Source organism: Serratia entomophila (assembly GCF_021462285.1).
In the GTDB taxonomy this organism is placed as follows: Bacteria; Pseudomonadota; Gammaproteobacteria; order Enterobacterales; family Enterobacteriaceae; genus Serratia; species Serratia entomophila.
On sequence record NZ_CP082787.1, the window covers coordinates 1,243,349 to 1,700,455 of the forward strand.

Genomic DNA, 457,107 nt, shown 5'->3' on the forward strand with positions numbered 1-457,107 from the left:
GGCGATCTTCCTTTCCGACACGCAACAGAGCGCGTCCTCTGTTATCAGGCTTTTGCGAAACGGCAGCCGGCCATCGTAGGGCGGGCGGCTGTAGATCTCGCTGTCGATGCTCGGGTCGAACTGCGGCTGATAGCCGTTGCTCAAATAGAGGCCCACCGCCTCGGGTTGGCGAAAGCCGGTGGTCAGGTAGAGGTGGCGGTAACCCTGTTCGAGCGCCAGCGTCTCCAACTGCTGCAGCACCCGCTGCGCCAGCCCCTGGCGGCGCAGATCGCCGCGTGTCCAGATGCGTTTTAGCTCGGCGGTTTGCGGATCGTAGCGTTTGAAGGCGCCCATGGCGATTGGCGCACCGCCGCGCAGCAGCACGATAAAGGCCCCTTGCGGCGGTGCGTACAGATCCAGCGGCTCCTGCTCCTGGTCACCGAAATAGTCGCCGTAGCGCCGGCGGTACTCGCCGAACAGCCCCTCGATAACCGGCGCGATCAGCGGATCGTCCGGCAGCGTCTGGATAAAAACGTCGTTTGCCATCGGTATGTTCCCCTAATCGTTCAGCGCAGCCGGCAATACCGTAGCGGTAAAGATTCTCTGCATAGCGGATATCCCTGAATATGTTCTTATTATTGGGTGAATTGGTTCAGCGGCTGTTTCAGCCCAAGGTGTTCGCGCAACGTGTCGCCCTGATAATCGCTGCGGAACAGACCGCGTTGCTGCAGGATAGGCACCACCCGATCGACGAAATGGCCGAACGAATTCGGCGTGCCGCCGCTGATGATGAAGCCGTCGGCGGCGTGATTGTCGAACCAGCTTTGCAGGCCGTCCGCCACCGCTTCCGGCGTGCCGCCGAATACCGGCCGCGGCGAAGCCGCTTCAAGGGCCACCTCGCGCAGCGTCAGGCGGCGCTCGCGTGCGTTGCGTTTGATGGCGTCGGTGGTGCTGCGGAAGCTGTTTTGCCCCAGATCGCCGATGTCCGGGAAGGGCTCGTCCAGCGGGTGGCGGGAGAAATCGTAATGTTCAAAGTAGCGTCCGAGATAATTGAGAGCGTTCTCGATGCTCACCAAACGGGCGGTTTCCCAATACTGGCGTTCGACGTCTTCATTGTCGTCGCCGACGATCACGCTCACTCCCTGGAAGATGCGCAGGTCGTCCGGTTCGCGCCCCTGTTCCACCAGCTGGCGCTTCACGTCCTGATAAAATTCTTGCGCTTGCTCCCGGCTTTCATGGTGGGTGAAGATCGCGTCGGCGTGTTTGGCCGCCAGCTGTTTGCCATCCTCGGAAGCGCCGGCCTGAAACAGGATCGGGCGCCCCTGCGGGGTGCGGCCGATGTTCAGCGGCCCTTGCACCGTGAAAAACTCACCCTGATGATTCAGCGTATGCAGTTTGCCGGCGTTGAAGAATTCGCCGCTGGCTTTATTGCGCACAAAGGCATCCTGCTCCCAGGAATCCCACAGCCCTTTGGTGACCTCGAGAAACTCGCCGGCGATGCGATAGCGCAGGCTGTGCTCCGGGTGCGCCGCGCGCGAGAAGTTCTTGGCGGACCCCTCCAGCGGTGAAGTTACCACGTTCCAGCCGGCGCGCCCCTTGCTCAGATGATCGAGGCTGGCGAACTGGCGGGCCACGGTAAAAGGATCGCTGTAGGAGGTGGAAAGGGTGCCCACCAGGCCGATTTTATCGGTGGCGGCGGACAAGGCGGCCAACAGAGTCAGGGGCTCGAAGCGGTTAAGAAAATGCGGGATGGATTTTTCGTTAATATATAAGCCGTCGGCAACGAATACGAAATCAAACTTGCCCTGTTCGGCCTTCTTCGCCGAGGCAATATTAAAATCGAGATTAATGCTGGCGTCGGCGGTGGCGTCCGGATGTCGCCAGGCAGACATATTTCCCGATGCGCCATGCAGAATGGCGCCAAGGCGCAATTGCCTTTGGTTGTTCGCATTGTTGCTCATTGCTTCATCCTGTAATGCGCCGCTGCGGCGCGCTGTGTCTGATGTCTCCACTATTGATGAGCGCTGGCGGGATGTAAAACAACAAAACAGCATATTCAAATGATGAAAACGGCAAATATCCGGGTGGGGGAAATAATAAATCCCGACGCAGTTTTCACTGCGCCGGGGAAATAATGATGGCGGGGATTCAGGCGTTGCTGGTGGCTTTTTCCGGTACGCTGGCTAATTGTTGCAGGGTGCGCTCGGCCAGCAATTCAAAATATTGCGAAGCCGGGAAAATAGCCTGCTCGTCCGGATTGAAGCGCGGGTGATGCAGGCCGAATTCGCTGGCGGATCCGATGCTGACGAACACCCCCGGCACATGATGCAGGTAAAGGGCGAAATCTTCCCCGCCCATCTGCAACTCCGCTTCTTCTACCCGATAGCCGGCTTCGGCGGCGACGGTCTTGCTGAATGCCGCCCAGCGCGCATCGTTGATAACCGCCGGCGGCCCCGGTTGCCAGATCAGCTCGGCCTGAGCGCCCAGCGAAGCGGCGACGCCGCCGATCACCTGGCGAATTTTGTCCGGCACCTGCCGCCGCACCGCATCGCTGTGGGTGCGCACCGTGCCTTCCAGCTCCACGGTTTGCGGCAGCACGTTCCAGGTATTGCCGCCCTCGATGCGCGTCACGCTGACCACCAGAGATTCCAGAGAGCTGAAGCTGCGGCTAGGCAGGGTTTGCAGCGCGCCGACGATCTGGCTGGCGGTCACTATGGTGTCCACCCCTTGCTCCGGCTTGGCGGCGTGCGCGCCTTTGCCGGTGATCAGGATCTGGAAGCGGTCGACGTTGGCGTAAAACGGCCCGGCGCGGGTGGCGAAGGTACCGGTGGGCAGTTCGGGCGCATTGTGCAGGCCGAACACCGCCGCCACGTTATCCAGCGCGCCGGCGTCGATCAGGTGCTGCGCGCCGTTGAAGGTTTCTTCGGCCGGCTGGAAGAAAATGCGCACCGTGCCGGGCAGGGTGGGCTCGCGCCCTTTCAACAACAGGGCGGCGCCGAGCATCACCGAGGTGTGGAAATCGTGCCCGCAGGCATGCATTACGCCGTCGTTTTGCGAACTGAAAGGCACGCCGGAGATCTCGTCGATTGGCAACGCGTCAATATCGCCGCGCAGCGCGATGATTGGGCCTTTGCCGCTGCCGATTTCGGCAACCACGCCGGTTTTCAGCGCCAGCGGCAAAATGCGGATGCCGGCCTCCTGCAGCCAGCGGGTAATGCGCGCCGTGGTGGCGAATTCGCGGTTGGAAAGCTCAGGGTTCTGATGCAGTTCACGGCGGTAGGCGACGATCTTCTCGGCCAGTTGGCTGGTCATAGGCTTGGCTCACAGTGATAAATATTCACTAACCCTAGTGCAGGGCGCGCGGAAGCAAAAAGACCTTCTGGTTATATTTCATAGCGATTGCGTCTGCATCGGGCTGTCAACGCCGTTTTTTCGCGGGGTAACAGGCGTTCGACCGCCGTTCGCCGGCGCCTGCAGTGGATTGGGCTGCCGGGGAACCGCTTAGCAACCGGTGCAATCAATTTACACCGCGCTATACGGATTTTTTCACTTTTTATCGGCTTTATGTGATCCAGGTTGTGGACAAAATCCGGCCTAATTGCTGTACTGTAATGGACACACTTCTTGTGTCTTACATTCACGTTAAAGGTAAGTTTGATGTCTAAGATTAAAGGTAGCGTTAAGTGGTTTAATGAATCCAAAGGTTTCGGCTTCATTACTCCGGAAGATGGTAGCAAGGACGTTTTCGTTCACTTCTCTGCCATCGCTAGCAATGGTTTCAAAACTCTTGCTGAAGGCCAGCGTGTAGAATTTGAAATCACGAACGGTGCCAAAGGGCCATCTGCTGCTAACGTTATCGCCATCTAAGCTACAGTAGCCGAAATTCTTAAAACCCGCTCCCTGAGCGGGTTTTTTATTGCCTGCTCATTATGCCTGCGGCTTGCGCACCAGCAGGCTGAACAGCAGGATGGCGATGGCGTAGCAGCCGACGATGGTCAGCGCCATCGAAACGCTGGAGGTGCCGCCCAACCCGGTCAGCGGCACGCTGCAGGCGCCGAGCGCGAACATGCACACTCCGATAAGCGCCGAAGCGCTGCCCGCTTTATCGCCCTGGCTTTGCATCGCCAACGACGAGGCGGTAGGGCCGACGATGCCGATCACCGCAACGGAGAAGAACAGCGGCAGCAGCACCAGCACCAGCGGCGCCTGCAGGCCGGCGGCCAGCAGCAACAGCAAAGAGGCGACTGCGGCCAGCGTCAGCCCGCCTTTCAACACCCGCGTTTCGCCCCAGCGGGCGCTCAGCCGGCTGGCCAACTGGGCGGAGATAATCAGCCCGACGCCGTTAATGGCGAAACACAGGCTGAACATCTGCGGGCTGAGGCCGTAAATCTGCTGCAGCACGAAGGGGGAAGCGCCGATGTAGGCGAACATGCCGGCCATCACGAAGCCCTGGGTCAGACACAGGCCCATAAACTGGCGCTGGGTCAGCAATCCGCCCAGCGACAGCAGCATCGCCAGAATGCCGCCCTGGCTGCGGCGCTCCGGCGGCAGCGATTCTTTCAGCTTCAGGCTTGCCAGGGAGAACAGCAGTACCGCCACCGCCGCCAGCACGCCGAAAATGCCCCGCCAATCCATAAACTGCAGCATCACGCCGCCCAGCACCGGCGCGACGATCGGCGCCAGGCCGTTGACCAGCATCAGCAAGGCGAAAAAGCGAGTCAGCTCATGACCGGCATAGAGATCGCGCGCAATGGCGCGGGAAATCACCGCACCGCCGGCACCGGCCAACCCCTGCAGCAGGCGTGCGATCAGCAACTGGTCGATGGTCGGCGCCAGCGCACACCAGATAGAGGTGATCAGCAGCAGCGCCAGCGACAGCAGCAGCGGGCGCATGCGGCCCAGCTTGTCGCTGTAGGGGCCGAAAATCAGCTGGCCGACGCCCAGGCCCAACAGACCGGCGGTCAGGCTGAGCTGCGCGCTGGCGGTTGAGGTATTGAGGTCGCCCGCCATTTCGGGCAGGGCGGGCAGGTAGAGGTCGGTGCACAGCGGGCCGAGCGCGGCCAGCAGGCCGAGCACCACCGCGTACACCAGACGCTGCCTGGATGTATGTTTGGTCATGGTGATTAAGGTTTCCTGAAAAGATTGACGATGGCTTGTTGGTAGAGTCCGCTCAGCAGGGGGACATCGGCCTTTTGGGTCGTGAGCATGCGGTAGCCGGTGCCTTCGCTCATTACGGCGATAAATTCCACCCGGGCGGCGATTTCTTCCACGCTGAAATGAGGATAAAGCCGCTGCAGATTGCGGCAGACGTGCTGAAACAGCCGCGTTTCCGCGTCGCTGAGCATTTTCGCCACCGTTGGGTTGCGCGTAGCCTCGGCGGTGACTTCCAGCATCAGCAGGTGATCGGTTTCGCTTTCACCCGGCTGTTGGAACAGAGTGCGCGCCGCCAGGGTTTCGGCGATCAGGTTGATATGATCGCCAAGATCTTCCAGACGCTGCATCTTGGCCGCGATGATGCGGTTGACGATTTCTTCGATGATCGCGTCTTTATTGGCGAAATAGCGGTAGATCTGCCCAACGCTGAGCTGGGAACCCTGCGCGATTTCCGCCATGCTGGCGGCATGGAAGCCGTGCCGGCGAAAGCAAATTTTCGCCGCTGCGACGATTTGGTCGCGCCGCGCCTGCACCTTGGCCTGCTTGCTGTCGAGAGCTGTGGTCATTCCCCGATCCTTTAGCCGGTAGTTGTTTTTGGGTGTGAACGTTCATTCTCAATTGTAATGCAGAAGTAGCGGCAAAGGAAATTTTAATGCGGGCAGGGCGCGTGGGAAGGATCAGGCGAACAGATAGGCCTTGATAAAGGCGGCGATAATCAATACGCACAGCAGGGTAGCGATAATTTCAGCGGCGGTTTTTGGCAGGCTAAACATCAAAGGCTCTCATCCAGTCAGGGGTACTGGATGAGATTATGCGCATGCAAGATTAAGGAAACATTAAGACGGCAGGCGGGAAGACATTATCGGCCGCTTACCCAGGTCACCAGCATAAACGCCAGCAGGGTCATCGCCAGCGAGCCGGCCAGGTTAAGCAGCATATTCGCCAACGCCCAGGCGAAGCGCCCATCCTGCATCAGGTACACCACCTCCAGCGAAAAGGTGGAGAAGGTGGTCAGGCCGCCGCAAAAACCGGTGGTGATCAACAGTTTCCAGCCGGCGTCCAGATGCGTCATGCGGGTAAATATGGCGATAGCCAGCCCAATGACAAAGCCGCCGACCAGGTTGACCGTCAGCGTGCCGAGCGGAATATGCGCGTTAAGCGGGTTCATCTTCATGCTAACCGCCCAGCGCAATACGCTGCCGATGCCGCCGCCAATAAACACGGCCAGTAAAGAGCTCAACATGGTTGCATTACCCTTTCATAAACGGGATAGAGAGTACTCAGAAAGGTTCAGGCGCAATGCTACGCTCCCCTCTCTGAGAGGTTACGTAGACATCATCAGCCTGCAAAGGCGGTTCGGGAGGAATGTCATCTCCATGGCTTTGCGCGTTTTTTTGCCGCGCAGGTGGATGTTACACCCAACCCGGCCTATTTTGTAGTATCTGCAAATATTGGAGAGTGCAAAATGGAAATCAGAAACGCCGTCATGGCGGACCGGGAAGCTATCGCGGCGCTGATGGCGGCGCTGGATTACGCCGGAACCGAAGCGTTTATCGAGGCGCGCCTGGCGCAGCTGCTGGCGCATCCGGACGAAGCCGTGCTGGTGGCCGCCGATGAAGAAGGCGTGCTGGGCGTATTGTCGCTGCATTTTCTGCCGCAGTTGGCGTTGGCCGGCGATATTTGCCGCATCAGCTATTTTTGCGTGGACGATCGGGCGCGCGGGGCGGGGGTTGGCCAACGTTTACTGGCCGAGGGCGAGGCGCTGGCGCGGCTGCGCGGCTGCGATCGTCTGGAGGTGCATTGCCACAGCCGGCGTGAACGGGCGCACGCCTTCTATCAGCGAGAAGGCTTTTTTGAGGCGCCCAAGTATTTTGCCAAGTTATTAAGTGATTAAGTTGCCTGGCTGAGGTCGTCGACGTCTGGCCCGCCGCGCGCCGGGTCTTTAACCGGCGGCTGTGCCGAAAGATCTCACTCTGTTACATGTTGTTGTTGTTTTAGCCCAGGGAAAGTAGCTAAATATTTGCAGGCAAGCTTTGTTTTTCTCGCTGCATACGCAGCGCTATATGAATAAGAAGGTGAGTATGGAAGGTATTAGCATTACCAAACTTCTGGTGATCGCGGTGTTGGTCATTTTACTGTTCGGGACCAGCAAACTGCGCACACTGGGCGCCGATCTGGGCGCAGCGCTGAAGGGCTTCAAAAAAGCGGTCGGCGACGACAGCACGCCGCCGGCAGCCAATAACGCTGCGGAAAGCCAGTCCGCCCAGCAGCAGAGCGTCGAGAAGAAAGACGTTTAAACCCGCCTCAGGCTGAGCAATAAAAAACGGATGCCGCCAGGACATCCGTTTTTTGGCGTTTCCGCCGTTTGAAGCGTAACAAACTGTTACCGCTTTTATTTCACTTCCATCCCTTTCGCCTGCAGATCGGCATGGTAGGAAGAACGAACGAACGGGCCGCAGGCCGCGTGGGTAAAGCCCATCGCCATCGCTTCTTCTTTCATCTCATCGAACTCTGCCGGGCTGACGTAACGTTGTACCGGCAGGTGATGACGGCTTGGCTGCAGATACTGGCCCAGCGTCAGCATGGTGACGCCGTGGCGACGCAGATCGCGCATCACTTCGACGATTTCCGCATTGGTTTCCCCCAGGCCGACCATCAGGCCGGATTTGGTTGGAATATGCGGATGTGCTTCCTTAAAGCGTTCCAGCAGCTTCAGCGACCACTCGTAGTTGGCGCCCGGGCGGACCTGGCGGTAAACGCGCGGTACGTTTTCCAGGTTGTGGTTGAACACGTCCGGCGGCGTCGCGGTCAGGATCTCCAGCGCACGGTCCATACGGCCGCGGAAGTCCGGCACCAGGGTTTCTATCTTGATGGTCGGGTTCTTGGCGCGAATGGCGGCGATGCAGTCGGCAAAGTGCTGAGCACCGCCGTCGCGCAGATCGTCGCGGTCAACCGAGGTGATCACCACGTAACGCAGGCCCATATCGGCAATGGTCTGCGCCAGTTTTTCCGGTTCGTTGGCGTCCGGGGCGACCGGGCGGCCGTGGGCCACGTCGCAGAACGGGCAGCGGCGAGTACAGATGGCGCCGAGGATCATGAAGGTAGCGGTGCCATGGTTGAAGCACTCAGACAGGTTCGGGCAAGAGGCTTCCTCGCACACCGAATGCAGGCCGTTTTTACGCATCGCGGCTTTAATGCCCTGAATGCGCGTTGAGTCGGCAGGCAGTTTGATTTTCATCCACTCGGGTTTACGCAACAGCTCCTGCCGTTCGGTGACCACGGTTTTCACCGGGATCAGCGCCATTTTGTCTGCATCGCGGTATTTGACGCCGCGTTCCATCTGAATTGGTTTACTCATAATCGTGCAGGTTCCAGTTACGAAGCTCGACCGTCTGGTAGCCGAGTAAATGAACAAATTCCTGTACCAGGACTGGGTGTACGTCTTCAATGCCAACGCCGGGCGCCAGCGCGCTGACCTGCGCCATCTGCATGCCGGCGTAACCGCAGGGATTGATGCGTTGGAAGGGGCTGAGATCCATCGCCACATTCAGGGCCAGGCCGTGGAATGAGCTGCCTTTGCGGATCCGCAAACCCAACGAACAAATTTTCTGCTCCCCCACGTACACGCCGGGCGCATCCGGGCGGGCGCGCGATTCGATGCGGAAATGGGCGAGGGTGTTGATAACGGTATCTTCTATCGCCGTGACCAGCTGGCGCACGCCAACCTTGTTGCGTTTCAGATCGACCATCACGTACATCACCTGCTGCCCCGGGCCATGGTAGGTCACCTGGCCGCCGCGATCGCTCAGAATCACCGGGATATCGCCCGGCATCAACAGGTGTTCCGCCTTACCGGCCTGGCCCTGGGTAAACACCGGTTGATGCTGCACCAACCACAGCTCATCGGGCGTGGTTTCGCTGCGGCTGTCGGTGAAGTTATGCATGGCTTGGGATACAGGCGCGTAGGGCTGCAACCCCAGCTGACGCAAAATGATCTTGTCTGGTTGCAAAAGAGTCATCGTCAGGTTACAGAAGTGGTAAAGCCATTATACCGAGCGCTCTGGCCCGCGACCAGCATTTCGCTGACCAAAAATGCGCAACCCGGGCAGACGATGCGCCGGCCCGGGTTGAAAAGTAGAGGTTTGTGCTGGAATTACAGCACCATGCGGACAATTTCAATATTGCCCAGCTCTTCGTACAGCGTCTCCACCTGGTCGATATGGGTGGCGTTGATGGTGATAGAGACGGAGTGGTAGTTGCCTTTGCTGCTCGGTTTAACCTGCGGGTTATAATCCCCGGGAGCATGGCGCTGCACCACCTCAACCACCTGGTCAACCAGCTCCGGCTGCGCCAGGCCCATTACCTTGTAGGTAAACGAGCAAGGGAATTCGAGCAGTTCGTTCAGTTTGGTTTTTTGCATGTGCGCTCCAGAGTGCTGCTATGGGTATAGCTAATCTATAAATTATAACTCCCGCCTGAGCGGGAGTTAATGTTATTCAGTATATGGGGACGATTTCGCCCGATTCAACTGTTAACCGAACCAGTGATGGAACATCAGTTTGATGTAGTCCACGATGCGGCTGAAGAAACCGCCTTCTTTCACTTCGTTCATCACCACCAGCGGGCGCTGATCGATGGTTTTGCCGTCCAGCTGGAAGTTGATGCTGCCGACCACCTGATTCTTCGCCAGCGGGGCGTGAATTTCCGGGGTGTTCAGCACGTAGCTGGCTTTCAGATCTTTCATGCGGCCGCGCGGGATGGTCAGGTAGACGTCTTTGTCTACGCCCAACTCAACGCGATCCGCATCGCCGAACCAGACCGGCTCGGAAGCGAACTCTTTGCCGACTTTCAATGGCGCCACGGTTTCGAAGAAGCGGAAGCCCCAGGTCAGCAGTTTTTTGCTTTCGGCTTCGCGGCCTTTGTAGGTGCGGCCGCCCATCACGGCGGAGATCAGGCGCATCTGGCCTTCGGTCGCCGAAGCCACCAGGTTGTAACCCGCAGCGTCTGTATGGCCGGTCTTGATGCCGTCGACGTTCAGGCTGTTATCCCACAGCAAGCCGTTACGGTTCATCTGGCGGATATTGTTGAAGGTGAATTCTTTTTCTTTATAAATGGCGTACTCGTCCGGTACGTCGCGGATCAGCGCCTGGCCGATCAGTGCCATGTCGCGCGCGGAGCTGTACTGGCCCTGCGCATCCAGGCCGTGCACCGTCTGGAAGTGGGTGTTCTGCAGGCCCAGCTTGCTGACGTAGGTGTTCATCAGGTTAACGAAGGCGTCCTGGCTGCCGGCCACGTAGTCGGCCATCGCCACGCAGGCGTCGTTGCCGGACTGCAGGTTGATGCCGCGGGTCAGCTTGGAGACCGGCACGCGGTCGCCCGGCTTCAGGAACATCAGCGAGGAGCCTTTGAATACCGGGTTGCCGGTCGCCCACGCGTCCTGCCCCACGGTAACCAGGTCTTCCTGGCCGATCTTGCCCGCTTTCAGCGCCTGGCCGATGACGTAGCTGGTCATCATTTTGGTCAGGCTGGCCGGATCGCGGCGCGCATCGGCGTTCATTTCAGCCAGAACCTTGCCGGAGTTGTAATCAATCAGGATGTACGCTTCCGCATCGATCTGCGGAACACCTGGGATCATGGTTTTGATATTAACGTCATCGGCATGCGCAACGGTAGCTGCGCTCATCGCGATAACGGTGCCGAGCGCTATGCTCTTGATTAAGCGAAAAGAAGTTACATGTTTCATGATCGGGACTACAACATCCGTGAGGGTAAAAGTTAAAAAACGAGCCACACTATAACAGATGAGATCCCGGCAGGCATTATCCATTCATCTGACTAATCGCGCTTAATGACGTTTTAGCTGCAAGAAAATGTTTCAGCTAAAGAAGCGTTTATCAGCCATCAATGCCCGCCGGGGCTTCAGGTTTAGGGTGCGGCGGTGACGAAAGACTGTTGCTGCGCTTCGGCGGCCAGGCGCTGTTGCAGTTCGGTGGCCTGCTGGCGGCTGCTGAAGGGCCCAAGCTGCACGCGGTAGACGTTACCGCCGGCTGCCACTTTGCCCGGCACGCCGAACTGTTGGCTCAGGCTCTGTTGCCAGCTTTGCGCGCGCTCGGCGCTGCTCAGCGCGCCGACCTGCACCAGGTAACCGCCCGATGAAGCGGCAGCGCCTGCGGCTACCGCGGTGGCGGCGACAGGGGCGGCGACGGCGGCTGGAATGGCAGGTTCTGAACTTTCCAGCACGCCGGCCGGCACTGCGCTTGGTGCGCCGAGGAACCCGCCGCGGGCGTTGCCGGTAGCGGCGGCCGGCGCAGCGTCGCCGGTATTCAGGCTGCTGTTATCGATAGGGCGTACCGCCGCGCCGCTGGCGACCGGGGCGTCCTGCTGCATTGGCGTGCCCATGCTGCTGGCACCGAGATCCGGGCGCGCCGGCAGGGCATAGCTCTGTTTCGCGACCGTGGTGCCGATGGTGCCGGGGCCGCTCAGGGTGCCGTCCGGCGCCACGCTGATGAAATCGACCTTGACCTTGGTGTTGTTGGACAGGTTGAGACGATCGGCGGCGGCTTTCGACAGGTCGATGATGCGGCCCTTGGTGTATGGCCCGCGATCGTTGACGCGCACCACCAGCTGGCGGCCGTTGGCCAGGTTGGTGACGCGCACGTAACTTGGGATAGGCAGCGTTGGGTGAGCAGCCGTCAGGGCGTTGGGATCGAACTGTTCCCCCAGCGCGGTGGTGTTGCCGTTGGCTTCTTCGCCATACCAGCTGGCCAGCCCGCTCTGCGTAAAGTTCTGCGGATCTTTCACGATGCGGTAAGTATCGCCATTAACCTTATAATCCTGCATGTTATTAGGGTTATAGGGTTCATATTGAGGCTCGACGCCGCCGATTTCCACCACCGGTCCGTTGTACGGCTGCGGCGGCGCTTGCTGTTCCGTGGTCGGGGCGGTACAGGCGGAAAGCAATACCGCCACGACGCCGACCCAAAGCCATTCCTTACGCATTACTCACCCCTTATAAACTTTTAGACAGCATTTTCCGATGCGTGTGGATCGACATGATGATGCCAAAGCCGGCCATCAAGACAATCAGCGCCGAACCCCCGTAACTGACCAGAGGCAAAGGTACGCCAACTACCGGCAAAATGCCACTGACCATACCAATGTTAACAAACACATAAACGAAAAGAATCAGCATCAGGCCGCCGACCATCACCCGGCCGAAGGTGGTTTGCGCCTTGGCGGCGATCATCAGCCCGCGGATGATCACCAGCAGGTACAGCGCCAACAGCACCAGCACCCCGATCAGCCCAAGCTCTTCGGCTAATACCGCGAAGATAAAGTCGGTGTGGCGCTCCGGCAAGAATTCCAACTGCGACTGGGTGCCGTGCAGCCAGCCCTTGCCTGAAAGCCCGCCGGAACCTATGGCTATCTTGGACTGAATAATATGATAACCGGCGCCGAGCGGATCGCTTTCCGGATCCAACAGCATCATCACGCGATCGCGTTGATAGCCGTGCATCAGGAAGAACCACAGCACCGGGATAAAAGCCGCCAGCAGCAGGGCGGCGACGGCGATCAGTTTCCAGCTCATGCCCGACAGGAACAGCACGAACAGGCCGGAGGCGGCGATCAGGATCGAGGTGCCCAGGTCCGGTTGCGCGGCCACCAGCAGCGTCGGCAGGAAGATCAGCACCAGCGCGATGCCGGTATTTTTCAGCGAAGGCGGGCAAACGTCGCGGTTCATAAAGCGCGCCACCATCAGCGGCACGGCGATTTTGGCGATTTCCGACGGCTGGAAGCGCACGAAGCCCAGATCCAGCCAGCGCTGCGCGCCTTTACTGATTTGGCCGAAGGCGTCCACCAGGATCAGTAAGATCACGCAAAAGATATACAGATAGGGCGCCCAGCTTTCATAGACCCGCGGCGGGATCTGCGCCATGACGGCCATCATGATCAGGCCCATGACGATCTGGCCGATCTTGCGTTCCATCATGCCGATATCCTGGCCGCTGGCGCTCCACATCACGACCGCGCTGTAGACCAGCAGGGCCAGAATGAGTAACAAAAACGTGGGGTCGATGTGGATCTTGGTCCAGATCGAGCCTTTTTGTTGGCTTTCAGTCATGTTCTACCTTAATCACCCTCAACGCCTGGCGGCAGCGGGGCTTCAGATGGTAATTGCGTATTGTTGTCGCCCAGCAGGATATGGTCGAGGATCTGACGAGTGATCGTCCCGACCGCCGGACCGGCGCCGCCGTTTTCCAGAATGATGGCGACCGACACCGTTGGATTGTTGTACGGCGCGAAGGCGGTCATCAGCTTATGGTCACGCAGGTGTTCCGCCAGTTTGTGGGCGTTGTAGGTTTCGTAGCCGAATACCTGTGCGGTACCCGATTTCGCCGCGGCTTTGTAAGGCGCATCCGCGAAGTACTTACGCGCCGTCCCGTTCGGACGGTTAGCTACACCATACATGCCGTCTTTGGCAATTTCCCAGAAGCCGGAATGAATATCGCCGATCTGCGTGGTCTCTTCCTGACGGAAAGGCACCAGCGCACCGTTGATGCGGGTGCTCTGCATCAGATGCGGCGTTTTGACGCTGCCGTCGTTAATCAGGGTGTTCAACGCCTTGGCCATTTGGATTGGCGTCGCGGTCCAGTAACCCTGGCCGATACCCACCGGGATGGTGTCGCCCTGATACCACGGTTTTTTATAGCGCTTGAGCTTCCACTCGCGGGTCGGCATCAGGCCGGAACGCTCTTCGGACAGATCGATGCCGGTGTACTCGCCGTAGCCGAACTTGGTCAGCCAGGTCGACAGCCGATCGATACCCATATCATAGGCTACCTGATAGAAGAAGGTATCCGCGGATTCCTCCAGCGCCTTGGTGACGTTCAGGCGGCCGTGGCCCCATTTTTTCCAGTCGCGGAAGCGTTTTTCCGAGCCGGGCAGCTGCCACCAGCCGGGGTCAAACACCACGGTATTTTTGGTTATCACCCCGGCGCTGAGCGCCGAGACGGAGATGTAAGGCTTTACCGTCGACGCCGGCGGGTAGACCCCTTGGGTGGCGCGGTTGATCAGCGGGCGGTTCGGATCGTTCAGCAGCCCCTGGTAATCCTTGCTGGAGATGCCGTCGACGAACAGGTTCGGATCGTAGCTGGGGTTGGAGACCATCGCCAAAATGCCGCCGGTGCGCGGATCGCTCACCACCACCGCCGCGCGGCTGCCGACCAGCAATTGCTCGATGTAGCGCTGCAGGTTGAGATCCAGCGTCAGATAGACGTCCTGGCCGGCGGAGGGCGGCTGTTCGTGCAGCTGGCGGATCACCCGGCCGCGGTTGTTGACCTCAACCTCTTCGTAACCGGTTTTGCCGTGCAGGGTGTCTTCGTAATAGCGCTCGATGCCGAGCTTGCCGATATCGTGGGTGGCGGCGTAGTTGGCCAGCTTGCCGTCTTTGTCCAGCCGCTCGACGTCGCGATCGTTGATCTTCGACACGTAGCCGGTGACGTGGGTGAGGGCGGAGCCGTAAGGATAGTAGCGGCGCTGGTAGCCTTTCACTTCCACGCCGGGGAAGCGGAACTGATTGACCGCAAAGCGGGCCACCTGCACCTCGTTGAGCGCGGTTTTCACCGGGATCGACACGAAGCGGCGCGAGCGCTTGCGCTCTTTTTCGAAGGCGACGATGTCGTCATCGGTCAGGTCGACCACCGAACGCAGCGCCTGCAGCGTGGCTTTCAGATCGTCGATCTTTTCCGGCATCAGCTCCAGCTGATAAATCGTGCGGTTGAGCGCCAGCGGGGTGCCGTTGCGATCGTAGATAATGCCGCGGCTGGGGGCGATGGGCACCAGCTTGATGCGGTTTTCGTTGGAGCGGGTACGGTAATCCTCGACGCGGACAATTTGCAGATTATACAGATTGGCGATCAGGATGCCGGTCAGCATCAGGATGACCAAGAACGCCACCAGGGCGCGGCGTACAAACAGGGCTGATTCGGCCGTATAGTCGCGAAAAGGGTTACGTTCTATTTTCATCCCGCTGCTTTATTTCACTCTGTCACTGTCACCACCGGTTATTCCCGGTGGTAAGGATGATTGGTCGTAATACTCCAGGCGCGATAGAGGCTTTCGGCCACCAGGACGCGCACCAAAGGATGCGGTAACGTCAACGGCGAGAGCGACCAGCTCTGTTCCGCCGCGGCCTTGCACGCCGGCGCCAGCCCCTCAGGGCCGCCAATCAGCAGGCTGACGTTGCGGCCATCCTGCTTCCAGCGTTCAAGCTGCTGCGCCAGCTGCGGCGTTTCCCACGGCGTGCCGGGGATATCCAGCGTGACAATGCGGTTGCCTTTGCCTACCGCCGCCAGCATCTGTTCGCCTTCCTTTTCCAGAATGCGCTTGATGTCGGCATTCTTGCCGCGCTTGCCCGCCGGGATTTCGGTCAGCTCAAACGGCATATCTTTAGGAAAACGATGCAGATAATCCATAAAGCCGGTCTGCACCCAGTCTGGCATTTTTGTGCCGACCGCTACCAGTTGCAGTTTCACCGCTTAGCTCCAGAGTTTTTCCAACTCGTACAGGCGACGGCTCTCTTCCTGCATCACGTGCACAATCACTTCGCCCAGATCGACCACGATCCAGTCGGAGGCTTCCTGGCCTTTCATGCCGTGCAGTTCCATGCCGGCGGCGCGGGATTCCTGCACCACGTGGTCGGCGATCGACATCACGTGACGGGTGGAGGTGCCGGTGCAGATGATCATGCAGTCGGTGATGCTGGATTTGCCCTGTACATCCAGAGCGATAATGTCTTGGCCTTTCAGGTCATCAATTTTATCGATGACGAAATCTTGGAGCGCTTTACCGTGCAAAGGTTCCCCCTCGGGTGTGTTCTGTTCAGTCGTCTGCGGCGGGCCAAGGCCTGCGCTGCAGCGCAACGGAATGGTGGTGTCGGCAGGATGCCGCTGTTGCGCCCTCTGGTGACGGCCCGGCCAGCTAAGGTTTCCGGGGTTTTCAGCGGATACCTGAAAAATAGCGGCGCAGTATATCATGCGCCTGTCGCTAGCGATATAAACCCTGCAACTCGATATAGCGCTGCACCGAACGCGGCAGCAGGTCGTCGCAGTTGAGCCCCTGATGGCGGCGTTGGCGGATCTCGGTGGCGGAAATCTCCAGCTCCGGCGTATCGGCCAGATAGATATGGCCGTGCGGCCGTTGGCTCAGCAGGGGGGCGTCGGTGACGCGGTGGCGCTCCAGCCACTGCTGCAGCTCCGGCGTATCCATCCGGTCATTGTAACCCGGGCGCGCCAATACCAGCAGGTGGCACACGTCCAGCAGCGACTGCCAGCGGTGCCATTTATGCAGCGTCAGCAGCGAGTCCTGGCCAATAATAAACGCCAGTGGCTGCGCGGCGCCACGCTCTTTACGAATCGTTTCCAACGTCTCGATGGTATAGGACGGCGTGGTGCGGTGCAGTTCGCGATCGTCAACCGCAAACAGCGGGTTGTCGGCGATGGCCAGTTCGACCATTTTCAGCCGCTGCTGCGCATTGGCTTCAGGCTGCGGACGGTGCGGCGGCACATGGTTCGGCAGCAGGGTCACCCGATTAAGGCCCACTTCGGCGGCCAGCGCCTCTACCGGCCGCAGATGGCCGTAGTGGATAGGATCGAAGGTGCCGCCGAACAGGGCGTGCAGCACGGTGGCGCTTTCCGGATTAGTGGGCATCGGTAAAACTCGCAGGCAGGGGTTTGCCGCACAGCAGCATAGACAAGGTTTCCAGCTCTGGCCAAACCGATTGGCCGTAGTCTTGCTTGAGCGTCAGTTCAATCTGGGTCAGCAGCTGTACCGCCTGTTGCAGCTGGGCGCCCGACAGGCGCTGCAGCGCCTGAGTGATCAGGTTGCGGCGGTTTTGCCAGACCTTGTGTTGATCGAACAGCGTGCGCAGCGGCACCGAGGCCATGCGGCGCTGCAGGGTCAACAGCTGCAGCAGCTCACGCTGCAAGGTGCGTAGCAGGATCACCGGTTCGACGTCTTCCTGCTGCAATTGCTGCAGGATATGCCAGGCGCGTTTGCTTTTGCCCGCCAGCAAGGCGTCCAGCCAGTGGAACGGCGTGAAGTGGGCGGCGTCGTTCACCGCCTGTTCGACGCGCGGCAGGGTGAGCTTGCCGTCCGGGTGCAGCAGAGAAAGCCGCTCCAGCGCCTGCGACAGCGCCAGCAGGTTGCCTTCGTAGCAATAACACAGCAGCTGATTGGCCGCGTCGTCCAGCTCCAGTTTCATGGCCTTGGCGCGAGAAGCCACCCAGCGCGGCAGCTGAGCCTGCTCCGGCGTCTGGCAGCTGACGCTGGCGCCGTTTGGGCTGAGCGCCTTGAACCAGGCGCTGTTTTCCTGCGCCTTGGTCAAACGCGGGCCGCGCAGTATCAGCAAGATATCCTCATGCAGCAGCGCAGCCAGCTTGACCAACTGCTCGCCAATCGGCGCCGTCGGGCCGTTTTCCGGGAAGATAAGCAGCAGCGTTTGGCGGCTGGCGAACAGGCTCATTGCCTGGCAGATGCTGAAAATGGCATCCCAGTCGGTGTGGGCGTCGAGAGTAATGCTGTAGTGCTCGCTGAACTGCTGTTGCTGCGCGGCCTGACGGATCAGATCCTGGCTTTCCTGCAGCAGCAGCGGTTCGTTGCCGCTTAATAAATAACAAGCGCGCAGCCCCTCTCGGAGCTGCGCGGCAAGTTGTTCAGGGTAAATGCGGATCATTGCGCGGCGGCACTGACCGCTCTTTCACCGGCGGCAGCGGCTTTTTGCTGGTTTTCTTCTTCCGCAGCGTGCACGGTCAGCAGCTTGCGCACCAGTTGCTGTGCGGCCTGCTCACGCATTTCCTGGCGAATGATTTCCTGTTCGGAATCCTTAGCCAGCGCAGTCAGCGGGTTATCGAAGAATGAGCGGAACACTTTCACCGACAACGGATACAAATCGTGGCCAGGCAGCAACACCTGCGCCTGTACGGTCAGCACCATTTGATACTCGGCGGTTTTACCGTCCTGGAAGATCGAGGCGGTGTCCTGGCTCTCGGTCGCGCCGACGATACGCAGCGACGGGACGTCCTTGCGCTTCGGATCTGCGACGATGGTGACATCGTTCAGGCGCAATTGCTCACGCACCGCACGGGTCAGCGGACCGTAAGGATCCGAGCTGTCCAGTATCAGCGTTTTCATTTCCTGAGGGACCTGCGTGGTGCCACGCAGGTGAAAACCGCAGCCGGCGGTGACCAGCACCGCCAACCCCAGCAACAGCGTCAGAATACGTTGTCGCACAACTCCTCCTTGTGTTAACCCACAACCAGGTTAAGCAGTTTGCCCGGAACGTAGATCACTTTACGCACAGTAACCCCGTCCAGATATTTAGCCACCAGATGTTCCTCGGCGGCGCGCGCACGCACCTGCTCTTCGGTTGCATCGGCTGCCACTGTGATTTTCGCGCGAACCTTGCCGTTAACCTGCACCACCACCAGCTTGGAGTCTTCGACCATCGCCTGCTCGTCGGCGACCGGCCAAGGCGCAGTGTCGACGTCACCTTCACCGCCCAGCGCCTGCCACAGAGAGAAGCAGACGTGCGGGGTGAACGGATACAGCATGCGCACCACGGCCAGCAGCGCTTCCTGCAGCAGGGCGCGATCTTGCTCGCTGTCCTGCGGCGCACGCGCCAGCTTGTTCATCAGCTCCATCACCGCGGCGATCGCGGTGTTGAAGGTTTGGCGGCGGCCGATATCGTCGTTCACCTTGGCGATGGTTTTGTGCAGATCGCGGCGCAGCGCTTTTTGATCTTCGTTCAGCGTCGCCACGTCCAGCGGTTGTACCGCGCCTTTCTCGACGTGATCGTAGGCCAGTTTCCACACGCGTTTCAGGAAGCGGTTAGCCCCTTCCACGCCGGATTCCTGCCACTCCAGCGTCATTTCCGCCGGCGATGCGAACATCATGAACAGGCGCACGGTGTCCGCGCCGTATTTTTCCACCATCACCTGCGGGTCGATGCCGTTGTTTTTCGACTTCGACATTTTGCTCATGCCAGCATAGACCAGTTCGCGGCCTTCTGGATCGGTGGCTTTGATAATGCGGCCTTTGTCGTCGCGCTCCACGGTGGCGTCAACCGGGGAAACCCAAACGCGTTCGCCGCTGTTGCCGGTGTAGTAGAAGGCGTCGGCCAGCACCATGCCCTGACACAGCAGGCGTTTGGCCGGCTCGTCGGAGTCCACCAGGCCGGCGTCGCGCATCAGCTTGTGGAAGAAGCGGAAGTACATCAGGTGCATGATGGCGTGTTCGATACCGCCGACATACTGATCGACCGGCAGCCAATAGTTGGCGGCGGCCGGATCCAGCATGCCTTCGTCGTACTGCGGGCAGGTGTAGCGCGCGTAGTACCAGGAAGACTCCATAAAGGTATCGAAGGTGTCGGTTTCACGCAGCGCCGGTTGGCCGTTGACGGTGGTTTTCGCCCACTCAGGATCGGCCTTGATCGGGCTGGTGATGCCGTCCATGACCACGTCTTCCGGCAGGATCACCGGCAGTTGGTCTTCCGGCGTCGGCATCACGGTGCCGTCTTCCAGCGTCACCATTGGGATTGGCGCACCCCAGTAACGTTGGCGGGAAACGCCCCAGTCACGCAGACGGTAGTTGACCTTGCGCTGGCCCACACCCTTGGCGACCAGTTTGTCGGCGATGGCGTTGAAGCCGGCTTCGTGGTCCAGGCCATCGAACTCGCCGGAGTTGAACAGCGCGCCTTTCTCGGTCATCGCCGCGGCGTGCACGTCAGGTTCGCTGCCGTCGAGGTTGAGGATGACCGGGTTGATCGGCAGGTGATACTTGGTGGCGAACTCCCAGTCGCGCTGGTCGTGAGCCGGTACCGCCATCACGGCGCCGGTGCCGTATTCCATCAGCACGAAGTTGGCCACCCAGATCGGCAGCTTTTCGCCGCTCAGCGGATGGATAACGAACAGGCCGGTCGGCATGCCTTTCTTCTCCATCGTCGCCATGTCTGCTTCGGCTACTTTGGTGTTGCGGCATTCTTCGATGAATTCGGCCAGCGCCGGGTTGTTGATCGCGCCCTGTTGCGCCAACGGATGGCCTGCGGCCACCGCCACATAGGTGGCGCCCATGAAGGTGTCCGGGCGGGTGGTGTAAACCGTCAGCGTTTCGTCGCTGTCCGCCACGTTAAAGGTGATGTCCACCCCTTCGGAACGGCCAATCCAGTTGCGCTGCATGGTTTTGACCTGCTCAGGCCAGCTTTCCAGCGTATCCAGATCGTTCAGCAGCTGATCGGCGTAGTCGGTGATCTTGATAAACCACTGCGGGATCTCTTTGCGCTCGACCTTGGTGTCGCAGCGCCAGCAGCAGCCGTCGATAACCTGCTCGTTGGCCAGCACGGTCAGATCGTGAGGGCACCAGTTCACCGCGGAGGTTTTCTTGTAGACCAGGCCTTTTTCATACAGCTTGGTGAAGAACCACTGTTCCCAACGGTAGTATTCAGGTTGGCAGGTGGCGATCTCGCGATCCCAATCGTAGCCGAAGCCCAGCAGTTTCAGCTGGTTCTTCATGTATTCGATGTTGTCGTAGGTCCAGGGGGCCGGTGCGGTGTTGTTTTTCACCGCAGCGCCTTCCGCCGGCAGGCCGAACGCATCCCAGCCGATCGGCTGCAGCACGTTTTTACCCAGCATGCGCTGATAGCGCGAGATCACGTCGCCGATAGTGTAGTTACGAACGTGACCCATATGCAGACGCCCGGACGGGTAGGGCAGCATGGATAGGCAGTAGTACTTTTCCTTGCCGGCGTCTTCGGTAACCTTGAAAGTTTGCTTCTCTTGCCAGTGAAGCTGTACGTTCGATTCTATGTCTTCTGGACGGTATTGCTCTTGCATGGCGGCCGGTGGTCCTGTAGGTGTAAACCGTTATCCCGGTCAGAGATAACGCAATGAAGATTTAGTATTCGTAGATCCGCATAGCATAGCTGATAAGACCTCCCGGCAACAACACCAAGCGCCCGACTCGACGCATTTAAAAAAACCGCGGCATGATATGGCTCACAACCTGCGGATCTCGCACTGGCATCAGGGATTTACGGCTAAAATAAGAACAGGTAGCTTAAAGGCAAGCCCGGTCACGTAAGTTCATCGAGGGGAGATTATGAACAAGGTTGCTCAGTATTACCGCGAATTGGTGGCATCTCTGACCGAACGCCTGAAGAACGGCGAGCGCGATATCGACAAACTGGTCGCCAGCGCAGAGCACCGGCTGAATGAGGCAGGCGAACTGACGCGCGAGGAGGTGCAGCAGGTCACTCAGGCGGCGCGGCGCGATCTGGAAGAGTTCGCGCGCAGCTATCAGGAAAGCCAAAACGAGTTCACCGACAGCGTGTTTATGCGGGTGATTAAGGAAAGTTTGTGGCAGGAGCTGGCGGACATCACCGACAAAACTCAGCTGGAATGGCGCGAAGTGTTCAAGGACGTCAGCCACCACGGGGTTTATCACAGCGGCGAGGTGGTAGGGCTAGGCAATCTGGTGTGCGAGCGGTGCCACCATCATCTGGCGTTCTACACGCCGGAAGTCTTGCCGCTCTGCCCGAAATGCGGCCATGACCAGTTCCAGCGCCGGCCGTTCGAACCCTGATTTTCCACTCCCCGTACCCGAAGGCGTGGGGAGCGGATCGCCATTAACCAAACAGCTTCTTCAGCAGGTTGCTCAGAAAGCCGCCGTTGGCCGGCGCAGCGGCAGCCTGGCTGGCGGGGGCGGCCGTTACCGCCGCCGGCACTTTCTGCTCGACGGCGCTGCGGCCATCCTGCGCGCTTTTCTCCGCCGCTTCCGGCCCGTAGGCAAAGCCTTCCGCCAGCACGAATTCGACGTCGGTGATGCCGATAAAACCCAGGAACAGCTTCAGGTAAGGCGTGATCAGATCCGTCGGCGTATCGGCGTGGACGCCGCCGCGGCTGGAGATGACGATGGCTTTCTTGCCGGTCACCAGGCCTTCGGCGCCGGCGGAGGTGTAGCGGAAGGTCTGGCCGGCGCGCGCCACCAGGTCGAAATAGATCTTCAACTGGGTGGGGATATTGAAGTTGTACATCGGCGCGCTGATGATAATGGTGTCATGCGCTTTCAATTCGGCAATCAGCTCATCGGACAGCGCCAGGGTGCGTTGCTGATGCGGCGTCAAAGGCTTGTCGCCGGCGTTAAAGCCGCCAATCACTTCGCCGTCCAGTTCCGGCAGCGTTGGGTTGGCCAGGTCGCGCACCGTAAAGCTGTCTGCCGGGTGGGCTTTACGCCATTTTTCGACAAAAAAATCGACTAATTTTCCAGACTGGGAGTAATCACCCAGAATACTCGATTTCAGGACCAGTATGCGACTCATTGGGCTATCTCCAGGCTAGGCTGTTCAGTAGTGAGCTAAGGTGTTTAGCCGCATAGTAGAGATAAGTAACAGACAGTGATAGCGCAAAAATTCGCTGAGTTAAATCAAAAAAACTGAATGTCAGGGGCGCAGGACGCGCCCCCGCGATCAATAACGTGCAACGCGCTCGGTCAACAGCGCGATAAAGCCTTCGCGGTCGATGCCGGTCAGCACCTGCACATTGGCCGGCCTGCCGGTTTGCTGGAAGTGGTCCACCACCGTCATGCCGAGGGTGTATTCCCCCTTGGTTTCCACGCCGACCCAGCGATCTATGCTGGTGAACAGCTGTGGCGCCAGCAGCCAGGCGATGGTGCAAGGGTCGTGCATCGCCGCGCCCGGCAGGCCACGCGGATGGCTGAGGTACAGCGGCAGGTAGAAGTCGAGCATCTCCGCCACCGCCTGCGCCACCGGATTGTCGATTTGGCGGATGCGCTCGATATCCTGCGGCAGCACCAGCGCCTGATGGGTGACGTTGAGCCCGGCCATGGTCAGCGGCACGCCGGACTTCAGCACCATCTCGGCGGCTTCCGGGTCGACGAAGATATTGAATTCCGCCACCGGCGTGGTGTTGCCGGCATTCATGCCGCCGCCCATAAATACGATGCGTTCGATGTTGCCTTTCAGCTCGGGGTATTGCGCCAACAGCAGGGCGATGTTGGTCATCGGCCCGGTCACCACCAGGGTGATGGGCTCCCGGCTGGCGCGCAGCAGAGAGGCGATCAGCTCGACGGCGTTCAGCTCCGCTGGTTTTACGGTCGGCGCCGGCAGATGGGTGTTGCCCATGCCGGTTTTGCCGTGGACATAGTCGGCGATCACCAGCTCGCGCATCAGCGGGCCGGAAGCGCCGGCGGCGACCGGGATGTCTTCGCGCTGCATCAGGGTCACCAGACCAAGCGCATTATGCAGCGTTTTCTCCGGCGTCTGGTTGCCGGCGGAGGTGGTGATGGCGCGAACGTCCAGCTCCGGTGAGCGCAGTGCCATGGCCAATGCAATGGCGTCGTCCAGGCCGGGATCGCAATCGATGATAATAGGGCGGGGCATGTTCTATCTCCTCTGTTGTTATTCAGCGAGGATCGGATCAAAACCGGGGAGAAACAAGCGCTTTTAGTGCCGGGTGGGGGAAGAGAATGCGCCCCGGGCGGGGCGCATTAAGCGGGATCAGTGCAGGATCTTGGCCAGGAAGTCTTTGGCGCGGTCGGATTCCGGGTTGTTGAAGAAGTCGTCTTTGTTGCGGTCTTCGACGATTTTGCCTTCGTCCATAAAGATCACCCGGTTCGCCACCTTGCGGGCAAAGCCCATTTCGTGGGTCACCACCATCATGGTCATGCCTTCGTTCGCCAGCTCGACCATGACGTCGAGCACTTCGTTGATCATCTCCGGATCGAGCGCTGAGGTCGGTTCATCGAACAGCATGGCGATCGGATCCATGCACAGCGCACGAGCGATGGCCACGCGCTGCTGCTGGCCGCCGGACAGCTGGCCGGGGAATTTGTTGGCGTGGGCGGAAAGGCCGACGCGCTCAAGCAGCTTCAGGCCTTTGTCGCGCGAGGCGGCCTTGTCGCGTTTGAGCACTTTTACCTGCGCCAGCGTCAGGTTGTCGATGATCGACAGATGCGGGAACAGTTCAAAGTGTTGGAACACCATGCCGACTTTGGAACGCAGCTGCGCCAGGTTGGTTTTCTTGTTGTTGACCGGCGTGCCGTTCACCAGGATATCGCCCTGCTGGATAGGCTCCAGGCCGTTAACGGTTTTGATCAGGGTGGACTTGCCCGAGCCTGAAGGACCGCAGACGACGACCACCTCGCCTTTTTTCACTTCGGTGGTGCAATCGGTCAGAACCTGAAAGTGACCGTACCACTTAGAAACATTTTTCAGGGATATCATCAAACAGTCCTTTTCTTCAAATAGCTTACCAGCGCCGAGGCGGCGAGACTGATAACAAAGTAGACAAAGCCGGCGAACAGGATCATTTCGACCTGGGTGCCGTCACGCTCGCCGATGGTTGAGGCGGTACGGAAGAAGTCGGCCAGGCTCAGCACGTATACCAGCGAGGTATCCTGGAACAGCACTATGCCCTGGGTCAGCAGCAGCGGCACCATGGCGCGAAACGCCTGCGGCAGGATCACCAGCTTCATGGACTGCCAGTGGGTCATGCCCAGCGCCAACGCGGCGGAGGACTGGCCGCGTGAAATGCTGATAATGCCGGCACGGATAATTTCCGAGTAATAGGCCGCTTCAAACAGGGAAAAGGCTACCATAGCCGAAATCAGGCGAATATCGGTTTTCGGCGACAGCCCTAGAACCTGTTGTAATAAGCTTGGAACCACCAGGTAGAACCACAGCAGCACCATCACCAAGGGCACAGAACGGAACAGGTTGACGTACAGGGTAGCGAACCAGCTGATCGGTTTGATCGGCGACAGGCGCATCACCGCTAAAACGGTGCCCCACAGAATGCCAACGACGATCGCGGTGACGGTGATCTTCAGCGTGATCGCCAAGCCCTGCAGCAGATAAGGGAAACTTGGGACAATCGATGCCCAGTCAAATTCGTACATTATTTACTCCCCATGTTGCCGGGCAACTGCACTTTCTTCTCAACCAGACGCATAAACAGCATGATCACGGCGTTGATGCCGATATAGGCCAGCGTAATGGCGGTAAAGGACTCGTAGGCATGTGCGGAGTAGTCCAGCAGCTTGCCGGCCTGGGCGGCCATGTCCACCAACCCGATGGTGGAGGCGATGGCGGAGTTCTTGACCAGGTTGAGCATCTCCGAGGTCATTGGCGGCACTATCACCCGGTAGGCGTTGGGCAGCAGCACGTAGCGATAGGTTTGCGGCAGGGTCAGGCCCATCGCCAGCCCGGCGGCTTTCTGGCCGCGCGGCAGCGACTGGATGGCGGCGCGCACCTGCTCGCACACGCGGGCGGCGGTAAACAGCCCGAGACACAGCATGGAGGAGACAAAGAACTGCACGTTGGGATCGAGCTCGGTTTTGAACCACATGCCGATACCGGCAGGCAGCAGCTCAGGGATCACCAGGTACCAGGTAAAGAACTGCACGATCAACGGCACGTTGCGGAACAGTTCAACGTAACAGGTGCCGAGGGTGGAAAGAAAACGGTTTGGCACGGTACGCAAGATACCGAACAGCGAACCGACAAAAAAAGCGATAATCCATGCACAGACGGAGAGGGCCACCGTGACCTGAAAGCCGGACCAAATCCAGCCGAGATAGGTGGTGTTCCCAAACGGGGCCTGCTGCAGGAAGATACCCCAGTTCCAATCTATTGACATAACAAACTCCGTTAGGCGGGCGCAGAGCGCCGCTAAGATTGATGACTTTTCAGCGCCGATCGCCGCGCGGCCAGTCTGGCTGGCTTTTGTTTGCGGCTGTCGGTGATGCGCTCTCTGGGGAAAATGAGGGAGGGGAACGGCCCCCCTCATTCCTGTCTGTCCCAGCCATCAACAGGGCTGGTTTGGCCTGGCGGCCGCCCCAGCTCTCTTTCTATTTAGTTCAGCGCCTTATCGTTAGGCTCTTTGAACAGCTGCTTCATGTCGTCGGACAGTTCGAAGTTCATGTTAAGGTTTTTCGGTGGGATAGGCTGTTTGAACCACTTATCAAACCATTTGGCCGCTTCGCCGGAGGTTTGGGCCTGAGCGATGGTGTCGTCGACCAGCTTCTTGAACTCAGGATCGTCTTTGCGCAGCATGCAGCCGTAAGCCTCTTTAGACTGCGGCGTGCCGAGGATTTCCCACTGATCCGGCTTCTTCGCCTTCGCGCGTTCGCCCGCCAACAGGGCGTCATCCATCATAAAGGCCACCGCGCGGCCGCTTTCCAGGGTGCGGAAGGAGTCGCCGTGGTCTTTGGCGCTGATGATGCGCATGTTCATCTTGCCGCTGTCATTCAGTTTGTTCAGCAGCACTTCAGAGGTGGTGCCGGAGGTTACGACCACAGGTTTGCCGGCCAGATCTTTGAAATCTTTGATGTCCGAGCCTTTTTTCACCAGCAGGCGGGTACCGACCACGAAGATGGTATCGGAGAAGGCGGCCTGTTTCTGGCGTTCGAGGTTGTTGGTGGTGGAGCCGCACTCGAAGTCATAGGTGCCATTCTGCAGCAGCGGGATACGGTTCTGCGAGGTAATCGGCAGCATTTTCACCTGCAGGCCCGGCAGGTTCAGCTTTTTCTTAACTGCTTCAACGATTTGGTTAGAGTAATCCTGGGAGTAGCCCACCACTTTTTGCTGGTTGTCGTAGTAGGAAAAAGGCACTGACGATTCGCGGTGGCCGACAACGATCACGCCGTTGTCTTTGATTTTTTTCAGCGTACCGGTCAGTTCTTCCGCATGGGCTACGCTACTTGCCATACCGATCAGCAGTAACGATAACGCCAATTTACGCATTTGCATGGTCCAACTCCTTTGCTGTTGTGGTGGCTCTGACTAAAGAGCGTCAGGTTTAAAGCGACTATTTATTGCTCAAGTTATAAACATAGTCTGAGTACATATGACCGTTAGAAAATAGCCGATTGTGAATACATTGAAACTAAAATGTTTCTTTTTTTGAGACGCCGCGCGCACCAAATTAATGCAATAAAACGGCGCTGCACCCGCTTGGTGCGCCTGACGCTCCCGAATTGCGCACAAGTACGGCAAGGCGTCAGTAAAAGTAAATCGGCGGTTTAATAACGGAATAACTAAAGCAAGGAGCATGCCAGAAGCATTGATTTGGCAATGTTTTCAGCGAAGGAGGGGAAATGCAGAGGCGCAGCCGGCGGCTGCGCCTCCGGGGGCTATTTGCGGCGCAGGCCCAGCGTCAATGCCCAACCGCCGAGCAGCAGGGTGATGACCCACAGCGGTACGGCGCCAAAGCGAGCGTAAGGCGTTACGCCGGTGGTCGGCGTGATGTTCACTTCCAGCACGCGGCGGGTGAACTGCGGGATCTCGGCGATCACCTCACCGTTGGCGTCCACCGCGGCGGTGACGCCGTTGTTGGTGCTGCGCAACAGCGGGCGGCCCAGTTCCAGCGCACGCATGCGCGCCATCTGGAAGTGCTGCCATGGGCCGATGGAGTGGCCGAACCAGGCGTCGTTGGAGATGGTCAGCAGGAAATTGGTGTCCGGCCGGAAGTTGTCGCGCACCTGCTGGCCCAGCACTATTTCATAGCAGATGGCGGCCGTCAGGTTGTATCCCCGCACGCTCAGCTGTGGCTGCACGTAATCGCCGCGGCTGAAACCGGACATCGGCAGGTTGAAGAACGGCGCCAGCGGGCGCAGCAGGGTTCCCAGCGGCACGAACTCGCCGAACGGCACCAGATGGTGTTTGTTGTAGCGGTCTTTGGCCGGGTAGCTGTAAGGCGTCGGCTCACCCAGCACGATGGCGCTATTGTATTCCTGCACGCCCTGCGGCGTGGCGCGCGCGTCGACAATGCCGGTGATCAGGCTGCTGTTCTTGGCGCGCATCAGGTCATCCATCATGGTCAGGAAGCCGTTCTGACGAGGTTCAAAGTCCGGAATGGCGGACTCCGGCCAGATGATGATCGGCGCTTTGCCCATATAGGGGCGGGTTTCGTCCAGATAGGTCTGCAGCGTGCTGAGTAGAATGCTCGGATCCCACTTCATCGACTGGGCGATGTTGCCTTGCACCATGGCGACATTCACCGCCTTCTCTGGCTGCGGAGTGAACCAGTGCAGCTGGCGCAGCGGCCACGGCAGCAACAGCAGCGCGGCGGCAATCACCGCCGGCGCAACGCGGCGCTCATTGATGGCGTACACCAGCAGGCCGGCGATCGCCATCAGCATGAAGGTGATGGCGTCGACGCCCAGCAGCGGCGCCACGCCCTTCAGCGGGCCGTTAATCTGGCTGTAGCCGAACTGCAGCCACGGGAAACCGGTCAGCACCCAGCCGCGCAGGAATTCGGTCACCTGCCACAGCGCCGGCGCGGCGATAGCCAGCCGCCACCAGCTGGTGGCCGGCCAGATGCGCGTCAGCAGCCCGGCGAACAGCCCGGTATACAGCGACAGATAGGCGGCGAGCAGCGCCACCAGGAAGATATTGACGGCGAACGGCATGCCGCCGAAATCAGCGATGCTGACGTATACCCAGTTGACGCCGGTGCCGAACAGCCCAAGCCCCCAGCAGAAGCCGAGCAGGGCGGATTGTTTGGCGGTGCGATTGAGCGTTACGGCCAGCAGGCCAAACAGGGAGACAATGGCCGCAGGCCACACATCGTAAGGGGAAAACGCCAGCGTTCCGCTGGCGCCAGACAACAGCGCCAGCAGGGCGCGAACCCGCTGGCGTTCAAGTAGTGGGGCTTTAGCCATGTTGGATTTAGTCTTCCAGTTTCGGTGGCGGAGAATCGTCCGGAATTTTTACATGAACCTGGATAATACGTCGACTGTCGGCCATCGCAACTTTAAATAGGTAACCTTCGATTTCAATGGTTTCCCCGCGCGCAGGCAGGTGGCCGAAGGCCTGCATCACCAGCCCGCCGATGGTGTCGACCTCGTCGTCGCTGAAGTGGGTGCCGAAGGTTTCGTTGAAGTCTTCGATCGGCGCCAGTGCGCGCACGGTGTACATGTGGCGGCTGAGCTGGCGGATATCCAGATCTTCTTCGTCGTCGTACTCGTCTTCTATTTCGCCGACGATCAGCTCCAGAATGTCTTCGATAGTGACCAGGCCGGATACGCCGCCGAATTCGTCAATGACAATCGCCATGTGATAACGCTGGGAGCGGAACTCTTTCAGCATCCGGTCGACCCGCTTGCTTTCCGGCACCACCACCGCGGTGCGCAGCACCTTGTCGATGCTGAACGGCTCGGAGTCTGCGCGCATGAACGGCAGCAGGTCCTTGGCCATCAGGATGCCTTCGATGTGATCTTTGTCTTCGCTGATCACCGGGAAGCGCGAGTGGGCGGATTCGATAATCACGTCCAGGCACTCTTCCAGCGTCTGGTTGCGCTTGAGCGTCACCATCTGGGAGCGCGGGATCATGATGTCGCGCACGCGCTGCTCGGCGATATCCATCACGCCTTCCAGCATGTCGCGGGTATCGGGATCGATCAGGTCGTTTTGCTCGGAATCACGGATCAGCTCTACCAGATCGCCACGGTTTTTGGGTTCGCCGTGGAACAGCTGGTTAAGGATAAGAGTAAAGAACCCCTTCTTGGGACTGGGGCTGTCATTGCTTGATGAATGGTCGTCGCTCATGGCGTTTTAGTTAATGTCACTCATGTCAGAGTTAAGGGGCGTCGGCGACAGCCCCGCAAGGGGGCTGTGAGGTAAACGGCCGACGTCAGACGGGGTCTTTTTCCGCCAGGTACGGATCGGGGTAACCCAGTCCGTGCATGATTTCGGTTTCCAAAGACTCCATTTCTTCGGCTTCATCGTCTTCGATGTGGTCATACCCTAACAGATGAAGACTGCCATGGACAACCATATGCGCCCAGTGGGCCTCCAGCGTCTTGCCCTGTTCGGCGGCTTCCTGTTCAACCACCTGGCGGCAGATGATCAGATCGCCGAGCAGCGGCAGCTCGATGCCCGGCGGGGCTTCGAACGGGAAGGACAATACGTTGGTCGGTTTGTCCTTCCCGCGGTAGGTCAAATTCAGTTCGTTGCTTTCCGCTTCGTCCACCAGGCGCACCGTCACTTCGGCCTCTTCCTGGAATTGCGGCAGCACGCCTTCCAGCCAGCGCTGGAAGGTGGCTTCTGCCGGCAGGCCGTTGCTGTCTTCACAGGCAATCTGCAAATCCAAAATCACCTGGCTCATGGTGTCTCCTGCTCGGAGGCGAGGTTCGCCTCGCGTTTACGTTGTTCGGCAATCGCGTCTTTGCGTTTCTGCTCGGCGGCTTCCCAGGCTTCATAGGCGATAACCACGCGGGCCACCACCGGGTGGCGCACCACGTCTTCGCTGTGGAAGAAGTTGAAGCTCAGCTCTTCCACGTCCGACAGCACTTCCACCGCGTGGCGCAGGCCGGATTTTTGGTTGCGCGGCAGGTCGATTTGGGTCACGTCGCCGGTGATCACCGCTTTCGAATTGAAGCCGATGCGCGTCAGGAACATCTTCATCTGTTCGATGGTGGTGTTCTGGCTTTCGTCCAGAATGATAAAGGCGTCGTTCAGCGTGCGGCCGCGCATATAGGCCAGCGGCGCAACCTCGATCACGTTGCGTTCAATCAGCTTCTCTACGCGCTCGAAGCCCAGCATTTCGAACAGGGCGTCGTACAGCGGGCGCAGATAAGGGTCAACCTTCTGGCTCAGATCGCCGGGCAGGAAACCGAGCTTCTCGCCGGCTTCCACCGCGGGGCGGGTCAGCAGAATACGGCGGATTTCCTGGCGCTCCAGCGCGTCTACCGCAGCGGCGACCGCCAGATAGGTTTTGCCGGTACCGGCCGGGCCGATGCCGAAGGTAATGTCATGGTCGAGAATATTGGCGATGTACTGCGCCTGGTTCGGCGTGCGCGGCTTCACCATGCCGCGCTTGGTTTTGATGGTCACCGCTTTGCCGTAGTCCGGCACGCTTTCGGCGACCTGTTCCAATACCCGGCTTTCTTTGATTGCCAGGTGGATTTGCTCCGGATCGATATCCGGGATCACGCCGCGGATCGGCGCGGTATCCACGTACAGATGGCGCAGGATATCGGCGGCGGCGACCACGCACGGGTTCTTGCCGACCAGCTTGAAACGGTTGTCGCGGCGGTTGATTTCGATACCCAACCGGCGCTCGAGCTGTTTGATGTTGTCATCAAACGGGCCGCACAGGCTGAGCAAGCGCTTATTGTCTGCGGGCTCTAACAAAATTTCTTGTGTTGCGACGTTCAAACTATTCCTCTAGGTCACATCGGGCCTGGTTGGTGTCACATAGATCCCCGTTATATTTCAAGCATGCAAGTAACAACGCTGCAGCCCGAAATCCCCGGGGATGCTGTTATCGGGTCAGGGCAAACCTGAGTTCTCTATCCTGAATTATTCATGGTGCGCCGCACTGGCGCAAGTTTACCCATGATCTATCTGTGCGCCGAGGGCGTAATTCAAGGCCGGAGAAGGAAAAAACGCGGCCGGCCGAGCCGCGTCATCGTAGGGAAAGCGGGGGATCAGTTCTTCTTCACAAACTCGGACTTCAGCTTCATCGGGCCGAAACCGTCGATTTTGCAATCGATGTTGTGATCGCCTTCCACCAGACGGATGTTCTTCACCTTGGTGCCGATTTTCAGCATCGAAGAGCTGCCCTTGACCTTCAGGTCTTTGACTACGGTCACCGCGTCGCCGTCCGCCAGCAGGTTGCCGTTGGCGTCTTTGACAATCAGCGCGTCTGCCTCTTCCGCCGGCGTGCTGTCGCTCCATTCGTGGGCGCATTCAGGGCAGACGAACATCGCGTTGTCTTGATAGGTGTATTCGGAATTGCACTTCGGGCAGTGTGGCATTTGCATGTTATGTCGCCTCTATAATGAAAAAACAAAAAAAGAAAATCACCGAGCGCGGGCGCCCGGTGGAGAAAAAGGTTTTTGTGCTGGATGTCATCCCAAAATAATTGGCGTTGCATCACAACAAAACCAACGGTTTGTTGAACAGCGCTTGCGCTGGCCCCAACGGGGCGAGGCTTTGCCGAGTAACGCGGCAAGAACGCGAGTCCCCAGGAACTTAGTAAACTAGGTGACTGGGGTGAACGTGCGCGGCCAGCACAGATGCAGCTTCAAGTAGGAAGGGAGGGCTGGTAAATGCCGACGCCCAGCGCGTTCTCTTTGCGGGTACGGGCGATCACCGACTGCGGGGATTCATGTACGCGCAGATCCATCTGCTGTTCGGTGCGGACCACTGCGCCGCGCAGCGAGTTGGTCAGCACTTCGGTAATTTCCACATCGACGAACTGGCCGATCATGTCCGGCGTGCCTTCGAAGTTCACCATGCGGTTGCATTCGGTGCGGCCGGCCAATTCCATCACGCTCTTGCGCGAGGTGCCCTCCACCAGAATGCGTTGCACGGTGCCCAGCATGCGGCGGCTGAACTGCTGCACCTGCTGATTGATGCGGTCCTGCAGGATATACAGCCGCTGTTTTTTCTCTTCTTCGCCGACGTCGTCCACCATATCGGCCGCCGGCGTGCCCGGCCGCGACGAATAGATAAAGCTGAAGCTGGCGTCGAAGTTGACTTCGGCGATCAGGTTCATGGTCTGCTCGAAGTCGGCCTGGGTTTCGCCCGGGAAGCCGATGATGAAGTCAGAGCTGAGCTGAATGTTCGGCCGCGCCTTGCGCAGCTTGCGAATGATAGCCTTGTATTCCAGCGCGGTGTGCGCGCGCTTCATCATGGTCAGGATGCGGTCGGAGCCGCTCTGCACCGGCAAATGCAGGAAGCTGACCAGCTCCGGCGTATCTTCATACACCGCGATGATGTCGTCGCTGAATTCGATCGGGTGGCTGGTGGTGAAGCGGATGCGGTCGATGCCGTCGATGGCCGCCACCAGGCGCAGCAGTTCGGCGAACGAGCAAATGTCGCCATCGTAGGTGGCGCCGCGGTAGGCGTTGACGTTCTGGCCGAGCAGGTTCACCTCGCGCACGCCCTGCGCCGCCAATTGGGCGATTTCGAACAGCACGTCGTCGCTCGGGCGGCTCACCTCTTCGCCGCGGGTGTAAGGCACCACGCAGAAGGTGCAGTATTTGTTGCAGCCTTCCATGATGGAAACGAAGGCGGTCGGGCCTTCGGCGCGCGGCTCCGGCAGACGGTCGAATTTCTCGATTTCCGGGAAGCTGATGTCGACCACCGGGCTGCGGGTGCCCTGCACGTGGTTGATCATCTCCGGCAGGCGGTGCAGGGTCTGCGGGCCGAACACCATGTCGACGCAGGGCGCACGGGTGCGGATCAGGTCACCTTCCTGAGAGGCGACGCAGCCGCCCACGCCGATGATCAGCGCCGGGTTTTTCTCTTTCAGCAATCTCCAACGCCCCAGCATGGCGAAAACTTTTTCCTGCGCCTTTTCACGAATCGAGCAGGTGTTCAGCAGCAGCACGTCCGCTTCCTCGGCGTTTTCGGTCCACTCGAAGCCGTGCGTGCTGTTCAACAGGTCGGCCATTTTTGATGAATCGTATTCATTCATCTGGCAGCCCCAGGTTTTGATATGTAGTTTTTTCGTCATTGACTTGCCATTACTCAGTGCGGAGCGAAAGTTGCGTTACGCGACATGCAGGACGCGTATTGTAATCATTTGGCGCCGTTGTGACCAGCGCGGGGAAAACGGCATGCGACCTGAAGCCGAATTAAAAATCCGGTACACTGCTGAAAACGCCATGCCGGGTGGAATGGCGACAATTAACAAAGAAAACATAGCCAATATGAAGACATCTCAAAAACGGTATGACGCAGTGGTGGTGGGCGGCGGCATGGTCGGCGCGGCGGCGGCGCTGGGGCTGGCGCAGGCGGGCTGGTCGGTGGCGCTGCTGGAGCACCAGGCGCCGCAGGCGTTCGAGGCGCAAAGCCCGCCGGATCTGCGCATCTCCGCCATCGGCTGTACCTCGGTCGGGCTATTGAAACAGCTGGGGGCCTGGCAGGCGGTGCTGGCGATGCGCTGCGCGCCGTACCGTCGGCTGGAAACCTGGGAGTGGGAGTCGTCGCGCGTGGCGTTCGACGCGGCGTCGCTCGGCCTGCCGGAATTGGGATTTATGGTGGAGAACCGCATTCTGCAGTTGGCGCTGTGGCAGCGGCTGGAGCAGTGCCCCAATCTGGCGCTCTGCTGCCCCGCCAGGCTGCAATCGCTGCAGCGGGTGGGCGAACATTGGCAGCTGACGCTCGACGGCGCAGAGACGCTTGAAGCGCGCCTGGTTGTTGGTGCCGACGGCGCGCAGTCGCAGGTGCGCAACCTGGCGGGCATCGGCACCAACGGCTGGCATTACCGTCAGTCGTGCATGCTGATTACCGTGGAAACCGGCGAGCCGCAGCAGGACGTTACCTGGCAGCGGTTTTTCCCGTCGGGGCCGCGCGCATTCCTGCCGCTGTACGATCGGTGGGCCTCGCTGGTGTGGTACGACAGCCCGCAGCGCATTCGCCAGCTGCAGGCGATGCCGCCGGCGCAGTTGGAGCGTGAAATCGCTGCGGCGTTTCCGGCGCGTTTGGGTAGGGTCAAGGTGCACGCCGCCGGATCCTTCCCGCTGGCGCGCCGCCATGCGCAGCGCTACGTGTTGCCGGGGTTGGCGTTGGTGGGCGATGCGGCGCATACCATCAACCCGCTGGCCGGGCAGGGCGTCAACCTGGGCTATCGCGACGTGGACGCCTTGCTGAACCTGTTGAGCGAGGCGCGGGAGCAGGGGGAAGACTGGAGCAGCGAAGCGGTACTGATGCGCTATCAGCGCCGCCGCCGCACCGATAATTTGCTGATGCAGAGCGGCATGGATCTGTTCTACACCGCCTTCAGCAATAATCTGGCGCCGTTGAGCGTGGCGCGCAACCTGGCGCTGATGGCGGCGCAGCGGGCCGGTAAGCTCAAGGAGCATGCGTTGAAATACGCGCTGGGCCTATAACGAAAACGGGTTCAGCCTGGCTGAACCCGATAACCTTGCCGAATAGCGCATAGCAAAAAGCCCGCCGAAGCGGGCTTTTCTAAATATGGCTGGGGTGCCAGGATTCGAACCTGGGTATGCTGGTATCAGAAACCAGAGCCTTACCGCTTGGCGACACCCCAATAGTTGGTGGCTACGACGGGATTTGAACCTGTGACCCCATCATTATGAGTGATGTGCTCTAACCAGCTGAGCTACGTAGCCGATGTTACTATCTACTTATTTGATCTGCAAGCAGTTTGTTATGGCTGGGGTACCTGGATTCGAACCAGGGAATGCCGGTATCAAAAACCGGTGCCTTACCGCTTGGCGATACCCCACCTGCTAACACATCTTATGTTGAAACCCCTTCCCGAAGGAATATGGCTGGGGTACCTGGATTCGAACCAGGGAATGCCGGTATCAAAAACCGGTGCCTTACCGCTTGGCGATACCCCATCAACACAGGCGTCGACGATGAAGAGAAATGGTGCGGGAGGCGAGACTTGAACTCGCACACCTTGCGGCGCCAGAACCTAAATCTGGTGCGTCTACCAATTTCGCCACTCCCGCAAAATATGGTGGCTACGACGGGATTCGAACCTGTGACCCCATCATTATGAGTGATGTGCTCTAACCAGCTGAGCTACGTAGCCATCTTTTTTTGCTTTGCCTTCATCGGCGTTGCGGGGCGCATTATGCGTATATGACCGATTTGCGTCAACAAGTTTTTTCCCGAAAAAGTGGGCAGAAGCGCCGTTTGTCTGGGTTGTGAACATTATGGCGATAAAAGCATCAATTCAAGCAATTGCCGGTAGAAAACATCAACAAAAAGGCGGGCCATAAGGCCCGCCCGGGTGACAAATCGCCGTGGAGTTATTTGTAGGCGGCCTGGTGTACGCCGACTGCACGACCAGAGGGATCGTCCATCTTTTTGAACGATTCATCCCACTCGATGGCCTTAGCCGAAGAGCAGGCCACCGACGGGCCGCCGGGCACGCATTCGGCCGCGCTCGGCAGCGGGAACAGCTCTTCGAAAATTTCGCGGTACAGGTAGCCTTCTTTGGAGGTCGGCGTATTGTACGGGAAGCGGAAACGTGCGGTTTCGAGCTGTTGATCGCTGATCTGCTGCGCAGCGACCTCTTTCAGCGTGTCAATCCAGCTGTAACCTACGCCGTCGGAGAACTGCTCTTTCTGGCGCCAGGCCACGCTGGCCGGCAGATAGGACTCAAAACATTCACGAAGGATATGTTTTTCCATTTTGCCATTGCCGCACATCTTGTCTTTCGGGTTGATGCGCATCGCCACGTCGAGGAATTTCTTGTCCAGGAAGGGCACGCGAGCCTCCACGCCCCAGGCGGACATCGCCTTGTTGGCGCGCGCGCAGTCAAACATGTGCAGCGCCAACAGTTTGCGTACCGTCTCATCGTGGAATTCGCGGGCGTCCGGCGCCTTGTGGAAGTACAGGTAACCGCCGAACACTTCGTCTGCGCCTTCGCCGGACAACACCATCTTGATGCCCATCGCTTTGATTTTACGCGACATCAGGTACATCGGCGTGGAGGCGCGGATGGTGGTGACGTCGTAGGTTTCGATGTGATAAATCACGTCGCGGATGGCGTCCAGGCCTTCCTGCACGGTGAAGTGGATCTCATGGTGCACGGTGCCCAGGTGGTTGGCCACTTCCTGCGCGGCGCGCAGATCCGGAGAGCCTTCCAGGCCGACGGCGAAGGAGTGCAGCTGGGGCCACCAGGCTTCGCTGCGCTCCTGATCTTCAACGCGGCGCGCGGCGTATTTCTTGGTGATCGCCGAAATCACCGAAGAGTCCAGCCCGCCGGACAACAACACGCCGTAAGGCACGTCGGACATCAGGTGGCTTTTCACCGAGTCTTCCAGCGCGGTGCGCAGGGCGTTGGCGTCGGTCAGGTTGTCTTTGACGTTGTCGTAGTCGAACCAGTCACGCTGGTAATATGCGCGGATCTCGCCGTCCTGGCTCCACAGGTAGCTGCCGGCCGGGAATTCCTTGATGGTGCGGCACACCGGCACCAGCGCTTTCATTTCAGAGGCGACATACAGGTTGCCGTACTCGTCGTGGCCCATATACAGCGGGATGATGCCCAGGTGATCGCGGCCGATCAGGTAGGCGTCTTTTTCGGTGTCGTACAGGGCGAAGGCGAACATGCCTTGCAGATCGTCGAGGAACGCCGGGCCTTTCTCCTGATACAGCGCCAGGATCACTTCACAGTCGGAGCCGGTCTGGAACTCGTAGCGTTCGCTCAGCTGTTGGCGCAGCGCCTGGTGGTTGTAGATTTCGCCGTTAACCGCCAGAACGTGGGTGTGCGCAGCGTTGTACAGCGGTTGAGCGCCGTTGTTGACGTCGACGATCGACAGACGCTCGTGCGCCAGAATGGCTTTATCGCTGGCGTAAACGCCGGACCAGTCCGGGCCGCGGTGGCGCATCAGGCGTGACAGCTCCAGCGCTTTCTTACGCAGTTCAACGGGATCGGACTTCAGATCGAGCACACCGAAAATAGAACACATACAACTCTCCTAACGACTTTTTTAGACTGTGATGTTGTTTTGCTTTTATGGGCGGCGGCAGCGGGTCGTCAGTAACGACGGGGCTTTGCCGCGCTGTGTTTATGAAAATGCGTCAAAAGCGGCGGGGGATGCAAGCGTTTTAACGCTGCGCTGAAAAATAGTTGTTTGAGGTACTGCGATTTTTAGTGGATATTCAGTTATTGGCTTTAAAAATTATCGAATGTTCAATTTTTCCCTGTATGAATGAGTCGCCGGCCAATTTTACCGGCGACTCGTTGTCGACTATCAGGCGATCAGCTGCCACAGGGTGAAGGCCTGGTCCGGCGTCCATCCTGCGTTCGAGGTGTGCGCCTGCAGGCAGACGTATTTCTTGCCTTTATAGGTCACCTGGTCGCCGGCTTTATAGCCGTGGTTGTTTTGCCACTCGTCCACGCCCGGATTGGGCGGCGTGCCGCCGTCGGCGGTTTTCACCGCCAGCGCGCTGCTCGGCAGCGAGGTATTGCCCTGGCTGTCGGTGGCGGTGACAAAGTAACTGTACTGGGTGGCCGGCGTCAGGCCGCTGTCCTGCAGCGCAAGGGCGCTGGTCTGGCCGATGGCGTTGCCGTTGCGATAAACGCTGTAGTGGCTTATCGGTTTGGCGCTGGCGGCGGCGCTCCAGTTCAGCGTCAGCGACGTTGAAGTGAGTGCGGTGGCGTTCAGCGCCGTCGGCGCCTCAGGCTTTCCCGGTAGCGGCGGGGTGACTCCGCCCTGGATCAGTGCAGCGTAGCGCGTTTTGAACTCCCAGTTGTAGGCCACGCCGGCGCTGCTTTTGCCGTTGTCCCAGTTTACCGACCAGGTCATCAGCCCCTTGATCGACAGATTTTTGGCGTCGAGCCGCGCAAAGGCGTTGTAGACCGCCTGCTTGTTGACCACGTAGCCGCTTGCCGCCGCGTCGTTGTTGCTCGGCAGGCCGATAACGAATTTCGCCGCCGGGATTTTGGCGTAGCCGCGGGTGCCGGTGACCAGGCTTTCCGTCAGGTAATAGAGGAAGTCCTCTTTCATGGCGTCGTTATCCTGGGTGATCCAGGCGTTGAGCTCGTCAACCCAGATGCCGTCGCCGCCCTGGTTGTAATATTGCGGCGCGATAAAGTCATAATAGCCTTCGAGCGCGGTAATATAATCCAGGTAGGTGCCGTTGGCGCGCAAATAAGGGAATTCCGGCGCCATGCTGACAATAAAGTTTTTACCCTGCGCGGCGTAGTGCGCTTTCACCTTTTTCAGTGCCGCCGGCAGCACGGTTTTATTGTTGGCCGCGCCGATGGCCGCCTGTTCCAGATCGATATCCAGGCCGTCGAAACCGTAAGTTTCCACCAGGCGGATAATTTCGTTGGCCAGCGGCTCTTCGTCGCCGGTTTTCAATTCGATATGCGCATCCGCGCCGCCGAGAGAAATCAGTACCGCGCGCCCCTGGCTGTTCAACACGCCCACCTGGCGGCGGAACTCGGCGTCGGTCAGGTTGTAGGGCTTGAAGGTCGGGATGCCCTGGCCTTTCATAAAGGCGACCGCCACCACGTTATATTCAGGCGGGATATCGGTCAGATCCATATTGGTGAATTTGCCTTGCTTGTAACCATCGCTGGCGCCGGCCAGCCAGTTATGCCAGAAACCCATCAGGATTTTTTTGTTGGAGATGTCCGGCATCGCGGCTGCGTCGTCTGCGGCTTGCGTATTGATAATATTATTAGTGCTCATAGCGGCCTCGTTATTTTTGGGTAAGAGTATTTCCACACGCCGGCAATAACGGTTATTGCCGGGCGTAAATACATAGTGCGGATTTTTAACGAGGGGAGAGTGAAACCTTTGGCGGCCAAGAATAAATTAAATTCAAATTGGCTGGGGAGTGAGCAGGGCGGCCGGAGCCGCCGCAGCCATTAAAAGATATTGATATCGGCAACCGACGGGAAAATATAACTCGGGCGGAACGGCATGGTTTCAACATCGTTCAGCGTGGAGACCCCAGACAGCACCAGCACGGTTTCCAGACCGGCCTGGAAGCCCGCCAGGATATCGGTGCGCAGGTTGTCGCCGACGATCACCGTTTCTTCCGAATGCGCCTGCATTTTGTTCAGCGCGGCGCGGATGATCCACGGGCTGGGCTTGCCGACGTAAAACGGCTTGCGGCCGGTGATCTTCTCGATCGGGGCGCACAGCGCGCCGCAGGCCGGCGTAAAGCCGTGGCCATGGCTATCCGGGTTGGTGGCGATAAAGCGCGCGCCGTTATTCACGAAATAGGCGGCCTTGTGCATCATGTCCCAGTTGTAGGAACGGGTTTCGCCGACGATCACGAAGTCCGGGTTGATGTCGGTGATGGTGAAACCGGCTTTGTACAGTTCGTGGATCAGAGCGCCTTCCCCCACCACATAGGCTTTTTTTCCTTCCTGGCGGCGCAGGAAATCGGCGGTGGCCATTGCGGAGGTATAGAACGCGCTTTCCGGCACTTCCAGCCCGGCGGCGGCGAAGCGGTTCGCCAGATCCTGCGCGGTCTGCGACGGATAGTTGGTCAGCACCACCAGCGGCATGCCCTGTTCCTGAATGCGCGCCAGAAACAGATCGGCGCCGGGAACCGGCGTATTGTCATGCAGCAGCACGCCGTCGATATCACATATAACGTTTTTGATTGTCATTGTTGCTGTTTCTCATGATTGCGGCAGGCAAAAAGCGACGATAGCACACCTGCCAGAAGCGGCGGATCAGCTTTCCAGCAAGCGCTGCAATAGCACGCCGTTGAGCATCGCCCGCTTGGCCAGGGCGAAAGCGCCGATCGCCGAGCGATGATTGAGTTCGGAGGTGACCACCGGCAGATTTTTGCGGAAGTCCTTCAGCACCTGGGTGTTGATGCAGCTTTGGATCGCCGGCAGCAGCACTTTTTCCGCCTCGGTGATTTCACCGGCGATCACCACCTTCTGCGGGTTGAACAGGTTAATGGCGATGGCCACCGCCTTGCCCAGGTAGCGGCCGACATGTTCGATCACTTCGCTGGCCAGCAGATCGCCGCGGTTGGCGGCCTTGCAGATGGCGGCGATGCTGCAGTCGTCCAGCGTCAGCTTGCTCGGGTAGCCCTGCGTCAACAGCTGGCGCACCCGGTGTTCGATAGCCGCATTGGCGGCCACGGTTTCCAGGCAGCCGAAGTTGCCGCAGTGGCAGCGTTCGCCCAAGGGATCGATCTGAATGTGGCCGATTTCGCCGACGTTGCCGTTGTTGCCGAGGAAAATCTGGCCGTTGACGATGATGCCGGCGCCGGTGCCGCGGTGCAGGCGAACCAGAATCGAGTCTTCGCAGTCGCGGGTGGCGCCAAAATAGTGCTCCGCCAGCGCCAGGCTGCGGATGTCGTGGCCGACGAAGCTGGTGACGTTAAAGCGCTGCTGCAGGTTATCCACCAGCGCCCAGTTGCTGACGCTGATGTGCGGCATGTAGCGCACCACCCCCAGCGCCGGGTCCACCAGGCCGGGCAGGATCACTGCAATGGCGATCAGCTCGCGCAGCTTGCGCTGGTTGCTCTCGATAAATTGCGCGATGGCGGCGAACAGCGCGTTTTCCAGCGTTTCCTGGGTGCGTTCCGGCAGCGGATAGTGTTCTTCACCGAGCGACTTGCCGCTCATGTCGTACAGGGTAATGGTGGCGTCATGGCGCCCAAGGCGCACGGCCACGGTATGAAAATGGCGGGTTTCGGAGACGATGGAGATGGCGCGGCGGCCGCCGGTGGAGGCTTGCTGATCGACTTCCTTGATCAGCCCGCGCTCCAACAGCTGGCGAGTAATTTTAGTGACGCTGGCGGGGGCTAGCTGGCTGAGTTCGGCAATCTGAATGCGCGAGATCGGGCCCTGCTGGTCGATCAGGCGGTAAACTGCCGCGCCGTTGAGTTGTTTGACTAAGTCAACATTCCCTATCTGTGCCTGTCCGCCGGTGCTCATCAATAATTTTACTCGCTGTTCATTAAGTTAAACCTCGTTACCGTTAACGAGCGTTTTGGTGATGTTAAAATCACGGGTAAAGGCGGTCAGGTTAGCCACTTTGCCGGCTTCGATGGTGCCCAGCAGGTGGTCAACGCCGATCGCGCGCGCCGGATACAGCGTCGCCATGCGCAGCGCTTCGTCCAGAGCGATGCCGATGTGTTCCACGCTGTTCTGCACCGCCTCGATCATGGTCAGCGCAGAGCCGCTCAGGGTGCCGTTCTCATCCACGCACAGCCCGTCACGATAGTATATTGTTTTGCCGGCGAAAATAAATTGGTCAATATCTGCACCCGCCGGGGCGGTCGCGTCGGTGACCAGCACCAATTTATCACCTTTCAGGCGTTTGGCGTTACGGATACTCGCCCAGGCCACGTGATGGCCGTCGGCGATGATGCCGGTATAGACCTCCGGCGTGTCGAAGATCGCGCCCATCAGCCCCGGTTCGCGGCCCGTGATGTACGGCATGGCGTTGTACAGGTGGGTGGCGAAGCTGATGCCGGCGGCGAAGCCGGTGCGGGCCTGATCGTAGGTGGCGTTCGAGTGGCCGGCGGAGACGATGATGCCGGCGTCGGTCAGCTGCTTGATAAAGTGCGGCTCCACCATTTCCGGCGCCAGCGTCACCTTGGTTATCACGTCGGCGTTGGCGCACAGGTAGTCGATCATTTCCTGGGTCGGCTTGCGGATAAACGCCGGATTATGGGTGCCTTTCTTCACCGGGCTGAGGTACGGCCCTTCCAGGTGCAGGCCGAGCGCCTGGTTACGGTGTTTTTTCAGATAAGCGCGCATCACCTCGATGCTGTGCTTCATAAATTCGTCGCTGCTGGTGATCAGCGTCGGCAGATAGCTGGTGCAGCCGGACTTTTCGTTGGCGCGCTGCATGATCTCCAGCGTTTCTTCCGAAATGGCTTCCAGCGAATCGTTGAACTGTACGCCGCCGCAGCCGTTAAGCTGCACGTCGATCAGCCCGGGGGCCAGGATAGCGCCACCCAGATCGCGCGTTTCGATGCCGGCGGGCAGTTCGGCCACCGGGCAGACTCTTTCAATCAGCCCATCAGCGATAATCACCGCGTGGTCATCAAGTACGTCGTGGCCGGTAAAAATCCGGCCTTGGGTTAAAGCGAACATCATAGCCCCCTGCAAAGATTAAAGACTCTTAACGCTTTCCGCTTCTAATTCGCGGAAGTATTTAACGGTTTTGACTTTCAGTTCCATGGTGGACGGCTCGTCGCATACCACCACCGCCTTGGCGTGCAGCTGCAGGCAACTGATGGTCCACATGTGGTTGATATTGCCTTCCACTGCGGCTTCCAGCGCTTGCGCCTTGGCGTGGCCGGTCACCAGAATCATCACTTCTTCCGCGTCCAGCAGCGTGCCCACGCCGACGGTCAATGCATATTTCGGCACCAGGCTGACGTCGCCGCCAAAGAAGCGCGAGTTGGCGATGCGCGTGTCTTCGGTCAGCGTTTTGATGCGGGTACGTGAAGCCAGTGAAGAAGCCGGCTCGTTGAACGCGATGTGGCCGTCGATGCCGACGCCGCCCATAAACAGGTTAATTTTACCGTAAGACCTGATCTTCTCTTCATACTGGCGGCATTCGGCGTCGACGTCGGCGGCGTTGCCATTCAGCAGGTTGATATTTTCACGTGGGATATCAACGTGATCAAAGAAATTGCGGTACATGAAGGTATGATAGCTTTCCGGGTGTTCCTGCGGCAGGCCAACGTATTCATCCATGTTGAAAGTCACAACATGCTTAAAGCTTACTTCACCTGCTTTGTGCATCGCAATCAGATGTTTGTAGGCTTCCAGCGGCGTGCCGCCGGTTGGCAGGCCAAGAACAAACGGGCGTTCTGCAGTTGGCTTGAATGCGTTGATGCGTTGAACGATATGGCGCGCAGCCCATTTGCCGACTTGAGCGGTATCTTTCAGTGGGATAAGTCTCATCTAACACCTCTTTGGGTAAGTAAACTAAAGCTATACTGTACGGGCCTGATGGAGAGCCCCAAGCCTAAACCAGCTTTATGATTCTCGCGTGAATCTTCCGTCCAGTTGATTTTTTGAATGATAAAATAAGTTTTGTGTGATGGCTAGCAATCTGGCAGGTTAAGACTACTTTTTGGTGATATAAATCACAAAAAAGGAGGTTTTAATTTGCGATACAAAATAATTTTTTTACACTCCGCATGAGTGATACGAGCCATGCGTTATTTCTAAAAGGTAGTGAGAGCGTCAAATAAACTACTAATAGGGTCCGTCCGCGGACAACATAGGGGGAAAAGGTGAACATTCTTAGTTATTTGCAAAAAGTGGGACGGGCGCTGATGGTGCCGGTCGCCACGCTGCCCGCCGCCGCCATCTTGATGGGTATCGGGTATTGGATTGACCCTGTTGGTTGGGGCGGCGACAACGCGCTCGCCGCTTTCTTCATTAAATCCGGCTCCGCCATCATCGACAATATGTCGGTGCTGTTCGCCATCGGCGTGGCCTACGGCATGTCCAAAGACAAGGACGGCGCCGCCGCGCTGACCGGCTTCGTCGGTTTCCTGGTGTTGACCACCCTTTGTTCGCCGGCCGCCGTGTCGATGATTCAAAAAATCCCTCTGGACCAGGTCCCGGCCGCGTTCGGCAAAATCCAAAACCAGTTCGTCGGTATTCTGGTGGGCATCATCTCCGCCGAGATCTACAACCGCTTCAGCAGCGTTGAGCTGCCGAAGGCGCTGTCGTTCTTCAGCGGCCGCCGCCTGGTGCCGATCCTGATCTCCTTCCTGATGATCCTGGTGGCCTTTATTCTGATGTACATCTGGCCGCTGATCTTCAACGGTCTGGTGGGCTTCGGTGAATACATTCAGAAAATGGGCTCGGTCGGCGCGGGCATTTACGCCTTCTTCAACCGCCTGCTGATCCCGGTCGGCCTGCACCATGCGCTGAACTCGGTGTTCTGGTTCGACGTGGCCGGCATCAACGATATCCCTAACTTCCTCGGCGGCCAGCAGTCTATCGAAGCCGGCAAGGCGGTGGTGGGCATCACCGGCCGTTATCAGGCGGGCTTCTTCCCGATCATGATGTTCGGTCTGCCGGGTGCGGCGCTGGCCATCTACCACTGCGCGCGTCCAGAAAACAAAGCCAAAGTGGCGGGCATCATGCTGGCTGCCGCCTTTGCCGCCTTCTTCACCGGCATCACCGAACCGCTGGAATTCTCCTTCATGTTCGTAGCGCCGGTGCTGTACGTGATCCACGCCGTGCTGACCGGGGTTTCGGTATTCATCGCCGCCAGCATGCACTGGATCGCCGGCTTCGGCTTCAGCGCCGGCCTGGTGGATATGGTGCTGTCGTCGCGCAACCCGCTGGCGACCCACTGGTACATGCTGATCCCGCAGGGCCTGGTGTTCTTCGTTATCTACTACCTGGTGTTCCGCTTCACCATCAACAAGTTCAACCTGATGACCCCGGGCCGCGAACTGGCGGTGGCCGGTGACGAAACCGACGGCTATGACGTCAACGTTGACGCCGGCGCCGGCAAAGACGAAAGCGAAACCGCCACCCTGGCTCGCCGCTACGTGGGCGCCATCGGCGGTTCCGATAACCTGACCGGCATCGACGCCTGCATCACCCGCCTGCGCCTGAACGTGAAGGACTCCGCGCTGGTGAATGACGCACTGGCGAAACGCCTGGGCGCATCCGGCGTGATCCGCCTGAACAAGCAGAGCGTGCAGGTGATTGTCGGCACCCGAGCCGAACTGATCGCCAGCGCCATGCGCAACGTGGTTGCCGCAGGCCCGGTAGCGGCCGCTGCGGCTCCAGCCGCCGCGCCGGCCGCAGAGGCCAAGCCGCAGGCGGTGCCCAACGCGCCTAAAGTGGCCTTTGAAACGCTGGTGGCTCCGGTGACCGGTGAAGTGGTGGCGCTCGATCAGGTGCCTGACGAAGCCTTCGCCAGCAAAGCGGTAGGCGACGGTCTGGCGATCCGCCCGACCGACAAAACCGTGGTAGCGCCGGCCGACGGCACCCTGGTGAAGATCTTCAACACCAATCACGCCTTCTGTCTGGAAACCGACAAGGGCGCCGAGATCGTGGTGCACATGGGGATCGATACCGTGGCGCTGAACGGGCAGGGCTTTAAACGCCTGGTGGAAGAAGGTGCGGAAGTGAAAGCCGGCCAGCCGATCCTGGAGCTGGACCTGGAGTACCTGAACGCCAATGCACGCTCGATGATAAGCCCGGTGGTGGTCAGCAACTCTGACGACTATGCCGGCCTGGCGGCGCTGGCGAGCGGCTCTGTGGTTGCCGGCCAGACCAAGCTGTTCGAGATCCAGAAGTAACGGGTTTTACCTGAGTAGTACCCGGGGTGTTCACGCGTCATGACGGCGTTCACCCTGATTTCGGCGGGAAGAGAGCTGTCTCTTCCCGCTTTTTTTATCTGCGCTTGCCCTGCAATGGTGCATTGCACGATGCGGGTGCGGCGTCCTGCATTTTTTCGTGAAACAAACGGTTGTTTCCGGGCGTGGCTTGTTGGAACATAGGCGGTTATGTGTAGCGCTTTGCATTGAGGAATAGTGAAATGAGTGAGGCTGAAGCCCGCCCAACCAATTTTATCCGTCAGATCGTCGATGAAGATCTGGCGTCGGGGAAACACACGTCGGTTCATACCCGTTTCCCGCCGGAGCCTAACGGTTACCTGCATATCGGCCATGCCAAATCCATTTGCCTGAACTTTGGCATCGCCAAAGATTATCAGGGCCAGTGCAACCTGCGTTTTGACGATACCAACCCGGTGAAAGAAGACATCGAGTTCGTGGATTCGATCAAGCACGACGTGGAGTGGCTGGGTTTTGAGTGGAGCGGCAACGTCCGTTATTCCTCAGATTATTTCGACCAGTTGCACCAGTATGCGGTTGAGCTGATCGCCAAGGGCCTGGCCTACGTCGACGAGCTGTCGCCTGAGCAGATCCGCGAATACCGCGGCAGCCTGACCTCGCCGGGCAAAGACAGCCCGTACCGCAACCGTAGCGTGGAAGAAAACCTGGCGCTGTTCGAAAAAATGCGCAACGGCGAATTCGCCGAAGGCACCGCCTGCCTGCGCGCCAAGATCGACATGGCTTCGCCGTTTATCGTCATGCGCGATCCGGTGCTGTACCGCATCAAGTTCGCCGAACACCACCAGACCGGCAACAAGTGGTGCATCTACCCGATGTACGATTTCACCCACTGCATTTCCGATGCATTGGAAGGGATCACCCACTCGCTGTGTACGCTGGAATTCCAGGATAACCGCCGCCTGTATGACTGGGTGCTGGATAACATCACCATTCCATGCCACCCGCGCCAGTACGAGTTTTCGCGCCTCAACCTTGAATACGCCATCATGTCGAAGCGCAAGCTGAACCTGCTGGTGACCGAAAAGGTGGTTGAAGGCTGGGATGATCCGCGTATGCCGACCGTATCCGGCCTGCGCCGCCGCGGTTACACCGCTGCCTCTATCCGTGAGTTTTGCCAGCGTATCGGCGTGACCAAACAGGACAACAACGTCGAAATGGTGGCGCTGGAATCTTGCATCCGTGACGATCTGAACGAGAATGCGCCGCGCGCCATGGCGGTGCTGGATCCGGTGAAAATCGTCATCGAAAACATGGGCGAAGGTGTGGAAATGGTCACCATGCCAAACCACCCGAACAAGCCGGAAATGGGCAGCCGCGAAGTGCCGTTCAGCCGCGAGATTTATATCGACCGCGCTGACTTCCGCGAGGAAGCCAACAAGCAGTACAAGCGCCTGGTGCTGGGCAAAGAAGTGCGCCTGCGCAACGCCTACGTGATCAAGGCCGAGCGGGTTGAGAAAGACGCTGAAGGCGAGATCACCACCATCTTCTGCAGTTACGATGCCGAGACGCTGAGCAAAGATCCGGCCGACGGGCGCAAGGTGAAGGGCGTGATCCACTGGGTTTCCGCCGCGCACGCGCTGCCGGCTGAAATCCGCCTGTACGATCGCCTGTTCAGCGTGCCGAATCCGGCGGCGGCGGAGGACTTCCTCGCCACCATCAACCCGGAATCGCTGGTGATCAAGCACGGCTTCGTTGAGCCGAGCCTGGCGGCCGCACAGCCGGAGAAAGCCTATCAGTTCGAGCGCGAAGGCTACTTCTGCGCCGACAGCCGTTACTCCTCGGCCGAACATCTGGTGTTTAACCGCACCGTCGGCCTGCGCGACACCTGGGCTAAAACGGAAGCCTGAGCATCGCCGCGGTAATGCATAAAAAGCGCAGCTTAGGCTGCGCTTTTTTTATGTCATCAGCCGGTAATTTTTTCGCGCTTTATTTCCCTTCGTAATTTCAATCATCAATTTCTTGATAAATTCCGTTATTTTCATAACTATGATTTATATATTCGTGATGCGAATTAATGTCATTTGTAGAGCGCTCTCAGGTTTTTTCTTTTGGCTGACGTATTTTTGCGGGCTGAAACCATTAATCGTCTTTGGTTGACCTGATATCAATATTTATTCTGATTTTATTGAATTTTTTATTCGACACGCTCTTTGCATACTGCCTTAACAAAATCTCATTGATATGTGCTCTTTGTCATACTTTGACAACTCTCTGTCATTTTTCATTTGATAATTCGCGTCGCGAAAAATAGTCTAGCTGTAGCAATAAGTGCTGTGGGGTTTCGGTCTGCGGCAATTTTTTTTACCCGGTTGGGTTTTTTATTGGCAGTCGTGCAGGGCAGTGGTGAACACGGGCGGCTGCAACTTTTAAAGTTAAGTCAAAGAGGAATTTCATATGGGTACGCACGGTGCTCAGCGTAAAACGCTGGCGCTCGCAGTTGCGGGCGCGCTGTTGGGAACAGGGTTTGCCATGGCCCCTGAGGCGCAAGCCGCAGGGTTTATCGATGATTCCACGCTGACCGGCGGCATTTACTACTGGCAACGTGAGCGTGACCGTAAAGATCTCAACCCGACCAGCGACGATTACAATAAATACACCACCAACCTGTCGCACTCCACCGCCAACCTGAGCCTGGACTTCGCCTCGGGCTATGCCTGGGACATGTTCGGATTGGACGTCGGGACCTTCACCGCCATCGAACTGGCGGAGTCCAGCGCCAGCGGCCACCCGAACGAAATCGCGTTCTCCTCGAAAAACCGTACCTACGATGAAGACTATTCCGGCGATAAAGGCGGGATCAGCCTGTATAAGGCCGCCGGTAAATTCAAATACGGCCCGATCTGGGCGCGTGCCGGTTACATTCAGCCAAGCGGGCAAACGCTGTTGGCGCCACACTGGAGCTTTATGCCGGGCACCTATCAGGGCGCGGAGGCCGGGGCCAAGTTTGACTACGGCGACGCCGGCGATCTGAGCTTCTCCTATATGTGGACCAACAAGTACAAAGCGCCGTGGCATATCGAAATGGACGACTTCCGCCAGAACGATAAAAAAACCGGCGTGTCCTATCTGCACTCGCTGGGCGCCAGGTACGACTTCAAAAACGATCTGGTGTTGGAGGCCGCCTTCGGCCAGGCCCAGGGTTATGTGAATCAGTACTTCACCAAGGCATCTTATAAATTCAACCTGCTGGGCAACCCGCTGACCACCAGTTACCAGTTCTACGGCGCTGAAGACCGCATCAGCGACAAGAACGATCCGAACAGCATCTATGACGGTCTGGCCTGGCTGCAGGCGCTGACCTTCGGCTACACCACCGGCCAGTTCAACTGGCGTCTGGAAGGCACCATGGTCAAGGCGGAAGGCAACCAGGGCTTCTTCCTGCAGCGCATGACGCCGACCTACGCGTCGTCCAACGGTCGCCTCGACGTGTGGTGGGATAACCGCTCCGACTTCAACGCCAACGGCGAAAAAGCGCTGTACGCCGGGGTGATGTACGATCTCAGCAACTGGAACCTGCCGGGCATGGCGGTCGGCGGCTCTTACGTCTACGCCTGGGACGCCAAGCCCAGCACCAACCCGGTTTACGATCAGAGCCAGCGTCTGAAAGAGAGCGCCTGGAGCCTGGACGCGATGTACACCATTCAGGAAGGCCGCGCCAAGGGCACGCTGATCAAACTGCACTACACCCAATACGACAACCACACCAACATCCCGAGCTGGAGCGGCGGTTACGGCAACATCTTCCAGGATGAGAAAGACGTCAAATTCATGGTCATCGCGCCATTCACCATCTTCTGATGCGTTCCCCGGCGCTTGCGTCGGGGAAACTTAACGGGAATATAACGATGAAAAAAATCATGCTGACGTTGGCCGCCGTGGCGGCGCTGAGCGCCTGCGCGCAGCCGGCCGCACCGCAGGAAGACAGCAAGTTGAAACAGGCTTACAGCGCCTGCATCAATACCGCGGAAGGTTCCCCGGAGCGGCTGCAGCCGTGCAAGGCGGTATTGAACGTGCTGAAGCAAGAGAAGCAGCACCAGCCGTTCGCCGAGCGCGAAACGGTGCGGGTGATGGATTACCAGAACTGCATTCAGGCGGTTCACAGCGGTAACGGCCAGGCCTACGACGCCCAGTGCGGCAAAATTTGGCAAGAGATTCGCGATAACAATAATTAAGGATGAGAACATGAACGGCTTCAAATTGAGCGCGCTTGCCGCGCTGACGGCGACCCTGGGATTATTTGGCGGCATGGGGAACGCCATGGCTAACCAGCAGCTGGTGGATCAGCTGAGCCAGCTGAAACTGAATGTGAAAATGGTCGACAACCGCGCCGCCGACAGCGGCGTAGACTGCGCCGCATTGGGCGCCGACTGGGCGGCCTGCAACCGGGTGCTGATCACCCTGAGCAACGACGGCCAGGCGATCAACGGCCACGACTGGGCGATTTACTTCCATAGCGCCCGCCAGACCCTCAAGGTGGATAACGCACAATTCAAGATAACCCACCTGACCGGCGACCTGTACAAGCTGGAGCCGACCGACAAATTCAGCGGTTTCCCGGCCGGCAAGGCGGTGGAGATCCCGATCGTCGCCGAATACTGGCAGCTGTTTAAAACCGATTTCGTGCCGCGCTGGTACGCCACCGCCGGCGACGCTAAACCGAAAATTCTGCTGAATACCGATACCGAAGACCTGAACCAGTTCGTGGCGCCCTTCACCGGCGACCAGTGGAAACGCACCAAGGATGACAACAACGTCCTGATGACGCCGGCTTCGCGCTTCGTCAAAAACGCCGAGCTGAAAACCTTGCCTACCGCAGCGCTGCGCGGCCAGATTGTGCCGACCCCGCTGGACGTGAAGGTGCATCCGCAGGATGCCGATCTGAGCAAGGGCGTGGCGTTGGATCTGAGCGCGCTGGTTAAACCGGCGGCCGAGGCCGTCAGCCAGCGCTTCGCGTTGCTGGGCATGGCGGCCAACGCTCAGGGCTACCCGATTAAAACCGCCATTCAGCCGGGCAAGTTCAGCGGGCCTCTGGCGGTGCCGGGCGCCTATGAGCTGAAGATTGGCGGCCGGGAAGCGCAAGTGACCGGCTTCGATCAGGCCGGCGTATTCAACGGGCTGCAGTCGATTTTGTCGCTGGTGCCGGCCGATGGCAGCGGCAAAATTGCCACGTTGGACGCCAAAGACGCGCCGCGCTTCCAGTATCGCGGGCTCTTCCTCGACGTGGCGCGCAACTTCCACCATAAAGACGCGGTGCTGCGCCTGCTTGACCAGATGGCGGCCTACAAGCTGAATAAATTCCATTTCCACCTGAGCGACGACGAAGGCTGGCGCATCGAAATTCCGGGCCTGCCGGAACTGACCGCAGTGGGGGGCCAGCGCTGCCACGATCTGAGCGAAACCACCTGCCTGCTGCCGCAATATGGCCAGGGGCCGGAAGTGTACGGCGGCTTCTTCTCCCGCCAGGACTATATCGACATCATCAAATACGCGCAGGCGCGCCAGATTGAAGTGATCCCGGAAATCGACATGCCGGCGCACGCGCGCGCGGCGGTGGTTTCCATGGAAGCGCGCTACAAAAAGCTGCACGCCGCCGGGAAAGAGCGTGAGGCCAACGAGTTCCGCCTGGTGGATCCGACCGATACCTCCAATACCACCTCGGTGCAGTACTTTAACCGCCAAAGCTACCTGAACCCGTGTCTCGATTCATCCAAACGCTTTGTCGACAAGGTGATCGGTGAGATCGCCCAAATGCACCAGGAGGCCGGGCAGCCGCTTCGCACCTGGCACTTTGGCGGTGACGAAGCGAAAAACATTCGTCTGGGGGCCGGTTACACCGATTTGACCAAGCGCGAAGCCGGCAAAGGCGTTATTGACCAGAGCAAAGAAGACAAGCCTTGGGCGAAATCCCAGGTATGCCAGGCGATGATTAAAGAGGGCAAGGTGGCCGATATGGAACACCTGCCGAGCTATTTCGGGCAGGAGGTTAGCCAACTGGTGAAGGCGCACGGCATCGACAGAATGCAGGCCTGGCAGGACGGCCTGAAAGATGCAAAGAACGCCAAGGCGTTCGCTACCTCGCGCGTGGGCGTGAACTTCTGGGACACCCTGTACTGGGGCGGTTTCGACAGCGCCAACGACTGGGCTAACAAGGGCTATGAGGTGATCATCTCCAACCCGGATTACGTCTATATGGACTTCCCGTACGAAGTGAATCCGGATGAGCGCGGCTACTACTGGGGTACCCGCTTCAGCGACGAACAGAAGATGTTCAGCTTCGCGCCGGATAACCTGCCGCAGAACGCTGAAACCTCGGTAGACCGTGACGGCAATCACTTCGCCGCCAGGAGCGACAAACCCTGGCCGGGCGCCTATGGCATTTCCGCCCAGCTGTGGAGCGAAACCCAGCGCACCGACCCTGAGATGGAGTACATGATCTTCCCGCGCGCTCTGTCGGTGGCGGAACGTGCCTGGCACCGCGCTGCCTGGGAACGGGATTATAAAGCCGGCCGCGAGTACAAGGGTGGGGAAACTCACTTTGTCGATGGCAAAGCCCTGGCTCAGGACTGGCTGCGCTTCGCCAACCTGCTGGGGCAACGAGAGTTGGCCAAGCTGGACAAGGGCGGCGTCAGCTATCGCCTGCCGGTGCCGGGCGCCCGGGTGATGGGCGGCAAGCTGGAGGCGAATATCTCTCTGCCGGGGCTGGGCATCGAGTACTCCACCGACGGCGGCAAGCAATGGCAGCGTTACGACGCCAAAGCCAGGCCGGCGGTGAGCGGCGAAGTGCAGGTTCGAGCGGTAAGCCCGGACGGCAAGCGTCACGGCCGCGCCGAGAAAGTTTAAGTCAGGTAGTGCGGCCCGCTGCGTGTCGGCAGCGGGCCGATGTTGAAGTGAGGGAAGTACGTGGAGCTGTGCCGCTGCAATTGTTCCATTTCATGACGTGATCTTTCCCCGGCTGGCCCGGGGATTTTTTTTGCCCGCCGGCGACAGGCGTAAAAAAACCGCCCTGAGGCGGTTCTTTAATCCCGATAACGGGTTACTTCTTGTCGTGCAGCGTATCGTCTTCGCGGCAGTCGCCGATTTCACAGTGGCCGTACAGGTACAGGCTGTGGTTGGTGAGCTTGATGCCGTGTTGCTTGGCGATATCACGCTGGCGCGCTTCGATGGATTCATCGCTGAATTCGATCACTTTGCCGCAGTCCAGGCAAATCAGGTGATCGTGGTGGTGCTGCTGGGTCAGTTCGAACACGGATTTACCGCCTTCGAAATTGTGACGAGTCACAATGCCCGCATCATCAAACTGGTTCAGCACGCGGTAAACCGTCGCCAGTCCGATTTCTTCGCCCATATCTATCAGTTTTTTGTACAAATCTTCCGCACTGACGTGATGGCATTCCGGATTTTGCAGTACTTCCAGGATTTTGAGTCGCGGAAGCGTGACTTTTAAGCCGGCCTTCTTCAATGCGGTGTTGTTGTCAGTCATGCGGATTCAGTCCTGTTACTATGCTAATCAAGTTGAGGCGTTCTCGCCTGTGGCATCGGTCGGCACAAAGAGTTAATTGCGTCTCATTATAGAACCGGTTGTCCTAAATGGAAACCGCCGGTTGTTAACAAAGATATAATTGCACTATTGCATGTTGTGCATGCAACGCTTTGATGGGTGGGATAAACCGATATCTCAGTCTACCGTGACGATGTGGGAAGTTACCAATCTGTAACTTCTATTGCAGCAATCCATACTGCCGATGACGGCCCTGCTGGCAACACTATGCACTTTGCAGGGCTATTGTTCAACCTTTGGACGGCAATGGCCGTTTAGCCAAGGATTTCGGCCAGGCTCAGCTCTTCGACTATCTGCTTGACCCAGGCTTCGACACGTTCGTTGGTCAGCTCAGGCTGACGGTCTTCGTCGATCGCCAGACCGATGAAGTTGTTGTCGTCCGCCAGGCCCTTGGAGGCTTCGAAGTGGTAGCCTTTGGTCGGCCAGTGGCCGACGATGGCCGCGCCGTGCGGTTCGATGATGTCGCGAATGGTGCCCATCGCGTCACAGAAGTATTCCGCGTAGTCTTCCTGATCGCCGCAGCCGAACAGCGCCACCAGTTTGCCGTTGAAGTCCACTTCTTCCAGCGTCGGGAAAAAGTCATCCCAGTCGCACTGCGCTTCGCCGTAGTACCAGGTTGGGATACCCAGCAGCAGGATATCGAAAGCTTCCAGATCTTCTTTGCTGCTTTTGGCGATGTCGTGAATTTCAGACACATCGTCGCCAAACTGTTTCTGAAGAATTTTCTGGATCATTTTGGCAATGTTTTCGGTATTGCCAGTGTCGCTGCCAAAGAAAATGCCTACAGTAGCCATATCGCGTATAACCTTTAAATTCAATTAATTGCATTACACGATGTTAGTGCTGACCCCGCTAACACCGATTAAAATGATGCCATGGCAAGAGCTGGCGGGCGCCATCAGGGCGCTGTCTCTTACCGGTAAACACGTATCATGCCAGAAATTTACTCCGGGGTTTTATCGCATTTATGCGATGCCGGAGGAGAGTAAAGCGGTGCTGATCCGGCGTCATCCATAACGCCGCGCCGCACGTGCGGCCGAAGAGATCAATGTTCTGGCTGTTCTTCCGCCAGTTGCGCCAGCAGCATTTGCTCGATGAGCTCGCTGCGGCTGATGTTGCGCTGTTCCGCCAGTTTGTTCAGGGCGTCCACCGCATCCGCGTTGATTTTCAGCTCTACGCGCCGCAAACCACGCACTTTATCGCGCCGTAGCTGATTGCGCTTATTGATTCTAAGCTGTTCATCGCGAGATAGCGGGTTGGTTTTCGGGCGCCCCGGCCGGCGTTCATCTGCGAACAGATCCAGCGTCGTGCGATCCGTTTGTTCTTTTGCCATAGGTAGCGGTACTGCAAGGGAGTTTGCATCAAAAAGCGCTTACACGCTTCCGGACGGTTCGGTTAACACACTTCGGGCCAATAAACCCTAACCCAAATTCACCCCCAGACTGGCGTTAGCGAACACGCTGGACGTGGCGGCAAAATTATAGCGCGCCATATTACCCCAGCAGATAGAGCAACGACAATGCTTAACTGAGGCGTAAACGCGCTAAGCCGTTATCTCTAGCGCGTTTTTTCGCCAGCAAGGGCGGTTTTTCAGGCTTCGTCGAGAAAACGGTGGATGGCGCGCAGCACCGCTTCCGGTTTTTCGGCATGTACCCAGTGGCCGGTGCCCGCCACCACGTGAGCGCGTGCCTGCGGGAACTGGCGGGCGATGTCCGCGCGGTAGCTGTCTTGCACATAAGGCGACAAGCCGCCGCGAATGAACAGCGTCGGGTGCGGCCAGGCCGGCACTTCTTGCCAGCCGGTCACGTTCTCGTACTGCGCAATCAACACCGGCAGATTGAAACGCCACTCGCCGTTGTGGAAGGATTTCAGCAGGAACTGGATCACCCCTTCTTCCTGCAGATAGTCGCGCATCAGCTGGGCGGCCTGCTGGCGCTGGGTGATGCCGGCGGCGCTGACGGCCTTCAGGGCGTCGAAGATTTCATCGTGACGACGCGTGCGGTAATCCACCGGCGCCACGTCGATGACGATCAGTTTGTCGACGCGATCGGGCGCAATGGCGGTCAGCGCCATCGCCGCTTTGCCGCCCATCGAGTGGCCGATGACGATGACTTTCGCCAACTGCAGGTCGTCGAGCAGCGTCAGCAGATCCTGCGCCATGGCCGGATAGGTCATCTCTGCGGAACGCGGCGACAGCCCGTGGTTGCGCAGGTCGACCTTGATGACGCTGTGGCGCTGGTTCAAATCGCGCGCCAGCACGCCGAGGTTGTCCAGATTGCCGAACAGGCCGTGGATCAGCAGCACCGGCAGGGCGTCTGACTCGGCGGCCAGCAGTTGATAATGTAATTTCATGGCGAAGTTCATGCTGAGAGAGTTTCAGATTAGGGTATCATGATTGAATCGCACGATGAATAACGCGGATTTTTAACGGGCGGGCGCCGCAGCCAACAAAGATGCAGCTTGAAGTGTGACGGGTATAGGTATTAGTCTGCATTTTCCGTTTGGCGGCACTTAGTGGTGTTCGCCCCTGCGCTTTTAACCTTATAATCCCATGGCTTGAATGCAGAATCTGGCTTCAGGTTCTAAGTAGAAAAAACAGTACTGGATAAAGATGAAAACTATTGAAGTCGACGAAGAGCTTTACCGCTATATTGCCAGCCACACGCAACACATCGGTGAGAGCGCGTCCGATATTTTACGCCGCATGTTGAAATTTACCGCAGGCCAGCCGGTGCGCGCCGTGCCTGCGGCCGGCGCTCAGTCCGCCGAGCCGGAAAAGGCGGCTGTACAGCGCCCGCGCGACCGCGTGCGCGCCGTGCGCGAGCTGCTGCTGTCGGATGAGTACGCTGAGCAGAACAAAGCGGTTAACCGTTTTATGCTGGTGCTTTCCACGCTGTATACCCTCGATGCCGCCGGCTTTGCCGCCGCCACCGATGCGCTGCATGGCCGTACCCGCACCTACTTTGCCGGCGATCAGCAAACCCTGCTGGCCAACGGTACGCATACCAAGCCGAAACACGTTCCAGGCACCCCTTACTGGGTGATCACCAATACCAATACCGGCCGCAAGCGCAGCATGATCGAACACATCATGCAGGCGATGCAGTTCCCCGCGGAACTGACTGAGAAAGTTTGCGGCACCGTTTAATTTAGCGAACAGCCCGTCACGATGGCCGTGCGCGACATATTGCCCGGTCACCGACAGGGATGAGGGAGATATGTCGATGGCGAATAGTCCACGTGCCGGGCAGCCAGCCCAGCAAAGTGATTTGATCAACGTAGCCCAGCTGACGTCGCAGTACTATGTGCTGCAGCCTGATGCAGGCAACGCCGCGCACGCGGTGAAGTTCGGGACTTCCGGCCATCGCGGCAGCGCGCTGCGTCACAGCTTTAACGAAGCGCACATCCTCGCTATCGCTCAGGCGATCGCCGAAGTTCGCCGCCAGCAGGGAACGACCGGTCCATGTTACGTGGGCAAGGATACTCATGCGCTGTCAGAGCCGGCCTTTATTTCGGTGCTGGAAGTGCTGACCGCCAACGGCGTCGACGTGATCGTGCAGGAAAACAACGGTTTTACGCCGACCCCTGCGGTATCGCACGCCATCCTGTGCCACAACCGCCAGGGCGGCGCACAGGCTGACGGCATCGTCATCACGCCTTCCCATAACCCACCGGAAGACGGCGGCATCAAGTACAACCCGCCGAACGGCGGCCCGGCCGACACCAACCTGACTTCCGTGATCGAAAAGCGCGCCAACGAGCTGCTGGCTCAGCAGCTGAAGGGCGTTCAGCGCCAGTCGCTGGACAAAGCCTGGAACAGCGGCCACCTGCATGCCAAAGATCTGGTGCAGCCCTACGTTGAAGGGCTGGTTGACGTGGTCGACATGCCGGCCATTCAGCGCGCCGGCCTGAAGCTGGGCGTGGATCCGCTCGGCGGCTCCGGCATTGCCTATTGGCAGCGCGTGGCCGAGCATTACCAGCTGGATCTGACGCTGGTGAACGACTCCATCGATCAGACCTTCCGCTTTATGCATCTGGACCACGACGGCATTATCCGCATGGACTGCTCGTCCGAGTCGGCGATGGCCGGCCTGCTGGCGCTGCGCGATAAATTCGATCTGGCGTTCGCCAACGATCCGGATTACGACCGCCACGGCATCGTGACGCCGAAAGGCCTGATGAACCCGAACCATTATCTGGCGGTGGCCATCAACTACCTGTTCCAGCACCGCCCGCAGTGGGGCGCAGACGTCGCGGTAGGCAAAACGCTGGTTTCCAGCGCGATGATCGACCGCGTGGTGTCCTCCCTGGGCCGCAAGCTGGTGGAAGTGCCGGTCGGTTTCAAATGGTTCGTTGACGGCCTGTTCGACGGCAGCTTTGGCTTTGGCGGCGAAGAGAGCGCCGGGGCGTCCTTCCTGCGCTTCAACGGTACGCCGTGGTCGACCGACAAAGACGGCATCATCATGTGCCTGCTGGCGGCGGAAATCACTGCGGTGACCGGCGAGAACCCGCAGCATCATTATGACGATCTGGCCAAGCGCTTTGGTGCGCCGAGCTACAACCGCATTCAGGCGCCGGCTACCCATGCGCAGAAAGCCGCGCTGTCCAAGCTTTCGCCGGAAATGGTCAAGGCCAGTACGCTGGGCGGCGATCCCATCACTGCCCGTCTGACCACCGCGCCGGGCAATGGCGCGTCGATCGGCGGTCTGAAAGTGATGACCGACAACGGCTGGTTCGCGGCCCGTCCTTCAGGCACCGAAGAGGCTTACAAAATCTACTGTGAGAGCTTCCTGGGGGCAGAGCACCGCGAGAAGATCGAGCACGAAGCGGTAGAGATCGTTAGCGAAGTCTTGGCTTCCGCGAAATAATTTTTCCCTTCGCAAGATAAAAAGCGCTGTTTTTACAGCGCTTTTTTTATGTCTGCAATTTAGATATATCTATTTTGCAAAAGCCGCTTGTGGATTTAGATATATCGATCTAGATTAGATATATCGAAGTTGTTTAGATATATCTAAATGGCCTCGTCAATTCACTGTCCACTATGAGGTTCCATACCATGTTCCATCGATTAGGTTTACACCGTCATCACCATCATCATGAATGCGAAGCAGGGCGCGATCGCCGCCATCGCGGCGGGCGCCATCACTTTGGCGGCGACGGCGAAGAGCGCGGCCGGGGCGGGCGCGGTGGGCGTCACCGCATGTTCGAGCACGGCGATCTGCGCCTGGTGCTGCTGGCATTGGTGGCGCGCAAGCCCAGCCACGGCTATGAGCTGATCAAGGCGATCGACGAGGCGTCTTCCGGGCTGTACGTGCCAAGCCCCGGGGTGATTTACCCGACGCTGACGCTGCTGGAAGAGCAGGATTTCCTCGAGCCGCTCACCACCGGCAACGGCCGCAAAAGCTACCAAATCACCGCCGCTGGCCAGAGCGAGCTGCAAAAGCACCAGCAGGTGGTTGAGGTGATCCTGGCCCGGCTGGCCGGCGCCGGGCGCGAGCGGCACCCGCAGGGCAACCTGGCCGAAGGGATCTTCGACGCCATGCATCGTTTGCGCAGCCTGTTGCGCGGCAACGTGATGCGTGCCGATCTCACCCCGCAGCAGGTGGAGCGCATCAATGCGGCTTTACTGACCGCCGTCGCGGCGATTGAAAGCGAAATGAACGTTAAACCCGCAGAACAGGAGAACGAGTGATGCCAGGCCACCGTTTTAAAATCACCGTAGAAGCCCTGAGCGATCGCCAGGGCAACCCGGTCGAGAAAGCGCCGCTGAGTTTTGAAGTGGAAAACCACGACGATATTTTCGACATCGTCGAGCGCATTCAGGCGCGGGAGGATCTGAACTTCGGCCGGCAGCAAAGCGCAGCCTTCGCCGTGGGGCTGAAATTGTTCTCTGAAGTGATGATCGAAAACCGCAAACACCCGGTGTTCGCCCCGCTGCGCGAGGCGTTCAAGGCGTTTATGGTCGGCTTGAAAAAAGGGCCGACTGAGTAAACATCTTTAAGGCATAAAGCGGTAGCCGACGCCGGTTTCGGTCAGCAGATGCCTGGGCCGCGCCGGGTCGACCTCCAGCTTTTGCCGCAGATGGCCCATATAAATGCGCAGGTAATGGCTGTGTTCCACATAGTTCGGCCCCCAGACGTGGCTCAGCAGTTGGCGCTGAGTGATCACTTTGCCGGAGTTGGCCAGCAGTTCCGCCAGCAGGCGAAATTCGATCGGCGTCAGGTGCAAATCTTCGTCGTTGCGCAGCACCCGGCGGTTAACCAGATCGACGGTGATTGCCGAAAAGCTGACCAGCGGGCTTTCCTGTTGGCTGGAGGAGTGACGGCGCAGCGCCACCCGCACCCGCGCCAGCAGTTCCCCGATGCCGAACGGCTTGCTGAGGTAGTCGTCCGCCCCGACGTCCAGCGCGGCGATTTTGTCCTCTTCGGCGTTGCGCGCCGACAGCACGATCACCGGAATGGCGCTCCACTGCCGCAAATCGCGGATATAGCTTAGCCCGTCGCCGTCCGGCAACCCCAAATCGAGGATGATGAGATCCGGCTTGCGCGTGCCGGCTTCAATCAGCCCACGCTGCAGCGTTTCGCTCTCAAACACCCGCAGGCCCTCGCTTTCCAGCGCGGTGCGGACGAAGCGGCGGATCTCTTTTTCATCTTCAACAATCAGAATGTTGGTTGGCGTTGTGCTCACGTTTCCCCTGGCATTGATTACAGATCGAAGGCTTCACCCTCGATCTCGGGCGGTTTTTCCAGCGGCAGCACGAAGCGGAAGCTGGCGCCGCCGTTGGCGCCGTTTTCCGCCCAAATGCGGCCGTCGTGTACTTCAATAATGGCACGGCAAATGGCTAACCCCAAACCGACGCCGGGGATCGCCGACTCTTTATTGCCGCGCGAGAATTTATCGAAAATCAGCTGCTTCTGCCCGGCGGGGATGCCCGGGCCGTTGTCCCATACTTCCACTTCCAGCCAGTCCGGCAGCGTGCGGGCGCGAATGCCGATAGTAGCATCCGCGCCGGCGTATTTATTGGCGTTTTCCAACAGGTTGGTGAAAACCCGCTCCAACAGGCTGGCGTCGCAGCTGACCAATATCTGCTCCGGCGGCAGTTCGACCAGAATCTGATGTTGGCTGAGGATCGGTTCCAGCATGTGCAGCGAAGCGCCGACGATCTCCTCCAGCGACTGCCACTCCTTGCGCAGGCTAAAGCCGCCGGACTGGATGCGCGCCATATCCAGCAGGTTGTTCACCAGCCGGGTGGTGCTCAGCACCTGTTGGCGGATCTGGCTGGCCTGGGTGGCGTGGTTGGAGCCTTCCGCCGCCAGATCCAGGGTCAGGATTTCCGCCTGGCCGAACAGCACCGTCAGCGGGGTGCGCAGATCGTGCGACAGCGCCGCCAGCAGCGAGTTGCGCAGCTGCTCGCGTTCGGCGTCCAGTTTGGCCTCCACGGCGCTGCGCGCCAGGTGCAGGCGTTCCAGCGCGCTGGCGATCAGCACGGTGAAGGTTTGCAGCAGCCGCTGCTGTTCCGGCACCATCAGCTGGCGCAGGTTATTGGGCTCGATCGCCAGCAGGCCGAAGGTCTGCGTCGGGGTATTGAGCGGCAGCAGCTGGTAGGGAACACCGGGCAGGGTGTCGGTGCCGGCGCCGGCCGGCAGGCCTTTGTCGAAGCTCCAGCGCGCAATGGCTTCATCCACCGACAGCAGCCCGCCTTCTTCGCCCACCATTTGCTGCAGCCTGCCGTCTTCCTGCGGCAGCAGCAGCACGGTTTTGGCCTGGAAGCTGCTGGAGAGAAAGTGGCGGCTGGTTTTGGCGATGTCGGCCTGGCTCAAAGCCTGGCTCAGCCCGCGCGACATTTCGTACAGGTGGCGAGCGCGCTGTTCGCGGTAGCGCGCCACCCGGGCCTGGTAACGCACTCCGGCGGTGAGATTACCTATGGTGATGCCGACAATCAGCATCACGCCGAAGGTCAGCAGATACTGCATGTCGCTGACGGCGAATGACCATTCGGGCTGCACGAAGAACAGATCGAAGCTGGCGACGTTGATCACCGCCGCCAGCACCGACGGCCAGCGGCCGAAGAACAGGGCGACGATCGCCACCCCCAGCAGGTAAACCATCACCAGGTTGGCCTGGTCAAAACCGGGCAGCAGCCACTGCGACAGCAGGGTGATCAGCGCGCACAGCGCCACCGCCACCGCGCAGCCGCGCAGCTGGATGCGCCATTTCTCATTGAAGGCGCGGCCGTCGTGTTCCTTGCCCGGCGGCGGGAAGGCGTCATTTTCCAGCGCCACGATCACCAGATCGAGATCCGGCCCCAGCCGGCCGAGGCGGTCGGCAAAGCTGCCGCGCAGCCGCCAGCGCTGTTCGCCGCGGCGGCCGATAATGATTTTGCCGAGGTTGTGCTCGCGGGCGTAACGCAGCACCGCGCGCTCTTCTGACGGATCCGACAGGGTGGCGGTCTCGGCGCCCAGCTCCTGCGCCAGCCGCAGCGCGCGCAAAATGGCCCGGCGCTGATTTTCCGGCAGCCGGTGCAGTTTGGGGGTTTCCACGTAGACCGCGTGCCAGTGGCAGCCCAATCGCGCCGCCAGCCGGGCGGCGATGCGCACCAGCTTTTCGTTGCCGCTGTTATGGCCGACGCACAGCAGAATGCTGTCGCGGGTGTGCCAGACCTTTTCGCGCCCCTGGCTGTCGCGGAAGGCGCGCATCTGATCGTCGACCCGATCGGCGGTGCGGCGCAGCGCCAGTTCACGCAGGGCAATCAGGTTGCCCTTGCGGAAAAAGTGCTCGATGGCGCGCTCGGCCTGGCCGGGAATATATACCTTGCCTTCGTTCAGCCGCTGGCGCAGATCGTCCGGTGGCAGATCGACCAGCACCACCTCGGTGGCTTCGTCGAACACGTGATCGGGCACCGTCTCGCGCACCCGCACCCCGGTCACGCCGCCGACCACGTCGTTCAGGCTTTCCAGGTGCTGCACGTTGACGGTGGTCAGCACGTCGATGCCGGCGTCCAGCAGCTCCTCCACGTCCTGCCAGCGTTTGGGGTGGCGCGAACCCTGGGCGTTGCTGTGCGCCAGCTCGTCCATCAGGATCAGCGCCGGGTGGCGCGCCAGCGCGGCATCCAGGTCGAATTCATGCACCAGCCGCCCGCGATACTGAATACGCTTCTGCGGCAGAGTGGCCAGGCCGTCGAGCAGCGCGGCGGTTTCGCTGCGGCCGTGGGTTTCCACCACGCCGATCAGCACGTCCAGCCCCTGGCCGCGCAGCCGCTGGGCCTCCTGCAGCATGGCGTAGGTTTTCCCCACCCCGGCGCAGGCGCCGAAGAACACCTTCAGCCGGCCGCGCGGTTTTTCATTGGCCACCGCCAGCAGGCTGTCGGGATCGGGGCGCTGTTGTTCTTCTTCGACCATTACAATTCCTTGCGTAACAAAGCAAAAGGGGTTCGGCACGCCGAACCCTAGTATAACCCTTGTGAGCGCGACGTATTACTGCAACGCGTCCAGCGCCATGTTCAGCTTCAGCACGTTCACCACCGATTCACCCATAAAGTTGGGCGTGGCGCGATCGGTGTTTTCATCGATCAGCTTGGCTATCTGCGCCTGCGGCAAATGACGCGCCGCGGCTACCCGCGCGAGCTGATAGTTGGCGGCGGCGATCGAGATGTGCGGATCCAGCCCGCTGCCGGAGGCGGTCAGCAGATCGACCGGGATCGGGCCGCTCATCGCCGGGTTAGCCTGGCGCAGCTGCGCCGCGCGTTCGGCGATGGCCTTGTCCAGCGCCGGGTTGGTGGCGGCCAGGTTGCTGCCGGCCGAAGCCTGGGCATTGTAGGCGCTATCCCCGGTGGCGGACGGGCGGCCCCAGAAATATTGCGGTTTGCTGAAATTCTGGCCGATCAGCGCCGAACCGACAGCCTTGTCGCCCTGGTACAATAGCGAGCCGTTGGCCGCGCCGGAGAACAGCAACTGCGACAGGCCGGTGGTCAGCAGCGGATAGGCGATGCCGGTGATCAGCGTCAGCAGGATAAGCATCACCAGCGAAGGTCGTAAATATGACATGTTCATTTCCTTTCAATGATTAACCGGCGATATGCAGCGCGACCAGGATCAGGTCGATCAACTTGATGCCGACAAAGGGCACCAGCAGGCCGCCGACGCCATACATCCACAGGTTGCGGCGCAGCAATGCCGCGGCGCTCATCGGCTTATAGCTCACCCCTTTCAGCGCCAGCGGGATCAGGAACACGATCACCAGGGCGTTGAAGATCACCGCCGACATGATGGCGGAGGCGGGGGAGTGCAGGTGCATCACGTTCAGCGCGTTCAGCTGCGGATAGGTCGCCGCAAACGCCGCCGGAATAATGGCGAAGTATTTGGCCACGTCGTTGGCGATGCTGAAGGTGGTCAGCGAGCCGCGGGTCATCAGCATCTGTTTGCCGATGTGCACCACTTCGATCAGCTTGGTCGGGTTGGAATCCAGATCGACCATGTTGCCGGCCTCTTTGGCGGCCTGGGTGCCCGAGTTCATCGCTACCGCCACGTCGGCCTGCGCCAGCGCCGGGGCATCGTTGGTGCCGTCGCCGGTCATCGCCACCAGCCGACCTTCCGCCTGGTATTGGCGGATCAACGCCAGCTTGGCTTCCGGCGTGGCTTCCGACAGGAAGTCGTCTACCCCGGCCTCGGCGGCGATCGCCGCGGCGGTCAGCGGGTTGTCGCCGGTGATCATCACCGTTTTGATGCCCATTTTGCGCAGCTCGGCGAAACGCTCCTTGATGCCGCCCTTGACGATATCCTTCAGCGCCACCACGCCCAGCACCCGTGGGCCTTCGGCCACCACCAGCGGCGTACCGCCGGTGCGCGCCACGCTCTCCACCAGGTCATCCACCGCCCGCGGGAAGTGGCCTTGGTTGGATTCCACGTGGCGGCGAATGGCGTCCACCGCCCCTTTGCGGATCATGCGTTCCTGCACATTGACGCCGCTCATGCGGGTTTGGGCGGAGAAGGGCACGAAGGTCGCGTTCAGCGCCTGCAGATCGCGTTCGCGCAGGTTGAAACGCTGCTTGGCCAGCACCACGATGCTGCGGCCTTCCGGCGTTTCGTCCGCCAGAGAAGACAGCTGCGCGGCGTCCGCCAGCTCCTGCTCTTTCACCCCCGGCGCCGGCAGAAATTCCGATGCCTGCCGGTTGCCCAGGGTGATGGTGCCGGTCTTGTCCAGCAGCAGCACGTCGACGTCGCCGGCGGCTTCCACCGCGCGGCCGCTGGTGGCGATGACGTTGGCGCCGAGCATCCGGCTCATCCCGGCCACGCCGATGGCCGACAGCAGGCCGCCGATGGTGGTGGGGATCAGGCACACCAGCAGCGCCACCAGTACGGTAACGGTAACCACAGTGCCGCCGTTGGCCGCCTCGACGCTGTACTGCGAGAACGGCAGCAGCGTGGCGGTGGCCAGCACGAACACGATGGTCAGCGCCACCAGCAGAATGGTCAGCGCCACTTCGTTCGGGGTTTTACGGCGCTTGGCGCCTTCCACCATGGCGATCATCCGGTCGAGGAAAGTCTCGCCGGGGTTGACGCTGCACTGCACCACCAGCCAGTCGGACAGCACGCGGGTACCGCCGGTCACCGAGGAGAAATCGCCGCCGGATTCGCGAATGACCGGCGCGGATTCGCCGGTGATGGCGCTTTCGTCCACCGAGGCGCCGCCTTCCAGCACCTCCCCGTCGCAGGGGATGGTATCGCCGGCTTCCACCAGCACGATATCGCCTTTGCGCAGGCTCTCGGCGGACACTTTCTCGGTGGCGCCGTCGCGGCGCGGCGTGGCCAGTTTTTTCGCCCAGCTGGTTTTCTTGGTGCCTTTCAGGCTCTCGGCCTGGGCCTTGCTGCGCCCTTCGGCCAGCGCTTCGGCAAAGTTGGCGAACAGCACGGTGAACCACAGCCACAGGCTGATGCTGCCGGTGAAGGCGGCGCTGCCGTCGCTCTTGCCGGCCAGGATCGCCAGCCAGATGGCGGTGGTCAGGATACTGCCGATGTACACCACGAACATTACCGGGTTACGCCACTGGACGCGGGGATCCAGCTTCTTCACCGCATCGATCAGCGCGGTACGGACCAGTGCCGGTTCAAACAGCGCGCGTTGTTTGCGAGTCATTTCTTTATTCTCTCTCTATGACGTCTGTTAGTTTGCCAGCCAGAGCTGCAGGTGCTCGGCCACCGGTCCCAGCGCCAGCGCCGGTACGAAGGTTAAAGCGCCCACCAACAGCACGGTGCCGATCAGCAGCCCGATAAACAGCGGCCCGTAGGTCGGCAGGGTGCCGTTGCCCGCCGGCTGGCGTTTTTTGGCGCTCAGCGAACCGGCGATCGCCAGCACCGGCAGGATCACCCCGAAGCGGCCGACGAACATGGCGAAGGCCAGCAGCAGGTTGTAGAACGGCGTATTGACGCTCAAACCGGCGAAGGCGCTGCCGTTGTTGTTGGCGGCGGAGGACAGGGCATACAGCACTTCGCTGAAGCCGTGCGCGCCCGGGTTGAGGATGCCGGCGCGGCCCGCGTCGGTGGCGATGGCCAGCGCACTGCCCAGCAGCACCAGCGTCGGCGTGACCAGAATGGCCAGCGCGGTCATCTTCATGTCGTAGACGTCGATCTTTTTACCCAGGTATTCCGGGGTGCGGCCGATCATCAGGCCGGCGATAAACACCGTCAGCAGCACGAACAGCAGCATGCCGTACAGGCCGGAACCCACGCCGCCGAACACCACCTCGCCGATCTGCATCAGCCACATCGGCACCATGCCGCCCAGCGCGGTGAAGGAGTCGTGCATCGCGTTGACCGCCCCGCAGGAGGCGGCGGTAGTGACCACCGAGAACAGGCTGGTAGCGAGGATGCCAAAGCGCGACTCCTTGCCTTCCATATTGATGTTGCTGTCGGCGCCCAGCGCGCTCAGATGCGGGTTGCCCGCCAGTTCGGCGTACATCACCACGATCACCGCCACCACGAAGATCAGCGCCATCGCCCAGATCAGCGCATGGCCCTGGCGGTTTTCACCGGCGAGCTGGCCAAAGGAGAAGCACAGCGCGCATGGGATCAGGAAGATCGCCAGCATCTGCACAAAGTTGGTCAGCACCGTCGGGTTCTCAAACGGGTGCGCCGAGTTGGCGCCAAAGAAGCCGCCGCCGTTGGTGCCGAGCATCTTGATCGCTTCCTGTGAGGCCACCGGCCCCATCGGCAAGGTTTGCTGCGCGCCTTCCAGCGTGGTGACGTGCAGATAAGGCAGGAAGTTTTGCAGCGTGCCCTGGCTGACGAAGAACAGCGCGATCAGCAAGGAGATCGGCAACAGCACGTACAGCGTCACGCGGAAGATATCGATCCAGGCGTTGCCGATGGTGGCGCTGGAGCGGCGGGTGAACGCACGCATCAGCGCAAAGGCCACGGCGATGCCGGTGGCGGCGGACAGGAAGTTTTGCACCGCCAGCCCGGCCATTTGGCTGAGGTAGCTGAGGGCGCTTTCGCCGCTGTAGGCCTGCCAGTTGGTGTTGGTGACGAAGCTGACCGCGGTGTTGAACGCCAGATCCCAGGACAGCCCCGGGAAGCCTTGCGGGTTGAGCGGCAGCGAGCCCTGCGCCATCAGCAGCGCAAACAGCAGCGCCAGCCCGAGCAGGTTGAACCACAGGATCGCCAGCGCATATTGCCACCAGTTCATCTCGGCGGTGTCATTGCCGCAGCAGCGCCACACGCCGGCTTCCAGGCGCCGCAGCGCCGGCAGCGGTTCGCCTTCGATCAGACGCGCCATAAAGCTGCCCAGCGGCCGCGCCAGCAGCAGAAGCACCAGCAGGAAACTGGCAATCAGTAAAAAGGCTGAAGCCGCCATCAGAAGTCCTCCGCATTGAACAGGGCATAAATCAGATAGCCCAACAGCAGCAGAACCAACAGCGCACCACCAATAACGCTGAAACTCACGGGACACCTCCAGAGGTGTTGTTTTTGATAGTGGCAGTGTAGGGAGGGCGGTAGAAAGAAGATGAAAAAATAGCGCGGGCGGGTGTAAAAAAAGTATAAAAATGGCTGAAATTACAGCAGAAAATGGCGTTTTTTCCCCAGGATAACCCTTTGGTGGCGCGTTTCAGCCCGGTGAATTTTTTCACCGATGCGCTATCCGGGCCGGCTAACGGTAAAAAGCGCGTAAATAACCACAATGTAACCAATGTTTAGTTAATAATTAACCTGGTTGTAACAAAATTACGCGTTGGCGAAAAAAAATGCGCTTTTTTGAGCAATTTAGTGGTCGGATGAGTAGTAAACTTTCAGCGATTGCGGTAAAATTTTGTCCAGTTACCAAATTTCTGATTGTTTATCGATACGCCAGCGCCGTTTCCCCTGACACATCAACGGCCGGGCGTTTTTAAGGAGGTTCGCATGTCTACATACCACGCTTATTCATTGCATCGGATTCTCCTGCGCCGCAGCGCAGTGATCCTGGCAGGCATTCTGGCGTTGCCGGTAATGCTGTTCCGCAGCGACCGGGCGCGTTTTTACAGCTATTTGCACCGCGTCTGGTCAAAAACCAGCGACAAGCCGGTCTGGCTGCAGCAGGCGGAACTGGTGCCCTGCGATTTCTACTGATCGCCAACGCCGTCCCCTGAAGAACCCTCGCCCCGCGGCGGGGGTTTTTTTATGCCTGCGCGCCGCGCGCAACGGGTGTTAAGGTCGTATTTCGTAAGTCTTTCTTCTACACTTTTATCCTCTTTCACTACAGCGGGAGAGCCCCATGAACGATAAAATCCCGATCGGCGTCAGCGCCTGCCTGCTCGGCGAGCCGGTGCGTTTTGACGGCGGGCATAAACGATTGGCCTTTGCGGTGGAACAGCTGGCGCCCTATGTGCGCTTTGAGGCCATCTGCCCGGAAATGGCGATTGGCCTGCCGGTGCCGCGCCCGGCGCTGCGGTTGGTGAAACAGCCGCAGCGGACGGCGATGCGCTACAGCAACGATCCCAATGTCGATGTGACCGATAAGATGCAGCAATTTGCCGAACGGCGAGTGGCGCAATTGCAGCAGCTGTGCGGCTACATCGTTTGCGCCAAATCCCCCAGCTGCGGCATGGAGCGGGTGCGGGTCTACGGCGAGAACGGCAAAGACTCGCGCAAAAGCGGCGTCGGGCTGTTTACCGCCGAACTGCGGCGCCAGATGCCCTGGCTGCCGGTGGAGGAGGATGGGCGGCTGAACGATGCGGCGCTGCGGGAAAACTTTGTCGAACGGGTGTATGCGCTGTACGAACTGAACATGCTGTGGCGCAAGGGGTTGACGCGCGGCGGGCTGATTGCCTTCCACAGCCGCTACAAGCTTTCGCTGCTGGCGCATTCACAGCCGGAGTACCGCGAGCTGGGGCGCTTTGTCGCCAACATCGATAAATGGGAATCGCTGGAAGCCTTTGCTGTCGAATACCGCAGCCGCCTGATGCAGCTGCTGACGCATAAGGCCACGCGCCGCAATCACACCAACGTATTGATGCACGTTCAGGGGTATTTCCGCCGCCAGCTCAGCGCCGCCCAGCGCCAGGAGCTGGCGCAGCTGATCGATCGCTATCGGCAGGGCATGCAGCCGCTGCTGGCGCCTATCGCGCTGCTGAAACACTACATGGCCGAATACCCGGACGGCTATCTGGCGGAGCAGCGCTATTTCGAACCCTATCCTGAGGCTTTGCGGCTGCGTTACGGCCATTGATCACGAGGAGTTTTATGACCACGCATCTGGTCTGGTTGCGTAACGATTTGCGTATCACCGACAACCGGGCGCTGCATGCCGCCTGCAGCGATCCCGCCGCCCGGGTGCTGGCGGTATTTATCGCCACCCCCCAGCAGTGGCGGCGGCACGAAATGGCGCCGCGTCAGGTGGCGTTGCTCCACGCCAGCCTGCGGGCGGTGCAGCAGGCGCTGGCGCAAAAGGGCGTTGCGCTGCATTGCCATTCCTGTGCGGACTTCGCCGCGTCGATCGACTGGCTGGCGGAATATTGCCGGCGGGAGCAGGTGGATGCGCTGTTTTACAATCGCCAGTACGAACTGAATGAACGGCGGCGCGATGCGCAGTTGGAGCAGCGGTTGAGCGGCCGGGTGATGTGCCGCAGTTTCGATGACAGCCTGCTGTTGCCGCCGGGCGGCGTGCAAACCGGCGGCGGCGAGATGTATAAGGTTTATACGCCGTTTCGCAACGCCTTTATTCAGCGCCTGGCCGAGTTCGACGTAAGCTGCCTGCCGGCGCCGCAAATCCGTGCCGGAGGCGCGTTGCCTGTGCCTGAGGCGCCGGCGGCGTTCGATTATCCCGCGGCGGACATCGGGGATGACTATCCCGCAGGCGAAGAGGCCGCGCTGCAGCGGCTGCGGGCGTTTAGCCGCGAGCGGGTACAGGATTATCTTCGGCAGCGCGACCTGCCGGCGATTGCCGGCACCAGCGGCCTGTCCCCCTATCTGGCGATTGGCGTGCTGTCGCCGCGCCAGTGTTTCAACCGGCTGCGCGCCGAGCATCCGTCGGTGCTGGAAGCGCCAGAAAGCGGCGCCTTCGGTTGGCTCAACGAGCTTATCTGGCGCGAGTTCTATCGACATTTGCTGGTGGCCTATCCCGCATTATGCAAGCACCGCCCCTTTATTGCCTGGACGGATAAGGTACGCTGGCGTAACGATCCGTCGCTGCTTCAGGCCTGGCAGCGTGGGGAAACGGGTTATCCCATCGTCGACGCCGCTATGCGCCAGTTGAACGAAACCGGCTGGATGCACAACAGGTTGCGTATGATAAGCGCCAGTTTTTTAGTGAAGGATCTGCTGATCGACTGGCGCGCCGGCGAACGTTACTTTATGTCGCAACTGCTCGACGGCGATCTGGCGGCCAATAACGGCGGCTGGCAGTGGGCGGCCTCCACCGGCACCGACGCCGCGCCCTATTTCCGCATCTTCAACCCGACCACTCAGGGCGAACGTTTTGATCCGCAAGGCACTTTTATCCGTAAATGGTTGCCTGAACTGGCGGACGTGCCGGACAATGACATCCATCACCCCCACCGCTGGGCGGAGAAACAGCGGCGGACGTTGAACTATCCGCTGCCGGTGGTCGATCATCGGCAGGCCCGTCTGGAGACGCTGGCGGCTTTCGAAGCGGCGAAAAGAGGGGGATCTTGAGGCAACTGCAAGGAGCGACGCAATGATGAAAAAGGTGTTGGCCCTGTGTCTGAGCGGCTACTCCGCGCTGGCGATGGCCGGCTTTGAGGTGGTGGCGCTGGGCGTGGAAGGCGGCGTGAGCGACGGCAACCTGACGTCCTACCTGATCCGCGGCGACACTCAGCCGCAGTACGTGGCGCTGGACGCCGGTTCGGTGTTGCCGGGCATCGCCAAAGGGCTGCAAAAAGGCAGCTTCCCGCAGGTCACCCCCGAGTTGGCCGCGCCTTACACGCCGCAGGGCTACGTGTTCCGGCAGCTGATCGGCGGCTACTTCATCAGCCATGGGCATTTGGACCACGTGGCGGGGCTGATCCTCGGCTCGCCGCAGGACGCCAAAAAAACCGTTTACGCTCAGGCGGACACCGTGCTGACCCTGCGCAATCATTACTTTAACTGGAAGGCCTGGCCGAACTTTACCGACGCCGGCAACGGCTCGCGGCTGGGCACTTATCGGCTGCAGACGGTGCGGCCGCTGCAGCGCTTTACCCTTGGCCTTACCGGGCTGAGCGGCGTGATGTATCCGCTTAGCCACGATCGCTATCCTTCGTCGATGCTGCTGTTGTCCGACAGCAGCGGCTCCTTCGCCTATTTCGGCGATACCGGGCCGGACGCGGTGGAGCAGTCGCGCGATCTCGACGCCGCCTGGCGTGCGCTGGGCCCGCTGATCGAGCAGAAAAAGCTCAAGGGCATGATCGTTGAGACCTCTTACCCCAACGGGGTAGAGGATAAACACCTGTACGGCCACCTGACCCCGGCCTGGCTGCTGAAAGAGCTGAAAAACCTGACGCAATACAGCGGCGGCGAAGGATCGCTGAAAGATTTCCCGGTGGTGATCAGCCACATCAAGCCCAGCCTGAAGCAGGGCGAAGACGTGCGCGCCGCCATCAAACAGCAGCTGGAGCAAGGCAACGATCTGGGCGTTAAATTTATCCTGATGGAGCAGGGCGACCGACAGACATTTTGAATATGAAGAGAGAAGACTATGCGTAACCTCGATCTGGAAAATTTGATCAACAGCGAGCTGAATACTTCGGCGTTTCAGGACTATGCGCCCAACGGGCTGCAGGTGGAAGGGCGCCCGCACGTGCAGCGCATCGTCACCGGCGTCACCGCCTGCCAGGCGCTGCTGGACGCGGCGGTGGAGCAACAGGCCGATGCCATCATCGTGCATCACGGCTACTTCTGGAAAAACGAAGCGCCGGCGGTGCGCGGCATGAAGCGCAACCGGCTGAAAACGCTGCTGACCAACGACATCAACCTGTACGGCTATCATCTGCCGCTGGATGCGCATCCGGTGCTGGGCAACAATGCGCAGTTGGCGCAGGCGCTCGGCATTCGGGTGATTGGCGAGGTGGAACCGCTGGTGCCGCACGGTGAATTCGAGCAGCCGCTGAGCGGCGAGGAACTGCAGCGGCGCATCGAGCAGCGCCTGGGGCGCAGCGTACTGCACTGCGGCGACAACGCGCCGGCGCATATTCGCCGTGTGGCCTGGTGCACCGGTGGCGGCCAGGGCTTTATCGACAGCGCCGCGCGTTTCGGCGTTGACGCTTTTATCAGCGGCGAAGTGTCGGAGCAGACCATCCACAGCGCGCGCGAGATGGGCGTGCACTTCTTCGCCGCCGGTCACCATGCCACCGAACGCGGCGGCGTGAAGGCGCTGGGCGAATGGCTGGCGCAGCAGCACGGTTTTGACGTGACCTTTATCGATATCCCGAACCCCGCCTGATTTTTCTCTTCAGGATCCGGCTCGGCCTGCGCGCCGGCTGGATCCTTTTAGCGCCTTAATTCCTTATTTTTTCAATGGTTGCGTTCTATTGACAGCCGGAGCTGCGTCACGCATAACTGGTGTGTTTTTCATCGCGATAATAATAAGGAGAATCAGGGTGCAACGACAACGGGCACGATGTTACCTGTTAGGTGAAAGAGCGGTAGTGCTTGAGCTGTCGCCGCCGGTGACGCTGCCGAGCCAGCAGCGCATTTGGGCGTTGGCGGAAAAACTGAATCATCATCCCGACGTGCTGGAGGTGGTGCCGGGCATGAACAACCTGACGCTGCTGCTGCATACGCCGCAGGCCGATGCCGAAGCGATGCTGGGCCTGCTGCAGCAAGGCTGGGACAGCAGGGAAAGCCTGGTGCCGGAATCGCGCCAGGTGGACATTCCGGTTATCTACGGCGGGGAACAGGGCCCCGATCTGGATGAGGTGGCGCGTCATACCGGCCTGACGCCGCGGCAGGTGGTTGAATGCCACGCCTCGGCGGATTACGTGGTCTATTTTCTCGGCTTCCAGCCGGGCTTCTCTTATATGGGCGGCATGCCGGAAAAACTGGCCACGCCGCGCCGCGCCGAACCGCGCCTGGCGGTGGCGGCGGGCTCCGTCGGCATCGGCGGCGGCCAGACCGGCATCTACCCGCTGGTCACGCCCGGCGGCTGGCAACTGATCGGCCGCACGCCGCTGGCGCTGTTCAATCCGCATGAAATGCCGCCGACGCTGCTGCGCCCGGGCGATCGCGTGCGCTTCGTGCCGCAGAAGGAGGGCGTATGCTGAATATTCTGCGCGCAGGCATCTATACCACGGTGCAGGATCTGGGCCGTGACGGCTTTCGGCGTTTGGGCGTCAGCACGGGCGGCGCGCTGGATGCGCCGGCGCTGAAGATAGCCAACCTGCTGGTGGGCAATGCGCCGGGCGCCGCCGGGCTGGAAGTGACCCTCGGCCAGTTCGGTGCCGAATTCACCCGCAGCGGCTGGGTAGCCCTGACCGGCGCCGGCTGCGATGCCAAACTGGACGGCAAGCCGCTGTGGACTGGCTGGCGTTATCCGGTCAGGGCCGGCCAACAGCTGACGTTAAGCATGCCCAGACGCGGCATGCGCAGCTATCTGGCGATCTCCGGCGGCATTGACGTGCCGGAAATGCTGGGATCGCGCAGTACCGATATGAAAGCTGCCTTCGGCGGGTGGGAAGGGCGCAACCTGAAAGACGGCGACCGTCTGCCATTGGGCAAGGAAGGGGCGCTGCCGCGCCACAGCTGCGGGGTGAAACAGCTGTTGTTCAATAACCGCATCCGCGCGTTGCCGGGGCCGGAATATGCCGAGTTCAGCGCGGAGGCGCAGGAAACCTTCTGGCGCGCCGCCTGGCAGCTCAGCCCGCAAAGCAACCGCATGGGATACCGGCTGCATGGCGGCAGCCCGCTGGCGCGCACCACCGAACGTGAAATGCTGTCGCACGGCCTGATGCCGGGGGTGGTGCAGGTACCGCATAACGGCCAGCCGATCGTGCTGATGGCCGACGCGCAAACCACCGGCGGTTATCCGCGCATTGCCTGCGTGATCGAAGCCGATCTTTACCATTTGGCGCAAATTCGCCTGGGTGAGCCGATTCACTTCGTCCGCTGTTCGCTGGCTGAGGCGCGGCGCGCCAAGGCCGAGCAGGATCTCTTTATTCAACAGATTGCCAGGGGGTTAGATGATCGTTGATTTAAACGCCGATCTCGGCGAAGGCTGCGCCAACGACGAAGCGCTGCTGCAACTGGTCAGTTCCGCCAATATCGCCTGCGGATTCCACGCCGGCGACGCGCAAACCATGCGCCAGTCGGTGCGTTGGGCGTTGCAGTACGGCGTGGCGATCGGCGCGCACCCAAGCTTCCCCGATCGGGAAAACTTTGGCCGCACCCGCATGCAGTTGCCGCCGGAAACGGTCTATGCCCAGGTGGTGTATCAGCTGGGCGCGCTGGCGGCGATCGCCCGCGCTGAGGGAGGCGTTATGGTGCACGTGAAACCGCACGGCATGCTGTACAACCAGGCGGCGGTCGAACCGGCGCTGGCGGAGGCGATCGCTAAAGCGGTGAAAGCGGTCGATCCGGCGTTGCGGCTGGTGGGGTTGGCCGGCAGCGAACTGATCCGCGCCGCACAGCGGCAGGGGCTGGCGACGCGGCAGGAGGTGTTCGCCGATCGCGGCTATCAGGCGGACGGCACGCTGGTGCCGCGCGGCCTGCCGGGCGCGCTGATCGAAGACGACGAACAGGCGCTGGCGCAAACGTTGGAAATGGTGCGCCACCATCGGGTGCGCACGCTGGATGGCACCTGGGCGGCGGTGCGGGCGGAAACCGTCTGCCTGCACGGCGATGGGCAACATGCGCTGGAATATGCGCGCAAGCTGCGGGACAGCTTCGTTCAGCAGGGGATCCGCGTCAGCGCCGAGTAACGCAACGCACAACATCACAATAAAACTATTAGAAATTATCGAGGGCATACTATGGAACAGGCCGTTAATCTCTGGCCACTGATCGGCATCGCCGCCATCGTGCTGGGGTTCGTCTTACGCTTCAATCCGGTGTTGGTGGTGATTGCCGCCGGCATCATTACCGGGCTGGCGGCGCTGATGCCGCTGGATGTGATCCTGGAAAAGCTCGGCGAGGGCTTTCTCAATACCCGCAACCTGCCGCTGATCCTGTTGCTGCCGCTGGCGGTGATCGGCCTGCTGGAGCGCCACGGGCTGAAAGAGCGCGCGCAGGCGTGGATCGCCAAGATCAAAAGCGCCACCGCCGGGCGTTTGCTGATCGTCTACCTGTTCGTGCGTGAGATTACCGCCGCCATGGGGCTGACCAGCCTGGGCGGCCACCCGCAGATGGTGCGGCCGTTGCTGGCGCCGATGGCGGAAGGGGCGACCGAAAACCGTTACGGCGAGCTGCCGGAGCGCACCCGGCATCGCCTGCGCGCCATGTCGGCCGCCACCGACAACGTCGGGCTGTTCTTCGGTGAGGATATTTTCGTGGCCTTCGGCGCGATTATCTTCATGCACAACTTTATGCTGGAGTCGGGCGGCATTCAGACCGAGCCGCTGCACATCGCGCTGTGGGGTATCCCAACCGCTATCTTCGCCTTCCTGATCCACGCCTTCCGGCTTTACCGCATGGATAAACAGCTCATCGCCGAACTGGCGCAGCTGAACCAGGCGGCGCTGCAGGCGAAGGGGGATGCGCGATGAATTTCCAACAACAATATCTCTACTGGCTGGCCGGCGTGGTGCTGCTCATTGTGGCGGCGATGTCGTTTCGCGATCGCGCCAACCCGCGCCGTATCACCACCGGCCTGTTCTGGGCGCTGTACGGCCTGGTATTCCTGGTTGGCGACTGGACCTATAGCCTGCTGGGCGACGTCTTGGGCGAGGGCAGCAACGAGAAACGCATGTTGCATATCATCGTCGGCGTGGTGGTGGTGGTCATGGCCCTGATCGCCGGTTTCGGCGGCGTGCGGCTGGGCAGCTATCATCAGCGTACGCCGCAGGAGCGCGAGGCCAGCGCCAAACGCCTGGGCAACCGGCTGTTCGTGCCGGCGCTGGCGATCCCGGTAGTGACGGTGGTCGGCGTGCTGCTGTTCAACAATATCCCGGCGCTGCAGAATGCGGTGTTCGGCAGCGGCAACCACGCCACGCTGATTACCCTGTTCTCGATGGCCCTGGGGGTGGTGCTTGGCGGTATTATTGCGGTGCGAATGACGCGTGAAACCCTTTCGCAGCCCATCCAGGAAACGCGCCGCCTGCTGGATTCGATCGGCTGGGCGTTTATTCTGCCGCAGATCCTCGCCACGCTGGGGCTGCTGTTCACCGCCGCCGGCGTCGGCACGGCGATTTCCCATCTGACTCAGGAATACCTGGCGGTCGACAACCGCTTTATCGCCGTGGCGGTTTACGCCATCGGCATGGCGCTGCTGACCATGGTGATGGGCAACGCCTTTGCCGCTTTTCCTATCGTCACCGCCGGTATCGGCATCCCGATCCTGGTGCTGCAGCACGGCGGCAACCCGGCGGTGATGGCGGCGATCGGCATGTTCTCCGGCTATTGCGGCACGCTGATGACGCCAATGGCTGCTAACTTTAATATTGTGCCGGCGGCGTTGCTGGAGCTGCCGGACAAGAATGCGGTGATCAAGGCGCAGGTGCCGACTGGCGTGCTGCTGCTGTTGGTGAACGTATTCCTGTTGTATTTCCTGATGTTCCTGTAGGAGAGCTGATGCAAAAGGTATTGATTACGGGCTTTGAGCCCTTCGGCGGCGAACGCGTCAATCCCTCCTGGGAAGTGGTGAAGCAGCTGAACGATATGGAGCTGGTCGGCACGCGAGTGGTGGCGCGCCAGCTGCCGTGCGTATTTGGCGCGGCGCTGGAGGCGCTGAATACGGTGCTCGACGAGGTGCAGCCGGTGATGGTGCTGGCGATTGGCCAGGCCGGCGGGCGAACCGACATCACGCTGGAGCGGGTGGCGATCAACGTCGACGATGCGCGAATTCCCGATAACCAGGGCCGGCAACCGATTGACGAGCCGATCGTCGCCGACGGCCCGGCGGCCTATTTCAGCACCCTGCCGATCAAAGCGATGGTCAGCTCGATGCGCGAGGCCGGCATTCCGGCTTCCGTTTCACAAACCGCCGGCACCTACGTGTGTAATCACGTGATGTATGGCCTGTTGCACCGCCTGCGCGACCAGCAGGAAATCAAGGGCGGGTTCATTCATATCCCTTATCTGCCGGAGCAGGCGGCGGCGCACCCCGGCGCGCCGAGCATGGCTGCACCGACGGTGCTGTTCGCCCTTGAGCTGGCGATATCCATTGCGCTGCAGGTGGAGCACGATTTGAAAGTGGTTGGCGGCGCGACGCACTAACCGGTTATTCCCCGGCGCAGGCTGCTGCGCCGGGTCTGATGCAAGGAGTTGTCTATGCCGGAAGGCCCAGAGATCCGCCGGGCGGCGGATAAGCTGGCGGCGGCGGTGATCGGCCGGCCGCTGACCGAGGTCGATTTCGCCTTTCCCCAGTTAAAGCACTATCGTCAGCATCTGATCGGCGAACGCATCCTGGCGATTGAGCCGCGCGGCAAGGCGCTGCTGACCCATTTTTCCAACGGGTTGACGATGTACAGCCATAACCAACTGTATGGCGTCTGGAAGGTGGTGAAGGCCGGAGAGAGGCCGGATACCAAGCGTGACCTGCGGGTACGGCTGGAAACCGCCGACAGCGCAATTTTGCTCTACAGCGCCTCGGACATTACCCTGGGGCCGCGGGAAGAAATTGAACAGCACCCGTTTTTAAAACGCATTGGCCCCGACGTGCTGGATATGTCTTTAACCGCGGAGGCGGTGGCGCAGCGTTTGCTGTCGCCGCGTTTCTGCAAACGGCAGTTGGGCGGCATGCTGCTCGATCAGGCGTTTCTCGCCGGGTTAGGCAACTATCTGCGGGCGGAAATTCTCTGGCAGGCGGCGTTGGCGCCGCAGCATAAGCCGCAGGATCTGGCGCCGGCGGCGTTGCAGCGCCTGGCGGAGGCGCTGCTGGCGGTTCCGCGTTTATCCTATCAAACCCGCGGCCAGGTGAATGAAAACCGCCATCACGGCGCGCTGTTCAGCTTCAAGGTGTTTCACCGCAGCGGCGAACCCTGTGAGCGCTGCGGCGCGATGATTGCGCGCGGTGAGCTCTCTTCGCGGCCGTTTTACTGGTGCCCCGGTTGCCAGAAATAACCCAAAAAAAACGCCGCCCAATCGGGCGGCGCTGTGCTGCTTTATGTAGGGTAAAGCGGCGTTATTTGTTTTTCAGCTGGGACTTGAAGTCACGCTCGGCATAGCCGGTGTACAGCTGACGCGGACGGGCAATCTTGATGCCTTCGTCGTGCATTTCGTTCCAGTGCGCGATCCAGCCGATGGTGCGGGCGATAGCGAAGATCACGGTGAACATGGAAGAAGGAATGCCCATCGCCTTCAGGATGATGCCTGAGTAGAAGTCGACGTTCGGGTACAGTTTCTTCTCGATGAAGTACGGGTCGTTCAGCGCGATGTGTTCCAGCTCCATCGCCACCTGCAGCAGGTTGTCGTCCTTCTTGTTCAGCTCTTTCAGCACTTCGTGGCAGGTTTCGCGCATCACGGTGGCACGCGGATCGTAGTTCTTGTACACGCGGTGGCCGAAGCCCATCAGACGGAACGAATCATTCTTGTCTTTGGCGCGTTTGATGAATTCCGGGATGTGATCGACGGTCTTGATCTCTTCCAGCATTTTCAGCGCCGCTTCGTTGGCGCCGCCGTGCGCCGGTCCCCACAGGGAAGCGATACCGGCCGCGATGCAGGCGAACGGGTTGGCGCCGGAGGAGCCTGCGGTACGCACGGTAGAGGTGGAGGCGTTCTGCTCGTGGTCAGCGTGCAGGATCAGGATGCGATCCATGGCGCGTTCCAGCACCGGGTTCACCACGTACTCTTCGCACGGGGTGGCGAACATCATGTGCAGGAAGTTGCCGGCGTAGGACAGATCGTTGCGTGGGTAAACGAACGGCTGGCCCAGGGAATATTTGTAACACATCGCCGCCACGGTCGGCATTTTGGACAGCAGGCGGAATGCGGTGATCTCGCGGTGACGCTCGTTGTTGACGTCCAGCGCGTCGTGATAGAACGCCGCCAGCGCGCCGGTCACGCCGCACAGCACCGCCATCGGGTGCGAATCGCGGCGGAAGCCACGGAACAGATGGGTGATCTGGTCGTGGATCATGGTGTGGCGCGTAACGGTGGTTTTAAAGGTTTCGAACTCTTCGGCGGTCGGAGTCTCGCCGTACAGCAGGATGTAGCACACTTCCAGATAGGAAGATTCTTTCGCCAACTGCTCGATCGGGAAGCCGCGGTGCAGCAGTACGCCCTTGTCGCCGTCGATGAAGGTGATTTTGGATTCGCAGGAAGCGGTAGAGGTAAAGCCGGGATCAAATGTGAAATAACCTTTGGAGCCCAGGGCGCGGACATCGAGGACATCGGGGCCCAGTGTCGGGGTTAATACGCCCAGTTCGATCGGAGCTTCGCCATCATTAATGGTTAGCGTCGCTTTCTTATCAGTCATTTACTGTCTCCTTAGCGCCTTATTTTAAAAACCTCTAACAACTGAAATACCTTAAATCTCCGCAGGTTGTCCGCAAAAAAATGGAGCGGACGCTAACTCTGTGAGCGACTGCGCAATTGTGCGCGGGTAGGGTACAGAGTGCTGACCAGGCGAACGAGACGGGTGACCAGTTGTTAACGATTCATTGTCATTCGTTATATTCTGTTAATCTTACCTATGAGCTGTTCGAGGGTTATGTGAACCCATCCCAATTAACTGTTTTATAAGCCTTATTTGCTTTTGTTGCGGCAAAGACGGGCGGGCGGCAACGGCTATTGGGATAGGTTCGCCAAATACACTGTTGCACAACTGGAACATGGGGGGAAGTGTATCTGTTGACCTATAGCGCGTCATAGGACCCTTTGTGCCCCTATATGTAATGGAAATGTTGATCTCTTGTCAAATCAGATAATTAATTTTGCACTAATTGTGAAATTCGTGATCTAAATCACTGTTCGGGGGAAATGTTACCAAAGGGATTGTATGGGAATTGTAATCAGAATGTGATCCTCCTATACTGCCGCCAGGTCTCCGGATTACCCTGAAGTAGGAGCACCCAGCGTTATAAATGCGCGCCGTTTGAGCACAGAGGATGTTGATGTTTGAGCGCGTGACGTGTAAGGGTTTTGGCTCTTAACGCTGTCTGATCCCCACCCAGGCCCGGAGGAAGGAAAATAATAAGAGCTGTGTGGGCAAAAACGTGAAAAAACAACGACCTGTCAACTTGGATCTGCAAACGATCCGGTTTCCCGTAACTGCGATAGCGTCTATCTTACACCGAGTCTCTGGCGTAATTACCTTCGTTGCCGTGGGCATCCTCCTCTGGCTGCTGGGCCTGTCACTCTCTTCCCAAGAGGGTTTCCTGCAGGCTGCCGCCATCATGAATAGCTTCATTGTCAAATTCATATTCTGGGGCATCCTCACGGCGCTGGCCTATCACATTTGCGGTGGCGTTCGTCACTTGTTAATGGATTTTGGCTATATCGAAGAGAGTTTGGCCGCCGGTACCCGTTCCGCCCAGGTGGCGATCGGTCTGACCGTCGTGCTGTCAGTTCTGGCTGGAGTCCTCGTATGGTAAACAATGTTTCTGCATTAGGGCGCAACGGCGTGCACGATTGGCTGCTGCTGCGTGCTTCCGCTATCATCATCACCCTGTATGTTCTGTATATTCTGGGCTTTTTCGTCACGGCTCCGGATCTGACCTATGAAATCTGGCGCGGCTTTTTCGCCACTTCCATTACGAAAGTATTCACCCTGCTGACCTTGCTGTCGATTTTGGCTCACGCCTGGATCGGCCTGTGGCAGGTGTTGACGGACTACGTCAAACCGCTGGCGGTTCGCCTGGTGTTGCAACTGGCGATCGTTGTCGTGTTGCTGGTCTATTTACTGTACGGAACAATCGTAGTGTGGGGTGCTTAAATGAAACTGCCGGTCAGAGAGTTTGATGCAGTTGTTATCGGTGCTGGCGGCGCAGGTATGCGCGCGGCGCTGCAAATTTCCCAAGCGGGCTCTAGCTGCGCCCTGCTGTCCAAAGTATTCCCGACCCGTTCCCATACCGTGTCTGCGCAGGGCGGTATCACCGTCGCGCTGGGTAACACCCATGAAGACAACTGGGAATGGCACATGTATGACACGGTGAAAGGCTCCGACTATATCGGTGACCAGGACGCCATCGAATACATGTGTAAAACCGGCCCGGAAGCGATTCTGGAGCTGGAACATATGGGGCTGCCGTTCTCCCGTCTGGACGATGGCCGCATCTATCAGCGCCCGTTCGGCGGCCAGTCGCTGAACTTCGGCGGCGAGCAGGCGGCACGCACCGCTGCGGCGGCCGACCGTACTGGTCACGCGTTGCTGCACACTCTGTATCAACAGAACCTGAAGAACCACACCACCATCTTCTCCGAGTGGTATGCGCTGGATCTGGTGAAGAACCAGGACGGCGCCGTGGTCGGCACCACCGCCATCTGCATCGAAACCGGTGAAGTGGTTTACTTCAAAGCCAAGGCCACCGTGCTGGCGACCGGCGGCGCAGGCCGCATTTACCAGTCCACCACCAACGCCCACATCAACACCGGCGACGGTGTCGGCATGGCGCTGCGCGCCGGCGTGCCGGTGCAGGATATGGAAATGTGGCAGTTCCACCCGACCGGCATCGCCGGCGCCGGGGTATTGGTGACCGAAGGGTGCCGCGGCGAAGGCGGCTACCTGCTGAACAAGCACGGCGAGCGCTTTATGGAGCGTTATGCGCCGAACGCCAAAGATCTGGCGGGCCGCGACGTGGTTGCCCGTTCCATCATGATTGAAATCCGCGAAGGCCGCGGCTGCGACGGTCCTTGGGGCCCGCACGCCAAGCTGAAGCTGGACCACCTGGGCAAAGACGTACTGGAATCCCGCCTGCCGGGCATTCTGGAGCTGTCGCGCACCTTCGCTCACGTCGACCCGGTGAAAGAGCCTATCCCGGTGATCCCGACCTGCCACTACATGATGGGCGGCATTCCGACCAAGGTGACCGGCCAGGCGTTGACCGTGAACGAGAAGGGCGAAGACGTGGTGATCCCGGGGCTGTTCGCCGTGGGCGAAATCGCCTGCGTGTCGGTGCACGGCGCCAACCGCCTGGGCGGCAACTCGCTGCTCGACCTGGTGGTCTTCGGCCGCTCCGCCGGCATGCACCTGCAGGAATCTCTGGAAGAGCAGGGCGAAAGCCGTGACGCCAGCGAATCCGACGTAGAAGCTTCGCTGGAACGCCTGAACCGCTGGAACAACACCCGTTCGGGTGAAGATCCGGTTGAAATCCGCAAAGCGCTCCAGGCCTGCATGCAGAACAACTTCTCGGTATTCCGCGAAGGCGATGCGATGGCGAAAGGGCTGGAAGAGCTGAAAGTGATCCGTGAACGTCTGAAGAACGCACGCCTGGACGATACCTCCAGCGAGTTCAACACCCAGCGCATCGAATGCCTGGAGTTGGATAACCTGATGGAAACCGCGTTTTCCACCGCCGTGTCGGCCAACTTCCGTACCGAGAGCCGTGGCGCGCACAGCCGCTTCGACTTCCCGGAGCGCGATGACGCCAACTGGCTGTGCCATTCGCTGTATCTGCCGCAATCGGAAAGCATGACGCGTCGTGAAGTGAACATGCAACCGAAACTGCGCCCGGCATTCCCGCCGAAAGTGCGTTCTTACTAATTGCGGAGATCGATTGATGAAACTCGAATTTTCAATTTATCGCTACAATCCGGATGTTGACGATGCGCCGCACATGCAGGATTACACCCTGGAAGCGGAAGAAGGTCGCGATATGATGTTGCTGGACGCGTTAATCCAGCTGAAAGAGAAAGATCCGACCCTGTCGTTCCGCCGCTCATGCCGTGAAGGCGTCTGTGGCTCCGACGGCCTCAACATGAACGGCAAAAACGGCCTGGCCTGCATCACGCCGATCTCTGCGCTGCGCAAAGCCGGCAAAAAGATTGTGATCCGTCCTTTGCCGGGCTTGCCGGTGGTGCGTGACCTGGTGGTTGATATGGGCCAGTTCTACACCCAATATGAAAAGATTAAGCCTTACCTGCTGAACGACGGCAAGAATCCTCCGGCGCGCGAACACCTGCAGTCGCCGGATGAGCGCGCCAAGCTGGATGGTCTGTACGAGTGCATTCTGTGCGCCTGTTGCTCGACTTCCTGCCCATCGTTCTGGTGGAACCCTGACAAGTTCGTTGGCCCGGCCGGCCTGTTGGCGGCGTACCGCTTCCTGATCGATAGCCGCGACACGGAAACCGAAGAACGTTTAGATGATCTGGACGACGCTTTCAGTGTTTTCCGCTGCCATAGCATTATGAATTGTGTCAGTGTATGTCCTAAAGGCTTGAACCCGACGCGTGCTATCGGGCATATCAAGTCCATGCTGCTGCAACGCGGCGCATAAACGGAATGAGATGCTGCGCCGGGCGGTATTCCGGCGCACATCCCACGGGAGGGAACCTCTAAAAACTGACCCGCGGCTGCGGCGCCATGCAGCCTGGTTCTTCCGCCGGTTTTTAGAGGTTCCTTGTAAGGGACCGCGAGGTCCATAGCAGAACGTACCGGGCCATAGTGGCATACCCTATGACTTTCGATCGCAGGCAACCACGCTGCGGCTTGAAAGGCGACGGGTATCAAGTACGTCGAGTGAACCGTTTTTACGGCAAACCGTATCCATCACGGTAATTATGTTAACCACGGCGAAAACTAAAGCTTCAAAGCTTAAGGGATCATGATGCAGAACGGCGCAATGAAGGCCTGGCTGGATTCCTCCTATCTGGCGGGCGCGAACCAGTCTTACATAGAGCAGCTCTATGAAGACTTCTTAACCGATCCGGGCTCCGTTGAAGATAGCTGGCGTTCCATTTTTCAACAGCTACCAACCGCGGGTGTAAAACCCGATCAGCTTCACTCTCAAACACGCGAATACTTCCGCCGCCTGGCGAAAGACTCCGCGCGTTACAACACCACCATCAACGACCCAGACACCGACGCGAAACAGGTCAAGGTACTGCAGCTGATCAACGCCTTCCGCTTCCGCGGGCATCAGCATGCCAACCTCGACCCGCTCGGTCTGTGGCAGCGTGAGCAAGTTCCTGACCTTGAGCCCGCTTACCACAATCTGACCGAAGCCGACTTCCAGGAGACCTTCAACGTGGGTTCTTTCGCCATCGGCAAAGAAACCATGAAGCTGGGCGATCTGTACGCCGCGCTGAAGCAAACCTACTGCGGTTCGATCGGTGCGGAATACATGCACATCACCAACACCGAAGAGAAACGCTGGATCCAACAGCGCATCGAGTCGGTGGCGGGGCGCGCCAGCTTCACCAGCGATGAGAAACGCCGTTTCCTGAACGAGCTGACCGCTGCGGAAGGTCTGGAACGCTACCTGGGCGCCAAGTTCCCGGGCGCGAAGCGCTTCTCGCTGGAAGGCGGCGATGCGCTGGTGCCAATGCTGAAAGAGATGGTGCGCCACGCCGGCAAGAACGGCACCCGTGAAGTGGTGCTGGGCATGGCCCACCGCGGCCGTCTGAACGTGTTGATCAACGTGCTGGGTAAAAAACCGGCCGACCTGTTCGACGAGTTCGCCGGCAAGCATAAAGAACACCTCGGCACCGGTGACGTGAAATATCACCAGGGCTTCTCCTCCGACGTGGAAACCGAAGGCGGCATGGTTCACCTGGCGCTGGCGTTCAACCCGTCGCACCTGGAAATCGTCAGCCCGGTGGTGATGGGCTCGGTACGCGCCCGCCGCGATCGTCTGGACGAAGCGCGCAGCAACATGGTGCTGCCAATCACCATCCACGGTGACGCCGCCATTACCGGCCAGGGCGTGGTGCAGGAAACTCTGAACATGTCGCAGGCCCGCGGTTACGAAGTGGGCGGCACGGTGCGCATCGTCATCAACAACCAGGTTGGTTTCACCACCTCCAACCCGCTGGATGCGCGCTCTACCGAATACTGTACCGACATCGCCAAGATGGTGCAGTCGCCGATCTTCCACGTCAATGCGGACGATCCGGAAGCGGTGGCCTTTGTCACCCGTCTGGCGTTGGATTTCCGTAACACCTTCAAACGTGACGTGATGATCGACCTGGTCTGCTACCGTCGCCATGGGCATAACGAGGCCGATGAGCCAAGCGCCACCCAGCCGGTGATGTACCAGAAGATCAAGAAACACCCGACGCCACGCAAAATCTACGCTGACGTGCTGACCGAACAGAAAGTCGCCAGCCTGGAAGATGCCACGGAAATGGTCAACCTGTACCGTGACGCGCTCGACCGCGGCGACTGCGTGGTTGAAGAATGGCGTCCGATGAACCTGCACTCCTTTACCTGGTCGCCGTACCTCAACCACGAGTGGGACGAAGAGTACCCAAGCAAGGTCGAGATGAAGCGTCTGCAGGAACTGGCTCGCCGCATCAGCAGCGTGCCGGAAGCTATCGAGATGCAGTCGCGCGTGGCGAAAATCTACGGTGACCGCGCCGAGATGGCCGCCGGCGCCAAGCCGTTCGACTGGGGCGCCGCCGAAACGCTGGCCTACGCCACCCTGGTTGACGAAGGCATTCCGATCCGTCTCTCCGGTGAAGACGCCGGCCGCGGCACCTTCTTCCACCGCCACGCGGTGGTGCACAACCAGAAAAACGGTTCGGTCTATGTTCCGCTGGCCAATGTTCACAGCGGCCAGGGCGAATTCAAGGTCTGGGACTCGGTGCTGTCTGAAGAAGCGGTGCTGGCGTTCGAATACGGTTACGCCACCGCAGAGCCGCGCACCCTGACCATCTGGGAAGCGCAGTTCGGCGACTTCGCCAACGGCGCGCAGGTGGTGATCGACCAGTTCATCAGCTCCGGCGAGCAGAAATGGGGCCGTATGTGCGGCCTGGTGATGCTGTTGCCGCACGGTTACGAAGGCCAGGGCCCGGAGCACTCCTCCGCGCGTCTGGAGCGTTATCTGCAGCTGTGCGCCGAGCAGAACATGCAGGTGTGCATCCCGTCCACGCCGGCGCAGGTTTACCATATGCTGCGTCGCCAGGCGCTGCGCGGTATGCGCCGTCCGCTGGTGGTAATGTCGCCTAAGTCTCTGCTGCGTCATCCGCTGGCGATCTCTTCTCTGGAAGAGCTGGCAAGCGGCACCTTCCTGCCGGCTATCGGCGAGATCGACGCGCTGGATCCGAAAGCGGTCAAACGCGTGGTGATGTGTTCCGGCAAGGTGTACTACGACCTGCTGGAACAGCGCCGCAAGAATGACCAGAAAGACGTGGCCATCATCCGCATCGAGCAGCTGTATCCGTTCCCGCATCAGGCCGTTCAGGCAGTGCTGGAGCAATACGCGCACGTGCATGATTTCGTCTGGTGTCAGGAAGAGCCGCTGAACCAGGGCGCCTGGTACTGCAGCCAACACAACTTCCGTGAAGTGGTGCCATTTGGGGCTTCTTTACGTTACGCAGGACGTCCGGCCTCCGCCTCTCCGGCGGTGGGTTATATGTCCGTACACCAGAAGCAGCAGCAAGCTCTGGTCAATGACGCGCTGAATATTGATTAATATCCGTTCCCTTGCCGGCTGCGGCCGGCAAGGTGAAGGCTAAAAAACTTAAGGGAAAGCTAAATGAGTAGCGTAGATATTCTGGTTCCTGACCTTCCTGAATCGGTTGCCGATGCGACCGTAGCCACCTGGCACAAGAAACCGGGCGACAGCGTTCAGCGTGACGAAGTCCTGGTTGAGATCGAAACTGACAAAGTGGTGCTGGAAGTGCCGGCCAGTGAAGCGGGCATTCTCGATGCGATCGTGGAAGAAGAGGGGGCGACCGTGCTGTCTCGCCAGCTTCTCGGCCGCATTCGCCCGGGCGACAGCTCCGGCAAGCCGACCGCTGAGAAAAGCCAAGAGAAAGAAGCCACTCCGGCTCAGCGCGCCACCGCCAGCCTGGAAGAAGAAAGCAATGACGCACTCAGCCCGGCGATTCGCCGCCTGATCGCCGAACACGATCTCGACGCCGGCGCCATCAAAGGCACCGGCGTGGGTGGCCGTATCACCCGCGAAGACGTGGATGCGCACCTGGCGAAAGGCGGTAAAGCCGCTGACAAACCGGCCGCTGCCGAAGCCGCGCCGCAGCCGGCTCTGGCCGGCCGCAGCGAAAAACGCGTGCCGATGACCCGCCTGCGCAAACGCGTGGCCGAGCGCCTGTTGGAAGCGAAGAACAGCACCGCGATGCTGACTACCTTCAACGAAATCAACATGCAGCCGATCATGGACCTGCGCAAGCAGTACGGCGAAGCCTTCGAGAAGCGCCACGGCGTGCGCCTGGGCTTCATGTCCTTCTACATCAAGGCGGTGGTTGAAGCGCTGAAACGCTTCCCGGAAGTGAACGCGTCTATCGACGGCACCGACGTGGTGTACCACAACTACTTCGATATCAGCATTGCGGTATCCACCCCACGCGGCCTGGTGACCCCGGTTCTGCGCGATGTGGACGCCATGAGCATGGCGGACATCGAGAAGAAAATCAAAGAGCTGGCCGTTAAAGGCCGCGACGGCAAATTGACCGTGGAAGAGCTGACCGGCGGTAACTTCACCATTACCAACGGCGGCGTATTCGGCTCGCTGATGTCTACCCCGATCATCAACCCGCCGCAGAGCGCTATCCTGGGCATGCACGCCATCAAAGATCGTCCGATGGCGGTGAATGGCCAGGTGGTGATCCAGCCGATGATGTACCTGGCGCTGTCCTATGACCACCGCCTGATCGACGGCAAAGAGTCCGTCGGTTACCTGGTGACGGTCAAAGAGATGCTGGAAGATCCGGCTCGTCTGCTGCTGGACGTCTAGTAACCCTGCTGGGCGCGGCGTTTCACGCTGCGCCCACACTCTGTGCTATGTGGCCGGAAAGTCATGCGGTTTTACCGCACAACAGTGACCCGGCTAAAAACCTTCAGAACTGAATGGATAGAACATCATGAATTTACACGAATATCAGGCCAAACAGCTGTTTGCTCGGTATGGCATGCCGGCACCAACCGGCTACGCCTGTACCACTCCGCGTGAAGCAGAAGAAGCCGCATCCAAAATCGGCTCCGGCCCGTGGGTGGTTAAATGTCAGGTTCATGCTGGCGGCCGCGGTAAAGCGGGTGGCGTTAAGGTAGTGAACAGCAAGGAAGATATCCGTGCTTTCGCTGAAGCCTGGTTGGGCAAACGTCTGGTGACCTACCAGACCGATGCGCTGGGCCAGCCGGTTCACCAGATCCTGGTGGAAGCGGCGACCGATATCGATAAAGAACTGTACCTGGGCGCGGTTGTCGATCGCGCCAGCCGTCGCGTAGTGTTCATGGCGTCCACCGAAGGCGGCGTCGAGATCGAGAAAGTTGCGGAAGAAACCCCGGAACTGATCCACAAAATGACCATCGATCCGCTGGCCGGCCCACAGCCTTACCAGGGCCGTGAGCTGGCGTTCAAACTGGGCCTGACCGGCAAGCAGGTCAGCCAGTTCGCCAAGATCTTCATGGGCCTGGCTACCCTGTTCCTGGAACGCGACCTGGCGATGGTTGAGATCAACCCGCTGGTGATCACCAAGCAGGGTGACCTGGTGTGCCTGGACGGCAAACTGGGCGCCGACGGCAACGCCCTGTTCCGCCAGCCGGAACTGCGTGAAATGCGTGACCCTTCTCAGGAAGATGAGCGTGAATCCCGTGCGGCCCAGTGGGAGCTGAACTACGTTGCGCTCGACGGCAACATCGGCTGCATGGTTAACGGCGCCGGCCTGGCGATGGGCACCATGGACATCGTTAAACTGCACGGCGGCGAACCGGCCAACTTCCTGGACGTCGGCGGCGGCGCGACCAAAGAGCGCGTGACCGAAGCCTTCAAAATCATCCTGTCCGACGACAAGGTGAAAGCGGTTCTGGTTAACATTTTCGGTGGTATCGTGCGCTGCGACCTGATCGCAGACGGCATCATCGGCGCAGTAGCCGAAGTGGGCGTTAACGTCCCGGTGGTAGTGCGTCTGGAAGGGAACAATGCCGAACTGGGCGCCAAGAAACTGGCGGACAGCGGTCTGAATATCATTGCTGCGACCAGCCTGACTGATGCGGCTCAGCAAGTTGTTGCGGCAGTGGAGGGTAAATAATGTCCATTTTAATCGATAAGAACACCAAAGTAATTTGCCAGGGCTTCACCGGCAGCCAGGGTACTTTCCACTCCGAACAGGCTATCGCTTACGGCACCAAAATGGTCGGCGGCGTAACCCCGGGCAAAGGCGGCACTCAGCATCTGGGCCTGCCGGTGTTCAACACCGTGCGTGAAGCGGTTGAAGCCACGGGCGCTACCGCTTCCGTGATCTACGTTCCGGCGCCGTTCTGCAAAGACTCCATCCTGGAAGCTATCGATGCAGGCATCAAACTGATCATCACCATCACCGAAGGCATCCCGACGCTGGACATGCTGACCGTGAAAGTGAAGCTGGATGAAGCCGGCGTGCGCATGATCGGCCCGAACTGCCCAGGCGTTATCACCCCGGGCGAATGCAAAATCGGCATCATGCCTGGCCATATCCACCTGCCAGGCAAAGTGGGCATCGTTTCCCGCTCCGGCACCCTGACCTATGAAGCGGTAAAACAAACTACCGATGCCGGTCTGGGCCAGTCTACCTGTGTGGGTATCGGCGGCGACCCGATCCCAGGCTCCAACTTCATCGATATCCTGAAGATGTTCCAGCAGGATCCGCAGACCGAAGCGATCGTGATGATCGGCGAGATCGGCGGCAGCGCTGAAGAAGAAGCGGCAGCCTACATCAAAGAACACGTCACCAAGCCGGTCGTCGGCTACATCGCCGGCGTTACCGCGCCGAAAGGCAAGCGCATGGGCCACGCAGGCGCCATCATCGCCGGCGGCAAAGGCACTGCAGACGAGAAGTTTGCGGCGTTGGAAGCGGCAGGGGTGAAAACCGTGCGCAGCCTGGCTGACATCGGTGACGCAGTGAAAGCGGTGCTGAACCGCTAAGATCTTAGTACGAAATAACAATATCTCGACATGTTTGGCCACCCATAGGGTGGCCTTTTTTATGGGCTAAGGATCAGAAGTTGTTGAGCGCCTTGATCAGCGCGATCCGATCCTGCAGGCGACGTTGCTGAACCGCATCGCCGGCGGCCCGTTGCTGCCGTTCCAGCGAGGTGAGGGCGGCGCGGTAGCCGTCGGCATCCTTGAACAGCGCATCTTTGACGTTGATCGATGCGACGTTGGTGTAGCGGCCGTCATCGGTGGTCGGCACCTGAATCACGCCGTCATTGAGCAGGCGTTTGACGATGGCCCGCTGCGGCTCATAACCCTCCATGCCGACTAATTTCCAACGTTGCTGCGGCTGCCCCTGATATTGGCCCTTTTTCACTTCGCTCAGGTAGCGCAGGGTCAGGTTGCGGATGGTGCCTTCCTCTTCGCCATACTGCGCCTTGCTGTCGGACAACACCGGGAAGGATTGCCCCTCCAGCGCGCCGCCTTTTTGCGTCAGGTGGCCCATGCGGTAGCTGTTCATGCCCAGGCGAATCGGCATATCGTCGGTGACCGGCGTGCCGTCCGCCAGGCGCAGATCGCGGATGCGCGAACCGGCCGGCTGGCGCAGGTCGATGCGGTAAGTGACGCCGTCGAAGAAGTCATTGGTGGAGTATTTGGACGAACGGCGCGCCGGATTGAAGCTGTAGGTGACGTCGCCCGGTCGCAGCTGGTTAAAATAGCCGGCCGACCATTCCATATACTGTTTCAGCGCCTTGCCGTTGAGCTGATAAACGGTGATCTCGCCGCCGGCGTATTGGTAATTGAAGGCGATGTCCTTGGCCTTGATGTCGCCAACGTCGAGCCTGGCGCGATCGTTGTCGATCTGCAGGGCGATCACCTGCGCCAGCGGCGCGTAGTGGCGGCTGGCCTGCTGGAACAGCGCGCTGATGCCGGTGTCCTGCACGTGTACCTGCGGGATGCCTTTGAACTCGTCGGCGGGCACCAGATCGCCGCCGCTCAGCCTGGCCACCACCCGGTTGGCGTTGGCGCGCAGGATGTCGTGATACGGCTGATAGAGCGCCAGCATGCCGCTGTCCGGCGCCAGGCCCTTGATAGGGTAGGTGTAGCTGTCCTTGTTGACCAAGGTGAATTTGCCGTCGCGCCGCTCAAACTGCAGATCGATGCGCGACAGCGCGCGGCCATATTTATCCGGCTCGGTGATAATGACGCCGTTGACCACCGCCTTGTCGATTTTAACGTGCATGTGCCCGGCGACGATCGCCGCCAGCTGTGGGTTGGCGTTGGCGATGTCGGCCACGCCGGTGCCGGGGCGCTGGTTTTCGTTGTCGATGCCCATGTGCGCCACCAGCACGATGGCGTCGACCTGGCTGTCGAGTTGGCTGATGACCTGTTTCACCGCCTGTACCGGATCGGTGAAATTCAACCCTTTAATGCGGTCGGTGCCCTTGGCGAATTCGGCGGTCATCGGCGTGTCCATACCGATAATGCCAATCTTCACCCCCTGACGTTCGATGATTTTATAGGCCGGTAAATACGGCTTGCCGTCGTCCCGGAAGATATTGCCCGCCAGCGCGGCGCCCTCAAACTGCCTGAGCGGCGTAGCCAGCGCCGGCAAACCGAAATCGAACTCGTGGTTGCCCATCACCCAAACGTCGTATTTGAGCGCGTTGAAGCCCAGCATCATCGGGCTGACGGCCTCGTGCTTGAAGGTTTCGACGAAGTTGCCCTGAATGGTGTCGCCGGCGTCCACCAGGATCAGGTTGGGTTGCTCGGCGCGCAGCTTTTTCACCTGAGTGGCTATTTGGCTCAGGCTGCCCGCCAGGTTTTCGGTGTCGCTGGCGTAATCCCAGGGCACGAAGGTGCCATGCAGATCGGAAGTGCCCAGCAGGGTGATGTTAACCGTTTCAGCGGCCATGAGGTTCCCCGAGAGTCCCAGTACGGAGGCAAGAATGATTTTTTTCATAAGTTATTGTCATAAATGGAATTTTAACATAAACGGCTATTTTGCTACAAAAAAGCAACCTTTACGATCCAATAGCGAGAAATAGGCTAATATTTGAAAGAGATTTTTTGTTTTGTGACTGCAATCACTGTCAGCGGTCATTGGAAATAAAACGTTAATTATGTCTCATAATAAGCGCGTAATAATACAATGGCGGCCCTTTTGAATTACATTTATTTAACAAAAAAATATCATTAAAAAACAATTAAACCATCGCGCAACATGACCTCAAGAAAAATAGGCGAAATGTGCTGATGAATATGGAAATAATATGCGGATAGGCTTAAATTGTTTCAGATCAAATTAGGCCAGAGTACCTCTTCAGGCTAAGATTTGACCTGTAACCAAAAGTCTAACCTGCATCACGTAAAAACCTATTTATTGTGTGGGATTGGGCGAGTATCATCCATGCTGTGATTATGGATGGTTGATCTTGTTGCATTTGTTACCCGTTGTCGGTTTTCATTGGTGCGCTTGAGGCCTGGCCTGTCCGGCCCTGCAGCGAGCGCGCGGTTGAAAGCGGAGAAGCTGGATCAAATTTGTTGTTTTTAAGGGCATTCACTGCGGGGCGTTACCGGCGGCTTTGAAAAAGCGTGCCGTTAGCCGCATGTCGGAGTCTTCCTGCGAGGAGCAAGGAGTCAAGATGTTTGATATTGTCGAACTGTCGCGCTTACAGTTTGCTTTAACGGCGATGTACCATTTCTTATTTGTCCCATTAACGCTGGGCATGGCGTTTTTGCTGGCAATTATGGAAACGGTATATGTACTGTCAGGCAAACAAATCTATAAAGACATGACCAAATTCTGGGGCAAGTTATTTGCAATTAACTTCGCCCTGGGTGTGGCCACCGGTTTGACCATGGAGTTCCAGTTCGGGACCAACTGGTCATATTTCTCCCACTACGTCGGTGATATCTTCGGGGCCCCGCTGGCCATCGAGGGTCTGATGGCGTTCTTCCTTGAATCGACGCTGGTCGGCCTGTTCTTCTTCGGCTGGGATCGTCTGAGCAAGGTGCAGCACATGGCGGTAACCTGGTTTGTGGCCCTCGGCTCCAACCTTTCCGCGCTGTGGATCCTGGTCGCCAACGGCTGGATGCAAAACCCGATCGCTTCCGACTTCAACTTCGAAACCATGCGCATGGAGATGGTCAGCTTCTCCGAACTGGTGCTTAACCCGGTTGCGCAGGTGAAGTTCGTTCACACCGTGGCTTCCGGCTACACCTGTGGCGCGATGTTCGTGTTGGGCATCAGCTCTTACTACCTGCTGAAGGGCCGCGATATCGCCTTCGCCAAGCGCTCCTTCGCCATTGCCGCCAGCTTCGGTATGGCTGCCATTCTGTCCGTTATCGTGCTGGGTGATGAATCCGGTTACGAAATGGGCGACGTGCAGAAAACCAAACTGGCCGCCATCGAAGCAGAGTGGGACACCCAGCCGGCTCCGGCCTCCTTTACCCTGTTCGGCATTCCGAACCAGGATAAAATGGAGAACTCCTACTCGATTCAAATCCCTTATGCGCTCGGCCTGATCGCCACCCGCTCCACGGATACCCAGGTCACCGGCCTGAAAGATCTGATGGCGCAGCATGAAGTGCGCATCCGCAACGGCATGAAAGCCTACCAGCTGTTGGAAGAGCTGCGCAGCGGCAATACCGATCCCGCCGTGCGCGCCGAGTTCAACCGCACCAAGCAGGACCTGGGCTACGGCATGCTGCTGAAGCGCTATACCCCGAACGTCACCGACGCGACGGAAGCGCAGATCCAGCTGGCCACCAAAGACTCCATTCCGCGCGTGGCGCCGCTGTACTTCGCCTTCCGCATCATGGTGGCCTGCGGCGTGATCATGCTGTTGATCATCGGCCTGTCGTTCTGGAACGTGATCCGCGGCCGCATCGGCCAGAAAAAATGGCTGCACCGCGCGGCGCTGTACGGCCTGCCGCTGCCCTGGATCGCCATCGAGTCCGGCTGGTTTGTGGCTGAATACGGCCGTCAACCCTGGGCGATTGGCGAGGTGCTGCCGACCGCGGTCGCCAACTCTTCGCTGACGGCGGGCGACATTCTGTTCTCAATGGGGCTGATCTGCGGCTTGTACACCCTGTTCCTGGTGGCTGAAATGTACCTGATGTTCAAGTTTGCGCGTCTGGGGCCAAGCAGCCTGAAAACTGGCCGCTACCACTTTGAACAACCGACTGCCTCCGTGCAGGAAGCGCGCTAAACAGGAGTCCACGTATGTTTGACTATGAAGTACTGCGATTTATTTGGTGGGTCCTGGTTGGCGTACTGCTGATCGGTTTCGCCGTTACCGACGGTTTCGACATGGGCGTCGGCATCCTGGTGCGCATCATCGGCAAAACCGATACCGAGCGCCGGGTGATGATCAACTCCATCGCCCCGCACTGGGACGGTAACCAGGTGTGGCTGATCACCGCCGGCGGCGCGCTGTTCGCCGCCTGGCCAATGGTCTACGCAGCGGCCTTCTCCGGCTTCTACGTCGCCATGATCCTGGTGCTGTCCGCGCTGTTCTTCCGCCCGGTCGGTTTTGACTACCGTTCCAAGCTGGAGAGCAGCCGCTGGCGCAACATGTGGGACTGGGGCATTTTCATCGGCTCCTTCGTGCCCGCGGTGGTGTTCGGCGTGGCGTTCGGCAACCTGCTGCAGGGCGTGCCGTTCCATATGGACGAGTATATGCGGCTGTTCTACACCGGTAACTTCTTCCAACTGCTGAACCCGTTTGGCCTGTTGGCGGGCGTGGTCAGCCTGACCATGCTGGTGACCCAGGGCGCGACCTACCTGCAAATGCGCACCACCGGCGAGATCCACCTGCGTTCCCGCGCGGCGGCTCAGATTGCCACCCTGGTGATGGCGGTGTGCTTCCTGCTGGCGGGCGTGTGGCTGGTGAAGGGCATCGACGGTTTCGTGGTGACCTCCGCGCTGGATACCATGGCGGAATCCAACCCGCTGCGTAAGGAAGTGGCTCATCAGGCCGGCGCCTGGCTGATTAACTTCAACAAGTATCCGCTGCTGTGGGCGCTGCCTGCGCTGGGCGTGGTGTTGCCGCTGTTCACCATCCTGTTCTCGCGTCTGGAGAAAGGGGCGCTGGCGTTCGTTACCTCGTCGCTGACCATCGCCTGCGTGATCCTCACTGCCGGGGTCACCATGTTCCCGTTCGTGATGCCGTCCAGCACCGTGCCTAACGTCAGCCTGACCATGTGGGATGCGACGTCGAGCCTGTTGACGCTGAAAGTGATGACCGTGGTCGCGGCGATCTTCGTGCCTATCGTTTTGGCGTACACCAGCTGGTCGTACTATAAAATGTTCGGCCGCCTCGACAAGAACTACATCGAAAACAACAAGCATTCGCTGTACTAAGGATAAGGAGCTAAACCATGTGGTATTTTGCCTGGATTCTCGGAACGCTTCTTGCCTGCGCCTTCGGCATCATTACGGCGCTGGCGCTTGAGCAAAGCGAAGCGACCAAAGCGCAGCAAGACGGCAAGTGATGAGCGCGTCACTGACCGACAGGCTGTACGCCATCACTGACAAGGGCCCCATCCGGGCCCTTTCATTGGCGCTGGCGTTGATTTTGGCGGGGTGCATCTTTTGGGATCCGACGCGTTTCGCCGCCAAAACCAGCTCGCTGGAGATTTGGGAAGGGCTGCTGCTTATTTGGGCGGTGTGCGCCGGCGTGATCCACGGCTTCGGCTTTCGGCCGCAGCGCAGCATCTGGCGCGCTTTTTTCGCGCCACTTCCTGCAATTGTGATCCTGGGCGCAGGATTACTTTACGTTTCTTTATAATCTCCGCTATATCCCCGTGTTATGGGCCTTCATGGCCCATAATTATTTTCATTCCCATCTTGTAACCCATTCCCAACCCGATCCGTCTTGCGTATAGTAGCAGCGTTAAATTGCATTGCTGGGAAGTAGAGTGAGTAATACGTTGTTTCGATGGCCGGTTCGCGTTTACTACGAGGATACCGATGCCAGTGGTGTGGTCTATCACGCCCGCTACGTCGCCTTTTTTGAAAGAGCGCGCACCGAGATGCTGCGTCAGCATAACTTTCATCAACAGCAGCTGCTCAGTGAACATGTCGCTTTTGTCGTCCGGCGCATGACGGTGGATTATCTGGCTCCGGCTCGTCTCGACGAACAGCTGGAAGTGCAGAGTGAAATCACCGTGATCCGCGGGGCTTCTCTCACGTTTGCTCAACGCATTGTCAATTGTGACGGGGCTCTACTGAGCCAGGCCGATGTATTGATTGCATGTATTGATCCACACCACATGAAGCCGAGAGCGCTTCCTAAGTCTATTGTCGCGGAGTTTAAGCAGTGACTGACATGAACATCCTAGATTTATTCTTGAAGGCGAGCCTGCTGGTTAAGCTTATCATGTTGATTTTGATATGCTTCTCGGTAGCCTCTTGGGCGATCATCATCCAGCGCACCCGCATCCTCAATGCGGCCACGCGCGACGCCGAAGCCTTTGAAGACAAATTCTGGTCCGGTATCGAGCTGTCCCGCTTGTATCAGGAGAGCCAGGCGCGTCGCGATAGCCTGACCGGTTCCGAGCAAATTTTCCACTCGGGCTTCAAAGAGTTCGCCCGCCTGCACCGCGCCAATAATCATGCGCCGGAGTCGGTGATTGAAGGGGCGTCGCGCGCGATGCGCATTTCGATGAACCGCGAACTGGAAACGCTGGAAAACCATATTCCGTTCCTCGGCACCGTCGGTTCGATCAGCCCGTATATCGGCCTGTTCGGCACCGTGTGGGGGATCATGCACGCCTTTATCGCACTGGGTGCGGTGAAGCAGGCCACGCTGCAGATGGTGGCGCCGGGTATCGCCGAAGCGCTGATCGCCACCGCGATCGGCCTGTTCGCCGCCATTCCGGCCGTTATGGCCTATAACCGCCTCAACCAGCGCGTCAACAAGCTTGAGCAGAATTACGACAACTTTATGGAAGAGTTCACCGCTATTCTGCATCGTCAGGCCTTCTCCAGCGACAGCAAATAAGTAGGAGGTAGCATGGCGAGAGTACGTGGACGCAATCGGCGCGAGCTGAAGTCCGAAATTAACATCGTTCCGCTGCTCGACGTGTTGCTGGTGCTGCTGCTGATTTTTATGGCAACCGCGCCAATCATCACCCAGAGCGTGGAGGTTGACCTGCCGGACGCCACCGATTCCAAAACGGTGTCCAGCGATGACAATCCGCCGGTGATCCTCGAGGTTTCCGGCGTAGGTCAATACACCCTGGTGGTGGATCACAACCGCATGGAACTGCTGCCGCCCGAGCAGGTAGCAGCCGAAGCCAAGTCGCGTTTGGCGGCCAACCCGAAAACGGTCTTTTTGATCGGCGGGGCGAAGGAAGTTCCTTATGATGAGATTATCAAGGCATTGAATATTCTCCATCAGGCGGGCGTGGCTTCCGTGGGGCTGATGACCCAGCCAATTTGACCCTAAGGCGAATGGCAACCCGGTTCCTGGGCTTTGGTCCAGGAACCCCGTATAAGCAACACCAGTTTTTGGGAATCTATTTTGGTAAAGGCAACTGAGCAAAACGATAAGCTGAATCGCGCCGTTATTGTTTCGGTCGTTCTGCACTTCATATTGATTGCCCTGCTGATTTGGGGATCGCTGCAGGAAAACGTCAACATGGACAGCGCCGGCGGCGGCGGTGACGGTTCGGTTGTCGGTGCGGTGATGGTCGATCCGGGCGCGGTGGTGGAACAGTACAACCGCCAGCAGCAGCAGAGCAACGACGCGCAGCGTGCCGAAAAGCAGCGCCAGAAAAAAGCGGAGCAGCAGGCCGAAGAACTTCAGCAGAAGCAGGCGGCGGAGCAACAGCGCCTGAAAGAGCTGGAGAAAGAGCGTTTGGCGGCGCAGGAAAAAGCGGCGCAGGACGCCAAGGCGCAGGCTGCGCAGCAGAAACAGGCGGCGGAACAGCAGCAGCAGGCCGCAGAACAGCAAAAAGCGGCGCAAGCCGCCGCAGCGAAAGCCAAAGAACAGCAAAAGGTAGCGGAAGCGGCGGCGGCGAAAGCCAAGGCCGAGGCGGATAAAGTCGCCAAGGCGCAGGCCGACGCGCAGAAGAAAGCCGAAGCCGAGGCCAAGAAAGAAGCCGCTGCCGCCGCCGCCGCCAAGAAGCAGGCGGAAGAGGCGAAGAAAGCCGCGGCCGCCGCAGCAGAGCAAAAGGCCGCAGAGGCCGCCGAGAAGAAAGCGGCCGCTGAGGCCGAGAAGAAAGCGGCTGCAGAGGCCGAGAAGAAAGCCGCCGCAGAAGCCGAGAAGAAGGCTGCTGCCGAAGCCGAGAAAAAAGCGGCCGCCGCCGAGAAAGCGGCAGCGGCCAAGAAAGCCGCAGCGGACAAGAAGAAGGCCGCTGCTGAAGCCGCGAAACAGTCTGCCGACGTCGAGGATCTGTTTGGCGGCCTGGCGGACGGCAAGAACGCGCCGAAGGGCGGTGGCGCCAAAGCGAAGGGCGACGGTAAACCGGCCGGGCAGGGCAATGCCAAAACCGCCGGGGCCAGCGGTGCAGAAATTAATGGGTATCTCGGCCAGATTAAGGGCGCGATTGAGAGCAAGTTCTATGACGCCAGCTCGTTCGCCGGCAAAACCTGCGATCTGCGCATCAAGCTGGCGCCGGATGGCCTGCTGATCAGCGTGCAGCCGACGGGCGGCGATCCGGCCCTGTGTCAGGCGGCGGTATCTGCAGCTAAATTGGCGCATATTCCGAAACCGCCGAGCGATGCCGTTTATCAGCATGTTAAGAATGCTACCCTTGAATTCAAACCATAATAATGGTTGTTTGGGCTGAGTAATACTGCAGGGATGTACTAAGGTAACCAACAGGGATTATGTAGTTTTGTTTGAGTTGGTTTGTTAAAATTCTGCTAATTTATCGCAGGCATCCCGCCTGGATAAGGGAGATGAGATGAAGCAGGCATTTCGAGTAGCGCTAGGTTTTTTAATACTGTGGGCGTCCGTTCTTCACGCGGAAGTTCGCATTGAAATCACCCAAGGGGTCGACTCCGCTCGCCCGATTGGCGTGGTACCGTTTAAATGGGCGGGTCCAGGCACGCCTCCGGAAGATATCGGCAAGATTGTCGGCGCAGACCTGCGCAACAGCGGCAAATTCAACCCGATTGACGTGGCGCGCATGCCGCAGCAACCGACTACCGCGTCTGAAGTGACGCCGGCGGCCTGGACTGCGCTGGGCATCGACGCCGTGGTTGTCGGCCAGGTGCAACCTGGCGCAGACGGCAGCTACCTGATCTCTTATCAACTGGTGGATACCTCCGGTTCCCCAGGCACCGTATTGGCGCAAAATCAGTATAAGGTGACCAAGCAATGGTTGCGTTATTCTGCCCATACCGCCAGCGACGAAGTGTTTGAGAAGCTGACCGGCATCAAGGGCGCCTTCCGCACCCGCATCGCTTACGTGGTGCAGACCAACGGCGGGAAATTCCCGTACGAGCTGCGCGTAGCGGATTACGACGGCTACAACCAGTTTGTGGTGCACCGTTCGCCTGAACCGCTGATGTCACCGGCCTGGTCGCCGGACGGCAGCAAGCTGGCGTACGTGACCTTCGAAAGCGGCCGTTCCGCGCTGGTGGTGCAGACCCTGGCTAACGGCGCCATCCGTCAGATCGCCTCGTTCCCGCGCCACAACGGTGCGCCGGCGTTCTCTCCGGACGGCAGCCGCCTGGCGTTCGCACTGTCCAAGAGCGGCAGCCTGAACCTGTACGTGATGAACCTTGGCTCCGGCCAGATCACGCAGCTGACCGACGGCCGCAGCAACAACACCGAACCGACCTGGTTCCCGGACGGCCAGAGCCTGGCTTATACCTCCGACCAGGGCGGGCGTCCGCAGATTTACAAAATCAGCGCCAGCGGCGGTGCTTCGCAGCGTCTGACATGGGAAGGTTCTCAGAATCAAGACTCTGAGGTCAGTTCCGACGGTAAATTCCTGGTGATGGTGAGTTCCAACAACGGTGCTCAGCATATCGCCAAACAAGATCTTGGATCGGGAGCCGTTCAAGTATTAACCGGCACCTTCCTCGACGAAACGCCTAGTATTGCGCCAAACGGCACCATGGTGATCTATAGCTCCACGCAAGGTATGGGCTCCGTGCTGCAACTGGTGTCGACCGATGGGCGTTTTAAAGCGCGTCTTCCGGCAACTGATGGACAGGTCAAATTCCCTGCCTGGTCGCCGTATCTGTGATGCATGTGTAAATATGTATGGCAAACTATAAAAGGATCAAAGAAATGCAACTGAACAAAGTGCTGAAAGGGCTTCTGCTGGCACTGCCAGTTCTGGCTGTAGCAGCTTGTAGTTCTAACAAAAGCGCAAACAACGACCAATCTGGTATGGGCGCTGGCGCTGGCACTGGTACAGGTACAGAAAACGGCAGCAGCAACCTGTCTTCTGAAGAACAAGCTCGTCTGCAGATGCAAGAACTGCAGAAGAACAACATTGTTTACTTCGGCCTGGACAAGTATGACGTGAGCTCCGAGTTCGCTCAGATGCTGGACGCACACGCTGCATTCCTGCGTAACAACCCGTCTTACAAAGTGACTGTTGAAGGCCACGCGGACGAACGCGGCACGCCGGAATACAACATCGCTCTGGGCGAGCGTCGTGCTAACGCAGTTAAAATGTACCTGCAGGGCAAAGGCGTTTCCGCTGACCAAATCTCTATCGTTTCTTACGGTAAAGAAAAACCAGCAGTACTGGGCCACGACGAAGCGGCTTATGCTAAAAACCGTCGTGCCGTTCTGGTTTACTAAGAGAATCGCATGAACAGTAACTTCAGACGTCACTTGTTGAGTCTGTCGTTACTGGTTGGCGTAGCGGTCCCATGGGCCGCTACTGCCCAAGCGCCAATCAGTAATGTCGGCTCCGGCTCGGTCGAAGACCGCGTCACCTCACTTGAGCGCATCACCAATGCTCAGGGCCAGCTTTTAAACCAACTCCAGCAGCAACTCTCTGACAACCAGCGCGATATCGACTCTCTCCGCGGGCAGATCCAGGAAAGCCAATATCAGTTGAATCAGGTGGTTGAACGCCAGAAGCAAATCTATCAACAGATGGATAGCCTCAGCCAGGGCGGTTCTCAGGGCTCTGCAGCCGCAGCGGGCGCCGCAGGCGGCGCAGCAGCCGCTGCGTCCTCTGACGGCGGCGACAGCGCGCCTGCGGCCGCTTCTGCACCTGCCGCCAAGGGCGATGAAAACAGCGACTACAACGCCGCTGTTTCCCTGGCGCTGGAAAAAAAACAGTATGACCAGGCGATTAGCGCTTTTCAGTCCTTCGTAAAACAGTACCCAGCGTCCACTTACCAGCCTAACGCCAACTACTGGCTGGGGCAGTTGTTCTACAACAAGGGTAAAAAAGACGATGCGGCCTACTATTTTGCGGTGGTGGTGAAGAATTACGCCAAATCACCCAAGGCGCCGGACGCGATGTACAAGGTGGGCATCATCATGCAGGAGAAAGGGCAGGCCGATAAAGCCAAAGCCGTATTCCAGCAGGTGATTAAACAGTACCCAACCAGTGCGGCGGCCAAACAGGCGAAAAGCCGCGTAGCCGGTTAACAAGCAAAAAAATGAGCCCAGAAGTTAGTCGATCTGACCGGTTTCTGGGCTCATTCGCGTGAAGAACAAGCAGTTGAACCTATCAATCAAAAATTTAGGTTGCGCTGCCAAGATAAATTAGTAATATATGCCGCCGTTGCCAAGACATCTTGCAAGATGTTAAAGCGGCAGGGAAATTGGGTCGTTAGCTCAGTTGGTAGAGCAGTTGACTTTTAATCAATTGGTCGCAGGTTCGAATCCTGCACGACCCACCAATCCTGAAACGAGAAATGAAGTAGTAGCAGTAACCACGACAGTGGGTGATTAGCTCAGTTGGTAGAGCATCTCCTTTACACGGAGGGGGTCGGCGGTTCGAGCCCGTCATCACCCACCACTGCTGTGGGTCGTTAGCTCAGTTGGTAGAGCAGTTGACTTTTAATCAATTGGTCGCAGGTTCGAATCCTGCACGACCCACCACTCCAACAGAGTGAATAGGTGTGAAATCGAAAGGATGAGAACCGAAAAGGTTCGAGTCTCGCGAAGCGAGACAACATCACCCCGGTGATGGCCCGAAGGGCGAGGCCAAAGGCCGAGTCATCCTGCACGACCCACCACTCTAACAGAGTGACAAGTTTCAGATTGGTATGATGTGGCAAAGTAAAGGTCCGAGTCGAGTTCCAGTCGAATTGTCCTGCACCACCCATCCTTTTTTCCGCAATGCGGTCTCTGGTACCGTATTCGCAGTTCAGCAGTAAACCACGTCAGTGGGTCGTTAGCTCAGTTGGTAGAGCAGTTGACTTTTAATCAATTGGTCGCAGGTTCGAATCCTGCACGACCCACCACTCTAACAGAGTGAATAGGTGTGAAATCGTAAAGGATGAGAACCGAAAAGGTTCGAGTCTCGCGAAGCGAGACAACATCACCCCGGTGATGGCCCGAAGGGCGAGGCCAAAGGCCGAGTCATCCTGCACGACCCACCACTCTAACAGAGTGCATTGCAGCGAGTTACTCTCCTGCTTACGCGGTTCAGCCGTACACCACATCAGTGGGTCGTTAGCTCAGTTGGTAGAGCAGTTGACTTTTAATCAATTGGTCGCAGGTTCGAATCCTGCACGACCCACCATTCTTTCAGATACATTTGTACTTCCCTCGAAACTAAAAAATCACATATCGCACGAGTCGTGTGGGTGAGAGCCTGCGTTCAGGTTCGAGCATCGCGAAGCGATACGACAACGCGCAGCGTTGCCCGAAGGGTGAGGCCAAAGGCCGAATCAATCCTGCACGACCCACCATTCTTTCAGATACATTTGTACTTCCCTCGAAACTAAAAAATCACATATCGCACGAGTCGTGTGGGTGAGACAAAAGCGTATACGCTTTTGAACAGCGCTTGCGCTGGCCCAAAGGGCGAGTCTCTGGAAGAGACGAGTAACCTGCGTTCAGGTTCGAGCATCGCGAAGCGATACGACAACGCGCAGCGTTGCCCGAAGGGTGAGGCCAAAGGCCGAATCAATCCTGCACGACCCACCATTCTTTCAGATACATTTGTACTTCCCTCGAAACTAAAAAATCACATATCGCACGAGTCGTGTGGGTGAGACAAAAGCGTATACGCTTTTGAACAGCGCTTGCGCTGGCCCGAAGGGCGAGTCTCTGAAAGAGACGAGTAACCTGCGTTCAGGTTCGAGCATCGCGAATCAATCCTGCAGGTTTGAGCTCACTTCCTTTTATCCCTTCCGATTTCCTTTCAATATCTTCACCATTTTTAATGTATTAAACATTAATCGCGCAAATATAAAAATATCAGCGGACTTTTCGCACGATTTTAGGTATTTTGTTTAGTATATAAAACGATTGGGTGTTGCAGCGGGGAAGTACAACCGGAAAGCGCCCAGCCTAGCACGAGATTGCAGCGATGAGTGAAATGTTTGATGTCAATGCGGCGGTATATCCGTTCCCGCCCAAACCGGTTCCGCTGGACGTCGCGGAAAAGGCGTTTTATCGCGAAAAGATTAAAACCCTGCTCAGGCAGCGCAACGCGGTGATGGTCGCCCACTATTATACCGATCCGGAAATTCAGGCGCTGGCGGAAGAAACCGGCGGCTGCGTGGCGGACTCGCTGGAGATGGCGCGCTTTGGCAGCGCTCACCCGGCCTCGACCCTGTTGGTCGCCGGGGTGCGTTTTATGGGTGAAACCGCCAAGATCCTCAGCCCGGAGAAACAGGTGCTGATGCCGACGCTGCACGCCGAGTGCTCGCTGGATCTCGGCTGCCCGGAAGAGGAATTTCACGCTTTCTGCGACAGCCACCCCGATCGCACCGTGGTGGTCTACGCTAATACCTCGGCGGCGGTCAAAGCGCGTGCCGACTGGGTCGTGACCTCCAGCATTGCGGTTGAGCTGATCGAACATCTCGACAGCCTGGGTGAGAAAATCATTTGGGCGCCGGACCGCCATCTCGGCAGCTATGTGCAGAAGCAGACCGGGGCCGACGTATTGTGCTGGCAGGGAGCCTGTATCGTCCATGACGAGTTTAAAACCCAGGCGCTGATGCGCATGAAGGCCCTGTACCCGAACGCGGCGATACTGGTGCATCCGGAGTCGCCGCAGGCGGTGGTCGATCTGGCCGATGCGGTCGGGTCGACCAGCCAGCTGATCCAGGCGGCGCAACGCTTGCCGAATCGGCAGCTGATTGTCGCCACCGATCGCGGTATCTTCTACAAGATGCAGCAGGCCTGCCCGGACAAAGAGCTGTTTGAGGCGCCGACCGCCGGTGAAGGGGCCACCTGCCGCAGCTGCGCGCACTGCCCGTGGATGGCGATGAACGGCCTGAAAGCGATTGCCGAAGGCCTGGAGCGGGGCGGCGCACAGCATGAGATTCAGGTAGACGCCGCGCTGCGCGCCAAGGCGCTGGTGCCGCTGAACCGCATGCTTAATTTCGCCGCGCAGCTTAAGATGCAGGTCAAAGGAAACGCTTAACCGTTAAAAGGAGGGTCACATGAGCTTCTTCAGTACCGGCAATATCCTGATGCATATCCCGCTCGGCGCGGGCGGTTACGATCTGTCGTGGATCGAGGCCATAGGCACGCTGTTTGGCCTGCTGTGCATCTGGTACGCCAGTAAGGAAAAAATCATCAACTACCTGTTCGGCCTGATTAACGTCACGCTGTTCGCGGTCATTTTCTTCCAGATCCAACTGTACGCCAGCCTGTTGCTGCAGCTGTTCTTCTTCGGCGCCAATATCTACGGCTGGTATGCCTGGAGCCGCCAGACGGCGGACCGGCAGGCCGAGCTGCAGATCCGCTGGTTGCCGTTGCCGAAGGCATTGGGCTGGGCTGCCGCCTGCGCGATCGGCATTGCGCTGATGACATTTAATATCGACCGCGTGTTCGCCTGGCTGACGCAGATTGCGGTGGCGGTGATGCAGCTGCTGGGGGTGAACGCGCAGATGCCTGAGCTGCAGCCGGACGCCTTCCCGTTCTGGGATTCGGCGATGATGGTGTTGTCTATCGTGGCGATGATCCTGATGACGCGCAAATATGTCGAAAACTGGCTGTTATGGGTGGTGATCGACGTGATCAGCGTGGCGATTTTCGCCTATCAGGGCGTCTATGCGATGGCGCTGGAATACGTGATCCTGACATTGATTGCCCTCAACGGTTCCTGGCTATGGATCAAGGGCGCCGGCCGGAATCACTCCCGCCCCTTGTCTTCCGCGCCATAACTTACGCTGAGGGCGCCAATTCGGCGCCCTCATGCTGTCTAGTGGTGGTGTCCCAGGTGTGAATGCGTCCCTGAATGTGAGTGTTCACTCGGCTCGGGCGCTCGGTTGATGCCGCAGTCCGGCGTATCGCAGTGTTGGTACTCCATCTGGATGGTGACGTGGCCGATGCGGTAGTGCTCCAGCAGATAGGCCTGAATGCGCATCAGCAATCCGTCGTGGTCATGCGGCGGTATCACCTGCGCATGCAGCGTCATCAGTTTCTGTTCGCCGACTTGCCAAACGTGAACGTGGTGGATGTTGCGCACTTCCGGGATGTTCAGGCACAGGTCTTTTTGCAGTTTGGCGATATCCACCTCCTGCGGCGTGCCTTCCAGCAGCTCGTGGAAGCTCTCTTTCAGCAGCCGCCAGGCGCTGCGCAACACCAGGCAGGACACCAGCACCGACAGAATCGGGTCAATCGGCGTCCAGCCGGTGCTGAGGATAACGATGGCGGCGACGATGGCGCCTACCGAGCCGAGCAAATCGCCCAGCACGTGCAGAGCGGCGGCGCGCACGTTGATATTCTTCTCTTCACTGCCGCGATGCAGCAGCCAGAAGGCGAACAGGTTCGCCAGCAGGCCCGCCACGGCGATAACCAGCATCGGGGCGCCCATCACCGGCTGCGGTTCGAAGAAACGGCGTATCGCCTCCCACAAAATGAATACCACGATCGCCAGCAGCGCGGCGGCATTGAGAAACGCCGCCAGCGTGGTGAGGCGCAGGTAACCGAAGGTGTGGCGCGCATTGGGTTTGCGCTGCGAGAAGTGCACCGCCATCAGCGCCACCAGCAGCGCGGCGGCGTCGGTCAGCATATGGCCGGCATCAGCCAGCAGCGCCAGCGAGCCGGAAAGCAGGCCGCCAACCACCTCGGCCACCATAAATACCGCGGTGACTAAAAAAGCGGTCAGCAGGCGCTTACTATTACTGTCTTTAGGCAGGTGTACGTGTGGAGAGTCCGACATTATTCATCCTTATGCGTAACGAAAGAGGGGCCGTCGGCGCTGAGCAGAGCCTCCAGCTCCGGCAATATCTGCGCCACTGACGCCGTCAGTTTATTATAGGCGGCCGACGCCAACTCACCCTGGCGTGCGCTTTCCACCGTTTGCTGGCACAGCTGCGCCGCTGCGGGCAACTGCAGCATCAGCAGGCTGCCTTTGATGCGGTGGGCGGCCTGTTCCAGCAGCGGCCAGTCTGCTGTGGCAACGGCATCTTCGAGCCGCTGCCGATCCTGGCGCAGCGTTTCGGCCAGCGTAGCGGCCAGTTTTTGCGTCATTTGGCGGTCACCGCCGGCCATATCGCTCAGGATGCGTTGCAAGTCAGTAAGGACTGACTTTCCTTCTGGTGCCTGAGGTTGCTGTGACAGCAGCTGGCCAATGGCGCCCAGCGAAATGGGCTTGGTCAGGAAGTGATCGACTGCCACCAGGCCCGGCGGGATGCGGGTAAACTCCTGTACGTCCGCCGAACAAAGAATGATTCGGCAAGGCGGCCATCGGCGGCGCTGCTCGTCGCGGCGGATCAGGCGCGCCAAGGTCAGGCCGTCCGGGCGCGGCATGTTGTAGTCGATAAACAGCAAATCAAAGGGCTGCCGACGGTGGGCCTGCAGCAGCGCATAGCCCCGTTCGAACGGCGTCGGCTGCAGACCGAAGTGGCGCAGTTGGCGCTGCATCAGCAGCAGGTTGGTGGGGTGATCGTCGATCAATGCCACCCGCAGCGCCGGAGAGAGCGGGCTGGAAAGCTCGTTTTGCGGCTGGGCTGCGGGGGCGGCGTCGCTCCGCGCTACCGGTATCGCCACCGCCACCCGGGTGCCGGCGCCGGGCTGCGATTGCAGCGCTATGCGGCCGCCCATCTGCTCGACAATGTCTTTGCAAATCGAGAGGCCAAGGCCGGTGCCCTGCACCGAGATGCGCTGCGCGCCGCGCGCGCGGTAAAAGGGTTGGAACAGCTTGCCGATTTCGTCGGCGGCGATGCCGCAGCCGCTATCGCTGACGGTTAACAGCAGCTCGCCGCGCCCTTCGTCCTGCGCGCGCCAGCCGAGATTAACCTGAATACTGCCGCGTGGAGTGAACTTTATCGCGTTGCTTATCAGGTTGTTAGCGACCTGAAGTAAACGCTCACCATCAATAATCACCGTATCCGGCAGCGCCGGATCCGCGATGACGCTCAGCGTCACCGGCCGTTCGCCGATCAGCGGCCGGTACAGGGCGTCGATGTGCGCTATCCAGGGTTGCAGCGCCACGGGTTTTGGCGCCAGCGCCAGTGCGCCGGTTTCAAGCCGGGCATGGTCCTGCAGGTCATTGAGCAGGTTGAGCAACGAGGAGGCGGAGCTGTAAATCACCGGCAGCCCTTCCGGCGCGGGGCGGCGCTTCAGCTCCAGCTCCAGCAGGCCCAGAATGGCGTGCATCGGCGTGCGCAGTTCATGGCTGACGGTGGCCAGAAACTGGCTTTTCATGCGGTTTTCCGCTTCGGCCCGGCGGCGCGCCTGTTCCAGCTCCTGCCGCTCGCGTTTCTCCCGGCGCTGCAAGATAAAGCGCCGCAGCGTCAATATCAGCAGCAGCAGAGCGGCGGCGGCCAGCAGCGCGAGCAGCCAGGTGGTTTGCGGCGGCATACGGTTGTCGTTAACGGCGTCAATCAGGTTGCTGCGGTCGACAATCCATTCATCGCGCAACGATTGCAGCGTTTCCGCCGGGATCTGCATCAGGTTTTTGTCGAGGATCGCCAGCAGCAAGGGTTGGTCCTGGCGTACGCCAAAGGCGACCGGGTAGGCGACATTGTTGGCGGCGAACGCCAGCTTTATCGCGCCGGAATAGCGCGACAACGCCAGGAAATTGGCGGAGATGACGTTATCCACCAGCGCATCCAGCTGGCCGTTGGCCAGGGCGTCATACATCGCTTTGCTGTCGGCAAAGCGCACCGGTTCTTCATTTTCCGGCACCAGTCCCTGTGCCAAATCGCCTTGCAGCACGCCAATGCGTTTACCGGCCAAATCGCCCCAGGTAGAGACGCCGTTGGCGTATTGGCCAACGTAAACTCCCCACAGCGAGCGGTGGATCGGCATGCTGGCGCTGTAGTGGGCCTTGAAGCCGCGCGCCAGCGGCAAAGCGCTGCGGAAGCTGGCCTGGCCGGATTGCACCAGCTCGTCCGCCTGTTCGGCATTGCGCGCCCAACGCGGGGCGAAACGCAGGCCGGTGTTTTGGGCGATGATATTGAGGATATCGATGGCGTAGCCGCGCGGCTGGCCGTCGGAACCGCGGTAGGCGAAGGGGAAATTGTTCTCGATGGCGGCGTAATACACCGTGCGGTGCGCCGCCACCCAGCTTTTTTCCATGCGCGTCAGGTCAGCATTGCCGGTATCGAGGTAGCTGGGGATCTTCTTGCTCCAACGGCTTTGCAGCGCGTTCATCAGTTCCATCGGCGCATCGGTAATGGCGGCGTTCAGCGTTTCGATCAGCCGGGGGTCATCGGCGGCGAACACAAACGACAGGTTGCCGAGGTTTTCGGCGCTTTCAATCTGATAAAGCTGGCCAAGCTGCAGCTGATCGATAATAAAGCTGGCGCTGGCCTCGTCGGCGATAAAGTAATCGCTGCTGCCGTTCAGCAACGAATAGACCGCCTGCAGGTTGTTGTCGTAGCGCCGCACCTGAGCAGCCACCTGCCGCAGCGCGTCGCCGGCCTGCATATCGGTCAGGGTGCTGATCGCCACCCGCGCATCGGCGGAGTTGATCATCACCGGGCGATCGTTGCTGCGGTCACGCAGGACGCGCAGATTGCTGACGTAATAGGGTTGCGAGATTTTCAGATCGTGCAGCGCTTCGGTTTGCGGAATGCCGTATACCAAATCGACAGCGCCGCTGTGCAGCGCCTGTTCAAGCTGCGCCAGATCGGCGAAGCCATAGATTGCGAATTGAATGCCGGTAACCTGCTGAACATAGCCGAGGTAGTCGGCGTTCAGGCCGTACAAATCATCATCCACAATGATGTTATATGGGCTGGTATTTTCACTGATGATGCCGACGCGCAGCGTGCGATCGCGCCAGGGGTTTTTTTCACCGGCGATCAGCATGTCCGCCGGCGCGGCCAGGTTGCTGACCAACCGATAGCGTACCGGCTGCGCCGCCTGCGCCAGGCCGCAAAGCAGGAGGATCAGCAACAGGACGCCGCGCATCACGGCGCCAGTTCCCGGAACACCGCCACCAGTTCCAGCAGATTGTGGGCGCCGGTCTTGCGCAAAATGTTTTTCTTGTGGGTGCTGACGGTTTTGTTGCTGATGTGCAGCATCTCGGCAATTTGCAGGTTGGATAACCCTTTGCTCAGCAGCCCCAACACTTCGAGCTCTTTCGGCGTCAGCGGGGTGCCGTCCGTCGGCCCTCTGTCTTCCGCCATGGCGGCGGCGGGAAAGCTCAGCCCGCCATCCAGCACCTGTTCGATCGCCTGCACCAGCCGTTCCAGCGCGCTGCCTTTATGCACGAAGCCATTGGCGCCGGCGGCGTAGGCCATGCGGGCGTAGATGTCTTCTTCCTGCGCGGTGTAGATCAGAATCGGTTGCTGCGGGTAGCGGCGGCGGATCTTTTTAAGCAGCTGCAGCCCGTCGGTTTGCGGCAGGCCGATATCCAGGATCACCAGGCTGAAGGCGGCGGCCTCCAGCTGTGTCAGCGCCTGGGCGTCGTCCTGCACCGCCTGCAGGCGGTAGGTGCGGGATGATTTCATTAGCGCCGCTTCCAGTGCGACATGAACCACCGGGTGGTCATCAACCAAGAGTAGGGAAGGCATGTTTGGCTCGTGTAACTTTGTCCTGAACGCTAGCATAGCGAAAAAGGAGCCTCTGCGCTCCCCCGATGAAACAGCACAATCTACTGTTAATTTGGCCGTTGGCCCGGCGGGCGGCAAAGGTGATTTACAGCGTCATCCTCACAGGCTAGATTGATTGGATCACTGCACTTACGCACTGCGAATTACCCCTCGATACCGAATGGAAAAGCGATGAATTACCAAAACGACGACTTACGCATCAACGAAATCAAGGAACTCTTGCCACCGGTGGCCCTGTTAGAGAAGTTTCCGGCCACTGAGCGCGCAGCAGAGACGGTGTCCCAGGCCCGCAGCGCTATTCATAACATCCTCCGCGGCAGCGACGATCGCCTGCTGGTGGTGATCGGCCCTTGTTCCATCCACGACACCAACGCGGCCAAGGAATATGCAGAGCGCCTGCTGGCCCTGCGCCAAGAGCTGAACGGCGAGCTGGAAGTGGTGATGCGCGTTTACTTTGAAAAACCGCGCACTACCGTGGGCTGGAAAGGGCTGATCAACGATCCGCAGATGGACAACAGCTTCCACATCAACGACGGTCTGCGCCTGGCGCGCAAGCTGTTGGTGGAAATCAACGACAGCGGCCTGCCGGCCGCCGGCGAATTCCTCGACATGATCACGCCGCAGTATCTGGCGGATCTGATGAGCTGGGGCGCCATCGGCGCGCGCACCACCGAATCCCAGGTGCACCGCGAGCTGGCCTCCGGCCTGTCTTGCCCGGTTGGCTTCAAAAACGGCACCGACGGCACCATCAAGGTGGCGATTGACGCCATCAACGCCGCCAGCGCGCCGCACTGCTTCCTGTCGGTCACCAAGTGGGGCCACTCGGCGATCGTCAATACCAGCGGCAACGGCGACTGCCACATTATCCTGCGCGGCGGCAAAGAGCCGAACTACAGCGCGGCGCACGTGAAAGACGTTAAAGAGGGCCTGGCCAAAGCGGGCCTGCCGGCGCAGGTGATGATCGACTTCAGCCACGCCAACAGCAGCAAGCAGTTCAAGAAACAGCTGGACGTGAACGCCGACGTTTGCGGCCAGATCGCCGGCGGCGAAAAAGCGATTATCGGCGTGATGATTGAAAGCCACCTGGTGGAAGGCAATCAGAATCTGGAAAGCGGCGAACCGCTGGTTTACGGCAAAAGCGTGACCGATGCCTGCATCGGCTGGCAAGACACCGAAACCGTGCTGCGCCAGCTGGCGGCGGCGGTGAAAGCGCGTCGCGGCTGATAACCCGCCTGTGGGGCCTGCAGTATAGAGGCCCCATCTACCTCTCCCGTTGCTGATACTCCCTGGCTTTGCCATTATTCTATTTCCCAATTTGACACCTTATTAACCCATATATATTTACGGGTATCAGGCGCTTTCTCTTTTTACTGCGGCGGGAAAGAGTATTTGTCGCCGTCTGGACATTATGATTATATAGGACGCTTCTTATATTCCACTTAATCCTCCCGCTATTAAACGAAAGGGGAAAGGTGGTATTACCTATACTTTCAGGATGAAGGGTCATGACAGACAATACCTCGCAGCCGCTGGGGCTGCATCGCATTAAATTTCATGGGAAAAGTGGCGAGTACTTCGCTATTTGGTTAGTCAACGCATTATTAACAATTATAACCTTGGGTATTTACTCCGCTTGGGCGACGGTGCGTCGCCGTCGTTATTTCTATGGCAATACGGAATTGGACGGCGACCGCTTTGATTACCATGCGCAGCCGTTGCAGATCCTCAAAGGGCGGCTGTTGGTGATTGGCGGAATAATTGTTTTTTATATTTTATTGGCCATGGCGCCAATGCTGGGATTAGTCGCGTTGTTGGCTCTGCTGGCGTTGCTTCCGTGGGTCATTATCCGCAGCTGGCGCTATAACGCCATTATGTCGAGCTATCGCGGCGTGCGTTTTAACTATGTTTGCCGAACGGGGCGTGCCTATTGGGCCTTGCTGTTTTGCCCACTGTTGCTGATCATCGGGCTGTATGTGGCGATGGTGCTGCTGATCGGCATCGGCAGCGGGCTGGGCAGCATCAGCGCCATCGGCTTCGTGCTGTTGTTGACGGCGATTATGGCGGTGCCGGCGCTGGCGGCGGTTAATGGCATTATCAGCGCCTTGCAGTGCGATCTCTATGTCAACAATATGCGCTTTGGCAGCACGCCTTTTACCGCACCGCTGAAGAAGGCGGCTTTTATCAAGTTCGCGCTGATTAGCCTGCTGATTTTCCTGCCGTTCCTGATTGGCGCCCTGGCGCTGGCCGGTTCGTTCCTGCTCTCCGTTTATCAGGCGGTGTTGATGGGCGCAATGACGGACGAGTTTGCGGATATGCTGTTGCTGGACAATATCGGCAGCCTGCTGTTGATGATGCTGGTGCTGCTGATCGGCTCGCTGGTGGCCGCCAGCTATCATACGGTAGCCCAGCGTAATTATGTGTACGGCCAAACGACGTTGAACGGGGAGAATAAACTGCATTCCTCGATGAAAACTCTGCCATACCTCTGGCTGTTGATCAGCAATAGCCTGATCACCGTCTTCTCTTTGGGCTTCGCCGCGCCGGTGGCGGAAGTGCGCCACGCCCGCTATCTGGCGGATTCTACCGCTGTGGAAGGGGATCTCGCGTTGTTGAGCGTTACTGCGCATCAGGAAACGGCGAACAACGCCGTGGCTGAAGAGGCGGTGCAGGCGCTGGATCTGAGCGGCGGTTTCTAGGCAGCCGATGATTCTGGAAGGGTTTTACCAGCCTGCCGGGCGAGCCGCGCGTGAAACGGCTCGCCTGCTGCTGAATGAGTCCGGCGAAGGCGTCACGCTGCAGCGGCAGAGTGGCCAGCATTATGTTCCTTTGGCGCAAATTAGCGTTTCAGCCTCACTGGGCAGCATTCCGCTGACGCTGACCTTCAGCGACGGCGGCCGCTTTGTGCCGGGTGATGACGCCGCTTTCCGCCAGTGGTTTTACCGGCGTCGTTCGCCGGGTTGGGTGCACCGTCTGGAGCGCCATAAGCGCGGCGTGGCTCTGGCGCTGTTGATGACGCTGTTGGCGATCCCGGCCTATGTGTATGTGCTGTTGCCCTGGGCGAGCAGCGAAATCGCCGTGCGCATTCCCAGCGCGGCGGAGCAGAAACTGGGCGAACATACGCGGCTGCTGCTGCGGCAGAGCGGCTTCAAACCGTCGGCGCTGCCGGCTGAACGGCAACGGGCGGTGCGGCAGCTGTTTGAGCGGGTGATGCCGGCCGACATGCGCCGGGAGCGCACGCCGCTGACGCTGCAGCTGATGGCGGCGCCGGGCGCGCCAAACGCCTTTATGCTGCCGGACGGCACCCTGGTGTTGAGCGACAGCCTGGTGGCGCTGGCGGCTGATGATGACGGCCTGGCGGCGGTGATGCTGCACGAAATGGGGCACCATGCCTACCGCCACCCGATGCGCATGCTGGTGCGTTCGTCGCTGGTGGCGCTGACGATGATGTGGATGACCGGTGACGTCAGCGGCATTGGCGACACGCTGTTGCAGTCGGCGTCATTTGTGCACGAAATGCAGTTTTCACGCAGCATGGAAAGGGACGCAGACGCCTGGGCGATGGCGGAAATGCGTCGGCAAGGGCGCTCTCTGGCGGCGATGGCGCAGCTCTACCGCGCATTGTCGCAGGCGCCTGAGCGGAACGCCGAAGGCTCACTGGCGTTGCCTGCCTGGCTCAGCACGCATCCGGCAATGCAGGAGCGGCTGGACGCGGTGCGGGCGGCGATGGCGGAGCAAGGTTCGCCGTAGCGGCGGAAAATAAAAAGCCCCCGGTTTGCAGCGGGGGCTTTTTTATATCAACGGGCGAAATTACTTCGCTTTACCCTGGTTCGCCACGGCGGCCGCTTTGGCGGCGATCTCGTCGGCGTTACCCAGATAGTAACGTTTGATTGGCTTGAAGTTCTCGTCGAACTCATACACCAACGGCACGCCGGTTGGGATGTTCAGCTCGAGGATCTCATCTTCGCTCAGGTTATCCAGGTATTTCACCAGCGCGCGCAGGGAGTTGCCGTGCGCTGCAACGATAACGCGCTCGCCGCTCTTGATGCGTGGCAGGATCTCTTCGTCCCAGTAAGGGATAACGCGATCGATGGTCAGCGCCAGGCTTTCGGTCAGCGGCAGCTCTTTCTCGGTCAGCGCAGAGTAGCGCGGGTCGTGGCCCGGGTAGCGTTCGTCTTCTTTGGTCAGCTCTGGCGGCGTTACGGCGAAGCCGCGGCGCCATTGCTTAACCTGCTCGTCACCGTATTTCTCAGCGGTTTCCGCCTTGTTCAGGCCCTGCAGCGCGCCGTAATGACGTTCGTTCAGCTTCCAGGATTTTTCGGTAGGCAGCCAGGCTTGATCCAGCTCGTCGAGGATGTTCCACAGGGTGTGGATCGCGCGCTTCAGTACGGAGGTGTAAGCGAAGTCGAAAGAGAAACCTTCGTCTTTCAACAGCTTGCCAGCTGCTTTCGCTTCAGTGCGGCCTTTATCGGACAGATCAACATCATACCAACCGGTAAAGCGGTTTTCGTTGTTCCACTGGCTTTCGCCGTGACGCACCAGAACCAGCTTAGTTACAGCCATAGCTTAACTCCTTAATAATCTGACATTTCAATGATAACGAAAATCATTATATTGCCGCGGCCCGGGGCTCGGCAATCGATAGTGTCTAACCATAGCCAATTTCTTGCCGCAAAGTAAGTGCTGTTCCGAGGAAAAAGCTGAATCGATCAGGCGGGGAGGACAGAGGGAGAAACGGCGCGTCGAAGGCTCACTTCGCCGCGCCGTGGCGTCGGAAAAATCAGGCGGATTTTTTCAGGCAGCTGCTCATAAAGGTTTTGCGCTCGTCGCCCTTCAGGCTTTTTGCCTTGGCGTCGGCGTTACAGGTTTTCATTTTTTGCTGCTGCGGCGTCAGGGTTTTACCCGCGGCGGCAGAGCCTTCGGATTTCAGGCAGGTGCTCATAAAGGTTGAGCGATCCGCGCCCTTCAGCGTTTTGCTTGAAGCCTGTTGGTTGCAATCGGTCATGCGTTTTTGCTGTGCCGCCTGCGCCGGAGAAGGCGTTTTCGCTGCGGTGTCGGCAGCCATCAGGTTAGTGCTCAGCATTAAGCCCGCCAGTAATGGAAGTGCAGTGATCAGACGCATAGGTGTTCCTTCAGCTATTGATTGGCCGGCATTGGCCTAAAATTGTGACGTTGCACAAGGCGCGGTGCTTATCACGGTAGCCTGATTCTAGTGCGCGCTTTGGAATAAGGAAAGGCGGGCGCGGGCGGGGCGGCGGGGTAAAAAGGTAAGCATTTATAACAAATCGCCCCCGGCCGCACGGCAAGGGGCGCAGCGGGTCAGATCGGATAAAACTGATAATGGGTGGCGCTGTGATAAGTCTGCCCCGGTTGCAGCCAACAGCTTGGCTGCGGCCATTCGGGATGATGCGGGCTGTCCGGCAAAAACTCGCTCTCCAGCGCCACGCCGGCATAGTTGGCGTAGCTGCCGCCGTCGCGCGCCGGGGTGCCGGCCAGATGGTTGCCGCTGTACAGCTGCAGCGCCGGCGCGCTGGTGAATACGCTCATCCGCACGCGGTTATCGGCGGACCACAGGTGCGCCGCCGGGCTGTCCAGCGCGCCGCAGGTGCGGTGCAGCAGATAGGCGTGATCGTAACCCTTGACCTGCTGCTGGCAGCGGTCACGCAGAAAATCCTGCAGCAGCGTTTTAGGCTGGCGAAAATCCATGCCGCTGCCCTCCACCGGCGTGAGATCGGCGCTGGGTATGCCTTCGCCGTCGACCGGCAGGTAACGATCGGCAAACAGCTGCAGCCGCTGGCGGCGTGCGTCGCTGCCGGCGCCGTCCAGGTTGAAATAGGCGTGGTTGGTCAGGTTCACGGGGCAGGCGCGATCGGTCTGCGCCTGATAGGCGATCTCCAGCCGATTGTCGGCGGTGAGGCGGTAGCAGACCTGCACGTCCAGATTGCCGGGAAAGCCCTGATCGCCATCTTCTGAATGCAGCGCGTAGCACACCTGCCGCGCATCCTGTTGCACCCGCCGCCAACGCCGCGCGTGAAAGCCTGCGGGGCCGCCGTGCAGCTGGTGTTTTCCCTGATTGGCGACCAGCGGATGCGCTTTGCCGTCAAGCGGCAAGCTGGCGTGGGCGATGCGGTTGGCGTAACGTCCGACGGTAGCGCCCAGGTAGGCGCTCTGGCGCTGATAATCCGCCGGGGTGCGGCAGCCCAGCAGCAGCTCGCGTATTTCACCGGATCTCAACGGCAGCTCGGCGGACAGCCAGGTGGCACCCCAGTCCATCAGCGTCACCGTCATGCCCGCGTCGTTTTGCAGCCGGGCCAGCTGATAGGGTTGCCCGTCCGGCGCCCGTTCGGCGCTGCCCGTCAGCATGAGCCGGCCCCTTCAGACGCTTTGCAGACGTAAAATGTTTCCCGCAGCCCGCCGGTTTGCAGCGGGTATTGCTGCGCCACCGCCGCGCGCACCGGCTCAACCAGCTCTTGCGGCATCAGGGCGACGACGCAGCCGCCAAAGCCGCCGCCGGTCATGCGCGCGCCGCCGCGATCGCCGACGGTAGCTTTGACTATCTCCACCAGCCGGTCGATCGGCGGCACGGTGATTTCAAAGTCATCGCGCATCGAAGCGTGAGATCCCGCCATCAGCCGGCCCATCAGCGCCATGTCGCCGGCCGCCAGCGCATCGGCCGCGGCCAGGGTGCGATCGTTTTCGGTGATCACATGGCGCGCCCGGCGGGCGACGATCGGATCCAACTGGTGCTGGATCGAGGAAAACAGATCCAGGCTGACGTCGCGCAGCGCTTTAACGCCAAAGAAACGCGCCGCTTCTTCACACTGCTTGCGCCGGGTGTTGTATTCGCTGTCTACCAGGCCGCGCTTGACGTTCGAGTTGATGATCACCACCGCCAGATTGTCCGGCACCGGTACCGCCCGCGTGGACAGCGAGCGGCAGTCGATCAGCAGGGCATGATCCCGTTGGCCGAGCGCGGAGATCAGCTGATCCATAATGCCGCAGTTACAGCCGACGAACTGGTTCTCCGCCTCCTGCCCGTTCAGCGCCAGCGCCACGCCGTCCAACGGCAACGCGTACAGCGCCTGCAGCGCCTGGCCCACGGCCACCTCCAGCGAAGCGGAAGAGCTGAGGCCCGCACCCTGGGGCACGTTGCCGGCAATCACCAAATCGGCGCCGCCAAAATCCGGGTTACGGATCTGCAGGTGTTTCACCACGCCGCGCACGTAATCGGACCAGCGTTGGGTCGGGTGGCTGACTATCGGATCGTCTAACGCGAACAGATCCTGCTGATGGTCGTAATCGACGGCGATCGCGCGGATCTGGCGATCGTCGCGTTTGGCGCAGGCGATGACGGTCTGGTAATCGATGGCGCAGGGCAGCACGAAACCGTCGTTATAATCGGTATGTTCGCCGATCAAATTCACCCGGCCCGGCGCCTGAATGGTCAGCGCGGGCGCGTAGCCGAAGTGGGCGGTAAAAACCTCGTGGGTATGTTGTTTCAGGCTCATGCTTGGGCTCCGGCTTCACGGTAATGAATGTCGCTGACGGCGCGCAGGCGCTCCGCGGCCTGTTCGGCGGTCAGATCGCGCTGGGTTTCCGCCAGCAGCTCGTAACCCACCATAAACTTGCGCACGGTGGCGGAACGCAGCAGCGGCGGGTAGAAGTGGGCGTGCAGCTGCCAGTGGCGGTTGTCGGCGCCGTTGAACGGTGCGCCGTGCCAGCCCATCGAGTAGGGGAAAGAGCACTGGAACAGGTTGTCGTAGCGGCTGGTCAGCTGCTTTAGCGCCAACGCCAGATCGCCGCTTTGCGCAGCGCTGAGATCGGTAATGCGCTGCACGGCGGCTTTTGGCAGCAGCAGCGTTTCAAATGGCCAGGCGGCCCAGTAAGGCACCACCGCCAGCCAGTGTTCGGTTTCCACTACCCTGCGTTCACCGGCGGCCAGCTCTCGCCGCGCATAGTCCAACAGCAGCGGGGATTGATGCCGCTGGAAATACTCAAGCTGCAAACGATCTTCGCGTTCCGCTTCGTTCGGCAAGAAGCTGTTGGCCCAGACCTGGCCGTGCGGGTGCGGATTGGAGCAGCCCATCGCCGCCCCTTTGTTCTCGAACAGCTGTATCCAGGGATAGTGCTGCCCCAGTTCGGCGGTCTGGGCCTGCCAGGCGGCGACGACCTGTTCCAGCGCCGCCAGCGGCAGCTCGGGCAGAGTCTTGCTGTGATCGGGAGAGAAACAGATCACCCGGCTGGTGCCGCGCGCGCTTTGGCAACGCATCAGCGGATCGTGGCTTTCCGGCGCCTGCGGGGTATCGCTCATCAATGCGGCGAAGTCGTTAACGAATACGTAGGTATCACGATAATCCGGGTTTTTGTCGCCGGTGACCCGGATATTGCCCGGGCACAGGAAGCAGTGCGGATCATGGGCCGGCAGGCTGTCATTGGGCAGGCTCTCTTGCTGCCCCTGCCAGGGGCGCTTGGCGCGATGCGGCGATACCAGTACCCATTGTCCGGTCAACGGGTTGTAGCGGCGGTGGGGGTGATCTATGGGATTAAATTCCGACATAGCGGTTCCTTCTCTCAGCGTCGGCGTGATTTTTGTAACCGCTTTCACTTGCCGTCTGCTGGGCCTGTAACAGGGCTAATAGTTAATGATGGGCAAAAAGATAGCATGCTTGCAGAACGGAAAAGGTGATCCAACGCGAATAATGGAATCGTTTACACACAAGAGGCAATCAGCGTCACGGCGGGGGCAGAAAGTGAGTTTACGGGGGAGGTCAGGCCGGAGGCGATGGTAATGATAGCGGTTTCATCCATAGGTGGCGCCGGCAGAAAAATGTCCGCCGGCGCCGATGCTTATGGATGCTGATAAAGCGGATAGGTGAAGAACAGCAGGTGCGTCAGGTTAAGCCCGAAATGGAACATAATCGGCACCCACAGGCGGCCGCTCCACATCCAGGCCAGGCCGTAAATCACCCCGGCCAGCGTGGCGAAAATCACCATCAGCATACCGCCCGCCAGGTGCGCCGCGCCAAAGATAACGGCGGCGATAACCAGCGCCGGCCAGTGCCCCAGCCATTGGCTGAGCCGCTGCTGCAGGTAGCCGCGAAACAGCGCCTCCTCGGCCATGCAAACGAAGAACAGGTTGGCCATGATATACGGCAGCAGCCAGGGTGGGTTATGCAGCTCTATTTTCAACCCGCCCAGCGCAACGCCCAGCAGCAATAGCGCCGGCACGCTGATGATCAGCGCTATCCAACCTGATTTGCCAATGTTGCGGCCGGTTTTGGTTGCAAACAACGTTGGCAGGCAGGCGAACAACAGGAAGGGCACCAGCGCCTTGTCAAAGTTGTAGTACATAGTGAAAGGGGCGCTGAGCGGGCCGGCTTTTTCGCCGCTTACCGCCAACTGGTTATGGATACCCGGCACCAGATGCAGGAATAGCGCCACGCAGCCGGCGACCACCAAAACCTCAATGCCTACCGCCAGAGGGCGCGTGGCGTGAAAATGATGCCGCAGCCACGCCAGCGCGACAATAACCAGCAAACATCCAAGAGCAAGCGGCGTCAGCACTCCATGATAGAGCCCCATAGCCGCCGATGCGGCCAATACTAACCAGGCCATTCGCCGGTTAAACGGCAAGAAGAATAACGAAGCAGCAAGTACGCCCCACATAATATGTCCCTTTAATATATACACGGCGCTCAATGCCTTTACGGCGTGCGAACATGGCGAAGTTGAGCGCTAAAAGGGATAGTAGCACAGAGAGATGACGCCAAAGGTCGGGGCAGTGGCCAAATGATGCCGTCAGCTCCGCATCCAGGCCAGCGAGCGGCTGATTTCCGCCAGGTTTTGCAGCGTATCCAGACTTTGCTGGTGGATTTCCTGGGTCGGCGCGGCGCACAGGTCTTGCAGCACCGTCACCTGGAAGCCGGCGTCGTGCGCCTGCCGCGCGGTGCTTTCAATCGCCAACGGCGTGCTGACGCCGCCCAGCAGCAAATGGTGGCAGCGGTGCCGCCGCAGCCAGTCTAACAAATTGTTACCGCTGAAGGCCGAAACCGCCGTTTTTTCGAACTGCAGATCCTCCGCTTCCCGCTGCAGTTCAGGTACCCATCGGCAGCCCGGGCTGCTTAAACGCAGCGCGCCCGTCTGTTTCAGATGGTTGAACAGCGGAGAGTGCGGGGGAATGTCGTGATAATCGTCGGCGAAACCCACCCGCACCCAAATCACCGGAATTTTCCGCACCCGCGCATAGGCCGCAGCGGCGTTGACGTTGCCGATCAGGTTATTCGCCATCACCTGTTCACGGCAGTGATTTGCGCGCCCTTTGGGGCCAATCAGATCTTCAATCAGATCGATAATAATCAGCGCGGCGGACATAGGGTCTCCAAAAAATAGCCAGCTATCTCTTTATGATAAAAGGCCAAATGTGATGTGCTGCGCGGAAGTGTTGCCGGATATGTCCCCGGATGGGCGGCGGTGGGCCGCCAGCCGATCAGGCCAGCGGCTGGTGCTGATAGCGGTAGCCTTCGCCGTCGGGCACGAAGCTCAGCCGATGGGTGATGCACTGCGGCGCGTCTTCGGCATGGTGTGAAACGAACAGCAACTGGGTAGCGCCCTGGCCGATCAGCACGTCGATAAAGCGGCGCACCAGCTGGCGATTGAGCGGATCCAACCCCTGCAGCGGCTCGTCGAGGATCAGCAGCGCCGGGTGTTTGACCAGCGCACGGGCGATCAGCGCCAGCCGCTGCTGGCCCCAGGAAAGGCTGTGGAAAGGGGTATCGCCCTGTGTACCGCCAAGCCCCAGCAGCGCCAGCCATTGGCTGGTCAGCTGCTGCTGGCGATCCGATACCGCCTGGTAGATGCCGATGGAGTCAAAAAAGCCGGAGAGGATCACGTTGCGCACGCTGGCGCTGACGCGGTAATCCAGGTGCAGGCTGCTGCTGACGTAACCGATATGGCGTTTGATCTCCCAGATGGTTTCTCCGCTGCCGCGGCGTCGGCCGAACAGCGTCAGATCGTTGCTGTAGCCCTGCGGATGATCGCCGGTGATCAGGCTGAGCAAGGTAGACTTGCCGGCGCCGTTCGGGCCGACTATCTGCCAGTGCTCACCGGGGTTCACCTGCCAGTCGAGATGGTTGAGGATCGGCCGATCGTTGTAGCTGACCACGCCGTCGCGCAGCACGATCAGCGGGCGATCCGCCGGCAATCGGGTCTGCTGCGCCGGATCTTCGGTTTCCGGCAGCGCCAGGCCGTTCAGATTCTCGCTGTGCGCCAGCTGCGCCACCAGGGCTTGCGCCATCACCTGCCGTCGCGGCCCCTGGCTGGTCAGGGTGCAGTCGGCCAGCACTCCCACCTGCTGGATAAAGTCCGGTATCTCGTCAAAACGGTTCAGCACCAACACCAGCGTGTAGCCGTGGGCGGAAAGCTCGCTCAGCAGCGTGGCCAACTGGCTGCGGGAGTGCACGTCCAGCCCGTCGAAGGGTTCGTCGAGGATCAACAGGTCCGGCTGCGGCATCAGCGCCCGGCAGAGCAGGGTTTTACGCGTTTCGCCGGTGGACAGGTATTTGAAGCGGCGCGACAGCAGGGAGGTAATGCCGAACTGGGCGGCCAACCGCTCGCAGCGCACGGCATCCTTTACGTCTTCCTGGATGATTTCCGCCGCGGTGCGCCCGGTGTCTTCTTCCCCCGGGCTGAGCAAGTCGGTGTTGTTGCGTTGCCATTCGTCGCTGACCAGCTTTTGCAACTGTTCGAAAGAGATGCGCACCGGGTGGCGGAAATCGCTGCGGCGTTCACCGCTGAGCAGGATCAGCTCATCGGCCAGCGCCCGCGCCAGGGCGGACTTGCCGCTGCCGTTGGCGCCGACAAACGCCCAGCTGTCGCCGGACTGAATATCGAGTTTGTCCAGCGTCAGGGTGCGGGTATCGCTTAAGCGGAATGAACCTTGCGAAATGTGCAACGACGACATCACCTGTTCCTTTTTATGCAATTATTTGCCTTAGAAATAGGCGCATTGCGTGGGGATGTCAATCAACAAAAATGCAACATCACGTTGCGCTTAGCACAACGTGGCGATTATCACCCGATCGGCGTTGAACAGGGCCTGTACGGCGCTGCCGGGGCGCAATTTCAGCGGCTGCAGCTCCGCGGTGCTCAGGGTGGCGCACAGCGTTTCGCCGCCCGCCAGCGTCACCAGCACCTCACTGTGCTCGGCGCCCGGCTGGATGCTGGCCACCCGGCCCGCCAGCGCGTTGTGCGCCGTATCGGCCGGCTGCGGATCGACACTCAGCTTCACCCAGGGAGCCTTGATCAGCGCCAGCACTTCTTTACCGGGGGTAAGCTGCAAGCGGTCGGCGCTTTGCTGGGTGATGGCGGCGGTGATGCGGGTTTGGCCGTCGTTCAGCAAGATTTCCAGATGCTGCTGCACCTGCTGGTGATCGCGCTCGACCACGGTGCCGAAAAATTGATTGCGTGCGCTGGTCTGTAGCGAAAAGCGCGAAATGGCCGCCAGCAGGCTGTCGAGCGGCAGGTTGTCCTGTTGCAGCACGTCGAAGGCTTTTTGTTGCACCTGGCCCAGCAGATCGTACAGCTGGATCAGCCGCTGGCCGTAGTGGGTGACCTGCGCGCCGCCGCCGCCCTTGCCGCCGGTGGCGCGATCCACCACGCTTTGCTCCGCCAACTGATTCATCTCGTTGATGGCATCCCAGGCGCTTTTATAGCTGATGCCGGCCAGCTTGGCGCCCTGGCTGATAGAGCCGGTGTGCTGAACCTGTTTCAGCAGCGCGATGCGGCGCGGATCGGCGAACAGCTTTTGCTGGAGTTTCAAGGTAAGAAGAATTTCGGCCTGCATAACGCGTCCTGTCGGCTGCAAAAATCTTATTGTCGCCGATCTGGCGATAAAGCGCCAAATGGCACGTTTGGCCGGTTACAAATTTTGCACGCTGTTTAAAATAACCCCGGTTTTGCAGGTTTTTGGGGTAGAATACCCTTTACGCAGCGGCGCGCATTGTCGCTCAATGAGCAGTTAAGCGAGGCTATCATGCTGGAATTATTGAAAAGTATGCTGTTTGCCGTGGTCATGGTGCCGGTGGTTATGGCGATCATTCTCGGCTTGATCTACGGTTTGGCAGAGGTGTTCAACGTCTTCTCCAAAGTGGGCCGTTCGAAAGAAAACCGCCCTCAACAGCACTAAGCGTTTCCCATCCCAATGCCCGCCGGCGCCGCTCGGCGGGTGTTTCTCAAGTTCTCTCCCGCCTTGCCGATAAACCGCATGACAAGCTTCCGCGTCACGTTATATTATTTTTTATATAACGAAGAGTGATAATGCACGTTAACTTGCGGAGACAATGAAAATTATGAAACAGCAATGGACCAAATGGGTTGGCGGTATTCTGTTGGCATCCGGCATGGTGATGCAGGCATCGGCGGCGGAAAAAGTCACCGTGTTCGCTGCGGCGTCTTTGACCAACGCGCTGCAGGACATCGCCACCCAATACCAAAAGGGCAAAGACGTGCAGATCGTCTCTTCCTTCGCGTCATCCTCGACGCTGGCGCGCCAGATTGAGCAGGGCGCGCCGGCCGATCTGTTTATCTCCGCCGATCAGCAATGGATGGATTACGCCATCGACAAACAGCAAATGGTGAAAGACACCCGTTACACCTTGCTGGGCAATGAGCTGGTGCTGATTGCGGCGAAGGACGCCAAACTGGACAAAGTGGCCCTCGGCAAGCAGACCGACTGGGCCAAACTGCTGAATGACGGTCGCCTGGCGGTGGGCGACCCGGATCACGTGCCGGCCGGCATTTACGCCAAGGAAGCGCTGCAGAACCTCGGCGCCTGGAGCGCGCTGGAGCCCAAGCTGGCCCGCGCCAACAACGTGCGCAGCGCCATGGCGCTGGTGGAGCGCGGTGAAGCGCCGCTGGGCATTGTCTATGGCTCCGACGCCGTCGCCAGCGACAAGGTGAAAGTGGTGGGCATCTTCCCGGAAGACAGCCATAAACCGGTTGAATATCCGATGGCGATTGTGAAAGATCACCAGACCCCGGCGGTCGGCGCTTTCTATACTTATCTGCAGAGCCCGGAAGCGGCCGCTATTTTCGAACATTATGGATTCACCCCGCGTAAATGATTCTGAGTGAGTACGAGTGGCAGGCGGTAGAGCTGAGCCTGAAAGTTTCCGGCCTGGCGGTGATCTGCAGCCTGCCGTTTGGCATTCTGATGGCCTGGATCCTGGTGCGCTGCCGCTTCCCCGGCAAAGCGCTGCTGGACGGCGTTATTCACCTGCCGCTGGTGTTGCCGCCGGTGGTGGTCGGCTATTTGTTGCTGATCGCTCTGGGGCGGCGCGGCGTGATAGGCGAGTGGCTGTATGACTGGTTCGGTTTCAGCTTCAGTTTCAGCTGGCGCGGCGCGGCGCTGGCCTCTGCGGTGGTGGCGTTTCCGCTGATGGTGCGCGCCATCCGGTTGGCGCTGGAGGCGGTGGACACCCGGCTGGAACAGGCGGCGCGCACGCTGGGCGCCAACCCGTGGCGGGTGTTTTTCACCATTACGCTGCCGCTGTCGTTGCCCGGGGTGATCGTCGGCGTGGTGCTGGCCTTCGCCCGCTCGCTGGGCGAGTTTGGCGCCACCATTACCTTCGTTTCCAACATTCCCGGCGAGACTCGCACCATTCCGCTGGCGATGTACACCCTGATTGAAACCCCGGGCGCGGAGGCCGCCGCTGCGCGCCTGTGCGCGATCGCCATCGTGCTGTCGCTGGCCTCATTGATGGTTTCCGAATGGCTGGCCCGCTGGGGCCGCAAACGGATGGGGGGGTAAATGCTGGAGCTGGATTTCTCGCAGCGGTTGGGCGGCCTCAATCTGCAGGTGTGCGCCGATCTGCCGGCGCAGGGCATCACCGCCATCTTCGGGCTGTCGGGGGCGGGCAAAACGTCGCTCATCAACGCGATCGGCGGCTTGACCCGGCTGCAGCAGGGGCGGATTGCGCTCAACGGCCGCACGCTGGCGGATACCGCTACCGGCGTCTGCTTACCGCCGGAAAAACGCCGCATCGGCTACGTGTTTCAGGATGCGCGCCTGTTCCCGCATTATCGGGTGCGCGGCAACCTGCAGTACGGTATGGCGGCCGGCATGCGCGCGCAGTTCAACGACATCGTCGAACTGTTGGGCATCGGGCCGCTGCTGAATCGGCTGCCGCTGACGCTGTCCGGCGGCGAAAAGCAGCGGGTGGCTATCGGCCGCGCGCTGTTGACCGCACCGGAACTGTTGCTGATGGACGAACCCTTGGCCTCGCTGGATCTGCCGCGCAAGCGCGAGCTGTTGCCCTATCTGGAGCGGCTGGCGCAGGACGTCAATATCCCCATTCTTTACGTCAGCCACAGCATGGACGAGATCCTGCGCTTGGCTGAGCAGGTGATGGTGCTGGATAACGGGCAGGTGCGGGCCTTCGGCGGGCTGGAGGAGGTATGGGCCAGCAGCGCATTGCGCCCGTGGCTGCAGCGTGAGGATCAGAGCAGCGTGCTGCGCGTCAGCGTAATCGAACATCACCGGCGCTACGCCATGACCGCACTGGCGCTTGGCGATCAGCGCCTGTGGGTGAGCGGCATCGAGGCCGAGCTGGGCACCCAGCTGCGCATCCGCATCAACGCCGCCGATGTGTCATTGGTGTTGCAGCCGCCGGTGAACAGCAGCATTCGCAACGTATTGCCGGCCAGGGTCAGCGAATGCCTGGAGGTAGACGGCCAGGTGGAAGTGAAGCTGGCGGTAAGCGAGCACGTGCTGTGGGCGCGCATTACCCCCTGGGCGCGCGACGAACTGGCGATCCGCCCCGGCCAGTGGCTGTACGCGCAGGTGAAAAGCGTCTCCATCAGCCGCGAAGCGCGCTGAAAATCGGCCCCCGGTATCGGGGGCCGAATTATTACTGCCCCAACACCCGGGCACGGATCACTTCGGCGATACCCGGCTGCAGGTGATCGGCGATGATCAGATCGGCGCGCGCTTTGATGGCGTCGTCGGCGTTGCCCATCGCCACCCCCAGGCCTGCGGCTTCCAGCATGCTGAGATCGTTGTAGTTATCCCCGAACGCCACCACCTGATCCATGCTCAGGCCCTGGGATTCCACCCACTGCCGCAGGCGCTTGCCTTTGCTGTTGCCGCCTTTGGCGATATCCACCTGATCGTGCCACGACCATTCGCAGGCCAGCCCCAGCTCTTTTTCCACCGTTTCGGCAAAGCTGCGCAGGGCGGGCAGATCGGCGTGCGAGGTGGCGAATTTCCAGATGGATTGCGCCTCATCGGCCGCCTGCGCCAGGCTGTTGACCTGCAGCAGTGTAGGGCGTTGCGCCTCCGGCAGCGTCTCGGCCCAGGCCAGCGAGCGGGTGACGTGGCCGCTCGGCTCCTGATACAGCATGGCGTCGTCAACGTACATCAGGCCGTGGATGCCGCTTTGCTTCAGCATCTGCAGCACCAGTTTGGCCTGTTCTTTCGGCAGCGGATCGGCGGCCAGCACTTTTTGCTGCCGGAAGTCATACAGATAGGTGCCGTTGCAGCAGATGGCCGGGGTATCTATCTGCAACGCCTGGTAGAACGGGTGAATGGCGACATGGTGGCGACCGGTGACCACCACCACCTTGACGCCGGCGGCGCGCGCTTGCGCCAGTGCCTCCAGCGACTGCGGCAAGATGCGTTTTTGGTTGTCCAGCAGGGTGCCGTCCAGATCGAGGGCGATGACGCGGTAGTTCATAGGGATCTCATTATTGTTAGCAAGAAAACTAACCTGATGGTACACCGGATGTGCGGTGGATAAAACTGCGCAGATTTCAGGTGAAACACGGGGTTGTCATGTTATGGATGTGAGGTAAGCTAGGGGAAACCGAAAAACCTGAAACCGGTTTCTCTTTTACCCTATGCAAGGAGAATACATGAAGCAAATCGTTTATGTCGCCAGCCCGGAGAGCCAGCAGATCCACGTATGGCAGTTGGACGACGCCGGCGCGTTGGCGCTGCTGCAGACCGTTGAAGTGCCGGGCCAGGTGCAGCCGATGACTATTCATCCGGATAAAACCCATCTGTACGTCGGCGTGCGCCCGGCGTTCGGCGTGGTCAGCTACCGCATCGAAGCGGACGGCACGCTGCAGCAGGCCGGCATGGCGCCGCTGCCGGGCAGCCCGACCCATATCTCTACCGATTTGCAGGGGCGCTACCTGTTCTCCGCTTCTTACAGCGGCAACTGCGCCAGCGTCAGCCCAATCGGCCATGACGGCGTGGTGGTGGCGCCGACGCAGCAGATCGACGGCCTGACCGCGCCTCACTCGGCCAATATCGACCCGACCAATCAGCTGCTGCTGGTGCCTTGCCTGAAAGAGGATCGCATCCGCCTGTTCGATCTGAGCCTGGACGGCCGACTGACGCCGCACGCGCAGGAAGCGGTGGACACCGCCGCCGGCGCCGGCCCGCGCCACATGGCGTTCCATCACAATGACCAATACGCTTACTGCGTGAACGAGCTGGACGGCACGGTAGACGTGCTGGCCATCTCGGAAAACGGCAAAAAGTACCGTCTGGCGCAAACGCTGGACATCATGCCGGCAGACTTCGACGGCACCCGCTGGGCGGCGGATATCCACATCACGCCTGACGGCCGCTTCCTGTACACCAGCGATCGCACCGCCAGCATTCTGACCATCTTCAGCGTTTCGCAAGACGGCGGCACCCTGACGCTGGTGGGTTACCACCCGACCGAAACCCAGCCGCGCGGCTTCAATATCGACCACAGCGGCCGCTTTGTGATTTCGTCCGGGCAGAAGTCCGATCACATTGCGGTGCACGAAATTGACCAAAGCAGCGGCAAGCTGACCACGCTGGCGCGTTATCCGGTAGGCAAGGGCCCGATGTGGGTGAGCGTGCTGGCGAAGTAATTCGGCGGGCAGAGTGGAAAAGCGCGGTTCGGTTGAGCCGCGCTTTTTTATGGGCGGAGATCAATCAGTTGAACATCACCGTCAGCGTGGCGCTGCCGAGGCTGTGGAAATGCACGTTAAAGCCCACCAGCGCGCCGCTGGCGCCTTCGTCTACCTCGATGCTTTCCACGTCCAGCGCATGCACGGTGAACTGGTAGCGGTGGCTTTCGCCCTGCGGCGGCGCGGCGCCGCCGTAGCCCGCGGAACCGAAATCGGTGCGGGTTTGCAGCGCCCCGGCCGGCAGCGGCGCTTTGCCGGAGCCTGCGCCCTGCGCCAGTTCGCGCACCTGGGCCGGTATGTTGGCCACCACCCAGTGCCACCAGCCGGAGCCGGTCGGGGCATCGGGATCGTACACGGCGATCACGAAGCTTTTGGTGCCTTCCGGTACGCCATCCCAGGCCAGGTGCGGCGACAGGTTGTCGCCATGATATCCCATGCCGTTAAACACCTGGCGTTCCGGCATTTTTGCGCCGTCCTGCAGGTCGTTGCTGTACAAACGAAAAGCCATAGTGACTCCCAGTTGTCGGTAAAAATTGAACCCCTAAGCTAGATCGTTTCGGCGGAACAATACAACCCCCTGCGCCAGCGGCGGGCGGTTGATCTCGACCGTGACGTGCACCAGTTCATGATGAACGGCCAGCAGCTGGCGTACCCGGTCGGCGGTGAGGGTGCGGTCGGCGCTGCTTAGCGCGATCACGCAGTGATATTTGCCTTTTCCAATACGTCCCAGATGCAGATCCGTGAGGTTCAGCGCATGGCCCGACTCTGCCAACGCCCGGCGGATTTCATCGGCCACCGGCGCGTCCATTTCGGCATCCAGTAGGATCTTGCCGCTGTCACGCATCAGGCTGTAGGCCCAGGTGGCGACCATCACCGCACCGACGATACCCATCAGCGGATCCAGCCAGCTGGCCCCCCAGAGTTTGCCGCTGAACAGCGCGACGATCGCCAATACCGAAGTGGCGGCATCGGCGATGACGTGGACGTAGGCGGAGCGCAGGTTCAGATCATGGTGATGAACGTCATGGCCATGATGGTGCCCATGATGGTGGCCGCCGCGCAGCAGCCAGGCGCACAGCAGATTGACGCCCAGCCCGGCGAGCCCGATGACGATAGCCTGGTTATAGTGGATGGGGCTGGGGTTCAGCAGCCGCTCCGCTGACTGGAATAGCATCAGCGCGGCCACCAGCACCAGCAACACCGCGCTGGTGTAACCTGCCAGCACTTCGATTTTCCAGGTGCCGAGGCTAAAACGGCGATCTTTCGCCAGGCGCCGCGCGGCCCCGTAGGCCATCACCGACAGTCCGAGTGCCAACGCATGCGAACTCATGTGCCAGCCATCGGCCAGCAGCGCCATTGAATTGAACAGCCAGCCGCCGGCGATTTCGATTGCCATCATGCCGGCGGTGAGCATGACCGCCCATCTGGTATTCCTTTCGGCCAATGGGTTACCATCGTCGAATACGTGGCTGTGTTCGCGGCGCATGGGGGCAGCGTGCGTCGTCATGGTCAGGATCCTCAGCGAAGTGAATAATGCCAAATTATACTATACCCCAGTATAGTAAATAACAATGAGAAGGCCGTTATGAGTCATACCATTAAAGATCAGAAGAAATTGCTGGCACGCGTACGCCGCATTAAAGGCCAGGCCGAGGCGCTGGAGCGCGCGCTGGAGAACGGCGGCGAATGTTCTGGTATTCTGCAGCAGATCGCGGCGGTACGGGGCGCGGTAAACGGTTTGATGGCGCAGGTGCTGGAAGGGCACGTGCGTGAGCATCTCGCGGCGCAGGACGCTACCCCGCAACAGCGCGAGCAGGACATCGAACAACTGATGACAGTCTTACGTTCTTATATGAAGTAACCATGATTTCATTGAAAAAACGCACGCCGTGGTTCGGCTGGCTGCGCCGCTGGGCCAAGGGCATCAAACGCGATATCTATGCGCTGTGGCTGGCCGCCCGCGACCGGCGCACGCCCTGGTACGCCAAATTGATCGCGCTGCTGGTGGCCGGCTATGCGGTGTCGCCGATCGATCTGATCCCGGATTTCATCCCGGTGTTGGGCTACCTGGACGACGTGGTCATCGTGCCGCTGGGCATTATGCTGGCGGTGCGTCTGATCCCCAAACCGCTCATGGCCGAACTGCGCGAAAAGGCGCAAAAGCGCATCGACAATCCCACCGGCCGCATGGCGGCGGTGATGATCATTGTGCTGTGGATACTCTGCCTGGTGTTGCTGGCCCGCTATCTGGACCAGCACTGGTAAGGATCACTGCACCGCGGCGGCCACCGCGCCGGTCAGGCGGCCGAGCTGCTCCGGGGTAATAATGTAGGGCGGCATCAGATAAATCAGCTTGCCGAACGGCCGGATCCACACGCCGCGTTCAACGAACCCGCGCTGCAGCTGCGCCACGTCCACCGGCTCGCGCATTTCCACCACGCCAATCGCCCCGAGCACCCGCACGTCCGCCACCTTGGGCAGCGCCGCCAATGGCAACAGCTGCTGTTTCAGCTGGCTCTCGATGGCGCTCACCTGCGACTGCCAGCGGTTTTCCGCCAGCAGCGCCAGGCTGGCCTCGGCCACCGCGCAGGCCAACGGGTTGCCCATAAAGGTCGGCCCGTGCATAAAGCAGCCGGCTGCGCCGTTGCTGATGATGTCCGCCACGTGGCGGGTGGTCAGGGTGGCGGACAGCGTCATGTAGCCGCCGGTCAGCGCCTTGCCCAGGCAGAGAATGTCCGGCACCACCCCGGCGTGTTCGCAGGCGAACAGCTTGCCGGTGCGGCCGAAGCCGGTGGCAATCTCATCGGCGATCAACAAGACCTGATAACGGTCGCACAGTTCGCGCACCCGCTTGAGGTAAGTCGGGTGATAAATGCGCATGCCGCCGGCGCCTTGCACTACCGGCTCGAGGATCACCGCCGCCACTTCGCCGGCGTGCTGTTCCAGCAACGCGGCGAACGGCGCGATGTCATTTTCGTCCCATTCGTCGTCGAAGCGGCACTGCGGCGCGGTAGCGAACAGGTGCGGCGCCAGGTAGCCCTGATACAGGCTGTGCATCGAGTTGTCCGGATCGCACACCGACATGGCGCCGAAGGTGTCGCCGTGATAGCCGTGGCGCAGGGTCAGAATGCGTTGCCGCCGTTCACCGCGCGCCTGCCAGTACTGCAGCGCCATCTTCAATGACACTTCCACCGCCACCGAGCCGGAATCCGCCAGGAACACGCACTGCAGCGCCTCCGGCGTCATCGCCACCAGCCTGCGGCACAGCGCGATGGCGGCGGGGTGAGTTATGCCGCCGAACATCACGTGCGACATTTTTTCCAGCTGCCGCGTGGCGGCCTGGTTCAGCTGCGGGTGGTTGTAGCCGTGGATCGCCGCCCACCAGGAGGACATGCCGTCCACCAGCAGCCGGCCGTCGGCCAACTGCAGCTCAACCCCGGCGGCCGATTCGATCGGGTAGCAGGGCAGCGGGCGGCTCATGGAGGTGTAAGGGTGCCAGATATGGCGCTGGTCGAACGCCAGGTCATCGGGGGTGATAGACATGCTTGTAAACCAATTCGATATCAGAATGGTTGACAGTATATCCACAATATTTAAACTGGCGACACTTTTTCGTTTTGGAGACGCCATGATGGCCGATCGCATTCACTGGACAGTGGGTCTTGCCCAGACCCTGTTTGATAAACCCCTGCTTGAGCTGCTGTTCGAAGCGCAAACCGTACACCGCCGGCACTTCGACCCGCGCCAGGTGCAGGTCAGCACGCTGCTGTCGATCAAGACCGGCGCCTGCCCGGAAGACTGCAAATACTGCCCGCAAAGTTCGCGTTATAAAACCGGCCTGGAGTCGGAGCGCCTGATGCAGGTGGAACAGGTGCTGGACTCTGCCCGCAAGGCCAAGGCGGCCGGTTCGACCCGCTTCTGCATGGGGGCGGCGTGGAAGAACCCGCACGAGCGCGACATGCCTTATCTGCAGCAGATGGTGCAGGGGGTGAAGGCGATGGGCATGGAAACCTGCATGACGCTGGGCACGCTTGACGGCACCCAGGCCGAGCTGCTGGCGGAGGCCGGGCTGGATTATTACAACCACAACCTCGACACCTCGCCGGAATTCTACGGCAACATCATCACCACCCGCAGCTACCAGGAGCGCCTGGATACGCTGGACAAGGTGCGCGGCGCCGGCATTAAAGTCTGTTCCGGCGGCATCGTCGGGTTGGGCGAAACGGTGCGCGACCGCGCCGGGCTGCTGGTTCAGTTGGCCAACCTGCCTAAGCCGCCGGAGAGCGTGCCGATCAACATGCTGGTGAAGGTCAAAGGCACTCCGCTGGCGGATAACGAAGACGTCGACCCGTTCGATTTTATCCGCACCATCGCGGTGGCGCGCATCATGATGCCGGCCTCTTACGTGCGCCTCTCCGCCGGCCGCGAACAAATGAACGAGCAGACCCAGGCGATGTGCTTTATGGCCGGCGCCAACTCTATCTTCTACGGCTGCAAATTGCTGACCACGCCGAACCCGGAAGAGGACAAGGATCTGCAGCTGTTCCGCAAGCTGGGGCTGAACCCGCAGCAGAGCGAAACCGAGCACGGCGACAATCAGCAGCAGCAGGTGCTGGCTGAGCAACTGCTGCGCGCCGATACCGCCGAGTTTTACAACGCGGCGCTGTGATGAGCTGGCAACTGCGTATTGAACAGGCGCTGGAAGAGCGGCGGCAGAGCGCGGCTTACCGTCGTCGGCAGGTGAATGAAGGCGGCAACGGCCGCCACATTCAGTTGGGCGACGAGCGCTATCTGAATTTTTCCGGCAACGACTATCTGGGGTTGAGCCAGGATGCGCAGGTGATCGCCGCCTGGCAGCAGGGCGCGCAGCGGTATGGCGTCGGCAGTGGCGGATCCGGCCACGTTACCGGCTTTAGTGCGGCGCATCAGGCGCTGGAGCAACGGCTGGCGGCGTGGCTCGGTTACCCGCGCGCGCTGCTGTTCATTTCCGGCTATGCCGCCAATCAGGCGCTGCTGGCGGCCCTGATGCAGGCGGACGATCGCATTTTGGCCGATCGTCTCAGCCACGCCTCATTTTTGGAGGCGGCCGCTCAGTCGCCGGCCCAGCTGCGGCGTTTTCGCCACAATCAGCCGCAGGCGCTGGCGAGCCTGTTGGCCAAGCCTTGTGCGGGGCAGCGGCTGGCGGTGACCGAAGGGGTGTTCAGCATGGACGGCGACAGCGCGCCGTTGGCGGAGCTGCATCGCCTGACCCGCGCGGCGGGGGCCTGGCTGATGGTTGACGATGCGCACGGCATTGGCGTGCGCGGCGAGCAGGGGCGCGGCAGCTGCTGGCAGCAGGGCGTGCGGCCCGAGCTGCTGGTGGCGACCTTCGGTAAGGCGTTTGGCGTCAGCGGCGCGGCGGTACTGTGCGACGAACCGACCGCCGAATACCTGCTGCAGTTCGCCCGCCATTTGATTTACAGCACCGCGATGCCGCCGGCGCAGGCCTGCGCATTGCAGGCGGCGCTGCTGCGCATTCAGCAGGGCGATGAACTGCGTGCCCGGCTGCAGGACAATATTCGCCGCTTTCGCCAAGGGGCGGCGCAGCTGTCGCTGGCGCTGACGGCGTCCGACACCGCCATTCAGCCGCTGCTGGTGGGGGATAACCTGCGCACGCTCGATCTTGCGCAGCGCTTGCGCGAACGGGGCCTGTGGGTAAGCGCTATTCGCCCGCCAACGGTGCCGCCGGGCGGCGCCCGTCTGCGCATTACCCTGACGGCGGCGCATCAGCCGCAGGATATCGATCGCCTGCTGGAGGCTCTGCATGACGTCAGTCTTTGAACCGGTGAACAAACAGGCGGTGGCCTCGGCCTTCAGCCGGGCGGCGAACGGCTACGACGCGGCGGCGGCGCTGCAGCGTGATGTTGGTGAGCGCTTGCTGGGGCTCGGCCGGGAACACCCGGGCGAGCAACTGCTGGACGCCGGCTGCGGCACCGGCTATTTCAGCCGCCGCTGGCGCGAGTTGGGCAAGCAGGTTACCGCGCTGGATCTGGCGCCGGGCATGTTGGCGTTCGCTCGTCAGCAGCAGGCGGCGGACCATTACCTGCTGGGGGATATCGAGCAGGTGCCGCTGCCTGCGGCGGCGATGGACATCTGTTTCAGCAGCCTGGTGGTGCAGTGGTGCAGTTCCCTGCCCGCTGCGCTGGCGGAGCTGTATCGGGTAACGCGCCCGGGCGGCGTGATTTTGTTCTCCACGCTGGCGCAGGGTTCGCTGCATGAGCTGGGCGATGCCTGGCAACAGGTGGACGGCGAGCGCCACGTGAATGATTTTCTGCCGCCGGCGGCCGTCAGCGCCGCCTGCGCCGGTTACCGGCACCGCCTCGAGGCGGAGTGGCGAACGCTGAGCTACCCGGACGTGATGACGTTAATGCGCTCGCTGAAGGGGATCGGCGCCACCCATCTGCATCAGGGGCGCGAAGGCGGGCTGATGTCGCGCCGGCGGCTGGCTGCGCTGCAGGCGGCCTATCCGCGCCGGCAGGGGCAGTTTCCGCTCAGCTATCATCTGGTTTATGGAGTGATTTATCGTGATTAAACGTTGGTTTGTGACCGGCACCGACACTGAAGTGGGGAAAACCGTGGCCAGCAGCGCGCTGCTGCAGGCGGCCAACCTGGCCGGTTACCGCAGCGCCGGCTACAAACCGGTAGCCTCCGGCAGCGAGATGACCGCCGAGGGATTGCGCAACGGCGACGCGCTGGCGCTGCAGGCCAACAGCGGGGTGGCGCTGCGCTACGACGAAGTGAATCCTTACGTTTTTGCCGAACCGACCTCGCCGCACATCGTCAGCGCCGATCGGGGCATCCCCATCGAACCGGCGCGGCTTTCCGCCGGTTTACGCCGGTTGGAACAGCGGGCGGACTGGCTGTTGGTTGAGGGCGCCGGCGGGTGGTTCACGCCGCTGTCGGAGCAGTACAGCTTCGCCGACTGGGTGCAGCAGGAACAGCTGCCGGTGATCCTGGTGGTGGGCGTCAAGCTGGGCTGCATCAACCATGCGTTGCTGACCGCGCTGGCGATCCAGCAGGCGGGCCTGCCGCTGGCGGGCTGGATCGCCAACGACGTCACCGCGCCGGGCAAGCGGCATGCGGAATATCTGGCTACGCTGCGCCGCCTGCTGCCGGCGCCGCTACTGGGCGAGATCCCGCATTTGCCGGAGGCGGAACGCCAGCCGCTGGGGCGGTATCTGGATCTCAGCCTGCTGTAACCGCATGGGGGAAGCCGGGCCTCCCCCCATGCACCTTCCTTATATCGCCAGATAGGCATCTATCAATTCCTCGTCCAGCTGTTCCAGCGGGCCGTGCGCCACGTCGCGCCCGTTGTCCATCAGGCAAAAGCGATCCGCCACTCGCCGCACGAACGGCAGCTTGTGCTCCACGAGCAGGATAGTCATGCCCAACTCGCGGTTGAGCTTGCGGATCGCGCTGCCGATGTCTGCGGCGATGGAGGGCTGCACCCCCGCCGTCGGCTCGTCGAGGATCAACAGCTCCGGCTCCAGCACCAGCGCGCGGCCGATCGCCAGCCGCTGCTGCTCTCCGTCGCACAAATCGCCGGCGCGGCGGCCGCGCATCTCGCGCAGGCTGGGGAACAGGCTGTAAATCAGCGGCGGGATGCGGCGCGTTTTATCGCGGCCGGCCATTAACGCCACCTGCAGATTTTCTTCCACGCTCAGCTGCGAAAATATCTGCCGCCCCTGCGGCACATAGCTGATGCCCAGCGCCGTGCGGGTTTCCACCGGCTGTTGCAACAGGTTTTGCGGCGGCTCATTGGCCAGTTGCCAGGTCATGCTGCCGCTGACCACCGGCAGGTGGCCCATGATGCAGTTGACCAGCGTGGTCTTGCCTACGCCGTTGCGGCCGATCAGCACGGTGCACTGGCCGCGCGGCAGCTCCAGGTTGATATCCCACAGGGTGTGGTTTTGCCCGTAAAATTGGTTTACTGACCTCAAACTTAACATCCGGCATTCTCCTCAAAGACCCGTATTCACTCGTGGATAGGCGCCCGACAGGCAGACGATCGAGCCTCAGCATCCCTGTGTTAATCCACTTCCCGTTACTGCGCCGCGTTAGCGGTTTATTTCCCGAGTGTCTTAAAGTCCCGAATAAAATGCCGCTCTGATGGCCTGAATGGAACCGGTCAGCAGCAGAATATACAGGTCAAAATGGCAGTTACCGGCGATTTATTCACGCTCTTGCGCCATATGGCAGTATTGCAACTCCCAGGCCAACTTTTTCCAACGGCGAAAAGCGGCGTTTGTTATTGCGGTGTTAACCGATTTTCAGGCGGGCGCGAGCCTGGCGGCGGAGAGCGAAATTCTGGGGAAAGTTAACGCGGACACTTTTTGCACTCTTCCGGTGCCGATGAGCGGGGTTATGGTGCAAACCCTTTCGCCGTTTGCGGCGAGATGACGAGCAGGTTGCCGGGAATGTGTCGAATGCCATTTTGGCAATGGGGATTTTTAGCATTAATCGGCATAAACAAAGCGATATTTTTATGAAAAAATAACTAAAAAAGCCGTTTAGGCGCCAGGAAAAGGCGAAAAGCGTTCTTTCTGCAACTCCCGTCAGGGGCGGGGCGGTGAGAGTTATCCACTATTCCTGTGGATAACCTTGTGCATTAGATTTAGAAAAGCGGCGTAAAGCGAGAGCGGACGCGGGTTCTGTGCGCTTTGTCCGCATTCTCGTCTTTTTATTAAATTCATTAAATATCAATGTTTTATTTAAAATCAAGCCACCAGTGCATTGAGCTGGTTTCTATGTATGATTTTTCGCCGCAGTGCTATCAATAAGTTAATTTGTGGCGTGTTCTGGGGATAAATCTGTTATTGACAATAAAAATGTCATGGCTCTGTCACGCTTAAGGTGCATCTCCGCCCTGCGGCATGCGCTAAAGGCGACGAATCAGCTTGAAGCTGGTTTTATATCCAGTATCATAAGCACTGGCGCAAATCGCCACCGCTTTCCATAATTAGGGGCCATTCGCTGCACATCAGCCGGGTGGCCGCCTGAGCGCGCGCATCTCCACAGGGTAGCCGAGCCAATGAGCAAAATTTTCAAACTGCATTCAGATTTCAAACCGGCCGGCGATCAGCCGGAAGCCATCCGCAAACTGGAAGAGGGGCTGGAAGACGGCCTGGCGCACCAGACGCTGCTGGGGGTGACCGGTTCGGGCAAGACGTTCACCATCGCCAACGTGATAGCCGATCTCAACCGGCCCACGATGGTGCTGGCGCCGAACAAGACCCTGGCGGCGCAGCTGTACGGTGAGATGAAAGAGTTCTTCCCCGAGAATGCGGTGGAGTATTTTGTGTCTTACTACGACTACTACCAGCCGGAAGCCTACGTGCCCAGCTCCGACACCTTCATCGAAAAAGACGCCTCGGTGAACGAACATATCGAGCAGATGCGGCTTTCGGCCACCAAGGCGCTGCTTGAACGCCGCGACGTGGTGGTGGTGGCGTCGGTCTCGGCGATCTACGGCCTGGGCGATCCGGATCTGTACCTGAAGATGATGCTGCACCTGACCAAGGGCATGATCATCGACCAGCGTTCCATTTTGCGCCGCCTGGCGGAGCTGCAGTACAGCCGCAACGATCAGGCGTTCCAGCGCGCCACCTTCCGCGTGCGCGGCGAGGTGATCGACATCTTCCCGGCCGAATCGGACGAGCTGGCGCTGCGCGTCGAGCTGTTCGACGAAGAGGTGGAGCGGCTGTCGCTGTTTGATCCGCTGACCGGGCAGATCGAACAGGTGGTGCCGCGTTTTACCATTTACCCCAAGTCGCACTACGTGACGCCGCGCGAGCGGATCATACAGGCGATGGAAGAGATCAAGGTCGATCTGGCCGACCGCCGCAAAGTGCTGCTGGCCAACAACAAGCTGCTGGAAGAGCAGCGCCTGACCCAGCGCACCCAGTTTGATCTGGAGATGATGAACGAGCTGGGCTACTGCTCGGGCATTGAAAACTATTCACGCTACCTGTCCGGCCGCGGCGAGGGCGAGCCGCCGCCGACGCTGTTTGATTACCTGCCGGCGGACGGCCTGCTGGTGGTCGACGAATCCCACGTCACCATTCCGCAAATCGGCGGCATGTTCAAAGGCGACCGTTCGCGCAAAGAAACCCTGGTGGAGTACGGTTTCCGCCTGCCTTCGGCGCTGGATAACCGCCCGCTGCGCTTTGAAGAGTTCGAAGCGCTGGCGCCGCAGAGCATCTACGTCTCCGCCACGCCGGGCAAATACGAGCTGGAGAAATCCGGCGGCGATCTGATCGATCAGGTGGTGCGCCCCACCGGGCTGCTGGATCCGCTGGTGGAAGTGCGCCCGGTCACCACGCAGGTGGACGATCTGCTGTCCGAGATCCGCAAGCGGGTGGCCGTCAACGAGCGCGTGCTGGTGACCACCCTGACCAAGCGCATGGCGGAAGACCTGACCGAGTATCTGGAGGAGCACGGCGAGCGCGTGCGTTACCTGCACTCGGACATCGATACCGTGGAACGGGTCGAAATCATTCGCGATCTGCGCCTGGGCGAGTTTGACGTGCTGGTGGGCATCAATCTGTTGCGTGAAGGGCTCGACATGCCTGAGGTGTCGCTGGTGGCGATTTTGGACGCGGACAAAGAAGGCTTCCTGCGTTCCGAACGCTCGCTGATCCAGACCATCGGCCGCGCGGCGCGTAACCTCAACGGCAAGGCGATCCTGTACGGCGATCGCATCACCGATTCGATGGCCAAAGCCATCGGTGAAACCGAACGCCGCCGCGCCAAGCAGCAGGCCTACAACGAAGAAAATGGCATAGTGCCGCAGGGGTTGAACAAGAAAATCGGCGATATCCTGCAGCTGGGCCAGCCGGGCAACCGCAGCAAAAACAAAGGCAAGAGCAACAAGGTCGCCGGCAGCGGCGAACAGTATCAAAGCCTTACGCCGAAGGCGCTGGATCAGAAAATCCGCGAGCTGGAAGGGCAGATGTATACCCACGCGCAGAACCTGGAGTTCGAGCAGGCTGCGGCGCTGCGCGACGAGATCCATCAGCTGCGCGAGCAGTTTATCGCCATTTCTTAAGGCGCAGGGGCAGCGGATGTCGTTTCAGGAAGGTTAGCCCTATAAATCTCTTGTCGCACCCGGCAAAGCTGATTATGGTGTGCGGCCTATTTTGACCAGGATGAGCATTGATCATGACCGAACACCAGTCCAAAGACCCGCTGCACGGCGTTACGCTGGAACAACTGTTGAACAAGCTGGTGGAGCAGTACGGCTGGTCCGGGCTGGCCGAACGCATTCGCATCAACTGTTTCAGCAGCGATCCGAGCATCAAGTCCAGCCTGAAGTTTTTGCGCCGCACGCCCTGGGCGCGCAAGCAGGTGGAAGATCTGTATATCGATATGCTCAGCCGCGCCGCCAGCGATAACCCCTGGCTGCGCGGGCGCGATTGAGATAATGCGGATGTGTCAGGCGCGGGCGGCGAGCTCCACCAGCGCCTGATCCAGCGCCTGGCGCAGCAGCTGGCGGTCGTGACGGTACCGGATATCGCTGGCTTCCAGCGGCTGTTGAATCACCACCCGATCCTGCACTTCACTGGCGTCTACGCCCGGGCCGACGATCACCGCATCGATCATCTGGCGGCCGATTTTCTCTTCCATCAGCACCAGCTTGTCTTTCAGCGACAACGCCGCGGCGGCCACGCTCAGCTCGCGGCCCAGGTTACCGATATAAATCATATTGGCGCTGCTGCGGCGCAGGGCCTGGGTGAGGTCATCCAGCAATAACAGCGGCATCAGGCTGGTCAGGAAGCTGCCCGGCCCGATCAGGATCACGTCCGCCTGGGCGATGGCGTCCAGCGCCTCACGCGTGGCGCTGACGGGCGGCGACAGCATCAGCTCCTGCGGCATATCGGTCAGCTGATCGACGTTGACCTCGCCGTAGATATGGTTGCCTTCGTGATCGTGCGCCATCAGGTCTACCGGCTGCTCGGACATTGGGATCAGGGCGGCGTCCACTTTCAGCAGGCTGCGCACCAGATTGATCGCCTCCAGCGGCCGCACGCTGAGATGATCCAGCGCTTTCAGCATCAGGTTGCCGAGGTTGTGGCCAGAGAGCTCGCCGTTGCCGCTGAAGCGGTATTCGAACATCGCCGAGGCGACGCTCGGCTCGGTGATCAGCTGATTGAGGCAGTTGCGGGTATCGCCCCAGGCAATGCCGCCTTCCGAACGGCGTATGCGGCCAGTGGAACCGCCGTTGTCGGTGGTGGTGACGATGCCGGTTAAGCGGGATCCTAAAGACGACAGGGCTGACATTACGCGGCCAAGGCCATGGCCGCCGCCTAATGCCACCACTCTATCGAGATCGGCCAGGGTACGATTACGCATAAATTTCCTTACAAAGGGGCTGAACTGCCCGCATAAAGTAGCGGATCCGGCGTAAAAACGCGATATACCCGTCATACTTGAGGTTGCCTCCGTGTTGGCGGCATTCAGTGACGTGGCCCGTCCATGGGCCACGCCCCTTCAGGGCCGCTGCAAGCAGCGTTCAAACCTGCTCCCGGCAGATTTGTCACCCCAGTCACAGACTTGAGTAAGCGCCTGCACATTCCCGCTCTTGCCGTCGGCAGGCAACGCCAATTATTTAGGGTAAAAAGAGCGTCATTTGCGTGATTCTGGTCAATGCGTCTGCGCAGCCGGCGTTTATTATGGTTTAGCAGCATGCGCGGCACGTAAAAACGCTGTATACACAATTATATAGCGAAATTCCGCGTTGGCTATCGCCGGTGTTTAGCGCTAGAATTCTGCTGAAAACCACGGTTTCGTTCCGGCTACTCCGGCAGCGGGGATTGAAACCAAAACTCCTAGCCCCTGGGCCTACGTCGTTCTCGCAGAACGATATGGCGCTTGGGCCGTGGCGAAGTCAGCCACCAGGGCGCAGAGTGGAAACGCTCGCGCCTCCCGACTTTGGAAAGGTGTTATGGTGCCGCAACTCATTGATGCTTATGAGCGTAAGTTCTATTACTTGCGCTTGTCGATCACCGACGTGTGCAATTTCCGTTGCACATACTGCTTGCCCGACGGTTACAAACCCGCCGGCAGCCCCAAATCCTTCCTGTCGCTGGACGAAATCCGGCGTGTCAGCCGCGCGTTTGCCGAACTCGGCACCGAAAAGGTGCGTTTGACCGGCGGCGAGCCTTCGCTGCGCCGCGACTTTACCGAAATTATCGCCGCGGTGCGTGAAAACCCGGCCATCCGCACGCTGGCGGTGACCACCAATGGCTACCGGATGGCGCGCGACGTCGCCGGCTGGCGCGAAGCCGGCCTGACGGCCATCAACGTCAGCGTCGACAGCCTTGATGCCCGTCAGTTTCACGCCATTACCGGCCAGGACAAGTTCCACCAGGTCATGGCGGGCATCGACGCCGCCTTCAGCGCCGGGTTCAGCAAGGTCAAGGTCAACGCGGTGCTGATGCGCGACGTCAACCATCAGCAGCTCGGCGCCTTTCTGCACTGGATCAAGGACCGCCCGATCCAACTGCGCTTTATCGAACTGATGGAGACCGGCGAAGGCGGCAGCCTGTTCCGCAAGCACCATGTGTCCGGCGAGGTGATCCGCCTGCAGCTGGAGCAGCAGGGCTGGCAACACCAGCAGCGCGGCCGCAGCGACGGCCCGGCGCAGGTGTTCAGCCACCCGGATTACCAGGGTGAAGTCGGGCTAATCATGCCGTATGAAAAAGATTTCTGCGCCAGCTGCAACCGGCTGCGGGTGTCCGCCATCGGCAACCTGCACCTGTGCCTGTTCGGCGAGCAGGGCATCACGCTGCGCGACCTGCTGGCGGATGACGGCCAGCTGGATGAACTGAAGGCGCGCATCCAGAGCGGCCTGCTCAGCAAAAAGCAGACCCACTTTCTGCATCAGGGCAACAGCGGAATTACGCAGAACCTGTCGTTTATCGGCGGCTGATACCGGCCTGTTTCACGCCGCGGTGCCGTGGGCTGCAGCATGAAATCTGTTGGGTATCCCATAACAGGAGCATAGTGAACAATGAGCCAGGCGAGCAGTGAATTTATTTCGGCCAACATCGCCATTTTGACCGTCTCGGACAGCCGCGGCGAAGCGGAAGACACTTCGGGGCAATACCTGCAGGAAGCAGCGCAGGAGGCCGGGCATCTGGTGGTGGATCGCGCCATCGTCAAAGACAACCTCTATCAGATCCGTGCGCGGGTATCAGCCTGGATCGCCGACGATCGCGTGCAGGCGGTGCTGATCACCGGCGGCACCGGTTTTACCGCACGCGACAACACGCCGGAAGCCCTGCTGCCGCTGTTCGATCGTGAAGTCGAAGGCTTCGGCGAGCTGTTCCGCATGGTGTCTTACGAAGAGATAGGCACCGCCACCCTTCAGTCCCGCGCGCTGGCCGGCCTCGCCAACCAGACGGTGATCTTCGCCATGCCGGGCTCCACCCGGGCCTGCCGCACCGCCTGGGAACGCATTATCGAAGAGCAGTTGGACGCGCGTCATCGCCCGTGCAACTTCCAGCCACATTTGAAGAAGCAATAAGCCATGACACAGCTGACCCACATTAATGCCGCGGGCGAAGCCCATATGGTTGACGTTTCCGCCAAGGCCGAAACGGTGCGTGAAGCGCGCGCCGAAGCCTTCGTCGAGATGCTGCCCGCTACGCTGGCGATGATTATCGACGGCAGCCATCACAAGGGCGACGTGTTCGCTACGGCGCGCATCGCCGGCATTCAGGCGGCCAAACGCACCTGGGAGCTGATCCCGCTGTGCCACCCGCTGATGTTGAGCAAGGTTGAAGTGCAGCTGGAGGCCCAGCCGCACCATAATCGGGTGCGTATCGAAACCTGCTGCCGCCTGACCGGCAAAACCGGCGTCGAGATGGAAGCCCTGACCGCGGCTTCGGTGGCGGCGCTGACCATCTACGACATGTGCAAGGCGGTGCAGAAAGATATGGTGATCGGCCCGGTGCGGCTGCTGGCGAAAAGCGGCGGCAAATCTGGCGATTTTAAGGTGAACGCATGATCAATATTCTTTTCTTTGCGCAGGTGCGCGAACTGGTGGGGACCGGCTGCCTGGCGATGCCGGCCGATTACCCGACGGTGGAGGCGCTGCGCCAGGCGCTGTGTGCGCGCGGCGATCGCTGGGCGTTGGCGCTGGAGTCCGGCAAGCTGCTGACGGCGGTCAACCAGTCGTTGGTGGTCAACGAACATCCGCTGCGCGCCGGCGATGAGGTGGCGTTCTTTCCACCGGTAACCGGAGGTTAATAATGGAAAATACCCGTATCCGCGTCGGTGAAGCGCCGTTCAGCGTCGGTGATGAATACCGGTGGCTCGCTCAGTGCGACGAAGATGGCGCGGTAGTGACCTTCACCGGCAAGGTGCGCAACCACAACCTGGGCGATGACGTCAGCGCGCTGACGCTTGAGCACTACCCGGGCATGACCGAGAAAGCGCTGGCGGAGATCGTGGCGCAAGCCCGCGCGCGTTGGCCGCTGCAGCGCGTAACGGTGATCCATCGGGTCGGCGCGCTGTTCCCCGGCGATGAGATCGTGTTCGTGGGGGTGACCAGCGCGCACCGCAGCATGGCGTTCGCCGCCAACGAGTTCATCATGGATTATCTGAAAACCCGCGCGCCGTTCTGGAAACGCGAGGCCACCGGCCAGGGCGACCGCTGGGTCGACGCGCGCGACAGCGATCGTCAGGCGGCGGAGCGCTGGAACAAAACGGCTAAATAACCGCTCAACAGCGGAAACAAATCAATACCTTTGCCGCTTCCGCGCAGCCGTTTCTGTGGTACGCTTATTACAGGCTGAGTCCCGGCAGATGGGGCTTTAACATCTTGTTCCACATGTAAAAGGTAACCGTCATGGACCGATATCCACGCTCTAATGGTTCTATCGTCGAACGTGCCAACAGCGGCATTCAGGCTTATATGGCGCAGGTTTATGGCTGGATGACCTGCGGTTTGCTGCTGACGGCGTTCGTTTCCTGGTACGCGGCCAATACGCCCGCGATCCTCAACTTCATCTTCTCCAGCCAGATCACCTTCTTTGGCCTGATCATCGCGCAGCTGGCGCTGGTGTTCGTGATTTCCGGCATGGTCAACCGCCTGAGCGGCGCGGTGGCCACCTCGCTGTTCATGCTGTATTCGGCGCTGACCGGGCTGACGCTGTCGAGCATCTTCATCGCCTATACCTACAGCTCAATCGCCAGCACCTTCGTGGTCACCGCCGGCATGTTCGGCGCCATGAGCCTGTACGGCTATACCACCAAGCGCGACCTGAGCGGCTTCGGCAGCATGCTGTTTATGGCGCTGATCGGTATCGTGCTGGCTTCGCTGGTGAATATCTGGCTGAAAAGCACCGCGCTGATGTGGGCGATTACCTATATCGGGGTGGTGGTGTTCGTTGGCCTGACCGCTTACGACACCCAGAAGCTGAAAGCGATGGGCGAGCAGCTGAATGCCGACGATAAAGACGGCTTCCGCAAATACGCCATCGTCGGCGCGCTGACGCTGTATCTTGATTTCATCAACCTGTTCCTGATGTTGTTGCGTATCTTCGGCAACCGCCGCTAAATCCGTCGTCTTTCAAGCCGCGGCGTTGTTGACTGCGCTCGCATACCCCAGTCACTTACCTAAGTAAGCTCCTGGGGATACACGAGCTGGTCGCCTAGCCGCAGCTTGAAATCCATAGGATTTACTGCGAATGAAAAGACTCTGCGATTCTTATCGCAGAGTCTTTTTTTATGCGATTTTGCGGCGGAACATGGCGTAGGCGGCGCTGCCGGTGGTGGCGGTAATCACCAACAGCGGCCACAGGCTGTGCCAGATGATGCCGAAGCTGGCGTCCTTCAGGTAAATCTGTTTGGTGATGTCGGTGAAGTGGCGGATCGGATTAACCCAGGTCAGGTTCTGCAGCCACACCGGCATGTTCTCCACCGGTGAGACGTAGCCCGAGAGCAGAATGGCCGGCATCATAAACACGAACACGCCGATAAACGCCTGCTGCTGAGTGGCGCACAGCGAAGATATCAGCAGGCCGAAGCCCACCAACGACAGCCCGTAGATCAGCATGGTGGCGTAGAACAGCAGCAGCGAGCCGGCGAACGGGATCTGATACAAAAAGATGCCGATCAGCAGCACGATAGAGGCCTGGAAGGTGGCGACGATCAGCGCCGGCACCGCTTTGCCGATAAATATCTGCCAGGTGGTCAGCGGCGAGACCAGCAGCTGTTCCAGCGTGCCCTGTTCACGTTCGCGCGCTACCGACAGCGAGGTGACGATCAGTACGCCGATGGTGGTGATCATGGCGATCAGCGAAGGCACCACGAACCACTTGTAGTCCAGATTCGGGTTATACCAGTTGCGCACCACCAGCTCGCTGTTGTTCGGTTTGGCGCGGCCGCCGATCAGCTCGTTTTGATAGTCCTGCACAATCTGCTGCACGTAGTTGGCGGCGATCTGCGCGCTGTTGGAATTGCGCCCGTCGAGCAGCAGCTGCAGCGGCGCGGTGTTGCCGCTGGCGATATCGCGCGAGAACTGCGCCGGGAAACGGATCAGCAACAGAGCCTTTTGGTTGTCGATGGTGGTCTTGATCTCCTGCGGGCTGCGCAGCAGCAGCACATGAGAAAACGCCTTGGCCTTGGCGAAGCGTTGGGTCAACTCCACCGAAGCCTGCCCGCCGTCTTCGCTGTAGACCGCTATGGTGGCGTTGGTCACTTCCAGCGTGGCGGCGAACGGAAACAGCAGCACCTGCAGGATCACCGGCATAATCAGAATGGCGCGGGTTTGCGGATCGCGCAGCAGCGACTGCATTTCCTTGACGATTAACGTCCACAAGCGGTGAAACATTTTTCTTTCCCCTTAATCCAGCCGCCGCTGGGTTTTCCAGGCCGTCAGGCCGATAAACACCACCGCCGAGGCGATCAGGAACAGCAGGTTAATCAGCAGCACCGTGCCGACGTTGCCCGCCAGAAACAGCGTCTGCAGCGTGCTGACGAAGTAGCGCGCCGGAATGATGTAGGTCACGGCGCGCACGATGGCCGGCATGCTGTCGATCTGGAAAATAAAGCCGGACAGCATGATCGACGGCAGAAAGGCGGCGTTCAGCGCCACCATCGCCGCGTTGAACTGGTTGCGGGTGATGGTGGAGATCAGCAGCCCCATGCCGAGGGTGCTGGCGAGGAACAGGCTGCTGATGACGAACAGGATCGGCAGCGAACCGCGGTAGGGCACGCCGAGCACCCAGACCGACACCGCCATGCACAGCGCCATGGCGATCATGCCGAGGAAGTAGTAGGGCACCAGCTTGGACAACAGCAGCTCGCTGCGCGTCACCTGGGTGGAGAGCAGCGCCTCCATGGTGCCGCGCTCCCACTCGCGGGCGATCACCAGCGAGGTGAGGATGGCGCCGATCACCGTCATGATGATGGTGATGGCGCCGGGAATGATGTAGTGCCGGCTGATGGCCGCCGGGTTGAACCAGTAGCGCATTTGCACGTCGATCAACGGCGGGTCTTTGCGCCCGGCGTCGGCGGCGCGCTGCTGCTGCCAGATTTGCCATACCCCCTGGGTATAGCCCTGCACGAAGTTGGCGGTGTTCGGCTCGCTGCCGTCGGTGATGATTTGAATCGGCGCGCCGGCGTGCGGCCGCGCCAGCTGCTGGTCGAAATCGTTGGGGATCACCACCAGCCCACGAATAGCGCCGGCCTGCATCTGCTGGATCAACCGCTGACGGTTGTCGCTGATGGTCGGTTCGATATAGGGCGAACCGGCGAAGGCATTGGCCAGATCGCGCGCGTCTTCGCTCTGCTGCTCCATCAGGATGCCCAGCCGCAGCTTGCTGGAGTCCAGGTTGATGCCGTAGCCGAAGATGAACAGCAGCATCAGCGGGATGACGAAGGCGATCAGCCCGCTGCTGGGATCGCGCAGGATTTGCCGGGTTTCTTTCAGGCACAGCGCACGCAGCCGGCGCCAGGAAAAGCCGCCGTCGTCAATCGGGGTCTTCTGGTTATCGCTCACCGTCGTTCCTCCTCGTCGTAGCCCTGCACCAGTTCGATAAACGCCTGCTCCATGGTGGGGTTGGGGTTATCGTCGCGGGCCACCTGCTGTTTGAGATCGTCCGGCGTGCCGGCGGCGATGATCTTGCCGCGGTACACCAGCCCGATGCGGTCGCAATATTCCGCCTCGTCCATAAAGTGGGTGGTGACCATCACCGTGACGCCTTTGTCGACCATACCGTTGATGTGCAGCCAAAATTCGCGGCGGGTGAGCGGATCGACGCCGGAGGTCGGCTCGTCGAGAAACAGGATATCCGGCTCATGCATCAGCGCGCAGGCCAGCGCCAGCCGCTGCTTGAAGCCCAGCGGCAGCGAATCCGGCGTTTGGTTGAGGATAGGCCCGAAGTTAAAGGCGCGGGACATCTCGCCGATTTTGTCACGCTGCGCCTTGCCGTTCAGGCCGTAGACGCCGGAGAAAAACTTCAGGTTCTGCGCTACCGTCAGGTTGCCGTACAGCGAGAACTTCTGCGCCATATAGCCCAGGTGCTGGCGCGCTTTGCCGGAGCTGGTCTTCAAATCCATGCCCAGCACCAGCGCCTTGCCATCCGAGGGCACCAGCAGCCCGCACATCATCTTGAAGGTGGTGGATTTGCCGGCGCCGTTCGGGCCGAGCAGGCCGAAAATTTCCCCACGCCGCACCTTGAAATCCACGCGATCGGTGGCGGCGAAGTCGCCGAACTTCTTGGTCAGGCCCTGGGCTTCGATCACCGTTTCGCCGCTTTGGCCCTCGGCGGTCGGCATGATCTCCGCCAGCGCCGATTTGCTGTGGGGGCCGCCGCCGAGCAGATCGATAAACGCATCTTCAAAGCGCGGATCCGCCTCGCTCAGTTCGGCGTCCGGCAGATCCAATGCCTGCAGCAGCTGCCGATGATCCTCGCCCTGTTTCAGGATCAACCGCAGGTATTTGCCCTGGATCACCCCGTCGGTCACCGCCGGCAGGCAGATCGCCCGCTGCAGCAGGGATCGGTGGCTGCCGGCCGGGGCGTCGATCAATACCGTGCGGCCGGCCATGCGCTGGGTCAGATCCTGCGGCGCGCCGCTGAACAGCAGCTCGCCTTCGTTGAGCAGCAGCACTTCACGGCACTGTTCGGCTTCGTCAAGATACGAGGTGCTCCATAGGATCAGCATGCCGTCGTTAGCCAGCTCGTGCACCATGCGCCACAGCTCGCGGCGCGAGATAGGATCCACCCCGACCCCCGGCTCATCCAGCAGCAGCACCTGCGGCTCGCCCACCAGGGTACAGGCCAGCCCGAGCTTTTGCTTCATGCCGCCGGACAGCTTGCCCGCCAGCCGCCCGGTAAAGCGGGTGAGGTCGGTGAAGGTCAGCAGCCGGTCGAAGGTCTGGGGGCGCTGAACGCCGACCACGCCGCGCAGATCGGCATATAGCGTCAGGTTCTCCATCACCGTCAGATCTTCATACAGGCCGAACTTTTGCGGCATATAGCCGAGAATGGCGTGCAGCCGGCGATCCTGCGCGATCGGATCCAGCCCGGCGACGCGCAGCGTGCCGCTGCTGGGCTTCAGTAGCCCGGCCAGCATGCGCAGCAGGGTGGTTTTGCCGGCGCCGTCCGGGCCGACCAAGCCGGTGACCGCGCCGCTGCGCAAAGTGGTGGTCAGGCTGGCGACCGCCGGTTTTTCCAACGACGGGAAGCGTTTTTCCAGCGCCTCCAGTTCGATAGTGTGCGCCTGTTCCATGAGCGTCCTCAGGGTTTGGCGAAGTGAATGGTCACCGGCATGCCCTGGCGCAGCGCGTCGTCGGCGTCGGTGACGATCACCCGCAGGCGATACACCAGATCGGTGCGCAGGTCCGGCGTTTCCACGCTTTTCGGCGTGAATTCGGCGGTGGGCGACACAAAGCCAATTTTGCCGTGGTACGGCTTGTTCGGCCGGCCGTCGGTATAGATCTCCAGCTCGGTGCCCGGCGCCGCCTTACCGAGGTTGATCTCGTTGACATAGGCGCGCACCCACACCGGCTGGGTCAGCGACAGGGTAAACACCGTGCCGCCGGCGCTGAGCATGGTGCCGGGTTCTACCGCACGGGTCAGCAGGGTGCCGGCTGAAGGGGAGAGCAGGCGGGTGTCCTGCAGATTCAGCTGCGCCTGGTCCAGCGCCGCTTCGCTCTGCGCCAGACTGGCCTTGGCCTGTTCGATTTCCTGCGGGCGATTGCCGCTGAGGTATTGCGCCAGCTTGTCCTTGGCCGCCTGCAGGTTGGCCTGCGCCTGATTGCGCGCGGTGCGGGCGTCTTCCAGCGCGTCGGCCGAGGTGGCGTTTTTCGCCCATAGCCCCTGCTGGCGCTTCAGGAAACTGTCGGCATAGCTGAAGGCCGACTGGCGCTGCGCCATCTCCGAACGCACCTGGGCGATTTCTTCGGCGCGGTAACCGGCCTGCAGCAGCGCCAGTTTGGCGCGGGCGTTGCCGACGTTGGCCTGCGCCTGCTGCAAGGCATTGCGGTAAGGGGCGTCATCCAGCTTGCCGAGCAGCTGGCCCGGCCGGATGGCGTCGCCTTCATCCACCGTCAGCGACGCCAGCCGCCCGTCAACGCGGAAGCCGAGGTTCACCGTGCGGATATCGACGTTGCCGTACAGCGTCAGCGGCCGCTCCTGCTGCTGCTGGTAATACCAAAAGCCGTAAACGGCGGCGGCGACAAGCACTATTGCCGCAACGATCAAGGCACTGCGTTTTTTGTTCATAACACTCCCTGCCTGCATTATGCGCCGTAACGCCGGCGCAGCCCGTTAACCAAAATCTCGATGTGCTCACTCAGCACTTCGCCAATCTGTTCGGCCTCATGCTCGCCGATTTGCTGCCAGCCGGCCTGGCGGCGGATGGTTTCCCGCGCCACGCGGAACGACAGCACCTCGCCGATCAGCGCATGGGTATGCAGCACGACTTTGGTCGAACCGGGGGCGATGCCGGTATAGGCCGCCAGCAGGCGGCACAGCTTTTCGTGCAGCGGCGCCACCACCTGCTGATGGATCAGCGGGTAGGCTTCGGTGGGGGAGAGCTGTTCGCGCGACATGATTTTGCTGAGGTTCAGCGTGTGCGGCTGAGTCATCAATTCGCTGAACGCCAGCAGCCCGCGTTGCAGAAAATGCAGATACTGCTCCGGCGCGCGCCGTTCGGCGGGCAGCTGCCAGAAGCGGTCAATTTCTTCGGCCAGCGGGCGAAACGCCTGCTGGATAAAGTCGGCGATCCACTGGGCGACGGCCAGGTACAGCCCCTCTTTGGAATTGAAGTAGTAGGTGATGGCGGCGATATTCTGCCCGGCGCGCTGGGCGATATCGCGGGTGGTGGCGCCCTGCAGCCCGTACTCGCCGAACATCTCGACGGCGGCGGCGATCAGCTGCTGGCGGGCCAGTTCGCCGCGTGCCCGGCTGGCGGTTTGGTTGCTCACTGAGGAAGGCATAGACCCCGCTCGTAAAAAGTTAATCAATCGTATGATTAACTTTATGCCAGATTGCGCAAAATGCAACCATTAACTCTTTGGAGTTAAACTGCGTTCTTCAGACTAGGCTGAATTTGCAGCATATTGTGCTCTCGGCGCGTAAAATTGCTTTTTCTTGTTCGACATCTGCTACAATCGCCCGCTTGGTGCACTGCAGTTTGTGCCAATCCCTCGTGGTCATGCTTAATGTCCCGTCTGATAATCCTCCCAGGAAACTGCACCGAACACTGTTAGGTTAGGGGGGATCTGGAGTTATTCTCTTTATGTCATTTGAAACCCTCGGCTTAAGTGCTGAAATTCTGCGCGCTGTTGAAGAACAGGGCTATCGCGAACCTACGCCAATTCAGCGTCAGGCTATTCCTGTCGTGTTGGAAGGTCGTGACCTGATGGCCAGCGCCCAGACCGGTACCGGTAAAACCGCTGGCTTTACCCTGCCGCTGTTGCAGCTGCTGAGCAAGCATGACCATCCGGTCAAAGGCCGCCGCCCGGTGCGCGCGCTGATCCTGACGCCAACCCGCGAGCTGGCGGCGCAGATCGGCGAAAACGTCGACGCCTACAGCAAACACCTGCGCCTGCGTTCGCTGGTGGTATTTGGCGGCGTGAGCATCAACCCGCAGATGATGAAGCTGCGCGGCGGCGTCGACATTCTGGTGGCAACGCCGGGCCGCCTGCTGGATCTGGAACACCAGAACGCGGTTGATCTGTCCAAAATTGAAATTCTGGTGCTGGACGAAGCGGACCGCATGCTGGATATGGGCTTTATCCATGATATCCGTCGCGTGCTGGCCAAGCTGCCCGCCAAGCGTCAGAACCTGCTGTTCTCCGCCACCTTCTCTGATGAGATCAAAGCGCTGGCCAACAAGCTGCTGCACAACCCGGCATCGGTTGAAGTGGCGCGCCGCAACACCGCGTCCGAGCAGATCGAACAAAGCGTGCACTTCGTCGACAAGAAGCGTAAGCGGGAACTGCTGTCGCAGATGATCGGCGAAGGCGACTGGAAGCAGGTGCTGGTGTTCAACCGCACCAAGCACGGCGCCAACCATTTGGCCGAGCAGCTGAACAAAGACGGCATCACCGCGGCGGCGATCCACGGCAATAAAAGCCAGGGCGCCCGCACCCGTGCGCTGGCCGATTTTAAAGACGGCAAAATTCGCGTGCTGGTGGCGACCGACATCGCGGCGCGCGGTCTGGACATCGACCAGCTGCCGCACGTAGTGAACTACGAGTTGCCTAACGTGCCGGAAGACTACGTGCACCGCATCGGCCGTACCGGCCGTGCGGAACGCACCGGCGAGGCTATCTCGCTGGTATGCGTGGATGAACACAAACTGCTGCGCGATATCGAGCGTCTGCTGAAGCGTGAAATCCCGCGCATTGCCCTGCCGGGCTATGAGCCGGATCCAAGCATCAAGGCGGAGCCGATCATCAACGGCCGTCAGGGTGGCGGGCGCGGTGCGCCGCGCGGTAACGGCGGCGGTCAACGCAGCGGTAACGGCGGCGGCAACGGCGGCCAGCGTGAAAACCGCGGCAACGGCAACGCCCGTCCGCAGGGCGAAGGCCAACGCCGTTCGGGCGCGCCTTCGCGCCGCCCGCGCAGTCGCAAACCGACCGAATAAGCCCAATCGTCCAAAGAGTAAGCCGCCAGCACTGGCGGCTTTTTTTTTGCCTGGCGAAAGTGCGTTTTCGTACTAGGCTGGACGGTGGCTAACTCTATATTTCAGGAGACGGGGATGAAACTGAAGTGTGCCATTCTTGATGATTATCAACAGGTCGCGCTAACGATGGCGGACTGGCCGGCCATTGCCGATCGGGTTGAGGCGTTCGCCATCAGCCGGCATTTTAGCGATGAAGCGGAGCTGGCGGTGCATTTGCAGGACTGCGACATTCTGGTTGTCATGCGCGAACGCACGCCGATCACCGCTACGCTGCTGGCGCGTTTACCCAAATTGAAGCTGTTGATTACCTCCGGCATGCGCAATGCCGCCATCGATCTGGCCGCCGCCGCCGAGCGCGGCGTGGTGGTCTGCGGCACCGCCAGCGGCTCTGCGGCGCCGATGGAGCTGACCTGGGCGCTGCTGCTCGGGCTGGCGAAGCATATCGTGCCGGAAAGCGCCGGGCTGCGCAGCAACGGCCCCTGGCAGCTGGGATTGGGCGTTACCCTGCAGGGTAAAACTTTGGGGCTGCTGGGGTTGGGTAAAATCGGCAGCCAGATGGCCGCGGTGGCGCAGGCGTTCGGCATGCGGGTGCTGGCCTGGAGCCAGAACCTGACGGCGGAAAAGGCCCGCCAGGCAGGCGCCGAACTGGCGCCATCGAAACGGGCGCTGTTCGAGCAGAGCGACTTCGTTTCCATCCATCTGGTGCTGAGCGAGCGCAGCCGCGGCCTGGTGGGGCGCGATGAGCTGGCGGCGATGAAAGCTTCCGCCTACCTGATCAACACCTCGCGCGCGGCGATTGTCGATCAGGCGGCGTTAGCGGCGGTGCTGCAGCAGGGTAAAATCGCCGGCGCCGGGCTGGACGTGTTCGCGGCCGAGCCGCTGCCCGCCGACGACATTTTCCGCCGCCTGCCGAACGTGCTGGCGACGCCGCATCTGGGCTACGTGGCAGACGACAACTACCGCACCTACTTCCGCGAGGCGGTGGAGGACATTGCGGCGTTCCTTGCCGGCGAACCGATCCGCCGCCTGGGCTAAGCGGCGTTTTATTCCCCCCGAACGCTTGTCTGATACGGGTATTCGCCCGTATCATTGCGGGTCTTTTTTAGCTGGGGTGGTCATGCGCGTATTGTTGGCTCCGATGGAGGGCGTTCTCGATTCTTTGGTGCGCGAGTTGCTCACCGAAGTGAACGACTACGACCTGTGCATCACTGAATTCCTGCGCGTGGTCGATCAGCTGTTGCCCGCCAAGTCGTTTTATCGTCTGTGCCCGGAGCTGCATCACGCCAGCCGCACGCCGTCCGGCACGCTGGTGCGGGTGCAGCTGCTTGGCCAACATGCGCAGTGGCTGGCGGAGAACGCCGCCCGCGCGGTAGAGCTGGGCTCTTACGGTGTCGATCTCAACTGCGGCTGCCCGTCCAAGCTGGTCAACGGCAGCGGCGGTGGGGCGACGCTGCTGAAAGACCCGGAACTTATCTATCAGGGCGCCAAAGCGATGCGCGCCGCAGTGCCGGAGCACCTGCCGGTGACGGTGAAGGTGCGGCTGGGCTGGGATTCCACCAGCCGCAGTTTTGAAATTGCCGACGCAGTGCAGCAGGCCGGCGCTACCGAGCTGGCGGTGCACGGCCGCACTAAAGAGGACGGTTACAAGGCGGAGCGCATCAACTGGGCGGCGATCGGCGAAATCCGCCGGCGGCTGTCGATTCCGGTGATCGCCAACGGCGAGATTTGGGACTACCAGAGCGCGCAGGATTGCCTGCAAACCACCGGCTGCGACGCAGTGATGCTGGGACGCGGCGCGCTCAACGTGCCGAACCTGAGCCGGGTGGTGAAATACAACGAACCGCGCATGCCCTGGCCGCAGGTGGTGCAGCTGCTGCAAAAATACGTCCATCTGGAAAAGCAGGGCGATACCGGCTTGTATCACGTGGCGCGTATCAAACAGTGGCTGGGTTATTTGCGTAAAGAATATGACGAAGCCAGCGAGCTGTTCAGCGAAATACGTGCACTGACCAGCTCGGGTGATATTGCGCGGGTTATTTTTCGGCAGGCGTAAAATAATAAACCCGCACAAGGCGGGTTGATATAAATGGGTATTGTCAGGCGGCATTGTCGAGACGATTTAATTCCATCTCGATATCCTGAATGGTTTTTTCCAGCCCTTCCAGGCAGGCGCCCTGTTTATTCAGCAGATCGTTAATCGCCTGCGCAAATTGCTTATTCTTGCATTCACCCTGATCGAAGCCCAGCCAATGCGCGGACAGCGTCTCGGTGTTGGACTGCGCGTAGTGGCGCATTTCTTTCAGCTGAGAGGCCACGTTACGTAAATTATCCAGCTGCGCTTGTGCATTTGCATTGTTGCTCATGAATTTCTCCTTGAGTTCGCCGTTAAATAATTTTGACTGCGGAAACCATCTTACCCTATTAAAATAAAAATAGCATCTTTAACGGTCGACCTGGTTAATTAACGGCAGCGTTGCATATGTTTATTTCACCGTTAAACAATGACTTGGGGTTTATTGTAAATTTATATAAATAGATTTATTCAAAGGGGGTTTTACGGTTATTTTAACCCTTAAGCGGTAGCTATAAAATACGGGGAAATATTTCCCCGTAGCGAAAATAACCTTTCAACGATCCAAATCAATGGCGAAGTGCCGCCACAGCGCTTCGCGGCGTTCCTGCTCAGAATGCAGCGTCGTTTCGTGGCGCTGATGATCTTCGGTCAGGATCAGCTTGTTGTCGCTGAGCGTCACACGGCCGTTTTCCGTTGGCCGCGAGCACACCAGCCGCTGGGTAAAATGCGATTCCGGCGAGCTGCTGTGGTAGCGGCACATGCCGTCGAACTCGCTCAGCGCCCGGGGCTGTACGGTAAAGCGGTACAGGGTTTTGGCGTGCGAGCGCCGATCGCCGTTGCGGCGCTCCAGCAGATAATAGTCGCCTTCGCGTTCCAGATGGAAGGTGCCGCTGGCCTGAGATTGCGGCTCGGCGGTGGTGATTTTCAATGGTGTCAGGAAGGAGTCGCCGAAGCCGACGTCCACCAGCCAGGATTGCCTCTCCAGTTCCACCAGCAGCGCCAGATGGTCGTAGGGCGGGTAAAAATGGCCGTCGCGGGCGCGGATCTCGCCGGAGATATACTGGACGTTAAAGCCGATGTCCTGCAGCAGCAGGGCGAAAATTTTATTCAGCTCATAGCAAAAGCCGCCGCGGTTGCGATCGACAATTTTGCTGAACAACGCGCCTTCCTCAAGGTTGATGCCCTGCCGATAAATAATGCTCAGATTCTCAAAAGGCACGCTCAACATATGGCGGTGATGCAGCCGTTGCAGGGTCGCAAGGTCGGGCCTGGCGGTGCCTGTGAAGCCAATATGCTGCAGGTAGCGTTGTCTGTCCACAGAGTCTCTCGCATGAGGAAAAGTAGGCATAAGGTAGCGGGCTTTTTTCGCTTTGTGAGGGCAAAATGTGCTGCTGCCAAAAACTGACACCCGCCCGTTCTAGCCTTGACGCAGGCTTAAACATGAGGAGGCGATATGCAGGATTTCACGCATCGGGTGGCGCTGGTGACCGGCGCATCCACCGGCATCGGCGAGGCGGTTGCCGCGGAACTGTTCAGCCGCGGGGCAACGGTGATCATGACCGGCCGCCACCAGGAACCTCTGGCGGCGGCCGCGGCGAAAATCGATCCCAGCGAACGGCGGGCGATCCCGCTGGTGATGGACGTGCGCGACCCACACTCGGTGCGCCGCGGCATTGAGGATGCGCGGCAGCGCTGTGGCGGGCTCCATTGCCTGGTCAATAACGCCGGCATCACCGGGCCACATGAGGTGCCCATCAGCCAGTACGCCAACGAAGACTGGCATGAGGTGATTGAAACCTGCCTCAGCGGGACTTTTTTCGGCATGAAATACGCCTTGCCGGCGATTGTCGCCAGCGGCGGCGGGGCGGTGGTGAACCTCTCTTCCGCCAACGGCGTGGTGGGCATCGCCGGTATTGCGCCTTATACCGCCGCCAAACACGGCATTCTCGGCCTGACGCGCTCGGCGGCGCTGGAGTTCGCCGCGCAAGGCGTGCGGATCAACGCCGTCGGGCCGGGCTATGTGGACACGCCGGCGATGGGCGAACTGCCGGCGCGAGCGCGCGCGAAAATGGCCGCATCGCACCCGATGGGGCGAATGGCGACGCGGGAAGAAGTGGCGAAAACGGTGGCTTTTTTGCTGTCGGGCGACAGCAGCTTCACTACCGGCGCGTTCTACAGCATCGACGGCGGTTATACCGCGCGTTGACGGGAAATGGCCCCCTGATGGGGGCCGATCCGTTTACCAGGACTTGCGTGGGTTGCGATCAACGATGGCGATCTTTTGGCATAGCAGCCTGGTGATGTCCACCGAGGCTGGATTGGCGGCGCTGCCGGTGAAGTTTTTCAGCGTGATGACGATACGGGCATAGTTGACATAACCCTCCGGCAACGGCAGATACTCCGCAGCGTTCAGCGCGGTAATGCGATCCGACGTCATCGTTGCCGATGAAGCCGGCGTTACCGTACCGGTGCGGCCCCACTGGCAGGTTTTTTCCAACACCGTGGTTGTGCCCGCATTGCCGTTCAGCAGATATTTACCCTGATAAGTGCCGATGGCGACGTCCATGCCGTTCAGGCCCTGCAGGTTTTCCAGCGTGGCCCGCCACAGCACCAAATCGTTTTTCCCGATAGGGAAATAGATCTCGATTTTCTTGTCCGCCGTCGCCGTTTGGGTGGTGGCGGTAATGACGCCATTTTTCAGCGTTATCGCCAGTTCAGAGGTTTCGGTTTGCGAAATGCGGGTGCCGCCGGTGGCGTAAAGGTTATTCAAGATCAACGCGCTGCTTTCTTTCCAGCCCGGCTCCGGCAGATGGTTAACGCCATCGCCCAGGTATAAAAAACGCCACATGTTGACATAGCCCGGCGCGACGATGTTTTTCATTTCAATGTGGTTGTTTGACCAGCCTTTTTTAATGTCCGCATTCACCAGGTCGAAACCGTCGATATAACATTTGCCGCGCAGATCGCTGGACTTGTCGAAATAGAAATATTCAACGTACTGATAAGGCACGGTGCTGCCGGGATCGGTGTTATTGGTCATCACGCTGTGCCACTGGCTGTCTTTGATTTTCACCGTACCGCCGTTGTCGCTGGTAAAGACCGGCCGGTAATTGCGGCAATTGGCATTGCCCCATTCGAAGTGGCAGTTTTTGAAGTCCAGAGTTCCACTTTTGAGATCGAATAAGCCGTAGTCGCTATTGGCCTGTTGTTCAGCTTCGCTGGCAAAGCCGCTGTAGTCGAAAGAGCAGTCGCGGAAGGCCAGGCTGTGCACCCCCTGATAATAGTTTCTGCTGTCACCGAACAGGCATTTGTAGAACACGATTTTCTCGCCGGCGTTGGCGGTGCTCTCGGACCAAATCGGCCACCAGCAGCCGCGCACCATAATGCTGTGCCAGCTCTGGATGTAGGCGTTGTCGCCAAACACGATGCCTTTGTACAGGTTGGTCAGCCAGACGTTTTGCACCAGCAGTTGGCTGGCCGGCATGCCATGCATATTGGCGGCGTCGCTGTAGACGCACAGGCCGCGCAGGTTGGCCGCCGCATCGGGGGCGCCGACGATGCGCAGGTTATAGATGGCCGGGGCGCCCAGGCTATATACCACCCGCACGCATTCGACGTCGGTAGCGCCGCTGAAATCCAGAATGGTGCCTTTAAAATCAACGGCGTTTTTCCACAGTTTCAACCTGGCGCTGGTCAGGCACTTACGCACGCCGCCGGGGCCGACCAGCGTGATGCCTGCCGGCGTGGTCGGGATCTGCGCTTGCCACCACTCTTCCCCTTTAACCTGCAAAAAATCGCTGGCGCGGCTGATGGTCAGTGAATAATCCAGCTCGTCGCCCGGCTGGTGCCACCAGTCAATGCTGTATTCGCCGTTATTGATAATGCGTTTCCAGCGGCGGTTCTGCGCATCGCGCAGCAGGGTGGCGCCGTTATCCAGGCTGGTGGTGTCTGTATCGTCACGAAGGAATACGCCGTGATGATAGCGATTTTCGATCATCACCGCCGCCTCGCTGCCGGTATAGGCACGCAGAGCGGCGTAATCATTTAATGTCATCATGATGTGACCCTTATTTTTGAGAGAGGCGAAACTGCGCCAGGCCGTTATTGCCTTGGCTGCGGAGGTAAATTAACAGGGGAACGAAAGGGGATTAAGCGGTTGGCGTTGTGCCCAGCGCCAGCGGGCTGGCGGCGAGGTAAGGCGTTAGCCGGTGCAGGCCAGCCCCTGCAGCCAGGCCAGAAACGCCGTCGCGCCAGGCTTGTTCAGGGTGCGCGGCGGGTAAACCGCGAAGTAGGGTTTGCTGAGCGGCAGCGCCGGTTCGGCCAGCCTGACCAGCGCGCCGCTGGCCAGTTCTTCTGCGATCAGCCGCTGCTGGCCGAGCAGCACGCCGTGGCCCTGAACGGCGGCGTCGATCGCCAGCGAGGTCAGGTTATAGGTCAGGCCGCGCCGCAATGGCGGCTGCAGCCCGGCGGCGGTGAACCATTCGTGCCAGCCCGGCAGAAACTGGCTTTCTTTACCCCAGTCGACGTGGATCAACGGCAGCTGGGCCCAGTCGGCGCCGTTGCGCAGCGCCGGGCTGCACACCGGCAGCACCCGGTCCTGGAACAGCTGAACCTTTTCCAGCAACGGGTAATCCCGATCGCCAAAACACAGCGCAAAGTCCGCCGCAGAACTGGCGAAATCCACTGCGGCATGGGTGGCGTGCAGGCGGATATCCAGCTCGGGGTAGCGCGCCAGCCAGTCGCCTATCGCCGGATTCAGCCATTTCGACGCCAGCGCCGGCAGCGCAAATACCGTCAGGGTGTGCTTGCCGCGCTGGCGGTCAACGTGCTGCTGCGCCACCCGCAGCGTCTCGAAGGCCTGCTGCACGTAGGCCAGGTAGTCGGCGCCTTGCTCGGTCAGCGTTACGCCGCTTTTGGCGCGGGTGAACAAGGTGATGCCCAGATGCTGCTCCAGCTGGCGGATCTGCTGGCTGACGGCGGCGGCGGTGAGCGCCAGGCTGTCGGCCGCGCTGGCCAGGCTGCCGGTGCGGGCGGCGGTTTCAAACGCCAGAATGGCGCTCAGCTTCGGCAGGCGTGCGCGGGAAGGTGCGTTCATAACGGGCTTATCGCTAAGAATTGGTTAGCTTATCCATAACGTATTTTTGTTATGGCGGCAATGCGACATTCGCTACAGTGAGCCTATCCGGCCAATGCGCACTCAGGGGAATGTCATGCAGCAACTCGCTCATATTGTTGATTTATCCGCTAACCCGATCGGCGAGGCCGCCTTCCAGGCCCGCTGCCGCCAGACGCTGGATGCCGCAGGCGCGCTGGTGCTGCCGGGTTTTCTCAGCCGCGCCGCGCTGGCCACCGTGCGGCTGGAAGGCGCGGAGCACAGCCCGGCGGCGTTTTACGCCGCCAACAGCCACAACGTCTATCTGCGGCCGCACGACGACAGCCTGCCCGCCGAGCATGCGCGCAACCGGCTGGTGGTGTCCTCCAAGGGCTGCATCACCGATGAGGATATTCCGGCGCAATCGCCGCTGCGTACCCTGTACAACGCCCAGGCGTTTCGCGATTTTCTCTGCGCGGTGCTGGGGGAACGGCAGCTTTATCCCTATGCCGATCGGCTGTCTTCGATCAACCTGCATTACGCGCACCAAGGGCAAGAGCTGGGGTGGCATTTCGACAATTCGTCGTTCGCCATCACGCTGCTGATACAGAAACCCGAGGCCGGCGGGCGTTTCGAATACGTGGAGAACCTGCGCGACGCCGACGGCGGGGAGATGAACTACGCTGGGGTGACGCAGGTGCTGGACGGCCAGCGGGCGGTGAAGCGGTTGGCGATAGAAGAGGGGGGTCTGGTGCTGTTCCGCGGGCGCAACGCCATGCACCGGGTGACGCCCACTGAGGGCAAAATCACCCGCATGCTGGTGGTGCTGGCTTACAACGCCCAGCCGGACGTGATGCTGTCGGAAAGCGCCAGAATGACCTTCTACGGCCGGCTATAGCGGATAAAAAAACCGCCCCGGTTGGGGCGGTTCGACGAATTAGCGCGTCGATTGCTCTTCGTGCGCCTGCTGTTCCAGCTTCACCTCCTGCGCGCGCTTGCGCAGGCCGAACCAGCCCAGCGTCAGCAGCACCGCCAGCACCGGGATGGTGGCGATGGTCCAGGTGCCGTTCGGGTAGTCGAACGCCATCATGACCACCACCGCCAGCAGGAACGCCAGCGTCAGCCAGGAAGTGAAGGGCGCGCCGGGCATTTTGAAGGAAACCGGCTGGGCGCGGCCTTCGCGCACCGCTTTGCGCAGGCGCATCTGGCAGACGATGATAAACGCCCATGAGGCGATGATGCCCAGCGAGGCGATGTTCAGCACGATCTCGAACACCCGCGAAGGCACCAGGTAGTTCAGCACCACGCCGATCACGTAGATGCCGCAGGTGACCAGGATACCGGCGTAGGGCACCTGCTGGCTGCTCATTTTGGCCATGAACTTCGGCGCCGAGCCGCCCATCGCCAGCGAACGCAGGATGCGGCCGGTGGAGTACAGGCCGGAGTTGAGGCTGGACAGCGCGGCGGTCAACACCACGATGTTCATGATGGTGCCGATGTAAGGCACGCCCAGCTTGCTGAAGAAGGTAACGAACGGGCTCTGGCCCGCCTGGTAGGCATTCCACGGCAGCAACAGCACCAGCAGCACCACCGAACCGACGTAGAACAGGCCGATGCGCCAGATGACGCTGTTGATGGCCTTCGGCATCATTTTGGCCGGATCCTTGCACTCGCCGGCGGCGGTGCCGATCAGCTCAATGCCGGCGAAGGCGAAAATCACCCCTTGCACCAGCACCAGCGCGGGCAGCAGGCCGTGCGGGAACATGCCGCCGTTTTCGGTAATCAGGTGCAGGCCGGTGGTATGGCCCGCCACCGGAGTGCCGGTGCCGAGGAACACCACGCCCACCACCAGGAACAGCGCGATGGCGACCACCTTGATCAGCGCGAACCAGAACTCCATTTCGGCGAACCACTTCACGCCGATCATGTTCATGGTGGCGACCACCCCGAGGGCGCACAGCGCGAACAGCCACTGCGGCACGTCGGCGAAGGTGCCCCAATAGTGCATGTACAGCGCCACGGCGGTGATGTCGACGATGCCGGTCATCGCCCAGTTGAGGAAGTACATCCAACCGGCGACGTAAGAGGCTTTTTCACCGAGGAACTCACGGGCGTAAGACACGAAGCTGCCGCTGGAGGGGCGGTGCAGCACCAGCTCGCCCAGCGCGCGCAGAATAAAGAACGAGAAAATCCCGCACACCAGATAGACCAGCGCCAACGCCGGCCCAGCCAATTCCAGCCGGCCGCCGGTGCCGAGGAACAGGCCGGTGCCGATCGAACCGCCGATGGCGATCATTTGTATCTGCCGGTTGCCCATGCTCTTGTGATAACCGGAGTCATGGGAGTCTAACCAACGTCTTCTGGCTGCGTGTTTGTCATGCGCAGACTTTTTATGTGAGTGCATCATCCGTCCTGTTTACCTGTCTGTGGTTAACCCTGCTCTTAACGCGAGCAAACGATTGCCAGCGGCAATCGCGATGAGAATGAGGTCGTGGCATCATTCTGCTGTTTATTGTGTATACAGCCGTCATTAAATAACGGCGAAGCATGCTACCTTTTCTCCGTAAATGTGGCAAAAAAACCTGCGCATAAATCGTGAACAATTGTGTTTATTTTTTAATCTTTATATAAAAGAAGATATTATTCAATAAGATGGATTAATTTATCAAGACGGAAATATCGAGGAATAAAAAGTGATTAAAATCACAAAATAATAATTACCGTGCAAATTACAGGGGGTTGTTCTTATATTTCGCGGCGGAAAATAAGGACGGGAATAATGTTTAACCCGCTGCGCATCGCGTATTCGCAGCGGGCCTCTTTACACGGGAGCTTAGGCCGATTCACCGGCCGGCAGGGCGGATGCCGGCAGACCAAACAGCTTGTCGAACGCCCAGTTGAACAGGAAGGTGTAGCAGGGGATGATGATAATCAGCGCCATGTCCAGCAGCAGCGCCTGCCACAGCGTGATGCCCATCCACCAGGCGATCAGCGGGATCAGGAACACCACCAGCGTCAGCTGGAAGCCCACCGCATGCAGAACGCGGCGTTTGAGCGTGCGGGTGCGCGAAGCCTGGCGGCTTTCCCACCCTTCGAACAAATAGTTGTAAATAAAGTTCCAGCTCACCGCGATGCTGGTGATCACCACCGCCAGCGGCCCGGTGCTGCTCGGCGCATGGCCGGAAAGCAACGCCAGCCCGAGCGCCGAGATCGTCATACCGATAATTTCATAGGCGGTGACATACACCAGTTTGCGTTTAACGCCTTGCATTGTGTTCTCCTGACTTATTTTTCGTTGCCTCTTGGGCCTCGGCGGCTAAGATAACGTCAATACTATTGATAGAAAAAGTCAGGAGCTGTCAGTTTGGCTGACAGATGAGGCAATGAACTTTTCCAGCGACAATATCGAGCTGTTCCTGGCGGTGCTGGATCGCGGGTCGTTTTCCGCCGCCGCCCGGGCGCTGCGGCGCGTGCCTTCGGCGGTCAGCATGGGGATCGCCAACATGGAGGCGGAGCTCGGTTTTCAACTGTTTGACCGCACGCACCGCGAGCCGACGCCGACCGCATTGGCGCTGGCGTTGGCGCCGCACGCGCGGCTGATCGCCGAACAGCTCAAACAGCTGCAGGTGCACGCCATCGAGCTCTCGCAGGGGCTGGAGAGCCGGCTGTCGATCGGCGTGGCTTCGGACATCAACAGCGCCGCATTGCTGGCGGCGGTGCAAACGCTGTCGCAACGCTACCCGCTGCTGGATATCGAGGTGCTGGCCGCGCCACAGGATGACGTGCTGCACATGCTGCATCAGCAAAGGGTGAGCGTCGCCCTGGCGTTCGGCGGCCTGAATATCAACAGCGCGGAGCAGTTTCATTTTGTCGGCGCGGAGTCGCTGGTAGCGACGCTGTCGCCGCAGCATCCGGCAATCCGGGGCGCGGCGGATGAGCTGTTTCTTGAGGATTTGGTCAACGTGCGGCAGATCATGGTGGCCAGCCGCGATCTGCCGGTCGTCGATCTGCGCCCCCGGGTGGCGGAGTCTTACTGGCGTACCGACAGCCTGCCGATGGCGCTGAGCATGGTTGAGGCGGGGCTGGGTTGGGGCAATTTCCCGCTGTCTCTGACCGCCCCGCTGTTGGCGCAGAGCCGGCTGGTGCGGCTGAAGTTCAAAAACACCAAGAATGAGCTGCGCCTGCCGATGCACCTGATCTGGCTGAAAAACCGGCCGCAGGACAGGGCCGCCCGCGAGCTGGTGGCCCTGATGCGCGATGCGCCGCAGGGATCTTAAAGAAACGCCATTGCTTTTGTTTTCAACCCTGCGCTAGTTTGAGCAGGGGATAATAACGGGAGAAAAGGCATGTTGAGCGAAACGGCGCTGTCGATATTGAGCATTACCGGCGCGATTGCGCTGGGGGCAATGAGCCCGGGGCAGAGTTTTATTTTGGTGGCGCGTACCGCAGTGGCTTCTTCACGTTTTGACGGCATGGCGGTCGCATTGGGGATGGGCGTCGGTTGCTTCATTTTTGCGCTGCTGGCCTTGTTAGGCTTGCAGTCACTGCTGCTGGCCGTGCCCTGGCTGTACGGCACGCTCAAGCTGCTGGGCGGGGCTTACCTAATCTATCTGGCGTTTAACATGCTGCGCGGCGCCAGCCGCCCGTTGAACATCGGGGCGGCCGGCAGCCGGCAACTGGGGTTTCGCAACGCCTTTACTGCCGGCCTGCTGACCCAGTTAGGCAACCCGAACACCGCCATTGTCTTCGGCAGCGTATTCGCCGCGCTGCTCAGCCATAAAATCTCTCCACCGATGTATCTGTTGCTGCCGCTGATCGCCCTGACGGTCGACGTGCTGTGGTACGCCTTCGTGGCCTATGTGCTGTCTTCACCGCGCCCGCGCCGGGTCTATCTGCGGTTCAAAGCCTGGTTTGATCGGCTGGGCGGCGGCGTGCTGGCGCTGCTTGGCCTGAAGCTGATGCTGAACCGCTGAGCTTAATCGGCATGGCGTCGCCGCCACCAGAAACGCAGCAACAGGATGGCGGCGATAGCCAGCGCGACAAACAGCAGGCTGGAGAGCTTTTTGTCGAAACCGCTGACGAAGCTTTCGATCGCCTGGCCGCCAAAGTAGCCGAGCATGACGAAAATTGTCGCCCACAGCACCGCGCCTAAAATGTTCAGCGGCACGAAGCGCGCAGGCGGCAGCCTGCTGGCGCCGATCAGCACCGGGCCGATAATGCGGAAGCCATACATAAAGCGCACGCCAATCACGAACAGCGTCGGGTGGCGTGCGATCAATCGTCTGGCGCGCGCAATGCGTTTTTCCTGGCCTTTTAGCCGGGACATCACCCGGCCTTCGTAGCGGCGGCCGACGAAATACAGCAGCTGATCGCCCAGCGTGCCGCCAAAGGCCACTACCGCAATCACCCACGGCCAGTGCAGCAGCCCGTCATGTGCGGCGATGCCGCCGAGCAGGGTGATGGTTTCCCCCTCCGCCAGGCAGCCGATAAACAACGCCCAGTAGCCATATTCCGTAATGTAGTGGGCCAAATCGGTCATTCTTTACTCCTTATGTGGCTGACGCATAAGGGTAAGTATACGCCCGTTCGCTACGGCTGGGCGGCTATCTGCGCCACCTGTTCACGCCGCAGCCGCAGGCCGTCCGCCATTTGCGCCTGCACCTTCGCCAGAATGTGCGGCGGCGTCAGCTCCGGCGTGCCGCCGGCAAACGGCGGCGCCGGGGCGTATTCCAGGTACAGCTGGATCATTTGGGCGGTTTCCTCGCCGTGCAGCTCGGCGATTAACGCCAGCGCGAAATCGATGCCGGCGGTGACGCCGCCGCCGCTGATCACATTGCCGTCACGCTCGACCCGCGCGCTGCTTGGGATGGCGCCGAACAGCGCCAGGCTGTCGCGCATCGACCAGTGGCAGGCGGCGCGTTTGCCCTGCAGCAGGCCGGCGGCGGCGAGGATCAGCGAGCCGGTGCAGACCGACGTCAGATAGCGGGCCTGCTGGCCCAGCCGCCGGATCTGGCGCATAAAGCCCGCATCCTCCAGCGCCTGGGCGCAGCCGCTGCCGCCCGGCACGCAGAGTACGTCGCAGCGGTTGACCTCCTCCAACCTTTGCAACTGCGTGAAGTGCAGCCCCTCCGAGGCGATGTCCGCGCCGCCGATCGAGGCTACGATGATTTCCGCGCCCGGCATGCGGCGCAGAAACTGCAGCGGGCCGGTGAAATCGAGCTGGGTGACGCCCTGGTAGATCGGAAAAACAATGACTAACGGTTCAGACATGATATTCGCCTCAGTTTTGTTATTTGACCTGGGCAATAATAACTGCTCTATTTTTGGCTGATATGACGGATAACCCTCAAAAAGCGCCATCATGAAAACGATCGGTTTCGTGGTTTTTCCCGGTTTCAACCTGTTGGACTTTGCCGGGCCGCTGGCGGCGTTCGACAACGTCAATCAGTTCACCGACACGCCGGCTTACCGCTGCCTGGCGATCTCGCCGCAGGGCGGGGCGGTGACCAGTTCCGCCGGGGTGGAGATCGCCACTCAGCCTTGCCATAACGCCCGCTTCGATACGCTGGTGGTGGCCGGCGGGCGCGGCAACGTGGCGGCGGCGCAGTCGCCGGTGCTGGTGGATTTCTTGCTGACCCAGCGCCGGCAGACCCGGCGCATCGCCAGCGTGTGCACCGGCGCGTTTATTCTGGCGGCCTGCGGGCTGCTGGACGGCAAACGCGCCACTACGCATTGGTATCATGCGGCGCAGCTGCAGCAGCGCTATCCGCGCATTCGGGTCGACAGCAACCGGATTTTCATTCGGGACGGGGATATCTGGACCTCGGCCGGCATCAGCGCCGGCATAGACCTGGCCCTGGCGATGATTGAGGACGATCTTGGCGAGAACATTGCCGCCGGCGTGGCGCGCCAACTGGTGGTGTATCACCGGCGCCCCGGCGGCCAGTCGCAGTATTCGTTGCTGCTGGCGCTGAATCCGTCGTCGGATCGCATCCGCACCGCGCTCTCTTTTGCCCGCGAGCATTTGCAGCGGCCGCTGGCGGTGGCCGATCTGGCGGCGGCCGCCTGCCTGAGCGAGCGTCAGTTCGGCCGGATGTTCCGCGCAGAAACCGGCCAGACGCCGGCCAAGGTGATCGAACAGCTGCGGGTGGAGGCGGCCAGGGTGCGGATCGAAGAGAGCAGCGAAACGCTGGAGGCCATCGGCCGGGCGGTGGGATTCAGCGATCCGGAACGCATGCGGCGGGCGTTTGTGCGGGTATTTGGCCTGTCGCCGCAGGCGATCAAACGGCTGAGCCGCGCGGGATGAATTATTTTGCCACGCCCCGGCGGCGTGGCGCACCAGAGGAGCAACGGATGTATCAGGATTTTGCAAGCGAGTTGGATTGGGCGATGCGCCATATGCCGCGCACCCGTGCGGCGGTGGCCGCGCTGCCGGATCTCAAGGGGGTGCGTCTGGCGTGCAATATGCACCTGGATCTGAAGATGGCGCCGCTGGTGGCCGGGCTATTGGACCAGGGGGCGGCGGTCTATCTGACCACCTGCAACCCGACCACGGTGCAGGATGACGTGGTCGCCTGGCTGGAGCGGCGGGGCGCGCAGGCCCATGCCTGGCGCGACATGAGCGCCGCCGACTGGTCGGACTCTTTTGATCGCGCCCTGGCCTGGCAGCCGACTCACCTGTGCGAGATGGGGGCGGATCTGACCACGCGCCTGCATCAGACGGCGGAAGGGCCGCAGATCGTCGCCGGGCTGGAGGCCACCGGGTCCGGCATCAGCCGCCTGAACGGCATGGCGCCGCGCTATCCGATCTTCAACTGGGATGACCTGCCGGTGAAGGAAGGGTTGCACAACCGCCATATGGTTGGCCTGACCGCCTGGCACACCTTCTTCCAGACCACCCATTTAACGCTGCACGAAAAATGCGTGCTGGTGATTGGCTACGGGCTGGTTGGGCAGGGGGTGGCGGCGTCGGCCAAAGCCTACGGCGGCCAGGTGATAGTGGCGGAGATCGATCCGGCGCGGGCCCTGCAGGCGCGTTATGACGGCTGGGCAGTGGTCGACCTGGCGACGGCAGTTGGCCAGGCGGACGTGATCGCCACCGCCACCGGGGCGAAGAACGTGCTGTCGGCCCGGCATTTGCAGCAGGTCAGGGACGGTGCGTTTATCCTCAACGTCGGCCACGTGGCGGAAGAGATTGACGTCGGCTTCCTGCAGGCGCTGCCGCACAGCGAACCAATGCCGTTTGTTAACGCTTACCAACTTGCGGACAAACAGCTCTATTTACTGGCCAACGGCTCGATGTTCAACCTGACCGCCGGCTACGGCGACAGCCTGAATGCCTTCGACGTGACGCTGGCGGTGATGGCGGCCGGCATCGGCCACATCGTCGGCGCCGGGGCGCGGCAGGCGCCCGGTTTGTATCTGTTGCCGCAGTCGGCCTGGCAGCCGGCGCTGTAACTTTTCAATCGCGGGCGCCCATCCCAGAGCGCCTGCGGTTTTCGCCGTTTTTGGTCCGACAGAATTTGTCACAAATCCGCCGCACAATCCCAGTGCCAACCGCCGAACCCTCACATATAATCCGCTAAGTTCAAGCCCCCATTTCAGAGTAATGCATGTGAAAATACGTGTTTTGGTACTAACCCTGCTCGCTTTGCAGACAGGAGCAGGCTTCGCGCCGCGCGCGCTGGCCAGCGACAACGCCGCGGCCACGCACGCCGCCCAGCCTGAGCTGGCGTCCGGCAGCGCCATGGTGGTGGATATGCAAACCCATAAGGTGATGTACGCGCGCAACCCCGACGAAGTGGTGCCGATCGCCTCGATCACCAAGCTGATGACCGCGATGGTAACGCTGGACGCCCATCTGCCGCTGGATGAAATGCTGTCGGTGGATATCCATCAGACGCCGGAAATGAAAGGGGTGTACTCGCGGGTGCGCCTGAACAGCGAAATCAGCCGCAAGGACATGCTGCTGTTGGCGCTGATGTCGTCGGAAAACCGCGCCGCCGCCAGCCTGGCGCACCACTATCCGGGCGGCTACGGCGCTTTCATCAAAGCGATGAACGCCAAGGCCAAAGCGCTCGGTATGACCAACACCCATTATGTGGAGCCGACCGGGCTGTCGATTCATAACGTCTCGACCGCGCGCGATCTGACCAAGCTGTTGATCGCCACCAAACAGTACCCGCTGATTGGCCAGCTCAGCACCACCACCGAGCGTACGGCCAGCTTCAGGGATCCCAACTATCAGCTGCCGTTCCGCAACACCAACCATTTGGTGTACAACCCGAAATGGAACATTCAGCTGACCAAGACCGGCTTTACCAACGAAGCGGGCCACTGCCTGGCGATGCGCACCATGATCGGCAGCCGTTCGGTATCGCTGGTGGTGCTGGATGCGTTCGGCAAGTACACCCATTTTGCCGACGCCAACCGCCTGCGCAGCTGGATTGAAACCGGTAAGGTGACGCCGATCCCGGCCGCCGCCCGCGACTATCGCCGGCAGAAAGACGCCCGCCTGGCGAAGAACGAAACCGAGTAATCCGTTTTTACGGCCTGCCGCGCTTGCCGCAGGCCGCTTGATGACAAACCTCTCTCACGCTGCCGCCACGTCCCGCACGCAGATATCGCCGGTGCGTTGCTGCGCTTATCCGCTATTCTCCATTAATACCCTATCGTTTACGGCAGAGGATCTCATGAGCCAGGTTTCCACTTTTGTGATGTTCCAGGGCGCCGCCGGGCAGGCGATCGATCTCTACAGCGAGCTGTTTGAGCGCTTCCGGGTGCAGCAGGTCCAGCATTATGACGCGGCGCCGGACGGCAAGCGGCTTATCAAGCATGCCGCCATCGATTTTGACCGGCAGAACCTGGTGTTTATCGACAGCCCGATCAGTCACGACTTCGGCTTCACCCCGGCGGTATCCCTGTTCGTCAATCTGGCCAACGAAGCCGAGCTGGAGCGGGTGTTTGCGCGGCTGGCGGAGGGGGGAAAGGTGCTGATGCCGCTGGATGATTACGGCTTCAGCGCGCGTTTCGGCTGGCTTAACGATCGCTTTGGCCTGTCCTGGCAACTGAACGTGCCGGCGGGGGATCTCGGCTGAGCCGCCGTGTAGAAAACGGATTTTATCCGATACACATCGGCGGGCGTTTACCGCTATGCTAAACCAGCAATAACTCACGATTTTAAAAAGGATGAACCGCTTTGGCCGGAAGTAGCTTACTGACGTTAATTGATGATATCGCCTCACTGCTGGACGACGTCTCGCTGATGACCAAAATGGCGGCGAAAAAAACCGCCGGCGTGCTGGGGGACGATCTGGCGCTCAACGCGCAGCAGGTCACCGGGGTCAAGGCCGACCGCGAACTGCCGGTGGTGTGGAGCGTCGCCAAGGGCTCGTTTATCAATAAGGCGATCCTGGTGCCGCTGGCGTTGTTGATCAGCGCCTTCGCGCCCTGGGCGATTACGCCGTTGCTGATGGTGGGCGGCGCCTACCTGTGCTACGAGGGGTTTGAAAAAGTCTTCCATAGCCTGAGCCGGGGTAAAGAGGCGGGGGAGGAGAAAAAAGAGGCGCTGGACGTCAATGAGGACGCAACTGCCTATGAAAAACGCAAGGTCAAGGGGGCGATACGCACCGACTTTGTGCTGTCCGCCGAGATTATCGCCATCACGCTGGGCACCGTCGCCGGCGCCAGCTTCAGCCAACAGGTGATCGTGCTGTGCGGCATCGCCATCGTGATGACGATTGGCGTTTACGGCATCGTGGCGGGTATCGTCAAGCTCGACGATCTGGGGCTGTACCTGAGCCGCAAAAGCAGCGCATTGGCGCGCTCCATCGGCGGCGGCATCGTCAGCGCCGCGCCTTATCTGATGAAAACGCTGTCGATCGTCGGCACCGTCGCCATGTTTATGGTCGGTGGCGGCATCCTCACCCATGGCCTGCCGCCGGTGCACCATCTGTTCGAAGACTGGGCATCTTACGCCACCGTCGTACCTACCTTCGGGCATATTCTGCAGGGCGCGATCCCGGCGTTGCTGAACGTGGTGTTCGGCCTGATTGCCGGCGGCGTGGTGTTGGCGGTGGTATCGGCGCTGGGCGCTATCCGCGCACGCTTCACCGCCTGATAGCCGAGGGGGGGCGTTTTGCGCCCCCTCTCTCTGATGTTACGGCCGGCTGTCGCCGCCGTCCCCCAGCGTGCGCTGCATGATATGGGTATCGCGCCATTCCCCCAGTTTGAATCCCACCGCCTTCAGCGTGCCCACGCTGTGAAACCCCAGCTTTTGATGCAGCGCCAGCGAGCCCCGATTGGCGGCGGCGTCACCGACGATCGCCAGCATCTGCCGCCAGGGCCCCTGTTCGCAACGGGCGATCAGCGCCGCCAGCAGCGCTTGGCCGATGCCGTTGCCCTGTTGGCCGGGGGCGACATACACCGAATCCTCTACCGTATAGCGGTAAGCGGGGCGCGGCCGGTAAGGGGTGGCGTAGCAGTAGCCGAGGATGCGGCTTTCGCTCCTGGCCACCAGCCAGGGCAGCCCGGCTTCCCGCACCTTGCCGAGCCGCTGCTGCATTTCCGCCAGCGTCGGCGGGGTTTCTTCGAATGAGGCCGCGCCGTGCAACACGTGGTGGGCGTAAATTTGCTGCACCGCAGCCATATCGTCGGGCGTGGCGTCAGCGAGGAGCAATACCGGGGCGGAGAACGTCATGGCGGTTCTGTTTACCTTGGCAAATCAGTGGATAACCGCATTATGCTCCCCGCCCGAGGCGAAGGTAAATCGGGCTTTCTTATGTGAAGATAAGAAAAACCTATGGCTGCCGGGACGCCGGGCGTGCAGACAGCCAAGTTTTCAAGGCGCCGGACGCCAGCAGCACGCCGAGGATCACCCAGGCTGCCCCGGCCAACTGCCAAACGTTGGGGGCGTGGCCGGTGAGGGTGGCGACCAGCATGGTGAACACCGGCGCCAGATTTATGAAGACTGCGGTACGCACCGATCCTATTGCTTCCAGCCCTTTGGTCCACAACAGATAGGCCAGCAATGAGCCGCACAGCGCCAAATAAACCACCGCCGCATGCACGCTGGGCGCGGCGCCGGTCAGGCTTTGCCAGGGGCGCTCGAAAATAAATCCCAGCGGCAGCAACGCCAGCGTGCCGAACAGCATGGAATAGCTGGTGGTTTCGATGGCGGTAGCGCCGCTCACCAGGCGGCGGGTGCCGACCATATTCAGCGCCCAGGCCAGGCTGCCGAGCAAAATGATGCCGTCGCCGGGGCTGATATCCAGCCGCAGCAACGCCTGGATATCGCCTTTGGTGATAACCAGCGCCACGCCGATAAAACCGGCCAGCAAACCGGCGATGCGCGGCGGGTTGAACCTTTCATTTTCCCAAATAATGCTGAACACCATCGTCCACAGCGGGGTGGTGGCGAGGATCAGCGCGCCGTTGATCGGCGTGGTGGATTGCAGGCCAAAGAAGGTGCACAGGTTAAACACCGTAAAGCCGAGTATTCCCAGCCCAAGATAGGCCGGCCAATTTTTCTTCAGCACGCTGAGCCGCAGCTGTCCGCGCAGGCCGAAGATCAGCAGCAGCGCCAGGGTCGCCAGGCTGAAGCGTTCTATCGAGGCGCTGATCGGCGGCTGGTGGGCGATGATGTAAGCCCCGGCGTTGAAGTTGGTGCCCCAAAAGAAGGTGGCGACAATCACGCCTGAGTAGGCCAGCGGCAGTGAAGTTTTCATGGCGGTTTCCTGTTGATGAAAAAACGGACAGAAAACAGTTTGCGCCTATCGCCGTTAGGGTAAAATCCCACATGAATTCACCTGAAATGTGAGAAAACACCCATGTTCAATTGGGAGGATCTGCATTACTTCATGATCTTCGCCCGCGAAAAATCGCTGTCCGGCGCGGCGCGCAGCCTGCAGGTCGATCATGCTACCGTCGCCCGGCGCATCGCCAGCCTGGAGGTTGCGCTGCAGCTAAAGCTGGTGGATCGCCGCCCGCGCAGTTACCTGCTGACCGCTGACGGGCAGCGTATCGCCGCTCAGGGGGACGATATGATGCTCAATGCGTTTGCCGTCAGCAGGGCCGCGCTTGCCGGGCGGCACGGCGTTTCGGGTGAGGTTACGCTCAGTGTGCCGCCGGTGATGGGGTTGACATTGATCGCGCCGCGTCTCGGTGAACTGCGGCGGCGTCATCCCGAACTGCGGTTAATTCTGCTGGCGAATACCGCTAACCTGTCTCTGCTGCGCGGCGAGGCCGATATCGCTATTCGGCTCAGCCGCGCCAGCGAAAGCGATCTGGTGGCGAGGAAAATCGGCACCACGGAGTTTGGCTTGTACGCCAGCGCCGACTATTTGCGGGTGACGCCGGACTCGGCGCTCGGTTTTATCGGTTACCACGATGAGCTTGCCGCTCCGGCACAGCAGCGCTGGCTGCTGGAACAGGCCGGCCCCCGGCCAATGGTGTTGCGCAGTAACGATCTGATGATCCAGGCCGCCGCCGCGGTCGCCGGTGCCGGCGTGGCGCTGTTACCGCATTTTTTGGCTCAGGGCGGCGGCCTGCAACGGTTGGCGCCGCAGCTCGCGTTGCGTCGTGAAATCTGGCTGACGGTGCACGACGATATTCGCCATGCACCGGGCATTGTCGCCGTTACGGCGTTTTTGCTGGAGTGCTTTGCCGACGTGGCGGGCATCGTCCGGCTGGTGGATGCCGCCGGGTAAATAGCGTCAGCCGCGCATCAGGTGGCCGACCGCCTGGCGCAAATAGTCCAGCAGCGCCGGGGTCAGCCAGGTTCCTTCGGTCAGCGTCGGCTCCCGGTCCATCGCCTGGCGGATTTTCATTTGGGTTGCCGGACTGGGGCCGGCATAAGACTGGAACAGCTCCAGCCAGTTGGCCGCCAGTTGCCTCGCCTGCGGCGAGTCGGGCGGCACGCCGTCCTGCAGCGCCTGATGGAAGCGGGCGATCAGCGCCGGCCATTCCTGCAGCCGGGTGAAGTAGTGGCGGCGCACGTGGGCGTACTCTTCTTCCGACAGGTACTTTTGATAAATCGCCAGCTTGGTTTCGGCAAAGGCGCGGGTCACGTAGTCGGTCATGGCCGGCGTGATGCCGGTCTGTTCGCGTATCGCGGGTTCTTCGGCATGCATGGCGTTAAGCCGGGTGAGGAAGGCCGGATTGCCGGCGGTATCGCGCTCCAGCATCTGCATCCAACGGCGCGCCAGGGCCTGCGCTGGTTGCGCCTGGGGTTCGACGCCGCTCGCCATCAATTGGCCCACGTCGTTCACCAACGCGGCCCATTCCTGATTGCGGGCCGCGTCGGCCTGATAGAAGGGCAGTTGCGCCAGCTCATCGGCAGTGAAATATTTGTCGTACATGGTCATTAACTCCAACGTAGTCAGCCAGTCGTTCAGTTCCGGCTCATTCCCGGCGGTGAGCTGGGCGTGCATATGCTGCAGCCTGCCGCGCAGCGCGGCGATTTGCGCCAGCTGCCGATCGAACATGGCAATCTGTTGTTCAATCACCGCCGGCAGCGCCAGGCCGGAACGTTCCAAAATCGCCCCAACTTCCGCCAGCTTCATGCCCAGGCGCCGCAGCGCCTGGATATGGTGCAGGCGGGTGATGTCAGCCCGGTCGTACAAACGATAACCGGCGTCGGAACGCGCAGAAGGGACCAGCAGGCCTATGCTGTCGTAGTGATGCAGCGTTCTGACGGTGATGCCGGAACGCCGCGCCAGTTCGCCTATTTTCAATAACATGGGTCACTCCTCCCCGGTGCGTGCAGGAATACTAAAGCCTGACGTTGCGTGAGGGTCAAGAGCGCGTAAGCAAAAATGATGGGAAAGCGGCGGGCCCGGCCAGCGGCGCCCGCCACGGGTGATCCTGCAGGGGTTACCAGCCTTTTACCGCACCGCCGTTGAAGATTTTCTCTGCGGCCTTGTTCACTTCATCCGACTCATAGGCCTTGACGAAGTTCTGCACGTTCTGCGCATCCTTGTTGTCTTCGCGCGTGACGATGATATTGGTGTACGGCGAATCTTTGTCTTCGATAAAGATGCCGTCTTTGGTCGGCGTCAGCCCGGTTTGGTTGATGTAGGTGGTGCTGATGATAGCGACGGTGACTTTCGGGTCGTCCAGCAGGTGCGGCAGCTGCGCGCCTTCGATCTCCATGATTTTGTAGTTATGCGGGTTGGCGCTGATGTCCAGCGCGGTGGGCAGCAGCCCCTTGCCCGGCTTCAGCGTAATCAGGCCGGTTTTTTCCAGCAGCAGCAGCGCGCGGCCGAGGTTGGTCGGATCGAGGGGAATGGCGATCACCGCGCCGTCCTGCAGCTCTTTCAGCGATTTTATCTTCTTCGAGTAGCCGGCCATCGGGAATACGAAGGTGTTGCCGACCGCCACCAGCTTGTAGCCGTGCTCCCTGTTTTGCTGCTCGAGGAATGGCCGATGCTGGAACACGTTGGCGTCCAGATCGCCTTTGTCGGTGGCCTCGTTTGGCAGCAGCGAGCCGCTGAAGCCCACCAGTTCCACGTCCAGGCCGTATTTCTCTTTCGCCACCTGCCTGGCGACCTCCGCCACGTCTTGTTCGGCGCCGTTTATCACCCCGACCTTGATGTGATTCTGACTCGTTTTTTGATCGCAGCCCTGCAGCGCCAGCACGGCGGCAAACGCCGCCAGCAGAGGGGTGTAACGCCAACTCTTGGTCATCGAAGACTCCCTGAAAAGAACAATAAAATCAGTTGGTTTTGTCCTGACAGATAATCCTGAAGCTGTAGTGAAGTCAAACGCTTGCTAAGCACAAACGGCTATAGCTAATAACCGTTATAGCGGGCGCAATACCAGAATGCCCGGCGTCGCCAGCACGTAATCCATAAAGGGCGAATCCACCACCTGCATGTTTTCTTTGCGTGACGATGCGTTACGCAGCATCGGGCCGCGGTCGGTCATCACGAAGATGCCGGTATGGGTAACGTCAAGCCCGGCCAGGTTGGTGTAAATGCCGATGTAATCGCCGGTGCGCAGCTGGGACAGTACCTTGTCGTCGACGTTATCGCTGGGGATGTAGGTGATGCTGCGGCGCAGGGGCTTCAGGCCCGGCAGGTAATTACTGCCGTCCGCTTTCAGATTGAGGTTTTTTTCCAGCGTGACTGCACGCGGGCTGAGCTGCGCGGTGATATCTTTGGCGACCACCCGTGGCCGCTGCGCCCAGTCGGTGAAGAAATGCTTGCGCTGCGGGAAGCTGACCTCGCCGTTGACGTAGCGGATGTTAATCAGATTGCGCACGAATTCGCTCTGGGTATGGGCGGTGCGCAGCGCCTCGACGTAGTCGATAAAGGTAAAGCAATCCAGGCCGCGGAAGTCGATCACCAGCTGCTCCGGCGTTTCCTGCGAGCCGATCAGCCGGTTGGCGACGTAGGGGGTGCCGAGGAATTGCCGGGAGATCAGATCGGCGCTGCGGCCGCCGCCTTGCCCGGCAATGGGCTGGGCGAGGATGGCATTGAGCTGCCGCAAGGTAGCGTCATCCATCCGGGCCTGCGTATCCGGCTCGGGGCGCGTAGCGCCCGCCGGTTGGGATGTTGAGCCCGCTGCGGGGGAACGCCCGGCGCATCCGCTCATGGCTATAACTAGCATCAGTAAAACAACCTTGTACATTCAACCCTCCAATGGTTTCGCTTGGTTATCATCGAAATGATAACAGTTCGCATCCTTTGATGGGCGCTTAAAAAGTAAATATGGTGTAAATGGCGATCGATAAATCAGTAACCGATTTCGCTGTTGAACGGCAAATACCAGAACAACGCAATCTCATGATCGGCGATTTCCGGCTGCGCGCGATACAGCAGATGGTCGATGCCGCCGAGAATGAAGCCGCTGTCCTGGTAGCAACGGCAGGCCGCCAGGTTGTTGTTCTGCGTCTCCAGCATCATACCTGAGGTCTCCTGGCTGCGCGCCCAACCTTTGGCGCACGCCAGCAGGGCGCGGGCGATACCCAGGCGGCGCACGTGAGCGGCCACGACGATCTCTTCAATCAGCGTATAGCCATTCCAGTTTTTGCTCAGCGTGACATGGCCGACGGCCTCACCGCGATGGCGAGCAAGAAACGTCTCGCTTTCTTCGTTGACGAAGGGCGCCGGCGGGTAGCTTTTGCGAAACGGCGCCACCGGCCTGGTTGGCCAGCTGTCGACCGGGGTGTCGAACAACGGCTGGGCGTAGCAGGAGATTTGAAAGCTGAAGTCGCAGCTTTCCAGGTAGCCGGCGGGCAGCTGGCCGACGGCGGCGATCTGAATGGCCGGGATCATCGAGCCAGCTCCCTGATCAGGCGGGCGGGGTTGCCGGCGTAAATTCCCGGGCGGGTGATGTCGCGGGTCACCACCGCGCCGGCGCCGATCACCGCGCCGCTGCAGATGCTCACCGCCAGCACGGTGGCGCCGGAGCCGATAGCCACCCGATCGCCGATGCGCGTCCGGCCCCAGCTCGCCGGATCGGCATTGGGGGCGCCGTCTTTAAACAGATCGTTGGCGAAGGTGACGTTGTGGCCGATAAAACAATCCTCGCCGAGGGTCACGTATTCACAGATAAAGCTGTGCGACTGAATTTTGCTGCGGGCGCCGATGCTGACGTTGCGCTGGATCTCGACGAACGGGCCGACGAACACCTCGTCGCCGAGGCGGCAGCCGTACAGGTTGCAGGGTTCGACCAGGGTAACGTTGCGGCCGGCCTCAATGTCGACAATCCCCGCCTGGCGGAGCGTTATTGCAGATGACATGGCATTCCTCTCAGCCATTACACAATGGAGGGATTATAAAACAAACCGCCGCCGCCTCCGCGCTTTCCGCACGCTTTTTCAGCAAAAGGCTATAATCAATACAGGGGAGAGAGCCCCGTGACCGCAATCCTCGTACGGGCAGCTATCCGTCAGGGGTGTTAAATTCGTTCGCCGATTGCGACTTAAGGCGATGGAGGAGGTGTCTCATGGTCAATCACGTTTGGGGGCTTCTGGCGCATCCAAGCGCCGAGTTCGAACACATTAAAAGCGAGAACGAAAGCGTCTCGCACCTCTATACCCACCACGTGCTGTTGCTGGCGGCGATCCCGGTGGTCTGCGCCTTTATCGGCACCACGCAGCTGGGTTGGCTCTCCGGTGAAGGGCACGCGATCCGGCTCGATATGTTTACCGCATTGTATACCGCCGTGGCGTTCTACCTGCTGATGCTGGCAGGCGTGGCGATCATGGGGCAAGTGATCCACTGGATGGCGCGCCGTTATGAATCGCGCCCCAGCCTGCACCGTTGCATGGTGTTCGCCGGCTACGTTGCCACCCCGATGTTCCTCAGCGGCATCGTGGCGCTCTACCCGGTGGTGTGGCTGTGTCTGTTCGTCGGCATTATCGGCCTGTGCTACTCGGGCTATCTGCTGAATCTGGGCATTCCGCACTTCCTGAATATCGACAGCAAGGAAGGGTTTATCTTCTCCAGCTCAACCTTCGCCATCGGCATCCTGCTGCTTGAATTCCTGCTCGGGGTGACGGTGCTGCTGTGGGGGTATGGTTCCTGGTTATTCTAAGTTGAGTCAGTCTTTGCCCCCCGCGCCGCCGGCGCGGGGGGCTTTTGCGTTTTAAGGTCTGCGGAACACCAGCATCACGCCGAGCACGATACTCGCCATGCCCAACAGGCTCATCGCCGCCAGCGCGTGGCCGAGCAGCAGATAATCCAACAGGGCGGTCACCGCCGGGATCAGGTAAAACAGGCTGGTGACCTGCACCAGATTGCCGCGCTGGATCAGGCGGTACAGCAGAAAGGTCGCCAGCACGGATATCACCACCGCCATCCACACCAGCGGCAACGCGAACTCCAGCCGCCATTCCACCCGCAACGGTTCGAACGGCAGCACCAGCGTACACATCAACAGCCCGACGGCGTACTGTAGCGGCAACACCGCCAGCGGTGGCTGGGTCATGCCTTTTTGCAACAGGGTGCCGGCGGTCATGCAGCCCAGCGCGATAAAGGCGCACAGCATGCCGATGAGCGAGAAGCGGGCCACCATCAGGCTTTGATACACCACCAGCGTCAGACCGGCCAGCGCCATCAGCAGGCCGAGGCCGCGCAGCCCGGCGCAGCGCCGTTCGGTGACGAACTGGGTGAGGATCGGCTGCACGCCGAGCAGCGTGGCCAGCACCCCGGGGGTAATGCCCCGTTCCAGCGCCAGCAGATAGCAAATCTGGTAGCTGCCGATCATCAGCAGGCCAATCAGCGCAACGCGCCGGCGGGTGCCGGGGGCGGGCAGGCATTGCCGCTGCCACAGGCCGATGGCCAGCAGCAGCGCCAGCGCGATGGCGCAGCGGAAGAACAGGAAAGCGAAGGCGGAGGCGTGCTCCAGACCCCAGCGGGAGAAGATCGCGCCGCTGCTCCATAGCAGGACGAACAGCGTAGCCAGGCCGGCATTGGCCCATTGAGAAGGTAATCGCATTTCATTTCACCTGTCGTGAAAATTACAGGCTCCGGCACGCACGGCGGTCTACGCCTGAGCGCAAAAATTTAGAAAAAGCCGGAGGTAAAAAGTCGGTTTGGCTTAGCGCACAACCACTATGCGTGGCGGGTAAGCGGCAACCGCGGTGACGACAGAAGAAACGGCGGGTGGGGCGGAGGATGCGCACGACGCAACCGCGGCTGGCAGGGTCGCGGTTGTCGGGTCTGTAGTGTGCGCAAACTGAATCATGAATTTTCCTGAGTGCGGGAAAGGGTAACGGATTAAATATAATCAGCTTTGCCGGGGCGCGCAACGTAAAATCAACGCGCCCCGGGAAAGGTTACCGTCCGTTATCGGCCCAGCCTTTGCGTTTGCTGGTTTTGCCGATGCCGGGGTTAAAGCTGTTGGTCGGATCGGCGGCGCGGTAGAACGCCTGCAGGTCCGGCTTGGCCGCATACAGGTGGCCGACGTTATGTTCCGCCGGGTATTCGGCGCCGCGCCGGTCGAGGATTTCGAGCATTTTCTCTTTCAGCGCATGGCTGTCGACGCCTTTTTTCACCACGTAGTCCTGATGGAAAACGTGGCACATAAAGTGGCCGTAATACAGCTTGTGCACCAACTGGCTGTCGATCTCCGGCGGCAGGGTTTCAAACCACTCGGTGTCGTTGCGGCGCAGAGCGATGTCCAGCGCCAGAATATCTTCCACCTTGTCGGCGTGCACCGCATGGTAGCGCACGGCGGCGCCGGCGGCGGCAAAGCGGTGCAGGAAGGCTTTCTTGCCCTCTTCGGCGGTGCAGGCGAAGAACGCGCCGTCGGCCTGGGCAAAGTAGCGGCTCAGGTACTGCTGCGCTTCTTCTACCCCCGGCCCGGCCATTTTCAGCAGCAGGTGGTGTTCGAAGCGCTCGCGGTATTCCTTCATGCGTTTCGGCAGATGGCTGGGGGCAAAATGGCTCAGCCCCTGCATCAGCCGGTCGGTCAGGTTGTGCGGCAGCAGCGGCAGCTTGTTCAGGCTGGCGTCCATGCGCCCCTTGAGAGTGAAGAAGCGCGGCATTTGATCGGTGCCGAGCTTGTCGATCATCATAAAGGTGTCTTTGCCGTACACCTCGGCGATGTCGAAAATATCGCGGTGCATGTATTCGCCGGCCACCGGCAGGTTCTCGAATTGGCTCAGCATATGGCGGCGCAGCTCGGTCAACACGGCGGTGTCGTTGGTGCCGATATAGAACACCTGCTCTTTGCCTTCTTTTTCGAAGGTGTCGAGGCGCACGGCAAACACCGCCAGCTTGCCGGCGCAGCCGGAGGCCTCAAACAGGCGGCGCTTATCGGCGTTGAAGCGGGAAGGGGTGTCGGCATCGACGTCGCGCACCCGGGTGGCGTATTCGTTGTCGGAGGCGCGCAGTTCGCCGTGCTCGACGTCCTCCGGCCGATAGTCGCCTTTCTCCAGCCGGGTGAGGATCTCTTCCGGCGTATCGCCGAGTTTAATCCCCAGATGGTTCACCAGCCGCAGTTGGCCGTCTTCGCCCAGCTGCGCGTACAGCGCCATCTCGGTGTAGGCCGGGCCGCGCTTAACCAGCGAACCGCCGGAATTGTTGCACACGCCGCCAATCACCGAGGCGCCGATGCAGGAGGAACCGATCACCGAATGCGGCTCGCGGCCGTAGGGTTTCAACAGCTTTTCCAGCTGGTTCAGCGTGCTGCCGGGGAAGCCGATCACCTGTTTGCCGTTGTCCAGCACCTGAACGTGGTCGAGGCGCAGGGTGCTGACGATAACGATATCGCGGTCGTAGTCGTTGCCGCTGGGCGTTGAGCCTTCGGTCAAACCGGTGTTGGCCGCCTGCATGATGACAATCTTGTCGGCGGCCACGCAGGCCTCCAGAATGCGCCAAAGCTGCAGCAGGCGGGTGGGGAAGACTACCGCCAGCGCCTTGCCTTCGCCGGAGCGGAAGCCCTTGCGGTACCGTTCGGTGCTGCGTTCGCCGGTCAGCAACTGCGGGCCGCCGACGATGTCTTTAAGCTGATTGAGAAACGCCTCGCTGGAGGACTGCGTCATGCCGATCTCCCTTCGTAACCCGTAGGTTTTAGTAAGTTGTTAGCTTATTAGCCTGTTAATTTATTGGCTTAATAATTTAATATCTTTCGGCGTAGCCGGCACGGCGCTCTTCGTCGCGCAGGGTCAGAATTTCCACGCCGTCGGCGGTAACCGCCAGGGTGTGTTCCCACTGGGCAGACAGCTTTTTGTCGCGTGTCACTACCGTCCAGCCGTCTTTCTTCTGCTTGATGCGGTGGTCGCCCTGGTTAATCATCGGCTCGATGGTGAACACCATACCCTCCTGCAACGCCATGCCGGTGCCCGGTTGGCCGAAGTGCAGCACCGCCGGCTCTTCGTGCATATCGCGGCCGATGCCGTGGCCGCAGTACTCACGCACGATGCTGTAGCCGGCCTGCTCGGCGTGCTGCTGAATGGCGTGGCCGATATCCCCCAGGGTAGCGCCCGGTTTCACCGCGCGGATGCCCTGCCACAGCGATTCGTATACGTTGTTCACCAGGCGTTTGGCCAGCGGCGTAACCTGGCCGATACAGTACATTTTGCTGGAGTCGGCGATGTAGCCGCCGTTTTCCAACGTGATGTCGACGTTGACTATCATGCCGGCACGCAGGATCTTGCTGACGGAGGGAATGCCGTGGCACACCACTTCGTCTATCGAGGTATTCAGCACATAGGGGAAATCATACTGCCCCTTGCTGGCCGGCCGCGATTTCAATTCGTTGACGATAAACGCCTCGGCGCGATCGTTAATTTCCATGGTGGAAATGCCTTCGACAATCACCTCATCGAGCATAGCAAACACTCTGGCCAGCAGGGCGCCAGAGTGACGCATTTTGGCAATCTCTTCCGGCGTTTTGATCACAATCTCTTTCACCCGACAATCTCCTTCAGCGTCAGCGCGTTATCTTTCATCATCTTTTTCACCAGCTGCGGGTAGGTCAGCTCCGGGTGGAACTCGGCCAGCATGCCGATCTTGATCCAGTACTCGGCCTGCGCGTTGATCGAGCGCGTCATGGTCAGGCTGGCCAGGCGCAGATCGTCATGCAGCGCGTCTGAAATTTTTACGATGCCCATCGGCGGCTCCTGTAGTGAACAATATACGAAATGTATACGTTTTGGATGGCGACGGTTTGACATTATGTGGCGTAAGGCGCCGATTGCCGCGGCGCGCGGGGGAGGCACTGCCGGCGTACCGGCAGTGATGAAAGGGGCGGTTTTTCAGTTAAACAAATAGAACCTGGCGAGAATTAGAGCGATCAAAATTAACATCGCCATTATGCTGCGTCGTAGCGTTTTCATATTTTCATCCGTTTTTTATTACATGGCCTATACCAGCGGTTGAACCGGTGATGATGTTTTATTTTTACGTTGTAGCTGCCGATTAAGAGGAATTAATTTACGAAAAATCGGGTGTGAATAAAATACCCGGCGACATGTCAGTTTCTGTAATAGTGATTATTCTTTTGTAAATCAGGAGGTCGTTAATAGCGGTGCCGATTTGTGGGTTAATTTAAATTCACCTGTGAAAATAATTAATTAATGATGTTAATTACTTGAGCCTTATATAAACCGCCTGTCAACAACAGACCTGTTGGTCATATAGGGTAAGGAAAAAACGGCATAATTCCCTCGCTTTACGATCTCGTTATGGCGAGGCTCCTATATGAACACAAGTTATCGCCCTGGCGGCATCGAGAGAGGCCGCCAAGGGTAAAACAAGCGCTAGCCGAATCAAGGCATTGCTAAGGTAACTTCCCCCCGGGGATACGTTGTATAGTGCTAAACCCAAGACGTGGGGATCCGCTTATGCTTTCCTGTCTTGTCGCCCCTATGAGGTTTTATCTTTCTATAGGGAGTATTTTCAATGTCATATGCCGCACTGCAAACCCATTATGAAAAAGCGCGCTTTGAAGACGACGCTATCGCCCGTTATATGAACAAGAAGTTCTTTGTTCTGCATCACGACCTTTATGTCAGCGAGGCCCGGACCATATTTATAAATCAGCTTTCCAATGACGACCTGCCGGCGCAGATATTTATCGAGGACGGGCTGAAGTTGGTAGGTGTGCTTTCCGTTAAACGCTTATTACAGGAGGAACACGACGACGAACGCATAAAAGACATGATGGAAACCACCTTCTTTCATGTTAAGCCTACCGACGATCGTGAGCATATCGCCGAGCTATTGGCGGCAAGCCATTTGGATATTGTCGCCGTGGTAGACAATGGCCGCTTGGTGGGGTGTCTCACCGAACGTGAAATAGCGCGCATTATTGAAGCGGAAAATACCGAGGACGCCCAATTGCAGGGGGCCAGTTTGCCGCTGGACAAGCCTTATCTCGAAATATCGTCTTTCCAGCTGTGGAAAAAGCGCAGCGTATGGCTGCTGTTGCTGTTCGTGGCTGAAGCTTACACCAGCACCGTTATCCAGCACTTTGAAGAGGCGCTGGAGGCGGCGATCGCCCTTGCCTTCTTTATCCCTTTATTGACGGGCACCGGAGGCAACAGCGGCACGCAGATTACCTCCACCATCGTTCGGGCCATGGCGCTGGGGGAGGTGCGCCTGAGGGATATCGGCAAGGTGCTGCGTAAAGAAATGACCACCTCCATCATGATTGCGCTCACGCTGGCTTGCGCCGGCGCGTTTCGCGGATGGATGATGGGGATAGGTTACGAAATCACGCTTATCGTCAGTTTGACCCTGGTATGCATTACGCTGTGGGCGGCGACCGTTTCCTCCATCATCCCCATGGTGTTAAAGCGTTTCGGCGTCGATCCCGCCGTGGTGTCCGCCCCGTTTATCACCACGCTGATAGACGGCACCGGTTTGGTCATCTACTTCAAAATAGCCCAGTGGACGCTAGGACTGAACTGACCACGGAAACCGGCGCAGGCCGGTTTTTGCCTGGGGTTGGGCAAGACCTCATCAGCGCTTTTCACCGTAAGAAGATTCCTGGTGACAACGATTGCCGCCGCCGGGCATTGCGTTTATTGTGATTATCCTCGTCATACTTGAAGCGGCATCTGCGTTGGATGCCACTGCAATTATTTTGATGACAATGTTTTTTTGCCATGATTTTTCAGAAGGATTTTAGGCGTGACTAAACTACGTGTTGGGGTGATCTTTGGCGGTAAATCGGCTGAGCATGAGGTGTCGCTGCAGTCGGCCAAGAACATTGTGGATGCAATCGACAAAGAGAAGTTTGAGGTCACGCTGCTGGGCATCGACAAACAGGGGCAATGGCACGTCAACGACGCCTCCAACTATCTGCTGAATGCGGAAAACCCGGCGCTGATCGCGCTGAACCGCTCGAATAAGAACGTGGCGCTGATCCCGGGCCAGGAAAAGCAGCAGCTGATCGAAGCGGGCAACGCCGGGGCGCTGAGCCAGCTCGACGTGATCTTCCCGATCGTGCACGGCACGCTGGGGGAAGACGGTTCGCTGCAGGGGCTGCTGCGCATGGCCAATATGCCGTTCGTCGGCGCCGGGGTGCTTGGCTCGGCGGTGAGCATGGACAAGGACGTGACCAAACGCCTGCTGCGCGACGCCGGGCTGGCGGTGGCGCCGTTCGTTACCCTGACGCGCGCTAACCGCGGCAAGTTCAGCTTCGAGCAGTTGAGCGAGCGTTTGGGCCTGCCGCTGTTTATCAAACCGGCTAACCAGGGCTCTTCGGTGGGCGTCAGCAAGGTGCAGGATCGCGCCGGCTTCGACGCGGCGGTGGCGCTGGCGTTCAGCTTCGATCATAAGGTGCTGGTGGAATCGGCGATTGTCGGCCGCGAGATCGAGTGCGCGGTGCTGGGCAACGACGAACCGCAGGCCAGCCTGTGCGGCGAGATTGTGTTGAGCGACGCTTTTTATTCTTACGACACCAAATACATCAATGAGCAGGGCGCTCAGGTGGTGGTGCCGGCGGCCATCGAGCCGGCGGTGAGCGATAAAATTCGCGATGTGGCGCTGAAAGCCTTCAAGGCGCTGGAGTGTTTCGGCCTGGCGCGGGTGGACGTGTTCCTGACGCCGGACAACAACGTGGTGATCAACGAGATCAATACGCTGCCGGGTTTCACCAACATCAGCATGTATCCCAAGCTGTGGGCCGCCAGCGGCATCGGCTACGGCGAATTGATTACGCGTTTGATCGAGCTGGCGCTGGAGCGCCATCAGCAGGATCGCGCGCTGAACAGCTCGGTGTTCGACCGCTAACGGCATCAGGGGCGGTTAAGCCGCCCCTGCAGGTTATTTCACGCTAACGTCGATATCCCCAAAGTACTTCTTCGCCAGTTCGGCGACCTTGCCCTGCTGTTTCACCTTGGCGATCGCCTCATTCAGCTTGTTCTTCAACGCTTCGTCGCCTTTGCGCAGGCCGAAGGCGATGCCTTCACCGAGGATTTTGTCGTCGCTGACCGCATCGCCGACAAAGGCGAAGCCCTTGCCGTCCGGCTGCGACAGGAAACCGCTTTGGCCCGACGGCGCCATCACCAGGGTGGCGTCGAGGCGGCCGGCGGCCAGATCGAGGTAAACCTGATTTTGGTCCTGGTAGGAGACCACGTCCACGCCCTCGGGCGCCCAATGCGCCTTGGCGTAAATTTCCTGAATCGAGCCCTGCAGCACGCCGACGTGCTTGCCCGCCAGCGATTTGGCGTCCGGCAGCAGCTTGCTGTCGGCTTTGGCGATCAGGCGGTTTGGCACCTGGTAAATTGAATCGGTAAAGGCGATCGCCTGGCGACGCTGGTCGGTCACGTTCATCGCCGAGTTGATGGCGTCGAACTTGCGCGCCTGCAGCGCCGGGATCAGGCTGTCGAACGAGGTTTCCACCCAGCTGCACTTCAGCTGGGCGGCGGCGCATACCGCGTTGCCCAGATCGATATCGAAGCCTTCCAGCTTGCCGCTGGCCGATTTGGATTCGAACGGCGGGTACAGCGCCTCCAGGCCGAAGCGCAGGGTATTCTCCGCCGCCAGCGTGGAGCCGGCGGCCAACAGGCATCCTGCGGCGATCAGCGTTTTCAGTGCTTTCATAATCAGTGCCCCTTTCCCATGGTCGAAAAAAAAATTACACCTGGCTCAGACGGCGCGCGCCTTCCAGCAGGGTCTCGTTATCTTTTGAAAAACTCAGCCGGATGATGCCGGTGTCGGTGCCGTCGCTGTAAAAGGCCGACAGCGGGATGCTCGCGACCTTCGCCTCGCGGATTAAGCGCACGGCGAAATCGTTGTCGCTTTCGCTGCTGAAGCCGCTAAAGCGGGCCAACATAAAGAAACTGCCACGGCTGGGCAGTAATTCAAAGCGCGAATCTTGCAGCGCGCTGGCCAACAGATCGCGTTTTTGCTGGTAAAACGCCGCCAGCCCCAGATAGCTCTGCGGGTTGCCCAGCGCCGCGGCGAAGGCGTATTGCATCGGCGTATCGGCGGAGAACACCATAAACTGGTGCACCTTGCGGATCTCGTCCATCAGCGCCGCCGGCGCCATGCAGTAGCCGACGCGCCAGCCGGTGACGTGGTAGGTTTTGCCGAAGGAAGAGACGATCACGCTGCGTTCCGCCAGCTGCGGGTGGCGCGCCATGCTGTGGTGGATGCCGCCGTCGAACACCACGTGCTCGTAAACTTCATCGGACAGGATCACGATGTCGGTATTGCGGGTCAGCGCGGTCAGGCGCTCGATGTCATGTTCGCCGAACACGCTGCCGGTCGGGTTGTGCGGGCTGTTGACGATGATCATCCGCGTTTTGCCGTTGATGGCGGCGGCGACCTCGTCCCAGTCAATGTGCAGATCCTGCAGCGACAGCTTGATAGCCACCGGCGTCGCGCCCTGCAGACGAACGATCGGCGCGTAGCTGTCGAACGCCGGTTCGAAGTAGATCACCTCGTCGCCCGGGTGCACCAGCGCGCCGATCGCTGAGTACAATCCTTCGCTGGCGCTGGCGATCACCGTGATTTCTTCGTCTGCGTCATAGCGTGCGCCATACAATGTTTCGACTTTAGCCGCCAGCGCAGCGCGTAACGCCGCCACGCCGCTCATCGGCGCATATTGGTTATGACCTGCGCGCATGGCTTGCGCCACCGCTTCGACCAGCTGCGGTTCACAGGCGAAGTTGGGGGCGCCCTGCGATAGGTTCAGGGCCTGATGTTCGGCGCTGAGCTGGCCGATCACGGTGAAAATGGTGGTGCCGACGTCCGGCAGTTTCGAGCGACGTGTGCAGGCGCTGTGCATGAAGGGCTCCAGAAAAGGAAGGGGCGTATCGGACGATTAAGCATCAGGCCGGGTGGGCGGACAAGGGAAAGTTTGTCATACTAGCCATGCATGCAAATCATACCTAATTGAGGCCCGCAATGCCGATATCGCTGCCGTCGCTCGACGTATTGAAAACCTTTGTGGCCGTGGCGCAACGCCTCAACTTTACCCATGCCGCCCAGGCGCTGCACCTGACGCAGGGCGCGGTCAGCCGCCAGATCCTCGGGCTGGAGCAGCGATTGGGCTACCCGCTGTTTATCCGCCGGGCGCGCGGCCTGACGCTGACGCCGCAGGGCGCCATGCTGTTGGCGCCGGTGCAGCAGGCGTTGGGGCAGTTGGACGAGGCGCTGGAGCGCGCCGCCGCGCCGCCGGGCACGTTGCGCATCAAATGCCCGACCTGCGCCATGCGTTGGGTGCTGCCGCGCATCATCCGGCTGCAGAACGAGCGGCCGGAAATGCACATCGAGCTGACCGCCTCGGTATCCCACGGGCTGGACTTCGGCGCGGAGCACTTTGACGCCGCGGTGGTGTTCGGCCGGCCGCAGGGCAAAAAGCTGACGGCGCACCACCTGTTCGATGAAATTCTCACCCCGGTCTGCACCCCGTCCTATCTGCCCAGTCTGGCGCGCCCGGCCGCGCTCGCCGATTTGGCGGATAAAACCCTGCTGCACCCGACGCGCGATCGGCGCGACTGGCTGCTGTGGCTGAAGGCGGCGGGGCGCGACGCGCTGCCCTCCGGCAAGGCGCAGCACTTCGACACGCTCGATCTGGCGATGAGCGCCGCGCTGCAGGGGTTTGGCATCGCCATTGGCGATCTGTGCCTGCTGGAGGAAGATATCCAGGCGCAGCGCATCGTCACGCCGTTCCCGCTCAGCGTGGTCAGCGGCGCGGCCTATTATTTGGTCTATCCTGAACGGGCGGCGTTGCCGCCGACATTAGCCGCGCTGGTGAGTTTCCTCGGCGAGGAGGCCGCCAATAGCCGCGCCCGGCAGCGGAAAACCCTTTCCGCCGGCTGTAACGCTTTGTAAATATTAACGATGCGAATTCCCTTTGCGATGAAACAGAGTGTGGCAAACTGTTTCCTCACATTGATTAACCTCCCGCGGCCTTCTGCGGCGGGAACATGCCTGAGATAAAACAATATGAAATGGCTTTGTGTGGTGAGTATGTTGTCCGGTCTGGCCATCAGCCCGGCTTTTGCGCAGGAAACGCCGATAGCGCAGGGCATCCATGCCCAGCAACGCGACGCCTTTGTCTCCAACCTGATGAAACAGATGACGCTGGAAGAGAAAATCGGCCAGCTCAGGCTGATCAGCGTCGGGCCGGATAATCCGAAAGAGGCGATCCGCGACGGCATCAGCAAGGGGCAGATCGGCGCCATTTTCAATACCGTGACCCGGCCGGACATTCGGGCGATGCAGGATCAGGCGATGCAGCTCAGCCGCCTGAAGATCCCGCTGTTCTTCGCCTACGATGTGGTGCACGGCCAGCGCACCGTATTCCCGATCAGCCTCGGGCTGGCGGCCAGCTTCGATCTCGAAGCCATCGCCCTCAGCGGCCGGGTGTCGGCGCAGGAGGCCAGCGACGACGGCCTCAACATGACCTTCTCGCCCATGGTCGACATTACCCGCGATCCTCGCTGGGGCCGGGTTTCCGAAGGTTTCGGCGAAGACACCTGGCTGGTGTCGAAAATCGCCAAAGTGATGGTCGAGGCCTACCAGAACGGCGATCCGTCCAAACCGGGTTCGGTGATGGCCAGCGTCAAACACTTCGCGCTGTACGGCGCGGTTGAAGGCGGCCGCGACTACAACACCGTCGACATGAGCCCGCTGCGCATGTACCAGGATTATCTGCCGCCGTATAAGGCGGCGGTAGACGCCGGCAGCGGCGGGGTGATGGTGTCGCTCAATGCGATCAACGGCATACCGGCCACCGCCAACCCCTGGCTGCTGAAAGACCTGCTGCGCGACCAGTGGGGCTTCAAGGGCATTACCATCAGCGACCACGGCGCGATTAAGGAGCTTATCAAACACGGCGTGGCGGAAGATGCGCGCGACGCGGTGCGGCTGGCGATCACCTCCGGCGTCGATATGAGCATGAGCGATGAGTATTACGACAAATACCTGCCGGGGTTGGTGAAGGACGGGCTGGTGTCGGAAAGCGATATCGACCGTGCCTGCCGCGACGTGCTGAACACCAAATACGATATGGGGCTGTTCAAGGATCCGTACAATCATCTGGGGCCGGTGGGGTCCGATCCGCAGGACACCAACGCCGAAAGCCGCCTGCACCGCGCCGAAGCGCGAGTGGTGGCGCGCAAGACGCTGGTGCTGCTGAAGAACGACAAACAAACGCTGCCGCTGAGCAAGCAGGCGACTATTGCCCTGGTCGGGCCGATGGCCGACAGCCAGCGCGACGTGATGGGCAGTTGGTCGGCCGCCGGGGTGAGCAATCAATCGGTGACGATCCGCGCGGGGCTGGAGCAGGCGGTGGGCGACAAGGCGAAAATCCTCTACGCCAAGGGCGCCAACCTCACGCAGGACAAGAGCATCATCGATTTCCTGAACGAGTATGAGCCGGCGGTGGTGTTCGACGCCCGGCCGCCGCAGCAGATGATCGACGAAGCGGTGCAGGCGGCCAACCAGGCCGACGTGGTGGTGGCGGTGGTGGGCGAGTCGCAGGGGATGGCGCACGAAGCTTCGAGCCGCGCGGATATCACCATTCCGCAGAGCCAGCGCGATCTGATCGCCGCGCTGAAGGCCACCGGCAAGCCATTGGTGTTGGTGCTGATGAACGGCCGGCCGCTGGCGCTGAGCTGGGAAAGCCAGCAGGCGGATGCGATGCTGGAAACCTGGTACAGCGGCACCGAGGGCGGCAACGCGGTGGCCGACGTGCTGTTCGGCGACTACAACCCGTCGGGCAAGCTGCCGATGACCTTCCCGCGTTCGGTCGGCCAGATCCCGCTGTACTACAACCATCTGAATACCGGACGCCCGTTCGGCAAGGAGAACCCGGGCAAGTACACCTCGCGTTACTTTGACTCGCCAAACGGCCCGCTGTATCCGTTTGGCTACGGCCTGAGCTACACCAGGTTCAGCCTGTCGGGCCTGAAGCTTTCCAGCCCGACCCTGGAGCGCAACGGTAAAATCACCGCCAGCGTGACGCTGAAGAATACCGGCAAATACGACGGCGCCGCCGTGGTGCAGCTGTATCTGCAGGACGTGACCGCCTCGGTCAGCCGCCCGGTGAAAGAGCTGCGCAACTTCAAAAAAGTGATGCTGAAGGCCGGCCAGTCGCAGCAGGTGGAGCTGCCGATCACCGAGGACTCCCTCAAGTTCTATAACGCCAGCCTGAAGTGGGGCGCGGAACCGGGCAAGTTTAACCTGTTTGTCGGCCTGGATTCCGACGATGTGCAGGCGCAAAGCTTTACGCTGAAATAATATTGACGCACCGCCCCCGGCAAGGGGGCGGTTAATAAGCCGATTATATTTTTTGCGCGGTCACAATGCTGTAATACCCGAGTGAAGGAATAACTTCCACCTGGTTGAATCCGGCCTGAATTAAAATATCGCCAATTTCATTGCCTGAATATTGCCGGCCCTGCGTCCAGCCTAACATCATCAGGCTATAGGCCGCCGCGGCGAGCGGGCCGGACTTGGTATTGTCATACAGAACCTCGTGAATAATAATCCTTCCGCCGGCGGGCAGCGCCGCATAGCTTTTTTCCGCCAGGAAATGGTTTTTATCCAACGTCCAGTCATGAAAAATATTGGAATACAGGTGCAGATCGGCAACGGGGTAGGGATCTTGCCACATATTGCCGCAGTGGGTATTTATACGATCGCTAACGCCGTATTGTCGCGCATAATCTGCGGACAACGGGCATACCTCCGGCAGATCGAAGATGGTGCAAGCCAGATTGGGCCAGTGCGACACCATGCTGATGGCATGTGCGCCCGACGCGCCGCCGATATCAAGCGCCTGATGATGCTGCGCCAAAGAGAGCCGGGTTGGCCAGATGCTGGCGGAGCCAATGCTCAGGCTGTGCATGGCGTGGGTGAACTTGCGCGCCCTGTCGGCATCCACCGCGTGGGTGTCGAACAGGCCCTGTTCGTCATAGGCCTGGGCGGTGTTTTTCTTAATCGCCAGTTCCAACTGCTTTAATGAGAAGTTTTCGCTGTTTTCATACATCAGATCCCAGAAATAGCCGAAGTAATTCGGGTTGTCGCGCAGCAGATATTCTTCCGCCTCCGCCGCAAGATTGAACACCCCGTCTTCGTGCGTTACCAGTTTCAGCGCCAGCAAGGTGGCCATCACGGCTTCCGCCGGGCGCTGTTCGATATGGGCAGCGGTGCAAATGCCTTGCAGAGTGGCGCGATGGCCGGAAATAAATTCAAATATGCCCAGCCGGTGAGCGATAATAATTGCCGGGTAGGCGTATAAATTCATTGTGATATCAAGAATTTTTTTGTCATTGCATTGAGGCTGTCTTAATGGTTTAAGCATATTGGCATCCTGATAAGTGAAGCCGCTTCACTGATAAAACTATGCCAATAACGTTATTCTGGCAACGTTAAGCACCACGATTGATTAATTCGGTGTTGAGGAATTAGGTCGTGAAATATTAAGATTAAATAGATTAGCGAATTATATTATTTCTTGCTATTTAGCGGGCGCATTCTGGTCAGTGAAACCATTGCCGTGACCCAACCGCTGCTTAATAACGTCACCAACGCCGAGCTGGCGGCCAGCCAGGGCGCCGATATGCTGCTGTTGAACCTGTTCGACGTCAACTGACCGCGGGTTGCCGGCCTGCCGGAGGGTGTGCCGGCGCCGGGCAATGTCGCAGGAAAAGACGCCGATGACACACAGTCTGGCTATTCTGCTTAGCCTCAGTAGCTTCGGCAAACGAAAACCGGCCCGGGTAAGGTACTGATGAGATAAATATTCTCGGCTGCCTTTTTGATGGTGATGTGATAGGAAATCTTATCGTCTTCCGACTGCAAAAAATTCTTCCAGACTCCCGAGGGGACGGCGTCGCCGGCGTGCTTGAGATCGGCGGTAAACCGCAGGGTAAGGACGTCGTCACTGTGGGTATCGGCATCGGTATTGGCATCGCTATCCGCATCGGCGTAGTTATACCAAAGCTCGCGGTTGAGGATATAGAATTTGCCGTCGCTTCTCACATAGCCGTTCAGGCGGACAAAGCCTTTGCCGGTGTGGTAGAGGAAAAAATTCACTTTGGTCTGTAAAACCGCGGCGTCGGCCTCATCGGCTTTGGCGATGATTTTGGTAGTGATATCGGCATCGCAGCGCAACAGCGTTTTAGGGTGCTGAGTTTTTGGCAGTATCAGCACGGCGAATATCAGCGCCAAAATGACGCCGGCGGTGATGAGAGTGATTAGCCTCATGTCGCCGCACCATAGGTATTTATTGTTTGGCAGTAACCGTAATCACCCTGCGGCGATTGGGCGCAGGCGGCGATAAAGGTCGCCTGGAAGGGCATATTGCGCTTTTCCGTCCTGGCGTAAAAAACATTCGTTCGCGCGCTATCGCAGTCGATGCCCTCGCGGCTGAGATCCTTTCTGGCGTATTCAATCAGCTCAGTCTTCGAATACAGATAGTGCGACCCCAGCGTGAAAACCTCGCACTGGTTCTGCTGATAGAGGTATTGAGCATCAACGTCGCCGAAGCCGTGCCGCTGACTCTGCAGCACTGTCCAGGTAAAAACGATGCCGCCAAGATAAATCATCACTATCAGCCCGGTAAGCATGGTCCTTTTATTACGCTGAACGGGGCGTTTATCCAGTATGTTTATAAGGGCATCGCACTGAGGGACGGCGATATTGTCAGCATCGGGTGAGGGGAGAAAGGTTTCAATATTTGCGTCAAGAATAAATCCTACTTTGGGTAGGGTAGTAATGATATGCGAACCGGGCTCCAGCGCCTCTATCGCTTTTCTAATCTCACTAATGCAGCCGTTCAGGTTATTATTTGAACCATTAAAACCGTAATCCTCCCATACATGCTTAACCAAATGCTGGCGGGTTATCGTTTCTTTATTATTCTTTACCAATTCCAGCAATAAACGCGTGGCCGGATTGGACAATGTTAACGATAAATCCTTTTCATTCAGTATGTAGAGCATTTTTTCGGTGGGAGAAAATACAATAGACTGATTAATGATATACGGCATGATTACATTTCGACCCTTTTAAATACAGTGTTGTCCCCTTTCTGGGCTATGAATCTATACATTCTTTTTTAATCGTCAAGGGTGATTTTTTATTTTCACCTGGTGAAATTAATTTCCGTACCTTATTTTTAGTTTTAATGCATATTCCCTTTATCCTAATAAATTAATTTTAGATTAATTAACCTGTTTTTTTATTATTTGTAGCATAAAAAACTGTGTTTTTGCTTATTTTAAATACAAATTTTTTTAAATGGCGCCTTTATCTATCATGTGGGTTATACGCCGCCTGGCTTTTCGGCCGTGGCGGCCCGGTTCAGGCGCGAATATTGCCGCATCGCTAGCTTATTGGAGGTGAAAATGCATGCTGTTTTCCTTATTGCCGGAGTGTTATTGCTGCTGAGCGTCGTTGTTCCTCCCGCGCTGAAGCTTGCCGAGGGGAATATGCAGTTCAGCGATTTAAAGGCGATGAGCACCTGTAATTCGCACCTTAAGTAATAAACGACCGCGCCGGCGGCAGGGGTAAATACCGGGGGATTGACGTGCTTCTGGAAACCTCATCGGGTGGTAATGAGTTAAATTTCACCAACGCAATGCGGGGATGAGTTATGCGCATAAAAAGCTGGTTTTTTATTCGCTATAAAAGGATTTTCCTGGAAGCTGCTCAATCAGTAGGGCTAATGATGGCGATGATTTTAGTCTTAGTTTTCTTATCTGTGCTTATTTTCGTGTTGCTTAACAAAGGAATTGATTGTTTTTCCGGCGGTCGTTTTTAAGCGATTAACCGGGTGAACATGTCGGTTTGGTATCTACAGGGATTTGTCGCGGTATTATTTTTCACAGGTTAATGAATCGATGAAATACGTTGCTCTATCCGGGGATAGTTACATTATTTTCCAGTTGCCGACGATGTTGGGCGGCCTGTTTGCTTTGGGGCTGATATTGGCGGTGGTGGTGTTATTTGCGCGCCGGTATCCATTGTGCTGCGCATTGATGCTGATAATAGCCGGCATCAGTTGCTGTATTGCCCTGTTGGCGGATGAATTGAACATCGTCATGCGTAATCCGCATTCGGCGCCCGTTAGCAGCCTGCGTTTTAGCCTGCCGGTTGCCATGGCGTTTGCCGGCGGCTCGGCCAGATGTCATCTCGGGGGGGAGGGAAAGTTCGCATGACAAACATGATAGGGATCGCGTTCCTCGACAAGGATCGCTTTTTTGCCGACGGCTGTTGCCAGGTTCTGGATGAATACTTCCGGCAACGCGGCGTTCAGGTGAATTTCACGCAGGGCATGGACGCCGACCTGATCTTTAAGGCCGTGGCTAAAGGGGACATGGCGTGTTTTTGCCATCCGCCGAATTCCCCCTGCGGGCTGTATGTGTCTATCCGCGATGACCGGGATAAGCACACCGCGCCTTCATTTGCTTGCCTGAGAGAGGCGGGGAAAATCTATCGTAATGAAAGCCGGCAGGCGCTGATAGAAACGGTCGATGGCGTTATGCGGGCCAGAAATGGCCTGGTAAGGCGAAACTCTTGTTGCAGCTGGTGCAAACCGTTAAAGCTGACGCAGCAAGAAAAAGCCGTCATGCGTTACCTGAGCTGGGAGATGACGCCGACCGCGATTGCCCGACGTCTGAATGTCAGTTTGAAAACGGTAAGCACGCACAAGCGGGCGGTGATGAAGAAGATGAACTTTCATCGGGATGCAGAGCTTTACCGATGGCTACGGGGGGAAGGGTTGACGCAGCGAAGCATAACGGCGTAGGCAGGCGGCAAGCTCCGGGCCGGCAGGCCCGGAAGGGGATTAGCGCGGGGGAAGGCTTTCGGCCAGGAACGCCAGCAGGGTTTCGGTGACGGCCTGCGGGTTTTCCTTATTGCTGATATGCCCGGCATGGGGGATCAGCACATGGCTGCAACCGAGGATCTGCGCCATGCGCTCGCCTTCCGCCGGCGGGCGCGGCTTGTCTTGCTCGCCGGTGATGACGATGGCGGCGGCGGTAATTTTCTCCAGCAGCGCCAGCTTGTCTGGACGACCGAAGATCATTTTGCCCAGTGGCACTACGCTGTCGCGCAGCGTCTGCGCGGGGATAGTTTCCAAATGCGCGATCAGCGGCTGCATCAGCGAGTCAGGGGCGTTATCGGAGTAAAACTGCGCGGCGACGTACTCGAGGATCGGCGAGGCGATAACCCCGGCCTGTTCGACGGCGGCCAACATGCCGAAATAACGCTGACGCGCTTCTTCTGTTTCGTCGCCCAGGTAGCTGTCCATCAGCGCCAGCAGCTTAACCCGTTCCGGCGCCATCGCCGCCAGCTCCGCTCCCCACATGCCGCCGACGGACAAACCTATAACGCCGAACTCTTTGATGCCGAGCCGATCCATTAAATTGAGATGATCGTTGGCGATGTCGGACAGGCTGGAGTGTGAGGCGGGCAGCGCCGGAGAATCGCCGTGCCCCCAGAGATCGGGGACGATCACGCGATAGTGTTTCGCCAGCGCCACCAACTGGGGCGTCCACATATGTCGATCGAATAAATAGCTGTGGCCAAGTAATAATGGGAAACCTGAACCGACGTCCAGGTAGGTGAGGTGTTTATCCATAGTGTGCATACAAGGTTCCTTTTTTGTGCAGAATCTGCCCCCCGCTTATATCATGCCGGTATTCAATGAACGGTATTAATTTACATTAAATTACCTGACCGATATCTTATTTTTTATTATTAAAATAATGTTAAATGAAGAATAATCTGGCCGTTTCCTATTGATTGATTTATGCTGTCGCGCTATTAACCAACGGTAATTAACCAGGGAGTGGCGATGAAAAGGCTTTTCAGGCTATTAATTATTTTGCTTGTTATCTTGCTTTTGGCGGTAGCGCTGTGGTTCTTCTTCGGGCGCGGTAACCCTAATGCGTTATGGCAGATAGTCAGCCAGCAGTGCGTGCCCAACCAGCAGCAGAATCAGGATCCCAAACCCTGCATAAAGGTTGATTTAACCGAGGGTTATGTGCTGTTTAAGGACGCCAAAGGCCCGTATCACGATTTGGTGATGCCGACCGAGAAAGTCAGCGGCATCGAGAGCCCGGCATTGCAAAGCGAAAGCGCGCCGCCCTATTTTCATCAAGCCTGGACCAACCGCGATCATATATCCAGCGAAACAGGCAAGCCGCTAAAAGATCCTTTCTTATCGTTGGCGATAAATTCGAAATATGGCCGTTCTCAAAATCAATTGCATATTCATATCGCCTGCCTGCGCCAGGATGTTTATAACAGCCTGGCGGAGCAGGAGGATAACATTGGCCAACGCTGGCAACCGCTGGCTGAAAAACTGGTTGGCCACCAATATTTGGCCCGAAAATTAGCCGGTAGCGATTTGATTAAAGAAGATCCTTTCCGCCTGCTGCAGGAATACGTTGCTGAGCAGAATGACAGCATCGCCAATTACGGGCTGGCGTTGGCGATAACCGCAAAGGGGGAGAGGGTGCTGTTGGCCAACCGCGTGAAACTGACCGACCTGAATCTGGGGTCCGCCGGCGAGATCCAGGACTACCAGTGCGCGCTTGCCGGTAACTGAATGACGGGGCCTGCCGCTTGGTAGCCTCGGCAGGCGCCGGGCAAGTTACAGCTTTTTCAGCAGCTGCAACAGCTGTTCTTCGCTTTTGTCCGCCAGCCCGTCGATGGCCAGCTTGATGATGTCGGAACGGGTGATGCGCACGATGCCGTTGCGCGCCGCCTGTACTATCACTTCGTCGATGGCCTCGACGTGGTTGTCGGTCAGGCTCACCGAGATGGCCTTATAGGTGCGTTTGCGGCCGGCCGGCTTGGCTTCGGGCGCCGGGGTTGGGGGCACCAGGGTATGCGAGGTGGCGCTGTTGATGAACTCGTCTTCCGACATGCGGTGGCTTGGCGTGCGTTTTTTCACAAGATCACCTCCTTCACCAGGCTTTCGATTTCCGCCTGCGCTTTTTCGTTATGCGCTTCGTGCACCGTGATGGCCTCACCCCAGGCGTCGCGATAAATTTTGCGGTCGCACAGGCGGTTGCTGACCAGCGTGAACTCCGGGTATTCGCTCAGCACCTGGGCCGCTTCGTTGGCTTCGTTGATGAAGATATTGGTCGGGCACATGTTCAGCACAATATAGCCTTTCACCTTTTCGTTGTATTCCTGCGCGGTGGAGAACATTTCCGACAGGTAGCCGATGGTATCGAGATCCATCTGCGAAGGGCGAAGCGGGGAGAGAAACAGATCGGCGGCCAGCAGGCCCGAGCGCAACTCGGCGCTGTCGCGGCCGGCGGTATCGACAATCACATAGTCGTAGTGGCGGTCCAGCTCCAGCAGGGTTTCCTTGATTTTTCCAGAGGCGGCGACCACCGGGATGTGCGGCAGGCCATCGACGTTCTGGCGATCGTTGTACCAGGTCATGATTGATTTCTGGTCGTCGGCGTCGACGATAATCGCCGTTTTGCCCTGTTTGAGGATCAGATACCCGGCGATATTCACCGCTTTTGTCGACTTCCCGACGCCGCCTTTCTGCGAGCCAATCAAAACAATCATGCTGCCATCTCTCAAGTTGATAAGCAGGTAACTTATTAAGTTAATGTGCTTATTAGGTTGATAATTAAACAGGTTAACAAGAACAACTCGTGCACAATATGCACCAACGGCGGTAGCTTGCCAAGCCAGTTTGTTATTAACTGCGCAGCTTATTTTGCTGGCAACTTAGTAAGCGGGTAAGTAGGAATTCTCTGGGAAGTGGCGGTTTTTGCGGGGGTTTTAAATTAATAGCTTAATAACTTGATCGGTTATTAAGCTATTAAAATGGATGAGACAGGCCGAGATTACTTCTTCATCATCGCTTTTAAATTGGCGAACGGGTTGTGGGTGGCGACGCCGACGTCCTTCTGCGCATCTTCGCCCGCCACCACCGTTGAGCCGTACTGGTCGGCTTCGGTGTACTTGGAATGTTCATGATCGTGGCAGTAAAGGCACAGCATTTCCCAGTTGCTGCCGTCCTCCGGGTTGTTGCTGTGGTCATGGTCGATGTGGTGCACCGTCAGTTCGCGCAGGTTGGAATAGACGAACTCGCGCGAGCAGCGCCCGCAGACCCAGGGGAAAATTTTCAGCGCTTTTTCGCGGTAGCCGGTTTCCAGCTTTGCGTAATTTTTGGGGATATAGGCCATGGTGGTTGTCCGCAGGGTAGTCAGAGTATTGCCACGGATAATATCACAGCCCAGCGGGTTGCGGCGTGCGGCGCATCACCCTCGCCGGCTCATTGTTTGAAGGTCTCTACCGCCCAGTCGATAAACGCCCGCAGCTTGCCGCTCAGGTGGCGGTTGGAGGGATACACCACGTACATCTGCTCCGGCGGCGGCTGCCAGTCGTGCAATACGTTGACCAGTTCGCCGTTGTCGAGATGCGGCTGCGCCATAAAGCGGAAGGTCTGGATAAGGCCCAGCCCGGCGAGGCCCGCCGCCAGCAGCGCATTGCCTTCGTTGACGCTGACCGGGTAGCGATGCTGGATGTCTATCTCCTTGCCGCGGTCGACAAAATGCAGCGGTTGGATGCGATCGTTAAGCGCATGGCGGTAGTGCGCCAGCGGATAACCCTGTTCCAAATCGCACGGATGCTGCGGCGTGCCGTAGCGTTTGAAGTAGGCCGGGGTGGCGCAGGTCACCCAGTCCAGTTCGAACAGCCGGCGGGCGATCAGGCTGGAGTCGGCCAGCGGGCCGCTGCGCATCACGCAGTCGGCGCTGTCATTGATCAGATCGATAATGCGGTCGCCAACGCCCAGATCGATCTGGATCTGCGGGTAGCGCTCGATAAAGCCCGGCAGCGCCGGCAGCAGCAACTGCCGGGCGGTCGAACCGCCGACATCGATGCGCAGCACCCCCTGCGGCGCGTTTTGCGATTCGGTCAGGCAGCCTTCCATCTGCTCCAGCTCCGCCAGCCACTTCACCGTGCGCTGGTAGTAGCATTCGCCCTCGGCGGTGACCGACACGCTGCGGGTGGTGCGCTGGAACAGCTTGGTCTGCAGGTGATCCTCCAGGTTCTGGATCAGCTTGGTGACGGTGGCCTTCGGCATGCGCAGTGAATCGGCGGCGCGGGTGAAGCCGCCGGTTTCCACGACGCGGTTGAACACTCTGATGGCGAGTAAATGATGGTCCATAGGCTCCCGGCGCCAAATCCCGGCCGGGGCCGGGATCTGTTTCTGCTGATAAATAATGATTAAGACTGTTTAGCGCCAATCATGCCGGAGCGCAAGCTCAGGCCGAACACCAGCGCGGCGGAGAGGGTCAGCGCGCCGCCGAACAGCATGGCGCTGCTGACGCCCTGCCAGTCGACCACTTCGCCGCCCAGCAGCGCGCCGGAGGCGAGGGCAATCTGGATCACGCACACCAGCAGGGCCTGACCGGCCTCCGGCGCCTGCGGCACCGCGGCGAACATCCAGTTGGTGGCGCAGACCGGCACCGCGCCGAAGGCCAGGCCCCAGACCACCACCATCAGCGTCGCGCCGGCGATGCCGCTGAGGAACGGCGAGACGATCAAAATGCCCGCCAGCATGACGGCGATCAGGATAAAGGTCGCGCGCAGGCTGCGTTCGGCCAGCCGTTCGCCGAGGAAGGTGCCGAGCAGGCCGATGGCGCCGTAGGCCAGCAGCTGCAGCGTAATGGCCGAAGGGCTGAGCACGAACACCTGCTGCAGCAGCGGCCGCAGGTAGGTATAGGCGGCGAAGTGGCCGATAAACAACAAGACGATGGCGATGAGGCCGATGCGCGCCATCGGCAGGCGCAGCGGCAGCAGCAGATCGCGCGGCGTTACCGGGCGGCTCGGCGGCACCGAGGTCAGCAACCGCAGCTGCGCCAGCAGCACGCCGACGGCCAGGACTGCGCTGCCGAAGAAGGCGGCGCGCCAGCCGAACAGATCGCCAATCAGCGCCCCGGCCGGCACCCCGCATACCGCCCCGACCGAAATGCCGCTGAGGATCAGCGCGGTGGCGCGGCCCTGGCTGGCTTCCGGCACCAGATGGCGGCCGTAGTTGGCGGCGAACGACCAAAAACCGCCGACGCAGATGCCCAGCAATACCCGGCCCAGCAGCATCATCGGGAAGTTGACCGCCAGCGCCGAGACCAGGTTGGAGACCATCAGCAGCAGCGACAGCCCCAGCATCAACAGGCGGCGGTCCAGCCGGCCCGAAGCCAGGCTCAACACCGGCGCCGCCACCGCCGCGACGATGCCGGGCATGGTGACCATCAGCCCGGCGGTGCCGGTGCTGATGCCCAACGAAGGCGCGATGTTGGTCAGCAGGCCGATCGGCAGAAACTCGGTAGTGACCATGACAAAGCAGGCGACGGTCAGCGAGAAGATCGCCAGCCAGGGTGATGATGCAGGTTTATCTTTATTATTCAGCATAGTGCCGCCCGTTTCGGAAAAGTGCGAAACCCGCGCGCTGGGCACGGAGTGACAGAGATCACAATTTACGCAGGCCAGGACGGCGGATAAATCCGTTTGCGGTGGTTACACTGTTTCTGAGCAGGAATAATCACCTGCGGCAAGCGAATACGCGGCGCCGCCGCGTATTCGGGAGAAAAGAATTAATTGGCATAAGCTTATGCGTCATACCGGGAAGCTACAGGCCCGGCGCCTTCCACAGCGAAGTGGTCAGGCCGTGATCCACCAGCGTCAGCTGGTCGGCGTAGACCTGTTGCCAGGTCTCTTTCTGCTGTTGGTATAGCGCATGGTTGGCCATGTCAGGCTGGAATTCGCGCTCCCAGCGCACCAGCCGCTCGCCGGTTTCGGCCAACGACGGGTACAGCCCGGCGCCGACCCCGGCGGCGATCGCGCAACCCAGCGCCGTGGCTTCTTTCACCACCGGCACCCGTACCCGCAGGCCGGTGACGTCGCTAAGGATCTGGCTCCACAGTTTGCCCTTGGCGCCGCCGCCGGCGAACACCAGCGATTGCGCCTGCACGCCGGAGAAGCGGGCAATTTGCTCCAGGTTGCAGGCGGAGACGATGGCGGCGTTTTCTTCCAGCGCGCGGAACAGGGTCTGCTTATTGCAGCGCTCCGGGTCGATCGACATGTTGATAAACGACGGCGCGGCGTGGTACCAGGTTTTGAAATGCATGGCGTCGGAGAATATCGGCATCACCCCATAGGCGCCCGGCGGCACTCTGGCCGCCATGTCTTCCAGCAGGCTGTAGGCGTCCACGCCTAACCGCTCAGCCAGCAGTTTTTCCTCGGCGCAGAAGGCGTCGCGGAACCAGCGCATGGTCAGGCCGGTGAAGAAGCTGATGGATTCCGCCTGCGCCATGCCCGGGATCACGTGGGGGTTGATGCGGATGTTCATTTCCGGATCGGTGGCCGGTTCCGGCAGGTTGACTATCTGCTGCCAGAAGGTGCCGCCCAGCACCGCCGTCTGCCCGGCGCGTACGATGCCCAGCCCCAAACTGCCGAGCTGCACGTCGCCGCCGCCCATTACCACCGGGGTGCCGCGCAGCAGCCCGCTCTCTTGCGCCGCCTGCTCGGTGACATGCCCCAGCACGCTGCCGGTTTCCTTCACCGGCGAGAGAATATCGGCGCGCAGGCCGGCCATGTCGAGCAGCGCCGGTCGCCAGTCGCGGCTGGCCAGGTCCAGCATGCCGGTGGTGCCGGCGTTGGAAGGATCCACCGCCAGCTCGCCGCTCAGCATGTTCGCCAGCCAGTCGCTGATCATGGTCAGCGTCGCCGCCTGGCGATAGATGTCCGGCCGATGGTGCGCCAGCCACAGCAGGCGCGGCATGGCGCTCAGCGCCAGCGTCTGGCCGGAGTATTGGTACACCTCGCGCTCGAAGTTATCGTTGTGCAGCTCTTTCAGTTCGCTGACCTCATGGCTGGCGCGCGCGTCGACGTTGGCGCAGGCCCAGATCGGCACCCCGTTGCGATCGTACAGCACGATGCCTTCGCGCATCGAGCAGCAGGCTACGGCGCGGATCGCCTGCGGCGTCAGTTTGGCGCGCTGCATGGCCTGGCGGATGCACTGGCAGGCCAACTGCCAATTGTGGTTCAGATCAAACTCCATCGAGCCGGGCACGCCCGGCACCGCCAGATGCTGCCATTCAGCCTGGCCGTGAGCTATCTGGTTGCCCGCCAGATCGAAGATTACCGCGCGAATGCTGCCCGTGCCGGCGTCCAGCGCCATCAAATAGTTATCCATCTCTCACACTCTCAGGGGTTCGGATCTTAACTATAGATGTCAGCGCATCGGGATGGGGGGAGCAGGGTGGCGGATGCCGGCGCGATCTGTGAGCTGGCCGGCAAAATTGCCGCTGCGGGGAGTCAAACGGCGGGAATAAACCTATGGTTTAGGGTGCGCAGATTAAACAAGGAGCAGTGTCATGCACGTCACTTTGGTAGAAATTAACGTTAAGCAGGACAAGATCGACGAGTTTATCCAGGTATTCCGCGCCAACCATCTGGGGGCGATCGAAGAGCCGGGCAACCTGCGCTTCGATGTGCTGCAGGATGAGCAGGTGCCGACGCGCTTTTATATCTACGAGGCATACCGCGACGAACAGGCGGTGGCGGCGCATAAAAAGACCGCGCACTACCTGCAGTGTGTGGAAAAGCTGGAGGCGTTGATGACCGGGCCGCGCAAGAAAACCACCTTTATCGGCCTGATGCCGGAATAGGCGACACCCGCAGTTACGCACTGACAGGGCAATTTCGTTCAATACTTTGTCGGCGCCAATCCGCAATCTGGCACCTGTGGATCTTTTCTCAAGGTGCCGTAATGAATATCTATCTCTCCATGGCCGCGTTTGCGCTGGCGGCCTCCATTACTCCCGGGCCGGTGAACATCGTCGCATTGAGCGCCGGCGCGCAGTTCGGTTTCAGCGCCACGCAACGCCATGTCTTTGGCGCCACGCTGGGCTTCACCCTGCTGCTGGTCCTGCTGGGATTGGGGCTGCATCAGCTGCTGTCGCAATGGCCGGCGCTGACCCGCATCATCCAATGGTGCGGGGTGGCTTTTCTGCTGTTTATGGCTTATCGGCTGGCGTTTGACGAGGGCCGCCTGGGCGGCGACGGCAAGGCCCGGGCGCCTTCCGGCTGGCACGGCGCGCTGATGCAGTGGCTCAATCCCAAAGCCTGGCTGGCGTCGGTGGCCAGCCTCGGCGCCTTCGTCGGCGATGGCGATATCCGGCTGCTGTGGCAGTTCGCCGCCCTCTATTTCGTGATTTGCTACGCCTCGGTGGCCTGCTGGGCCTGGGCCGGCGCGGCGCTGCGCGGCATGTTGCAGCACGCGCGCAATCTGCGGCGCTTCAACCGCCTGATGGCGCTGCTGTTGGCGGCCAGCGCCTGTTACCTGCTGGCGGAGGGCTTTTGATACTGACCGGGCGTCGCGGCCAACAGCAGTTTGAAGGTGCGCTGAAAGTGCGCCTGATCGGCAAAACCGCTTTCGCTGGCGGCGACGGCGATGGGATAACCGCGCCTGAGCAGCCGGTGGCCATATTGAATGCGGCGGTTGACCAGGTAGGCGTGCGGCGTCATGCCGTAACGCTGCCTGAAGGCGCGGATCAGATAGGAAGGAGACAGGGCGGCGGCGCGGCAGATGTCCTCCAGCATCAACGGCTGGGTGCAATGCGCGCTGATATAGGCCGCCGCGGCCTCCAGCCGGGGATGGTCACGGGTATCGCCCGGGCCGGCGCCGCCCAATTTCCGCTGCAGCGCGCTGAAATACTCCACCAGAGCAATGTGTTTTTCCAACCGGGCGCGCTGCGGATCGATCAATAACGCATACAGCTGATTCAGCCCAACGAACAGCGCCGCATCGCGGCTGAGCGCCTGAGTGAACGGGATAAATCGATCGCCGCCGCCGCCGGCCAGCTCTTGCTGCAGCGCGCCCAGCCAGGCGAGATCGATATAAAACATGATGTACGACCAACGTTGGTCGGCAATCGGATTGCAGGCGTGCGCCTGCTGCGGGTTGATTATCACCACATCGCCGCTGCTGACCTGCAGGCGCCGCTCACCGTTGAGATAGGTGCTGGTGCCGCCGGTAATGGCGCCAATCGAAAAGAACTCGTGGCTGTGCAGGGCGTAGCATACCCGGCGGCCATCGCCGATGGCGCGCGCTTCGACAAACGGCAGCTGCGGGTCGCGCCAGAACTGCGGGGTAATTTCCGTCACGCGGTTTCCTTCTCAATGCCGTTGGGTCAGAGTGTTATAGCCTAAAACCGGCCGTGGAGGAAAATGCGCATGATGATTTTTAACCGGTTCGGTCGCTGGGGGATGTTCAGGGGGAAATAGCCCGGTCGACCGACCGGGCCGGGTTAATCTTCTTCGTTGCGCGCCATCAGCTGGCGCTGGTGCTCTTCGCTGGCGGCCTGGATCTCTTCCAGCACCGAGCCCACGTCGGCGCGCTTGGTGCTTTCAACGAAGGTGCCGCTGAGCGCGCTTTCCGGCGTCAGGTTGCCTTCCTGGTACAGCGCCCAGATTTCCTTCGCATACTTGCTGGCGAGCAGCTCCGGCGCATATTGGCCGTAATACTGCGACATATTGTTGATATCGCGTTCGAACATGCTTTTGGCGTGGTTGTTGGCGGCGGCGTCCACCACCTGCGGCAGATCGATGATCACCGGCCCGTCTTTATCCATCAGCACGTTGAACTCCGACAGGTCGCCGTGCACCAGCCCGGCGCACAGCATGCGCACCGCGTAGTTCATCATCAGCGCGTGATCGGCCCGCGCCTGTTCCGGCGTCAGGGTGACATCGCTCAGGCGCGGCGCCACCAGCCCTTCTTCGTCGGTGATAAGTTCCATCAGCAGCACGCCGTCCAGGCAGATATCCGGCTGCGGCACCCGCACCCCGGCCCTGGCCAGCAGATAGAGCGCGTCCACCTCGGTGTTTTGCCAGGCTTCTTCCTGCTGCTGGCGGCCGAATTTGGAGCCTTTGCTCATGGCGCGCGCGTCGCGGCTGTTGCGCACCTTGCGGCCTTCCTGGTAATGCACGGCCTGCTTGAAGTTACGTTTGTCTGCTTCTTTATACACTTTGGCGCAGCGGATCTCTTCACCGCAGCGCACGATAAATACGTCGGCTTCTTTGCCACTTTTTAAACGGCGGATGACGTCGTCGATTAAACCATCATCTACCAATGGCTGGAGTCGTTTTGGAATTTTCATGCAGCCTTGTACCCTATTTAGGCTCCGCTGTGAATGGTTTGCGCTGTTGTTAGCGTAATTTAGACCAGAAAGGCAAAAATTAGTTTTGCCGCCGTCACGTCTGTCCGCCGTGACGGCGAAACCGCTACAGATTTTCCGCCAATACCCACAGGCTGACGCTGCCGCCGTTCACCGGGAAGCGGGCGTTGCCTTGCTCATCGGCGGTGACCTCATCCTGACGATTGCCGAGGAAATCGCGCCAGACGCTGTGCGCCAGCTCGGCGCCGAGCGGCACCGCTTTAGCGCTTTCCGCACCGTTGGTCAGCACCGCCACGCAGCCCGGCGCTTCGGCGGTGCCGCTGCGGCGAAAGGCCACGCAGTGCCGGTCGTCGAAGTAGTCGGTCTGTACGCCGTTGGCGAAGCGCTGGCGCGCCTGGATCAGCTTTTCCAGCTCCGGAATAACCGGCATGTCAATCCGGTATTCGCCGCCGTCGCTGCCTTTATCGGTATAGCCGGCGCCGTACAGATCGGGGTAAAACACGCAGGGCACGCCCTGCTCGCGCAGCAGGATCAGCGCGTAGGCCAGCGGTTTGAACCAGGGCTCCACCGGTGCCTCCAGCGACTGCAGCGGCTGAGTGTCGTGGTTGGCCACCAGGGTGACCGCGTGCGCCGGATCGGCGGCGGTCAGGGTATCGGTGAATATCTGCGCCATGTCGAAGCCGTCGCCCTGCTTCGACGCCAGGTGAAACTTCAGGTGCAGCGCCACGTCGAACAGCATCACTTTGCCCTCCACCAGCTCGAGGTATTGTTGCAGCGACGCCACATCGTGCGACCAGTATTCGGCGACGATAAACAAATCGCGCTGCGCGCTGTCGCGCACGTGATCCGCCCATTCCTTGAAGAACCAGGCCGGGATATGCTTGGCGGCGTCCAGGCGGAAGCCGTCGCACGGCAGGGTTTCCATCAGCCAGCGCGCCCAGTACTTCAATTCCTCTACCACGGCGGCGTTGCGGAATTCGACGTCGGCGCCCATCAGATAATCGAAGTTGCCCTTCTCGTCGTCGACCTGATCGTTCCAGCCCTCGTCGCCGTAGTCATTGGCGATTTTGAACACCCCTTTGTCATCCGGCTGTTCAACGTAGTCGACGCCGCTGAAGCATTTATAGTCCCAGATGAATTTGGAGTGGGCGCCCTGGCGGCCGGGGAAGGTGAAACGGGTATAGGCCAGCGCGTCGAAGCCCTGGTCATCGATATCATTGCGGTTGTTGGCGTCCACCTTATACAGGTGAACCCGCTCTTTTTCGTCGGCGCCAATCTTGTGGTTGAACACCACGTCGTAAATCACCCGCATGCCGTTATCGCGCAGCGCAGCGGCGGCGCGGGCCAGCGCCTCTTTATCGCCGTACTTGGTGGCGCGGCTGCCTTTTTGGTCGAACTCGCCCAAATCGAACAGATCGTAGGTGTCGTAGCCGACGGAATAACCGCCGGATGCACCCTTATAGGCGGGGGGCAGCCACAGATCGGTAATGCCCAGCCCGGCAAGGTGCGGCGCGCGTTCCGCGGCCTCTTGCCAAAGCTTCCCGCCATCGGGGTAGTACCAATGGAAAAATTGCAGCAGCGTGGTTTTTTGGGTCATGAGCCAGCATCCCGGTTAGCCAAAAAGAGGTGAGTTTTTTCCGCGTTCGTTTAAAGCATGGGCTACTTTTGGCAAAAGGGGAAAGGGGGCGGGAGCGATGAACGCAGCGGGGAAGAATATGTAACCGTCGTTGACCGAATAACAGCATTGTTGTCGATATCAACTTTGCATTTTTTATATTTTAATTTATAGGGATAGCGTTAACTACCTCATATTCTCTATCTTTTTTGACTAAGGTATGCGAAATTATATTCTATACAGTACATTGTTATTGGAATTTAATTCTGTTAAATATTAATAATGCATTATTTAATTTCTATCAATGAAATATTTAGACATATCTGTTGAGGCGGTGGAACCTTCAGCCGGCGCTGATTATGCGTTATTGTGATGACGAAATTAGGTAACACTATCAACAAATTCCACGGCATAACGGAGAATAACGCAGTGAACATCAGGGATTTCAGAGCATTATCGCGCAGTTTAGTCAGAGAGTTCGGCATGTTGAACAAACAGAGCAACGGCTCGCGTTTTTCGCCGCTGCAGATCCATATGATGATCGAAACCAATCAACAGCCGTTGGGGGTTACCGAACTGGCCGGCCGCCTGTGCATCGACAAGGCCAGCGCCAGCCGGGCGTTGCGCAGCCTGGTGTCGGCCGGCGTGATAGAAACGGTGGACTACCCGAACGACAAGCGGCATAACCTGCATCAGCTGAGCAAGGCGGGGCGCAAGACGCTGGCGAGCATTGACGCCGATGCCGACGATTTCATGCAGGCGGCGCTGGCGCAGCTGGATGACGACGAGTTGGCGAGCACCACTGCGGCGCTGAAGAAAATGAGCGGGGCATTGCGCAGCGCCCGCAGGCAGCGCGATGCCGGCCTGCAGGTGCGCCCAATCGCCGCGCGGGACGACGCAGCGATGGCCGGGATTATCCGCGGCGTGTTTCGCGAATACGGCATGGACAACATGGAGGGGGTCAGCCTGCACGATCCGGATCTCGACCGGCTGACCGGCCTGTATCGCGACAGCGGCGGCAAATATTGGGTGCTGGAACAGGGCGGGCGAGTGGTGGGCGGCGTTGGCATAGCGCCGCTGGCCGGTGGCGATCCCGGCTACTGCGAGCTGCAAAAGCTGTTCTTCACCCCCGGCGTGCGCGGATTGGGCATGGCGCGTTATATGGTGGTTCAGGCGCTGAAGGCGGCGCGGGCGGCGGGTTATCGCTACTGTTATCTGGAAACCACCGAACAGCTGAAAGAAGCCATCGGCCTGTACTCTGCGCTCGGTTTTACGTTGCTGACGGAAAAGCGCGGCAATACCGGGCACCATGGCTGTAATGTTTGCATGCTGAAGAACCTGCAGCACGAGGAGAGCTGAGCGGTGCCGCGCCGCTAAGCGTTTGGTGGCAAAGGCAACGCGTAACGGGGGGATAGCGCTTTCGGCTCTGCTTATACCTGCCGTCAAACAGATTTTAGGCGGGGGAATAAAACAAAAGGCGGCTAACGCCGCCTCTTTGCACATTGCCGCTTTGGCAATTAATTGTAGATGATCGCGGTGCCGTGCAGCTTGTTGTCACCGGTAGTGGCGATAATCTGGAAGGATTTGGCGCCGGCCGCGTCCGCTTTAGCCGCCAGATGGTTTTCCAGGCTGCTCAGATCGGATGCGCCGCTGACGGTAATCACGCCGGTTTTTTGCAGATCGGCCGGTTGGCTGTTAACCAGTTCGGCCGCGAAACTGCCGAAGGAAACGGAAGCCAGTGCGATGGCGGCGATAGTCATTTTCAGGTTTTTCATGGTCTTATTTCCTATCTTATGTTCTGTACGATGTTTGTCTTGTTTGGTCGTTAATTTAATTAACGATCGATAATTTAATGTTAGGCGCCGTCTTGGCGAATTGCAACTATTTTTTTTAACGTTCGTTAATTAATTTTTTCTACGCGCTTTGCCGAGAGGGTGAATGTGCCCTGTTATGATGCGGCAAAGTTCGCTTAACGCATTGTTATTGATAGATTACGGCTGTGCCATGCAGCTGGTTGGAACCCCCGGCACCGATGATGCGGAAAGATTTGGCCCCCGCTTGATCGGCTTTCGCCGCCAGGCTGGCTTCCAAAGAGGTAAGGTCGGTGGCGCCGCTGACGCTGATCACGCCGACTTTTTGCTGACCTGCAGGCTGGCTGTTAACCAGATCGGCGGCGAAACTGCCGAAGGATGCGGTGGCAATGGCGATGGCTGCTAGAGTGATTTTTAAATTTTTCATGATGTTATATCCTATTCTAATCCGGTTTATGGCGATTTGAGTTTCTGTCGTCGATATTTCTTAACGATCGATAACTAAATGCTAATCGCTTCTCGACGGCGGCGCAATATTTTTTTATAATGATCGTTAATTTAATTTGTCAGCCCTGCTGCGGGGCGGGATAAGAGAGGGTCTATGAGCATCAATGAAGAGGTCTGCAGTAAAAAAAGCCGCGGCAGGCCGAAACAGTTTGATCGCGACCGTGCGTTGGAAAGCGCACTCGATCTGTTCTGGCGGCACGGCTATGAGTCAACCTCGTTGGCCGATCTGGTCGAGGTTACCGGCGCCAAGGCGCCCACTCTGTACGCCGAGTTCGGCAACAAGGAGGGGTTGTTCCGCGCGGCGGTAGAGCGTTATCTGCAGAAATACACCACCTGCACCAATCAGCTGTTGGAGCGGGAGCTGCCGGTGGCGGAAATCGTCGAAGCCTACGTGCGTTCTTCCGCAGAGGTATTTACCGATCCGGACACCCCGTCCGGCTGCTTTATGGTGTGCGCCTCCGCGGCGCTGTCGTCTTCCTCGGATGACGTCGCCCAAATGCTGCGCCGCAAACACCATGCGCAGGAGGCCAGCCTGAAGGCGTGTTTTGACCGCAAGGTGCAGCAGGGTGAACTGTTGGCGAAAACCGATACCGCGCTGCTGGCCAAATACATTATCTGCACCATAGAGGGGATGTCGGTGCAGGCGCGCGAAGGGGCCGGGCGAGAGGATTTGCTGCGGTTGCTGGATGCGCTGATGCTGGTGTGGCCGCGCCTCAGCCAGATTGGCAATAAGGTATAAGTAGCGGATGGGCCCGGCTTGCGCCGGGCCGTGAGGCAGGGGTTACTGGTTAACCGGGATCACCGCGCCCTGGTATTTCTCGCGAATGAAGTCCTGGATCGGCTTGGAATGCAGCACCTTCACCAGTGCGACGATCTCGGGCTTGTTCACGTCCGCCTTGTGCACGGTGATGATGTTGGCGTAGGGGTTGTTCTCGCCGCTCTCGACCGCAATCGGGTCTTTGGTGGGGTTCAGCCCGGCGTCGATGGCGTAGTTGGCGTTGATCACCACCGCGTCGCCTTCGTTGTTGTTGTACATCTGCGGCAGCAGAGCGCCTTCGACGTTAGCCTGGAACTTCAGGTGTTTCGGGTTTTCCACCACGTCGGAGATGCGCGCATCCACCTTGCTCACCCCCGGTTTCAATTTGATCACGCCTTCCTTCTCAAAAATCGACAGAATGCGGCCTTCTTCCGCCACCGCGTCGCGCATGATGATCTTGCCGTTGTCCGGCAGCTGTTTCAGGCTTTTGTACTTCTTCGAGTAAATGCCGATGGGCTCAATGTGGATGGCGCCGGCGCTGACAAAGTCATAGCTCTTGTCGTCGGCGTGATCTTTCAGCACCGAGTTCAAATAGGGCACATGCTGGAAGTAGTTGGCGTCGATGTCATGGCTGGCCAGCGCGGTGTTCGGCAGGATGTAATCCTGGAAGCGCTTGATCTCCAGGTCGATGCCTTCCTTGGCCAGGATCGGCTTGGCCTGCTCGAGAATTTCGGCGTGCGGCACGTTGGACGCGCCGACCACCAGTTTGGTTTCCGCTGCGGCGCCGAATGCGGCGAGGGCGGTGAGAGAGGCGAAAGCCAGCGTCAGAATGTGCTTTTTCATCATCATTATTCCTTGGTTGTTTTAACGTTTATCGAGCGTTGTTGTTAGGGTGTCGCCGATGAACTGGATGACGAAAACGATCGCGAGTATCGTCAGCGTCGCCACCAGCGTCACGTCACTGTGGTTGCGTTGGAAACCTTCCAAATAAGCCAGATTGCCCAGGCCGCCGGCGCCGATCACCCCGGCCATCGCGGTGTAGCTCACCAGCGCGATCAGGGTTACGGTGATGCCGGAAACCAGCGCCGGGGAAGACTCCGGCAGCAGTACGCGGAATATGATGGTGAGGGTCTTGGCGCCCATCGAGCGCGCCGCCTCAATCACCCCTTTATCCACCTCACGCAGGCCGATCTCCACCAGCCGCGCATAGAAAGGCGCGGCGCCGACGATCAGCGCCGGCAGGGCGGCGTCGGCCCCCAAAATGGTGCCGATCAGCGTCTTGGTGAATGGGATCAGCAACACGATCAGGATGATGAACGGAATGGAGCGGAATACGTTCACCACCACGGAAACCAGCGAATAGACTGCGCGGTTGTGCAGCAGCTGGCCTTTGGAGGTTAAGAACAGCAACACGCCGAGCAGGATGCCGAGCACCAGCGTGGCCAGGCCGGCGACGCCGGTCATGTACAGCGTCTCAAGGGTGGCGTCCCACAGTTGCTCCAGGCGCAGGTGGGGGAACAGTGACTCAATCATGTTTGATAACCTCGACGGCGATGTCTCTTTCTTGCAGCAGGTTCAGCATGTCGCCGAGCTGCCGTTCGCTGCCTTCGGCATGGATGTACAGCTCGCCGAAGGCGCCGTTGAGGGTATGGCTGATTTTGCCGTGCAGAATATTGATGGTCAGGTGATAACGTTGGATCACCTCGGAAATCACCGCCTGATGGGCCTGCACGCCGACGAACGTCAGCTTGAAGACCGCCCCGTTCAGGTGGGCGGTCAGCCGCGGGTTGAAGCTCTCTTCGGTGTCCTGATACTGGGAAACCTGCCTGACGAATTGCCGGGTGATCGGCTGCTGTGGCCTGGCGAATACCTCGAGCACCGGGCCTTCTTCAACGATGCGCCCGTTCTCCATCACCGCCACCCGGTGGCAAATTTTACGCACCACGTGCATTTCGTGGGTGATCAGCACGATGGTCAGGTTGAGCTGGCGGTTGATGTCCAACAGCAGATCGAGAATGGCGTCGGTGGTTTGCGGATCGAGCGCCGAGGTGGCCTCGTCGCACAGCAGCACGCCCGGATTGTTCGCCAGCGCACGGGCGATGCCGACGCGCTGTTTCTGGCCGCCGCTGAGCTGCGACGGGTAGGCGTCTTCGCGCCCCTGCAGGCCGACCAGCGCAATCAGTTCGGCCACGCGCGGTTTGATCCGTGCCTTGGGCACGCCGGCGATTTGCATGGAAAAGGCGATATTCTGGCTGACGGTGCGCGACCACAGCAGGTTGAAATGCTGAAACACCATGCTGATTTTCAGCCGCGCCTGGCGCAGTTGCTCGTTTTCGGCGTGGGCGATGTCAAAACCGTCGACCTCGATGCTGCCGCTGGTGGGGCTTTCCAGCCCGTTGAGCAGGCGGATCAGGGTGCTTTTGCCTGCGCCGCTGTAGCCGATAATGCCGTAAATCTGCCCGGCCTCGACCGCCAGGCTGACGTCATCCACCGCGACGACGCGGCCCTGTGTACTGTCAAAAGTTTTGCAAACGTTCGAAAGAACGATCATAGCGAAGCGGATCCTTATTGATACATCACAGCATTCCGCCCGGAGCGCGTAACGCCGGACTGGGTTCGGCTTCTTGAAGTGAGAGGCGGGCGGAACCTCTGTTACTGGGAAAGACAGGGCAATCCTACCGGGGGTTCTTAGATACAGGAAGAATGTAAATTCTATTACTTATTCTTATTGGCTATATTGGCGATGCGCGGAAATGCGGCGGGAAACCGGCCATTGCCTGGCCGGTGGGCGGTATGATTTAGCGCTTTTCCAATTTCATATGCAGCAGCGGGAAGGGGTTGCCCTGGCCGTCCAGAGCCGAACGGCCGACGATCTCGAAGCCGTAGTGGCGATAAAAGCCGTTGGCCTGCGGATTTTGCTCGTTCACATCCAGCAGCAGCTCGCTATGCAGCGTCTCGGCGTGCGCCAGCAGCGCTTTGCCCGCGCCTTTGCCGCGTTGATCGGCGTCGATAAACAACATCTCCACCTTGTTGCCGTCCAGGCCGATAAAGCCGCACGGATGGCCTGGCCGGTCTTCCGCCACCCACACGCTGACCGCGAGCAGGTAGTCGTTAAGCACCAGCGGAAACAGCCGGGCGATGTCGTCTTCGTTCAAAAAGTGGTGGGTGGCGCGCACCGAACGCAGCCAGATCTCCGCCAGTTGCGCGTTGTCTTCCGCCGCGCGCGCTCTGATGATAATCATTGAAATACCCGTCAGTTACTTATGCATATTCGATAAACTTATGCCCGTCCCCAGAGTCTGGCAACGGTCAGCGCGATAAAGGCCTCCAGCTTGGCCGATTGGCGCCGTTCCGGCAGATACACCAGATGCATCGGCCGCGGCAGCGGCGAATAGCCCGGCAGCACCCGCACCAGCCGCCCGGCGGCGATGTCTTCTTCCAACAGCATTTCCGCATGCAGCACAATGCCGAAACCGGCCAGCGCCGCCCGGCGCACGCCTTCGCCGGAGTCCATGCGCAGCCGCGGCTTCACCGGCACGCTGATTTCTCCCTGCGGCCCGCGCAGCCGCCAAAAATGGTTACCGTCCCACTGGCTAAAGCCGAAGCAGCTGTGCGCGCCGAGCTGCTCGGGCCGGGAGGGGGCGCCCTGCTGCGCCAGGTAGGCCGGCGCGGCGGCCAGCGTCATGCGGTAGTCCGGCAGCGCGCGCGCCACCAGGCCGTCATCCGCCACCGGCCCGATGCGAAAGGCCGCCTCGTAGCGCTCTTCGATCAAATCCACTTTGCGATCCGACAGCACCACTTCGGCTTCTACCTCCGGGTGCCGGTGCAGGAAATCGGTGAGGATCGGCGTCAGCACCCGGTTGCCGAAGGTGACGGGCGCACTGATGCGCAGCAGGCCGCCGGGCGAATCCCGCAGCGCCCGCGCGCTGGCTTCGGCGGCGTCGGCGTCCGCCAGCAGCCGGCGGCAGCGTTCGTAAAACACCCGCCCGGCTTCGGTCAATCCCTGGCGGCGGGTGGTGCGGTTCAGCAGTGGCGCATTCAGCCGCTGTTCCAGGTAACGAATATGTTTGCCGACCATGGTGGGCGAGATGGCCATCTGTTCGGCGGCGGCGACGAAGCTGCCTTTTTCCACCACCTGTACAAATACCGCCATGCTGGTTAATCGATCCATTATAAACCTGTGGTGTTTTCTGAACGCCCTGTGGGCCACTTTGCCGGATTATAGCGCTCTGGGATACTGGGCGCATCTAACCGTCAGTGCGTTATTGACGAAACTTTTGGAGCGGAAAAATGCATGCATTAGCCTTTGAACATTTTGGCGGCCCCGAGGTGCTCAGCTATCTCGAACTGCCGACGCCCGCCGTGCCGGCCGGCGCGGTACAGGTGCGCATGGGCGCCGCCGGGCTGAACTTCGCCGATATCTACCGCCGTAAAGGCAACTATGTGCTGCACGGCCAGCCGCCGCATATCGGCGGGTACGAAGGGGTGGGCACCATCATCGCCGTGGGCGAAGGCGTCAGCGGCTGGCGGATGGGCGAACGAGTCGGCTTTGCCGACGTGCCGTTCTGCCATGCCACCCGCATCAATGTGCCGGTCGAGCACGCGCTGCGGCTGCCGGAGGCACTGAGCGACGTCGAAGCCGCGTCGATCCTGCTGCAGGGGCTGACGGCGCAGTACCTGATCAACGACAGCGTGCAGGTGCGCGCGGGCGATCGCGCGTTGGTGCACGCGGCGGCCGGCGGCGTTGGGCAGATCCTCACCCGCATGCTGGTGGCGCGCGGCGCGCAGGTCTATGCGGTGGTGTCTTCGGCGCACAAGCAGCAAATTGCTCTGAAGAACGGCGCGGCGGCGGCCTTCACTTACTCGCAGGATTGGGTGGCGGAGGTCGCGGCGCTGACCGATGGCGGGGTGGAATACGGCTTTGACTCGGTGGGCATTACCCTGCAGCAAAGCATCGACGCACTGCGCCCTGGCGGGCGGGTGGTCACCTTCGGCATGGCGGGCGGCGAAGCGCCGGCCATCTCCGCTTACGATTTGATGATGGATTCCAAAGGCGTCGTGGGCGGCGATCTCTGGACCTACCTCAACGGCGGCCCGGCGCGGCGTGAACGCGCGGAGCGGCTGTTCGCCGGCTGGCGCGACGGCGAGTTTTCCCTGCCGCATACCGAAACCTTCCCGCTCAGCGCCGGGGCGGACGCGCACCGGCGGCTGGAAGATCGCAGCTTCGCCGGCAAGATTGTGCTGTTGAACGATCGCGACTAAAGCCCGCGTGTTACACTGGCCGCCGGGCGATAACGGGGGCCAGTCAGGATGGAAGCGGTACGCGCAGCGATTGAAAAACAGGTGCTCAGCCTGACAGGCTTGGCGCTTGGGGGCGTTGATTTTGAAAATCCGCCGGGCGATCCGGGGTTGTTTGGCCCCCAATCGGTCATCTGGCAAGTGCACAGCGATTTTACCTCCATGCTGTGCGGCGGCGTCAGCGCCTTATTGCTGCAGATGCTGCACCCGTTGGCCTTGGCCGGGGTGTGGGATCACTCCAACTTTCGTGAAGACATGCTCGGCCGCCTGCGCCGCACCAGCCAATTCGTTTCCGTCACCACCTTTGGGCCAACCGCAGAGGCCGAGCGGCTGATAGCCAAGGTCCAGGCCATTCATCTGCGGGTCAACGGCACCGGCAGTGACGGCACCCCCTATGCCGCCAGCGATCCCGACCTGCTTACCTGGGTACACGTGGCGGAAAGCAGCAGCTTTCTGGCCAGCCATTTGCGCTACCGCAATCCGCATCTTTCCGCTGAGCAACAAGACCGGTATTACCTTGAGGCGGCGCGCGTAGCCGCCGCGCTGGGCGCTCGCAACATTCCGATCACCCGGGGCGAGGTGGCCGATTACCTGCAGCAGATGCGGCCGCAGCTGGTGTGCGACGAACGCACGCTGGAGGTGGCGCGCATTCTGCGCAATGCGCCGGCGCCGAGCGCCCTGGCGCGGCCCCTGGGCGCCCTGGTGATGCAGGCGGGCGTCGATCTCTTGCCGCTCTGGGCGCAGCGGCAGTTCGGTTTCCATTCCGGCGCGCTGCGGCGGCGATGGGTGCGCATCGGCGCCGCCGGCATGGGAAAAGTGCTGGGCGCCTCGATGCGCAATGGCTCTTATCAGCGCGCGGTACGGCGTATTAACGCGTCATCCTGAGCGATAGCGAGTGGCAATAACCCCGCATTTCTCTCCGCTTACGCCAGCTTTTGAGACTTTTACGGGTGATCCGTTCAGCAATGCGTTTTACACTTGGGGAAAGCCAAATTCCATTTTTGCGTGCAGCATTATTCTGTTCGCGCCCTGACCCTATTGAGGTGATATGAACGAGTCATACGTACTTGCTGAAGTCAGTAATGAGAACCAGACGCTGGTCGCGGTGGTTCAGCAAGATCATCGGGCAGCTTATTTCTATATCTACCCAACTGAAGAAGCCGGCGAACGTTTCCAGGTGCGCGCCTGTTGGCTGCGCAACCTGGCCGCCGCGCCGCTGCAGGAAGATCGCGCCGCGCTGGAGCAGGGCCAGCCGCCGATGCTGGCGGCCGAGTTTTGCCGCAACCTGGAAGGGGAAGCGCCGCTCAATCCCGAAGGATTGACGGTAGTGTGGACCGAAAGCGACGACGGCGCCGCGCTGTGGTACTACGGCCAGCTGTTGGCGGTGATCCCCGGCTGGAGCCTGTATATCGACCATTCGGTGTGCTATTCCGCCAGCTGCATCAAGGAAAGCCCGCTGGCTTATCCGCTCGGCTCCGCTTCCACCAACACCCAGTACGCGTTGGCGGAAAATACCCGCCAGTTCTGGCGCAGCTGGCAGCGGGAGGAGGGCAACCCCTGGCCGAAAATGCAGAGCGACTACCAGGCGCGCTACGAGCCGCATTTTGGCCCTTCGGTGAAATACTACGCCATCGACCAGGGCAAGTGGCCGCCGATGGCCATCACCCAGCACGAGCGCGACGGCATCTACTACTTCCTCACCATGGGCGTCAGCATCCGGCCGATGCCCTGGGTGGAGATCCTGTTCAACGACGACGCCTCGCGCTATCGCCGCATGGAGATGGGCATCGCCATCGACAGCCAATACATGACCGAAGAAAACGCGGTGCAGATGGCCAGCGCCCTGGCCGGCTTTGCGCACGTGCCCTGGGCCAAACTGACCTGGTTCGGCGAAGGGCATACGCTGGAGTCTGAAGTTGCGCCGCTGGGTTATGTCGGTTATATCTTGTCGTCGTCGTTCTACCCGTACAACGATCGCCTGACTCTGCCGAAACAGTATGGCGATCCGGTGAACATCTTCTGGGCCAGCCCGGTGTTTGAGGCCGAACGCCAGCTGGCGCTCGCCGCGCCGAACGGCGGTCAGGATCTGGCCGGCAAGCTGCGCGAGCAGGGGGTCGATCATATCTTCCGCCCGCGCCAGCCGGTATGCTGAACACGTCTTTTTAATCAGGGGATCGAACATGACGTCAGCGCTGTTGATTATCGATGTGCAGCAAGGACTGTTTAGCCCGCCGCCGGCGGACGCCGGGGCGGTGATCGGCCGCATTAATCAACTGAGCGCCGCCGCCCGCAGGGCCGGGGCGCCGGTGATATTCATTCAGCATCAGACCGCGCACCAGGAGCTGCCTCACGGCAGCAAGGCCTGGCGGCTGCACGCCGATTTGCAGGTGGAGGAGGGCGATCATCGGGTGGATAAAACCACGCCGGATTCGTTCCTGCGCACCCGGCTTGGGCCGCTGCTGGTCGCCAATGGCGTCTCTCGGTTGGTTATCTGCGGCTATTCCAGCGAGTTTTGCGTCGATACCACCACCCGCCGCGCCGCCGGTCTCGGGTATCCGGTGACGCTGGCGGCCGATGCTCACACCAGCCACGACAAGCCGCACGCCAGCGGCCAACAGATCCGCGAGCACCATAACGCCACGCTGTCGAATATCGAGAGCTTCGGGGTGCCGATTAATGCGCTGCCGGCGGCGGACATCCGTTTCTGAATCCCACGGGCCCGTCAGCCGGGCCTGCAGGCGGTTACTCCAGCCCGGCCCTGCGCGCCGCCACCCTGGCCAGCGCCGCCCAATCCAAATCCGCATCGCCCTGCGCCATCGCGTCGAGGAAGTTGTCTTTCAGCACGCTGGCGAACGGCATTGGCGTATGGCTGTTGGCGCCGGCTTCCAGCGCCAGCCCGACATCCTTCAAACCCAGCGCCAGTTTAAAACCGGCCGGCGAATATTTTTCTGCGGCGATCAGCGCGCCGTAGCCCTGATAGGCCGGCGAGGCGAAGGCGGTGCTGGTCAGCATCTGCAGATAGTCGGTGCTGGAAACGCCGTAGTTGCGCACCAGCGCGCTGCCTTCCGCCATGGCTTCGATGGCGCTGGCCAGCGTGAAGTTGGTGGCGATCTTGACGATGTTGGCCTGCGCGGGCTGCTCGCCGAAATGCCAGGTTTTCTGGCCGAGCGCGTCGAATAGCGGCTGCACCTGCGCCAGCAGCTGGCTATCGCCCGCCGCCAGAATATTCAGCTTGCCGGCGGCGGCCACCTCGACCCGCCCGAGCACCGGCGCGGCGAGGTAGCCGACGCCGCGTTCCTGGTGTTGGGCCGCCAGCCGTTTGGCCAGCTCGACGGAGACCGTCGCCATATTGATGTGGATAGTCCCCGGCTTGAGCCGCTGCAGCAGGCCGCTGTCTACGACCACCTGTTGGGTGGCGGCGTCGTTGGCCAGCATGGTGATCAGCACCTCCGCCTCGGCCAGCTCTTCGGGCCGCTGCACCTGCCGTGCGCCGGCGGCGACCAGTGGCTGCGCCGCCTGCGGCGAACGGTTCCACACCGTCAAGGCAAAGCCCGCCTGCAGCAGGTTGGCCGCCATGGCGCTGCCCATCCCTCCCAATCCGGCAAATCCGATCTTCATAACGCGTTCCTTTTTCAGGTTGAATCCCTTCACCCTAGCGCGCCGGGCCGAGAACGCCAGCGCCGGAATGTAACGCTTTCTTAACCGACCGGCGCGCCGCCGGTCCCCTTCATTTAGGCCACTACGTCGGCTCGCTGCGCCAGCGCGTCGAGCTGCAGCATCAGCATCGCCAAACGGCGCTGGTGGCGGAGCTGAAGGCGCACTATCGCCGCGGTGGGCTGGGTGACGTGAAGATCAAACGCCTGCTGGAGGACTGCCTGCAAAGCCTGCTTGAGCCGATCCGCACCCGCCGGGCGGACTTCATCGCCGACAAGGGCGAGCTGACGCGCATCCTGCAAGACGGCACCCGCCGCGCGCATCGGGTCAGCCAACGGACGCTGGCGCAGGTCAAGGCTGCGCTGGGGCTGGACTTCTTTATCCTGGAATAAGGCGAACGCCGGGGCGGTACGCGTCACGCCCCGGCCATAAAAGCATCATCCCAATGTCATAAACTTATTCGTTAATAGGTGCCCATAATGATTAGCCACTGAAACCAGAGAAATCATATGGCTCAGGCACTGTTAAAACTTGCACAGAACGACTTTCCAGGGCAGCAACCGGTACCCTCGCGTAAAGTGTTGTCGGTGAAAGGCTTGGGAAAAGCCTATAAAGCTCAGCAGCGGGTGCTGGACGACATTAACTTCGATCTGTACGCCGGCGAGTTCGTGGCGGTGATCGGGCGTTCCGGCGCCGGTAAATCCACCCTGTTGCACACCCTGAACGGCACCATCCCTTCCAGCTGCGGCGAGATGCTGCACTTTGAAGACGATGGCGCGGCGCAGGACATCGCCCAACTCGGCGCCCGGCAAATGCGCCAGTGGCGCGCCCGTTGCGGCATGATCTTCCAGGACTTCTGCCTGGTGCCGCGGCTGGACGTAATGACCAACGTGCTGTTGGGCCGCCTGAGCCACACCTCCACCCTGAAATCCTTCTTCAAACTGTTTGACGACGCTGACCGCGCACGCGCCATCGAGCTGCTGCAGTGGCTCAATATGCTGCCGCATGCGCTGCAGCGCGCCGAGAACCTGTCCGGCGGCCAGATGCAGCGGGTGGCCATCTGCCGCGCGCTGATGCAGAACCCGAAAATCCTGCTGGCCGACGAACCGGTGGCGTCGCTCGATCCCAAAAATACCCGCCGCATCATGGATGCGCTGCAGAAAGTCAGCGAAAACGACATCGCGGTGATGGTCAACCTGCACTCGGTTGAGCTGGTGCGGGAATACTGCACCCGGGTGATCGGCATCGCCCAGGGGAAAATCGTGTTTGACGGGCATCCTTCGCAACTGAACGAACGGATCCTGCACCAGCTGTATGGCGAGGAAGCCAATCAGATCCATTGAGACCTTTTATCTTCACTTTTACCTTTACACACAAGGCACACGTAATGAAAAAAGTATTGAGTCTGACCACCCTGATGGCCGGCGGGATGATGATGTTTAATGCTGCCGCAGCGGATGCGCCGAAAGAGCTGAACCTGGGGATCCTCGGTGGCCAGAACGCCACGCAGCAAATCGGCGATAACCAGTGCGTGAAGCAGTTCCTGGACAAGGAGCTGAGCGTCGACACCAAGCTGCGCAACTCTTCCGACTACTCGGGCGTGATCCAGGGCCTGCTGGGCGGCAAGATTGATCTGGTGCTGAGCATGTCGCCATCCTCCTTTGCTTCGGTTTACATCAAAGATCCGAAAGCGGTGGATATCGTCGGCATCGCGGTCGACGACGTCGATCAGTCGCGCGGCTATCACTCGGTGGTGGTGGTCAAAGCCGGCAGCCCGTACCAGAAGCTGGAAGATCTGAAAGGCAAGGCCATCGGCTTCGCCGATCCGGACTCTACCTCGGGCTTCCTGATCCCGAACCAGGCGTTCAAGAAGCTGTTCGGCGGCACGGTCGACAATAAATACGACAACACTTTCTCCAGCGTGACCTTCTCCGGCGGCCACGAGCAGGACATTCTCGGCGTGCTGAACGGCCAGTTTGAAGGCGCGGTGACCTGGGCGTCGATGATTGGCGACTACAACACCGGCTACACCAGCGGTGCGTTCACCCGCATGATCCGCATGGATCACCCGGACCTGATGAAACAGATCCGCATCATCTGGCAGTCGCCGCTGATCCCGAATGGGCCGATCCTGGTGAGCAATTCGCTGCCGGCCGACTTCAAGGCCAAGGTCGTTACCGCCATCAAAAAGCTGGATAAAGAAGACCACCAGTGCTTTATCAAGGCGATGGGCGGCAAACAGCACATCGGCGACACCACCCTGGCGGAATACCAGACCATCATCGATATGAAGCGTGAACTGACCAAAGGCGACCGTTAAGCCTCGACCTTGGGTCCTCTAAGGGGTTCAGCATGCTGAGCCCCTTGTTCCATAACGGTGGAAGACTATTTTGAATACCGATTTTGCACAGTATTACCAACGGATCCGCGGCAAGCAAAAGCGTGAAGCGCTGCTGTGGTCGCTCGGGCTGGTGGCGCTCTATCTGGGCGCCGGCAACCTCGCCGAGTTCAATCTGCACACCGTCTGGGTGTCCATTCCTCACTTCTTCGACTACCTGGCGGAAACCGTCCCGACGCTGCATTGGAGCCTGCTGTTCGCCGACGGCCATACCGAAGGTTCGCTCGCCTACTGGGGTTATCGCCTGAATATCCAACTGCCGCTGATTTGGGAAACGCTGCAGCTGGCGCTGGCGGCGACCATTCTGTCGGTGATGGTGGCGGGGGGGCTGGCGTTTTTGGCGGCCAACAATACCCACAGCCCGGCGTCGTTGCGCTGGGGCATTCGCACGCTGGTGGCGTTTTTGCGCACCATGCCGGAGCTGGCGTGGGCGGTGATGTTCGTGATGGCGTTCGGCATCGGCGCCATTCCGGGGTTTCTGGCGCTGGCGCTGCACACCATCGGCAGCCTGACCAAACTGTTTTATGAATCGATTGAGACCGCCTCCAACAAACCGGTGCGCGGGTTGGCGGCCTGCGGCGCCACGCCGCTGCAGCGCATGCGTTTCGGCCTGTGGCCGCAGGTGAAGCCGGTGTTTTTGTCCTACAGCTTCATGCGGCTGGAGATCAACTTTCGCCAATCGACCATTTTGGGGCTGGTGGGGGCGGGCGGCATCGGCCAGGAGCTGATGACCAATATCAAACTCGACCGTTACGATCAGGTCAGCATGACGCTGCTGCTGATCATTCTGGTGGTTTCGCTGCTGGATTACGCCTCGGGTGAATTGCGCAAGCGGGTTGTGGAGGGGAAAAAATGATGTCAGGGCCTGCGGTGACGGCGCAAACGCTGCACCAGTTGAAGCAACAGCATCCGGAGATCTTCTCCCAGCAGCGGCGCTACCTGCGCACGCTGGGCATGGTGGTTGCGGCGATCGCGCTGTATTACCTGTTTTTCTTTCAGTTCTTCGGCATTGCCTGGCCGCAGTTCATCAACGGCTGCCAGCAGCTGGGGCGTTACTTCGTGCGGATGTTCGTCTGGCATGATTTCGCCAACTGGCCGTTCATGTATTACTTCCAGCAGATTGGCATCACCATCGCCATCGTCTTCGCCGGTACCCTGACCGCGTCGCTGATCGCGCTGCCGCTGTCGTTCTTCGCCGCGCGCAACGTGATGTCGACGCCGCTGCTGCGGCCGATATCGGTGGTGGTGCGCCGGCTGCTGGACATTTTCCGCGGCATCGACATGGCGATCTGGGGGCTTATCTTCGTACGCGCCGTCGGCATGGGGCCGCTGGCCGGGGTGCTGGCGATCGTAATGCAGGACGTCGGGCTGCTGGGCAAGCTGTATGCTGAGGGGCACGAGGCGGTGGACAAGTCCCCCAGCCGCGGCCTGACGGCGGTGGGCGCCAACGGCCTGCAGAAGCACCGTTACGGCATTTTCACCCAGTCGTTCCCCACCTTCCTGGCGCTCAGCCTGTACCAGATCGAGTCAAACACCCGCTCCGCCGCGGTGCTGGGCTTTGTCGGCGCCGGCGGCATCGGCCTGGTGTACGCGGAAAACATGCGGCTGTGGAACTGGGACGTAGTGATGTTCATCACCCTGATCCTGGTGGTGGTGGTGATGATTATGGACAAGCTGTCGTCGATGTTGCGCAATAAGTACATTATCGGCGAAGACATCCCGCTGTATCAGCAAAAAAGCCAAATCGATTGAGAAACCCCTTGCCGATCCCTATACTGCCGCACATATTCCAAGTACGGCGGGTATAGGGTGCATTTTTCATTTTACACTGCGCGCATCTCCCTCGGTTTACAAGCTAAAGGCAATTTAACTCCATGATTAACAACGATGTGCTGCGCAGCGTGCGCTACATGCTGAGTATTAACGACGCGAAAATGGTCGAGATTATCAAACTGGATAATTTCGACGTCGACGTCTCGGCGATGGGCGCTTACGTCATCAAAGAAGGCGAGCCGGGGTTTGAAAAGTGCCCGGACGACGTGATGGCGCATTTCCTGAACGGCCTGGTGTTTTTCAAGCGCGGCAAGGACGACAAGTTCCCGGCGCCGGAGATTGAGCTGCCCATCACCAACAACCTGGTGTTGAAAAAGCTGCGCGTGGCGTTCGAGTTGAAAGACACCGATATGCATCAGATTTTCACCGCGGTGGATTTCCGCATCTCCAAGCCGGAGCTGAGCGCGCTGTTCCGCAAAGAAGGCACCAAAAATTACCGTCCGTGCGGCGATCAGATGCTGCGCTATTTCCTCAAGGGGCTGGCGCAGCGCATTCGCGGCGCGTAAAACCCACCTCCTGTCATCAGGCGCCGTCGCGAGACGGCGCTTTTTTTTGCACTCTTTTTGCCCGGCCGCTGCGCGGCGCTGGTGCAGGTTTTTTACTCTCGAGTCATAAGTTTTAATTATAATTTATTGAAATCATGAGATTAAAAACTGGCACGTCGGTTGCTCTGTTGAATTCCATCTTGTGTACCAGATGGAATTCAACCCATGACTCAGCCTGTTGATCTCTGCGGTTTTACCCTCGGTGAATGGCAACACCATTATCAAACTCGCCAGGCGGGCGAACGGCTTGCCTGCGTGCGATCCGCGCTGGAGGCGCTGGCCGCCGGCCTGAGCCTGAATGACCGCGCCTGGCTGTATTTGGCTACCCCGGAACAGCGGGAAAGCCAGTATCTGCAGCTGGCGCAGCGGCTGGAAGCGGTCGCCGGCGATCTCAGCCGGTTGCCGCTGTTCGGCGTGCCCTTTGCGGTGAAAGACAATATCGACGTCGGCGGCTGGCCAACCAGCGCCGCCTGCCCGGCATTCACCTATCGGGCGCAGGCCGATGCCGCCGTGGTGGCCAACCTGTGCGCCGCCGGCGCGGTGGTGATGGGCAAAACCAACCTCGACCAGTTCGCTACAGGGTTGGTAGGCACTCGCTCACCGCACGGTGCAGTGGTTAACAGCTTTGACGAACGCTACGTCAGCGGCGGTTCCAGCTCCGGTTCCGCTTCGGTGGTGGCGCGCGGCCTGATGCCGTTTTCTCTGGGTACCGACACCGCCGGCTCCGGGCGCGTGCCGGCCGGTTTCAATAATATCGTTGGCCTGAAGCCGACCAAGGGCTGGTTGTCCAACCGCGGCGTAGTGCCGGCCTGCCGGCTGAACGACGCGGTGTCGGTGTTTGCGCTGACGGTGGCCGATGCGGCGCGAGTGGCCGAACTGGCGGGCGGCTTTGACGCCGCCGATCCTTACTCCCGCGCCAACCCGAACGGCGCACCGGCGGATATTCCCGCCGCGCCGCGCTTCGCCGTGCCCGATCGGCTGGAGTTTTTCGGCGACGAGCAGGCCGAGCGGGCATTTCACCGGGCGCTGACGCAGCTGCAGAGCGACGGCGCCACGTTGGAACCCATCGACTTCACGCCGTTTCGCCAATTGGCGGAGCAGCTCTATCACGGCCCCTGGGTGGCGGAACGCACCGTCGCGGTCGAGGCGATGTTGCAAAATCATCCCCAGGCCATCGATCCGGTGGTGCGCGGCATCGTCAGCAACGGGCTGGCGTACAGCGCCTGCGATGCCTATAAGGCGGAATACCTGCGTGCCGAACTGGCGCGGCAAATCGCACAGCGGCTGGCGCCGTTCGACGCGCTGGTGGTGCCGACGTCGCCGACCATCCGCACCCTGGCGGAGATGGCCCTGGAGCCGGTGTTGTTCAACTCGCAGTTCGGCACCTACACCAACTTCACCAACCTGGCGGATCTGAGCGCGCTGGCGCTGCCGGCGCCGCTGCGCGAAGACGGCCTGCCCGCCGGCATCACCCTGATTGCGCCGGCCTGGCATGACCGGGCGCTGGCGGCGTTCGGCCTGCGCTGGCAGCGCCGGCAAAACCTGCCGCTCGGCGCCACCGGGCGGGCGCTGCCGCCCGAGCAGGCGGTAACGCCGTCGACGCAGCATGTACGGGTGGCGGTAGTGGGCGCTCACCTTAGCGGCATGCCGCTCAATTTTCAGCTGACGCAGCGCGCTGCGGTGCGGGTCGAGCAGACCCTTACCGCGCCGTGCTACCGGCTGTACGCGCTGGCCGATACCCAGCCGGCGAAGCCGGGTCTGGTGCGCGACGCGCAGGGCGCCGCCATTAGCGTCGAACTGTGGGATATCCCGCTGGCGCGCTTCGGCGAGTTCGTGGCCGAAATTCCGGCGCCGCTGGGCATCGGTACGCTGCTGCTGGCGGACGGCCGTCGGGTGAAAGGTTTTATCTGTGAACCCTGGGCGCTGGCAGGCGCCACGGATATCACTGAGTTTGGCGGCTGGCGCGACTATCTCACCGGCGTTAAGGGGGCATGAACATGTTTACTACCGTATTGATCGCCAACCGCGGCGAAATTGCCTGCCGCGCCATCCGTACTCTGAAGCGTCTCGGGGTGACCAGCGTGGCGGTTTACTCCGACGCCGACCGCAATGCGCCGCACGTGGCCGAGGCCGATCGGGCGGTAGCTGTCGGCGGTGAAAAAGCCGCCGACAGCTATCTGCGCATCGACAAAATCCTGGCCGCCGCGGCAGCCACCGGCGCCCAGGCGATCTACCCCGGTTACGGATTTTTGTCCGAGAGCGCCGAATTCGCCGACGCCTGCGCCGCGGCGGGCATCGCCTTTATCGGCCCGACGGCGGCGCAGATCCGCGAGTTTGGCCTGAAGCACCGGGCGCGCGAGCTGGCGGCGGTGGCGCAGGTGCCGATGACGCCGGGCACCGGCCTGCTGGACAGCGTGGAGCAGGCGGTCGGCGCCGCTGCGCGTATCGGCTATCCGGTGATGCTGAAAAGCACCGGCGGCGGCGGCGGCATCGGCCTGACGCGCTGCGACGACGAGGCGGCGCTGCGTGACGCCTACGACAGCGTGAAACGGCTCGGTGAACAGTTCTTCCGCGATGCGGGGGTCTTTATCGAGCGCTTTGTCGATCGGGCGCGTCACGTTGAGGTGCAGATCTTCGGCGACGGCCAGGGCCGGGTGGTGGCGCTGGGCGAGCGCGACTGTTCGCTGCAGCGCCGCAACCAGAAGGTGGTGGAAGAAACCCCGGCGCCGAACCTGCCGGCGGCGACCCGCCAGGCGCTGCATCGGGCGGCGGTCACGCTGGGCGAGTCGGTCAACTATCGCAGCGCCGGCACCGTGGAGTTCATCTATGACGGCGCGCGCGACGAGTTCTACTTCCTCGAGGTCAACACCCGTTTGCAGGTGGAGCACCCGGTAACCGAAATGGTCACCGGTCTGGATCTGATTGAATGCATGCTGCAGGTGGCGGCGGGGGAGGCGCTGGACTGGGCGGCGCTGCAGCGCGCGCCGCAGGGAGCGGCGATCGAAGTGCGCCTCTACGCCGAAGATCCGCTGAAAAACTTCCAGCCCAGCCCCGGCGTGCTGACCGAGGTGCATTTCCCCGCCGGGGTGCGCGTCGACGGTTGGGTGGCGACCGGCAGCGAAGTGTCGGCATTTTACGACCCGATGATCGCCAAGCTGATCGTGCGCGGAGACGACCGTCAGCAGGCGCTGGAGAAGCTGCGCACGGCGCTGGACGCTACCCGTTTGCACGGCATCGCCACCAACCTCGATTACCTGCGGCAGGCGATCGCCATGCCGCAATTTACCGCCGGTGAAGTCTGGACCCGCATGCTGGACGGCTTCAGCTTCCAGCCGCACTGCCTCGAAGTGCTGCAGCCCGGCACCTACAGCAGCGTGCAGGACTACCCCGGCCGCCTCGGCTACTGGGATATCGGCGTGCCGCCGTCGGGGCCGATGGACGACTTCGCCTTCCGGCTGGCCAACCGCATCGTCGGCAATCACCCGGACGCCGCCGGGTTGGAATTTACCCTGCAGGGGCCGACTCTGCGCTTCCACTGCGACGCCGTCATTGCTCTGACCGGCGCCGATTGCCCGGCGGATGTGGATGGCGAACCGGCGGCCTACTGGCAGCCGATCGCCGTTCGGGCCGGCCAGGTGCTGACGCTGGGGCGCGCCACGCGCGGCTGCCGCACCTATCTGGCGGTGCGCAACGGGTTCGACGTGCCGGTTTATCTCGGCAGCCGCTCCACGTTCGCCCTCGGCCAGTTCGGCGGCCACGCCGGCCGCACGCTGCGGGTGGCGGACATGCTGGCGATCGGCCAGCCGGCGCTGGCGGCCAGCACCACCCCGGCGCCGATCGCCGCGCCGCAGGCGATGGACGCCAGCCTGATCCCGCACTACGACAGCCTGTGGAATATCGGCGTGTTGTACGGGCCGCACGGCGCGCCGGATTTCTTCACCCCGGCGTCGATCGAGCGGTTTTTCGCTGAAGAATGGCAGGTGCACTACAACTCCAACCGCCTCGGCGTGCGGCTGGCGGGGCCGAAGCCCGACTGGGCGCGGCAGGACGGCGGCGAAGCCGGGCTGCACCCCTCCAACGTGCACGACTGCGAATACGCCATAGGTTCAGTCAACTTTACCGGCGATTTCCCGGTGATCCTGACCCGCGACGGGCCGAGCCTCGGCGGCTTCGTCTGCCCGGTGACCATCGCCAAGGCCGAGCTGTGGAAGGTCGGCCAGGTTAAACCGGGCGATCGCATTCGTTTCCATCCGATCGGTTTCAAACAGGCGCAGTCGCTGGAGCAGGCGCAGCTCGGCAGCATTGAAGCGCTGGCGGCGGTGAAGGCCATCACCCTGCCCGCGCCGGAACTGGCGCCGACGACGACCGTTTCCGCCGCGGTGCTGGCGGCGTTGCCGGCGGCGGAAGGGCGCCCGGCGGTGGTCTACCGCCAGGCGGGGGACGCTTACATCCTGATGGAGTACGGCGACAACCTGCTCGATCTGGCGCTGCGCCTGCGCATCCATCTGCTGATGCAGTCGCTGCGCCAGGAGGCGATCCCCGGCGTGGCGGAGCTGGCACCGGGCGTGCGTTCGCTGCAGATCCGTTACGACAGCCGGGTGATCGGCCAGGCCGATCTGCTGCAGCGCCTGCTGGAGCGCGAGCAGGCGCTGGGCGACGTCAGCCAACTGAAGGTGCCGACGCGCACCCTCTGGCTGCCGATGGCGTTCGAAGACGGCGCCACGCTGGGCGCGGTAGAACGCTATCAGCAGACGGTGCGCTCATCCGCGCCCTGGCTGCCGAACAACGTCGATTTCATCCGGCGCATCAACGGGCTGAGCCGCCGCGAACAGGTGCGCGACATCATCTTCGACGCCAGCTACCTGATCCTCGGGCTGGGGGATGTTTATCTCGGCGCGCCCTGCGCGGTGCCGATCGATCCGCGCCATCGGCTGCTGAGCTCCAAATACAACCCGGCGCGCACCCATACCGCCGAGGGCACGGTCGGCATCGGCGGCATGTACATGTGCATCTACGGCATGGATTCGCCGGGCGGCTATCAGCTGGTGGGGCGCACGCTGCCGATCTGGAACAAATTCCTCAAGAACCCGCAGTTCAGCGCCGGTGAACCCTGGCTGCTGCGCTTCTTCGACCAGGTGCGTTTCTACCCGGTCAGCGAACAGGAGCTGGAGGTGCAGCGGGAAGCCTTCCGCGAAGGGCGCGCGCAGGTGCACATCGAGGACAGCGAGTTCGACTTCGCCGCATACGGCCGTTTTCTGGCGGATAACGCCGCCGACATCGCCGATTTCCAGCAGCGGCAGCAGCGGGCTTTCAGCCACGAAGTGGCGCGCTGGCGGGCCGATGAGGACGAAGCCGAAGCGCAACTGCCGCCGCCGGAGGACGACCAGGAAGAGATTGACGGCTATCTGGTCAGCGCCGATCTGAACGGCAACGTATGGAAGATCCTGGTGGAACCGGGGCAAAGCGTGGCCGCCGGGCAGCCGCTGATCGTGGTCGAAGCGATGAAGATGGAGCTGGCGGTCACCGCGCCGCGCGCCGGGGTAGTCAAACGCATCAGCTGTCACCAGGGGCGGCCGGTAGGGCCGGGGGATGCGTTGCTGTGGCTGGAGCACGCCGGTTGATAACGTCGGGGAGAGGGTAGCCATGCAAATCACCAACAATCGCGGCAAAGCGCGGCCGGAAGGGCTGGCGGAGCGCATTTATCTGCAGCTCAAGGATGATATTTTCGATTTTCAACTGCTGCCGGGCGATCGCTTCAGCGAGAACGAGATAGCGATGCGCATGCAGGTCAGCCGCACGCCGGTGCGTCAGGCGCTGTTCCGGCTGGAGCGCGAAGGCTATGTCGAGGTGTATTTCCGCAGCGGCTGGCAGGTGCGGCCGTTCGATTTCGCCTACTTCGAAGAGCTGTACGACCTGCGCATCGTCCTGGAGCGCGAAGCGGTGGGCAGACTGTGCGCCCGCACCGAGACGCCGCCGGCGTTGACGGCATTGGGCAAATTTTGGACTGATGATCCGCGCCTGGAGGACGGCAAGGCGGTTTCAGTGCACGACGAACGCTTCCATATGGCGCTGGTGGCGGCGGCGGGCAACGGCGAAATGGCGCGCATCCACCGCGATCTGACCGAGAAGATCCGCATCATTCGCCGGCTGGATTTCACCCAGGGCGCACGGGTCGACGCCACCTATAACGAACACGCCGCCATCCTGCGGGCGATCCTGCAGCGCCAAACCGCAGAGGCGCAAACGCTGCTCACTCAACACATCGCCGTCAGCAAGGCCGAAGTACGAAAAATAACCCTGCATATGCTGCACCAGGCGCGATCGCGGCAATCCGACCGCGCGGAGTGAGTTTTCGGCATCCCTTTTTTCACACACATCAGGAGTTTAAATTATGCAACGTCGCCACTTCATAAAAGCTTTTGCGTTGTCCGCCAGCATGCTCGGCATGGGTATGGCCTGGAGCGTGCAGGCCGCCGACACCATCAAGGTCGGCATTCTGAGTTCGCTGTCGGGCACCATGGCCATCTCTGAAACGCCGTTGAAGGACGTGGCGCTGATGACCATCGACGAGATCAACGCCAAAGGCGGGGTATTGGGGAAAAAATTGGAACCGGTGGTGGTGGATCCTGCCTCCAACTGGCCGCTGTTTGCCGAAAAGGCGCGCCAGCTGCTGAGCCAGGACAAGGTGGCGGCGGTGTTCGGCTGCTGGACTTCGGTGTCGCGCAAATCGGTGCTGCCGGTGTTCGAGGAGTTGAACGGGCTGCTGTTTTATCCGGTGCAGTATGAAGGCGAAGAGATGTCGCCGAACGTGTTCTACACCGGCGCGGCGCCGAACCAGCAGGCGATCCCGGCGGTGGAATACCTGCTGAGCGAAGACGGCGGCTCGGCCAAGCGTTTCTTCCTGCTGGGCACCGACTATGTCTACCCGCGCACCACCAACAAGATCCTGCGCGCCTTCCTGCACAGCAAGGGCATACAGGACAAAGACATCGAAGAAGTTTACACCCCGTTTGGCTACGGCGATTACCAAACCATAGTGGCGAATATCAAGAAATTTTCCGCCGGCGGCAAAACCGCGGTGATCTCCACCATCAACGGCGACTCCAACGTGCCGTTCTACAAAGAGCTGGCCAATCAGGGCATCAAGGCTACCGACGTGCCGGTGATCGCCTTCTCGGTGGGCGAGGAGGAGCTGCGCGGCATCGATACCAAACCGCTGGTGGGCAACCTGGCGGCCTGGAACTACTTCGAATCGGTGGACAACCCGACCAACAAGCAGTTCGTCAGCGCATGGAAAGCCTACGCCAAGGCGCACAACCTGCCGAATTACGCCACGGCGGTGACCAACGATCCGATGGAGGCCACCTACGTCGGCATCCATATGTGGGCGCAGGCGGTTGAGAAGGCCGGCACCACCGACGTCGACAAGGTGCGCGCAGCGATGGCCGGGCAAACCTTCGCCGCGCCGTCGGGTTTTACCCTGACCATGGACCAGACCAACCACCATCTGCATAAGCCGGTGATGATCGGTGAAATTGAAGGCAACGGTCAGTTCAACGTGGTGTGGCAGACCGATGCGCCGGTACGCGCCCAGCCGTGGAGCCCGTACATTGCCGGTAACGACAAAAAGCCGGACCACCCGGTAAAAGGCGGCAAGTAAAAGCCGCCATCCCGTGCTAACGCAATGGGCCGGGCTTGCCCGGCCCACGACAGAAGAGGCTGCCGATGCAATTCCCATTTTTCTTTCATTTCCGCCGGTGGCTTTGGCTGCTGTGCTGCCTGCCGCCGCTAGCGCAGGCCGGGCCGGCCGATGACTTCGCGGCGGCCAACCGTACGCAGCAGGCCAAGCTGTTGCAGGCCTGGGCAGCCGCGCCGGATGCTGCGCGGCTGCCGTTGTTGCAGGCGCTGAAGCAGGAAAACGTGGCGATCGACGAAGCCAAACGCGCCTTTGTCCAACAGGGCGGCGGTTATCTGCCGCTGGAGGGCGGCGCGGCGCCGGTCGGCACGCCGAAGAAGCTGTGGTTGAACAACCGTCTGCGCATCCTGATTGCCAATGCGCTGTCGGCACAGCGGCTGGTCAGCGAGGATCCGCAGGTACGGCTGCAGGCCGCCACCGCGCTGCAGCGCGAGGCGCAAAGCGATCAGCAGCCGCTATTGGCCGAGCGGCTGGCGCAGGAGAAAGACGCCGGGGTGCATGCGGCGTTGAGCATCGCGCTGGCGAATCTGCAGCTGGCAGACGCCAGCCCGCAGGTGCGGCTTAACGCGGTGCGGCTGCTGGGGGATTCGGGCGACCCGGAAACCCAGACGCGGCTGCAGGCGCTGGCCGACGCCGCCCACGAACCGGACGCCGCGGTGCGCGCCGAAGCGCAGAACAGCATGAGCCGCGTGCAGCACCGGCTGATGATTGGCGATCTGCTCGGCCAGGCGTTTACCGGCCTGTCGCTCGGTTCGATCCTGCTGCTGGCGGCGCTCGGGCTGGCTATCACCTACGGCCTGCTGGGGGTTATCAATATGGCGCACGGCGAAATGCTGATGCTTGGCGCCTACTCGGCCTATCTGGTGCAGGGGCTGTTCCAGCAGTTTGCCCCACAGTGGCTGGCGCTGTACCCGCTGGCGGCGCTGCCGGTGGCGTTCGCCATCACCGCCTGCATCGGCATGGCGCTGGAGCGCGCGGTGATCCGCCATTTGTACGGCCGGCCGCTGGAAACCCTGCTGGCCACCTGGGGCATCAGCCTGGTGCTGATCCAGCTGGTGCGGGTACTGTTCGGCGCGCAAAACGTCGAGGTCGCCAACCCGGCATGGCTGTCGGGCGGCGTGCAGTTGCTGCCGAATCTGGTGCTGCCGTGGAACCGCATTGCGGTGATCCTGTTCGTGGCGCTGGTATTGGCGCTGACCTGGCTGCTGCTGAACAAAACCCGGCTCGGTATGAACGTGCGGGCGGTAACGCAGAACCGCGCCATGGCCGCCTGCTGCGGCGTACCCACCGGCCGGGTGGACATGCTGGCGTTCGGGCTGGGTTCCGGCATCGCCGGGCTGGGCGGAGTGGCGCTGTCGCAATTGGGCAACGTCGGGCCGGAGCTGGGGCAGGGGTACATCATCGACTCTTTCCTGGTGGTGGTGCTCGGCGGCGTCGGCCAGCTGGCGGGAACGGTGGCGGCGGCCTTCGGCCTCGGCATCCTCAACAAGATCCTCGAACCGCAGATCGGCGCCGTACTGGGCAAGATCCTGATCCTGGCGCTGATCGTTCTGTTCATTCAAAAACGACCTCAGGGGCTGTTCGCCCTTAAGGGCAGGGTAATCGACTGATGAGCCAACCTTTGACCGTAACCGGCGTACAAAAGGCGCCGCGGCTGGCGCTCGCCATTGGCGGGCTGGTACTGCTGGCGCTGTTGATCATGCCGTTTCTGGCGCTGCTGCCGGCGGATCACCCACTGGCGATCTCCACCTACACCCTGACGCTGGTGGGCAAGATCCTGTGCTACGCCATCGTTGCGGTGGCGCTCGATCTGGTGTGGGGTTACGCCGGGCTGCTGTCGCTCGGCCACGGGCTGTTTTTCGCGCTCGGCGGCTACGCCATGGGCATGTATCTGATGCGCCAGGCGGCGGGGGACGGGCTGCCGGCGTTTATGGCGTTTCTCTCCTGGAATGAACTGCCGTGGTTCTGGAGCGGCACCCAGCACTTCGCCTGGGCGCTGTGCCTGATCGTGCTGGTGCCGGGCCTGCTGGCCCTGGTCTTCGGTTACTTCGCCTTCCGCTCCAAAATTAAAGGGGTGTACTTTTCCATCATGACCCAGGCGCTGACCTACGCCGGCATGCTGCTGTTTTTCCGCAATGAGACCGGCTTCGGCGGCAATAACGGTTTCACCGGTTTTACCACGCTGCTCGGTTTTCCGATCACCGCCACCGGCACCCGGGTAGCGCTGTTCCTGGCGACGGTGCTGCTGCTGGCCGCCAGCCTGGCTCTCGGTTTTGCGCTGGCGCGCAGTAAATTCGGCCGGGTGTTGACTGCGGTGCGCGACGCGGAAAACCGCCTGACGTTTTGCGGCTATGACCCGAAGGGCTTCAAGCTGTTTGTCTGGACGCTGTCGGCGGTGCTGTGCGGCCTGGCCGGGGCGCTGTATGTGCCGCAGGTGGGCATCATCAACCCCGGCGAAATGTCGCCGACCAATTCGATCGAGGCCGCCATTTGGGTGGCGCTCGGCGGGCGCGGCACCCTGGTGGGGCCGCTGCTCGGCGCCGGCATCGTCAACGGCGCCAAGAGCTGGTTCACCATGGCCATTCCCGAATACTGGCAGTTCTTCCTCGGCCTGATGTTTATCCTGGTCACGCTGTTGCTGCCGAAAGGGGTGATCGGCTTGCTGCGCAGGAGGAAAACGCCATGAATGGCCAACAGATTACCGACGAGTTGTTTACCCAGCCGCTGCCGGCGGACAAACACCGTCGGCAAACCGATCCGGTGCTGGCGCTGGATAACATCAACGTCAGCTTCGACGGCTTCCGCGCCCTGACCGACCTGTCGCTGCGGATCGGCGTCGGGGAACTGCGCTGCGTGATTGGCCCCAACGGCGCGGGCAAGACCACGCTGATGGACGTGATCACCGGCAAAACCCGGCCGGACAGCGGCAGCGTGTTTTACGATCAGAGCGTCGATCTGACCCGCCTGGAGCCGATGCAGATCGCCCGCGCCGGCATCGGCCGCAAGTTCCAGAAGCCGACGGTATTTGAGGCGCTGACGGTGTTCGAGAATCTGGAGATTGCCCAGAAAACGCAGAAATCGGTCTGGGCCTGCCTGCGGGCCAGGCTGAGCGGCGAGCAGCGCGATCGCATCGACGAGATGTTGCAAACCCTGCGGCTGGGCCGCGAGCGCCACCGGCCCGCCGGGTTGCTGTCGCACGGGCAAAAGCAGTTTCTGGAAATCGGCATGCTGCTGGTGCAGGAGCCGCATCTGCTGCTGCTCGACGAACCGGCGGCCGGCATGACCGACGCCGAAACCGAATACACCGCCGAACTGTTCCGCGCGTTGGCGGGCAAGCATTCGCTGATGGTGGTGGAACATGACATGGGCTTTGTGGAAACCATTGCCGATCGCGTGACGGTGCTGCATCAGGGGCAGGTGCTGGCGGAGGGTTCATTGGCGCAGGTGCAGGCCGATGAGCGGGTGATAGACGTGTATCTGGGGCGCTGAGGAGCAACCGTTATGCTGCAGGTGAGTGAATTAAATCAATATTACGGCGGCAGCCACATCCTGCGCGGCCTGTCGTTCGAAGCGAGGATCGGTGAGGTGACCTGCCTGCTGGGGCGCAACGGCGTGGGCAAGACCACGCTGCTGAAATGCCTGATGGGCCTGATCCCGGCGCGCAGCGGCGGCATCAGCTGGCAGGGGCAGGCGATCAACGGCAAAAAACCGCACCAGCGGGTGCAGGCCGGCATCGCCTATGTGCCGCAGGGGCGGGAGATTTTCCCGCGCCTGACGGTGGAAGAGAACCTGCTGATGGGCCTGGCGCGCTTTTCCGGCGCCGAGGCGCGCGGCGTGCCGGAGCAGATTTATGAACTGTTCCCGGTGTTGCGGCAGATGAAGGAGCGGCGCGGCGGCGATCTCTCCGGCGGCCAGCAGCAGCAGCTGGCGATCGGCCGGGCGCTGGCCTGCCGGCCGCAGCTGCTGATCCTCGACGAGCCGACCGAAGGGATCCAGCCTTCGGTGATCAAGGAGATCGGCGCGGTGATCAAACAGCTGGCGGCGCGCGGCGATATGGCGATCCTGCTGGTGGAACAATTCTATGATTTCGCCGCCGAACTGGCGGACAGCTACCTGGTGATGTCGCGCGGCAGCATCGTGCAGCGCGGCGCCGGCAGCGCCATGGAGCAAGACGGGGTGCGCGGGCTGGTGGCGATTTGACGTTGGGGCAGCTGAAAAAGGGTTGGCTGAGCGGATCTCGGGAATGATGCAGCACTCTGATGATATTCACCTCCCGCCCCTGCTGTCGAAAATAAATCAGGTGATTGGCGACGGGCAATAGCCATAGACCGGGGCCGATTGCATCGAGATTTCTGCCGAGTGGGTGGTGGCTAAGGTTATCGAAAGCCTGATGGCGGTGCAGCTGGGGGCCATGCTGTATACGCTGCCCAGCGCGCTGGCCCTGCTGGTTTTGATGCTGCAACGCGATTCCCGCCGACCTGCGTTGGCCCGGGAGTGCGAACGCATTACAGCGTTTTGCTCATATACCAGATGCCGATGGAGCCTTGCGCACTGGTATAGCAGGTCTCGCCACAGATGCTCAACCCCTGACGCTGGTAAAAGCGTTGCGCGCCGGTGTTGCGTTGCAGCACCTCCAGCCACAGCGTCTTTTGCCGGCGGTCGATGGCCCGCTGCTGTACCTGTTCGAACAGGCGCTGGCCATAGCCGTTGCCGGCATAGCCCGGCAGAAAATAGATTTTCTGCAGCTCTGCGCCGCGGGTTTGCGTGGGCGCCAGCAGGCTGTCGAGGTTGAGCCGCGCATAGCCGATCAGCTGCTCCGCTTTATGACATAGCAGCCAGCAGACGGCGGGATCCTGCAGCGTTTGGGTCACCACCGGCATGGAAAAGTTTTGCGCCAGAAAGGCGTCCAACTCCTCCGGATAGTGCCAAAGTTCGCCAAAGTGCGCCTGATAGGTGCGGATGCCGATGTCGCTCACCAGAGCGGCGTCGGCGAGGGTGGCCTGGCGGACAGTGAACATCTGGACCCCTTTGAGTAAGAAAAATTACAGCCGTTGTTCCAGATGCCGGTGGGGCACCATCACCTGATGCAAAACGGCCAGAACGGTAATGCCGGCTGGGCGGCTGCGGTAGTAGATCCTATGGCTGGCGTAAGGAAAACTGCGTATCTCTTCGCCCAAATCGTGAAAGTGGGCTTTACCCGCTTCCGGCATATCCGCCAGATGATGCATGACATCTCTCAACTGCTCAAGATAGCGACGAGATTGTGCTTTGCCCCAGTGCTCGACGGTGAAATGACGAATAGCCAGCAGATCTTGTTGGGCCTGCGGGATGAGGTGAAACGTGGGCATATCAGTCGGTTTCATCGGTGAGCAGATGGTTGAAGAAGGCATCGCCGTCTACCGCCTTACCCGCGTCTTCCTCGGCGGTGGCCTGCGCGATTTTTTGCTGCAGTGCGCGTAATTTGAGATCTTCCAGCGCCTGGTAGTCTTCTACCGACATGACGACCGCGACCGGTTTGCCGTTGCGATTGATTTGCACCGGTTCACGCTGTGCCTTGAGCAGTAAATCGCCGAATTGGGTTTTGGCCTCGTTCGCGGTGAGTGCGTACATTTAATCGCTCCAGTTAATTAAATCGTTCGATTTAACCATTATACGGTGCGATGAAAAAATCACCAATGTTATTCCGGTGTGCAGGTCTCGTTGGACAGATGCTGCGGCGTTTCGCGCCGAAAGCCCAGGCCGATAATGCGGCCGAACAGGTGCGGCAGCCAGCGGCTGTTGCCGACGCGGGTCATCAGGCCGGAGCCGCCGCCGGTGCGGCGCTTTTTCGGCCGGCGCTGGCTCATTTTAATTTGCAGAAACTGGGTGGCCCTGGTGGGAAATTCGCGCCGGCGCTGCACGCGCAGCAGGTGTTTCAGCTGCAAACGCTGAGCGCGCAGCGGGGGGATAATGGCGTTGGCGGCGGCCACCGCATCCTGGATCGCCAGATTGACGCCGACGCCGCCGATCGGCGACATGGCGTGCGCGGCGTCGCCGATGCACAGCACCCCCGGCTTGGCCCAGCGATCCAACCGATCGATTCTGATGCTCAACAGCTTTATCCGATCCCAGTCGGCGATCTCCTGCAGGCGGTCGTCCTGAAACGGCGCCACTTCGGCGATATGCAGCAGAAACTTCTCCAGCCCATCCCGGCGTATCGACTCGAAGCTGCCTTTGTCTATGGAATAGCCGCACTGCCAGTAGTTGCCGCGATCGATCATGATGAAGTTCTGCTTCGGCCCGGTGTGGCCCATCGACCAGGCCGGATCGCCGGGCAGTTTGCCGAGTTTCATCCACAGCACGTCGCGCGGCGAGCCGAACGACCGGCTGCTGAGCGCCGCCCGCTCCCGCACCACCGAATTGCGCCCGTCGGTGCCGACCACCAGCTGGCTGCGCACCCGTATCGGCCCTTCCGGCGTGTCCGCCAGCACCCCGCACGCCTGGCCGCGGTCGTACAGCAACTGGTGCGCCTGTGCTGATTTGATCAGCGTGAAATTCGGGAAAGCGGCGGCTTTTTCCGCCAGGAAGTTAAGAAACTCCCACTGCGGCATAAAGGCGATAAATTTGCAGCGCGTCGGTAGGCGGGTGAAATCCGCCAGCTTGATGTCGCGCCCGGCAACTTCGGCGTGCAGAGATCCCGCGCGCTGATGCGGCAAGGCCAGCAGTTCATCCAGCAGGCCCAGCTGGTGCATGATTTCCAGCGTTGAGGGGTGAATGGTGTCGCCGCGAAAATCACGCAGGAAGTCGGCGTGTTTTTCCAGCACCGTCACGTTAATGCCGGCACGCGCCAGCAGATAGCCGAGCATCAGCCCGGCGGGGCCGCCGCCGACGATGCAGCAAGCGGTGGCGTAGGGAGTGATGAGCGATGGTGACATGATGGCGGGCCTCGACGGACGATCCCCATGCGGCGGACCGTCATTTGAAATCTTATATTGATAATGATTATCAATATCAGATTGAGCTGTCAACCCGCGGCGCAGTGTGGTCAAAGGGGGTGGCAAGATGGCCGATACGGAAAACCTGCGCGTTGTTCATCTGTTCCCCCGGCGGCTCCCGCCACATATCCAGGCGCGTCAAGCGCCAATCGGCGGGATTGCACGCCACGATGCTGGCCAGAGCGCCGGGCGCCGCCCGCAACTGTCGGCGCAGCCTGAGCAGGTCGCTGTAAGGCGTGATTGCCTGCGTTTGCTGCGTAGCCCAGGCAGCCGCGGACAGATGCGGCCGATCGAAATAGGTCAGCCAGGGCAGCCCGTGCTCGACGCGCGGCCAGCCAAAGGCCCGGCTTAAGCCCTTGAACCCCTCGCCGGCCAGAAAGTCGCTCATGCCGGCGCCGCTGTTCCAAAGATAGAAAGGGGCGTAGCGGTTCTCGGCGCTGCGTTCGCCACGCTGCGCGTACAAATAGGCTTTGACTATCAGCTGTGGGCAAGCGTCCAGCAGATGGCCGAAATCGGCGATGCGCCGGCGGACTATCGCCATATCGTAATCGGCGGGCAGGGTGAAGCTGTATTGCATGCTGAGCATGATGATTCTCCACAGGGGGATTGACCTGCAGAGAGTGACACGCCATCTTTATCAGTAAAATCGGCATTATTTTGACTCAGCGTTCAGAAAATCAGGATGGTCAGCATGGGGCGAATTACCTTTGATCTCGAGGATTTGCGCAGTTACGTCACCGGCATCGAGCTGGGCAGCTTCGCCAAGGCCGCAGAGCGGCTGGGGCGTTCAACCTCGGCGGTGAGCGCGCACCTGAAAAAGCTGGAACAACAGGCAGGGGCGCCCATCCTGCGCAAAGTCGGGCGCGGTATGGTGATGACCGAGGCCGGCGAAACCCTGCTCGGCTACGCCCGGCGCCTGCTGGAGTTGAACGACGAGGCCGCCGCCGCAGTGCGCGGGCTGGATTTGCAGGGGATGGTGCGGCTGGGCCTGCAGGAGGATTTTGGTGAAACCTTTCTGCCGCAGGTGCTGGGCAGCTTTGCCCGCGCCAACCCGAAGGTGCGCATTGAGGCGCGCATCGCCCGCAATGCCGAACTGATTGAATGGGTATTGAAAGGGCAGTTGGACCTGTCGCTGGCCTGGAACGGCGGCCTCAGCACGCCGTTTCATCAGGCGCTGGGGGAGCGGCAGCTGCACTGGATCGCCTCGGCGAATGCCGATCTGACGGCCTGGCAAAACGGCGGTGATCCCTTGCCGCTGGTGATGTTCGACGCCCCCTGCCTGATGCGCAGCGCGGCGATCCAGGCGTTGGATCGCGCGGGCATTCCCTGGCGCATCGCCTTTACCAGCCGCAGCCTGAATGGCGTCTGGGCGGCGGTCAGCGCCGGATTGGGGGTAACGGTGCGCACCGATGCCGGTTTGCCGCCGGGGCTTGTCGCGCTGGCTCCCGGCGTGATGCCGGCGCTGGGCCGGCTCGGCGTGGTGTTGCATCGGGCGGAAGATAGCCCCTCCGCCGCCATCCAGCGCCTGGCGCAGATCGTGATTGAACGGATTGAGAGTTAATCCTGTTCGATCGGTTGTTTGCCGCTCAGCTGGCCCCACTCGCTCCAGGCGCCGTCATAGAGTTTGACCTGCGGCGCCTCAAGCGACAGCAGCCCGAACGCCAGCACCGCCGCCGTGACGCCGGAGCCGCAGCTGGTGATGATTGGGCGCTTGATGTCTACCCCTTTGTCGCTGAAGGTTTGCCGCAGCGCGGCCAGCGATTTGAAACGCCCGTTTTCCAGCAGCTCGCCGTAGGGAATGTTGATGCTGCCGGGAATATGGCCGCGGTGCAGGCCCGGGCGCGGTTCCGGTGCCTCGGCATAGAAGCGCGGCGCGGCGCGGGCGTCCAGAATCTGCACTTCGCCGTTCAGCGCCTGCTCCACCTGGCGCATATTCACTACCGCATCGGCGTTGAAACGGGCGTTGAAGGTTTGCGGCTCGGGCAGCGCCGGGCCGGTTTCCAGCGCCTGGCCTAACGCTGTCCAACCGTTCAGGCCTTCGTCCAGCACGTAAACCTGCTGCGCGCCGAAGTTGCGGAAGGTCCACCAGCCGCGCGGCGCCGAAAACTGATTGCCCTCGTCATAAAACACGATGCGTTGTTTTTCGCTGAGGCCCATCTGGCCGGCCGCCGCGCCGAAGGCCTCCGCCGTCGGCAGCATATGCGGCAGCGCGGTATTTTTGTCCGCCACGTCATCGATGTCGAAGTACACCGCGCCCGGAATATGGCCGCGTTCGAATTCCGCGAGCATGTCTTTTTTCGGCGTCAGGCCGACCGGGGACATCCTGACGTCGACCACCGCCAGATCTTCATCGTTGATATGTTGTGCAAGCCATTGGGGAGTAACCAGAAAAGGAGAGTTCATCGTCATGATCGCCTGTGGTGAAAACGGATTTTCACTATACACCAGGGGGCGAGGCGATGGGGTATGATGAATGACATGGGTGGCGGACAATCTTGAGGTAGCATGGATAACGCAAGCTTCGGCGGGGCGAAAATCGCGCTGCTGTGCGACGACCTATTGCTGGTTTATCAACGCGACGACAGGCCCGACATTCCCTGGCCTGGGCTTTGGGATCTGCCCGGCGGCGGGCGCGAGAACGGCGAAACGCCGTTGCAGTGCGTGCAGCGCGAAACGCGGGAGGAGTTCGGCCTGTCCATCGGCGCGCAGCAGGTCGGCTGGCAGAGGCGCTATGACGGCCTTTTTCCCGGCTATCCGCCGACCTGGTTTATGGTCGGCGAGATTACGCCGGGCCAGATCGCCGCCATTCGCTTTGGCGATGAAGGGCAGGATTGGCGAATGATGCCAATAACGGCGTTTATTCATCATCCGCAGGGCATTGAGCATCTGCGGCGGCGGCTGGCCGAATACCTGATCCAGCGGGATTAACGGCGCTCCTCATGCGCCAGCCGGTTGATTTGCGCCGGTTCGACGATCCGCAGGTCCGTCGCGCGGCGCGCCACCGCCAGCATCGCCAGCCCGACGCGCTCGGTGGTGGTGACCTGATTGGGGAATAGCCGCAACGCCCCGAGCCACAGCGGTTTGAACAGCCGATACAGCAGATCGTAGGCGCGGGTTTTGGAGCGAATGCCGTGCAGCGGCAAAATCGCCCCGGGGCGGAACATCACCGCGTGGAACGGCAGCGCCAGCAGGGCATTTTCGGTCGCGCCCTTGACTCTGGCCCACATGCTGCGCCCGCGTTCGCTGCTGTCGGTGCCGACGCCGGAAACGTAGATGAAGGTCATCGTCGGGTTCAGCCGCGCCAGCGGCCGGGCGGCGGCCAGCGTCAGATCAAAGGTGACCGCACGATAATCGGCTTCGCTCATGCCGACAGAAGAGATCCCCAGGCAGAAAAAGCAGGCGTCATAGCCGCCAAGCTGCGGCTCCAGCGCCGACAGCGCGCCAAGATCCGGCGGCGTTAGCTGGCGGAGTTTGGGGTGGCTCTGCGTCAGCGTACTGCGGCCAATGCTCAGCACCTCGCTGACCTGCGGATCGCGCAGGCATTCGCGCAGCACGCCCTGGCCGACCATGCCGCTGGCGCCGAATAATATCACTTTCATATTCTGTTCTCCTGTTTGCCCGCCGCGCGCTGAGTGCGCCAGCGGTTCGGCGTCTGCGATTCCCATTGCATAAAGGCGCGGCTGAACGAGTTCATTTCTTCAAACCCCAGCACAAAGGCGATTTCGCCCGGTTCCAGATCGGTATCCGCCAGCAGTTGGCAGGCGGTGCGATGGCGAGTCTTGTCCAGCAACTGCTGATAGCTGTAGCCGTGCTGCTGCAGACGGCGCTGCAGGGTGCGCGGGCTGATGTAGAGCTCGGCCGCCACGCTGTTAACGCTCGGGCGCTGGCCGCGCATGGTGCGGCCGAGGATCGCCATCACCTGGTCCGGCAAATCCTTGCTTTGCAGCGATTTGGCCAGCTCGGCCTCCAGCCCCGGCAGCAGCACCGCCAGCATGTCCTGATTGTAGGTGATGAACGGCTGCTGCATCAGCGCGCGGTCGAATACCAGCACGTCCAGCGGCGCATTGAAATGCACCGGGCAGCCGAAGTGGCGCGGCAGCGGCGAGGCGGGATCCGCTCGCCGGGTCAGTTCGATCGCCTGCGGCCGTATCGCCCGGCCTGCGCCGCGGCTGCACAGGGTAATGATGGAGGCGAACATGGCGTCGATCAGCAACTCCGGCGCATGGCCTTCGGCCATGGTCCAGCGGGTATGCAGCCGCACGCTGTCGCCGTCTTCCACCAGCATCAGCTCTTCCGGGCACAGCAGCCGTTTGTAGCGGGCGACCTTCTGCAGCGCCTCGCCGAGGGTGGCGGAATGCAGTGCGGCGACCGAGGCGATGTCGTAATGCTCCGGCGAGACGTCGCCGCCCAGACGCAGGCCAAAGGCGGCGTCATCGGTTAACCGGGCGAGGGCGCGCCAGATATCGAAAAACTGCCGGGTAGACAGCTTGATCTTCTCGCGCCGCTCGCTGAACAGCCCGGCAGGCAGGCCGGCCAGTTGGCCAACCCGTTCGATATCCACGCCCAGCAACGTCAGGCGCGCCGACAGGGCGCTGGACAGGGAAATCTGGTCGCTGCTCATTGTTGCTCCTTATGATTTGCCGGTAACCAATGCCGCCATAGCGGCATGATCCGGTTGGCTGTCGTCGCGATCGGTGCTCAGGCTGAGCGCCCGAAACGCGGCGTCTTCCGCTGCGCGTTCGGCCAGGACCTGCCCGGCCAGGTGTACCGCATCGCTGCCCAGCAGCAGGCGCAACGGGGGTTTTTCCAGTGCGGCCAGCTGCAGGATCGCCTGTGCGGCCTTGGCCGGGTCGCCGGGCTGGTGGCCGTTATGCTGCTGCAAATAGTCGAGCATCGGGCCCAGCGTCGGCTGATAGGCGGCGCCGATTGGCGCGATGGTCATCGATGAGCCGGCCCAGTCGGTGCGAAAACCGCCGGGCTCCACCATGGTCAGCTTCACGCCGAATGGCGCTATCTCTTTCGCCAGCGATTCGGAGAAGCCTTCGACGGCCCACTTGGCGGTATGATAGGCGCTGAGGCCCGGCACGCCAAGGCGGGCGCCGATGGTGGAGATCTGAATGATGTGGCCGCCGCCCTGCCGGCGCAGCAGCGGCAAGGCGGCGCGGGTGACGTTGAACACGCCGTAAAAATTGGTGTCGATCTGCGCGCGGAAGTCGGCCTCATCGGCTTCCTCCACCGGGGCAATGTTGCCGTAGCCGGCGTTGTTGACCAATACGTCGAGCCGGCCGAAGCGTTCAACCGCGGTTTGCACCGCGCGTTGCGCCGCCGCCGCGTCGGTGACGTCCAGTGCGACCGTGACGACCCGGTCGCCGTAGCGATCCGCCAGCGCTTGCAATTGCTGCGGCTGGCGCGCGGTGGCGACCAGGCGATGCCCGGCGGCCAGCACCGCCTGCGCCAATTGCTGGCCGAGGCCGCGTGAACTGCCGGTAATTAACCATACCTGAGACTGTGACATGACAACCTTCCTTACCTGCTCGTTGGATGAGGCTTTACTCTAGAAGGTTAGGCGGCGCACCGATAATCCGATCGCGCCAACAGTTAATCCGATCGCGCCAATGTATCGGCAGCCATCAGTTGCTGCACTGTGTCGCCGACCCGCTGTACCGCCCGTTCTATCTCTGCGGTCAATTTGGCCGCGTAGTTGATGCGCAGGCAGTTGCGGTATTTGCCGGAGGCGGAAAAGATGCTGCCGACGGCGATCTGCACGCCTTGTTGCTCGAGATAGCGATTCAGCCGCAGGGTATCGAACTCTTCATGCAGTTCAATCCACAGCATAAAGCCGCCGCGCGGCTGGCTGACGCGGGTGCCGGCCGGGAAATATTTCATGATCCAATCGGTCATCCGATCGCGATTTTGCTGGTAACGGGCGCGCATGCGCCGCAGGTGCTGCAGGTAATGGCCGTGGCGGATAAACTCGGCGATCGCCAGCTGCGGCTGGGTTGCGGTTGAGCCGGTGCCGATATATTTCATGTGCAGCACGCGCTCGAGATAGCGGCCGGGAGCTATCCAGCCCACGCGCAGGCCGGGCGCCAGCGTTTTGGAAAACGAACTGCACAGCAGCACGCGGCCGTCGTCGTCAAACGCCTTGATGGTGCGCGGGCGCGGGTAGCGGTAGGCGATATCGCCGTACACGTCGTCTTCGATAATCGCCGCGTCATGGCGCTGCGCCAGCATCAGCAGGCGTTTTTTATGCGCGTCCGGCATGATGTAACCCAGCGGGTTATTGCAGTTGGGCGTCAACAAAATGGCTTTGATTGGCCACTGTTCCAGCGCCATTTCCAGCGCCTCCAGGCTGACGCCGGTCAGCGGATCGGTGGGAATTTCCAGCGCCTTCATGCCCAGCCCTTTCAGCGTCTGCATGGTGCCGTGAAAGCAGGGGGAATCCACCGCGACGATATCCCCCGGCCGGCAAACCGCCCGCAGCCCGGCGGACAAGGCTTCGTGGCAGCCGGTGGTGACCACCAGCTGGCCGGCGCCTATCCGGCAGCCGGAGTCCAGCAGCAGGCGGGCTATCTGTTCACGCAGCTCCGTGACGCCCTGAATGCTGTCATACAGCAGGCTGCGCAGATCGCCGTGGCGGCCGATATTGCCCAGCGCTTTCAGCAGCGGTTTCAGCGTTGGCTCGTGGATATCCGGCATGCCGCGCCCGAGCTGTATCAGGTCCGCGCGCGGCTTATTGCGGATCAGTTCCAGCACCTGTTCCCACTGCGAAATGTCCACCGGGCGCTGCACCGGCGCGGTGACGGCGGGCAGCGCGGCCTGCGGCCGCCGCGAACGCACGAAGTAGCCTGACTTGGGGCGCGCTTCCACCAGGTGGCTTTCTTCCAGCAGCCGATAGGCCTGCTGCACCGTGCTGATGCTGACGCCGTGCTCCTGGCTCAGGGTGCGCACCGAAGGCAGCCGCTCCCCGGCCGGGTAAAGCCCCTGTTCGATGCGTTGGCCGAGAATGGCGGCCAGTCTGGCGTAACGAGTCATACAGATGCCCAAAGTCAGAGTGAATGGGAAAAAATCGGTACAGATGCAGATAAATTAGACCATTCAGATAGGTGGAGACAGCTTTTGTATGGAAAAAATATCGTCTGCGTGAATCTGTATTGTTTTTCCCTCGCGCCGCATCATGGTTTTTACAGCCAAACCTGAGGAGAGCATGATGAGCGTTTTGTCCCTTGTTAAAGCCCCGGCGGCGCGGCGGCGGCTGTTGTCCCGCTGGCGGCTGTACCTGCTGCGCCACCGCACGCGCAAGGCGCTGTTGCAGCTGGACGAGGCCCGGCTGACGGATATTGGCCTGACGCGCGCGCAAGCGGTGCGCGAAGGCTGTAAACCCTTCTGGAAGGAGTAAGGAGAACGCATGCTGAAGCTATTGGGCAAGGCCTCGTCAATAAACGTGCGCAAGGTGTTGTGGACCGGCCATGAGTTGGGGCTGCCGCTGCAGCGGGAAGACTGGGGCAGCGGTTTCCGCTCCACGCAGCAGCCGGAGTTTCTGGCGCTGAATCCCAACGGGCTGGTGCCGGTGCTGATCGACGGCGAACGGGTGCTGTGGGAGTCCAACACCATCTGCCGTTATCTGGCCGGGCGGGAAGGGCGCCATGACCTGTTGCCGCAGGCGCCCGGTGCGCGCGCGGCGGTAGAGATGTGGATGGACTGGCAGGCTACCGATCTGAACAATGCCTGGCGTTACGTGTTTATGTCGCGGGTGCGTCAGGATGCGGCGTATCAGGATGCCGCTCGCCTGGCGGCGGCGGAGCGGGAGTGGAACCGGCTGATGGGGCTGCTGGAACACCAGCTGGCGGGCGGCGGCCCCTATGTCGCCGGCGAGGCTTTTACCCTGGCCGACGTGGTGCTGGGGCTGTCGCTGAACCGCTGGCTGATGACGCCGTTTACCCGCCCGGATTACCCGGCGTTGGGCGGCTATCTGCAGCGTTTGCAGCAGCGGCCCGGTTTTAGGTTGCATGGCGCCAATGGTTTGCCCTGATTCGAAATAAAACGTTCATTTTATCTTGACCGGCCGCATGCGCATGCGGCCGGTTTTTTGTTGCAGCCTGCTCTGCACAGTTTCATGAACGTCATCACGAATATCAGTTTTATTTTTCATTCTTCTTGTTATTGAAATTTATATTCCATATAAAACCATATCAGACGGTGCGTTTCATTTAACGAAGCGCCGCCGCATTCAGGATAATCGGCAACGGGAGAAGGTGATGAAACAGGTACGGGTTGGGTTAATCGGCACCGGCTATATCGGGCGTTGTCACGCCATCGCTTATGCGCAGGCCGCCACGGTGTTTCCGCTGAAGGGGGAACTGGTGTTGGAGATGCTGGCGGAGGTGACGCCGGAGCTGGCGGCGCAGCGTGCGGCCGAATTCGGCTTTGCGCGTTCGACCGGCGACTGGCGGCAGCTGGTGGCCGACCCGGCCATTGATGTGGTGGATATTTGCGCCCCGAACTTCCTGCATAAAGAGATGGCGCTGGAGGCGATCCGCCACGGCAAACACGTCTATTCCGAAAAACCGCTGGCGCTGGACGCCGCCGACGCGGCGGAAATGGTGCAAGCCGCCCGCGCCAAAGGGGTCAAGACGCTGGTGGGCTTCAACTATATGAAAAACCCTACCAGCCAGCTGGCACGCGAAATTATCGCCAACGGCGAGATTGGCGAGGTGGTGCACTTTTACGGCACCCACAACGAAGACTATCTGGCCGATCCGCGCACGCCTATCGACTGGCACTGCCGCAAGGCCAGCGCCGGGTTGGGGGCGTTGGGCGATCTGGCGGCGCACATCGTCAATATGGCGCATTACCTGGTGGGGGATATCGTGGCGGTGTCCGGCGATATGCAGACCGTCATCAAACAGCGCCCGGATGCCAAAGACCCAACGCGGATGCACCCGGTGGAAAACGAAGATCAGGCCAGCGCGCTGGTGCGCTTCGCCGGCGGGGCGATGGGCACTCTCGAAACCTCGCGCATCGCCTGTGGGCGCAAGATGGGGCTGACCTACGTGGTCACCGGCACCAAGGGCACGCTCAGCTATACCCAGGAGCGCATGGCCGAGCTGAAGCTGTACCGGCATGATGAGCCGGCGGAGCGGCAGGGGTTCAAAACGCTGCTGGTGGGGCCGAAGCACCCGGACTACGCCGCGTTTTGCATCAGCGCCGGACACGGTATCGGCTTTAACGATCAGAAGACGGTGGAGATCCGCGATCTGGTCAACGGCATCGCCGCCGGCGACCGCATGTGGCCGGATTTCGAAGAGGGCTGGAAGGTGTCTTGCGTGCTGGACGCGATCGCGGCTTCCGCAGAGCAGCGCCGCTGGCTGGAGATCAACCGCGACTAGCTCTGCGGCATGGCGCTCTCCCGCGGGAAAGGAAAGCGCCATTAATTTACTCATTTATTATGTTGTTAACTTAATAACCTAATAACGTATTAACTTAAAACGCAAAGCACGAGCAGCCGAAGGCGCCCCAGAAGGCGTTCTCGTCCGAGACCGGGATGCTCGAGCGGCGAGCGACGTCGTGCTGATGCGCATGCACGCCGCAGGGGCCGCAGCACTGATGGGCCTGGCTCAGCACCCCCACCCGGGTCGCCGCCGACGGCGGTGCGGTGCGGTAATGCCCCGGCACCTGGGTGACCGGCGACCAGTCCGGCAACACCGGTATTGCCGGCGGCGCCAGCGGCGAGAAGCTGCCGGCGGCGTAAACCACCTTGCCGTCCACCAGCGTCATCACCGATTCAATCCCCTTGATTTGCTCTTCCGGCACGCTGAAGTAGTCCTGCGACAGCACCGCCAGATCGGCCAACTGGCCAACCTTGATCTGGCCCTTTTTGCCCTGCTCGGTGGAAAACCAGGCGCTGCCCTGAGTCCACAGCATCAGCGCGGTCTCGCGGTCCAGCCGGGCGCTTTCGTCGTACATCGCCATGCCGCCGACGGTGCGGCCGGAAACCAGCCAATACAGCGCGGTCCAGGGGTTGTAGCTGGCGACGCGCGTGGCGTCGGTGCCCAGCCCGACCGGCAGATCGGCCGCCAGCATTTTCGCCACCGGCGGCGTCTGTTTGGTGGCTTCCAGGCCGTAGCGCTCGGCAAAATATTCCCCCTGAAACGCCATGCGGTGCTGTACCGCAATGCCGCCGCCGAGGGCTTTGACGCGCTCGATGTTGCGCTCGGAAATGGTCTCCGCATGGTCGAAGATCCAGTGCAGGCCGTTGAACGGGATATCGCGGTTTACCTTCTCGAATACGTCGAGCATGCGGCTGATGGATTCATCGTAGGTGGCGTGCAGGCGGAACGGCCAGCGGTGTTCGACCAGATGACGCACCACCCGTTCCAGCTCGTCTTCGGTGCCCGCCGGCAGGTCCGGGCGCGGCTGCAGGAAGTCTTCGAAGTCGGCGGCGGAGAACACCAGCATCTCGCCGGCGCCGTTGTGGCGATAGAAGTCGGTGCCCTGGCCGGGTTTGAGCATGTCGGTCCACAGCTGGAAATCTTCCAGCTCTTGCTTCGGCCGCTGGGTGAACAGGTTATAGGCGATGCGAATGGTCAGTTGCCGTTTCTCATGCAGTTCGGCGATCACCTGATAATCTTCGGGGTAGTTCTGGAAGCCGCCGCCGGCGTCGATGGCGCTGGTCAGGCCGAGGCGATTCAGCTCGCGCATGAACTGGCGCGTGGAGTTGACCTGCTGTTCCAACGGCAGCTTTGGCCCTTTCGCCAGCGTGGCGTACAGGATCATGGCGTTAGGCTTGGCGATCAGCATCCCGGTCGGGTTGCCGTTGGCGTCGCGCTGGATCTCGCCGCCCGGCGGGTTCGGCGTGTCCTTGGTGTAGCCAACCACCTTCAACGCCGCGCGGTTGAGCAGCGCGCGATCGTACAGATGCAGGATAAACACCGGCGTGTCCGGCGCCGCCTGGTTGATCTCTTCCAGCGTCGGCATACGGCGTTCGGCGAACTGGAATTCGGTCCAGCCGCCCACCACCCGCACCCACTGCGGGCTGGGCGTGCGCAATGCCTGTTCCTTCAGCATGCGCAGCGCGTCGGCCAGCGACGGCACGCCCTCCCAGCGCAGCTCCAGATTGTAATTCAGGCCGCCGCGGATCAGGTGCAGGTGCGAATCGTTGAGGCCCGGAACGGCGGTATGGCCGTGCAGATCGATAATTTGCGTTTCCGGCCCGGCGTGCTGCATGACTTCGCTCTCGCTGCCGACGGCCAGAAACTTGCCGTCTTTGATGGCCACCGCCTGCGCGAGGGGGTTTTGGCGATCGACGGTGTGAAATTTACCTTTGGTGATGATCAATGAAGCGTTGTTGCTCATAACATTCTCCCGGCAGGCCGCCTAGCGGCGGGTAAGCCATTGATGAAAAACGCGAGTCACTATTGGCATCCAGAGGAACACCACCAGCGCGACCACGGTGGCGTCATTGAGAAAATGGCCGCGCAGCGTGCCGTTCAGCTGCGGTAGCAGCAGCCCCCAGAACCAGGGCACCAGGTTGGTGGACGGGAAGATCACCAGCAGGGTGATGACAAACTGCTTCCATTTGGCGGGCTGGCGCACGCTGGGGCTGGGCGGGGTAAACCAAAACTCCGCGCCGGGGCGGATTTCGATGCGGTCATTCTCCAGCAGCAGCGGCGTCACTTCCTCGATGTACTTTTTACGCAGCGGCGAGTTGATCCACAGATACAGGTTATCGAGGCTGTCGAAACGCACCAGCACCGTATAGGCCTGTTCTTCGCCGGAAGGGCGGATCACGTTAACGCCGAGGTGGCCGGCGAAGGCGGCGGCCTCCGGCATGATGCGGTTCAGCCAGGCCTCGTAGGCCGGTTCCTGGCCCGGCGCCAGGCGGTGGGTGATGACCAGGGTAACGTGCTGCGGGTGGGCCATAGAGCCGGCTCCTGAAATAACCCCGGCGCGAGGCCGGGGCAGGGATCACTTGACGGTGCGCGCCTGGGCGTGGTGCACCATGGTGTAAGCGTAGTCGACGCCCATGCCGTAAGCGCCGCTGTGTTCGCGCACCAGCGCCATCACCGCGTCGTAGGTGTCCTTGCGCGCCCAGTCGCGTTGGTATTCCAGCAACACCTGCTGCCAGGTCACCGGAACGGCACCGGCCTGCACCATGCGATCGATCGCGCGTTCGTGCGCGTCGGCCGAGGTACCGCCGGAGGTGTCGGTAACCACGTAAACCTCATAGCCGGCCTCCAGCGCCATCAGCGCCGGAAAGGTCAGGCACACTTCGGTCCACAGCGCGGAAATCACCAGCTTTTTACGGCCGGTGGCCTCAACGGCCTTAACGAAGGCGGCATCTTCCCAGGAGTTCATCGAGGTACGTTCAATCGGGGTGATTTCAGGGTGGACCGCCAGCAATTCCGGCCAGATATAGCCGCTGAAGCTTTCGGTTTCGACCGAGGTGAAAAGGGTGGGGACGTTAAAAATCTTGCCGGCTTTCGCCAAACCGACGACGTTGTTTTTCAGCTGCTGACGATCAATATTAGCCACGCCAAAAGACATTTGCGGCTGATGGTCAATAAAAATCAGTGCGGAATTGTCTTTATCAAGTAATTGAAACTTAGACATAATTTACCTTCCCAGTGGTGTTTCGGTTTAACATCTGATGAGTGTGACGCCGATAAAACGCATGGTAGGCAGAGGGCGATTTCAAAGATACCGCAGAATTTTTGCCGACTTGTTGAGTTTTTTTATACACGGGAGGAAGCATGAGATTAAACCTCGAAGCGCTGCTGATTTTGGACGCGCTGGACCGGCATGGCTCTTTTGCCGCCGCCGCCGCCGCGTTGTTTAAAACGCCGTCGGCGCTGAGCTATATGGTGCAAAAGCTGGAGAACGATCTCGACATTCGGCTGCTCGATCGTTCCGGCCATCGGGCGAAATTCACCGACACCGGCAAGCTGATGCTGGACAAAGGCCGGGTGTTGCTGCGGGCGGCGCAGGATCTGGAGCAGCAGGCGCGCTACGTGGAGAACGGTTGGGAAAGCGAGATCACGCTGGGCATCGACGCCTCTTTTCCCTTTACGCGCCTGCTGCCGTTGATTGAGGAGTTTCATCAGCAGCATCACCACACCCGCCTGCGGTTCAGTCATGAAGTGCTGGCGGGCTCCTGGGAATCGCTGGTGTACGGCTGCGCGGATATTATCATCGGCGCCATTTGTGAACCGCCGTCGCGCGTAGGCTATGCTTTTAGCAGGCTGGGGCAGTTGGATTACGTGTTCGTCGTCGCGCCTCAGCACCCGCTGGCGGCGGCGGCGGAGCCCGTGCCGAAGGAGGAGATCCGCCGGCACCGGGCGGTGGTGGTGCGCGATACCTCCCGGGTGAATGCGCCGCAAAACCTCAATATTCTGGAAGAGCAAGATACGCTGACGGTATTCGGCTTTGAGGCCAAGCTGCAGGCGCAGTTGGCCGGGTTGGGATGCGGGTATCTGCCGCGCTATTTGGCGAAACCCCACCTGGCAAGCGGCAGTCTGGTGGCTAAACGCGTCGAAACGGAACGCAGCGGAGACGTCGCCTACTTTGGCTGGCGGGAAAGCGCCGGCGGATTGGCGGCAAAATGGTGGCGCGAGCGGTTGCAGCGCTATGCAGACGACGGAGATGTTTACCCCGCGGGCTGAGGCCGTGCCTGCGGAGCGGACGGACCGCCTACAAGGACATAAGGACATGGAAATGACTATCCGACTTTTGGCGGCGCTGGCGCCGCTGTTGTTGGCGGGATGCGGCGCGGCAACCAAGCCGCAGCCCGTTGCGCCGCATGCGGCGGTTCAGGCGGCTGCCGGGCAAAATTACCCGGAGAAAGTGCGCCTCGCGGTAACGCGCGAATTGCGTTTGCCGGCGGAGCTGAAGTCCAAAAGCTGTTCAATCAGCATTCATCTGCAGCCGGACGGCGCTTTGAAGGATATCAGGGTGCTGAAGGGGGACCCGCAACTGTGCGCGGCGGCCGGCGAGGCGGTGAAAAAAGCCAAAATGCCGAAGATGGCGAACCCGACCGAGTACCTGCTGTTTAACGCGGTGGTGCTGGATTTTGTTCCCTGAAACGATTGAACGGGCCTCGGTGACGAGGCCCGTTTTATTATGCGGCCGGTTGGAAATCCTCCGCGTCCACATCGTAACCGCAAGGCTCCCAGCGGATGGCCAGCAGCGCCGCCAGGCCGGCCAGCGGCGCCAGGGCGATCACCCAAAACACGCCGGTGCCCAGCGCGGCGGACAGCACCGGAAACAGGAATAGCGACAGAGTAGAGCTTGAACGCATCAGCGTCTGGTTGAAACCGACGCCGACGCCGCGCAGCGACGTCGGGTAGCTCAGCGAAGCGAAAGTCATGCTGTGCGAACCTGGGCCGAATCCCTGCCCCAGCAGGAACAGCGCCAGCATGCCGATGGAAACGGCGGCTTGCGCGCCGTCCGCCGGCCGGCCAATCAGCGCCAGCCCCAGCAACGCCGCCAGTTGAAACGCATAACCCAACACCGTCATTTTCCAGGCGCCGACTCTCGGCACCAGCCGCACCGCAATCAGACCGCCGACAAAGGCGAACAACAGGTTAAGCGCCAGAGAAACCAAAATGGTGCTGAGCATCGACTGCGCCAGGAAACTGGACAAGATCACCGGCAGCCCGAAGGCCACGGCGTTATAGGCGAACGACGAGGCGATGGCGATAAGGGTGGCCAAAATAGTGCGGCGCAGATAGACCCCTTGCAGCAACGCGCCGTAGTTGCGCCAGGAAGCGCGCCGGGCCTGCGCCGGTACGCCGCGCTCGGCATCCGCCGCCACCACGGCGTTAACGTTATAGGAGCGGCGCAAAATGGCCGCGGCGCCCTCGAGATCGCCCTGATTGGCGGCCCACACCGGCGATTCGCTCATATAGCGGCTGCGGATGGCGATGATCGCCAGCGCCGGCACCGCGCCGAAACCGAGGATCAGACGCCACAGCCAGTCGGTATGGCTCTCCGGCAGCACCGCATACAGCAGCAACACCAGCAGATAGGAGACGCTGATCGCCGCATACCAGGTGGGGCACCACATGGCGATACGCGCCGCCTTGTTGCCGCGCCCGGACAGCTTGGAAAACTCCGCCAGAAACGCCATCGCCACCGGCAGATCGATGCCGACCCCGAGGCCCATCACAAAACGCGCGCCGCCCAGCACCCACTCATTGGGCGCAAAGGCGCAGGCCAGCGCGGCGACCACGAAAAAGAACATATCGGCCATAAATACCCGGTAGCGGCCGATTTTGTCGGTCAGATAACCGCCGATAAAGGCGCCGACAATCGCCCCGAAGGTGATGGCCGACGCCACCAGGCCGGTGCCGGTGGGGGTGAGATTGAATTCGCGCGCCACGTCCTTGATGCCGAACGCCAGCGCGCCCAGATCGTAGGCGTCGAGGAACACTCCGCCCAGCGCGATGGCCACCACCACCCGCGCATTATTGCGTTTGGCGGCACCGCCGTTGACCAGCGCCGAAACGTCGGCGGCGCTGCGAATGCTGACCGCCTCGGCGGCCGAAAAATCGCTTTTCCCTGCAGAAAGGGCGCTGGGCGCCGCTATATAACTGGACATGATAGTTTTTCTTAGTAGGCAAAAATCCGAGCATAACGGCGCATCATCAGCGCTAACCAATTCTTTCTGGTTATAAGCATACAACCGGAAGTTGTTGAAAAATAATCATGTTCAGGTAAAAGCCGCCCACAGCGGGGTAAGTATGGCTCGCCCGGGCTGAAGCAGACGAAGTGCGTGCCGAATGTGAAAAAATTTCATTGCAGGCGCAATGCAAATAGCTGATTTTTAACTTTGCTTTGCCGCTTTCGTTATTTTGAGCGCCCATGCCGCTCGCAGATACTGTGGAAAATTCCATAACGCGAGCCGCGAGATGCCTTCAGCCAAAAGCCACAGCCACTATTTACACCCCGAGCAGCGCAGCCGGATCCAGCAGCTTTATCGGCGCTGGTATTGGCGGATGGAGCTGCCTACCTGGGGCATTATGGCGGCGGTGTACGGCGGCTGGTTCGGCGTTACGCAGCATTGGCAAACGCTTGGCCCCTGGCTGGGTGCGCCGCTGCTGATCCTGCTGACCACCTGGTACATGTCGCTGCAGCATGAGCTGATCCACGGCCACCCGACGCGCTGGCCGCGCGTCAATCAGCTGTTTGGCCTGCTGCCGCTGGCGGTGTGGTACCCCTACGGGCTGTACCGCGATTCGCATATTCAGCACCATCGCAACGAACATTTGACCGATCCGCATGAAGACCCCGAAAGCTATTACTTCAGCCAGGCGCAGTGGCGGCGTTTTCCCCGGCTGTTCCCGTTACTGGCCAGGGTGCGCAATACGCTGGCCGGCAGGGTGGCGTTCGGCCCGGCGCTGGATATCGCCGCGACGCTGGCCAACGCGCTGAAAGCGATCCTCGGCGGCGATCTGCGGGCTCTGGCCATGTGGCTGACGCATCTGGCGCTGCTGACGCTGGTGCTTCATTGGCTGCAGGCGCAGGGCATCGGCGCAGGATTTTATCTGTGGGTTATCAGCTACCCGGCGCTGGCGCTGACCAAGATAAGATCGTTTTTTGAGCATCGCGCCGTGGAAGCTCCGCAGGCACGTTCTATTATTAATGAGGCGGCCTGGCCCTGGCGGCTGCTGTTTCTCAATTTGAACTATCATTTAGTACATCACGACTTGCCCGGTTTGCCCTGGTACGGCTTGCGGGAGGTCTACCTGGCGGAGCGCGACGCCTACCGGCAGCGCAGCCAGGGGTTCGTGGCGCAGGGGTATGGCGAGTGGGTGAACGCCTACGCTTTTACCCCGATCGCCGTCGAAGTGCATCCGTTCAGCACCCTCGAGCCGGCCGAACGGCCGCAGGGCGAACGCGAGGCCTGGGCGGCGGAGACATTTATTGCGCGATGGAAGCGCGCTTCTCAGGATTTTCCAACCGATCTGGCCAAATAGCCGGAAACCAACAACAAGAGGAAAAGTATGGCAATCACCCCATTACGCGGACGTTTATTGGCGCTGGCGCTGGCCATGTTCAGCATCGGCGGCGCCGCGCAGGCGGCCGATTCGGTGCGCGTCGGCTCCAAGATCGACACCGAAGGTTCGCTGCTTGGCAACATTATCGTGCAGGTGCTGGAGTCCAACGGCATCAAAACCACCAACAAACTGCAGCTCGGCACCACCAAGGTGCTGCGCGGGGCGATCGCTTCCGGCGAGATTGACCTGTATCCGGAATATACCGGCAACGGCGCGTTCTTCTTCTCCGATGAGAAAGATCCGGCATGGAAAAACGCCCAGGCCGGCTTCGAGAAGGTGAAAAAGCTCGATTACGACAAAAATAAAATCGTCTGGTTGGATGCCGCTCCGGCCAACAACACCTGGACCATCGCTATTCGCCAGGACGTGGCGGACGCCAATCATCTGCAAACGCTGGCCGATCTCGGCAAGTGGATCAACGGCGGCGGCAAATTCAAGCTGGCGGCGTCGGCGGAGTTTATCGAACGCCCGGATGCGCTGCCGGCGTTCCAGAGCGCCTACGGCTTCAAACTGAATCAGGACCAGCTGCTGTCGCTGGCGGGCGGCGATACCGCGGTGACCATTAAAGCGGCGGCGGAGCAAACCTCCGGCGTGAATGCGGCGATGGCCTACGGCACCGACGGCCCGGTGGCGGCGCTGGGCCTGCGGACGCTGGAAGATCCCAAAGGGGTGCAGCCGATTTACGCCCCGGCGCCGATTATTCGCGAAGCGGCGCTCAAGCAGCACGCCAACATCGCCGAACTGCTGAAGCCGGTGTTCGCCTCACTCGACGGCCCGACGCTGCAAAAGCTCAACGCGCAGATTGCGGTGGAGGGCCAGGACGCCAAGCAGGTGGCGGCCGCTTACCTGAAAGAGAAAGGGTTTGTTAAGGGATAGCGCTGAGGCTCCCGCTCTTCCGCCGGAAGAGCGGGAGAACAGGGCCCATTTGTTATGGAGCCGGAGAGTTTCTTTGATTGCTGTAAATAACCGCGTATTGCTGACACTGTTTATCCTGTTGCTGCTGGCCGCGTTTGGCCTGCCGTTTCTGAGCTATGCCCCCAACCGCCTGCTGTCGGGCAAAAGCATCTCCCTGATTTCCCTGCTGCATGGCCCGGCGCTGTGGCTGCTGTTGCCGATGGCGGCGCTGGCGGTCCTCAGCCTGTTGGCGCCGCTGCGCCGCCGTGCGCTGCTGACGGCGCTGGCCGCCTGCGCGCTATTGGCGTTGACCTTCTGGCTGAGCGGCCACGCCGCCGGGCGGCTGGCGCAGGAAGGTTCGCCGCTGGCGCGCACTTCCTGGGGCAGCGGTTGCTGGCTGATGATGGCGCTGAGCCTCTTGATCGCCGCCGACGCCATGGCGCGCATTACCGCTTCGCACCTGTGGCGCATCTTGGGCAACGCGCTGGTGGTGCTGCCGGTGGTGGCGCTGCTGCTTAGCCATCAACTCGATACGCTGTCGCTGCTGAAGGAGTATCACAACCGGCAGGAGGTGTTCGACGCCGCCCTGCTGCAACACCTGAGCATTCTGCTGGCCACGCTGGTGCCGGCGCTGCTGATCGGCGTGCCGCTCGGGGTGCTGTGCTTCCGCTCCGAACGCTGGCAAGCCCCGATTTTCTCCACGCTCAACATCATTCAGACCGTCCCGTCGATTGCGCTGTTCGGCCTGCTGATTGCGCCGCTGGCGGGGTTGGCGACGGCGGTGCCCTGGCTGGCGGAACACGGCGTCAGCGGCATCGGCATGGCGCCGGCGATCGTCGCGCTGGTGCTGTACGCCTTGCTGCCGCTGGTGCGCAGCGTGGTGGCCGGGCTACAAAGCGTGCCGGCCAGCGTGATTGAATCGGCGACCGGCATGGGCCTGACGCGCGGACAGATTTTCCTGCGGGTACAGCTGCCGCTGGCGCTGCCGCTGTTTTTGACCGGCGTGCGCATCCTGGCGGTGCAGACCGTCGGCATGGCGGTGGTGGCGGCGCTGATTGGCGCCGGCGGCTTTGGCGCCATCGTGTTCCAGGGGCTGCTCAGCAGCGCGTTGGATCTGGTGCTGCTGGGGGTGATCCCGGTGATCCTGATGGCGGTAATCGTCGATTCGCTGTTTAAATTCATTGTTTCTATTCTGGAAGTGTCACGCCGATGATTCACTTTGACCACGTCAGCAAGATTTTTCAGGGCAAGCCGGCGGTAGACTCCCTCAGGCTGCACATCGCCGAGGGCGAATTCACCGTGCTGATCGGCACCTCGGGTTCCGGCAAGTCCACCACCTTGAAAATGATCAACCGACTGATCGAACATGACGCCGGCAAGATTTACTTTGCCGGTGAAGAGATCCAGAAATTCAAACCGCAGGATTTGCGGCGCCGCATGGGTTATGCCATCCAGTCGATCGGCCTGTTTCCGCACTGGACGGTGGAAGAGAACATCGCCACCGTGCCGCAGCTGTTGAAATGGCCGCGCGCGCGCATTCGCGATCGGGTGAGCGAACTGCTGGAGCTGCTGCACCTGGAGCCGGAACTGTTCCGCCACCGTTATCCGCATCAGCTGTCCGGCGGGCAGCAGCAGCGGGTGGGCGTGGCGCGCGCGCTGGCCGCCGATCCCGAGGTGCTGTTGATGGACGAACCCTTCGGCGCGCTCGATCCGGTGACGCGGGCGGCGCTGCAGGCGGAAATCGCGCGCATTCACCAGCTCTCGGGCCGCACCATCGTACTGGTCACGCATGATATCGACGAGGCGCTGGGGCTGGCGGACCGCATCGTGCTGCTCGATCAGGGGCGTGTGGTGCAGCAGGGCACGCCGTTGGAACTGTTGACCGCACCGGCCAATGATTTCGTGCGTGATTTCTTTGGCCGCAGCGATCGCGGCATCAAGCTGTTGGCGCTGGGCAGGGTCGCCGAACGGGTGCGGCCCGGCGTGGCCGAGGGCGATCCCATCACCGCCGCCATGAGCCTGCGCGAAGCGCTGTCGGTGTTCGTGGCGCGCGGCAGCGATCGCCTGCCGGTGGTGAGCGAACAGGGCGAAGCGCTGGGGGTGCTGCACTTTGCCGACCTGATCGCCGACAAGGCGCTGTCATGAGCGGGCAAACTGCGCGCCGGCTGCGCTGGCTAAAGGATCCGCTGCCCTGGACGGTGGCGCTGCTGCTGGCGTTGGTGTTCGGCATGAATCATCTGCACGGCCTGTTTGCCGCCTGGTTCCCCGATCTGGAACGCCCGGTGTATCAGCAGGACAGCTTTATTTCGTTGGTCGGCGCTCATCTGCTGCTGGTGGCGATTTCCAGCCTGGTCGCCGTGGCGATCGGCGTGGCGGCGGGCGTCGGCGTCACCCGCGGCGCCGGGCGGGAGTTCCGTTCGCTGGTGGAGACCGTGGTGGCGGTGGGACAGACCTTCCCGCCGGTGGCGGTGCTGGCGGTGGCGGTGCCGGTGATGGGCTTCAGCGAACAGCCGGCGATCATCGCGCTGGTGCTGTACGGCCTGCTGCCGATCCTGCAGGGCACGCTGGCGGGTATTGAATCGGTGCCCGCCGCCACCAAAGAGATCGCTCGCGGGGTGGGCATGAGCGCCTGGCAAACGCTGTGGCGCGTCGAGCTGCCGCTGGCGGCGCCGGTGATCGTCGCCGGCATTCGCACTTCGGTGATCATCAACATCGGCACTGCCGCCATCGCTTCCACTGTCGGTACTAAAACCCTCGGTTCACCGATCATTATCGGCCTGAGCGGGTTTAATACCGCCTATGTGATCCAGGGGGCGGCGGTGGTGGCCCTGCTTGCTATCATTACCGACATGCTGTTCGAGCGTTGGGTGCGTTATCTCACCGCCTGGCGTCAGCAGACGTTGGCAATCTCTTCAGCGGGGTAAGGGCATATGAGGCAGGTATCTTTACCGATGTATGGCGTCGGCCATCAGCAGGCCGAGTCCTTCTGGCGGGTGCTGCGCGGCAAACTGTTGCAGCTGGGGTTGGAAGCGCTGCCCGAGCAGCTCAGTTGGCCGGATAATTTGGCGCAACACTGGCGGCGCGACGATCTGCTGCTCAGCCAGACCTGCGGTTATCCGCTGGTCAGCGCGCTGCCGCAGGTGCAGCTGGTCGGCACTTATCATTACCGCGTCGAAGGCTGCGACGGGCCGAACTACCGCAGCTGGCTGGTGGTGCGCGCCGAAGATCCCGGCGAGCGGCTGGTCGACTTTCGCGGCCGGGTGGCGGCTTACAACAGCACCGACTCGCAGTCCGGTTACAACAGCCTGCGCGCGCTGGTTGCGCCGCTGGCTCAGGACGGAAAGTTTTTTGGCGGCGCCATCGCTTCCGGCGCGCACTACCAGTCGCTGAAGCTGATCCAGAGCGGGCAGGCGGACATCGCCGCCATCGACAGCATCAGCATGGAGCTGCTGCGCCGCGCGCAGCCGCGGGCGCTGGACGGTTTGAAGATTATCGGTCGCACTGCGGCGGTGCCGGGCTTGCCGCTGATCACCTCGGCAGCCACGCCGCCGGAACAGCTGGAAATACTGCGCGCCGGCGCCAGGGCGATGCTGGACGAAAGGGTCAGCGACAGCCTGCTGATCGGCGATTTCAGCCTGGTGCCGCGTTCGGCCTACCAGGTGATCGGCACGCTGGAGCAGCAGGCCGCCGCGCAGGGCGTGACGGCGTTGTAAGTTTTTATAGCAAGCCGCCGCCGTCGATATCGATAACGCTGCCGGTGACGAAGCTGTTTTCCATCGCCAGCAGATAACCCGCCGCGATGTCGGCCGCCTGGCCGACCCGGCCGACCGGCAGGCTCTCGCCCACGCGTTCGAACAACGCTTGCCGCTGTGCGGCGCTCATGGCGTCGTAGGCTTCCGTTGCGGTAATGCCGGGGCTGACCACGTTCACTCGCCGGGGCGCCAGCTCTTTCGCCAACTGCTTGCCCACCGCTTCCAACGCGGCGTTGATGCCGGTTTTAATCAACTGGCCGCTGAGATATTTACGCGACAGCTGGCCAGAGGTCAGGGTGATGGAACCCTGCGGCGCCAGCGTCGGCAGGGCCGCCTGTACCGCGCGCAACGTTCCCCAGAATTTGACGTTAAAGTCCGCTTGCGCCTGAGCAATAGCGGTGTCCGCCAGCAGTTTGCCCGAGACTTGCGGGCCGGCGGTGATCGCCAGATGATCGAAGGCGCCCACGGCGGCGAACAATGCGTGCAGCGAGCGCTCATCCGTTATATCCGCCTGCATGATGCGCAGGCCGCATTCTGCTGCCTGGCGTTGCGAACCGGCGGCGCGGCGCGAGGCCAGCACCACGTCGGCGCCGCGCGCCGTTGCCGCATAGGCCACTGCCGCGCCGATACCGCTGCTGCCACCCAGAATTACCAGTTTTTGTCCCAGCAGGGAGGAGTCGGGAATATTCATCATAAGGCCTCTGTGATTGTGAATTTCAACGCTATCTATCTTTCCTGATTGAAAATGAGGAAAAAACCCCGTTGAATGGCAAACACTTGTAAATTAATTTTAATAATAGGCCGGGTAGCGCAGGAGATTAGCGATGACTTCACTTGTCGATCTGGATGTATTTGTCCGCACGGTGGATGGCGGCAGCTTTTCCGCCGCCGCGCGGGCGCTGGACATGACGCCGGCGGCGGCCAGCATTGCGGTGAAAAGGCTGGAACAGCAGCTGGGCGTGCGTTTGCTGGTGCGTTCTACCCGCAGTCTGCGGTTGACTGAGGAAGGGGCGCGTTATCTCGACAGTGCGCGTCTGGCGCTGGGGGCTTTGGCGGAGGGTGAACAGGCGATCCGCGAAAAGCACCAAGGGTTATCCGGGGTGCTGCAGATATCCGCGCCATCGGACTTCGGCCGCAATTTGCTGCTGGGCTGGCTGGACGAATTCCGGCGGCAACATCCGCATATTCAGCTGCAATTGCTGATCAACGATCGGCAAGCCGATCTGTTCCGCGAGCCGGTGGACGTCGCGCTGCGTTTCGGCCCGCTGGCGGATTCTGCCCTGGTGGCGCTGCCGATCCTGCCGCAGCATCGGCGGCTGATCTGCGCCAGCCCAGACTATCTGCGGCGGCACGGCATGCCGCAAACGCCGGCCGATCTTGCCCGGCACAGCATCTTGGTTTATCAGCCCAGCGGGCGGCGCCATGCCGAATGGCGTTTGTGGCGTGGGGAGGAGCTCATTGAGATGCCGTTGAACGGCAGCTATTTTACCGATGACGGCGAGGTGGCGCGCCGCTGGGCGTTAGCCGGGCACGGCGTGGTTCGCAAATCGGCGATCGATGTAGTGGCGGACATTCACGCCGGGCGGTTGGTGCAGCTATTGGCTGATTGGCGCAGCGATGCGGTGCCCATCAGCCTGGTGTGCCCGCACCGTTCGCAGATATCGGAACGCGTCAGGCTGCTGCAGCGCTTTTTACAACAGCGCTGCCAAAGCTGGATGGACGATCACTTGGTCTGAAGGGGCTCAGCCGGCGCCTGGGAGGCGGAAGCGTCGCTGGCAGCGGCGTTTTCTTCCAGCGGCGTGGTGGAGCGGGTGTAGATATTCAGCCCGGCGAGAAATACGCCGCCCAGGGAACCGAAGGCGCACAGGGCGATAACGATGACGAACGCTTTTTTCAGCATAGGAATGACTTCACAGGTTGCTCGGAACAGTGGGAATTATAGACCCTTCGCCGGGCGAAACAAGAATCGTTTTTAACGGCGGCCCGCGGACCGCCATTTTGGTCACTGTTTCTCGCACTCCACCGATTGCACGCGCGCCGGGCGGGCGAACAGGTATTTCCCCAGCGTCACCAGCACCACCGCCGAAACGATAATCACCAGCGCTATCCATTCGCGCAGCGCCAAGGATTCGCCGGCAAAACCGATGCCGAGCAGCACCGCCACCACCGGATTGACATAGGCATAGCTGGTGGCCACCGCCGGGCGTACGTTTTTCAACAGGAACATGTAGGCGCTGATCGCCAGCATGGAGCCGAATACGATCAGGTAGCCCAGGGCCAGGAAACCGCCGGCGCTTGGCATCTGCGTGAGGTGCTCGCCGCTGAGCTGGCTGGCGACCAGCAGCACCACGCCGGCGACCAGCATTTCCGCCGCCCCGGCCATCGGCCCGGCGGGCAACGAGATGCGCGAACCCAGCATGGAACCGAAGGCCCAGCTGGCCGACGCCAGCAGGATCAATAACGCGCCGGTTGGGTTGCCGACCAGATTGTTGCCGGTATTCAGCAACACGATGCCCACCAGGCCAAGCGCGATGCCCGCCCATTCCAGCCTGGTGTTGCGCATGCCCCACAACAGGCTGAAACACAGGGTGAACAGCGGCACCGTGGCCACCATCACCGCGGCGATGCCGGAGGGCACGTTCTGGTGTTCCGCCACCGTCACCAGGCCGTTGCCCACCGCCAACAGCAGAATGCCGATGGCGCCGGCGGCCAGCCACTGTTTTGGCGTCGGCAACGCATGGCCGCGCAGCGCCAGGAAGCAGAACAGCAGGATACCGGCGATCAGAAAGCGGATGCCGGCCATCATCAGCGGCGGCCAGCTTTCGACGCCCAGACGGATAGCAAAGTAGGTGGAACCCCAGACAATATATAACGTAAACAACGCCCCGATTAACGGCAGGACCTTACGACTGTTTTGGCTCAGCATGGATTATTATTCTGTAGGGAAGGTTATTATTAGAGGACTCAGTAAACCCGATCGGGCCGCGGATAAGCAATGTCTTTGCGCACTTTTTTTCCGGCGTCAGGAGGCTGCGTCTTTCCTCATCTGCAGCCAGCTTACCGCCGGCAGATAGATGGCCCAGCCGACGGAGAGCAGCAGCAGCATGATTTCCGGCGGTATGCCCGGCCGCAGGGCGCCCATCTTCCAGCAGAGGGCATAGGCGAAGGGGCCAACCACGGCGCCGAGCACCGCCAGCGGCCAGGGGGCGGCCCTGACCCTATCCAGCAGCCAATACCACCAGCAGCCGAAACCGAGCCACAGCGCGAACGTCCATAACGGCAGCCCGACATGTTCGCTGTAATGCAGCACGCCGCTGTAGCTCCACAGGCCGTCCATGCCGATGCCGCCAATGGCGGTCAGCATGGCTCCTTTGCGCCGGGGGGCCGAAGTGAAAATCAACGCCAGCACCGCTCCGGCCAGCAGGATGCCATTGAGGCGGTCACCGGCCAGCAGCGCCAGCAGCCAGCAGATGCCGAGCCCCAGCGTCGCCAGCCAAAAGCCGCCATGGTTTTTGTTCATTTTGCCGCACCCCTCTATTCAACCCATTGCAAGGGCAGGCTCCGATTGCTCAATCAGTTGGGCGCTGTTGCCGATAAGGCGGCTGCCCATGCCAACGGCAGGGCAGCGGGGGCGGGTTGTTGACCCGCGCCGGGAAGAAGGCCGCACCTTTGGGCGGCTTTGTCGATGCTTTCGCAGGCCATAGTCTTCCCCTTGCCAAGTGCCGATGACTCAACCATAGCGAGGAAGGCTAAAACAGTACAACCAGAATAATCTGTACAAGGCCAAAACGTGCGGCGGAACCGGTTTACAGCAGAGAGATGCGATAGGCGCAGCGGCGCGCGCCGGCCAAAATATGCTCTGAACGTTCCACCTGCGCCTGCAACACCTCGGTAAAAATGCTCAGTTCCGCGCGGCAAAACCCCTGGCAAACGGCGGCGGCGGCGCAGATTGGGCAGTGGTTTTCCACCAGCAGGTAGGAGCCGTCTTCCTGTTGGCGCCACTCGGCCATATAGCCTTCCCGGCTGCGGATGGCGGCCAGACGCGCGACGCGCTCCTGCAGATCGCCTGCGCCGACCATCGCTTGTTTGTAATTGATGCGGGTCTCTTGCTCGCGGGTGTCGATCAGCACATCGATCGCCTGCTCACCCAGCTTGTCGCGCACGGTGCGCAGCAGCTGCACCGTCAATTCGGCATGGGTGTCCGGAAAGCGGGCGTTGCCGGTAGCGGTGAGGTGCCAGAGCTGCACCGGGCGGCCGACGCCGCGCGTCTCGGCGATGGCCTCCACCAAACCTTCTTTAGCCAGCTTGACGAACTGCTGACGCGCCGCTTCGCCGGTGGTGCCAAGGACTTTACCTGCCTCTGAGGCTTGCTGTGGGCCGCGGGTTTTCAACAGCGTCAGCAAACGGTCACTGACCGATTGTGCGCCGCCTTGGCTATTTTCCAAGTTTATTCTTGACATATTTCTCCGCCTCACCCTAACTTATTCCAAGATAACTCTTGTTAAATTTAACGCAATACCATGACCAACTCAATGCCATTCCTCTGAAAACAGGACGACAACCGTGATAACCAACGATGATAGCCGCTGGGGCGATCTTTTTTCCGGCAAAAACGCCGCCAGTGCGATCGCGCTCTCACTCGGCGTGGCGCTGCATGCAATCAATATCCTGGTCGCCACCACCATTCTGCCCTCGGTGGTGCAGGATATCGGCGGCCTCGATCTCTACGCCTGGAATACCACACTGTTTGTCGTGGCGTCGATTTTGGGTTCGGCGCTGTCGGCCCGCTTGCTCAGCGGCTACGGCGCGCGCAGCGCCTATCTGGTGGCTTCGCTGTTTTTCATCGCCGGGGCGATGCTGTGCGCGCTGGCGCCCTCGATGCCGGTGCTGCTGATTGGCCGCACGGTGCAGGGCTTTGGCGGCGGCCTGATTTTTGCGCTGTCCTACGCGATGATTAACCTGGTGTTCGAGCAGAAGCTGTGGCCGCGCGCGATGGCGCTGATTTCGGCGATGTGGGGCATCGCGACGCTGGTGGGGCCGGCGGTCGGCGGAATTTTTGCCGAGTTGAACGCCTGGCGCTGGGCGTTTGGCATTCTGTTGCCGATCATGGTGCTGTATGGCGGCTTTACCTTCATCATTCTGCCTAAGGGCAAAGCGCAGCAGGATGTCGCGCCGTTGCCGCTGGCCCAGCTGCTGTTGCTGGCGACGGCGGTGCTGGTGGTGTCCGCCGGCAGCCTGGCGGACAGCGCCTGGATCAACCTGGCGGGCATTGCGCTTTCGCTGTTGTTGATGGCCTGGCTGATTCGGCGCGAAGGGCAGTCGCGCGCCCGCTTATTGCCGCAGGGCGCCTTGCGCCGCGGTTCGGCGTTGGCCTCGCTGTATATTACCGTTTCCCTGCTGGTGGTCGGCATGACCAGCGAAATTTTCGTGCCTTATTTCCTGCAGCTGCTGCACGGCCAGTCGCCGCTGATTTCCGGCTATATCGCCGCGACCATGGCGGCCGGCTGGACGTTATCGGAAATTCTCAGCTCCGGCTGGCGGGGGGCGGGCATCCGCCGGGCGATCATGACCGGGCCGCTGTTTGTGCTGGTGGGGCTGTTGGCGCTGGGCATCCTGATGCCGACGCCCTCCGGCGGCCACTGGCAGGCGCTGGCGCCGATTGTCATCGCCCTGACGCTGGTGGGCTTTGGCATCGGCTTTGGCTGGCCGCATCTGCTGACGCGCATTTTGCAGGTGGCGCCGGAGGCGGATAAAGACATCGCCGGGGCCTCGATCACCACGGTGCAGCTGTTCGCCACGGCGTTTGGCGCCGCGTTGGCCGGGATGATCGCCAACCTGGCCGGGCTGAACGCGCCGGGCGGCGCTGTGGGGGCGGCTTCCGCCGCGCGTTGGCTGTTCCTGCTGTTCGCTCTGGCGCCGCTGTTGGCGGTGTTCAGCGCCTGGCGCTGTGCGGCGATTGAACCGCCCCACGCCGAGCGTGGTGATTGGCTGCGGGATCCGCCGGCGCCCTGAATGTCTGAGTGAGCCTTTAAATTCGCTTGACGAGTCCCGTATTTGAGATTATTTCTCTTATATGGGATTTTTTTTGTGGGGAGCGATTAAGGTGGATAACGAATGGGACAGCGCCGACCTCAGGCTGGCGCAGCGGCTGGCCGATTTGCGCCAGCGGCGAGGGGCTTCGTTGGAGGAACTGGCGCAGCAGACCGGCATCAGCCGGGCGACGCTCTCAAGGGTGGAGAGGGGCGAAACCAGCCCAACGGCCTCATTGTTGAACCGGTTGTGCGCAGCCTATGGGTTGACCATGTCGCGCCTGCTGAGCGAGATAGAAGACGAACCGCCGGAGCTGCTTCACCTGGAGCAGCAGCCGGTATGGATCGATCGCGCCAGCGGTTTTCATCGCCGTTCGGTATCGCCGCCCGCCGCGCTGTACAAAGCCGAGTTTATCGAAGGCCGGCTGGAGGCCGGTGCGCAGATAGATTACGACCTTCCGTCCGTTCCGGCGCTGGAACACCACCTGTGGCTGCTTTCGGGGCATTTGACGCTGACGCTGGAAGGGCGCACTTTCCGGCTGTCGCCCGGCGACTGCCTGCGCTACCGCCTGTTCGGCGCCTCAAGCTTTCACGTTCCCGGCGCGGAGCCGGCCCATTACACGCTCGTCATCTGCAGGCCATAACCATGATTGAAATACGACAGTTTGACGCCGGCGCGGCGGAAAGCGCCATTGCCGAGCTGGCCGATATGCTGCACGCCAGCGTGGCGCAGGGTGCGAGCATCGGCTTTGTGATGCCTTTTACGCTGGAGCAGGCGCAGGCTTTTTGGCGTCGGCTGCTGCCGGCCATTGAGCGCGGCGAGCGGGCGATGCTGGTGGCGCGCCAGGCCGGGCGGGTGGTCGGCACCGTGCAACTGCTGCTGGACATGCCGGACAACGGCCGCCACCGCGCCGAAGTGGCCAAGTTGATGGTACATCCGCAGGCCCGCCGCCAGGGCATTGCGTGGCGGCTGATGCTGGAAGTGCAGGCGTTGGCGGTAAGGCATCAGCGCCGTCTGCTGGTGTTGGATACCCTGACCGGCGATACCGCGGAAGGCATGTATCGCCGGCTGGGTTTTGCGCTGGCGGGCAGCATCCCGCAGTACGCCATGGCCAGCAACGGCGGCGCATTGGACGCCACCAGCTATATGTATAAGTTGCTGTGACTGCAACCGCCGCAGCCTCAAGGCTGGTTATCGTGCACCTTGCCCGTTCCAGGCTTTGATCGCCTGCTGGCGGATTTGCAGCTTCTGCTGCGGCGTCAGCTTGTTGTAATCGCGCGCCATGCCGCTTTCCCAGTCACCGTACAGCGGGTTGGGCAGCAGGATATATTCGGTGCCGAACTTGCTCTGGTTCTGGCTGACGAACGCCCGGCGCTGCGCATTATCCTTGTGGTAGGTCGCCGCGCCGAAGTCGTTCAGGTTATCGCCGGCGTACACCACGATGTCGTAACCGGCCCGTTTGATGGCGTCAAACCGCGCCTGCTTGTTGGAGGTGTCGCTGCTGAGCAGCACGGTTTTTTCCGACATGCCGGTAAAGCCCAGCTTCTGCATATTGGCGACCGTGGCGGCGTATTCGGACTGCTTGCGGTTGGAAACGTAGAACATGGTGCCCTGATGGCCGTTGACGTAGCGGGCGAATTGCACCGCACCCGGCACCGCGCCGGCCTGTTCGGCCTGCGACCATTTGGCCCAGGTCTCACCGGCGAAGGGCTTAGCCTGCAGCGCCTGCCAACCGGAGTAGGGGCTGTTGTCCAGCATGGTTTCGTCCAGATCGACCACCACCGCCTTTTTCCTGCCCGGCGCAGCGTTGGCCGCATCGAAGGCGCGCTGCGCGCTGTTAAACGCCTGATGCGCCAACGCCTGATATTCACCAGACTGCTGGAACCAGTTCAGCGCCAGCACCGACTGGTCCGCCAGCCGCTGCTGCGCCAGCGGATCGGTTTTTGGCGGCTGCGCGCAGCCGGCGAGGGCCAATAGCGCGATGCCCGCCGCCACGCCAAAGGGGGCTTTTTGCCTGTTTTGTCCTGCCATCATCATCTCTCCGTGGAATTATTGTGGGGTTTCTAACGTCATGGCCATCTCAAACTGGCGTAACGGATCCTGTTGCCAGCCGAGCCGGTCGAAGAATGGGGCCGCGACTTCAGGGACATAGACGGTGGCCACCAGCGGCAGCGGGGCAAACTGCGCCTGCAAGGCCGCCAGCGTTGCGCGGGCGTGGCCTTTGCCGCGGTGCTGCGGCGGCACGTAGATCATGCGCAGGAAGCATTTCTCTGCGCCAGGCATCACCACGGCATAGGCGTGGCGATCCAGCGTGAAGGCGCGCGGCCTGCCCGGCAGCTTGTACAGCGTTTCAGGGGCGACCAGCCAGGGCAGGTCGGTGGCGCCTTCCGCCGTCATGCGATGGCTGACGGTCAGCGGGTCGATTTCCTGCAAGGCGACGGTGGCGCCGGCGGGCCGTTCCGGCGCCTGGTGGCCGGTCAGCGTGCGGACGATGCGCATGCCGGCATGATGGTACAGCGCCAGCCCCGCCTTGTTGCTTTCAATGACTTCCAGCGACAGCCGGCGATCGCCGCGCGCCCGGGCTTCGCTCGCCAGCCGGCGCATCAGCGCCTTGCCCAGCCCCTGTCCGCGCATTTCCGGCCGGATGGACAACGCCGCCACCCGGCTGTGCAGCCCGCGGCGGGCAATCAGCGCTATCGCTACCGGCTCGCGGCGGTGGGTAACGATCACGCTGTCGCTCAGGCTGAGATCTTCTGAGCCAAAACGGCCGGCGAAGGCGGGGCCGTCGATAACGAAGGGCACGATATAGTTTTCGAAGCAGCGGCTGAGGATATGCGCCAGTTGGTCGCTGCTGTAGCGCAGGGCGTTCTGGTATTCAAACTGTCCGTCGTTCTGCATGGCGGGTTCCAGTAAAAGGGAGGAAGCTATACATCTAGACCCGTTTGTTTTGTAAGGCAAGTTTGCGAATGCGATTACGCGATGCGGGCGGTGCCGAAGAGCACAAAAGAAAAAAGCCGGACGCAGCCGCCCGGCGAAATAAACTCTGGGTGATCAAGTAGCCGAGGCTAAAGTTTGCAGTGGTGGTTATTCATCACATCAGAACTGGTAGGTCAGGGCAACCACAACGACGTCGTCGTTTTTCAGACCCAGCTTGTTGTCGTCATCGAGTTGGTTGATCTTATATTCAACATAAGTGGACATGTTTTTGTTGAAGTAATAAGTCGCCGCCACATCGAAATATTTAACCAGGTCGACGTCGCCGATGCCTTCAATATCTTTGCCCTTCTGCTGAACATAACCCAGCGATGGGCGCAGGCCGAAGTCGAACTGATATTGCGCAACCAATTCGATCCCTTCGGCTTTATTGGCGAAACCGCTGACGGAAGTGGCGTTGTTATTGATGGTGGCGATGCCGGAAATAGGCGCGATGTTGCGGCTCTGCGAATAGGTCGCGGCCAGGTAAACATCGTTGTTGTCATATTTCAGACCGCCGGCCCAGATATCGGCCTTATCGCCTTTACCGAAGGTGCCCGCTTTCTGGCCGGCGGTGCGGTTAGAAGAGGCATAGGCGGCGCCGACGCTCAAGCCGTCGATGATTTCGTAGCTGGAAGACAGACCCCAGCCGTCGCCGTTGGCTTTGCTGCCGGAGCGGCCGTCGTTTTCATTTTTGCCCTGGTACTGTACCGCGAACTTCAGGCCGTCAACCAGGCCGAAGAAGTCGTTGTTGCGGTAGGTGGCGACGCCGTTGGTGCGGCCATTCATAAAGTTGTCGGTCTTGATATAAGCATCGTCGCCGAATTCTGGGATCATATCCGTCCAGGCGCCGACGTCATAGATAATGCCGTAGTTGCGGCCGTAGTCGAATGAGCCGACGTTTTTGTATTTCAGGCCGGCGAAGCCCAAACGGGTTTTGGTGTCTTTGGTGCCGTCGGACTCGGCGTGGTTGGCGGCAATCTGATATTCCCACTGGCCGTAGCCGGTCAGCATATCGTTAATTTGGGTAGCGCCTTTAAAACCGATACGCACGTAGGTCTTGTCGCCGTCATTACCAGCATCGTCAGAGAAATAATGCAGTGCTTTTACACGGCCGTAAAAATCAAGTTTGTTGCCGTCTTTGTTATAGATTTCTGCTGCTGGTGCTGCCTGCGCAATTAAAAGTGCCGGAATAATAACGGCCAGAAGATTACGTTTCATGATTTACCCTGCTTTATTCGATTGAAAGACGCTTATCATCAGTTGCATTGCTGTTTACTGTGCCGCCTAAACGTTTGCAGCGGGTTTTTTTTACCTTAGTTATGTGATCTATTTATGACAGAATATTCAATTTCGTATCGAACGATTAAAAAAGTCGCGTAAAGAGTGAATTTTCTTCTCGGGCAAGTGTCGGCGGCTGGTCTACAGTTAGCGATACCCTTCCTGACTTCTGGAGGAATCATGCGTGAGACTTATATATTGCTGGGTACCCGCGGCTGCGGTTCGACCATCGTCGCCGCTGCGCTGGAGCTGACCGGCTTGCCCTGGGGCTACGAGGAGGTGGACTACGCGCTGGACGGCCCGGAGCGCGACCGCTTGCTGGAGCTTAACCCGCTTGGACAGGTGCCTACCTTAATTCTGCCTAATGACGAAGTGATGACGGAAAGCGCGGCGATGATCCTGCTGCTGCACGACCGTGCGCCGCACGCCGAGCTGGCGCCGCCATCCGGCTCCGCGCTGTTGCCGCGCTTTCTGCGCTGGCTGATGTTTATCAATGCGGAAATTTATCCCACCTTTACCTACGCCGATCATCCGCAACGCTGGGTGCCGGAAATACCGGCGCAGGAGCGGCTGGCGGACGAGGTTTTGCGCTATCGGCAGCGGCTGCTGCTGCAGCTGGCCGCCGCCGCTAGCGGAGCAGGGCCCTGGTTCCTCGGTAAAACCTTCAGCGCGCTGGATCTGTACGCGGCGGCGATGTGTCACTGGCGGCCGGGCCGGCGCTGGTTTTTGCAACACTGCCCGAAATTGCTCACCATCGCTGAGCGGGTCGAACAGCGGCCTGAATTGAACGCCCTGTTTCAGGCGCATTTTGACCAGGTTGCGCCGCTCGAGTAACCTTCGCCCCTTCCGCATCGCGGTAGGGGTGACCATCCTGTTTTCCTGAACCTTCCGTGCTGAAAATCCCGATTTTCACCCACTCTGTCGACGAGTAGCCTAAAGCCACCGATCAACCGACAGGAGTGTGCGATGCCATCAAGCCAATCACCTGGCCAACAGGCCTTCGGCGATATCGCCCCCAAGCTGGCGCAGCTTAGCGACAGCGTATTATTCGACGATGTCTGGCGGCGGCCGCAGCTTGCCCCGCGCGAGCGCAGCCTGATAACCGTCGCCGCCTTGGTGGCGCTGAATCGTCTGGAACAACTGCCGTTTCATCTGCAACTGGCGCAACGCAACGGCGTCAGCCGCGAGCAGTTGGCCGAACTGATAACCCATTTGGCGTTTTACGCCGGTTGGCCCGCTGCGGCCTCCGCGGTGGCGCGCCTGCGCGAATTGGAACAGGAGTGAACCCATGCCTTTTAGCCGCATTGCCCTGCATCAGGGAAAATCCGCCGAGTATCTGCAGACGCTGTCCGATACTCTGCATCGGGCGCTGGTTGAGACCTTCGGCGTTCCACAGGCCGACAAGTTTCAGGCTATCGATCAGTATCGCCCGGGTGAGCTGATCTACGATCGGGATTATCTCGGCGGGCCGCGCTCGATCGATTTCGTGCTGTTTTACATCACCTGCGGCCGCCCGCGCGACACCGCCACCAAGCAGCGTTTTTACCGGCGGCTGGCCTCGCTGTTGCAGGAGGATCTGCAGCTGCGCCCTGAAGATGTGATGGTAGTGATAGTGACTTCTCAACGGGATGAATGGTCATTCAGCGCTGGGCGCGCCTCAATGATCGAAAGCCAGGCATAACTCGGGCTGACGCGGCCGACGGTCTGTGGGACAATAGCGCCATCATTTCGTTTAGATAAAGAGTTGAATGGCGCTCTCCTCCGCAGTTAAAGATCAGATCGGCCAGTGGTACAAAGCCCTGCAGCAGCAAATACCGGATTTTATTTCCCGCGCCCCTCAGCGGCAGATGATCGCCGAAGTGGCGAAAACCCTGGCCGGCGACTATGCGCGCCATTTGGCGATTGAAGCGCCGACCGGCGTCGGCAAAACGCTGTCGTATCTGATCCCGGGCATCGCCGTCGGGCGGGCGGAGAGCAAACCTCTGGTGGTGAGCACCGCCAACGTGGCGCTGCAGGATCAGATCTACAGCAAGGATCTGCCGCTGCTGAAGAAGATCATTCCCGACCTGAAATTTACCGGCGCCTTTGGCCGCGGACGCTACGTTTGCCCGCGCAACCTGGCGGCGATGAGCACCGACGTCAGCGAGCAGGGCGACCTGACGCTGTTTCTCGACGACGAACTGGCCCCCTCCAGCGGTGAGGAGCAGGCGCTGTGCCAGAAGTTGACCAAAGCGCTCAGCCGCCACGAATGGGACGGGCTGCGCGATCACTATCAGCTGTCTATCGGGGATCCGCTGTGGGCCAAGCTGAGCACCGACAAAGCCAACTGCCTGGGGCGCAACTGCCACTACATCCGCGAATGCCCGTTTTATATCGCCCGCAAAGAGATCGAGAGCGCCGATGTGGTGGTGGCCAACCATGCGCTGGTGATGGCGGCGTTGGAAACCGAATCGGTGTTGCCGAATCCGAAAGAGCTGCTGCTGGTGCTGGACGAGGGGCATCACCTGCCGGAGGTGGCCCGCGATGCGCTGGAGATCGACGGGGAAATCACCGCGTTGGCGACCAATCTGCAGCTGGATATGATCGTGCGCCAGGTCGAGCAGTGCATGACCCAATACCGGCCGAAGAACCCGCCGGGGCTGGCCAACAGCGAGCGGCTGAAGAACCACTGCGAAGAGCTGCGCGAGCTGGTGCAAATCTTCGAGCGCCAGGTCAGCCTCTTTCTGCCGACCGACAGCGTGGTGGCCGAGCACCGCTTCGAAATGGGCGAGCTGCCGGCGGAGATGGTGGAGAGCTGCGCGCGGCTGTTCAAACTCACCGACGCGCTGCGCGGGCTGGCGGAGTTCGTGCTGAACGATCTCACCGAGCAGACCGGCAAGCACGACATCATGCGCCTGCACCGGGCGATCATTCAGATGAGCCGCACCCTGGGCTATCTGGAGGCGATGAGCAAGCTGTGGCGCCTGGCGGCGCTGGACAAGTCTTCCAATGCGCCGATCTCCAAATGGGTGACCCGCGATCTGCGCGATAACGTGACCCACCTGTACCTGCACTGCGTCGGCATTCGGGTCAGCGATCAGCTGGAGAAGCTGCTGTGGCGCAAGGTGCCGCACGTGGTGGTCACCTCGGCGACGCTGCGCTCGCTGAACAGCTTCGCCCGCCTGCAGGAAATGAGCGGCCTGAGCGAGAAGGCCGGCGATCGTTTCGAAACGCTGTCGTCGCCGTTCAACCACGTCGAGCAGGGCAAAATCGTCATCCCGCAGATGCGTTTTGAACCGGCGATCGCCAATGAAGCTGAGCATCTGGAAGAGATGGCGCGTTTCTTCCGCGCCGAGCAGGCCAGCGGCAAACACAAGGGGATGCTGATCCTGTTCAGTAGCCATCGGGCGATGCAGACCTTTCTCGGCTACGTCACCGATCTGCGGCTGATGTTGCTGGTGCAGGGCGATCAGCCGCGCTACCGGCTGGTGGAAGAACACCGCAAACGGGTAGAGAAGGGCGTGGCCAGCGTGCTGGTTGGCCTGCAATCGTTCGCCGAGGGGCTGGATCTGAAAGGTGAACTGCTGACCCAGGTGCACATTCACAAGATTGCTTTCCCGCCGATCGACAGCCCAGTGATCGTGACCGAGGGCGAATGGCTGAAGTCGCTGAAACGCTACCCGTTTGAGGTGCAAAGCCTGCCGAGCGCGTCGTTCAACCTGATCCAGCAGGTCGGGCGTCTGATCCGCAGCAACGAATGCCACGGCGAGATCGTGATTTACGATCGCCGCCTGCTGACCAAGAGTTACGGTTCGCGGCTGTTGGCCTCGTTGCCGGTGTTCCCCATCGAACAACGCGCGGTGCCGGAGGCCGACAAGGCTCACCTGGCGGCGCTGAAATCCGCCGCCGAGGCGGTGAAGAAGGAGAAAAAGCGCAGCAATCCTTTCGCCAAACGGCGCAGGCGCTAACTACAGCGGCGGCAGGCGGCGCTTCACCGGCGTGGTTTTCACTATCGAGGTGTTGCTCTGCGCGTATTCGGCCAGCCGATCGAGGATCTGGTCGAGCTGCTCCATCGAACGCGCCACCAACCGCACGATGAAACAATCTTCGCCGGTGACCTTGTCGCACTCAATCACTTCAGGGAGCGCCTGAATCATCTGCTCCACCTTCTTCAGCATGCCCGGCAGCGGCTTGATGCGCACCAGCGACTGAAAGGCGTAGCCCAGCGCCTGCAGGTTGACGTTCAGGGTATAGCCCTGGATCACGCCGCTCTCCTCCAGCCGCCGCAGCCGCTCGGAAGTGCTGGGCGACGACAGGCCGGCTTTGGCGCTCAGGGTTTTCAACGACGCTCGCGCATCCTCAGCCAGAAGGGTCAAAATCTGGCGATCGATATCATCCATAACGCCTCCGTTAGGTTATTAATCCAGTATGCCTTAAATATAAAGGCAGTTAAGCATATTTTCCTTTTTTCAGCTATGGGAAGGCGGCGATGAAAACCGCAGAATAAAGCCATGAAACACAGGGGAAGGAAGGCAAGATGAACGCAGAGATAAAACGCGGCTCGCTGGAGATGATTGCGGCGATGCTGATTTCCGGCAGCATCGGCTGGTTTGTGCTGATGTCGGGCCAGCCGGTAATCAACGTGGTGTTCTGGCGCTGCGCGATAGGCGCGCTGGTGCTGCTGGCGGTCTGCGCGGCGCTGGGGCAATTGCGGCCCGGCATGCTGACGCGGGCTATGCTGCTGCTGGCGATCGCCGGCGGCGTGGCGCTGGTGCTCAATTGGCTGCTGCTGTTTGCCGCCTATTCTTATGCGTCTATCTCCATCGCCACGGCGGTGTACAACACCCAGCCCTTTATGCTGGTTGGGCTGGGGGCGCTGTTCCTTGGCGAGAAGCTGACCGCCCGTAAGCTGCTGTGGCTGGCGCTGGCGTTCGCCGGCGTGCTGATGGTCGTGCTGGCGCAGCCGCGGCAGGCGGGCGGCCAGCATAACTACCTGGTGGGCATCGGGCTGTCGCTCGGCGCGGCGTTTTTCTATGCGCTGATGGCGCTGGCCGCCAAACGCTTGAAGGGCACGCCGCCGCACCTGATCGCCTTGATTCAGGTAACGGTCGGCACGGTGATGCTGCTGCCATTGGTCAATTTCCATGCGCCGACCAGCACCGGGCAATGGGGCATGCTGGTGACGGTGGGCGTGCTGCACACCGGCCTGATGTATGTGCTGATGTATGGCGCGTTACAAAAGCTGCCGACCAATCTGATAGGCTCGCTGTCGTTCATCTACCCGATCGCCGCCATGCTGGTGGATCGGTTGGCGTTCGGCCACCGGCTGGTGGCGCTGCAGCTGGCCGGCGCGGCGATCATTCTGCTGGCGGCGGCGGGCATGAACCTGCTCGGGGAGCGGCGGCTAGCGCCGACGCCAGGCGGCAAGCAGGCACCCGAACAGTGACAGCGCCAGCAACAGCAGCATCACCGCCCGGTAGCCGTAGGCCGGGTAGACCCACGCGGCCAGCGCCAGGCCGACGGCGCCGCCCAGGTTGTGCAGCGTCCAGGAAACGCCGAGCGCGCCGCCGCTGTCGCTCCCGCTGACGGTGCTTAACGTCGCCAGCACCAGCGGACCGAGAATGCAGCCCCAACCGAGGCCCATCAGCGCGAACGCCGTAAGCATCAACGGCAGCGGTGCGGCGGCATTCAGCGCGCTTTGCAACGCGGCGGAGGCGGACAGCGCCGCAAAGCCCAGTATCAGCGCCGGGCGTGGGCCGGCGCGATCGACCCAGCGGCCAACCCAGGGCGAAATCAGCGCCATCACCGCCGTGGTGGGCAGCAGCAGCAGCCCCAGCAGCAGGCCGCCGTAGTGGCGGGTGGTCTCCAGATAAACGGGCATCAGGAAAAAGGCGGCGCAGTAGAAAAACGCCAACAGCGAACTTAACAGACAAACGCGTAAAAACGCCGGCTGCGCCAACAGCGCCAGCGGCAACAGCGGCGAACGGGCGCGCCGTTCCACCGGGATCAACCCGCCCAGCGCCGAGATGGCCAGCGCCGCCGAGGCCAGCGTTTTCAGGTCCAACCAGCCCCAGTGGCCGCCCTGGCCGATCGCCAGCAGCAGGCTGCCAACGCCAAACACCAGCAGCAATAAACCGGGAATATCCAGCTTTGCGTTCTGCTGCGCCCGGGATTCGCCTACCGTACCCAGGCAAAAAGCGAAGCTAAGCGCAATCAGCGGTACGTTAAGCAAGAACACCCAGCGCCAGCCCAGTGCGCTAACCAGTATGCCCCCGGCCACCGGCCCGATCGCCAGCCCCAGTCCGTTGGCCGCCAGCAGAATGCCGATGGCGCGCCCGCGCTGCGCCGGCGGCCAGGCGTCGGCGACGATGGCGGTGGTGGCGGTGTACAATACCGCGCAGGCGGCACCCTGCACGAACCGCCACAGGTTAAGCTGCGCGATGCTGCCCGCCAGACCGGCGCCCAGCGAGGCGGCGGCGAACAACAGCATGGCGCTGTACAGCACCCGCCTGCGGCCGTACAGATCCGCCAGGCGGCCGGCGCTGACCATAAAGGCGCACAGCGCCATCACGAACAGCGACATGACCCACTGCACGCTGCTCAGGCCGGCCGCCAGCTCGCGTTGGATCGCCGGAATGGCGGTATTGACGATGGTGAAATCGATGCAGCCCAAAAAGCTGGCGATGCTGATGCCGATCAGCAATCGCCACAGGCGCGGCCGTTCGGCCGACAATACGGCTTCGTTCATGGGTTTTTCCCCGTCTGGTTTTTGGCCTTCAGTTTACGCGCGGCGGGCTATAGCCAGTGGCGGCGTTTCATCGTTTAATAGGCGAAATAATGTCGTCAATCAGGAGGCGAACATGATCTCCAGCGAACGGTTACACGCCATCCGCGCCTTCGTGCAGGCGGTGCAGTCCGGCGGCTTTAGCCGTGCGGCTCAGCAGCTTGGGCTGTCGCGTTCCACCGTCGGCAAAGCGGTGGCGCGGTTGGAGCAGCGGCTGCAGGTGCGGCTGTTTCAGCGCACCACGCGCAGCCTGTCGCTCACCGACGAAGGGCTGCTGTTTTATGACGACTGCCTGAAGGCGCTGGCGGCGCTGGAGGTGGCGGAAAACCGTCTGGCGGCCCGGGCGCTGGCGCCGGAAGGGCGGCTGAGGCTGTCGCTGCCGGTGCTGTTTGGCCAGAAATGGGTGATGCCCCCGCTGCTGGCGCTGGCGGAACGCCACCCACAGCTGCAGATTGAAGCGCTGTTCTCCAACCGCGCGGCGGATTTGGCGGAAGAGGGTATCGATCTGGCGGTGCGCATCGGTTCGCCGGGCGATGCGGCGGCGATCACCGCGCGCCAACTGGGCGAGCAGCGGCAGCTGCTGTGCGCCGCGCCCGCCTATCTGGCGCGGTGCGGGGAACCCGCCGCGCCGGCCGAGCTGGCGCAGCATCAGGCGATTGCCCTGCTGCGGGATGGCCGCCCTCAGCCGTGGCGGCTGTTGGGCGAAGATGGGCGAGAGCAGCCGTTGCGGCCCACGGCCAGGCTGCGGTTGGGCAATATGGAAGCGGTGCTCGGCGCCGCCATCGGCGGGCACGGCATTGCCATGCTGCCGCGCTGGCTGGCGCATGAGGCGTTGCAGAGCGGTGCGCTGCGCGAGATCCTGCCGGGCAGCTGCGGGCCCGGCCTGGCGATTAATCTGGTGTGGCTGAAAGGCGTGGCGATGCCGCTGCGCATGCGGGTGACGATCGATGCGCTGGTGGCGGCTTTCACGCCGGAGGCGCCGTGGCGTTGAGGCACTTCTACCGCTATGATGAATGCTTCGCTTCCGCTGCCTGCAGGTGATTTATGATTGATGCCGCTACCTTCGTGCTGTTTTCCGGTGCCTGTCTGGCGCTGACGCTAACCCCCGGTCCGGACATGCTGCTGATTGCCTCGCGCAGCATCAGCCAGGGGCGGCGCGCCGGTTTCGCCTCGCTGGCGGGCATTCTGCTCGGCACCTACTGCCACGCGCTGGCGGCGGCGCTGGGATTGTCGCAGCTGTTTGTCGCCGTACCGCTGGCCTACGACGCGGTAAGAATGCTCGGCGCGGCCTATTTGCTGTATCTGGCATGGAAAACGCTGCGATCGGGCAGCAGCCTGCAGGCTTCCGGCGGATTGCAGGCGGTGCCTATGGCGCGCATTTTCCGTCAGGGGCTGTTCACCAATATTCTCAACCCCAAAATGGCGCTGTTCGTGTTGGCGCTGTTCCCGCAGTTTATCGATCCGCACGCCGACTCCGTGGTGGTGCAGATGCTGACGCTGGCGACGGTGCTTAATCTAATCGGGTTGCTGGTCAACGGCGGAGTGATCCTGGTGGTCAGCCGCATGAAAAGCCGCTTTGCCGGCCGCAGGTACAGCGCCCGCTGGCCGAATTACCTGCTGAGCGGCGTGTTCGCCGGGCTGGCCTGCAAGCTGATTTTCGACGGCCGCAGATAGGCTTATTGCCGCAAAAGCGCTTCAAACGCCGCGCTGGTCGGGTTGTCCGCCAGCGCGCTGTACATCACCAGCCGCAGATGATTTTCTTCGTCGACGATAAAAGACCCATGCTCGAAGGTGACCTGGCCGACATCCGCCACCTCGAAGGTGCGCTGCCCCTGGCAGCGGCCGTGGATGTCGTGCTGTCGCCATAGCTGGCGGAACTGCGGCGAGACCTGCTCCAGCGCCTGCACGCGCCGCAGCATCACCTCGTCTTCCGGCGCGCGGGCATAGTCGCGGCGGAAGCTGGCCAACACCTGCGGCGCCTGGACCTGCCATTCCACCAGCCGTTGATTGAGCTGCGGATCGGCGAACAGCATCCACAGCATGTTGCGCTGTTCCGCCGGGCGTTCACCGATGGCGAACAGCCGCTCCGCCGCCGGGTTCCAGGCGATGATATCCCAACTTAAATTCATGACGTAGGCCGGCCGCAGCGGCAGGTCATCCAGCAGGCGGCGCACCAGCGGCGACACCTGGCACCACTGATGGCCGACCGACACCGGCGGGCGCTGATGCGCCAGCAGAAACAGATGATAGCGGCCAGTGGCGTCCAGCTTCAGCACCCGCGCCAGGTTCTCCAAAAACTCCACCGAGGCGTTGATTTCCCGCCCCTGTTCCAGCCAGGTGTACCAGGTCAGGCCGACGCCGGCCAGCGCCGCGACTTCCTCACGCCGCAGCCCCGGCGTGCGCCGCCGGCTGCCGCTCGGCAGGCCTACCGCCTGTGGCGACAGGCGTTCGCGTTTTTGGCGTAAAAAATCCGCCAGCTCCTGACGGGTACGGGTGAGCGCGCGTGGGGGCATTTTGGCCGTCCTGTTGCTGTTAGTAATAGTATAATTGGCTATATAGTAACAGTTTAAAACATGATCCATACTGCCGCCACCGACTTTATGGAGAGCGCTATGGAACAGTCATTATCTTGCGATGAACGCCGTTTGCCCGGTCTGCCGGTATTGCTGCTGGGCGGTTTTGTCACGGTGTTCGATCTGTTTGTGGTTAATGTGGCGGCGCCGGTGATTCAGCGAGAGTTCGCCGCCGGTTTTTCCGGTGTGGGGCTGATTATCGCCGGCTATGAGCTGGCGTTCGGCGTGTTGCTGATCGCCGGTGGGCGCCTGGGGGATCGCTTCGGGCGGCGGCGCATGTTCAGCCTCGGCATGCTGGGGTTTGCCCTGGCGTCGGCGCTGTGCGGGCTGGCCGGTTCCCTCGCGGTGCTGATCGTCGCGCGCTTCTTGCAGGGGGCGGCGGCGGCGCTGCTGTTTCCGCAAATCTACGCGCTGATGCGGGTGATGTATAACCCGCACCAGCGGCAGCGAGCCTTCGCCTGGCTGGGCATGACGCTGGGGTTGGCGGCGATTTTCGGCCAGATCCTCGGCGGTTTTATTATCGAAGCGAATATTTTGGGCAGCGGCTGGCGGATGATTTTCCTGATCAACCTGCCGATAGGCGCGCTGGCGCTGCTGGCGGCGCGGCGTATTCCGGAGTCCAGGCTGCCGCAGGCGCAGCGGCTGGATGGCATCGGCCTATTGTTGGCGGCCGGCGGGCTGCTGCTGTTGCTGGTTCCGCTGCTGGAAGGGCCGTCGCGCGGTTGGCCCCGGTGGGTATGGCCGGCGTTGGCGTTGGCGCTGCTGACGCTGTGGGGGTTCATCCGCTGGGAGCGGCGGCTGGCGCAGCGCGCCGGCGATGCGGTGCTTGATCCGGCGTTGTTTCGCCAGGGGCATTTCGCTCATGGCATGGTAGTGGTGCTGGCGATTTATTCCACCGCGTCTTCCTTCTTTCTCTGTTTCGCCCTGTTGCTGCAGGCCGGTGTCGGGCTGACGCCGTTTCAGGCCGGCAGCCTGTTCGCTCCCGCCAGCGTGGCCTTTATGCTGGCGTCGATGCTGGCGCCCAGGTTGGCGCTGCGCTGGGGCAACGGCGTGCTGGCGGTTGGCGTGGCGGTCTACGCTGCGGGCCTGGCGCTGTTGGTGGCGCAGGTGCTGTGGGGCGCCGCACTGGCTCACCCGCTGCGGCTGCTGCCGGGGTTGGTGGTACTGGGCTTCGGCCAGGCGCTGAGCATGACGCCGTTGCTGAACCTGGTGCTTGGGTTGGCGCAGGAGCGGCAGGCCGGCATGGCGGCGGGGTTGGTGTCCACCGTGCAGCAGGTCGGCGGCGCGCTGGGCATCGTCGCCAGCGGCACCTGTTTCGTGCCCTTGCTGGCGGGCGGCGGCGCGGAGCGCTATGGTCAGGCGTTCGCCGGGGCGATGGTTTACAACCTGCTGGCGATGGCGTTGGCCTTCGGTTTGTTAAAGTGGATCATCAAACGGCAGCCTAAAGTGGATCTTCAGTAAACCGCAGGCGGGTGCTATTGCTATTGGCATCACTCGATAACGATGCAGGAACCCGCTATGTATCAACCCGCCTCATTTCGTGAAGACGATCTCGGCGCGCAGCTGGCACTGGTGCGCGCTCATCCGTTGGGCATGCTGATCAGCCATGGTGAGCAAGGGCTGACGGCCGATCCGCTGCCGTTTTTGATCGAAGCCGATCCGCAGGGGCAACTGTGGCTGCGGGCGCATCTTTCTCGCGCCAACGGCCACTGGAAACTTCTGCAACAGGCGCAGGAGTGCCTGGTGATTTTCCAGGGGCCGGGCGGCTATATTTCGCCGGGCTGGTATGAGAGCAAGCGGCAGACCGGCAAAGTTGTACCGACCTGGAACTACAGCCAGGTGCAGCTGTACGGCGTGCCGAGCGTGACCGAAGACCCGCGCTGGCTGCGGCGCCAGCTGGAAGGGTTGACGGCGTTGCAGGAGGGGCGAATGCCGGAGCCCTGGCGCATTGACGATGCGCCGGCCGGGTACATCGCCGCGCAGATTAAGGGCATTGTCGGCATCGAGATCGCCGTGACCCGGCGTGAAGGCAAATGGAAGATGAGCCAGAATCGCAGCGCCGCAGACGTCGACGGCGTGATCCTGGGGCTGCGCGCCGGGGATGAGGCGCAGCGGCGGCTGGCGGAGGAGGTTGAGCGGCGGCGCGGATAGGGTATGCTACCTGCAGTGACCGCAGGGGAGCATGCGATGGATTACACCAAAATTATCAAAGAAATAGGCCGCGGCAAAAACCATGCGCGCGATCTGGATAGGCCCACCGCCTTCGAGCTGTACCGGGCGATGCTGGCCGGCGAAGTGCCTGAGCTGGAGCTGGGCGGCATTCTGATCGCCCTGCGCATCAAGGGTGAGGCCGAAGAGGAAATGCTGGGGTTCTACCAGGCGATGCAGCAGCAGGTGCTGCAATTGCAGGCGCCCGCGGGGCGGCCGCTGCCGGTGGTGTTGCCGAGCTATAACGGCGCGCGCAAACAGGCCAACCTGACGCCGCTGCTGGCGCTGCTGCTGGCGAAGGTCGGGTTGCCGGTGGTGGTGCATGGCGTGCTGGACGACAGCACCCGCGTCACCAGCGCCGAAACGTTCCGCGCGCTGGGGCTGCCGTGGTCGGAAGATGCCGCCCATGCCCAGCAGCGGCTGGATCGCGGCGAGCCGGTGTTTATGCCGGTATCCGCGCTGTCGGCGCCGCTGGATCGCCAGCTTGGGCTGCGTTGGCGCATGGGGGTGCGCAACAGCGCGCACACGCTGGCCAAACTGGCGACGCCGTTTGGCCAGCAGGATACGCTGCGTCTCGCCAGCGTTTCGCACCCGGAGTACGTTGGCCGCGTGGCGTCATTTTTCCGCCAGATCGGCGCCCGCGGGCTGCTGATGCACGGCACCGAAGGTGAAGCCTACGCCAACCCGCAGCGTTGCCCGCAAATCCACTTGATCGCCGGCGGCGAGCAGCGGGTGCTGCTGGAACGCCCGGCGCAGGATGAAACCCCGTTGCTGCCGGCGGCCAAAGACGCCGACACCACCGCGCGCTGGACCGAGCGCTGCCTGGCGGGCGAGGTGGCTATCCCGCTTGCCCTGCAGCGGCAGATTGCCTGCTGCCTGGTGGCCGCCGGTGAAGTTGACACGCTGGAGCAGGGGGTGCAGCGCCTGCATCAGGCCTAGATCGCTTCTATACTGGAACATCACGCATATCGGCTGAAAGGATGGTTATGCAACAGGCTCTCGATTACTTCAATCAATTGAATCAGGACTACCTTCGCGTTCACCGCACCAAGGAAGATTTGTTCTGGCAGAACTACATGGGGATCGGCGGTGAAGAGGTTTCGGCACGTTTTTCCGCAGCGGAAAGCGCCTATAAACGCTTTATCTCTGAGCCGCGGCGGATGGCGGAGATCCGCCAACTGCTGGCCGGGCTGGAAGCGCTGCCGCAAGACGCGCAGCGCGATGCGTTGCAGCACGGGCTGAACGGCTGGCTGCGCTTTTTCGACTGCAACGTTATTGAAGATCCCGAGGCACAGGCGCTGTTGGATCAGATAATCGAAGCAGAGGCCAGTCTCTATGCGCGCCGCAAAGGCTATTCCGTCACGCACCTGAATGCGGCGGGGCAGCGGGTCGAGGCGTCGCTGGGCGAGCTGTTGACCAACCAGGCCACCAACCAGAACGAAGAGTACCGCCGCAGTTCGCAGCAGGCGCTGCGCGATCTGGAGCAGTGGCTGCTGCATAACGGCCTGCCGGAGCTGATCGGCCTGCGCAACCGCTTTGCGCGCCGGATGGGCTTTCGCAACTATTTCGATTACAAGGTGAACAAAACCGAGCGCATGACGCCGGAGCAGCTGTTCGCCATCCTGGACCGCTTCGAGCGGGAAACCCGCGAAGCCAATTCACGCAGCCTGCAGCAGCTGGCGGCGGAGAAGGGGCAACAGGCGCTGGAGCCCTGGAACCTGCGCTTCGCCAGCGCCGGCGACGTTACCCGCCAACTGGACCCTTATTTCCCGTTCGCCCGCTCGCTGGAACGCTGGGTCAACAGCTTCAAGCGGCTGCATATCGGTTTTCGCGGCGCAGAGATGAACCTCGATCTGCTGGTGCGCAAGGGCAAGTATGAAAACGGCTTTATGCATGGCCCGGTGCCGCCGTTCATTCAGCAGGGCAAGTGGGTGCCGGCGCGCATCAACTTCACCAGCCTGGCGCAGCCGGGGCAGGTAGGCAGCGGCGCTCAGGGTTTGAATACCCTGTTCCACGAGGGTGGCCATGCGGCGCACTTCGCCAACATCTGCCAGAATGCGCCCTGCTTTTCACAGGAGTTCCCGCCGACCTCGATGGCCTATGCCGAAACCCAGTCGATGTTCTGCGACAGCCTGCTGGATGACGCCGACTGGCTGAAGCGCTATGCGAAAAACGCCGCCGACGAACCGGTGCCGGACGCCCTGATCGAAGCCGGCATTGCGGCGCGCCAGCCGATGCGCGCCTTCAACGAACGCCATATTCTGCTGGTGCCATACTTTGAGTGGGCGCTGTATCAGTGGGAAGACGCGCAGCGTACGCCGGAGGCTATCACCGCGCTGGCGCGCGAGATCGAACAGAAGATCCTCGGCGTCAGCGGCAGCCCGCGGCCGACGCTGGCCATTCCGCATTTGCTGTCGCTGGAGTCCGCCTGTTCCTATCAGGGCTACCTGCTGGCGATGATGGCGGTAGAGCAGACGCGCCAGTTCTTCCTGCAGCGCGACGGTTACCTGACCGACAACCCGGCGATTGGGCCGGATCTGGCGCGCCACTACTGGTTGCCGGGCAACGGCGTCAGCCACGACGACACGTTGCGCAGCCTGACCGGCGAGGGCTTCAACCCGGACTATCTGGCGCAGGCCTGCAACCAGACCGTGGCGCAGGCCTGGCAAGAAGCGCAGCACAGCATCGCCGCCGCGGCAGCGCGGCCGCAACCGCCGGCGGATTTCTCTCTGGCGGCGCATATCCGGGTGGTGGATGGCGACACCGTGTTGGCGGATAACGCCGACGGCGACGAGCAGATGTGCCGCGACTTCGCTGCGGCGATTAACGCGCGTCTGGCCTGAGACGGCGCGGGTGAACCGCGTTTTTAGTTTGCAAAAGCCCCGGAAGGGGCTTTTTATTGGGAGAATTATCCCAAAGTGTCAGGGTGTCCCAGCGTATGGAGAATTATGTGCTAGGTTAGTTTTTCGCTTTTCAATGGAATTGATGATATGACCACGTCTAAAGGGATGGCGCGAAAACTTACTATTGGTGAGATAGGGATAGCCCAAATAATTTATAAAGATGCGATCGACTATTCTCGCGTCAGAGTGCATAACGCAGGATATTTTCCCTTTGGCTTACAAAATGACAATACGGCTGTCACGCCAAATGGCGAAATTTATTTCAAGCCAAAGAATTTTCGCGAAGATTACGCAATGGAAAGTGCTGGTTTTCAACACTGGCTCATCCATGAAATGGCACATGTTTGGCAATATCAAATGAACGCTCGCTGACTACGGTATGGAGCAACAAGCCTCCATTCTTGCCGATTACTTCTTACTGGTTCGCTTTAGCCGTGAAGAGTGGCGTCGTAACAAGCTAATGAAAGGGTTGGATGGGCCGGATCTCAAAACACGTTATGAAACGATATTACGTATTTTTATTCAAAATCCAAAAAACCCGAAGGCAATGAAATGAGAATTTTGACTTTTCTACTGGCCGTATCACTGCTCGCCGGTTGTGTTCAGGAACGTCCATGGCACTATCAGGCTGATGCCAGCATCAAAAATAATCACGTGTGCATTAGCGTGCCCGATGACATTTCAGGGCTCCGTAAACTGGTTGGCATAAGCATTTACCGACCAGGCAAAGGAGGGAATGCAGAATGGTCAATTTCCGTTGAGCCGGGACAGCCGGCGATGATTGTCACGCCAGGAACCTGTTTAGCCAATGAATTTAAAGGGTTTGTCGCCGGGGGGAGCTATTCGGTCGAGATTTCAACTATCGGTGATGCATATGACGACACGCCACGTAAATATTGGACGGAGTTCACGCTAGTGAATGACACGAATGATAAGCAAAAAATCGTCATGGAACCTGTTCGGCGATAATTGCCTTTGTACGATCTAAAAGCCCGCCGGCTAAATACCGGCGGGCTTTTTGTTATCGGCAAGCGCGCATTATTTATAGATTACCGCGGTAGCGTGCATCAGGTTGTTGCCGCTGGTGGAAGTAATGGTGAAGGCCTTGGCGCCGGCCGCATCGGCTTTGGCGGACAGCTGGGACTTCAGGCTGCTCAGGTCGGTAGCGCCGCTGGCGACGATCACGCCGGCTTTTTCGAACTGGGCGGCATCCTGTGCGCTGACGTGTTCAGCGGCGAAGGAAGTGAAAGAAACGCCGACCAGAGCGATAACTGCAGCAAAAGTTTTGATGTTTTTCATGATGCTCATTCCTGTCATAGTTGTAAGGGAGAAAGGTGATTGCCTTTCGATAGAGTGATTATTGCGCAATGACAGGCGTGATGAAATCGGAGAGCATTGATAATCTAATTCAGATTTTTTGATTTTAATTACCCCTTTCCTTCCGATGAAGAAAAGGGGGCCGTCTTAGCGCGCCGGCCGGGTCAGATCAAAGCGGTGCTGCTCGGAAATGCCGTAGTAGGCGCTGGGGCCGCCGGCGCGCAGAATGGGTTCGGCGGCGGCGGTTTGGTAAACGCCGTGTTCGTCGAGCATGGCCGGATCGATATGCACCGCCACCACCTCACCCAGCACCAGCCAGGTCTCCACCTGCTCACCGGCGGCGGTTTGCAACTGAATGCACTGCGTCAGCCGACACTCAAAATTCACCGGGCTTTCCGCCACGCGTTCCGCCTTGACCCGGCGGCCGGGCAGCGGCGTGAGCCCGGCGAAGGCGAACTCGTCCTCACCGCGCGCCAGAGCGGCCGAACTGTTGTTCATCGCTTCCGCCAACGGGCGCGTCGCCAGATTCCAGACGAATTCGCCGGTTTCCACCACGTTGGCCACGCTGTCTTTCCAACCGGTGCTGGCGAAGCCGATGATCGGCGGGCGGTAGTTGAAACAGTTAAAGAAGCTGTAAGGGGCCAGGTTGCGCCGGCCGTCGGCGCTGCGGGAGGAAATCCAGCCGATAGGCCGCGGGCCGACGATGGCGTTCAGCGGATCGTGCGGCAGGCCGTGGCCTGCGGCGGGTTCATAGTAGTAACGGGAATCACTGCTCATAAGCGACCTTGCGTCAATCAACGAAGCCTTATTTTGACCGGTTTCCCGCCGGCTGCAAGTTTGCGCCGCCACCGCTGCGCCAATTAACCGGGGGATGTGTTATCTTACGCGCCAGAAATACCTTCAAGAGAGCCCGTCACGGTGGAAAAAAAGAAAACCTTCCCGCAGCAGAAAAGCGGCCTGCACCCGCGCAACCGTCATCGTTCACGCTATGATTTTCCGGCGCTGATCGCCAGTTGCCCGGCGTTGGAGCCGTTTGTGAAGCCAAACGCCTGGGGCGATGTCTCGGTCGATTTCGCCGATCCTGCGGCGGTGAAAATGCTCAACCGTGCGTTGCTGCAACACTTCTATGGCATTGAGCATTGGGATATTCCGGCAGACTACCTGTGCCCGCCGATCCCCGGCCGCGCCGATTATCTGCACCACCTGGCGGATTTGCTGGCCTCCTGCAACGGCGGCGAGATCCCGCGCGGCAAAGGGGTGGCTGTGCTCGACGTTGGCGTTGGCGCCAACTGCATTTACCCGATCGTTGGCCTGCGCGAATACGGCTGGCGTTTCACCGGCACCGAGATCGACCCGGTGTCGCTCAGCTCCGCCAAAATGATCGTCGAGATGAACCCGACGCTGCGCAACAGCGTGCGGCTGCGGTTGCAAAAACAGCCGGAGTTTATTTTCACCGGCACGATCGGCGTGGCCGAGAAGTTCGACGCCACCTTGTGTAACCCGCCGTTCCACGGTTCCGAGCAGGAAGCGCGCGCCAGCACTCGCCGCAAGCTGCACAAGCTGGGTAAAGGCGAGGTGGCCGACAAGCCGGTACAGAACTTCGGCGGCAAGAACAACGAACTGTGGTGTGAAGGCGGCGAAGAGGCCTTCGTGCGCAAGATGGTGGAAGAGAGCGTCGGCAAGGCGCAAAACTGCCTGTGGTTCACCTCGCTGATTTCCAGGAACACCACGCTGCCGGCGATTTACCATGCGCTGAAGCTGGCGGGCGCGGCCGAGGTGCGCACCATTGAGATGGCGCAGGGGCAAAAGATCAGCCGCTTCGTCGCCTGGACCTTCCACGACGCCGAGCAACAGGCCGCCTGGGCCGCTGAACGCTGGCGTTAATTCCCTCCGGCGCCGGTTATTCGGCCGGAAGGGGCGCGGCTTGCCGTGCCCCTTGAGGGGTCATTCAGGCTGGTGTTGCTCTGGCGCATACGACAGCTGCATCGCCTGCTGCGGCATGGCGATGCCGGCCTGATCGAACTGCATCTTCACCAGCCGGTCGAGAGCGTATTGCACCACCCACTGTTTCAGCGCCTGAGTGCGCACCGTAACCCGGGTGGTGAAGGAACGGTCGCCCAATGCCACGACGCCGTTAAACACCGGCTCGCCCACCAGGAAATGCTTCACCTGTTCATCCTGCTTCAGCGCCTCGACGGCCTGATGCAGCACCTCATTCACCCGGTCGATGTCTTCGTCGCGGCTGACGCTGTAGTTGGCGCGGTAAATGCCGAATTCGCGCGCATAGTTGGCCAACGTGGTGATCGAAGAAAAGGGAACGATGTGGTAAACGCCGTAGTCGTCGCGCAGGCCGATCGAGCGGATGGTCATGCGTTCGACGGTGCCGGTGATACCGCTGACGGTGACGTATTCACCGGTGTTCATGCCGTTTTCAAACTGGATGAACACGCCGGTTATCACATCCTTCACCAGCGTTTGCGCGCCAAAGCTGATGGCCAGGCCGAGCGCGCCGGCGCCCGCCAGCAGCGGCGCAATGTTGAGCCCCACCTGTGACAGCACGATCATGATGGTGATGGTGCTGATCACGATGGCCAACACGTTGCGAAACAGGGTCAACAAGGTGCGTTCGCGTGCGCTCGGGCGAATGCCGTTGCTCATCTCCAGCGCCAGCCGGTGTTCGATAATGCTGGCCAGCAGGGTCCAGCTGAATACCGCGATCAGCAGGATCAGCAGAATGTGCACCAGCCCGCCAATGATCTTTTCGCCGCTGTCGCTGCTTGCCCAGTGGTAGAGGTTGATCAGATGCCAGGCGTCGCACAGGAACAGCGTCACCGCCAGCACCACCATCACCCGTAAGATTTTCAAACCGTTGGGGATGTAGGAATTGATGCGCCGCTCCAGCATCGGGTAGCGCAGGTTAACGTCGGCCGGCAGCGAGATGCGGCGGAAAATCCAGCGGGTGAGCATGCCGGAGAGCAGGGCGCCCACGCCGACCACCAGCAGGCTTTTCACCGTGGCGCTCATCATAAAGCGCAGGCTGTTGCCGATGTCGAACTGCGAAAGCACGAACAGCACCAGGAAATAGGCGATCGCCAACAGATGCCAGAGGTGCCCCAGGCCGCGCAGGATCACGCTGAAAAACGCCATCGAACGTTCCGCCAGCAGGTTGATTTGCTGCTGTATCGGCTTGCGGTTATGCAGTATCAGCCAGATGGCGTACAGCGTCAGCGCCAGCATCACCACCAGATTGACCGCGGCGGCGGCCGGATAGCTGATTTGCACCGCCACCACCGGCACCACCACCATCAGGCCATAGCCGATCAGGCCGCTGAGCCAGGCCAGGCGCTTATTCCAGTAATGGGCGCCGGCGTCGCTGAAGGGGAAGGGGCGCAGGTAGTCAAAGTTGGGGGCGAAGATCAGCCGCAGCACCGCCTTGAAGAATTCAATCACCGCAAAGGCGCTGAGAAACAGCGTTTGCAGACGTTGGATGGTGGCGCTGTCGGCATGCACGTGGCGGGCGAACATATTGCCCGCCGCCAGCGCCAGCAGCAGCACCAGCAGATCGACGGCGAAGGCGCCGAGAATGGCGGCGGGGCGTTTATACCAGGGGCCGTGCTGCAACCTGGCGTTGTGCCCCCAACTGCCCATGCGTTTGTACAGCGGCGCTATCAGGCGACGGATCAGGTGGAACAGGGCGAAGGTCACCGCCACCGTCAACAGGAAATAGCCCAGTGCGCGCAAGAAGCTGGCCGGATGGAATTGGCGTTTGGGGCCGGAATCGATCAGCTTTTGCAGCGAACTCAGCTTTTGGTTGAAACTGCCGATACCGTCCTGCGCCAGGTTGCTCAGGCTATCGCTCAGCGTGGTTGGCTGCTCTGCGGGCGGGGCCTGGGGCTGGGCGGGCGGCGTTTCGCCGGCGGCCTGTTTTAAATGGGCGATAAGTTCGGCGCGCGCCTTATCGTCCTGCAGGATATCCGCCAGCGCGGCGTAGGAAGCCTTCTGCTGCTCCGCCCGATCGGCGGGAGCGGGCGGCGCGCCTTGCGCCAGGGCCAACGGCGCCGCGCTGCTTAACATCAGCAACAGCAGCAAGGGAAACAGGCGTTCTCGCAGATGAGAACTGAATCGGGAGCATGCGTTTGGCGGCATTTTTCCTCTCTTGGCGTTCTGTGATCGGCGGATTAAACATAAAGGTGATAAAAAACAATGAGTATAGTAGGGAGTGTAACGCGGCGGGGTGTGGTAACGCGTGCTAAAAGCGACGGCGGGCGCACTGGGCGCCCGCCGTTGAGGGGAGGGTTCAGGAAACGTGCTGCAGGAATTCCTGCAGGCGCGGGCTTGGCGGGTGATTGATCAGGTCGTGCGGATTGCCGTCTTCGGCGATGCGCCCCTTGTCGATAAAGATCAATCGCGACGCCACTTTTTCGGCAAAGCCGACCTCATGGGTGACTATCACCATGGTCATGCCTTCTTCCGCCAGATCCTGCATTACCTTCAGCACTTCGTGACGCAGTTCGGGATCGAGCGCCGAGGTGGGCTCGTCGAACAGCATCATTTTCGGCTTCACCGCCAACGCACGGGCGATAGCCACGCGCTGTTGCTGGCCGCCGGACAGCTCGGAAGGGTAATGATGCGCACGCTCGGCCAGGCCAACCTTGGCCAGCAGCTCGCGCGCCAGCTTTTCCGCGTCCGATTTTTTCGCACCGCGCACGCGGATCGGGCCGAAGGCGACGTTTTCCAGCGCGGTCAGGTGCGGGAACAGGTAGAACTGCTGGAACACCATGCCGGCTTCCTGGCGGATCAGGCGATCGTCCACTTTCGGATCGTTGGCCTTCAGGCCGTCGACGATCAGATCACCGCTGGTTATCTCTTCCAGTTTGTTGATGCAGCGCAGCAGGGTGGATTTGCCGGAGCCGGAGGGCCCGATAATCACCACCACTTCACCTTTGGCGATATTCAGATCGATGTTGTGCAGCACCTGGGTTTGGCCAAAATGCTTGGAGACGTTTTTAAATTCAATCACAGGATTTTCATCCTTCTTTCCAGACGACGCAGAACGAAGCTCAGCACCAGAGTGATAATCAGGTAAATAACCGCTACGGCGCTCCAAATCTCCAGCGCGCGGAAGTTACCGGCAATAATTTCCTGGCCCTGACGGGTCAGTTCCGCCACGCCGATCACGATGAACAGCGAAGTGTCTTTGATGCTGATGATCCACTGGTTGCCCAGCGGCGGCAGCATGCGGCGCAGCGCCAGCGGCATAATGACGTAGCGGATGGTTTCGCGCCGCGACAGGCCGAGCGCCAGGCCGGCTTCGCGGAAGCCGTTGTGGATCGACAGCACCGCACCGCGGGTGATCTCGGCGATATAGGCGCCGGAGTTGATCATAATGGTGACCACCGCCGCGCTGAACGGGTCGATGCGCAGGTCGGTAAAGGCCATCGGCAGGGCGAAGTAGATAAACATCACCTGCACGACGATCGGCGTGCCGCGGATCACTTCGATAAACACCAGGGCGATGTGGTTGGCTAGCCAACCGCCGTAGGTGCGGGCAAAACCGGCGACAAGGCCGATGATCAGGCCGCCAATCAGACCGAGGACCGAAATCCACAGGGTCATTTTGGCGCCTTCCAACAGAATGGGGATGGCGGGCCAGATGGCGCTCCAGTCGAACTGCATGATATTTCTCCCGGCGATCCCAAAGGTGGGAATCAGATACGACAAAGCGCAGGGGGTTAAGCTACCCCCCTGTGCTTAAGTTAATAATTTAGCAACGTCTGAATTACTTAGGCTCGGTACCGAACCATTTCTTGTAGATTTCGTTGTAGGTGCCGTTGTCGCGCAGGGTTTTCAATGCGCCGTTTACCTTCACGCGCAGTTCGTCACTGCCTTTCGGGAAGGCGATGCCGTACTGCTGGGCTTCCAGCGAGTCGCCCACGGTTTTGAACTTGCCGGCGCCTGCGGTTTTGATGAAGTACAGGATGTTTGGCGTGTCGTGCAACACGGCGTCAGCGCGCTTGGTGCCCAGTTCCATATAGGCGTTGTCGATGTTCGGGAACTGACGCAGGTCTTTGGTTTTGATGTGCTGCTTGGCGTAATCCACCGAGCCGGTGCCGCTCTTCACCGCCACCACTTTGCCGTTCAGATCGTCGATGCTTTTCACGCTGTCGTCGTTGGCGTTAACCATCACCAGCAGGCCGCTTTTGTAGTAGCCGTCGGAGAACTCGATGGCTTTTTTGCGTTCGTCGGTAATGGTGATCCCGGCCAGCGCCAGATCGACGTTCTTGGTCTGCAGAGCCGGGATGATGCCGCTGAAGTCCATAGGCTTCAGGGTGTAATCCAGCTTCAGCTCTTTAGCTACGGCGGCCCAAAGGTCGATGTCGAAACCGACGTATTTATCGCCCTGCTTGAATTCGAAAGGAACGAAGGCGGTGTCGGTGGCGACCACCAGTTTGTCTGCTGCGTGAGAACTTACGGCAAAGGCCAGGGAAAGTGCGGCCAGGGAGACTTTAAAAATTGACTTCATGAGAGGAATTCCTGTACAGGTTGCGGATTACCCATTTTTTATATTGCAGTTGGTGCCATGAAAAAATCGTGCCATGTTTTCAACTACTATAAAAACAAAGAGTTGTAGCCGGATGTTGTGCCTTGGCGGCGAATTATTATTTTTATGCACCACCGTGAGGCACCAAAATGGTGCGTCGGATTTGTCTTGGTGCACCGGGCTATCATTAACCAAATAATGGCTGTGAAACAACCGATAGTTAACGTTTTTGCTTCAATATTGATAACTAACTCTAACTTTCCTGACGCAATGATGTTGCATCTGGTGCAAGAGTGTTCGCCAGGCGGGATACCGCTGGGCCAAAAGCCTTAGCGCAGCTGGCTGTCTTTGCTGCCGCGGCGGTTGTACAAACTGCCGGCGGATTGTTTTTTATCCAGCGCGTTCTGGCAGGCCAGGCAAAAACGCACGCCTTTCAGCGCCTGGCGCCGCGCCAACGGGATTTCTTCCCCGCATTCCTGACAAAAATGTTCACTCTCGCCGTGCCCCAGTGCGCTGCGCGCGCGCTGTACCGCGTCGTCGACGGTGGAGTCGATTTGATCCTGTACGGCGCCGTCGGCCGCCCATCCGCTTGCCATGGTGACCTCCTTGCAAGATTGGTTCTCTGCTTAATATGGAACGTTTTTTAGACAATGCAACCGTGAAGCAAAAGAAAACAGGCTGGGGGAAAGCCCGCAGCCTGTCGTATCGCCCTTAAACGCGGGCGGCGGTGATGCGCCAAATGGCGTTATTCGATATTGGATTCAATAAACCACAGGAACTTGTCCAGATCGCGCGATGCGGCGGTAAACATGTCGGCGGTGTCTTCATCTTCCACTTCGGTAATCGCCTTGCGAATGTCGTTCGCCACTGCGCCGTAGCGGTCTGCCAGCGCTTTCAGGTGCTCTTGTACGCTGTGGATGTTGGTTGGGTAGCTTTTCAGCGGGGTTTTGTCGTTAACCACCTGCACCGTGCCCAGCGCCACGCCACCCAGCTGCACCACGCGCTCAGCGAAGGTGTCCTGGTGATCGATAATGGCGGTGCGGAAGCCGTCCAGCATTTCATGGACCGCGATAAAGTTGGCGCCGCGCATGTTCCAGTGCGCCTGTTTGGTGATCAACGAAAGATCGATGAACTGCACCACCTGATGGTTCAGCGCCTTGATGGCGGCCAGTTTGGTTTTTTCGTCCAGATCATTGCGGGTGTAAAGCAGGTCAGAAGATTTCGTTTTCACCAGTTTAGCGGTACTCATATCAGATATCCTCTCGATTAGTCGTTGTCCTATTTTGTTACCGAAGTAATTATAGCAGGCAGAGTTATTTTTGCAGGGCGAAAATGGCTATCGGATAAATAGGTTCTGTCTAACTTGGCAAGCCAGCATAAAAACCAGGTGAAATTGTTTTTATTTGTAATTAAATGAATTTAAATGAAATTTAATTTTTGTTTTTATTCGATATTTTCCCTTTCATAATAAATTTTTCCGGCCAGTCGCCTATTTTCGTCCCGATGTCTATGTGGGTAAATAATAAGATGGCAGTTTGTTTACAGGCTGTTAATTGGTCGGGGATTCATATTGATAGCACCCGCCGCGGCGGCTAAAATCTTCTGGATCTGCATTCACCCGGTCTCTATTCGATGAAAATTAATGTGGTTGGAACCAGCGGCAGCGGTAAAAGCACGCTGGCCCGCAAGCTGGCGGAAAAGTTGGCCGTGCCTTATCTCGAGATGGACAGGCTGTACTGGCGGCCTGGCTGGCAGGGCACGCCCGACGAGGCTTTTTTGCAGCGGGTTGCCGAAGCGTTGGCTGGCGCAGGGGAAGGATGGGTGCTTGACGGCAACTATACCCGCACCCGGGCGATAAAGTGGCGTGAGATCGATTGGGTGGTTTGGGTCGATTACAGTTTTGGCCGTACGCTGTTTCAGGCGGTGCGTCGTGCGTTTTGGCGGGCGGCGACGCGCGCAGAGCTGTGGCCAGGCACCGGCAACCGGGAAAGTTTTCGCCGCTCGTTCTTCAGCCGCGACTCCATCATTCTGTGGACCTTCAGGACCTACCGCCAGAACCGGGTAAAGTATCTGGCGGAGATGGCCCAGGCCGATGGCAACATCCGCTTCATCCGCCTGCGTTCCCCCCGGCAGGCCGCCGCCTTTCTGCAGGATCTTTAAGCCGGCTTTACACCAGCAGCCGGTGGTGGATTTTGATCACCGCTTTCTTGATTTGCTGCGGGCGCCGCCAGTGGCAGCCGCATTTATAGGGTTCCATCTGGGATACAATGACGAACATGCCGTGTGTCAGATGCAACGATTGTGGCAGGCGGCCATTGCCGAGCAACTGAACATCGTTGCGTTCGTCGTAAGCGCATTCGCTGCGCCACTCTCCCGGCAGCCCGTAATCGAAACGTTCTTCGCCGCTGATCAGCAGGTGGAGGGTGGCATACTCCTGATGCAGTACGGCGCGCTTTTCCTCCTCCGCGCCGGTCATCAGGGTCATGACATCCATAAAAATGCGGTCCCCGTCGATGGCATGCCGGCCCGGCGCCAATTCGGCCAGATCCTGTTGACGCAGCGTCGTGAGGGTTTCGGCCAGCGCCGGCGAGAGCCCGCGGCCATAGCGGGGGTTGAAGAGGCTGTTGTGAATCACCGTTATTCTCCATGTGAGCGAAAGTCCAAAGAGCCCGTCAGGCAGGCTACGGGAGAATTATGCCGGTTTATCGCGGTAAAAACAGTTAACCCGCCTGCATTCCGTTGCGGATAACGCCGGCGGGCGAAAAGGTCAGGAGAGGTTCTCGAGCTGCGGTTTGGGCTTGATGGTGAAGGTGGAACCCATAGAGGCGGCGATAATCGCCGCCAGCGCCAGCCACTGGGTCCCGCTCAGGTGTTCGTTGAGGAACAGCATGCCGGAAAGGGCCGCCATCGCCGGCTCCAGGCTCATCAGCGTACCGAAGGTGCGGGCGGGGATTTTCGGCAACGCAATGATTTCAAGCGAGTAGGGCAGTGCGGTAGAGAGAATGGCCACCGCCAGGGCGACGGGCAAAATATCGATATTCAGTAGCGCGCTGCCGGTTTGCCAGGCGCCGATTGGGCAAAACACCAGGGCGGCGATCAGCGAACCGACGGCAACCGTGCCAGGGCCGTGATCGCCGCCGGCTCTTTGGCCAAAGATGATATAGACCGCCCAAAAGGCCCCGGCGCCCAGCGCACAGGCCGCGCCAAAGGGATCTATGCTGCCCATGTCATGCCCCAGCGGCAGCAGGAACCACAGGCCGGTAATCGCCAGCGCCACCCATAAGAAGTCGATCGGCCTGCGCGATGAGAACATGGCCACCGCCAGCGGGCCGGTAAACTCGAGTGCCACCGCGATGCCGAGCGGGACGGTGCGCAGCGAAAGATAAAACAGGTAGTTCATCGAGCCCAGCGCCAGGCCGTAAACCAGCAGCGGCAAACGGCTGCCTGCGGCGAAACGCATGCGCCACGGTCGAAAAATAATAAACAGGATCAGCGTGCCGATGCCCAGGCGCAGGGTGGTGATGCCTTCGGCGCCGACCAGCGGAAACAGGCTTTTAGCCAGCGATGCGCCCCCCTGGATGGACACCATGGCAATGATTAACAAGCAGATGGGCAACAGCGTGGATGACGCTTTGCCGGTTGCAGATGAAGACATCCTGATGAGCCTTTTATGCATCGCCCCCAAACCCTGGGAAAACGATCGAAATACGGATGTGGGCAGTGTAAATGAAATGACGAAAATCTGTCTGGGAAAAGCGTGCGAAGCGGTGAAATCCGCCGTGGTTTGGCGCGCAGCCAGCGAAAATGGTTAAAAAGTGCGCATTTATTTAAGAATTGTCTGGATATTAAATTGGTGATTTTTGTCACAGAAAGACGTAAAATACGGCCGAAAATAGAGCGAAAAGAAGCAGATACGCTGTGCTTGAAATCTTCTGTTACACGATATAAAGCATTAGACACTCAATTCAAGGCAGAGTTTCACGCCAATTTTTGTTATATTTTCAAAGCATGAACAAATGGATGTACTTAATAATAAAACGCGTTTGAGGTGGTTATGAAAAAAATTGCATGTCTTTCCGCAGTAGCAGCTTGCGTATTAGCAGTTAGCGCAGGTACCGCATTCGCTGGTCAGAGCACCGTATCCGCTGGCTATGCGCAGGGTGATCTCCAAGGCGTTGCTAACAAAGCCAACGGTTTCAACCTGAAATATCGTTACGAGTTCGACAACAACCCACTGGGCGTGATCGGTTCCTTCACCCACGTGGAAAAGAACCGTGCTCAAGATGGTTTCTACAAAAAGTCTCAGTATGACTCCATCACCGCAGGTCCAGCTTACCGTTTCAACGACTGGGCTAGCATCTACGGTGTAGTTGGTGTTGGCTACGGCAAAAACATCGACAACGCACAGGCTGGCGGCATCAAAGGCGGCAACAGCGACTACGGCTTCACCTACGGTGCAGGCCTGCAGTTCAACCCAATCCAGGACGTTGCTCTGGATGTTGGTTACGAGCAGAGCCGTATCCGCAGCGTTGACGTTGGCATCTGGAGCGTTGGCGTAGGCTACCGTTTCTAAGTCTTCCCCACGCCCGAGGGCGTGAGCGTGCGGCGCTATTTCCGCACCAGATAAAAATCCGCCTTCGGGCGGATTTTTTTTTGCCCGTTGGTTGGCCGGTGGGTTATTTGCCCAGTTTACTCGCCGGCTGCGTTGAAAACCGCGCGCTGCGGGCGTCGCGTTCGTAGCCCTGTGGCTCGGTAAGGATGGCGTACAGATCCGGGCGGCGCCCAAGGATCCAGCGGCGGCCGGTGCTGAGCGGGATCAATGACAAATCGAGTTCGGCGGTTACCATGCGATCCGCCGCCGCGCAGGTTTCCGCCAGCACGCGGCCATAAGGATCGAGGATCATCGCGTTGCCGGTGCGCACCTCGTCGTCATCGCGGCCTACGCCGTTGCTGAACAGCACGAACAGGCCATTGTCATGCGCGCGAGCAGGCAGCCAGCGCATCAGCCAGCCGCGGCCGTGTTCGCCACGAAACGCCGCTTCTATCGCCTGCGGGTTTTCTGCGCGTTGTTGCCATAGCGCCAGCGGGATGGGCTTCATGCCGTGCGGGCTGCGCGAATGAGTCCCGCCGGTTTGATGTGGCGCCAGCAGCACCTCGGCGCCCAGCAGCGCGGTGGCGCGCACGTTCTCCACCAGGTTGTTGTCCCAGCAAATCAACACCCCGACCCGTACCCCCCATGGCGTATCAAATACCGTAAAGCCGTCGCCGCTGGCGATCTCCGGGTGCTCAAAGGCGTGCAGCTTGCGGTGCACGTGCAGCTTGCCGTCGGGCAGGCAGACGGCGTAGGCGTTGTAACAGCGGCCGTCATCGCCAAGTTCGATCAGACCCACGCCGATCGCCATATTATAGCGTTCCGCCAGCGGGCGGATACGCGCCAGGGAGGGGCTGGTGGCAATGGGTTCCGCCAGCGCCCGCACTTCTGCGGCGGCAAGGTGGCGCACGTGCCAGTAGCCGGTGATGCACATTTCCGGGAAAGCCAGCAGCTGGATCCGCTCGGCGGCGGCCTGAGCGATAAAATCCTCCATCGTCGTCAGGTTGTAGTTCTTGTCGTTGGCGCGGTGCTGAAATTGCACCGTCGCGGCGCGCAGGGAAGCATTCATAACATTACCTTCAGTAGTGAGCCTGCATTGATTACAGCAGGCCATTTGATTACTGTATAATCAATTAAATTCCCCTTTTGATAACCTTCTGGAATGGATATTCGACAACTGCGCGCCCTGGTGGCGCTGGCCGAACAGGGCAATTACCGTCAGGCGGCGAGCCTGCTGTGCATCACTCAGCCGGCGCTCAGCAAACAGATCCAGGCGCTGGAAAGCCAGCTCGGCGCCCGGCTGTTCGAGCGCGGGCGCCAGGGCGCGCAGCTTACCGCCAGCGGCCAGCGGCTGTACCCCGAGGCGCGGGCGCTGGTGGAGCAGCATCTGCGGTTTCAGCAACGTGCGCGGCGGGTGGTGCAGGGGGAGGCGGGCAGGTTGGCGCTGGGGTTTGGCTTGTCCAGTTTTCATCTGGCGCCCAGGCTGGTCGCCGCCTTCCGCCGGCAATTCCCCGAGGTGGCGGTCGGGCTGGAGGATCTGCCTTCGGAACGGCAATATCAGATGCTGCTGCAGGGGGATCTGCAGGCAGGATTCGTGCGTCTGCCGGTCAACACGCCGCTGCGCGCCGCCGCCTTGCTGAACGACCGGCTGGTTTTGGCCGCACCGGCGGCGCTGGAGCTGCGGCCCGAGGCGCTGATGGCGCAGTTCAGCCTGTTGCCGCTGCTGCAGCTGACGCCGAAGCGCGGGCGCGGATTGAGCGATCAGACGTTGCGCTTTATCGCCGCCAATCAGCTGGCGCCGAACATCGTACAGCAGGCCGGGGATATCCAGACGCTGCTGGCGCTGGTCGCCGCCGGCATCGGCGTCGCCCTGTTGCCGCACAGCGTCACGCACATTGCCCCGGCCGGCATCGACATCCTGCCGCTGAGCGGCGAAGAAACGGAGTGGCAGGTGGGTATCGCCTGGGATCCGCAGCGGCCCGACGCGCTGCGCGACAATTTCGTTCAGGTGGCGTTGGCCGCCCGGCAGGGCTAGCCGCTGCCGCGGGCTATAACGGGCAGCGCATCACCACTATCGGGCTGTGATGGTATTCGCTGCGGTGGCTTTCGCTGAAACCGACCTTGCGCGCCAACGCCAGCGAGGGCTGGTTGTCCGGCGAAATAATGCATACCGTGCTGCCGCCCGGTAAGCGCTCTTTCCCCCACGCCAATGCCGCGCGCAGCGCTTCGGTGGCGTACCCTTTGCCCTGCGCCGAGGTCACCAGAGTCCAGCCCATTTCCGGCGCGTCGAGCGCCGGGGCAATGTCGCGCTGGAAATTGGAAAAGCCGATACCGCCAAGGTATTCGCCGCTGATTTTATCGCGCACCGCCCAGTAGCCGTAACCCAGCAATGCCCAGTGGCCGGTGTAACGCATCAGGCGCCCCCAGGAGTCTTCGCGGTCGCGCGGCGTGCCGCCGATATAGCGCACGACCTCAGGGTCGGCCCACATGGCGGCCAAGGCATCGAAGTCGTCAAGCGTATGCGCATCCAGCCGTAAGCGTTCGGTGATAAGCGTCGGGGCGGTGGTGATGGGGATCATTATCCTGCTCCAGCATAAGGGAAAAGGAGGTGACAAACAGCGCCACAGTATGCCAGAGAAGTTGCCCCGTCAGCCACCGCCGCCAGGTGAACGGGAAAGCGCTCGGGTGTTACAGGTAGGGCCTCAGCCAATCAAGCCCGGCGGCGGTATCCCCGCGCGGCCGGTATTCGCAGCCAATCCAGCCCTGATAGCCGACGGCGTCCAGTTGCCCGAACAGCCAGGGGTAGTTCAGTTCGCCATCGTCCGGCTCATGGCGGCCGGGGACCGAGGCTATCTGAATGTGGGCATAGCGGCCAGCCAACTGGTGAATGAGTCCGCTGATGTTGCCGTCCACCAACTGTGCGTGGAAGAAATCAAACTGCATGAAAACGTTGGGGCGCCCGATCGCCGCGACCAGTTCCGCCGCCTGGTATTGGCTGGAAAACAGGTAGTTGGGCTTTACCTGCGGGCTGAGGGCTTCGAGCAGCACCTTGACGCCGCGTTTGGCGAAGGTATCGGCGGCGTAGCGGACGTTGCCGATAAAGGCCTCGCGGTAGCGCTGCCGGTCCTCGCCCGGCGGCACTACGCCGGCCATGACGTGCACGCTGGGGCAATTGAGCGCGATGGCGTAGGCCAGCGCCCGGTCAATCTCTGCGCGCGCATCTTGCTCACGGCCGGGCAGGGCCGCCAGACCCCATTCGCCGGCGTCGGCATCCCCCGGCGCGGTGTTGAACAGCACCTGCTGCAAGCCGTTGGCGCGCAGCTTCTGCGCCAGCAATTCGGCGGGGTGTTCATAGGGAAACAGAAACTCTACCGCCTTGAAGCCCTGTGCGGCGGCGGCGTCGAAGCGCTCAAGAAACGGCAGCTCGTTAAACATCATCGATAAATTGGCGGCAAATTTGGGCATTGTTCAGCTCCGGTCACGCGGCGATGGGCTCTTGGCCACAGCCTATAGCGAGCGGCCTCCCGATCCAAGCGTGAAAATCAGCCGCCGGCCTATCTTTCGCCGAAAATTAAATGCCGCTGAACCAGTTGTAGCCCTGGTCTTCCCAGTAGCCGCCCGGATTGGTGTCGCTGACGAAAATGGCGGCGATATGTTTGGCGTTCTTGAACCCCAGTTTGGTGGGCACCCGCAGCCGCAGCGGGTAGCCGTAGTCCGCCGGCAGCGCCTTGCCGCCGAAATCCAGTGCCAGAATGGTTTGCGGGTGCAGCGCCGTGGCCATATCGATGCTCGAGTAGTAGCGGTCAGCGCATTTAAAGCCGACGTAGCCGGCGTGCAGATCGGCGCCGACGTGCTGCAGAAAAGCGCGCAGCGGCACGCCGCCCCACTGGCCGATGGCGCTCCAGCCCTCGATGCAGATGAGCCTGGTGATCTGGCTTTGCTGCGGCAACCGCTGCAGCTGTTCCAGCGTCCAGGGCGCTTTTTTCTCCACCTTGCCGGAGACCTCGAGCCGGTAACCGGCGAGATCGATCTCCGGCACGTTGTACTCGGGGTAAAAGGCGTTGAACGGGAAGGGGTCGGTAATCTGGTCGGAACGGTAGGTTTGCGCCAGCCGCTGGCCGCTGAACAACCATGCCTGCACGCGATCGTTCCAGCGTGACATCGCCCACAGCACTTTATCCACCTGGTCGCCGTCCTGCATGTTGCAGCCGGTCAGCATGGCGATGCCGCCCAGCGTCAGCCCAGAGCGCAGCATCAGGCGGCGCTGCAGGTTCACCAGCTGCTTTTTCTGATCCGGCTCCAGCGCCGGCGCCGTGGGGCGTTGTTTCTTGTCATTCATGCTTGCCACCTGCGATCATCGCCCACAGCGTGCGCGGCACGACGATCACCATCAAAACGTGGATCACCACAAACAGGCCGATGCCGGCCATGGCGAAAAAGTGCACGTAGCGTGCGGTATCGAAACCGCCGAACAGGCTCACCAGCCCCTGCAGCTGCACCGGTTTCCAGATAGCCAACCCGGAGAGCACCAGCAGCAGCCCCAGCGCCAGCACGCCGAGATACATCAGCTTCTGGATGGCGTTATAGCGGCCATGTCGGTGCCGCAGGCGCAACGTCATCGCCTGCCAAATATCCCGCCGCAACGCGCCGAGGCTGAGCGGCAGCAGGTCATGACGAAAATGGCCGCTGAACAGGCTCCACAGCAGATAGCACAGCCCGTTGAGCGCCAGCAGCCACATCACCGCCAGATGCCAGCCAATCGCGCCGCCCAGCCAGCCGCCGAGCGTCAGCTGCGGCGGAAAGCGGAAGCCGAACAGCGGCGAAGCGTTGTAGATTTCCCAGCCGCTCATAAACATGCAAATCATGGCGAACAGGTTAACCCAGTGGGTCAGGCGGACCGGCCAGCGATGCGCCGGCCGCGGCGCGTTGGCGTTCATCATCTTCTCCTTACATCGGCGGTACGGTGCCGTCTTTGCCGGCGGAGATGCGGGTGGCGACGCGTTCGCCTTTGTCGTCGGTGGAGAACAGCACGATGTGCACGCCCGGTTTCAGCAGGCTGCGCTCGCCCGGATCCAGGGTGACTATCGGCACGTCTTCCGGCACGATGACGGTTTTCTGTTGGTTGCCATAGTTAACGGTCAGCGTGCGGCCATTGGACTTCACCAGCTTGCCGACGGTGCCGTTGGTCATGGTGTCCACCTTGCCGTCGGCCGACTCCCAGGCGGAGTGCCCTTCGCCGGTGCCGCGCAGGCTGGCGGCGAACACGTGCACCTCCAGCGCCTTGAGGGTGCCGTCAGGCTGGGGTACGGCGGCGGTGCCGATAAAGCTGTCGGGCTTGATGTCGTCCAGCGTGCCCTTGGATACGCTCAGCACCTTGGTCTGATCGTTAAGCTTGACGCTGATTTTTTCGCCTTTACGGTCGGTGAGCTGCAAGCTGCTGTCGGATACCTGATCGATAGTGCCGCGCAGCGGCGCGATCGCTTTGCCCGGCGTTTGGGCCGCAGCCGCGGCGCCGCTGCACAGCATCAGGGTGGACAACAGTAAACCGGCAATACGATGACGGGTAATCATAACCTTCTCCTGAAATGGGTTTGCCGGTTAAGCATGGTTTAACAACCGGGACAGCACCATGTCCGTTTGATGACATTAATGTCATCAAATTTGTCCGCCGGAACTGCTAGTATTTTTTCAGGCGTAAAGAGGCAGAGAAGATGCGGATATTGGTGGTTGAAGACGATGCCGGCACCGGGGATTACCTGAAGAAAGGGCTGGGCGAAGCGGGATACGGCGTCGATCTGGCGCGCAACGGCACCGACGGGCTGTTTCGGGCGTTGGAGCATGATTACGACGCCATCGTGCTGGACGTCATGCTGCCGGGGCTGGACGGTTGGCAGATTATCGAGGTGCTGCGCAAGAAAAGCGACGTGCCGATCCTGTTTTTGACCGCGCGCGACGGCGTGCAGGACCGCATTCACGGCCTGGAGCTGGGCGCCGACGATTACCTGATCAAACCCTTTTCCTTTACCGAACTGGTCTTGCGTCTGCGCACCTTGCTGCGGCGCGGGCCGGTGCGCGAGGCCGATCATTACGCCATCGCCGATCTGCAGCTCGACGTGCTGCGCCGCCGGGCGGTGCGCCAGGAGGTGGTGATCCCGCTGACCAACAAGGAGTTTATGCTGCTGCACCTGCTGGTGCGGCGCGAGGGTGAAGTGTTGTCGCGCACCCTGATCGCCTCGCAGGTATGGGACATGAATTTCGACAGCGACACCAACGTGGTGGACGTGGCGATCAAGCGGCTGCGGGCCAAAATCGACCGGCCGTTCGACATCAAGCTGATCCACAGCGTGCGTGGTATCGGCTATGTCTGCGAGCCGCGCTCATGAGGGGGCTGGCCCAACGCTGGCGCAGCCTGTCGTTGACGCTGCGCACCGCCATGCTGTTCGCGCTGGTGGCGGCGCTGGTGGTGAGCGGCACCGGCTGGTACTTGTTCAGCGCCATGCGGCAGGAAATGATCCTGCGCAGCGATCTGCAGGTTACCGGGCGGGTGGCGTATTTTCGCCATTTGCTGAGCCAGCGGTTTCCTCTGGCGCGGCTTACCGCCAATACCGGCCTGTTTGAAAACATGCTGGGCAACGAACAGGACGTGCTGATTTTTCAGCATCCGGGGCAAAAGCCGCTCATCAACGTCAACCCCGCCCGGCTGACGCTACCGCCGATAGCGCCGACGCCAACCGACAAGCCTCAGCGGCTTGATGCGATGCGCGGCGGCGAAACCCCACTGGGCGTGCCGATGCGCGCGGCCTCGGCGCTGGTGCGGCTGGAGGACGGCACGCTATTGCAGATTTCCGCCGCGCACGTGTTGGTGAACGAACAGAAAATGCTGGCGCGCTATTTGACGCGCATCGTCGCGGCGGTGGCGGTGGCGTTCTTGCTGATTGCGCTGCTGGGGTATGGCGTGATGCGTCGCGGCCTGAGACCGCTGTGGCGCATGGCGGCGCAGGCCGCGGCGATAGCGCCGAACACGCTCTCTACCCGCCTGAGCGAGCAGGGGGCGCCGCAGGAGCTGCAGCAGCTGACGCGGTCGTTTAACGCCATGCTCGAACGCCTGAATGAGGGCTACCAGCGGCTGACGCAGTTCTCCGCCGATCTGGCGCATGAAATTCGCACCCCGGTAGGGGCGCTGATGGGGCACTGCCAGGTGGCGCTGTACCAGCCGCGCAGCGTGGAAGAGTATGAGACGCTGCTGCTGAACAATATGGAAGAGCTGGAGCGCATTTCGCGCATGGTGGAGAACATTCTGTTTCTGGCGCGCGCCGACAATGCGCAATCGGCACTGAATTACCGCCGCCTTGACGCGGCGCAAGAGCTGCAACGGGTCGCCGACTATTTTGAAGGGCTGGCGGAAGAGCGCGGCATTACCCTGAGCTGCGAAGGCGAAGGGGCGCTGTGGGCGGATGGCATGCTGTTTCAACGGGCGTTGAGCAACCTGGTGGCCAATGCGGTGCGCTATGCCGATGAAAACAGCCTGATACGGCTGTGGGTGGGCCGCCAGGCCGGCGCAATGGCGGTGCGGGTGATCAACCAGGGGCCGCCGTTGGCCGCCGGGCATCTCGACAAGCTGTTCGACCGGTTCTACCGCGCCGACGCCGCCCGCAGCACCGGCACTCACGCCAGCGGGCTGGGATTGTCGATCGTGCGCGCCATCATGACGCTGCACGGCGGCGAGGCTCGCGCCGACTGCAGCGCCGGTGAACCCTCGGCGCGCATCACCTTTAGCCTGATATTCCCGCTTGCCGATTAATGCGGGGCGCTGATACCGACGGCATCGATTAGCGCGGCGGAATGGCGAAGCGGAAGCAGGCGCCTTTTTGCGCCTGCTCGACCAGCTGAATATCGCCGCCGTGCAGTTGCAAAATGCGCCGTACGATCATCAACCCCAGCCCGCCGGCGTGACGGCGCGCGCCGTTCACGATAGACGGCCGCTCGAACAGGTCGGCGCGCAGTGCCTGTGGAATGCCGGGGCCGCTGTCGTTGACCTGCACCAGTATCTTGTCTTCCTGTTGCCACAGCCGCACGCCGATCTCACCGCCCTGCGGCGTATGACGAATGGCGTTGTCCAGCAGGTTGGTCAGCACCCGCTCGATCATGCTCAGATCGGCAAACACCAGCGGCATGCCCGGGGCGATGTCGGCGCGCAATCGCTGGTGCCGCGCTTCGGCCGCCAGCTCGAACTTCTGGAATACGTCCTGCACCAGCTCGCTGAGCGAGAACGGCTCTTTTTGCGGTTTCACCACGCCGTACTCCAGCCGCGCCAGTTCGAACAGCTCTTGCGCCAGTTTGCCTACCTTGCGGCTTTGCGCCAGTGCCGTCTCCAGATAGCGTCGGCGATCGTTTTCGCTCAGGCTGGCCGATTTTACCGACAGCGTTTCCAGGTAGCCGTGCAGTGAGGTGAGCGGCGTGCGCAGATCGTGAGAAATATTGGCGATAAACTCGCGCCGCTGCTGGTCCTGCTGCGACAGCGATTGCCACTGTTCGGCAACGCGCTGCGCCATGCTGCGAAACGCCAGCTGCAGCTGGCTGACCTCATCGCGCCCGACGGCGGGAACCGGCTGCGCCGCATAGGCCTGCACTGCGGCGATGCCGCCGTTATCCAGCACGCTTACTTGCCGGGTCAACTGGCGGATAGGCCGCGTCACCCAGCGGAAGGCGAAGCCGCCGGCCAGCAGGCCGAACACCACCACCAGTCCCATCGACCACAGCGCCATCTTAACCGCCGAGCTGAACTGAGCGTTGCTGGCCAGCGCGGTATAATCCTCGCCGAGCAGTACCACATACAGATAGCCTTCAATCTGGCCGTTGACCCTCAGCGGCGCGGCGCTGAATACCTTCTTCCCGCCGGTGCTGCGCGGATCGTCGCCGTACACCGGCATCCGCGCTCCGCCGAGCAACGCCTGCAGCGGCGACAGCTCGACCTTTTGCCGTTTCAGGCGGCCGGCCGGCGCGGCGTTGCCGATGATATTGCCCTGCTTGTCGAGCAGATAAACCTCGACGCTGGGGTTCACCGCCATCAGCCGATCGAACAGGGTATGTACCGATTGCGGGTTCAAACCGTCCTGGCCCAGCAGCGGGTTGCTGGCGGCGATGTGCTGCGCCAGATTGCCGGACAGCCGTTGAATGGTCGCCTGGCTGTACTGGGTATTGCTGCGCACCTGCAGCCAGCCCGAGAAGGCGCAGCAGAGCAGCAGCAGCAGGGCGAAGATCAGCGTCAGGCGTTGCGCCAAGGTAAGATTTTTCATGTTTTACTCTTGCGGCGGCGCCGCGAATTTATAGCCCATACCCCACACCGTGAGAATGCGCAGGGGTTCCGCCGGGTTGCTTTCTATCTTGATGCGCAGCCGGTTGATATGGGTATTCACCGTGTGTTCATACCCTTCGTGCTGATAACCCCACACCTGGTTCAGCAGGCTGAGGCGGGAGAACACCTTGCCAGGATGGCGAGCGAAGAAATACAGCAGGTCGAACTCGCGCGGCGTCAGAACGATCGGTTGCCGGTTCAGCTGCACCTCGCGGGCGATGGGATCTATGCTCAAGCCGTCAAAGCTCAGCGTGCCGGCGTCCAGACGCAGGTTGCGGCTCATCGCTTCCTGGCGGCGGAACAGCGCTTTGACCCGCGCCACCAGTTCCAGCATCGAGAAGGGTTTGGCCAGGTAATCGTCGGCGCCCAGCTCCAGCCCCAACACGCGGTGCACCTCGCTGGAGCGCGCGCTGATGATGACGATCGGCGTGTAGCGCGTCATGTTGCGTGCCCGGCGGCAGATCTCCAGCCCGTCGACGCCCGGCAGCATCAGATCGAGGATCAGCGCGTCCCAGCCGCCCTGTTCCAGCATCGCCATGCCCAGATTGCCGTCGGCGGCGTGGCAAATGTCGTAGCCCTCATCGCGCAGGTGCAGCTGCAACAGCTCGGCGATGTCGCCGTCATCCTCAACGATTAAAATTCTCTTTGGTTTTTCCATCTGTTCCCGCCGCTGATTGCCCGATCCTTGCTGAAAGTTTACACAACCGCCGTGCGTGGAGTTATCACATTTTATTTAACTTTGCGTGAGGTCTTGGGGAACAAATTCGGGGAATACTTCGCTCATCGCAACCTTGGCCACCAGGAGACAGGCATGAGCATGACTCTCACACCGGAAAAACCATCGCTTGTGCATCCGCTGTGGTTGCGGTTGACCCACTGGCTGAATGCGCTGGCGATGCTGATTATGGTCACCAGCGGCTGGCGCATCTATAACGCATCGCCACTGTTCAATTTCAGCTTTATCAACGAGCTGACGCTCGGCGGTTGGCTGGGGGGCGCGCTGCAGTGGCACTTTGCCGGCATGTGGCTGTTTGGCGTTAACGGGCTGTGTTACCTGCTGATCAACCTGTGCAGCGGCCGTTTCAAACGCCGCTTCTGGCCGCTGAGCCTCAGCGGGTTTTTCGCCGATCTGACGGCGGCGCTGCGTGGCCGGCTGCGGCACGCCGATCCGCGCCATTACAACATGGTGCAGCGCGCGGCCTATCTGTTGGTGATGGCCGACAGCATACTGCTGGCGCTTTCCGGGCTGGTGCTGTGGAAGTCGGTGCAGTTTCCGCTGCTGCGCGAGCTGCTCGGCGGTTACGAGGCGGCGCGTTATATCCACTTTTTCGCCATGTCGGCGCTGGTGGGCTTTGTAGCGATTCATTTGGTGATGGTAGCGCTGGTGCCCCGCACCTTGCTGGCCATGCTGCGCGGGCGTTAAGGAGATGACAATGAAAACGGATAAGCCCTCTATCACGGTGAGTGAAGGCCAGGCGATCGTCAAAGAGGCGCAGCGGCTGTTGGCATCTTCGTCGCGCCGCCGCTTTCTGCGCAATGGGCTGACGCTGGGCGGCATCGCGATGCTCACCGGCTGTGATCTCGGCGGCAACGCCAACGTCGAGCAGGCGCTAAGCCGCATTTCAGGCTTCAACGATCGGGTGCAGGGTTGGCTGTTCAACGCTGACCATCTGGCGCCGGTGTACCCGGAATCGATGATCACCCGACCCTTTCCGTTCAACGCCTTTTACGGCGAAGAAGATGCGCCGGAGATCAACGGCGACGACTACCGCTTGGAAGTGAGCGGGCTGGTGCTGGATAAACGCCACTGGACCTTGCCGCAGCTGCATCGCATGGCGCAGATAGAACAGGTGACGCGCCATATCTGCGTCGAAGGCTGGAGCGCCATCGGCAAGTGGGGCGGGGTGCCGTTCGCGGCGTTTCTCAAGGCGATAGGTGCGGATCTGAGCGCCCGCTACGTCGGCTTTAAATGCGCCGACGACTACTACACCAGCATCGATATGGCCACCGCGCTGCATCCGCAGACCATTATGGCGCTGACCTACGATGGCCGGATCCTGCCGCGCAAATACGGCTATCCGATGAAGCTGCGCATGCCGACCAAGCTCGGCTACAAGAACCCGAAACACATTCAGGTCATCGAGGTCACCAACCGCTTCCCCGGCGGCTATTGGGAAGACCAAGGCTACAACTGGTTTGGCGGCAGCTGAAGGCGGCCGCGAATCACCCCGGCGCCCCAGGCGTCTTTGATATGAAAGAAGGAAATACCATGAAAAAGTTATTCGCAATGATGATGTGCAGCGCGTTGATGTTGGGCGTAGCCGGCGCCAATGCCGCAGATAGCATGGGCAAGGACGCGATGAAGAAGGACGGCATGAGCCAGATGTCGCACGACGGCATGAAAAAGGACGCCATGAAGAAAGACTGCATGGGCAAGGATTGCATGAAGAAGGATCGCATGGGAAAAGACGCGATGAAAAAGGACGGCATGAAGAAGAATGAAATGACAAAGGATGCGATGGGGCAGTAATAAAAAAGGCGCAGTTGTTTAAACTGCGCCTTTCGGCCGTGCCTGCGCCGGTTACATATCCGGGAAGGTCAGGGTGTTGCCCGGCGCTTCGCGATGGATATGCAGGAAGTTCAGGTGTTTCTCGTACTGGTCGAGAATGTCGCCAATCACCTGCTCTTTGCTGTAGTCCATCAGGTCGTTGCCCTGGGTGCCTTCCATCAGGAAGGTTTCCAGCCGGTAGTAGTGCGATTTGCCGGAACGGGCGCGGTAGGTGAAGCCCGGCACCGAGTAACGCATCGGCCAGATCTGGTAGATAAAGTTCTGCTCCTCGCCCAACCGCACCAGCAGCTCCAGGTGGTTCAGGCGTTCATCCTCAGCCGGCGGCACTTCGCTGAATTCCACTTTAGCGCCGCGCAGCTCCAGCTCGCGCGCCACGTCCTGCATCGCCGGGCGGCACACTTTATCCAGCATCTTCTGCGTATATTGCGTGCCCGGGTAGTTCATCACCCGCGACAGGCGCTGTTTCCAGTTCAGCACGTCGTGGCTGGAAACCGGCATCGGCGCCGAGGTGTTCAGCGCGCTGGCCTTGCGGTAGTCCTCGACCCGCAGCGACTTGTACAGCCCGGCCATCACGAAAAAGATCACGAAGCTGAACGGCAGGCCCATGATCACCGTGGTTTTCTGCAGCGCGGGCACGCCGTCGGTCATCAGCATGCCGATGGTCAGCAGGCCGATCGCCACCGACCAGAAAATCCGCAGCCAGTTCGGTGCATCATTATTGATGTCGGCCAGGCGCGAGGTGAAGTTGCCCAATACCAGCGAGCCGGAGTCTGCCGAGGTGACGTAGAACAGCAGGCCGGTGATGGTGGCCACCGAGGCGCTGAAGGTGAAGCCCGGGTACTGCGCCAGCAGGCTGTAGAAGCCGCGTTCCGGGAACTGCATCACTTCCTGGGCGAATTCGGCGTTGCCGTGAATGATCTGGTACAGCGCGCTGTTGCCGAAGATAGACAGCCACAGCAGGGTGAACACGAACGGAATGATCAGCGTGCCGACCACGAACTGGCGTATGGTGCGCCCGCGCGAGATGCGCGCCAGGAACAGGCCGACAAACGGCGACCACGCCACCCACCAGGCCCAGAAGAACAGGGTCCAGTTGTTCATCCACTCCACCGGACGATCGAAGGCGAAGCTGTTGAGCGTCATGCCCATAAAGCGGTTGACGTAATCGCCGACGTTGAGCACCAGGGCGTTCAGCAGGAACTCGGTGTCGCCGAAGAACAGCACGAACAGGATCAGCCCCAGCGCCAGCAGCACGTTCAGCTCGGACAGGATGCGGATGCCTTTATTGACACCGGAGGTGACCGAGATGGTGGCCATGATCACCGACAGCAGGATCAGCGAGCCTTGCACCGTCAGATTTTCCGGCACCTGGAACAGCACCTTCAGGCCGTAATTCAGCTGCACCACGCCGATGCCCAGGGTGGTGGCGATGCCGAAGATGGTGCCAAGCACCGCGGCGATGTCCACGCTGTGGCCGATCGGCCCGTTGATGCGCTTGCCGAAGATCGGGTACAGCGCCGAGCGGATGGTCAGCGGCAGATTATAGCGGTAGCTGAAATAGCCGAGGGCGATGCCCATCAGCGCGTACATCGACCAGCCGGTCAGGCCGTAGTGGAACAGCGTCCACACCATCGCCTGGCGTGCGGCCTCCAGCGTTTGCGCGTCGCCTTCCGGCGGCATCATGTACTGGGTCACAGGTTCGGCGACCGAGAAGAACATCAGGTCGATGCCGATGCCGGCGGCGAACAGCATCGCCGCCCAGCTCATCAGGCTGAACTCCGGTTTGGATTGCTCGGGCCCGAGCTTGATGGCGCCGAAGCGCGAAGCGGCGATAAACACCACGAACACGATGTACAGGGTGGCGGCCAGCAGGTAGTACCAACCGAAGGTGGTCGACACCCAGTTCAGGGTGCGGGTGATCCAGCGCCCGGAGAAGTCGGTGAAAAAGATGGTCATCAGCGAGAAGGCCAGGATCAGCCCCGCCGAGGTGAAGAAAACCACAGGGTTGAGGCGATCCTGCTGCGGTTTTGAGGAGGTTTCGCGTGTTGTCATCGTCATCCTCTGATCTGAGTAAAATCGTGCCCACAACGCATCCTGAACGACGCACTGGCGTCGCCCGGAAAACGTGCGAATAAAGGCTGCGGCAATCGCTATTCTGCTTGCCAAATATTGCCGCTTTGCCTGTTAACGAAACGAAAATTTGTTTCGTGGTGGGAACCGCTTACAGCCACTGATTTTGGTCAGATTCGTTATTTACCTCACAAAAATCAGCCAGTTCCACAACCGAAAAGTACATATTTGTAACCAAGCGGTAATAAAATATATGCAATTTTTATTGAACGTTCAATCAAAAAAAAGTTTAATAGTGCTTATGAAGACCTGATTCAGCAGGTGGAACGGCGGTGAAATCCACCCGATGAGATAAGGCCGATGTCGGTTTTGTGAGAGTCGAATTATGCCAAAGGTAGGGATGCAGCCAATCAGAAGGCAGCAGTTGATTGATGCCACGCTGGCCGCAGTAAATGAAGTGGGAATGCATGACGCCACCATCGCGCAGATAGCGCGGCGGGCGGGCGTTTCCAACGGCATCATCAGCCATTATTTCAAGGACAAGAACGGCCTGCTGGAAGCCACGATGCGCTATTTGATCAGCCATCTGGGCGAGGCGGTGCGGCTGCGCTTGCGGGCGCTGCAGGACAACAGCCCGGCGTCGCGGCTGCAGGCGATCGTCGCCGGCAACTTTGACGACAGCCAGATCAACAGCGCGGCGATGAAAACCTGGCTGGCCTTTTGGGCCAGCAGCCTGCATCAGCCGCAGCTTAACCGGCTGCAGCAGGTGAACGGCCGCCGGTTGTATTCCAACCTGTGCGCCGAGTTCCGCCGCGTCTTGCCGCATCCGCAGGCGCGGTTGGCGGCCAAAGGGCTGGCGGCATTGATCGACGGCCTGTGGCTGCGCAGCGCGCTGCGCGGTTCGGCGTTTAACCAGGCGCAGGCGATTGCGCTCACTACCGACTACATTCAGTTTCAACTCCGGGGGCAGACGCCACCCTGAGGACAACCCAAGGAGATCCTATGTCCCGTTTTGGCTTGCAGAAGCTCTATATCAATGGCGCTTATGTAGACAGTACCGATGGAAAAACTTTCAACGCGGTGAACCCGGCGAATGGCGAAGTGCTTGCCGAAGTTCAGTCTGCCAGCGCTGAAGACGTCAACCGTGCGGTTGCCAGCGCAGCCAGCGGGCAGAAGGTCTGGGCGGCGATGACGGCGATGGAGCGTTCGCGCATCCTGCGCCGCGCGGTGGACATTCTGCGCGAGCGCAACGACGAGCTGGCGGCGCTGGAAACGCTGGATACCGGTAAGGCGATGTCGGAAACCACCGCGGTGGATATCGTCACCGGCGCCGACGTGCTGGAGTACTACGCCGGCCTGATCCCGGCCATCGAAGGCCAGCAGATCCCGCTGCGCGATACCTCTTTTGTCTATACCCGCCGCGAGCCGTTAGGCGTGGTGGCCGGTATCGGCGCCTGGAACTACCCGATTCAGATCGCACTGTGGAAGTCTGCGCCGGCGCTGGCGGCGGGCAACGCGATGATTTTCAAACCGAGCGAAGTCACGTCGCTGACGGCGCTCAAGCTGGCGGAAATCTACACCGAAGCCGGCCTGCCGGACGGCGTATTCAACGTGGTGACCGGCAGCGGCGCGGAAGTAGGCCAGTACCTGACTGACCATCCGGGCATCGCCAAAGTGTCTTTCACCGGCGGGGTGAAAACCGGCAAGAAGGTGATGGCCAACGCTTCCGGCTCGACGCTGAAAGAAGTCACCATGGAGCTGGGCGGCAAATCGCCGCTGATTATCTTCGACGACGCCGATCTGGATCGCGCCGCCGATATCGCCATGATGGCCAACTTCTACAGTTCTGGCCAGGTGTGCACCAACGGCACCCGCGTCTTCGTGCCGGCGGCGCTGCAGGCGCAGTTTGAGGCGAAAATCCTCGAGCGCGTGAAGCGCATTCGCCTGGGCGATCCGACCGATCTGCAGACCAACTTCGGGCCGCTGGTCAGCTTCGCGCACATGGAATCGGTGCTGCGCTTTATCGAAAGCGGCAAGAACGGCGGCGCGCGCCTGCTGTGCGGCGGTGAACGCGTCACCCACGGTGAATTCGCCAAGGGCGCTTATGTGGCGCCAACGGTGTTCAGCGACTGCCGCGACGACATGGAAATCGTGCGCGAAGAGATCTTCGGGCCGGTGATGAGCATCCTCAGCTACCAGAGCGAAGAGGAAGTGGTGCGCCGCGCCAACGACACCACCTTCGGCCTGGCCGCGGGCGTGGTGACCAAGGATCTGACCCGCGCGCACCGGGTGATCCACCAGCTGGAAGCCGGTATTTGCTGGATCAACACCTGGGGCGAATCGGCGGCGGAAATGCCGGTGGGCGGCTACAAGCAGTCCGGCGTCGGCCGCGAGAACGGCCTGACCACGCTGGAGCACTACACCCAGATCAAATCGGTGCAGGTTGAGCTGGGCGATTACGCCTCGGTATTTTAACTATCCCCGTCGTCTTTCAAGCTACAGCGTTGTTGGCTGCGAGCGCAGACCCCAGTCACTTACTTGAGTAAGCTCCTGGGGCTCTGCGCCCTTGCCGCCTAGCTGTAACTCGAAATCCATAGGGGATATATCCTTTTTTGCATCCAAAACTGCCTTGATATATTCAGCATGCGGAATTCAAGCCATTCGCATCATTCAGGCATATGAATATTTAGGAGATAATGAATGGAATTTGACTACATCATTATCGGTGCCGGTTCCGCCGGCAACGTGTTAGCCACCCGATTGACCGAAGACGCCGACGTCAGCGTGCTGCTGCTGGAAGCCGGCGGCCCGGACTACCGGATGGATTTTCGTACCCAGATGCCGGCCGCGCTGGCGTTTCCGCTGCAGGGCCGCCGCTACAACTGGGCCTATGAAACCGATCCTGAGCCGCATATGAACAACCGCCGCATGGAGTGCGGCCGCGGCAAAGGGCTGGGCGGTTCATCCCTGATCAACGGCATGTGTTACATCCGCGGCAACGCGATGGATTTCGACAACTGGGCCAAGGCGCCGGGTCTGGAAGATTGGACCTATCTGGACTGCCTGCCGTATTTCCGCAAGGCGGAAACCCGCGATATTGGCCCGAACGATTATCACGGCGGCGATGGCCCGGTCAGCGTCACCACGCCGAAAGCCGGCAACAACGAACTGTTCCACGCCATGGTGGAAGCCGGCGTGCAGGCGGGTTACCCGCGCACCGATGACCTGAACGGCTACCAGCAGGAAGGCTTCGGCCCGATGGACCGCACGGTGACGCCGAAGGGCCGCCGCGCCAGCACCGCGCGCGGTTATCTGGATCAGGCGCGTTCGCGCCCGAATCTGAAGATTGTCACCCATGCGCTGACCGATCACATCGTGTTCGACGGCAAGCGTGCGGTGGGCGTCAACTACCTGCAGGGCGACGGCAACCAGCTGACCTATGCCAAAGCGCGGCGCGAAGTGCTGCTGTGCGCCGGCGCCATCGCTTCGCCGCAGATCCTGCAGCGCTCCGGCGTTGGCCCGGCGTCGCTGCTGAAGAGCCTTGATATCGACGTGGTGCACGATCTGCCGGGCGTTGGCGAGAACCTGCAGGACCACCTGGAAATGTATCTGCAGTACGCCTGTAAGAAACCGGTGTCGCTGTACCCGGCGCTGCAATGGTTCAACCAGCCGAAGATCGGCGCGGAATGGCTGTTCAACGGCACCGGCGTCGGCGCCAGCAACCAGTTCGAGGCCGGCGGTTTTATCCGCAGCCGCGAGGAGTTCGCCTGGCCGAACATTCAGTACCACTTCCTGCCGGTAGCGATTAACTACAACGGCAGCAACGCGGTGAAAGAGCACGGTTTCCAGGCGCACGTCGGCTCGATGCGTTCGCCGAGCCGCGGCCGGGTGCAGGTGAAATCGAAAGATCCGCGCCAGCATCCGAGCATTCTGTTTAACTACATGGCGACCGAACAGGATTGGCAGGAGTTCCGCGACGCTATCCGCATCACGCGCGAGATTATGGCGCAGCCGGCGCTGGACGAATACCGCGGCCGCGAGATCAGCCCAGGGCCGGAGGTGCAGACCGACGAGCAGCTGGACGCCTTTGTGCGCGAGCACGCCGAAACCGCCTTCCACCCGTCCTGCTCATGCAAAATGGGTGAAGACGAGATGGCGGTGGTCGACGGCCAGGGCCGGGTGCACGGCATGGAAGGGCTGCGGGTGGTGGATGCGTCCATCATGCCGCTGATCATCACCGGCAACCTGAACGCCACCACCATCATGATTGCCGAGAAGATCGCCGACCGCATTCGCCAGCGCGCGCCGCTGCCGCGCAGCGCCGCTGACTACTACGTCGCCGGCGATGCGCCGGTGCGCAAGCAGTAACCGACATGCCCTCTCGCCGATGAGGGGGAGGGCCGCCGTAGCAAGCAACCCCTCTCCATATGCTCTTCCCCGAGGCGAGGGGGCAATTCTCTTTTATCCCTTATCCCCTCATGCCGCCGGCAGCGAGATCGCCTGATCGAAACTGTTTGGCGTTGCCATGCGCCACATGCGGGCGTAAAAGTCGCTTTTAATCTCCTTTTGCAGCAGCGCGCCGGGTTCCAGGTAATAGTAGATATCGGCATAGACCTTGATTTCGGTCGGCGTGATGCGGCGCAGCATATGGTGCGAGGTCAGCTGTTCCGGGCGGCTGACGCCGGCCGCCGCCAGCATTTCCGCCAGCGCTTTTACCGTATTCTGGTGGAAGTGGTAAACGCGCTCGGCCTTGTTCGGCACCACCAGCGCTTTTTGCCGCAGCGGGTCCTGCGTGGCGACGCCGGTAGGGCAGTGGTTGGTGTGGCAGCTTTGCGACTGAATGCAGCCGACGGCGAACATAAAGCCGCGTGCCGAGTTCACCCAGTCGGCGCCCAGCACCAGCACGCTGGCGATGTCGAAGGCGCTGATGATCTTGCCGCTGGCGCCGATCTTGATCTGGTCGCGCAGCCCACAGCCCACCAGGGTGTTGTGCACGAACAACAGCCCTTCGCGCAGCGGCATGCCCATATAGTTGGATAGCTCGAGCGGCGCGGCACCGGTGCCGCCTTCCTTGCCGTCCACCACGATAAAGTCCGGCAGGATGTGGGTGTGCAGCATCGCCTTGACGATGGCGACAAACTCCCAGGGATGGCCGATACACAGCTTGAAGCCAATGGGTTTGCCGCCGGAAAGCTCACGCAGCTGCTGAATGAAATGCATCATTTCCACCGGCGTGGTGAAAGCGCTGTGCGAGGCCGGAGAAATACAGTCTTCCCCCTGCGGCACGCCGCGGGTCGCAGCGATTTCCGCATCCACCTTCTTCGCCGGCAATATGCCGCCGTGGCCGGGTTTGGCGCCCTGGCTGAGTTTTATCTCGATCATCTTCACCTGCGGGCTGCGCGCCTGATCGGCAAAGCGCCGGGGATCGAAATGGCCGTCGGCGGTGCGGCAGCCGAAATAGCCGCTGCCCAGCTCCCAAACCAGATCGCCGCCGTTTTCACGGTGATAGCGGCTGATGCTGCCTTCGCCGGTGTCGTGGTAGAAGTTGCCCTTCGCCGCCCCGAGGTTGAGGGCGCGGATGGCGTTGGCGGACAGCGCGCCGAAGCTCATGGCAGAAATATTGAATATCGACGCGGAGTAGGGTTGGGTACAGGCTGGGCCGCCAATGGCGATGCGAAAGCTGGTGGGATCGGATACCTCGACCGGGCGCATGGAGTGGCCGATGCATTCATAGCCGGTTTGATATACGTCCAGCAGGGTGCCGAAGGGTTTGTCGCCCATCTCGTTTTTGGCGCGGCGGTAGACCAGCGTGCGTTGGGTGCGTGAAAACGGGATCTGCTCATTGTCCTGCTCCAGGAAATACTGCCGCAGCTCCGGGCGGATAAATTCAAAGAAGAAGCGCAGGCGGCCAATGATGGGGTAGTTGCGGCAAATCGCGTGGCGTTGCTGGGTGAGATCGTAAATGCCCAGCGCCACCAGGCTGCCAAAGGCGAGGGCCGGCAGCCAAAACCAGGGGTGGTCTAACATCAGCGCCAGGAAAAACAGGGTAAGCAGAATGCTCAACGCAAAACAGGTGTAACGGCTGAATAAGGATGACTTCATAACATCTCCTGATGTTTTTTTTGATCCAGACGACATGACTCACGGGAAATTCCTGAGCAGATCTTAATCAATGGACGAGGAGTGTTATGTAGCTGTTGCTGCTATGTCGCTTATTGTTACATTAATTTAACCTGGCGACGGCGGAAGGTTGCCGCGCGGCATGCCGCGCAACAATCTGGAAGGGTTACTTGCCGGCGACGAAGATGGTGCTCATGCTGCGCAGCCGCAGCTTCTTCATCGCGCTGTATTTCTGCGAAAAGATGGTTTTGGGGTGCGTGCCGCGCTTTTCCGCGATGTGCAGCAGGCTGTCGCCGCGCAGCAGGTTAAAAATAACGTCGCTTTCCGCCGGGCTGAGCTCGCGGGTTTTTTGCACTTTGATCCCGCCAGGCTCTTTGCTTTCCAGCAAATTCTGTATTTTTTCCTGCAGCGAATAAAGCGGGATACGGGTAGACACCAACTCAACGGAGATACCCAGTATCGACAGCAGTTTCACTACGCGCTCATCATCATAGAACACCAGAATGCGCGTCTTGGTGTTGTACTGCTGGTGCAGGGACACCAGGCTTTCAATCACGTTGACACTCTGCTCCAGATTTTGCGAAGTGAAGATCAGCGCGATATCGTGCTTGATGATTTTTTCCGCTTTGGCGCCGCCATGCATAAAGTCGGAAAAGAGCCGGATATCGTAAGGGCCGTAGTGTTTTTTCAGCAGCACTGAAAGGCCGACGTAGCTGTACTTACACTCACTAATCACCAGAACATTGTTTTTAGACATAATGGCAAACACCATACTGAGTTAAAAGTATTTGGCTGTGAGAAGTGAGTTCAAATCCATAATGCTGGATTCCTTCCACAGCTTTCCCTGCAGTGCGTAATATGGCATTTCGTCTAGCCATTTTTTATGTTCGGGAGTTTCAACTCCTTCGATGATTACCTTGTAATGATTAAGGTAAAAAAAACGCAGCAAAGCGCGCATCAAACCCGCTCCGCCGGACTTCTTCATAAAGTCCCACAGCAGAAAACGGTCGAGCTTAACGAAGCGGAACTGGCTGTTATACAAGGCGGAAAAACCGGCATAACCAGAACCAAAATCATCGAGCCAAAATGAATAACTATTCAATGAAGGATCGCCATGAACGCGATCCTTCACCAGCCGGGTTGAATTTTCGCTGATTTCAAAATGAATACAGCGCATGGCGTTAATTCTTTCGGCAAAACGGCTATTGGCCAATGATTGCAAAGAATAATCATCCACATTCAGGGTGGCGATCACCTGATTTTCATAAAACCAGTGTTTATATTTATCAATCAGATTTACCTGATCCAACAAAATCCCAATGCGGGTTTCGCTATCGGCATGGCGAAAAAACTGTTCAGGAGAGAAATGCGCGTATTCACTGTTAAACGTGAAGCGGGACAGGCATTCAACCGCCAGCAATTGCCCGTTTTTGGCAAACATCGGCTGAAAAACATAATTAATGCCGTTATTTTTCTCTCTGAAAGAACCGCTCATGTCCCAATCCTTGGGTTTATGTGTAACCCGTTGATTTTAAGTTAAAAAAAGAAACGCACTCCGTTGTTTATTGGTAAATTTCTTATTTTACTGCGTTCAACAGACTCGGCGCTTCCAGACAGGCAAGCGGCGCCGTTGTTGGCGGCATCAACGTGCTTCAAGTTGTTTCAAAATGTAAATATAAAGAACAATATCCTGCTTTTCGCCGCTTATGGCAAACTGATGAACTCTTAGGCTTTCTATAGCACAGATTATGCCCATTGGTTTGAATCGTCAATATCGATAGATGGGTATTGACCGATAGTTTTTTCCTATCAAGACGGCTGGTGTGAATGTTTTAAACTATTTACCACTAGGAATAATCTTGGATTATATTGCGCCCCGCAGTGGATTCATCGAAGCAACATTCCTTTTCAGCAAGGAGTGCTATCGCTGAATGTATGCTCAGTGTCGGCGTATATATAGGCGCTATATATATTAGCCCGTCACTGAATCGATTATTTTATTGTTCTATGGAGCTGGAAATGAAAAAAGTATTATTGCCTTTGGCCGCGCTGGTATTGTCCGTAACTGCTTCCAACGCAATGGCTGCAAATGGCACCGTTAAATTCACCGGTGAAATCAAACAGTCTACCTGCCAGGTGACTAGCGATACTCAAAATAAAGAAGTTTACCTGGGCACTTACCCAACTTCTACTTTCCAAAACGTCGGTGACAAATCAGCTTCTAAAGCTTTCCAGATCTCCCTGGAAAAATGTGATGCCGGCGATTACAGCCTGCGTTTCGACGGTAACACCGTTGCCGGCAACCCAGACCTGCTGTCCGTAAGCAACGTAGGTGGCACTGGCGCTGCGGCTACCGGCGTGGGCATCGAAATCACCGACAACAACGGCAAGCCTTTCGCTATCGGCGATGGCACCAACATCAATGACGACGTCGCGAAAGTGAGCGTTGCCGCAGACGGTAAAGCGACCTTCAACCTGCAGGCTCGTTACCGTTCATTCGCCGGCGTGACCGCGGGTCTGGCTAACGCCACCAGCCCGTTCACCATCGAATACAAGTAATTGATCTTTTAGGACACCAATGGCCAAGGATGGCCCGTAGAGGAATCCGATGAAAAAGTTCTTTGTTGCTCTGTTGATGCTCGGCACTTTTAGCAGCCACGCCGGGATCCAGGTAGATGCCACCCGCGTGATCTATAAAGGTACGGATAAATCCGCCTCGCTGCCGATTCATAACGACGCCGCCGAAGCCTATATGGTGCAAACCTGGCTGGATACCGGCGACAGAAATCAGGTGCCGAAGAATCTGCCTATCGTGGTGGTTCCACCCATTCTGAAGCTGGACGCCACTAAAACCGCCATTTTGCGTTTCATCTATTCCGGCAACGGTTTCCCGCAGGATAAGGAAACGCTGCTGTGGATCAACGTGCAGGAAATTCCGCCGGCGCCGAAGCAGGAAAACGTGCTGCAGGTTGCGGTACGCACCCGAATCAAACTTTTTTACCGACCGGTGGCGTTGAAAACGACGCTGGAAGAGCAAGTGCAAAAATTGCGCTGGCAGCGTGAAGGCTCACGTCTGCAGGTGATTAACGATGGCCCGCTGCACATTACCTTTGGGGCGCTGCATTTGAAAAACAGCGCGGGCAAGAGCGTGGATGTGGACGCCAACATGGTGAATCCGGGCGATCGCCTGTCGATCAACATCCCTGCGGGCGTTAGCGTTAATAACAAGATTTCTTTTAGTTATATCAATGATTTTGGCGGTAGAACGGAAGTCAAGGACGTTCCAGTACAATAAGAGAGACAGGGAATGGCAAATCAACGAAAAGTGGCATGCGCAACGACACGGCTGACGCAGCTGATCCGGATTGCAATCATTGCCGCCGGCGCGCCGATGCTTTGGAGCGAGGCGGCGCTGGCAGAATTTAACATGTCGTTTGTTCACGGCAATGAAAACCTGAGCAATGCCGAAGCCGTTGCCCAGGGTGATGCTTTGCAACCGGGCGTTTACCCTTTTGATATCTACGTCAACCTGAACCAGGTCGACCATAAGGATGTTACTTTTCGTCAGGTAAAAGGGCAGGTGGCGTCTCAACCCTGCCTGAAACTCGAAGACCTGCAGAACTACGGCATTAAGCTGCCGGAAAATTTGCCGGCAGGCAGCTGCGTGGATTTGGCGGCGCTGGTGGAAGGCGCTACCGTCAGCTACGACGCCGCAGTGCAGCAGATAGCTATCTCCGTGCCGCAAAATATGATGGATCTGAGCGCGGTAGGCGCAATTCCGGCCAGCATGTATGACAAGGGCATCAATGCGCTGTTCGCCAACTATACCTTTAACTACAACAAAAACAGCTATCGCAGCAACGACGCGGATGACAGCGAATACGCCTTCCTGGCGCTGAACAGCGGCCTCAACCTGGGCAGATGGCGCCTGCGCAATAACTCTACGCTGGATAAACAGAGCGGCAGCGGCAGCAACTGGACTAACGTTTCCTCTTGGGCTGAAACCGATATTGCGCCATGGCGCAGCCGTATGATCATTGGCCAGGCCAGCACCAACAATAACGTGTTCGGCGCCTTCCAATTCCGTGGGGTGCAACTCTCCAGCGTCGACGACATGCTGCCGGACAGCCTGCGCGGCTATGCGCCGGTGGTCCGCGGCGTGGCGGCGACCAACGCCCGCGTGGAGATCCGCCAGAACGGCTACGTTATTTACAGCACCAACGTCGCGCCGGGCCCTTTCGAGATCCATGACGTTTACCCGCATACCAACAACGGTGACCTGATCGTCACCGTCAATGAAGCTGACGGCTCACATAAGACCTTCAGCGTGGCTTACTCTTCCGTGGCGAACATGCTGCGCGAAGGCATTTGGAACTTCCAGCTGACGGCCGGTAAGTATCACAACGGCAGCGGCGGCTACCAGCCGAACCTGATCCAGGGCACGCTGGCGCGCGGCATGAACTATGGCCTGACGCCGTTCGGCGGGGTGGTGATGGCTGAGCACTATCGCTCGGCCGCCTTGGGGGTCGGTAAAAGTCTCGGCTCCTGGGGCGCGGTGTCGGTGGATGGGTCTGTTTCAGACACCGAACTGGCGAACGGCGATCGCAAGCAGGGCCAGAGTTTCCGTTTTCTGTACTCCAAGTCGCTTAACCAGATGGGCACCAACTTCCAGTTGGCGGGTTACCGCTATGCCACCTCCGGTTATTACGATCTCAGCGACGCCGTCGCAGAACGCAACCGCTGGCGCAACGGCGTTTACGCCAATGATTATTGGGATCCGAACGATCTGCAACCCGGCCAGCCTTCCTGGAGCAACAACCAGAAACGCACCCGTTATACCGAGCGCTACGGCAACAAGCGTGAGCGCGTCGAGCTGTCGCTCAGCCAGCAGCTGTGGGCGGGCGCCAGCCTGTACGCCAACCTCAGCCACCAGAACTACTGGGGAGTGTCCGGCAACGATCGCACCATTCAGCTGGGCTATAACGACGGCTTCAAGCGCATTTCATACGGCGTCTATGTGCAGGATACGCGCGGGCAATACGGTTATTCCGATCGCAGCGTCAACCTTACCGTGTCGATCCCGCTGGATTGGGGGCAGAACAACAACTCCACCACCGCCAACTTTAGCGCGGCGCACAGCAAGCAGAGCGGCGACAGCTACTCGACCGGCATCAGCGGCACCATGCTGGACGATCGCCGCATGAACTACTCGGTGTCTACCGGGCATACGCAGTCTTCGGGCCAGAGCAGCAACCTGAACCTCGGCTACAGCAGCAGCATCGGCAACATCGATGGCAGCTATGCGTACAGCAATAAATATCGTCAGGCCGGGCTTGGCCTGTCCGGCGGCCTGCTGGTTCACTCCGGCGGCGCGACGCTGACGCAGCCGCTGCAGAACACCATCTTGCTGGTGGAAGCCAAAGACGCCAAAGGCGTGCGGCTGGAGAATCAGCCGGGCGTGACGATCGACCGCTTTGGTTACGCGGTAGTGCCATCGGCCAACCCGTATCGCTACAACTACGTTGCGTTGCGCACCGAGGACTTCGGGCCAGGGCTGGACGTGCCAATCGCCAGCAAGCAGGTGGTGCCGACGGAAAAATCGGTGGTGAAGGTCACCTTCGATACCTTTAAAGGGGTCAGCCTGTTGATTCATGCGCGAATGGGCGACAACGATTACCCGGCCATCGGCGCCGGCGTCTTCAACGAAGACGGCCGCAACAGCGGCACCGTGGGGCTGAACGGCGATACCTATGTCTCCGGCGTTAAACCGGGTGAAAAATTGACGATTAAGTGGGGCCCGAACGCCAGCCAGCAGTGCGTACTGCCAATCCCGGCCAGTGTGGGTAACCAACAAACCGGTATGGGATATCAGGAACTGACTCTGCAATGCCAAAAACTCTAAGGTGCACCATGAAATTGAACACATTCGGACGTAATACGCTTCTGTCGGTTTTGGGCCTGGCGGCATTGGCGATGGCGCAGCAGGCGGCGGCGATGCAGTGCCGCTTCGGCAACTCGACGGGCTCCAAAAACCCGACCGGCAGCGTAACCCAGGATATCGACGTTGGGCGGCCAATCGTGCTGGCCGCCAGCGACTTTGTGGCGGGCAACCTGATCTGGCGTTCGCAGAACTTTACCTCTACCTTCACCTGCTGGGATACCGATAACTTCCCGCGGGGGGAACACGCTTATATCTACTGGAACCCGCAGAACTCCTTCGGCGCGTTGGATAAATCGCTGGCGATCGGCGTGTCGATCAATGGCATCGACTATGACGCGATCAACCTGAAGCAAAGCGGCAAGAATCCGACCGGCCCCGATCTCGGGCCGGGCACCAAACCGGGGAGCAACAAAAAGAAGGCCGATCCCCAGGCGGTTACCGCCAGCTATTCGGTGTATATCAAAGCGACCGGCGTGAAGCCGCCGGCCGGCAATTTTACGCCGCTGGGGCGCGCTTCACTGTTCCAGATTGACGGCGTGGGCGGCCTGAACGCCACCAAAGACAGCAACTTCAACGCCTATATCAAAGGCCTGGACAAGATCCGCGTGATCCAGTGCAACCCGCAGATCACCGTGCTGGCCAACAACGGCGCCAGCGTCGACTTCGGCGTGTTGAGCACCACCAGCGCCAAAACCGGCACCGTCGCCAAGCAGGTGCCGTTTGATATCAAAGCCAGCCTGAGCGGCGGCGAGTGCGCGGGGCAATCGCTGCAGGCCAGCTTCAGCAGCACCAACGCCGATCCGTCGGATAACACGCAGATCCTGCCCACCACCAAACCGGGCGTGGCGATCTTCCTGACCCAGCAGCGTGACACCAACAAGAAGCCAATCCCGCTGCAAACCAACGTCGACTTCGGCGGGATGCTGCAGGATAAGCAGAATGAAGTGAAGGAGACCTTCATCGCCAATTTGAAATGGTTGACCAACAGCCCGACGCCGGGGGTATTCAACGCCACGGCCAACGTTGACGTCACCTTCAAATAGCCTGGGTGGCGGCAATAAAAAAGGGTTCAGCTTAGTGAACTGCACCCCAAATGTTGGACAGGTCATCTGACATTTGGAGGTGCAGTTTTTATGAAATATTCACTCCCGTTCAAACTCGACGTAGTCCGGTACTATCTTACCGGACACGGCAGCCAAAGGCAGACCGCGAGAAAATTCTCTGTCGCCCATGTCCAGCTACGTCGCTGGATTGCGGCCTATCAACATCATGGTGAGCCAGGGCTGCAACCCGGACGGCAACGACATTACACACCCGAATTTAAGCTCTCTGTCGTCGAGTTTGCCCTCTCCAATCCTTTTTCTTTAGCGGACGTTGCCGCACAATTTGATATCCCCTCATACACGACGCTGGAACACTGGGTTAAGCTCTATCAGGAGAATGGGGCCGAAGCCCTCAACCGGAACCAGCGTGGTCGCCGAATGTATCAGCATCCCAAAACACCCCATGCGGATAAGTCGCCAGATGAGTTGACCCCCGAAGAGATGCGGGAGGAAATCGAGTTTTTACGCGCTCAGAATGACTACATAAAAAAGCTGAGAGCCTTGATGCAGGAAAACGATGCCCGGGCACGGCGGAAAGGGCAAAAATAGTCACGGCATTAAGGCAAGAGCACCGTTTAGACAGGCTGTTGCATGCCGGTGGGCTGGCGCGCAGCACGTACTATTATTGCTGTAAAGTCGGTCGAGTGCCGGATAAATACCGTGAGGCTAAACAACGAATAGCCGAAGTCTTTAACGTCCATAAAGGCCGTTACGGCTATCGTCGCATAACCTGCGTAATGCGAAAGGAAGGGTACGGTTTAAATCATAAAACCGTGCAAAAACTGATGACAGCGCTGCAGCTGAAGTCACCGGTTCGCCGTAAAAAGTACCGCTCATACAAGGGGAATACAGGCAAGTTGGCACCCAATCTCCTGCAGCGTAATTTTACCGCTCAATGCCCCAATCAAAAGTGGGTAACGGATGTAACGGAGTTCCGGGTTGGTGAGGATAAGCTGTATTTATCACCGGTGCTCGACTTGTACAACGGTGAAATCATCGCTTATGAAGTGGCTCGCCGGGCAGAGTTTAGGCTGGTTAAAAGGATGTTGGACAAGGCGGTAAGCAGGATGAAGCCGGGTGAGCAGTTGCTGTTGCACAGTGACCAGGGTTGGCACTATCAGATGGCGGCTTATCAGCATGCGTTGCGGGTTAACGGGATAAAGCAGAGCATGTCTCGCAAGGGAAATTGCCTGGACAATGCCGTGATGGAGAACTTCTTCGGACATCTGAAAGCGGAGCTGTATTACTTGCAGCGTTTTGAGAGTGTGGAACACCTGGCGCAAGAGATAGACATTTACATTGATTACTACAACTCTCATCGTATCAGGCAGAAACTGAAAGGCCTGAGTCCGGTGGAGTACCGAACTCAGGCCTCGAAGGCTGCGTGAATTTACACCGTCCAACTTCTGGGGTGCAGTTCATAGCGGCTGAACCCTTTTTTTATCCCGCTGGCCCGCCTAACGCAGGCCCATCCAGCTGGTGCAAACGCCCTCTGCGGGGTTGCCCGCATACCACCGCTGCCAGCCGGACGACGGCTGAGGGTGCGGCGCTATCGGCTGCGGGCGGATTTCCGCCACGTCCCAACGGGTGGTGCGGCGATACACCGCCGGCGTTTTACCGAACTGCTTCTTGAAGGCGCGCGAAAACGACGGCTGCGAATCAAAATGGTATTGCAGCGCGATATCGAGGATCGGGCGAGGGGTGGCGCGCAGCGCCTGCGCGGCTTGCGTCAGGCGGCGCTCGCGAATATAGCTGCCCAACGCATGGCCGGTGGTGCTGCGGAACATGCGCTGTAAATGCCACTTGGAGTAGCCTGACTTGGCCGCCACGTTGTCGAGCAACAGCGGTTGGTCCAGATGATTTTCAATCCAGTCCAGTAAATCGTGAATGATATTGACGCGATCCATTATTTAAATTCTCCCGCAGAAACGACATTCAGTCACAGAGACTCAGAGTAATTAACCAAGAATATGCTTTGATAATAGGCGGTGAGATAAGGTTGCGCAAGTGTTAACCAGGGGAAAAAAGGGCACTAAAAATGCTCTGGTTAGGGTAGGGGTATAAAAAAAGGCCGCACGAAGCGGCCTTTTCAGCAGGAAATGAACGGAAAATCAGTTGGTTTCCGGCTTCACTTCGATGTAGTTCAGACCCAGCACGCTGCTGGTGTAGCCGCGGATCTTGTTGGTCATTTCAATGTCGCCGTTCAGCTTGTGGCCGTAGGACGGGATGATCTCTTTCAGCTTGCTCTGCCATTCCGGCGTCGCCACTTTATCTTTGAACACTTTTTCCATCAGGTGCAGCATGATCGGCGCGGCGGTTGATGCGCCCGGCGAGGCGCCCAGCAGGGCGGCGATGCTGCCGTCTTCAGAGCTGACGACTTCGGTGCCGAACTGCAGCACGCCGCCTTTGTCAGCGTCTTTCTTGATGATTTGCACGCGCTGGCCGGCGGTCCACAGCTTCCAGTCTTCTTTTTTGGCCTGCGGGAAATACTCTTGCAGCGCGGCGAAGCGATCGTCGTCGTTCATCATCAGCTGGCCCACCAGGTATTTCACCAGATCGAAGTTATCCAGGCCAACGTGGGTCATCGGCATCAGGTTCGAGGTGCTCAGGGAGTGCAACAGATCGAACAGCGAGCCGTTCTTCAGGAACTTGCTGGAGAAGGTGGCGAAAGGTCCGAACAGCAGCACGCGCTTGCCGTCCAGCATGCGGGTATCCAGGTGCGGCACCGACATTGGCGGCGAGCCTACGCTGGCCAGGCCATAGACTTTGGCCAGGTGCTGGTTGGCCACTTCCGGATTGGTGGTGACCAGGAACTGGCCGCCGACCGGGAAGCCGCCGTAGCCGTCCGCTTCCGGAATGCCGGATTTTTGCAGCAGCGTCAGGGAAGCGCCGCCCGCGCCGATGAACACGAACTTGGCGTTAACGGTGGTTTCTTTGCCGTCGCGGTTCAGATCGGCAACGGTTACGCTCCAGGTGTTGTCGGCGTTACGCTTGATGTCGCGCACTTCGTGGCCCAGGCTCAGCTTGAACTTGTCGCTCTGGCTCAGCGCGCCGACCAGCTGGTGAGTGATCACGCCAAAGTTGACGTCGGTGCCCAGCGGCATGCGGGTGGCGGCGATTTTCTGCGCCGGATCGCGGCCGTTCATCACCAGCGGCGCCCACTGCTTGATCTGGTTGGCGTCTTCGGAGTATTCCATGCCGCGGAACAGGGTGCTGTGCTGCAGCGCCGCATAGCGTTTGCGCAGGAAGTTGACGTTGTCGTCACCCCAAACAAAGCTCATGTGCGGCACGCTGTTGATAAAGGATTTTGGATCTTTCAGGACGTCATTTTTCACCTGATAAGACCAGAACTGACGGGAGATTTCGAAAGACTCGTTAACCACCACCGCCTTGCTGATGTCGATGCTGCCATCGGCTTTTTCCGGGGTGTAGTTCATTTCGCTGAAGGCGGAGTGGCCGGTGCCGGCGTTGTTCCAGCCGTTGGAACTCTCTTCCGCCACGCCATTCATGCGCTCAAACATGTCGATGGTCCAGGTCGGTTCCAGCTCATGCAGGTAGGTACCCAGGGTCGCGCTCATGATGCCGCCGCCGATCAAGACCACGTCAACGGTTTTATTCTCTTCCGCCGCAGCCTGTTGCGAAACGCCAAACAGGTTCAGACAGAAGATCATAACGAGTAATTTTCTCATTTAATCAAATCTCTTGTGTGTAAATTCTAGTCATTTGCAGGTGAAAGAATTTATCGGGAGTTACCCTGGTAAAGTAATAAGTAGAGCCGAGTGCACGGCGGCAGCCGAGATGCGTGATAATGCCTTTTTGTTAATAGGGTTTTTAACGAAAAGTGAACTATTACAGCCTGCCTGGGTACAAATTGTTCGGCTCAGGTTACTGACGGGGTATTATTGTTTGCAATAATGTTAAAAACTACTTTTGTAACTAAAAAAATCAAATAAAGCGGGAGATATTAAAAATTATTGTGGGAGAAATACGCGTACTGATTATCTGGAGGATATAACCGGGATATTACTGAGGTTTAATTGGCCGGGAATTCAGCATTATTTCGCTATCACACAATAATTGCGGATAAATTGCAACGTCGGCCGGTAACAAAAAGAAAATAACCTCCTCCCGGGCGGGGAGGAGGTGAGGTTTACGGGGTTATTTGATGCCCATCGCGTCACGCATGGTGAAGAACAGATCGGTCTGGTCGGTCAGCCCCACCACGTTGGCGGCGTGCGGGCCGTAGGCCGCGACCCGCAGTTGGGTGCCGGTGTGCCCCTGGGAGCCTTCTTCCGAGTTGCCGTAGCTGATGGTCATCGGCGCGCCGTCTTTGGTGGTCAGCGTTTGCGTCAGGCCCGGTGCCTTGGCGTCTGCGGCGATTATCTGGCTGGAGTGGGCGTGATCGGCGGTGACAATCACCAGGGTGTTGCCGTCGGCGCGGGCGAAGGCCAGCGCTTTTTGCACCGCTTCGTCCAGATCGACGGTTTCGCCGAACTGGCCGCAGGGGTTGGCTTCATGGTCCTGTTTATCGATCGACGCGCCTTCCACCTGTAGGAAGAAACCGTTCGGGTTGGTTTTCAGCAGATCGATGGCTTTTTCGGTCATGGCCGCCAGCGTCGGGGTGGCGGCGGTGCGCGCCGGGTTGTTCTCGCAGGTGACCGCCGGCTTATCGATATTGCCGTGGTAAGAGGCTTTCGGCCCCTGCCAGCGCACCGGCATATTGCCGTCGGCAAACAGCCCCAGCAGCGGTTTCTGCTGGTTGGCCAGCGTCACGGCCTGCAGGCCGTCGGCATCGCTGACCCACTGGTAGCCCTGCGCGGTAGCCTGCTCTTTCAGCGTTTTACCCTGCCATTCACCGCTTTTCGCCTGCTGATTGAAGGATTTGGCTCCGCCGCCCAGCGTCACGTCGGCGCGGGTTTTCAGCAGCTGTTCGGTGATCGAACCGCGGCCGCCGTTTTCCAGCGCGTTGGCGGCGCATTTCTCGCTGGTTTCCAGCGGGCCATAGCATTTGCGTGAGGTCACGTGCGACACCTGCGCCGCCGGCGTGGCGTCCTGCAGTTCGGCGGTGGAGACGTTGCCGGTGGCCTTGCCTGCGGCCTTGGCAATTTCCAGCAGCGTAGGGTGATCTTTACCGTTCACATCCACCCCGAGCGCGCCGTTATAGGTTTTTACTCCGGTAGACCAGGCGGTGGCGGAAGCGGCGGAATCGGTGACGTAATCCGGTTTGTGGCTTTTCTTGTCCAGCGAGTAGTGGGTGTATTGGCCGGTCAGCGGCAGCGCGTCGATGCCTTTGAAATAGCCGCCGGCGCCTTCGGCATAGTTGCGCGCCGAGGTGATCTCGGAGTCGCCCATGCCGTCGCCGATCAGTAAAATCACGTTCTTCACCGTTTTATCCGACAGCGAAGCCTTCAGCGCGGCGGTTTGATCGCCGGAGAGGCGGCGCGCGCCGCCCGGTTCGACGATATTGCCGCGCGCCGCGCGATCGGTCAGCCCGGCGCTATCGGTCTGGGCGTCATCGGCGATGGCGGAGGAGCACAGCAGAGCGGATAACACCGCGCCGGCAATCAGGGAAACAGCAGGTTGCATCGGGGAAACTCCTTGTCGTAATACAAATAACATCAAATTGTTACGCAAGGAGACTAGAGCAGGGTGATGACAGTTTTATGACGGTGAGAAAAGGGATAGCCCGGTGGCTATCCCGTTGATTATCAGGCCTCGCGCGCCGGGATATTCACGCCGCGCTGCACGGCGGGGCGCGCCAGGCCGCGTTCCAGCCATTGGCCAACGCGCGGGAAACTGTCGAACTCCACCACTTCGCGCGCTTCATAGAAACCGATCAGATTGCGCACCCAACCAAGCAGCGAGATGTCGGCGATGGTGTATTCCTCGCCCATGATCCAGTCGCGCCCTTCGAGGCGGCTTTCCAGCACGCCCAGCAAACGTTTGGACTCATTCTTGTAGCGCTCCAGCGGCCGTTTGTCTTCATATTCGCGCCCGGCGAACCGGTGGAAGAAGCCGAGCTGGCCAAACATCGGGCCGACCGCCGCCATCTGGAAGAACACCCACTGGATGGTTTCATAGCGCCGGGCGGGATCCTGCGGCAGGAATTTGCCGCTCTTTTCCGCCAGATACAGCAGAATGGCGCCGGATTCGAACAGCGCCAGCGGCTTGCCGCCCGGGCCGTCGGGATCGAGGATCGCCGGGATTTTGCCGTTCGGGTTCAGCGACAGGAACTCGGGCGTCCAGGTTTCGTTTTTGCCGATATCGACCAGGTGCGGCTCATAGGGCAGGCCGATCTCTTCCAGCATGATGGAAACCTTCACGCCGTTCGGCGTCGGCAGAGAGTACAGCTGCAGCCGCTCCGGATGCTGAGCGGGCCACAGTTTGGTGATTGGGTATTGGGTTTGATCGAGCATAAGGAGTCCTCGGGTTGGCGGTTTGCCTATTGAGTATTGCACCAAAGTTAACGCGTTGCGGGGTTAAACAGTGAGGTCAAAATGTGCTTTCAGCGCATTTTTGCCGGCGGCGGTGAGCTGCAGCTCGCGGCTATCGAGCCGGCGTCTTATCCAGCCGCGCTCGATAAAAGCGTTAAGCATCGCTGCGCCCAGTGCGCCGCCGAGGTGAGCCCTGCGTTCGCTCCAGTCCAGGCAGCCGCAGGCAAAGCGCCGGCGAGACGGCGCCGGGGAACAATCGACGCCCAGCTGCGCCAGCGCGGCGGCTCCGGCGGGGCTTAAGCGGTAGTCTTCATCGCCCGCCAGCCAACCAAGCGCATGCAGGCGGTCGTGCAGCTTCACCGCCACCTCGCCGGCCATATGGTCGTAGCAGGTGCGGGCATATTGCAGCGCGGTCGGCGTACTGCTTTTAACCCTTGGGCGCTCGACGCCGGCCAGCGCCATCAGCCCTTCCAGCGCGGTGGCCACCGGCTGCCCGGCCAGGCGGAAATAGCGATAACGCCCCTGTTTGACGCAGGCGATCAACCTCTGTTCCTGCAAGCGCGCCAGGTGCGCGCTGGCGGTGGAGGCGGCAACCTCCACTGCGGCGCTGAGTTCGGTGGCGGTATAGGCGCGGCCGTCCATCAGCAGGCACAGCATGCGCGCCCGGGTGCGGTCGGCGATAGCGGCGCTCAGCGCCGCCAGGCGATCTTCAATATCGATGTCATTCATACTTCGAGATTAGACGAAGTATCACCGCGCAGCCAGCGTTAGCATGGGCCATATTTCATGACCGGAGCACCACATGATTGCCGTAATTTTCGAACTGCAGGCCGCCGACGGGCAGCGTGACACCTACCTTGAACTGGCGGCGGCGCTGAAACCGCTGCTGGCGGAGATCGACGGATTTATTTCGATCGAGCGTTTCCAAAGCCTGGCCGATCCGCAACGCCTGTTGTCGTTGTCATTCTGGCGTGACGAGGCGGCGGTGCAGCAGTGGCGCAACCTGGAGCAACACCGGGCCGCGCAGGCGCAGGGGCGCGGCGAAGTGCTGGCGCAGTACCGGCTGCGGGTGGCCGAGGTGGTGCGGGACTATGGCCTGGATCGACGGGCGGAGGCGCCGCAGGACAGCCGCGGTTATCACGCCGGCGATTGACAGCGCCGCGGTGCCGGGCACGATGAATGCGCCCGAAAACCGGCGCCGCAACGGCGCCGGCATGCTAATCAGAAGGGTTTGGTCGGCAGATATTTGCCGTCCAGGGTGATCACCGCGCGTTCGCCGCCGTCCGGATCCGCCACCTTCTTGATGTCCAGTTTGAAGTTGATGGCGCTGATGATGCCGTCGCCAAACTGTTCGTGCACCAGTGCTTTCAGCGTGGAGCCGTAGATCTGCACCATTTCGTAAAAGCGGTAAATGGTCGGATCGGTCGGCACCCCGCCGGGGATGCTGCCGCGCAGCGGAATGGTTTGCAGCAGGCGCACCGCGTCTTCGTCCAGATCCAGCTTCGCCGCTACGGCGCGGGCGGCCTGCTCCGGCAGCGGATGCTGGCCCAGCAGGGCGGCGGTGACGAACGCCAGGCTCAGCCCGGTGCCCTGATTGATCGCCTCGAAGGTCAGGTTTTTGCGGATCTTGGCGGCCATGATGGCGTCGGTTAGCGCCTCGCGCGGGGAGGCGTTGTGCAGTGACTGGGTCATAGATAGCTCCTTGATAGCATTAAAAACGGGCGGCGGCGGGGGTCGCCGTCACCTCGGGATGAGCGGCCAGCGGCACGAAGCGGCGGGTTGCGCCGTCCAGCGCCTCGATGCCGCCGCTGGCGATGTCGTATATCCAGCCGTGCAGCGTCAGCCGGCCCTGATCAAGCGCCAGCGCCACGCTCGGGTGGGTTTTAAGATTGGTCAGTTGGGCAATGACGTTGTCGCGCACCATCGCATTGACCCGTTCGCCGTCAGAGGCATGTTGATAGGCCTGGTTGACCGCCCTGGCGGAATCGGCGTAGCGCAGCCAGCCGGCGACCGTCGGCATATGGTCCAGGCACTGGCAGGTGGCGATGGCGGTCATGGCGCCGCAGTCGGAGTGGCCGCAAATCACAATGTCCTCGACGCCCAGCGCTGCGACGGCGTATTCCACCGACGCCGATACGCCGCCGGGCTCGGGGCCAAAGGAGGGCACGATGTTGCCGGCGTTGCGGATCACGAACAGGTCGCCCGGTTCGCGCTGGGTGATCAGTTCCGGCACCAGCCGGCTGTCGGAACATGAGATAAACAGGGTGCGCGGGTTTTGGCGGGTAGCCAGCTTTTGGAACAGCGCGCTGCGCTCAACAAAGGCCTCGCGCTGAAACTTCAGAAATCCCTCTATCACCTCTTTCATACTTATCCCCTTTAGGATGGCCGTTAAGCGATGACGGCATGATGAACGCCTATAGCTATAGGATCCAAGACGCATTTATAATGAATCCTATAGGCATTGCTAATAGCTGAGGTTTTATGCTGCTGCGCCACATTCGCTACTTCCTGGCCGTTGCCGAACAGGGCAACTTCACCCGCGCCGCCGAGGCGCTGCATGTTTCACAGCCGACGCTGTCACAGCAGATCAAACAGCTGGAGGAAACGCTGGGTTCAGCGCTGTTCGACCGTTCCGGCAGAACGGTGCAATTGACCGACGCCGGCGCGGCCTGGATGCGCTACGCCCGGCTGGCGCTGCAGGATTTGGATGCCGGCGCGCGGGCGATCCATGACGTGGCGACGCTGGAACGCGGTAGCCTGAGGTTGGCGATGACCCCGACCTTCACCGCGTATCTGACAGGCCCGGTGGCGGATGCGTTTTACCGGCGTTATCCGGGGATCTCGCTGAGCATTTATGAAATGACGCAGGATCGGATTGAGGCGATGCTGGCGCAGGATCGGCTGGATCTGGGCATTGCTTTCGATGCGGCGCAATCGGCGGATATCGAGGCGCAGGCGCTGTTCAGTGAAACGCTGAACCTGATGGTTGGCGTAACGCATCCGCTGGCGCGGCAGCAGACGCCGTTGACGCTGCAAGAGTTCGGGCGCCTGCCGCTGGCGCTGCTGAGTGAGGATTTCGCCACCCGCCAGTTTATCGATCGCTATTGCGCGCGGCAGGGCATTCGGCCGCAGGTGGCGGTGGAAGCCAATGCGTTGGGCGCTATTGTGGAGATCGTGCGCCGTGGCCAACTGGCCACTCTGCTGCCGGCGGCCATTGCGCGGGAAAATCCGCAGCTGCGGGCGGTGGCGCTGGCCTGCAGCATGCCGGAACGCACGGCGGTGCTGCTGCAGCGCAAAGGTGGCTACCGCAGCGCCGCAGCGCAGGCGTTCATGGCCGTGTTGCAGCAGCCGTCGCCTTAGTCCTGGTGGCGCTCTCTGAACAGGCAGGTGGCGATCAGGCTGAGGGTCAGCATGCCGGTGACGTACCAGGCCGGCGCCATCGGGTTGCCGCTCACGTCCAGCAGCCAGGTGACGATAAGCTGTGCGGAACCGCCAAACAGCGTCACGCCGAAGGCGTAAATCATCGAGGTACCGGTAGCGCGCACGTGGCGCGGCAGGGCGGAAACGATCAGCATGGTGCTCGCCAGCATATTGATCCCCAAGGTGCCTATCAGCAGGATGCGGAAAACGATAGCCAACCACAGGGACTGCGTGGCGCTCAGGAACCAAAAGGTAGGGTAAATCAGTATCAGGGCCGCGAAGATAGAGAACAGCAGCGGCCTTTTATAGTTCTGCACCCGATCGACGTAGCGGCCGGCGTAATACGCGGCGGCTATCTGCACCACGGAAGCAATGCAGCTGAACAGATAGGCGGTGGGGCCGGCGATATGATAGGTCTGCATCATATAGGTCGGCATATAGAGCAGCACAATATAAACCATCACCGTGCCGGACATGATAATCAACACGCCCAGCAGCAGGTCTTTAAAGTGATTGCGCAGCACATCCAACACCGGATTTGACGGCGATCGCGCCTGGCCCGGCGCTTCCCCGCCATAGGTTTCTTCCAGATGCCGGCGAATATAAACACCGACGGGAATAATCAGCAGGCCGATGATGAAAGGCACGCGCCAACCCCAGGAATAGAGCGCCTCTTCCGACAGAAAATAGGTTAACAGCAGCCCGAAAGAGGCGCCGAGCAACGCGCTGATCCCCTGGCTGATCGATTGCCAGCTGACGAAGAACCCACGCTGATTGGCGCCTGCGGATTCCAGCAGCAGCGTGGTTGCCGAACCGACTTCGCCGCCGGCGGCAAAGCCTTGAATTAACCGCCCGACCACGATCAGTATTGGCGCGAAGACGCCGATCTGCGCATGGGTGGGGGAGAAGGCGATCAGCGCGGTGCCGACCCCCATCAAAATGATGGTCATCAGCATCGCCGCCTTGCGCCCGACCTTATCGGCGTAGGCACCCAATACCATGCTGCCCAGCGGGCGCATGATAAAACCGACGCCGAATACCGCTACTGACATCAACAAAGAGCCGTAGGCGGTGTCGCTGGGGAAATACAGCTCACCGATGATGGCGGCAAAGAAGCTGTAGACGGTGAAGTCGAAGATCTCCAACCCGTTGCCCAGGCTGGCGCCTAAAATCACCTTGTAATTCACCGCTTTTTTTTCGACCGCCTGGTTTTCGGATAACGCGTTTTCAACAGTGCTCATCATTATCTCTCGGGATAGGTGGAAGGTGGGTTATTCGTTATTTTCCGGTCACGCCTGATGCCGCCGTTAATGCTGCTTTAAAAACATCACAAAATTGCAACCCTTTATTTACATATACTTGTATGTACAAGCATATGCAATACGCATTTATTTGATGTGCAGCGGGGGAGGATTGTTGAGAATTTATAATTCTATCAGTGCGTTGTGTTTTTTTTGTTTGCAGGGACGAAAAGGGAAGAAGGCAAAATTAGTGAGTTAAGGCGCATAAAAGCAAAAATTAATTACGCATTTTAGGAGATGAATCACAACCTGGTGGTTAAAGGCGATGCTGGATGCAGTGAGTACGTTTTACAGAATAAAGTTAATTTATCTGGCCAGACATCCGGTCGAAAATTTTGCCAACAGCGCCCATTGTTGGTTTGAAGTAAACAGACAGCTCCCCCGGTGCGCTTTCCCATGCACTCACTGCCGTTATAGCTATGGCACAACGTTCAACGTTATGAAACACCCCGCTGCTCAGCTTTAATTATCCTGCGAACAACGGATTTTAACCGCCGAAGGAAAGGCAAAAACGGTTCGTCACCTGGATTATGTCAACGACAAGAGGATTATTTATGCAGGAACAAAATGAGATTCAAACCATGGCAGATCCTTCGGATTTGGATATTTTAGCCGCGAGCGATGGCTATACCAAGATCGGCGGTTTTTATCAGCAGGAAGGGAACGGCGATATTGGCAAAACCAGCAGCATCGATGATGTCGCCGGCAAACGCGGCCATTACGACGTATACCCGACCACCGAGGTTCCGTTGTCCGGCGCTGCCTTAATCTTTGGCGGCGATAATTATCGCGGCGTTGCGGTCGTCAACAATAACGGCGCGATGGTGACCCGGTTGGTTTATAAAGGCGTGCCTGCAACCGACACCATTCACCATCCCTATGTTATCCCCTCCGGCCGCGTCGATGAAACCGGCGCAGAATTGCGGGTGATGAAGGTACCGTACAAAAACGGCTTCGGCACCAATAATGAATTCGAGATGGAGTTTGGCCTGAGAAACAACGGGCAGCCGCGCGTGATTGTCCGGCCGCCAAAAGTTTCCTCCGCTTTAGGGGATGATTCACTGGCCATCGAGCTGGCGGATGAAAAGAAATTCATCAGCAATAAGTCCTTTGCGGTGGTCAGGGTTCCGTCGGAAACCGTTGCCAATACGCTGGATCCTAAAGTTTCTTATATTGTCCGCGCCGGCAGAACGGCATCGGGCACGGTGCATTTAAAATTCAACCTTAACAATGCGGAAGAGCTGGTAACGGCGATCACCGCCGGGCAATATTTTGCCTATATCTCATTCAAAAAAATCGGCGCCCCCGGGTATGGCCTGTATCCGTTAGTCGGCAATGCGCAGAAATACGCCGACGGCGTTTGGCTCCATATTGCGCCCGAGTCTTTCACGCTGGAACCCGATGGCACCGCTATTGACAGCGCCAACACGCCGGGGACGGATAACAACTTCCCAGCCTGCGGTTATGAGGATATTAAAATCATCCTGTCGACCGAAAAGATGGCCGCCGGCGTTAACCTTTCTGACCGGTATAACGGCTTCCATTCTGACGTGGTCTTCCCGTACGCCTTGGTTAAAGCGATAAAGGACAACGTTCGTTTCCCGCTGCCCTATATCAATAAAACTATTGTCTCTGCCGTTGACTTCGCGGCCAATAAAACCACCAGCGAAACCCTGGCGGTGGTAAATACCGGATATGTTTGGGATCTGAAGTATAACCAGACGATCGCCGGCCAGAACAACGATGCAAAGAACAAAACCATGACTGACATCCTGGGGCAGTATGCACCATATGACTATGTCTTCATGCTGTTTTATCTGCCAAACAATGCGGGGTATTCACTGTGATTACAGAATATTTTATCGATCTCGACGCCAAGGTAAACGGCACCGGCAGCGAGCAGTCGCCTTTCAATAGCGCAGAGGTATTGAATACGCTCAAATACCCTTATAGCGCTAAAATAAAACGCGGCGGGCGCCAGACGGTTAAAATTAAATTACCCACGATGAGCGGCCAGAATGAACAGACCACCATCACCGCCTATGGCGAGGGGCCTAATCCGGTGTTGATCGCGTCGAACGCCATGGCGCCGGTGCTTGACAGCACTCTGGTAAAAAACCTGCTGATCTCCGGCATCGATTTCGTTTGCCCGTTTATTAACTATGTCTCCGAAAATTTAGTTTACCTGCGCGCCAACAGCGAAGGGGTCAACCATAAAGCGAACGTGATAGTCGAAAAATCCACGATCCGTTATATGCATCCGGTTCAGATTAAAACCAAGGCGGTGTATATCGATGCTATCGGCGGCTCAGGCATCAAGTATCGCAACGATACCCTGAAGGTGCGCGACGTAAACATCTACGGCGGGCACTGGGGCGTGCAGATCCACTGCGGTTCCGCCTACGATCTGACCGGCGGTAAAACGGAGGCGTACAAAGGGCGGGATATTCTGATCGATAACGTCGCCGTGATTGATGCGGTGGGCGATGGCTGCCAGGTAAGCTTTGCCAACGGGCAGGGCAAGCCGGTGATCGCTAACTGCTACTACCGTTCGGAACTCTATACCTACCCCAACCAACTTTGGACGGCGTCGTTTTGGCTGGGTGGTTGCGATGACGCCGGCATTGAATATTGCGAGTCTGCGGGCTCTATGCTGCACCTGCGTGACAAAATGGGGTTCGACATTGACGGCCGGTGCTCCGGCTGTTGGGTACGCTACTGCTACTCGCATAACAACGGCGGCGGTTTCGGCATGTTCACCGACACATGCACTGACGTGTTCAACAATCTGGCCGAAATGGAATCTGTTCTTATCGATCAAAAAGCAGGCAACGCCAATAATACGATGGAATATTGCCTGTCCTACAACGACGGCGTTTCGCGCGGAGGTTATGCGGGCAACTGGCTCAAGTTTACGGTGGTAAGAAATGTCGTCAGCTCCAGGGTGAGTAACTGCACCTTCATCGATACGCTGTCGAAAGATCCGGCTCATATGATTCAATGGGGGCAGACGCAGCCGTATATTTTCACCAAATATCCCGGCGTTCATATGCAGAACAATATCTTCTATTTTAAACATGCGGCGGTGCCGGTGAACGATATCGGCTGGGGAAACGGCGTTGGCTATATGAAATGGAGCAACAATATTTTGTATTCGCCAGAGGATAACGGCGCCAGCATGATCGATGCGCGTTGCAGCTATGAAAATACCCTGCATGCGGATCCGTTGGTCAGCTTTATGGGGAATAACCCGCCCAACGGTTTTGAGGCGGCGAAGCTGATCGGGTTGCTGTCCCGCTCCGTAGCCCATAACGCCGGTGCGCCAAACAGCCTGCCGGATATTCTCGGCATCAGCGGCAATAACATCGGCTGGCTGCAGTCGTAAACCCAGCGTTGGCGTTTGGTTGATTTTACCTTGGCGGAGGGGAAGAAATATCGAGAGTTCTTCCCCTGCATTGATGTCAGCCCGCCGCAGCAACCGGGGTTGCTGCGGCGCTCAATGCCTGGGTTGCGCTCAAAATATCGCCAAAACTTCCCGCGATCTCTTATCCCCGTTGTGGCATGATTTGACGGTTTTTTGTAAATTGAAGTACGTTGTTATAAATTATCTAAATGGTTTCCTGTGATTTATTTTTCACGTGACTAATAACTACAACTGGATACAGAGGTAAGGAGTGCTTTTTGACTCGGTGATTTTTCATTTTTAAATGGTTGCTGTCATTTATGTTGCGGCATGATAATTGTAAAGCCTATATAAAATAACGTTTTTTTTGAATTTTTTAGATTGTAAAAAAACATGCAATTAATGTGGCTATAAGTTTTTATTTGCAATGTTTTTATTTTTATGGTTAGGTTTTTCATAAGGTAAATGACTTCTTTAAAGCAGGTGGGCTTTATGAAAAGGATTTTTATAGTTTCTATTTTGTTTTTTACTGCGTTATATTTTCCCTATGGCCACGCAAATGAAAATCACTATGAAAGTATTGAAAGTGACTTATCCCAGGTTAGTTATTTTTCCTTAGGAATGAATGGTTTTGTTGGCAGAATTAGCGAAGGGGAAGTTGCTGTAATAGATATTCTTAAAAGCAAGAGCGCAACTGATATTTTTTTGAGAATAGCCAATAATCCCAAGGCAACGCCAGAAAGTAAACTTTATGCGGCTTGTGGATTAAAGCAACTAGGTAAGCTAAATAAAAATGACGTAAAATCCATCTTTGCAAAAGAGTGGAATGATGATGTTTCGATATTGAAAGCAGACGTTTTAAGAAAAGAAAAGTTTAAATATTTATATTTTGGTATTTTAAATCATGGGTGCATGTGAGTCAATTTACTGAATTACTCTATTGAAAAACATGAAAGGGATATATTCATGAAAGAGCTCATGCTTGACGAGTTACCTCCAATTTCTGGAGGGATGCATCTTGATGGCCACAGAGAATCAACAAATGTAATTGACCAGCGCGGGAGGGACATGGGGACGTACATTGATGCTAATGGAAAATGTTGGTCTCCTGGCACATCTTCAATTGATATGTACCCTAACGGGGGTGGTACATCTTGGGGAAGTGGTCCATGGCAACCTTCAAGTGGTAATAGCTTCTCTCTGGAAGATATCCTGAGTATTGGCTGGAGCAGATTCCAAAGAGACGTTTGGGGCTAATATTGCAGGAGGGCGACAGAAGCCAACTGCCTCAGCTAAGGCAGTTGGCTTTACTGGTATCCCTCCGTCAACGGGCAGGCTTGCATTGCGCCGGCGGCATGCCGGGTTAATCTCATGATCTTCTGTCGCTGTACATTTGCTCAAAATATCGCCAAAACTTCCCACGATCTCTTATCCCCGTTGTGGCATGATTTGACGGTTTTTTGTAAATTGAAGTCCGTTGTTATAAGTTATCTAAATGGTTTACTGTGATTTATTTTTCACGTGACTAATAACTACAACTGGCTTCTTATCCAAAGCTGAAAACTTGTCTATGCGAAGAAACCTACAGCTCTATTTAAAAATTCTACTTCTTAGCCAGGCCCGTCATCGTATACTTTTTTAATTGCAAACTTGAAAATGAAATACCCCAAGAAAACTCCCAGAAAAGAGACCGCAAGCCATAGATATTTCAATTTATCGTCTGAATAGAATACGAACCAAGCTATGGCTAACAGTGATAATACCACCACACCACAGCCAATTCCCTGAATAAGTCGGGATAAAACCGCCAGCATAAAGTTCTTCATACGTTAACCCTTGCAAAAAAGTACTGACAAATTTGACTGAATTTCTTCCGATCTCTTTCCCAGACTGAAACGGCGTCCTCAAACGGCCTGACCTTGTTTTCTAAAAGGAAATACAGCAGATCAAGATTTCCCATACGTCTGAGTTGGTCATACATTCGGGAGTTCCTTACCTTTAAATCGCGTGATGTATAGACTGACCGTGAAATGCTTGCGCCGGCAGTGAGAATCGAACCAACGGCGACACCCGAAATTAGCCTTGGGATGATTTGTTTTGAGAATACATAACCTACGTTTGCAGTAGCTAACTGATTAAAGGCGAATTTACCGAGAAGTTTACCGGATGTTCTGATTGTTATGTCCTTAACATCTTCAACGTTAACTTTGTTGGCGAAGTTTTCGATAAAGACATGAGCAACTTTTTCGATGCTGCTTTTGTTGGCAAGCCCTGACTTGATGAGCCTGATAAACCGCTCTTTATCTTGCGCGTTTAGCCATCTATTTTCTGTATCAATATAGTCGTAGCCCAAATAGTAGAAGTCTACCGGCACGCTGATGAATCCCTGTGCGAAACCGCGAACTAAATGACTGTCAATGTTCACCGCATCCGCCATGTCGCTTGCTATCTGTTTTGCGCTTTTCATACAAATCCTTTCGATATGAAAGAGTTAACCTATCAGATGTTTAATGCATGATCTATAGCTTCTCAGAGACAAAATCCCAAGAAAGCTCAAAATATCGCCAAAACTTCCCGCGATCTCTTATCCCCGTTGTGGCATAATGCGCGCCAAATCACATTCCCTATGATATGAAGAGCGAGCGCTGTGTTAAGCACTAACAACATCACTATGCAGTTTGGCAGTAAGCCGCTGTTTGAAAATATCTCCGTCAAATTCGGCGGCGGTAACCGCTATGGCCTGATCGGGGCCAACGGCTGTGGCAAGTCCACCTTTATGAAAATCCTCGGCGGCGATCTGGCGCCGAGCGGCGGCAACGTGTTCCTCGATCCGAACGAGCGCCTGGGTAAACTGCGCCAGGATCAGTTCGCCTTCGAACAATACAGCGTGCTCGACACCGTGATCATGGGCCACACCGAACTGTGGGCGGTGAAGGAAGAGCGCGACCGCATTTACGCCATGGCGGAAATGAGCGAAGAAGATGGCTATAAGGTCGCCGATCTGGAAGTGGCCTACGGCGAGATGGACGGTTACACCGCCGAAGCGCGCGCCGGCGAACTGCTGCTTGGCGTGGGCATCCCGGTTGAACAGCACTATGGCCCGATGAGCGAAATCGCGCCGGGCTTCAAGCTGCGCGTGTTGCTGGCGCAGGCGCTGTTCTCCGATCCGGAAATCCTGCTGCTCGACGAACCGACCAACAACCTGGACATCGATACCATTCGCTGGCTGGAGCAGGTGCTGAACGAACGCAACAGCACCATGATCATCATTTCGCACGACCGTCACTTCCTGAACATGGTGTGTACCCACATGGCGGATCTGGACTACGGCGAGCTGCGCGTTTACCCGGGCAACTACGACGAATACATGACCGCCGCCACCCAGGCGCGCGAGCGTCTGATGGCCGACAACGCCAAGAAGAAAGCGCAGATCAACGAACTGCAGTCGTTCGTCAGCCGCTTCAGCGCCAACGCCTCCAAATCCAAGCAGGCCACTTCGCGCGCCCGCCAGATAGACAAAATCCAGCTGGAAGAAGTGAAGGCGTCGAGCCGTCAGAACCCGTTCATTCGCTTCGAGCAGGACAAGAAGCTGTTCCGCAACGCGCTGGAAGTGGAAGCGCTGTCCAAGGGCTTCGACAACGGTCCGCTGTTCAGCAAGTTCAACCTGATGGTTGAAGTGGGCGAGAAAGTGGCGGTGCTGGGCCCGAACGGTATCGGTAAATCCACCCTGCTGAAAACGCTGGTGGGTGATGCGCAGCCGGACAGCGGCAGCGTGAAATGGTCGGAAAACGCCAGAATCGGCTACTACGCGCAGGATCACGAATACGAGTTCGATGAAACCCTGACGGTATTCGACTGGATGAGCCAGTGGAAGCAGGAAAAAGACGACGAGCAGGCGGTGCGCAGCGTGCTGGGCCGTTTGCTGTTCAGCCAGGACGACATCAAGAAGCGCGTGAAGGTGCTGTCCGGTGGTGAGAAGGGGCGCATGCTGTTCGGCAAGCTGATGATGCAGCGTCCTAACATTTTGGTTATGGATGAGCCAACCAACCACCTGGATATGGAATCGATCGAATCGCTGAACATGGCGCTGGAAATGTACGAAGGCACGCTGATCTTCGTTTCCCACGACCGTGAGTTCGTCAGCTCGCTGGCGACGCGGGTGCTGGAAATGACGCCGAACAAAGTGATCGACTTTACCGGCAACTACGAAGACTACCTGCGCAGCCAGGGCATCGTGTAAGCCACGCGATAAATAAGAAGGGCGGGAATTTTCCCGCCCTTTTTTTATCCGTTAATCGCCGCCGCACACCTCGCACTGCGGGTTTTTCGGCAGCTTCATCTCGCGGAACTGCAGGGTCATGGCGTCGAACATCAGCAGCTTGCCGGTGAGCGTTTGGCCATAGTTCGCCAATAGCTTGATGGTTTCCATCGCCTGCAGGGTACCGATGGTGCCTACCAGCGGCGCCATCACTCCGGCCTCGACGCAGGTGAGGGCGTTTTCGCCGAACAGCCGGCTCAGGCAGCGGTAGCAAGGTTCGTCCGGCTGGTAAGTGAACACGCTCAGTTGCCCCTCCATGCGGATCGCCGCGCCGGAGACCAGCGGTTTGCGCTGCGCGTGGCACAGGCGGTTCAGCAGGTCGCGCGTCGCCACGTTGTCGGTACAGTCCAGCACCGCGTCGCAGGCGGCGATCTGCGCCGCCATCTGCTCATCGTCCAGCCGGCCGTCGACGGCGTCGATGCGGATATGCGGATTGATGGCGCTCAGCTCCCGCCGCGCCGATTCAACTTTGCTCATGCCGATGCGCTCGTCGCGGTGCAGGATTTGGCGCTGCAGGTTGGAGAGCGAGACGGTGTCGAAATCAACCAGCGTCAGATGGCCCACGCCCGCCGCAGCCAGATAGGGCGCCGCCGCACAGCCGAGCCCGCCGAGGCCGACGATCAACACCCGCGCCGCCTTCAGCTTCTCCTGGCCGTCGAAGTCGAAGCCGCGCAGGATTATCTGGCGGTTGTAGCGCAGCGCTTCGGCATCGGTTAATTCCGGCAGCATGTTCAGCTCCTCAGCAGGGCGTTGAACGGCTCGATCTCCACCGTTTCACCGGCGGCGACAGAACCGCGCTCGCGCTCCAGCACGATAAAACAGTTGCCCTGGCTGTAGGAGCTGAACACGTGTGAGCCCTGATGGCCGGTGGTGCTGACCTCCAGTTGGCCTGCGGCGTTGCTGCTGAATACCCCGCGCTGGAAATCGAGGCGGCCCGGTGCCTTCTTCAGCGGGGTGAGCGCCCGGGCGCGCAGGCGCGGCGGCAGGCGCCAATCGCTGTGGCCGGCCAGCTTGGCCAGCAGCGGCTGCACCAGCTGATAGAAGGTCAGCGCGGCGGAAACCGGGTTGCCCGGCAGGCCGCAGAACCAGGCATGTTTCAGCTTGCCGAAGGCGAAAGGCTTGCCGGGTTTGATAGCCAGCTTCCAAAAGCTGACCTGGCCCAGTTCGTCCAGCATCTGCTTGGTGTAGTCGGCTTCACCTACCGAGACGCCGCCGCTGCTGATCACCACGTCGGCCTGGCTGTCCGCCTGCTCGAAAGCGGCGCGCAGCGCTGCTTGATTGTCGCGGACAATGCCCAGATCGAAAACCTCGCAGCCCAGCTGTTCCAGCATCAGGCGCACCGCAAAGCGGTTGGTGTCGTAGATTTGGCCGGCCTGAAGCGGCTGGCCGACCGGCTGCAGCTCGTCGCCGGTGGAGAACACCGCCACCTTCAGCTTGCGCATCACCTGCACCTCGGCGACGCCGAGCGAAGCCAGCAGCGGCAGCTGCGCGGCGCCCAGCTTAACGCCGGCCGGCAGCACGCCGGCGCCCCGGCGGATGTCTTCACCGGCCAGGCGGATATTTTGCCCGGCCTGTGCCACGGCGTTAAAGCGCACGCCCTGCTCGCTGGCTTCGGCCTGCTCCTGCATGATCACCGCATCGGCACCGGCCGGGATCGGCGCGCCGGTCATGATGCGCACGCAGCTGCCGGCCGGCCATTCGCCATTGAACGGCGCACCGGCGAAGGCCTTGCCCGCCACCGGCAGCGGCGCGTTGGCGTGCAGGTCGGCGAGGCGTACCGCGTAGCCGTCCATCGCCGAGTTGGCGAACGGCGGCACGTCAATCGGGGAAATCACTGCGGCGGCGGTAATGCGGCCGGCGGCGGCGGTCAGAGGGACGGTTTCGGTCTGCTGCAGGGGGGAAAGCTGGCTGAGCATTTTATCCAGCGCTTGCTCCAGAGAGATAAGATCGGAAGTATGGCAATGATCCATAAAGAGGGCTCCGTAATCGGGTTGCGCGTAAACGCGGCAAAGTGGCGTTATTATGAAGGATGCTATGCTGAAGTAAAACAGGAGACAGCCATGCACGATCGGATACTGGATTTTTGGTTCGAAGAAATAGAACCGGTAATGTGGTTTAAAAAGGATGAGGATTTCGACCGCCTGCTGCATACGCGTTTTGGCCATATCTGGCAGGCGGCGGCGGCGGGGGAGCTGGCGGGCTGGCGAGCCACCGTCGAAGGGCGTTTGGCGGAAGTGATCGTGCTCGATCAGTTCAGCCGCAATCTGTTCCGCGGCACCCCGCGCTCATTTTCCTGCGACGGCATGGCGCTGATCCTGGCGCAGGAAGCCATTCGCAGCGGTGAGTGCGAACGCCTGAGCCGCGAGCAGCGCGGGTTTCTTTATTTGCCCTTTATGCACTCGGAGTCGGCGCTGATCCACCGGCAGGCGCTGCAGCTGTATACCGAACTGGATAATGGCGATCAGCTGGAGTTCGAATTGCGCCATAAGGCGATCATCGATCGTTTTGGCCGCTATCCGCACCGCAACGCGATATTGGGCCGGGTGTCCACGCCCGAAGAAGAAGAATTCTTGCGGCAGCCGGGCTCCGGATTCTAAATATTTATCTTCTGCGCTCAGCCGGCGAAAAAACAGCAGGCTGGGCGCAACGGGCATATTTCCACAGAGCTATCGCTTATATCTTCGAACGATTGCCGCACATCCGCATTGTATTGTTAACCAAGAACGCCGCAATTATTTCCGTTGCGGAAGCCCTTGTATAACTCGCTGTTTTTATTCCATTAAGCTATTTCAATGTGCGAAACGGTCTAAGCGCGCTACGCTAAAACCAGGGCGCTGACGTTATGCTTTACTTCCTCTTGCGGGCTAAATATAGTCAAAAAAAGACTGAATAATAATATACCGCGCGCAGCGTATTCGTTCTGCAACGTTGGGGTTAACACAGGGTGTCAGGCAAATGAGCAAACCAGTGATTGCCATTCACGGCGGTGCGGGCGCAATTACCCGTGCGGCGCTGAGTGCTGAAAAAGAACGCGAGTATATCCAGGCGCTGTCCGGCATTGTCGCCGCCGGCCAGGTTATTCTGGCGCAGGGCGGCAGCGCGTTGGACGCGGTGACCGAAGCGGTGCGGCTGCTGGAGGAGTGCCCGCTGTTCAACGCCGGCAAGGGATCGGTGTTCACTCATCAGGGCACGCACGAACTGGACGCCTGCGTGATGGACGGCCGCACCTGCGACGCCGGCGCCGTTGCCGGGGTCAGCCGGATACGCAACCCGATACTGGCCGCGCGCGCGGTGCTGGAAAACAGCCAGCATCTGCTGTTCGCCGGCGAAGGCGCGGAGAAGTTCGCCGCCGCTCACGGCCTGGAAATGGTCGATGCCGATTTCTTCTTTACCCAGGCGCGTTTTGATCAATTGCACCGCGCGCAGGCGGAGCTGGGGCGGGTATTGCTCGATCACGACGGCGCGGCGCAGACCGGCGATCCGCTCGATCCCGATCGCAAGTTCGGCACCGTCGGCGCCGTGGCGTTGGACGCGCTGGGCAACCTGGCCGCCGCCACCTCTACCGGCGGCATGACCAACAAACAGGCCGGCCGGGTGGGTGATACGCCGATCGTCGGCGCCGGCTGTTACGCCAATAACGCCACGGTGGCGGTCTCCAGCACCGGCACCGGCGAAGTGTTTATGCGCGGCGTGGCGGCTTATGACATATCCGCGCTGATCGAATACGCGGGTCTCAGCCTGCAGCAGGCCAGCGACAGGGTGGTATTGGAAAAACTCCCGGCGTTGGGCGGCAGCGGCGGCGTCATTGCCGTCGACCGTGACGGCAATATCGCGCTGCCGTTCAACAGCGAAGGAATGTACCGCGGTTTTGGTTATGTCGGCGATGCGCCGTCCGTAGGGATATACCGCTAATCGTTCGCCAGGAGGCTGCATGACCGAAACTTCAACCCGGCCTGCGAGCGACAGCGGGCTGCAGTTGCCGCCGCAGCGCGTGCTGACGGTGCGCGATCTGAGCGTCAATTTTCACCAGCAGGGCGACACCGTCGAAGCGGTGCGCAAGCTGTCCTTTGAGGTCGATCGCGGCGAAACCCTGGCGATCGTCGGCGAATCGGGCTCCGGCAAGTCCGTGACCTCGCTGGCGCTGATGCGCCTGGTCGAGCAGGGCGGTGGGCGCATCGTCGGCGGCGCGATGCCGTTTCGCCGGCGCAACGGCGAGGTTATCGATCTGGCGCAGGCGCCGCCAAGCCAGCTGCGGCGGGTGCGCGGCGCCGATATGGCGATGATCTTCCAGGAGCCGATGACCTCGCTCAACCCGGTCTTCCCGGTCGGGGAGCAGATCGCCGAATCGCTGCGGCTGCATCAGGGCATGGACCACCGCAGCGCCAGGCGAGAAGCCCTGCGGATGCTCGATCTGGTGCGCATTCCGGAGGCCAAAGAGGTGCTGGGCCGCTACCCGCACCAGCTGTCCGGCGGCATGCGCCAGCGGGTGATGATCGCCATGGCGCTGTCCTGCAAACCGGCGCTGCTGATTGCCGATGAACCGACCACCGCATTGGACGTCACCATTCAGGCGCAGATCCTGCAGTTGATCCGCGTGCTGCAGCAGGAAATGCAGATGGGGGTAATCTTCATCACCCACGATATGGGGGTGGTGGCGGAAATCGCCGATCGGGTGTTGGTGATGCGGCGCGGTGAGCCGGTGGAACAAAACAACGTGCGGGCGCTGTTCGCCGCACCGCAGCAGCCCTACACCCAGGCGCTGTTGGCGGCGGTGCCGAAGCTGGGATCGATGGCGGATAACCCCTTGCCCGCCAGGTTCCCGCAGCCGGGCGGCGGCGAAGGCGCGCCGCAGGATACCGTGCCGGCCGGTGCCGCGCCGATCCTGCGGGTGGAAAACCTGGTGACGCGCTTCGATCTGCGCAGCGGCATTCTCAATCGCGTTACCCGGCGGGTGCACGCGGTGGAAAACGTCAGCTTCGATCTTTACCCCGGCGAAACCCTGGGGCTGGTGGGAGAATCCGGTTGCGGAAAATCTACCACCGGGCGTTCGCTGCTGAAGCTGGTGGACAGCCAGAGCGGCAGCATCACCTTTGACGGCCGCCAGATCGATCGGCTGAAAGGCCCGGCGCTGCAGCACCTGCGGCGTGATATTCAGTTCATCTTTCAAGACCCCTACGCCTCGCTCGATCCGCGCCTGACAGTCGGTTTTTCCATTATGGAACCGCTGCTGGTGCACAACGTGGCGCGCGGCAAAGAGGCGGAGCGGCGGGTGGCCTGGCTGCTGGAACGCGTCGGGCTGCTGCCGGAGCATGCGCGGCGCTATCCGCATGAGTTTTCCGGCGGCCAGCGCCAGCGCATCTGCATTGCGCGCGCGCTGGCGCTGAACCCGAAGGTGGTGATCGCCGATGAGGCGGTCTCGGCGCTCGACGTATCGATTCAGGCGCAGATCGTCAACCTGCTGCTCGACCTGCAGCGCGAGTTCGGCATCGCCTTCCTGTTTATTTCGCATGACATGGCGGTGGTGGAGCGCGTCAGCCATCGCGTGGCGGTGATGTACCTCGGGCAGATTGTGGAGATCGGTCCGCGCCAGGCGGTGTTCGCTAACCCGCAGCACGCTTATACGCGCAAGCTGATGGCGGCGGTGCCGGTTGCCGATCCCGCCCATGCGCACCAACGCCGGCCGCTGCTGGTGGATGACATCCCCAGCCCGATCCGCGCGCTGGGCGATGAACCCGTTACCGCACCGTTAGTGCAGGTTGGTCCTGGGCACTTTGTCGCCCGCCACCCGATTGCCGGTGCCTTTTAAATACCTCAGGAGAGACAAGCGACATGAAGCACAGATTCCAACGCAATGCGCTAGTGGCCGCCGTGCTGCTGGCGGCGGCAACCAGCCCGGCCTGGGCGGCCAAGGATGCGGTTATCGCCGTGGCCTCCAATTTCACCACGCTCGATCCTTACGACGCCAACGACACCCTGTCGCAGGCGGTCGCCAAGTCGTTCTACCAGGGGCTGTTCGGTTTCGACAAGGACATGAAGCTGGTGAACGTGCTGGCGGACAGCTACGAGGTCAGCAAGGACGGCCTGACCTATACCGTCAAACTGCATCCGGGCGTCAAATTCCATGACGGCACCGCGTTCAACGCCGAGGCGGTGAAGATCAACCTGGATCGCGCCAGCAATCCGGACAGCCACCTCAAGCGCTATAACCTGTTCAAGATGATCGACAAAACCGAAGTGGTGGACGCCAATACGGTGAAGATCGTGCTGAAGGCGCCGTTCTCGGCGTTCGTCAACAACCTGGCGCACCCGGCGGCGGCGATCATTTCACCGGCGGCGCTGAAGCAGTACGGCAAGGATATCGGCTTCCATCCGGTCGGCACCGGGCCGTATCAGTTCGTTACCTGGAATCAAACCGACTTCGTTAAGGTGAAGAAATTCGACGGCTACTGGAAGCAGGGGCTGCCGAAGCTCGACAGCATCACCTGGCGGCCGGTGGTCGACAACAACACCCGTGCGGCGATGCTGCAAACCGGCGAGGCGACCTTCGCCTTCCCGATCCCTTACGAGCAGGCCAAGGTGCTGGAAGGCAACGCCAAGCTCGACGTGGTGGCGGCGCCGTCTATCCTGCAGCGCTACATCAGCCTGAACGTCACCCAGAAGCCGTTCGACAACCTGAAGGTGCGCCAGGCGCTGAACTACGCCATCAACAAGGACGCGCTGATCAAGGTGGCGTTCGCCGGTTACGCGGTGCCGGCGGAGGGGCCGGTGCCGCCGGCGATCGACTTCGCTGCCCGCTATAAGGCCTGGCCGTACGATCCGGCCAAGGCGCGCGAGCTGCTGAAAGAGGCGGGGTATCCGAACGGTTTCACCACCACCCTGTGGTCTTCCCATAACCACAGTACCGCGCAGAAAGTGCTGCAGTTCGCCCAGCAGCAGCTGGCGCAGGTGGGGGTGAAAGTGACGGTGACCGCGATGGACGCCGGGCAGCGTGCGGCGCAGGTGGAAAGCGTCGGGGTGAAAGACACCGGCGTGCGCATGTTCTACACCGGCTGGTCGGCGTCGACCGGCGAGGCGGACTGGGCGCTGTCGCCGCTGTTCTCCACCCAGGCCGCGCCGCCGAAGCAGTTCAACACCGCGTTCTACAGCAATCCGCAGGTGGACAAGGATCTGACCGGCGCGCTGGCGACCACCGATCGCGCCGAGAAACAGAAGCTGTATCAGGATGCGCAGGATCGCATCTGGGCCGATGCGCCGTGGATTTTCCTGGCGACCGAACGCCTGCTGTCGGCCAACAGCAAGCAGCTGAGCGGCTTCTACGTGATGCCGGACACCTCGTTCAGCTTTGACGATGCCGACCTTAAATAAGGCGCCAATCTCCGTTCGCCCCTGCGCAGGGGCGGGCGGAGTGAGGGGATTGACCCGAGATGCTTAACTATTTTCTGAAACGACTGCTGGGTTTGATCCCGACGCTGCTGATTGTGGCGGTGCTGGTGTTTCTGTTCGTGCATATGCTGCCTGGCGATCCGGCGCGGCTGGCGGCGGGGCCGGAGGCCGACGAGGCGGTGGTGCAGCTGGTGCGCAAGGATCTGGGGCTGGACAAGCCGCTGCCGCAGCAGTTCGCGCACTTTTTCGTTAATGCGCTGCAGGGGGACTTCGGCACCTCGATGGTGTCCAAACGCCCGGTGAGCGAAGAGATCGCCTCGCGCTTTATGCCGACCTTCTGGCTTACCCTCACCAGCATGCTGTGGGCGGTGGCGTTCGGCCTGGCGATCGGCGTGGTCTCGGCGGTCTGGCGCAATCGCTGGCCGGATCGTCTCGGCATGACGCTGGCGGTGTCGGGGATTTCGTTTCCGGCCTTCGCGCTCGGCATGCTGCTGATGCAGGTGTTTTCGGTCAACCTCGGCTGGCTGCCGACGGTCGGCGCCGACGGCTGGCGGCACTATATCCTGCCTTCCATCACCCTGGGGGCGGCGGTGGCGGCGGTGATGGCGCGTTTCACCCGCGCGTCGTTCGTCGAGGTGCTGCAGGAGGATTACATGCGCACCGCACGCGCCAAGGGCGTGCGCGAAAGCCAGGTGGTGATGAAGCACGGGCTGCGCAACGCGATGATCCCGGTGGTGACCATGATGGGGCTGCAGTTCGGTTTCCTGCTCGGCGGTTCGATCGTGGTGGAGAAGGTGTTCAACTGGCCGGGCTTGGGCCGGCTGCTGGTCGACTCGGTGGAAATGCGCGATTACCCGGTGATCCAGGCCGAGGTGCTGCTGTTTTCTCTGGAGTTTATTTTGATCAATCTGTTGGTGGATATGCTGTATGCGGCGATTAACCCGGCGATACGCTACCAATGAGGGCGCGGCATGATTAAGCATTGGCGGCGCAACGCCGCACTGAAGGCGATGCCGCTCCTGGACGCCAACGCGGTGAGAACGCCGTGGCATGAATTCTGGCGGCGTTTCCGTCGCCAGCGGGTGGCGCTGGTGGCCGGGCTGTTCGTGCTGCTGCTGGTGGCGGCCGCGCTGCTGGCGCCGCATCTGGCCCCCTATGATGCGGAGAACTACTTCGACTATGACCGGCTGAACGAAGGCCCTTCGCCGCTGCATTGGCTGGGGGTGGACTCGCTCGGGCGCGATATCTTCAGCCGCATTCTGATGGGCACGCGCATTTCGCTGGCGGCCGGGGTGTTTTCGGTGCTGGCGGGCGGGATGATCGGCACGCTGTTAGGGCTGCTGGCCGGGTATTACGAGGGATGGTGGGATCGGATCACCATGCGGGTCTGTGACGTGCTGTTCGCCTTTCCCGGCATTCTGCTGGCGATCGGCGTGGTGGCTATCATGGGCAGCGGCATGGCCAACGTGATCGTCGCGGTGGCGATCTTCAGCATTCCGGCCTTCGCCCGGCTGGTGCGCGGCAATACGCTGGTGCTGAAGCATTTGACCTATATCGAGTCGGCGCGCAGCATCGGCGCTTCGGACTGGATCATCATCATGCGGCATATTCTGCCGGGCACCATTTCGTCGATCGTGGTCTATTTCACCCTGCGCATCGGCACCTCGATCATCACCGCCGCCAGCCTGTCGTTCCTTGGCCTGGGGGCACAGCCGCCGACGCCGGAGTGGGGGGCGATGCTCAATGAAGCGCGCGCCGACATGGTGATTGCGCCACACGTGGCGATTTTCCCCAGCCTGGCGATATTCCTCACCGTGCTGGCGTTCAACCTGCTGGGAGACGGGCTGCGCGACGCGCTGGATCCGAAGCTGAAAGGGTGAGGGCAGTGAAAGGATCCGGGCGGCTGAACCGCCCGGATTGTTATCAGCGGAACAGATGTTCGGCGTGGAAGCGCAGGTGATCTTCGATAAAGGTGGCGATGGTGAAGTAGCTGTGGTCGTAGCCCGGCTGGATGCGCAGCTGCAGCGGCCAGTCGCGCTGGCGCGCCAGTTCGGCCAGCTTGGCCGGCTGCAGCTGATCGGCCAGGAACTGGTCGTCGTCGCCCTGATCCACCAACACCGGCATTTTCTCCGCGCCGTTGGCCAACAGGTGGCAGCTGTCGTACTGCAGCCACTGGCTTTCGTCATCGCCCAGGTAAGCGGCGAAGGCCTTACGGCCCCAGGGCACCTGGCAGGGGTTGACGATCGGCGCGAACGCCGACACCGAACGGAAGCGCTGCGGGTTGCGCAGCGCCATCACCAGCGCGCCGTGGCCGCCCATCGAATGGCCGAAGATCGACTGACGATCGCTGACGCTGAAGTGCTGGCCAATCACCGCCGGCAGTTCGTCGCTGATGTAGTCATACATGCGGAAGTGCCGATCCCACGGCGCCTGGGTGGCGTTTAGGTAGAACCCGGCGCCCTGGCCGAGATCGTAGCCTTCGTCGTTCGGCACCTCGTCGCCGCGCGGGCTGGTGTCCGGCATCACCAGCACCAGCCCCAGCTCGGCGGCGATGCGTTGCGCGCCGGCCTTCAGCGTGAAGTTTTCGTCATTGCAGGTCAGCCCCGACAGCCAGTACAGCACCGGCGGCGGGTTATCATCGCGCGGCGGCGGCAGATAGATGCTGAAAGTCATATTGCAATTCAGGCTCTGCGCCGCGTGGCGATATCGCTGTTGCCAGCCGCCGAACATGCGGTGCTCTTCGAGAAGTTCTAATGACAGGGTCATCTCTGCCTCCTGGCTTATTTGTCGAAGTGAATGACGGAACGGATCGATTTGCCTTCATGCATCAAATCGAAGGCTTCGTTGATCTGCTCCAGCCCCATGGTATGGGTGATAAAGTCATTCAGCGCGAATTCGCCGTCCAGATAACGTTCGACGATGCCCGGCAGCTGCGAGCGGCCCTTGACGCCGCCGAAAGCGGAGCCGCGCCATACGCGGCCGGTCACCAGCTGGAACGGACGGGTGGAAATTTCTTCGCCGGCGCCGGCCACGCCGATGATCACCGACTCGCCCCAGCCCTTGTGGCAGCATTCCAGCGCGGAACGCATTACGTTGACGTTGCCGATGCATTCGAATGAGAAGTCGACGCCGCCATCGGTCAGCTCGACGATCACCTCCTGAATCGGTTTGTCATAGTCTTTCGGGTTGATCAGATCGGTAGCGCCCAGCTTGCGCGCCAGATCGAACTTGCTGGTGTTGATATCGATACCGATGATGCGGCCGGCGCCGGCCATCTGCGCGCCGATGATCGCCGACAGCCCGATGCCGCCCAGGCCGAAGATCGCCACCGTATCGCCCGGCTGCACCTTGGCGGTGTTCATCACTGCGCCCATACCGGTGGTGACGCCGCAGCCCAGCAGGCAGACTTCTTCCAGCGGCGCTTCCTTGTTGATTTTCGCCAGCGAGATTTCCGGCACTACGGTGTACTCGGAGAAGGTGGAGGTGCCCATATAGTGGAAGATCGGCTGGCCGTCCTTGAAGAAGCGGGTGGTGCCGTCCGGCATCAGGCCTTTGCCCTGGGTGGCGCGGATCGCCTGGCACAGGTTGGTTTTGCCGGATTTGCAGAATTTGCACTCGCCGCATTCCGGGGTGTACAGCGGGATCACGTGATCGCCGACCGCGACGCTGGTCACGCCTTCGCCGACCGCTTCCACCACGCCGCCGCCCTCGTGACCGAGGATCGCCGGGAACACCCCTTCAGGATCCTTGCCGGATAGGGTATAGGCGTCGGTGTGGCAGACGCCGGTGGCGACGATGCGCACCAGCACTTCGCCTTTTTGCGGCGGCATCAGCTCGACTTCTTCAATCTTCAGCGGCTGGTTCGGGCCCCAGGCGACGGCGGCGCGGGTTTTGATCATTTCCATCATTAAGTCTCCAGTGGTCTATTTTTAAATCAGGCTATACCCGTGATACTTGAAGCCGCATCTGTGTTAGCTGCGTGCGTTCACCCCAGTCACTGACTCGGGTCAGCTCCAGGGGACTCTCGCCCTGGCTGCAATTATTCAGGGTACATATCGATAACGCCTGGTGAATCTTGTTCGTCGTGTTCAACGGCGGCGGTTTCCGTCTGTTCAATAATCAGCTCTTTCAGCGCGCGCACGTTTGGCCCGAACGCGTCGCGGCGCCACAGCAGCCAGGTGGCGGTTTCGGCTATCTCCGGCGGCAGGGCGTGCACTTTGACCCGTTCGTGGCCCGGCAGCAGGCTGAGCACCGAATGCGGGATCATCGCCAGCCCGGCGCCGCTGGCGACGCAGGCCAGCATGGCGTGATAGGACTGGATCTCCATCACCTGGCCCGGCAGCGCGCCTTCGCGCTTGAACCAGGACTCCAGCCGCAGCCGGTAAGAACAGCTGGCGCGGAAGGCGAACAGCGTCTCTCCCTTGGCGTCTTTGGCGTTGTGGATCGGCGCATGATCCAGGCAGGAGATCACTACCATGTGTTCGGGAAAGGCGATGCAGCCGTTCAGCTCGTCATATTGCACCGGCCCGTCGACCAGCGCTGCGGCCAGCGTGCCGGCGCGCACCCGTTCGGTGATCTCGCCGGAGGTGCCGGTGCTCAGCGACAGCGACACTTTGGAAAAGCGCTGGTGGTAAGCCGCCAGCAGCGAGGGCAGACGGGTGGCGGCGGTGCTTTCCATCGAGCCGATGGCGAAGTTGCCCGCCGGTTCCCCGGCGTGGGTAATGCTCATCGCTTCTTCGCTCAGCGCCAGAATGCGGTTGGCATAGCACAGAAAATTGTGGCCCATCGGCGACAGGCGCAGGCGCTGTTTTTCACGGATAAACAGATCGGCGCCCAGCTCCTGTTCGAGCTGACGCAAACGGGTGGTCAGGTTCGAGGGGACGCGGTGCAGCTGTTCGGCGGCACGGGCGACGGAGCCGGTCTCGGCGACGCTGCAGAACATGCGGAGCTGGGTCAGGTCCATTTACATTCTCTTTTCGTGATGAACTTGATGAGTATTATTCAGTTTTTGTGAGTTTAATACTGCGGCATGATACTCGCAACTTTCTTTTAACCTGTCGGATACCCTTTATGGCCTTACGCATTGCCTTGAGCGGTTTTGTTGCCCTGATCGTTGCGATGGGCATCGGCCGCTTCGCCTTTACCCCTCAGGTGCCGCTGATGATAGCCGAGCACCAATTCAGCCTGACCGGCGCAGGGCTGGTGGCGGCGATCAATTACCTCGGCTACCTGTGCGGCGCCTATGATGCGATGCGCGCCAGCCGCCATGTCGAACGCCGCTTATGGCTGGGCATTTGGGGCGCGGTGGCGCTGACGCTGCTGTCGGCTTTGGTGCAGGGCGAGTGGCTGCACGGTGCGCTGCGCTTTGTCATCGGCTGGGCCAGCGGCTGGGCGATGGTGCTGGTGGCGGCCTGGACCAACGAACGGCTGGCGCACTACGGCCGGCCGGCGCTCAGCGCGGCGGTGTTCGCCGGGCCGGGCGTGGGCATTTTCATCAGCGGCATGCTGGCGGTGGGCATCAACGCCCTGACGCTGACGGCTTCGCAGGCCTGGCTGGCGTATGGCGCCATGGCGCTGGCGCTGGTGGCGGCCATCAGCGCCAACCTGCCGCGGGCCGGCGAGCTGCACCGGCCGAACGTTGCGCCGGAACCGCTGCTGCTGACCCCGGCGCTGAAGCGGTTGGTGTGGAGCTACAGCCTGGCCGGTTTCGGCTATATTCTGCCGGCCACTTTCCTGTCGCAAATGGCGGCGGCGCGCTTCCCCGGCAGCCTGTTCGCCCAATTTGTCTGGCCGGTGTTCGGCGGCGCGGCGGTGTTGGGCATTGCAATCGGCATTCTGACCCGCCATCGGTTGACCACCCAGAGCCGCCTGGCGCTCACCCTGTGGGTACAGGCGATCGGGGTGTTGAGCGCCGAGGTGGTGCCGGGCGTCGCCGGGCTGGCGTTGGGCGCTTTGCTCACCGGCGGCGGTTTCCTCAGCGTGGTGCAGCTTTCCATTCAGCACGGGCGTGAGCTGGCGCCAAATCATGCGCGCTATATGGCGGGGCTATTGACCACCGGTTATGCGGTGGGGCAGCTGGTCGGCCCGATGCTGTCGGCGCTGTCAACCGCCCTGACCCATCGTCTGGAGCCGGCGTTATATGTCGCCGTCGCGGCCTTTATCCTGGCCGGCCTGCTGGTGGTGAATACGCCTGCGCGGCAACGCGTGCAAAAACCGTCGCTGCAGTGATTAAATTCCGTACAAAAAACGAGGAATACCCGCAGCCCGCCTGATTGTGCTAAATGCGGAGATTTCACCTGCGGATGAAACACAATCACTGGATAATCGCCGCGCTCTCATCTACAGTGGGACAAAATCTTGACCGGGATCCCGTTATCAGCGACGGAAACTCTGCCGTCAGGAGAGCAAGAAATCCGTCTGCCGCGTGCCGTAAGGGGCGTATCGGCGGGTTCAGGTCCGTTGGAGAACATAAATGACATCATTAAGTAAAGAAGCTGCGCTGGTTCATGCTGCGCTGGAAGAGCGCGGTCTGGAAACACCACTGCGCGGGGAAGTGTTGGATCGTGAAACGCGCAAACGCCGGATTAAAGAGCACATGACGGAAATCATGCAGCTGCTTAATCTCGATCTGTCCGACGACAGCCTGGCGGAAACGCCGCATCGCATCGCCAAAATGTATGTCGACGAGATTTTTTCCGGCCTGGATTACGCCAATTTCCCAAAAATCACCGTCATCGAAAACAAGATGAAAGTGGACGAGATGGTGACGGTGCGCGACATTACGCTGACCAGCACCTGCGAGCACCACTTTGTGACCATCGACGGCAAGGCGACAGTCGCCTATATCCCGAAAGACTCGGTGATTGGCCTGTCGAAGATCAACCGTATCGTGCAGTTCTTCTCGCAGCGCCCGCAGGTGCAAGAGCGTCTGACCCAGCAGATCCTGGTGGCGTTGCAAACCTTGTTGGGCACCAACAATGTGGCGGTATCTATTGATGCAGTCCATTATTGTGTTAAGGCTCGCGGGATCCGTGATGCGACCAGCGCCACTACCACCACTTCGCTGGGGGGGCTGTTCAAGTCCAGCCAGAACACCCGCCAGGAGTTCCTGCGCGCGGTGCGCCATCACCAGGGGTGATTGGCTCAGAGTACGGTATCAGGCGCCTGCGGGCGCCTTTTTAATGAGCGCAATACAGCGGTAAAAAATGAACAATCATCCTCTGCCGCGTATCGCCACGCTGGACTGCGTGCGCGGTATCGCCATTCTCGGCATTTTATTGCTGAATATCAGCGCCTTTGGCCTGCCAAAGGCCGCCTACCTGAACCCGGCTTACCTGGGGATGCCCGCCGCGCGCGACGCCTGGGCCTGGGCGCTGCTGGATATTTTCGCCCAGGCCAAGTTCCTGGCGATGTTTGCGCTGCTGTTCGGCGCCGGGCTGCAAATGTTGCTGCGGCGCGGCAAGAGCTGGATACGCGCCCGGCTGTCGTGGCTGGTGCTGTTTGGCCTCGGCCACGCGATTTTCCTGTGGGATGGCGACATCCTGTTGGCCTACGGCCTGATCGGGCTGGTGTGCTGGCGGATGATCCGCGAAGCCAGGGAAACCTTCCAGCTGCTGAAAACCGGCGTGGTGCTGTATCTGATCGGTGTGGCGGTGCTGTTGCTGCTGGGCTTCATTTCGCACGGCGAGCCGGGCAGCTTCTGGCAACCCGGCGTGGCTGAGCTGCAGTATGAGAAATTCTGGAAGCTGCAGGGCGGCTTCGAAGCCTGGCGCAGCCGCGCCGATTTGCTGTCTTCCAGCCTGTTGGCCATCGGCGCTCAGTACGGCTGGGAGCTGGCGGGGCTGATGCTGTTCGGCGCCGGGTTGATGCGCAGCGGCTGGCTGCGCGGCAGTTATTCGCCGGGTTACTATCGGCGCCAGGCGGCCTGGCTGATACCGCTTTCATTGGCGATCCAACTGCCGGCGGTGGCGCTGCAGTGGCATCTGCATTGGGACTACCGCTGGAGCGGTTTTTTGCTGCAGGTGCCGCGTGAGCTGGGCGCGCCGCTGCAGGCGATGGGCTATCTGGCGCTGTGTTACGGTTTCTGGCCTCTGTTGTCGCGCCTGCGGATTGCCCATTGGCTGGCGCAGGTGGGGCGCATGGCGCTGAGCAATTACCTGCTGCAGACGCTGATATGCACCACGCTGTTTTACCGTTTCGGCCTGTACTCGCAGTTTGATCGGCTGCAGCTGCTGGCGTTCGTGCCGCTGGTTTGGTTGGCTAACCTGTTGTTTTCCAATCTTTGGCTGCGCTATTTTGCTCAGGGGCCGGCCGAATGGCTGTGGCGCCGGTTGACGCTGATGGCCGCCGGCAAGGCGGAGCCGAAAATACAGAATTGAGATCTGGCGCAGGCAGGTTAAAAAAATGTATGTAAACGTTTTCTTTCCTGTGACGCAATTCACGCAGGGGAGGATGACAAACGGGGTAGGATAGCGCCACTGGCAACCACCCCGACCTCAGGATCCCGCATGCCTCCTGCTCACCCGATCACCATCCGCGACGTGGCGAAACGCGCCGGCGTGTCCGTGGCGACCGTCTCCCGCGTGCTGAACAACAGCGCGCTGACCAGTAAAGACACGCGCGAGCTGGTGCTGCAGGCGGTGGCGGCGCTGGGTTACCGGCCCAACGCCAACGCCCAGGCGTTGGCTACCCAGAGCAGCGATACGCTCGGCGTGGTGGTCATGGACGTGTCCGATCCCTTCTTTGGCGCGCTGGTGAAAGCGGTAGACACAGTGGCGCAAAAACACCACAAATATCTGCTGATCGGCAACAGTTACCATCAGGCGGACAAAGAGCGCCACGCCATCGAAGTGCTGATCCGCCAGCGCTGCAATGCCTTGATAGTCCATGCAAAAGCCCTAAGCGATGCCGAACTGATCGGCTTTCTCGATCAGGTGCCGGGCATGGTGTTGATCAACCGCATCATTGCCGGCTACGCGCACCGCTGCGTTGGCCTGGACAACGTCTGCGGCGCCGAAATGGCGCTGCGCCTGCTGTTGTCGCAGGGGCATCAACGCATTGGCTATCTGGGTTCCAACCATCCGATTGAGGACGGACCGCTGCGCCAGCAGGGCTACACGCAGGCGATGGCCGCTGCGGGGTTGGCGATGCCCGACAGCTGGCGCGCTTACGGCTCTCCGGATCTGCAGGGCGGGGAGGCGGCGATGGTCGAGCTGCTGGGGCGCAATCTGCATCTGAGCGCGGTGTTCGCCTATAACGACGCCATGGCGGCCGGCGCCATGGCGGTGCTGAAAGAAAACGGTATCACGGTACCCCAGCATTTCTCGCTGGTGGGCTTCGACGATATCCCGATCGCCCGTTACACCAGCCCTAAACTCACCACGGTGCGCTACCCGATCGTTTCCATGGCCACGCTGGCCACCGAGCTGGCGTTGCAGGGCGCAGCGGGCCTGGCGGAGCCGCAGACCTCGCATTTATTCATGCCGACGCTGGTGCGGCGCCATTCCGTCGCTCCTTGGCAAAGTGAGGCGACGGTCACTCTCTGAACATTTAACCTTGTGTAACCGTTTTCAATCTGTGAGAAAATTCACAGATTATTAACATCGCGCCGTCTATGCTCTAGGCGTTTTCCGGCGCAAAGGCACTTGCCGCTGCAATTTTTACCTCGCGCTGACACAGCATTTCTCGGGAATAACAGATACCCACGGACGACAGGTTTTTATTGGAACTGCCAGGCCCTGGGGGTGCGCGCACCGCCGGCTTCTTGGCTCAATAACGAGTAAGACCCTACACAGAACCGGAGACAGACAATGAATAAGAAGGTTTTCACCCTGGCCGCAACGGCCGCCGCGATGATGTTCGGCGCCGCAGCCCATGCAGATACCCGTATTGGCGTCACGATTTATAAATACGACGACAACTTTATGTCGGTGGTGCGCAAAGCGATCGAGAAGGACGCCAAGGCTTCTCCGGACATCACCCTGTTGATGAATGACTCCCAAAACGACCAGTCCAAGCAGAACGATCAGATCGACGTGCTGTTGGCCAAGGGCGTAAAAGCGTTGGCGATCAACCTGGTTGACCCGGCCGCCGCCCCGGTGGTTATCGATAAGGCGCGCGCAAACGATATCCCGATCGTGTTCTACAACAAAGAACCTTCCCGCAAGGCGCTGGACAGCTATGACAAGGCCTACTACGTCGGCACCGATTCCAAAGAGTCCGGCGTGATCCAGGGCGAGCTGATCGCCAAACACTGGCAGGCCAACCCGGCCTGGGACCTGAACAAAGACGGCCAGATCCAATACGTGTTGCTGAAAGGCGAGCCGGGCCACCCGGATGCCGAAGCGCGCACCACCTACGTGGTGAAAACGCTGAACGACAAGGGCATCAAGACCCAGCAGCTGCAGATGGATACCGCCATGTGGGACACCGCGCAGGCGAAAGACAAAATGGACGCCTGGCTGTCTGGTCCGAATGCCAACAAGATTGAAGTGGTGATCGCCAACAACGACGCCATGGCGATGGGCGCGGTGGAAGCGCTGAAGGCCCACAACAAGTCGAGCATTCCGGTGTTCGGCGTGGATGCGCTGCCTGAAGCCCTGGCGCTGGTGAAATCCGGTGCGATGGCCGGCACGGTGCTGAACGACGCCGACAACCAGGCTAAAGCCACCTTCGAGCTGGCGAAAAACCTGGCAGCCGGCAAACCGGCCGCCGATGGCACTCAATACAAGATTGAAAACAAGGTCGTGCGCATTCCTTACGTTGGCGTAGATAAAGACAACCTGTCTCAGTTTGTGAAGTAACCGTTGAGATAACGCGTAATGACCCCACCGGCGGCGCCAACACCAGGAAACCGCCGGCGGGGAAATTTAAGATTAAAAGACCGATAAGCCAGGTGTATTTATGGCCGACAGCCCACGCGAATTTCTGCTGGAAATGACGGATATCAACAAGTCTTTTCCCGGCGTCAAGGCATTGGATAATGTGAACCTGCGCGTTCGCCCGCACTCCATTCATGCATTAATGGGGGAAAACGGCGCCGGGAAATCGACGTTATTGAAATGCCTGTTTGGCATTTATAAAAAAGACAGCGGCAGCATCGTTTTCCAGGGGAAAGAAGTGGACTTCAAGAGCTCGAAAGAGGCTTTGGAGCACGGCGTTTCCATGGTGCACCAGGAACTGAACCTGGTGCTGCAGCGCACCGTGATGGACAACATGTGGCTGGGGCGTTACCCGACCAAGGGCATGTTCGTCGATCAGGAAAAAATGCTGAAAGACACTCAGGCCATCTTCGACGAGCTGGATATCGACATCAACCCGCGCGACAAAGTGGGCACCCTGTCGGTATCGCAGATGCAGATGATCGAAATCGCCAAGGCGTTTTCCTACGACGCCAAGATTGTGATTATGGACGAACCGACCTCCTCGCTGACGGAAAAAGAGGTGAACCACCTGTTCACCATTATCCGCAAGCTGAAAGAGCGCGGTTGCGGCATCGTTTACATTTCCCACAAGATGGAAGAGATCTTCCAGCTGTGCGATGAGATAACCGTGCTGCGTGACGGCCAGTGGATCGCCACCCAGCCGCTGGAAGGGCTGGATATGGACAAGATCATCGCCATGATGGTCGGCCGTTCGCTCAGCCAGCGCTTCCCCGACAGGCAGAATACGCCGGGAGAGGTGATTCTGGAGGTGAAAAATCTGACTTCGCTGCGCCAGCCTTCCATCCGCGATGTGTCTTTCGATCTGCATCAGGGGGAGATCCTCGGCATCGCCGGGCTGGTGGGCGCCAAACGCACCGACATCCTGGAAACCCTGTTCGGCATCCGCGAAAAGGTGGCGGGCACCATCAGGCTGCACGGCAAGCCGATCAACAACCACTCGGCCAATGAAGCCATCAACCACGGTTTTGCGCTGGTGACCGAAGAGCGCCGCTCTACCGGCATCTACGCCTACCTGGACGTGGGTTTCAACTCGCTGATCTCCAATATCCGCAATTACAAAAACAGGATTGGCCTGCTGGACAACGCCCGCATGAAGAGCGACACCCAGTGGGTGATCGACGCCATGCGGGTTAAAACGCCGGGACACCACACCCATATCGGTTCGTTGTCCGGCGGCAACCAGCAGAAGGTGATCATCGGCCGTTGGCTGCTCACCCAACCGGAAATCCTGATGCTGGACGAGCCGACGCGCGGCATCGATGTGGGCGCCAAGTTCGAGATTTATCAGCTGATGACCGAGCTGGCGAAAAAGGGCAAGGGGATCATTATTGTCTCGTCCGAAATGCCGGAGCTTTTGGGAATTACCGACAGAATACTGGTGATGAGTAATGGTCAGGTTGCGGGCATCGTTAACACCAAACAGACCTCGCAAAATGAAATCTTACGTCTCGCATCCCTGCACCTTTAAGGATCAGAATTATGAACGCGCTGAATAAAAAAACTTTGTTCACCTACTTCAAGGAAGGTGGCATTTACGTGGTATTGCTGGTGCTGCTGGCGATCATTATTATCCAGGACCCGACCTTCCTCAGCCTGATGAACCTGAGCAACATCCTGACCCAATCCTCGGTGCGCATCATCATCGCGCTGGGCGTGGCCGGGCTGATTGTTACCCAGGGCACCGACCTGTCCGCCGGGCGCCAGGTCGGTTTGGCGGCGGTGGTGGCGGCGACGCTGCTGCAGTCGATGGATAACGTCAACAAGGTGTTTCCGCATATGGAAACCTGGTCGATCCCGCTGGTGATCCTGCTGGTGTGCGCCGTGGGCGCGGTGATCGGCCTGGTGAACGGCCTGATTATCGCCTACCTCAACGTGACGCCGTTCATTACCACGCTGGGCACCATGATCATCGTTTACGGCATCAACTCGCTGTATTACGACTCGGTAGGCGCTTCGCCGGTAGCGGGCTTTGATCCGAAGTTCTCGACCTTCGCCCAGGGTTTCCTGCGCTTCGGCGACTTCAAGCTGTCGTACATTACCTTCTATGCCGTGATAGCCATCCTGTTCGTGTGGATCCTGTGGAACAAGACCCGCTTCGGCAAAAATATCTTCGCCATCGGCGGCAATCCGGAAGCGGCCAAGGTCTCCGGTGTCAACGTGCCGTTGAACCTGATCATGATCTATGCGCTGTCCGGCGTGTTCTACGCCTTCGGCGGCCTGCTGGAGGCGGGGCGCATCGGCAGCGCCACCAACAACCTCGGCTTTATGTATGAGTTGGACGCCATCGCCGCCTGCGTGGTGGGGGGCGTGTCCTTCGCCGGCGGGGTGGGTACGGTGCTGGGGGTGGTGACCGGGGTGATTATCTTCACCGTCATCAACTACGGGCTGACCTATATCGGCATCAACCCTTACTGGCAGTACATTATCAAGGGCAGCATCATCATCTTCGCGGTGGCGCTGGACTCGCTGAAGTACGCCAAGAAGAAGTAAGCCGCCTCGTAAAAAGCACAACGGCCAGCATTGCTGGCCGTTTTTATTGGTATAGCTGCAACGTCAGGGCGGTTTGGCCTTCTGCTTTTCTTCCGCCAGCCTGTGCTCCAGCTCCACCAACTGCTCCGGCGATACCGCCGGATAGCCCTGGGCGTCTTCCGGCACGGTGTGCATGGCGGAGATGGGGATCAGCGGGCCGAGGAAGCGCGGCTCGCGCTTGAGAATATAGAGATCGGTCAGTGCGCCGAGGCGGGCGAAAATTTCGCGCACGCGCACCGTCATCATGTCCTTCGGCGAAGGCACCGCATAACACTGCGCCTGAATGCCCATATGCAGGGCGATAAACAGCGCGCGCTCGCAGTGGAAACGCTGGGTAATGATAATGAAATCGTTGGTGTCGAACACTTTGCGGGTGCGAACGATAGAGTCCAGGGTGCGGAAACCGGCGTAGTCCAGCACGATGTCGCTCGGCGCCACGCCGGCGGCGATCAGATCGCGGCGCATGGTCATCGGCTCGTTATAGCTTTGTTGGGCGTTGTCGCCGCTCAGCAGCAGGTATTTCACCTTGCCGCTGTTGTAGGCGTTGATCGCTCCCTGGATGCGGTAGCGGTAGTACTGGTTAATCACGCCGGTGCGGTAATACTTGGCGGTGCCGAGCACCACGCCAACCTGGCGGTGGGGCAGCCCCTGCAGTTCGTCATAGACGTAAGGGGCGGTTTTCCAGCTGATCCAGCGATCGAGCGCAATAGCCGAGAGCATCAACACCGCAATGATGATGAACAGGCTGATTATCAGGCGTTTCCACATGTTGTTGCCTTACGCGCTCGGGGGCTGAAAAGATGGATCAAGGCTACTTTACCTGACAGGCTGAAGCAAGCCGTCCGCCGCCTGAAGCACGCGCAATGCCGCATTTTTCGGCGGTTTGGCGCATAAAAAAGGCCCGGTGTGCCGGGCCTTGCTTTTTGGTGCGCGCAAATCAGAATGAGGTGCGCTTATAGCTGCGGTACTGCGGCCGCCAGAAGTTGTGCTCGATGGCCTTCGACAGCGTCTCTTCGGAGGTGACCATCGCCACGCCCTGTAGCTGCGCCGCTTTGCCCACTTCCATGGCGATGCATTTGGACACGCCCTGAATATCGTCGATATTCGGCAGCAGCGCGCCGTGGCCGTCGGTGGCCAGCGGCGAACAGTCGGCCAGCGCGCGGCTGGCGGCCATCAGCATGGCGTCGGTCACGCGGGTGGCGCCGGAAGCCAGCACCCCAAGACCGATGCCCGGGAAGATGTAGGAGTTGTTGCACTGGGCGATCGGGAACTGCTGCTCTTTATAGGTCACCGGCGCGAACGGGCTGCCGGTGGCGACCAGGGCGGCGCCTTCGGTCCAGTTGATGATGTCTTCCGGACGCGCTTCCACGCGGGAGGTCGGGTTGGACAGCGGCATCACGATCGGGCGCGCGCAGTGCTTATGCATTTCACGGATCAGCTCTTCGGTGAACAGGCCCGGCTGGCCGGATACGCCGATCAGAATGGTCGGCTTGGCGTTGCGCACCACCTCCAGCAGCGAGATGGCGTCGCTTTCGGTTTGCCAGGCGGCCAGGCTTTCGCTCTTTTGCACCAGCTTGCTCTGGAAGTCGAGCAGGTTAGGCAGCTTGTCGGTCAACAGGCCGAAACGGTCGACCATGAACACGCGGGCGCGCGCCTCGTCTTCGCTCAGCCCTTCGGATTTCATCTGCGCGATGATCTGCTCGGCGATGCCGCAGCCCGCGGAGCCGGCGCCCAGGAAGGTAACGGTCTGGTCGCGCAGCTGGCTGCCGGCGGCGCGGCTGGCGGCGATCAGGCTGCCGAGGGTGACCGCGGCGGTGCCCTGAATGTCATCGTTGAAGCAGCAGATTTCATCACGGTAGCGGTTCAGCAGCGGGGTGGCGTTGTTCTGCGCGAAGTCTTCGAACTGCAGCAGCACGTTCGGCCAGCGGCGCTTGACCGCCTGAATGAACTCTTCGACAAAGGCGTGGTATTCGTCGCCGGAGATGCGCGGATGGCGCCAGCCCATATACAGCGGATCGTTGAGGCGCTGCGGGTTGTTGGTGCCGACGTCCAGCACCACCGGCAGGGTGTAGGCCGGGCTGATGCCGCCGCAGGCGGTGTACAGCGACAGTTTGCCGATGGGGATGCCCATGCCGCCGATGCCCTGGTCGCCCAGGCCGAGGATGCGCTCGCCGTCGGTGACGACGATGACCTTAACGTTTTGCTTGGTGGCGTTCTGCAGCATGTCATCGATGCGGTCGCGGTTCGGGTAGGAAATGAACAGCCCGCGCGCGCGGCGATAGATGTCGGAGAAATGTTCGCAGGCTTCCCCCACCGTCGGGGTGTAGATGATCGGCATCATCTCGCTCAGGTGCGAGTCCAGCAGGCGATAAAACAGGGTTTCGTTGGTGTCCTGAATGTTGCGCAGGTAGATGTGCTTGTCGTTGTCGTTCTTGAAATCCTGGTACTGACGATAGGCGCGCTCCACCTGTTCTTCGATGGTTTCCACCGCTTCCGGCAGCAGGCCGTGCAGGTTGAAGTGGCTGCGTTCTTCCTCGGTGAAAGCGCTGCCTTTGTTCAGCAGCGGAAATTCCAGCAAAATCGGGCCGGCGTAAGGGATGTAGAGAGGGCGTTTGCTTTCGTATTCTAGTTCCATCGGTTTTACTCTTTACGTATCAGATAACTTTATTGCTGCCGATCCTAAAAGATAGGGAGAATATGTACAGCATTTGTTGCGAAATGATGAACCAGGTTGGCGTAATTATCGACAATCAAATGATTTTTTAACTAAAGAAAGTGTTTTGGAAGATGAATGGCATTGTATTTGGCGGGCCGGGCTGTTAATGGCGGAACCGGGCGGCTCCGCCATTGGCCGGTCAGAAGCTGATACGGCTGACGTTCTGGCAGCCCAGGGCTTCCAGGGTGGCGCGGGTGGCATCCCACTGGCTGAAAATGGCGCCCTGCGGTTCGGCCAGCACGGCGCGGCGGATCTTCAGACAGTCGCCGCCCGAAACGTTGAGCAGGATCAGCGCGGCCTGCAGCGGCGGCAGGCTTGGGTTGAAGGCGGCGTTCTCGGCATAGCGGCCGGCATACAGCGTGCCGTCTTCGGCTTCCAGCGCCACGCCGCTGTGGGCGTTGCTGTACGGCGCGTGGCTTTGGTTGGCCGCCGCCAATGCGGCCTGCGCCAACGGCTCGGTCAGCGCCAACTGATAGCCGTGGTCAACCTGGTCCATCAGCAGCGTGGTGATATCCAGATCTTTCGGGCCGAAGGCATCCGGCAGGTAATCCGCCAGCGTTGCCGGCGCACGGCCCGGCAGGCGGATCTGCAGGCCGGCGCCGCTGTTCAGCTCATTCATAAACTGCCGGCAGTGGCCGCACGGCGTGTAGTTGACGGTGATGGAGGCCAGCGCCGCTTCACCGCGCAGCCAGGCGTGCGTCACCGCGCACTGCTCGGCATGCACCGTTTGCTGCATCGGCGCGCCGCTGAATTCCATATTGGCGCCAAAGTACAGGTTGCCGCTCTGCCCACGGGCGATGGCGCCGACGTGAAAATGCGAAATCGGCGTTAACGAGCAGGCCGCCGCCAAAGGCAGCAGGGCAAATGCCAGGGCATCATCATCCAGCCCGCTGTGCTGCCGGATCGCTTCCGCCTGCTCAGCCGTGAACATCGCCGGAAAATCAGGCGCATCGAGATAAGGCAGCAGGGCGGATTGCAATGTCGCGGACAGTTCGCTGAAGGCGGTGTGAAAACGCGGGTGCATAGAAAGTCTCTCTACGGGTTAACGGGATAACATTCTAGGCAGCCCGGAAGGATTAAAGTGTGATTTATCTCTCTTTATTGATGAAAACACTGCAATGAAAACAATAAATGCGGGACGTGTCGCAAGTTTTACCGCCGTCAGGCGAACAGGTGCAGCAGCACCGGGAACAGGAAGGGGGCCAGCAGCGAGGTAATGATGCCGCAGATCACCAGCGCCAGCGAGCCGAACGCGCCTTCCTGATAATCCAGCTCGGCGCAACGCGCCGTGCCCAGCGCGTGGGAAGCGGTGCCCATCGCCAACCCACGCGCCGAGCGGGTAGTAATGCGCAACAGGTTGAACAGCGCATGGCCGAACACCGCGCCGAGAATGCCGACGAAGATCACGCACACCGCGCTGATCGCCGGGATGCCGCCGAGCGATTGCGCCACCGCCATGGCGATGGGCGTGGTGACCGATTTAGGCATGATCGACGCGGCGATCTCCGGCGTGGCGCCCATCCAGAGCGCAATGGTGCCACCGCTGATCATGGCGGTCATGCTGCCGATAAAACACACCGCGATGATCGATTTCCAGCGGGCGCGGATCTGGTGCAATTGCTCGTACAGCGGGAAGGCCAGCGCCACCACCGCCGGCTGCAGCAGGTCGTTGAGAATTTTGCTGCCCTGAAAATAGCGTTCGTAAGGAATGCCGGTCAGCAGCAGCAAAGGAATAATCACCGCCATGGAGACCAGCAGGGGATTGAGCAGCGGCATGTTCAGCCACTGCGCCAGCCGGCGGGCGGCAAAGTAAACCGCCAGCGTCAGCGGCAATGACCACCAGATTTCATGGATCATTTCTTGTCCTCCGGTTTGCCGGCAATGCGCCGTTCGCGGTGGAAATAGTGTGAGGTATAGCCGACCACCACTAGCACCATCAGCGTGCTGATAAGGCAGGAAAACACCAGCGGGCCGAGGTGTTCGACGATCTGATCGTAGTATTTCATCACGCCTACGCCGATCGGCACGAACAGCAGCACCATATAGCGGATCAGCAGATGGCAGCCGGGTTTGACCCATTTTGCCGGCAGAATTTGGCTGGAAAGCAGGGCGAACAGCAGCAGCATGCCGATGATGCTGCCGGGAATGGCGATCGGCAGCAGCAGCGCCGCTGCGTTGCCGATAAACAAGCAGAGATAGATAAGGGCGATTGCCCTCAGATATTTCCAGCAAAGCCTAAACACGTTGGCCATAACCCTTCCCGCTTAATTGATGTATTCATCATACAATTAAACTGTGAGCCATGCCACAGATCGCACCATGAATTCTCGCTATGCCCGCCATGCCGTTTTGGCGGGTTGACAGCTTGCGATAAGTGTAGCGCGCCCGGTTATTCTGCGCCTTCGGCCACCGCCGCCGGGTGCCGCGCCAGCCGGTGCCCGAGGAAAAAGAACAGCAGGCTGAACAAGGTGGCGGCTATCAGCATGACAAACATCAGCTGCGGCGCGGCATAGCTGAGCAGTAGGCCGCAAAGCACCGGATTGACGGCGCCGCCCAACGCGCTGAGATTTTGCACGCCGTAGTAGCTGCCTTTGAGGTGCTGCGGGGCGATAAAATCGATGAACATGTATTCCACCGGGATAACGATAATTTCCCCCAGGGTAAACACCGCCATCGCCGCCATCCACAGCCAGACCGACTGGCCGGCCAGCATAAAGCCGAGCAGGCCGACGATAAAGAACAGGGTGCCCAGCACCAGCCAGCGCAGCATGTTTTCCTGGCGCATGCCGCGGCTGAGCAGGTACTGCAGGGCGATCACGATGCCGGCGTTGACGATCATCACCAGCCCGATGATTTTATAGGCGAATTCTGCGCTGGAGACGGTGATGAGGTATTGCGACAGGTAGCCGGTGAACTGGCCGAACACCACCGCGCCCAGGGTGCTGCCGAGGGTGAAGTAAATCAGCCGCCGATCGTTGCGCAGGATGGCCAGCGTCTGGCGGAAATTGGGCAGTGCGGCTCCGGTTGCGGCAGCGGCGGCCGGCGGTTGCGGCGGTTGGCGGCGCAAACGCAGGCTCAGCGTCGCCACGGTCAGCAGCGCCAGGCCGCCCGAAAGGTAGAACGGCAGCAGCGGGCTGAACCCGGCCACCATCACCCCCAGCGAGGAGCCTATGGCCCAGCCGACGTTCACCAGCGTGTAGTTGACGGAAAAGGCCTTGATGCGCAGTTCCACCGGCAGCCAGTCGGCGAAGCAGGCCTTGATGGTAATGCTCAACACTGAATAGCAGGTGTGCAAGATGGCCAGCACCACGATGGCGCCGCCGGGGCGCGGGATCCAGGGAATAGCGAAGAAGCTCAGCGCGAACAGCAGGATCGACAGCAGAATCAGCCGGTTCTTGCTGAATTTGTCCACCAGATAGCCGCCGTACAGGCTGGCGATAATGCCGATCGCCAGGCTGACGCCCAGTATGATCCCCACGCTTTTCGGCAGCAGCTGGAAATGCCCGGTCAGGTAGATGGTGATAAACGGCAGCGTAACGCCGCGGCCGATGGTCAGCACCAGCGAGCTGGCCAGCAAGGCGTTGATCAGCGGTGGGAATCCCTTCATGTTGAGCCTGTTTATGCATACAGTAATTAAGCGATGTTGATAACATAGCCTATTTTGGCCAACAGGGAAGAGGAATAAGCGCTAATTGTTTGAAAAAAAGAGGCTGCGTCGGCAGCCTCTGGCAAAGCGCGGTTATTTGCCGTTTTTGGCCTGCAGCGTGGCGAACCACGGCTGAATGAAGTCGTTGCTGGTGCCCCAACCGGGGATGATTTTCGCCAGCCCGGCGACGTTGACCGGCCCCGGCTGCGCAACCAGCAGCGCCTGCGGAATGGCGGCCGCCTTAAATTGGTAGGTAGCCGGCGTCGCTTCGCCGGCGATCTTGTTGGCCACCAGCCGCAGGTTGACCGCGCCGATAAGCTTCGGATCCACCGCAACGCTGACCCGCCACGGGCTGTTGGCTTCGCGCATCAGTTGCAGATCCTGGTTGGAAATGTCGATGCTGTACAGCTTGATCTCGGTACGGCCGTTTTCCTTCAACGCTTTGTAGGCGCCCTGAGCAAAGGCGTCCCAGGTGCCCCAGATGGCGTCGATTTTGCCTTTCGGGTATTTCGCCAGCACCGCGCCCACCTTGTTGGCGGTGTCGCCCTGCACGTCGGACGATACCGCACCTATGGATTCCAGTTCATGGATGCCCGGGTTCTGCTTCAGCAATTGCTGATAGGCGGCCTGGCGGCGCTCCATCGGCGGGAAGCCGGCCACCCACAGTTTGATGATGTTGGCTTTGCCGTTAAAGTCTTTGATCAACTGGCCGAAGGATTCGTTGGCCAGCGAGGCGTCGTCCTGCTGCGAAACGGTTACGCCGGGAATGCTGCCGCTGACGTCGGTATCAAATGCCGAAACGGCGATGCCGGCCGCAGCAATGCGTTTTACCAAATCGGTGGAATAGGGCGCTCGCCCCTGCGAGAGGATGATGCCGTCGTATTTCTGGCTGATGGCCTGGTTGACGAAGTCCTGGAAGCGGGCGTCGTCGCCGTTGCTGAGGAAGGTATCCACCTTAAAGCCCAGCTTGCGGCCTTCCTGAATGGCGCCGGCCAGAAACTGGGTGGTGTTGTCGTCGGAACCCAGGTTGCGGATCACTGCGATGCGTATTTGGCCCTGATGTTGGGCAATGGCGGCCGGCAGCGGTGCGGCGCTTTCTGCAGCGAACAGTGGCGCAGCGGTCAGCAGGCCGAGGGCCAGCAGCGAAGTCTTGAGGTTTTTCATTATTATTGGCTCCAAAAACAGGTGAGAACGATCCCGGGTGGCGGCTTCAAGCATACGAGCATATAGCAGTCTTGCTGTCTGGACGTCTATTTGTTGTGTCGGAGCATCATAACCAGATACGGCGGGCTAAGGGAACAGCCGGGTTATGACTTTTTGCAGGCGCTTATAACTTTTGGTGCGGCGGGCAATAAAAAGGGCCGAGCAAGCTCGACCCTTGAAGAGAGGCACGAGGCGGTTATTTCACCTGCATGCCCGGCAGTGCGCCGCTGTCGGGGCTGAGCAGGAAGATTTCTTTTCCGCCCGGGCCGGCCGCCATCACCATGCCTTCGGAGACGCCGAAGCGCATTTTACGCGGCGCCAGGTTGGCCACCATGATGGTCAAGCGGCCTTCCAGCGCTTTCGGGTCCGGATAGGCTGAGCGAATGCCGGAGAAGATCTGGCGCGATTCGCCGCCCAGATCCAGCTGCAGCTTCAGCAGCTTGTCGGAACCTTCGACAAAGTCGGCGCTCTTGATCAGCGCGATGCGCATGTCGACCTTGGCGAAATCGTCAAAGCTGATGGTGTCCTGAATAGGATCCTCGGCCAGCGGGCCGGTCACCGGTTTGGCGGCGGCCATGTCTTCTTTCGAGGCGTTGACCATTTCATTCACCTTGTCGAGATCAATACGATTGAACAAGGCTTTGAACGCGTTGACCTGATGGTCCAGCAGAGGTTGCTGGATGGCGTCCCAGCTCAGCTCGGCGTTGAGGAAGGCCTCGGCGCGTTCGGTCAGCGACGGCAGCACCGGCTTCAGGTAGGTCATCAGCACGCGGAACAGGTTGATGCCCATCGAGCAGATAGCCTGCAGGTCGGCGTCGCGGCCTTCTTCCTTCGCGACCACCCACGGCGCTTGCTCATCCACATAGCGGTTGGCCAGATCGGCCAGCGCCATGATTTCGCGGATGGCGCGGCTGGATTCGCGGCTGGCGTAGGCGTCGGCAATGCTTTCCGCCGCATCGACGAAAGTTTGGTACAGCGCCGGGTCGGCCAGCTTGTCGGCCAGTTGGCCGCCGAAACGCTTGCTGATAAAGCCGGCGTTGCGCGAAGCCAGGTTCACCACTTTGTTGACGATGTCGGCGTTCACGCGCTGTACGAAGTCTTCCAGGTTAAGGTCGATATCGTCGATGCGCGAAGACAGCTTGGCGGCGTAGTAATAACGCAGGCAGTCGGCATCCAGATGCTGCAGATAGGTGCCGGCCTTGATAAAGGTGCCGCGCGATTTGGACATCTTGGCGCCGTTTACCGTCACGTAGCCGTGCACGAACAGGTTGGTAGGCTTGCGGAAGCCGCTGCCTTCCAGCATTGCCGGCCAGAACAGGCTGTGGAAATAGACGATGTCTTTGCCGATAAAGTGATACAGCTCGGTGCTGGAGTCTTTACGCCAGAATTCGTCAAAGTCCAGGTCGCCGCGCTTGTCGCACAGGTTTTTGAACGAACCCATGTAGCCGATAGGCGCATCCAGCCAAACATAGAAGTATTTGCCCGGCGCATCCGGGATTTCAAAGCCGAAATAAGGCGCATCGCGGGAGATATCCCATTGCTGCAGGCCAGATTCGAACCACTCTTGCATCTTGTTCGCCACCTGCTCTTGCAGCGCGCCGGAGCGGGTCCAGGCTTGCAGCATGGCGCTGAATTCAGGCAGATCGAAGAAGAAGTGCTCGGAATCGCGCATCACCGGCGTGGCGCCGGACACGACGGATTTCGGATCGATAAGTTCGGTCGGGCTGTAGGTTGAGCCGCACACTTCGCAGTTGTCGCCATATTGATCCGGCGACTTGCACTTCGGACAGGTGCCCTTCACGAAGCGATCCGGCAGGAACATGCCTTTCTCCGGATCGTACAACTGCGAGATGGTGCGGTTCTTGATGAAGCCGTTTTCTTTCAGGCGACCGTAAATCAGGTTCGACAGCTCACGGTTTTCATCGCTATGGGTTGAATGATAGTTGTCATAGCTGATGCCAAACCCGGCGAAATCCTGTTGGTGCTCCCGGCTCATTTCCGCGATCATTTCTTCCGGCTTGATGCCCATCTGCTGCGCTTTCAGCATGATTGGCGTGCCGTGCGCGTCGTCCGCACAGATGAAATGAACCTCGTTGCCGCGCATTCGTTGGTAACGAACCCAGATATCCGCCTGGATGTGCTCGAGCATGTGGCCGAGATGGATGGAACCATTTGCGTACGGTAGCGCGCACGTCACCAATAATTTTTTCGCGACTTGAGCCATAGTGAGAACTTGGTTTCTGTAGTAAATAAAAGGGCCTTCGATGTTAACCGATCGCGCCCCTCGCTGCTAGGGCGGTTTCTTGCAGGTTATGCGCGCCAGGCGCCGGGCAGTTCTGGTATGCTTAGCCGGAAGCGACTCATTCAAAATCAAGGAGCCGGGATGAACGCAAAATCCCCCGAGCAGACCAACCCCGAAGTTCTGCGTGCCCTGGTGACCGGTGTACTGGCCGCCTTTGAACACCCGACGTTAAAAAACAACCTGACCGCGCTGAAGGCCATTCATCACTGCGCGCTGTTGGACAATGTGCTGCACATTGAATTGACCCTGCCGTTCGCCTGGCAGAGCGGCTTTGAGGCGTTGCAGGAAAGCGTTAGCGCCGAATTGCTGCGTGTGACCGGCGCGGGCGCCATCGACTGGAAGCTGAAGCATGACATCACCACGCTGAAGCGCGCCAACGATCAGCCCGGCATCAAAGGCGTGCGCAACATCATCGCCGTCAGCTCCGGCAAGGGCGGGGTGGGCAAATCCAGCACCGCCGTCAATCTGGCGCTGGCGTTGGCCGCCGAAGGCGCCAGGGTCGGCATTCTGGACGCCGACATCTATGGCCCATCGATCCCTAATATGCTGGGCACCGAACACGAGCGCCCGACCTCGCCGGACGGCCAGCACATGGCGCCGATCATGGCGCACGGCCTGGCCACCAACTCCATCGGCTACCTGGTCACCGACGATAACGCCATGGTCTGGCGCGGCCCGATGGCCAGCAAGGCGCTGATGCAGCTGCTGCAGGATACGCTGTGGCCGGATCTGGATTACCTGGTGCTGGACATGCCGCCGGGCACTGGCGACATCCAGCTGACGCTGTCGCAAAACATTCCGGTGACCGGCGCGCTGGTGGTCACCACGCCGCAGGACATCGCGCTGTTGGACGCCGCCAAGGGCATCGTGATGTTCGAGAAGGTGCACGTGCCGGTATTGGGCATCGTGGAAAACATGAGCGTGCATATTTGCAGCAACTGCGGTCACCACGAGCCGGTCTTCGGCACCGGCGGCGCGGAGAAGCTGGTGAAGAAATACAACAGCCGCCTGTTGGGGCAGATGCCGCTGCATATCTCGCTGCGTGAAGATCTGGATCGCGGGGAGCCGACGGTCATCAGCCGGCCGGACAGCGAATTCGCCGAGATGTATCGCCAGCTCGCCGGCCGGGTAGCGGCCCAGATGTACTGGCAGGGCGATGCCATCCCGACGGAAATCTCGTTCCGCGCGCTGTAGTTTTATTGAGTGAAAAGATAAATCCCGGGCGACCGGGATTTTTTTTAGCGGGCCGCGTTGCCGGCGGGGCGGTAGGCCACCGGTGCGGCTAGGTGCAGGTCTTCGCGGGTGAAGGGTTTTTCTACCGGCGCAATGCTCACCGCGATAAATTCCAGCAGGCCCTGAGTGGGGGCCGCGGTGCCGTTATTGATCAACACCATGGGCAGCAGCAGGGCGGCTGCGATTTTGCGGTAGGAGAGGCGCGGCGGCGGAACATTGCGCTGCAGCCACAAGAAGGTGCTGCTGACGATAAAGCCCAGCGCCAGGCCGGTGACCACTTCAGAGACGGAGTGCACGTGGATGGCCAGCCGCGAATAGCCGATCAGCAACGCCAGCGCATAGCCGCACAGCACGGCGATTTTGCGCACGTTTGCGGAGTAGCGCCCGGTCAGCAGCCAAAGCATTACCGGCCAGATGCTGGCGGAGAGCGCCGAATGCCCGCTGAAACCGGTGAAGTCAAGTTCGCGAATGCCGATGCCCCAACCCATAAACGCCAGTTTGGAAGCGCAGACGATGCCGCCGACGCCGCCGAACAGCAATATCCATTGCCAGGTTTGTTTCCAGGTAGGGTAGGCGAAAATCAAAATGGCGAAAATAATGATGCCGGAAGGCAGCAGCAGCATGCTGTCGCCAAAAAAGGTCAGGGAATACCAATTCATTAGGGAAAAACCTGAGTAAAAACAAATGGAAATATCGTCTGCACAATGAACTCAAAGGGTATAGGCCGCCAACGGGCCGTTAGGGAATACCGAAAATCTTACCCTGCGCGCTGTTAAATAAGTAGTGTAAAAGTTCTGAAAACCCGACGAGCGCCCGCTGGGGGAGGTTACTCGCGCATCGCAGGCCGCCGGCTCCAACGCTAAAAGCTGGCGCAAAGCCCGCTGACTCCCTATAATTGTCGCGTTTTAGTTCCCCCCCTTCACACTACGAAATCAGGTCTTTAATTTTATGACTGACAAGCCGCATCAGTGCGTCATTATTGGTATAGCTGGCGCATCTGCCTCCGGAAAAAGCCTCATTGCCAGTACGTTATATCGTGAACTCCGCGACCAGGTAGGCGATGAACATATCGGCGTGATCCCTGAAGACAGTTATTACAAAGACCAAACGCATCTGACCATGGAAGAACGGGTCAAAACCAACTACGACCACCCGAGCGCCATGGACCACAACCTGCTGTTTCAGCATCTGCAAATGCTGAAGTCAGGCAAGGCGATAGAGCTGCCGTTGTACAGCTATACCGAACATACGCGTAAGAAAGAGACCGTTCATCTGGAACCGAAGAAGGTCATCATTTTGGAAGGGATCCTGCTGTTGACCGATATCCGCCTGCGCCAGGAAATGAACTTCTCCATCTTCGTCGACACGCCGCTGGATATTTGCCTGATGCGCCGCATGAAGCGCGACGTGAATGAACGCGGCCGCTCTATGGACTCGGTGATGGCCCAATACCAGAAAACCGTGCGCCCGATGTTCCTGCAGTTTATTGAGCCTTCCAAGCAATATGCCGACATTATCGTGCCGCGCGGCGGCAAGAACCGCATCGCGATCGATATTCTGAAAGCCAAAATCAGCCAATTCTTTGAATAATGCCGCTTAACGGCCGGAAAACCTGGCTTTCCGGCCCGCGGCCAACTATTTGCACCCTGGCGTAGACCTTTCGCCCGTTGTGTGGCAATTTTTGTTTAGTTACGCGCTTTGATGGAGAAAAAAGATGAGACTGTGCGACCGCGATATAGAAGCCTGGCTGGATAGCGAAAAACTGGTGATTTCACCGCGTCCGCCGATTGAGCGCATCAACGGGGCCACAGTGGATGTCCGTTTGGGCAACCAGTTCCGCGTGTTTCGCGGCCATACCGCCGCCTTTATCGATCTCAGCGGCCCCAAGGACGAAGTCAGCGCGGCGCTGGATCGCGTAATGAGCGACGAAATCGTCTTGCCGGAAGGCGAGGCCTTTTTCCTGCATCCGGGAGAATTGGCGCTGGCGGTGACGCTCGAATCCGTCACGCTGCCCAACGATTTGGTCGGCTGGCTGGATGGCCGCTCTTCCCTGGCGCGTTTGGGCCTGATGGTCCACGTTACCGCCCACCGCATCGATCCCGGCTGGCAGGGGCGCATCGTGCTGGAGTTCTATAATTCAGGTAAGTTGCCGCTGGCGTTACGCCCGGGCATGCTGATCGGCGCGTTGAGTTTCGAACCGCTATCCGGGCCGGCCGCTCGTCCTTACAACAGCCGCCAGGACGCCAAATACCGCGATCAGCAGGGTGCAGTGGCCAGTCGAATCGACAAGGACTAATGGCGCTGGAAGCACTGTCGGTGTGGCGCTGACAAGAGGGTGGCATGAGAAGACTACTGACGACGTTGGTGATTTTGCTGGTTGTGCTGGTTGCGGGAATGTCCGCGCTGGTCCTGTTGGTTAATCCGAATGATTTTCGCGCCTATATGGTCAAGAAAGTCGAGCAAAAGAGCGGTTATCAGCTCACGCTCGACGGCGATCTGCGCTGGCATATCTGGCCGCAGCTGAGCATTCTGGCCGGGCGTATGACGTTGACCGCGCCCGGGGCCCAGGCGCCGGTGGTGATCGCCGACAACATGCGCCTCGACGTCAAGCTGTTGCCGCTGTTGTCGCACCAGCTGTTCGTCAAACAGGTGATGCTCAAAAACGCCGTTATCCGCCTTACGCCGGACAGTGAAGAACAATCTCGGGTTGATGCCCCCATCGCCCCGGCCGGCAACACCGCCGAATCCGTGGACACGCCGTGGAAATTCGATATCGATAATCTGCGGATCGTCGATAGCCTGCTGATTTGGCAGCGGGCCGATAACGAGCAGATCAACGTCAGGGACATCAACCTCAGTCTGCAGCAAAATGACAAACGCCAGGCGCAGATGGAGCTTTCCAGCCGGGTGAATCGCGATCAGCGCGATCTGAGCTTCACCCTGGCGGCCGATATCGACTTGCAACAATACCCGCGCCAGATCGACGCCAGCGTCACTCAATTCAGCTATCAGCTGGAGGGGGCGGATATTTTGCATGGCGGCATCAAAGGGGAGGGCAGCGCGCAGGTAAGCTATCAACAGGCGCCGCAGCAAATTGCGTTCAGCCAGCTGAACTTCAGCGCCAACGACAGCCAGTTTGCCGGCAGCGGCAGCGCCACGCTGGCGCTGGTGCCAAGCTATGTCATGAATCTGACTTCGGCGAATCTTAATCTGGATGCGCTTTCCGGTTGGCAGTCCAGCGCGAGTGCGGCTGAGCCGCAGGTGATGACTTCCGCGCCGGTTATCGCCAGCCAGGTCGACGATCAGCAACAGAACTTTACCGCGCTGCGCGATTTCAATGCGCAACTTAATCTGCAGGTTGCCCAACTGACCTACCGCGGCATGAACATTTCTCAGCTGGCGGTGCGGGGCAATAACCAGCATGGGTTGCTGACGCTGGATACCTTGTCCGGTCAACTGGCCGGCGGGGATTTCTCTCTGCCCGGGACGTTGGATGCGCGCGGTAACAAACCGATCATCGCCGTTCAGCCGGTGCTTAAACAGGTTGAACTCGGCGCCGTGCTCAAGGCGTTCGATATGCCGCAGGTGCTGACCGGCAAATTCAGCATGCAGGGCGATCTGACCGGCGATCGCCTTACTTCACAATCTTTTGAGCATCGTTGGCGGGGGACCGCTGAATTGGCGATGCAGGATGCGCAGCTGCACGGGCTGAACATCCAACAGCTGATCCAGCAGGCGGTGGCGCGGAACGACAGCAGCGTGCGCGGGCAGGACAATTACCAGCGTTATACCGAGGTTAAACAGCTGGCGGCGAAAGCCAGTTTGGCTCAGGGAACGGTAAAAATCAGCGACATGAAAGCGGAGTCGTCGTTGCTGAGCCTGAACGGCGGCGGCACGGTCAACATGCCGGGCAAGCAGTGCGATATGACGCTCAACGTGCAGGTGACCGGCGGCTGGCAGGGGCGCAGCGAATTGATCGAGCAGCTGCAGAAAACGCCTATTCCCCTGCGGGTCTATGGCCCGTGGCAGCAGCTGAACTACCAGCTGCAGATCGATCGGGTGCTGCGTAATACATTGCAGAACCGCGCCAAGGACGCGTTGAACAAGTGGGCTGAGAAGAACAAGGACTCACGTGAAGGTCAGGATCTGAAAAAACTGCTCGACAAGCTTTAACCCCCCAGGATGCGGGCCCGGCGGCCCGCATCGCATTGGTTTCTCCCGCCAATGATTTCCTTGATTTACCTTGATGAATGTCATGACGGTTTGCGCCGAGTTTGTGCAGAGTATGCGTTATTACGCGATTCTGGTGCGCCCCCGTGCGCTAAAAATGACAAGTTGAGGGACTATGATAGAACTTCTGATCGGCGCCGCCGTGGCGGCCGGCGTTGGCCGTTACATCATCAAAGGCTATTCGGCCACCGGGGTCCTGATGGTGGGCGGCCTGTTGCTGCTGGCCATCAGCGCGCTGATGGGCAAGGCGCTGTTGCCTGCCGGTGCCGCATCGACGGGATGGCGCGCTACCGATATTATCGAATACGTCAAAATTCTGCTGATGAGCCGCGGCGGCGATCTGGGCATGATGATCATGGCGTTGTGCGGGTTTGCGGCCTACATGACGCACATTGGCGCCAATGACGTGGTGGTAAAGCTGGCTTCTCGCCCGCTGCAGATGATCAACTCGCCTTACCTGTTGATGGTGGCGGCCTATTTTGTCGCTTGCCTGATGTCGCTGGCGGTGTCTTCCGCCACCGGCCTTGGCGTGCTGTTGATGGCGACGCTGTTTCCGCTGATGGTTAACGTCGGGATCGGCCGCGGCGCGGCGGCGGCCATTTGCGCTTCGCCCGCCGCCATTATTCTGGCGCCGACCTCAGGGGATGTGGTGCTGGCCGCCAAGGCGGCGGAGATGCCGCTGGTGGATTTCGCTTTTAAAACGACCTTGCCGATCTCGATTGCGGCCATCGTTTGCATGGGCGTCGCGCACTATTTCTGGCAGCGTTATCTCGACAGAAAGAACAACGAACGGCATCACGCCATGGACGTCAGCGAAATGACCACCCACGCGCCGGGCTATTACGCCATTCTGCCGTTTACGCCGATCCTCGGGGTGCTGGTGTTCGACGGCAAATGGGGGCCGGAACTGCATATCATCACCCTGTTGGTGGGCTGCATGCTGCTGGCGGCGTTGATAGAGTTCGCGCGCAGCTTCAGCGCCAGGCAGGTATTCGGTGGGCTGGAAGTGGCATATCGCGGCATGGCGGACGCTTTCGCCAGCGTGGTGATGCTGTTGGTGGCCGCCGGGGTGTTCGCCCAAGGGCTGAGCACCGTCGGCTTTATCAGCGGCCTGATTGGCCTGGCCCAGTCGTTTGGCACCGGCGGCCTGATCATGATGCTGGTGTTGGTGGTGATTACCATGCTGGCGGCGATGACCACCGGTTCAGGCAACGCCCCTTTCTACGCTTTTGTTGAGCTGATCCCCAAACTGGCGGCGCAGATGGGGGTGAACCCGGCGTATTTGGTGATCCCCATGCTGCAGGCATCCAATCTGGGGCGGACGCTGTCACCGGTTTCCGGCGTGGTGGTGGCGGTGTCCGGCATGGCGAAAATCTCACCTTTTGAGGTGGTGAAACGCACGTCGGTACCGGTTATTGTGGGCTTGATCGTGGTGGTGGTGGCGACGGAGCTGCTGGTTCCACAGCATCCGTAGCCACCCGCCGCCGGCGCCCGTCAGACTTCGTAATCGGGCTCCGGCGGTGACAGCGGGGTGATTTTTACCTTCAGGATGCGGTGGCTGCTCACTTCCAGCGGTTCAAACAGGTAGTCGCCGATCCGCAGCTGCTCACCTTCCTGAGGGATGCGTTGGCTGTGCTCCATCAGCAGCCCCGCCAGGGTATGGTATTCGCGCTTTTCTTCCAGCGGCAGCGGCAGGTAGTGCACCAGGTCCTCCAGCGGCATATAGCCGTTGGCGAGCCAACTGCCATCTTCGTTTTGCTGGATATCATGCCGCGCGTCGACGTCTTCACCGGCCTCCGGCAGGTTGCCGGCGATGGTTTCCATTACGTCGGTGAGCGTCACTATGCCTTCCACCGAGCCGAATTCATCCACGACAAAAGCGAAGTGCGTCTGCGCCTGACGGAATTGTTCCAGCGCGCCCAGCAACGTCAGCTGCTCGGGGAAGATCAGCGGTTGGCGCACCAGCGCGCGGAGATCCAACGGCGCCTGGGCCAACTGCTGCTTCAGCACATCGATGGTGTGGATCACCCCCAGAGGCTCGTCACTGCCGCTGTTCTCCACCACCACGATGCGCGTATGCTGGTTTTTCTCCAGCAACTGCGTCAGCTTTTCCTGCGGGTCGTTCAGCTCGAGGTATTCGACGTCGTGGCGTGAAGTCATGATGCTGCTGACCGTACGCTGCGCCATACCCAGCACGCGCTCAATCATATGTCGCTCTTGCCGGTTGAAGATTTCGCCGTTCTCGCTATCGCTGTCGGCCAGCAGGCTGGCCGAATGGCTGTCCACTTCCGCCTCTTCATGTTTGCCGCTCAGCATGCGCAAGACGGCTTCGGCGGTGCGTTCGCGCAGCGGGCGCACCTTGGACAGGAAACGCCGGCGGTTAAATTGCGCCAGTTGGTTCAGGGCTTCGATCATGACGGAGAAGCCGATCGCGGCGTAGAGATAGCCTTTGGGTATGTAATAGCCGAAGCCTTCGGCGACCAGGCTGAAGCCGATCATCAACAGGAAGCTCAGGCAGAGAATGACGATGGTCGGGTGAGCGTTCACGAAGCGGGTCAGAGGCTTGCTGGCCAGCAACATCAGGCCAATGGCGATACAGACGGCAATCATCATCACCGCCAGGTGATCGACCATGCCGACGGCGGTGATCACCGAATCGAGTGAAAAGACGGCGTCCAGCACCACGATTTGCGCCACCACCGGCCAGAAACGCGCGCCCTTGCGTGGGCCGTGCTCTTCCTCGTCCTTGCCTTCCAGCCGTTCATTCAGCTCCATGGTGGCTTTGAACAGCAGGAATATCCCCCCGACCAGCATAATGAGATCCCGGCCGCTGAAAGGATGCTCAGCAACCACGAACATGGGCTTGGTGAGCGTGGCCAACCAAGAGATGGAGGCGAGCAGCGCGAGGCGCATCAGCAATGCCAGCAACAGGCCGACAACGCGAGCTTTATCTCTTTGTTGTTTTGGGAGTTTTTCCGCCAGAATGGCGATAAATATAAGGTTGTCTATACCCAGTACGATTTCCAGCACGACCAGCGTGGCCAGGCCGGCCCAAATTGTTGGATCTGCGATCCATTCCATACGCCCAATTTCACCTGTAAGTTCGACGGCTCATGCCGCAGGGGAATGATGAGTGCTGAGGGAGGAAAATTCAACTTTAATCAGGCTGGCGTTGTGTCGTCGAGGGCAATTATCAGAACAATGCTTGGAATGGCAATAATAACCTTTATAAATTAGGTGGTTATATTAGGCATTTGCATGCGTATTTCAGCTTATTGGCAGGATAAAAAAGGGACAGTTAAATAATAATTGTTTAAAATCATTATGTTGCAAGTTGCTCTGTCTGTTACAATTTAAATAACGCGTTCCCTTGAGTAGTCTTATTCCGAAAACACTCTGCCCCTGGTATCTAAGGCTTGTATCAATAGGTCAATAGTATAAGAATCTTAGCCATATATAAACGATAACAACAGCCATCGTTTGGTTATAAAAAAACCGAAACCTTTTTGGTTTTGTCGGCCGACGACCTCGGCTTTGGATGTGAATTCCTATACCGATATAAAATATGAGCAAAAGTCAGCGTGCTGAAATTTGATCGCTGTTGACAGTGCATTGGTAGCTGGAAGCCAAGGGCGGTAGCGTGTCTGGTTAAACGGCATGTCTAGCTAACTATATGAATTATATTAACTTAAATTAATTGTTTGTAATTCGAGTGTGGATAAAAAATATGCAAAAGAGACTTAAGGCGGTAATTCCAGTAGCGGGTTTAGGGACCCGAATGTTGCCTGCGACAAAGGCTATTCCTAAAGAAATGCTGCCGGTCGTCGATAAGCCCTTGATTCAGTACATTGTGAACGAGTGTGTGGCGGCGGGGATCAAGGATATTGTGCTGGTAACCCATTCTTCAAAAAACGCCATCGAAAACCATTTCGACACCTCGTTTGAACTGGAAGCCGTGCTGGAATCGCGCGTGAAACGCCAGCTGCTGGAAGAAGTTAAAGGCATTTGTCCGCCGGATGTCACCGTAATGCAGGTGCGCCAGGGCCAGGCTAAAGGGCTGGGGCACGCGGTGCTGTGCGCGAAACCTATGGTGGGTGACGATGCCTTTGTGGTGCTGCTGCCGGATGTGCTGTTGGATGATTCCACGGCGGATCTGCGTAAGGAGAACCTTGCCAAAATGCTCCAGCGTTTCAACGAGACGGGCTATAGCCAGATCATGGTGGAACCGGTCCCGGAAAAAGACGTGTCTAAGTACGGCGTGGTGGACTGTGGCGGTAAGGCACTGTCGGCAGGGGAAAGCACCCCGATGACCGCGGTGGTGGAAAAGCCCGCGCGTGAAGAGGCGCCATCCAATCTGGCCGTTGTCGGCCGCTATGTGCTTTCCGCCGATATTTGGCCTCTGCTGGAAAAAACGCCACCGGGCGCCGGCGATGAAATTCAGCTGACGGATGCCATCGCCATGCTGATGGAGCAAGAAACCGTTGAGGCGTTCCACATGAGCGGCAAATCGCATGACTGTGGCGACAAACTGGGCTATATGAAAGCTTTCGTTCAATACGGCTTGCGCCATCAGACTGAAGGCGAAGGTTTCGCTCAGTGGCTGAAGCAAACATTGAACGCTAAATAATCAGGCTGCGGCGGATATACGCTCACGATTTTGAAGAGGATTTTTATGACTAAGTTAAAGGCCGTCATCCCTGTTGCTGGATTGGGTATGCATATGTTGCCGGCAACCAAGGCAATCCCGAAAGAGATGTTGCCGATCGTAGATAAACCGTTGATTCAGTACATCGTGAATGAATGCGTAGCCGCCGGCATTAAAGATATCATCCTGGTGACGCATTCATCCAAGAACGCTATCGAAAACCATTTCGACACCTCATTTGAACTGGAAGCCATGCTCGAGGCGCGAGTTAAGCGCCAATTGCTGGACGAAGTGAAGTCCATCACGCCGAAAGGCGTGACGCTGATGCATATTCGCCAGGGGCAGCCGAAAGGCCTGGGGCACGCGGTGCTGTGCGCCAAGCCTTTGATTGGCGATTCGCCTTTTGTGGTTTTGCTGCCGGACATCTTGCTGGATGATGCCAAAGCCGACCTCAAAAAAGATAACCTACCGCATCTGATCTCTCGCTTTGAACAGTCTGGCCTGAGCCAGGTTCTGGTGCAGGCGGCGGATGAAAACGTTCTTTACGATTACTCGGTGGTGGAATGCGAGACCAACTCGCTGAACCCCGGCGAGAGCGCCCGAATGACCTCCATTATTGAGAAACCGAGCCGGGAGCTCCAGCTGAAGTCCAATTATTCCGCCGTCGGCCGCTATGTATTATCCGCCGATATCTGGCCTATTCTGGAAAAGACCGAACCCGGCGCATGGGGACGTATTCAGCTGACCGATGCGATTGCCGAATTGTTGAAGCACAAGCCGGTCGAAGCCACGGAGCTGGTTGGCGAGTCATTCAACTGCGGTGAGAAAATTGGCTATCTGCGCGCTTTCGTGACCTATGGTCTGCGGCATCCGACGCAGGGGGAAGCCTTCAGAGAATGGGCTAAACAGCTGTCGTTGTAACAGCGCGCGATTGGCAAAAACGGCAGTTTGCGCTGTACTCTGTTTTCTCTGGAAGCGTTGTTTCGATGATTAGTCATCATGTTGGACTATAGTGGTCGATTATTCCATAATCGTACAGCTCGGTTCTTCAACGCTGGCTCAATATGAGCATCCTTACTTTGCCAAGTCTTTCGACAGATGCCAGACTTGGCAAAAATTTTGTAGCGCATGCTGCGGTGTAGCCAAGGCTGGTCAGGTAACGTAGCTCGGCAGATATATTTACTTTGAAAGTGATGATAACTCGATGGCAAAAAAACAATGGAAACTGATACCGTTACTGGTATCGATCGGCGTGATCAGCGGATGCACAATTGCTCCTGGAACTCATCTTTCCACGATGGGTAAGGACGTTGTCAAACAGGAAGACAGCGACTTCAACCTGGATGAGTTAGTTAATATTTACCCAATGACGCCTGGGCTAATTGAAAAAATGCGGCCAAAGAGCGTGATAGCGCAAAATAATGCCCCATTAGAGCGCGAGCTTAAAAATTACGAATACCGGATTGGTGTCGGCGATGTGCTGATGGTCACCGTGTGGGATCACCCGGAATTGACCACGCCCGCCGGGCAATATCGTAGCGCCAGCGATACGGGTAACTGGGTAAACTCTGACGGAGCTATTTTCTATCCTTATATCGGCAAGGTCAGGGTTGAAGGCAAGACGTTAGGCCAGGTGCGCACGGATATCGCCGGGCGATTGGCTCAGTTTATCGAGAGCCCTCAGGTCGATGTCAGCGTGGCGGCTTTCCGTTCTCAAAAGGCTTACATCACCGGTGAAGTGAGTAAGTCAGGCCAGCAGCCAATCACTAACGTTCCCCTGACGATTATGGACGCGATTAATGCGGCCGGTGGTCTGACAGAAAACGCGGATTGGCGCAACGTCGTGTTGACGCATAATGGCCGAGAGCAAAAAATCTCCCTGCAGGCGCTGATGCAAAAAGGCGATCTGACGCAAAACCACCTGCTGTACCCAGGCGATATTCTCTACGTACCGCGCAATGACGATCTGAAAGTGTTCGTGATGGGTGAAGTGAAGCAGCAAAATACCCTGAAAATGGATCGTAGCGGAATGACCCTGACCGAAGCCTTGGGCAACGCGCAAGGTTTGGATCAAACCTCCTCTGATGCAACCGGCGTATTCGTTATTCGCCCACTGCGTGGTAGTGAAGGTAAAAAGATCGCCAATATCTATCAATTGAACGCCAAAGACGCTTCAGCGCTGGTGATGGGAACCGAGTTCCAGCTTCAGCCGTATGACATTGTTTATGTAACCACGGCGCCGTTGGTTCGTTGGAACCGCGTGATTGGGCAGCTGATTCCAACGATCACTGGCGTACATGATATGACAGAAACCGTTCGCTATATCCATACGTGGTAAGCAATCATGTTTGATTCGATACTCGTAGTTTGTGTCGGTAATATTTGTCGCTCCCCCACGGGGGAGCGGCTGTTGAAACAAGCGCTACCGCACAAAAAAATAGCGTCGGCGGGCTTAGGGGCTTTGGTGGATAAGCCTGCCGATGTACATGCCAGCGATACTGCGCGTGCGCATGGCCTTTCTTTGGATGGGCATAAGGCGCAGCAACTCACAACGGCTATGTGTCGGGAATATGATTTGATTCTCGTGATGGAAAAAGAACACATAGACGCCGTGGGCCGTTTGGCGCCGGAAGTTAGAGGTAAAACCATGCTATTTGGCCACTGGCTGAATCAGCATGAAATTCCCGATCCATACCGAAAAAGCTATGAAGCATTTGAACATGTCTATAGCTTGCTCGACCATTCGGCCCAAAAATGGGCACAAGTCTTAAGCCGATAGCAAGTCAGGATTCCCAATGCTAGAAAGAAACCGAGTGAATACTCCAGAGAAACAGAGCTCTGATGACATTGACATAGGGCGTTTTATTGGCGAACTGATTGACCATCGTTGGTTGGTTATTGGCGTTACCGCCGCATGTTTAACCATCGCCATTATTTACGCCATTTTTTCCACGCCGATCTACAGTGCAGACGCCTTAGTACAGGTTGAGCAAAAGAGCGCTAACTCCATATTGGGTGATATCAACAAGATCTTGCCTGATAGCCAACCCGAGTCTGCTCCTGAGATTGAGTTGATTCAGTCCAGAATGGTTTTAGGAAAAACCGTCGAGGACATGAATCTGACTACCGCGGTCGAACAGGATTACTTCCCTATTTTTGGTCGCGGTTATAATCGCCTGATTGGCAATAAACCCGGCGTAGTTACTGTTTCTCAATTCACGCTGCCAGAAGAGTGGGAAAAACAAGTCATAACGCTGGTGGTCGGCGATGGGCAAACTTACAGCGTGGTTAAAGACGATAAGACGCTCTTTAAAGGCAAGGTAGGCGAACCGTCAAATAAAGACGGCGTCAGCATCTTTATCACCTCGCTAGAGGCGAAACCGGGCACCACATTTACCGTTTCACATCGGTCGATGCAAAAAGCGATGAATTCTCTTTTGGCCAGCCTGAGCGTTACCGATCGCGGAAAAAATACCGGGGTGCTGGAATTGGACCTGACCGGTGAAGATCCGGTAAAAATCAGCGAAATCCTCAATAGCATCATCGGGAACTATTTGCAGCAGAATATTGCTCGCAAATCGGAAGAAGACGCTAAAAGCTTGGCGTTCTTGCAAACTCAACTGCCAGCTACGCGTTCTGAGCTGGATGCTGCCGAGAATAAACTGAATCAGTTCCGACAGAAAAACGATTCCGTTGACCTGCCTTTAGAAGCTAAATCTGTTTTAGATTCTTTGGTCTCTGCCGATACACAATTGAATGAACTAACGTTCAAAGAGGCAGATATTTCTAAGCTGTACACCAAGGAGCACCCGGCCTATAGGGCGTTGCTGGAAAAGAGAAAGACCTTAGAAGACGAAAAAGAGCGGTTAAATAAAAAAGTAAACCTGATGCCTAAGACGCAACAAGAAATTGTGCGTTTAAGCCGTGACGTTCAGTCTGGGCAAGAAGTTTATATGCAGTTGCTGAACAGGCAGCAAGAACTGCAAATTTCGAAGGCGAGTACCGTAGGCTATGTACGCATCGTAGACCCGGCAGTAACACAGGAAAAACCTGTCAAACCTCGCAAAATGGTCGTATTGGCATTAGGTATCCTGATTGGTCTGTTTCTGTCCGGTGGCTATGTACTGCTGAAGGCATTCTTGCTGCGCCGCATTGAGAGCCCTGAACAATTGGAAGAATACGGCATTAACGTTTATGCCAGCATTCCATTGTCAGAATGGCAACGCAAGAAAGACAGAGAGTTGCTTGCCAGGAATAAACGCCAGAAAATTAAATCCAGTAACACTAACGCAGATAACTTGCTGGTTATTGGTAACCCTGCCGATCTGGCGATTGAAGCTATCCGCAGCCTTCGCACCAGCTTGCACTTCGCAATGATGGAAGCGAAAAACAATATTTTGATGATTACCGGCGCCAGCCCTGGTATCGGTAAAACTTTCGTCAGTGCCAACCTGGCTGGGGTGGTTGCTCAGGCCGGCATCAAAGTGCTGTTTATCGATAGCGATATGCGCAAAGGCTATGCTCACGAACTTATTGGTGTTGCCGGTACCGAAGGTTTGTCTGATATTTTATCGGGGAAATTATCTGCGGCCAGTGCAGTAAAACAGACTCCAATTGCCAATTTCGATTTCATCAGCCGCGGTAAGGTGCCGCCGAACCCTTCTGAATTGTTAATGCACGCGCGTTTCAATGAGGTTTTGAAGTGGGCGAGTGAAAATTACGATCTGGTGTTAGTAGATACTCCGCCAATTCTGGCTGTGACCGATGCTGCTATCATAGGTAAAAATGCCGGTACGACATTGATGGTTGCTCGTTTTGGTGTGAATACACCGAAAGAAGTGGATGTTTCCATCAGAAGACTTGAGCAGAATGGTATTGATGTGAAAGGCGTCATTATCAACGCCATAGTCAAGAAGACCTCTGGTTATTATACCTACGGCTACAATAGCTACGATTATTCATATAAGTAGTAATAAAAATACGGCTGATAGCAACGCTATCAGCCGTATTGACATGCATGCGTTAAGAAATGGGCAGAGTTTCTATGGAAGATATGGTTAATTACATATGAGAGAATATAAAGACGGCCCTGTTGATAGTGGGTATAGATATAACAACTTCATGCTTATTACAGCTATATTCTTATGGCTGGTCTTTACCATATCACCCTTTATTTCTTTTTACCTTTCTCTTATTTTATTGGCACTTGCTCCAGAGGTAAAAAATCTAACCAGAAGAACGTTAGGTGTGCTTATTGTTCTCTCAGGGACCGTATATGTAGCCTCTCGTAACTTCAATGGTACAGCGATTGACGATATAACATTTGTTTATTATCCTGTTTATAAAAGGATATTCTATGGTGCTGATTATTTTAGCTCATATTCTGCTGGGTGGGAGTTTGTCTTAGGTGGATTATTCAAATTACTGGCTATCACTACGGACAAGCCAGTTGAAAAAGACACCTTTACCACAGTATTTGTTTTTTTGCCTTATATAATTTATTATATTTGGCTTGAAAAGTTTGGTCTGGAACATATCAGTCGGCATAAAAAGAACCTCTGCCTTGCGGCTTCGTTAGGCATTGTAGGGTTATTAATTCTCTCTATTCAGATTCGACAGGCACTAGCAACACCGATATTATTGCTTGCAATAGGTTACTTAAATAGAAGCAAGATAAAATCAACTTTCTTTACAGCCTTGGCGATTTTCACGCACCTGACGTCTATTCCGATTTATTTTATATTAAGAATTTTCATTAGCGACAAGACTAAGTATAAAATTATAGGTTTGGGTCTTATTGGCGTATTTGTGCTTTCCTTCCAGTTCCTGGTCAATACGATAGTTTCGCAAAGGTTGCTAGGTGTAGCCAGTTTTAAATTCCAATACTATATGGATAAAGACAGCGTCGTCACGCTGCTGGCATTTTTCTTCTCTCTTATTATAATGATTGTTGCCGGTTCCTTTTATTTCGATAAAAATGAAAAACTAAAAGGCTGGAGAAGCTTTACCGTATGGGGCGGTGCAGCATATATTTTGTTATTGCCTATCCCACTAGCATCGGATCGTTTGTTTATGGCGATGTCAGTATTTTTGATGGGGTATCTGCTGTTCTTATCATTTTCGCGAATATCGACAATATTTAGAATGTTGCTGATTTTGTATTTCATCTTTAAATTCATAACTGTAGGTCCATTCTACGGCATTATGGGAGCTGCAACAGGATTAGAGTTTTGGACAAACTATGATTGGATCGGGGATTATCCGCTCTATTTTTGGATGAAATAATGCTATGTCAACTGCCGCTCAGATTGAAGAAAAGATGAAAGTGAAAAAAGTGATGAATGTTTTTCCTGTACTCGATGCGGGAGGAACCGAAGATGTTATTCTTAAAACGAGCAATTTCCTAATAAATGAAAAAAAAGTAACTGTGTCAATTCTCGCTGATTGCAGTGGGGGGCGCAGAAAGCAAAATTTTATAGATACTGGCATAGAGTTATTTGACAATCCTTCTGCAAAGAACAAAAAGGATATATTAGGTAACATACGATCCTTAAAGAAGGCTGCAACCCAATTTAAGCCCGATATTGTTCATACCCATTCTATTTATTCGCTTATCGTTGCTTTTGGCGCTAAATTATTGGGCGGGGATTTCAAAATCGTCCATACGGGGCATGGCGGTCCGACAGCTAATTATGATGAGATTTCACGAAACTTTTCATTCATGGCCGATCGGTATATTACATTGTCACGTGAGTCATTTGGGGTGATTTCCAGGGATGGGAAAAGAAAGAATGTACGTTTGATCTATAACGGAACATCAGCACCGAATGAGGACGAGCTTTACCATGGAAATGAGCCGCAAAATAACGGTAAGTTAAAGCTAGGTTTTATCGGAAGAGTCACGAAGCAAAAAGGGCTGCCGACGTTGATCGATGCCTTGGGCAAGATAAACCAGCGAGGCATCGATTTTGAGTTAATGTTGGTCGGTGATGGTGAAGATCGGCCGAAATTAGAGAGCCAGGTCAGTTCGCTGGGTTTGTCTGAAAAGGTTATCTTTAATGGATACTCCGAGGCGCCTTGGTTGTTGATGAAAGACGTGCCCATTATCGTTATGCCTTCCTTATGGGAGCAAGCAGGTTTAGTCGCTATTGAAGCGATGATAAGAAATCGTACGGTGATTACGACAAGCATCAATGGACTAAAAGATGTGGTTATTGATGCCGAAACGGGTTATTTATTCGAGAAATTGGACTCGGAAAAATTAGCCGATATTCTTGAAGAACTAAGCTTGGGTAAGCGAAAATTGATTCACATCAGTGAATCTAAGCGCAATGAATTTCTTTTTTCTGAGAGGACAGGTGAAAAAATACATGACCTCTATGAAGAACTACTTCAATGAAATCGTGAGTTAACCGAATGAAAAAAATATTACATGTGGCGGAAACCATTAAAGGTGGAGTCGCAACGATTTTAAGACAATTGACAAAGGATACGGAAAATTTCAACGTTATCTGTCTCGTTCCCGAAGAGCAGTGCGAAGAAATTAAAGATACAAAAGCAAGGGTTCATACTTTTAAACGTTCAGGTCGCAACATTCGGTCGCTCTTCTCTTTGGCAATGGCATTTATTAGCCTCTACAAAAACGAACGTCCTGACATTGTACATATCCATAGCTCGTTTGCCGGTTTTATCTGTCGTGGACTATTATTTTTCCTCCCGGGTAATCCAAAGGTAATATATTGTCCACATGCTTTTTCCTTTTTGATGGATTCAAGTAATAATAAAAAGAAAATATATGCCATCATTGAAAAAGTGCTGTCTTATAAAACAGACTTGATAATTTGTGTAAGTCAGTTTGAGTATGATGAAGCTGTAAAATGGGGATTAAATAAAGATAAACTTATCATTATTTATAATGGCGTGGAACCTCCAGAAACTATAGTCGAGAAATATAGCCAACCTGACGTTCAAGATGACACCTTAAATATTCTTTTTGTAGGGCGGCTAGACTTCCAAAAGGGTATTGATATTGTTGAACAAGTCGCCGACAAACTCGGAAATAAATGCAGAGTTGTGGTTGTTGGAGGCGGCGTCCTTTCAAATCCAGAGCTTGTACAGGCGGATAACATTATATATTCCGGTTGGGTTAGCAAAGAGAATATGGCAGATTATTATCTGCAGGCAGACGTGTTGTTGATGCCCAGCCGCTGGGAATCTTTTGGATTGGTCGCGGTTGAAGCGCAAAGCTATGGGCTACCCGTTGTCGCATCTCGTTGCAGCTCACTGCCTGAGGTAGTAAAAGAGGGCTATACGGGGTTTTTATTTCCAATTGGCGATGTAGATGAAGCGTGCCGGATATTGCTGAGCCTTGATAAACAGCAGCTGCAGGGAATGAAAGAAAATGCTATTGATTTTTACAAGAACAACTTCACCTCTAAAAAAATGATTGAAAAAACATTCAAACTATACAGGAGTTAATTTCTTGTTTCATAGTGCGGCTGTTGTTTCTGATAACTAAATTTGAGTTGAACTAACCTGTGTTCCGCGCTAAGAATCTATAGATTTTAATCGACTGTTTTCGGATAAATTAAGCGTCATCAATTGCTTGCTTATTACTCTATGAATTAAAACCATGGGCTAAGCAGAGTAATAGACGTGTTACATCATTTTTTGAGGGTATTATGGAAGATAAAGTTAGCGTAATTATTCCAACTTATGGTCGGAGTGATTTATTAATACGTGCAATTGATAGCGTACTGTCACAGTCACATCATAATGTCGAAATCGTTATTGTCGATGATAACCATGGTGGCAGTGAAAGCCGTTTGCAAACAGAAAATATGCTAAAAATGTATGCGCATGACTCTCGTGTAATTTATTATCAGCGTGATAAAAATGGGGGAGGGGCTGCGGCTAGAAATTCAGGTATCGAGCAAGCAACCGGTGAATATATAACTTTTTTGGATGATGACGATTATTACCATCCTGAAAAAATAGAGAAGCAACTGGCTTTTCTGAAAAAAGAAAATATCGATGTTTGTCTCTGCGATATGGACATACTTCAGGGTAATGAGATTTTAAAAGATAATTATTATAAAGCTCAATGTTCTAATGTTGAAAGCTTCGTGCTGGCCGGTGTCTCCTTTACGCCAATGATATTCATGAAGCGAGCCGTCGCAGTTTCTATTGGCGGATTTTTTGATACGCCAAGATTCCAGGACCATGTGTTTATATACAAAATATTAAAAAATAACTTTTCCGTTGGCGTATTACATGAAAGATTAGCGGTACATAACGATCATGAAGAATTTAGGATAACCTCCGGCAGCAAAGGCTATAAAGGTTATCAAAACAGAATTCTTTTCGAGAGAGAGTTTATGCCTCAGCTTTCCAAGAAAGGACAAAATAAACTAAAAATGATTCATGCCTGCATTGAATCTAAGATCACCACCGATAAGGATAGTCATGTTCTTGGTATTGTGAAGAGCTTTACAAATGGTCGGTTGATCAGAGGCGTGGAGACTTTTACCATATTTGGTAAAAACCTTGTGAGAAATATTTTTTTTAAAGGCCGTCACTTTTAGATATAGTCGCTAATTTTAGGTGTTTAAAAATCCATCTATATGAGAGTGTATATCATGGCATTATCACGAGGTTGTAAATGATAGAGAATTATAGCGTCAGCATATTGATTGTTTTATACAATAAAAAACTAAATGAGTCTAAAACGTTAAAGTCATTATTGTCCTATAAAATTTCAAATGCAGAATTATTTATAGCGAACAACGGACCTAAAAATTTAGAAGTTGGCGATGATGATTTTTATAATCAGTTGGTGGAACACTTCGAAAAGGTTCAGATAGCAAACTTCATCGAAAATAGACCATTAAGTGTAATTTACAACGATTTTATTAAATCTAATGCTTTTTCTGAAAGGTTCGTTTTACTCGATGACGATTCTGATTTGCCTGAAAAGTTTATCAATTCGATCAACTCAAAGGACGATGATTTTGACTTAGAACTGCCAAGAATCAAATCGGTAGTTGATGGGGTTACTTATTATCCGCTTGAGCATGGGCGTGTAATCACCGAAGATAAAGATAATTTGGATGTTCAGAGCACTATTTCAATTGGCTCTGGATTGATTATTCGCCGGAGTCTTGTCGAAAAGTTTTCTGATGCCGGGAGAGAGTTATTTGATGAAAGGTTTGCGCTGTATGGTGTTGACTATAGCCTTTTCAGAATAATGAGAAAGATTAAGGTAAAGAATAAAATCGACTTTAATATAAGAACTCACTCATATATCAATCATTCTTTATCGCGTACAGAAGGAAAAACAAGCGAGCATACAGTGAATGAAAGACTGTACGATGCTATCTTAAGCGCACGGCATTATCCAAGTAGTAACACAATTTGGATACTATTAAGAAAAATCATCAAGTATACGTTGAATTTGAATTTCAAAAAAATAACATATATATTTTCAGTGTTCATCAAAGGGATTCATCCTCGCTGCGCCGCTAATAAAAAGGTGTCTAGCAATACTCACTAAAGTTTTCCATTTTCATCTGATGAGCTCGAGAGGGGCTATGAAAGTCCTAGTTGTGAATACGCTATATGCACCCTATCGTATCGGCGGTGCTGAGGTCTCGGTTCAGATTCTATGTGAAGGTTTAGTTTCACAGGGACACCAGGTGAAAGTTTTGACTTTACATAGTGAATCTTATCGGAAATGCAGCATCATCAATGGCGTCGAGGTTGTTTACCTGCCATTAAAAAATATCTATTGGCCGTTTGATAATAGAAGAAGGTCGGGTCTAAGCCGCGGGCTATGGCATCTTATTGACAGCTATAATGTGGCTTCGCGTATCCAATTTGGCAAAGAGCTAGACATGTACGAGCCCGATCTTGTTCACACAAATAATCTGGCTGGTTTTTCCGTTTCTATTTGGTCTGCGGCAAAAAAAAGAGGGGTGAAAATAATTCATACGGCGCGGGATTATTATCTATTTCATCCCAACTCTACATTGTATACGGATGGGGAAAATCAGAGCCCCCGCGGTTATGGTGTTTTGATTTGGTCTTTCCTGCGAAGGTTACAAAGCCGCAAAGTTTCGTCTTTTATCGGTATCAGTGAATTTATAAAGAATTTTCATATTGATAGCGGTTTCTTTCCTCAGTCTCAGACGCGCTCCATTTATAATGCGGTGGTTGTTCCTCCGATGAAAACGAGGGAAGACATGCATTTGAGCATTGGTTTTATTGGAAAATTAAGTGCTGCGAAAGGGTTTGATACCTTCTGCCGGCTTATTCAAACGATAAGTGAAAAGAAGGGAGACGTAGTCGCGGTTGCTGCAGGCGATTATGCCGGAGAAGAAATGGCGAACCTGGCAAGGTTGGCGACAGCGTCAGAGATTGAGGTTCTTGGCAGGGTCGATTTGCTGAATTTCTTGAACAGGGTAGATGTCGTCATCCTGCCGACGAAATGGCGTGAGCCTTTTGGCCGAACCGTAATTGAATGTGCTCTGGCCAATAAGGTTGTTTTGACCTGTGCCGTTGGTGGGATTACGGAACTTATGAAGATAGTACCAACGGTTTTTGAATTAAAGAGCGATCTTACATACGGCAGATTAAAAGAAATAATGCGTGAAAAGCAGGCTGTCACACCCCAGATCAGGGAACTTTTTTCTTCCGAGAAGATAACTCAGGAGTATATAGAAGAGTATGATAGAGTCAAAAATGGATTTTGATCCATCCTATATACCCCACTCTTTAGTGATTTCGGACTCGATTTTTTTTATTATATTTCTCTTTGTCGCTTTATTTGTACTTTATCTTTTCTCAAAAAAATATAAATTAAGTTCGGCTGTCTTGTTATTATTATTCATCTATATTGTTTTTTCTTATTCTTCATATAATATCATGGTCATGCCGATTCATGATTTTAACGTCCCCATTGCGAGAACCTTCGTCTATCACTTCAAAATATTTAGCGTATTCTCATTTGCCGATATCTTCTTTTTAATTGTTTTGGTTGTTTTGTTCACACAATGGCTTTTAGGACAAAAAACGGAATCACCTTTTATTTACTCCAGCGTTGCACCTTTACTTAAGTTGGTCGCAATTCAGGGGGGAGTGATATTTTCAATCTCGCTTTTAGGCTATGCATTTTATACTGCCTCCGGTGGAGTTGGCAGTGTTAAAAATCAGCTTTTATATGCCCGTGGAATTGTTTACTTCTCCGCTATGCTGCTTGTTTTTTATAGGGCAAGCAAGGGGATCGGGAAAATAGAATTCACTAGCTTGCTGTTCGTGTTCTGCATATTGGATTTCATTAACTTTATCTCGGGGTTAATCGGAACATACATATACACGGATTATGTGTGGGAACGTTATGGAGTGAAAGTCAGCATCATAGATCAGGATAAGATCTATAATTACTTCACGTTATATTTGTTTGTGTTTATCTCAATGTTTTTCGCGAATAAGAAACGTATAGGCTTATCTCTGGTGTTAATGGTTATCATGGCCGTATGCATGCTACTGAACATTTATAAGTTTCTTTTCGCAATAGCTGCAATTTACTTGGTATATGATGTTTTTGTTAGATTGGTAACCCGTAGATTACCAATAAAACGTTTCATTCTATTATTGATCATTGCTCTTGCTTTGGTTCATCCCGCAATAAAAATATTTACCAGTAAAGCTATCAATACCCGGGCAAGTCAACTTAATGATTATTGGACATATACCGGTAAATATTTCCCCGCAAATATTATTGGGATTGGGCATGGAGGGCTGTATTTATCCCCCACCGGGGTTGCCGACAAAGGCGAGATAAAAAGAATAGATATGGATGCCAATGGGGAGGTTGAGTATAAGCGCAGCATTCAAACGCCACTGCTTACGCAAATCAAGAATACCGGTATTGTTGGAATGCTTGTTATGTTAATCACTGCCTCGCTAGCGTTCTGTTATCTCTTGTCAATTAACATTAAGCTAGCGGATTTTGAATATGCAACGCCTCTGTGTTTTAACTTGATTTGGCTGATAGGTTTTGTATGTGTAGCCGTTCAGCCTTATCCAATGCCTGCACTAACGCTTATAAAACTTATGATGTTGATGGGGGGCTTACTGATGTATAGGAAAAATGCGGCTCCAGAGAGTCCTGTTGTGGTTAATGATTAACATCATTGAAAATGAGTTGGTGAGCTATCTAAATGTCCATAAGAGCCTATATTAAAAAATTATCGAAAAAGCTGCCATGGTATATTCAAGATATTTGTGTGTACTTTTTGAAGTTTGGGCGCATCCCAAATATCAAGCACCCAACAACCTTTAATGAAAAAGTTCTCTATAGAAAAAACTTCAAGATGGAAGCCCCAGTATTTAGCGAACTGGCAGACAAATACCGCGTCAGGCGCTATGTGGAGCAAAAAATAGGTGACAACCACTTAATTCCACTGCTGTTTTTTACCGACAATCCAGAGGATCTCCAAGAATTCAACTGGCAGGGACAGAGCGTCATTGTTAAACCTAATCATGGCGCGGGAATGTATAAAATAGTCCATCCACCAGTCTCGGCCGCTGAAGTTGAAAAAATTATAACAACTGCCCAGCGCTGGATTGAGACCGACTTTTCTCATGTGCAGCGGGAAATACATTATCGACATATATCGCCCATGATACTTGTTGAGAAGCTGCTGGGAGATGGCTCTGTTGCATTAACGGACTATAAATTCCACCTGTTTAAGAATGCCAATGGTGAGTTCGATTTTGTTTTGCAGGTTATCGATGATCGATTTTCAGGAAAGCTAACCCGACGATTTTATGTAAATAATTTTTCCCAGGTATTTGGTTGTTCAACGTTAAAGCAGTCAGATACAGAGCTGGACTCGGAGAACTTGGCGTTGGCACTTTCGTTGAGTAAGTTATTGGCTGATAGTTTCAATTATGTTCGTGTCGACTGGTATATATATCAAGGCGTTCTTTATTTCGGCGAAGTTACCTTCACCCCCGTAGCCGGATTTGGTACCGGTTATGGTAAAGAATTGGATCGGTTGATGGGAGATTTGTGGAAAGAGTGGCGATAATAATGCCTGCCATTTTTATATATTTTGGCGTGCTGAGAAAATGATATGATATATATAAATTCAAGGTTTTTCTCTCAAGAAATCACCGGTGTGCAGCGTTTTGCTATCGAGCTTAGCCAAAAGTTATACGAACAACGGGATGACGTGGTTTTTTTAGCGCCTGTAAATATCAAATATAATGAAGTAACAAAACGGCTAAATATAAAAACAGTAGGTAAAAAAAGCGGACATCTGTGGGAACAATACGATTTACCGCTCTATCTGAAGTCAATAGGCAGTCCTTTGCTGATTAACTTCTGCAATACGGCCCCTCTTTTTTATAAAAATAAAATTATCACGTTGCATGATGTTGCCTATAAACGTTTTCCGCAAAGCTACAGCTTCAAATTCAGGCAGGCGTACAATTTTATTATACCCAGATTGATTGCCAGCAGCAGGGCCGTGCTTACGGTCAGCCAGTTTGCTAAAAGCGAACTTAAGCATTTTTTTGCACTGCCCGAGGAGCGTTGTCATGTTATTTACAATGCGGCCAGCAGCCTTTTTCACCCCGACATCAGCGAGAATGACGCTGATGCAGCGCCAAAATATTTCCTGGCAGTTGCTTCGCAGCAATATCATAAGAATTTTGAAGCGCTGATTTCCGCGTTCGCTCATCTGCCAGTGCAGGCGGGCTTCAGGCTGAAGATTGTTGGGTCGGCGCACAAGAACTATCAAGGCGTACAAAATATCATTGCGTCGTCCTCGTTGGTTAACAATGTAGAGTTTTTGGGGCGCGTAGATGATGAAAGCTTGTCTGAGTTGTATCGCCGTGCTTTTGCATTCGTATTTCCATCTTTTTACGAGGGGTTCGGCATACCTCCTATAGAGGCCCAGGCATCGGGCTGTCCCGTCATTGCCTCATCGGCAGCGGCGATGCCTGAAATTTTGGCAGACAGTGTGATTTATTTTGATCCGCTTGACAGAAACTCTCTGGTGAATGCACTACGCTTATCCATAGAAAACCAATCACAGCGGCAAAGGTATGTGGAAGCCGGTTACAGAAATGCTGCGCGTTTTTCTTGGGAGAACTCAGCATCACGCTTAAACCGTATCATTGATAATCTTTAACGGTACGGAGGATTTTGATGTCGATAAAATTTTCGCGCGGGAAGAACATGCTTGGGGATAAAGATGTCTTGCAGTGATTTAAGCATAGGGTTAGTTTCTGATTGGTTAGTGACCAAGGGCGGGGCCGAGAGTGTTATTAAGGAGCTTTTGGCGCTTTATCCGCATATGGATTTATACGCTGTTATCGATTTTCTAGCCGATGCTGATAGAGCTGATTTTTTGGGCAAAAGAGCTGAAACCACGTTTATTCAGCATTTACCATTGGCAAAAAAATATTATCCAATGTATCTGCCGCTGATGCCGTATGCGATTGAACAGCTTGATTTAAAAAAACATGATATTATTATTTCTAGTAGCCATGCCGTATCGAAAGGCGTCCTTACAGGGCCCGATCAGTTACATATAAGCTATATCCATTCCCCGATGCGTTACGTATGGGATCTGCAGCATCACTATCTTAAAGAGTCCGGGCTGGATACGGGCATTAAAGGGCTAATGGCCAAGTGGTTTCTGCACAAAATGCGCCTTTGGGATTATCGCACCGCAAACGGTGTTGATCATATGGTTGCAAATTCCAGGTTCATTGCCAGACGCATTAAAAAAGTTTATGGGCGAGAGGCGGATATCATCTATCCTCCGGTGAATGTAGAGAGATTCTCAGTTTGTGAAGACAAGGAGGATTTCTATCTAACGGCATCACGTATGGTGCCTTATAAACGCATTGATCTTATCGTTGAAGCATTTTCGGCCATGCCAGACAAAAAGTTGGTTGTGATTGGTGACGGTTCCGAGATGAAGAAAATAAAAAGCAAGGCGAAAAATAACATCGAAATTTTAGGTTACCAGAATAATGATGTGCTTGAAGATTATATGAAACGCGCCAAGGCGTTTGTATTCGCTGCCGAGGAGGACTTCGGCATCACTCCGGTTGAGGCGCAGGCATGCGGAACCCCTGTCATTGCCTACGGACGAGGAGGGGTTTTGGAAACGGTACGCCCCTACGGTGTTGACAGGCCAACAGGGATTTTCTTCCCTTCGCAAACGGTTTCCGCAGTGATGGAGGCTATTTCTCGCTTTGAAGCGGTTTGTCATGAATTTGTTGCCCAGGATTGTCGTAATAATGCATCTCGTTTTTCGGTTGAGCGATTTCAGGGGGAAATGAGCGCTTATGTTCAGGAAAAATGGAGTTTGTTCAATAATGAAAAAAGAATTATGTATTAGCTAGTATTTTAATTCTATATTTGCTTTTTTTGTGTTGATAAAAGACGCACTTCGCGGAGTTCATCTGCCCGTAGTAATACGTCAATAACAACTATCTGGATATGTGTTGAGTGATAGGCTTCAATTTTCCTGTGCTGGTGTGAACTCAACATGTTTCATAAAGAATCTTTAGTTACGGATGGTAATATCCAATGTCTAACAATAGTGGGATTTTTAAGAGCTTTTTTTCTAAGTTTTCACTGCTGGTTTCAGATTTAGTGTTTTTTAACGTTTCAATTTATCTGGCATACTTTTTCGTTTATAAACTGATTGACGATCCTGGTATATTTCTTCTCTCGGATGGTTACCATGTGCGGATCCTTTCGCATTTTATTCTGTCGTTAATCTGCGTAGTTTGGTTCTGGACCCGTTTGCGTCATTATACCTATAGAAAACCGTTCTGGTTTGAGTTGAAAGAAGTATTCAGGACATTATTAATATTTGCCGTACTTGATTTGTCTTTAGTGGCTTTTTCAAAATGGAATTTTTCACGTTTTGTATGGATGCTGACCTGGCTTCTGGTCCTGGTGTTGGTTCCTCTTGGACGCATCATTACTAAACGTATTTTGAACAAACTGGGGCTCTGGAAAAAGCATACCATTATCATTGGTTCCGGCCGCAATGCGATCGAGGCCTATGCCGCACTGCAAAGTGAGGAAGTGCTGGGTTTCCGCGTTTCTGCATTTGTCTGCACTAAAAGTCCTTGTGATGAGGTCGTCGCCGGAATTCCTGTTATCGACTCCGAGGAGCAGCTATGGAAAATTGCCAACGTCGAAAATACTCAGTTTATCGTGGCTCTGGAGTTTGAGGAGCATGCGTTGCGTGACTGGTGGCTGAAAAATCTTGCCAAGCATAACTGCCGTTCCGTCTCAGTGATCCCGACGTTGCGCGGTGTTCCATTGTACGGCACCGATATGTCTTTTATCTTTAGCCATGAAGTGATGATATTACGGGTCAGCAATAATTTGGCTAAGCGCTCTTCACGCATTGTTAAGCGCCTGTTTGATATTGTTGGTTCATCATCCATTATTCTCGTTCTTTCCCCGGTATTGGCATTTTTGGCATATAAAGTATCGCGTGACGGCGGGAAGTCCATTTATGGCCATGAGCGCGTAGGGCATAATGGTAAAAAATTCAAGTGCTTGAAATTCCGTTCTATGGTGACCAATTCACAGGAGGTGCTTGAGAATTTATTGAACACCGATCCTGAAGCCAGAAAAGAGTGGGATAAAGATTTTAAGCTGAAAAACGATCCGCGAATTACAAAGATTGGGCATTTCATTCGTAAAACCAGTTTGGACGAGTTACCGCAGTTGTGGAATGTCTTAAAAGGTGAAATGAGCCTGGTTGGCCCACGCCCTGTTATCGAGGCTGAGCTTGAGCGCTATGCCGGTGACGTTGATTACTATTTCATGGCTAAGCCTGGGATGACCGGCCTATGGCAAGTTAGCGGACGTAACGACATCGATTATGACACACGGGTCTACTTTGATGCATGGTATGTAAAAAACTGGGCGCTTTGGAACGATATTGCTATTTTGTTCAAAACAATCGGCGTAGTTCTAAAAAGAGACGGTGCGTACTAACGCGTATATTTAAAGCGGCCTAATGGCATAAATTCGTGACTTTTGGTTTTTTACTGAGCCGTATAATTTTTTAAAGGTATTCGGGATCATTAAATGAAAAATAAGAGAATATTGGTTGTTACATCTTATATGTCTGGGAACGGCGGGGTGGAGCGTGTTATCCAGCGCATGCATGATCTTGTCTCTAGCGATCAAAATATTGATATTACCGTTGTTTCATTGTCTAGTGGCGATAAAAACATAGGTGAGCATAATAAAAAAATAGGGTTTTATCGCGGCAAGGAAGATTGGCTGCGCGATATGAAATCGTATCGTTTTCCTTTCAGCTTTGGCAGCCGTTTAGTTAACTTTTTCTTCCACGTTGCTTACATGGCATGCTTCTTGATTTTTAATAAATTTGACTATGTGATCTGTACCGGGCCAGCTCAAGCTCTCTATCTGAAAAAACTCAGGTCAATATTCAAATTTAAATTTGAGATATACGCCTGGCCTCATTTTTCTTTGACATCTAATTTTGGTGACTTTAACCTTTGCAAAAATGCAGATTATTGCCTGGGGATCAGTAAAGAGATTTGCAGCCAGCTGGAAGGAGTGGGAATTGAAAAGGAAAGAATTATACTCTTCCCTAATCCGTTCGAGCGGCAGCCTATCGTAAATGAGATGTACAGCAATGGAGAGGAGCGCCACTTTGTCTATATTGGCCGATTAATCTTTGAAGGCCAAAAAAGGATCAAGGATATTATTGATGCCAGCGCTTTGGTGTCAGGAAATTTCAAGGTGCATCTTATTGGCGATGGTGCGGATTGCGAGGTTATTGACGACTACATTGCGCAAAAGGGGCTGACTGATGTCGTGATAGTCCACCGCGGTTGGCATTCCAATCCCTGGGGCATCGTTGAGCGTCCAGACGCCTTGCTGCTGTCCTCGGCTTTCGAGGGGTTACCTACCGTGTTGGGTGAGGCGATGTCGCGGGGTATCATTTGCATCAGCTCGGATTGTAAAACCGGCCCGCGAGATTTTATTACCGATAAGGAAAATGGTTTCTTGTTCCCAGTCGGCGATATCACGGCTTTCGCTGGGCTGATGCAAAAAATTGTTGATAAAGAATATAAATTTGATCCGGCCACCGTTAGCCAGAGTATGGATTTTTATTATACGGACAGTTACTTGAAGCGATTTAACGCGCTTTTCAAGAAATAACACAGGCTTTAGGTAAACAGCGCCGGCATTCTGGCGGCGCTTCTTACTCTTCATCTTACCTTCCTTCCTTTTCTTTTGTGCCTTCAGTATGACGATCCCTCCGCTCTAACCATTTTTCTTATCATTATTATTCATATCTATCTGAGTTTTCTGTATTTGCTGGTTCCCTGACGCGAGCCAGGGATGACTTGCGTCTATTTTCCGCGGTACCGGTTGGTTTTCAAAATGTCCTTATTTTTGGCAGTGGCTTTTCTGCACATGACAAACCTCAATCTTAAGTCTTGTGATTTATCCTAATGATAATAATGAAAATTTTATCCCCCCAGGATTGGCGTACTTGATTTATTCCCGAATGCCCCCTCATTTTAGCGCACCCGGATTTTATGCAACGCCTCAAATTTATCATGTTGTTAGATTAAGAGATTACGATAGATTGGCGCTTTGCACGACATCAATAGGTTAGTTTGTTAATTGTTTTTAATGTGAATATATACTTTCATTATATAGGTTTGGTTTTTTAAGTCTTTTATTTTCAATGGGTTATATCTATCATCTGATTTTAAGTAATAAAAATCCCATTGCCTTGACAGCTTGGCTTTTTTGAACTTTTCTTTATATGCGAAGTAAGGGGATTTTTTCGCACGCTATTCATTATGCGGTAACGTTTTTACTGCTAACGCCAGGTTTTAAATCAGGTTTGATTTTGCCTCGCTAAAACTATTTTGTTTAAGGATACGATTATGGCTTCTCTAGTGTATCAAAAAGAGGCGGCGGCGCTTCTTTTAGCAGTGCTTGGGCAAAATGCCTCATCAAGCGTCTTTGACAGTATTGGTAACCAGATAGAAAAAGGGCAGATCACCGCCCAGTCATACATTTCAAGCCTGTTGAGCTCCAGCGCGGGCCAGGCACTTTACGCCTCTAAAACCGACGTTGAGATACTGCAAAGTATCTATACGTCGGCATACGGAAGCTCTCCTAGCGTGGCGGAACTGCAGGCGCAGCTTGCCGGCAGCACCTTGGCCGATGCTATCTCCAATGCCATTAATTCTCTGCTGAACTACAGCGGCTTTGACTCGGGCACGCTGACATCTCAGAACAACTTTGATGCGCAGCTGAACAACGTGCTGTATCCGGGGACCAGCGCTGCAGGTTCCGGCCCGGGCGTTTCTGATGCTCTGGCGCTTTACTACCTGGCAGGGATTGATGCGGTTACCAGCACGGTAATTACTCTTGGTACGCAAATTAATACGTCGGCACAAACTTTTGCGCAGGTAGCAAATAAGTTTGTCACCGATCGCGCTGCGCTGAACTCGCTTTCGAACACCGACTTTATCAATAAGGTGTTCACTGAAGCGTATGAGCGCGCACCGACTGCCGGCGAGCTTTCCGCACTGAGCGCTATCATCAGCGGCGGCGGCACCAAAGGCGACGTATTAGTCAACATTATTACCGGCCTGCGCGGCACTGTCGGCTCCGGTGATACGGCGGCTCAGCAGTTCTTCTTGAACGAAACAGCGGCTGACAACGCCGGGCAGCTGGCCGGGCTGGCGGCGCGCGAGCAGGTCGCCTCGATTTTCCTGGCCGTACCGCAGCGCGACGTGGATGCACAGGGTCTGGACGACTGGAGCAACTACCTTGGCAAGCACGGTAACACCTTTACTTCGCTTACCACGAAATTGCTGACCTCCGTTGAGTTCCAGAAAAAGGGCGCGCAGCTTACCGGCAATGACTTCATTCAGCATGTGTACACCGGCGTTCACGGCGTTGCCGCTACGCCTGCGCAAATTGCGCTGTACAGCGGATTGACCGATAAAGCAGCGATTACCGCCGCTATCATCAACGATCTGCGTACTTCTACGGCGACCGACAACACCACCGTCGCCCAGCAGCATGCGTTCGAGTATGACATCGGCAGCAGCCTGGTTTACAAAACTGCGGCGAGCCTGACAACGACCGCTGCCGGCGGCAATGCTACCGGTACCGTCAACACCAACAGCAGCCACGTGCTGAGCAATGCTGAAACGGCCGTTCTGACCAACGTTCAGCTGAATGCCAACGCAGCGGCGGCGGTTAATCTGGCGTTCGCCGATCATCTGGCGAATCTGACGATTAACGGCACCGCAGCCTCGGTTGTCACGCTCTCCACCGATGGGGTGAACCCAGGGGTGGCGATTACCGTGAATAACGGCAATATCGTGCTTAACGGCAGTTCGGGCAATGACAAGGCCGCAGTCACCTCGACGGCGAACCTGGCTACCGGCGCGGCGAAATTCAACCTGGGCGAAGGCAATGACAGCCTGACCTGGGTAGGCAACGCGGCAACCGGCGCAGCCAATATCGTCAGCACCGGCGTGCAGGCAAACGGCGGCAACGGCATTGATACCATTTCAGCCAACTTTATCACCAAGAACGTCACTACCGTTGCTTCAGGGGTTGGCGGGTTATTCCGCACCACAACCTTCACCTCTAACTCAAGTCAGTTTACCAACTTTGAGAAAGTCGATCTGGCCGGTTACATCGGTAAGGCCACCGCGACTGACCGCGGCAATGCGGTTGCCACCGCCGATCACACCTTCGACTTCGGTATTCTGACGGGCAACGCAACGACGGAAAGCAGCGTCAACGCGGGCAGTTTGGTTCAGGCCAACACGTCGAACATCGGTTCGCAGGGGTTCGTGCTGTCCGGTTTGGCCAGCGCGGTTAAGGTGATCAACGCCGCCGGCGGTAACTCTGCTCAGCTTGAGGTCACGGGCAATGCGACCTCGGCCAGCAGCGTGGACATCACTTTCCTGCAGAACGCCACCGACCATTTCAACGTGAACTTCACTGCTTCGGGCACCAGCGATATCAACGCCGGTTCGCTGAGCCTGAACAGCAGCAGCAGCGCCTTGTTGGGCACCGCGTTGAGAACCGTCAACATCGACTCCGGCGGTACAGGCGTTCACGGCAACGTCCTGAACCTGGCCGGCAGCAACTCGCAGATCAGCACCATCGCGGTTACGGGCGACCATCACCTGGATCTTACCGTTGGCGCCGGCTACAGCAATCTGTTGACGCTGGATGCCTCTGCCAATACCGGCGGGATCGATGTGGTGCTTAACCAGGGCGGTACCGGGCAGGGTGTGTTGTACAACCTGCTGGCGCTGTTGCCGTTGGGCAGCACGCTGGCCAACCTGCTGGGCCTTGGCGGCACCAACTTCGCGCTGACGGGGTCTACCGCGAACGACAGCTTCACCGTACTGGGGAATACCACCATTACCGGCGGAACTGGCGCCAACGAGTATCACCTGACCAGCAGCACCACCAACGCCGGTGTCACCATCAATGACTTCAGCAGCGCTAAAGACAGCATTGTGGATGTTCTGTCCGGGTTGACCATTTCGGCTACCGCAGGCACCAACAACCTCGGCGACTACGGCGTGCGTACCGAGAGCGTACTGGCGAACGCGGTCAGCGCCTTGTTGGGCGGTATTATCACCGGCGCGGTTGGCGCACTGGGGGCCCTGTTGGGGATCGGCAGTGACAACTCGCTGGCGAGCAAGGTTGGGGTGGTTGGGGTAGATCGTGCCGGCGGCACCGACTCCTACATTATTATTGATAATAATAATGACCATAAGCTGGATGCCAACGACAGCGTAATCTACCTGAAGAACACCGATCACCAGAACCTGCTCGATACCTTGCATTACGCATCGACGGTGACGCTGAACGGTATTGCCCATGCGCCAGTGGCAGATGTTGCCTAATAGTTAACATGGGTATTGTTTGTAAGTGAAATAAAAACGGAGGCAATTAATTGCCTCCGTTTTTCCATATAAATAGCGGGCTTGCCACAGGTTAAATTTCAGGGGCTGGTCACGGAAAATGACCATGTTATCCCCGTGTTTTGCCTCGCTTTTATGGTGCCGGTGTTTTTTTTTTCGCGACCTTGCTGTTATTTACTTTTTGTATCTATAGTTAAAAAAAAGCAGCTGCAGTCTCGAGCATGTTTGGGGTGATTTTCGTATAGGAAAAATCTTATACAGATCAATGCGATTTGGCTGACAGTGCAGGTGATGTAAGGAAAGAAAGTGAACCAATTTATCCCGCGCAATGAAATTGCGGATGTTATACGGACGCGCTCAAAAGTCTTCTGGACCGTTGGCATTTTTACCGCATTTATTAATTTGTTAATGCTCGTTCCTTCCGTTTATATGCTTCAGGTGTATGACCGGGTTCTGCCTTCACGCAATGAAATAACCTTACTGATGTTGACGCTGATCATGCTGGGCATGTTCGGCATGATGGCGTTGTTGGAATACGTGCGCAGCATGGTGGTGATCCGCATCGGCAGCCAGCTGGATATGCGGTTAAACAACCGCATTTATACCGCAGCGTACGAATCCAACCTTAAAAACGGTTCCTCGGACGCCGGGCAAATGCTGGGCGATCTGACCATGGTGCGCCAGTTCCTGACCGGCAGCGCCCTGTTTGCCTTCTTCGACGCGCCCTGGTTCCCGATCTACCTGCTGGTTATTTTCCTGTTCAACCCCTGGCTTGGGCTCTTTGCGCTGGTCGGCTCCTTGCTGTTGATTGGCCTGGCGGTCATCAACGAAATGGTTTCGAAGAAGCCTCTGGCCGAGGCCAGCAAGCTGTCGATCATGTCCGGGGGCCTGGCCAGCACCAATTTGCGCAACGCCGAGGTGATCGAAGCCCTGGGCATGTTGCCGAACCTGAAACGCCGTTGGTTTGGTTTGCATCAGCGGTTTTTGAATAGCCAACGCGTAGCCAGCGAACGTGCGGCGACGGTGACGTCGATCACCAAGTTCGTTCGTCTCTCGCTGCAGTCATTGGTGCTGGGTCTCGGCGGCTGGCTGGCGATTGACGGACATATCACGCCGGGAATGATGATTGCCGGCTCTATTTTGATGGGGCGCACCCTGGCGCCTATCGAGCAGGTGATTAACGTTTGGAAAAGTTATAGCGCCGCCAAGCTTTCCTACGGTCGCCTGGTCAAATTATTGGATACGCACCCGGAGCGTGGAACCGGTATGTCTTTGCCGCGTCCTCAGGGGCTGATCTCGGTGGAGGGCGTTACCGCTACGCCGCCGGGCTCAAAAGCCGATGCGGTGTTGCATAACGTCAGCTTCGCGGTCGAACCCGGCGACGTGTTGGGGATCATCGGGCCAAGCGCTTCCGGCAAATCTACCCTGGCGCGGCTGTTGGTGGGCATTTGGCCGGTGAGCGAGGGGATAGTGCGGCTCGACAACGCCGACATTTACCAGTGGAATAAAGACGAGCTGGGGCCGTACATCGGCTATTTGCCGCAGGACATTGAACTGTTCGCCGGCTCCATCGCCGAGAACATCGCGCGCTTTAACGAGGTGGATTCAGAAAAGGTCATCGAGGCCGCCAAGCTGGCGGGGGTGCACGAACTGATTTTACGCTTCCCGCACGGTTACGATTCGCTCATCGGCAACGGCGGCGCCGGGCTGTCGGGCGGCCAGAAGCAGCGTATCGGCCTGGCTCGCGCCCTGTATGGCGATCCTTCGCTGATCGTGTTGGACGAGCCTAACTCCAACCTGGACGACGCCGGCGAAAAAGCGCTGAATCAGGCCATCATGTTCCTCAAGCAGCGCAACAAAACGGTCATCCTGATCACTCACCGCACCAACCTGTTGTCGATGACCAGCAAGCTGTTGCTGCTGGTGAACGGCACCGTCAACGCGTTTGGCCCTACGCAGCAGGTGCTGCAGGCGCTGGCCAACGCCCAGCGGGCACAGGCCGGCCAACCGGCGGTGCGCGCGGTCAATAACGGGCCGGACGAAGGCAATATCCCAAAAACTCAAATTAATTAAGTTGCGAACTTGCCGGGCGGGGGATCTCCGCCTGCAGTCAAAGGAGTTGGTATGGCTACGCACATTGGCGAATCGCAAGACTCGTATTCGCAGCAGATCCCACAAGATGAACGACGCTTTACTCGCCTGGGGTGGCTGGTGGTCGGGATCGGCCTGTTTGGCTTCTTTATCTGGGCCGCGTTTGCGCCTTTGGATAAAGGGGTGGCGTCACCGGGTTCGGTCACCGTTTCCGGCAACCGTAAAACGGTGCAGGCGCCGGCCAGCGGCATCATCAAAAGCATTACCGTCAAGGAAGGCGACAAAGTCAAAGCCGGTGAGATATTGGTGCAGCTGAGCCAGGTACAGGCGCAGGCGCAGGTTGAATCATTGCGCGACCAATATTACACCACGCTGGCCAGCGAAGGGCGCCTGTTGGCCGAGCGCGATGGCCTGGGCAAGGTGACGTTTTCTCCCGTATTCGAACAAATTAAGGATCAGCCGCGGGTGGCGGAAATTATCGCCCTGCAAACGCAGCTGTTCGCTTCCCGCCGCCTGGGCTTGCAAAGTGAAATCGATGGCTACAGGCAATCGATGGACGGCATGCGTTTCCAACTGAAGGGCCTGCAGGACTCCAGAGGCAACAAGCAGATCCAGCTGGCCAGCCTGCGTGAACAGATGAACAGCATGAAACAGCTGGCGGCGGACGGCTACCTGCCGCGTAACCGTTATCTTGAGGTGCAGCGCCAGTTCGCGGAGGTGAACGGCAGCATCGATGAAACCGTCGGGCGGATCGGCCAATTGCAAAAGCAGCTGCAGGAGTCTCAGCAGCGCATCGATCAGCGCTTCGCCGATTACCAGCGCGAAGTGCGAACCCAGCTGGCGCAAACGCAAATGGATGCCAGCGAATATAAAAACAAGCTGGATATGGCGAATTTTGAACTGGGCAATACCGCCATCACTTCACCGGTCGACGGCACCGTCGTCGGGTTAAGTATCTTTACTCAGGGGGGCGTCGTGGGAGCGGGTGACCACCTGATGGACGTTGTGCCAAGCCAGGCGACGCTGGTGGTGGATGCCCGCCTCAAGGTCGATCTGATCGATAAAGTGTACAACGGGTTGCCGGTGGATTTGATGTTTACCGCCTTCAACCAAAACAAGACCCCGAAAATCCCGGGGACGGTGACGTTGGTTTCTGCCGACCGGCTGGTTGACAAGGCTAATGGCGAACCTTACTACCAAATGCAGGTAACGGTGTCGCCGGAAGGCATGAAGATGCTAAACGGTGACGACATCAAACCGGGTATGCCGGTCGAAGTGTTTGTCAAAACCGGTTCGCGCTCACTGTTGAGTTACCTGTTTAAACCTATTTTGGATCGCGCTCATACTTCATTAACCGAGGAATAATTTTGATTCAATTTAAACGAGAGGTTGCTGGCCTTGCTATCAGTACCCTATTGTTTGCGATATCTGCGCCGGTTTATTCGATAGGGATCTCAGACGCATATTCGCTGGCACTTGAAAAAGATCCTACCTTCCGGGCGGCGATAAAAGAGAAAGAAGCCGGGGAAGAGAACGAAAACATCGGCAGGGCGGGGTTGCTGCCGAAGGTGTCGCTTAACTATCAAAATTCGCCGCGCAACTGGCAAACGCAGAAATATCAGCAGAGCGACTTTTTTGGCAACATGTCGGATGTCACCAAGCGCCAGCAGTACCGCAGCTACTCCGGTTCGGTAACGCTGACGCAGCCGCTGTTCGATTACGAAGCCTATGCACGCTATAAGGCCGGCGTGGCGCAGTCGTTGATGGCGGACGAGCGCTATCGCGGCAAATTCCTGGATCTCGCGGTGCGGGTTATTTCGGCCTATGTTGAAGTGGCTTACGCCAAAGATCAGATTGCGTTGGCGGAAGCGCAGAAGACGGCATACAAAGAACAACTGGCGCTGAACGATCGCCTGATGAGCGCGGGCGAGGGCACCGTTACCGACGTTTCGGAAACGCAGGCCAGATACAGCCTGGCGGAAGCGCAGGTGATCGAAGCGCGCGATGCGTTGGACTCCGCGCAGCGGGATTTGGAAGTGATTATCGGCGTGCCGCTGAACCAGTTGGACGATCTGCAAACCTTGCGGCCCGGCAAATTCCAGGTCGCGCCGCTGATCCCGTCCAAATTCGAAGAGTGGCAAAAGATCGCGTTAGACAATAACCCGATGCTGGCTGCCTCGCGCCACGGCGTCGATGCCGCCAAGTATGAAGTGGAGAGAAACCGCGCCGGCTTTATGCCGCAGGTGCAACTCTACGCTTCACACTCGGAAAACGACTCCAGCAGCGACAACACGGTGAACCAAAAATACCGAACCAATAGCGTCGGCGTGCAGGTCAGCATGCCTATTTATGCCGGCGGCGGGGTCTCGGCTTCCACCCGCCAGGCGGCGGCGCGCTACGGCCAGGCAATGTATGAGATGGATGCGCAGGTCGGTACCACGCTGAACGATTTGCGCAAGCAATTCAACCTATGCATCAGCAGCCGGGCCAAGCTGGCGGCGTATGAACTCGCCGTGAAGTCGGCCACCACGCAGGTTGAGGCTACGCGCCAGAGCGTGTTGGCGGGGCAACGCGTCAACGTCGACGTACTGAACGCCGAACAGCAACTCTACAGCGCGCAGCGTGACCTGGCGTCGGCGAAATATACCTATATCAAGTCGTGGATCACGCTGCTGAGCGACTCGGGCACGCTGGATGAAAAGGACGTGAGCCGGGTCGCGCAGTACTTTGCGCGGCAGCGATAAAACGCGGCCGTAGAGCAGATGTCGGGGCTGTTGGTTGGCAACACCCCCGACGCTGTTATTGCAGGTGCCAGCTGGTGTTATATTCAAGGCACAGAGACAGCACACTCCCCCCAACCAGATCGTGAATGTTCACTTTTTTATCGCTCTGTGCGTTCTGCGTATAACTTAGCGTCACGCGATCTGCGTTGAGCGCCGCCGTCATGATCTTGGCACCTTCATTTTTCAGCGCCGCATTTATCACATGCAGAATCGGCATGGTGGAGCCGAATTCGTAGTTGGAGTCGGTATTTTTAGGCAAGGCTCCAATGGTCAGCACATTTTGCAGACCCTCAATGTTTTGTGGCAGCGTTATTTCTATAAATACTTTGGTGATCCCCGCCAGGAATACGCAGGAGCCTTTGGCGTGACTCAGTGGTAGCTTATCGCCAGAAACACCGTTGTATAATTCAGGCGTGAATTTTTTCACCCTGTGTTTAAACTGATGGTCAGGGTTTTTGTCTTCGGCATCGAAGGCTATGGGCTGAGATTCGAATCTTCCGGGCCAAAGACGTTCGATAACGGCGCCGTTTTTCCCATCCCACAAGCTGAGGTAGCGTAATGCGGTGTTCGACACTTTGGGCGAGGATAAGGCCGTGCCGATATTATGCGTGTAAAGCAGGGTAGCGACCGCGTTGTTGATTGGCAGCGATGTCGTGCTGACCGGCGCTGAGAGCGAATTCATCATCGAGGCTCTGACTGCGGAGAGACTTCCTTCGCAAACCAGTGCCGGGAGCGTTTTCATATCTTGATTTAAACCATCAACGCCTGACTCATAAAAACGGTTATCTGCAGTGTCAGGCTTTCCGTAGTCGATAAAGCCTACTCTTTCGATAAACGAGTTTCTGACTTCCCCGTAGTACATCGAACCTTGTCCATAGCTCGACAAAACAGGCGTTCTTTGCAAGAAGTAAACCTTAAGGTCGTTAATGATTAAATTGCTGTTCCCACGGTTGTAGCGGCTGAAGTTAATAAAGGCACGGCCAGCTATACCTCGGTATTTATTATTGGCAAATGATGATTTTGTCTTGAGATCCATACCAACGTTGGAAAGCCGTCCGCCTTCCGATGTGGTGGCCGAGTTTTTAGATTTATAAAAGTAATCATCGAAAAATTTGTCGATGGCACGGTGCCTGTCTGACCAGGATAACGTATTGCCGACGGCAATTCGGTCTATGGTGAGCATGTCGCACCAACCCAACGCGAAAATATCATTATTATTATATGGAGGGACCCATTCGCCGCCCAGCTGAACGTTATTTCTTTGCAGCCACATTCCGCCGACAACGATACCGGCATAACAATTGGCAATAGTCTGGCTCCCCCAGGCACAGGAGTCCACTCCCTGCGCAATGGCTGGAATGCCGCAGCCGTGGTAAAAAATATTGCCGATTCGAGACTGAGCAAACATCACTCCGTCGGATAACCATCCAATAAAAGCATTCAATATTTTGAAGTTATCGATAGATACGTTGCTAACATAAGTATCCATTCTGGTTCTTTTCGGATAACCTAAAACGCGAAAGACAATGCCTATCATCTGCTTTGTCGAAATGTCCCCTTTATCTCTGCGCCAGCCAAAATCGATAAGGCTATTTTCCGTACTGTCCGCCTGCAGCTTCACATTTGAGGGTATCTCCAGGCATACCGGCATGCTGGATTTTTCTTCGGCACTTATGTTGCTATCGAGCGCCTTGCGAGAGAACTTCGGCGACACGCTGCCATCATCATAGGGCAAGACGTATTCGCTGCCGGCCGATAGGCACTTATACTTTCCTGTAAAGTGCACACTTCCACCGCCAGCGGCCGCAACGTGGGCAATTGCCGCCCTAAAGGCGGGGGCGCTATCAAAATTTTCATAACCGGGTTCTGTTATTGGATGAGCGCCGAACATGCGCACGTCAATGGACAGCAGCTGAGCTAACGTGGTGTCGCCGATGCTGGCAGTGCTTGCCTCAGACGTTAAAAGCGTGAACTTGTCGGCCGTTATTGAGGCATAGTAGCGTTTTTGGTTATTGTCTTTATCGTAAGTCGCCAGCGAAAATTGCTTATTCGCGAATAATTCTATTTGGCGGCCGTTGAAGATGGGCAGCCCATCGTCACCGAGCTTAATAGGTTGAGGGATCGGCGTTAATGATCCATCTTGCCGTTGAACGAAAACGGGAATTCTGTTTTTTGTCGTTTTAGGATCTGCCCCCGCATTCCCAACCAATATATAGTCTTCGCTTTGCGATCTTTGCTTGATGTTTTCAACCAGGACTTGAGTGATGGATACTTTGCTTTTATCATTGACGGCATTATTGCTTGCAACATTTGCCGCACCGCTTTTGCGAGGCACAATAAAAAAAGCAAGGAATCCAAGCATACTATTCTTTAACAGCGAGCGACGTTCCATTAAGCCTACCTCACACTATATAATTTAGACTTATTCATCTGATTTTTTATCGTACAGACTTGTCGAAATCACAGCAAACTTATTTGCCTTCACGTCCATTGTATGAAGAAAATTGGTTTCCAACTGTTTGTTTTTATAATTAATTACTGCGGCACCTCCTGAGTGCGAACGCGGCCAGGCCGTCAGGCGATCGCCGGAAACCTCTCGGGCGTTAAGAATAATTCTGAAATATCGTCTTACCTCTGTATTGTTGCCTCAGATGCGCTATCGTATGGCATCAAACTACCCGCCGTGGGCCGGTCTGCCGGCAAAGAGACGATCTTTTAGGCGACTCGTTTGCTTCCTATGCAGTGTGCAGCAGCAAGAGTAGGGGAGCATGCGATATAACAATGTATAAACGCGAAGCATAGAGGAGTGGTTATGGCGATTTTGGTTACGGGCGGCGCTGGTTATATCGGGTCACACACGGTGCTGACCCTGCTGGAACGCGGAGAGGATGTCGTGGTGTTGGACAACCTGTGCAATGCTTCAGAAGAATCACTGCATCGCGTCGAGCAACTGGCCGGCAAGGCTGCGGTATTTTACCAGGGGGACATTCGGGAACGGGAGTCCCTTGCGCGCATTTTCGACGAACACCAGATCAGCGCCGTTATCCATTTTGCCGGGTTGAAGGCCGTTGGCGAATCGACTCGCAAGCCGCTCGAGTATTACCAGAATAACGTTGCGGGCACGCTGATCCTGTTGGAGGAAATGCGTCGCGCAGGTGTGCACCAATTCATCTTCAGCTCCTCGGCTACGGTTTACGGCGCCAATTCTCCGGTGCCTTACGTTGAAACCACGCCGATCGGCGGAACGACCAGTCCCTATGGCACCTCCAAGCTGATGGTTGAGCAAATTCTGCAGGATTTCGCCAAGGCGGAGCCGCAATTTTCCATTATCGCCCTGCGCTATTTCAATCCGGTTGGTGCCCACGAGTCCGGCATGATCGGTGAAGACCCGAATGGCATTCCCAACAACCTTTTGCCTTACATCTCCCAGGTGGCGATCGGCAAGCTGGAGAAACTCGGCGTGTTCGGCGGTGACTACCCGACCGAAGATGGCACCGGCGTGCGCGACTATATCCACGTGATGGATTTGGCTGAAGGCCACCTGATGGCGATGGACCATTTGCCAAAGATCGACGGATTCAAGGCTTACAATTTGGGCGCCGGCGTTGGGTATTCCGTATTGGAGATGATACAGGCGTTTGAGAAAGCTTCAGGCGTCGCTGTCCCATACCAGATTTTACCGCGTCGTGACGGCGATCTTCCTGCATTCTGGGCCGATGCGCGATTGGCGAAACAAGAGTTGGGCTGGGAGGTGCAGCGCGGCATTGACGCCATGATGCGTGATACCTGGAACTGGCAGCAAAAAAATCCGCAAGGTTACCGCTGACGGTCAGCCTGGCGTGGCCCGCAATAGCGTATGCGATATAAGAAAGCATGACCGCGGGCTGGTTAAGCGCAGCGCCGCTGCATCCTACCCAGGATGGCGGTAAACTCTGGCGCAGGAATTTTTTTCACAAAGTTAAGGTGTTGTTTAGAGGGTTTTATGAAAATTATCGTTACCGGTGGTGCAGGCTTTATTGGGTCGGCTGTCGCCCGACATATCATTAATGATACCAGTGACCACATTCTGGTGCTGGATAGCCTGACCTACGCAGGTAATCTGGAGTCATTAACAACGATCGCCGACAGCGATCGTTATACCTTTGAGCAGGTAGACATTTGCGACCGTGCGGCGCTGGATCGCGTGTTCGCCGAGTTCAAACCGGACGCCGTGATGCACCTGGCGGCGGAGAGCCACGTCGACCGCTCGATCGATGGCCCGGCAGCGTTCATCGAAACCAACATCGTCGGCACCTATACGTTGCTGGAAGCGGCGCGCCAGTATTGGCAAACGCTGGGTGAAGCAGAGAAGAAAGCCTTCCGCTTCCACCATATTTCCACCGACGAAGTGTACGGCGATCTGCACGGCACCGACGATCTGTTCACGGAAACCACCCCTTACGCGCCAAGCAGCCCATACTCCGCCTCCAAGGCGTCCAGCGATCACCTGGTGCGCGCCTGGCTGCGCACCTATGGTTTCCCGACCATCGTAACCAACTGCTCAAACAATTACGGGCCGTATCACTTCCCGGAGAAGCTGATCCCGCTGACCATCCTGAATGCGCTGGACGGCAAGACGCTGCCCGTTTACGGCAACGGCACCCAGGTGCGCGACTGGCTGTATGTCGAGGATCACGCTCGTGCGCTGTACAAGGTGGTGACCGAGGGCGAAGTGGGCGAAACCTACAACATCGGCGGCCATAACGAGCGCAAGAATATCGATGTGGTGCGCACCATTTGCCGCCTGCTGGATGAGCTGGTGCCGAACAAGCCGGGCAATCTGAGCCGCTACGAAGACCTGATCACTTTCGTGACCGACCGCCCGGGCCATGACATGCGCTATGCGATTGACGCTTCAAAAATTGACGCGGAACTGGGCTGGAAGCCGCAAGAGACTTTCGAGAGCGGTATCCGTAAAACCGTCGAATGGTACCTGGCCAACGAGGCCTGGTGGAGCCGCGTGAAAGACGGCTCTTACGCCGGCGAACGCCTGGGTCTGACCCGTTAATTAATTCTAAGGTATTAAAATGAAAGGTATTGTTTTAGCTGGTGGTTCAGGCACGCGCCTTTACCCGATTACCCGTGGCGTGTCCAAGCAACTGTTGCCTATTTACGATAAGCCCATGGTGTATTATCCGCTGTCGGTGCTGATGCTGGCCGGCATTCGTGACATTTTGATCATCACGACCCCGGAAGATATGCCGGCGTTCCAGCGCCTGCTGGGCGATGGCAGCCGCTTTGGCATTTCGCTGAGCTACGAAATCCAGCCAAGCCCGGACGGCCTGGCGCAGGCGTTCATTATTGGTGAAGAGTTCATCAACGGCGACAGCTGCGCACTGGTGCTGGGCGACAATATCTACTTTGGCCAGAGTTTTGGTAAAAAGCTGGAGTCCGTGGTTGAACGCAACCAGGGGGCAACGGTGTTCGGTTACCAGGTGATGGATCCGGAGCGCTTCGGCGTGGTGGAGTTCGACGAGCATTTCCGCGCGCTGTCGCTGGAAGAAAAGCCGGCGGCGCCGAAGTCCAACTGGGCGGTCACCGGGCTGTATTTCTACGACAGTGACGTCGTGGAGATGGCGAAACAGGTGAAGCCGTCGCCGCGCGGCGAGCTGGAAATCACCACGCTGAACCAGATGTACCTGGATAAAGGCGCGCTCAACGTTGAGCTGCTGGGCCGCGGCTTTGCCTGGCTGGACACCGGTACGCACGACAGCCTGATTGAGGCTTCGCAGTTTATTCACACCATCGAAAAGCGTCAGGGCTTCAAGGTGGCCTGCCTGGAAGAGATCGCCTACCGCAAGGGGTGGCTGAGCCGCGAGCAGGTCGCAGCCGAAGCCAAGTTGCTGGGCAAGACGCTGTACGGCCAATATCTGTCGCAACTGATCGTGGAGAAATAACATGCAAGTCACAGAGACCAAGATCGACGGTGTGAAAATCATTCAGCCCAAGGTATTTGGCGATGCCCGCGGCTTCTTCCTGGAAACCTTTGAGAAGAAGCGTTATCAGGAGATGCTGGGTATTGATTTGGATTTCGTCCAGGACAACCATTCCCGTTCGTCGCGCGGCGTGCTGCGCGGTTTGCACTTTCAGAAGGTGAATCCGCAGGGCAAGCTGGTGCGCGTCGTCCGCGGTGAAGTCTTCGACGTCGCCGTAGATATTCGCCCTGGTTCGCCGACGTACGGCGCCTGGGAAGGGGCTATCCTGTCCGAGGAAAACAAGACCCAGTTTTGGGTGCCGCCGGGATTGGCCCACGGTTTTGTGGTGCTTTCTGACATTGCCGATTTCGAATACAAGTGCACGGATTATTATAATCCGGCGCATGAAGGGTGCCTGCTGTGGAATGACCCGCAGGTCGGCATCGAATGGCCGATTGATAACCCGCTGCTGTCGGAGAAAGACAAGGTCGGCAAACTGTTCCGGGAGCTGGCGCAATGAAAGTGCTGTTAACCGGTTCGAAAGGGCAGCTGGGCAGCTGTTTTTGCGATCGCCTGCCGGCAGGGTGGGACGTTTTGGCCACCGACAGCGACAGCCTGGACATTACCGATTTGGCCAGGGTGAAGCAGGTGGTCGCCGACTACCGGCCCGACGCGATTGTGAATGCGGCGGCGTATACCGCCGTTGACAAGGCGGAAACCGAGAACGAACTGGCGGCGCGCATCAACGAACAGGGCCCTAAAAACCTGGCACAGGCCGCGGCAGAGGCGGGGTGTCGTCTGATCCACGTTTCTACCGATTATGTTTTCGACGGGCAGGCGAAGACGCCCTACCGCGAGGCGGATGTGACCAACCCGCTGGGGGTTTACGGTAAAACCAAGCTTGACGGGGAAATTGCGGTCGCCGGCGCCCATCCTGAGGCGATTATCATCCGTACGGCATGGGTATTTAGCGAATACGGCAATAACTTTGTCAAGACGATGCTGCGGCTGGCGAAAGATCGCGATGTGCTGGGGATTGTCGCCGATCAGCGCGGCTGCCCGACCTACGCGGGCGACATTGCGCAGGCGATTATAGACCTGCTGCAGCGTCAGGCGGAAGGCGGGGTTTATCATTTCTGCGGCGACAAGGAAGTGAGCTGGAGCGAATTTGCCGAAGCGATTTTCGCCGCGGCGATGGCGCAGGGGCTGCTGGAGAAATCCCCGCAGGTGAACGGCATCACTACCGAACAGTACCCGACGCCGGCCAAACGGCCAGCCTACTCGAGCCTGGACTGTGAAAAAATTGAAAGGTTGGGTATTTCACGTTCAAACTGGGTGAGCGCTTTGGAAAACACGCTAAAAGTAGCGGCTGTGTAAAATAAATTCAAACAAGGACGCCGTATGAATGGCGTCCTTGTTTATTTGGTTAGGTCTATGGGAGTGATATGGGATTAGTCTCTAACGCCAAGTGGGTTGCTTTCTCGCAGCTGTTCAAAATTGGTGTCCAGGTTCTTAATATTGTCGTTCTGGCTCGGCTGATTCCACCTAGCGAATATGGCTTGATGTCGATGGCGCTGGTGGTGACAAACTTTGCGTTGTTGGTCAGGGATCTTGGAACCGCAGCGGCGATTATCCAGCGGAAAGAGCTGCAGAATGAAACAATAAACGCAATATTCTGGTTGAATATACTGATGGGGCTGGCTATAGCCGGTGTTATTGTTATATTTTCCCCGCTTATTTCTTATCTGTTCCATGAACCAAGGCTGATTTTCGTTCTTTGTCTTTTGGCGGTAAGTTTTCCATTAGCAAGCAGCGCTTCTGCACATATGGCCTTATTGGAACGTGAGTCTAAGTTCAAAAAAGTCGCCTCCATTGAAATCAGCTCGTCGGTGGTCGCTGTCATCATTGCCATCACTATGGCCTATCAGGGATTTGGCGTTTATAGCCTGGTGGCCCAGATTCTGATTCTTTCTTTAATGTCTTCAATACAGCTTTGGCTGGCATCCAAATGGCGCCCTTCATTCGAAAAAATAATAAACTTGAAAGAGATAAAAGGACTGATTGGTTTTAGTGGCAATCTGACCCTGTTCAATTTTATCAATTATTTCTCGAGAAACGCCGACAGCATGATGATTGGCCACTATATGTCGGCCGCAGTACTGGGCTTTTACTCGCTGGCATACAGGATCATGCTGTTCCCGTTGCAGAGCCTGACGTTCGTCGCCTCGCGGGCGTTGTTCCCGATACTGAGCCAGCATCAGGAAAACAATGATAAGGTACGTACAACCTACTTGAATGTTGTTTATGTGATATTGCTGATCGTATTCCCGCTCATGACTGGGTTGGCGCTTCTGCGAGAACCCTTTATTCAGCTGGTGTTCGGCCCTCAGTGGGCGATGACTGCCACGATATTGATGTGGCTTGCTCCGGTAGGCATTATCCAGGCTGTATTAAGTACCACAGGTTCCGTTTTTATGGCCAAAGGACGCACCGATATACTTATGCGCCTCGGGATCCTGGGGGCGGTACTGCAAGTTGGTGCATTTATTATCGGGGTAAGGTTTGATATTAGTACATTTGCCAAACTATACTTCTTCGCCAACGTTATTAACTTCTTCCCGGTCATGGCGATACTGATGTGGCTTATTGGCGGTACTTTGAAGGATGTGTTCTTTAAAATTTACCGTATCGCCATTGCTACCATGATTATGGGGGCAGGCATCATTTCTCTTTGCAAATGGGTTGAACGGTACAACCATATTGATAATTTTACCGATCTTGTTATTACCGCAATATTTGGCGCTGCGCTTTATGCCGCATCCATGCTTGTAATTGACCCCGTATTTAGAAAAGCCTGTATGGCGATGACGACTAAAATATCAAAAAAAGTCGGTATCGTTTAGCTTTGTTGCTTTATAACGCATGAAAAGGTGAGCCTTTATTTATAGAATAGAGGCTCGCTTTTTTTATTTATATCTTGGTGATATTGGTCCGGCGTGTTATTTCCCTGTGCCGAGTTCCTACGGAAGGCTATATGTCACAGTGCGAAAGTTCAACCCATTTTCAGCTGTTCAAGATGGCCTGCCTGGAAGAGATCGACTACCGAAAAGGATGGTTGAGCCGTGAGCGGCTCGCCGCCGTACGGTGCAAGGGGGGTATCTTGTCCGAGAAAAATATCGACGGCCTGAATTCTATATTTCATAGAATTCAGGCGTTCATTATTTCACGTTATTTGGAATGTCTAGCATGGCCAGCAGGCGATTATTCACCTTCTGCGCGTCAAATTTTTCCTGCGCCAACTGGTAACTGGCTTGGCCCATATTGACAATTTTCTGTGGATCTTCGATCAGTTCGCACATTCTCTCAGCCAAAGCCTCATGCGACCAGCGTTCCACTAAATAGCCGTTAACCCCTTGCACCACTGTTTCCCGGCAGCCAGGTACGTCAGTGCTCAAGACGGCACGCCCCATCGCCATCGCCTCTTGGGTACTACGCGGGATCCCTTCGCGATAGTAGGAAGGCAGAACAAACACGCTGGATTTGGCAATCCAATCTGCCACATTTGAAACGTGGCCCGGTGCGATAATGATGTCATCTTGAATCAACTGAGCCAGACTTTGTTCTGTCAGGCTGCCTGGATTCTGTGTATCAACTGCGCCCAACATGTAAAATTGCGTATCTGGGTATCGTTCTTTCACCTTTCTGGCAGCGGCGACGTATTCATGTACGCCTTTCTCGGCCAGTAGGCGGGCGATGAAAATAAAGGAGACCGGCTGAGTTGGGGCAGGGCTAAAGGGATAATCCGCCAAATTCAGACCAATTCCACCCAGCACGTGTGCCTGTTTGACATTTATCTTGCAATCAACCACAAGATCATGTCGATCATCAGGGTTTAGTAGGATAAGTGCGTCCAGTTTGGGGAAGACACAGCGATAGAGCGTAACCTGGATCTTTTTCAGCAGCTTGACTTTCCAGCTCACCCCTTGCGGTTGTTCAGTGAACAGGTAACCTAACCCTTCCAGCATGGCGTAGCGTTTTTTGACCCCAGCCATTACCGCTGCTAGCGTGCCGAAAATACACGGCTTTGAGAAATAGGAAAAGACTAGATCGGGTTCTAGCTTTTTCAGCTGTTTGCTGAGGGCGAAGGTATCGCAAAAGTCTTTTATAGGATTGAGCCCCGTTCTGCTGAATGCATAATCCACAGGCGTAGCGCCAAGGGCCCGCACCTGCTTGCGAGTATCATCATCATAATTGAGCGCAAAAGCGTAAACACTATGCCCCTGCTGGTGCAGCGATTTGATCAGGTCAGCTCTGAAACCGACCACACAGTTTGCTGTTGTGCCTATAAGTACTATTTTCATAAAGACCTTATGTGTATACCGTCAAAGCTGTTAATTATTATTTTTCAGCTCTGCGTAAACATGTTCCCATTGTGTAACTATCTGATTTAGAGAAAATTTATCCTTGACCCTCTGGCGCGCTGCGCGACCTAGATTTTGTCTCTCCAGGGGGGGCATCGATTCAATCCTAGCCATGGCTTGCGCCAGGGCGTCAGGATTTTTTATCGGCACCAGCAGGCCGTTTATGCCTTCAGAACCGATAATTTCCCCTGGGCCGCCGCTGTCGGTCACTACCACCGGCAACTCGGAGGCCATCGCCTCCGCCACGACCAGCCCATATCCTTCCCACTCAGATGACAGCACAAAACCATCTACTTGGCGATATAGCTTATCGATATTGTCCCGGACGCCCAAAAACTCAACGCGCTCTTTCAAGCCGGCTTGTTTCACTTGCAGTTGTAAAGCTTCGAGTAACGGGCCCTTGCCGGCGATGAGCAACCGACTATCGGGCAGCCTGCTAAAGGCCGATATCAGCGTTGGATAATCTTTCTGTTCAACCAGACGGCCAACGGCCAGCCAGCGAAAAGGTCCGATGTGATCTTCCCGTATATCGCCAGGTGCGAATTTATCCGTATCGATGCCGTTAGGTATGGTGCGCGTATTGCTCGTCGGAAACACCTTCTCACCGGTAAATCTGCGCGTCGCGGCTTCGCTGATGGTAGTGTTCATCTGGCTGAGCGGGTTTGTCAGCCGATAAGCCCAATCCCGCAGTTTTCCGCCCTCATGGGTGTTGTGGGCGGTACATACGATTTTTAGCGAAGGCATCAGCAGCCGGACCAATCGCGTTAACAGATTGGCGTGTACCATATGGCTATGCACAACATCTGGCCGCGAGCGCAACAATTCTTTACGCAGGCGCAGCAGAGCCCGTGGCAAATCTTTGCCGGAGCGCATTCCCAGCGAACAGAGTGGAATGCCTGCTGCCGCAAGGCGATCGATAAACACGGCTGACGACGGCGGCGTCAGGGAAATCAGCCGCAACTGATGGCCCCTTTGCGCCAATTGTTCGAGCAAGGCGACAACCTGATATTCAGCACCGCCGATCTCAAGGCCGGTAATCACATAATCTATACGCATCGCAGTCTCATCCTTGACGCCGACGATAGAAAAGGAACAGCTTCTGAATCGCACTATGGGGCAGCCAGCTGATTGCCCACAAAGCGATTTTAAATTTGCCGCCGATCGGAGCATCTCGCAGCGACTGCCGCGCTGCGGCGCGATGGTTGTTGAGCAGGCTGTAGGTAATATGAGCCAGACGTATCCGCCGGTATTCTTCCGGGTGATCGCGGCGCAACCTATCCCCAAAATCAGCCAGGGCCATTTCCGCCAGCTGTTGGTGGTAAGCGGCTTTCGTGACCTGCGATGAGAAGTGGGTCAGGCGAACGGCGGCGTCATCGGAAACGCTGACCAGTGGATGACTGTAAGAGGGGATGCCAAACTCTTCGGCGATTTTCCACCACAGCAAATGTTCGCCGCCCGCACGGTTATGTGGATACCGCAGTCCGGTACTTAAAAATTTTTGACGGTCAAAAACCGGTGTGAAATCTCCGGTGATGGCTTTATTTACATAGTCGTCAAATGTAATAAGGCGAAATTCTTCTTTCTGATTTTCGCGGTTGACGGCGAATTGATACACCGGATACCGTGATTCCGGTTGTTCAGGCAAACGTTGAGCCAAATACTCGGCGGTTCCTGGCTCTAAGGTGTCGTCATCGTCAAGCATCAGCACCCAGGGAGCACGGGCCAATGCCAATCCTTCCATGCGGGCTGGGCCGGGGCCGCCATTGACAGGCATGCGATGGCAAACCAGATCCTCAATAGCCAGCTCCGGCAATGGGGTTGTCGAGGCATCGTCTACCACCACAATTTCAATTCTATGGTGTTCGTTTCTTTCGGCCACAACAGAATTTACCGCACGAACGAGTAAGTCGGGGCGATTATAGGTTGTAATAACCACGCTTAGGGCAAAGTTATTCAAACTGACTTCCTTCACAATCAAGAATAAAGCGATGCATCACGGCATTCCTGTTGATGACGTTACGATTCGATAAAAACACCGGCATACTATCTCTCTGCCTTGAAAGGTTTTCGACAAAATAAAAACAGCAACAGGGAGAACATTGTAACCTCTGCGGCCAGGAATGCGATGGTCATTCCCAATCCGCCTAACGTCGGAACCAACAGGAAGGCGAGCAGGCAAATTATCACTATGTTGAGCATCATAACCCGGCTGGCCACTTGCTCTTTGCCCCCAGGGATAAACCACAGTATAGCCAGCGCCATGCTGCAAATGCGCAGGGGCACGATCCAGACCAGAAGTCTCAATAGCTCAATGGCATCTTGATACCCGGGGCCAAAGACGATATTCACTACCCAACCCGCCACGCACACCGTCAGCACGGCAAAAACGACGGTGGCCAGAAAAAGCACGCCTACTGCGAGGCTGACTACTCTTTTGGCAGCATGTGCCGAATCGGATTGCAGTCTGACCAAGTGAGGGAAGGCTGCGTTTAACACCGGTGCAGCCAGGCCGCTCGCAGCTCGCACCAGTTTCTCTGCCGGCACGAATGCCCCGACCGCGCGAGCCCCACCAAGCAAGCCTAACAGCGTCGAGGCAATAGACCCCATTATGCTTTGGGCGCCTTTATACAAAAATAGTTCCCAGCTTTCCCGCAAGGCGGTTATCGCGCCCCGCAGGCTGACACCCCCGAGGCCGGTGGTGCGGATCATCAGCAACGTTGGGAGCAAGGTATTGATGATTCCCACTGTCGCCTGAATGGTCAAAACGCGTTGCGCATGCTGGGGAGAGGAAACCAGCAGGATGGTGAACATCAAGCCGGTACTACGTAGCCCCAAATCCAGCAAAGCCGGTAAGATTAGCCTTTCAATACCGACATAATACCATAATGGCGTAAAACCAAATGCCAGGATAAAAAGTGAAATCCAGATAAACCAATGATGGGGGATAGCCGTTGCACCGGTGCCGGAAAATACCAGAATGCCGACCACGCCAGCCACCGCCAGGCTAAGCAGCAGCTTGGCGAACAGTACGTTGGTTACCAGTTGCGCTAGTTCTCGCTTATTTTCTCTGACTTTTACCACGCTGCGCGCTGCGCTGAAGTTGAAGCCAAATTCGACGAATACCGATGCGGTGAGAGCGATACCCAGAGCATAGAGCACTTGCCCATAACCTTGTTGGCCAAGGGCGCGAGCCAGTACCGGCAACTCGATTAGCGGTATGAACAATCCGCCAATCTGCGCCAACATCAGCCAGAAGGTATTAGTTGCGACGCGGGACATGGCTCATCACGATAGAAATTGCTGTCAAAACGATCGCCCATTCGGTCAACTCATTGCTCAGCGGATGGAAACACCCCATAAACAAGAACAACGCCAGTACGGATAACGGACTGAGCATCAATTCAAAACGTTCTGTAAACAGCTCGCGTTTTTCAGTCACGAATTTTAGGCCGTAATAGAGAGGGCACAGGATAAACAGCAGATAACCGACGAATGAAAGTACGCCCTCATCGGCCAAGAGTTGAAGATAGGTCATATGGATAACGCTGCTTGCGCCAAAGTCATCGACGCGAGTGCTGCCGAAACCGCCGCCCCACGGGAACTTATCCACGGTCTGCTGCCAGCCGGTATGTAGCATTTGCAAGCGAATGCTGTTGTCGCCCTTGACCAAACGATCCGCCGTCGCTTCTTTCGGCGCATCAAGCGTTTTTTGGAACACGCGATTTAAATCATCACCCCCGGCCTCGTTTTTTTCGGCCTTCTTCTCCATTAACTGAGTGATGAGTTGGTCGTAGTGGCCCGAAACCCATCCCAGCAATACGGGCTGAATTAACGAGAACGATATGAAGGTGACCAGCAGCAGGCTGAGATGAGTGCGGATTGGTTTGGTATACGTTTTGGCGAAAATAGCGATAACCGCCAGGGAGATCCAGACCAGAACCAACCAAAGCATTGACGTACGACTGCCGTCAAGCGCCATAGTCAGTACCGCGCCAAATGCCAACAATATGTTGAGCGCACTCGGTTTTTTTAGACAGCGCCAGACCGCGAAAGGCCAAACAAAGGCTCCTATTTTCCAGATGACCCCTGGCCAGCTGGCCAGCCAGCCCATACGGCCGTCACCCAAAATGACCATCGCATCCAGTTGGCGGAACAATGCCAGTATTATTAAAGGTACCAAGGATACGACGAGCGTTACGCTGAGTGCCCTTTCCAACAAGCTTGGAGATAGAGGGGAAATAAGCAACAGGCACAGTAACACGAACATAAAGGCAAGATATTTGGCGACTGTATATAGACCTGTGCCATGGTTCATAAATGCAGCTATGGCTATGCCGGCCATAAATAACAGCCAGCCGAATAACATGAGCTTGTAGTTGCCCAGACAGCGCAATCGTTCACGAACCGTTTGCATCATGGAAAGCGGAGATGCAGCCAGAGAACTGACTACGGCTACGATGAGCAAAATGAGTTGGATTAACCAATTTAGATTGCCACCAATGTAGATTTTAATCGTACCCAGCATAGAGAATACGATGAATAGGACTACGAAAACGCTGGAAATTACACGCACTTTTGACCCCTACTTTTTTTAACTGCGGGATTGTACAGGATCTGTGAAGGTCATCAATATACGTTAAGTCTTAATCAATCACCTTTTAGCTTTTTTAAATGCGCTTCTGAACAGCAAACACAAAGTGTCGGTCGTGTTTTTGTTGCAAGCTGTCTATCGCACCAATCACTACCCACGCGGCGCAATCCTGAGTTAACATGTGTGCCACATCACAAAACCTGCTGGCCGAAGCTGCCATCAGGGTCATCCTCAGACAGGAGTTCTTCAATGTCCAAGCAACAAATCGGCGTTGTCGGCATGGCGGTCATGGGCCGCAATCTGGCACTGAACATCGAAAGTCGTGGTTACACCGTTTCCATCTTTAACCGTTCCGGCGACAAGACTGACGAAGTTATCGCTGAGAACCCAGGTAAAAACCTGGCGCCGTACTACAGCGTTGAAGAGTTTGTTGAATCGCTGGAAAAACCGCGCCGCATCCTGCTGATGGTCAAAGCGGGCGAAGCGACGGACAAAACCATCGCCTCTCTGACGCCGCACCTGGACAAGGGCGATATCCTGATCGACGGTGGCAACACCTACTATCAGGATACTATCCGCCGTAACCGCGAACTGTCCGACCAGGGCTTCAACTTCATCGGTACCGGCGTTTCCGGCGGTGAAGAGGGGGCTTTGAAGGGGCCTTCAATCATGCCTGGCGGCCAGAAAGAAGCCTACGAGCTGGTGGCGCCAATCCTCGAGAAAATCGCAGCGGTAGCGGAAGGCGAGCCTTGCGTGACCTATATTGGCGCAGACGGTGCCGGCCACTACGTGAAAATGGTGCACAACGGCATTGAATACGGCGACATGCAGCTGATCGCTGAAGCTTACTCGTTGCTGAAGCAGGCGCTGAACCTGAGCAACGAACAGCTGGCCGAGACCTTCGCCGAGTGGAACAAGGGCGAGCTGAACAGCTACCTGATCGACATCACCAAAGACATCTTCACCAAGAAAGACGAAGAGGGTAAATATCTGGTTGATGTGATTCTGGACGAAGCGGCCAACAAAGGCACCGGCAAATGGACCAGTCAGAGCTCGCTGGATCTGGGCGAGCCGCTGTCGTTGATCACCGAATCGGTGTTCGCGCGTTACCTGTCCTCACTCAAAGAGCAGCGCGTAGCCGCTTCAAAAGTGCTGACCGGTCCTAAAGCCACGCCGGTAAGCGGCGACAAAGCCGAGTTCATCGAGAAAGTGCGCCGCGCGCTGTACCTGGGCAAGATCGTTTCTTATGCGCAGGGCTTCTCTCAATTGAAGGCCGCTTCCAAGGAAAACAACTGGGATCTGCACTACGGCGAGATTGCCAAAATCTTCCGCGCCGGCTGCATCATCCGCGCCCAGTTCTTGCAGAAAATCACCGACGCTTACGCGGCCGACGCCGATATCGCCAACCTGCTGCTGGCACCTTACTTCAAGCAGATTGCCGACGATTACCAGCAGGCGTTGCGCGACGTGGTGTCTTACGCGGTGCAGAACGGCATTCCTACGCCAACCTTCTCTGCGGCCATCGCCTATTACGACAGCTACCGCTCAGCGGTGTTGCCGGCTAACCTGATTCAGGCGCAGCGTGACTACTTTGGCGCGCACACTTACAAACGTATCGACAAGGAAGGCGTATTCCACACCGAATGGATGGAGTAAGCCCCCGCAGTTGATGGAAAGCCGCCGCAAGGCGGCTTTTTTGTGTCTTGCACTCATCGTCAGGCATGCATTCTGGCACTATTCTTAATTTTTGATTTATTTCAATAATAAGATCTGCATCTTGGTATTCGGCGTTTACCCAGTATTTTCCTCGCGTTACCTTGCCGTATGACCAATGTTTGCTAATATAATTCCTAAACCGGATTTTTTCTTTTTCTCTGCCTCGGCTGGTTAACAACTTACGTCCGTTCTCGGCACGCGTGGCCGGTGGGGGCCGTTTGCCGTGTTTGGTTTATTTTTATTTTTAATCAATGCATTGTGGTTTATGTTCGGACCTGTAGGCAGTGCCTGTGCTTTTAGGATTATGCCCGGTTATTATTTCTCTTTTTTTATGAGATTTTATTAACCGCGGTTTATGGAAGCCTGTTTTTCCTTTTTATATATATAAAAAAATAATTGATGTCTCTTTAGCAATCAGCTAGCGAAGCATCGGGTGCCTGTGCCCGGTGTCTGCTGCAAAGCAACGGTTTTGGGGTAGTGCGGGTTTATGGTGAAATTAATCCCAGTCATTTTGGCCGGTGGCAATGGCAGCCGCCTATGGCCTTTATCAAGAGCGGCTTCCCCCAAACAATTCCTGGCGATAGACGGCAGCGGGCGCAGTTTGTTGCAACAAACGCTGCTGCGGCTGGAAGGGCTGCAAGGGGTGGAGATTGCCGCGCCGATCGTCATTTGCAACGAGGAACATCGTTTTCTGGTGGCGGAACAGCTACGCGAAATCGATTGGTTGACCCCGAGCATCATCCTGGAGCCGGCGGGGCGCAATACGGCGCCGGCGGTCGCTCTCGCCGCTCATTTCGCCTCGAAACAGGATCCCGACGGCATCTTGCTGGTGCTGGCGGCGGACCACCTGATTACCCAGGTCGACGCATTCCACACGGCCTTGAACAAGGCTATCGAATTTTCGCTGCGTGAACGGCTGGTGACCTTTGGCATCATCCCCCAGCACCCTGAAACGGGTTATGGGTATATCAAACGCGGCGCGCAGCTGTCCGATTATTGTTTTGACGTCGAATGCTTCGTTGAGAAACCCTGTTTGCAAAAGGCGCAGGTTTATCTGTCCAGCGGCGACTACAGTTGGAACAGCGGCATGTTTATGTTCACGGCGAAAAAATTCTTGCATGAACTGATGATATTCCGCCCCGAGATCTACCAGAAATGTCAGTTGGCGATGAATGCCTGCCGGCAAGAATATGATTTTATTCGTATCGATGAAGCGACCTTTCTCAGCTGCCCCAGCGAATCCATCGACTATGCGGTGATGGAAAACACCAGGGAAGCGGTAGTGATGCCGATAGACATCGGCTGGAGCGATGTCGGGTCGTGGGCGGCGATATGGGATGTGGCCAAGAAAGACGCCGCCGGCAATGCGCATCAGGGTAACGTTATCGCCATTAACGCCTTCAACAACTATGTTTCTGCCGCCACTACGCTGGTCGCCACCGTGGGCATCAGGGATTTGGTGATCATCCAGACTGACGATGCGCTATTGGTCGCCGCGCGGGATTGCGTGCAGGACGTCAAGCAATTGGTTGCCGAACTGAAGGCGCGCAAGCTCCCGCTTTAGCGGCGCCGAGCAAAATTTGCGTCATAAGCGACGTTAAACATTTCCAGTTTGCCAAGATAATGATAAATGTAGAGAAGACAGTGCCGCTGATTGCGCAGGTCTCTAAGCCGGGCGCAGTGCTTGATGACAAGAACGCGGTAGCAAATATAACTGAAGAATTCGATCGATATGGCAGAGTTGACGTGTTTTAAGGCTTACGACATTCGTGGCCAGTTGGAAAGCGAACTGAATGATGAAATCGCTTATCGGATCGGCAGAGCTTTTGGCGAGTACCTTCTCCCAGACACCGTGGTTTTGGGCAGCGATGCCCGCTTAACCAGTGAAAGTTTAAAACAATCTTTGGCCAGAGGGCTGTTGGATGCCGGCAGCTCGGTGATAGACATTGGCCTGAGCTGCTCGGAAGAGCTCTATTTCGCGACGGCCTTTTTGGCCGCCGACGGCGGGATTGAAGTGACGGGCAGCCACAATCCCGAACACTATAACGGCATGAAACTGGTCTGTAAGAATGCGCGGCCGATCAGCAGCGACTCGGGGCTATGGGAAATCAAGGCTCTGGCGGAGAAAGAGGCGTTTTCCCCGGCCGCCCGGCCGCAGGGCGATTATCTGCAGGCCGACATTCTTGATAACTATATCGACCATATCCTGTCGTATGTGGATTTATCCCGCTTCAAACCGATGAAACTGCTGGTGAACGCCGGCAATGGCACGGCCGGGCATGTGATCGACGCAATAGAGCGGCGCTTCCGCCAGCATCAGGTGCCGTTGGAGTTTATCAAAATTCAGCACGAGCCGGACGGTTCATTCCCACACGGCGTGCCAAATCCCTTGCTGCCTGAACGCCGTCAGGACACGGCGGAAGCGGTGCGCCGTTACGGCGCCGACATGGGCATTGCCTTCGACGGCGACGCCGATCGCTGCTTCCTGTTTGACGACCAAGGCAATTTTATTGAGGGTTACTACATCGTTGGCCTGTTGGCCGAGGCCTTTCTGCGCAAACAACCGGGGGAAAAAATTGTTCACGATCCCCGTTTGAGCTGGAACACGGTCGATATCGTCAACCAGGCCGGCGGCATTCCCGTGATGTCAAAAACCGGGCATGCGTTTATCAAAGAGCGGATGCGCGCAGAGGATGCGGTGTACGGCGGCGAAATGAGCGCGCACCACTATTTTCGCGATTTCTACTACTGCGACAGCGGCATGATCCCCTGGCTGATGGTCGCGGAAATCATGTCTTTGAAAAACAGAACGTTGGCGCAGCTGGTGGAAGAACGCATCCAGGCTTATCCCTCCTCGGGGGAGATCAATATTGTTCTGGAACCCGGGATGTCCGCGAGCGAAATCGTGGAACGCCATTATCGCGAGCAGGCGCTGGACATTGACATGACCGACGGCATTAGCATGACGTTTGCCGAATGGCGATTTAATTTACGCGAGTCGAATACCGAACCGCTGACCCGTCTTAACGTTGAATCGCGCGGCGATCGTGATTTGATGCAGCGAAAAACGGCTGAAATTCTGGCGCTGCTGCGCGGCTGATGCGAACGGGGCCTCCCGATTGACGAGAGGCCCGGCGAGATTACTTCTGGTGCCGCTCGCGCAGCCGGCCGATCACCTTGCTCAGATCCAGATCCTGATCCTGCAGCAGCACCAGCAGGTGATAAATCAGGTCCGAGGCTTCGTTGGTCAGCTCTTCACGGTCGTTGACCGTGGCGGCCAGCGCGGTTTCCACGCCTTCTTCCCCGACCTTCTGCGCGATGCGCTTGGTGCCGCTGGCATACAGGCTGGCGGTGTACGAGCTGTCCGGGCTGGCGGTCTTGCGCTCCGCCAGCAGCTGTTCCAGCTGATAGAGGAAGGCCCAGTCGCTGGCGGCAGGGTGGAAGCAGCTGCTGTTGCCCAGGTGGCAGGTCGGGCCGATCGGATTGACCAGGATCAGCAGGGTATCGTTGTCGCAGTCCGGCGTGATGCTCACCACGTTGAGGAAGTGGCCGGAGCTTTCGCCCTTGGTCCACAGCCGCTGTTTGGTGCGCGAGAAGAAGGTGACCTTGCCGCTTTGCTCGGTCGCCGCCAGCGCTTCCCGATTCATATAGCCCAGCATCAGCACCTCACCGGAAACGGCGTGCTGCACGATGGCCGGCATCAGGTTGTCGGTTTTTTCCCAGTCCAGCTGGTTTCTCTGTTGTTCTGTTAACACACGCGAATCTCCACGCCTTGTTCGACCAGGAACCTTTTCAGTTCGCCGATATTAATGATTTGCTTGTGGAATACCGAAGCCGCCAGCGCGCCGTCGACGTCCGCATCGCGGAACGCCTCCAGGAAGTGCGCCATGGTGCCCGCACCGCCGGAGGCGATCAGCGGCACCTTGCACGCTTCGCGCACCAAACGCAGCTGTTGCAGATCGTAGCCGTTGCGCACGCCGTCCTGATTCATCATATTCAGCACGATTTCGCCGGCGCCGCGGCGCTGCACTTCCCGCACCCAGTCGAGGGTTTCCCACTGGGTAACGCGGGTGCGGCTCTCGTCGCCGGTGTACTGGTTGACGTGATATTTGCCGGTTTCGGCGTCGAACCAGGTATCGATCCCCACCACGATGCACTGCACGCCGAAGCGCTCGGCCAGGCGGCTAATCAGCTCGGGATCGGCCAGCGCCGGCGAGTTGATGGAAATTTTGTCGGCGCCGAAAGACAGGATCTGGCTGGCGTCCTCGGCGCTTTTGATACCGCCGGCGACGCAGAACGGAATGTCGATCACTTCCGCCACCCGCGATACCCAGCTCTTATCCACCACCCGGCCGTCGCTTGAGGCGGTAATGTCGTAAAACACCAGCTCATCCGCGCCTTCCTGCGCATAGCGCTGCGCCAGCGGCACGATATCGCCGATGATTTCATGGTTGCGGAACTGCACGCCTTTCACCACTTGCCCGTCTTTAACATCCAGGCACGGAATTATCCGTTTTGCCAGCATGCGATCGCCTCCTCAACGCTAAATTTACCTTCCAACAGGGCGCGCCCCACGATCACCCCTGCAACGCCGCTGCCGCGCAGCTGGGCGATGTCATCCAGGTTGCCGATGCCGCCGGAAGCCTGGAAGGCGACCTGCGGGTAACGGCGAGTGATTTCCTGATACAGCGCCACGTTGGAGCCGGCCAGGGTGCCGTCGCGCGAAATATCGGTGCACAGTACGTGCTTCAGGCCGTAGGGCAGGAACTGCTCAACCACCTGTTCCAGCGTGGCGTCGGAATTCTCCTGCCAACCGCTGATGGCGACACGCTTGGTGCCCTGTGCATCGATGCGTACGTCCAACGCCAGCACCAGCGCGTCGGCGCCGTAGCGTTCGAACCAGCCCTGCACCAGCCGGGGCTGTTTTACCGCGGTGGAGCCGATCACCACCCGGGTGGCGCCGGCGTCCAGCAGGGCGGTTACGTCCTGCTCGTTGCGAATGCCGCCACCGACCTGCACCGGCACGTTAACCCCGGCCAGCAGCTTGCGCAGCAGCGGGATCTGGCGCGCCGCCGGATCCTTGGCGCCGGTCAGGTCGACCAGGTGCAGCACCTGTGCCCCCTGTTGTTGATAATCCTGCAGCCGCGAGTGCGGATCGCTGCCGTAGTCGCGCTGCTGGCCGTAATCGCCCTGATGCAGGCGCACCACGGTGCCGTCGATCAAATCCAAAGCCGGAATAATCATGCTGCCTACATCTCCAGAAAGTTTTTCAACAGTTGCGCGCCGGCCGCTCCAGAACGTTCTGGATGAAACTGCACGCCGAAGAAGTTGTCTTTTTGCACGGCGGCGGTGAAGGGCTCGCCGTAGTTCGCCTGGGCGATGGTGCTTGGGCATATCGGCATCGCATAGCTGTGAACGAAATAGAAATAGGCGCCGTCTTCGATACCGCGGAACAGGTGGTGGCCTGCCTGCGCAGACACCTGATTCCAGCCCATATGCGGCAGCGGCAGGCCGAAGTCGGTCATCTGTTTCACCGGAGTATCGATGATGCCCAGAGTGTCTATGCCGCCGTTTTCCTCGCTGCTGGCCGCCAGCAGCTGCATGCCGAGGCAGATGCCCAGCACCGGCTGGGTACAGGCTTTGATAAGCTCGATCAGCTCACGTTCGCGCAGCTGGTCCATCGCCGCCTGCGCGGTGCCGACGCCCGGCAAAAACAGTTTGTCGGCGCGCAGCACGATCTCCGGGTCGCGGCTCACTTCGGGCCGATAGCCCAGCCGCTGCACCGCGTAATTGACGGAGGCGAGGTTGGCGCAGCCGGTATCCAGAATCACCACGTTCATTACAGCACTCCTTTCGAGCTCGGCAGGGTATTGCCCTCAACGCGGATCGCCTGGCGCAGGGTGCGGCCAAACACCTTGAACAGGCTCTCGACCCGGTGGTGATCGTTCTTGCCCTTGGTTTTCAGGTGCAGCGTGCAGCCCATGGTGTAGGACAGCGAGCGGAAGAAGTGCTCGACCATTTCGGTGCTGAGATCGCCGACGCGCTGGTAGTTGAACTCGGCCTTGTATTCCAGGTGCGGCCGGCCGGAGATGTCCAGCGCGCAGCGCGCCAGGCATTCATCCATCGGCAGCACGAAGCCGAAGCGGGCGATGCCGCGCTTGTCGCCCAGCGCCTTGTTCAACGCTTCGCCGAGCGCCAGCCCGGTGTCTTCCACCGTGTGGTGGTCGTCGATATACAGGTCGCCTTTGACGTCGATGTCCATGCGGAAGCCGCCGTGGGTGGCTATCTGGTCCAGCATGTGGTCGAAGAAGCCGACGCCGGTCTTGATCTTGCTGCCGCCTTCGCGATCCAGCCAAACGTTGACGTCGATCTGCGTCTCTTTGGTGACGCGGTTAACCTGGGCGTGGCGGTCGCGTTGGGTCAGCTGACGCGTGATCTCTTTCCAGCCGAGGGCGTCGCGCTGGTAGCGCAGCCCCTGGATGCCCATGTTCTCCGCCAGCTGCACGTCGGTCGGCCGATCGCCGATCACGTAGCTGTGCGCGGTATTCATGACGCCGGCTTCCAGATAGCCCTTCACCAGTGCAGTTTTTGGCTTGCGGCAGTCGCAGTTGTCCGCCGGCAGGTGCGGGCAGATCAGGATGTCGGCAAAGTGGATGCCCTGTGAGCCGAGGATCTGCATCATCAGGTTATGCGGCGGATCGAAAGTCTCCTGCGGGAAACTGGCGGTGCCTAGCCCATCCTGATTGGTGATCATCACCAGCTGATAACCCGCCTGCTGCAACGCCAGCAGCGAAGGGATCACGTCCGGCTCCAGCGCCAGCTTGTCCAGGCGGTCGACCTGGAAGTCTTCCGGCGGTTCGGCAATCAGCGTGCCGTCACGGTCAATAAAGAGGATTTTTTGGCTCACATTGGCTCCTGGCGAGTCTCGTTGGCGCCGGGCAGGGCGGACAGCGCGTCAACCACGCGCCGGCATTCGTCGCGGGTGCCTATGGTGATGCGCAGGCAGCCGGACAACCCGGGCTGTTTATTTTGGTCTCTTAAGATAATGCCCTGATCCCACAAGCTTTTAAATACATTACTTGAGGCGGTGAAACGCACCAGCAGGTAATTGCTGTCGCTGGCGAAAACCTGCTCGACGCAGGCGCAGTTTTGCAGCGCCTGCTGCAGCCAGCTGCGGTTGGCGGCAATCTCGCTAACCCGTTGACGCATCACGCGGATGCCTTCGGTGCTGAGCGCCTGAGCGGCGATGTCGGCCACCGGCGTCGACAGCGGATAAGGCGCGATCACCTTCAGCAGCAGGGCGATCAGATCGTCATTACCCAGAGTGAAGCCGCAGCGCAGGCCGGCCAGCGCGAAGGCCTTCGACAGGGTGCGTAGGATAGCCAGATGCGGGTAATCGCTCAGCCAACCGGCCACGCTCGCCTGCGGGCAAAACTCGATATAGGCCTCGTCGACCGCGACGATCGCCTTGCCCTTGGCCATTTCCAGCAGGCTGCGCAGAGAGTCCGGGTCGATCAGATTGCCGGTCGGGTTGTTCGGGCTGCAGACGTAGATCAGCTTGACGTTGTCCAGGCTGGCGGCGATGGCCGGCAGATCCAGCTGCCAGTCTTCCCTGGCCGCCACGGTGCGGCGCTCCACGCCGAAGGTCTCGGCGCTGACGGCGTACATACCGTAGGTCGGCGGGCAGAACAGAATGGCGTCCTTACCCGGTTCGCAGAAGGCACGGATCAGCAGCTCGATGCCTTCATCGGCGCCGCGGCTGACCAGCACCTGCTCCTTTCTCACCCCGGCGTAAGCGGCGTAACGCTCGATCACCAGCGCCGGCTGGCACTCCGGGTAGCGGTTGAAGGTCTGGGCGGTCAGCTGGAACTCCGGCGCGATCGGGTATTCGTTGGCGTTCAGCCACACGTCGCCGTTGCCGCCGAGGCGGCGCGCCGATTGGTAAGGGGTCAGCTCGCGAACGTTGGCGCGCGCCAGGTTTTCAATGCTCATGCTTGCTCCTTCAGGGCGGCGACGCGCAGGGTCACGGCGTTTTTGTGGGCGATCAGCTGCTCGGCGGCGGCCAGCGTTTCGATAGTGGCGGCCAGATTCATAAAGCCCTGCGGCGTCAGCTCCTGTACCGTCATGCGCTTCTGGAAGTCCGCCAGCCCCAGGCTGGAGCAGGTCGCGGTGTAGCCGTAGGTCGGCAGCACGTGGTTGGTGCCGGAGGCGTAGTCGCCGGCGGACTCCGGCGACCAGTCGCCGAGAAACACCGAACCGGCGCTGGTGATGCCGTCGACCAGGTCGCGGGCGCTGCGGGTCTGAATGATCAGATGTTCCGGGCCATATTGATTACTGATCGCCACGCACTCTTCCAGGCTGCGCGCCACGATCAGGCGGCTGCTGGCCAGCGCCTGGCGGGCGGTTTCCGCACGCGGCAGCTCAGCCAACTGCTGTTCTACCGCTTCGGCCACCGCCTGCGCCATCGCGGCGTCCGGGGTCAGCAAGATCACCTGCGAGTCCGGGCCGTGTTCGGCCTGCGACAGCAGGTCAGAGGCGACAAACGCCGGGGTGGCGCCGGCGTCGGCGATCACCAGCACTTCGGAAGGGCCGGCCGGCATGTCGATGGCCGCGCCGTCCAGCCGCTGGCTGACCTGGCGTTTGGCTTCGGTCACGAAGGCGTTGCCCGGCCCGAAGATCTTCGCCACTCGCGGCACGGAGTCGGTGCCGAAGGCCATGGCGGCGATCGCCTGTGCGCCGCCGACCTGAAACACTTCCTGCACGCCGCACAGCTGCGCGGCGTAGAGGATTTCATCGGCAATCGGCGGCGGCGAGCACAGCACCACCCGGCGGCAGCCGGCAATGCGCGCCGGCGTCGCCAGCATCAGCACGGTGGAGAACAGCGGCGCGGAGCCGCCGGGAATATACAGGCCCACCGAATCGATCGGGCGAGTTATCTGCTGGCAGCGCACGCCGGGCTGGGTTTCCACATCTACCGGCGGCAGTTGCTGCGCATTGTGGAAGGTTTCCACGTTGGCGACGGCCACCGCCATTGCCCGTTTGATCTCTTCGCCGAGCCGTGCGCCGGCGGCGGCGATTTGCTCGGCGCTGACGCGCAGCGCGCCAACCTCGGTTTTGTCAAAGCGCGCGCTGTAGTCGCGCAGCGCCTGGTCGCCGTTGGCCTTTACGTTGTCGAGGATCTCGCGCACCGTGCGGGTGATGCTGTCGGAGGCGGAAATCGCCGGTCGCATCAGCAGCTGGGCGCGTTGTTCGGCGCTGCAGTCCGCCCAGTTGACCAGGGTATTGAAGCTGGACATGGCGTTACTCCATCATCTTCTCAATTGGCAACACCAGGATCGAGCTGGCGCCGAGCGCTTTCAGTTTTTCCATGGTTTCCCAGAACAGGGTCTCGCTGCTGACCATGTGCATCGCCACGCGGTTCTGCGCGCCGGCCAGCGGCAGAATGGTCGGGCGTTCGGCGCCCGGCAGCAGCGCGACGATTTCGTCCAGGCGCTCGCTTGGCGCGTGCAGCATGATGTATTTGGATTCACGCGCCTGGATCACGCCCTGAATGCGGGTCATCAGGCGGTCGATAAGCTGTTGTTTGGCTTCCGGCATCTCGCCGTCGCGCTGGATCAGGCAAGCCTTGGAGCGGTAGATCACTTCCACTTCGCGCAGGCCGTTGGCTTCCAGCGTGGCGCCGGTGGAAACCAGGTCGCAGATGGCGTCGGCCAAACCGGCGCGCGGCGCCACTTCCACCGAGCCGTTCAGCAGGCAGGATTTGAAGCGTACGCCCTGTTTGTCGAGGTATTGTTTCAACAGGTGCGGATAAGAGGTGGCGATGCGGGCGTTCTGCAGGCTTTGCGGGCCGGTGTATTCGGCGTCGAGCGGGGTGGCCAGCGACAGGCGGCAGCCGCCGAAGTCCAGGCGGCGCAGGGTGAAGTAGCGCGGGTCTTCGCCCTGGGCGCGGCGGTTGAGCAGCTCTTCTTCCAGCACGTTCTCGCCGATGATGCCCAGATCGACCACGCCGTCCATCACCAGGCCCGGGATATCGTCATCACGCACGCGCAGGATATCGATCGGCATATTTTCCGCGAAGGCGATCAGGCGTTGCTGCTGCAGGTTGATTTTGATGCCGCAGCGCGCCAGCAGCTCCTGGGATTCTTCGCTCAGGCGGCCCGATTTCTGCATTGCTATCCGTAAACGTGTTTTGTCCAGCATGGTAACCTCTGTTTAATCTGTAATTTTATGAATTTATTGTAAAAACTTTATTTTCTGTCTGTCCGGAGCCAAAAAAAAACCCTCGGAAGAAATCTTCCGAGGGCTCTCTCTTGCGTTCTGCGCGCCACTGGAAGATTAAAAAACCGTCTTCCAGCACACATCGCCTGAAAGACTAGTCAGGGTGATGGTGATGATGGTGGTTGAACTGAACGCTGGTCATGGGTGTTTTCTCTGTAAAGGTCGGCACAAGCCGAATTGCTAATTAAGCTAAACTATCCGCTGCTCGTCGCGCAACCCTTTTTTACCGTCATAAATTTAATTTATTGAAACAGGTTGGGTTATTAGCTAAACACGGTTTTACCTAAGCTTAAGCGGGGCGGATTGTATCGCCGTACGGAGTGGCGTAGCTTGAGTAGGCAGAGCATTGCGATCTTCAGGAGAGGGAGACGATGAAAAAGGTAGCCATTGTGGGTTTGGGTTGGCTGGGCATGCCGCTGGCCCTATCGCTGATGGGCCGCGGCTATGGCGTGGTGGGCAGCAAAACCACGCCGGACGGCGTCGAGGCCGCACGCATGAGCGGCGTTGAATGTTATCAGCTGGAGCTGACGCCGGAGCTTTCCTGCGAGCCGGACGATCTGGAGCAACTGCTGCGGGTGGATGCGCTGGTGGTGACCCTGCCGGCCCGGCGCACCGTCGAAGGCAGCGAAAACTACTTTAATGCGGTGCGCATGCTGGTGGACAGCGCCATGGCCTTCGGCGTGCCGCGGGTGCTGTTCATCAGTTCCACCTCGGTGTACGGCGAAACCGCCGGCACGCTGCGCGAGGATTCGCCGCTGCGGCCGATCACGCCGTCGGGGCGGGTGTTGGCCGAGCTGGAGCGTTGGCTGCATGCGCTGCCGAACACCTCGGTGGACATTCTGCGGCTGGCGGGGCTGGTGGGCGCCGATCGCCATCCTGGCCGGTTCCTGGCGGGCAAGGTCGACGTCAAGGGCGGATCGCAGGGGGTCAACCTGGTGCATCAGGATGACGTGATCGCGGCGATACAGCTGCTGCTGAAGCTGCCGAAAGGCGGCCATCTCTACAATCTGTGTGCGCCAAGCCATCCCACCAAGCGCGAGTTCTATCCGGCGCTGGCCGAGCAGCTGCATCTGGCTCCACCGCAGTTCGCCGAGGAAGCGGAGCAGGGCGGGCGGTTGGTGGACGGCAATCGCATCTGCAATGAGCTGGGGTTCGAGTATCAGTATCCCGATCCGGCGCGCATGCCGGTCAATTGATTGTTGGCGGCGCTGGCGCTAGGGCTGCACCGGCGCCACAGCGCCTGAGAAATCGCGGGCGCGCAGCAGATCTTCCAGCAGCGCGGCCAGCGCCTCGTTGTGCGGGGCGGGGCGGCAGACCAGGCTGAGCGCCGCCTGGTAGGAGAGCGCTTGCCCGCCCAACTGCTTCAATAAACCCTGCTCTACCCAGCGCGCCGCGTAGTGGGTGGGCAGGTATCCCAGATAGCCGCCGCTGAGCACCAGATGCGCCACGCTCTCCATATGATGGGCGACGGCGCCCAGGTTGTGCGGCGCGATCGGGCACAGCTGCTGCGCCAGCAGGTAGCCGCGTTTCACCCAACGGGCGTTCTCGATCTGCTCGCGGCTCGGCCGTTCGGCCGCAAACAGCGGATGCTCGCTGCTGCAGTAGATCGCCTGCGTCTCCAGAACCCATGCCCGGTACCGCAATTCCTCCAACTGCTGGCCAAAATACCCTATACCCAGATCGAGCTGCCGGTTCAGCAATCCCTGTTCTATCTCCGTCGGCGAGCAAATTCGGCACTGCAGCTGCACGTCCTGATGGCGGCGCTGGAAGCCCTTGATGGCCAGGCTGAATGGATTGCCGGGCAGCGACACCAGATTGTCCACCAGGCCGATCTGCAGATCGCCGGTCAACAGCCCGTTCAACGACTGGCTGACCCGGGTAAAGTCGCGCGCGGCGTTGAACAGGGTGCGGCAGGCGATCAACATGCGTTCGCCTTTCGGGGTAAGCATAAAGCCGGAGCGGCCGCGCTGGCATAGACGGAACCCCAGCCGGGTCTCCAGCGACGCCAGATGGGTGCTGATGGTGGACTGATTCATCAGCAGCGGCTCCTGAGCGGCGCTGACGCCCTGGGCTTCCGCCACCGCGACAAACACCCGCAGCAGTTTAAGATCGATATCGCTTAGGTTGGTGAGCATCTTTTCCTCCGTAGGCCTGCCTGCCGTTAACGCATGCGCAACATGGGTGCCGCTGGGCCGAAACTATCCTTCCTTATGGCACGGAGTTGAAATAAAAATCAATAGTTCAACGAGTTAGTAAACATCGGCTTTTTCAATGCTTACATGCAAAAGCGGGAATGGTAGCCATGGTGGGCTGCGGGGTAGCCTGTGATTGTTACTTAAATGTTGAATTATCGCTCCCCAAGACAAGGACACGCCATGCTGAATCAACCCCAAAGCGGCAACGACATGCCGCGTTTTGCCGGCATCCCCACCATGATGCGTTTGCCTGCGGCGGAAAGCGCGCACGGGCTGGACGCGGCCTTTGTCGGCATTCCTCTTGATATCGGTACCTCCAACCGCAGCGGCACCCGCTATGGCCCGCGGCAGATCCGCCAGGAATCGGTGATGATCCGCCCCTACAACATGGGCACCGGCTCCGCGCCCTTTGAACGGTTGCAGGTGGCCGATCTCGGCGATGTGGCCATCAATCCCTACAGCCTGGCGGACAGCGTGCGCCGCATCGAATTGGCCTACCGCGACATTATGGAGCAGGGCTGCATCCCGCTGACGCTGGGCGGCGATCATACGCTGACCCTGCCGATCCTGCGCGCCGTCGCCCGCCGGCATGGCCCGGTGGGGTTGATCCACGTCGATGCCCACTCGGATACCAACGAAGAGATGTTCGGCGAACGGCTGGCGCATGGCACCACCTTCCGCCGCGCCTTTGAAGAAGGGCTGCTGGCGCCGGAGAGAGTGGTGCAAATCGGCCTGCGCGGCAGCGGCTATGCGGCGGACGACTTTGACTGGTCGCGCCGTCAGGGCTTTCGCGTGGTGCCGGCCGAAGCCTGCTGGCACCGCTCGCTGACGCCGCTGATGGAGGAAATCCGCCGGCAGATGGGCGATGCGCCGGTCTACCTGAGCTTTGACATCGACGGGCTGGATCCGGCCTTCGCGCCGGGCACCGGCACGCCGGAGGTCGGCGGGCTGTCGGTGTGGCAGGGGCTGGAGATCGTGCGCGGCTGCCAGGGGCTGAACCTGGCCGGCGCCGACGTGGTCGAGGTGTCGCCGCCGTATGACCGTTCCGGCAATACCGCGCTGCTGGCGGCCAACCTGCTGTTTGAAATGCTGTGCGTTCTGCCGGCCCGCTGAGGCCGGCGCCATAACCTTACCGGCGGAGCCGTTGCGTCCGGGCCCCTGATAACAATAACAAAGGTACGGAGGTGTCCATGAATCTCGATCTGCTGGTCGTGGTGTTCTATTTTCTGGTTATAGGTGCGGTGGGGTGGATGGGCATACGCCGCGCCAATACCAAAGAGGCTTATCTGGTGGCCGGCCGCAATCTGGGGCCGGGCCTGTATCTGGGCACGCTGTCGGCGGTGGTGCTGGGCGGCGCCTCGACCATCGGCACGGTGAAACTCGGCTATACCTACGGCATCTCCGGCGTCTGGCTGTGCGGCGCGCTGGGGCTGGGCATTGTGGTGCTGAGCACGGTGCTGGCCAAGCCGCTGCTGCAGCTGAAGCTCTACACCGTCAGCCAGGTGCTGTCGCGGCGCTACCATCCGGCGGCCAGGGTCACCAGCGGCGCCATCATGCTGGCCTACGACCTGATGGTGGCGGTGACTTCGATCATCGCCATCGGCAGCGTGATGCAGGTGATGTTCGGCCTGTCGTTCTCCGCCTCGATCCTGCTCGGCGGCGGCCTGGTGGTGCTGTACTCGACGCTGGGCGGCATGTGGTCGTTGACGCTGACCGACATCATCCAATTTATCATCATGACCGTCGGCATGATGCTGGTGCTGATGCCGATGAGCATCGTCAGGGCCGGCGGCTGGGCGGCGTTCTCCAGCCTGCTGCCGGACAGCTACTACCAGCTGTCGTCGATTGGGCTGGACACCATCCTGGTGTTCTTCCTGATTTACTTCTTCGGCATTCTGATCGGCCAGGATATCTGGCAGCGGGTGTTCACCGCGCGCAGCGTCGGCGTGGCCCGTTTCGCCGGTCTGGGGGCGGGGGTTTACTGCGTGCTGTACGGCGTGACCGGCGCGCTGATCGGCATGGCCGGCAAACTGGTACTGCCGCAGTTGAGCAATACCGACGGCGCTTTCGCCGCCATCGCCCAGGCGGTGCTGCCGGAGGGCGTCAGCGGGCTGGTGGCCGCGGCGGCGTTGGCGGCGCTGATGTCCACCGCCAGCGCCTGCCTGCTGGCGTCCTCGACCATTGCGCTGGAGGACGTGCTGCCGGCGATCCGTCGGCGGCCGTCGGGCGGGTTGGCGGCCGGGCGCTTCACCACGTTGATCATGGGGGCAGTGATGCTGGGGCTGGCGTTCCTGGTGCGTGACGTGCTGGCGGCGTTGACGCTGGCTTATAACCTGCTGGTGGGGGGCATGCTGATCCCGCTGGTGGGGGCGATATTCTGGCCGCGGGCCACCAGCGCCGGCGCCATCGCCAGCATGCTGACCGGCAGCCTGTGCGTGTTGGGGTTAATGTATTGGCACGGCATCGAAGCCAATAGCCCGATCTACGGCGGGCTGTTGGGCGGTGGGGTGGCCTTTGTGCTGGGCAGCCTGCTGAGCCGGCCGTCCCCGCAGCTGCAAACGGAATAACGGCCCGGCTAAGGGTTGGCCGCGGTTACAGCCAACCCGATTTCTTCAGCTTTTGATACAGCAGGAAACAGCCGACGGCGGTCACCCCGAGCGTGGCGTGGTAGGCCCAGGGGAATTTCAGCTCCGGCATGTCGGTGAAGTTCATGCCGTACAGGCTGAAGATCACCGTCGGGATAGCCAGAATCGCCCCCCAACCGGCCAACCGCTTCACCACTTCGTTTTGCTTCACCGTCACCAGCGCCAGGTTGACGTGCATGGCGTTGGTCAGCATTTCGCGCATGTCGTCGATGCTGCTGACGACCTGCCGGGCGTGATCCTGCACGTCGCGTACGTAGGCGCGCAGCTCTTTGGGGATAACGTCTTCGTGCAGGCGGATCAACTGGGTGCAGATTTCGTCCATCGGCAGCGCGGCGTTGCGCAGCGCCAGCAGGTGGCGGCGCAGGGTGTAGACGTTTTCGATCGCCGCCTGATCGAATTCCGATTTGAACATGTTGGCTTCGATACCTTCGATGGTCGCCTCGAATTTGGCCACCACGGTGCGGTAGTTGTCCACCACGAAGTCCAACACGCAATAGAGCGCAAAGCCGGGGCCGTGGCACATTTGCTTATGGTTTTCTTCGGCTTTGGCGCGGATCGGCGCGTAGCTGGGCGAGGCGCCGTGGCGCACCGTCACCAGAAAATTCTTGCCGACGAAGAAGTGGGTTTCACCGTATTCGATTTCCTCGTTTTCGCTCCATTGCGCGGTCTTCACCACGATAAACAGCGAATCGCCGTAGCTTTCCAGCTTGGGGCGCTGGTGCGCGCACAGCGCGTCCTCGATCGCCAGATCGTGCAGCCCGAACTCCTCCTGCACTTTGCGCATAAACGCCGGTTCCGGCTGCCACAGCCCCAGCCAGACGAAGGTGTCCGGCTGTTTGACCACTTCGCTGATATCGTCGATGGTCACCTCGCCCAGCCGTTTGCCGGCCTTGTAGGCCACGCTGTTCACTACCATGCTTTTGCTGTCCATCAGGCCGTCCGTCATTCAGTCAGAGTTTTGGTCATAAAATAACGTTCATGTTCAACCGGGTAATCTTTCAGCGTCATTTGCAGCTGATAGCCGAGCTTCTCGTAGAACGGCCGCGCCTGAAAGCTGAAGGTATCCAAACGGGAATAGCGGCAGCCGCGCGCCAGCGCTCCCCGCTCGGCGGCCTGCATCACCTGGCGGCCCAGGCCGCTGCCACGCTGGGAATCGTCCACCCACAGCCAGTCAATGCTCAGCCAGTTGCCCCAGGTGAAGGCGGTCAACCCGGCCACCACTCGCCCTTCGGCGTCCCGCGCATAAACGTTGAGGGGGCGGCGCAGGCTGGCGTCAATATAGGGTTGGTTATGGGCGCGCAGGCCTTGGCGGATGGCGTCGAGAGTGGGTTCGTCCAACGTATCCGCTACGGTGATGTTCATATTTCCTCCTGGGTTATCCGTTAACTTAAGCACAGTACGGCCAAAAGGCAACCTGTTGAAAATTAATGCAAACGACCGCATCGGGCGATTGGGCTACACTGAATGGGACATTTTACGCTCAGGAGGACGTTATGCCCCGACTTACCCTGATGGCCGGTCTGTTATTGTTCAGCGGCCTATTGCAGGCTGCGCCGACGGTCACCCAACTGCAGGACGGATTGGAACACCCCTGGTCGCTGGCTTTTTTACCGGCGGAACAGGGCGTGCTGATCACCGAACGGCCCGGCAGGCTGCGGTTGTGGCAGCAGGATCGGGGGCTGTCGGCGCCGATAACCGGCGTGCCCAAGGTGTACGCCGAGGGGCAGGGCGGGCTGCTGGAAGTGCTGCCTGCGCCGGATTTCGCCGCCAGCCGCCGGGTTTATCTCAGCTTCGCCGAGCCGGGGGATGACGGCAAGGCGGGCACCGCGGTGGGCTATGGGCGCCTGAGCGACGACGGCGGGCGGCTGGAGAATTTCAAGGTGATCTTCCGCCAGCAGCCGAAGCTGTCGGTCGGCAACCACTTTGGCGGCAAGCTGGCGTTCGATCGGCATGGCTACCTGTTTATCGCGCTGGGGGAAAACAACCAGCGGCCAACGGCTCAGGACGCCGATAAGCTGCAGGGTAAAGTGGTGCGGCTGACCGAAGAAGGCGCCGTGCCGCCGGACAATCCCTGGGTTGGCCAGGCCGGCAAGCGGCCGGAGGTGTGGTCTTATGGCCATCGCAACCCGCAGGGGCTGGCGCTGAACCCGTGGAGCGGGATTATCTGGGAACACGAACACGGGCCGCGCGGCGGCGACGAGATCAACATCCCGCAGGCGGGCAAAAACTACGGCTGGCCGCTGGCTACCTACGGCATCGACTATTCCGGGCAGCCGATCCCGGAGGCCAAAGGCCAACGGGTAGCGGGCACCGAACGGCCGCTGCATTACTGGAAGGTGTCGCCGGGCGTCAGCGGCATGGCGTTTTATGATGCGCAACGCTTCCCGGCCTGGCGACATTCGCTGTTTATCGGCGCGCTGGCGCAGAAGGAATTGATCCGCCTGACGCTGGACGGCGACAAGGTGGTGGCGGAGGAGCGGCTGTTGGGCGATCGCGGCGAGCGCATCCGAGAGGTGCGCAGCGGGCCGGACGGCTATCTCTATTTGCTGACGGATGAGCGGGACGGCAAGCTGCTGAAGGTGGGGGCGTCGTAAAACGCCCCCGGGCAAATCAGGTCAGTTCGGTCATCACGCCGCGCTGGTAGGCCGGGCGGGCGCGCAACTGCCGGTACCAGCGTTCCATATTTGGGCGCGGGCGGCGTTCGATCGGCATTTCAAACCAGGCGTAGGCAAAGCTGCCGAGCGGTATGTCGCCGAAGCCGAATGACTCGCCGGAGAGGTAAGGCTGGCGCTCCAGCGTGTGTTCCACGATGTCGAAGTGCTTCTCCAGCGTGGCGATCGCCGCCGTTATCTTGGCCATGTCGCGCTGCTCCGGCGGAGTGCGCACCAGGCCCCAGAACACGATGGTGAAGGGGGCGACCAGGGTTGACGTGGTCCAGTCCATCCATTTCTCCGCGCTGGCGCGCGCCTGCAGATCCTGCGGGTAAAACGCTGCGTCGCCAAACTTTGCCGCCAGATAGCGCACGATGGTGTTGGATTCCCACAGCGTGAAGTCATCGTCCTGCAGCAGCGGCACCAGGCCGTTCGGGTTCAGCGAGCGATACCGTTCCTCGTTCACTTTGCCGAATGCGCCGCCGGCGTTGATATGGTTGTAGCTCAACTCCAGCTCTGCGGCGCACCACAGCACTTTCCTGACGTTGTTCGAATTTTCACGGCCCCAGATGGTCAGCATGGCATGCCTCTATTTAGCGGGTTAACGAACCTAAGCCTTTATTCCTACGCCATAAAATGCTTTTTGTCACACCGAAAGGCATTTTTTGCCGGCCGCTCAACGTTCCCAGCGGCACACTTCCCAGCCATGCTCTGCCGCCAGCGCGCTCAGTTCGCTGTCGGGGTTGATTACCGTGGCGCTGTCGACGTATTGCAGCATCGGCTGGTCGTTGAGTGAGTCGCTGTAGCCGTGGCTGTGTTCAAACTGCAGCTCGGGACGCTGTGCCAGCCATTGCTGCAGGCGAATGACCTTGCCTTGCTGATAGGTCATGGTGCCGTAAGTGTTGCCGGTGAAGCGGCCTTCAACCACCTCGACGCCGATCGCCAGCGCGCCGTCGGCGCCCAGCTGTTCGGCGATAGGTGCCACCAGATGCTCGCCGGTGGCGGAAATCACCAGGATGCAGTCGCCGCGTTCACGGTGCCACTGCAGGCGTTCGCGGGCGGCGGGGTAAACGCGCGGCAGAATGTCGCGGCGGATATAGCGTTGCACCCAGCCGGCCACCGTCTGAGTGCTCAGGCCGGCCAGCGGCGCCAGCGTGGCCTGCATATAGGCTTCCATCGACAGCTTGCCCTGGTAGTAGAGCTGCATCAGCTGTTGTTCTTGCAGTTCCAGCTCCGCTGGCGCGAACCCCTGAGCGACCAGCCAGCGGATCCACAGGCTGGCGCTATCATCATCAATCAGGGTTTCATCCAGGTCGAATAAGGCTAAATCCATCAATATTTCTCCGGCAGGCAGGGAACGGGCTCGCATACAGAATAGCGGATACCGTACGCCGCCAACCAGCGGCGTCGGTGAAATTGCGCTGAGCATAAGAAACAATGATGACAGTTCTGCGACATTTCGTTGAACGTTTGCATAACTTAGAACGCAACAATATTGGCTGGTGCAGTCGGCGCGGTGGTAACTATGGAGTGATGACGGCAACCCCACCGGAGCTGAGAATGTTGATAATTCGCCTTTATAGCGGCCCGATCCTGATCGGGGAAGACGAGGAACAAGATGATGACGCCACCACTGACGCTGAAGACGCTGCCGCTGCTGGATCTTTCGCAGCTTGACGGCGATGCGCGGCAGCGGCGGGCGTTTTTGGACGGCCTGCGGGCGGCGGCGCGCGACGTCGGTTTTTTTTATCTGGGCGGGCACGGCGTCGATAAGGCGCTAAACGAAGCGCTGCAGCGGTGCGCGCGGCAATTTTTCGCGCTGCCGGAGGCCGACAAACTGGCGGTGCAGATGGTGCATTCGCCGCACTTTCGCGGCTATAACCGCGCGGCGGCTGAATTGACGCGAGGTCAGCCGGATTGGCGCGAACAATTCGATATCGGCGCCGAGCGGCCGGCGCTGCAGTTGGCCGAAGATACGCCGCGCTGGGCGCGGCTGCAGGGCCCAAACCAGTGGCCGCCCGCGCTGCCGGCGCTGAAGCCGCTGCTGCTGCAGTGGCAACAGGCGATGACCGCCATGTCGCTGCGGCTGCTGCGGGCCTTTGCGTTGGCGCTGGCGTTGCCGGAACGGGCGTTTGATCCGCTGTACGGCGACAAGCCGAACGAACACATCAAGCTGATTCGCTACCCAGGGCGTGAAGCCACGGGAAGCGGGCAGGGCGTCGGGGCGCACAAGGATTCCGGCTTTCTCAGTTTCCTGCTGCAGGACCGGCAGCAGGGCCTGCAGGTGGAGCTGAGCGAAGGCCGTTGGATCGATGCGCTGCCGCGAGAGGGCACTTTTGTGGTGAACATCGGCGAGCTGTTGGAGTTAGCGAGCAACGGCTATCTGCGCGCCACGACGCATCGGGTGGCGACGCCGCCGGCGGGCAGCGATCGGCTGTCGATCGCCTTTTTCCTCGGCGCGCGGCTGGACGCGGTGGTGCCGCTGTATCAACTGCCGGCGCATCTGGCGGCCGAGGCCCACGGCCCGGCCAGCGATCCGCACAATCCGCTGTTTCGCGACGTCGGTTACAATTATCTGAAAGGGCGTATTCGCTCCCATCCGGACGTGGCGCAGCGCTACTACCAGGACGTTATCGGCGCCCAGACATGACAAAGCCCGGCCTCAGGCCGGGCTTTTTCGTTACCTGCTGCGGCGCAGCCTACTCCGCCAGCGCCTGCTGCAAATCGGCAATCAGGTCTTCCGCATCCTCAATCCCCACCGACAGGCGCAGCAGCTGCGGCGTAATGCCGGTTTTCAGCCGCTGTTCCAACGGAATGGAGGCATGGGTCATGCTGAACGGCTGGCTGATCAGGCTCTCCACGCCGCCCAGGCTTTCCGCCAGGGTGAACAGCTTCGAACGTTTAATCACCCGGCGGGCATAGGCGTCGTCACCTTTCAAGCGCACCGAGATCATGCCGCCGAAGCTGCTCATCTGGCGCGCCGCCAGCGCATGCTGCGGATGGCTCGGCAGGCCCGGGTAGTAAACGTTTTCCACCTGCGGCTGGCTTTCCAGCCACTGGGCGATGCGCAGCGCACTGCCGCTGTGGCGCTCCATGCGCAACGCCAGCGTGCGAATGCCGCGCAGCGTCAGGAAGCTGCTGAACGGATCGAGAATGCCGCCCACCGCGTTCTGCAGGAAGCCGAGCTGTTCCGCCAGCGCCGGGTTGTCGCCCACCGCCGCCACCCCGGCCACCACGTCGGAGTGGCCGTTGAGATATTTGGTGGCGGAGTGCACCACCACATCAAAGCCGAGATCCAACGGGCGTTGAATATACGGCGAGGCGAAGGTGTTGTCCGCCACGCTGATCAGCCCATGGCGTTTGGCGATCGCCGCGATGGCGCTCAGATCGGCCAGCTTCAGCAGCGGGTTGGTGGGGGTCTCCACCCAGATCATTTTGGTGTCCGGTTCGATAGCCTGCTCCAGCGCGGCGATGTCCGCCGGTGCAACGTAGGTGACGCGCAGGCCGGCGGTGCGGCTGCGCACCTTTTCCAGCAGACGGTAGGTGCCGCCGTACAGGTCGTCCACCGCCACCAGATGGCTGCCCTGATCGAGCAGCTCCAGCACCGTTGAGCAGGCCGCCAGGCCGGAGGCGAAGGCGTAGCCGCGGCTGCCGCCCTCCAGTTCGGCGATGGCGCTTTCCAGCGCGGTGCGCGTCGGGTTGGCGCTGCGCGAATATTCATAGCCGGTATGCTCGCCCGGCGCCGGTTGGGCGTAGGTGGAGGTGGCGTAAATCGCCGGCATCACGGCGCCGGTGGCGTCGGGGGTGTAACCTGCGTGAACGGTCAACGTATCAAACTTGGCCATAACGGATCCTTATTAACGTAATTTTTGGCGCCAGGCGTTAAGCACGTCTGTGCGGGTGATCAGGCCGAGGAAGCGCTCGCCGTCGAGCACCACCGCGACATGGCCGTGGTTGAAGGTGGCCTGCAGATCCTGATAGCCGGCCTCTTTTTGCAGCGTGTCGACCTGCTGGGTCATGGCGCTGCTGGCCGGCAGGCTGAAGTGGGAGGCGTCCGCCTGCACGGCGTTCAGCAGGTCCCACTCGTCTATCAAGCCGACCACGCGATCGCCTTCCAGCACCGGCAGCTGTGAGATGTCGTACAGCCGCATGCGAGCGTGGACGATCGCCAGCGTGTCTTCCGGCGAGACGGATACCGCGGCGCCTTCGTCGTGGCGGTAGGCGATCAGATCGCGCAGATCGCCATGCTGCGGCTTGCTCAGCAGGCCCTGCTCCAGCATCCAGTGGTCGTTATACATTTTAGACAGATATTTGTTGCCGCTGTCGCAGACGAAGGTCACCACCCGCTTGGGTTCGGTCTGCGCGCGGCAATAGCGCAGCGCGGCGGCCAGCAGGGTGCCGGTGGAAGAGCCCGCCAAGACGCCTTCTTTGCGCAGCAGGTCGCGTGCGGTGGTGAAGGCTTCTGCGTCGCCGATGCGGTAAGCGTTATGCACCTGGTTGAAATCGCTCAGCGGCGGGACGAAGTCCTCACCGATGCCTTCCACCAACCAGCTGCCGGCCTCGCCAATCTGGCCGTTGTCCAGGTAGTCCGCCAGGATGGAACCGGCCGGATCGGCCAGCACGAACTCGGTCTGCGGGGAAACCTCGGCGAAATAGCGGCTCAGGCCGCCGAGCGTGCCGCCGGAGCCGACGCCGACGACGATGGCGTCCACCTGATGGTCCATCTGTCGCCACAGCTCGGGGGCGGTGGTGTGAGTATGGGCCGCCGGGTTGGCCGGGTTATTGAACTGATCGATATAGAAAGCGCCGGGGATCTCGCCCGCCAGGCGTTTGGCGTAGTCCTGATAATAGGCCGGATGGCCTTTGCCGACGTCCGAACGGGTCAGCAACACGTCGACGCCCAGCGCGCGCAGGTGGAAAATCTTCTCCCGGCTCATTTTGTCCGGCACCACCAGCAGCAGCTTATAGCCTTTCAGCGCCGCCACCAGCGCCAGCCCCAGGCCGGTATTGCCGGCGGTGGCTTCAATAATGGTGCCGCCCGGCTGCAGCCGGCCGTCGCGCTCCGCCTGCTCGATCATCGACAGCGCTACGCGATCCTTGATCGACCCGCCGGGGTTTTGGTTTTCCAGCTTGACGAACAGGCGGCAGGGGCCAGTGTCGAACTGCGTCAGCTCCAGCATCGGGGTGTTGCCGATCATATCGATGACGGAATGGGGTATTGCCATGACTCATCTCCAGGATTATTCGGTTTAAAAACCGTTATATAGATGATAGCGCTGTAAATAAGCGCGTTAAAAAGAACAAATAACCGCTTCATATGCATTTTTGGAATATATTAGTCTTATTTGGACGTATAGAAGCGCAGAAGTGTGGCGGTGTAGATGTTCAGCCGTTTAGCCGTGGCTGGTATGAGAAAGCGCCGTTGAGGCGATTTTTTAATCGAGATCGGCGAGCCAGCGTACAGTTATGTAAAAATGCTGAAAATTCACGCTAAACCCTGCAAAAATAAGATAAATCACATAAACTCACAGCAAGGGCATTTTCGGTGCGTTGCTCACCCGTTACGGGCGCCGCAGGGAATTCGCGGTTGGCGGACGCGCACCGGGCCACTCTCGCTGGTTGGCTGAAAACGTGAACATGTTTGAAAGTTAACGCTATTTCAATGATTTGAATGGACACTCTGGCGACGTCATGATGAAAAAAAACTTATCCACCTCCTTTAAAAAACTGACTTTCAGCGTTGGCATCCTGTTGCTGGCCGCACCCGGCGTGCGGGCGGCAGAGCCGCCGGCGCCGCCGCAGGTAGACGCCAAAGCTTATGTGCTGATGGACTACAACAGCGGTAAAATTCTGACCGAAGGCAATGCGGACACCCGTCTCGATCCCGCCAGCCTGACCAAGATCATGTCCAGCTACGTGGTCGGCCAGGCAATCAAGGCCGGCAAGATCAAGCCGGAAGACCTGGTGACCGTCGGCAAAGACGCCTGGGCGCCCGGCAACCCGGCGCTGCGCGGTTCCTCGCTGATGTTTATCAAGCCGGGCGATCAGGTGCCGGTATTGGAGCTGAATAAGGGCATCGTGATCCAGTCGGGCAACGACGCCAGCATCGCGTTGGCGGATTACGTGGCGGGCAGCCAGGATTCGTTCGTCGGGCTGATGAACAACTACGCCAAGTCGCTGGGCCTGCAAAATACGCATTTCCTGACGGTGCACGGCCTGGATGCTGAGGGGCAGTACAGCACCGCGCGCGACATGGCGCTGCTGAGCCAGGCGCTGATCCGCGACGTGCCGGACGAATACGCGCTGCATAAAGAGAAAGAGTTTACCTTCAACAAGATCCGCCAGGTGAACCGCAACCGCCTGCTGTGGAGCTCGAACCTCAACGTCGACGGCATCAAAACCGGCTATACCAGCGGCGCCGGGCACAACCTGGTGGCCTCGGGCACCGAAGGCACGATGCGCCTGATTTCGGTGGTGCTGGGCGCGCCGAGCGACCGCATCCGCTTTAGCGAAAGCGAAAAGCTGCTGACCTGGGGCTTCCGTTTCTATGAAACCGCCACGCCAATCAAGGCCGACAAGCCGTTCGTCACCCAGAAGGTGTGGTTCGGCGACGTCGGCGAAGTGCCGCTGGGCGTAGCCAAAGACGCCTCGGTCACCATTCCGAAAGGGCAGATGAAAAACCTGAAGGCCAGCTACAAGCTGAACCAGCCGACGCTGGAGGCGCCGTTGGCCAAGAATCAGGTGGTTGGCACCATCGACTTCCAGCTGGATGGCAAAACCATCGAACAGCACCCGCTGGTGGTGATGCAGGAGGTGAAAGAGGGCAACTTCTTCAGCCGCATCTGGGATATGGTGATGATGAAGCTGACCCAGTGGTTCGGCGGGATCTTCGGTTAACCTCTTGGTTAATGCAGAATGAAAAGGGCGCCCTGCGGCGCCCTTTTTGTCAGTTGCAGGCCACCACCTTGATGGCCAGCCCGCCCTGCGAGGTCTCGCGGTATTTGGCGTTCATGTCCTTGCCGGTCTCGTACATGGTCTCTATGACCTTATCCAGGCACACCCGCGGCTCGCTGGTGCGGCGCAGGGCCATGCGTGCGGCATTGACCGCCTTGACGGCGGAAATCGCGTTGCGTTCGATGCAGGGCACCTGAACCTGGCCGGCCAGCGGATCGCAGGTCAGCCCCAGGTGGTGCTCCATGGCGATCTCCGCCGCGATGCACACCTGCGCCGGGCTGCCGCCCATCAGCTCCGCCAAGCCGGCGGCCGCCATCGAACAGGCGACGCCCACTTCCCCCTGGCAGCCCACTTCGGCGCCGGAAATGGAGGCGTTCATTTTGTACAGTGCCCCAATCACGCCGGACACCAGGAAATAACGGCGATAGGAGTTGGGGTTAACCGGGCGGATAAACTGATCGTAGTAGGCCAGCACCGCCGGGATGATGCCGCAGGCGCCGTTGGTGGGGGCGGTCACCACGCGGCCGCCGGCGGCGTTCTCTTCGTTGACCGCCAAGGCGAACATGTTGATCCAGTCGACCACGTTCATCGGATCGATATTGTTCTTGTCGCCGGTCACCAGAATGCGGCGCAGGGCCGCGGCGCGGCGCTGTACCTTCATCGGGCCGGGCAGCAGGCCCTCGGTATTCATGCCGCGTTCGATACCGGCGCGCATCACCTGCCAGACGTCGGCGAAGTGGGCGTCTATCTCGGCCTTGCCGCGCAGCGCCAGCTCGTTTTGCATCACCAGCCCGGACAGCGACAGGCCGGTGTCCTTGCAGTGCTGCTGCAGGTCATGGGCGGAGCTGAACGGGTAGGGCACCGGCGTCGCATTGCCGGCGGACTGGCCGAAATGCTCTTCGTCGACGATAAAACCGCCGCCGATCGAGTAATAAGTCTTGCTGTGCAGCAGGCGTTCGCCGGCGAAGGCGCGGATGCGCATGCCGTTTTCATGCAGCGGCAGGTTGCCGTTGTGGAAGTTCATGCCGCCCTGCGGCGGGAAATCCACCTCGTGGCTGCCGTTGGCGAGCCACAGGCGGCCGCGCTGTTCAACGTCGCGGATAAATTCCGGGATGCTGTCGATGTCCACGTCATGCGGCAGGTTGCCCGCCAGGCCCATGATGATGGCGATGTCGGTGTGGTGGCCCTTGCCGGTCAGCGACAGGGAGCCGTAGACGTCTACCACCACGCGGGTGGTGTCCATCAGCTGTTGGTGGGCAATCAAATCGTCGACGAACTCTTTGCCGGCTTTCATCGGGCCGACGGTGTGGGAACTGGATGGGCCGATGCCAATTTTGAAAATATCGAAAACGCTGACCATGGTCTCGCCTCCTTCTTCAGGTGTCAGGCGGTAAATACGGGAAATGGGGGCGTGCAGGAGGGCCGGCGCACGGGGGCGCCGGCCGGGCGCGATTAGCCGATCAGGCTGAACACGATAGCGGAGATGGCGATCAGGCCCATCACTACCACGAATACGTTGCTGATGTGGCCGCTGTACTTGCGCATGGCGGGCACTTTACGGATGGCGTACATCGGCATCAGGAACAGCAGCATGGCGATGATTGGGCCGCCCAGGGTTTCGATCATGCCCAGAATGCTTGGGTTCAGGGTGGCGACGATCCAGGTGGTCACCAGCATGAAGATGGCGGTCATGCGGTTCAGCTTGGCGGTGCTGACGGTTTTGCCGCGGCTCTTCATCGATTTGGCCACCAGGCCATTGAAGCCTTCACGGGCGCCCAGGTAGTGACCCAGGAAGGATTTGGTGATGGCGACGAAGGCGATAACCGGCGCGATGTACTCGATCATCGGGTTGTTAAAGTGGTTAGCCAGGTAAGACAGGATCGAGATGTTCTGCGCCTTGGCTTCCGCCAGGTTTTCCGGCGACAGGCTCAGCACGCAGCTGAACACGAAGAACATCACGGTCAACACCATCATGATGTGCGCGTAACCCAGGATGCGTGAACATTTCTTCTCGGCGTCCGGGCCGTATTCCTCACGCTTGGCGACGGCGAAGGCGGAGATGATCGGCGAGTGGTTGAAGGAGAACACCATTACCGGGATCGCCAGCCACAGGGTCATGATCAGGCCATGGCCCATGCCGGTGCCGGAACCTGACAGGGAGACGTTTTCGAAGATGGCGCCGGTCCAGTTAGGGATCAGGTACAGGGCCAGCAGCATCAGCACGGCGACAAACGGGAATACCAGGATGCTCATGGTTTTCACGATGGCTTGCTCACCGAAGCGCACGATGGTCATCAGGCCGACGATCAGGATCAGCGACAGGATGGCGCGCGGCGGTGAAGCCATGCCCAACTGGTGGGTGATGAAACTGTCGACGGTATTGGTGATCGCCACGCTGTACACCAGCAAAATCGGGTAGATGGCGAAGAAGTACAGCAGGGTAATCAGTTTGCCGGCGCTGATGCCGAAATGCTCTTCTACCACTTCGGTGATGTCTTCACCGGGGTTTTTGCCGGACAGAACGAAACGGCACAGGCCGCGGTGGGCGAAGAAGGTCATCGGGAAGGCGATGATCGCCATGATGATCAGGGGGATCAAACCGCCGATGCCGGCGTTGATTGGCAGGAACAGTACGCCTGCGCCGATGGCGGTGCCGTACAGGCCCAACATCCACATGGTGTCCGTTTTACGCCAGGTGCTGGTGGAGCCAGAAGCCGCAGAGGCAATGGTGCCGGTCTGTGTAGTGTCCATAAAGATCTCCGAAGTGAACACGTTAATTTAAAATTATAAAATTAAAGGCAAAAACTTAAGGTTAAACCGTCTAACGCAATTCAAATGACGTTCGGCGGTAAAAATCAGGTGTTGCTTGCGGGGATGGTTGGCGTCCCCCTGGTTTGTTTGTGTTTATTACCCTTGGCGCCGCGCCGGGTAATTCACTAAAAAGACGTCTGCGCCCGTTGGCGATAAAACCGTCAATGCTGCCGAAGGGTCTTCGCCCGTCGATTTTTGTTGGCGGCAAGATAACGATTTACAGTAGAAACAACCGTGATCCTGCTCTCAAATGCGCGATATGTGCAGTTACCTGCTTTTTAATCGATTTTTCGCGCATATGTTGCGCATTTGTGTGAGATTTTGTGCTGAAACCGCCCTCAGTGAAAGGGTATGGTTTATCCGGTGCGTTCAATAATTAACCAGACAAAACGCTGCACTCGACAACAAGCCGAGCAATATATTTTATGCGTGGTTTTGGATCTAGCTAAAAACCCGGATTAAGCAGGTTTAGTGATGTAGATCACATTGTAATTTTAAGTAAAACTGAATTCATCTTATTGTTTTTAAATGTATTTACTAAAAATCACGCTTAATAA

At 59.0% G+C, this 457,107-nt stretch carries 433 protein-coding genes, 11 tRNA genes, 4 other RNA genes, 3 pseudogenes, 3 riboswitches and 1 other annotated feature (1 of these 455 running past the window's edge); of the genes and pseudogenes, 232 read left to right on the plus strand and 219 right to left on the minus strand.

From position 1 onward, the window contains the following. From KHA73_RS06100 to KHA73_RS06110, 3 genes are all read right to left on the minus strand, one after another. Positions 1-525 carry the 5' portion of a GNAT family N-acetyltransferase gene (locus KHA73_RS06100; RefSeq protein WP_234589727.1) on the minus strand. Its footprint begins 3 nt before the window's first position, so 525 of the gene's 528 nt are visible here — the first part of the coding sequence; the start codon lies at positions 523-525; its stop codon lies off the left edge, out of view. Between the two features lie 89 nt (positions 526-614). Next, positions 615-1,940, minus strand: a complete 1,326-nt coding sequence (locus KHA73_RS06105; protein ID WP_234589728.1) for an LLM class flavin-dependent oxidoreductase — start codon at positions 1,938-1,940, stop codon at positions 615-617. Between the two features lie 187 nt (positions 1,941-2,127). Then, positions 2,128-3,291, minus strand: a complete 1,164-nt coding sequence (locus KHA73_RS06110; RefSeq protein ID WP_234589729.1) for a M20 peptidase aminoacylase family protein — start codon at positions 3,289-3,291, stop codon at positions 2,128-2,130. Between the two features lie 345 nt (positions 3,292-3,636). Between KHA73_RS06110 and cspE the strand changes: the two genes are divergently transcribed. Further along, positions 3,637-3,846 carry a transcription antiterminator/RNA stability regulator CspE gene (cspE, locus tag KHA73_RS06115; protein WP_002210315.1) on the plus strand — a complete coding sequence of 70 codons (210 nt, stop codon included), beginning with the start codon at positions 3,637-3,639 and terminating at the stop codon, positions 3,844-3,846. 60 nt (positions 3,847-3,906) lie between these two features. On the opposite strand, the gene KHA73_RS06120 is transcribed toward cspE, so the two are convergent. The 3 genes from KHA73_RS06120 to crcB all read right to left on the minus strand — a co-directional run bounded on the left by KHA73_RS06120 (position 3,907) and on the right by crcB (position 6,376). After that, on the minus strand, positions 3,907-5,097 hold the full coding sequence (locus KHA73_RS06120; RefSeq protein ID WP_234589730.1) for a multidrug effflux MFS transporter: 1,191 nt from the start codon (positions 5,095-5,097) through the stop codon (positions 3,907-3,909). A 5-nt stretch (positions 5,098-5,102) separates the two neighbouring features. Beyond that, complete coding sequence (locus tag KHA73_RS06125; RefSeq protein WP_234589731.1) at positions 5,103-5,699, minus strand: TetR/AcrR family transcriptional regulator; 597 nt, start codon at positions 5,697-5,699, stop codon at positions 5,103-5,105. Between the two features lie 293 nt (positions 5,700-5,992). Beyond that, positions 5,993-6,376 carry a fluoride efflux transporter CrcB gene (gene crcB, locus KHA73_RS06130; RefSeq protein WP_234589732.1) on the minus strand — a complete coding sequence of 128 codons (384 nt, stop codon included), beginning with the start codon at positions 6,374-6,376 and terminating at the stop codon, positions 5,993-5,995. A gap of 79 nt (positions 6,377-6,455) precedes the next feature. Then, a riboswitch (Fluoride riboswitch) is annotated at positions 6,456-6,518 on the minus strand. Positions 6,519-6,598: 80 nt separating this feature from the next. Here crcB and KHA73_RS06135 point away from each other — a divergent pair. After that, positions 6,599-7,027: a GNAT family N-acetyltransferase gene (locus tag KHA73_RS06135; protein ID WP_234589733.1), complete on the plus strand. Its 429-nt coding sequence runs from the start codon at positions 6,599-6,601 to the stop codon at positions 7,025-7,027. Between the two features lie 187 nt (positions 7,028-7,214). Beyond that, positions 7,215-7,430, plus strand: coding sequence for a Sec-independent protein translocase subunit TatA (gene tatA, locus KHA73_RS06140; protein ID WP_095100038.1), 216 nt, complete (start codon positions 7,215-7,217; stop codon positions 7,428-7,430). A 95-nt stretch (positions 7,431-7,525) separates the two neighbouring features. Here tatA and lipA read toward each other — a convergent pair whose 3' ends face one another. The 13 genes from lipA to leuS all read right to left on the minus strand — a co-directional run bounded on the left by lipA (position 7,526) and on the right by leuS (position 21,020). Beyond that, the gene (gene lipA / locus KHA73_RS06145; protein ID WP_095096217.1) at positions 7,526-8,491 is read right to left on the minus strand and encodes a lipoyl synthase; all 966 of its coding nucleotides are present in this window, start codon (positions 8,489-8,491) and stop codon (positions 7,526-7,528) included. Further along, a complete protein-coding gene (gene lipB, locus KHA73_RS06150) occupies positions 8,484-9,152 on the minus strand; it encodes a lipoyl(octanoyl) transferase LipB (protein ID WP_234589734.1) in 669 nt (222 codons plus the stop codon). Before lipB ends, lipA begins: the two co-directional genes overlap by 8 nt. A gap of 134 nt (positions 9,153-9,286) precedes the next feature. Beyond that, on the minus strand, positions 9,287-9,553 hold the full coding sequence (ybeD, locus tag KHA73_RS06155; RefSeq protein WP_234589736.1) for a DUF493 family protein YbeD: 267 nt from the start codon (positions 9,551-9,553) through the stop codon (positions 9,287-9,289). A 111-nt stretch (positions 9,554-9,664) separates the two neighbouring features. Next, positions 9,665-10,876 (minus strand): D-alanyl-D-alanine carboxypeptidase DacA, encoded by a 1,212-nt coding sequence (dacA, locus tag KHA73_RS06160; RefSeq protein ID WP_061799275.1) that lies wholly within the window; start codon positions 10,874-10,876, stop codon positions 9,665-9,667. A gap of 182 nt (positions 10,877-11,058) precedes the next feature. Beyond that, positions 11,059-12,132, minus strand: a complete 1,074-nt coding sequence (gene rlpA, locus KHA73_RS06165; RefSeq protein WP_234589737.1) for an endolytic peptidoglycan transglycosylase RlpA — start codon at positions 12,130-12,132, stop codon at positions 11,059-11,061. A 10-nt stretch (positions 12,133-12,142) separates the two neighbouring features. After that, entirely contained in the window at positions 12,143-13,255 is a 1,113-nt protein-coding gene (gene mrdB / locus KHA73_RS06170) for a peptidoglycan glycosyltransferase MrdB (RefSeq protein WP_234589739.1), read from the minus strand. 8 nt (positions 13,256-13,263) lie between these two features. Further along, positions 13,264-15,159, minus strand: coding sequence for a peptidoglycan DD-transpeptidase MrdA (gene mrdA / locus KHA73_RS06175; RefSeq protein WP_234589741.1), 1,896 nt, complete (start codon positions 15,157-15,159; stop codon positions 13,264-13,266). A 38-nt stretch (positions 15,160-15,197) separates the two neighbouring features. Then, positions 15,198-15,668 carry a 23S rRNA (pseudouridine(1915)-N(3))-methyltransferase RlmH gene (gene rlmH, locus KHA73_RS06180; RefSeq protein ID WP_004949595.1) on the minus strand — a complete coding sequence of 157 codons (471 nt, stop codon included), beginning with the start codon at positions 15,666-15,668 and terminating at the stop codon, positions 15,198-15,200. Positions 15,669-15,671: 3 nt separating this feature from the next. Beyond that, positions 15,672-15,989 carry a ribosome silencing factor gene (gene rsfS / locus KHA73_RS06185; protein WP_234589743.1) on the minus strand — a complete coding sequence of 106 codons (318 nt, stop codon included), beginning with the start codon at positions 15,987-15,989 and terminating at the stop codon, positions 15,672-15,674. Positions 15,990-16,179: 190 nt separating this feature from the next. After that, positions 16,180-16,842 carry a nicotinate-nucleotide adenylyltransferase gene (nadD, locus tag KHA73_RS06190; protein WP_234589745.1) on the minus strand — a complete coding sequence of 221 codons (663 nt, stop codon included), beginning with the start codon at positions 16,840-16,842 and terminating at the stop codon, positions 16,180-16,182. Then, positions 16,832-17,866, minus strand: a complete 1,035-nt coding sequence (holA, locus tag KHA73_RS06195; protein WP_234589747.1) for a DNA polymerase III subunit delta — start codon at positions 17,864-17,866, stop codon at positions 16,832-16,834. The genes nadD and holA overlap by 11 nt, the downstream gene beginning before the upstream one ends. Beyond that, positions 17,863-18,423, minus strand: a complete 561-nt coding sequence (gene lptE / locus KHA73_RS06200; RefSeq protein ID WP_234589749.1) for an LPS assembly lipoprotein LptE — start codon at positions 18,421-18,423, stop codon at positions 17,863-17,865. The genes holA and lptE overlap by 4 nt, the downstream gene beginning before the upstream one ends. A 14-nt stretch (positions 18,424-18,437) precedes the next feature. Further along, positions 18,438-21,020, minus strand: coding sequence for a leucine--tRNA ligase (leuS, locus tag KHA73_RS06205; RefSeq protein ID WP_234589751.1), 2,583 nt, complete (start codon positions 21,018-21,020; stop codon positions 18,438-18,440). A gap of 265 nt (positions 21,021-21,285) precedes the next feature. Here leuS and KHA73_RS06210 point away from each other — a divergent pair, with 265 nt between their 5' ends. Next, positions 21,286-21,768: a zinc ribbon-containing protein gene (locus tag KHA73_RS06210; protein WP_234589752.1), complete on the plus strand. Its 483-nt coding sequence runs from the start codon at positions 21,286-21,288 to the stop codon at positions 21,766-21,768. A 43-nt stretch (positions 21,769-21,811) separates the two neighbouring features. Here KHA73_RS06210 and KHA73_RS06215 read toward each other — a convergent pair whose 3' ends face one another. From KHA73_RS06215 to miaB, 12 genes are all read right to left on the minus strand, one after another. Beyond that, the gene (locus KHA73_RS06215) at positions 21,812-22,504 is read right to left on the minus strand and encodes an FMN-dependent NADH-azoreductase (protein ID WP_234589753.1); all 693 of its coding nucleotides are present in this window, start codon (positions 22,502-22,504) and stop codon (positions 21,812-21,814) included. A gap of 147 nt (positions 22,505-22,651) precedes the next feature. Next, positions 22,652-23,584 (minus strand): pyrimidine-specific ribonucleoside hydrolase RihA, encoded by a 933-nt coding sequence (gene rihA, locus KHA73_RS06220; RefSeq protein ID WP_234589754.1) that lies wholly within the window; start codon positions 23,582-23,584, stop codon positions 22,652-22,654. 117 nt (positions 23,585-23,701) lie between these two features. Next, positions 23,702-24,427 carry an amino acid ABC transporter ATP-binding protein gene (locus KHA73_RS06225; RefSeq protein ID WP_061799290.1) on the minus strand — a complete coding sequence of 242 codons (726 nt, stop codon included), beginning with the start codon at positions 24,425-24,427 and terminating at the stop codon, positions 23,702-23,704. Continuing rightward, positions 24,427-25,101 carry a glutamate/aspartate ABC transporter permease GltK gene (gltK, locus tag KHA73_RS06230; RefSeq protein ID WP_234589755.1) on the minus strand — a complete coding sequence of 225 codons (675 nt, stop codon included), beginning with the start codon at positions 25,099-25,101 and terminating at the stop codon, positions 24,427-24,429. The genes KHA73_RS06225 and gltK overlap by 1 nt, the downstream gene beginning before the upstream one ends. Then, positions 25,101-25,841, minus strand: coding sequence for an amino acid ABC transporter permease (locus tag KHA73_RS06235; RefSeq protein ID WP_234589756.1), 741 nt, complete (start codon positions 25,839-25,841; stop codon positions 25,101-25,103). Before KHA73_RS06235 ends, gltK begins: the two co-directional genes overlap by 1 nt. Positions 25,842-26,056: 215 nt before the next feature. Further along, on the minus strand, positions 26,057-26,953 hold the full coding sequence (locus KHA73_RS06240; RefSeq protein WP_234589757.1) for an amino acid ABC transporter substrate-binding protein: 897 nt from the start codon (positions 26,951-26,953) through the stop codon (positions 26,057-26,059). 383 nt (positions 26,954-27,336) lie between these two features. After that, positions 27,337-28,866, minus strand: coding sequence for an apolipoprotein N-acyltransferase (gene lnt, locus KHA73_RS06245; RefSeq protein ID WP_234589758.1), 1,530 nt, complete (start codon positions 28,864-28,866; stop codon positions 27,337-27,339). Positions 28,867-28,873: 7 nt separating this feature from the next. After that, positions 28,874-29,752 (minus strand): CNNM family magnesium/cobalt transport protein CorC, encoded by an 879-nt coding sequence (corC, locus tag KHA73_RS06250; protein WP_234589759.1) that lies wholly within the window; start codon positions 29,750-29,752, stop codon positions 28,874-28,876. Positions 29,753-29,837: 85 nt separating this feature from the next. Further along, positions 29,838-30,311, minus strand: a complete 474-nt coding sequence (ybeY, locus tag KHA73_RS06255) for an rRNA maturation RNase YbeY (RefSeq protein WP_234589760.1) — start codon at positions 30,309-30,311, stop codon at positions 29,838-29,840. After that, positions 30,308-31,363: a PhoH family protein gene (locus KHA73_RS06260; RefSeq protein WP_234589762.1), complete on the minus strand. Its 1,056-nt coding sequence runs from the start codon at positions 31,361-31,363 to the stop codon at positions 30,308-30,310. The genes ybeY and KHA73_RS06260 overlap by 4 nt, the downstream gene beginning before the upstream one ends. Before the next feature lie 272 nt (positions 31,364-31,635). After that, on the minus strand, positions 31,636-31,971 hold the full coding sequence (locus tag KHA73_RS06265) for a zinc ribbon domain-containing protein YjdM (RefSeq protein ID WP_234589763.1): 336 nt from the start codon (positions 31,969-31,971) through the stop codon (positions 31,636-31,638). A gap of 263 nt (positions 31,972-32,234) precedes the next feature. Further along, positions 32,235-33,671 (minus strand): tRNA (N6-isopentenyl adenosine(37)-C2)-methylthiotransferase MiaB, encoded by a 1,437-nt coding sequence (gene miaB, locus KHA73_RS06270; RefSeq protein WP_234589764.1) that lies wholly within the window; start codon positions 33,669-33,671, stop codon positions 32,235-32,237. A 196-nt stretch (positions 33,672-33,867) separates the two neighbouring features. On the opposite strand from miaB, the gene ubiF reads away from it, so the two are divergent. Further along, positions 33,868-35,049, plus strand: a complete 1,182-nt coding sequence (gene ubiF / locus KHA73_RS06275) for a 3-demethoxyubiquinol 3-hydroxylase (RefSeq protein WP_234589765.1) — start codon at positions 33,868-33,870, stop codon at positions 35,047-35,049. 86 nt (positions 35,050-35,135) lie between these two features. Here the strand turns inward: ubiF and KHA73_RS06280 are convergent. The 12 genes from KHA73_RS06280 to nagB form a co-directional block, all read right to left on the minus strand. Then, positions 35,136-35,210 (minus strand) — tRNA-Gln (locus KHA73_RS06280). 5 nt (positions 35,211-35,215) lie between these two features. Continuing rightward, positions 35,216-35,292: transfer RNA gene (locus KHA73_RS06285), tRNA-Met, on the minus strand. Between the two features lie 41 nt (positions 35,293-35,333). Then, a tRNA-Gln gene (locus KHA73_RS06290) sits at positions 35,334-35,408 on the minus strand. Positions 35,409-35,451: 43 nt separating this feature from the next. Then, a tRNA-Gln gene (locus KHA73_RS06295) sits at positions 35,452-35,526 on the minus strand. A 29-nt stretch (positions 35,527-35,555) separates the two neighbouring features. Next, a tRNA-Leu gene (locus tag KHA73_RS06300) sits at positions 35,556-35,640 on the minus strand. 6 nt (positions 35,641-35,646) lie between these two features. Next, positions 35,647-35,723, minus strand: a tRNA-Met gene (locus KHA73_RS06305). Positions 35,724-35,943: 220 nt separating this feature from the next. Beyond that, positions 35,944-37,608, minus strand: coding sequence for an asparagine synthase B (asnB, locus tag KHA73_RS06310; RefSeq protein ID WP_234589766.1), 1,665 nt, complete (start codon positions 37,606-37,608; stop codon positions 35,944-35,946). Between the two features lie 285 nt (positions 37,609-37,893). Beyond that, positions 37,894-39,339, minus strand: coding sequence for a carbohydrate-binding protein (locus tag KHA73_RS06315; RefSeq protein ID WP_234589767.1), 1,446 nt, complete (start codon positions 39,337-39,339; stop codon positions 37,894-37,896). Positions 39,340-39,518: 179 nt separating this feature from the next. After that, positions 39,519-40,271: an HAD-IIA family hydrolase gene (locus KHA73_RS06320; protein WP_061799304.1), complete on the minus strand. Its 753-nt coding sequence runs from the start codon at positions 40,269-40,271 to the stop codon at positions 39,519-39,521. 66 nt (positions 40,272-40,337) lie between these two features. Next, on the minus strand, positions 40,338-41,558 hold the full coding sequence (gene nagC, locus KHA73_RS06325) for a DNA-binding transcriptional regulator NagC (protein ID WP_234589768.1): 1,221 nt from the start codon (positions 41,556-41,558) through the stop codon (positions 40,338-40,340). A 27-nt stretch (positions 41,559-41,585) separates the two neighbouring features. Then, on the minus strand, positions 41,586-42,725 hold the full coding sequence (gene nagA, locus KHA73_RS06330) for an N-acetylglucosamine-6-phosphate deacetylase (protein WP_234589769.1): 1,140 nt from the start codon (positions 42,723-42,725) through the stop codon (positions 41,586-41,588). Positions 42,726-42,743: 18 nt separating this feature from the next. Next, on the minus strand, positions 42,744-43,544 hold the full coding sequence (nagB, locus tag KHA73_RS06335; RefSeq protein ID WP_234589770.1) for a glucosamine-6-phosphate deaminase: 801 nt from the start codon (positions 43,542-43,544) through the stop codon (positions 42,744-42,746). 335 nt (positions 43,545-43,879) lie between these two features. On the opposite strand from nagB, the gene nagE reads away from it, so the two are divergent. The 5 genes from nagE to KHA73_RS06360 all read left to right on the plus strand — a co-directional run bounded on the left by nagE (position 43,880) and on the right by KHA73_RS06360 (position 52,813). After that, positions 43,880-45,916 carry an N-acetylglucosamine-specific PTS transporter subunit IIBC gene (gene nagE, locus KHA73_RS06340; protein WP_234589771.1) on the plus strand — a complete coding sequence of 679 codons (2,037 nt, stop codon included), beginning with the start codon at positions 43,880-43,882 and terminating at the stop codon, positions 45,914-45,916. A gap of 239 nt (positions 45,917-46,155) precedes the next feature. Continuing rightward, positions 46,156-47,820 (plus strand): glutamine--tRNA ligase, encoded by a 1,665-nt coding sequence (glnS, locus tag KHA73_RS06345; RefSeq protein WP_234589772.1) that lies wholly within the window; start codon positions 46,156-46,158, stop codon positions 47,818-47,820. Positions 47,821-48,367: 547 nt separating this feature from the next. After that, positions 48,368-49,771, plus strand: coding sequence for a chitoporin ChiP (chiP, locus tag KHA73_RS06350; protein WP_234589773.1), 1,404 nt, complete (start codon positions 48,368-48,370; stop codon positions 49,769-49,771). Between the two features lie 47 nt (positions 49,772-49,818). Beyond that, positions 49,819-50,145, plus strand: coding sequence for a ChiQ/YbfN family lipoprotein (gene chiQ, locus KHA73_RS06355; protein WP_234589774.1), 327 nt, complete (start codon positions 49,819-49,821; stop codon positions 50,143-50,145). A gap of 10 nt (positions 50,146-50,155) precedes the next feature. Further along, positions 50,156-52,813 carry a beta-N-acetylhexosaminidase gene (locus KHA73_RS06360; RefSeq protein WP_234589775.1) on the plus strand — a complete coding sequence of 886 codons (2,658 nt, stop codon included), beginning with the start codon at positions 50,156-50,158 and terminating at the stop codon, positions 52,811-52,813. Positions 52,814-53,006: 193 nt separating this feature from the next. Here the strand turns inward: KHA73_RS06360 and fur are convergent, their stop codons facing one another. The 4 genes from fur to ybfF all read right to left on the minus strand — a co-directional run bounded on the left by fur (position 53,007) and on the right by ybfF (position 55,895). After that, positions 53,007-53,453 carry a ferric iron uptake transcriptional regulator gene (gene fur / locus KHA73_RS06365; protein ID WP_234589776.1) on the minus strand — a complete coding sequence of 149 codons (447 nt, stop codon included), beginning with the start codon at positions 53,451-53,453 and terminating at the stop codon, positions 53,007-53,009. A gap of 332 nt (positions 53,454-53,785) precedes the next feature. Further along, the gene (fldA, locus tag KHA73_RS06370; RefSeq protein ID WP_234589777.1) at positions 53,786-54,325 is read right to left on the minus strand and encodes a flavodoxin FldA; all 540 of its coding nucleotides are present in this window, start codon (positions 54,323-54,325) and stop codon (positions 53,786-53,788) included. A gap of 251 nt (positions 54,326-54,576) precedes the next feature. Then, positions 54,577-54,864, minus strand: coding sequence for a LexA regulated protein (gene ybfE / locus KHA73_RS06375; protein ID WP_004939936.1), 288 nt, complete (start codon positions 54,862-54,864; stop codon positions 54,577-54,579). A 257-nt stretch (positions 54,865-55,121) separates the two neighbouring features. Beyond that, entirely contained in the window at positions 55,122-55,895 is a 774-nt protein-coding gene (gene ybfF, locus KHA73_RS06380) for an esterase (RefSeq protein WP_234589778.1), read from the minus strand. Positions 55,896-56,142: 247 nt separating this feature from the next. Here ybfF and seqA point away from each other — a divergent pair, with 247 nt between their 5' ends. The 4 genes from seqA (at position 56,143) to KHA73_RS06400 (ending at position 59,522) form a co-directional block, all read left to right on the plus strand. After that, a complete protein-coding gene (gene seqA / locus KHA73_RS06385; protein ID WP_234589779.1) occupies positions 56,143-56,679 on the plus strand; it encodes a replication initiation negative regulator SeqA in 537 nt (178 codons plus the stop codon). Positions 56,680-56,755: 76 nt separating this feature from the next. After that, on the plus strand, positions 56,756-58,399 hold the full coding sequence (pgm, locus tag KHA73_RS06390) for a phosphoglucomutase (alpha-D-glucose-1,6-bisphosphate-dependent) (RefSeq protein WP_234589780.1): 1,644 nt from the start codon (positions 56,756-56,758) through the stop codon (positions 58,397-58,399). Between the two features lie 188 nt (positions 58,400-58,587). Further along, entirely contained in the window at positions 58,588-59,223 is a 636-nt protein-coding gene (locus KHA73_RS06395; RefSeq protein WP_234589781.1) for a PadR family transcriptional regulator, read from the plus strand. After that, complete coding sequence (locus KHA73_RS06400; RefSeq protein WP_234589782.1) at positions 59,223-59,522, plus strand: DUF3861 domain-containing protein; 300 nt, start codon at positions 59,223-59,225, stop codon at positions 59,520-59,522. Before KHA73_RS06395 ends, KHA73_RS06400 begins: the two co-directional genes overlap by 1 nt. A gap of 6 nt (positions 59,523-59,528) precedes the next feature. On the opposite strand, the gene kdpE is transcribed toward KHA73_RS06400, so the two are convergent. The 7 genes from kdpE to KHA73_RS06435 all read right to left on the minus strand — a co-directional run bounded on the left by kdpE (position 59,529) and on the right by KHA73_RS06435 (position 67,653). Beyond that, positions 59,529-60,218 (minus strand): two-component system response regulator KdpE, encoded by a 690-nt coding sequence (gene kdpE, locus KHA73_RS06405; RefSeq protein ID WP_234589784.1) that lies wholly within the window; start codon positions 60,216-60,218, stop codon positions 59,529-59,531. Positions 60,219-60,235: 17 nt separating this feature from the next. Next, entirely contained in the window at positions 60,236-62,929 is a 2,694-nt protein-coding gene (gene kdpD, locus KHA73_RS06410) for a two-component system sensor histidine kinase KdpD (RefSeq protein ID WP_234589785.1), read from the minus strand. A gap of 75 nt (positions 62,930-63,004) precedes the next feature. After that, entirely contained in the window at positions 63,005-63,574 is a 570-nt protein-coding gene (gene kdpC / locus KHA73_RS06415; protein WP_234589787.1) for a potassium-transporting ATPase subunit KdpC, read from the minus strand. Between the two features lie 19 nt (positions 63,575-63,593). Then, positions 63,594-65,663, minus strand: a complete 2,070-nt coding sequence (kdpB, locus tag KHA73_RS06420; protein WP_234589789.1) for a potassium-transporting ATPase subunit KdpB — start codon at positions 65,661-65,663, stop codon at positions 63,594-63,596. A gap of 27 nt (positions 65,664-65,690) precedes the next feature. Next, the gene (gene kdpA / locus KHA73_RS06425) at positions 65,691-67,379 is read right to left on the minus strand and encodes a potassium-transporting ATPase subunit KdpA (RefSeq protein WP_234589791.1); all 1,689 of its coding nucleotides are present in this window, start codon (positions 67,377-67,379) and stop codon (positions 65,691-65,693) included. Beyond that, positions 67,379-67,468, minus strand: a complete 90-nt coding sequence (locus KHA73_RS06430; RefSeq protein WP_037398280.1) for a K(+)-transporting ATPase subunit F — start codon at positions 67,466-67,468, stop codon at positions 67,379-67,381. Before KHA73_RS06430 ends, kdpA begins: the two co-directional genes overlap by 1 nt. Further along, positions 67,465-67,653, minus strand: coding sequence for a hypothetical protein (locus KHA73_RS06435; protein ID WP_234589792.1), 189 nt, complete (start codon positions 67,651-67,653; stop codon positions 67,465-67,467). Before KHA73_RS06435 ends, KHA73_RS06430 begins: the two co-directional genes overlap by 4 nt. Before the next feature lie 271 nt (positions 67,654-67,924). On the opposite strand from KHA73_RS06435, the gene KHA73_RS06440 reads away from it, so the two are divergent. From KHA73_RS06440 to nei, 12 genes are all read left to right on the plus strand, one after another. Beyond that, positions 67,925-68,131 (plus strand): YbfA family protein, encoded by a 207-nt coding sequence (locus KHA73_RS06440; RefSeq protein ID WP_234589793.1) that lies wholly within the window; start codon positions 67,925-67,927, stop codon positions 68,129-68,131. A gap of 145 nt (positions 68,132-68,276) precedes the next feature. Beyond that, positions 68,277-69,230, plus strand: coding sequence for a YbgA family protein (locus tag KHA73_RS06445; RefSeq protein ID WP_234589794.1), 954 nt, complete (start codon positions 68,277-68,279; stop codon positions 69,228-69,230). A 14-nt stretch (positions 69,231-69,244) separates the two neighbouring features. Next, positions 69,245-70,675, plus strand: a complete 1,431-nt coding sequence (phrB, locus tag KHA73_RS06450) for a deoxyribodipyrimidine photo-lyase (RefSeq protein ID WP_234589795.1) — start codon at positions 69,245-69,247, stop codon at positions 70,673-70,675. A gap of 22 nt (positions 70,676-70,697) precedes the next feature. Beyond that, positions 70,698-71,678 (plus strand): MBL fold metallo-hydrolase, encoded by a 981-nt coding sequence (locus tag KHA73_RS06455; protein ID WP_234589796.1) that lies wholly within the window; start codon positions 70,698-70,700, stop codon positions 71,676-71,678. A gap of 18 nt (positions 71,679-71,696) precedes the next feature. Next, positions 71,697-72,440, plus strand: coding sequence for a type 2 GTP cyclohydrolase I (locus tag KHA73_RS06460; RefSeq protein ID WP_234589798.1), 744 nt, complete (start codon positions 71,697-71,699; stop codon positions 72,438-72,440). A gap of 157 nt (positions 72,441-72,597) precedes the next feature. Then, positions 72,598-73,260 (plus strand): 5-oxoprolinase subunit PxpB, encoded by a 663-nt coding sequence (gene pxpB / locus KHA73_RS06465; protein ID WP_234589799.1) that lies wholly within the window; start codon positions 72,598-72,600, stop codon positions 73,258-73,260. Continuing rightward, on the plus strand, positions 73,254-74,186 hold the full coding sequence (gene pxpC, locus KHA73_RS06470) for a 5-oxoprolinase subunit PxpC (RefSeq protein ID WP_234589801.1): 933 nt from the start codon (positions 73,254-73,256) through the stop codon (positions 74,184-74,186). The genes pxpB and pxpC overlap by 7 nt, the downstream gene beginning before the upstream one ends. Next, the gene (gene pxpA, locus KHA73_RS06475; protein ID WP_234589802.1) at positions 74,176-74,913 is read left to right on the plus strand and encodes a 5-oxoprolinase subunit PxpA; all 738 of its coding nucleotides are present in this window, start codon (positions 74,176-74,178) and stop codon (positions 74,911-74,913) included. Before pxpC ends, pxpA begins: the two co-directional genes overlap by 11 nt. 51 nt (positions 74,914-74,964) lie before the next feature. Further along, positions 74,965-75,696, plus strand: coding sequence for a DUF969 domain-containing protein (locus KHA73_RS06480; protein ID WP_234589803.1), 732 nt, complete (start codon positions 74,965-74,967; stop codon positions 75,694-75,696). After that, the gene (locus KHA73_RS06485; protein WP_234589804.1) at positions 75,693-76,712 is read left to right on the plus strand and encodes a DUF979 domain-containing protein; all 1,020 of its coding nucleotides are present in this window, start codon (positions 75,693-75,695) and stop codon (positions 76,710-76,712) included. The genes KHA73_RS06480 and KHA73_RS06485 overlap by 4 nt, the downstream gene beginning before the upstream one ends. 8 nt (positions 76,713-76,720) lie before the next feature. Then, positions 76,721-77,365: a pyroglutamyl-peptidase I gene (gene pcp / locus KHA73_RS06490; protein WP_234589805.1), complete on the plus strand. Its 645-nt coding sequence runs from the start codon at positions 76,721-76,723 to the stop codon at positions 77,363-77,365. A 54-nt stretch (positions 77,366-77,419) separates the two neighbouring features. Beyond that, positions 77,420-78,211, plus strand: a complete 792-nt coding sequence (gene nei / locus KHA73_RS06495; RefSeq protein WP_234589806.1) for an endonuclease VIII — start codon at positions 77,420-77,422, stop codon at positions 78,209-78,211. Between the two features lie 61 nt (positions 78,212-78,272). On the opposite strand, the gene KHA73_RS06500 is transcribed toward nei, so the two are convergent. After that, complete coding sequence (locus KHA73_RS06500) at positions 78,273-79,565, minus strand: citrate synthase (RefSeq protein WP_234589807.1); 1,293 nt, start codon at positions 79,563-79,565, stop codon at positions 78,273-78,275. Positions 79,566-80,292: 727 nt separating this feature from the next. On the opposite strand from KHA73_RS06500, the gene sdhC reads away from it, so the two are divergent. From sdhC to sucD, 8 genes are all read left to right on the plus strand, one after another. Further along, positions 80,293-80,682 (plus strand): succinate dehydrogenase cytochrome b556 subunit, encoded by a 390-nt coding sequence (sdhC, locus tag KHA73_RS06505; protein ID WP_061799999.1) that lies wholly within the window; start codon positions 80,293-80,295, stop codon positions 80,680-80,682. Beyond that, positions 80,676-81,023: a succinate dehydrogenase membrane anchor subunit gene (gene sdhD, locus KHA73_RS06510; RefSeq protein WP_061800000.1), complete on the plus strand. Its 348-nt coding sequence runs from the start codon at positions 80,676-80,678 to the stop codon at positions 81,021-81,023. The genes sdhC and sdhD overlap by 7 nt, the downstream gene beginning before the upstream one ends. Continuing rightward, complete coding sequence (gene sdhA, locus KHA73_RS06515) at positions 81,024-82,790, plus strand: succinate dehydrogenase flavoprotein subunit (protein ID WP_234589808.1); 1,767 nt, start codon at positions 81,024-81,026, stop codon at positions 82,788-82,790. Positions 82,791-82,806: 16 nt separating this feature from the next. Continuing rightward, positions 82,807-83,523 (plus strand): succinate dehydrogenase iron-sulfur subunit, encoded by a 717-nt coding sequence (locus KHA73_RS06520; protein WP_234589809.1) that lies wholly within the window; start codon positions 82,807-82,809, stop codon positions 83,521-83,523. Between the two features lie 330 nt (positions 83,524-83,853). Then, a complete protein-coding gene (gene sucA / locus KHA73_RS06525) occupies positions 83,854-86,661 on the plus strand; it encodes a 2-oxoglutarate dehydrogenase E1 component (RefSeq protein ID WP_234589810.1) in 2,808 nt (935 codons plus the stop codon). Between the two features lie 63 nt (positions 86,662-86,724). Continuing rightward, positions 86,725-87,942, plus strand: a complete 1,218-nt coding sequence (gene odhB / locus KHA73_RS06530) for a 2-oxoglutarate dehydrogenase complex dihydrolipoyllysine-residue succinyltransferase (RefSeq protein ID WP_234589811.1) — start codon at positions 86,725-86,727, stop codon at positions 87,940-87,942. Positions 87,943-88,069: 127 nt separating this feature from the next. Beyond that, positions 88,070-89,236: an ADP-forming succinate--CoA ligase subunit beta gene (sucC, locus tag KHA73_RS06535; RefSeq protein WP_234589812.1), complete on the plus strand. Its 1,167-nt coding sequence runs from the start codon at positions 88,070-88,072 to the stop codon at positions 89,234-89,236. Beyond that, positions 89,236-90,108 carry a succinate--CoA ligase subunit alpha gene (gene sucD, locus KHA73_RS06540; RefSeq protein WP_234589814.1) on the plus strand — a complete coding sequence of 291 codons (873 nt, stop codon included), beginning with the start codon at positions 89,236-89,238 and terminating at the stop codon, positions 90,106-90,108. The genes sucC and sucD overlap by 1 nt, the downstream gene beginning before the upstream one ends. A 73-nt stretch (positions 90,109-90,181) precedes the next feature. Here sucD and KHA73_RS06545 read toward each other — a convergent pair whose 3' ends face one another. Further along, positions 90,182-92,080 (minus strand): bifunctional metallophosphatase/5'-nucleotidase, encoded by a 1,899-nt coding sequence (locus KHA73_RS06545; RefSeq protein WP_234589815.1) that lies wholly within the window; start codon positions 92,078-92,080, stop codon positions 90,182-90,184. 682 nt (positions 92,081-92,762) lie between these two features. On the opposite strand from KHA73_RS06545, the gene cydA reads away from it, so the two are divergent. From cydA to pnuC, 22 genes are all read left to right on the plus strand, one after another. Then, positions 92,763-94,331, plus strand: a complete 1,569-nt coding sequence (gene cydA, locus KHA73_RS06550; protein WP_234589817.1) for a cytochrome ubiquinol oxidase subunit I — start codon at positions 92,763-92,765, stop codon at positions 94,329-94,331. Positions 94,332-94,345: 14 nt separating this feature from the next. Further along, complete coding sequence (gene cydB / locus KHA73_RS06555) at positions 94,346-95,485, plus strand: cytochrome d ubiquinol oxidase subunit II (RefSeq protein WP_061800011.1); 1,140 nt, start codon at positions 94,346-94,348, stop codon at positions 95,483-95,485. 17 nt (positions 95,486-95,502) lie between these two features. Then, a complete protein-coding gene (gene cydX / locus KHA73_RS06560) occupies positions 95,503-95,616 on the plus strand; it encodes a cytochrome bd-I oxidase subunit CydX (RefSeq protein WP_004939868.1) in 114 nt (37 codons plus the stop codon). Continuing rightward, positions 95,616-95,912 carry a cyd operon protein YbgE gene (gene ybgE / locus KHA73_RS06565; protein ID WP_234589819.1) on the plus strand — a complete coding sequence of 99 codons (297 nt, stop codon included), beginning with the start codon at positions 95,616-95,618 and terminating at the stop codon, positions 95,910-95,912. The genes cydX and ybgE overlap by 1 nt, the downstream gene beginning before the upstream one ends. Before the next feature lie 130 nt (positions 95,913-96,042). Beyond that, positions 96,043-96,447: a tol-pal system-associated acyl-CoA thioesterase gene (ybgC, locus tag KHA73_RS06570; protein ID WP_234589821.1), complete on the plus strand. Its 405-nt coding sequence runs from the start codon at positions 96,043-96,045 to the stop codon at positions 96,445-96,447. Beyond that, positions 96,444-97,127 (plus strand): Tol-Pal system protein TolQ, encoded by a 684-nt coding sequence (gene tolQ / locus KHA73_RS06575; RefSeq protein WP_039992358.1) that lies wholly within the window; start codon positions 96,444-96,446, stop codon positions 97,125-97,127. Before ybgC ends, tolQ begins: the two co-directional genes overlap by 4 nt. 12 nt (positions 97,128-97,139) lie before the next feature. Further along, positions 97,140-97,568 carry a colicin uptake protein TolR gene (gene tolR / locus KHA73_RS06580; RefSeq protein WP_020825683.1) on the plus strand — a complete coding sequence of 143 codons (429 nt, stop codon included), beginning with the start codon at positions 97,140-97,142 and terminating at the stop codon, positions 97,566-97,568. 81 nt (positions 97,569-97,649) lie between these two features. Beyond that, positions 97,650-98,900, plus strand: a complete 1,251-nt coding sequence (tolA, locus tag KHA73_RS06585; protein WP_234589822.1) for a cell envelope integrity protein TolA — start codon at positions 97,650-97,652, stop codon at positions 98,898-98,900. Positions 98,901-99,036: 136 nt separating this feature from the next. Continuing rightward, positions 99,037-100,329: a Tol-Pal system beta propeller repeat protein TolB gene (tolB, locus tag KHA73_RS06590; RefSeq protein WP_234589823.1), complete on the plus strand. Its 1,293-nt coding sequence runs from the start codon at positions 99,037-99,039 to the stop codon at positions 100,327-100,329. Between the two features lie 44 nt (positions 100,330-100,373). Then, positions 100,374-100,895: a peptidoglycan-associated lipoprotein Pal gene (pal, locus tag KHA73_RS06595; RefSeq protein ID WP_234589824.1), complete on the plus strand. Its 522-nt coding sequence runs from the start codon at positions 100,374-100,376 to the stop codon at positions 100,893-100,895. A gap of 9 nt (positions 100,896-100,904) precedes the next feature. Further along, complete coding sequence (cpoB, locus tag KHA73_RS06600) at positions 100,905-101,699, plus strand: cell division protein CpoB (RefSeq protein WP_234589825.1); 795 nt, start codon at positions 100,905-100,907, stop codon at positions 101,697-101,699. Positions 101,700-101,877: 178 nt separating this feature from the next. Continuing rightward, positions 101,878-101,953 (plus strand) — tRNA-Lys (locus tag KHA73_RS06605). A gap of 43 nt (positions 101,954-101,996) precedes the next feature. After that, positions 101,997-102,072, plus strand: a tRNA-Val gene (locus KHA73_RS06610). A gap of 7 nt (positions 102,073-102,079) precedes the next feature. After that, positions 102,080-102,155, plus strand: a tRNA-Lys gene (locus KHA73_RS06615). A gap of 14 nt (positions 102,156-102,169) precedes the next feature. Continuing rightward, positions 102,170-102,292, plus strand: a non-coding RNA gene (locus tag KHA73_RS06620) — RtT sRNA. Between the two features lie 152 nt (positions 102,293-102,444). Further along, a tRNA-Lys gene (locus tag KHA73_RS06625) sits at positions 102,445-102,520 on the plus strand. A gap of 14 nt (positions 102,521-102,534) precedes the next feature. Continuing rightward, a non-coding RNA gene (locus KHA73_RS06630) (RtT sRNA) lies at positions 102,535-102,658 on the plus strand. A gap of 67 nt (positions 102,659-102,725) precedes the next feature. Next, positions 102,726-102,801: transfer RNA gene (locus tag KHA73_RS06635), tRNA-Lys, on the plus strand. A 44-nt stretch (positions 102,802-102,845) separates the two neighbouring features. Beyond that, positions 102,846-102,970, plus strand: a non-coding RNA gene (locus KHA73_RS06640) — RtT sRNA. A 115-nt stretch (positions 102,971-103,085) separates the two neighbouring features. Next, positions 103,086-103,208, plus strand: a non-coding RNA gene (locus KHA73_RS06645) — RtT sRNA. Between the two features lie 385 nt (positions 103,209-103,593). Beyond that, on the plus strand, positions 103,594-104,655 hold the full coding sequence (gene nadA, locus KHA73_RS06650; protein ID WP_234589826.1) for a quinolinate synthase NadA: 1,062 nt from the start codon (positions 103,594-103,596) through the stop codon (positions 104,653-104,655). Positions 104,656-104,674: 19 nt separating this feature from the next. Next, complete coding sequence (pnuC, locus tag KHA73_RS06655; RefSeq protein ID WP_234589827.1) at positions 104,675-105,400, plus strand: nicotinamide riboside transporter PnuC; 726 nt, start codon at positions 104,675-104,677, stop codon at positions 105,398-105,400. 38 nt (positions 105,401-105,438) lie between these two features. Here pnuC and zitB read toward each other — a convergent pair whose 3' ends face one another. Genes zitB through KHA73_RS06670 form a run of 3 tightly spaced genes read right to left on the minus strand, consistent with a single transcriptional unit; the run spans position 105,439 to position 110,206 of the window. Further along, positions 105,439-106,401 carry a CDF family zinc transporter ZitB gene (zitB, locus tag KHA73_RS06660; RefSeq protein ID WP_234589828.1) on the minus strand — a complete coding sequence of 321 codons (963 nt, stop codon included), beginning with the start codon at positions 106,399-106,401 and terminating at the stop codon, positions 105,439-105,441. Next, positions 106,401-109,604, minus strand: a complete 3,204-nt coding sequence (locus KHA73_RS06665; RefSeq protein ID WP_234589829.1) for an ATP-binding protein — start codon at positions 109,602-109,604, stop codon at positions 106,401-106,403. The genes zitB and KHA73_RS06665 overlap by 1 nt, the downstream gene beginning before the upstream one ends. Next, positions 109,601-110,206: a response regulator transcription factor gene (locus KHA73_RS06670; protein WP_234589830.1), complete on the minus strand. Its 606-nt coding sequence runs from the start codon at positions 110,204-110,206 to the stop codon at positions 109,601-109,603. Before KHA73_RS06670 ends, KHA73_RS06665 begins: the two co-directional genes overlap by 4 nt. A 210-nt stretch (positions 110,207-110,416) precedes the next feature. Here KHA73_RS06670 and aroG point away from each other — a divergent pair, with 210 nt between their 5' ends. The 3 genes from aroG to KHA73_RS06685 all read left to right on the plus strand — a co-directional run bounded on the left by aroG (position 110,417) and on the right by KHA73_RS06685 (position 113,992). Next, entirely contained in the window at positions 110,417-111,469 is a 1,053-nt protein-coding gene (gene aroG / locus KHA73_RS06675; protein ID WP_234589831.1) for a 3-deoxy-7-phosphoheptulonate synthase AroG, read from the plus strand. 281 nt (positions 111,470-111,750) lie between these two features. Next, the gene (locus KHA73_RS06680; protein WP_234589832.1) at positions 111,751-112,941 is read left to right on the plus strand and encodes a YjgN family protein; all 1,191 of its coding nucleotides are present in this window, start codon (positions 111,751-111,753) and stop codon (positions 112,939-112,941) included. 7 nt (positions 112,942-112,948) lie between these two features. Then, positions 112,949-113,992, plus strand: coding sequence for a M48 family metallopeptidase (locus KHA73_RS06685; protein ID WP_234589834.1), 1,044 nt, complete (start codon positions 112,949-112,951; stop codon positions 113,990-113,992). Between the two features lie 60 nt (positions 113,993-114,052). Here the strand turns inward: KHA73_RS06685 and gpmA are convergent, their stop codons facing one another. From gpmA to modE, 9 genes are all read right to left on the minus strand, one after another. After that, complete coding sequence (gene gpmA / locus KHA73_RS06690; RefSeq protein ID WP_061800173.1) at positions 114,053-114,805, minus strand: 2,3-diphosphoglycerate-dependent phosphoglycerate mutase; 753 nt, start codon at positions 114,803-114,805, stop codon at positions 114,053-114,055. A gap of 217 nt (positions 114,806-115,022) precedes the next feature. After that, positions 115,023-115,364, minus strand: a complete 342-nt coding sequence (locus KHA73_RS06695; RefSeq protein ID WP_234589835.1) for a PsiF family protein — start codon at positions 115,362-115,364, stop codon at positions 115,023-115,025. 197 nt (positions 115,365-115,561) lie between these two features. Continuing rightward, positions 115,562-116,605: a galactose-1-epimerase gene (gene galM / locus KHA73_RS06700; protein ID WP_234589837.1), complete on the minus strand. Its 1,044-nt coding sequence runs from the start codon at positions 116,603-116,605 to the stop codon at positions 115,562-115,564. After that, entirely contained in the window at positions 116,599-117,750 is a 1,152-nt protein-coding gene (gene galK / locus KHA73_RS06705; RefSeq protein ID WP_234589838.1) for a galactokinase, read from the minus strand. The genes galM and galK overlap by 7 nt, the downstream gene beginning before the upstream one ends. Beyond that, positions 117,747-118,799, minus strand: coding sequence for a galactose-1-phosphate uridylyltransferase (gene galT, locus KHA73_RS06710; protein ID WP_234589840.1), 1,053 nt, complete (start codon positions 118,797-118,799; stop codon positions 117,747-117,749). Before galT ends, galK begins: the two co-directional genes overlap by 4 nt. 290 nt (positions 118,800-119,089) lie before the next feature. Beyond that, positions 119,090-119,908 (minus strand): CPBP family intramembrane glutamic endopeptidase, encoded by an 819-nt coding sequence (locus tag KHA73_RS06715; RefSeq protein ID WP_234589841.1) that lies wholly within the window; start codon positions 119,906-119,908, stop codon positions 119,090-119,092. 132 nt (positions 119,909-120,040) lie between these two features. Next, positions 120,041-120,613, minus strand: a complete 573-nt coding sequence (locus tag KHA73_RS06720) for a cysteine hydrolase family protein (protein WP_234589842.1) — start codon at positions 120,611-120,613, stop codon at positions 120,041-120,043. Positions 120,614-120,728: 115 nt separating this feature from the next. After that, on the minus strand, positions 120,729-122,201 hold the full coding sequence (gene modF, locus KHA73_RS06725; protein ID WP_234589843.1) for a molybdate ABC transporter ATP-binding protein ModF: 1,473 nt from the start codon (positions 122,199-122,201) through the stop codon (positions 120,729-120,731). 90 nt (positions 122,202-122,291) lie between these two features. Next, a complete protein-coding gene (gene modE, locus KHA73_RS06730) occupies positions 122,292-123,083 on the minus strand; it encodes a molybdenum-dependent transcriptional regulator (RefSeq protein ID WP_234589844.1) in 792 nt (263 codons plus the stop codon). Between the two features lie 189 nt (positions 123,084-123,272). Between modE and KHA73_RS06735 the strand changes: the two genes are divergently transcribed. The 4 genes from KHA73_RS06735 (at position 123,273) to modC (ending at position 126,116) form a co-directional block, all read left to right on the plus strand. Continuing rightward, the gene (locus KHA73_RS06735; protein ID WP_234589845.1) at positions 123,273-123,425 is read left to right on the plus strand and encodes an AcrZ family multidrug efflux pump-associated protein; all 153 of its coding nucleotides are present in this window, start codon (positions 123,273-123,275) and stop codon (positions 123,423-123,425) included. A gap of 163 nt (positions 123,426-123,588) precedes the next feature. Further along, complete coding sequence (gene modA / locus KHA73_RS06740) at positions 123,589-124,362, plus strand: molybdate ABC transporter substrate-binding protein (RefSeq protein ID WP_234589846.1); 774 nt, start codon at positions 123,589-123,591, stop codon at positions 124,360-124,362. Further along, a complete protein-coding gene (modB, locus tag KHA73_RS06745) occupies positions 124,359-125,048 on the plus strand; it encodes a molybdate ABC transporter permease subunit (RefSeq protein WP_234589847.1) in 690 nt (229 codons plus the stop codon). The genes modA and modB overlap by 4 nt, the downstream gene beginning before the upstream one ends. Beyond that, the gene (gene modC, locus KHA73_RS06750; RefSeq protein WP_234589848.1) at positions 125,049-126,116 is read left to right on the plus strand and encodes a molybdenum ABC transporter ATP-binding protein ModC; all 1,068 of its coding nucleotides are present in this window, start codon (positions 125,049-125,051) and stop codon (positions 126,114-126,116) included. Between the two features lie 31 nt (positions 126,117-126,147). On the opposite strand, the gene KHA73_RS06755 is transcribed toward modC, so the two are convergent. Continuing rightward, a complete protein-coding gene (locus KHA73_RS06755) occupies positions 126,148-126,972 on the minus strand; it encodes a pyridoxal phosphatase (RefSeq protein ID WP_234589849.1) in 825 nt (274 codons plus the stop codon). Between the two features lie 178 nt (positions 126,973-127,150). On the opposite strand from KHA73_RS06755, the gene pgl reads away from it, so the two are divergent. Beyond that, positions 127,151-128,146 carry a 6-phosphogluconolactonase gene (gene pgl, locus KHA73_RS06760; RefSeq protein WP_234589850.1) on the plus strand — a complete coding sequence of 332 codons (996 nt, stop codon included), beginning with the start codon at positions 127,151-127,153 and terminating at the stop codon, positions 128,144-128,146. Between the two features lie 64 nt (positions 128,147-128,210). Here pgl and KHA73_RS06765 read toward each other — a convergent pair whose 3' ends face one another. Together KHA73_RS06765 and dmeF are read right to left on the minus strand one after the other, a co-directional pair. Further along, positions 128,211-128,693, minus strand: coding sequence for a kinase inhibitor (locus KHA73_RS06765; protein ID WP_234589851.1), 483 nt, complete (start codon positions 128,691-128,693; stop codon positions 128,211-128,213). 33 nt (positions 128,694-128,726) lie between these two features. Further along, a complete protein-coding gene (gene dmeF, locus KHA73_RS06770; protein WP_234589853.1) occupies positions 128,727-129,692 on the minus strand; it encodes a CDF family Co(II)/Ni(II) efflux transporter DmeF in 966 nt (321 codons plus the stop codon). A 78-nt stretch (positions 129,693-129,770) separates the two neighbouring features. On the opposite strand from dmeF, the gene KHA73_RS06775 reads away from it, so the two are divergent. Together KHA73_RS06775 and KHA73_RS06780 are read left to right on the plus strand one after the other, a co-directional pair. Then, a complete protein-coding gene (locus tag KHA73_RS06775) occupies positions 129,771-130,046 on the plus strand; it encodes a metal/formaldehyde-sensitive transcriptional repressor (protein ID WP_234589855.1) in 276 nt (91 codons plus the stop codon). Positions 130,047-130,048: 2 nt separating this feature from the next. Next, positions 130,049-130,450 carry a YkvA family protein gene (locus KHA73_RS06780; protein ID WP_234589856.1) on the plus strand — a complete coding sequence of 134 codons (402 nt, stop codon included), beginning with the start codon at positions 130,049-130,051 and terminating at the stop codon, positions 130,448-130,450. A 3-nt stretch (positions 130,451-130,453) separates the two neighbouring features. Here the strand turns inward: KHA73_RS06780 and bioA are convergent, their stop codons facing one another. After that, on the minus strand, positions 130,454-131,728 hold the full coding sequence (bioA, locus tag KHA73_RS06785; RefSeq protein WP_234589858.1) for an adenosylmethionine--8-amino-7-oxononanoate transaminase: 1,275 nt from the start codon (positions 131,726-131,728) through the stop codon (positions 130,454-130,456). An 88-nt stretch (positions 131,729-131,816) separates the two neighbouring features. Here bioA and bioB point away from each other — a divergent pair, with 88 nt between their 5' ends. The 4 genes from bioB to bioD are packed head-to-tail and all read left to right on the plus strand — an operon-like array spanning position 131,817 to position 135,423. After that, positions 131,817-132,854: a biotin synthase BioB gene (bioB, locus tag KHA73_RS06790; protein WP_234591197.1), complete on the plus strand. Its 1,038-nt coding sequence runs from the start codon at positions 131,817-131,819 to the stop codon at positions 132,852-132,854. Continuing rightward, entirely contained in the window at positions 132,854-134,005 is a 1,152-nt protein-coding gene (gene bioF, locus KHA73_RS06795; RefSeq protein WP_234589860.1) for an 8-amino-7-oxononanoate synthase, read from the plus strand. The genes bioB and bioF overlap by 1 nt, the downstream gene beginning before the upstream one ends. Further along, positions 133,989-134,756: a malonyl-ACP O-methyltransferase BioC gene (bioC, locus tag KHA73_RS06800; RefSeq protein WP_234589862.1), complete on the plus strand. Its 768-nt coding sequence runs from the start codon at positions 133,989-133,991 to the stop codon at positions 134,754-134,756. Before bioF ends, bioC begins: the two co-directional genes overlap by 17 nt. Continuing rightward, complete coding sequence (gene bioD, locus KHA73_RS06805) at positions 134,749-135,423, plus strand: dethiobiotin synthase (protein ID WP_234589864.1); 675 nt, start codon at positions 134,749-134,751, stop codon at positions 135,421-135,423. Before bioC ends, bioD begins: the two co-directional genes overlap by 8 nt. Positions 135,424-135,462: 39 nt before the next feature. Here the strand turns inward: bioD and KHA73_RS06810 are convergent, their stop codons facing one another. Continuing rightward, on the minus strand, positions 135,463-136,173 hold the full coding sequence (locus KHA73_RS06810; RefSeq protein WP_234589866.1) for an ATP-binding cassette domain-containing protein: 711 nt from the start codon (positions 136,171-136,173) through the stop codon (positions 135,463-135,465). Between the two features lie 1,082 nt (positions 136,174-137,255). Between KHA73_RS06810 and uvrB the strand changes: the two genes are divergently transcribed. After that, entirely contained in the window at positions 137,256-139,271 is a 2,016-nt protein-coding gene (gene uvrB, locus KHA73_RS06815) for an excinuclease ABC subunit UvrB (protein ID WP_234589867.1), read from the plus strand. A gap of 113 nt (positions 139,272-139,384) precedes the next feature. Next, positions 139,385-139,642 carry a VF530 family protein gene (locus KHA73_RS06820; protein ID WP_234589869.1) on the plus strand — a complete coding sequence of 86 codons (258 nt, stop codon included), beginning with the start codon at positions 139,385-139,387 and terminating at the stop codon, positions 139,640-139,642. A 15-nt stretch (positions 139,643-139,657) separates the two neighbouring features. On the opposite strand, the gene KHA73_RS06825 is transcribed toward KHA73_RS06820, so the two are convergent. After that, positions 139,658-140,575: a gluconeogenesis factor YvcK family protein gene (locus KHA73_RS06825; protein WP_234589870.1), complete on the minus strand. Its 918-nt coding sequence runs from the start codon at positions 140,573-140,575 to the stop codon at positions 139,658-139,660. Between the two features lie 461 nt (positions 140,576-141,036). Continuing rightward, positions 141,037-141,181, plus strand: a riboswitch (molybdenum cofactor riboswitch). On the opposite strand from KHA73_RS06825, the gene moaA reads away from it, so the two are divergent. From moaA to KHA73_RS06855, 6 genes are all read left to right on the plus strand, one after another. Beyond that, on the plus strand, positions 141,168-142,154 hold the full coding sequence (gene moaA / locus KHA73_RS06830) for a GTP 3',8-cyclase MoaA (RefSeq protein ID WP_234589871.1): 987 nt from the start codon (positions 141,168-141,170) through the stop codon (positions 142,152-142,154). It overlaps the preceding riboswitch by 14 nt. Positions 142,155-142,235: 81 nt before the next feature. Further along, on the plus strand, positions 142,236-142,751 hold the full coding sequence (gene moaB / locus KHA73_RS06835; protein ID WP_234589872.1) for a molybdenum cofactor biosynthesis protein B: 516 nt from the start codon (positions 142,236-142,238) through the stop codon (positions 142,749-142,751). A gap of 3 nt (positions 142,752-142,754) precedes the next feature. Continuing rightward, a complete protein-coding gene (gene moaC, locus KHA73_RS06840; RefSeq protein ID WP_234589873.1) occupies positions 142,755-143,234 on the plus strand; it encodes a cyclic pyranopterin monophosphate synthase MoaC in 480 nt (159 codons plus the stop codon). Then, positions 143,231-143,476 (plus strand): molybdopterin synthase sulfur carrier subunit, encoded by a 246-nt coding sequence (gene moaD, locus KHA73_RS06845; protein WP_234589874.1) that lies wholly within the window; start codon positions 143,231-143,233, stop codon positions 143,474-143,476. The genes moaC and moaD overlap by 4 nt, the downstream gene beginning before the upstream one ends. A gap of 2 nt (positions 143,477-143,478) precedes the next feature. After that, a complete protein-coding gene (gene moaE, locus KHA73_RS06850) occupies positions 143,479-143,946 on the plus strand; it encodes a molybdopterin synthase catalytic subunit MoaE (protein ID WP_234589875.1) in 468 nt (155 codons plus the stop codon). A 131-nt stretch (positions 143,947-144,077) separates the two neighbouring features. Continuing rightward, positions 144,078-144,788, plus strand: a complete 711-nt coding sequence (locus KHA73_RS06855) for a Bax inhibitor-1/YccA family protein (RefSeq protein WP_004939761.1) — start codon at positions 144,078-144,080, stop codon at positions 144,786-144,788. A 168-nt stretch (positions 144,789-144,956) separates the two neighbouring features. On the opposite strand, the gene KHA73_RS06860 is transcribed toward KHA73_RS06855, so the two are convergent. From KHA73_RS06860 to cecR, 5 genes are read right to left on the minus strand one after another with little or no spacing between them, the layout of a single operon-like run. Beyond that, positions 144,957-146,063: an ABC transporter permease gene (locus KHA73_RS06860; RefSeq protein WP_234589876.1), complete on the minus strand. Its 1,107-nt coding sequence runs from the start codon at positions 146,061-146,063 to the stop codon at positions 144,957-144,959. A gap of 12 nt (positions 146,064-146,075) precedes the next feature. After that, on the minus strand, positions 146,076-147,233 hold the full coding sequence (locus KHA73_RS06865; RefSeq protein WP_234589877.1) for an ABC transporter permease: 1,158 nt from the start codon (positions 147,231-147,233) through the stop codon (positions 146,076-146,078). After that, positions 147,230-148,966: an ATP-binding cassette domain-containing protein gene (locus KHA73_RS06870; protein ID WP_234589878.1), complete on the minus strand. Its 1,737-nt coding sequence runs from the start codon at positions 148,964-148,966 to the stop codon at positions 147,230-147,232. Before KHA73_RS06870 ends, KHA73_RS06865 begins: the two co-directional genes overlap by 4 nt. 8 nt (positions 148,967-148,974) lie before the next feature. Next, positions 148,975-149,961 (minus strand): secretion protein HlyD, encoded by a 987-nt coding sequence (gene hlyD, locus KHA73_RS06875; protein ID WP_234589879.1) that lies wholly within the window; start codon positions 149,959-149,961, stop codon positions 148,975-148,977. 17 nt (positions 149,962-149,978) lie between these two features. Then, complete coding sequence (gene cecR, locus KHA73_RS06880; protein ID WP_234589881.1) at positions 149,979-150,677, minus strand: transcriptional regulator CecR; 699 nt, start codon at positions 150,675-150,677, stop codon at positions 149,979-149,981. A 302-nt stretch (positions 150,678-150,979) separates the two neighbouring features. Here cecR and rhlE point away from each other — a divergent pair, with 302 nt between their 5' ends. The 3 genes from rhlE (at position 150,980) to dusC (ending at position 154,424) form a co-directional block, all read left to right on the plus strand. Continuing rightward, positions 150,980-152,332, plus strand: a complete 1,353-nt coding sequence (gene rhlE / locus KHA73_RS06885; protein ID WP_234589882.1) for an ATP-dependent RNA helicase RhlE — start codon at positions 150,980-150,982, stop codon at positions 152,330-152,332. Positions 152,333-152,446: 114 nt separating this feature from the next. Further along, entirely contained in the window at positions 152,447-153,406 is a 960-nt protein-coding gene (locus tag KHA73_RS06890) for a D-2-hydroxyacid dehydrogenase family protein (RefSeq protein WP_234589884.1), read from the plus strand. An 82-nt stretch (positions 153,407-153,488) separates the two neighbouring features. Continuing rightward, positions 153,489-154,424: a tRNA dihydrouridine(16) synthase DusC gene (gene dusC / locus KHA73_RS06895; RefSeq protein ID WP_234589886.1), complete on the plus strand. Its 936-nt coding sequence runs from the start codon at positions 153,489-153,491 to the stop codon at positions 154,422-154,424. A gap of 43 nt (positions 154,425-154,467) precedes the next feature. Here dusC and KHA73_RS06900 read toward each other — a convergent pair whose 3' ends face one another. Then, positions 154,468-154,734, minus strand: a complete 267-nt coding sequence (locus KHA73_RS06900; RefSeq protein WP_234589887.1) for a hypothetical protein — start codon at positions 154,732-154,734, stop codon at positions 154,468-154,470. Between the two features lie 264 nt (positions 154,735-154,998). Next, positions 154,999-155,763 (minus strand): arylamine N-acetyltransferase family protein, encoded by a 765-nt coding sequence (locus tag KHA73_RS06905; RefSeq protein WP_234589889.1) that lies wholly within the window; start codon positions 155,761-155,763, stop codon positions 154,999-155,001. Between the two features lie 135 nt (positions 155,764-155,898). Here KHA73_RS06905 and KHA73_RS06910 point away from each other — a divergent pair, with 135 nt between their 5' ends. Continuing rightward, the gene (locus KHA73_RS06910; protein WP_234589891.1) at positions 155,899-156,651 is read left to right on the plus strand and encodes an SDR family NAD(P)-dependent oxidoreductase; all 753 of its coding nucleotides are present in this window, start codon (positions 155,899-155,901) and stop codon (positions 156,649-156,651) included. Positions 156,652-156,684: 33 nt separating this feature from the next. Here KHA73_RS06910 and KHA73_RS06915 read toward each other — a convergent pair whose 3' ends face one another. Both KHA73_RS06915 and KHA73_RS06920 read right to left on the minus strand, forming a co-directional pair. After that, complete coding sequence (locus tag KHA73_RS06915; protein ID WP_234589892.1) at positions 156,685-158,502, minus strand: hypothetical protein; 1,818 nt, start codon at positions 158,500-158,502, stop codon at positions 156,685-156,687. 144 nt (positions 158,503-158,646) lie between these two features. Continuing rightward, entirely contained in the window at positions 158,647-159,540 is an 894-nt protein-coding gene (locus KHA73_RS06920) for a LysR substrate-binding domain-containing protein (RefSeq protein ID WP_234589893.1), read from the minus strand. A gap of 115 nt (positions 159,541-159,655) precedes the next feature. Here KHA73_RS06920 and KHA73_RS06925 point away from each other — a divergent pair, with 115 nt between their 5' ends. Beyond that, positions 159,656-160,435 (plus strand): HalD/BesD family halogenase, encoded by a 780-nt coding sequence (locus tag KHA73_RS06925; protein ID WP_234589894.1) that lies wholly within the window; start codon positions 159,656-159,658, stop codon positions 160,433-160,435. A 39-nt stretch (positions 160,436-160,474) separates the two neighbouring features. On the opposite strand, the gene ansP is transcribed toward KHA73_RS06925, so the two are convergent. Then, on the minus strand, positions 160,475-161,941 hold the full coding sequence (gene ansP / locus KHA73_RS06930) for an L-asparagine permease (RefSeq protein WP_234589895.1): 1,467 nt from the start codon (positions 161,939-161,941) through the stop codon (positions 160,475-160,477). 429 nt (positions 161,942-162,370) lie between these two features. Next, complete coding sequence (locus KHA73_RS06935; protein WP_234589896.1) at positions 162,371-162,808, minus strand: PACE efflux transporter; 438 nt, start codon at positions 162,806-162,808, stop codon at positions 162,371-162,373. A gap of 112 nt (positions 162,809-162,920) precedes the next feature. On the opposite strand from KHA73_RS06935, the gene KHA73_RS06940 reads away from it, so the two are divergent. Beyond that, entirely contained in the window at positions 162,921-163,814 is an 894-nt protein-coding gene (locus tag KHA73_RS06940) for a LysR family transcriptional regulator (RefSeq protein ID WP_234589897.1), read from the plus strand. Between the two features lie 69 nt (positions 163,815-163,883). Next, positions 163,884-164,510 carry a LysE family translocator gene (locus tag KHA73_RS06945; protein WP_234589898.1) on the plus strand — a complete coding sequence of 209 codons (627 nt, stop codon included), beginning with the start codon at positions 163,884-163,886 and terminating at the stop codon, positions 164,508-164,510. A 2-nt stretch (positions 164,511-164,512) separates the two neighbouring features. Here the strand turns inward: KHA73_RS06945 and KHA73_RS06950 are convergent, their stop codons facing one another. Further along, positions 164,513-165,076 carry a DedA family protein gene (locus KHA73_RS06950; RefSeq protein WP_234589899.1) on the minus strand — a complete coding sequence of 188 codons (564 nt, stop codon included), beginning with the start codon at positions 165,074-165,076 and terminating at the stop codon, positions 164,513-164,515. A gap of 50 nt (positions 165,077-165,126) precedes the next feature. Continuing rightward, entirely contained in the window at positions 165,127-165,807 is a 681-nt protein-coding gene (locus KHA73_RS06955) for a DJ-1/PfpI family protein (protein WP_234589900.1), read from the minus strand. Between the two features lie 91 nt (positions 165,808-165,898). Between KHA73_RS06955 and KHA73_RS06960 the strand changes: the two genes are divergently transcribed. The 5 genes from KHA73_RS06960 to KHA73_RS06980 all read left to right on the plus strand — a co-directional run bounded on the left by KHA73_RS06960 (position 165,899) and on the right by KHA73_RS06980 (position 170,656). Further along, a complete protein-coding gene (locus KHA73_RS06960) occupies positions 165,899-166,843 on the plus strand; it encodes a GlxA family transcriptional regulator (protein ID WP_234589901.1) in 945 nt (314 codons plus the stop codon). Between the two features lie 47 nt (positions 166,844-166,890). Then, the gene (locus tag KHA73_RS06965; protein WP_234589902.1) at positions 166,891-167,994 is read left to right on the plus strand and encodes an adenosylhomocysteinase; all 1,104 of its coding nucleotides are present in this window, start codon (positions 166,891-166,893) and stop codon (positions 167,992-167,994) included. 151 nt (positions 167,995-168,145) lie between these two features. Beyond that, positions 168,146-169,075 carry a D-alanyl-D-alanine endopeptidase gene (pbpG, locus tag KHA73_RS06970; RefSeq protein ID WP_234589904.1) on the plus strand — a complete coding sequence of 310 codons (930 nt, stop codon included), beginning with the start codon at positions 168,146-168,148 and terminating at the stop codon, positions 169,073-169,075. Between the two features lie 154 nt (positions 169,076-169,229). Next, positions 169,230-169,634 carry a VOC family protein gene (locus KHA73_RS06975; protein ID WP_234589905.1) on the plus strand — a complete coding sequence of 135 codons (405 nt, stop codon included), beginning with the start codon at positions 169,230-169,232 and terminating at the stop codon, positions 169,632-169,634. A gap of 101 nt (positions 169,635-169,735) precedes the next feature. Next, on the plus strand, positions 169,736-170,656 hold the full coding sequence (locus KHA73_RS06980; RefSeq protein WP_234589907.1) for a DUF808 domain-containing protein: 921 nt from the start codon (positions 169,736-169,738) through the stop codon (positions 170,654-170,656). A 39-nt stretch (positions 170,657-170,695) separates the two neighbouring features. Here the strand turns inward: KHA73_RS06980 and KHA73_RS06985 are convergent, their stop codons facing one another. Continuing rightward, positions 170,696-171,235 carry a GNAT family N-acetyltransferase gene (locus KHA73_RS06985; RefSeq protein WP_234589909.1) on the minus strand — a complete coding sequence of 180 codons (540 nt, stop codon included), beginning with the start codon at positions 171,233-171,235 and terminating at the stop codon, positions 170,696-170,698. A gap of 100 nt (positions 171,236-171,335) precedes the next feature. Continuing rightward, complete coding sequence (locus KHA73_RS06990; RefSeq protein ID WP_234589911.1) at positions 171,336-172,262, minus strand: DMT family transporter; 927 nt, start codon at positions 172,260-172,262, stop codon at positions 171,336-171,338. 102 nt (positions 172,263-172,364) lie between these two features. Here KHA73_RS06990 and KHA73_RS06995 point away from each other — a divergent pair, with 102 nt between their 5' ends. Next, complete coding sequence (locus tag KHA73_RS06995; protein ID WP_234589912.1) at positions 172,365-173,243, plus strand: LysR family transcriptional regulator; 879 nt, start codon at positions 172,365-172,367, stop codon at positions 173,241-173,243. A gap of 6 nt (positions 173,244-173,249) precedes the next feature. Here KHA73_RS06995 and KHA73_RS07000 read toward each other — a convergent pair whose 3' ends face one another. From KHA73_RS07000 to KHA73_RS07020, 5 genes are all read right to left on the minus strand, one after another. After that, positions 173,250-174,275 carry a MerR family transcriptional regulator gene (locus KHA73_RS07000; protein WP_234589914.1) on the minus strand — a complete coding sequence of 342 codons (1,026 nt, stop codon included), beginning with the start codon at positions 174,273-174,275 and terminating at the stop codon, positions 173,250-173,252. Between the two features lie 133 nt (positions 174,276-174,408). After that, on the minus strand, positions 174,409-175,221 hold the full coding sequence (locus tag KHA73_RS07005; RefSeq protein WP_234589916.1) for a MetQ/NlpA family lipoprotein: 813 nt from the start codon (positions 175,219-175,221) through the stop codon (positions 174,409-174,411). 114 nt (positions 175,222-175,335) lie between these two features. Continuing rightward, a complete protein-coding gene (locus KHA73_RS07010) occupies positions 175,336-176,166 on the minus strand; it encodes a DUF1460 domain-containing protein (RefSeq protein ID WP_234589917.1) in 831 nt (276 codons plus the stop codon). 104 nt (positions 176,167-176,270) lie between these two features. Then, positions 176,271-176,813: a GNAT family N-acetyltransferase gene (locus tag KHA73_RS07015; protein WP_234589918.1), complete on the minus strand. Its 543-nt coding sequence runs from the start codon at positions 176,811-176,813 to the stop codon at positions 176,271-176,273. Further along, positions 176,810-177,280 (minus strand): acyltransferase, encoded by a 471-nt coding sequence (locus KHA73_RS07020; protein WP_234589919.1) that lies wholly within the window; start codon positions 177,278-177,280, stop codon positions 176,810-176,812. The genes KHA73_RS07015 and KHA73_RS07020 overlap by 4 nt, the downstream gene beginning before the upstream one ends. A gap of 206 nt (positions 177,281-177,486) precedes the next feature. Between KHA73_RS07020 and KHA73_RS07025 the strand changes: the two genes are divergently transcribed. Then, positions 177,487-178,077 carry a Yip1 family protein gene (locus tag KHA73_RS07025; protein ID WP_234589920.1) on the plus strand — a complete coding sequence of 197 codons (591 nt, stop codon included), beginning with the start codon at positions 177,487-177,489 and terminating at the stop codon, positions 178,075-178,077. A gap of 51 nt (positions 178,078-178,128) precedes the next feature. Here KHA73_RS07025 and KHA73_RS07030 read toward each other — a convergent pair whose 3' ends face one another. From KHA73_RS07030 to KHA73_RS07045, 4 genes are all read right to left on the minus strand, one after another. Next, complete coding sequence (locus KHA73_RS07030; RefSeq protein ID WP_234589921.1) at positions 178,129-178,980, minus strand: DMT family transporter; 852 nt, start codon at positions 178,978-178,980, stop codon at positions 178,129-178,131. 340 nt (positions 178,981-179,320) lie between these two features. Continuing rightward, positions 179,321-181,030 (minus strand): D-lactate dehydrogenase, encoded by a 1,710-nt coding sequence (gene dld / locus KHA73_RS07035; protein WP_234589922.1) that lies wholly within the window; start codon positions 181,028-181,030, stop codon positions 179,321-179,323. Positions 181,031-181,106: 76 nt separating this feature from the next. Beyond that, positions 181,107-181,901: a type I methionyl aminopeptidase gene (map, locus tag KHA73_RS07040; RefSeq protein ID WP_234589923.1), complete on the minus strand. Its 795-nt coding sequence runs from the start codon at positions 181,899-181,901 to the stop codon at positions 181,107-181,109. After that, a complete protein-coding gene (locus KHA73_RS07045; protein ID WP_006324220.1) occupies positions 181,898-182,101 on the minus strand; it encodes a ParD-like family protein in 204 nt (67 codons plus the stop codon). The genes map and KHA73_RS07045 overlap by 4 nt, the downstream gene beginning before the upstream one ends. Before the next feature lie 560 nt (positions 182,102-182,661). Then, positions 182,662-182,832: riboswitch (M-box (ykoK) riboswitch) on the plus strand. 59 nt (positions 182,833-182,891) lie between these two features. Between KHA73_RS07045 and KHA73_RS07050 the strand changes: the two genes are divergently transcribed. Both KHA73_RS07050 and ddlA read left to right on the plus strand, forming a co-directional pair. Continuing rightward, the gene (locus tag KHA73_RS07050; RefSeq protein WP_234589924.1) at positions 182,892-183,902 is read left to right on the plus strand and encodes a magnesium transporter; all 1,011 of its coding nucleotides are present in this window, start codon (positions 182,892-182,894) and stop codon (positions 183,900-183,902) included. Between the two features lie 222 nt (positions 183,903-184,124). Continuing rightward, positions 184,125-185,228 carry a D-alanine--D-alanine ligase gene (gene ddlA, locus KHA73_RS07055; RefSeq protein WP_234589925.1) on the plus strand — a complete coding sequence of 368 codons (1,104 nt, stop codon included), beginning with the start codon at positions 184,125-184,127 and terminating at the stop codon, positions 185,226-185,228. Between the two features lie 33 nt (positions 185,229-185,261). Here ddlA and KHA73_RS07060 read toward each other — a convergent pair whose 3' ends face one another. Beyond that, positions 185,262-186,041 (minus strand): ABC transporter substrate-binding protein, encoded by a 780-nt coding sequence (locus KHA73_RS07060; RefSeq protein ID WP_234589926.1) that lies wholly within the window; start codon positions 186,039-186,041, stop codon positions 185,262-185,264. Between the two features lie 34 nt (positions 186,042-186,075). Further along, positions 186,076-187,230, minus strand: coding sequence for a methionine aminotransferase (locus tag KHA73_RS07065; protein WP_234589928.1), 1,155 nt, complete (start codon positions 187,228-187,230; stop codon positions 186,076-186,078). Between the two features lie 119 nt (positions 187,231-187,349). Between KHA73_RS07065 and KHA73_RS07070 the strand changes: the two genes are divergently transcribed. Both KHA73_RS07070 and bglX read left to right on the plus strand, forming a co-directional pair. After that, positions 187,350-188,279, plus strand: coding sequence for a LysR substrate-binding domain-containing protein (locus KHA73_RS07070; protein ID WP_234589929.1), 930 nt, complete (start codon positions 187,350-187,352; stop codon positions 188,277-188,279). Positions 188,280-188,393: 114 nt separating this feature from the next. Beyond that, positions 188,394-190,691 carry a beta-glucosidase BglX gene (gene bglX, locus KHA73_RS07075; RefSeq protein ID WP_234589930.1) on the plus strand — a complete coding sequence of 766 codons (2,298 nt, stop codon included), beginning with the start codon at positions 188,394-188,396 and terminating at the stop codon, positions 190,689-190,691. 43 nt (positions 190,692-190,734) lie between these two features. Here bglX and KHA73_RS07080 read toward each other — a convergent pair whose 3' ends face one another. Further along, positions 190,735-191,700: a methyltransferase gene (locus KHA73_RS07080; protein WP_234589931.1), complete on the minus strand. Its 966-nt coding sequence runs from the start codon at positions 191,698-191,700 to the stop codon at positions 190,735-190,737. Positions 191,701-191,889: 189 nt separating this feature from the next. Here KHA73_RS07080 and KHA73_RS07085 point away from each other — a divergent pair. Next, positions 191,890-192,045: pseudogene (locus tag KHA73_RS07085) on the plus strand (DUF7916 family protein); the annotation flags it as partial. Between the two features lie 98 nt (positions 192,046-192,143). Here KHA73_RS07085 and KHA73_RS07090 read toward each other — a convergent pair. Beyond that, positions 192,144-192,626, minus strand: a complete 483-nt coding sequence (locus KHA73_RS07090; protein WP_234589932.1) for a hypothetical protein — start codon at positions 192,624-192,626, stop codon at positions 192,144-192,146. Positions 192,627-192,658: 32 nt separating this feature from the next. Continuing rightward, on the minus strand, positions 192,659-193,447 hold the full coding sequence (locus tag KHA73_RS07095; protein WP_234589933.1) for a winged helix-turn-helix domain-containing protein: 789 nt from the start codon (positions 193,445-193,447) through the stop codon (positions 192,659-192,661). An 852-nt stretch (positions 193,448-194,299) separates the two neighbouring features. On the opposite strand from KHA73_RS07095, the gene KHA73_RS07100 reads away from it, so the two are divergent. Next, the gene (locus KHA73_RS07100) at positions 194,300-194,617 is read left to right on the plus strand and encodes a hypothetical protein (protein WP_234589934.1); all 318 of its coding nucleotides are present in this window, start codon (positions 194,300-194,302) and stop codon (positions 194,615-194,617) included. Further along, positions 194,614-195,207 (plus strand): response regulator transcription factor, encoded by a 594-nt coding sequence (locus tag KHA73_RS07105; protein ID WP_234589935.1) that lies wholly within the window; start codon positions 194,614-194,616, stop codon positions 195,205-195,207. Before KHA73_RS07100 ends, KHA73_RS07105 begins: the two co-directional genes overlap by 4 nt. Positions 195,208-195,246: 39 nt before the next feature. Here KHA73_RS07105 and KHA73_RS07110 read toward each other — a convergent pair whose 3' ends face one another. Then, on the minus strand, positions 195,247-196,041 hold the full coding sequence (locus KHA73_RS07110) for an alpha/beta fold hydrolase (protein WP_234591199.1): 795 nt from the start codon (positions 196,039-196,041) through the stop codon (positions 195,247-195,249). 216 nt (positions 196,042-196,257) lie between these two features. Here KHA73_RS07110 and KHA73_RS07115 point away from each other — a divergent pair, with 216 nt between their 5' ends. Beyond that, on the plus strand, positions 196,258-197,013 hold the full coding sequence (locus tag KHA73_RS07115) for a CDP-diacylglycerol diphosphatase (protein WP_234589936.1): 756 nt from the start codon (positions 196,258-196,260) through the stop codon (positions 197,011-197,013). A 45-nt stretch (positions 197,014-197,058) separates the two neighbouring features. Here the strand turns inward: KHA73_RS07115 and KHA73_RS07120 are convergent, their stop codons facing one another. From KHA73_RS07120 to lsrK, 6 genes are all read right to left on the minus strand, one after another. Further along, positions 197,059-197,361 (minus strand): hypothetical protein, encoded by a 303-nt coding sequence (locus KHA73_RS07120; protein ID WP_234589937.1) that lies wholly within the window; start codon positions 197,359-197,361, stop codon positions 197,059-197,061. Continuing rightward, positions 197,358-197,993, minus strand: a complete 636-nt coding sequence (locus KHA73_RS07125) for an AAA family ATPase (RefSeq protein ID WP_234589938.1) — start codon at positions 197,991-197,993, stop codon at positions 197,358-197,360. Before KHA73_RS07125 ends, KHA73_RS07120 begins: the two co-directional genes overlap by 4 nt. A gap of 284 nt (positions 197,994-198,277) precedes the next feature. Then, positions 198,278-198,619, minus strand: a complete 342-nt coding sequence (yajD, locus tag KHA73_RS07130; RefSeq protein ID WP_234589939.1) for an HNH nuclease YajD — start codon at positions 198,617-198,619, stop codon at positions 198,278-198,280. 89 nt (positions 198,620-198,708) lie between these two features. Then, a complete protein-coding gene (locus KHA73_RS07135; protein ID WP_234589941.1) occupies positions 198,709-199,605 on the minus strand; it encodes a LysR family transcriptional regulator in 897 nt (298 codons plus the stop codon). 59 nt (positions 199,606-199,664) lie between these two features. After that, positions 199,665-200,849, minus strand: a complete 1,185-nt coding sequence (locus tag KHA73_RS07140; RefSeq protein WP_234589942.1) for an MFS transporter — start codon at positions 200,847-200,849, stop codon at positions 199,665-199,667. A gap of 217 nt (positions 200,850-201,066) precedes the next feature. Continuing rightward, positions 201,067-202,632, minus strand: coding sequence for an autoinducer-2 kinase (gene lsrK / locus KHA73_RS07145; protein ID WP_234589943.1), 1,566 nt, complete (start codon positions 202,630-202,632; stop codon positions 201,067-201,069). 181 nt (positions 202,633-202,813) lie between these two features. Here lsrK and lsrG point away from each other — a divergent pair, with 181 nt between their 5' ends. Together lsrG and KHA73_RS07155 are read left to right on the plus strand one after the other, a co-directional pair. After that, the gene (gene lsrG, locus KHA73_RS07150; protein ID WP_234589944.1) at positions 202,814-203,107 is read left to right on the plus strand and encodes a (4S)-4-hydroxy-5-phosphonooxypentane-2,3-dione isomerase; all 294 of its coding nucleotides are present in this window, start codon (positions 202,814-202,816) and stop codon (positions 203,105-203,107) included. A gap of 101 nt (positions 203,108-203,208) precedes the next feature. Further along, the gene (locus KHA73_RS07155) at positions 203,209-203,802 is read left to right on the plus strand and encodes a LysE family translocator (RefSeq protein ID WP_234589945.1); all 594 of its coding nucleotides are present in this window, start codon (positions 203,209-203,211) and stop codon (positions 203,800-203,802) included. Here the strand turns inward: KHA73_RS07155 and KHA73_RS07160 are convergent. The 3 genes from KHA73_RS07160 to amyA form a co-directional block, all read right to left on the minus strand. Continuing rightward, positions 203,778-204,605, minus strand: coding sequence for a helix-turn-helix transcriptional regulator (locus KHA73_RS07160; protein WP_234589946.1), 828 nt, complete (start codon positions 204,603-204,605; stop codon positions 203,778-203,780). The two genes, KHA73_RS07155 and KHA73_RS07160, sit on opposite strands and share 25 nt — an antisense overlap. A 143-nt stretch (positions 204,606-204,748) precedes the next feature. Further along, entirely contained in the window at positions 204,749-205,597 is an 849-nt protein-coding gene (locus tag KHA73_RS07165) for a PA4780 family RIO1-like protein kinase (RefSeq protein WP_234589947.1), read from the minus strand. 124 nt (positions 205,598-205,721) lie between these two features. After that, positions 205,722-207,212 carry an alpha-amylase gene (amyA, locus tag KHA73_RS07170; RefSeq protein WP_234589948.1) on the minus strand — a complete coding sequence of 497 codons (1,491 nt, stop codon included), beginning with the start codon at positions 207,210-207,212 and terminating at the stop codon, positions 205,722-205,724. Between the two features lie 501 nt (positions 207,213-207,713). Here amyA and KHA73_RS07175 point away from each other — a divergent pair. Then, positions 207,714-208,589, plus strand: a complete 876-nt coding sequence (locus KHA73_RS07175) for a bifunctional helix-turn-helix transcriptional regulator/GNAT family N-acetyltransferase (protein WP_234589949.1) — start codon at positions 207,714-207,716, stop codon at positions 208,587-208,589. A 158-nt stretch (positions 208,590-208,747) separates the two neighbouring features. Here KHA73_RS07175 and bhsA (KHA73_RS07180) read toward each other — a convergent pair whose 3' ends face one another. Then, positions 208,748-209,005, minus strand: a complete 258-nt coding sequence (bhsA, locus tag KHA73_RS07180; protein WP_234589950.1) for a multiple stress resistance protein BhsA — start codon at positions 209,003-209,005, stop codon at positions 208,748-208,750. Between the two features lie 205 nt (positions 209,006-209,210). Beyond that, positions 209,211-209,468: a multiple stress resistance protein BhsA gene (bhsA, locus tag KHA73_RS07185; RefSeq protein ID WP_234589951.1), complete on the minus strand. Its 258-nt coding sequence runs from the start codon at positions 209,466-209,468 to the stop codon at positions 209,211-209,213. Positions 209,469-209,642: 174 nt separating this feature from the next. On the opposite strand from bhsA (KHA73_RS07185), the gene KHA73_RS07190 reads away from it, so the two are divergent. Next, positions 209,643-210,287 carry a TetR/AcrR family transcriptional regulator gene (locus KHA73_RS07190; RefSeq protein ID WP_234589952.1) on the plus strand — a complete coding sequence of 215 codons (645 nt, stop codon included), beginning with the start codon at positions 209,643-209,645 and terminating at the stop codon, positions 210,285-210,287. Between the two features lie 42 nt (positions 210,288-210,329). On the opposite strand, the gene KHA73_RS07195 is transcribed toward KHA73_RS07190, so the two are convergent. The 5 genes from KHA73_RS07195 to KHA73_RS07215 all read right to left on the minus strand — a co-directional run bounded on the left by KHA73_RS07195 (position 210,330) and on the right by KHA73_RS07215 (position 214,476). Beyond that, positions 210,330-211,151 carry a MetQ/NlpA family ABC transporter substrate-binding protein gene (locus KHA73_RS07195; RefSeq protein ID WP_380738850.1) on the minus strand — a complete coding sequence of 274 codons (822 nt, stop codon included), beginning with the start codon at positions 211,149-211,151 and terminating at the stop codon, positions 210,330-210,332. 18 nt (positions 211,152-211,169) lie between these two features. Further along, positions 211,170-211,838, minus strand: a complete 669-nt coding sequence (locus tag KHA73_RS07200) for a methionine ABC transporter permease (RefSeq protein WP_234589956.1) — start codon at positions 211,836-211,838, stop codon at positions 211,170-211,172. Continuing rightward, positions 211,831-212,856, minus strand: a complete 1,026-nt coding sequence (locus KHA73_RS07205) for a methionine ABC transporter ATP-binding protein (RefSeq protein ID WP_234589958.1) — start codon at positions 212,854-212,856, stop codon at positions 211,831-211,833. Before KHA73_RS07205 ends, KHA73_RS07200 begins: the two co-directional genes overlap by 8 nt. Before the next feature lie 247 nt (positions 212,857-213,103). Further along, on the minus strand, positions 213,104-213,547 hold the full coding sequence (locus tag KHA73_RS07210) for an acetyltransferase (protein WP_234589959.1): 444 nt from the start codon (positions 213,545-213,547) through the stop codon (positions 213,104-213,106). A 38-nt stretch (positions 213,548-213,585) separates the two neighbouring features. Then, positions 213,586-214,476, minus strand: coding sequence for a LysR family transcriptional regulator (locus KHA73_RS07215; RefSeq protein ID WP_234589960.1), 891 nt, complete (start codon positions 214,474-214,476; stop codon positions 213,586-213,588). A 119-nt stretch (positions 214,477-214,595) separates the two neighbouring features. Here KHA73_RS07215 and KHA73_RS07220 point away from each other — a divergent pair, with 119 nt between their 5' ends. The 4 genes from KHA73_RS07220 to KHA73_RS07235 all read left to right on the plus strand — a co-directional run bounded on the left by KHA73_RS07220 (position 214,596) and on the right by KHA73_RS07235 (position 218,311). Then, positions 214,596-215,567: a quinone oxidoreductase family protein gene (locus tag KHA73_RS07220; RefSeq protein WP_234589961.1), complete on the plus strand. Its 972-nt coding sequence runs from the start codon at positions 214,596-214,598 to the stop codon at positions 215,565-215,567. A 48-nt stretch (positions 215,568-215,615) separates the two neighbouring features. Then, positions 215,616-216,488, plus strand: a complete 873-nt coding sequence (locus tag KHA73_RS07225) for an oxygenase MpaB family protein (RefSeq protein ID WP_234589962.1) — start codon at positions 215,616-215,618, stop codon at positions 216,486-216,488. A 163-nt stretch (positions 216,489-216,651) separates the two neighbouring features. Further along, entirely contained in the window at positions 216,652-217,755 is a 1,104-nt protein-coding gene (locus tag KHA73_RS07230; protein WP_234589963.1) for a suppressor of fused domain protein, read from the plus strand. Between the two features lie 28 nt (positions 217,756-217,783). Next, entirely contained in the window at positions 217,784-218,311 is a 528-nt protein-coding gene (locus KHA73_RS07235) for a cysteine hydrolase family protein (protein ID WP_234589964.1), read from the plus strand. Between the two features lie 34 nt (positions 218,312-218,345). Here the strand turns inward: KHA73_RS07235 and KHA73_RS07240 are convergent, their stop codons facing one another. Then, the gene (locus tag KHA73_RS07240; protein WP_261081474.1) at positions 218,346-219,239 is read right to left on the minus strand and encodes an NAD(P)-dependent oxidoreductase; all 894 of its coding nucleotides are present in this window, start codon (positions 219,237-219,239) and stop codon (positions 218,346-218,348) included. Between the two features lie 158 nt (positions 219,240-219,397). Here KHA73_RS07240 and KHA73_RS07245 point away from each other — a divergent pair. The 14 genes and pseudogenes from KHA73_RS07245 to urtE form a co-directional block, all read left to right on the plus strand. Next, positions 219,398-219,649 (plus strand): annotated as a pseudogene (locus KHA73_RS07245) (tryptophan--tRNA ligase); the annotation flags it as partial. A 117-nt stretch (positions 219,650-219,766) separates the two neighbouring features. After that, positions 219,767-220,600, plus strand: coding sequence for a phosphonate ABC transporter ATP-binding protein (phnC, locus tag KHA73_RS07250; RefSeq protein WP_234589966.1), 834 nt, complete (start codon positions 219,767-219,769; stop codon positions 220,598-220,600). A 44-nt stretch (positions 220,601-220,644) separates the two neighbouring features. After that, a complete protein-coding gene (phnD, locus tag KHA73_RS07255) occupies positions 220,645-221,577 on the plus strand; it encodes a phosphonate ABC transporter substrate-binding protein (RefSeq protein WP_234589967.1) in 933 nt (310 codons plus the stop codon). A gap of 70 nt (positions 221,578-221,647) precedes the next feature. Beyond that, complete coding sequence (phnE, locus tag KHA73_RS07260; RefSeq protein ID WP_234589968.1) at positions 221,648-222,511, plus strand: phosphonate ABC transporter, permease protein PhnE; 864 nt, start codon at positions 221,648-221,650, stop codon at positions 222,509-222,511. Further along, positions 222,511-223,407, plus strand: coding sequence for a phosphonate ABC transporter, permease protein PhnE (gene phnE, locus KHA73_RS07265; protein ID WP_380738937.1), 897 nt, complete (start codon positions 222,511-222,513; stop codon positions 223,405-223,407). Before phnE (KHA73_RS07260) ends, phnE (KHA73_RS07265) begins: the two co-directional genes overlap by 1 nt. A gap of 122 nt (positions 223,408-223,529) precedes the next feature. Then, a complete protein-coding gene (locus KHA73_RS07270; protein WP_234589971.1) occupies positions 223,530-223,994 on the plus strand; it encodes a YehS family protein in 465 nt (154 codons plus the stop codon). Positions 223,995-224,198: 204 nt separating this feature from the next. Further along, on the plus strand, positions 224,199-226,028 hold the full coding sequence (gene atzF, locus KHA73_RS07275; protein ID WP_234589973.1) for an allophanate hydrolase: 1,830 nt from the start codon (positions 224,199-224,201) through the stop codon (positions 226,026-226,028). 2 nt (positions 226,029-226,030) lie between these two features. After that, positions 226,031-229,654 (plus strand): urea carboxylase, encoded by a 3,624-nt coding sequence (uca, locus tag KHA73_RS07280; protein ID WP_234589975.1) that lies wholly within the window; start codon positions 226,031-226,033, stop codon positions 229,652-229,654. A gap of 22 nt (positions 229,655-229,676) precedes the next feature. Next, positions 229,677-230,381 carry a GntR family transcriptional regulator gene (locus KHA73_RS07285; RefSeq protein WP_234589976.1) on the plus strand — a complete coding sequence of 235 codons (705 nt, stop codon included), beginning with the start codon at positions 229,677-229,679 and terminating at the stop codon, positions 230,379-230,381. 43 nt (positions 230,382-230,424) lie between these two features. After that, positions 230,425-231,693 carry an urea ABC transporter substrate-binding protein gene (gene urtA / locus KHA73_RS07290; RefSeq protein ID WP_234589978.1) on the plus strand — a complete coding sequence of 423 codons (1,269 nt, stop codon included), beginning with the start codon at positions 230,425-230,427 and terminating at the stop codon, positions 231,691-231,693. Positions 231,694-231,758: 65 nt separating this feature from the next. Next, positions 231,759-233,339 (plus strand): urea ABC transporter permease subunit UrtB, encoded by a 1,581-nt coding sequence (urtB, locus tag KHA73_RS07295; protein ID WP_234589980.1) that lies wholly within the window; start codon positions 231,759-231,761, stop codon positions 233,337-233,339. Continuing rightward, positions 233,339-234,415 carry an urea ABC transporter permease subunit UrtC gene (gene urtC, locus KHA73_RS07300; RefSeq protein ID WP_234589982.1) on the plus strand — a complete coding sequence of 359 codons (1,077 nt, stop codon included), beginning with the start codon at positions 233,339-233,341 and terminating at the stop codon, positions 234,413-234,415. The genes urtB and urtC overlap by 1 nt, the downstream gene beginning before the upstream one ends. Then, positions 234,412-235,218: an urea ABC transporter ATP-binding protein UrtD gene (gene urtD / locus KHA73_RS07305; RefSeq protein ID WP_234589983.1), complete on the plus strand. Its 807-nt coding sequence runs from the start codon at positions 234,412-234,414 to the stop codon at positions 235,216-235,218. Before urtC ends, urtD begins: the two co-directional genes overlap by 4 nt. Positions 235,219-235,230: 12 nt before the next feature. After that, the gene (gene urtE, locus KHA73_RS07310; RefSeq protein WP_234589984.1) at positions 235,231-235,929 is read left to right on the plus strand and encodes an urea ABC transporter ATP-binding subunit UrtE; all 699 of its coding nucleotides are present in this window, start codon (positions 235,231-235,233) and stop codon (positions 235,927-235,929) included. A gap of 91 nt (positions 235,930-236,020) precedes the next feature. Here the strand turns inward: urtE and KHA73_RS07315 are convergent. From KHA73_RS07315 to KHA73_RS07340, 6 genes and pseudogenes are all read right to left on the minus strand, one after another. Further along, positions 236,021-236,191 (minus strand): annotated as a pseudogene (locus KHA73_RS07315) (hypothetical protein); the annotation flags it as partial. 43 nt (positions 236,192-236,234) lie between these two features. Continuing rightward, positions 236,235-236,747: a GNAT family N-acetyltransferase gene (locus KHA73_RS07320; RefSeq protein ID WP_234589985.1), complete on the minus strand. Its 513-nt coding sequence runs from the start codon at positions 236,745-236,747 to the stop codon at positions 236,235-236,237. Between the two features lie 24 nt (positions 236,748-236,771). Continuing rightward, positions 236,772-237,077 carry a type II toxin-antitoxin system RelE/ParE family toxin gene (locus tag KHA73_RS07325; protein ID WP_234589986.1) on the minus strand — a complete coding sequence of 102 codons (306 nt, stop codon included), beginning with the start codon at positions 237,075-237,077 and terminating at the stop codon, positions 236,772-236,774. Between the two features lies 1 nt (position 237,078). After that, positions 237,079-237,339 (minus strand): type II toxin-antitoxin system Phd/YefM family antitoxin, encoded by a 261-nt coding sequence (locus KHA73_RS07330; RefSeq protein WP_061797675.1) that lies wholly within the window; start codon positions 237,337-237,339, stop codon positions 237,079-237,081. Between the two features lie 68 nt (positions 237,340-237,407). Beyond that, positions 237,408-238,643 (minus strand): FAD-dependent oxidoreductase, encoded by a 1,236-nt coding sequence (locus KHA73_RS07335; RefSeq protein WP_234589987.1) that lies wholly within the window; start codon positions 238,641-238,643, stop codon positions 237,408-237,410. 76 nt (positions 238,644-238,719) lie between these two features. Beyond that, positions 238,720-239,289, minus strand: coding sequence for a DUF4865 family protein (locus KHA73_RS07340; RefSeq protein WP_234589988.1), 570 nt, complete (start codon positions 239,287-239,289; stop codon positions 238,720-238,722). Between the two features lie 105 nt (positions 239,290-239,394). On the opposite strand from KHA73_RS07340, the gene KHA73_RS07345 reads away from it, so the two are divergent. Continuing rightward, the gene (locus KHA73_RS07345; RefSeq protein WP_234589989.1) at positions 239,395-240,264 is read left to right on the plus strand and encodes a LysR substrate-binding domain-containing protein; all 870 of its coding nucleotides are present in this window, start codon (positions 239,395-239,397) and stop codon (positions 240,262-240,264) included. On the opposite strand, the gene sseA is transcribed toward KHA73_RS07345, so the two are convergent. Continuing rightward, positions 240,261-241,106, minus strand: a complete 846-nt coding sequence (gene sseA / locus KHA73_RS07350; RefSeq protein ID WP_234589990.1) for a 3-mercaptopyruvate sulfurtransferase — start codon at positions 241,104-241,106, stop codon at positions 240,261-240,263. The two genes, KHA73_RS07345 and sseA, sit on opposite strands and share 4 nt — an antisense overlap. A gap of 102 nt (positions 241,107-241,208) precedes the next feature. Here sseA and KHA73_RS07355 point away from each other — a divergent pair, with 102 nt between their 5' ends. After that, complete coding sequence (locus tag KHA73_RS07355; RefSeq protein WP_234589991.1) at positions 241,209-241,631, plus strand: NUDIX hydrolase; 423 nt, start codon at positions 241,209-241,211, stop codon at positions 241,629-241,631. On the opposite strand, the gene KHA73_RS07360 is transcribed toward KHA73_RS07355, so the two are convergent. The 4 genes from KHA73_RS07360 to KHA73_RS07375 form a co-directional block, all read right to left on the minus strand. Continuing rightward, a complete protein-coding gene (locus tag KHA73_RS07360; protein WP_234589992.1) occupies positions 241,628-242,302 on the minus strand; it encodes a Rossmann-fold NAD(P)-binding domain-containing protein in 675 nt (224 codons plus the stop codon). The two genes, KHA73_RS07355 and KHA73_RS07360, sit on opposite strands and share 4 nt — an antisense overlap. Continuing rightward, on the minus strand, positions 242,299-243,324 hold the full coding sequence (locus KHA73_RS07365; protein WP_234589993.1) for an AraC family transcriptional regulator: 1,026 nt from the start codon (positions 243,322-243,324) through the stop codon (positions 242,299-242,301). Before KHA73_RS07365 ends, KHA73_RS07360 begins: the two co-directional genes overlap by 4 nt. A 9-nt stretch (positions 243,325-243,333) precedes the next feature. Then, a complete protein-coding gene (locus tag KHA73_RS07370; protein ID WP_234589995.1) occupies positions 243,334-244,218 on the minus strand; it encodes an oxidoreductase in 885 nt (294 codons plus the stop codon). Between the two features lie 83 nt (positions 244,219-244,301). After that, the gene (locus KHA73_RS07375; RefSeq protein ID WP_234589996.1) at positions 244,302-245,738 is read right to left on the minus strand and encodes an aminotransferase-like domain-containing protein; all 1,437 of its coding nucleotides are present in this window, start codon (positions 245,736-245,738) and stop codon (positions 244,302-244,304) included. Between the two features lie 175 nt (positions 245,739-245,913). On the opposite strand from KHA73_RS07375, the gene KHA73_RS07380 reads away from it, so the two are divergent. From KHA73_RS07380 to KHA73_RS07390, 3 genes are all read left to right on the plus strand, one after another. Next, on the plus strand, positions 245,914-246,102 hold the full coding sequence (locus tag KHA73_RS07380) for a DUF1127 domain-containing protein (protein WP_234589998.1): 189 nt from the start codon (positions 245,914-245,916) through the stop codon (positions 246,100-246,102). Positions 246,103-246,111: 9 nt separating this feature from the next. Continuing rightward, positions 246,112-246,735 (plus strand): glutathione S-transferase family protein, encoded by a 624-nt coding sequence (locus KHA73_RS07385; RefSeq protein WP_234590000.1) that lies wholly within the window; start codon positions 246,112-246,114, stop codon positions 246,733-246,735. A 226-nt stretch (positions 246,736-246,961) separates the two neighbouring features. After that, positions 246,962-248,092, plus strand: coding sequence for a Gfo/Idh/MocA family protein (locus tag KHA73_RS07390; RefSeq protein ID WP_234590001.1), 1,131 nt, complete (start codon positions 246,962-246,964; stop codon positions 248,090-248,092). A gap of 94 nt (positions 248,093-248,186) precedes the next feature. Here KHA73_RS07390 and KHA73_RS07395 read toward each other — a convergent pair whose 3' ends face one another. Genes KHA73_RS07395 through KHA73_RS07405 form a run of 3 tightly spaced genes read right to left on the minus strand, consistent with a single transcriptional unit; the run spans position 248,187 to position 251,315 of the window. Further along, positions 248,187-250,058 (minus strand): amidohydrolase, encoded by a 1,872-nt coding sequence (locus tag KHA73_RS07395; RefSeq protein WP_234590003.1) that lies wholly within the window; start codon positions 250,056-250,058, stop codon positions 248,187-248,189. Between the two features lie 21 nt (positions 250,059-250,079). After that, positions 250,080-250,625: an antibiotic biosynthesis monooxygenase gene (locus tag KHA73_RS07400; protein ID WP_234590004.1), complete on the minus strand. Its 546-nt coding sequence runs from the start codon at positions 250,623-250,625 to the stop codon at positions 250,080-250,082. Between the two features lie 45 nt (positions 250,626-250,670). Next, a complete protein-coding gene (locus KHA73_RS07405; RefSeq protein WP_234590005.1) occupies positions 250,671-251,315 on the minus strand; it encodes a hydrolase in 645 nt (214 codons plus the stop codon). Between the two features lie 140 nt (positions 251,316-251,455). Here KHA73_RS07405 and KHA73_RS07410 point away from each other — a divergent pair, with 140 nt between their 5' ends. Together KHA73_RS07410 and KHA73_RS07415 are read left to right on the plus strand one after the other, a co-directional pair. Then, complete coding sequence (locus KHA73_RS07410) at positions 251,456-252,364, plus strand: LysR substrate-binding domain-containing protein (RefSeq protein WP_234590007.1); 909 nt, start codon at positions 251,456-251,458, stop codon at positions 252,362-252,364. 52 nt (positions 252,365-252,416) lie between these two features. Continuing rightward, entirely contained in the window at positions 252,417-252,782 is a 366-nt protein-coding gene (locus tag KHA73_RS07415) for a cell envelope integrity TolA C-terminal domain-containing protein (protein ID WP_234590009.1), read from the plus strand. Between the two features lie 37 nt (positions 252,783-252,819). Here KHA73_RS07415 and KHA73_RS07420 read toward each other — a convergent pair whose 3' ends face one another. Continuing rightward, positions 252,820-254,301, minus strand: coding sequence for an MFS transporter (locus KHA73_RS07420; RefSeq protein WP_234590011.1), 1,482 nt, complete (start codon positions 254,299-254,301; stop codon positions 252,820-252,822). Between the two features lie 70 nt (positions 254,302-254,371). Beyond that, the gene (locus KHA73_RS07425; RefSeq protein ID WP_234590013.1) at positions 254,372-254,596 is read right to left on the minus strand and encodes a hypothetical protein; all 225 of its coding nucleotides are present in this window, start codon (positions 254,594-254,596) and stop codon (positions 254,372-254,374) included. 15 nt (positions 254,597-254,611) lie between these two features. Between KHA73_RS07425 and KHA73_RS07430 the strand changes: the two genes are divergently transcribed. The 6 genes from KHA73_RS07430 to KHA73_RS07455 all read left to right on the plus strand — a co-directional run bounded on the left by KHA73_RS07430 (position 254,612) and on the right by KHA73_RS07455 (position 260,367). Then, entirely contained in the window at positions 254,612-255,679 is a 1,068-nt protein-coding gene (locus KHA73_RS07430) for a fatty acid desaturase (protein ID WP_234590015.1), read from the plus strand. A 27-nt stretch (positions 255,680-255,706) separates the two neighbouring features. After that, positions 255,707-256,636: a glycine betaine ABC transporter substrate-binding protein OsmF gene (gene osmF / locus KHA73_RS07435; protein ID WP_234590016.1), complete on the plus strand. Its 930-nt coding sequence runs from the start codon at positions 255,707-255,709 to the stop codon at positions 256,634-256,636. Between the two features lie 76 nt (positions 256,637-256,712). Further along, the gene (locus KHA73_RS07440; protein WP_234591200.1) at positions 256,713-257,867 is read left to right on the plus strand and encodes an ABC transporter permease; all 1,155 of its coding nucleotides are present in this window, start codon (positions 256,713-256,715) and stop codon (positions 257,865-257,867) included. Beyond that, positions 257,864-258,799, plus strand: coding sequence for an ABC transporter ATP-binding protein (locus tag KHA73_RS07445; RefSeq protein ID WP_234590017.1), 936 nt, complete (start codon positions 257,864-257,866; stop codon positions 258,797-258,799). The genes KHA73_RS07440 and KHA73_RS07445 overlap by 4 nt, the downstream gene beginning before the upstream one ends. Then, complete coding sequence (locus tag KHA73_RS07450; RefSeq protein ID WP_272496166.1) at positions 258,796-259,578, plus strand: ABC transporter permease; 783 nt, start codon at positions 258,796-258,798, stop codon at positions 259,576-259,578. The genes KHA73_RS07445 and KHA73_RS07450 overlap by 4 nt, the downstream gene beginning before the upstream one ends. A gap of 6 nt (positions 259,579-259,584) precedes the next feature. Continuing rightward, positions 259,585-260,367, plus strand: coding sequence for a phosphate/phosphite/phosphonate ABC transporter substrate-binding protein (locus KHA73_RS07455; protein WP_234590018.1), 783 nt, complete (start codon positions 259,585-259,587; stop codon positions 260,365-260,367). 4 nt (positions 260,368-260,371) lie between these two features. Here KHA73_RS07455 and KHA73_RS07460 read toward each other — a convergent pair whose 3' ends face one another. After that, a complete protein-coding gene (locus KHA73_RS07460) occupies positions 260,372-261,097 on the minus strand; it encodes an SDR family oxidoreductase (protein WP_234591203.1) in 726 nt (241 codons plus the stop codon). 133 nt (positions 261,098-261,230) lie between these two features. On the opposite strand from KHA73_RS07460, the gene KHA73_RS07465 reads away from it, so the two are divergent. Beyond that, positions 261,231-262,142 carry a LysR family transcriptional regulator gene (locus tag KHA73_RS07465; protein WP_234590019.1) on the plus strand — a complete coding sequence of 304 codons (912 nt, stop codon included), beginning with the start codon at positions 261,231-261,233 and terminating at the stop codon, positions 262,140-262,142. Here the strand turns inward: KHA73_RS07465 and KHA73_RS07470 are convergent. The 4 genes from KHA73_RS07470 to KHA73_RS07485 all read right to left on the minus strand — a co-directional run bounded on the left by KHA73_RS07470 (position 262,130) and on the right by KHA73_RS07485 (position 264,866). After that, complete coding sequence (locus KHA73_RS07470) at positions 262,130-262,306, minus strand: hypothetical protein (RefSeq protein ID WP_234590020.1); 177 nt, start codon at positions 262,304-262,306, stop codon at positions 262,130-262,132. The genes KHA73_RS07465 and KHA73_RS07470 overlap by 13 nt on opposite strands. A 102-nt stretch (positions 262,307-262,408) precedes the next feature. Next, on the minus strand, positions 262,409-263,332 hold the full coding sequence (gene yedA / locus KHA73_RS07475) for a drug/metabolite exporter YedA (RefSeq protein WP_234590021.1): 924 nt from the start codon (positions 263,330-263,332) through the stop codon (positions 262,409-262,411). Between the two features lie 96 nt (positions 263,333-263,428). Then, the gene (locus KHA73_RS07480; RefSeq protein ID WP_234590022.1) at positions 263,429-263,926 is read right to left on the minus strand and encodes a DUF2878 domain-containing protein; all 498 of its coding nucleotides are present in this window, start codon (positions 263,924-263,926) and stop codon (positions 263,429-263,431) included. A 286-nt stretch (positions 263,927-264,212) separates the two neighbouring features. Beyond that, positions 264,213-264,866, minus strand: coding sequence for a helix-turn-helix transcriptional regulator (locus KHA73_RS07485; protein ID WP_234590023.1), 654 nt, complete (start codon positions 264,864-264,866; stop codon positions 264,213-264,215). 103 nt (positions 264,867-264,969) lie between these two features. Here KHA73_RS07485 and KHA73_RS07490 point away from each other — a divergent pair, with 103 nt between their 5' ends. The 3 genes from KHA73_RS07490 to KHA73_RS07500 all read left to right on the plus strand — a co-directional run bounded on the left by KHA73_RS07490 (position 264,970) and on the right by KHA73_RS07500 (position 267,600). Further along, positions 264,970-266,418: an MFS transporter gene (locus KHA73_RS07490; protein WP_234590024.1), complete on the plus strand. Its 1,449-nt coding sequence runs from the start codon at positions 264,970-264,972 to the stop codon at positions 266,416-266,418. A 91-nt stretch (positions 266,419-266,509) separates the two neighbouring features. Further along, positions 266,510-267,079, plus strand: coding sequence for a helix-turn-helix domain-containing protein (locus KHA73_RS07495; protein WP_234590025.1), 570 nt, complete (start codon positions 266,510-266,512; stop codon positions 267,077-267,079). Positions 267,080-267,081: 2 nt separating this feature from the next. Beyond that, complete coding sequence (locus tag KHA73_RS07500; protein WP_234590026.1) at positions 267,082-267,600, plus strand: GNAT family N-acetyltransferase; 519 nt, start codon at positions 267,082-267,084, stop codon at positions 267,598-267,600. Positions 267,601-267,627: 27 nt separating this feature from the next. On the opposite strand, the gene KHA73_RS07505 is transcribed toward KHA73_RS07500, so the two are convergent. From KHA73_RS07505 to ompC, 3 genes are all read right to left on the minus strand, one after another. Next, on the minus strand, positions 267,628-268,467 hold the full coding sequence (locus KHA73_RS07505; RefSeq protein ID WP_234590028.1) for a 5'-nucleotidase, lipoprotein e(P4) family: 840 nt from the start codon (positions 268,465-268,467) through the stop codon (positions 267,628-267,630). 18 nt (positions 268,468-268,485) lie between these two features. Beyond that, complete coding sequence (locus tag KHA73_RS07510; protein ID WP_234590030.1) at positions 268,486-269,334, minus strand: GNAT family N-acetyltransferase; 849 nt, start codon at positions 269,332-269,334, stop codon at positions 268,486-268,488. 198 nt (positions 269,335-269,532) lie between these two features. Then, positions 269,533-270,630: a porin OmpC gene (gene ompC / locus KHA73_RS07515; RefSeq protein ID WP_234590031.1), complete on the minus strand. Its 1,098-nt coding sequence runs from the start codon at positions 270,628-270,630 to the stop codon at positions 269,533-269,535. A 240-nt stretch (positions 270,631-270,870) separates the two neighbouring features. On the opposite strand from ompC, the gene KHA73_RS07520 reads away from it, so the two are divergent. From KHA73_RS07520 to dinG, 4 genes are all read left to right on the plus strand, one after another. Then, a complete protein-coding gene (locus KHA73_RS07520) occupies positions 270,871-271,524 on the plus strand; it encodes a glutathione S-transferase family protein (RefSeq protein WP_234590032.1) in 654 nt (217 codons plus the stop codon). A 132-nt stretch (positions 271,525-271,656) separates the two neighbouring features. After that, entirely contained in the window at positions 271,657-271,974 is a 318-nt protein-coding gene (locus KHA73_RS07525; RefSeq protein WP_234590033.1) for a carboxymuconolactone decarboxylase family protein, read from the plus strand. Between the two features lie 4 nt (positions 271,975-271,978). After that, positions 271,979-272,371 (plus strand): tautomerase family protein, encoded by a 393-nt coding sequence (locus KHA73_RS07530; protein ID WP_234590034.1) that lies wholly within the window; start codon positions 271,979-271,981, stop codon positions 272,369-272,371. A 67-nt stretch (positions 272,372-272,438) separates the two neighbouring features. After that, positions 272,439-274,637, plus strand: a complete 2,199-nt coding sequence (gene dinG / locus KHA73_RS07535; protein WP_234590035.1) for an ATP-dependent DNA helicase DinG — start codon at positions 272,439-272,441, stop codon at positions 274,635-274,637. Here dinG and KHA73_RS07540 read toward each other — a convergent pair whose 3' ends face one another. Then, positions 274,638-275,069 carry an Lrp/AsnC family transcriptional regulator gene (locus KHA73_RS07540; RefSeq protein ID WP_234590036.1) on the minus strand — a complete coding sequence of 144 codons (432 nt, stop codon included), beginning with the start codon at positions 275,067-275,069 and terminating at the stop codon, positions 274,638-274,640. It abuts the gene before it with no gap. Positions 275,070-275,206: 137 nt separating this feature from the next. Here KHA73_RS07540 and KHA73_RS07545 point away from each other — a divergent pair, with 137 nt between their 5' ends. Further along, a complete protein-coding gene (locus KHA73_RS07545; RefSeq protein WP_234590037.1) occupies positions 275,207-276,115 on the plus strand; it encodes a DMT family transporter in 909 nt (302 codons plus the stop codon). Here the strand turns inward: KHA73_RS07545 and KHA73_RS07550 are convergent. Then, on the minus strand, positions 276,074-277,417 hold the full coding sequence (locus KHA73_RS07550) for an MFS transporter (RefSeq protein WP_234590038.1): 1,344 nt from the start codon (positions 277,415-277,417) through the stop codon (positions 276,074-276,076). The genes KHA73_RS07545 and KHA73_RS07550 overlap by 42 nt on opposite strands. A gap of 112 nt (positions 277,418-277,529) precedes the next feature. Between KHA73_RS07550 and KHA73_RS07555 the strand changes: the two genes are divergently transcribed. After that, positions 277,530-278,444 (plus strand): LysR family transcriptional regulator, encoded by a 915-nt coding sequence (locus KHA73_RS07555; protein WP_234590039.1) that lies wholly within the window; start codon positions 277,530-277,532, stop codon positions 278,442-278,444. A 53-nt stretch (positions 278,445-278,497) separates the two neighbouring features. Continuing rightward, a complete protein-coding gene (locus KHA73_RS07560) occupies positions 278,498-279,127 on the plus strand; it encodes a LysE family translocator (RefSeq protein ID WP_234590040.1) in 630 nt (209 codons plus the stop codon). 2 nt (positions 279,128-279,129) lie between these two features. On the opposite strand, the gene KHA73_RS07565 is transcribed toward KHA73_RS07560, so the two are convergent. After that, positions 279,130-279,966, minus strand: coding sequence for a helix-turn-helix transcriptional regulator (locus tag KHA73_RS07565; protein ID WP_234590042.1), 837 nt, complete (start codon positions 279,964-279,966; stop codon positions 279,130-279,132). Between the two features lie 99 nt (positions 279,967-280,065). On the opposite strand from KHA73_RS07565, the gene KHA73_RS07570 reads away from it, so the two are divergent. From KHA73_RS07570 to KHA73_RS07600, 7 genes are all read left to right on the plus strand, one after another. Continuing rightward, positions 280,066-281,487: an MFS transporter gene (locus KHA73_RS07570; RefSeq protein ID WP_234590044.1), complete on the plus strand. Its 1,422-nt coding sequence runs from the start codon at positions 280,066-280,068 to the stop codon at positions 281,485-281,487. A 57-nt stretch (positions 281,488-281,544) separates the two neighbouring features. Then, the gene (locus tag KHA73_RS07575; protein WP_234590045.1) at positions 281,545-282,177 is read left to right on the plus strand and encodes an FMN-binding negative transcriptional regulator; all 633 of its coding nucleotides are present in this window, start codon (positions 281,545-281,547) and stop codon (positions 282,175-282,177) included. A 36-nt stretch (positions 282,178-282,213) separates the two neighbouring features. Then, positions 282,214-283,173 carry a DNA-binding protein YbiB gene (ybiB, locus tag KHA73_RS07580; RefSeq protein ID WP_234590047.1) on the plus strand — a complete coding sequence of 320 codons (960 nt, stop codon included), beginning with the start codon at positions 282,214-282,216 and terminating at the stop codon, positions 283,171-283,173. A gap of 47 nt (positions 283,174-283,220) precedes the next feature. Then, the gene (locus KHA73_RS07585; RefSeq protein WP_234590049.1) at positions 283,221-285,077 is read left to right on the plus strand and encodes a M3 family metallopeptidase; all 1,857 of its coding nucleotides are present in this window, start codon (positions 283,221-283,223) and stop codon (positions 285,075-285,077) included. A gap of 147 nt (positions 285,078-285,224) precedes the next feature. Then, positions 285,225-285,509 carry a DUF4157 domain-containing protein gene (locus KHA73_RS07590; protein WP_234590052.1) on the plus strand — a complete coding sequence of 95 codons (285 nt, stop codon included), beginning with the start codon at positions 285,225-285,227 and terminating at the stop codon, positions 285,507-285,509. A gap of 7 nt (positions 285,510-285,516) precedes the next feature. Beyond that, on the plus strand, positions 285,517-285,693 hold the full coding sequence (locus KHA73_RS07595; RefSeq protein WP_234590054.1) for a hypothetical protein: 177 nt from the start codon (positions 285,517-285,519) through the stop codon (positions 285,691-285,693). After that, on the plus strand, positions 285,690-286,106 hold the full coding sequence (locus KHA73_RS07600; RefSeq protein ID WP_234590055.1) for a putative T6SS immunity periplasmic lipoprotein: 417 nt from the start codon (positions 285,690-285,692) through the stop codon (positions 286,104-286,106). Before KHA73_RS07595 ends, KHA73_RS07600 begins: the two co-directional genes overlap by 4 nt. A gap of 69 nt (positions 286,107-286,175) precedes the next feature. Here KHA73_RS07600 and bhsA (KHA73_RS07605) read toward each other — a convergent pair whose 3' ends face one another. Together bhsA (KHA73_RS07605) and KHA73_RS07610 are read right to left on the minus strand one after the other, a co-directional pair. Next, positions 286,176-286,436 carry a multiple stress resistance protein BhsA gene (bhsA, locus tag KHA73_RS07605; protein WP_234590057.1) on the minus strand — a complete coding sequence of 87 codons (261 nt, stop codon included), beginning with the start codon at positions 286,434-286,436 and terminating at the stop codon, positions 286,176-286,178. A 165-nt stretch (positions 286,437-286,601) separates the two neighbouring features. Beyond that, positions 286,602-287,231 (minus strand): flavin reductase family protein, encoded by a 630-nt coding sequence (locus KHA73_RS07610; RefSeq protein ID WP_234590058.1) that lies wholly within the window; start codon positions 287,229-287,231, stop codon positions 286,602-286,604. 141 nt (positions 287,232-287,372) lie between these two features. Between KHA73_RS07610 and rlmF the strand changes: the two genes are divergently transcribed. Then, a complete protein-coding gene (gene rlmF / locus KHA73_RS07615; RefSeq protein ID WP_234590060.1) occupies positions 287,373-288,338 on the plus strand; it encodes a 23S rRNA (adenine(1618)-N(6))-methyltransferase RlmF in 966 nt (321 codons plus the stop codon). Positions 288,339-288,398: 60 nt separating this feature from the next. On the opposite strand, the gene ybiO is transcribed toward rlmF, so the two are convergent. The 6 genes from ybiO to dps form a co-directional block, all read right to left on the minus strand. Beyond that, entirely contained in the window at positions 288,399-290,600 is a 2,202-nt protein-coding gene (gene ybiO, locus KHA73_RS07620; protein WP_252961649.1) for a mechanosensitive channel protein, read from the minus strand. Between the two features lie 151 nt (positions 290,601-290,751). Beyond that, positions 290,752-291,474, minus strand: coding sequence for a glutamine ABC transporter ATP-binding protein GlnQ (gene glnQ, locus KHA73_RS07625; protein ID WP_234590062.1), 723 nt, complete (start codon positions 291,472-291,474; stop codon positions 290,752-290,754). After that, positions 291,471-292,130: a glutamine ABC transporter permease GlnP gene (glnP, locus tag KHA73_RS07630; protein WP_234590063.1), complete on the minus strand. Its 660-nt coding sequence runs from the start codon at positions 292,128-292,130 to the stop codon at positions 291,471-291,473. Before glnP ends, glnQ begins: the two co-directional genes overlap by 4 nt. 103 nt (positions 292,131-292,233) lie before the next feature. After that, a complete protein-coding gene (gene glnH, locus KHA73_RS07635) occupies positions 292,234-292,977 on the minus strand; it encodes a glutamine ABC transporter substrate-binding protein GlnH (RefSeq protein ID WP_234590064.1) in 744 nt (247 codons plus the stop codon). Positions 292,978-293,324: 347 nt separating this feature from the next. Next, positions 293,325-293,591, minus strand: coding sequence for a DksA/TraR family C4-type zinc finger protein (locus KHA73_RS07640; RefSeq protein WP_234590065.1), 267 nt, complete (start codon positions 293,589-293,591; stop codon positions 293,325-293,327). A gap of 149 nt (positions 293,592-293,740) precedes the next feature. Next, complete coding sequence (gene dps, locus KHA73_RS07645; RefSeq protein ID WP_234590066.1) at positions 293,741-294,244, minus strand: DNA starvation/stationary phase protection protein Dps; 504 nt, start codon at positions 294,242-294,244, stop codon at positions 293,741-293,743. Between the two features lie 383 nt (positions 294,245-294,627). Here dps and KHA73_RS07650 point away from each other — a divergent pair, with 383 nt between their 5' ends. After that, the gene (locus tag KHA73_RS07650) at positions 294,628-295,155 is read left to right on the plus strand and encodes a P-loop NTPase family protein (protein ID WP_234590067.1); all 528 of its coding nucleotides are present in this window, start codon (positions 294,628-294,630) and stop codon (positions 295,153-295,155) included. A gap of 7 nt (positions 295,156-295,162) precedes the next feature. Here the strand turns inward: KHA73_RS07650 and KHA73_RS07655 are convergent, their stop codons facing one another. Next, positions 295,163-295,630 carry a YhcH/YjgK/YiaL family protein gene (locus KHA73_RS07655; RefSeq protein ID WP_234590068.1) on the minus strand — a complete coding sequence of 156 codons (468 nt, stop codon included), beginning with the start codon at positions 295,628-295,630 and terminating at the stop codon, positions 295,163-295,165. Positions 295,631-295,762: 132 nt separating this feature from the next. Next, positions 295,763-296,650 carry a threonine/homoserine exporter RhtA gene (gene rhtA, locus KHA73_RS07660; RefSeq protein WP_234590069.1) on the minus strand — a complete coding sequence of 296 codons (888 nt, stop codon included), beginning with the start codon at positions 296,648-296,650 and terminating at the stop codon, positions 295,763-295,765. Between rhtA and KHA73_RS07665 the strand changes: the two genes are divergently transcribed. Genes KHA73_RS07665 through ompX form a run of 3 tightly spaced genes read left to right on the plus strand, consistent with a single transcriptional unit; the run spans position 296,583 to position 297,568 of the window. After that, positions 296,583-296,807, plus strand: a complete 225-nt coding sequence (locus KHA73_RS07665) for a hypothetical protein (RefSeq protein ID WP_234591391.1) — start codon at positions 296,583-296,585, stop codon at positions 296,805-296,807. The two genes, rhtA and KHA73_RS07665, sit on opposite strands and share 68 nt — an antisense overlap. Continuing rightward, complete coding sequence (locus KHA73_RS07670) at positions 296,753-297,007, plus strand: hypothetical protein (RefSeq protein WP_234590070.1); 255 nt, start codon at positions 296,753-296,755, stop codon at positions 297,005-297,007. The genes KHA73_RS07665 and KHA73_RS07670 overlap by 55 nt, the downstream gene beginning before the upstream one ends. A gap of 42 nt (positions 297,008-297,049) precedes the next feature. Beyond that, the gene (gene ompX, locus KHA73_RS07675) at positions 297,050-297,568 is read left to right on the plus strand and encodes an outer membrane protein OmpX (protein WP_234590072.1); all 519 of its coding nucleotides are present in this window, start codon (positions 297,050-297,052) and stop codon (positions 297,566-297,568) included. Positions 297,569-297,671: 103 nt separating this feature from the next. Here ompX and KHA73_RS07680 read toward each other — a convergent pair whose 3' ends face one another. Further along, positions 297,672-298,655, minus strand: coding sequence for a nitrilase family protein (locus tag KHA73_RS07680; protein ID WP_234590073.1), 984 nt, complete (start codon positions 298,653-298,655; stop codon positions 297,672-297,674). 93 nt (positions 298,656-298,748) lie between these two features. On the opposite strand from KHA73_RS07680, the gene KHA73_RS07685 reads away from it, so the two are divergent. Further along, complete coding sequence (locus KHA73_RS07685) at positions 298,749-299,621, plus strand: LysR family transcriptional regulator (protein WP_234590075.1); 873 nt, start codon at positions 298,749-298,751, stop codon at positions 299,619-299,621. A 13-nt stretch (positions 299,622-299,634) separates the two neighbouring features. Here KHA73_RS07685 and KHA73_RS07690 read toward each other — a convergent pair whose 3' ends face one another. From KHA73_RS07690 to KHA73_RS07710, 5 genes are all read right to left on the minus strand, one after another. Continuing rightward, positions 299,635-300,165 (minus strand): GNAT family N-acetyltransferase, encoded by a 531-nt coding sequence (locus KHA73_RS07690; RefSeq protein ID WP_234590077.1) that lies wholly within the window; start codon positions 300,163-300,165, stop codon positions 299,635-299,637. A gap of 109 nt (positions 300,166-300,274) precedes the next feature. Next, positions 300,275-301,051: a 2-oxo-tetronate isomerase gene (gene otnI / locus KHA73_RS07695; protein ID WP_234590079.1), complete on the minus strand. Its 777-nt coding sequence runs from the start codon at positions 301,049-301,051 to the stop codon at positions 300,275-300,277. 106 nt (positions 301,052-301,157) lie between these two features. Then, entirely contained in the window at positions 301,158-301,925 is a 768-nt protein-coding gene (locus KHA73_RS07700; protein ID WP_234590080.1) for a molybdopterin-dependent oxidoreductase, read from the minus strand. After that, a complete protein-coding gene (locus tag KHA73_RS07705; RefSeq protein WP_234591205.1) occupies positions 301,918-302,523 on the minus strand; it encodes a cytochrome b/b6 domain-containing protein in 606 nt (201 codons plus the stop codon). The genes KHA73_RS07700 and KHA73_RS07705 overlap by 8 nt, the downstream gene beginning before the upstream one ends. Before the next feature lie 10 nt (positions 302,524-302,533). Next, the gene (locus KHA73_RS07710) at positions 302,534-303,157 is read right to left on the minus strand and encodes a hypothetical protein (RefSeq protein ID WP_234590081.1); all 624 of its coding nucleotides are present in this window, start codon (positions 303,155-303,157) and stop codon (positions 302,534-302,536) included. 140 nt (positions 303,158-303,297) lie between these two features. Here KHA73_RS07710 and KHA73_RS07715 point away from each other — a divergent pair, with 140 nt between their 5' ends. Together KHA73_RS07715 and KHA73_RS07720 are read left to right on the plus strand one after the other, a co-directional pair. Beyond that, complete coding sequence (locus KHA73_RS07715) at positions 303,298-303,969, plus strand: heavy metal response regulator transcription factor (protein WP_234590082.1); 672 nt, start codon at positions 303,298-303,300, stop codon at positions 303,967-303,969. Continuing rightward, complete coding sequence (locus KHA73_RS07720; protein ID WP_234590084.1) at positions 303,966-305,387, plus strand: heavy metal sensor histidine kinase; 1,422 nt, start codon at positions 303,966-303,968, stop codon at positions 305,385-305,387. Before KHA73_RS07715 ends, KHA73_RS07720 begins: the two co-directional genes overlap by 4 nt. 28 nt (positions 305,388-305,415) lie before the next feature. Here the strand turns inward: KHA73_RS07720 and KHA73_RS07725 are convergent, their stop codons facing one another. Together KHA73_RS07725 and KHA73_RS07730 are read right to left on the minus strand one after the other, a co-directional pair. After that, entirely contained in the window at positions 305,416-306,882 is a 1,467-nt protein-coding gene (locus KHA73_RS07725) for a HAMP domain-containing sensor histidine kinase (RefSeq protein ID WP_234590086.1), read from the minus strand. Between the two features lie 3 nt (positions 306,883-306,885). Then, positions 306,886-307,599, minus strand: a complete 714-nt coding sequence (locus tag KHA73_RS07730; protein ID WP_234590087.1) for a response regulator transcription factor — start codon at positions 307,597-307,599, stop codon at positions 306,886-306,888. Between the two features lie 153 nt (positions 307,600-307,752). Here KHA73_RS07730 and KHA73_RS07735 point away from each other — a divergent pair, with 153 nt between their 5' ends. The 3 genes from KHA73_RS07735 to KHA73_RS07745 are packed head-to-tail and all read left to right on the plus strand — an operon-like array spanning position 307,753 to position 309,471. After that, positions 307,753-308,364, plus strand: a complete 612-nt coding sequence (locus KHA73_RS07735) for a cytochrome b/b6 domain-containing protein (protein ID WP_234590089.1) — start codon at positions 307,753-307,755, stop codon at positions 308,362-308,364. Positions 308,365-308,374: 10 nt separating this feature from the next. After that, entirely contained in the window at positions 308,375-309,151 is a 777-nt protein-coding gene (locus KHA73_RS07740) for a molybdopterin-dependent oxidoreductase (RefSeq protein ID WP_234590091.1), read from the plus strand. A 59-nt stretch (positions 309,152-309,210) separates the two neighbouring features. Next, positions 309,211-309,471: a pentapeptide MXKDX repeat protein gene (locus KHA73_RS07745; RefSeq protein ID WP_234590093.1), complete on the plus strand. Its 261-nt coding sequence runs from the start codon at positions 309,211-309,213 to the stop codon at positions 309,469-309,471. 51 nt (positions 309,472-309,522) lie between these two features. Here the strand turns inward: KHA73_RS07745 and KHA73_RS07750 are convergent, their stop codons facing one another. Further along, on the minus strand, positions 309,523-311,562 hold the full coding sequence (locus tag KHA73_RS07750) for a choline transporter (protein ID WP_234590095.1): 2,040 nt from the start codon (positions 311,560-311,562) through the stop codon (positions 309,523-309,525). 403 nt (positions 311,563-311,965) lie between these two features. Between KHA73_RS07750 and betI the strand changes: the two genes are divergently transcribed. From betI to betA, 3 genes are all read left to right on the plus strand, one after another. Continuing rightward, on the plus strand, positions 311,966-312,562 hold the full coding sequence (betI, locus tag KHA73_RS07755) for a transcriptional regulator BetI (protein ID WP_234590096.1): 597 nt from the start codon (positions 311,966-311,968) through the stop codon (positions 312,560-312,562). Between the two features lie 20 nt (positions 312,563-312,582). Then, the gene (gene betB / locus KHA73_RS07760) at positions 312,583-314,055 is read left to right on the plus strand and encodes a betaine-aldehyde dehydrogenase (RefSeq protein WP_234590098.1); all 1,473 of its coding nucleotides are present in this window, start codon (positions 312,583-312,585) and stop codon (positions 314,053-314,055) included. A gap of 225 nt (positions 314,056-314,280) precedes the next feature. Then, complete coding sequence (gene betA / locus KHA73_RS07765) at positions 314,281-315,948, plus strand: choline dehydrogenase (protein WP_234590100.1); 1,668 nt, start codon at positions 314,281-314,283, stop codon at positions 315,946-315,948. Between the two features lie 108 nt (positions 315,949-316,056). Here betA and KHA73_RS07770 read toward each other — a convergent pair whose 3' ends face one another. The 3 genes from KHA73_RS07770 to KHA73_RS07780 form a co-directional block, all read right to left on the minus strand. Further along, on the minus strand, positions 316,057-317,682 hold the full coding sequence (locus KHA73_RS07770; RefSeq protein ID WP_234590101.1) for an FMN-binding glutamate synthase family protein: 1,626 nt from the start codon (positions 317,680-317,682) through the stop codon (positions 316,057-316,059). A gap of 184 nt (positions 317,683-317,866) precedes the next feature. Then, positions 317,867-318,457, minus strand: a complete 591-nt coding sequence (locus KHA73_RS07775; protein ID WP_234590102.1) for a LuxR family transcriptional regulator — start codon at positions 318,455-318,457, stop codon at positions 317,867-317,869. A gap of 21 nt (positions 318,458-318,478) precedes the next feature. After that, the gene (locus KHA73_RS07780; RefSeq protein WP_234590103.1) at positions 318,479-319,195 is read right to left on the minus strand and encodes an EAL domain-containing protein; all 717 of its coding nucleotides are present in this window, start codon (positions 319,193-319,195) and stop codon (positions 318,479-318,481) included. A gap of 524 nt (positions 319,196-319,719) precedes the next feature. Here KHA73_RS07780 and KHA73_RS07785 point away from each other — a divergent pair. The 5 genes from KHA73_RS07785 to KHA73_RS07805 all read left to right on the plus strand — a co-directional run bounded on the left by KHA73_RS07785 (position 319,720) and on the right by KHA73_RS07805 (position 326,132). Then, positions 319,720-320,259: a fimbrial protein gene (locus KHA73_RS07785; RefSeq protein WP_234590104.1), complete on the plus strand. Its 540-nt coding sequence runs from the start codon at positions 319,720-319,722 to the stop codon at positions 320,257-320,259. Between the two features lie 49 nt (positions 320,260-320,308). Continuing rightward, positions 320,309-320,995 carry a fimbrial biogenesis chaperone gene (locus KHA73_RS07790; protein ID WP_234590105.1) on the plus strand — a complete coding sequence of 229 codons (687 nt, stop codon included), beginning with the start codon at positions 320,309-320,311 and terminating at the stop codon, positions 320,993-320,995. Between the two features lie 12 nt (positions 320,996-321,007). Next, a complete protein-coding gene (locus KHA73_RS07795) occupies positions 321,008-323,602 on the plus strand; it encodes a fimbria/pilus outer membrane usher protein (protein ID WP_234590106.1) in 2,595 nt (864 codons plus the stop codon). A gap of 8 nt (positions 323,603-323,610) precedes the next feature. Further along, the gene (locus KHA73_RS07800; RefSeq protein WP_234590107.1) at positions 323,611-324,684 is read left to right on the plus strand and encodes a fimbrial protein; all 1,074 of its coding nucleotides are present in this window, start codon (positions 323,611-323,613) and stop codon (positions 324,682-324,684) included. 90 nt (positions 324,685-324,774) lie between these two features. Further along, positions 324,775-326,132 (plus strand): IS3 family transposase gene (locus KHA73_RS07805; RefSeq protein ID WP_234585830.1). Its coding sequence is split into 2 segments (ribosomal slippage): positions 324,775-325,252 and positions 325,252-326,132, totalling 1,359 coding nucleotides; the frame shifts between segments, so codons are not numbered across the junction. A gap of 69 nt (positions 326,133-326,201) precedes the next feature. Here the strand turns inward: KHA73_RS07805 and KHA73_RS07810 are convergent. The 5 genes from KHA73_RS07810 to KHA73_RS07830 form a co-directional block, all read right to left on the minus strand. Beyond that, positions 326,202-326,651: a helix-turn-helix domain-containing protein gene (locus KHA73_RS07810; RefSeq protein WP_234590108.1), complete on the minus strand. Its 450-nt coding sequence runs from the start codon at positions 326,649-326,651 to the stop codon at positions 326,202-326,204. A 204-nt stretch (positions 326,652-326,855) separates the two neighbouring features. Continuing rightward, complete coding sequence (locus tag KHA73_RS07815; protein WP_234590109.1) at positions 326,856-328,433, minus strand: malate:quinone oxidoreductase; 1,578 nt, start codon at positions 328,431-328,433, stop codon at positions 326,856-326,858. A gap of 469 nt (positions 328,434-328,902) precedes the next feature. Beyond that, positions 328,903-330,330: an alkaline phosphatase gene (gene phoA, locus KHA73_RS07820; RefSeq protein ID WP_234590110.1), complete on the minus strand. Its 1,428-nt coding sequence runs from the start codon at positions 330,328-330,330 to the stop codon at positions 328,903-328,905. A gap of 122 nt (positions 330,331-330,452) precedes the next feature. Beyond that, positions 330,453-331,160: a glutathione S-transferase N-terminal domain-containing protein gene (locus tag KHA73_RS07825; protein WP_234590112.1), complete on the minus strand. Its 708-nt coding sequence runs from the start codon at positions 331,158-331,160 to the stop codon at positions 330,453-330,455. A gap of 63 nt (positions 331,161-331,223) precedes the next feature. After that, complete coding sequence (locus KHA73_RS07830; protein ID WP_234590113.1) at positions 331,224-331,907, minus strand: ArsR/SmtB family transcription factor; 684 nt, start codon at positions 331,905-331,907, stop codon at positions 331,224-331,226. Between the two features lie 73 nt (positions 331,908-331,980). Here KHA73_RS07830 and KHA73_RS07835 point away from each other — a divergent pair, with 73 nt between their 5' ends. Then, positions 331,981-332,331, plus strand: a complete 351-nt coding sequence (locus tag KHA73_RS07835; protein ID WP_234590115.1) for an antibiotic biosynthesis monooxygenase family protein — start codon at positions 331,981-331,983, stop codon at positions 332,329-332,331. A gap of 68 nt (positions 332,332-332,399) precedes the next feature. Here the strand turns inward: KHA73_RS07835 and cynS are convergent, their stop codons facing one another. Both cynS and KHA73_RS07845 read right to left on the minus strand, forming a co-directional pair. Further along, positions 332,400-332,870 (minus strand): cyanase, encoded by a 471-nt coding sequence (gene cynS / locus KHA73_RS07840; protein WP_234590116.1) that lies wholly within the window; start codon positions 332,868-332,870, stop codon positions 332,400-332,402. A gap of 19 nt (positions 332,871-332,889) precedes the next feature. Beyond that, positions 332,890-333,543, minus strand: a complete 654-nt coding sequence (locus tag KHA73_RS07845; protein ID WP_234590117.1) for a carbonic anhydrase — start codon at positions 333,541-333,543, stop codon at positions 332,890-332,892. A gap of 116 nt (positions 333,544-333,659) precedes the next feature. On the opposite strand from KHA73_RS07845, the gene cynR reads away from it, so the two are divergent. Continuing rightward, positions 333,660-334,538: a transcriptional regulator CynR gene (gene cynR / locus KHA73_RS07850; protein WP_234590118.1), complete on the plus strand. Its 879-nt coding sequence runs from the start codon at positions 333,660-333,662 to the stop codon at positions 334,536-334,538. On the opposite strand, the gene KHA73_RS07855 is transcribed toward cynR, so the two are convergent. After that, the gene (locus KHA73_RS07855) at positions 334,535-335,839 is read right to left on the minus strand and encodes an MFS transporter (protein ID WP_234590119.1); all 1,305 of its coding nucleotides are present in this window, start codon (positions 335,837-335,839) and stop codon (positions 334,535-334,537) included. The two genes, cynR and KHA73_RS07855, sit on opposite strands and share 4 nt — an antisense overlap. 614 nt (positions 335,840-336,453) lie before the next feature. On the opposite strand from KHA73_RS07855, the gene KHA73_RS07860 reads away from it, so the two are divergent. From KHA73_RS07860 to mchS3, 3 genes are all read left to right on the plus strand, one after another. After that, complete coding sequence (locus KHA73_RS07860; RefSeq protein ID WP_234590120.1) at positions 336,454-337,746, plus strand: hypothetical protein; 1,293 nt, start codon at positions 336,454-336,456, stop codon at positions 337,744-337,746. After that, positions 337,743-339,284, plus strand: a complete 1,542-nt coding sequence (locus tag KHA73_RS07865; RefSeq protein WP_234590121.1) for a hypothetical protein — start codon at positions 337,743-337,745, stop codon at positions 339,282-339,284. Before KHA73_RS07860 ends, KHA73_RS07865 begins: the two co-directional genes overlap by 4 nt. 510 nt (positions 339,285-339,794) lie before the next feature. Next, a complete protein-coding gene (mchS3, locus tag KHA73_RS07870) occupies positions 339,795-340,220 on the plus strand; it encodes an MchS3 family protein (protein ID WP_234590122.1) in 426 nt (141 codons plus the stop codon). A 692-nt stretch (positions 340,221-340,912) separates the two neighbouring features. On the opposite strand, the gene KHA73_RS07875 is transcribed toward mchS3, so the two are convergent. Further along, positions 340,913-341,128, minus strand: a complete 216-nt coding sequence (locus KHA73_RS07875; protein ID WP_234590123.1) for a hypothetical protein — start codon at positions 341,126-341,128, stop codon at positions 340,913-340,915. Further along, positions 341,125-341,769 (minus strand): hypothetical protein, encoded by a 645-nt coding sequence (locus KHA73_RS07880; protein ID WP_234590124.1) that lies wholly within the window; start codon positions 341,767-341,769, stop codon positions 341,125-341,127. The genes KHA73_RS07875 and KHA73_RS07880 overlap by 4 nt, the downstream gene beginning before the upstream one ends. Positions 341,770-341,949: 180 nt before the next feature. Between KHA73_RS07880 and KHA73_RS07885 the strand changes: the two genes are divergently transcribed. Beyond that, positions 341,950-343,542 (plus strand): ABC-F family ATPase, encoded by a 1,593-nt coding sequence (locus tag KHA73_RS07885; protein ID WP_073970322.1) that lies wholly within the window; start codon positions 341,950-341,952, stop codon positions 343,540-343,542. 51 nt (positions 343,543-343,593) lie between these two features. Here the strand turns inward: KHA73_RS07885 and moeB are convergent, their stop codons facing one another. Beyond that, positions 343,594-344,349, minus strand: a complete 756-nt coding sequence (gene moeB / locus KHA73_RS07890; protein WP_234590125.1) for a molybdopterin-synthase adenylyltransferase MoeB — start codon at positions 344,347-344,349, stop codon at positions 343,594-343,596. Positions 344,350-344,351: 2 nt separating this feature from the next. Next, positions 344,352-345,590 (minus strand): molybdopterin molybdotransferase MoeA, encoded by a 1,239-nt coding sequence (moeA, locus tag KHA73_RS07895; protein WP_234590126.1) that lies wholly within the window; start codon positions 345,588-345,590, stop codon positions 344,352-344,354. A gap of 90 nt (positions 345,591-345,680) precedes the next feature. Here moeA and KHA73_RS07900 point away from each other — a divergent pair, with 90 nt between their 5' ends. The 6 genes from KHA73_RS07900 to gsiD all read left to right on the plus strand — a co-directional run bounded on the left by KHA73_RS07900 (position 345,681) and on the right by gsiD (position 352,883). After that, entirely contained in the window at positions 345,681-346,217 is a 537-nt protein-coding gene (locus KHA73_RS07900) for a DUF924 family protein (RefSeq protein ID WP_234590128.1), read from the plus strand. Between the two features lie 358 nt (positions 346,218-346,575). Next, positions 346,576-347,532 (plus strand): isoaspartyl peptidase/L-asparaginase family protein, encoded by a 957-nt coding sequence (locus KHA73_RS07905; RefSeq protein ID WP_234590130.1) that lies wholly within the window; start codon positions 346,576-346,578, stop codon positions 347,530-347,532. Between the two features lie 19 nt (positions 347,533-347,551). Next, positions 347,552-349,426, plus strand: a complete 1,875-nt coding sequence (locus KHA73_RS07910; protein ID WP_234590131.1) for a dipeptide ABC transporter ATP-binding protein — start codon at positions 347,552-347,554, stop codon at positions 349,424-349,426. Positions 349,427-349,449: 23 nt separating this feature from the next. Beyond that, entirely contained in the window at positions 349,450-350,985 is a 1,536-nt protein-coding gene (gsiB, locus tag KHA73_RS07915; protein WP_234590133.1) for a glutathione ABC transporter substrate-binding protein GsiB, read from the plus strand. Between the two features lie 59 nt (positions 350,986-351,044). Further along, a complete protein-coding gene (gene gsiC, locus KHA73_RS07920) occupies positions 351,045-351,965 on the plus strand; it encodes a glutathione ABC transporter permease GsiC (RefSeq protein ID WP_234590135.1) in 921 nt (306 codons plus the stop codon). Between the two features lie 9 nt (positions 351,966-351,974). Next, the gene (gene gsiD, locus KHA73_RS07925) at positions 351,975-352,883 is read left to right on the plus strand and encodes a glutathione ABC transporter permease GsiD (RefSeq protein WP_234590137.1); all 909 of its coding nucleotides are present in this window, start codon (positions 351,975-351,977) and stop codon (positions 352,881-352,883) included. A gap of 43 nt (positions 352,884-352,926) precedes the next feature. Here gsiD and fghA read toward each other — a convergent pair whose 3' ends face one another. The 3 genes from fghA to ptrR all read right to left on the minus strand — a co-directional run bounded on the left by fghA (position 352,927) and on the right by ptrR (position 355,966). After that, positions 352,927-353,769, minus strand: a complete 843-nt coding sequence (gene fghA, locus KHA73_RS07930; RefSeq protein WP_234590139.1) for an S-formylglutathione hydrolase — start codon at positions 353,767-353,769, stop codon at positions 352,927-352,929. Positions 353,770-353,783: 14 nt separating this feature from the next. Then, the gene (locus KHA73_RS07935) at positions 353,784-354,908 is read right to left on the minus strand and encodes an S-(hydroxymethyl)glutathione dehydrogenase/class III alcohol dehydrogenase (protein ID WP_234591206.1); all 1,125 of its coding nucleotides are present in this window, start codon (positions 354,906-354,908) and stop codon (positions 353,784-353,786) included. Between the two features lie 134 nt (positions 354,909-355,042). Next, entirely contained in the window at positions 355,043-355,966 is a 924-nt protein-coding gene (gene ptrR, locus KHA73_RS07940) for a putrescine utilization regulator PtrR (RefSeq protein WP_234590140.1), read from the minus strand. Positions 355,967-356,073: 107 nt separating this feature from the next. On the opposite strand from ptrR, the gene KHA73_RS07945 reads away from it, so the two are divergent. From KHA73_RS07945 to mglC, 7 genes are all read left to right on the plus strand, one after another. Then, positions 356,074-357,231 carry a YbfB/YjiJ family MFS transporter gene (locus KHA73_RS07945; protein ID WP_234590141.1) on the plus strand — a complete coding sequence of 386 codons (1,158 nt, stop codon included), beginning with the start codon at positions 356,074-356,076 and terminating at the stop codon, positions 357,229-357,231. A gap of 244 nt (positions 357,232-357,475) precedes the next feature. Next, positions 357,476-358,141 carry a GTP cyclohydrolase I FolE gene (gene folE / locus KHA73_RS07950; protein ID WP_004938969.1) on the plus strand — a complete coding sequence of 222 codons (666 nt, stop codon included), beginning with the start codon at positions 357,476-357,478 and terminating at the stop codon, positions 358,139-358,141. A gap of 67 nt (positions 358,142-358,208) precedes the next feature. Then, positions 358,209-359,381, plus strand: a complete 1,173-nt coding sequence (yeiB, locus tag KHA73_RS07955) for a DUF418 domain-containing protein YeiB (RefSeq protein ID WP_272496167.1) — start codon at positions 358,209-358,211, stop codon at positions 359,379-359,381. 129 nt (positions 359,382-359,510) lie between these two features. Further along, positions 359,511-360,548 (plus strand): HTH-type transcriptional regulator GalS, encoded by a 1,038-nt coding sequence (gene galS, locus KHA73_RS07960; protein WP_234590142.1) that lies wholly within the window; start codon positions 359,511-359,513, stop codon positions 360,546-360,548. A gap of 264 nt (positions 360,549-360,812) precedes the next feature. Beyond that, positions 360,813-361,805 carry a galactose/glucose ABC transporter substrate-binding protein MglB gene (mglB, locus tag KHA73_RS07965; RefSeq protein ID WP_234590143.1) on the plus strand — a complete coding sequence of 331 codons (993 nt, stop codon included), beginning with the start codon at positions 360,813-360,815 and terminating at the stop codon, positions 361,803-361,805. A 100-nt stretch (positions 361,806-361,905) separates the two neighbouring features. Then, positions 361,906-363,414, plus strand: a complete 1,509-nt coding sequence (gene mglA, locus KHA73_RS07970; protein WP_234590144.1) for a galactose/methyl galactoside ABC transporter ATP-binding protein MglA — start codon at positions 361,906-361,908, stop codon at positions 363,412-363,414. Positions 363,415-363,425: 11 nt separating this feature from the next. After that, positions 363,426-364,436 (plus strand): galactose/methyl galactoside ABC transporter permease MglC, encoded by a 1,011-nt coding sequence (mglC, locus tag KHA73_RS07975; RefSeq protein WP_234590145.1) that lies wholly within the window; start codon positions 363,426-363,428, stop codon positions 364,434-364,436. Positions 364,437-364,499: 63 nt separating this feature from the next. On the opposite strand, the gene sanA is transcribed toward mglC, so the two are convergent. The 8 genes from sanA to metG all read right to left on the minus strand — a co-directional run bounded on the left by sanA (position 364,500) and on the right by metG (position 374,264). Further along, on the minus strand, positions 364,500-365,243 hold the full coding sequence (gene sanA, locus KHA73_RS07980) for an outer membrane permeability protein SanA (RefSeq protein ID WP_234590146.1): 744 nt from the start codon (positions 365,241-365,243) through the stop codon (positions 364,500-364,502). 169 nt (positions 365,244-365,412) lie between these two features. Next, positions 365,413-367,110 carry an NAD-dependent malic enzyme gene (locus KHA73_RS07985; RefSeq protein ID WP_234590147.1) on the minus strand — a complete coding sequence of 566 codons (1,698 nt, stop codon included), beginning with the start codon at positions 367,108-367,110 and terminating at the stop codon, positions 365,413-365,415. A 220-nt stretch (positions 367,111-367,330) separates the two neighbouring features. Then, positions 367,331-368,215: a cytidine deaminase gene (gene cdd, locus KHA73_RS07990; RefSeq protein ID WP_234590148.1), complete on the minus strand. Its 885-nt coding sequence runs from the start codon at positions 368,213-368,215 to the stop codon at positions 367,331-367,333. A 137-nt stretch (positions 368,216-368,352) separates the two neighbouring features. Further along, complete coding sequence (locus tag KHA73_RS07995) at positions 368,353-369,048, minus strand: CidB/LrgB family autolysis modulator (RefSeq protein WP_234590149.1); 696 nt, start codon at positions 369,046-369,048, stop codon at positions 368,353-368,355. Continuing rightward, on the minus strand, positions 369,045-369,443 hold the full coding sequence (locus tag KHA73_RS08000; protein ID WP_234590150.1) for a CidA/LrgA family protein: 399 nt from the start codon (positions 369,441-369,443) through the stop codon (positions 369,045-369,047). Before KHA73_RS08000 ends, KHA73_RS07995 begins: the two co-directional genes overlap by 4 nt. Positions 369,444-369,580: 137 nt before the next feature. After that, positions 369,581-370,798 (minus strand): MFS transporter, encoded by a 1,218-nt coding sequence (locus KHA73_RS08005; protein WP_234590151.1) that lies wholly within the window; start codon positions 370,796-370,798, stop codon positions 369,581-369,583. Positions 370,799-370,930: 132 nt separating this feature from the next. After that, complete coding sequence (locus tag KHA73_RS08010; protein ID WP_234590152.1) at positions 370,931-372,001, minus strand: sugar ABC transporter substrate-binding protein; 1,071 nt, start codon at positions 371,999-372,001, stop codon at positions 370,931-370,933. 235 nt (positions 372,002-372,236) lie between these two features. Next, complete coding sequence (gene metG / locus KHA73_RS08015; RefSeq protein ID WP_234590153.1) at positions 372,237-374,264, minus strand: methionine--tRNA ligase; 2,028 nt, start codon at positions 374,262-374,264, stop codon at positions 372,237-372,239. A gap of 159 nt (positions 374,265-374,423) precedes the next feature. On the opposite strand from metG, the gene apbC reads away from it, so the two are divergent. Further along, entirely contained in the window at positions 374,424-375,536 is a 1,113-nt protein-coding gene (apbC, locus tag KHA73_RS08020) for an iron-sulfur cluster carrier protein ApbC (RefSeq protein WP_234590154.1), read from the plus strand. 44 nt (positions 375,537-375,580) lie between these two features. Here the strand turns inward: apbC and KHA73_RS08025 are convergent, their stop codons facing one another. Continuing rightward, positions 375,581-376,234, minus strand: a complete 654-nt coding sequence (locus KHA73_RS08025; protein ID WP_234590155.1) for a phosphatase PAP2 family protein — start codon at positions 376,232-376,234, stop codon at positions 375,581-375,583. 289 nt (positions 376,235-376,523) lie between these two features. On the opposite strand from KHA73_RS08025, the gene udk reads away from it, so the two are divergent. The 4 genes from udk to dcuC all read left to right on the plus strand — a co-directional run bounded on the left by udk (position 376,524) and on the right by dcuC (position 381,279). After that, complete coding sequence (gene udk / locus KHA73_RS08030; RefSeq protein ID WP_061798457.1) at positions 376,524-377,165, plus strand: uridine kinase; 642 nt, start codon at positions 376,524-376,526, stop codon at positions 377,163-377,165. A 124-nt stretch (positions 377,166-377,289) separates the two neighbouring features. Then, positions 377,290-377,871: a dCTP deaminase gene (dcd, locus tag KHA73_RS08035; protein ID WP_234590156.1), complete on the plus strand. Its 582-nt coding sequence runs from the start codon at positions 377,290-377,292 to the stop codon at positions 377,869-377,871. Positions 377,872-377,915: 44 nt separating this feature from the next. Continuing rightward, positions 377,916-379,748: an outer membrane assembly protein AsmA gene (gene asmA / locus KHA73_RS08040; protein WP_234590157.1), complete on the plus strand. Its 1,833-nt coding sequence runs from the start codon at positions 377,916-377,918 to the stop codon at positions 379,746-379,748. Positions 379,749-379,920: 172 nt separating this feature from the next. Continuing rightward, positions 379,921-381,279 carry an anaerobic C4-dicarboxylate transporter DcuC gene (dcuC, locus tag KHA73_RS08045; RefSeq protein ID WP_234590158.1) on the plus strand — a complete coding sequence of 453 codons (1,359 nt, stop codon included), beginning with the start codon at positions 379,921-379,923 and terminating at the stop codon, positions 381,277-381,279. 20 nt (positions 381,280-381,299) lie between these two features. On the opposite strand, the gene KHA73_RS08050 is transcribed toward dcuC, so the two are convergent. Further along, complete coding sequence (locus KHA73_RS08050) at positions 381,300-382,886, minus strand: TerC family protein (RefSeq protein ID WP_234590159.1); 1,587 nt, start codon at positions 382,884-382,886, stop codon at positions 381,300-381,302. Between the two features lie 646 nt (positions 382,887-383,532). On the opposite strand from KHA73_RS08050, the gene galU reads away from it, so the two are divergent. The 21 genes from galU to KHA73_RS08155 all read left to right on the plus strand — a co-directional run bounded on the left by galU (position 383,533) and on the right by KHA73_RS08155 (position 412,295). Further along, complete coding sequence (galU, locus tag KHA73_RS08055; RefSeq protein WP_234590160.1) at positions 383,533-384,432, plus strand: UTP--glucose-1-phosphate uridylyltransferase GalU; 900 nt, start codon at positions 383,533-383,535, stop codon at positions 384,430-384,432. 45 nt (positions 384,433-384,477) lie between these two features. Then, the gene (locus tag KHA73_RS08060) at positions 384,478-385,371 is read left to right on the plus strand and encodes a sugar phosphate nucleotidyltransferase (protein WP_234590161.1); all 894 of its coding nucleotides are present in this window, start codon (positions 384,478-384,480) and stop codon (positions 385,369-385,371) included. 283 nt (positions 385,372-385,654) lie between these two features. Further along, the gene (locus KHA73_RS08065; RefSeq protein WP_234590162.1) at positions 385,655-386,788 is read left to right on the plus strand and encodes a polysaccharide export protein; all 1,134 of its coding nucleotides are present in this window, start codon (positions 385,655-385,657) and stop codon (positions 386,786-386,788) included. A 6-nt stretch (positions 386,789-386,794) separates the two neighbouring features. Beyond that, complete coding sequence (locus KHA73_RS08070; protein ID WP_234590163.1) at positions 386,795-387,229, plus strand: arsenate reductase/protein-tyrosine-phosphatase family protein; 435 nt, start codon at positions 386,795-386,797, stop codon at positions 387,227-387,229. Positions 387,230-387,245: 16 nt separating this feature from the next. Further along, positions 387,246-389,420, plus strand: a complete 2,175-nt coding sequence (gene wzc / locus KHA73_RS08075; RefSeq protein WP_234590164.1) for a tyrosine-protein kinase Wzc — start codon at positions 387,246-387,248, stop codon at positions 389,418-389,420. A 97-nt stretch (positions 389,421-389,517) separates the two neighbouring features. Beyond that, complete coding sequence (locus KHA73_RS08080) at positions 389,518-390,735, plus strand: EpsG family protein (protein ID WP_234590165.1); 1,218 nt, start codon at positions 389,518-389,520, stop codon at positions 390,733-390,735. Between the two features lie 4 nt (positions 390,736-390,739). Then, entirely contained in the window at positions 390,740-391,849 is a 1,110-nt protein-coding gene (locus KHA73_RS08085) for a glycosyltransferase (RefSeq protein ID WP_234590166.1), read from the plus strand. A gap of 17 nt (positions 391,850-391,866) precedes the next feature. Then, positions 391,867-392,928, plus strand: coding sequence for a glycosyltransferase (locus KHA73_RS08090; RefSeq protein ID WP_234590167.1), 1,062 nt, complete (start codon positions 391,867-391,869; stop codon positions 392,926-392,928). A gap of 203 nt (positions 392,929-393,131) precedes the next feature. Next, the gene (locus KHA73_RS08095) at positions 393,132-394,034 is read left to right on the plus strand and encodes a glycosyltransferase family 2 protein (protein WP_234590168.1); all 903 of its coding nucleotides are present in this window, start codon (positions 393,132-393,134) and stop codon (positions 394,032-394,034) included. Positions 394,035-394,111: 77 nt separating this feature from the next. Next, on the plus strand, positions 394,112-395,002 hold the full coding sequence (locus tag KHA73_RS08100) for a glycosyltransferase family 2 protein (protein ID WP_234590169.1): 891 nt from the start codon (positions 394,112-394,114) through the stop codon (positions 395,000-395,002). A 37-nt stretch (positions 395,003-395,039) separates the two neighbouring features. Continuing rightward, entirely contained in the window at positions 395,040-396,200 is a 1,161-nt protein-coding gene (locus KHA73_RS08105; protein ID WP_234590170.1) for a glycosyltransferase family 4 protein, read from the plus strand. Next, the gene (locus KHA73_RS08110) at positions 396,190-397,638 is read left to right on the plus strand and encodes a hypothetical protein (protein ID WP_234590172.1); all 1,449 of its coding nucleotides are present in this window, start codon (positions 396,190-396,192) and stop codon (positions 397,636-397,638) included. Before KHA73_RS08105 ends, KHA73_RS08110 begins: the two co-directional genes overlap by 11 nt. Before the next feature lie 32 nt (positions 397,639-397,670). After that, the gene (locus KHA73_RS08115; protein ID WP_234590174.1) at positions 397,671-398,543 is read left to right on the plus strand and encodes an ATP-grasp fold amidoligase family protein; all 873 of its coding nucleotides are present in this window, start codon (positions 397,671-397,673) and stop codon (positions 398,541-398,543) included. 45 nt (positions 398,544-398,588) lie between these two features. Next, positions 398,589-399,650 (plus strand): glycosyltransferase family 4 protein, encoded by a 1,062-nt coding sequence (locus KHA73_RS08120; protein ID WP_234590175.1) that lies wholly within the window; start codon positions 398,589-398,591, stop codon positions 399,648-399,650. A gap of 63 nt (positions 399,651-399,713) precedes the next feature. Beyond that, on the plus strand, positions 399,714-400,871 hold the full coding sequence (locus tag KHA73_RS08125) for a glycosyltransferase family 4 protein (protein ID WP_234590177.1): 1,158 nt from the start codon (positions 399,714-399,716) through the stop codon (positions 400,869-400,871). A gap of 191 nt (positions 400,872-401,062) precedes the next feature. Beyond that, the gene (gene wbaP, locus KHA73_RS08130; RefSeq protein WP_234590179.1) at positions 401,063-402,496 is read left to right on the plus strand and encodes an undecaprenyl-phosphate galactose phosphotransferase WbaP; all 1,434 of its coding nucleotides are present in this window, start codon (positions 401,063-401,065) and stop codon (positions 402,494-402,496) included. A 93-nt stretch (positions 402,497-402,589) separates the two neighbouring features. Next, positions 402,590-403,696, plus strand: coding sequence for a glycosyltransferase (locus KHA73_RS08135; RefSeq protein WP_234590180.1), 1,107 nt, complete (start codon positions 402,590-402,592; stop codon positions 403,694-403,696). Positions 403,697-404,676: 980 nt separating this feature from the next. Beyond that, on the plus strand, positions 404,677-407,442 hold the full coding sequence (locus KHA73_RS08140; protein ID WP_314725576.1) for a beta strand repeat-containing protein: 2,766 nt from the start codon (positions 404,677-404,679) through the stop codon (positions 407,440-407,442). A 324-nt stretch (positions 407,443-407,766) separates the two neighbouring features. Beyond that, a complete protein-coding gene (locus tag KHA73_RS08145) occupies positions 407,767-409,533 on the plus strand; it encodes a type I secretion system permease/ATPase (protein WP_234590184.1) in 1,767 nt (588 codons plus the stop codon). 51 nt (positions 409,534-409,584) lie between these two features. Next, a complete protein-coding gene (locus tag KHA73_RS08150) occupies positions 409,585-410,916 on the plus strand; it encodes an HlyD family type I secretion periplasmic adaptor subunit (RefSeq protein ID WP_234590186.1) in 1,332 nt (443 codons plus the stop codon). 2 nt (positions 410,917-410,918) lie between these two features. Next, positions 410,919-412,295, plus strand: a complete 1,377-nt coding sequence (locus KHA73_RS08155) for a TolC family outer membrane protein (RefSeq protein WP_234590187.1) — start codon at positions 410,919-410,921, stop codon at positions 412,293-412,295. A gap of 55 nt (positions 412,296-412,350) precedes the next feature. Here KHA73_RS08155 and KHA73_RS08160 read toward each other — a convergent pair whose 3' ends face one another. After that, the gene (locus KHA73_RS08160; RefSeq protein WP_234590188.1) at positions 412,351-414,726 is read right to left on the minus strand and encodes a phage tailspike protein; all 2,376 of its coding nucleotides are present in this window, start codon (positions 414,724-414,726) and stop codon (positions 412,351-412,353) included. A gap of 420 nt (positions 414,727-415,146) precedes the next feature. Between KHA73_RS08160 and galE the strand changes: the two genes are divergently transcribed. From galE to KHA73_RS08190, 6 genes are all read left to right on the plus strand, one after another. Then, positions 415,147-416,160 carry a UDP-glucose 4-epimerase GalE gene (gene galE, locus KHA73_RS08165; protein WP_234590190.1) on the plus strand — a complete coding sequence of 338 codons (1,014 nt, stop codon included), beginning with the start codon at positions 415,147-415,149 and terminating at the stop codon, positions 416,158-416,160. 156 nt (positions 416,161-416,316) lie between these two features. Next, a complete protein-coding gene (rffG, locus tag KHA73_RS08170; protein WP_234590192.1) occupies positions 416,317-417,381 on the plus strand; it encodes a dTDP-glucose 4,6-dehydratase in 1,065 nt (354 codons plus the stop codon). Positions 417,382-417,400: 19 nt separating this feature from the next. Then, positions 417,401-418,270: a glucose-1-phosphate thymidylyltransferase RfbA gene (rfbA, locus tag KHA73_RS08175; protein WP_234590193.1), complete on the plus strand. Its 870-nt coding sequence runs from the start codon at positions 417,401-417,403 to the stop codon at positions 418,268-418,270. 1 nt (position 418,271) lies between these two features. Beyond that, a complete protein-coding gene (rfbC, locus tag KHA73_RS08180) occupies positions 418,272-418,808 on the plus strand; it encodes a dTDP-4-dehydrorhamnose 3,5-epimerase (protein ID WP_234590195.1) in 537 nt (178 codons plus the stop codon). Next, positions 418,805-419,665, plus strand: coding sequence for a dTDP-4-dehydrorhamnose reductase (gene rfbD, locus KHA73_RS08185; RefSeq protein WP_234590196.1), 861 nt, complete (start codon positions 418,805-418,807; stop codon positions 419,663-419,665). Before rfbC ends, rfbD begins: the two co-directional genes overlap by 4 nt. 68 nt (positions 419,666-419,733) lie before the next feature. Beyond that, a complete protein-coding gene (locus KHA73_RS08190) occupies positions 419,734-421,191 on the plus strand; it encodes an MOP flippase family protein (RefSeq protein ID WP_234590198.1) in 1,458 nt (485 codons plus the stop codon). 315 nt (positions 421,192-421,506) lie between these two features. Here KHA73_RS08190 and KHA73_RS08195 read toward each other — a convergent pair whose 3' ends face one another. The 5 genes from KHA73_RS08195 to KHA73_RS08215 all read right to left on the minus strand — a co-directional run bounded on the left by KHA73_RS08195 (position 421,507) and on the right by KHA73_RS08215 (position 427,234). Further along, a complete protein-coding gene (locus KHA73_RS08195) occupies positions 421,507-422,649 on the minus strand; it encodes a glycosyltransferase family 4 protein (protein WP_234590200.1) in 1,143 nt (380 codons plus the stop codon). A 30-nt stretch (positions 422,650-422,679) separates the two neighbouring features. Continuing rightward, positions 422,680-423,765, minus strand: a complete 1,086-nt coding sequence (locus KHA73_RS08200) for a glycosyltransferase (protein ID WP_234590201.1) — start codon at positions 423,763-423,765, stop codon at positions 422,680-422,682. A gap of 7 nt (positions 423,766-423,772) precedes the next feature. After that, positions 423,773-424,666, minus strand: a complete 894-nt coding sequence (locus KHA73_RS08205) for a glycosyltransferase family 2 protein (RefSeq protein WP_234590203.1) — start codon at positions 424,664-424,666, stop codon at positions 423,773-423,775. An 86-nt stretch (positions 424,667-424,752) separates the two neighbouring features. After that, positions 424,753-425,988 carry an oligosaccharide flippase family protein gene (locus KHA73_RS08210; protein ID WP_234590205.1) on the minus strand — a complete coding sequence of 412 codons (1,236 nt, stop codon included), beginning with the start codon at positions 425,986-425,988 and terminating at the stop codon, positions 424,753-424,755. Beyond that, positions 425,969-427,234 carry a hypothetical protein gene (locus tag KHA73_RS08215; protein ID WP_234590206.1) on the minus strand — a complete coding sequence of 422 codons (1,266 nt, stop codon included), beginning with the start codon at positions 427,232-427,234 and terminating at the stop codon, positions 425,969-425,971. Before KHA73_RS08215 ends, KHA73_RS08210 begins: the two co-directional genes overlap by 20 nt. A gap of 315 nt (positions 427,235-427,549) precedes the next feature. On the opposite strand from KHA73_RS08215, the gene gndA reads away from it, so the two are divergent. The 3 genes from gndA to KHA73_RS08230 all read left to right on the plus strand — a co-directional run bounded on the left by gndA (position 427,550) and on the right by KHA73_RS08230 (position 432,116). Continuing rightward, positions 427,550-428,956: an NADP-dependent phosphogluconate dehydrogenase gene (gene gndA, locus KHA73_RS08220; protein WP_234590208.1), complete on the plus strand. Its 1,407-nt coding sequence runs from the start codon at positions 427,550-427,552 to the stop codon at positions 428,954-428,956. A gap of 547 nt (positions 428,957-429,503) precedes the next feature. Further along, a complete protein-coding gene (locus KHA73_RS08225) occupies positions 429,504-430,580 on the plus strand; it encodes a mannose-1-phosphate guanylyltransferase/mannose-6-phosphate isomerase (protein WP_234590210.1) in 1,077 nt (358 codons plus the stop codon). A gap of 168 nt (positions 430,581-430,748) precedes the next feature. Beyond that, positions 430,749-432,116 carry a phosphohexomutase domain-containing protein gene (locus KHA73_RS08230; RefSeq protein WP_234590212.1) on the plus strand — a complete coding sequence of 456 codons (1,368 nt, stop codon included), beginning with the start codon at positions 430,749-430,751 and terminating at the stop codon, positions 432,114-432,116. Between the two features lie 40 nt (positions 432,117-432,156). Here KHA73_RS08230 and hisIE read toward each other — a convergent pair whose 3' ends face one another. The 9 genes from hisIE to hisL form a co-directional block, all read right to left on the minus strand. Then, on the minus strand, positions 432,157-432,771 hold the full coding sequence (gene hisIE, locus KHA73_RS08235) for a bifunctional phosphoribosyl-AMP cyclohydrolase/phosphoribosyl-ATP diphosphatase HisIE (protein ID WP_234590214.1): 615 nt from the start codon (positions 432,769-432,771) through the stop codon (positions 432,157-432,159). Continuing rightward, positions 432,765-433,541, minus strand: coding sequence for an imidazole glycerol phosphate synthase subunit HisF (hisF, locus tag KHA73_RS08240; protein ID WP_234590215.1), 777 nt, complete (start codon positions 433,539-433,541; stop codon positions 432,765-432,767). Before hisF ends, hisIE begins: the two co-directional genes overlap by 7 nt. Continuing rightward, entirely contained in the window at positions 433,523-434,260 is a 738-nt protein-coding gene (hisA, locus tag KHA73_RS08245; RefSeq protein ID WP_234590216.1) for a 1-(5-phosphoribosyl)-5-[(5-phosphoribosylamino)methylideneamino]imidazole-4-carboxamide isomerase, read from the minus strand. Before hisA ends, hisF begins: the two co-directional genes overlap by 19 nt. Positions 434,261-434,265: 5 nt before the next feature. Further along, entirely contained in the window at positions 434,266-434,856 is a 591-nt protein-coding gene (hisH, locus tag KHA73_RS08250; protein ID WP_234590217.1) for an imidazole glycerol phosphate synthase subunit HisH, read from the minus strand. Beyond that, the gene (gene hisB, locus KHA73_RS08255) at positions 434,856-435,923 is read right to left on the minus strand and encodes a bifunctional histidinol-phosphatase/imidazoleglycerol-phosphate dehydratase HisB (RefSeq protein WP_234590218.1); all 1,068 of its coding nucleotides are present in this window, start codon (positions 435,921-435,923) and stop codon (positions 434,856-434,858) included. The genes hisH and hisB overlap by 1 nt, the downstream gene beginning before the upstream one ends. Next, complete coding sequence (hisC, locus tag KHA73_RS08260; protein WP_234590219.1) at positions 435,920-437,008, minus strand: histidinol-phosphate transaminase; 1,089 nt, start codon at positions 437,006-437,008, stop codon at positions 435,920-435,922. The genes hisB and hisC overlap by 4 nt, the downstream gene beginning before the upstream one ends. Then, positions 437,005-438,312 carry a histidinol dehydrogenase gene (gene hisD / locus KHA73_RS08265; protein ID WP_234590220.1) on the minus strand — a complete coding sequence of 436 codons (1,308 nt, stop codon included), beginning with the start codon at positions 438,310-438,312 and terminating at the stop codon, positions 437,005-437,007. Before hisD ends, hisC begins: the two co-directional genes overlap by 4 nt. Positions 438,313-438,316: 4 nt before the next feature. Next, the gene (hisG, locus tag KHA73_RS08270; RefSeq protein WP_234590221.1) at positions 438,317-439,216 is read right to left on the minus strand and encodes an ATP phosphoribosyltransferase; all 900 of its coding nucleotides are present in this window, start codon (positions 439,214-439,216) and stop codon (positions 438,317-438,319) included. Positions 439,217-439,286: 70 nt separating this feature from the next. Continuing rightward, positions 439,287-439,413, minus strand: a sequence feature (His leader region). Continuing rightward, entirely contained in the window at positions 439,389-439,436 is a 48-nt protein-coding gene (gene hisL, locus KHA73_RS08275; RefSeq protein WP_234591210.1) for a his operon leader peptide, read from the minus strand. It overlaps the preceding feature by 25 nt. Before the next feature lie 229 nt (positions 439,437-439,665). Here hisL and KHA73_RS08280 point away from each other — a divergent pair, with 229 nt between their 5' ends. After that, the gene (locus tag KHA73_RS08280) at positions 439,666-440,490 is read left to right on the plus strand and encodes an SDR family oxidoreductase (RefSeq protein ID WP_234590222.1); all 825 of its coding nucleotides are present in this window, start codon (positions 439,666-439,668) and stop codon (positions 440,488-440,490) included. A gap of 18 nt (positions 440,491-440,508) precedes the next feature. Here KHA73_RS08280 and KHA73_RS08285 read toward each other — a convergent pair whose 3' ends face one another. After that, entirely contained in the window at positions 440,509-441,429 is a 921-nt protein-coding gene (locus KHA73_RS08285) for a LysR family transcriptional regulator (protein WP_234590223.1), read from the minus strand. A gap of 240 nt (positions 441,430-441,669) precedes the next feature. On the opposite strand from KHA73_RS08285, the gene speB reads away from it, so the two are divergent. Together speB and KHA73_RS08295 are read left to right on the plus strand one after the other, a co-directional pair. Next, positions 441,670-442,602 carry an agmatinase gene (speB, locus tag KHA73_RS08290; RefSeq protein ID WP_234590224.1) on the plus strand — a complete coding sequence of 311 codons (933 nt, stop codon included), beginning with the start codon at positions 441,670-441,672 and terminating at the stop codon, positions 442,600-442,602. Positions 442,603-442,679: 77 nt separating this feature from the next. Then, entirely contained in the window at positions 442,680-444,056 is a 1,377-nt protein-coding gene (locus KHA73_RS08295) for a sodium:solute symporter (RefSeq protein WP_234590225.1), read from the plus strand. 25 nt (positions 444,057-444,081) lie between these two features. On the opposite strand, the gene KHA73_RS08300 is transcribed toward KHA73_RS08295, so the two are convergent. Beyond that, complete coding sequence (locus KHA73_RS08300; protein ID WP_234590227.1) at positions 444,082-445,065, minus strand: magnesium and cobalt transport protein CorA; 984 nt, start codon at positions 445,063-445,065, stop codon at positions 444,082-444,084. An 11-nt stretch (positions 445,066-445,076) separates the two neighbouring features. Beyond that, positions 445,077-445,496: a GNAT family N-acetyltransferase gene (locus KHA73_RS08305; RefSeq protein WP_234590229.1), complete on the minus strand. Its 420-nt coding sequence runs from the start codon at positions 445,494-445,496 to the stop codon at positions 445,077-445,079. Between the two features lie 131 nt (positions 445,497-445,627). Between KHA73_RS08305 and KHA73_RS08310 the strand changes: the two genes are divergently transcribed. Next, a complete protein-coding gene (locus tag KHA73_RS08310) occupies positions 445,628-446,728 on the plus strand; it encodes a PQQ-dependent sugar dehydrogenase (RefSeq protein WP_272496168.1) in 1,101 nt (366 codons plus the stop codon). Between the two features lie 16 nt (positions 446,729-446,744). Here KHA73_RS08310 and KHA73_RS08315 read toward each other — a convergent pair whose 3' ends face one another. Together KHA73_RS08315 and KHA73_RS08320 are read right to left on the minus strand one after the other, a co-directional pair. Next, positions 446,745-447,365 (minus strand): glutathione S-transferase, encoded by a 621-nt coding sequence (locus tag KHA73_RS08315; RefSeq protein WP_234590231.1) that lies wholly within the window; start codon positions 447,363-447,365, stop codon positions 446,745-446,747. Positions 447,366-447,461: 96 nt separating this feature from the next. After that, positions 447,462-448,118 carry an HAD family hydrolase gene (locus KHA73_RS08320; RefSeq protein WP_234590232.1) on the minus strand — a complete coding sequence of 219 codons (657 nt, stop codon included), beginning with the start codon at positions 448,116-448,118 and terminating at the stop codon, positions 447,462-447,464. Between the two features lie 288 nt (positions 448,119-448,406). Here KHA73_RS08320 and KHA73_RS08325 point away from each other — a divergent pair, with 288 nt between their 5' ends. Next, positions 448,407-449,435, plus strand: a complete 1,029-nt coding sequence (locus tag KHA73_RS08325) for an isopenicillin N synthase family dioxygenase (protein ID WP_234591215.1) — start codon at positions 448,407-448,409, stop codon at positions 449,433-449,435. Between the two features lie 49 nt (positions 449,436-449,484). Here KHA73_RS08325 and KHA73_RS08330 read toward each other — a convergent pair whose 3' ends face one another. Together KHA73_RS08330 and KHA73_RS08335 are read right to left on the minus strand one after the other, a co-directional pair. Beyond that, the gene (locus tag KHA73_RS08330; RefSeq protein ID WP_234590234.1) at positions 449,485-450,630 is read right to left on the minus strand and encodes a trans-sulfuration enzyme family protein; all 1,146 of its coding nucleotides are present in this window, start codon (positions 450,628-450,630) and stop codon (positions 449,485-449,487) included. 12 nt (positions 450,631-450,642) lie between these two features. Continuing rightward, the gene (locus KHA73_RS08335) at positions 450,643-452,010 is read right to left on the minus strand and encodes a pyridoxal-phosphate dependent enzyme (protein ID WP_234590236.1); all 1,368 of its coding nucleotides are present in this window, start codon (positions 452,008-452,010) and stop codon (positions 450,643-450,645) included. A gap of 466 nt (positions 452,011-452,476) precedes the next feature. On the opposite strand from KHA73_RS08335, the gene KHA73_RS08340 reads away from it, so the two are divergent. Then, positions 452,477-453,682 carry a serine hydrolase gene (locus KHA73_RS08340; RefSeq protein ID WP_234590238.1) on the plus strand — a complete coding sequence of 402 codons (1,206 nt, stop codon included), beginning with the start codon at positions 452,477-452,479 and terminating at the stop codon, positions 453,680-453,682. A gap of 49 nt (positions 453,683-453,731) precedes the next feature. Here KHA73_RS08340 and KHA73_RS08345 read toward each other — a convergent pair whose 3' ends face one another. Both KHA73_RS08345 and KHA73_RS08350 read right to left on the minus strand, forming a co-directional pair. Further along, positions 453,732-455,099 (minus strand): L-serine ammonia-lyase, encoded by a 1,368-nt coding sequence (locus KHA73_RS08345; RefSeq protein WP_234590240.1) that lies wholly within the window; start codon positions 455,097-455,099, stop codon positions 453,732-453,734. A gap of 92 nt (positions 455,100-455,191) precedes the next feature. Further along, positions 455,192-456,490: an HAAAP family serine/threonine permease gene (locus tag KHA73_RS08350; protein WP_234590242.1), complete on the minus strand. Its 1,299-nt coding sequence runs from the start codon at positions 456,488-456,490 to the stop codon at positions 455,192-455,194. Positions 456,491-457,107 lie beyond the last annotated feature (617 nt).

Coding starts and splice junctions, on each gene's coding strand:
- KHA73_RS06105 (WP_234589728.1), bottom strand. CDS start 1,940: ATGAGCAACAATGCGAACAACCAAAGGCAATTGCGCCTTGGCGCCATT.
- KHA73_RS06110 (WP_234589729.1), bottom strand. CDS start 3,291: ATGACCAGCCAACTGGCCGAGAAGATCGTCGCCTACCGCCGTGAACTG.
- cspE (WP_002210315.1), top strand. CDS start 3,637: ATGTCTAAGATTAAAGGTAGCGTTAAGTGGTTTAATGAATCCAAAGGT.
- KHA73_RS06120 (WP_234589730.1), bottom strand. CDS start 5,097: ATGACCAAACATACATCCAGGCAGCGTCTGGTGTACGCGGTGGTGCTC.
- KHA73_RS06125 (WP_234589731.1), bottom strand. CDS start 5,699: ATGACCACAGCTCTCGACAGCAAGCAGGCCAAGGTGCAGGCGCGGCGC.
- crcB (WP_234589732.1), bottom strand. CDS start 6,376: ATGTTGAGCTCTTTACTGGCCGTGTTTATTGGCGGCGGCATCGGCAGC.
- KHA73_RS06135 (WP_234589733.1), top strand. CDS start 6,599: ATGGAAATCAGAAACGCCGTCATGGCGGACCGGGAAGCTATCGCGGCG.
- tatA (WP_095100038.1), top strand. CDS start 7,215: ATGGAAGGTATTAGCATTACCAAACTTCTGGTGATCGCGGTGTTGGTC.
- lipA (WP_095096217.1), bottom strand. CDS start 8,491: ATGAGTAAACCAATTCAGATGGAACGCGGCGTCAAATACCGCGATGCA.
- lipB (WP_234589734.1), bottom strand. CDS start 9,152: ATGACTCTTTTGCAACCAGACAAGATCATTTTGCGTCAGCTGGGGTTG.
- ybeD (WP_234589736.1), bottom strand. CDS start 9,553: ATGCAAAAAACCAAACTGAACGAACTGCTCGAATTCCCTTGCTCGTTT.
- dacA (WP_061799275.1), bottom strand. CDS start 10,876: ATGAAACATGTAACTTCTTTTCGCTTAATCAAGAGCATAGCGCTCGGC.
- rlpA (WP_234589737.1), bottom strand. CDS start 12,132: ATGCGTAAGGAATGGCTTTGGGTCGGCGTCGTGGCGGTATTGCTTTCC.
- mrdB (WP_234589739.1), bottom strand. CDS start 13,255: ATGACTGAAAGCCAACAAAAAGGCTCGATCTGGACCAAGATCCACATC.
- mrdA (WP_234589741.1), bottom strand. CDS start 15,159: ATGAAAATAGAACGTAACCCTTTTCGCGACTATACGGCCGAATCAGCC.
- nadD (WP_234589745.1), bottom strand. CDS start 16,842: ATGCCCACTAATCCGGAAAGCGCCACCGTGCTGCACGCCCTGTTCGGC.
- holA (WP_234589747.1), bottom strand. CDS start 17,866: ATGATCCGCATTTACCCTGAACAACTTGCCGCGCAGCTCCGAGAGGGG.
- leuS (WP_234589751.1), bottom strand. CDS start 21,020: ATGCAAGAGCAATACCGTCCAGAAGACATAGAATCGAACGTACAGCTT.
- KHA73_RS06210 (WP_234589752.1), top strand. CDS start 21,286: ATGAACAAGGTTGCTCAGTATTACCGCGAATTGGTGGCATCTCTGACC.
- KHA73_RS06215 (WP_234589753.1), bottom strand. CDS start 22,504: ATGAGTCGCATACTGGTCCTGAAATCGAGTATTCTGGGTGATTACTCC.
- rihA (WP_234589754.1), bottom strand. CDS start 23,584: ATGCCCCGCCCTATTATCATCGATTGCGATCCCGGCCTGGACGACGCC.
- KHA73_RS06225 (WP_061799290.1), bottom strand. CDS start 24,427: ATGATATCCCTGAAAAATGTTTCTAAGTGGTACGGTCACTTTCAGGTT.
- gltK (WP_234589755.1), bottom strand. CDS start 25,101: ATGTACGAATTTGACTGGGCATCGATTGTCCCAAGTTTCCCTTATCTG.
- KHA73_RS06235 (WP_234589756.1), bottom strand. CDS start 25,841: ATGTCAATAGATTGGAACTGGGGTATCTTCCTGCAGCAGGCCCCGTTT.
- KHA73_RS06240 (WP_234589757.1), bottom strand. CDS start 26,953: ATGCAAATGCGTAAATTGGCGTTATCGTTACTGCTGATCGGTATGGCA.
- lnt (WP_234589758.1), bottom strand. CDS start 28,866: ATGGCTAAAGCCCCACTACTTGAACGCCAGCGGGTTCGCGCCCTGCTG.
- corC (WP_234589759.1), bottom strand. CDS start 29,752: ATGAGCGACGACCATTCATCAAGCAATGACAGCCCCAGTCCCAAGAAG.
- ybeY (WP_234589760.1), bottom strand. CDS start 30,311: ATGAGCCAGGTGATTTTGGATTTGCAGATTGCCTGTGAAGACAGCAAC.
- KHA73_RS06265 (WP_234589763.1), bottom strand. CDS start 31,971: ATGCAAATGCCACACTGCCCGAAGTGCAATTCCGAATACACCTATCAA.
- miaB (WP_234589764.1), bottom strand. CDS start 33,671: ATGACGAAAAAACTACATATCAAAACCTGGGGCTGCCAGATGAATGAA.
- ubiF (WP_234589765.1), top strand. CDS start 33,868: ATGAAGACATCTCAAAAACGGTATGACGCAGTGGTGGTGGGCGGCGGC.
- asnB (WP_234589766.1), bottom strand. CDS start 37,608: ATGTGTTCTATTTTCGGTGTGCTCGATCTGAAGTCCGATCCCGTTGAA.
- KHA73_RS06315 (WP_234589767.1), bottom strand. CDS start 39,339: ATGAGCACTAATAATATTATCAATACGCAAGCCGCAGACGACGCAGCC.
- KHA73_RS06320 (WP_061799304.1), bottom strand. CDS start 40,271: ATGACAATCAAAAACGTTATATGTGATATCGACGGCGTGCTGCTGCAT.
- nagC (WP_234589768.1), bottom strand. CDS start 41,558: ATGAGCACCGGCGGACAGGCACAGATAGGGAATGTTGACTTAGTCAAA.
- nagA (WP_234589769.1), bottom strand. CDS start 42,725: ATGTTCGCTTTAACCCAAGGCCGGATTTTTACCGGCCACGACGTACTT.
- nagB (WP_234589770.1), bottom strand. CDS start 43,544: ATGAGACTTATCCCACTGAAAGATACCGCTCAAGTCGGCAAATGGGCT.
- glnS (WP_234589772.1), top strand. CDS start 46,156: ATGAGTGAGGCTGAAGCCCGCCCAACCAATTTTATCCGTCAGATCGTC.
- chiP (WP_234589773.1), top strand. CDS start 48,368: ATGGGTACGCACGGTGCTCAGCGTAAAACGCTGGCGCTCGCAGTTGCG.
- chiQ (WP_234589774.1), top strand. CDS start 49,819: ATGAAAAAAATCATGCTGACGTTGGCCGCCGTGGCGGCGCTGAGCGCC.
- KHA73_RS06360 (WP_234589775.1), top strand. CDS start 50,156: ATGAACGGCTTCAAATTGAGCGCGCTTGCCGCGCTGACGGCGACCCTG.
- fur (WP_234589776.1), bottom strand. CDS start 53,453: ATGACTGACAACAACACCGCATTGAAGAAGGCCGGCTTAAAAGTCACG.
- fldA (WP_234589777.1), bottom strand. CDS start 54,325: ATGGCTACTGTAGGCATTTTCTTTGGCAGCGACACTGGCAATACCGAA.
- ybfE (WP_004939936.1), bottom strand. CDS start 54,864: ATGGCAAAAGAACAAACGGATCGCACGACGCTGGATCTGTTCGCAGAT.
- ybfF (WP_234589778.1), bottom strand. CDS start 55,895: ATGAACTTCGCCATGAAATTACATTATCAACTGCTGGCCGCCGAGTCA.
- seqA (WP_234589779.1), top strand. CDS start 56,143: ATGAAAACTATTGAAGTCGACGAAGAGCTTTACCGCTATATTGCCAGC.
- pgm (WP_234589780.1), top strand. CDS start 56,756: ATGGCGAATAGTCCACGTGCCGGGCAGCCAGCCCAGCAAAGTGATTTG.
- KHA73_RS06395 (WP_234589781.1), top strand. CDS start 58,588: ATGTTCCATCGATTAGGTTTACACCGTCATCACCATCATCATGAATGC.
- KHA73_RS06400 (WP_234589782.1), top strand. CDS start 59,223: ATGCCAGGCCACCGTTTTAAAATCACCGTAGAAGCCCTGAGCGATCGC.
- kdpD (WP_234589785.1), bottom strand. CDS start 62,929: ATGGTCGAAGAAGAACAACAGCGCCCCGATCCCGACAGCCTGCTGGCG.
- kdpC (WP_234589787.1), bottom strand. CDS start 63,574: ATGTCATATTTACGACCTTCGCTGGTGATGCTTATCCTGCTGACGCTG.
- kdpB (WP_234589789.1), bottom strand. CDS start 65,663: ATGACTCGCAAACAACGCGCGCTGTTTGAACCGGCACTGGTCCGTACC.
- kdpA (WP_234589791.1), bottom strand. CDS start 67,379: ATGGCGGCTTCAGCCTTTTTACTGATTGCCAGTTTCCTGCTGGTGCTT.
- KHA73_RS06440 (WP_234589793.1), top strand. CDS start 67,925: ATGTCTACATACCACGCTTATTCATTGCATCGGATTCTCCTGCGCCGC.
- KHA73_RS06445 (WP_234589794.1), top strand. CDS start 68,277: ATGAACGATAAAATCCCGATCGGCGTCAGCGCCTGCCTGCTCGGCGAG.
- phrB (WP_234589795.1), top strand. CDS start 69,245: ATGACCACGCATCTGGTCTGGTTGCGTAACGATTTGCGTATCACCGAC.
- KHA73_RS06455 (WP_234589796.1), top strand. CDS start 70,698: ATGATGAAAAAGGTGTTGGCCCTGTGTCTGAGCGGCTACTCCGCGCTG.
- KHA73_RS06460 (WP_234589798.1), top strand. CDS start 71,697: ATGCGTAACCTCGATCTGGAAAATTTGATCAACAGCGAGCTGAATACT.
- pxpC (WP_234589801.1), top strand. CDS start 73,254: ATGCTGAATATTCTGCGCGCAGGCATCTATACCACGGTGCAGGATCTG.
- pxpA (WP_234589802.1), top strand. CDS start 74,176: ATGATCGTTGATTTAAACGCCGATCTCGGCGAAGGCTGCGCCAACGAC.
- KHA73_RS06480 (WP_234589803.1), top strand. CDS start 74,965: ATGGAACAGGCCGTTAATCTCTGGCCACTGATCGGCATCGCCGCCATC.
- KHA73_RS06485 (WP_234589804.1), top strand. CDS start 75,693: ATGAATTTCCAACAACAATATCTCTACTGGCTGGCCGGCGTGGTGCTG.
- pcp (WP_234589805.1), top strand. CDS start 76,721: ATGCAAAAGGTATTGATTACGGGCTTTGAGCCCTTCGGCGGCGAACGC.
- nei (WP_234589806.1), top strand. CDS start 77,420: ATGCCGGAAGGCCCAGAGATCCGCCGGGCGGCGGATAAGCTGGCGGCG.
- KHA73_RS06500 (WP_234589807.1), bottom strand. CDS start 79,565: ATGACTGATAAGAAAGCGACGCTAACCATTAATGATGGCGAAGCTCCG.
- sdhD (WP_061800000.1), top strand. CDS start 80,676: ATGGTAAACAATGTTTCTGCATTAGGGCGCAACGGCGTGCACGATTGG.
- sdhA (WP_234589808.1), top strand. CDS start 81,024: ATGAAACTGCCGGTCAGAGAGTTTGATGCAGTTGTTATCGGTGCTGGC.
- KHA73_RS06520 (WP_234589809.1), top strand. CDS start 82,807: ATGAAACTCGAATTTTCAATTTATCGCTACAATCCGGATGTTGACGAT.
- sucA (WP_234589810.1), top strand. CDS start 83,854: ATGCAGAACGGCGCAATGAAGGCCTGGCTGGATTCCTCCTATCTGGCG.
- odhB (WP_234589811.1), top strand. CDS start 86,725: ATGAGTAGCGTAGATATTCTGGTTCCTGACCTTCCTGAATCGGTTGCC.
- sucC (WP_234589812.1), top strand. CDS start 88,070: ATGAATTTACACGAATATCAGGCCAAACAGCTGTTTGCTCGGTATGGC.
- sucD (WP_234589814.1), top strand. CDS start 89,236: ATGTCCATTTTAATCGATAAGAACACCAAAGTAATTTGCCAGGGCTTC.
- KHA73_RS06545 (WP_234589815.1), bottom strand. CDS start 92,080: ATGAAAAAAATCATTCTTGCCTCCGTACTGGGACTCTCGGGGAACCTC.
- cydA (WP_234589817.1), top strand. CDS start 92,763: ATGTTTGATATTGTCGAACTGTCGCGCTTACAGTTTGCTTTAACGGCG.
- cydB (WP_061800011.1), top strand. CDS start 94,346: ATGTTTGACTATGAAGTACTGCGATTTATTTGGTGGGTCCTGGTTGGC.
- cydX (WP_004939868.1), top strand. CDS start 95,503: ATGTGGTATTTTGCCTGGATTCTCGGAACGCTTCTTGCCTGCGCCTTC.
- ybgE (WP_234589819.1), top strand. CDS start 95,616: ATGAGCGCGTCACTGACCGACAGGCTGTACGCCATCACTGACAAGGGC.
- tolR (WP_020825683.1), top strand. CDS start 97,140: ATGGCGAGAGTACGTGGACGCAATCGGCGCGAGCTGAAGTCCGAAATT.
- tolB (WP_234589823.1), top strand. CDS start 99,037: ATGAAGCAGGCATTTCGAGTAGCGCTAGGTTTTTTAATACTGTGGGCG.
- pal (WP_234589824.1), top strand. CDS start 100,374: ATGCAACTGAACAAAGTGCTGAAAGGGCTTCTGCTGGCACTGCCAGTT.
- cpoB (WP_234589825.1), top strand. CDS start 100,905: ATGAACAGTAACTTCAGACGTCACTTGTTGAGTCTGTCGTTACTGGTT.
- nadA (WP_234589826.1), top strand. CDS start 103,594: ATGAGTGAAATGTTTGATGTCAATGCGGCGGTATATCCGTTCCCGCCC.
- pnuC (WP_234589827.1), top strand. CDS start 104,675: ATGAGCTTCTTCAGTACCGGCAATATCCTGATGCATATCCCGCTCGGC.
- zitB (WP_234589828.1), bottom strand. CDS start 106,401: ATGTCGGACTCTCCACACGTACACCTGCCTAAAGACAGTAATAGTAAG.
- KHA73_RS06670 (WP_234589830.1), bottom strand. CDS start 110,206: ATGCCTTCCCTACTCTTGGTTGATGACCACCCGGTGGTTCATGTCGCA.
- aroG (WP_234589831.1), top strand. CDS start 110,417: ATGAATTACCAAAACGACGACTTACGCATCAACGAAATCAAGGAACTC.
- KHA73_RS06680 (WP_234589832.1), top strand. CDS start 111,751: ATGACAGACAATACCTCGCAGCCGCTGGGGCTGCATCGCATTAAATTT.
- KHA73_RS06685 (WP_234589834.1), top strand. CDS start 112,949: ATGATTCTGGAAGGGTTTTACCAGCCTGCCGGGCGAGCCGCGCGTGAA.
- gpmA (WP_061800173.1), bottom strand. CDS start 114,805: ATGGCTGTAACTAAGCTGGTTCTGGTGCGTCACGGCGAAAGCCAGTGG.
- KHA73_RS06695 (WP_234589835.1), bottom strand. CDS start 115,364: ATGCGTCTGATCACTGCACTTCCATTACTGGCGGGCTTAATGCTGAGC.
- galM (WP_234589837.1), bottom strand. CDS start 116,605: ATGCTGACGGGCAGCGCCGAACGGGCGCCGGACGGGCAACCCTATCAG.
- galK (WP_234589838.1), bottom strand. CDS start 117,750: ATGAGCCTGAAACAACATACCCACGAGGTTTTTACCGCCCACTTCGGC.
- galT (WP_234589840.1), bottom strand. CDS start 118,799: ATGTCGGAATTTAATCCCATAGATCACCCCCACCGCCGCTACAACCCG.
- KHA73_RS06715 (WP_234589841.1), bottom strand. CDS start 119,908: ATGTGGGGCGTACTTGCTGCTTCGTTATTCTTCTTGCCGTTTAACCGG.
- KHA73_RS06720 (WP_234589842.1), bottom strand. CDS start 120,613: ATGTCCGCCGCGCTGATTATTATCGATCTGATTGAAGATCTGATTGGC.
- modF (WP_234589843.1), bottom strand. CDS start 122,201: ATGTCGTCGTTGCACATTTCGCAAGGTTCATTCCGCTTAAGCGATACC.
- modE (WP_234589844.1), bottom strand. CDS start 123,083: ATGCAGGCCGAAATTCTTCTTACCTTGAAACTCCAGCAAAAGCTGTTC.
- KHA73_RS06735 (WP_234589845.1), top strand. CDS start 123,273: ATGCTGGAATTATTGAAAAGTATGCTGTTTGCCGTGGTCATGGTGCCG.
- modA (WP_234589846.1), top strand. CDS start 123,589: ATGAAACAGCAATGGACCAAATGGGTTGGCGGTATTCTGTTGGCATCC.
- modB (WP_234589847.1), top strand. CDS start 124,359: ATGATTCTGAGTGAGTACGAGTGGCAGGCGGTAGAGCTGAGCCTGAAA.
- modC (WP_234589848.1), top strand. CDS start 125,049: ATGCTGGAGCTGGATTTCTCGCAGCGGTTGGGCGGCCTCAATCTGCAG.
- KHA73_RS06755 (WP_234589849.1), bottom strand. CDS start 126,972: ATGAACTACCGCGTCATCGCCCTCGATCTGGACGGCACCCTGCTGGAC.
- pgl (WP_234589850.1), top strand. CDS start 127,151: ATGAAGCAAATCGTTTATGTCGCCAGCCCGGAGAGCCAGCAGATCCAC.
- KHA73_RS06765 (WP_234589851.1), bottom strand. CDS start 128,693: ATGGCTTTTCGTTTGTACAGCAACGACCTGCAGGACGGCGCAAAAATG.
- dmeF (WP_234589853.1), bottom strand. CDS start 129,692: ATGACGACGCACGCTGCCCCCATGCGCCGCGAACACAGCCACGTATTC.
- KHA73_RS06775 (WP_234589855.1), top strand. CDS start 129,771: ATGAGTCATACCATTAAAGATCAGAAGAAATTGCTGGCACGCGTACGC.
- KHA73_RS06780 (WP_234589856.1), top strand. CDS start 130,049: ATGATTTCATTGAAAAAACGCACGCCGTGGTTCGGCTGGCTGCGCCGC.
- bioA (WP_234589858.1), bottom strand. CDS start 131,728: ATGTCTATCACCCCCGATGACCTGGCGTTCGACCAGCGCCATATCTGG.
- bioB (WP_234591197.1), top strand. CDS start 131,817: ATGGCCGATCGCATTCACTGGACAGTGGGTCTTGCCCAGACCCTGTTT.
- bioF (WP_234589860.1), top strand. CDS start 132,854: ATGAGCTGGCAACTGCGTATTGAACAGGCGCTGGAAGAGCGGCGGCAG.
- bioC (WP_234589862.1), top strand. CDS start 133,989: ATGACGTCAGTCTTTGAACCGGTGAACAAACAGGCGGTGGCCTCGGCC.
- KHA73_RS06810 (WP_234589866.1), bottom strand. CDS start 136,173: ATGTTAAGTTTGAGGTCAGTAAACCAATTTTACGGGCAAAACCACACC.
- uvrB (WP_234589867.1), top strand. CDS start 137,256: ATGAGCAAAATTTTCAAACTGCATTCAGATTTCAAACCGGCCGGCGAT.
- KHA73_RS06820 (WP_234589869.1), top strand. CDS start 139,385: ATGACCGAACACCAGTCCAAAGACCCGCTGCACGGCGTTACGCTGGAA.
- KHA73_RS06825 (WP_234589870.1), bottom strand. CDS start 140,575: ATGCGTAATCGTACCCTGGCCGATCTCGATAGAGTGGTGGCATTAGGC.
- moaA (WP_234589871.1), top strand. CDS start 141,168: ATGGTGCCGCAACTCATTGATGCTTATGAGCGTAAGTTCTATTACTTG.
- moaB (WP_234589872.1), top strand. CDS start 142,236: ATGAGCCAGGCGAGCAGTGAATTTATTTCGGCCAACATCGCCATTTTG.
- moaC (WP_234589873.1), top strand. CDS start 142,755: ATGACACAGCTGACCCACATTAATGCCGCGGGCGAAGCCCATATGGTT.
- moaD (WP_234589874.1), top strand. CDS start 143,231: ATGATCAATATTCTTTTCTTTGCGCAGGTGCGCGAACTGGTGGGGACC.
- moaE (WP_234589875.1), top strand. CDS start 143,479: ATGGAAAATACCCGTATCCGCGTCGGTGAAGCGCCGTTCAGCGTCGGT.
- KHA73_RS06855 (WP_004939761.1), top strand. CDS start 144,078: ATGGACCGATATCCACGCTCTAATGGTTCTATCGTCGAACGTGCCAAC.
- KHA73_RS06860 (WP_234589876.1), bottom strand. CDS start 146,063: ATGTTTCACCGCTTGTGGACGTTAATCGTCAAGGAAATGCAGTCGCTG.
- KHA73_RS06870 (WP_234589878.1), bottom strand. CDS start 148,966: ATGGAACAGGCGCACACTATCGAACTGGAGGCGCTGGAAAAACGCTTC.
- hlyD (WP_234589879.1), bottom strand. CDS start 149,961: ATGAACAAAAAACGCAGTGCCTTGATCGTTGCGGCAATAGTGCTTGTC.
- cecR (WP_234589881.1), bottom strand. CDS start 150,677: ATGCCTTCCTCAGTGAGCAACCAAACCGCCAGCCGGGCACGCGGCGAA.
- rhlE (WP_234589882.1), top strand. CDS start 150,980: ATGTCATTTGAAACCCTCGGCTTAAGTGCTGAAATTCTGCGCGCTGTT.
- KHA73_RS06890 (WP_234589884.1), top strand. CDS start 152,447: ATGAAACTGAAGTGTGCCATTCTTGATGATTATCAACAGGTCGCGCTA.
- dusC (WP_234589886.1), top strand. CDS start 153,489: ATGCGCGTATTGTTGGCTCCGATGGAGGGCGTTCTCGATTCTTTGGTG.
- KHA73_RS06900 (WP_234589887.1), bottom strand. CDS start 154,734: ATGAGCAACAATGCAAATGCACAAGCGCAGCTGGATAATTTACGTAAC.
- KHA73_RS06910 (WP_234589891.1), top strand. CDS start 155,899: ATGCAGGATTTCACGCATCGGGTGGCGCTGGTGACCGGCGCATCCACC.
- KHA73_RS06915 (WP_234589892.1), bottom strand. CDS start 158,502: ATGATGACATTAAATGATTACGCCGCTCTGCGTGCCTATACCGGCAGC.
- KHA73_RS06920 (WP_234589893.1), bottom strand. CDS start 159,540: ATGAACGCACCTTCCCGCGCACGCCTGCCGAAGCTGAGCGCCATTCTG.
- KHA73_RS06925 (WP_234589894.1), top strand. CDS start 159,656: ATGCAGCAACTCGCTCATATTGTTGATTTATCCGCTAACCCGATCGGC.
- ansP (WP_234589895.1), bottom strand. CDS start 161,941: ATGCACTCACATAAAAAGTCTGCGCATGACAAACACGCAGCCAGAAGA.
- KHA73_RS06935 (WP_234589896.1), bottom strand. CDS start 162,808: ATGCAAGGCGTTAAACGCAAACTGGTGTATGTCACCGCCTATGAAATT.
- KHA73_RS06940 (WP_234589897.1), top strand. CDS start 162,921: ATGAACTTTTCCAGCGACAATATCGAGCTGTTCCTGGCGGTGCTGGAT.
- KHA73_RS06945 (WP_234589898.1), top strand. CDS start 163,884: ATGTTGAGCGAAACGGCGCTGTCGATATTGAGCATTACCGGCGCGATT.
- KHA73_RS06950 (WP_234589899.1), bottom strand. CDS start 165,076: ATGACCGATTTGGCCCACTACATTACGGAATATGGCTACTGGGCGTTG.
- KHA73_RS06955 (WP_234589900.1), bottom strand. CDS start 165,807: ATGTCTGAACCGTTAGTCATTGTTTTTCCGATCTACCAGGGCGTCACC.
- KHA73_RS06960 (WP_234589901.1), top strand. CDS start 165,899: ATGAAAACGATCGGTTTCGTGGTTTTTCCCGGTTTCAACCTGTTGGAC.
- KHA73_RS06965 (WP_234589902.1), top strand. CDS start 166,891: ATGTATCAGGATTTTGCAAGCGAGTTGGATTGGGCGATGCGCCATATG.
- pbpG (WP_234589904.1), top strand. CDS start 168,146: ATGCATGTGAAAATACGTGTTTTGGTACTAACCCTGCTCGCTTTGCAG.
- KHA73_RS06975 (WP_234589905.1), top strand. CDS start 169,230: ATGAGCCAGGTTTCCACTTTTGTGATGTTCCAGGGCGCCGCCGGGCAG.
- KHA73_RS06985 (WP_234589909.1), bottom strand. CDS start 171,235: ATGACGTTCTCCGCCCCGGTATTGCTCCTCGCTGACGCCACGCCCGAC.
- KHA73_RS06990 (WP_234589911.1), bottom strand. CDS start 172,262: ATGAAAACTTCACTGCCGCTGGCCTACTCAGGCGTGATTGTCGCCACC.
- KHA73_RS06995 (WP_234589912.1), top strand. CDS start 172,365: ATGTTCAATTGGGAGGATCTGCATTACTTCATGATCTTCGCCCGCGAA.
- KHA73_RS07000 (WP_234589914.1), bottom strand. CDS start 174,275: ATGTTATTGAAAATAGGCGAACTGGCGCGGCGTTCCGGCATCACCGTC.
- KHA73_RS07005 (WP_234589916.1), bottom strand. CDS start 175,221: ATGACCAAGAGTTGGCGTTACACCCCTCTGCTGGCGGCGTTTGCCGCC.
- KHA73_RS07010 (WP_234589917.1), bottom strand. CDS start 176,166: ATGTACAAGGTTGTTTTACTGATGCTAGTTATAGCCATGAGCGGATGC.
- KHA73_RS07015 (WP_234589918.1), bottom strand. CDS start 176,813: ATGATCCCGGCCATTCAGATCGCCGCCGTCGGCCAGCTGCCCGCCGGC.
- KHA73_RS07020 (WP_234589919.1), bottom strand. CDS start 177,280: ATGTCATCTGCAATAACGCTCCGCCAGGCGGGGATTGTCGACATTGAG.
- KHA73_RS07025 (WP_234589920.1), top strand. CDS start 177,487: ATGGTCAATCACGTTTGGGGGCTTCTGGCGCATCCAAGCGCCGAGTTC.
- KHA73_RS07030 (WP_234589921.1), bottom strand. CDS start 178,980: ATGCGATTACCTTCTCAATGGGCCAATGCCGGCCTGGCTACGCTGTTC.
- dld (WP_234589922.1), bottom strand. CDS start 181,030: ATGACGCAGTCCTCCAGCGAGGCGTTTCTCAATCAGCTTAAAGACATC.
- KHA73_RS07045 (WP_006324220.1), bottom strand. CDS start 182,101: ATGGGCATCGTAAAAATTTCAGACGCGCTGCATGACGATCTGCGCCTG.
- KHA73_RS07050 (WP_234589924.1), top strand. CDS start 182,892: ATGTCATATGCCGCACTGCAAACCCATTATGAAAAAGCGCGCTTTGAA.
- KHA73_RS07060 (WP_234589926.1), bottom strand. CDS start 186,041: ATGAAAGCACTGAAAACGCTGATCGCCGCAGGATGCCTGTTGGCCGCC.
- KHA73_RS07065 (WP_234589928.1), bottom strand. CDS start 187,230: ATGCACAGCGCCTGCACACGTCGCTCGAAACTGCCGGACGTCGGCACC.
- KHA73_RS07070 (WP_234589929.1), top strand. CDS start 187,350: ATGCCGATATCGCTGCCGTCGCTCGACGTATTGAAAACCTTTGTGGCC.
- bglX (WP_234589930.1), top strand. CDS start 188,394: ATGAAATGGCTTTGTGTGGTGAGTATGTTGTCCGGTCTGGCCATCAGC.
- KHA73_RS07080 (WP_234589931.1), bottom strand. CDS start 191,700: ATGAATTTATACGCCTACCCGGCAATTATTATCGCTCACCGGCTGGGC.
- KHA73_RS07095 (WP_234589933.1), bottom strand. CDS start 193,447: ATGCCGTATATCATTAATCAGTCTATTGTATTTTCTCCCACCGAAAAA.
- KHA73_RS07100 (WP_234589934.1), top strand. CDS start 194,300: ATGAAATACGTTGCTCTATCCGGGGATAGTTACATTATTTTCCAGTTG.
- KHA73_RS07105 (WP_234589935.1), top strand. CDS start 194,614: ATGACAAACATGATAGGGATCGCGTTCCTCGACAAGGATCGCTTTTTT.
- KHA73_RS07110 (WP_234591199.1), bottom strand. CDS start 196,041: ATGGATAAACACCTCACCTACCTGGACGTCGGTTCAGGTTTCCCATTA.
- KHA73_RS07115 (WP_234589936.1), top strand. CDS start 196,258: ATGAAAAGGCTTTTCAGGCTATTAATTATTTTGCTTGTTATCTTGCTT.
- KHA73_RS07125 (WP_234589938.1), bottom strand. CDS start 197,993: ATGATTGTTTTGATTGGCTCGCAGAAAGGCGGCGTCGGGAAGTCGACA.
- yajD (WP_234589939.1), bottom strand. CDS start 198,619: ATGGCCTATATCCCCAAAAATTACGCAAAGCTGGAAACCGGCTACCGC.
- KHA73_RS07135 (WP_234589941.1), bottom strand. CDS start 199,605: ATGGACCATCATTTACTCGCCATCAGAGTGTTCAACCGCGTCGTGGAA.
- KHA73_RS07140 (WP_234589942.1), bottom strand. CDS start 200,849: ATGCTGAATAATAAAGATAAACCTGCATCATCACCCTGGCTGGCGATC.
- lsrK (WP_234589943.1), bottom strand. CDS start 202,632: ATGGATAACTATTTGATGGCGCTGGACGCCGGCACGGGCAGCATTCGC.
- lsrG (WP_234589944.1), top strand. CDS start 202,814: ATGCACGTCACTTTGGTAGAAATTAACGTTAAGCAGGACAAGATCGAC.
- KHA73_RS07155 (WP_234589945.1), top strand. CDS start 203,209: ATGAATATCTATCTCTCCATGGCCGCGTTTGCGCTGGCGGCCTCCATT.
- KHA73_RS07165 (WP_234589947.1), bottom strand. CDS start 205,597: ATGAAAATTCCAAAACGACTCCAGCCATTGGTAGATGATGGTTTAATC.
- amyA (WP_234589948.1), bottom strand. CDS start 207,212: ATGACCCAAAAAACCACGCTGCTGCAATTTTTCCATTGGTACTACCCC.
- KHA73_RS07175 (WP_234589949.1), top strand. CDS start 207,714: ATGTTGAACAAACAGAGCAACGGCTCGCGTTTTTCGCCGCTGCAGATC.
- bhsA (WP_234589950.1), bottom strand. CDS start 209,005: ATGAAAAACCTGAAAATGACTATCGCCGCCATCGCACTGGCTTCCGTT.
- bhsA (WP_234589951.1), bottom strand. CDS start 209,468: ATGAAAAATTTAAAAATCACTCTAGCAGCCATCGCCATTGCCACCGCA.
- KHA73_RS07190 (WP_234589952.1), top strand. CDS start 209,643: ATGAGCATCAATGAAGAGGTCTGCAGTAAAAAAAGCCGCGGCAGGCCG.
- KHA73_RS07195 (WP_380738850.1), bottom strand. CDS start 211,151: ATGATGAAAAAGCACATTCTGACGCTGGCTTTCGCCTCTCTCACCGCC.
- KHA73_RS07200 (WP_234589956.1), bottom strand. CDS start 211,838: ATGATTGAGTCACTGTTCCCCCACCTGCGCCTGGAGCAACTGTGGGAC.
- KHA73_RS07205 (WP_234589958.1), bottom strand. CDS start 212,856: ATGATCGTTCTTTCGAACGTTTGCAAAACTTTTGACAGTACACAGGGC.
- KHA73_RS07210 (WP_234589959.1), bottom strand. CDS start 213,547: ATGATTATCATCAGAGCGCGCGCGGCGGAAGACAACGCGCAACTGGCG.
- KHA73_RS07215 (WP_234589960.1), bottom strand. CDS start 214,476: ATGGATCGATTAACCAGCATGGCGGTATTTGTACAGGTGGTGGAAAAA.
- KHA73_RS07220 (WP_234589961.1), top strand. CDS start 214,596: ATGCATGCATTAGCCTTTGAACATTTTGGCGGCCCCGAGGTGCTCAGC.
- KHA73_RS07225 (WP_234589962.1), top strand. CDS start 215,616: ATGGAAGCGGTACGCGCAGCGATTGAAAAACAGGTGCTCAGCCTGACA.
- KHA73_RS07230 (WP_234589963.1), top strand. CDS start 216,652: ATGAACGAGTCATACGTACTTGCTGAAGTCAGTAATGAGAACCAGACG.
- KHA73_RS07235 (WP_234589964.1), top strand. CDS start 217,784: ATGACGTCAGCGCTGTTGATTATCGATGTGCAGCAAGGACTGTTTAGC.
- phnC (WP_234589966.1), top strand. CDS start 219,767: ATGGCTCAGGCACTGTTAAAACTTGCACAGAACGACTTTCCAGGGCAG.
- phnD (WP_234589967.1), top strand. CDS start 220,645: ATGAAAAAAGTATTGAGTCTGACCACCCTGATGGCCGGCGGGATGATG.
- phnE (WP_380738937.1), top strand. CDS start 222,511: ATGTCAGGGCCTGCGGTGACGGCGCAAACGCTGCACCAGTTGAAGCAA.
- KHA73_RS07270 (WP_234589971.1), top strand. CDS start 223,530: ATGATTAACAACGATGTGCTGCGCAGCGTGCGCTACATGCTGAGTATT.
- atzF (WP_234589973.1), top strand. CDS start 224,199: ATGACTCAGCCTGTTGATCTCTGCGGTTTTACCCTCGGTGAATGGCAA.
- uca (WP_234589975.1), top strand. CDS start 226,031: ATGTTTACTACCGTATTGATCGCCAACCGCGGCGAAATTGCCTGCCGC.
- KHA73_RS07285 (WP_234589976.1), top strand. CDS start 229,677: ATGCAAATCACCAACAATCGCGGCAAAGCGCGGCCGGAAGGGCTGGCG.
- urtA (WP_234589978.1), top strand. CDS start 230,425: ATGCAACGTCGCCACTTCATAAAAGCTTTTGCGTTGTCCGCCAGCATG.
- urtB (WP_234589980.1), top strand. CDS start 231,759: ATGCAATTCCCATTTTTCTTTCATTTCCGCCGGTGGCTTTGGCTGCTG.
- urtC (WP_234589982.1), top strand. CDS start 233,339: ATGAGCCAACCTTTGACCGTAACCGGCGTACAAAAGGCGCCGCGGCTG.
- urtD (WP_234589983.1), top strand. CDS start 234,412: ATGAATGGCCAACAGATTACCGACGAGTTGTTTACCCAGCCGCTGCCG.
- urtE (WP_234589984.1), top strand. CDS start 235,231: ATGCTGCAGGTGAGTGAATTAAATCAATATTACGGCGGCAGCCACATC.
- KHA73_RS07320 (WP_234589985.1), bottom strand. CDS start 236,747: ATGTTCACTGTCCGCCAGGCCACCCTCGCCGACGCCGCTCTGGTGAGC.
- KHA73_RS07325 (WP_234589986.1), bottom strand. CDS start 237,077: ATGCCCACGTTTCACCTCATCCCGCAGGCCCAACAAGATCTGCTGGCT.
- KHA73_RS07330 (WP_061797675.1), bottom strand. CDS start 237,339: ATGTACGCACTCACCGCGAACGAGGCCAAAACCCAATTCGGCGATTTA.
- KHA73_RS07335 (WP_234589987.1), bottom strand. CDS start 238,643: ATGTCACCATCGCTCATCACTCCCTACGCCACCGCTTGCTGCATCGTC.
- KHA73_RS07340 (WP_234589988.1), bottom strand. CDS start 239,289: ATGCTCAGCATGCAATACAGCTTCACCCTGCCCGCCGATTACGATATG.
- KHA73_RS07345 (WP_234589989.1), top strand. CDS start 239,395: ATGGGGCGAATTACCTTTGATCTCGAGGATTTGCGCAGTTACGTCACC.
- sseA (WP_234589990.1), bottom strand. CDS start 241,106: ATGAACTCTCCTTTTCTGGTTACTCCCCAATGGCTTGCACAACATATC.
- KHA73_RS07355 (WP_234589991.1), top strand. CDS start 241,209: ATGGATAACGCAAGCTTCGGCGGGGCGAAAATCGCGCTGCTGTGCGAC.
- KHA73_RS07360 (WP_234589992.1), bottom strand. CDS start 242,302: ATGAAAGTGATATTATTCGGCGCCAGCGGCATGGTCGGCCAGGGCGTG.
- KHA73_RS07365 (WP_234589993.1), bottom strand. CDS start 243,324: ATGAGCAGCGACCAGATTTCCCTGTCCAGCGCCCTGTCGGCGCGCCTG.
- KHA73_RS07370 (WP_234589995.1), bottom strand. CDS start 244,218: ATGTCACAGTCTCAGGTATGGTTAATTACCGGCAGTTCACGCGGCCTC.
- KHA73_RS07375 (WP_234589996.1), bottom strand. CDS start 245,738: ATGACTCGTTACGCCAGACTGGCCGCCATTCTCGGCCAACGCATCGAA.
- KHA73_RS07380 (WP_234589998.1), top strand. CDS start 245,914: ATGAGCGTTTTGTCCCTTGTTAAAGCCCCGGCGGCGCGGCGGCGGCTG.
- KHA73_RS07385 (WP_234590000.1), top strand. CDS start 246,112: ATGCTGAAGCTATTGGGCAAGGCCTCGTCAATAAACGTGCGCAAGGTG.
- KHA73_RS07390 (WP_234590001.1), top strand. CDS start 246,962: ATGAAACAGGTACGGGTTGGGTTAATCGGCACCGGCTATATCGGGCGT.
- KHA73_RS07395 (WP_234590003.1), bottom strand. CDS start 250,058: ATGAGCAACAACGCTTCATTGATCATCACCAAAGGTAAATTTCACACC.
- KHA73_RS07400 (WP_234590004.1), bottom strand. CDS start 250,625: ATGGCCCACCCGCAGCACGTTACCCTGGTCATCACCCACCGCCTGGCG.
- KHA73_RS07405 (WP_234590005.1), bottom strand. CDS start 251,315: ATGTCTAAGTTTCAATTACTTGATAAAGACAATTCCGCACTGATTTTT.
- KHA73_RS07410 (WP_234590007.1), top strand. CDS start 251,456: ATGAGATTAAACCTCGAAGCGCTGCTGATTTTGGACGCGCTGGACCGG.
- KHA73_RS07415 (WP_234590009.1), top strand. CDS start 252,417: ATGACTATCCGACTTTTGGCGGCGCTGGCGCCGCTGTTGTTGGCGGGA.
- KHA73_RS07420 (WP_234590011.1), bottom strand. CDS start 254,301: ATGTCCAGTTATATAGCGGCGCCCAGCGCCCTTTCTGCAGGGAAAAGC.
- KHA73_RS07425 (WP_234590013.1), bottom strand. CDS start 254,596: ATGGAATTTTCCACAGTATCTGCGAGCGGCATGGGCGCTCAAAATAAC.
- KHA73_RS07430 (WP_234590015.1), top strand. CDS start 254,612: ATGCCTTCAGCCAAAAGCCACAGCCACTATTTACACCCCGAGCAGCGC.
- osmF (WP_234590016.1), top strand. CDS start 255,707: ATGGCAATCACCCCATTACGCGGACGTTTATTGGCGCTGGCGCTGGCC.
- KHA73_RS07445 (WP_234590017.1), top strand. CDS start 257,864: ATGATTCACTTTGACCACGTCAGCAAGATTTTTCAGGGCAAGCCGGCG.
- KHA73_RS07450 (WP_272496166.1), top strand. CDS start 258,796: ATGAGCGGGCAAACTGCGCGCCGGCTGCGCTGGCTAAAGGATCCGCTG.
- KHA73_RS07455 (WP_234590018.1), top strand. CDS start 259,585: ATGAGGCAGGTATCTTTACCGATGTATGGCGTCGGCCATCAGCAGGCC.
- KHA73_RS07460 (WP_234591203.1), bottom strand. CDS start 261,097: ATGAATATTCCCGACTCCTCCCTGCTGGGACAAAAACTGGTAATTCTG.
- KHA73_RS07465 (WP_234590019.1), top strand. CDS start 261,231: ATGACTTCACTTGTCGATCTGGATGTATTTGTCCGCACGGTGGATGGC.
- KHA73_RS07470 (WP_234590020.1), bottom strand. CDS start 262,306: ATGCTGAAAAAAGCGTTCGTCATCGTTATCGCCCTGTGCGCCTTCGGT.
- yedA (WP_234590021.1), bottom strand. CDS start 263,332: ATGCTGAGCCAAAACAGTCGTAAGGTCCTGCCGTTAATCGGGGCGTTG.
- KHA73_RS07480 (WP_234590022.1), bottom strand. CDS start 263,926: ATGAACAAAAACCATGGCGGCTTTTGGCTGGCGACGCTGGGGCTCGGC.
- KHA73_RS07485 (WP_234590023.1), bottom strand. CDS start 264,866: ATGTCAAGAATAAACTTGGAAAATAGCCAAGGCGGCGCACAATCGGTC.
- KHA73_RS07500 (WP_234590026.1), top strand. CDS start 267,082: ATGATTGAAATACGACAGTTTGACGCCGGCGCGGCGGAAAGCGCCATT.
- KHA73_RS07505 (WP_234590028.1), bottom strand. CDS start 268,467: ATGGCAGGACAAAACAGGCAAAAAGCCCCCTTTGGCGTGGCGGCGGGC.
- KHA73_RS07510 (WP_234590030.1), bottom strand. CDS start 269,334: ATGCAGAACGACGGACAGTTTGAATACCAGAACGCCCTGCGCTACAGC.
- ompC (WP_234590031.1), bottom strand. CDS start 270,630: ATGAAACGTAATCTTCTGGCCGTTATTATTCCGGCACTTTTAATTGCG.
- KHA73_RS07520 (WP_234590032.1), top strand. CDS start 270,871: ATGCGTGAGACTTATATATTGCTGGGTACCCGCGGCTGCGGTTCGACC.
- KHA73_RS07525 (WP_234590033.1), top strand. CDS start 271,657: ATGCCATCAAGCCAATCACCTGGCCAACAGGCCTTCGGCGATATCGCC.
- KHA73_RS07530 (WP_234590034.1), top strand. CDS start 271,979: ATGCCTTTTAGCCGCATTGCCCTGCATCAGGGAAAATCCGCCGAGTAT.
- dinG (WP_234590035.1), top strand. CDS start 272,439: ATGGCGCTCTCCTCCGCAGTTAAAGATCAGATCGGCCAGTGGTACAAA.
- KHA73_RS07540 (WP_234590036.1), bottom strand. CDS start 275,069: ATGGATGATATCGATCGCCAGATTTTGACCCTTCTGGCTGAGGATGCG.
- KHA73_RS07545 (WP_234590037.1), top strand. CDS start 275,207: ATGAACGCAGAGATAAAACGCGGCTCGCTGGAGATGATTGCGGCGATG.
- KHA73_RS07550 (WP_234590038.1), bottom strand. CDS start 277,417: ATGAACGAAGCCGTATTGTCGGCCGAACGGCCGCGCCTGTGGCGATTG.
- KHA73_RS07555 (WP_234590039.1), top strand. CDS start 277,530: ATGATCTCCAGCGAACGGTTACACGCCATCCGCGCCTTCGTGCAGGCG.
- KHA73_RS07560 (WP_234590040.1), top strand. CDS start 278,498: ATGATTGATGCCGCTACCTTCGTGCTGTTTTCCGGTGCCTGTCTGGCG.
- KHA73_RS07565 (WP_234590042.1), bottom strand. CDS start 279,966: ATGCCCCCACGCGCGCTCACCCGTACCCGTCAGGAGCTGGCGGATTTT.
- KHA73_RS07570 (WP_234590044.1), top strand. CDS start 280,066: ATGGAACAGTCATTATCTTGCGATGAACGCCGTTTGCCCGGTCTGCCG.
- KHA73_RS07575 (WP_234590045.1), top strand. CDS start 281,545: ATGTATCAACCCGCCTCATTTCGTGAAGACGATCTCGGCGCGCAGCTG.
- ybiB (WP_234590047.1), top strand. CDS start 282,214: ATGGATTACACCAAAATTATCAAAGAAATAGGCCGCGGCAAAAACCAT.
- KHA73_RS07585 (WP_234590049.1), top strand. CDS start 283,221: ATGCAACAGGCTCTCGATTACTTCAATCAATTGAATCAGGACTACCTT.
- KHA73_RS07590 (WP_234590052.1), top strand. CDS start 285,225: ATGACCACGTCTAAAGGGATGGCGCGAAAACTTACTATTGGTGAGATA.
- KHA73_RS07595 (WP_234590054.1), top strand. CDS start 285,517: ATGGAGCAACAAGCCTCCATTCTTGCCGATTACTTCTTACTGGTTCGC.
- KHA73_RS07600 (WP_234590055.1), top strand. CDS start 285,690: ATGAGAATTTTGACTTTTCTACTGGCCGTATCACTGCTCGCCGGTTGT.
- bhsA (WP_234590057.1), bottom strand. CDS start 286,436: ATGAAAAACATCAAAACTTTTGCTGCAGTTATCGCTCTGGTCGGCGTT.
- KHA73_RS07610 (WP_234590058.1), bottom strand. CDS start 287,231: ATGAGCAGTGATTCCCGTTACTACTATGAACCCGCCGCAGGCCACGGC.
- ybiO (WP_252961649.1), bottom strand. CDS start 290,600: ATGCCGCCAAACGCATGCTCCCGATTCAGTTCTCATCTGCGAGAACGC.
- glnP (WP_234590063.1), bottom strand. CDS start 292,130: ATGCAGTTCGACTGGAGCGCCATCTGGCCCGCCATCCCCATTCTGTTG.
- glnH (WP_234590064.1), bottom strand. CDS start 292,977: ATGAAGTCAATTTTTAAAGTCTCCCTGGCCGCACTTTCCCTGGCCTTT.
- KHA73_RS07640 (WP_234590065.1), bottom strand. CDS start 293,591: ATGGCAAGCGGATGGGCGGCCGACGGCGCCGTACAGGATCAAATCGAC.
- dps (WP_234590066.1), bottom strand. CDS start 294,244: ATGAGTACCGCTAAACTGGTGAAAACGAAATCTTCTGACCTGCTTTAC.
- KHA73_RS07650 (WP_234590067.1), top strand. CDS start 294,628: ATGAAAATTAATGTGGTTGGAACCAGCGGCAGCGGTAAAAGCACGCTG.
- KHA73_RS07665 (WP_234591391.1), top strand. CDS start 296,583: ATGGCAATGATTAACAAGCAGATGGGCAACAGCGTGGATGACGCTTTG.
- rhtA (WP_234590069.1), bottom strand. CDS start 296,650: ATGTCTTCATCTGCAACCGGCAAAGCGTCATCCACGCTGTTGCCCATC.
- ompX (WP_234590072.1), top strand. CDS start 297,050: ATGAAAAAAATTGCATGTCTTTCCGCAGTAGCAGCTTGCGTATTAGCA.
- KHA73_RS07680 (WP_234590073.1), bottom strand. CDS start 298,655: ATGAATGCTTCCCTGCGCGCCGCGACGGTGCAATTTCAGCACCGCGCC.
- KHA73_RS07685 (WP_234590075.1), top strand. CDS start 298,749: ATGGATATTCGACAACTGCGCGCCCTGGTGGCGCTGGCCGAACAGGGC.
- KHA73_RS07690 (WP_234590077.1), bottom strand. CDS start 300,165: ATGATCCCCATCACCACCGCCCCGACGCTTATCACCGAACGCTTACGG.
- otnI (WP_234590079.1), bottom strand. CDS start 301,051: ATGCCCAAATTTGCCGCCAATTTATCGATGATGTTTAACGAGCTGCCG.
- KHA73_RS07700 (WP_234590080.1), bottom strand. CDS start 301,925: ATGAATGACAAGAAACAACGCCCCACGGCGCCGGCGCTGGAGCCGGAT.
- KHA73_RS07705 (WP_234591205.1), bottom strand. CDS start 302,523: ATGAACGCCAACGCGCCGCGGCCGGCGCATCGCTGGCCGGTCCGCCTG.
- KHA73_RS07710 (WP_234590081.1), bottom strand. CDS start 303,157: ATGATTACCCGTCATCGTATTGCCGGTTTACTGTTGTCCACCCTGATG.
- KHA73_RS07715 (WP_234590082.1), top strand. CDS start 303,298: ATGCGGATATTGGTGGTTGAAGACGATGCCGGCACCGGGGATTACCTG.
- KHA73_RS07720 (WP_234590084.1), top strand. CDS start 303,966: ATGAGGGGGCTGGCCCAACGCTGGCGCAGCCTGTCGTTGACGCTGCGC.
- KHA73_RS07725 (WP_234590086.1), bottom strand. CDS start 306,882: ATGAAAAATCTTACCTTGGCGCAACGCCTGACGCTGATCTTCGCCCTG.
- KHA73_RS07730 (WP_234590087.1), bottom strand. CDS start 307,599: ATGGAAAAACCAAAGAGAATTTTAATCGTTGAGGATGACGGCGACATC.
- KHA73_RS07735 (WP_234590089.1), top strand. CDS start 307,753: ATGAGCATGACTCTCACACCGGAAAAACCATCGCTTGTGCATCCGCTG.
- KHA73_RS07740 (WP_234590091.1), top strand. CDS start 308,375: ATGAAAACGGATAAGCCCTCTATCACGGTGAGTGAAGGCCAGGCGATC.
- KHA73_RS07745 (WP_234590093.1), top strand. CDS start 309,211: ATGAAAAAGTTATTCGCAATGATGATGTGCAGCGCGTTGATGTTGGGC.
- KHA73_RS07750 (WP_234590095.1), bottom strand. CDS start 311,562: ATGACAACACGCGAAACCTCCTCAAAACCGCAGCAGGATCGCCTCAAC.
- betI (WP_234590096.1), top strand. CDS start 311,966: ATGCCAAAGGTAGGGATGCAGCCAATCAGAAGGCAGCAGTTGATTGAT.
- betB (WP_234590098.1), top strand. CDS start 312,583: ATGTCCCGTTTTGGCTTGCAGAAGCTCTATATCAATGGCGCTTATGTA.
- betA (WP_234590100.1), top strand. CDS start 314,281: ATGGAATTTGACTACATCATTATCGGTGCCGGTTCCGCCGGCAACGTG.
- KHA73_RS07770 (WP_234590101.1), bottom strand. CDS start 317,682: ATGAAGTCATCCTTATTCAGCCGTTACACCTGTTTTGCGTTGAGCATT.
- KHA73_RS07775 (WP_234590102.1), bottom strand. CDS start 318,457: ATGTCTAAAAACAATGTTCTGGTGATTAGTGAGTGTAAGTACAGCTAC.
- KHA73_RS07780 (WP_234590103.1), bottom strand. CDS start 319,195: ATGAGCGGTTCTTTCAGAGAGAAAAATAACGGCATTAATTATGTTTTT.
- KHA73_RS07785 (WP_234590104.1), top strand. CDS start 319,720: ATGAAAAAAGTATTATTGCCTTTGGCCGCGCTGGTATTGTCCGTAACT.
- KHA73_RS07790 (WP_234590105.1), top strand. CDS start 320,309: ATGAAAAAGTTCTTTGTTGCTCTGTTGATGCTCGGCACTTTTAGCAGC.
- KHA73_RS07795 (WP_234590106.1), top strand. CDS start 321,008: ATGGCAAATCAACGAAAAGTGGCATGCGCAACGACACGGCTGACGCAG.
- KHA73_RS07800 (WP_234590107.1), top strand. CDS start 323,611: ATGAAATTGAACACATTCGGACGTAATACGCTTCTGTCGGTTTTGGGC.
- KHA73_RS07810 (WP_234590108.1), bottom strand. CDS start 326,651: ATGGATCGCGTCAATATCATTCACGATTTACTGGACTGGATTGAAAAT.
- KHA73_RS07815 (WP_234590109.1), bottom strand. CDS start 328,433: ATGAGAAAATTACTCGTTATGATCTTCTGTCTGAACCTGTTTGGCGTT.
- phoA (WP_234590110.1), bottom strand. CDS start 330,330: ATGCAACCTGCTGTTTCCCTGATTGCCGGCGCGGTGTTATCCGCTCTG.
- KHA73_RS07825 (WP_234590112.1), bottom strand. CDS start 331,160: ATGCTCGATCAAACCCAATACCCAATCACCAAACTGTGGCCCGCTCAG.
- KHA73_RS07830 (WP_234590113.1), bottom strand. CDS start 331,907: ATGAATGACATCGATATTGAAGATCGCCTGGCGGCGCTGAGCGCCGCT.
- KHA73_RS07835 (WP_234590115.1), top strand. CDS start 331,981: ATGATTGCCGTAATTTTCGAACTGCAGGCCGCCGACGGGCAGCGTGAC.
- cynS (WP_234590116.1), bottom strand. CDS start 332,870: ATGACCCAGTCACTGCACAACGCCTCCCCGCGCGAGGCGCTAACCGAC.
- KHA73_RS07845 (WP_234590117.1), bottom strand. CDS start 333,543: ATGAAAGAGGTGATAGAGGGATTTCTGAAGTTTCAGCGCGAGGCCTTT.
- cynR (WP_234590118.1), top strand. CDS start 333,660: ATGCTGCTGCGCCACATTCGCTACTTCCTGGCCGTTGCCGAACAGGGC.
- KHA73_RS07855 (WP_234590119.1), bottom strand. CDS start 335,839: ATGAGCACTGTTGAAAACGCGTTATCCGAAAACCAGGCGGTCGAAAAA.
- KHA73_RS07860 (WP_234590120.1), top strand. CDS start 336,454: ATGCAGGAACAAAATGAGATTCAAACCATGGCAGATCCTTCGGATTTG.
- mchS3 (WP_234590122.1), top strand. CDS start 339,795: ATGAAAAGGATTTTTATAGTTTCTATTTTGTTTTTTACTGCGTTATAT.
- KHA73_RS07875 (WP_234590123.1), bottom strand. CDS start 341,128: ATGAAGAACTTTATGCTGGCGGTTTTATCCCGACTTATTCAGGGAATT.
- KHA73_RS07880 (WP_234590124.1), bottom strand. CDS start 341,769: ATGAAAAGCGCAAAACAGATAGCAAGCGACATGGCGGATGCGGTGAAC.
- moeB (WP_234590125.1), bottom strand. CDS start 344,349: ATGCTGCCGGAATTAACCGATGCCGAAGCGCTGCGCTACAACCGCCAG.
- moeA (WP_234590126.1), bottom strand. CDS start 345,590: ATGGATCATTGCCATACTTCCGATCTTATCTCTCTGGAGCAAGCGCTG.
- KHA73_RS07900 (WP_234590128.1), top strand. CDS start 345,681: ATGCACGATCGGATACTGGATTTTTGGTTCGAAGAAATAGAACCGGTA.
- KHA73_RS07905 (WP_234590130.1), top strand. CDS start 346,576: ATGAGCAAACCAGTGATTGCCATTCACGGCGGTGCGGGCGCAATTACC.
- KHA73_RS07910 (WP_234590131.1), top strand. CDS start 347,552: ATGACCGAAACTTCAACCCGGCCTGCGAGCGACAGCGGGCTGCAGTTG.
- gsiB (WP_234590133.1), top strand. CDS start 349,450: ATGAAGCACAGATTCCAACGCAATGCGCTAGTGGCCGCCGTGCTGCTG.
- gsiC (WP_234590135.1), top strand. CDS start 351,045: ATGCTTAACTATTTTCTGAAACGACTGCTGGGTTTGATCCCGACGCTG.
- gsiD (WP_234590137.1), top strand. CDS start 351,975: ATGATTAAGCATTGGCGGCGCAACGCCGCACTGAAGGCGATGCCGCTC.
- fghA (WP_234590139.1), bottom strand. CDS start 353,769: ATGACCCTGTCATTAGAACTTCTCGAAGAGCACCGCATGTTCGGCGGC.
- KHA73_RS07935 (WP_234591206.1), bottom strand. CDS start 354,908: ATGGAAATGATCAAAACCCGCGCCGCCGTCGCCTGGGGCCCGAACCAG.
- ptrR (WP_234590140.1), bottom strand. CDS start 355,966: ATGGACCTGACCCAGCTCCGCATGTTCTGCAGCGTCGCCGAGACCGGC.
- KHA73_RS07945 (WP_234590141.1), top strand. CDS start 356,074: ATGGCCTTACGCATTGCCTTGAGCGGTTTTGTTGCCCTGATCGTTGCG.
- folE (WP_004938969.1), top strand. CDS start 357,476: ATGACATCATTAAGTAAAGAAGCTGCGCTGGTTCATGCTGCGCTGGAA.
- yeiB (WP_272496167.1), top strand. CDS start 358,209: ATGAACAATCATCCTCTGCCGCGTATCGCCACGCTGGACTGCGTGCGC.
- galS (WP_234590142.1), top strand. CDS start 359,511: ATGCCTCCTGCTCACCCGATCACCATCCGCGACGTGGCGAAACGCGCC.
- mglB (WP_234590143.1), top strand. CDS start 360,813: ATGAATAAGAAGGTTTTCACCCTGGCCGCAACGGCCGCCGCGATGATG.
- mglA (WP_234590144.1), top strand. CDS start 361,906: ATGGCCGACAGCCCACGCGAATTTCTGCTGGAAATGACGGATATCAAC.
- mglC (WP_234590145.1), top strand. CDS start 363,426: ATGAACGCGCTGAATAAAAAAACTTTGTTCACCTACTTCAAGGAAGGT.
- sanA (WP_234590146.1), bottom strand. CDS start 365,243: ATGTGGAAACGCCTGATAATCAGCCTGTTCATCATCATTGCGGTGTTG.
- KHA73_RS07985 (WP_234590147.1), bottom strand. CDS start 367,110: ATGGAACTAGAATACGAAAGCAAACGCCCTCTCTACATCCCTTACGCC.
- cdd (WP_234590148.1), bottom strand. CDS start 368,215: ATGCACCCGCGTTTTCACACCGCCTTCAGCGAACTGTCCGCGACATTG.
- KHA73_RS07995 (WP_234590149.1), bottom strand. CDS start 369,048: ATGATCCATGAAATCTGGTGGTCATTGCCGCTGACGCTGGCGGTTTAC.
- KHA73_RS08000 (WP_234590150.1), bottom strand. CDS start 369,443: ATGGCCAACGTGTTTAGGCTTTGCTGGAAATATCTGAGGGCAATCGCC.
- KHA73_RS08005 (WP_234590151.1), bottom strand. CDS start 370,798: ATGAAGGGATTCCCACCGCTGATCAACGCCTTGCTGGCCAGCTCGCTG.
- KHA73_RS08010 (WP_234590152.1), bottom strand. CDS start 372,001: ATGAAAAACCTCAAGACTTCGCTGCTGGCCCTCGGCCTGCTGACCGCT.
- metG (WP_234590153.1), bottom strand. CDS start 374,264: ATGGCTCAAGTCGCGAAAAAATTATTGGTGACGTGCGCGCTACCGTAC.
- apbC (WP_234590154.1), top strand. CDS start 374,424: ATGAACGCAAAATCCCCCGAGCAGACCAACCCCGAAGTTCTGCGTGCC.
- KHA73_RS08025 (WP_234590155.1), bottom strand. CDS start 376,234: ATGAATTGGTATTCCCTGACCTTTTTTGGCGACAGCATGCTGCTGCTG.
- udk (WP_061798457.1), top strand. CDS start 376,524: ATGACTGACAAGCCGCATCAGTGCGTCATTATTGGTATAGCTGGCGCA.
- dcd (WP_234590156.1), top strand. CDS start 377,290: ATGAGACTGTGCGACCGCGATATAGAAGCCTGGCTGGATAGCGAAAAA.
- asmA (WP_234590157.1), top strand. CDS start 377,916: ATGAGAAGACTACTGACGACGTTGGTGATTTTGCTGGTTGTGCTGGTT.
- dcuC (WP_234590158.1), top strand. CDS start 379,921: ATGATAGAACTTCTGATCGGCGCCGCCGTGGCGGCCGGCGTTGGCCGT.
- KHA73_RS08050 (WP_234590159.1), bottom strand. CDS start 382,886: ATGGAATGGATCGCAGATCCAACAATTTGGGCCGGCCTGGCCACGCTG.
- galU (WP_234590160.1), top strand. CDS start 383,533: ATGCAAAAGAGACTTAAGGCGGTAATTCCAGTAGCGGGTTTAGGGACC.
- KHA73_RS08060 (WP_234590161.1), top strand. CDS start 384,478: ATGACTAAGTTAAAGGCCGTCATCCCTGTTGCTGGATTGGGTATGCAT.
- KHA73_RS08065 (WP_234590162.1), top strand. CDS start 385,655: ATGGCAAAAAAACAATGGAAACTGATACCGTTACTGGTATCGATCGGC.
- KHA73_RS08070 (WP_234590163.1), top strand. CDS start 386,795: ATGTTTGATTCGATACTCGTAGTTTGTGTCGGTAATATTTGTCGCTCC.
- wzc (WP_234590164.1), top strand. CDS start 387,246: ATGCTAGAAAGAAACCGAGTGAATACTCCAGAGAAACAGAGCTCTGAT.
- KHA73_RS08080 (WP_234590165.1), top strand. CDS start 389,518: ATGAGAGAATATAAAGACGGCCCTGTTGATAGTGGGTATAGATATAAC.
- KHA73_RS08085 (WP_234590166.1), top strand. CDS start 390,740: ATGTCAACTGCCGCTCAGATTGAAGAAAAGATGAAAGTGAAAAAAGTG.
- KHA73_RS08090 (WP_234590167.1), top strand. CDS start 391,867: ATGAAAAAAATATTACATGTGGCGGAAACCATTAAAGGTGGAGTCGCA.
- KHA73_RS08095 (WP_234590168.1), top strand. CDS start 393,132: ATGGAAGATAAAGTTAGCGTAATTATTCCAACTTATGGTCGGAGTGAT.
- KHA73_RS08100 (WP_234590169.1), top strand. CDS start 394,112: ATGATAGAGAATTATAGCGTCAGCATATTGATTGTTTTATACAATAAA.
- KHA73_RS08105 (WP_234590170.1), top strand. CDS start 395,040: ATGAAAGTCCTAGTTGTGAATACGCTATATGCACCCTATCGTATCGGC.
- KHA73_RS08110 (WP_234590172.1), top strand. CDS start 396,190: ATGGATTTTGATCCATCCTATATACCCCACTCTTTAGTGATTTCGGAC.
- KHA73_RS08115 (WP_234590174.1), top strand. CDS start 397,671: ATGTCCATAAGAGCCTATATTAAAAAATTATCGAAAAAGCTGCCATGG.
- KHA73_RS08120 (WP_234590175.1), top strand. CDS start 398,589: ATGATATATATAAATTCAAGGTTTTTCTCTCAAGAAATCACCGGTGTG.
- KHA73_RS08125 (WP_234590177.1), top strand. CDS start 399,714: ATGTCTTGCAGTGATTTAAGCATAGGGTTAGTTTCTGATTGGTTAGTG.
- wbaP (WP_234590179.1), top strand. CDS start 401,063: ATGTCTAACAATAGTGGGATTTTTAAGAGCTTTTTTTCTAAGTTTTCA.
- KHA73_RS08135 (WP_234590180.1), top strand. CDS start 402,590: ATGAAAAATAAGAGAATATTGGTTGTTACATCTTATATGTCTGGGAAC.
- KHA73_RS08150 (WP_234590186.1), top strand. CDS start 409,585: ATGGCTACGCACATTGGCGAATCGCAAGACTCGTATTCGCAGCAGATC.
- KHA73_RS08160 (WP_234590188.1), bottom strand. CDS start 414,726: ATGGAACGTCGCTCGCTGTTAAAGAATAGTATGCTTGGATTCCTTGCT.
- galE (WP_234590190.1), top strand. CDS start 415,147: ATGGCGATTTTGGTTACGGGCGGCGCTGGTTATATCGGGTCACACACG.
- rffG (WP_234590192.1), top strand. CDS start 416,317: ATGAAAATTATCGTTACCGGTGGTGCAGGCTTTATTGGGTCGGCTGTC.
- rfbA (WP_234590193.1), top strand. CDS start 417,401: ATGAAAGGTATTGTTTTAGCTGGTGGTTCAGGCACGCGCCTTTACCCG.
- rfbC (WP_234590195.1), top strand. CDS start 418,272: ATGCAAGTCACAGAGACCAAGATCGACGGTGTGAAAATCATTCAGCCC.
- rfbD (WP_234590196.1), top strand. CDS start 418,805: ATGAAAGTGCTGTTAACCGGTTCGAAAGGGCAGCTGGGCAGCTGTTTT.
- KHA73_RS08190 (WP_234590198.1), top strand. CDS start 419,734: ATGGGATTAGTCTCTAACGCCAAGTGGGTTGCTTTCTCGCAGCTGTTC.
- KHA73_RS08195 (WP_234590200.1), bottom strand. CDS start 422,649: ATGAAAATAGTACTTATAGGCACAACAGCAAACTGTGTGGTCGGTTTC.
- KHA73_RS08200 (WP_234590201.1), bottom strand. CDS start 423,765: ATGCGTATAGATTATGTGATTACCGGCCTTGAGATCGGCGGTGCTGAA.
- KHA73_RS08210 (WP_234590205.1), bottom strand. CDS start 425,988: ATGTCCCGCGTCGCAACTAATACCTTCTGGCTGATGTTGGCGCAGATT.
- KHA73_RS08215 (WP_234590206.1), bottom strand. CDS start 427,234: ATGCTGGGTACGATTAAAATCTACATTGGTGGCAATCTAAATTGGTTA.
- gndA (WP_234590208.1), top strand. CDS start 427,550: ATGTCCAAGCAACAAATCGGCGTTGTCGGCATGGCGGTCATGGGCCGC.
- KHA73_RS08225 (WP_234590210.1), top strand. CDS start 429,504: ATGGTGAAATTAATCCCAGTCATTTTGGCCGGTGGCAATGGCAGCCGC.
- KHA73_RS08230 (WP_234590212.1), top strand. CDS start 430,749: ATGGCAGAGTTGACGTGTTTTAAGGCTTACGACATTCGTGGCCAGTTG.
- hisF (WP_234590215.1), bottom strand. CDS start 433,541: ATGCTGGCAAAACGGATAATTCCGTGCCTGGATGTTAAAGACGGGCAA.
- hisA (WP_234590216.1), bottom strand. CDS start 434,260: ATGATTATTCCGGCTTTGGATTTGATCGACGGCACCGTGGTGCGCCTG.
- hisH (WP_234590217.1), bottom strand. CDS start 434,856: ATGAACGTGGTGATTCTGGATACCGGCTGCGCCAACCTCGCCTCCGTC.
- hisC (WP_234590219.1), bottom strand. CDS start 437,008: ATGAGCATTGAAAACCTGGCGCGCGCCAACGTTCGCGAGCTGACCCCT.
- hisD (WP_234590220.1), bottom strand. CDS start 438,312: ATGTCCAGCTTCAATACCCTGGTCAACTGGGCGGACTGCAGCGCCGAA.
- hisG (WP_234590221.1), bottom strand. CDS start 439,216: ATGCTGGACAAAACACGTTTACGGATAGCAATGCAGAAATCGGGCCGC.
- KHA73_RS08280 (WP_234590222.1), top strand. CDS start 439,666: ATGAAAAAGGTAGCCATTGTGGGTTTGGGTTGGCTGGGCATGCCGCTG.
- KHA73_RS08285 (WP_234590223.1), bottom strand. CDS start 441,429: ATGCTCACCAACCTAAGCGATATCGATCTTAAACTGCTGCGGGTGTTT.
- speB (WP_234590224.1), top strand. CDS start 441,670: ATGCTGAATCAACCCCAAAGCGGCAACGACATGCCGCGTTTTGCCGGC.
- KHA73_RS08295 (WP_234590225.1), top strand. CDS start 442,680: ATGAATCTCGATCTGCTGGTCGTGGTGTTCTATTTTCTGGTTATAGGT.
- KHA73_RS08300 (WP_234590227.1), bottom strand. CDS start 445,065: ATGGACAGCAAAAGCATGGTAGTGAACAGCGTGGCCTACAAGGCCGGC.
- KHA73_RS08305 (WP_234590229.1), bottom strand. CDS start 445,496: ATGAACATCACCGTAGCGGATACGTTGGACGAACCCACTCTCGACGCC.
- KHA73_RS08310 (WP_272496168.1), top strand. CDS start 445,628: ATGCCCCGACTTACCCTGATGGCCGGTCTGTTATTGTTCAGCGGCCTA.
- KHA73_RS08315 (WP_234590231.1), bottom strand. CDS start 447,365: ATGCTGACCATCTGGGGCCGTGAAAATTCGAACAACGTCAGGAAAGTG.
- KHA73_RS08320 (WP_234590232.1), bottom strand. CDS start 448,118: ATGGATTTAGCCTTATTCGACCTGGATGAAACCCTGATTGATGATGAT.
- KHA73_RS08325 (WP_234591215.1), top strand. CDS start 448,407: ATGACGCCACCACTGACGCTGAAGACGCTGCCGCTGCTGGATCTTTCG.
- KHA73_RS08330 (WP_234590234.1), bottom strand. CDS start 450,630: ATGGCCAAGTTTGATACGTTGACCGTTCACGCAGGTTACACCCCCGAC.
- KHA73_RS08335 (WP_234590236.1), bottom strand. CDS start 452,010: ATGGCAATACCCCATTCCGTCATCGATATGATCGGCAACACCCCGATG.
- KHA73_RS08340 (WP_234590238.1), top strand. CDS start 452,477: ATGATGAAAAAAAACTTATCCACCTCCTTTAAAAAACTGACTTTCAGC.
- KHA73_RS08345 (WP_234590240.1), bottom strand. CDS start 455,099: ATGGTCAGCGTTTTCGATATTTTCAAAATTGGCATCGGCCCATCCAGT.
- KHA73_RS08350 (WP_234590242.1), bottom strand. CDS start 456,490: ATGGACACTACACAGACCGGCACCATTGCCTCTGCGGCTTCTGGCTCC.